The sequence below is a fragment of the Marinobacter sp. LA51 genome (assembly GCF_030297175.1).
GTDB classification, from domain to species: Bacteria; Pseudomonadota; Gammaproteobacteria; order Pseudomonadales; family Oleiphilaceae; genus Marinobacter; species Marinobacter apostichopi.
Genome location: NZ_AP028070.1, coordinates 1956101 through 2417473, shown reverse-complemented (window position 1 = coordinate 2417473; position 461373 = coordinate 1956101). Strand labels below are relative to the sequence as shown.

Here is a 461373-nt window from a genome sequence, read left to right as displayed (position 1 = left end):
CGGTTTACCGTCCAGACGGATACATGCATTTCACGCCGATGTGCGTTTTCCACCAGCTCTTTCGAGCACAGCTTCCAGTTCAAGCACAGGTAACTGCACCCTAGCCGCGTGGCAACGTTCAGGGGCCGGGGGAACTTCCGCTCCGCCACCAATCCAATCTGAATATGCTTGTTGCGCCGACGGATTTCCTTCAGAAACCAGGTATCTGATGAGGTAATGGTCGCGGTCTTATACAGGTTGCGGCGCTGAATGATCTCGGTCAGGCGGTTACACAGGATGTTCAGGCGCTGCCGAGAGTCTTTCTTTACCTCCAGTTGCAGATGCTCCAGATCGTCAAACTGGTCCAGCAGGTCTTCCAGAGTGGGAATGCCAATCTTGCGGGGCCAGGAGCTGGTGTTGCGCCGGGCGTCCATGTCGGCCAGTTCAGCCGCCGTGTAATCGCCCACTTCACCCGTATGGCTGGTGGTGCGGGTAACGGTCAGATCGTGCACCAGCACGGGGATGCCGTCTTTCGAAAGCACCAGATCCAACTCAAAATGCCGTATGCCATGGCGGTAGGCGTGAACAAAGCCAGGCAAAGTATTCTCAGGCGCCTCGCCTTTGGCGCCTCTGTGTCCGTAAACAATCATTCTGGTGGTTCACCTTGAAGGCGTTGGTAAATGGCCTGGCGTTTGGTCCAGGTGTCGTGGCATAGCCGGATATCTTCCAGATAGGCGGGTAATTCGTTCATCAACAAGGCCTGGGGGCCGTCCACCAGTGCCCGCTCGGGTTTCGGGTGGAAGTCCACCAGCACCATGTTGGCGCCGGCAATCACGCCCTGTGCGGTGGCGTGCATCACATCCAGAATGCCGTCCGGCGAACGGTCCCGGCTGCCCACCGAATGGGACGGGTCCACACACACCGGCATACGCGTTAGTCGCTTCACCGCCGGCACATGGGCAAAATCGACCATGTTGCGGTGCGGTTGTCCGGCCTCGGTCTTCATGCCCCGCAGGCAGAAGATCACCTTGGCGTTGCCTTCGCTGGCCAGGTACTCGGCGGCATTCAGGGATTCGTTCAGGGTGATGCCAAAACCGCGCTTGAGCAATACGGGATACTCGCTTTGGCGGCCAATCGCCTTCAGCAACTCAAAATTCTGGGTATTCCGTGTGCCTACTTGCAGCATCACCCCGGTTGGGCGGCCCAGGCGTTCCAGGCAGGTGTCGATTTCCTCGATGTGGCTCTCGTGGGTGATCTCCATGGCCACCACCTTGATGCCATGCTTGCCCGCCTTCTCAAACACCCAGGGTAGGCACCCCTTGCCGTGGCCCTGGAACGAGTAGGGGTTGGTGCGCGGCTTGTAGGCGCCCATGCGGGTGCACACTTCACCGCTGTCTTGCAGGGCGCGCATCATCATGTCCACGTGTTCTGGCACATCCACCGCACACAGCCCGGCAAACACGTTCAGGTTGGACTGATTGAAGTCCACCCCGTTGTAGGTGAACCCGCTCTGGCGCCGGTCGTCTTTGTGCCGCCCTAGAATGCGGTAGTCATCGGAAATACGGATGGCCCGCTCAACCGCCGGCAGCGCCTCGATTTCTTCCTTATCCAGGCCCTTGGTGTCGCCCAGCAAGTAGATTTCCGTGAGCCGCTGGGTGGTGCCCTGTACCTCGTGCACCCGCACCGATACCCCGGGCAGGTTCTCCAGGTAATGCATGGTTTGGCGATAGGCTTCGCTGTCCAGCCCGGTGTTGGGATGAAGAATGGCTAGCATACAATCTCCTTGTGTTAGCCGGCACGCTCGTCACCCGGCACTGGTTATCCTGAATTCTCCGCCCGGTGCCGCGCCTGCATGTATTCCCGGTGATTAAGATGCAGCAGGTCCGCCATACGGCGAATAAGGTGTTCTTCGTACTTGTCGATACGGCCATCAGCAAAGGCCACGCGCCAGATACTTTCCAGCAGCGACTGCTTGGCGTTCTGATCCAGGTGCTCGTTGATCTGCCCGGTAAACTCGTACATAGAGGTGGCATCGTCGGCGTGGTCCAGGGCGTCTTGGAGGATCGCCTCGGCCTCGTCGCGGGTTACCTGATGGGCTTTCACCGCACAGTCCACAATGGCTTGCAGCTCGCGCTCATCCTCGTTGTGGTCCGCCCGGGACAACTGCACCATCAGGGCGGTGGCCGCCACCGCCAGTTGGTGGTTGTCCGGCTCCTGGTTCTCCGATTCCGGTGCGGCAAACAGCTTTTTCAGTTGATCTAACATGTTGGGGCAGTCGCACTCCTGTTAGTTCGAAAACAGTGGTGAATTCAGGCCGCTTTGGCCAACTGGCGCACCCGCTGTTCCAGTTCAATCTGATCGGCGGTAAAGCGGCGGATGCCATCGGCCAGTTTCTCGGTGGCCATGGCGTCTTCATTAGACTCCCAGCGGAACACCCGCTCGTTCACCGTGCCCAGCTTGTCCGGCGAGCTTACGCCTTCAGCCGACAATTTCCGGCTCAGCGGAGCGGTGTCATCCTGCAATTCCTGCAACAGCGCCGGGCTGATGGTCAGCCGGTCGCAGCCTGCCAGCATTTCAATCTCGCCGGTGTTGCGGAAGCTCGCGCCCATCACCACGGTGTTGTAGTCATTGGCCTTGAAGTAATTATAGATCCTGGACACCGACAGCACGCCCGGGTCTTCCGCTGCCGGGTAGCTGTCGCGGCCACTGTTGGCCAGGTGCCAGTCCAGAATCCGGCCGACAAACGGCGAAATCAGGAACGCACCGGCCTGGGCGCAGGCCGCGGCCTGAATGAACGAGAACAACAGGGTGAGGTTGCAGCGAATGCCTTCCTTCTCCAGCTGCTCGGCAGCACGAATGCCTTCCCAGGTGGACGCAATCTTGATCAGCACGCGGCTGGTGTCCACGCCTTGCCTGTCATACAGATCCACCAGCCGACGGGCCCGCTCCAGAGTACCGGCGGTATCAAACGACAAACGCGCATCCACTTCGGTGGAGACCACGCCGGGAATCAGGTTCAGGATTTCCCGCCCGGCCAGCACCGCCAGGGTATCGGTAGCAACGGTCAGCTGTTCGGCGTCGGAACCGCCGTGGCGACGGGCATCGGCAACGGCTTTATCCAGCATCGGGCGATAGGCGTCTGAGGCGGCAGCTTTCAGCAGCAGGGAAGGGTTGGTGGTGGCATCTTGCGGGCGCCATTGGGCAATGGCGTCGATGTCGCCGGTGTCGGCCACCACGGTGGTCATGGTCTTCAGTTGTTCAAGCTTGTTGGTCATTCGTGCTGTCGTCCCGATTGATCTGTTATTGAGGCATCCGACTCCCAGATGCTGGTGATTCACCTACAATAACGGGCTGCTCTGACAGGGACAAGACAACCAACGGCCTAGGGCCGATTAAGCTTCTGCAATAAGCGCCGGTTCCGGCTCCCGGACTTTCTCCAGGGCGGTCTGAATCACCTCAAGCCCGGCCCCGGACTTATAGGCATTCTCACTGATATACCGGCGGAACTGACGCCCGCCCGGCTGACCGTGGAACAGGCCCAGCAGATGCCGCGAGATGTGGGTGAGGTATACGCCGCGCTCCAGCTCGCTCTGGATGAACGGGTACATAGCCCGCAGCGCGTCATGGCGGGTGAGGGTGGATGCCGGCGCGCCAAAGAACTCGCTGTCCACACTGGCCAGCAGCCAGGGGTTGTTGTACGCCTCCCGGCCCAGCATTACACCATCGGTGTGCTGCAGGTGCTCGTGGCACTCATCAAAGGTTTTGATACCACCGTTGATGATGATCTCAAGATGCGGGTACTTCCGCTTCAGGGCATACACCCAATCGTACTTCAGCGGCGGCACATCGCGGTTTTCCTTCGGGCTCAAACCCTCGAGGATGGCAATACGGGCGTGCACGATGAAGGTCTTGCAGCCGGCGGCCGAAACCTTCTCGATGAACTCGCACAGATCATCCCAGGATTCCCGGCCATCAATGCCAATACGGTGCTTTACCGTAACCGGCAGACTGGTGGCCTCAATCATTGCCCGCACACCTTCCGCCACCTTGTCCGGGTGGCCCATCAGGCAGGCGCCAATCATGTTGTTCTGCACCCGATCACTGGGGCAGCCCACATTAAGGTTCACCTCATCAAACCCGAACTGCTCCGCCAGTTTTGCGCAATGCGCCAGCTCACCGGCATCACTGCCACCCAGCTGCAGCGCCAGCGGATACTCCGCCGGCTCATGGCGCAGGAACCGCTCGGTATCGCCATGAATCAGCGCGCCGGTAGTGACCATCTCCGTGTAGAGCAGCGCATGGCGGCTCAACTGGCGGGCCAGGTAGCGGAAATGGCTGGTAGTCCAATCCATCATCGGGGCAACGCTGAAGCGGCGGGAGGGCTCAGGCCCTGATTTTACAGGGGCTCCGCTGATGATTTGGCTGTTATCTGAGGGCACTATTTTGCTCATTAATTGCTCGATGTTGACCGTTTTCCTGATCGCGGTGCTACAGGAGTGCTACAGGAAGTGGTTTGTAGCACCGCGATCTGTGCCAGTAATTAATTCCGGTTAAAACCTTCCTAAAAGGCTTCGGTGCCTCAAGACGTTCCACCGCTTTCAGGGCGAATTCTATCAGGAAAGTGCTTGCGATGGTTTGTTCGGCTGACTCTGGCTGATAAGCGATATCCGAGCCCTAATGTCGCCAAAAAAGTACGTTTACCGTCACGAAAGCCGATTTTTCGAGGATATTCTGGATTGAAAGATGATCTTGATCCGGGATCGATACTGAGGAGAAACATAGCGCATGGCATCCATAACAACACGAAGACGTGCCGATGGTAGTAGGGCATATCGTGCTGATGTGCGGGTCAAACGCAATGGAAGCGTCGTATATCAGGAAAGTCGTACATTTGATCGTAAGGCCCTGGCGCGAGACTGGAGTAGCCGGCGGGAGCTGGAACTCCAGGAACCTGGTGCTTTGCTTCGTATGCAACACAGGGGCGTGACCCTTGAGGACTTGATTGATCGTTATTTGGACGAGTTTGGTCATAGCTTTGGGAGAAGCAAACGGCATCATTTGGAGTAATTAAAGTCGTTCGACCTAGCTGAGAAGGATGCGATCGAATTGACCGCTCAAGAAGTCGTTGCACACGTGGTAGACCGCGGACAGCCCGATGCATTCGGAAAGAGGGTTCAACCCCAGACAATTAACAACGACTTGATTTGGCTCCGATCGGTATTCAAAACAGCCCGGTCGGCCTGGGGCATACCCGCAGCGTTGGAACCGCTAAATGATACGGCCGAAACATGTCGTCGAGAGCGACTGGTAGGGAAATCGAGAAAAAGGGATCGTCGACCGAACTTGGCAGAACTTGACCAGCTTTTGGAATACGCTTCCATACCCTCGGGAAAAAGAGCTATTCCAATGGCCGACATTATATTGTTCGCCCTCTTTTCCACCCGCCGACAGGACGAGATTTGCCGAATCGAGTGGGCGAGCCTGGATTCGCGCAATCGGAGTGTCGTCGTCCCCAACATGAAAAACCCAATGGGTACTGCTGGGAACAACCGAGTGGTTTATCTCACCGATGAGGCCTGGTCGATCATTCAGCGGCAGCCCAAATGCGACGAACGAATTTTTCCTTACAACTCCAAATCTGTCGGTACTCGTTTCCACGCATATTGCCAGTTCTTAGGGATCAAAGATTTGCGTTTCCACGACCTGCGTCACGAGTGCATCAGTTGGTTGTTCGAGTGTGGCTGGGATATTCCACGGGTCGCCTCTGTATCAGGCCACCAAAGCTGGTCGATGCTTCAGCGCTATACGCATATCAGTCGGCAGGAGCCTCACGATAAATACAGAGGTTGGAGTTGGAGGCCAGTAAGTACAGAGTGATCGCAAATTTTCGGTGAGCGCATTCATGCGCGCAAAAAACACCGTTTAACGACCCTCGAGGTTCACTGCATCCGATATGCTGAGAGTCAGGGTGTTTTATGGAGGTGTTATGAACCAGGTATCAACGTATTTTGCGCTTTTAGCGGAATATTCTGAATCAGAAGTCCCGTTGGCGGATGTCTGTCAGAAATATTTCGGCTTGTCTCCAGCAAAAGCAGCGGTAAAGGCAGGGCGCCACGCTCTTCCAATTCCAGCGTGGCGAGGAGGTTCTCAGAAATCGACCTGGTTGATCAGCTTGCAGGATTTGGCAGAGTTTATTGATAACCAAAGAGAGTTGGCCTGGCGAGAGTGGCGCTTGGTGAACTCTTGAAAGATGCACAGCCATCGAAGAGGGGCATTTAATGGGTACAAGCTCTAAGCAAATAAACAGGCATATAAAGGCTTGCCTTGTAGCTCCAAGCCTTTGATTGCCCGTTCCTCATTGTGGTGCAGGCGACAAAGCTGATGGCCTTTTGGGCTGTGGTGCCGCGTTGTCTTCACGCCCTATCCGAGTGATGCACTGCCGAGCAAACGGCATTGAAAAACTCCGGTTACTTCGTAGGTTGGCTCGGATGATCAACGGACTGCTCGGTCTTGTTGAGCCAGCAATAACGTAGTTTGCATTCCTTTCCCTTGTGGTGTCTTGGCAAGCCGAGACCCAGCAACGATTCAATTAAGTGATTCGCCTTTCTCCGATTGTATAAGTTGAAGGCTACCCGTTAACGGAAGCGCTTGAAACGTTTTCGCAGCATGCTTCCGAGCCTGTTCAAATAACCATGGTGGGAGAGCTCTGGGGCATCGTTGTTTGTTGAGGGAGAACACTGACTCTGGGACTGCAGCTTCTCTAGAATGTTTAGGTATGAAGCTTCGTAATAGTGAAAAACGATGGAAAAGAAAAGTTTAAAGTCACGCTTGGTCTTAAATGTGGAAAGGTCTACTTCTATTCCAAGCCGTTTGCAAAGCGCAAGCTCTGCGACGAAGTCTCCCTCGCGAGGAGGACGGAATTCCCAGCACTTATCGTTGAACCACCAGCAATCAAGGGAGTCTTCGAGAACGTTGGGGGGAATCCTGATGTTAAGGATATTTGCATTCAGCTCAGCGTGTTTGATCATTTTTGCAGAGGGTTGGCAATCATTCATGGTCTGTTTCTGCTCCTTGTTGTCTTTCAAGAAGCGTACAAAGAAAAAGCTGGGCGCTGGCGACGGGACTCTGTCTTTTTTGCGTACATTAGGCGACTAATGACAAAAAACACACGTTTCCGCTCCAATTCGGGGCGAGCGCTACTCTGTTTTTCGACTGGTTGTTAATGGTAAGTTTGCTTACGTCTGAGTAGAGGAATTTACCAATGCCCAAAAAACGGATTTTGCTCACATGGTTGGGCCAACAGGATGTACTAGCGGAGGAAAAGGAAGCTGAAGGTCCAGTCGCCGCAATTCTGGCTTCGTCCGACTGGCCGTTTGATGAGGTGAAAATCCTTGCAAATAACTGGCTCGATCGACTTGAACAGTATGAAGGCTGGCTATCCTCGAAAATGGCAGGCATCAACCGCCCCCTTAAGATCTCGTTCCGCGAGGCCGCCCTTGAGAGTCCTATCGATTACAGTGGAATCTACCAGGTGGCCCGAGAAGAGCTTGATCATCTGGCAGCTAAGGATATTCGGATAACACTGAATCTAACTTCCGGCACACCGGCGATGATTGCGACATGGTTGCTGCTCGGCAAGGGTGTTTACGGGACCGAGCTGGTTCAGACCTCGTGGCAATCCGGGCTGTCTAGCATCGAGTTGCCCTTCGATATATCCCTCGAGTATCTGCAGCACCAGGATGGACTGCTGGGTCAGATCGCAAGCAATGCATCTGACGTGGACGTTCACTTTGACCATATCCAGACTCACTCAGCGACTATGAGTGAGACTATTGCTCTGGCAAAACGAATTGCACTCAGAGATATACCGGTAGTAATACAAGGCGATTCCGGAACCGGTAAGGAGGTAGTTGCCAGAGCTATCCATCAGGCTTCGGTGAGAGCGAGTGAGCCGTTTGTGCCGGTAAACTGTGGTGCAATTCCTGAAGGGCTGGTGGATTCGCATTTGTTTGGGCATGTCAAAGGGGCTTTCACTGGGGCTGTAAGTAATCGAAAAGGCGTATTTGATCAGGCGCATGGCGGCACACTTTTTTTAGATGAGGTCGGCGAGCTCCCTCTAGATGCACAGGCGAAACTTCTGCGAGTTTTGCAGGAGAAAGAGGTCATGCCGGTTGGTGCGAGCCGTGCTCACAAGACAGACGTCCGAATTATTGCGGCAACTCACCGTGATTTGTTGGCTATGGTAGAGGCAGGTGATTTTCGTGAAGATCTGTTTTACAGATTAGCTGTTGGCCTTCTTAGTCTTCCGCCGTTGAGAAGTCGCCAAGAGGACATTCCTGATCTTGTGTGGAGGCTTATGGAGCAGCTCAATCAGGAGGCGAGGACGCAGCCAGGATATAAGAGTAAAAAAATTTCCAAGAATGCAATTAATTTTATCTGTAGCCAGCCATGGCTAGGCAACATTCGCGAGCTTTGGAATACCCTTGTCAGAGCTTCTGTGTGGTCCGATGGTGATTGCTTGGAGCGTCATCATATTGAGAAAGCAATGATTAAGAGGGGACCCGCAGTCTCTCACCTTGGTCAGCGACGTGACGTTTCCCAAGGAGTTGATATAAGTAAAATCGTTGATGAAACAAAGGTCTACTATATTAAAGAGGCTCTGAAATTGACGGCGGGGCAGAAGGTAAAAGCGGCACGCCTGCTGGGGATTTCGAATCATCAAACGCTAAGCAATTGGATTAACCAGCTCGGAATCAGCGAGACTGATTAAATTATTTATTCGGACCTGGCACGATTCCTGACTTAGGTTCGGACATCTAAGGCAAACCGTATGAAGTCTATGAACTTTGAGCATCTGAGAAAACAATGGCCAGAACTGGCAGACCTTGGAGGTTATGCCGAGACCTATGCCTATTCGGACCCTCAGAGTTCGCTGGTAAAGCTTCGCTGCTATGTTGAGAAAATGGTTGGCTCAATCTATCGCGAGCTCCAACTGCCCATAGAGCCGACTGCCAATCTCATGGACCGCCTAAGAAATGCCAGTTTCACTGCGATGGTTCCGCAGGTCATCCTCGATAAATTACATGCCGTGCGAAAGCATGGGAATTCGGCTGCACACGAAGGTCAGTCCTCCCCGGATACGGCTGTTTGGCTGGTTGAGGAGGCGTACCATCTGGGAGCGTGGTTGTTTATCGCTCAGGCGGGAGGTAGCCGCGAGGATGTGCCTGAATTCCAGCCGCCTTCTCCACAAGGAAGTAGTGCGAAGTCCGAGTTCAAGAAAAAGAATAAAGCTCTCCAGGAAAAGCTCGCCTCACAGGAGGCGCAGCTCGAGAGTGCCCTAAAGGAACTTGAGGCGGCGCAAGAGTCTGAGCAAGAAGCGCTGAGGAAAGCTGCCCAGCTCAAAGTGGCGGTTGATCAGGCTAAGGCTCAATCTTTCTTCAATGGCAGTGAAAAAGCAACCAGTACCCTCGAGCTTAACGAGGCGCAAACTCGACGTCGTCTTATCGACAGCGAGCTGCAACTGGCAGGCTGGAAGATCGATCTTGATGGCGCTGACACCGACCAGGTAACTCTTGAGCATGAAGTCGATGGACAACCGACCCGAAGTGGTATCGGCTATTGTGACTACGTTCTCTGGGATGACAATGGCAAGCCGCTCGCCGTAGTCGAGGCCAAGCGTGCAAGGGAAAATCCGGAGAAGGGCCGCCATCAGGCAAAGCTGTACGCCGATGCGCTGGAAAAAAAGCACGCTCAAAGACCAGTTATTTTTTACACCAATGGCTACGACATCTGGATTTGGGATGACGTGCTGGACACAGTGCCGCGCAAGCTCTACGGGTACTACAGCAAAGACAGTCTTCAATATTTAGTGGCTCAGCGTGTAACGCGTCAGGATCTTAATTCAACGCCCATCGCCACAGACATTGCTGGACGGATGTACCAGATAGAGGCGATTACTCGTGTAAGCGAGCGCTTCAGTAACGGCTTCCGCAAAGCGCTCGTTGTCCAGGCTACCGGGACCGGTAAAACTCGTGTCTCCATTGCATTAACAAAACGGATGCTGGATGCGGGGTGGGCCAAGAGAGTTCTGTTCTTGTGCGACCGAAAAGAACTTCGCAAACAGGCCAAAAATGCTTTTGGAGAGTTTATTCGTGAACCCCTTTACGTTGTGGGACGCAGCAGTAAAGAAGGTCGGCATGACGCTCGGATTTATATCTCTACTTACCCCGGCATGATGCGCATCTTCGAACAGTTTGATGTGGGTTACTTCGATCTTATTATCGCCGATGAGTCCCATCGCTCGATCTATAATGTCTACGGGGATCTGTTCAAGTATTTCGATGCCCGGCAGGTTGGCCTGACAGCGACGCCGGTTGAAATGGTCAGTCGCTCTACCTGCAACTTGTTTGATTGCGATTACAAAACCCCCACAGCGAACTACCCATTAGAGCAGGCCGTTGAAGATCGCAACTTGGTGCCGTTCAAGGTGGTTTCACATACCACACGGTTTTTGCGAGAGGGGATCCAAGGACGTTCTCTGACTGACGAACAAATTGCGGAGCTGGAAGACCAGGGCTACGACCCTAACGATTTGGATTTCAGTCAGCCGGATATCGACAAAGCCATATTCAACAAGGACACGAATCGCGAGGTGCTCCGCAACCTGATGGAGCGAGGACTCCGCGATGCCGATGGACAACTGCCCGGAAAAAGCATTGTTTTCGCTCGAAGCATCCAGCATGCAGAACTTTTGGCAGAGCTTTTCGGTGAGATGTATCCGCAGCTCGGTGGCAATTTCTGCAGGGTCATTCACTCTAAATTCGAGCGTGCAGAGGAGCTGATAGAAGACTTCAAGCGGGCAGACGGTAAATCCAAAAATGAAATTACGATTGCGATATCCGTCGACATGCTTGATACCGGTATCGATGTGCCGGAAGTGGTCAATCTGGTCTTCGCCAAGCCGATCAAATCCAAGGTCAAATTCTGGCAGATGGTCGGGAGGGGCACACGACTGTGTCCGAATCTGTATGGCCCCGGACATGATAAAACCCACTTCCTGATCTTTGATCATTGGGGAAATTTTGATTACTTCGAGATGGACCCACCCGAAGAAGAAGGGCGCCCAAGTAAATCTCTTTGCGAAAAGCTGTTTGAGACCCGCTTGGATTTGGCAGAGGTAGCTCTTAAGCGGGCTGAAATGGAACTGTTCCGCGACATCGTTCGGCTCATAAAGGAAGATATCGACGCGCTTGATGACCGTTGTATTGCAGTCAGAGATAACTGGAAGCTCAAGGCGCAGCTGAGCGACGCAAAGGTTTTGGAACAGTTTGCGCCGCAAACCCGTGATCTTCTGCGTGGCGCAATGGCGCCATTGATGCAGTGGCGTAATGTACAGGGGCAGAGCGATGCCTTGCGGTGGGATCAGCAGCTGACAGAGTTGCAGCGGATCTTGCTCACTAACCCATCGCAGCTGGATGTCGCCAAAGAAGCGGTGCTGGAGAAAGTGCGCAGCCTGTCTATGCACCTGAATCCGGTCAGGGATAAGGCGGATCACATCAAGGCAATCCAGGCGAAAGAATTCTGGCAATCGCCTTCATTCGAGAAATTTGAAGAACAACGGCAGGCACTGCGAGGCATTATCCATTTAAGGGATAAAAGCCCAATGCCACCGCCTGAACCGGCGACTGTGATCGATCTCAAGGAGGAGCAGGAAGGGTATGAAATTAAAGACCGTCCCACCAAGATCGAAACCGTGGATTATCAGATCTATCGCAAGCAGGTAGAGGAGACGCTTCAACCGTGGTTTGACACCAATGCCACCCTCATCAAGATCCGAAAGGGGGAGCCGGTCACCGAGAGAGAGTTGGAGGAGCTTAATGCCCTGGTTCACGTTCAAAACCCGAACCTCGACCTGGGAACACTCAAAGAGTTCTTCCCGGATTCCGGTGCAAGCCTCGATCAACTGCTCCGAACCCTGATCGGGATGGACAGTAAGGCCGTCGAAGGCGCCTTTACGGAATTCGTTCAGGACAACCACATTCATCTAAACAGCCGGCAACAACGATTTATCGCATTGTTAAAAAACCACCTTTGTCGTTTTGGCACCATCAATGTGAAGCAGCTGTACGAACAGCCCTTTACGGGTGTTCACCATGAAGGTTTAGACGGGATATTCACTGACGATGCACAAGCTGATTCGCTGGTCGCTTTGGTCAATCAGTTTGGCGTGGAGTTGGGGCGGCGTAGGACGACTGCCGAGCACCAAGTCCGCAGATAATGGTTCTGGGTAAAGGAATAAGCAGCCATGAGTGACACATTGTGCCGAAGATTTCGCTTGATTCATGTGTGTGGCGACGTACTGTACCCCGCCCGGATTAAAGATCGGGAGTCGGATGAAGTAGCCTTCCGGCTGGCGAAGGGTGGAAACACCAAAGACGACAGTATCAGCGTCCAGAGTGAAGAAGAAATGATCGCGAAAGTCCTGCGCCAGGGATTCAGAGTCCGCGCCCGAACCGAAAAGCCGGTCAGCCGCGGCGGCCGAGCAGGCTTATACGCCATTGATGAGCAGGCAATCCGATCCTACGAGCTAATTGAAACCGGAGAAGTACACGCATGATTACCGGAGAACTGAAAAGCAAAATTGACAAGCTCTGGGAAGAGTTCTGGACGGGCGGAATCACCAATCCGCTCACGGTGATCGAGCAAATCACCTTCCTGATGTACGCCCGCCTGCTGGACATGAACGAGCGTCGTGACGAGAAGAAGGCAGAGCGGAGCGGGCAGTCGTTCAATCGCCGTTTCGGTTCTCATCAGCAATCGGCGCGCTGGGAGAGCTTCCGCCACTTGCCGGCGGAGCAAATGTATAAGGTCGTAAAGGATGAGGTGTTCCCGCACTTCAAGGATGTGGCGGGCGAGGGATCCCTGTTCGCAGAGTTTATGAAAGACGCCCAGCTCATGATCCAGAAGCCCACGCTCCTGGTGAAAGCGGTGAACATGCTCAGTGAATTGCCGCTTCAAGAGTCGGACATGAAAGGGGACCTATACGAGTACCTGCTTTCAAAACTCACCACGGCGGGTATCAGCGGCCAGTTCCGTACACCGCGGCATATCATCCGGGCAATTGTGGAAATGCTTGACCCGGAAGCCACGCACCGCATTGCCGATCCGGCCTGTGGGACGGGCGGCTTTTTGGCAACGACCTATGAATACCTGTTGGAAAAATACAGCTCTGAAGATGGTGTGATCACCGATACTGTGACCAATGAAAAAGGCGAAGAGGTCGAGCAGAAAATCTACCTCGGAGACCTGCTTCGGGAGCATCGGCACCACGTGGATACGGATATGTTCCACGGCTTCGATTTTGATTCCACCATGCTCCGTATTGCCGCGATGAACCTGGTCATGCACGGCATCAGCCACCCGGATATCCATTATCAGGACACCCTGAGCCAACGCTTTTCTGAGCGTTTCCCCAAAGCCGCGAAGGATGGTTTCGACCTGATTCTCGCCAATCCACCCTTCAAAGGTGCGCTGGATGAGGAGGATGTGGACCCGGCGCTGCTGCGTATCGTTAAAACCAAGAAAACCGAATTATTGTTTGTCGCTCTGATCATGCGAATGCTCAAAATGGGCGGGCGCAGCGCGACGATTGTGCCAGATGGCGTGTTGTTCGGTTCTTCGCGCGCGCACCAAGAGTTGCGGAAGCATCTGGTGGAAGATAACCAGCTTGAAGCAGTAATCAGCCTGCCGAGTGGTGTCTTCAAGCCTTATGCAGGAGTTTCGACGGCGATTCTTATCTTTACCAAAGGCGGTGAAACCGATTACGTATGGTTCTATGACGTTAAGGCTGATGGCCGATCTTTAGATGATAAGCGTCAGGAAATTGAAGAAAACGATCTGCCGGATTTGATTGAGCAATTTAAGATGCGCGATAAATCGGTTGCGCTCACTGAGGCAAATGACAGGTCTGGGAAGTGCTTCTGGGTGGGTAAACGAGACATCGAGCAAAATAAGTATGATTTGTCGCTGGGGCGCTACAAAGAACATCACTATGAGCCCGAAGAGTATGAGCACCCGAAGGAAATTTTGAAAAGATTGCGTGGTGTCGAGGCTGAGATAGATCAAGAGCTGAAGGTGTTGGAGGAAATGCTTTGAGCACCGTTAAAGCTAGACTTGGAGATATTGCTCCTGCAAGGCCTCTGCGGAAGACCTCGCTAGATCCAGAAAAGATTGTGTGGCACCTAAATCTAGATCAGGTGAAAGCTCAGAGCGGGGAAATTCTCGAAAAGGAGAGAGGTCCAGCAAAAGAGGCGGGTAGCTCTACACATCTGTTTGATTGTCAGCACGTCCTTTATTCCAAGCTTCGCCCTTATTTGAACAAAGTAGTTTTGCCCGACGAACTTGGCGTCGCTACCACGGAACTTGTGCCGATGTTGCCTGACCCTGAAAGGATTGACAGGAGATATCTTGCGCACTATCTGCGGTCTAGACGGTTTGTTGATTGGGTAAGTCAGCAAGTCGCTGGAGCAAAAATGCCCAGAGTTTCGATGAAGGTCTTTTGGGAGCATGAAATTCCACTGCCGCGATTGGATGAACAAAAGCGCATCGCCACCATCCTCGACAAATCTGATGCCCTCCGTCGTAAACGCCAGCAAGCAATTGAATTAACGGATCAGCTTTTGCGCAGCATGTTTTTGGAGTTGTTTGGCGATCCGGTTACTAATCCAAAAGGCTGGCCTGTTCGTGAACTAGGCTCTGTTACCCAGTGTCAGTTGGGGAAAATGCTCTCGCAAAAGTCTAAATCCGGTCAAAATCCTAGAAAGTATTTAAGAAATGCCAATGTCCGTTGGGGTGCTTTTGACCTTTCAGAAGTCCTGCAAATGGATTTCTCAGAAAGTGAACGAGCAAAGTTCTCACTTCGAGATGGCGACTTGCTTGTCTGCGAGGGGGGGGAAGTAGGTCGATGCTCGATTTGGAGGAATGAGCTCGAGGAATGTTATTTTCAAAAAGCGTTGCATAGAGTCAGAGTGCAGAGTCCATTAACTCCAGAGTATCTGCAGGAGTACTTTTACTGGATGAGCAAACTTGGAGGATTTAGTAAATCTGTCTCACAAGTAACGTTCTCGCACTTAACTAGCGAGAAGCTTAAGAGACTTCCCGTGCCAATACCATCGCCCGGGTTACTGGCACAATTTTCAGAAATTTTCATAAAAATTGATTCGCAAAAGCAAAAACTTAACAAGCATTCGGACGATCTAAAATATTTCTCGGATTCACTCTCTTCGCAGTTCTTTCAGATTCGTTAGACTCGGTTCGAAACGATAGCGAAATTCAGAACGGGCGTGAAATGGAACGGGTGTGTTCGGTTTTACGGCGCCTCTTCCATCGAATCGAGGTCTGACTGATAGTCTACTTTTATTATAATGAGAGGCTTCGAAGTACGCCTGAAACCTTCAAAGTTGGTCTGGGCCCTCCTAAGAAAAAACTCGGAATTTTGCAAAGGAAGCATAACTCTAGATGCGAATCACCAAACTAACACTCGCTAATTTCCGCTCGTTCCGGAAAGAACAGACGATTGAATTTGCGCCCCTTACTCTTTTGTTTGGCCCAAACTCCGTTGGCAAAAGTACGGTGTTGATGGCGCTGTTCTATGTTCAGCAGATTCTGTCCAAGGGTCAGTGTGATCCTCAGCGAATCGACGCAATGGGAGGGCGCTTTGTTGGTGGTTTCCGTCATCTTGTTCACGGCAAGCGGTTGGATGAAACACTTCGAATTGGAATCGAATTCGAACTAGGAGGAAAACTTGGTGCCTCTTATACCGATGTCGGCGAGCTGGTTGCCATAGGGGTTGGGGCTATCGGTGAGTTGGTTGGGCTTGCGCCTCGAGCGAACAAGATGTCTGTGACCTTGGATGTAAGTTGGTCTTTCTCACGGGACACGGCTTATGTGTCGCGCTATGCAATTGGATTCGATGGGACAAATTTGGCGGAGATCACCAGTGATCCAGGGTTGAGGCAGCCGATGATCTCTGGAATTAACTACCAGCATCCGCTGCTGAAATACGACGAACTCGAGGAGTGGGTGTCGGAGCAGATTAACCAGGGGAATGCGCTTCATCCCTCTCTGGCTAACTATGTGTATGAAAGTGGGGATGAAGAGGGCCCGGATCTGGATGAGTTGGTGTTTTCCTCCGAAGCGCTTCAGAGTGAGCTTCATGAATTAATACAGATTCCGCCTATGTTTCTTGATGAGGAAGAATACCCTCAAGAAAGCGTCAAAGCGGATCACTTTGATACCGCATCGAAGACTTTGGGCATTAAAGGTTTTGCCGGAGCCTTGCCAAAGCTTGGGCGCTCCTTGCATACCAGCCTGGCACTAGATGACGACATAAGCGCTAGAGTGGTGGAAGAAATACTGAGCGATATCGTTGTCGCTCCCTTAGATAACCTTTTGGAGTTATTGAGCGAAAGTCTCTGTATCGGCCCCCTTCGTCACATCTCTGATTCAACTTATCAGCCCAACCCGTATCCCGAGCAAAAGGACTGGTATTCTGGCCAAGCGTGCTGGGACGAGCTGTCTAAATGCGATTTATTGCGGGACACCGTGATTAACGAATGGCTGACAGGAGAGGACAAGCTCAATCTGGGCTACAAGCTGGTTTATAAAACTGAACAGGGCAATGCACGTTATATCACGCCGTCTAAACATTTCGACGGTATGGATGATGTGGTTACGATGTCTGATGCGCTGGGTAAAGGCTTGAGCATAACCGTCTCCAATGAGAGTTTGGAAGAGAACCCGACCGCAGAGGAGCGCGATATCTCTCCACTGATGTTGGAATCTTGGCGCGACCGTTATGACTCTAAGTCCTCACTCTATCTCGGGGAGTTCCCTTTCAAGAATACGAAAATCGCTTTATGGGATTGCCGCAATAACCTTGAAGTTACTGCTGCCGATATAGGTGTTGGTGTTTCGCAGTTGTTACCGCTTCTCGTTGCATCTGCTTCTGTTGAAAATGGCCTCATCGCCTGTGAGCAGCCTGAACTACACGTGCACCCGAGGGTTCAAGTCGCTATCGGGGATATGTTGCTGAGTACGACCGAAGAAACCAGCTTTCTTATCGAAACTCACAGTGAGCATCTTGTTTTGAGATTGCTGCGACGTATCCGGGAATCTGAAAATAGACAGCAACCAAAAGAAATGGCGCCAGTCCGCCCTAATGACGTTTCTGTCATCTATCTCGAACCTTCGGACTCAGGAGTACAGGTGAGGCGGTTGGACATAACCGACGACGGTGATTTCGAACAGCACTGGCCGGGCGGCTTCTTTGAGGAGCGCGATGAGGAGCTGTTCTGATGTACAAAGAAATTGCGTTTGATCCGTATTGTTTGAGTGAATATCACTACTACGGGGTTCTGAAAAGTGCATTTGGTGAGGAGCGAGGTCGATTTATCGTAGCGTCGGTCAACCAGTGGTTAGCTGAGGCATTCTCGATAGTAAAAGAATCTGACATTCAAGATGTTAAAAAGAAATCGATAAAAACTTACCTCAACACTCTGAGAAAGAGTAAAGGTGGAAACACTCTTGTTTTACCAGCTTACCGAAATTCGGTTCTCGATCCGGCAAGCGTGGAAAACTGGCATGAGTGGTTCGAAAAGCAGAGAGAGTTTACGGATTTTGATGCCACGGTTTCTAATCGTGATATCGAAGGCGCACTCAACTACGAAGAGATCATTGCGGATTGCGAAAGGTGGAGCGTTCCGCCAACGATTCGTATAGACCGGACGCCAGAAGATATTACTGGGGCATTGCTCCCGCTTCTCAGGTTAGGGAACCAAATAACGATAATTGATCAGTACTTTAGGTTGGCGGGAAACAAAGTGCTACACGAGCTCATAAGCTTTATCTCCAGCCTAAAGAGCGTAAAGAAGTTAACGCTTGTTACCAGTATAGATACAGCTGATCCTGAAAAGGTTTTTGCCTCAGAATACCTTGGAAAATACGGATACCTGCCAACGCTCAACCTGATTGTCGCGCCTTTAAAGTTTTTTCACGACCGCTATCTGCTAACTGAGAATTCTGCGGTTAAGACAGGGCAGGGTTTCTCTGATGCTCCGAAGATAGGGGCGCATTCCGACAGGCTTAGTTTGAGTCTGTGCGGTAAAAACGAAAAAAGCGAAACTGAAGCTGAGCTTTCGTCGGCAATTGATCGCGGCATTGCAAGAGTCATAAATTTAAATCAGTGAGCGCCTCCGGCAACTGGACCCGGACCGAGCAATTGCGATGGCAAGGGAACTGTATGGCATGAAAAATTTTTCGCGTCCGTTTCCTGTCAGCGACCTCAGGCGCATTTCATCGAAGTTGGAGTTAGCCGTGCGGTCGGGGAGGAAGGATGCCTTTATCTTGAAGATCAAAGCGGCCCGTGCTCCATCTTTCCCAGGCAGCAGTGGGTAAGACATGGGGCACGGAGGCATGTTATCCGCCCGGGATCGGGCTACCGGTGAGGTCCGAATCATTTCAGAGGTTGTCAGTGGCGAGGCGTGTCACTGCCAGTGCGCCCAATGCGGCGCGATACTGGTTGCGCGCAAGGGTAAGATCAGGGCCCACCATTTCGCACACAAGAGCGGATCGGACAGTCAAATGCAGGCTTGTCAGGAGACCGCGTTGCACAATGCCGCCAAGCGGCTACTGGCCCCATCACCTTGATCGCCTCATGATCCCCACCAAAGCCCTGAACCGACCTACTGAACGCTTTGTTCTGCCTGAACCGATCACTTGTACCTTTTCCGAAACCCTCACTCCTGCCTCCCGGACCCTCTCGTTGGCCGTGACCTGCCCCCAATCACTAAACCACTCACTGCTTAGTAATGTCGGTTAATTTCGACCCTTTTCCCGTAGTCCGGTAGCCAGCGGCAAACTCCAGTGGTGTCTGGTAGCTCAACGCTGAATGGGGTCGGTTTTCATTATAATCTCGTCGCCAGTTACCGATGATCTCGCGGGCATGAGCCAGATCCCGGAACCAGTGCTCATTCAGGCACTCGTCTCGGAAGCGCCCATTGAAGCTTTCGATGAAGCCGTTCTGAGTCGGCTTCCCAGGCTGGATCAGCTTCAATTCCACCCGGTTATCGTAAGCCCACTGATCCAGAGCCTTACTGGTAAACTCCGGCCCCTGATCTGTCCTGACAGCCTGAGGATAGCCTCTGAAGGCGGCTATGGCATCCAGTGTGCGGGCAACCTGGTCACCAGAGATGCCATTGGCCACGGGGATGTCGAGACACTCCTTGGTGAAGTCATCGACAATGGTCAGGCACTTTATCCGCCGGCCGCACGCCAACGAGTCCATAACGAAATCCATGGACCAGGTCTGGTTTGGAGCCTCCGGCAACACCAGGGGCTGACGCTCCATGGCGATACCCTTGCGGCGCTTGCGTTTCGGTACGGCCAGTCCAGCCTCCCGATACAGCCGGTAAACCTTTTTGTGATTCACGTCGGTGCCTTCCCGTCGCAACAGTTGATGAACCCGTCGGTAACCAAACCGACGACGCTCATGGGCCAGTTCCGTAATGCGCTCGCTGAGCAGATTGTCACCAGCGGCAACGGTGGAGCGGTAGTGAAACCAAGCGCGGGATAACCCGACGAGAAAACAGGCCCTGCGTTGTGAAATCGGCGTTTGCTCCTGCATAGCCCGCACGGCCTCGCGCTTGTTCTCGACGGTCAGTACTTTCGGTTGAGGGCCGCCTTCAGGGCTTCGTTATCCAGAAGAGACTCAGCCAGCAGTTTCTTGAGCCTGGCGTTCTCATCTTCGACCGTCTTCAACCGGCGCGCCTCTGAAACCTCCATGCCACCAAACTTCTTGCGCCAGGTGTAGAAGGTGGCGTCAGAAATGTTGTACTTGCGGCACAGCTCCTTCACCGCCAGGCCTGCTTCGGCTTCCTTCAAAATGCTGATGATCTGCTCGTCTGAAAATCGCTTTTTCATGTTCATCGTCCTCTGCTGTGATGAACATTACTAAGCTAGAAACGGTTAAGCCAGAGGGGAGCAGGTCAGAAGGTCTCGGTGTGGCAAATTTTGGGGGCACAAAAAAGCCCCGGAGGCATCGCCTGCGGAGCTTATACATTCATTTGCTCTAATCTAAATGTGGGTGTTTAGTCTGAAATTTTGTGTGGAGGTTGCTCAGTAACTCTGCGCTTGCAGCCTTAAGCTCCTGAAGCATCAGCATTTTTTCCTCCGTGGACATCTTTCCTGCTTCCTCACAGCGCAGAGAGGTGTGTTCTCTAAGGTTTGCTAGATGATTCACTCCAGGGTCAATGCGTCTCTTTCGGAGTAGCCCTATATGCTCCCGTATTGACTCGATGTGGAGTGAAATGTCGGAGTACCAAAGTGCAGGTGACTGTTTTTCGAAACCGCGACTATAAAAGCTGACGGTCTTCTCTTCGATCGCTCTCAGGTTGTCAGCAATCCGGTTTATTATGGTGAAAGTTTCGTTTCGTGAAGAAATCCTTTTCGCATTCCGATAAATCACACTCCAGCCAATAGCGATCATTGCGGCCGAAAAAATATGTGGAGTCCATGTGAACGACTGGGAGGTTAATTCAGTGGGCAACCGATTTCTCCGCCCGGTCTATGTAATTTTTAATTTCGGTCCGGTAATCGTCGAGCTCAGTTTCAACTTTGATCTTCCTGAGAATATCCTTCGCTGAAAACCCTCTTCGGATCAGTCCCCCGAACGTTTCTTCTAGAAACGATGAGCCATAGCTCATTCTGACGTCATCGAGCTCGATTACTACTGTGTCATACTTTTCTAAAGCTGGGATAAGAACATCGTCACGAAACTTTTCAGCGCTGAACTTGCTGTCAGTCCGATACCTTCCGAACGGAATCGCAGAATAGTCCTTTCCGATGTTAATGATCACAGTCGCTTTATTCCTAGTTTTCATCGTGGCCCTCCGGGAGCCTAATGCTCCACTCCAGGATCGTGCCGGGTAGGCTTGCATCACGGTGGTCTAACTCTATATTGCCGCCTTCCTTAAACCAATATATTCCTTGGTTGCTGAATATAGCAAGTTGTTCTACCGTGCTTGACGCAACTGGTCGTTGTAGGTCTAAGCATCCCATGCCGCGTCCTCCTTTGCTCATCCTAGTTGAAAATCCTTCTCTCATGGCGCCTTTAATAAGCTCCCCATCATGAAAATGGTTCCATCCGCTAAGCCTGCATGTTCTGGGGATTCCTTGCCCCAAGTCGCAAATGATGAAGCTGGCTTTATGGGGCCTCACATTCATGTATTGCCACCAGCGTCTTCCGATCCCCGACTCAGCTCCAGAGGATGAAACGCCTTCGTAGGCATGATGATATACGTTGAGCATTGCTTCAGAGATCGCGCTATCAAATCTCGGAGGAAGCGTTACAGGTGATAGAACGCTTAGAGTTTCGAGCGTGGACTCTAGGTGTTTGCGAGGCTCGGTGCCAGAGGCAAAGGGTGATTTCGACCGCCAAAGGCTTTCAAGCTTTCCTACAGAACCCGGCCTCACCGCGCCCCAAAGTCCAGAGTGTATAAATGTTCTGCGAATATTTGAGTCATCAGGAAGCTTGAAATCTATAATCCCGGGGTCCCCGGTCACCAGTTGAGCTCTCGTGGTTTCAGCAAAAAGCATAACGCAAGCTGCCGCCGTTATCCGGCTAACCTCTGAAAGGTCAACCTTTACTCGTTCACCCTTAAGAATAGTTCGCGATGCTAGCTCTGCGGTGAACTGAATAAAACTAATGCTATAAATGCCATCGTAAATACAAAGCTGTTTAGGCGCTCGAATCTGTACTCTTTGAAACTTTCCCAATCCCTCTCCTTGGATATGCTGGAACCAATAACGTTTTGCTTCGGCAACTGCGTTGATTGTAGTGGTCAACCCCACCGCGAGCTTTGAAGTTAAAACCCTGGCTGCGGTGAGGCGCGCAATGCACCCCAATTTACTAGACGAGCGTGCTCTGTTGGTGCCTCGACTATATCCGCTAGTGGTGACTGTGGTCCAGTGTCTGAATTGTCGGCATAGGTCATAGGCGCTTCACCAAAAGCCCGCGACCAGAAGCGATATCCGGCCAGCTCTGCAAAGCCTTTGCAATTGTCAAGGTTGATCGATCCTTTGCGATTTCAGTTCAACACTGACATGCGGGAGACGCCCAAAGTGTCTGCAATTTCACTCATGGCGAGCGGTCCGCTTTCAATCGCTTTCCGGACCCATCTCGTTCTGCCGTTGGATTGTTCTTTTATCAAGATCAGCATGTTAGCCGTTCTCTAATCCATTGGTAAGCATCTTAAGTTTACAGCAAGTTATGTATTCATTAGCCTTCAAAGGTTAACTGGTAGCTAGGGGAGATGACGGTGATCAACTTTCGAAATTGGTAGAGTACCTGGGAGCAAGGTTTAGGTGGCTCGTACCTGTGGTGTGAAACCCGCCAACCCTCTGTTAACTGCGAATGAACAGCGTTCTCCACGGCTTACCCAAGACTACAATCAATCCTACCTGCTGGCGTGGATGGATTGTGCTTTGGGACAACCATTGAGTCGCTCTTACGCCAAGTTCATCATACAGTTCCATGATCCTATGGGCCCAGCCGGCAACCATCAATCTCAAGTTCCTTTGAAGGATGGTTTTCACAGCGATGCTGTGGCCCACGTTAATTGGCGAGAACGGTCTTCGTGTTCTCAACCCGCCCTATAGAGTAACAACAGCCCCATCCGATTCTGCCGATTCAAACAGCGCCGACATGACTCGATGACACGCCATACTCCGCTCCGGCCACTGCGCCTCTAGCTCGCCACTAAGCACGATACTCGAGAACTTCTCAACCAGCTTCACTACGTGGTCACACGGCTCTACCTGTTGCTCGATGTCTTTGCCGTCAACATCACCGAGTATGTAGTAGGAGCTACCGGTGAAGGGCTCGCCATAGGCCCCAAAGAAACCGCTTCGTCCCTGGCCGCCAACCAAGTCTTCGATTTTGATGAGTCCAGCGTCGCCGACTGTTTCTACTTGCGAGCGGTGGGCGAGCTCACACCCAGCATCAAAGGTTGCCATGCGGCCGCCGGAGAACCAGAGCGTGCCGCCACAGGCGACGATGGTGTCGACCGAGTTCTTGGAGACGTGCGTCATCTGCACTTTTTCAGGCAGTTCGTAGCCAAAGCTCCACATGGTGGCGCTGATGGGATACCAACCCTGATCGCCAAAGCAGCCCATGGGCTCGCGGGTCTTGTCGGTGCGGCCGTTACCGCCTTCGTACCATTCTTTATCGGGCGCTTTGAAGGTAAACGCGCTGGTGACGCGCCGTACTTCGCCGATGTCGCCGTTGGCAATGCGCTGCTCAATTTCATGGGTGCGGTTGCTGTGCAGCCACATGGTGCCGTCCATGAACTGCACGCCGTTTTCCTTGCACACCTCAATGGCCTCTTCGATGCCGTCGGCCAGCGGTTTCTCGGCGTACACGTGCTTGCCGGCGCGGGCTGCTTTCTTGATCCAGTCGTTGCGATGCGCGGTAGGCACGGGCAGGTAAACAGCGTCGATGCTGTCATCTGCGAGCAGTTCATCGTAGGAGCCGAAAGCCTGTGGCACATTTTGCTCGTCTGCCCAGGCTTGTGCGCGGTCGAGGGCGCGGCTTGCGACCGCGACTACCTCGGCGTTTTCCGCATCGTGCATGCCGGCCACCACCTTGGTGGCAATCTCGGCGGTACCGAGGATTCCCCAGCGAACTTTGCGATTTTCCATATTGAATATCCTTTCGTTCGAAACAAGCCTGAGTATTTGATTGCGTGTATGACAGTCAAGGTGATGGTCTTGCGGCCTTTTTCAACCGTGGCCTTCGGTTTAATACCGTAGGAACCTGAAAGTGGATGGGTTCGGGGAAGCAGTCAGGCAGGTAAGCCGTTAAGCAGTATTCAAGGCGTTGGTTTTCGTAGTCGTGCTAGACTTTTCTTACACTCAACGACTGCAAGGCTGCCATGTTCATCAGTGTGCTAGATCTCTTCAAAATAGGGGTCGGGCCGTCGAGTTCCCATACCGTTGGGCCGATGGTTGCCGCCCATGATTTCGTTGGCCGGATTAGAGAGCAGGGGTTCGAGGCGGCAAGCTTGGAAGGCGCCACCATCCGCTGCACGCTCAAAGGCTCTTTGGCCTATACCGGCAAAGGCCACTCCACTGATCGGGCGGTTGCCCTGGGGTTGCACGGCTACCTGCCGGTAAGTCTGGTCGATGCCGACGTACAGGCGCTGGTAACTCAGCTCTGGCAAAGCGATTGTGTCGAGCTGGGCCAGAATCGCACCGTTCAATTCAGCCCGTCCCGCGATATTGTTTTTGATACCGGAAAGCCACTGCCACAGCACACCAACGGCATGGTGTTCGAGCTGATGAGCGGTGAGGGCAAGGTGCTGTTCACCGAAACCTATTTCTCCATCGGTGGTGGCTTCATCAATACCCTGGCTGAAATCGATCAGTTGCAGGCTCCGCTGAAATTCGCAGAAGTCGACTCCTCTACCTATCCCTTTGACTCGGCCAACGCCTTGCTGGCGCTCGCGGATGAGCACCAGCTTTCCATCGCACGTATGAAGTGGGTGAACGAGCTTGAGCATGGGGATGAGAGCACGCTGGTTGAGGGCCTGGATAACATCTGGCGTGCCATGCGGACCTGCATCGAAAGTGGCCTGGCGGCAGATGGCATATTGCCGGGTGGGTTGGAGATTCCCCGGCGGGCCAAGGGCCTGTACCAGGGCATCAAGAACAAGCCGGAGGCGGCGAATATCAACGACTGGCTGTGCGCCTACGCCATGGCCGTTAATGAGGAAAATGCCGCTGGCAATATGGTGGTGACGGCGCCCACCAACGGCGCGGCCGGCGTGATTCCGGCGGTGCTGTATTACTTTGTCACCCACGAGCAGGGCACGCGGGAGCAAGTGCACGATTTCCTGCTAACGGCCAGTGCCGTTGGTGGCCTGATCAAACAGCGCAGTTCCATTTCCGGTGCCGAGGTGGGTTGCCAGGGCGAGGTTGGCTCAGCCGCCGCCATGGCCGCCGCCGGTTTGTGCGAAGTGCGTGGCGGCACCGCCCGGCAAGTTGAGAATGCCGCCGAAATCGCGCTGGAGCATCACCTGGGTATGACCTGCGATCCGGTGAAGGGGCTGGTACAGGTGCCCTGTATCGAGCGTAACGGCTTTGGAGCGATCAAGGCGTATTCGGCTGCCTCACTGGCACTGCGGGGTGACGGCAAGCACTTTATGCCGCTGGATAACTGCATCGAGGCGATGCGCCAAACCGGGCTGGAAATGTCCCACAAGTACAAGGAAACCTCCCTGGGCGGGCTCGCGGTCAGCATCACAGAATGTTGAGGTTGCGAACCTCTACTAAACTGACATCAGGTCAATAAAAGGGAGGAAGTAACATGAACAGGATTGCAGCTGCTTTATTCTCGGCGGTATTGCTCGCACCGCTAGGCGCGCTGGCCGATGGCCATATGTCGAAGGCCCCCGCCAATGCCGAAGTGTATTTTGTGCAGCCTAGCGACGGCGATACCGTGCAAAGCCCCGTGAAGGTGGTGTTTGGTCTGCGCAATATGGGCGTGGCACCGGCCGGTATGGATAAGGAAGGCACCGGGCATCACCATTTGTTGATTGATACCGAGGTGCCGTCGGATTTGAGCAAGCCGTTGCCGGCTACCGATCAGGTTAAGCATTTCGGTGGTGGCCAGACGGAAACCGAGATCATGCTGCCGCCGGGAGAGCACACCCTGCAACTGTTGCTGGGCAACTATGCCCACGTGCCCCACAGCGATCCGGTGATGTCGGAAAAGATCACCATTACAGTTGAATAAATAGGCTCAGGGCACGGTTTGCAAAAGGGGCAGACAACGGTATGGCTGGCTTTTCTCTGAACCGGGGCTTGATCGGGCCAGGTATCCGATCATCCAGAGGCTGTGCGTATAGAAACAAGTAACCCTAAATGTTGGTCGGCTGGAACATGCGACGATATTGGCTGGGTGAAAGTCCAGTTGAGCGCTTGAACAACCTACGAAAGAACGAAGTATCGTCATAGCTGACCGCCACACTGATTTCCTCGACGGGCATCTGCCCGGTCTCAAGCAGTCTTTTGGCTTCCTCAATTCGCAAGTTCTGCAGGTATTCTATCAGCGTGACGCCAGTTGCCGCCTTAAATCGTCGCTTCAGGGTGCGCTCTGGAACGCCTGATAACTCCACTACTCGTTTGAGTGCATCGGGCTCCCGTAATTGTTCCTCCAGCCTTTTCTCGCAAGCCCGTACTGCTGCATCTGTATGGGGGTTTCTGCGCACCAGCATCGCGTAGGGCAACTGACCTTCACTGTGCCATTTAAGAAGATATACCTTGGCAATCCGCAAGGCCTCTCCAGGGCTGGCGTAACGAGAGATGATGTGGATCGCGAGATCATGCCAGGACGTGGTTCCACCTGCGGTCACGATTCGACCCTCTGCATCTGCAAAGATGAGGTTTGGTTCAGGGTGGAAGCGAACGTTCGGATATTGTTCCCGGAACAAATCTTGATAGCCCCAGTGGGAAGTGGCTTCGCAACCGTCCAGCAATCCGGTTTCGGCCAACATTACGGCGCCGGAACAGGCGGAGTAAAGCGAGGAGCCTTCTCGGTACTTGCGGCGTATCCATTCCGTGAGTTCGGGGTAGAGGCCATGGATGTCCTCATCCGGAGCCAGCCAGATCTCGGGCAATATTATGATGGGGGCTATTGGATCATCTGCCACCGAGCAATCGGGAATAACCGGAATTCCGTTGCCGCAGATAAACGCATCCCTTTCCGGCGCAACGATTCGGACCCGAAACAACGTTTGCACCGATAACTCACGAACCAGCGTTTGCCACACGTTGCCGGCCGCCAGGAGCACGTCCAGCATACCGTAGAGCGAGGAACCTGCGGTTTCCGCCACAGCGACGATCAAGACGTCCGTAGCGCCTTTCACTGAGTTGGTCATGACGATCACCCAAACTAGTGGCACAAATGCCCTGTTACTGGCAAACCTCCATCTTATTAGGTGGGCCCTATGGGCCTATCGTATACCTTAAGTTGCTTCACGGCTGCCATACAGTCCAGGCAACTAATTTCACAAAGCACACTGATGGGAGAACGATCATGACTAATCAAATGGCCGGCAAAGAGATGGGCGCAAGCGATGGGATGATTAATGGCATTCATATGGAAACACTGCTTGGAACGGTGAATGCCATCAGAGAGGAGCCTGACCTTGGGCAATGTAAGTTCCGCGCGCGCAATACTTGGGTGGGGGGAAGTCAAAATTGCACGACAGTGACCGGATTCTACGGTGCCGGGCAGGAAATCGCCCATAAACAGCCGTTCGAACTTCGTGCCGACGAACCACCAATTCTGGCGGGCAGTGATGAATACGCCAATCCGGTAGAGCATCTGCTGAACGCCCTTGCGGGGTGCGTAACCACGAGCATGGTGGCTCACGCTGCAGTTCGGGGGATTAATATTGAGGAACTGGAATCATCGCTTGAAGGCGACATTGACCTGCGTGGATTTCTGGGCCTCTCTGACGATGTACCGAAGGGTTTTACCCACATCCGCGTGGGCTTCAGGGTTAAGTCCGATGTCGACGATGTGGAAAAGCTGAAACAGTTGTGTAACTACTCACCAGTCCTCAACACACTCGCCCAGGGTGCAAGGGTTGATGTTCAGGTGAGCGCTAAGTAGGGGAGTGCAGCTAACCCGTCAGGACAGACTCCGGTGGGGGTGAGGGTTAGCTGCTCTTTTATGGTATACAGGTGTAATGGGAGTAGAGCTGATTTTGCAATTGAGAGGGCCAGGGCGGCCAGGCCCTCTCCAGGTAAAAATGGAGCCGATATATGCAGCCTAGGGATGTTGTGGCGCAGTTCATCGACGATACCCGTGCCCAGAGATTCGACGAGGCCAAGGCGTTGCTCGTGTCGGATGGGTTTGAGTATGTGGGGCCGAACATGCGTTTCCTCAGCCCCGATGACATGCTGTATTACCAGTTCGGTATGGCGGCTATCCAGAAGGATCTGATCGTGCGTCAGCTCAGCGCCGAGGGCGAGCATGTGTTTGCGGTTCTCGATTTCAGGACCAACTTTGAGCCGATCGGAGATGTGCGGCTGGCGGTGTGGTTTGTGGTTCAGGATGACAAGATCCAGAAGGTAGAAACTTTCTACAACGCTGCCGTGGTGGAGAACATGCTGGGTGGCAACCTGCCTTCGGTGGAATAAGGGGCCGGGCCTCAGCCACGCACAGTCACACTTTGCTCAGGAACTGGAAGCCTAGCCGGCGAGCCCTCGGGCTGCGGAAGCAGTAATAGCGTGATCCGATTTTCCAGTGGCCGGCATAGCCAATTACTTTATTCCCCATCTTCATGGCCGAGCGGATTGACGGGTAGTTGTGGCTCTCAATAAACGCGATGTTGTGGGTGCGCCCCTTGTAGATCGATTCGGTGGCTACTGAAATCGAGTTCACGATATTCTGTCCACGATATTCGGGCCGAGTGAACGCCTTGTACACGTAGCGCCCGGCGGAACCCGCGTCCACCCATAGGGAATCCTTTACGGATACGGGTGAAAACGCCCGCCAGACATAGCCCAGCAGCACGCCACCCTCTAATGCGCCTGAGCAGGTATCACCAACCACCAGCCGTTCCCGGATAAAGTCGGCATCCAGTTCCAGGGTTGGGTCGGCGCTGTGCTTGAGGAGTTCATGCTCATCCAGCAATCGATATTCCCGGGCGGGGTAGTTTTTTTCAATGGCGGGCAGCGTGTTGCCAGCGGCGGGCCGGGAGACAACCACGCACAGCGAAAAGCCAAGGTAGTCCCGCAACTTGTCCATCGCAAAGGCGTAAGCACTGCGTAGCGGACCCCAGCGCGCAAGATAGCCGCGCTGAAAGGGTGTTATGAGCGGCATGTGTCACCCTGCAATTCCATCTGCAATAATTAAAAACTAGTTCAAGCTCGACTAACGGGCAATGAGTTGTTCTGAGCCCGGTCGGGCAGGAAGGATCCATGGAACAGCAATCAGACAAAAGGGGGCGACACATGAAAGGGAAATGTCTGTGCGGAGCGGTCGAGGTGGTTGCAGCCGAGCACCAGGATGTTGGCTTGTGCCATTGTTCCATGTGCCGGCGATGGTCCGGTGGGCCGATGTTTGCGGTTCATTGCGGTTCTGAGGTTAGCTTTAATGGACAGGAGCCGTCTCGGTATCGGTCATCGGACTGGGCCGAACGCGGTTTTTGCTCACTGTGTGGCACACATTTGTTTTACCGATTACTGCCGACCGACGAATACGTTCTTCCCGCGGGTCTGTTTCAGGATCGGGAGTTCGCGCTTTCCAGTGAGGTATTCATTGATGAAAAACCCGGGTATTACGAACTGAAAAACGATACCCGTAAAATGACCGGCGAACAGGTTTTTGAACTTTACGCACCAAAGAGTTAACGCTATGTCTGTTGTTACCCCTCTGAGACTGATTGCCGCAGCCGCAGTTGTTGCGCTTGCCGGTTGCTCAGCGCCCACGGTTTACCACGGTGGGGATCCTCTATCGCCCCCAGCAAGCTCGCGGGAGCACTACATTGAGAACCGGTGCGAGCACGAGACAGCACGAAGCACCAAGGGCATCAATCATTGTCAGAATGCGGCCAGCAGAGATCAGTACCGGCGGGAATACAGTGAGTACCAGCGGGAATACGAAAAGTCGCAGGAACAGACGTCCCAGAAACGGTCTCAACAATAGTAGCTGCGCGGTATCAGGCTGCCCGCTGGAGATAGTGCCGGAGCATGTCGAAGTATTTGACGGCATCGTCAGGCGAGAAAAGCTGGGGCTTGAATCCCCCGTAGAGATTGTCGATGTACCGGCCCGGCACATCGGGCAGTTTGGCCAGGGCCATCGACCACTCGCTAAAGCGACGTTCCTCGATTCGCTGGTAAAGGATCAGCCGAACATCGTAATGGCGGGGGTCTGCCGCAATGCTGAGGTAGAGGGTGTTTACGGCTTCGTCTTCGCCTTCCAGGATCTGCATGAAATAAAACGCATCATAGGCCAGTAAGCCGGTGATGCCGCATCTCCCGTTTCGCCTTATCGCCTCGTCCAGAATGGCATCCACATCGCTGTCCTGCAGATGCGGTGAAGCGCTGCTGTAATAGATAAGTCTGCAAAGCTTAAACTCTGATTTGCTCATAACGCACAACTCAAGAGTCGACTAACAATCCGCAGTGTTTCTGTTACTTCCATTACCAAGAATACCGCAAATACCATTTCATGTATTGTGTTTGTGGGTTTTCTGTGGTCTTCGTTGCCTGGCTGAGTTGGAGCAGGAGGAGCGTCTGTTCCTTGTTGTTACTGCTGTTCGGGTGTGGTCCTGCGTGAGGGGCTCAAGGCAGGACGAACCTGACGCCATCTGCTATCCTCCCTAGCTTCCTATTTAGTTTAGTCGGGCGCTGCCTTGCTATTCGTGTTGCAACTGGAGTGTGGTTCTATGCCGGTGATGGTTCAGGCGCTGGTTCCGGTGTTTGTGTTGATCATGCTTGGGCATGTGTTCCGGCGCTGGAATTTTCCCGGTGGCGATTTCTGGCCTCAGGCTGAGCGCTTCACTTATTACGTGCTGTTTCCCGCCATGCTGGTGTTCAAACTGGGGCAGGCCCGGCTTCCGGCATCGGCCTACGGCGACATAGCACTGCTGATCGTTGCCATGCTGGTGGCCATGACGCTGGTGCTGGTTGTGGCGCAGCTGATCTGGCGCTGGTCTGGGCCGGTGTTTTCGTCGGTGTTCCAGGGGGCAATACGGTTCAATTCCTACGTCGGGTTGGCGGCCGGGGGTATGCTGCTGGGCGATGAGGGTCTGTCACTTACGGCCATAGCCGTGGCGATTATGGTGCCGCTGCTAAATTTGCTCTGCATTCTGATGTTTTCGCTGGTAGCCAGTCATGAGCCGGTGCGTCTGAAGCCGGTGATGAAGGCCATTGTCACCAACCCGCTGATTGTCGGTTCGGTGATCGGGGTGGTCTGGAGTTTCTTCGAAATCGGCTTCCACCCGCTGTTTGCCGCTATCCTCAAACCGTTGAGTGAGCTGGCGCTGCCCATGGGCCTGATGTGCGTGGGCGCCGGCTTGCAGCTGAAGGCACTGCGGGGCGCTTCCATGCCGTTCCTGGTGTCGACGGTGCTGAAGCTATTGGCGTTTCCGCTGATGGCGGCGGGTCTGGCCCTGTTGCTGGGTATGGATGGCGTGCTGGTGCAGGTGGTGGTTCTGCTGGCGGCGTTGCCTACCGCCACCTCTGCTTACATTTTGGCGCGTCAGCTCGGTGGCGACGCGCCGTTGATGGCGGGCATTATCAGTGGCCAGACGTTGCTGGCCATTGCCTCTATTCCGTTAATGCTCAGCCTGCTCTGGTAGGCATTTCAGTACCGCATCGGCAATGCTGTGCTGGAACTGGAAATAGCCGTCGGGGCCTACTTCCACATTGGTGCCGAGTGGATCCCACTCGCTGAAGGTGACATTCAGATTCTCCGTAATCACTTCCCAGATCCCCGGATTGAACTGCGGCTCGGTTAGCAGGCAAGGGTGATGGCCCTGTCCCAGCTGATCCTGAATTTTCGCTATGTGGCGGGCACCGGGTGTCAGTTCAGGGTTGAGCGTCAGAACACCCTCCAGATTCAGGCCATAATGTTCGGCGAAGCGGACAAAGGCATCGTGGTAGGCAAACAGGCTGATGTCGTGGGCTGGCTCCAGCTTGGCCCGAATCTCGGCCTCGGTTGCTGCCAGTCGGGTTTTGAACTGCTTCAGGTTCCGGGCCAGGGCGGCGGTGTCGGCATTTGGCTGTTGGGCCAGTGAGTTGTGCATTTTCTCGACCATGCCTTCGGCCAGTGCCGGGTCCAGCCAGATGTGCGGGTCTTCACCGTCGCCGTGATCGTGGTGACCGTGGCCTTCATGCTCCGCAGGCTCATCATGGTCGTGTTCGTCATGATCGTCCGCAGTCTCTGATTCCGCCATCACCGGCTCATCCAGCGCCAGGCTGACGGTGCGCTGCCGGAAATCGGCGCCGGTCAGCAGTCGGCTCAAGAAAGTTTCCAAGTCGCGGCCCACCCAGAAAATGACATCGGCATCGTCCAGGGCGCGGCGCTGGGATGGCTTCATGTTGTAGTTGTGCGGACTGGAGCCCGGCGGGACCAGGGTGGTGATGGTGGTGTCAGCGGTCGCGATGCCGTGGGCCAGCAGTGTCAGGGGCTTGAGCGAGGTGACAACGTTGGTTTCCGCCAGGGCGGGAGTGGCAATAAGGCAGAGGGCGGCGGCCAGAGAGCGTGCCGGTTTGAGCATGGGCATGGAAGGTGGGTTCCTGATTGGCTAGTTATGAAACGTTATAATATAACGAAAGGGTCTGGTCAGCGCAAAAATTCCTGGTGTTTTATACCTATCGCGCCCGCGGATAAGCTTCCACGCCCATGCGAAACCGTTAGAGGGCCGGTATAATGCCGGGTTTATTCAACGGCCACCGATTTTTCAGGAAGGTTTATGACAGTACGTACCCGAATTGCTCCATCGCCAACCGGAGACCCGCACGTTGGTACCGCCTACGTGGCCCTGTTCAACCTGTGCTTTGCCCGCCAGCACGGCGGCCAGTTCATTTTGCGTATCGAAGACACCGATCAGGCCCGCAGCACTGCGGAATCTGAGCGCGACATCCTGCAGGCATTACGCTGGCTTGGCCTGAACTGGGACGAGGGCCCCGATGTGGGTGGTCCCCATGGCCCTTACCGTCAATCGGAGCGCAAGGATTCGTACAAGCAGTACGCCGAGGATCTGGTCACGGCAGGCCACGCTTTTTATTGCTTCCGTACTCCTGAAGAGTTGGAAGCCATTCGTGAAGAGCGCAAGGCCAGGGGGGAGAACCCGGGGATCAAGGGTAACCTCGAGCTGTCCGATGAAGAAGTGAAGCGCCGTTTGGATGCAGGTGAGTCTTACGTGATTCGCATGAAGGTGCCCGATGAAGGCGTCTGCGAGATCCAGGACATGCTTCGTGGCACCATCGAGATCGATTGGGCCCAGGTGGATTGCCAGATCCTGCTGAAATCTGACGGTATGCCCACCTACCACCTGGCCAACGTGGTGGACGACTACAAGATGGGCATCACCCACGTGTTGCGCGGTGAGGAGTGGATTAATTCCGCACCCAAGCACAAGCTGCTGTACCAATACTTCGGCTGGGACATGCCGGAGCTTTGCCACCTGCCGCTACTGCGCAATCCGGACAAGAGCAAGTTGTCGAAGCGCAAGAACCCCACCAGCATCAACTTCTATGAGCGCATGGGATTCCTCCCTGAAGCGGTGACCAACTACCTGGGCCGAATGGGCTGGTCGATGCCCGACGAGCGGGAAAAGTTCACCCTGGACGAGATGATCGAGAACTTCGACATCCAGCGCGTATCCCTGGGTGGCCCAGTATTCGATGTGGAAAAGCTGCGCTGGCTCAATGGCCAGTGGCTGCGTGACGAGCTGACCGATGAGCAGTTCATGGCGCGTATGCGCCAGTGGTGGTTCAACGAGGATGCGCTGACTGACCTGGTGCCGCACATCAAGGGTAGGACAGAGGTGTTCTCTGATGTGGCGCCCATGGCCCAGTTCATGTTCTCAGGCATGCTGAACCTGAAGCCGGAAGACTTCGCCCACAACAAGCTGGACGAGGCGCAGATCAAACGGGTGCTGCAGTTCACCCTGTGGAAGCTTGAGGCTCAGCGCCATTGGAGCAAGGAAAATATCTTTGCCGACGTGAAAGCGATGGCCAAGGCTATGGACCTGAAGATGGGCGATTTCATGTTCTCGATCTTCGTGGCGGTAGCCGGTACACCCAATTCCTGGTCGGTGATGGACTCCATGGCATTGCTTGGCCCGGACATGACCCGGTCGCGTTTGCGCCACGCCCTGGAAGTACTGGGTGGTTTCTCCAAGAAAGAAACCAAGAGAGTGGAGAAAGAGTACGCCGCGTTGGGTGCTTAATAACCGCTTTGGTGAATAAATAAACGACGCGAGCAGGGAAGTTCAGAAAACTGAAAAAAAGTGGGTTTTTGCGGTTGACGGCCCAGGGGCGGATCCTTAATATACGCATCCGTTGAGGGGCCATAGCTCAGCTGGGAGAGCGCAACACTGGCAGTGTTGAGGTCGGCGGTTCGATCCCGCCTGGCTCCACCAATTTCTAGTCCCCTTCGTCTAGTGGCCTAGGACTCCGCCCTTTCACGGCGGCAACAGGGGTTCGAACCCCCTAGGGGACGCCAATACGGCTTGACGGTTTAGTCCACCGGAAAGCCACAAAAAAACCGCCTTCGGGCGGTTTTTTTGTGTCCGTAAGAAAGTGGTGTTCAAGAGAGCGCCGACTTGGCCCTCGATGTGTGAGGGCCCAGCAAGCGGCAGGCGCTTCCGCTTTAGCGTGAGGCGATGGCGCCCTTGCCAACCCCTTCAAACGCCTTCACCCGGATCGTGTCCGTGGGGTGGTCCACTTTGAGCTTGTCGGCGATGTGAGCGGCAATCAGCTCCACCGTGGTATCGGTATCCAGCATGTAGACGCGCTCTTCCGGAATGACCAGTGCGAACTCGCCCTGGTTGGCCTCGTACTCGAAGGTGACGTAGCGAACGCCGTCCTCGCCAACGTGACGACGCACCACGTCTTCCTCAGAGCCGACATAGATGTCGCGCCAGCGTGACGCCCATTTGCGCTCCAGCTCGTAATCCCGGTAGCCATTGCGATCAATGCGGATGGGTGAGCGGTGGCCGTGGGCAATGCGCTGGCAGTTACCCAGATGCTTCTTCAGGCCGTGGACGTAATGGTAGTAGGCGCCCTCGATCACCTCTTCACGCAGATTGATCTCAATGGAGGTGACATTAGCCGGCAGCACGGCTTGCAGTTCGTGTTCCAGCAGGCGGGCTACCGCAGACGGCACTACGCGCTCCGAGGACAGCCAGACCACGGCTTCGTCTGGAGAGCGGTGAATGATTTCACTGCCGTCGGTGAGGGCCCATTGAAAAGTGTCTGGCTCGTTCTCGTCCCAGCTCAGGCCTTTGTAGCCGCGTGGAATCACCAGTCGGTGGTCTACCCGCTCGTCGATAACGCGCTTGATGGTTCGCTTCACGTTGCTGAAATCGAACACCATGCCCTGGTCGTCGAGCTCGCCCCCCAAGACGACATCCGCAATCCAGCTCTCACCAACCAGGCCCCTTGTGGGATCCAGGTAGGCGAAATCGATGACGGTCAGGTTGTCTACAAAGAGGTGGTTCATTAAGCATCCGGGTGGGTATGGTTGATTGATGGCCGAATTCTAGCAAAAATCATCGACATCGGCAGTCTGGCGTTGGGCCAGGCTTCATGCGTGCTGCTACTGGAGTCTTTATCTTAAACCTCTCCGCTTCTCCGAACGATCAGGAATTTCCGGCACTTATTCTGGCTGCCGGCGCATCGTCTCGCCTTGGCCGTCCCAAAGCGCTGCTGTCCATGCCCGGCAGTGGCAAGACGCTGCTGGATCAGGCTATTCACAATGGGCGGATTCTAAGCCGGGATGTACGGGTGATGTGCGGCGCCTGGTACCCGCTGATTCGCTTCCGTGCCAGTGCGCAGCCTTCGGCGTGGTTGCAGGTGCCGGATTGGCAGGAAGGACTGTCGGCGTCACTGGCCACCGGGCTGGCCAGTATGGGGCCGAAGGTGAAAGGGGTGTTTGTGCTGGTGGCCGATCAGCCGCTGCTGGACGAGGCGTCCTTGCAGGCCTTTGGCAAGGCAGCGCGCTTTGTCCCGCATCAGCCAGTGGCTGCTGATTATGACGGCTGGCCCGGAGTGCCGGCTTATTTGCCCAGGTGGCTGTGGCCCGAGGTGATGGCGCTGGAAGGGGATAAAGGCGCTGGCCAGTTATTGGCCAGCGTACGGGCAACCAGGGTGGATATTCCGGGAGTCGACGACGACGTGGACACCCCGGAGGATTGGCAGAGGGTTCGGCAGCGGCTCAGCCAAACAAACCGGACAACCAGGCAATCCCAACGCTGAAAATGCTCAGGCTGACCGCCAGACCAATGGTGTAGACCCGGGACGACGCTGAGCGCTGCTGGGCCACGAACAGGTCGATGGTGCGCTGGGCGATGTCCTCGGCGGTTTCCCGGGAAATTTCGTGGGCCTGCTGAATGGCCTCGGATTGCAGGGTTTGCCAGAACTCGGTGTCGATGGTCTGCACGCTGGTGATGTGGTCTTTCAGTTCCGCCATGTGCTCAGACGTGAATCCGGAATTGCGCTGCAGCGATTTCTTCAGGTCCGCCAGTTCCCGGGCCAGGTTGAGGTTCACTTCCGCCGCCACTTCGTCGCGAAGGTGCTTGGTGCGCTCCTCGATCAGGCTGGTCATCTTGTCCAGCCGTTCTTCCAGGGTCTTTTCCTGCTTGCTGCGGGATTCGTCCAACGCACGTTTCAGATGGTCAAACTGTTCATCAAATAGCGAGCTGAGCAGTTCGTGCAGGCGATTGTTGATGTGAGTTTTTACTGCCGAGCGGGAAATCTGCTCAATGAGGTCGCTGGTCAGCGGGACCACGCTTGAGGCGCCATTGACCGGGGCTGGTGAGTCATCCTCGGCTTTCATCGACATCTCCACCGAGGCGTCGCCCGGAATGTTCAGGAGTTCGTCCTCTTCGATGTCGAAGAAGTCGGTACTGCCGGGCTCTGGAGCCTCGGGCAGAGTGCCTTCGGTGACGTCGCGATCCAGCTGATCCAGCACCAGGTACAGGCCGTCGGTGTGCGGTGGTTTGGTCAGGATGTTGTAAACCCCAAAGTTCTTCGCCTCTTCCATAAAGCTGGAAGACTTCTTCGAGGTGCACATGATGATCGGGATAGAGGCGGTATCAGGGTTGCCCTTGATGGCCTTGATCGCCTCGACACCGTTCATGCCCGGCATCAGGTGATCCATGAAGATGACGTCAGGCCGATTGTCGTTGTTCAAAAAGTCCAGCGCTTCTTCGGCCGAGCCTGCCATGTTCACTTCCATGTCGCGACTTTCCAGCAGCTTGCTCAAGGCAAATCGGGCTACCTTGGAGTCGTCCACCAGCAGAGCGTTTTTGATCGCCATCTCACTACCTCAATCATTTACTGCAAACGCGTGTGTTGTCGGGCTTGTTACCAGCCATCCAGTGTCGGGCATTGCGTGGCCCGGTAACTCTTGTCCCGATAACAGACACCGGGCTCTGTGGTGCGGGCGGTGAAAATCTCACCGGCAGCGGTTGTTAGTTTGACCTGTCCGTAGGGCTTGCCGTGCCGGAAGGTGGCCTCGATAGAGCTGCCGTTCGGATTCAGCAGCAGGCCCTGGCCATGAAACTTACCTTCAATATATTCGCCTTCGTATTTTTTTCCATCCGAGAACACTTCGGCACCGGAACCGTGGAACGCGCCGTTGGAGAACTCGCCTTCGTAGTGGCGGCCGTCGGGGTAGGTGAGGGAGCCGCGACCATGAAATTCGTTATCCCGGAACGCGCCGACATAGAGCATGCCGTCTGCGGTGGTCAGTGAGCCGTGGCCATTCAGGTGGCCATCTTTCCAGTGGCCGGTGAGGATGTCGCCGTTGGCCATGGTGAGGGTGCCCTTGCCGTTAAATTGGTTGGCGAGGAACTCTCCGGCATAACGGGCGCCTTCGGCGCTGCGCCAGGTGCCCTGGCCATGGTGCTGGCCATTCTTCCAGTCGCCATCGTAGCGGCTTCCGTCCGGGTTCCAGGCGGTGCCCTGGCCATCAAATTTACCGTTCACGAAGTGGCCTTCGTAGCGCAGGCCGTCTTTATCCTGGTAGGTGCCATCGCCGGTTTTAACACCGCCAATCCAGGTTCCGTTCTTGAAATTGACGGTGGTGTAGGCAATCAGTTCGCCCACCAGGGTCAGTTCACTGCCGGCTTCGAGTGCCACTTTCTGGCTCCAGGCTTGGTAGCCGGGCTTGGTGATGGTGACGTCATAAGTGCCAGGCTTCAGATCGAGGTCCAGCCGGGTGGCGCCGTATTCCTTGCCGTTAATGACGACCTGGTCTCCCACCACGTTCGAGCGCAACACCAGTGAGCCGGTGGCCGGGGCTGGCGCTGGTTGATTCGGGTTGAAGTCAGGTCGGGTGGTCAGCGCTGCCGCAGGTTCAGCCACTGCGAGCAAAGTTGGGTCTTCCGGCATGGGCGGCACCTGGAAGGATTCTGCTTCGGTGGGCGCAGGGTTGGCCTTCGGCTCTGGTGTTACTGGCTTGGCAGCTTGGGCGGTCTTGGCCGGTGTTTTCGATTCGGTCCTGATTTTGGCTGGCGGTGCGTTGGCAGCGAGGGTTTGGGATACGGTCGGCGGTGCCAGTGCGGTGCCGCTATCAATTTCATCATGCACGGACGCAAAGCCGGCAGTAACCAGGAGCATCAGGGCCAGGGCGTTGATGAACAGGAGCGGTCTGAAATCGACCATGGGGAACCTCTTGAACCAGCAGTTTTAGAATTCTTATTACCTCTCCGCATCTTACCCAGTGCGTGCAAACTTATGTAACACAAAGTGTTTGGAGTTTTTTGAGAATGCAGGACAAATCACATTTTGTCCGGAAGCTGGTCAACATTGAGTTGTTCCCATGACCTCATGTAGACATCGGCTTCGTATTCATAAGGTGAGCGGAACGGGGTGAGTACAAAGTCGAAGACCAGGAAGATAAAGCCAATGGAGGCCCAGGCAATAGACAGGGTGCTGATGGTGGTGGCCTGAACTTCGGGGTTGGAATCCACGAAATCTTGCAGCAGTGGGATCAGGTCGGTTGCCATCACTACCGGATTAAAGCTCGACAGCACAAATGGAATCCAGAAGGCGATGAAAATCGGGAAGAATCCGAACGACCACAGCAACCGGCGCAGCAGGTAAATGGCAACTTCCCGCCAAAAGCGTTGTCTGATCTCGGGTACCCTGCGCACGCGCTCTAGGTATCTGCGGCGCTCGGCCCAATAGGCGGCGACTTCAGGCGCGTCCACTGCGCGGGTGTGTGGGGAATAGGTTGTCATGGAACGCCGGTTACCTTGTCGCTGCTGGACTGTGCATGATAATCGATACTACGTGTTACCCTACAAGTCTCTAATCGTTAAAGACAGGATAGTTTGAATGGCTGCAGTGATCGACAACGCAACCCATCCGGCCTTTGAAAAGCTTCGCAGTCACCGGATTGCGACTCTCAATCTAGACATTGAAGAATATCGCCACAAGAAAACCGGCGCCCGTCACCTGCACCTGGCGGCCGATAATGACGAGAATGTGTTTTTTGTCGCGCTGCGGACTTTCCCGATGGATTCCACCGGTGTCGCCCACGTTCTGGAGCATACCGCCCTGTGTGGCAGTGAGCGTTATCCTGTTCGCGACCCGTTCTTCATGATGATCCGTCGCTCCCTGAACACCTTTATGAACGCGTTCACCAGCAGCGACTGGACCGCCTATCCGTTTGCCAGCATGAACCGGAAGGACTTCGACAACCTGTTGTCGGTGTACCTGGATTCCGTGTTCTTCTCCTCGCTGGATCCGTTGGACTTTGCCCAGGAAGGTCACCGCCTGGAGTTTGATACCCCGGACGATCCCAAGACTGATCTGGTGTACCGGGGTGTGGTCTACAACGAAATGAAAGGCGCCATGAGTTCGCCTACCTCTCAGTTGTGGCAGAACCTGAGCAGCCATCTGTTCCAGACCACCACCTACCACTACAACAGTGGCGGCGAGCCGGATCATATTGTGGATCTGAGCTATGACGATCTGGTGAAGTTCTACCGTCATCATTACCACCCGAGCAACGCCATCTTTGCCACTTACGGCAACATTCCGGCCCATGAGCATCATGAGCGTTTTGAAGAGCTGGCACTGAAGCGGTTCGATCGGCTGGATATTGAGCTGCCGGTGCGCGATGAGAAGCGCATGTTCTCACCGGTTCGGGTAGAGCAGGGTTACGCCGTCAACGAGGGTGAGGGCACCGACAACAAGACCCACATTGTGATGGGCTGGTTGCTGGGCCACAGCTTTGATCTGCAGGAAAATCTGGAAGGCCAGTTGCTGTCGGCAGTGCTGCTGGAGAACAGTGCCTCGCCGTTGATGCGAGCGCTGGAAACCACCGATCTGGGTCATGCCCCGTCGCCCATGTGCGGGCTGGAAGATTCCAACCGCGAAATGACGTTTGTCTGCGGTATCGAAGGCAGTGAGCCTGATAAGCACAAGGATCTTGAGGCGCTGATTGAAAGCACGCTGCTGCAAGTGGCCGAAGAGGGCGTTAGCGAAGAGCGTCTGGAGGCCATCCTGCATCAACTGGAACTGCACCAACGTGAAATTGCCGGTGACCAGTTCCCATACGGCCTGCAACTGATCATGACCGCCATCTCACCGATGGTGCACGGCGGCGATCCGGTAGAACTGCTGGATCTGGAGCCGGTACTGGCCACCCTGCGCGAGAGAATCCGCGATCCGCAGTATGTGCCGAGCCTGATTCGCAAAAAACTGCTGGAAAACCCGCACCGGGTCACCCTGACCCTGCGCCCGGATGAGAAGCTCGAAGGCCATCGCCAGCAGGCCATCACTGAAGCCCTGGCCCGCCGTAAGGCCGAACTGACCGACGACGAAGTGAAGCAGATTGTCGATCGTGCCCAGGCGCTGGAAGAGCGCCAGATGCGCAAGGATGACGACTCCATCCTGCCCAAGGTGGATCTCACCGATGTGCCGCTGCAGATGCCGGAGCCAGAATCCCAGTACGACGGTGACATTGGCGCTACTGTTTTCGCCCGGGGCACCAATGGCCTGGTGTATGAGCAGGTTGTGGTGCCGGTACCGGAACTGACCGAAGAAGAGCTGTTGCTGGTGCCGTACTACACCACGCTGATTTCGGAAGTGGGTTGTGGTGACCTGGATTACCTGCAGATGCAGGATCGTATTTCGGCCGAATCCGGCGGTATTGGCGCCTCATTCAATGCCAAGGGTCGTATCGACGATGTTCAGGACCTGACCGGCTACCTGGTCTTCAATGGCAAGGCCCTGGCCCGCAACCGCAGTGAACTTACCCGTCTGCTGCGGGATGTCTACACCAGTGCCCGGTTCGATGAAACCGACCGGATTCGTGAAATCATTGCCCAGATTCGCGCCCGTCGTGAGCAGGCAGTAACGGGCAGCGGTCATGCCCTTGCTATGGGCGCTGCTTCCCAGGGCATGGGCCCGGGTTCCTGGCTGTCGTTCCGGCTGGGTGGTCTTGCCGGTATTCGCGGCACCAAACAGCTGGATCAGGCCTTGAAGGATCCGAAAGAGCTGGCTGCGTTCTGCGACAAGCTGGCGGCGCTGCACGACAAGATTCGCAATCAGGGCCGTGAGTTCCTGGTGATTGGCGAGGAAGCCCAGTTGCCGGCCATGGTCGACGATTTGAAGTCCTGCTGGCAGGGCGAGGCGGGCACTGAAACGTCCAGCTGGACCATGGAGCCGGTCGACTACACCACCCGTGAGGCGTGGTTGACTTCAACGCAGGTGAACTTCTGTGCCAAGGCCTATCGCACTGTGCCGGTGGATCATCCCGATGCGGCCGCACTGACGGTACTGGGCGGGTTCCTGCGTAATGGCTACCTGCACCGCACCATCCGCGAGAAAGGGGGTGCTTACGGAGGTGGTGCCGGTCAGGACAGCGTCAATGGCACGTTCCGGTTCTTCTCATACCGGGATCCGCGCCTGGCGGAGACTCTGGACGACTTCGACAAGTCTCTGGAGTGGCTGCAGGAAGCGGAGCACGACGAGCAGGAACTGGAAGAGTCCATCCTTGGCGTTATTGGTCAGCTCGACCGCCCACGCTCTCCGGCGGGTGCGGCCCGCCATGCCTTCCATAACAAGCTGTTTGGTCGCAGCCCGGAGCAGCGTTCCCGGTTCCGTGAGCGTGTGCTGGCGGTATCGCTGGACGACATCAAGCGTGTGGCCGCCACCTGGCTGGTGCCGGAAAATGCCAGCACGGCCGTCGTCACCAATCCGGACAACCGCGACGTGGTGGAACAGCTGGGATTGGCGATAGAAGAAATGTAAGCCGCTTCGGCGGAAACGAAAAAAGAGGGCCATCTGGCCCTCTTTTTTTATGCATCGACTTTGTGCCGGTCTGGCTCAGCGATTCCGTTTCAGCCCCGTGGTTACCATGATCCGGGTCGAGATTTCTTCCACCGAATAGGCGGTGGTGTTGAGGTAGGGGATGCGCTCGCGCCGGTACATCAGCTCAATTTCCTCGATCTCGTGCATGCACTGTTTCATGGACGAGTAACGGGAGTTCGGGCGGCGCTCGTTACGGATGGTCGCCAGCCGCTCCGGCTCGATGGTCAGGCCGAAAATCTTCTCTTTGTGCGGTTTCAGGGCCGCGGGCATCAACTGGTCCGACAGATCCTCTTCGGTGATCGGGTAGTTTGCGGCCTTGACCCCGTATTGCAGAGCCAGATAGAGACAGGTTGGGGTTTTTCCGCTTCGGGACGCGCCCACCAGGATAAGATCGGCCTCGTCGTAGTGCCGGGTGCGCGCGCCATCGTCGTTATCGAGGGCAAAGTTCACCGCGTTGATGCGGCGCTCGTAACTGCCTTCGTTATTGATGGAGTGCGACTTGCCCACGGTGTAGGACGACGAGGACTGCAGTTCCTGCTCCAGCGGATTCAGGAAGGTGCCGAAGATGTCGATCATGAAGCCTTCGGCAGTGGCGATGATTTCCCGGATGTCGCGGTTAACGATAGTGTCGAACACCAGCGGGCGGGCACCGTCGATTTCTGACGCTTTATTAATGCGGGTCACCATCTCGGTGGCCTTTTCCTCATCGTCGATATAGGGCACAGTCACGCGCTCGAAATCGATTTTCTCAAACTGGGCCAAAAGGCTGTGGCCGAGCGCCTCGGCGGTAAGGCCGGTGCCATCGGAAATAAAGAAAGCAGTGCGTTTCATGGTGTCTCGTCCGGTTCCGTATTTGGCGGGTTCCCTAGGTAATTGCCGCAGGTTACAGTATCATACACGCCAAGTTCGAGACTCCGCAGTGGATATTGCCTGCTTTTACCGCTAGATACCGCTGGCCCGGTTATGCTCTTTGCTTTACAGACTCAAGGGAGACGTGCTTTGGAAGATTACATTATCTGGTTTGATCACCTGGGAATGTCGGATGTTGAACGGGTGGGTGGCAAAAACGCCTCTCTCGGTGAAATGATCAGTAATCTAGCCAACGCAGGCGTGACCGTTCCGGGTGGTTTCGCCACAACCGCGCATGCCTACCGTGAATTTCTGGCCACCGACGGCCTGAAGGACAAGATCGACAACGCCCTGGATGCGTTGGACGTAAACGATGTCAACGAACTGGCCCGCGTGGGTGCCCAGATTCGTCAGTGGATCATCGATACCGATTTTCCCGATGTGCTTGAGAACGCACTGAAAGAATCCTTTGCCACTCTTCAGGCCGGCAATGACAACATGGCCGTTGCCGTGCGCTCGTCTGCCACTGCAGAAGACCTTCCCGATGCCTCGTTTGCCGGCCAGCAGGAAACCTTCCTGAATGTTGTAGGCCTTCAGCAGGTACGCACGTCGGTGAAAGAAGTGTTTGCCTCCCTGTTTAACGACCGCGCCATTTCCTACCGCGTGCACCATGGCTTTGATCACAAGCTGGTGGCGCTGTCCGCTGGCATCCAGAAGATGGTACGAAGTGAAACTGCTGCCAGTGGCGTAATGTTCACCCTGGATACCGAGTCCGGCTTCCGCGATGTGGTCTTTGTGACCGGCTCCTATGGCCTGGGCGAGACCGTGGTACAGGGCGCTGTTAACCCTGATGAGTTCTACGTACACAAACCGACCCTGGAAGACGGCCGACCAGCGGTACTGCGCCGCAACCTCGGCAGCAAGGCCATCAAGATGGTCTACAACACCGCTGCGGACGCCGAAGAGTTCGTCGAAACCGTTAAGGTTGAGCAGGAAGACCGCAACCGCTTCTGCATTACCGATGCAGAAGTTGAAGAACTGGCCAAGCAGGCCATGATCATCGAGAAGCACTATCAGCGCCCGATGGACATCGAGTGGGCCAAAGACGGCGACGACGGCCGAATTTACATCGTGCAGGCCCGCCCGGAAACGGTTAAGAGCCGTGCCTCCGTCAATGTCATGGAGCGCTACCTGCTGAATGAAACCGGCAAGGTGCTGGTCGAAGGCCGCAGTATCGGCCACAAGATTGGCAGCGGCCCGGTGAAGGTTATAACCAGCATTAAAGAGATGGACCGTGTGCAGGCCGGTGACGTGCTGGTCACCGACATGACCGATCCGGACTGGGAGCCGGTCATGAAGCGCGCGTCGGCTATCGTTACCGATCGTGGTGGTCGTACCTGCCACGCGGCAATCATTGCCCGGGAGCTGGGTATCCCTGCCGTGGTGGGTTGTGGCGACGCCACCGAGTTGCTGAAGGAAGGTCAGGAAGTGACCGTGTCCTGCGCCGAAGGCGATACCGGCATGATCTACGAAGGCGCTCTGGACTTTGAGTTGCGCGAGAACACTGTGGATTCCATGCCCAACATTCCGTTCAAGATCATGATGAACGTGGGCAACCCGGACCGTGCCTTTGATTTCCAGGCGTTGCCGAACGAAGGCGTTGGCCTCGCCCGGCTTGAGTTCATCATCAACCGCATGATTGGCGTGCATCCCAAGGCGCTGCTGAACTTTGACGGCCTGCCACGTGACATCAAGCAGACCGTTGAAAAGCGCATTTCCGGCTACAGCTCGCCGGTCGATTTCTACGTCGACAAGCTGGTTGAGGGTATTTCCACCCTGGCGGCGGCGTTTGCACCCAAGAAAGTGATCGTTCGCCTGTCTGATTTCAAATCCAATGAGTACGCCAACCTGATTGGCGGCACGCTTTATGAGCCGGATGAAGAGAACCCGATGCTCGGCTTCCGCGGTGCATCCCGCTACATTTCCGAAACCTTCCGGGATTGTTTTGAGCTGGAATGCCGTGCGCTGAAGAAAGTGCGTAACGAAATGGGCCTCACCAACGTGGAAGTCATGGTGCCGTTCGTTCGGACCGTGGGCGAAGCAGAGCAGGTGGTTAACCTGCTGGCGGAGAATGGCCTCAAGCGTGGCGAGAACGGCCTGCGCGTCATCATGATGTGCGAGCTGCCGGCCAACGCGTTGCTGGCGGAGCAGTTCCTCGAGCACTTTGATGGCTTCTCCATTGGCTCTAACGACCTGACTCAGCTGACCCTGGGCCTCGACCGTGATTCCGGCATCATTGCGCACCTGTTTGATGAGCGTAACGATGCTGTGAAGGCACTGCTCTCGAACGCGATCCAGGCCTGCAAGAAAGCCGACAAGTACATTGGTATCTGTGGCCAGGGGCCGTCTGACCATCCGGATCTGGCCAAGTGGCTAATGGACCAGGGCATCGACACCGTGTCCCTGAACCCGGATTCGGTTCTGGATACCTGGTTCTTCCTGGCTGACGAAAAAATCGACTGAGATCCATTTCAGGAAAAGGAGAGCAAACAGTGGCAGATATCATTACCCCGGACCTCTGTGACGAGTTCCCGGAAGTCGAAGTTGTCGAGCCGGGATTTAATAACTACGGCGGTAACAGAGCATTCGGTGGCGAAATCTTCACCGTGAAATGCTTTGAGGACAACTCCGTGGTCAAGGAGCAGGTAGGCCTGCCAGGCAATGGCCGGGTTATGGTAGTGGACGGTGGTGCGTCAAAGCGCCACGCGCTGCTGGGTGACATGCTGGCGGAGAAAGCCGCCAGTAACGGCTGGGCCGGTCTGATCATCTACGGCTGTGTGCGCGATGTTGATGAGATTGGTAACACCGCTCTGGGTGTTCAGGCGCTGGGCACGCACCCGCGCAAGAGTGAGAAGCGCGGCCTGGGTGACCTGAATGTGCCGGTAACCTTCGGTGGGGTGACCTTCCGTCCGGGCGACTACGTCTACGCCGATAACAACGGCATTATCGTCTCCAAGAAGCCTCTGGTCTGAGGCTTGGTTCTTCAGTTCTGAGCCCATTCGTGGGGTAGGGACAAAAAAACGGCGGCCAATGGCCGCCGTTTTTCGTTCTGTTGCTTTTTACGCGTGACTTTTTAGCGTGTGACTTCGCTGATATTCGTTCCCAGCAGGAAGCCGTTGCCTTCCGGCTCGCACCGAATCACTTCACACACGGTTTCCAGTGGCGGAAACTGATCACTGCTGGGGTGTAGCACGGTTTGCAGCTCTTCGCCGGCCTCGACTTCCTGCTCAACGTAGATCTGCATTCCGGCCGCGCTCAAGTCCCGGCAAATGCCCTTGAAGCGGTTACCCTGGCTGTCGGTAATCTCAATTTCCGAATTCACCTGCATGCGGTGAAAATCGCGCTTTTCCGAATAATCCTTCATAGCATCAGGCCCAGTTGTCGGTTTTTCTTGTTGGTTTCAGCATCGGAATGATCAGCGCCAACAGCACGCCTCCGAGTACCAATCCGGCGCCCAGGAGCATGAAATCGGATTCCTTGCTGGCTTCAAGTCGCTCGTTCTCGGCGGTCAGTACTTCGAGATCGTTGCGGATCTTCTGGTTCTCTTCTCGAAGTTCGCGGTTGCGGCGCTCCAGGTTGATGGAGTCCGCGGCAATGCTCTTGATGCGCTGAAGTTCTTCCTGCAGCGTTTCTGAACGCTCCGAGAGGGATGCTTCAGCGTTTTCCAGGGAATTGCGCTGCTCAGTGGTTTCGGATAGCTGCTGCTTCAGCGTGGACAGCTCGCTGCGGGCCTGCTCCAGTTCGCGGTTGGCTCGCTTCAGGCGATCGGCGGCGATGGGGGCGTCGCTCAGGTACTGGCTGGAAACCCAGCCTTCTGTGCCTTTTGGAGTGCGAACCCGGGTGTAACCGGAATCGGTGGTTTCCAGCACCTCCAGTGGGGTGCCGCTGGGAACCGCATTTTCGATGATTCGAAACTGGGTGCCGGCACCGGCTCGAACTGGCAGGTAGAGCTGGTCGTCAACCCAGACGGTTTTGGCCTGGGCCACGGCCACAGAGGACACAACGAAAAGTACACTGATGAGGAGACGGAAAGGCGTCACTGGATACGATCCCTGAGTTAGACGATTAAAAAGTGGTCATTGTTCAAAGGCGCAATTTTGTCATAGATCGTCGGTCGTTCAAGCGGGCCAGCATTACAATAAACTCATGCACTGGCTGGCGGCGCCTACGGCAGCACGACCTTGAACGGTTTTACAACGACTTTTTGGTAGACCCCGGCTTCGATATACGGATCGGCGTCGGCCCAGGCCTGAGCGGCTTCCAGTGAATCGAACTCAGCAACCACCAGACTGCCGCTGAAACCGGCTTCGCCAGGATCCGGAGTGTCGATGGCGGGGTGCGGGCCAGCCACCAGCAGGCGACCTTCGGTTTTCAGCGCGTGCAGACGCTCAAGGTGGGCAGGCCTCGCGGATTGGCGCATGGGTAGGCTGTTTTCAACGTCTTCGCTGATGATGGCGTAATACATACCACTCTCCGGTTGGTCGCCAGTGCATCTGGCAACAAGATCTGACACACGATCAGGGCATGGCTGGTACACTGTTAGGCGAACTGGCGCCTCTGCCAACCACCTGATTCAGGATTTTTAGTGACTATACCGCAAGACCTTGATTTGTGCATCGATCTGCACTGCCACAGCACCGTCTCCGACGGCGCCTTGTCACCGACTGACCTGGTAAGCCGTGCAGTGGAGCGGGGCGTGACCCATCTGGCGCTGACCGACCATGACACCATTGCCGGTCTGGCTGAAGCGCATAGCGCTGCCGCCGAGAAAGGCCTGGAGATCATTCCCGGTATCGAGCTGTCTTGTCTTTGGAAGAGCCGCACTATTCATGTGGTTGGTCTGGATTTCGATCCTGAGAACCCCGCTTTTCAGCAAGCGCTTGAGCAACAGAATGAAAACCGATGGGCGAGGGCGCGGATGATTGCTGATCGTCTGAGCAAGCTGAAGGTGCCTGATCTGTTGGAGCGGGCGACTGCTGCATCAGGTGGTGACGTGCCGGGTCGGCCTCATTTCGCCAAGGTGTTGGTCGAAGCAGAAGTCGTCAGTAACCCCGCTCAGGCCTTTAAGCGCCACCTGGGTGCTGGTAAGCCGGGTGATGTGAAAGCCTACTGGCCGGAGTTGTCCGAGGTGGTGAAGTGGATCAACGATGCCGGTGGGATTGCAGTACTGGCGCACCCGCGCAAATACCAGCTTACCGCGACCAAGCTGCGGGACCTGACCGCGGACTTTCGGCGCGCGGGTGGGCGGGCTATCGAGGTTATAACCTCAGGCCAGTCCAGTGGTGATCTCGGCTTTCTGGTGGAGCTGTGCCGCCGCGAACAGTTGCTGGCATCCCAGGGCAGCGACTTTCACTTCCCGGGGCCTGCCTGGTGTGAGCTGGGCCGTATAATGAAAATGCCAGACGGGCTTGAGCCGGTCTGGCATTATTTCAAAACTCCTGTGGGCGTGCCCGCACCGGTTTAATCCGGTGCGTGGAACAGCAGGTACAGGTCGGTCAGAGAATCCGGGATAGCATCCGCCATTTGCCGTGACAGCTTCTCGCTGTTGCGGACGTTCTGGAAATCCTCGTCTTCGAACAACCCGGACAGCGTCAGCATTGGCACCAGCAGATCTGCGGTCTCCTCCTCGCTGGCCGCTTCCAGCCATTCTTCTTCACGCTCCAGGAAGGTGTCGACAAACCCGGCGCACCAGTTTTCCAGTGCGTTCATCGGGTCGCCGTCTTCCGGTTCTGGCAATTCCAGGGCCTGGCCCATATCCAGGGCGTGGGCCATGGCCGAAGCCAGTTGCTGAACGCAGCTACGGAAGACTTCCGGGACCCCGCTATCTGGCACCGCTTGGACGCCAGTAGCGAGGCGGAAGATTTCTTCCGCGCTCAGTTCTGCCGGGCCGACCACGCTGGCGCAGACGACGCCGTGAAAGCCGAAGAAGTCCAGGGCGTCTTCGCCCCAGGGCTCGGCAAACAGGATGTCTTCCAGCGCATCAATGTCGGAATTGGATAGCATTCTTTAATTACTCCCGGCTTTCTTGGCCTCTTCCGCAGCGCGTTGGCGCTTACGGACTTCTCTCGGATCATTGTAGGCACGGCCCGGTGTTACCGGAACCTCAGCGGCAGGCTTGGCCGCGGCTGCGGCCTTTTCCTGATCTGCTGCTGCCACTGAAGAGGCAGGCTTGGCAGTTTCCGGCTTGGACTCTGCTGCCGCAGGCTTCGGCTCAGGAGCCTTCTCCGCGGGTTTGGCTTCAGCGGTCTTTTGCTCGGGTGCCTTGGCAGCCGTTTCCTTCTGAACGGGCGCCTTCGGCTCTGCCGGGGCTGCCTTGGCAGCCTCTTGCTCAGGCTTCTTCTCTTCAGCCGCTTTTTGCTGGGGCGCTTTCTGCTCCGGGGCCTTTTGTTCAGAAGCTTTTTGCTCTGCTGCTTTCTGGTCCGCCCCTTTTTCCTGGGCGGCCTTCTGCGGAGCAGGCTTCTGCTCAGTGGTCTTGGCCTCTGCTGCCGGCTTCTGTTCCGCCGCAGGTTTGGCTTCCGGGCTTGGAGCCGGCTTGGCTGTGTCGGCCTTCGCCGCCGGCTTGTCCGCTTCTTTGCGGTCTGCGGCCGTGTTGGCTTGCTCGTCAGCCTTGGCTGGCTTGGCTTGCTTCACTGGAGCTTCCTGGGCTGGCTCGGCCTTGGCTTCCGCCTTGGTCTCGGGCTTGTCAGCAGCCTTCGGCTCTTGAGTGCTTTCAGCCTTGGCCGGCTGGGTGTTCTCGGCTTTAGTTGCAGGCTTCGCGGTGTCGGCCTTGGCTTCTGGCTTGGCCTCTGCCTTGGTTTCTGCTTTAGGCTCAGCATTGGCCTGCGTCGGTGCGCCGGCATCCTGGGTTGGCTTGCTGTCAGCCGCCTTCTCCGGAACGGCCTTCTCGCGCGGCTTCTGGCGACCTTCGTCAGCTTTCACATCCTGCTTGCCAGTATCAGCTGCTTGCTCAGGCTGAGTGTCCTTCTGGTGCTTCTCGCTGCGTGAAGCCTTGCGATCGGCCGGGTTGGAAGCCGGAGTTTCAGACGGTGAACCATCGCGGCCACGCTGACGACGAGGCTTACGGGCTTTCTCAGGTGAACCGCCTTTGTCGGCCGAACCGGCTTTGTCAGCGCTGGCGGGTTTCTTGCCAGTATCCTGCTGGGGTTTCTGGTCCTTCTGGTCCCTCTGCTCCTGCGCTTCCTTCTGCTCGCGCTGGGGCTTGTTGCGACCCTGGCCACGACCGCGGTTCTGGTTGTCCCTACGGCCATCACCACCCTTGTTGTCGCCGCCTCGGTTGTCAGCGCCTTTGCTCTCACCGCTCTTGTCGGCTGCAGGGCGTTTCTGGGCGTTGCGGTTCTGGTCATCGCCGCGGTTGCGTCCGCGGCCACGGTTGTCGTCACCACGGCCTTGCTGGCCGCCCTGACGACGGTCACTGCCAGTGCGGTTGCCACCGGAGCGCTGATCGTCACGGGCTACGCGGGATTTGCGACGGTCCTGACGACCCTGATTGCGGCGATCTTCACGAGCAGCCTTGTTCTTGTCGCGGCTCTCTTCGGTCTGAGTTTCTTCATCACTGAAGAAACTGGAGATTTTGCGACCCAGACGACGGAACAGGCCTTCTTCCTGTTCTGAGGACTCGGCGGCTTTCTCAGTTGGGGCAGGGGCCGGTGCACTCGGGCGAATGGCCTTAACGGCCGCTTGTTCGCGAGCCGGGCGCTCAGGCGTCGGTGCCTCGAATACCTCTTCCTCACGCACGCTGTATTCCTGGGCCACCTGGTGGCTGGAAACATGCTCAGGTGTGGTCTCGTCCTGGCGCATTCTCAGAATTTCAAAATGCGGTGTTTCCATGTGCGGAACGGGTACCACAACCACGCTCACTTCCTGGTCAGCTTCGATATCGGCCAGCTGCTTGCGCTTTTCGTTCAGCAGGAAGGTCGCCACGGAAACGGGAACCACGGCACGAACTTCGCCGGTCTTCTCCTTGGAGGACTCTTCGTAAATCAGGCGCATGATGCTCAGTGCCAGCGACTCGATGCCACGAATAGTGCCTTGGCCTTCACAGCGCGGGCAGACTTCGCTGCGGGTCTCTCCCAGTGAGGGGCGCAGGCGCTGACGGGACATCTCCAGCAGGCCAAAGCGGGAAATCTTGCCGACCTGAACTCGGGCGCGGTCAATTTCCAGTGCTTCTCGAATCTTCTGTTCAACTTCACGCTGGTGCTTGGCTGGCGTCATGTCGATGAAGTCGATGACAATCAGGCCGCCCATGTCACGCAGGCGCAACTGGCGGGCGATTTCTTCGGCCGCTTCCAGGTTGGTCTGCAGTGCGGTTTCCTCAATGTCGTGCCCCTTGGTGGCACGGGAGGAGTTGATGTCGATGGACACCAGGGCTTCGGTCGGGTCGATGACGATGGAGCCGCCGGATGGCAGCTTCACTTCACGCTGGAAAGCAGTCTCGATCTGGCCTTCGATCTGGTAGCGGCTGAACAGTGGGATTTCATCCTTGTACAGCTTGATCTTGTTCTCGAACGTGGGCATCACAGCGCGGACGAAGTTCAGAACGTCCTCGTAAACAGTGTTGGAGTCGATCAGCACTTCGCCAATGTCCTGGCGGAGGTAGTCGCGCACGGCGCGGATGATCACGTTGCTTTCCTGGTGGATCAGGAAGGGGGCTTTACGTTCGCCAGCGGCCTGGGTAATGGCTTCCCAGAACTGTACCAGGTAGTCGAGGTCCCACTGGAGTTCTTCGGAATTACGGCCAATACCGGCGGTACGCACGATGATGCCCATGGATTTGGGCACCTGAACGTCGTTCATGGCTTCCTTGAGCTGAGCCCGCTCTTCGCCTTCGATGCGACGGGAAATACCACCAGCGCGGGCGTTGTTGGGCATCAGTACCAGGTAGCGACCGGCAAGGGAGATGAAGGTGGTCAGGGCGGCGCCTTTGTTGCCGCGCTCTTCCTTATCAACCTGGACGATAACTTCCTGGCCTTCGGCGACCACGTCCTTGATGTTGACCTTGCCTTCGATCTGGCCCGGCGATTTCTTGAAGTATTCTTTGGAAATTTCCTTCAGGGGCAAAAAGCCGTGGCGCTCAGCGCCGAAGTCGACAAAGGCGGCCTCAAGACTGGGCTCAACGCGGGTAATTCGGCCTTTGTAGATGTTGGCTTTTTTCTGCTCGCGGGAACTGGATTCGATATCGAGGTCGAACAGACGCTGGCCGTCGACCAGTGCGACGCGCAACTCTTCGGGATGAGTTGCATTGATGAGCATTCTTTTCATGGAAAGAAGAAGTTCCTGTCGTTTAATTTTGACAGAAAACCGTGAGGGATCGCATCAGCGAAGCAGGATGTGCGTGCCGCGGGACTCTTCTACATCAAGAGCAAACCGGCGGCCAGACGAATCAGACCCTTATGGGGTGCGATCCTATTGGTCTGAGACCACCGACAGTCTGGCCACCTGTAGGCAGCGAGAGGTCGTGTAAAGTTGATGTCTGTTGACGCATATAATCCGTTTTCAGGTTCACTCAGGTGCCTGGGTCTCACGTCGTATTCGTAAGCTGGACGGCCCGGCCCTGGGTGGCAATGATTCTTCGCGATGTCGCCCGTCGGTTTTCCGCACGGTTTTATTACTCTCCCGGAAGCAGGGTTCAGCCGTCATCGGTCTGTCCTGGGGCTCCGGGAGCATTTTCTCCGCCGTTGCCCGATAGTGATTGGGCATGCGGCGTTCAAACTCTCGAATAGTGTCGGTATACTTCTGCCGCTCCGGCTTCTGACTAGAGTCTGTCAGGCCGTAGACAAACAACAGAGCACGCCGGAATATAACAGTATTCGGGTGGCCATACAATGCTGTAAGCACCTGTCCCTAAGGAATTCTATGTCCCGCAAGCCCGCGCGCAGAAAACCCGCCGCAAAGCGTCCGGCAAAAGCCGCCCCTCGGGCACGGGGTGCCGCACGCAAGCCACCGGGCGCCGAGCGCATCGGAACGGATCATCGCCCAAGCGCTGAGCGTAAAGTTGAGCATAAAGAGGTGCGTCAGGGTGTTCAGATGGTCGTTGTCGACGAGGACAACGAGGGGCAGCGGGTCGATAATTTTCTGCTGGCCCAGCTTCGTGGTGTGCCCAAGAGCATCATCTATAGGGTGGTTCGAAAAGGCGAGGTGCGCGTTAATAAGGGCCGGGTCAAGCCCGATACCCGATTGAAAACCGGCGACCAGGTTCGTATCCCGCCGGTGACCCGCAAGGAAAAGCCGGCCCAGGTGGAGCCGGGTACCCGGGTTCAGGGTGTCATGGAAGCTGCGGTGGTGTTCGAGAACGAACAGATGCTGGTGGTTAACAAACCCTCTGGTATTGCCGTTCACGGAGGCAGCGGTCTCAGTTTCGGGTTGATTGAAGTGCTGCGGTCGGCGCGCCCCGAATCCCGTTTCCTGGAGCTTGTGCATCGGCTCGACCGGGACACCTCTGGCCTGGTGATGGTCGCGAAGAAGCGTTCGGCTCTGCGTTTTCTGCAGGATGAATTGCGCCATAAGCGCATCCGCAAGCATTATCACGCCCTGGTGAGTGGCGAGTGGTCGAGCTCGGTAAGGCGGGTTGAGGCTCCATTGCTGCGCTACGAGATGCCCAATGGCGAGCGCCGGGTGAAGGTTGATGAGGCCGGCAAGGAGTCGCTGACGCTGTATCGCTGCCTGCAGCGTTACGAGGGTTATAGTCTGGTGGAGGCGTCTCCGGTTACCGGTCGAACCCATCAGATTCGCGTGCACTGCACCTGCGAGGGTCATCCGATTGCCGGTGACGACAAGTATATGGATGATGTAAGCCTCAAGGCCTTCCGTGCTGTTGGTGGTCAGCGACTTATGCTTCATGCCCGGGCTCTCGAATTCAGTTTGCCGGTTACCGGTGAGCCGATGCGTTTGGAGGCACCCTACGACGATGCATTTGCGGATGTGCTCAAAATTCTGGAAGCGCGCAACAGGAACCAATAGATGAAGGTCAAGGTAGTCATATTTGATTGGGACGGGACTCTGGTGGATTCCGTCGAGCACATCGCCGAAAGTCTGCATCAGGCTGCGACAGAGTTGGGTTTTCCGCAACTGGAGCGGGAAGCGTATCGGGACATCATCGGCCTCGGTATGATCGAGGCGCTCGAGAAACTCTACCCGGGTATCAGTCGGGAGGAGATGAACACCATTCGCGAAGGCTACGGTCGCTACTTCTTTAGTAAGGTGACCACCCCTCAAAATGTTTTTGCCGGCATGGCCGATGTGGTGACCGATATTCGTGGCGCGGGTCTCGGCTGTTCGGTGGCGACCGGCAAGAGCAGGCGTGGCCTGGACATAGCGCTGGATTCCAGTGGCCTGGGTCCGCATTTTGATACCACCCGTTGTGCCGATGAAACCCGGTCGAAGCCCGATCCCACCATGCTGGAGGAGATTGTTCGGTTTTACGGCATTGATCCCTCCGAAGCGGTAATGATTGGTGATACCCGCTATGACCTCGACATGGCACAGCGGATTGGCATGCCGTCCATCGGGGTGGAGTGGGGCGTGCACAAGCGCGATGTGCTCGGCGAGTACTCGCCGCACGCCATTGTCGATACGGTGCCGGATCTTCGTAAGGTGCTGGGGCTTTAACGCCAGTTCTATTTGAACGTTGCTGACAGGATGTATGCATGACTGACTGGGATTCCGATAATACCCCCGATTGGGGTGACAAGCCGGTGGAGCAAGAGGGTGGTGCCAAGCCCAAGCCTGGGCGCAAGACGCCAAACCTGCCGCCCGAAACCGGGCGAGACTGGAAACTGATTGAAAAACTGGTGATGTCGCTGCAGTCAGAGCAACGTCGCAGTCGGCGCTGGGGGATATTCTTTAAGTTCCTGACCTTCGGCTATCTTTTCCTTCTGCTGTTTATGCTCAAGTTCCCGCTCGGCGATACCATTGATTCGGCCACCGGCAAGCACACCGCTCTGGTTGAGATTAATGGTCCGATTGCTGCTGACGAGCTGGCCAGCGCCGACAATATAGTTGGCGCGCTGCGCTCGGCGTTTGAGGAAAAGAATGCGGTGGCCGTGGTGCTGCGCATCAATAGCCCGGGCGGAAGTCCGGTGCAGTCTGGCTACGTGTACGATGAGATCAAGCGCCTGCGGGAGGAGTACCCGGAGAAGAAGGTGTATGCCGTCATTTCCGATGTCGGTGCCTCCGGCGCTTACTACATTGCCTCCGCTGCTGATGAGATCTATGCCAACCGCGCCAGCCTGGTGGGGTCCATCGGGGTGGTTGCTGGTGGCTTTGGTTTCACCGGCGTGATGGAGAAGTTGGGAGTTGAGCGCCGGTTGTACACCGCCGGCGATAACAAGGCGTTCCTGGATCCATTCTCGCCGGAACAGAAAGAAGAGGTGGTGTTCTGGCAGGGTGTGCTGGAAAACACCCACAAGCAGTTTATCGAGGCGGTGAAAGCTGGCCGGGGTGATCGGCTGGCCGATGATGAGCGTCTGTTCAGTGGTCTGATTTGGAGTGGCGAGCAGGCCCAGGAGTTGGGGCTTATTGATGGGCTCGGCAGTTCCTCCTTTGTGGCTCGGCAGATCGTAGGCCAGGAAGACCTGGTGGATTACAGCCGGCGCAAGTCGCCGCTGCAGGATATTGTCGATCAGCTTGGCGTTGCCTTTGGTGAAGGGTTTGCCGGCCAGATGCTGGAGTCCCGGCTAGAGCTGCGCTAGTGCCCAGTACTGGCCCGCTGCTCAGCGGGTCAGTAGCGGGTTGAGGCCCCAGTGTCTCAGCATGTTATTCAGCGCGATCAGGGGCAGGCCGATCAGGCTGTTCGGATCGCGCCCTTCCATAGCTTTAAACAGTGTGATGCCCAGGCCTTCCATGCGAAAGCTGCCGGCGCAGTCATAGGGTTGTTCCTTGCGCAAATAGCCGTCGATTTCTTCCTCGGTCAGATCCCGAAAGTGCACGGTGAACCGCTCGCAATGGGTTTGTGCGCGGCCTGCGCTTGGGTCGAGCAGGCTCAAGCCGGTCAGGAACTGCACGGTCTGGCCGCTGCTGCGCTGTAATTGGCTGACGGCATGCTCATGGCTACCGGGTTTTGCCAGCAGGGTGCCATCCGGCAGGCAGGCCACCTGATCTGAGCCAATGATCCAGTGTTGCGGGTATTCGTTGGCCAGGGCGCGAGCCTTGGATTCCGCCAGCCGGATGGCCAGTTGTTCCGGGCTTTCATCAGGCTTGGGGCTTTCGTCGATGTCGGGGCTTGCGGTCTCGAATGGCAGGCCGAGGCGCTCCAGAAGCTCCCTGCGGTACGGGGACGATGAAGCAAGAAGTAGAAGGCGCGATGACATCAGGCAGTTCCTTTTGAAGCTGTTTGTGGCTAAGGGTTGTGGCGAATGGGGCAATTGCCGGAAGTGGGTTATCGTAAGATACACCTATCTGCACCGGAACCCCCGGGCAAAAGACAACGAAGTCTTTGACACCAGAGGGCTGCGCCCCTAAAATTGCGCGCCTATGTCAAATGCGTCACACGCCGAGTTACCCAAATCTGTCGATCCTTATCGGTTGGCGGAGCAGAACACCACGCTGGAGGGAGGCATTCCCCTCAGTGCGTTGACTCGTTTCCGGGAATCGGTTCTGGGCGTTGATGAAGGGTCTGTGTGTAACGTAAAGCTGTCCTTCTATATGGATGCGCAGCGTCGTCGCATTGTCTCCGGTGAGCTTGAGGCTCTGGTCAGCCTTGAGTGCCAGCGTTGCATGGGTGACATGCGTACAACGCTGAACTCCCAGTTTACGCTGGGGCTGGTAACCAGCGATGAGCAAGCGCAACAGCTGCCGAAAGATCTTGAGCCGTTCCTGACGGATGACTTCAGTGCTGAATTGTGGTCAATGGTTGAGGACGAGCTATTGTTGGTGCTGCCGGCATTCCCGCTCCATGAGCGCAGTGAGTGTCCAGCCCGCGAAGACCTGGAAGCCTACGAGCCAGACGGATCTCCGGCGCAGCCGGACGAGCCGAAAAAAGAGAATCCCTTCAGCGTGTTGGCGGATCTCAAGAAAACGAAACACTAAGCAGGTGCTGGCTCTGATTCGGGGTCTGCGCTTTACACTGAACACACGTTTTATTTACGTAAACAGGTCAGGAGCATAATCATGGCTGTACAGAAAAACCGCAAGACTCGTTCCAAGCGCGGCATGCGTCGTTCACACGACGCCCTGAGCGCTGCCGCTCTGTCCACCGATCCAACAACCGGTGAAGTTCATCGTCGTCACCACGTCTCTCCGGACGGCTTTTACCGCGGCAAGCAGGTAATCGAAGCAAGCGACGAGTAAGTCAGTTGCGATCAGGCACCGCCCGATGACAGATGGATCAACGGTGAATCCCGTAACCATCGCCATTGATGCTATGAGCGGTGATCGCGGAGCCACAGTAGTGGTATCCGCGGCGCTTGATGCGGTGCGCGAAAACGAAGCCTTGAGTATCGTTCTGGTAGGAATACGGAGCGAACTCGAGGCTTTGTTGCGTGAAGAGCATGCGAGAATTCGCATTGTTGAGGCCGCGGACGTGGTGCGCATGAATGAGCGCCCCTCTCATGCCCTTCGCCACAAGAAAAGTTCCTCTATGGCTATCGCCCTCGGTCTTGTCCGGGACGGCGAAGCTCAAGGTTGTGTCAGTGCTGGTAACACCGGTGCGCTGATGGCGTTCGGTCGCTCCCTGATTCGAATGTACCCCGGCATTGAACGGCCGGCAATCTCCAAGTTGATCCCCTCTCTTCGTGGCCGTTGCCACGTTCTCGATCTCGGCGCCAACGTCGATTCCACGGCTGAAAACCTCTATCAGTATGCGCTGATGGGGTCCCTGATGGCGTCTGCCATGTCGGGTCAGTCCGAACCGCGCGTAGCGTTGCTGAATGTCGGTGAAGAGGAAATCAAGGGCAATGAGCAGGTGCGCCTTGCCTCTCACATGCTTGCTCAGTGCGATACCCTGAACTACATCGGTTACGTCGAGGGCAGCGATCTGTTCCGCGATGTCGCAGATGTCGTTGTTTGCGATGGCTTTGTTGGCAATATCGCGCTGAAAACCGGGGAAGGTGTCGCTGGTCTGTTGATTGAGCTCATGGAGCAGGCCTTCACCAAGACGCTCTACGGCCGTTTCGTCGGCCTGATGGCGCGTCCCATTATCGGCCGCCTGCTGCGCCTGATGGATCCGTCACGTCACAATGGCGCAAGCCTGCTGGGGCTTCAGGGAGTTGTCATCAAAAGTCATGGCAACGCCAACGAACGTGCGATGCTGGCGGCTATTCGCCAGGCGGTGCGTGAGGTGGAGCTGGAAGTCCCTCGCCGAATCAATGAGCGTCTCGACGACCTCATGCTCTAAGCCTTTGCGGCGCAAAGTTTCTGGGCCTCTGAGACTAAAGTCTGTCCCGCTTTTGATGGGTATTCGCGGATAATTGGCCTAACTTGTACTATTGGCTAATCTCCCGTAACACCTCAATGACGTTAAGATCCTCACTATGAAATCAGCCTTTATTTTTCCCGGTCAGGGGTCCCAGTCAGTCGGTATGCTGTCAGCGGCAGCCGAGGCGTGGCCTATCGTCAACAAAACCTTTGCCGAGGCATCCAATGCTCTTGGCTACGACCTGTGGCAGCTGTGCCAGAAAGGTCCTGCGGAAGAACTCAACCAGACTACAGTTACCCAGCCGGCGCTTCTCACAGCCAGTGTCGCCCTGTGGCGCCATTGGCAGGTGGCGGGCGGTAGTCGCCCCAACTTCGTGGCGGGCCACAGCCTGGGCGAATATAGCGCGCTGGTTGCCGCCGAGAGTCTCGATTTTGTCGACGCGGTCAAGCTGGTTCGCTTACGTGGCGAGCTGATGCAGGATGCGGTTCCTGCCGGTGAAGGCAAAATGGCAGCGATCCTTGGCCTTGAAGACGACGACGTGGTGGCGGCTTGTGCCAGTGCCGCCAATGGCGACGTGGTCTCGGCGGTTAACTTCAATGCCCCCGGGCAGGTTGTTATTGCCGGGTCGGCCGCTGCCGTTGAGCGCGCCATAGAAGCCTGTAAGGAAAAGGGCGCGCGCAAGGCCATGCCGTTGCCGGTTAGCGTGCCGTCGCATTGTGCGCTGATGAAAGGTGCTGCCGACGAGCTGGCGGGTGAACTGGAAGACGTGCGCTTTAACGACGCTGTCATACCCGTTATACAAAATGTTAACGCCGTCGCCGAGACAGATTCCGATACACTCAAGGCCAATTTGCTGAAGCAGCTATATTCCCCGGTGCTGTGGACCGATTCGGTGCGCACCCTGGTTGATAGCGGAGTGTCGGTTGCAGTTGAGTGTGGCACTGGTAAGGTGCTGGCCGGATTGATCAAACGAATTGATCGTAGTCTGGCTGTTCACAATATCGAAGAGCCGGATTCACTGGCGAAGGCGCTGGACGCATTCAGTCAGTCCTAAAAAAGGGAGTTATACATGTCTTTGGAAGGCAAAACCGCACTGGTCACCGGTGCAACTCGTGGCATTGGCAAGGCCATTGCCCGGGCGCTGGCAGAGCAGGGTGCTGAAGTGATCGGCACGGCTACCAGTGCAGAAGGTGCCGAAACCATTTCCAACGATCTCAAGGCCGCGGGCCTGAAAGGCTACGGTATCGTGATGAACGTTGCCGAGGCCGAAAGCGTTGATGCCGGGTTGAAGGAAATTGCCAGCAATTCTGGCGCGCCTCAGATTCTGGTCAACAACGCTGGCATCACCCGCGATAACCTGCTGATGCGCCTGAAGGAAGACGATTGGGCGGCGGTTCTGGAAACCAACTTGTCCAGCGTGTACCGCACCAGCAAGGCGGTGCTGCGTGGCATGGCCAAAGCCAAGTGGGGGCGGATTATCAATATCAGCTCCGTGGTAGCAGGCATGGGCAATCCCGGGCAAGGTAACTATTGCGCTGCCAAGGCAGGCGTAGAGGGCTTTACCCGTAGCCTGGCTAAAGAAATGTCGAATCGGGGTATTACCGCCAACTGTGTGGCTCCCGGGTTTATCGACACCGATATGACGAAAAAACTGGACGACAAGCAGCGTGAGACTATGCTGGAAATCATACCCGCGGGTCGTCTGGGTGAGCCGGAAGAAGTGGCAGCCGTGGTTGCCTTCCTGGCATCAGATGCAGCCGGATACGTGAGTGGCGAGACCATCCACGTGAACGGCGGAATGTACATGGGATAGACTGGGGCGGCTGCTTGTACGCAAGCCCTTGTCACACAACATGTTTGACCGAATCCCTGCTTGTTTGCAGGTGGGGTTTAAATTAAACTTGCAGCACAAAGTTGCTTGGTTGACACACAAAGTGAGGACATTATGAGTACAGTTGAAGAGCGCGTTAAGAAGATTGTTTGTGAACAGTTGGGCGTTAAAGAGTCCGAAGTTCAGAACACATCTTCTTTTGTAGAGGATCTTGGCGCTGACTCACTGGACACCGTTGAGCTGGTAATGGCACTGGAAGAGGAATTTGAAACTGAGATTCCCGACGAAGAAGCCGAGAAGCTGGCCAGTGTTCAGGACGCGATTGACTACATTGTCGCGCACACCTGATACTCTGCAGTAGTAAAAGCCAGGCAAGAAGCCGTCCTTGTTTCTAAACTAAGGGCGGCTTTTTTATTGGTTGGAATTCAGGTTCAATCGGTGATCGGACGCACTTGTAAAAGGATCAGGTGAAAGGCTTTATGAGTAAACGACGGGTTGTCATCACAGGTATGGGTATGTTGTCTCCATTGGGCAACGACGTAAAAAGTTCCTGGGAGGGCGTACGGGAAGGCCGTAGCGGCATCGGTAATATCGAGCGCTTTGACGCCTCCGAGTACAACACCCGGATTGGCGGCGCCATCAAGGATCTTGACCTTGAGCCCTGGCTGTCCACCAAGGAAGCCCGAAAGCTCGACGCCTTCATCCATTACGGTTTGATTGCCGCCCAACAGGCCGTGGACGACAGCGGTCTGGATGATTACGACGCGCTGGACAAGGACCGGGTCGGTATCGCCATTGGCTCTGGCATTGGTGGTCTAGAGTACATTGAAAAGAATGTGCTGACCATGGACAAGTCCGGGCCCCGCAAGGTGTCACCGTTCTTCGTTCCCGCCTCGGTTATCAACATGATTTCCGGAAATGCCGGGATTCGCTTTGGCTATCGCGGTCCCAACATTGCCATCGTAACTGCCTGCACCACGGGCACTCACAATATTGGCTACGCCGCCAGAACCATCGCTTACGGCGATGCCGACGTGATGCTCGCCGGTGGCTCCGAGATGGCAACCACCCGCACCGGGATCGCCGCGTTTTCTGCTGCCCGGGCATTGTCCACGCGCAACGATGAACCCGAGAAGGCAAGCCGGCCCTGGGATCGCGAGCGAGACGGCTTTGTTCTGAGTGACGGTGCTGGTGTGGTGGTCCTGGAAGATCTCGAACACGCCAAGAAACGTGGTGCCACCATTTACGGTGAAGTGGTCGGCTTTGGCATGAGCGATGATGCCCACCACATTACCGCTCCGCCCGCGAGCGGGGAAGGCGCTGCCCGTTCCATGAAAAATGCTCTGCGCGATGCTGGCCTGAGCCCGGACGAGGTTGATTACATCAACGCCCATGGCACCTCAACCCAAGTTGGCGACGTTGCTGAAGTGGCGGCGGTGAAATCGGTCTTTGGGGACCATGCCAACAAACTGGCCATGAGCAGCACTAAATCAATGACTGGCCATTTGCTGGGCGCGGCCGGGGCCGTAGAAGGCATCTTCTCTGTTCTGGCAATCCGCGACGGCCTGTTGCCGCCGACCATCAATCTGGATAACCCCGATGAGGGTTGTGATCTGGATTTCGTGGCCAACAAGAGCCGTAATTCGGATGTTCGCATTGCGCTCTCCAATTCCTTCGGCTTTGGCGGCACCAACGGCACGCTGATTTTCCGCCGTTACGAGGACTGAGCCAACTCATGCTCAATCTGTTCTGGGCCGACGAAGGCGGACTACCGGCCAATGACCGGGGCCTTGCCTACGGCGATGGTTTGTTTGAGACCGTCCGGATGCAGGGGCAGCAGGGCGTTCTTCTGTCCCGACATCTCATGCGCCTGGTCCGTGACGCCGCCCGCCTGGGTATCGAAGTGTCTCGTGAGGAGCTCAGAGGTGTGTGCGTTCAAGCTGCACAGCGCTGGGCCGACAGCTTCGAGAATGGCTGGGTGCTGAAGCTGACTCTGACTCGGGGCGCTGGTGGGCGTGGTTATCGCCCGGATGACAAGATGCGCCCGAACCTCCTGGTATCTGCCGGTCCGCTGCCGCCTGCACCTGACGCTGAGGGTGTGGTTGCGGATTTTTCATCAGTATCGCTGTCGGTTAATCCGATGTTCGCTGGCATCAAATCCCTCAATCGACTCGAGCAGGTGATGGCCGCCCGTCAGCTGCACGACGGGCTCTTTGAAGTGATCATGTCGAATCGCGACGGTTACCTGATTGAGGGCACCCGCACCAATCTGCTGCTCAAGACCCGCGAAGGCTGGGTAACACCGCCGGTTTCAGCTCTGGCCGTGGCCGGTGTCATGCGGGAGTGGTTGCTGGAGCGTCTGCGTGAGCGCGGCGAATCTGTGTTGGAGCGGCCGCTGACCATTGCCGATGCGACCGGTCCCGACTGCCAGGGACTTTTCCTGCTCAACAGCGTGTTCGGCCTTGTGCCGGTGCGGTGTTTTGCGGATCAGGATTTGCCTGTCGATAGCGGACTTGCGACAATCGTCCATCCTCTCGATCTACTGGAATAATTCCCTTGCTCAAGAAGTTACTGACAGCCTTGGTTTGCGTGATGGTTTTGATAGCGGCAGGTACCGGGCTTTGGGCCTGGCAGGGCCTGCAAACCCTAAAGCAGCCCGTGGCTCTCGATGAGCCGATGTTGTTCAGCCTGCCCAATGGCACGGCTTTTGGCCAAGTGGCGCGCATGCTGGAGCAGGAAGGGCTGGTTGAGCAGAGCCTGTGGCTGCGGGTGCATGGACGGCTGTATCCGGAGCAGGCAAGAATCAAAGCCGGTGAGTACGAGTTCACCAGCGGCATGGCACCGCTGGACATGCTTGCCGTTATGGTCGCCGGTGATACCAAGCATTGGTCAGTGCAGTTCATCGAAGGCTGGACCTTCAGCGACATGCGCGCGGCGCTGGCGCGCTCTGAGCGTCTGGAGCAGGTGACGAACGACTGGACAGATGCCGAAATCATGAAGGCCGTCGGCGCTGAAGGCGAACATCCGGAAGGGCGTTTCTTCCCGGATACCTACCTGTTTGCCAGCACCGAATCAGACCTGGATTTGCTCCAGCGGGCGTTCGACACCATGGAAGACGCCCTGGCGGAAGAGTGGGCCGAGCGTGAGCCGGACTTGCCCTACAGTTCGCCTTACGAAGCACTGATCATGGCCTCCATTGTTGAGCGCGAAACCGGCGCGACACATGAGCGAGATCAGGTTGCCGGTGTGTTTGTACGGCGTCTGCAAAAAGGTATGCGGCTGCAAACCGATCCAACCGTTATCTACGGCATGGGTGACAGCTACAAAGGCAGGATCGGCAAGAGCGACCTGCGGACCCATACTCCGTACAACACCTATCGCATTGATGGCCTACCGCCGACCCCGATCGCGCTGCCCGGCCGAGAGGCGATTCATGCCGCGCTGCACCCAGACGACGGTGATGCACTTTATTTCGTCGCCCGAGGCGACGGCACTCACAAGTTTTCCCGAACACTCGCGGAGCACCAGAAGGCCGTTCGTGAGTTCCAACTCAATCGTCGTAAGGACTACCGGTCATCGCCGGCGACCCAGAACGATTCGAACAGCAACAACGGAGATTCATGATGGCCCAGCGTGGTCAGTTCATTACCTTCGAAGGCACCGAGGGCGTGGGCAAATCCACCCAGCTGGCCAATGCGGCAAGCGCACTGAAAGGGCTGGGTGTCGACGTTGTGGTCACCCGGGAGCCCGGCGGTACGCCGATGGCAGAATCCATTCGCGAGCTGTTACTGACGCCCCGGGACGAGTCGGTGAACGAGACCACCGAATTGCTGTTGATGTTCGCGGCCCGGGCCCAGCACCTCAATACCCGCATCCTGCCAGCTCTGGAGCAGGGGCAGTGGGTGCTGTGTGACCGCTTTACCGATGCCACCTTCGCCTATCAGGGCGGCGGGCGTGGTGTCTCTTCTGAGCGCATTGCATTGCTGGAGAACCTGGTGCAGGGCGACGTACGGCCTGATCATGTCATCCTCCTGGATGCGCCGGTTGAAACCGGCATGAAGCGGGCGCGCAGTCGTGGTGATCTGGATCGGTTTGAGCAGGAGGCGGTGTCGTTCTTCCAGCGCATCCGTGATACCTACCTGGATCGCGCCCAGGCCGCCCCCGAGCGCTACAGCGTGGTCGACGCCTCCGCTTCCCTTGAGCAGGTAACTGCCTCCATTCGTGACCTTGTGTGCAAGTTTCACTCAGATCTGCTTTAATTGACTAATATTATCAATTATTAAGGTGCGCTGGCGTCTATGCTGGATGCTCGACTACTGGAGTTGCCGACCACCTCTCATCAGCATTGCCATGAGCATCACCAGATTGTGGTGGGGGTGAGAGGCGAGGCTGTCGTGAGTGTCGATGGAACGGGATCCCAGTTAGACACGTGGAAGGCCTGTCTGGTGCCCACGGGCGCATTGCACGACTATTGTGGTGGTCATCAGAATCATGTTCTGGTTATAAACCTTAATCCTGCAACCCCGATGACTTCGTCCCCAGCCCATGCAGATTACGAGCAGATGGTTCGGGTATTTGAAAAGCCACGTACGGTTCACATGGACAGTCGAATGCAAGGGATGGTTCAGTTTGCGGCCAGTGAATTCGACCGGTCCCCAGGGAATGCAACACTGCACGGACATCTGGCCGCCAGTATTCTGTATTGTATGGCGGATCGGATCGTGGATCGGAAGGTTTACCCATCCAGTCGTCACAGCCTCAGTCTCGGCGCCATTCAGCGTTACATCATCGCGAATCTCCACCGGAAGATTTCAGTTAAAGAACTGGCGGATGAAGCATGTCTGGGTGTGAGCCGGTTCCATGAAGTCTTTCGGGACGTGGCTGGTATCACGCCCCATCAGTTTCTTCTCCAGATTCGTCTCGATCAGGCAGTTAATCTGCTTGCCTCAACATCGCTTTCGGTTTCGGAAATCAGTTACCGGGCTGGGTTTTCGTCGCAAAGCGCCCTGACAAATTCGTTGCGTAAGCATAAAGGCATTACACCGGCCAAATTGCAGGCAGGTGAAAATGTTGCGTGAATGGGTCAAGACGGTACTTAAGTAAATAAGAAGAACGGCATAGTGGCTCGCCATCAGAGCGACCGATGCTTATCGAGCGGATTGAATCCGACTCATTTAACCGGAGGAGCGTTATGGCTATTGGTGTATGGATCAGTTTATTTGCGTACTTTGCGGTCATGATCGCCATTGGCGTTTATGCGATGCGCACATCCACGTCTTCCTCGGAAGATTACATGTTGGGTGGGCGATCGCTCAGTCCCAAAGTAGCGGCTCTGTCTGCCGGCGCTTCGGACATGAGTGGCTGGTTGCTGCTCGGGCTCCCCGGAGCACTGTATGTGTCGGGTCTGGGATCGGCGTGGATCGGTATCGGTCTGCTGGTCGGTGCCTTCTTCAACTGGACTCTGGTTGCACCGCGCCTTCGTGAGCAGACGGTTCACTATGGTAACGCGATCACCATTCCTTCCTTCCTGGCGAATCGATTCCCGACCCAAGCGCTCTCCTTACGCACGGTATCGGCAATTGTTATTGTTATTTTCTTCGCGGTTTATACGGCATCCGGACTTGTTGCGGGCGGCAAGCTGTTTGAAAGTGCATTTGCTGGCATTTTCAACTTCGGAGGCCTGAGTGATTACGCCGTCGGGATCGTGATCACATTGGGTGTTGTATTGGTGTACACGGTTGTAGGCGGCTTCCTCGCGGTGAGCATGACTGACTTTGTGCAAGGCTGCATCATGATGCTCGCGCTGGTGATCATGCCGAGTGTAGTGCTGTTTGGCGAGGGTGGCGGCGGATTCGCCCAAGCTTCGCAGACCCTCAATGAGGTTGATCCTAATCTGCTGTCCTGGACAGAAGGGCTGACCATCATCGGCTGGTTGTCAGCCGTCACATGGGGGCTGGGTTATTTTGGTCAGCCCCACATCATCGTACGTTTCATGGCAATCCGCACACTGGAAGACGTTCCAACGGCTCGTAACATCGGTATGGGCTGGATGGCGATTTCGCTTATTGGTGCCGTTTCTCTCGGTATCTTTGGCCGTGCTTACGCGGTTCGCAACGGTATGGACATCGAGGATCCAGAAACGATCTTCATCATCTTGTCTGACCTGTTGTTCCATCCGTTGATCACCGGTTTCCTCTATGCGGCACTTTTGGCCGCGGTAATGAGCACCATTTCCAGCCAGCTTCTGGTGTCATCGTCCTCGCTAACAGAAGATTTCTATCGTCTTTTCATGCGCAAGGAGGCGAGCGACCGAGAGTGTGTGAACGTTGGCCGGATTTGCGTCGTGTTGGTAGGCCTGGTCGCTGCCTTCATTGCATCTGATCCCAATTCTCAGGTGTTGGCGCTTGTCAGTAACGCATGGGCAGGCTTCGGTGCGGCTTTTGGTCCGCTGATTATTCTGTCGCTGATGTGGTCGCGTACCAACGGTGCTGGTGCACTCGCAGGCATGGTAGCCGGTGCCGCTACGGTAATGATCTGGATTTCGCTGGGATGGAACGGTGAGTTCATGGGTGGCCCAGGAGTTTATGAGATCATTCCAGGGTTCATTGCTGCCTGGGTTGCAATCGTGGTCGTCAGCCTCGCTACAGCTGATGCTGGCGAATATCAGGCGATTTCCCGGTAACACGGTGCGTTTGTTGTTCTCTGAGCAACCAATGAAAGGGCTCCTGCGGGAGCCCCTTTTTGTTGGTGAGATTTATCGGGACGCGGCGCCCACTCAGTTACGTTTTGGTGAAAAAATAGCCTAATTCTGAAAAAACTTGGCTTTTTGGACGATTTATCAAAAAAAACGTAGGATTTTGCAAGTTTGAGATCCGTAGCAATACTAACGTACGCAGGTCTGAAACTTGCTTTGGAGCGTAGCCTTGCTCCGTCACGGTTTTGAATTCGTCGGGCTGTCCTTCCCATCCTGTCTGCAGGGTGCGGAAGGAGAGCCGTTCCAAAGCCAATAATAACTAACCCAGATAGCGCACGGGGAGAAAACCGAAATGATAGGAAACAGTGTTGGGATTAGTATTACCTTCCTGGCCTACATTCTGCTAATGCTTGGCATTGGCTATGTAGCCTGGAAGCGCACCTCAAATCTTTCCGATTACATCCTGGGCGGCCGTAGTCTTGGCCCCCTGCCTTCTGCGATCAGTGCCGGTGCGTCCGACATGAGTGGTTGGCTGTTGCTGGGTCTGCCCGGTTACGCCTATGCAGCGGGCTATGAAGCCATCTGGATTGCTGTTGGCCTGTTGGCGGGCACCTGGCTGAACTGGTTGTTTGTTGCCAGTCGCCTGCGTACCTACTCGCTGTCTGCCGGCGACTCGCTGACGCTGCCGTCGTTCTTTGAGAACCGCTTCAACGACACCAGCCGTGTTCTTAGGGTCATTTGCGCCTTCTTCATCCTGTTGTTCTTCCTGTTCTACACCAGCTCCGGCCTGGTTGCAGGTGGCAAACTGTTTGAGACGGTCTTCGGGCTGGATTACACCGTAGCGGTCATTGTTGGCACCATTGCCGTGGTTTCTTACACCTTCTTCGGCGGTTTCCTGGCGGTCACCTGGACCGACGTTATCCAGGGCCTGCTGATGTTTGCTGCGCTGCTGTTGGTGCCGATCATGGCGATCAACGCAGACGGTGGCTGGGCAGCGACTTCTGCGGCTATGGAAGCTAAGAATCCCGAGTTCATGGATGCCTTTACCAGCACCGATGGCACGGCGCTGGGTGTGCTTTCCATCCTGTCTCTGCTGGGCTGGGGCCTGGGTTATTTCGGCCAGCCGCACATTCTGGCTCGTTTTAAGGCGATTCGCAGTGAAGATGACGTTCCGGCCGCCCGCCGTATCGCGGTGATCTGGAGTGGTCTGGGCCTGTTGGGTGCACTGCTGTGTGGTTTCGCAGCCATTGGCTACTTCGAGACTCCGCTGGACGACGGCGAGCGTGCCTTCATGCTCCTGGTTGATGCGTTGTTCCACCCGGTTATCGCTGGTGTTCTGCTTGCAGCCATCCTGGCAGCTATCATGAGTACCGCCGATTCCCAGCTTCTGGTGTCCTCATCAGCATTGGCAGAAGACTTCTACAAGGCGCTGTTCCGCAAGGAAGCCTCCCAGGAAGAGCTGGTTTGGGTTGGTCGCTTTGCCGTTGTTGGTATCGCCATCGTGGCCTGTATTCTCGGCTTGAACCCGGACAGTAAGGTACTGGAGCTGGTCTCGTACGCCTGGGCTGGTTTCGGTGCGGCCTTTGGCCCGGCTCTGATCCTGTCGCTGTTCTGGCGTAACATGACTCGCAACGGTGCTATTGCCGGTATCGTTGTTGGTGGTGCCACTGTGGTGATCTGGGGCAACATGTCTGGCGGCCTGCTGGACCTGTACGAGATTATCCCGGGCTTCATCCTGGCGACCATTGCCATTGTTGTGGTTTCCAAGTTCGGTGATAAGCCGCACGCGGAAATCCTGGCCGGCTTCGATAAGGCCATCAAAGAGCGTTACCACAACCTGCCGTAACCGACGGGTCCGGCCCCGCTGATAAGTGGTGCCGGATAGGTAAGCGCGAAAGCCCTCGTCAGCAATGACGGGGGCTTTTTTTTGCCTGCGGCCGCGCCGTGCCCCGGAACGTTCTAATACATAGGTCGAAGGCAGGGCTGTGTTGCTGGCAGTCGTTTCATCAAAGCGCTACGGTGATAAGTTGTTAGGAAGCGTCCCGCAATAACTATAAGCATCTGAGGATAAAGACATATGAACAGGAATCGTCTGTGTAAATCCGCTCTGGGTGTGGTTGCCGCAGCCGCCGTCTCGCTGTCAGCCAGCGTGCAGGCCGAAGGCAATTACGTGATGGGTACCGCCACCACCGGTGGGACCTATTACCCAGTCGGCGTGGCCATCTCCACGCTGATCAAGGTGAAGCTCGAACCGCAAACCAACATCTCGGTGTCCGCTATCAGTTCTGCCGGCTCCGGTGAGAACCTCAAGCTGATGGACGAAGGGCAGATCCAGTTCGGCATTCTTCAGGGCCTTTACGGCGCCTACGCCTGGAATGGCACCGGCCCGGTCCCCCAGGCTTACAAGAACCTGCGCTCCGTCTCCATGTTGTGGCAGAACGTTGAGCATTTCGTGGTGCGCAACAGCGTGGTCGACACCGGCACCATTTCTGATATGACCAACCTGTACGATGAGAGCTTCTCTATTGGTGCCCGTAACTCCGGTACCGAGGGCTCAGGTCGTTTCATCCTGGGTAAGGTTGGCATTGATCTGGAACAGGTGGACATCGCTTACCTGGGCTACGGTCCCAGTGCTGATGCCATGCAGAACGGCAATATCGACGGCATGAACATTCCCGCTGGCGTACCTGCTTCGGCGGTGACCCGTGCCTACGCCAATCTGGGTGACGACATTACTACCCTGGACTTTACTGCGGAGCAGCTGGCTCAGGTAAACAGCGACTTTGAGCTGTGGACCCCGTACACCATTCCGGCCGGCACGTATCCGAATCAGGACAAGGACATCAACACGATTGCTCAGCCAAATATCATGGCGGCCCGTGCCGATGTCTCTGAAGAAGACGTCTACCAGATCACCAAGACGATCTACGCCAACCTGCCGTTCCTGAACAACATCCACCCGGCGACCAAGGCCATGGCACTGGAGAAGGCTATTGCCGGCCTGCCCATGCCACTGCACCCGGGCGCTGCGCGTTTCTACCGCGAGCAGGGGCTGGATATTCCTGAGCGACTGATCGCGGAGTAAACGTGGCAGAGCAACCAACCAGCGAACCTCATATCGAGGTTCGCGACGAAAGCGCCAGCGACGCCAGCGAACGCCTTGATCACCGGCTCCTCGGACCGGTGATTTTTGGTTTGGCCATCGTCACGTCGCTGATTCATCTGTACTTCAACACCGTGTCTACGCTCTCCGAGCTGTGGACGTCGGCTTTGCACTTCGGCCTGTTCGGGCTGATTTGTGCCCTGACCACTCCCATGCTGAAGGTGCGCTCTGTGGCCGGCCAACGAGCCGTGCTAGGCGTTGATGTGTTGCTCGGGCTGGCTGCGCTGGCCTGCGCTTTCTACCTGATGTTATTTGAAAACGCACTCTATGATCGGGGTGTTAACTTCAGCACCGGTGACTGGATATTCTCCATCGTCGCTGTGGTGCTGATTCTCGAATTTGCGCGCCGCACCGTGGGCTGGTTTATTCCGGTGCTGTGCATTCTCGCGTTGACCTACGTCGCCTGGTGGGGGCAGTACGTGGACGGTATCTTCAACTTCCCGGGCCTGACCTGGGAAACCGTCCTGTTCCGTTCTTATATTGGTGGCCAGGGCATGCTCGGCTCCATTGCCCGGATCTCCTGGACCTATGTGTTCATGTTTATCCTGTTCGGGGCCTTCCTGGTGAAATCCGGCGCCGGTGACTTCATCATCGAGCTGGCACGATGCGCCGCTGGCCGCTTTGTCGGCGGTCCGGGTTTCGTCGCAGTGTTCTCCTCCGGCCTGATGGGGTCTGTCTCGGGCTCCAGTGTTGCCAACACCGTCTCCACCGGGGTAATCACCATTCCACTGATGCGCAAGGCGGGTTTCCCGGCTCGATTTGCCGCAGGTGTCGAGGCTGCCGCCTCCACCGGTGGTCAGCTGATGCCGCCGGTGATGGGGGCAGGGGCGTTCATCATGGCCTCGTACACCCAGGTGTCCTACCTCACCATCATCTCCGTGGCGGCACTGCCGGCCCTGCTGTATTTCCTGTCGGTCGCGATGTTTGTTCGTATCGAGGCCAAGCGCAGCCATGCCGTCAAACTGGAAGATGAGGAAGCGCCCACCCTGAAAGACGTGCTCAAGGATGGCTGGCATTTCCTGTTGCCGCTGGTGGTTCTGGTGGCAGCGCTGGTCTATGGCTTCACGCCCACCTACGCAGCCGGTATTGCCATTCTGTCGGTGATCGTCGCGTCCTGGCTGTCGAAACATCCAATGGGCCCCAGGGACATCCTGGACGCTCTGGTGATGGGTGCCCGCAATATCACCACCACGGCGATTCTGCTGATCACCGTGGGGTTGATTGTGATGGTGGTGTCGACCACCGGCATCGGTAATACCTTCTCGATCATGATTACCGACTGGGCCGGCGGCAGCCTGCTGATTACCATCGTTCTGGTGGCGCTGGCGTCCCTGATTCTGGGCATGGGGCTGCCGGTGACGGCCGCCTACATTGTGCTGGCAACACTGTCGGCGCCGGCAATTTATAACCTGATCGCCCAGAGCCAGCTGTTGGACCTGATGATGAGCGGCAATCTGCCGGAACAGGCCAAGTCCATCTTCATGCTGGTGGCGCCGGACAAAATGGATCTGCTGAACGCGCCGATGGACCAGGCGACCGCCCAGCAGTTACTGGCGTCGGTGCCTGATACCTTCAGCTCGCAACTGCTGGAGCAGGCATTGTCGCCAGCAACCCTGTCGATGGCGCTGGTGGCCGCGCACATGGTGATCTTCTGGCTGTCTCAGGACTCCAACGTGACGCCACCGGTGTGCCTGACGGCGTTCGCTGCGGCTGCCATCGCGGGCACGCCCCAGATGCGCACTGGTTTCACCGCGTGGAAGTTGGCCAAGGGGTTGTACATCGTACCGCTGCTGTTTGCCTACTCACCGCTGATCACTGGCGACTTTGATCAGATGCTGCAGGTGTTCTGCTTTGCCTTGTTTGGCATCTACGCGATTGTGGCAGGCCTTGAGGGGTATCTGGAGCATCCGCTCAATCCGCTGGTGCGGTTGCTGATGTTCCCGATTGGCGTGCTCATGCTCTGGCCCCATGGTCAGATTGCGTTGGACGTGGCCGGGCTGGTGATCTTCATCATTGCCTTTGTCTGGAGCAGTCGCCAAGGCAGACGGATGTCCATGCCGGCCACCGCATGACGGACGCCCGCCAATGACACTGCTGGAAATCCTGGCGCTGTTGGCGCTGGGGGGCATTGCCGGCTTCATCAACGTGCTGTCGGCAGGGGGCTCCATGCTGACCCTGCCGCTGTTGATGTTCCTTGGCTTGCCACCCCAGGTGGCCAACGGTACCAACCGGGTGGCGATCACCCTGCAGAGTATTACTGCGGTGGGAAGTTTCCACCGCATGGGCCACGGCAACCTGATGGTCAGCCTGCGCCTCGCCGTGCCTGCGGTTCTGGGCTCGTTACTGGGAGCCTGGGTGGCCACCTGGGTGCCCGATGCCGTGTTCGAGGTGGTTCTGGTTTCGGCCATGATCGGTGCCTCGGTGTTCATGCTGTTGCCGCAACCGAATCTGGATACCCGCCCGCTCACGGTAGACCGATTGACCCCGGCCATTTATCTGGCGATGTTCTTCGTTGGCATGTATGGCGGGTTTATCCAGGTGGGTGTCGGGGTGCTGTTCATTGTGGTCCTGTACCACATGCTCAAGATTGATCTCCGGCAGGTGAACGTGCTCAAGGTGTCCATTGTCCTGCCATTCACCTTTGCGGCGCTCGTGGTCTTTGCGATCAATGATCAGGTGCGCTGGGCTGTGGGCCTTACGCTGGCGCTTGGCAATGTCACCGGTGCCTTCATCGCCACCCATGTGAACATGAGCAAGCAGGGCGCGCGTTGGGTGAAAGCGATCACCCTGGCCATGGTGGCGGCTATTCTGGTTCGACTGATTTTGTACTGATGACCGAATAAAGAGGTTTTTGACGATGAAAGCGATGGTAATTGAAGAGTTCGGCGGCCCCGAGGTGTTTGTCGAGCGCGAGGTGGACACACCGGAGCCGGCCGAGGGCCAGGTTCGCATCAAGGTGGTGGCCTCCAGTGTGAACCCGCTGGAAACCAAGATCCGTTCAGGGCTGGTGAAAACCGGGCCGGCGATGCCCGCGATCCTGAACGGTGATGTCTCTGGTGTGGTCGATAAGGTTGGCCCCGGCGTGACGGGGTTTGTCGAAGGCGACGAAGTGTTCGGCTGTGCCGGCGGTGTTAAGGGCTGGCAGGGTGCACTGGCCGATTACATGATTGCCGATGTCCGTCTGCTGGGTAAGCGCACACCTGGGATGAGCCTGCCGCTGGCCGAGTGTGCGGCCTTGCCGCTGGTGTTCCTGACCGCCTGGAGCGCCCTGGTAGACCGGGCCGGCCTACAGTCCGGCGAGCACGTGCTGATTCACGCCGGTACCGGCGGGGTGGGCCATGTGGCGATTCAGATTGCCAAGTACCTGGGCGCCCGGGTGGCGACCACGGTCTCTACCGAAGCGAAAGCCGAGCAAGCCCGTGCTTTGGGTGCTGATGACATTATTTTTTACAAGGACGAGTCGGTAGAGGACTACAAGCAGCGCCTGACCGGTGGTAAGGGCTTCAGCCTGGTGTTCGATACCGTGGGCGGTGGCAACGTGGACCGGTCCATTGAGGCCACGGCGGTGAATGGTCGCCTGTGCTCGATCAATACCCGCTCGACCCATGACTTGAGCCAGATGCACGCCAAGAGCCTGACTCTGCACGTGATCTTCCGCTCCATCTCGCTGCTGCATGGCATTGGTATGGATGACCAGCCGCGGCTATTGAAGGCGCTGTGCGATCTGTTGGAGCAGGGCAAGGTCAAGCCGCTGCTGGATACCCAGCGCTTCAAGTTTACCCAGATCGGCGACGCCCATCGTCGTATTGAATCGGGTGAGGCTGTCGGCAAGATCCTGCTTGAGCGATAAGTTCTTTCAGGCATAAAAAAACGCCAGCCCGAGGGCTGGCGTTTTTCGTGGAGCTTACCGTAAAGACTTAATGCTTAGGCGATGTTCGCTTCGGCAGCCTTCTTGGTGTAGTTCTCCATCTGGTCGAAGTTGAGATACTTGTAGATCTCTTTCGACATGCTGTTCAGGTCCTTGGCGTACTCCATGTACTCCTGCGGGGAGGGGAGTTTGCCCAGAACCGCACCAACCGCTGCCAGTTCCGCTGAGGTCAGGTACACGTTGGCACCATCACCGAGGCGGTTCGGGAAGTTACGGGTGGAGGTAGACAGCACGGTGGATTTGGCTGCTACACGAGCCTGGTTACCCATGCACAGGGAGCAACCTGGCATCTCGGTGCGAACACCGGCGGTGCCGTAGGTGTTGAAGTAGCCTTCCTCCATCAGCTGCGCCTGGTCCATCTTGGTCGGCGGAGACATCCACAGACGGGTGGTCAGGGCACCTTTGTGCTGCTCAAGCAGTTTACCAGCGGCACGGAAGTGACCGATGTTGGTCATGCAGGAACCGATGAAGACTTCGTCGACCTTGTCGCCAGCGACTTCGGACAGGAACTTGGCATCGTCCGGGTCGTTCGGGCAGCACACGATTGGCTCTTTGATGTCGGCCAGATCGATTTCGACGACGTGAGAGTACTCGGCGTCTTTGTCTGCACGCATCAGCTTCGGATCGGCAATCCACTCTTCCATCTGCTTGGCGCGACGCTCCAGGGTACGCGGATCGCCGTAACCTTCAGCAATCATCCAGCGCAGCATGGTGATGTTGGAGCGCAGGTACTCGGCAACAGAGTCTTCCGACAGGTTGATGGTACAACCAGCGGCGGAACGCTCAGCGGAAGCGTCGGACAGCTCGAACGCCTGCTCAACGGTCAGGTGCTCAAGGCCTTCGATTTCCAGGATGCGACCAGAGAATTCGTTGATCTTGCCTTTCTTCTCAACGGTCAGCATGCCTTGCTTGATGCCGTACAGGGGAATGGCATGAACCAGGTCACGCAGGGTGATGCCCGGCTGCATTTCGCCTTTGAAACGCACCAGTACGGATTCCGGCATGTCCAGCGGCATAACGCCGGTGGCGGCCGCGAAGGCTACCAGGCCAGAACCGGCCGGGAAGGAGATACCCATCGGGAAACGGGTGTGGGAGTCACCACCGGTACCAACGGTGTCCGGCAGCAGCATGCGGTTCAACCAGGAGTGGATGATGCCGTCACCCGGACGCAGGGCAACACCGCCACGAGTCTGGATGAAGTCCGGCATGGTGTGCTGCATTTCCACGTCGACCGGCTTCGGGTAGGCCGCGGTGTGGCAGAACGACTGCATAACCAGGTCAGCCTGGAAGCCCAGACACGCCAGATCTTTCAGCTCGTCACGAGTCATCGGACCGGTGGTGTCCTGTGAGCCCACGGTGGTCATGTGCGGCTCGCAGTAAGTGCCAGGACGAACGCCTTGGCCTTCTTCCAGACCACAGGCCTTGCCAACCATCTTCTGGCCCAGGGTGAAGCCCTTGGTACCAGCTTCCGGATCGCTCGGCAGACGGAAGATGTCAGTGGCGCCCAGACCGAGTGCTGCGCGGGCTTTGGCGGTCAGGCCACGGCCGATGATCAGCGGAATACGGCCGCCGGCCTGAACTTCGTCCAGGATCACGTCGGACTTGAAGCCGAACTCGGAGATGGTTTCACCCGCTTCGTTCAGGATCTTGCCTTCGTACGGGCGGATGTCGATGACGTCGCCCATGTTCAGATCGTCAACCGGTGCTTCGAATACCAGGGCGCCAGCGTCTTCCATGGTGTTGAAGAAGATTGGAGCAACCTTGTTACCGATGCACACGCCGCCGGCGCGCTTGTTCGGTACGCCTGGAACGTCGTCGCCGAAGAACCACAGTACGGAGTTGGTGGCAGACTTACGTGAGGAGCCGGTACCAACAACGTCGCCAACAAAGGCAACGGGCAGGCCCTTCGCTTTGATTTCGTCGATCTGGCTCATCGGGCCAGTAACGCCGGGCTCTTCCGGCGTCAGGCCGTCACGTTCCATTTTATAGGCAGCGCGGGCGTGCAGCGGGATATCCGGACGGGACCAGGCATCGGGAGCCGGTGACAGGTCGTCGGTGTTGGTTTCGCCGGTAACCTTGAAAACCACCATCTTGGTGCTTTCAGGAACCTTCTTCTTGTTGGTGAACCACTCGGCGTTGGCCCAGGATTCAACCACAGCCTTGGCGACGGCGTTGCCGGCGTCCATCTTTTCCTTCACGTCGTTGAAGGCATCGAACATCAGCAGGGTACGTTTGAGTTTTTCGCCCGCCAGTTCGGCCAGCTCGGCATCGTCCAGCAGGTCGACCAGAGTGGCGATGTTGTAGCCACCTTGCATCATGCCTAGCAGCTCAACCGCTTTCTGTTTGCTCATCAGCGGGGAGGTAGCTTCACCTTTAACGATGGCGGTCAGGAATGCGGCCTTAACGTAGGCGGCTTCGTCTACGCCCGGCGGGATGCGGTTTTCCAGAAGATAAACGAGAGTTTCTTCTTCACCGGCCGGCGGATTTTTCAGCAGCTCAACCAGAGCGGCTGTTTGCTCGGCATTCAGGGGCTTGGGAGGAATACCCAGAGCTTCACGTTCAGCAACGTGTTCACGGTATGCTTCTAACACGATATGGACCCTCATCAGTTGGAATGTCCCGCGCCCAGCGCTTTTTAGCCTGGCGGGAGTTTTATGGCGGAAAGGCCTTAAACTGGTGCGGCATTCTATAGGAAACCCCTTATAAAGTTAAGATGGACAGTGGTCGGAGTAGTCTGTTAAGTGCGCTATACTCGCGCGTCCCATTTTCCACGACCCTGAATGCTGACATGAACGAAGCCCTGCAAGAGATTCACGACTTCCTGCCATGCCGCACGCCGCAGCAATGGATCGACAACGCCCTGGCCAATCAGGACCTGATGCTGATAGACCATGCCCATTGCGAAAAAAAGGCCGCCTCAACGGCGCTCAGCCTTATGTATCGCTACGTCGATAACACCGACCTGTTGAACAAGATGTCGCGCCTGGCCCGGGAAGAACTCCGGCATTTCGAGCAAGTGCTGGTGATCATGAAAAAGCGCGGCGTGACCTACGACCACCTCACCCCGGCTCGCTATGCCGCGGGGTTACGACAGGAGGTGCGGGCGGAAGATCCCGGCCGTCTGGTGGATGTGCTGGTCGTTGGCGCGATCATTGAGGCCCGTTCCTGTGAGCGGTTTGCCACACTGGCGCCGCATCTGGATGACAAGCTGGCGGATTTCTACAACAGCCTGCTGAAATCTGAAGCCCGGCATTACCAGGATTATCTGAAACTGGCGGAGCAGGCCAATGGTGGCCCAGTGGATGACCGGGTGAGGGCGTTTCTCGACATCGAGTACGGCCTGATCACCGAGCCGGACACCGAATTCCGCTTTCACAGCGGCCCGGTGCAGTAAGCTAGAGCTGGCGACAAAGCTCCATCCAGGCATCGATGCCGGCACTGCGATACTTCTGCTTGTGCAGGATGAAGTAGAACTGTCGATCAAACTGCCGGTGCTCCGGTACGTTCAGGGGCACCAGGCTACCGCGACGGAAGGCGTCTTCGAGCACCACCTCCGATAAACAGCCAATGCCGAGATTGGTTTCCACTGCCCGCTTGATGGCTTCGGTGTGCTCAAGTTCCAGCAACACATTGAGGTCTGTGAGCAGGCCGTGCATGCCCCGTTCGAAGCTTTGACGGGTACCGGAGCCCTGTTCGCGCATGATCCAGGTGGCTGCGCGCAGGTCGTCATCGGTCAGCGATGTTTTGCTGGCCAGGGGGTGGTCGGGCGAACAGAACACCACCAGCTCGTCGCCCCGCCAGGGCAGTACTTCCAATTCGGAGGCATGCAGTTCGCCCTCGATCAGGCCGATGTCCAGTTCAAAATCTTTGACCCGGCGGGCAATGGTACTGGTGTTGGCCACTTCCAGTGATACCCGGGGGTGGGTAGGGGTATTCATGTATTGGGCCATCACGCCCACGGCCAGATAGTTACCGATGGTGAGCGTGGCGCCGACTTTAAGTGCGCCTACTTCCGTATGTTTACTGAAGGCTTGTTCCAGCTCCTTTGCCTGAGCGAGCACGGCTTCGACTTTCGGGCGATACAAACGGCCCAGCTCATTCAGTTGCAGGCGTTTCCCGACCCGGTCGAAGAGCTGGATATCAAACTGGTTCTCGAGTTCTTTCAGCGCGCTGCTGGCAGCGGACTGAGACATGGCCAGGGATTCGGCGGCCCGGGTGATGTTCTGAAAGTTGGCTGCGGCGAGGAAAACTTCAAGCTGACGGAAGCTGTATTTCATGTTGGCGCGCTCTAAATCGATTTTATCGAATAAGGTTATGAAGACATCCCATTTTCCCGATAGGTTAGTCCTGGGGTAGACTTATTTCAATCCAATTTCGAATAGTTCGCACACAGGCGAATGAGCAGGACGAGGTTTAAATGAGCAACCTGATTAAAGAAACAGTGACCAGCGTACACCACTGGAACGATACCCTGTTCAGCTTCAAGACCAGCCGCGACCCCGGGTTTCGCTTCAAGAACGGTCACTTTGTGATGATTGGTCTGGAAACCGATGGCAAGCCGCTGATGCGTGCCTACAGTATTGCCAGTGCCAATTACGAAGAAGAGCTGGAGTTTTTCTCCATCAAGGTTCAGGACGGCCCGCTGACCTCGCGATTGCAAAAGATCCAGGTGGGTGACGAAATCCTGGTGAGCCGCAAGCCCACTGGCACCTTGGTGATGGACAACCTGCTGCCGGGCAAGAATCTCTGGATGATCAGTACCGGTACCGGGCTTGCGCCGTTCATGAGTATCATCAAGGATCCGGAGGTCTACGAGGCTTATGACAAGGTGGTCCTGACCCACGGCGTTCGCTACATTTCCGAACTGGCGTATCAGAGCGAGATCGAAGGGCTGCCTGAAAACGAGTTCTTCGGCGAGATGGTAAAGGGTAAGCTGGAATACTACCCAACCGTTACCCGGGAAGAGTTCCGCAATGAGGGCCGTCTGACCGACGCCATGGAAAGCGGCAAGATCACCAAGGATCTGAACCTGGCGGACTTTGATCCGGAACACGACCGGTTCATGATCTGTGGCAGCCCGAGCATGCTGAAAGATACTTGCGCCATCCTGAACAAGATGGGCTTCAAGGAAGCACGCGGTGGCGAGATGGGTCACTACGTAATCGAGCGCGCATTCGTTGAGCAGTAATCGCTTGAAGCACTAGCTCAATCCCGAACAAAACCCCGGTGCGAAAGCCCGGGGTTTTTTCGTTGGTGTTGGGCACCCCCGGGTCGCTATAGTTTCGTAAACGCTGGTCAGCAACATAGGGAAAGAGCTGTGACAAACGTAGTTGGGTTCAAAGGCCGTTTGGCCGCCTTTGCGATCGCCTTGGTGGTCGGGGTTGTGCTCGGGACGGTGGTGCAAACCCAGTTTAACCTGCTGGCATTGCAGCAACTGGGCGTTGAGATCGGTGTCGGGGCTCGGTTGTCGACCACGGTTGATGACTTGCGCCAGTTTGCTCCTTTTTACGCTGCGCTCTTTGGCGTCAGCTTTTTACTGTCGACCCTGGTCACCGGGCTACTTTTGAAAGTGCTTGGCCTGGGACATCGAGTTCTGTTCCATGCTTTTGGCGCCGCTGTGGCGCTGTGGGTCACCTTTATTCTGGTTGATGCTCTGACACCGCCGCCGACACTGATTGCGGCAACCCGAACCCTGGGTGGCGTGGCTGCCTTGTTGATGACGGCAGCTTGCGCCGGCGGTCTCTATGCCACGCTGACAGCGTTGAGAGGGCTGCCGCACGCCGGCTACAACGCCGTCGCCGCATTGGCGCTGGTGACCGGCCTTGCCATGCCGGGTGCCGAGTTGCGGGCGCAAGCGGCGCAGAATTATCAGGTGCAAGAAGTGGTTGCCGGTCTTGAACATCCCTGGTCACTGGCGTTCCTGCCGGACGGCGGTTCGCTGGTGACTGAACGCCCCGGCCGACTGCGCCGGATTACGGCTGCGGGCAAGTTGGTACCCGGGGAAGTGTCGGGCCTGCCCGAGGTGTTCAGTTCCGGACAGGCGGGCTTGTTTGAGGTGCTGATTTCTCAAGATTTTGCTTCGAGCAGTCTGGTGTTCCTGAGTTATGCCTGTGGCGTGGAGTCCGCTAACCACCTGTGCGTGGCCAGGGCAAGGCTGGGCAAGGACAGGCTGGAAGATGTCGAAGAGATTTTTCGAGCCCTGCCGGCCAAAAAAGGGGACGCCCATTACGGCGGCCGTATGGCCCAGCTGCCAGACGCATCGCTCATCATTACCCTCGGCGATGGTTTTGACTACCGGGAGCAGGCCCAGGTCCTTGGCAATCATCTCGGCAGTGTTGTTCGCATCGGCACCGACGGCGTGGCGCCGGAGGACAATCCGTTCATTGAGTCACCAGAAGCCCGGCCGGAAGTGTTCAGTTATGGCCACCGCAACGTGCAGGGGTTGGTGTACGACCCAGTCGAGCGGCTACTGATCAGCCACGAGCATGGCCCCCGTGGCGGGGATGAGATCAACGTGCTGCGGCCGGGGCAGAACTATGGCTGGCCTGTTATCAGCTATGGACTCGATTACACCGGTGCGCGGATAACCCCGTTTACCGAATACCCGAATATGGAACAGCCGCTGCTGCAGTGGACGCCTTCGATCGCCCCCTCCGGCATGACTCGATACCGCGGTGAGCTGTTTCCCGAGTGGCAGGGAGATCTGTTCGTGGGTGCGCTCGCCGACCGCAGCGTCCGCCGGGTGGAGTTTGTCGATGGCAGGGCCGAGGATGTTGAAACGCTCTTCAAGGACCTGAAGGCCCGTATCCGGGATGTGGTTACCGGGCCGGACGGGGCGCTTTACCTGCTAACCGATGAGTCCGATGGCCGTGTGCTGCGGGTGACGCCAAAGCCATGACGGCAGGCTGCCTTTCGCATTCGTTGTTATCGCGAAGCTCGGGCAGCCTGCAGTTCTTCCAGCAGTTCGTCACCCGCCCAGCGTCGTCGGGTGTTTTCGCAATCGTGTACCAGTTTGGTCAGGCGTTGGTTGACTGGCGCTGACTGGTTCATGGATTCGGCGAGACGAACAACTTCGCCATTGATCCAGTCCACTTCCGTGGCACGGTCGGCCTCCAGATCTTCCCACATGGACGAGCGGGCGATGGGGTCAATCTCCAGCATCCGTTTCGCCAGCCGGGTGAACAGCCAATTTGGCAGTCCCATCACCGATGGCACCAGATGCATGGGCACAGGGGTAAGTTGCACTGCCTCAATACCCGCCTGGCTCATCAGCTCAAGCGTCTCGCGCTGGGCCATGGCGAGGCAACGGCGGTAATTGCGATCAGACAGCTCTTCCAGCAACGGCACATTGGAAAGCGCGTTGATCGGGTTGTTCAGGTTCAGCAGCAGCTTGGACCACATTACCGAGGTCATGTCATCACGTAACTCCAGCGGCAGACCGCACTGCTCGAAAGCTGGCAGGAACGGACGCAGGCTGTCGTTCCGGGCGGCCATGAGGTGCCCCTCGGTACCGTGGTGGAAATGTCCAGCATTCTTCTGTAGCACGTTGAAGGGAATCATGCCGGCGCAAACCCGGGCGTCGGGGAGCCGCGCCCGCAATTCCTCGGCATTGGAAATGCCGTTCTGCAGACTCACCACCGGCGTTCCCTTGGGCAAAACCTTGGCGAGGGTGTCTGCGGCTTCGGCTGTGGCCGCAGACTTCACGGTGATCAGCACCAGATCAGCAACTGTTGCCACCAAGGCGTCATCGGTGAACTGCTCTGGCGTAAGCTGCGTCTCGAATGAAAAGCCTTCATAGTCAGTCAGTACCAGCGGGTGGTCATCAAAGACCTGACGTAGCCGAGGACGGCCTACCATGACCACGTTGGCGCCCCCGGACAGCAGCCGCCCACCCACATAACAACCGACACTGCCGGCACCGAAAATCACGATGCGAGGCGAACCGCTGGACGAATCAGAGGAGTGGGTGTTGGGCATTGGAAGTCCGTTTTTTATTAGGTTAGTGAGAAGACTGTCTGGCCGTCCATTAGAAGTCAATGTGGTTTATTTCCATTTCGTAAGGCGGTTTTTTCCACGACAGAATCGGCTCTGTTCCATAATGAGTCGAAGCAACCAGGATCGGGATGCAGATAGCAGGTATCCGATCAGTCAGAGATCGAGGTGTTAACGAAATTATGAGTAAAAACGTATGGATACTGATGGTCGGCGCGTTGTTTCTGGCTGCCTGCGATAGTCCGGACAATCAGTCGGTTGAGACCGGAGACATGCAGGAAGAAGCCGTAGGGGAGACCGATGAACCGGATCTCTCCATAACCCTGGAGCCGGGACAGATGGAATGGGTCGGGGCCCAGATTTTTCGGAATGAGTGTGCCGGAAAGCTGGAATGCCTGGTGCATTGGAATGAAGGTGAAGACTTCCCATCCCTGGGTATCGGTCACTTCATCTGGTATCCGGAAGGCGTCGAAGGCCGGTTCGTTGAGAGTTTTCCGGCCCTGATCCAGTACATGACCCAGCGTCAGGTGGCCATGCCGGAATGGCTGCGGAAACTCGATCCGATGGACGCGCCCTGGCCGGACCGCAAGGCGTTCCTGGCAGCGGAGGACTCGGTTGAGATCGCTGAGTTGCAGGCATTCCTCGCGGGCTCCCAGGGGCTGCAGGCCGAGTTCATTGTGCGCCGGGCCAAGGAATCCCTGGAAAAAGTAGTCTCAGCAGCGCCGGAATTCGAGCAACCTTTGGTACGCAAAAGACTCAAGGCACTGGCGGCCACTCCGGGCGGAATTTATGCGTTGATGGATTACGTCAATTTCAAGGGCGAGGGTATTTCTGCCATGGAACGCTACAACGGGCAGGGCTGGGGCTTGCTGCAGGTGCTGTTGGAGATGGAGCCGCAAACCGCTGAGCGGCCAGCGCTGATGAATTTTCGCGAGGCTGCGGCGCGGGTGTTAACCCGTCGGGCCAAAAATGCCGAGAATCCTATCGAAAAGGAGCGCTGGCTGAGCGGCTGGCTGAAGCGGCTGGAGTCCTATCGCGAGCCTGCCCAAATGAAATCGCCGACATAATTTTTTTCTAAAAACTAGTTGATTTCTCGAACTTTGTTCTACTTTATAGGGGTACGGCCCTTAAATCTTGCCTCGGAATAGGGCGACCTATTAGAGTTGGTGCACCAAGTTGGTTCCAACTTGGTCGCTCTCATCGACCGGCTGGGAAGATGAGGCTGGAAAAAATGAAAATAAATACAATATATCAATAACATAGCTTGCATGGCTCACAACTTGCTGAATCCCATAGCGAAGCAACCAACCGAAGTTCGGAGATCCGATAATGAATAAGACGAAATCGATTGTCCTGGGAATGGCACTGGCATCTGGCGCGTTTGCGGCCAGCAGTGCGATGGCTGCAACGACGCTGGAAAATGTGAAGGAGAAGGGGCACCTTCAATGTGGCGTAACCAGTGGTCTGCCTGGTTTCTCCCAGCCTGATGAGAAGGGTAATTGGACCGGTATCGATGTCGATACTTGTCGCGCCGTTGCGGCCGCCGTTTTTGGCGATCCCAAGGCCGTTGAATTCACACCGCTGACTGCCAAAGAGCGCTTCACCGCCTTGCAGTCCGGTGAAATCGACATGCTTTCCCGCAACACCACCTGGACCCTCACCCGTGACGCGTCACTGGGTCTGAACTTTGCCGGCGTGAACTACTACGACGGCCAGGGCTTCCTGATCAACAAGGACATTGGTGTTGATGATGCTACCCAGCTGGACGGCGCCACTGTGTGTATCCAGTCAGGTACCACCACCGAGCTGAACCTGTCTGATTACTTCCGCGCCAAGGGCATGGAATTCAAGCCGATCGTATTTGATACCTCTGAGCAGACCGTTCAGGGCTTCTCTGCAGGTCGCTGCGACGTACTGACTTCCGACCGCTCCCAGCTGGCGGCTTTGCGCTCCAAGCTGGCTGATCCGGAATCCGCCAAGATCCTTCCTAACACCATCTCAAAAGAGCCTCTGGGCCCGGTGGTTCGTCAGGGTGACGATCAGTGGTTCAACATCGTGAAGTGGGTATTGTCGGTGCAGATCAACGCCGAAGAGCTGGGTGTTACCAGCGCCAATGCCGACGACATGCTGAAATCCGACAACCCGAACGTTCAGCGCCTGATGGGTACTGACGGTGACATGGGTGCCAAGCTCGGCCTGCCGGCTGATTTCGGCCACAAGGTTGTGAAGATGGTCGGTAACTACGGCGAAATGTACGACCGCAACGTGGGTCCGGACACCCCTCTCGGTCTGGATCGCGGCATCAACGCGCTCTGGACTGATGGCGGCATCATGTATGCGCCGCCGGTTCGATAAGACCTGAAAGCCGCAGCGGGTGCTCTAGCTTGAGCACCCGCTGTTATCTCTGACGAAGTAAACTGCAGGGAAGCTTTCCGGGAATCTCCATGAAAAAACAAACAATTGATTCAAAGCCTGCGGGGCCAAAGCCCTGGTATGACCCCCGGGTACGTTCCTTATTCTTCCAAGTTGTGGCTATTGCTGCGGTCTTCTGGGCTGGCTGGACTCTGGTAGAAAATACGCTTTCCAATATGGAGAGCAGGGGTATTAGCACCGGTTTCGGGTTCCTTGAGGAAACCGCCGGTTTCGGCATCATCATGAGCCTGGTGCCGTACGATGCCACCATGTCTTACGGACGGACGTTCTGGGTTGGTCTGACCAACACCTTGCTCGTCTCGGCCATGGGTATTATTGCGGCAACGTTGCTTGGCTTCATCATCGGTGTGGCGCGTCTGTCCAGCAACTGGCTGGTAGCCAAAGTCTCGCTCTTTTACATCGAAGTGATCCGAAACATCCCGTTGCTGCTACAGATATTCTTCTGGTATTTCGCGGTCCTGGGTGCCTTGCCGTCGCCGCGGCAGAGTATCGAGATGGGCGGCACGATGTTCCTCAACAACCGTGGTCTGTACGTTCCAGAGCCATTGACCCAGGATGGGTTCGGGTTGGTCTGGGGGGCTGTCCTGGCTGCCATTGCTGCGGTGGTGGGCATTCGCATCTGGGCCAAGAGACGGCAACTGGCGACTGGCCAGATCTTCCCGACCTTCAAAGTCGGTGTTGCCATTCTGGTATTGGTGCCATTGTTGGCCTACTTCGTGGCGGGTAGTCCGCTGGAGTGGGATGTGCCGGCGCTGAAAGGTTTCAACTTCGGCGGTGGTATCACCATAATTCCAGAGCTCGCCGCACTGTGGCTGGCGCTCTCACTGTACACGGCCAGTTTCATCGCTGAGATTGTTCGCTCCGGTATCCTGTCGGTCAGTAAGGGACAGACCGAGGCGTCCAAGGCGCTTGGCTTGCCGAACGGACTGACCCTGCGGTTGGTCGTGATTCCCCAGGCCATGCGGGTCATCATCCCGCCGCTGACCAGTCAGTATCTGAACCTTGCCAAGAACTCCTCGCTCGCGACCGCCATTGGTTATCCCGACCTGGTGGCCGTGTTCATGGGCACAACGCTGAATCAGACAGGGCAAGCGGTTGAGGTGGTCGCCATTACCATGGCGGTTTATCTGACCATCAGTCTGTCGATCTCACTGTTCATGAACATTTACAACCGGGCCGTGGCGATTAAGGAGCGATGATGACTGAGTCCACTATGAAACCACCTAAAAAGGCCCTCACGCCGGTGAAATGGATGCGCGAGCATCTATTCTCTACCTGGTACAACGCCTTGCTCACTGTTGTCGTCGGCTACCTGGTTGTAACCAGCGTTGGACCGATCCTGAATTGGGCTCTGTTCGACGCCAACTTCCTGGGCGCTGATGCCAGTGACTGCAGCGGCGCAGGTGCCTGCTGGTTGTTCATCGACCAGCGTTTGAACTTCTTCATCTACGGGTTCTACCCGGACGAACTGCAGTGGCGTGTGGACCTGATGTTCCTGCTGCTGGCTGTGGCCTTCGTGCCCCAGTTCATCGAGCGGTTCCCCGCCCGTAAATGGTTCGGCATCTTTGGCATGACCGGCCTGCCGGTGATTGGCTACTTCCTGATTCCAGGCGGCCTCTTCGGCCTTGAAGAAGTAGAAAGCACCAAATGGGGCGGCTTGATGCTGACCCTGATCCTGGCCTACATCGGGATCCTGGCGTCGTTGCCGATTGGCGTATTGCTGGCGCTTGGGCGTCGCTCTGAGATGCCGATCATTCGCGGTCTCAGTGTGGTGTTCATCGAGGTCTGGCGAGCGGTGCCGCTGATTACCGTGCTGTTTATGGCGTCGGTCATGCTGCCGCTCTTCCTTCCTGACGGAATGAACTTTGAGAAGCTGATGCGAGCGCTGATAGGTATCACGCTTTGGCAGTCGGCCTACATGGCCGAAGTTATTCGCGGTGGCTTGCAGGCTATCCCGAGAGGGCAGTACGAAGCAGCTGACGCACTCGGTCTGGGGTACTGGCGCAAGATGGGTCTGGTGGTGCTACCGCAGGCTTTGAAGCTGGTTATCCCTGGCATCGTGAATACCTTTATTTCGCTGTTCAAGGACACCACGCTGGTCCTGATCATCGGTCTGTTCGATGTTCTCGGCACCGTTCAGTCGACCGTGACAGACCCGGCCTGGCAAAACGTCGCCGTGGAGGGCTATGTCTTCGTCGCCTTCTGTTTCTGGGTATTCTGTTTCGGCATTTCCCGTTACAGCCAGAACCTTGAACGCAAACTCGACACCGGTCACAAAACCTGATGGGTAATCCAATGACAGAACAAACCCAAACTTCTGAAGTAAAGTCCTCCGCTCAGGGCGAGACGGGGAAGAATCCGGGCATCATCCGGGTTGAAGGGATGCACAAATGGTACGGCGATTTTCACGTTCTCAAGGACCTGAACCTCACGGTTAAGCAGGGCGAGCGGATTGTCATCTGTGGCCCGTCCGGTTCCGGTAAGTCGACGTTCATTCGATGCATTAACCGTCTGGAAGAGCACCAGCAGGGCAAAATCATTGTCGATAATGTTGAGCTGACGGACGATATTCGGCACATCGATACCGTGCGTCGGGAAGTCGGCATGGTGTTCCAGCACTTTAATCTGTTCCCGCACCTGACGGTGCTGGAGAACTGCTGCCTGTCGCCAATCTGGGTCCGCAAGGTTCCACGGAAGGAAGCTGAAGCTTCAGCCATGGAATACCTTGAGCGGGTGAAAATCCCGGATCAGGCTCATAAGTTCCCGGGGCAGCTTTCTGGCGGTCAGCAGCAGCGGGTCGCTATTGCCCGGGCGCTGTGCATGAAGCCGAAAATCATGCTGTTCGATGAGCCGACGTCGGCACTGGATCCCGAGATGATCAAGGAAGTGCTGGATGTCATGATCGAACTGGCTGGTAGCGGCATGACCATGCTCTGCGTCACCCACGAGATGGGCTTTGCCAAGACCGTGGCGGATCGGGTGATCTTTATGGATGGCGGGGAGATTGTCGAGGAGGCGCCGCCTCACGACTTCTTCAGCAACCCCCAGGAGCCGCGCACACAGCAGTTCCTCAAGCAGATCCTGGCGCACTAACACCAGCGTCAGCAACAAAAAGGCCGGGCATTTGCCCGGCCTTTTTCGTTACAGCGGTTGTTTATTTAGCACCGGCTCCTGGCCGGGCTGAACGTCCAGCCACCAAACGTGGGTGTCCCAGTCGCCCAGCACTATGCGTTTGGCCGGTTGACCATTGGCCTGCAGGTGATGCTCGGCCGGCCGGTGCGTGTGGCCGTGGATCAGGCGCTGCACACCGTGCGTCTCCATGTCATTGACCACTTCTTCCGGCGTGACGTCCATGATGGTTTCCGCCTTGCCCTGGTTCTTGGCCATGCTGATTTCCCGCAGTTGACGCGCCATCTGCTGACGATCAGCTAGCGGGCGCTGCAGGATCATCTGCTGCCATTGAGGATTGCGCATGTTGGCGCGGAACTTCTGGTACTCCACATCGGCGGTACACAGGCTGTCACCGTGCATCAGCAGAGTAGGGGTGCCGTACAGATCAACGACGGTGGGGTCATCCAGTAACGTTGCCCCCGCCCGGTCACAGAAGTCGTGACCGATCAGAAAGTCGCGGTTGCCGTGCATCAGGAAGATCTCGGTGCCGCTGTCACTAACTGCGCGAAGTGCCGCAGCAATCTGTTCCTGCAGCGGAGTGCGCTCGTCATCGCCGATCCAGGCTTCAAAAAAATCACCCAGAATGTAGAGCTGTTCTACTCCGTGGGCCTTTTCCTTCAGGAAGCCGAGGAACGCCTCAGTAATGTCCGGCCGGGATTCCTCCAGGTGGAGATCCGAGATAAACAGCGTGGTCACGCTGCACCTCCCTCCTCAACAACCTTGGCCGAGATAATGACGACGTCTTCTGCCGGGACATCCTGGTGGCCCGCCTTGATGGTGGTGCGAGCGGCACGAATCAGGTTGACGGTTTCCATGCCCTCAACCACCTTGCCGAACACGCAGTAGCCCCAGCCTTCGGCGTTTTTGGCGCTGTGATCGAGGAAGCCGTTGTTTTCGACATTGATGAAGAACTGGGCGGTGGCGGAGTGCGGGTCCATGGTGCGGGCCATTGCGACTGTGCCTTGCATGTTGCTCAGGCCGTTATCCGCTTCGTTCTGAATGGGGTCGCGGGTTTTGCGTGGCGTCATGCCGGGCTCGAAGCCACCACCCTGAATCATGAAGTTGCTGATCACCCGGTGGAAAACCAGGCCGTCGTAGAAACCGTCACGAACGTACTGTTCGAAGTTTTTGGCGGTCTCGGGTGCCTTATCGTGGTCCAGCTCGAGTTTGATGTCACCGAGATTGGTTTGCAGCAGAATCATCAGGCGTTCCTGTCAAAATAGTGTTTGTGAATCGGGTAGCCATTGTACCCCAAGTATTCCGCGGGATGCATGACCTGACCACCCGACCGGGGTGGTCTTTCGTCGGTCAGATTGCTTGCTGTCAGGCTGTCTGGGCGATCACCGTATTCCGGCCAGCATCCTTGGCTTTATACAACAGTTGGTCTGCCATTTTCAGCAGACTCTCCACATTGTCGGCCGGCAATTGCGCCACACCGCCGCTAAAAGTGACGCTCAGCACACCGGCTTCGGTCTGCACCTCGCTCTGGGCAATTTTAAGGCGTACGCGGTCCATCAGCACTGTCGCGTCTTTGCTGTTCAGGTTCGCGAACAGTATGCAAAATTCCTCGCCGCCGGTTCGGGCGACGATGAATTGCTGGAACTCCTCGGCCAGGGTCTTGGCGAAAAATAGGAGTACTTCGTCGCCAACGTCGTGACCGTGGCTGTCGTTGACCTGCTTGAAATGGTCAATATCGACAATGGCCAGGCTGAGCGGAGTCTCTGATGCCTGCGCCTGGGCTATCTGGCTTCGGGCCTTTTCCACGAAAAAGCGTCGGTTGCCGACGCCAGTCAATGGGTCTGAGTAGGCCATCGCCGTAATCAGTTGGAGTCGTTCCATCGATTCAACGGCCTGGGTTACCCGGCAGAAGAATTCTTCGTGGGAAAATGGCTTGTAGAGGAAATCGTTGGCGCCGTTCTTGATGAATTTGGCCGACAGGTATTTGTCGTTGGCCGAGGACAGGCCAATGATAGCAATGTCAGTTTTGTCGTGGCGGTGGCGAAGGTCGTGAACCAGCTCGAAACCGTCGCGCAAGGGCATGTTGTAGTCGGTCAGCAGAATCTTGATGTCGTTATCAGCCAGAACAAGCTCCAGCGCCTGTTCGCCGTTTTCCGCCTCAATGGCCTGAAAGTTATGGCGCCTCAGCAATTCCACAATGTAGCGCCGGGCCGTGGTGGAGTCTTCAGCCACCAGGACCTTGATCGTCTTGTTGGCGTGCAGGCGGTTAACCAGGTTGATGGCGTATCGGTAGCTGTATCGGCCTTCTTTCAGAACGTAATCGACGATGCCTCGCCGGGTCAGGCTGTCTCTTTTGGCGCCATCAACACTGCCAGTCAAAACGATGGTGGGTATGCCTTTGGCCAGGACATCATCAATCAGTTCGCCATCGGGGGCATCGGGCAGGTTCAGGTCGACAATGGCGGCGAACCAGTCGTCGCGGGTTTTCAGTGTCTCCAGCGCCTGTGCCCGGTCCTGGGCGCATACAATGTCAAAAGGCAGTTCCCGGCTTGCCAGATGGCGCAGGATTTTTTGAACGACGATGGAATCTTCGGCAATAAGAACGGATGGCACTGTGCAGCCCCAGTAAGGTAGATCGGCAGATTAGTAATTTATGTGGGCCGAATTGTATCACCGCTGGTTTGGTCCGTGGGCGTACAGGGTATCTTTCGTACATGAGACCCGCGCGGTTTTGTGAGTATAATAGGCGGTTTCTGATCCACCCCATTTTTACAGAGAACGTATGAGCGCCGAATCGAAGAAAGCCCACAATTTTATTCAGAGCCTGATCGAAGACGCCATCGCCAAGGGCGAGCACACTGGCAAGGTTGTAACCCGCTTTCCGCCGGAGCCAAATGGCTACTTGCACATTGGTCACGCCAAGTCCATTTGCCTGAACTTCGGCATTTCGGAGACCTTCGGCGGCGAATGTAATCTGCGATTTGACGACACCAACCCGGAAAAGGAAAACCAGGAGTACATCGACGCCATCAAGGCGGACGTGTCCTGGCTTGGTTACCAATGGGCGGGTGAGGTTCGTCACGCATCGGACTACTTTGACGCGCTGTACGCTTTTGCGGAGGAGTTGATCGAGAATGGCAAGGCCTATGTCTGTGCGCTCTCGGCTGATCAAATGGCGGAGTACCGTGGCAGCCTGAAGGAGCCGGGCAAGAACAGTCCGTACCGGGACCGTCCGGTGGAGGAAAATCTCCAGCTGTTCCGCGATATGCGCGATGGCAAATACCAGAACGGAGAATTGGTGTTGCGGGCGAAGATCGACATGGCGTCTCCCAACATCAATCTGCGCGACCCGATTCTTTACCGCGTCCGTTACGCCGACCATCACCAGACCGGGGACAAGTGGTGCATCTACCCGATGTACGATTTCACCCATCCAATCTCGGATGCGATTGAAAACATCACCCACTCCCTGTGCACCCTGGAATTCGAGGACCACCGTCCGCTCTACGACTGGGTTTTGGACAACATTTCTGGCCCTTGTCATCCGCGCCAGATCGAATTCGCCCGGCTGAACCTGAACTACACCATTACCAGCAAGCGCAAACTGAAGCGTCTGGTGGATGAGAATTTTGTAGAAGGCTGGAACGATCCGCGGATGCCGACTATTTCCGGTATGCGTCGCCGTGGCTACACACCGGAATCTATCCGCACCTTCTGCGACATGGTGGGGGTCAACAAGGCTGGCGGTACCGTGGATGTGGGCATGCTGGAGCACGCCATACGGGAAGATCTGAACACCCGGGCGCCTCGCGCCATGTGTGTGATGCGTCCGCTCAAGGTTACCTTGACCAACTATCCGGCCGAGCAGACCGAAACGCTGGTGCTGCCGGTTCATCCCCAGAATCCTGAGATGGGGGAGCGCGAGGTCACCTGGAGCCAGACCCTGTTCATCGATCGCGAGGACTTCGCCGAAGAGCCGCCGCGTAAATGGAAGCGCCTTGCCCCGGACCAGGCGGTGCGGCTGCGTGGTGGTTATGTGATGACCTGTCGCGAGATCATTCGTGACGACAGTGGCGAGATCGTCGAGCTTAAATGCGAATACGATCCGAACACTCTCGGTGTGAACCCTGAAGGCTATAAACCGAATGGCGTGGTGCACTGGGTGTCCGCGACGGACAGCGTCGAGGCCGACATTAACCAGTACGATCGCCTGTTCAATCACGAGTCCCCGGACAGTGATAAGGAAGGCGATTTTACCGACCACCTGAACCCGGAATCCCTGGTTGTGCTGCAGGGTGCGCGGGTTGAGAAGGGCCTGGTGAAGCCGCGATCCGATCTGCCGTACCAGTTCGAGCGTGAGGGCTATTTCTTCTTCGACGAACTTTTGTCGCAGAATGCCGGCCGGCCGGTATTCAATCGAACCGTTACGCTTCGTGATTCCTGGAGTAAGGGGGGCAAGTGATCCGCATTTACAACACGCTCTCGCAGCGCAAGGAAGAGTTTAAGCCTATTGAGCCTGGCAAGGTGCGGATGTACGTCTGCGGCATGACCGTGTACGACTACTGCCACCTTGGTCATGCCCGGGTGCTGGTGGCTTTCGATGTCATCACCCGATATCTCAGGCATCGGGGTTACGACGTGAATTACGTTCGTAACATCACCGACATTGACGACAAGATACTGCGGCGGGCAGAGGAGAATGGCGAAGCCTTCACCGACCTGACCGACCGCATGATCCGTGCGATGCACGAGGATGAGGCCCGGTTGGGCGTGCTTTCGCCTACGGAAGAGCCGAGGGCAACCGGCTATATCAATGAGATCGTGGCGATGATCCATAAGCTCATCGCCAGTGGCCACGCCTACGCCGCCGACAACGGCGATGTCTATTTCGCTGTCGACTCGTTTGCCGACTACGGCAAGTTGAGCAAGAAGAAGCTCGAGGACCTGGTTGCCGGTGCCCGCATCGATGTCCAGGAAGCCAAGCGCAGCCCAGCGGATTTTGCGCTCTGGAAAGCTGCAGGTGAGGGTGAGGTCAACTGGCCGTCACCCTGGGGCGATGGTCGCCCGGGCTGGCACATTGAGTGTTCGGCGATGTCGACTGATTGCCTGGGTGATACCTTCGATATTCATGGCGGTGGTCCTGATCTGTTGTTCCCCCACCACGAGAATGAGATCGCCCAATCCGAATGCGCCACCGGCCACGAATTTGCACGGGCCTGGATGCATGCGGGTGCGATTCGAGTGAACAAGGAGAAGATGTCCAAGTCCCTGGGCAACTTCTTTACCATCCGCGAAATTCTCGAAAGCTATCCGGCGGAAGTGGTCCGGTATTTCCTGGTGTCCAGCCATTACCGCAGCCAGGTCGATTATTCCGAGGATAATCTGGCCGAAGCGGGTCGCACCCTGACCAAGCTATACAATTCGCTGCGCGGCATTGTGCCGGCCAAGGCGGCGGATGTGGGTGAAACCGAGCACGATCGCCGTTTCATGGAAGTGATGGACGACGATTTTAATACAGCCGGTGCCATTGCCGTGCTGCATGCCGTGGCCAATGACATCAACCAGCATCGTCGAGATGGGCGTGATCAGGAAGCCAAGCAAAGTGCTGCGGTTCTGGTTCGTCTGGGTTCGATTCTCGGGCTGCTGCAGCAGGATCCGGAGGCCTTTTTCCAGGCCGACACCGGCGGTGAGCTCAGTGCAGAAGATATCGAACAAATGATCCAGGCGCGCAACGACGCCCGCAAGGCACGGGATTTTGCCGAAGCCGATCGGCTCCGCGATAAGTTGGCGGACAAAGGCATCATCCTGGACGATTCCCGCGAAGGCACAACCTGGCGGCGGGGCTGAGTTTTTCAGAAAGCTAAAACAAAAGCCGCATTGTAGAAGTGGGAATGACCTGATACGCATTTTCCCGTACAATGCGGCGCTCAAATTAGAATGCCCCCTCAACGAAGGGGGAGTCGGGAAACGTAACCCACTGAGGCAGACAACGATGACAGAACGCGTACAAGTCGGCGGCATTCAGGTCGCGAAGAATCTGTATGATTTCGTAAACAACGAAGCGATCCCGGGAACCGGTGTCGACGCAGATAAATTCTGGGCCGCCTTCGACAAAATCGTGAACGAATTGGCCCCGCGTAACCGCGAGCTGCTGGTCAAGCGTGATGCGATTCAGGAAAAAATGGACAGCTGGAACCGTGACCACAAAGGTCAGAAGCTGGACATGGCCGAGTACAAGTCCTTCCTGAAGGAGATTGACTACCTGGTCGAAGAACCGGCGGATTTCAAGATCTCCACCTCCAATGTTGATCCGGAAGTCGCCACCATGGCGGGCCCGCAGTTGGTTGTGCCGATCATGAACGCCCGTTTCGCGCTGAACGCCGCCAACGCCCGTTGGGGTAGCTTGTACGACGCGCTCTACGGTACCGACGCCATCTCCGAAGAAGGTGGTGCGGACAAGGGTGCTGGCTACAATCCGGTGCGTGGTGCCAAGGTTATTGAGTGGGCCCGCAAGCTGCTGGACAGCTCCGCTCCCCTGGCATCCGGAAGCCACAAGGATGCTGCCAAGTACTCTGTGGAGGGCGGCAAGCTGGTCGTCAAGCTGCAGAACGGCGAGTCCACAGGTCTGCAAGACGAGTCTGGCTTTGTCGGTTACACCGGCGCTGCCGACGCACCCACCGGTGTGCTGCTGGTCAAGAACGGCATGCACTTCGAGATCCAGATCGATGCCAGCCACCCGATTGGTAAGGACGACGGCGCCCACGTCAAGGACGTGCTGATGGAGTCGGCCCTGACCACCATCATGGACTGTGAAGATTCCGTTGCCGCCGTTGACGCCGACGACAAGGCCCTGGCTTATCGCAACTGGCTTGGCCTGATGAAGGGCGATCTGCAGGAAACCTTCGAGAAGGGCGGCAAGCAGCTGACCCGGAAGATGAATCCTGATCGCACTTACACTGCACCTGCGGGTGGTGAGCTGAGCCTGAAAGGCCGCAGCCTGATGTTCATCCGTAACGTTGGTCACCTGATGACCAACCCGGCCGTGCTGCTGAGCGATGGCCAGGAAGTGCCGGAAGGCCTGATGGATGGTCTGATCACTTCTTTGATCGCGATCCACGACCTGAAAGGTGGCGGCAGCCTCCAGAACAGCACCAAGGGCTCCATGTACATCGTTAAGCCCAAGATGCATGGTCCGGAGGAAGTGGCGTTCACCAACGAATTCTTCGGCCGGGTCGAAGATGCCCTGGGTCTGCCTCAGTTCACCCTGAAAGTGGGCATTATGGACGAGGAGCGTCGTACCACCGTCAACCTGAAAGCCTGTATCCACGGGGCTAAAGAGCGTGCGGTATTCATCAACACTGGCTTCCTGGACCGCACTGGTGACGAGATGCACACCTCCATGGAGCTGGGACCGTTCATTCGCAAGGGCGAGATGAAGCAGGCGGCCTGGATTAACGCCTACGAGCAGTGGAACGTGGACATCGGTCTCGAAACCGGTTTCCGTGGTGTCGCGCAGATCGGTAAAGGCATGTGGGCCATGCCGGATCTGATGGCTGGCATGCTCGAAGCCAAGATCGGTCATCCGAAATCCGGTGCGAATACCGCCTGGGTTCCGTCGCCAACTGCGGCCACCCTGCACGCAACTCATTACCACCAGATCAGCGTGAGCGACGTTCAGAAAGACATCGAGAGCCGCGCCCGCGCGAACATCGATGACATCCTGACCGTACCGGTTATGGCTGATCCGAGTGCGCTGTCTGCCGACGAAATCCAGCAGGAGCTGGACAACAACGCGCAGGGCATTCTGGGTTACGTTGTGCGTTGGGTTGAGCACGGTGTTGGTTGCTCCAAGGTGCCCGATATCAATAACGTTGGGCTGATGGAAGACCGCGCCACGCTGCGGATCTCCTCACAGCTGCTGACCAACTGGTTGTACCACGGTGTTTGCACCGAGGCGCAGATCGACGAAACCATGAAGCGCATGGCTGCCGTGGTTGATAAGCAGAATGCTGCTGATCCGGCCTACCGCAACATGGCGCCGAACTTTGACGACAGCGTTGCCTTCCAGGCGGCGATGGATCTGGTCCTCAAGGGTCGTGAGCAGCCGAATGGTTACACCGAGCCGCTCCTGCACGCCTACCGTCTGAAGGCGAAAGCCAAGTACGGTGCGTAAGCGCTGAGTAGGCACAAAAAACCCCGCCTGGTGCGGGGTTTTTTTATGGCCGCTTACTGGCGGCGCAGCACGTGTGTCTCAGCGTTTGGCCGCTCAGTCCTTGTGCAGTACGTCAGCCGCGTACAGTGTGTTCTGGAGCAGGGTGGCGATGGTCATTGGTCCAACACCGCCCGGAACCGGCGTGATGTAGGCTGCCCGCTCAGCCGCCGCGTTAAAGTCGACATCTCCGCGCAGTTTGCCGTCGTCCATGCGGTTAATGCCCACGTCGATGACCGTTGCGCCGGGTTTTACCCATTCCCCGTTGATCAGGTTGGGTTTGCCGGCAGCCGCGATCAGGATGTCCGCCTCACCAACGAATTTTTCCAGGTTTGGTGTAAAGCGATGGCAGACGGTGGTGGTTGCGCCTTTCAGGAGCAGTTCCATACTCATGGGGCGGCCGACAATGTTGGAGGCGCCCACGATGACCGCGTGCTGGCCCTTATACGGTGTGTTGATGCTGTCCAGTAGGGTGATGATGCCTGCGGGCGTACAAGGCCTGAGCGTCGGCTTACGCTGCATTAAACGGCCGATGTTGTACGGGTGGAAGCCGTCCACGTCTTTGTCCGGGCGGATTTTGACCAGGATCGGGTCGGCATCCAGATGCTCCGGTAGTGGTAGTTGCACCAGAATGCCATCCACGGTCGGGTTTTCATTCAGCTCATCAATGAGAGCTTCCAGGGCTTCCTGGGACGTGTCTGCGGGCAGATCATAGGACAGCGAGAGAATGCCGGCCTGATCGCAGGCTTTGCGCTTGTTGCCCACATAGACGTGGGAGGCCGGATCTTCGCCGACCAGGACCACGGCCAGACCGGGCGCGCGAAGCCCCTGCTGTGTTCGAGCTTCTACACCGGCGGCAACCTGCTGCCTGACACCGGCGGCGATTTCTTTTCCGTTAATCAGTTTGGCGCTCATGTTTTGTCTTGTCGCTTGGGCGTTGAGAAATGAAGGCCGAGCATTGTCTCATGCTTCCGGCAGAACTCCAATTGACGGGGCGTAGGCGGCGGCTTTCGGAACTTTCCAGGCGCCGTAAGGTCTTTACCAAACATGATATTTTGACGAATTTTAAAATCCGTGTTGACGGAGTCGATTGGCGCCGGTAATATGCGCGCCAACTTTGCTGATGCACTTGTTGTTCAGTTCAGACGGGGTATAGCGCAGTCTGGTAGCGCGCCTGCTTTGGGAGCAGGATGTCGGGAGTTCGAATCTCTCTACCCCGACCACTTTTCTGGATGTTCAGGTGGGCGAACGGTTAAGCGCCCGTAGCTCAGCTGGATAGAGCACCCGCCTTCTAAGCGGGTGGTCGCAGGTTCGAGTCCTGCCGGGCGCGCCATTATATTTTGGTGGTCCGCGCCGGAGCGACCGTAAGCAGCAAAGTTGACTATCTGGTTGCTGATCTCTAGCGCTGGAAGTTTCTAGAAAGTAAGTCCTTTTGTGGTGGGCGTAGCTCAGTTGGTAGAGCTCAGGATTGTGACTCCTGCGGTCGAGGGTTCGATCCCCTTCGTCCACCCCAATTTTCTTTTTGTTTCCCGCTTTGATGAGAGTCTTCACTATAGCTGATGCGGTCAGCAGTGGGCTTTAAGGCGAGAACGTGGTGGTTCAGGCTGCGAAAGCGCTGAGCGCACACAGTTTTAAAAGTTATGCGGGTGTGGCGGAACTGGTAGACGCGCCAGATTTAGGTTCTGGTTCCGAGAGGAGTGGGGGTTCAAGTCCCTCCACCCGCACCAACTTTAAAAGCCTCTTAGAGATGATCTAAGAGGCTTTTTTTATGGGTGATTCGTTTCCTGGCGCCCGTATTTACAAGAATCCATCGGCGCCCCCTTTCTTTTTCAGTTTTTATCCCCACTTTCTCTAACTAACGCGAGCGCGGTCTGCTGACGAACTCCGTAGCGCCACAACGGGTGATTCTCTCCCCGGGGCAAACCGTGATAAACTATCGCCTTTTAATTTTCGGCCTGTTTTCAGGATAAGCCTGAAAGCTGGTTTTCGAGTTTGATTTCATCCACATACTGAACCTGTAATTTGAGGATCTTCCATGCAAGTGTCTGTTGAAACGACCTCCAACATCGAACGTCGCATGACGATTGGTGTGCCCGCCCAGGAAATTGACCAGGCGGTTCAGAAGCGCCTGCAGGAAACTGCGCGTACCGTACGCCTGAATGGTTTCCGCCCGGGCAAGGTGCCCATGAAGGTGGTTAAGCGTCGTTTCGGTGACAGCGTCCGCCAGGAAATCGTGGGCGAGGTGATGCGCGACCAGTACGTTAAGGCACTGCAGGAGCAAGACATTAACCCTGCGGGCTGGCCGAAGTTTGAGCCAAAGACCATGGAAGAGGGCAAAGACCTTGAGTTCGTTGCCATCTTCGAAGTGCTGCCGGAAATCGAACTGGGTGACCTGAGCAAGATCTCTGTTGAGAAGCTGACGTCCGATATCGCTGACAAGGATATCGACAACATGATCGATAACCTGCGTCGTCAGCAGGCCACCATGAAGGAAGTCAAGCGCAAGTCCAAGAACAAGGACGTGCTGACCATTGATTTCAAGGGCACCATCGACGGTGAAGAGTTCGAGGGCGGTGCCGCTGAAGGCCACCGACTGACCCTGGGTTCTGGTCAGATGATCCCGGGCTTCGAGAAAGCAGTCCAGGGTGGTAAAGCCGGCGAGGACATGGAAATTGAAGTGACCTTCCCCGAGGATTACCACAACGAAGAACTGGCGGGTAAACCGGCCAAGTTCGAGATCAAGATTCATAAGGTTGAAGAGCCGCAGCTGCCAGAACTGGACACCGAGTTCTTCAAGAAGTTTGGCATCGAAGCTGACGACGAAGCCGCGTTCCGTGAGGAAGTGAAGAAGAACATGGAGCGGGAGCTGAAGCAGGCAGTTTCCAACAAGGTCAAGAATGACGTTGTTGATGGCCTGCTGGAAAGCACCGAGCTGGACGTGCCGACTGCCTTGGTTGACCAGGAAATCGATCGCCTGCGTCAGGACGCGGTACAGCGTTTCGGCGGCCAGGTAGATTTCCAGCAGCTGCCGAAGGAAATTTTCCAGGAGCAGGCTGAGCGTCGCGTTAAGACCGGCCTGTTGTTCCAGGAAGTGGTCAAGAAGAACGACCTGAAGGCGGATCAGGCCAAGGTAGATGAAAAGATCCAAGAGATCGCGTCTACGTATGAACAGCCTGAGGAAGTTGTTGCTCACTTCAACAGCAACCCGGAGCAGAAGTCGCAGATCGAATCTTCTGTGCTGGAAGATGCTGTTGTTGACCTGGTGCTGGAACAGGCCAAGGTTAAAGAGAAGAAGGTTAAGTACGAAGAGGCCGTTCAGGCTGGACAGCAGCAGCGCTGATCCGGTAAGGGTCGGAGCTGGTTCCGGCCCTGTTGGTCGACCCCAGAAAACAGCCGGCTTGTCCGGCTGTTTTCATCTGGGGCGGCTGCTGGCAAAGTAAGCAGTGCAATAACACCTGTGATGAACACCGTGGCGCGAGTCCACGTCCCATTGTCCATAAGGAGTTCAGGCGCACATGACGCAGAAACCAATTGACGGTCCCGCAATGGTAACCAATTCCGGCCTGGTGCCGATCGTTATTGAACAGACCGCGAGGGGCGAGCGCTCCTTCGATATCTATTCCCGTCTGCTCAAAGAACGGGTGATCTTCCTGGTTGGCCCGGTTGAAGATCACATGGCCAATCTGATCGTCGCCCAGCTGCTGTTCCTGGAGTCCGAAAATCCGGACAAGGATATTCACCTGTACATCAACAGCCCGGGTGGCTCAGTAACTGCAGGTATGTCGATCTACGACACCATGCAGTTTATCAAACCGGACGTGGCGACCCTGTGTGTCGGCCAGGCTGCCAGCATGGGTGCGTTCTTGCTGGCCGGTGGTGCTGAAGGCAAGCGTGCCTGCCTGCCCAATTCGCGGGTGATGATTCACCAGCCGCTGGGTGGTTACCAGGGTCAGGCGACCGATATTGAGATTCACACTCGTGAAATTCTCAAGATCCGTCACACCCTGAACTCAATCCTGGCGCACCACACCGGCCAGGATCTGGACACCATCGCCAAGGACACGGATCGTGACAATTTCATGGATCCGACCCAGGCGAAAGAGTATGGGCTGATTGATTCTATACTTGATAAGCGCGTCCCGAATAAATAATACTGGAAGTAATCGCATCATTCTTGGCCGGCGTAGTAGCCAGTAACGCCGGCTAACCAAGATCAGAGGTATTTCAATGGCAGATGAAAGAAACGGCAGAGGCGACGATAACGGCAAGTTGCTCTACTGCTCGTTTTGCGGAAAGAGCCAGCATGAAGTCCGCAAGCTTATTGCAGGGCCCTCGGTGTTCATCTGCGACGAGTGTGTTGACCTGTGCAATGACATCATTCGTGAGGAAATTCAGGAGAATTCCCAGGAAGAGGCTAGCGACCGGCTCCCGACACCCGCAGAGATACGAGACACGCTGAACGAATACGTCATCGGCCAGGATCGCGCCAAGGTGGTGCTTTCAGTAGCGGTCTATAACCACTACAAACGCCTGCGTTACGGTGAAGGCAAAGCTGATGTTGAGCTTGGTAAGAGCAACATCCTGCTGATCGGCCCTACCGGTAGTGGTAAGACCCTGTTGGCCGAGACTCTGGCCCGGATGCTGAACGTTCCGTTCACTATTGCCGATGCGACAACGCTGACCGAAGCGGGCTATGTGGGTGAGGACGTTGAGAACATCATCCAGAAACTGCTGCAGAAGTGCGATTACGATGTCGACAAGGCCCAGCGCGGTATTGTCTACATCGATGAGATCGACAAGATTTCCCGGAAGTCGGATAACCCGTCAATTACCCGGGACGTCTCAGGCGAAGGTGTTCAGCAGGCACTGCTGAAGCTTATCGAGGGCACAGTGGCCTCGGTTCCGCCTCAGGGCGGGCGCAAGCATCCGCAGCAGGAATTCCTGCAGGTGGACACTGGCAATATCCTGTTTATCTGCGGCGGCGCTTTTGCAGGCCTCGATAAGGTGATCCAGGAACGTTCAGAGCGCAGTTCCATTGGCTTCTCGGCCTCTGTGGTCAGTCAGGAAGACGCCAAGAGCACCGGCGACATCATCAAGGATGTTGAAACCGAGGATCTGGTGAAGTTTGGTCTGATTCCGGAGTTTGTAGGTCGTCTGCCGGTGGTGGCAACCTTGACCGAGCTGGACGAGCCTGCGCTGGTACAGATCCTGACCGAGCCGAAGAACGCGCTCACCAAGCAGTACCAGAAGCTGTTTGATATGGAAGGGGTCGAGCTCGACTTCCGTGAAGACGCCCTGCGGGCCGTTGCACGTAAAGCCATGGAGCGCAAGACCGGCGCCCGTGGTTTGCGCTCAATCATGGAGGCTACGCTGCTGGATACCATGTATCAGATTCCTTCTGAGCATGACGTTGCCAAGGTGGTTATCGACGAAAGCGTGATCGATGGGGATTCAGAACCCTTCAAGATTTACGCAAGCAACGACCACGCTAAGGCAGTGCCGGAAGATTGATCTGGCGTTTGGCGGGGAGTTAAAACAAAAAGGGGCGGAAACGCCCCTTTTTGCGTTTTGTTTCCCCGTTTTCCCGGTCTGTTTCGTATGGTAAAGAGATTGCATTTTTTACGGGCGCCCCAATGAAGGGTGATATGCTCAAAGAAACACCGTCAGAGGATTCCCTATGACCCGGATACCCGAAAATACTGTGCAAGACTACCCGTTGCTGCCGTTGCGTGATGTGGTGGTGTTCCCGCACATGGTGGTCCCGCTGTTTGTGGGCCGAGAGAAATCCATCCAGGCCCTTGAAGCCGCGATGGAAGGCAGTAAGGAAATCCTCCTGGTTGCTCAGCGTGACGCCTCTACCGACGAGCCGGGCCCCGCTGATGTGTTTGACATGGGGACGCTGGCAACGGTCCTGCAGATGCTCCGGCTGCCCGACGGCACCGTAAAGGTGCTGGTCGAAGGTAATGCCCGGGCCACCATCAGCGACATCACCGAAGGTGAATACCTGTCTGGTGGCGCTACGTTAATGGATGAGGAAGGGCTGCCTGAGCGCGAACAGGACGTGCTCATCAAGACCCTGATGGACGAGTTTGAAAAGTACGTAAAACTGTCCAAGAAAGTGCCTTCAGAAGTATCCAACGCGCTCACCGGCATCGAAGATCTGGAGCGCCTGGCCGATACCATGGCCGCGCACCTGGAAATGCGGATCCCGGAGAAGCAGGAGCTGTTGGAAGCCCTGGATGTGCGCAAGCGGGTCGACCTGCTGCTAGGCAAGTTGGACGGTGAAATCGACTTGATTGAAGTCGAGAAGCGCATTCGCGGTCGCGTCAAGAAGCAGATGGAGCGCAGCCAGCGCGAGTACTACCTGAACGAGCAGATGAAGGCCATTCAGAAAGAAATGGGTCAGCTCGGCGAAGGCAACAACGATTTTGAAGAACTCGAGCAGAAGCTTGAGGAAGCCGGTCTGCCGGAAGAAGCCCGTAAAAAGACCGAGGCGGAACTGAACAAGCTCAAAATGATGTCCCCGATGTCCGCCGAGGCAACGGTGGTGCGTGGCTACATCGACTGGATGTTGGCAATTCCCTGGAAAAAGCGCAGCCGTGTTCGCCACGACATCGAAAAGGCCCGTGAGATTCTCGACCGCGATCACTACGGCCTGGATGAGGTCAAGAAGCGAATTCTTGAATACCTGGCGGTACAAAGCCGGGTCAAGAAGGTGAAAGGTCCGGTGCTGTGCCTGGTAGGCCCTCCCGGTGTTGGTAAGACCTCGCTGGGTCAGTCCATCGCCCGGGCCACCAACCGGAAGTACACCCGGATGGCACTCGGTGGTGTGCGCGACGAAGCAGAGATTCGCGGCCACCGTAAGACCTACATTGGCGCACTGCCGGGTAAGCTTCTACAGAAGCTGTCCAAAGTGGGCGTAAAAAACCCGCTATTCCTGTTCGATGAAATCGACAAGATGGGTATGGACCATCGAGGTGATCCGGCCTCAGCATTGCTGGAAGTGCTGGACCCGGAGCAGAACCACACGTTTAACGACCATTACCTGGAGGTCGACTACGACCTGTCCGACGTGATGTTCGTGTGCACCTCAAACTCCATGGATATTCCGCCGGCCCTGCTGGACCGGATGGAAATTATCCGTATCCCGGGTTACACCGAGGAAGAGAAGGTTAATATCGCGTTGCGTTACCTGCTTCCCAAGCAGATCAAGGCCAACGGCCTGCGCAAGGACGAACTGGTGATTCCAGAGGAAACCCTTCGGGACCTGATTCGTTACTACACCCGTGAGGCGGGCGTACGGGGCCTGGAGCGCGAGATCGCCAAGATTTGCCGTAAGGTGGTGCGTGAGCACGTTGAAGCCAATGATAAGGCCTCTGTGACGCTACAGCCGGACATGCTGGAGGATTACTCCGGTGTGAAGAAGTTCAAGTACGGCCTGGCGGAAGAGAAGAACCAGATCGGCCAGGTTACTGGCCTGGCTTGGACCCAAGTGGGTGGCGAATTGCTGACCATCGAGTGCGCACTGACACCGGGTAAAGGTCGCGTGGTCAAGACCGGTTCCCTGGGCGATGTCATGCAGGAGTCCATTCAAACGGCTTTGACTGTGGTTCGCAGTCGCGCTCCCGGGCTTGGAATTGCCGACGATTTCCATGAGAAACACGATCTGCACGTTCACGTTCCTGAGGGTGCAACGCCAAAAGACGGTCCAAGTGCCGGTATTGGCATGTGCACTGCGCTGGTTTCTTCACTGACCAAAATTCCGGTTCGTGCGGATGTCGCAATGACCGGTGAGATCACCCTGCGGGGTCGGGTTCTGCCCATTGGCGGACTTAAGGAAAAACTCCTGGCGGCCCATCGCGGCGGTATCAAGACGGTTTTGATCCCAGATGAAAATGTTCGAGATCTCAAGGAGATACCGGACAACATCAAGGAATCGCTCGAGATTCATCCGGTCAAATGGATCGATGAAGTGTTGGACATTGCCCTGGCGTATCCGCCGGAGCCACGCACTACAGATGAGTCCTCAGAAGCGGGTTCAGGCAAGCCCCGTGACGACGATGGCGACGCCGCAGAGCGCATAAATACACATTAAAGCCTTGATGAGTTGTTGACATGCCAGAGAGCCCGTTGGTATAACTGTTTCGCCGTGAAGCAGCCAATACCAAGGGCTCCCGCGCATTAAGTGCCTATTCCAAGCACCGGTTAACTACCGCAAGGAATAAGAAAAGTGAAGAATGGAATTCTCCGACCGCCTATGCGATAGTCGAGAGCGTCCTAGAAAAAACAATCCAACCTATAACATCTTCAACCTGAAATCGAAGGGGTTTAGTGTGAACAAGTCCGAACTTATTGATGCAATTGCAGAATCCTCAGATATCTCCAAAGCAGCGGCTGGCCGTGCTCTGGACGCAATGACCAACTCCATCACCGGTGCCCTGAAGAAGGGTGATCAGGTAACTCTGATCGGTTTTGGTACTTTCTCAGTAAAAGAGCGTGCTGCTCGTACCGGTCGTAACCCGCAGACTGGTGCCGAGATTAAGATTCCGGCCTCTAAAGTGCCTGGGTTCAAAGCAGGCAAGGCCCTGAAAGACGCCGTTAAGTAACGGTTCTTTCTCTGGCAGCTCCTGTCGCAGGGAGCTGCCCAGCAAGAATTCAAGGCGCATTCCGGACAGGGTGCGCCTTTTTACGTTCAGTGCCCCTACGCTTATCGCCAAACGCTGAAAACTGCACGACCTTGAACAGGGATTCGGGAGAAACATGCTTCAAGATATTCGGGAAAACGCCCAAGGCACCATTGCCAAAATCATTATCGGTTTGCTGATCGTGTCCCTATCCATCTGGGGAATGGACGCCATCATCGGCGGCTTCTCCGGTGAGCCGGAAGTGGCAACGGTAAACGGTGAAGACGTCACAGAGCGCGAGTTTCTCCGTCTGGTCCAGATGGAAAGTCAGCGTCGGCTGTCGCGCATGGAAAACCCGGATCCGTCGCTGCTGAACGAAGATCAGATCCGTAAAGATGTCCTGGAGTCGCTTATCCAGCAGCGGGTACTTATCCAGGACGCTGACAGCCAGGGCCTGGCCCTGACCGATGCCGACATCGACGCGCTGATCACCCAGATGCCCCAGTTCCAGGTTGAAGGCCAGTTTAACCGAGACCGCTTTGTCTCGACCGTTCGCAATATGGGTATGGGCGTGGCGGAATTTCGCGAAACAATGCGCAAGCAGTATGTGGTCAACCAGATCCGCGCCGGCATCGTTCAGAGCGGTGTCGCGGCGGACGAAAACGTCAGCCAGTTGCTGCGTATTCAGAACCAGACCCGGGATTTCCGTGTCGTGAGTGTGCCTGAGAGCGTCGTCGCCGATCAGGTGGAAATCACTGAGGAAGACGTGCAGTCGTTTTACGACGAGAACAGCAGCGCCTTCAAGCAGCCTGAGCAGATCGATGCGGCTTATATCACCTTGTCCCTGGGTGCCCTGGCAGAATTCATTGAAATCAGCGAAGACGAGCTTCAGGGGTATTATGAAACCCGTGCAGATGATCTGGCCCGGGAAGAGCGTCGTGCTGCGCACATCCTGATTGAGGATGGCGAAAACGCGGATCAGACCATGGCAACGGTGCAGCAAAAGCTGGCCGATGGAGCTTCGTTCGCGGATCTGGCTAAGGAATATTCAATCGATACCGTTTCTGCCGAAGAGGGCGGTGATCTCGGCTATGCCGGCCGTGGCGTCTACAACGAAGCGTTTGAAGAGGCTCTGTTTGCCCTTGAAGAGGGTGAAGTGTCTGAGCCGGTAGAGACCAGCTTCGGGGTGCACCTGATCAAGCTGGAAGACGTGCGCCGGTCGGACGTGCCGGCACTGTCTGAGATTGAAGGCCAGCTTCGCAGCGAACTGGCCCGCGAGCGCGCCGAAGAACGCTTTGCCGAAATTCGGACCAAGCTGGCGGATTCCGCCTACGCGGCCGATGATCTCGCCGGCCCGGCCGAGGAACTTGGTTTGGAAGTGCGCGAAGCCAAAGGCATTACCCGCAATGGCGGAACCGCGCCCTTTGATCACGAAGGCCTGGTGCGTCAGCTGTTCTCCGCTGATGTGGTTGAAGACGGATATAACACCGAGCTGATCGACGTGGGCGACAACGTATCGGTGGTGGCTCGTGTGCGCGAATACCGTGAAGCCCAACAGCTGGCGCTGGAAGAGGTTGCCGCGGACGTGCGCGCCTCCCTGAAGGCACAGAAAACCCGCGCCGCGCTGAGTGAGCGCGCTGACGAGATCATTGCCGGCCTTGAATCAGGCAAGTCACTGTCGGAGCTGGCTGCAGATGAGTGGGTCAGCTTCGAAGCAAAACCCCGCAATGATCAGGAGGCCGGAGCGGCCGTTATGCGGACAGTGTTCTCGTTGTCCCGTCCTGCCGAAGGTGAGACCCGCTATGGCCAGTCGGTCAGTGGGAGCAGTGCCGCCGTGGTAGCGCTCGATGGCGTCAACGAGGGCGCCGTGGATGAAACTTCTGAAGAGTTTGGCCAGCTGGAAGAATTCCTGGCGTCTCTTGAGGGGCAGCGTGAATACGGTGCCTACCAGCAGTTCCTGCGCAATCGTGCGGAAGTGGAACGGCCTTAAACGGGTCGTAAGGGTGCTCGTTTGAGAGCTCACTATTGAAAGTGCTTCAATCAAAAAAGCCCGGGTTAATCCCGGGCTTTTTTTGCTTTGCTGTCCCTTCCTGAAAGACGTTGTGATCTCGCTGAGTGCGCTTCTTGCGGGTGGGAGTAACGTTGTCCATCTCTTATCCTCCAGATGACAGCGTATTTCAGGACGGGACACAGGCATAAAAAAGGCCGGCATAAAGCCGGCCCAAGAGGTCCAACAACGCTAAGAGATTTTTAGAGACTTACCACCAGGCTTCGATCTGGGCGCCGATCTGAACGTCGCCGTCGACACCTTCACCGCCGCGAGCGGCTTCAGCTTCGTCACCGAAGAAGGTGGCTGCGTAGGCGCGGATTACCGGGCGTGCCCAGTAGCCGGGGCCTGCCTGCCATTGTTGGGCGATGGCAAACTTGCCTAGATCCTGGGAATCGTCAAACCAGGGACGGTCGGTTTCGCTGTAACCCACCTCGATGGCGGTGCTCATAACGTTAGTCCAGTTGTAGACCGGGCGCGCAACAATGCTCAGGCGTTCGCCGTCGTCAGCGGAGGCGTCGTGGGGCTCCGCGCGCTCATAAACCACAGAGTGGCCCAGGTCCCAGCCGCTACCCAACTTGATAACGCCGTGGTTCAGCACACGCCAGCTGGATTCGAAGTAGCCGGCGTTGTTGTTGGCGACTCGACCGCCACTGGCGTTTTCCGCGTTGGTGAAGCCCATGGAATCGGCGCCGTACTGAACAGCAAATTTGTTGAAGCCACCCATTACGCCTGAAGACAACTCAGCGGTGAAAAAGTAACCGTCCTGGTCATCGAAACCGGCGTCTTCTTGCTGGTCGGTCAGGTCCGCCATGGCGTAGATGCCGATCAATTCTAGGTTGTTGCCACCGGCCAGCGGGAAAGAGTAGCGAACATCGATCTTGTTGTTCTGAACGATGTCGTCATTTTCACTGTTGTCGGAATTGGTGTAGGCAACGGACAACTGGCCAGCGCCGGCTTTGATGTTCTCAACACCGGCACCGTAGCCGGAGTTGCTGACATAGAACAGGTCGAGCTGGTGAATGTCTTTACGCTGGTAGAAGCGCTTACCGGCCCAAAGGGTGGCGCCCGGCAGGGATTCGATCACGTTGTTGGCGGATACGTAAAGCTGGCGCAGGGCCAGATCGCCACCGCCGTAAGGATTGGAGCTATTACGGGTGACTTCTTCGCCGGCAAAGTCGACGCCACTGATATTGTTGGCGCCGTCCAGGGCCTGGTAGTCGTTACCCTGTTCGTTGGCGCTGTAAGCAATCATGGAATCGAAGCGGAAAGTGGCGCCGTCCTGACTGAACAGCTCGTCGCCAAGGGCGATTTCGGCGTAGGTGTCGCATTCGTCGGCCAGTCGACCAACGTAGTGACCAACGGCGCCATTGCCGAAGCAAGTCTGCTCGCCACCGCTGTTCAGGTTGGTCGAGGCACCTGCACGGGCATAACCGTGAAAGTCGACTGCAATGGCTGGGGTGGCCATAACGGCAGCTGTTACCGCAGCGGCCAGAGGAAGCTTGTTAATAGAGAAGCGCTTATTGTTCTGCATCATCTGAGTCCTGTGCTTTTTGTCATTGTTAAATGTCTGGGAAGCGGATGATCAGGTTAGGACTATGAATAGCCGTGGCCAGACCGTGCCTCCGGTTCCCGCGATTGCAGCTCCTGCCAATCAGACATTGGGAAACCGGATTTCATAGTGTTGTAACGTAAGGGTTGGTACATCCTCCGCCCTGAAGAATTTGGGGGGGTAGATTTGAGGGGGAGGAGGGGCGTAGTTCTGTCAGCCCCACGTGCCTGTCAGTTGAATCGATACGTGGGGCTTGCTGGCGGGGTTATTCAGACGGCAGTCGGGTGGGCCTGAGGCTTTCCTTGATCTTCTTCAGGTGGCCAAGAAAATCAGCGCCCCGTTTCAGGGTGACGCCGGTCGCCAGGATATCAATCACAGTCAGGTGGATGATTCGGGACGACATGGGCATGTACACCTCGGTGTCCTCGGGTGCGGTGACACCGACCACCACGCTGCAGACCGCGGCCAGGGGCGAGTCGGGGTTGGTGATGCCTATCACAGTTGCACCATTGGCGCGTGCCAATTGGGCAATATCTACCGTTTCGCGGGTACGCCCTGTGTAGGATATCAGGACGATTACGTCGCCCACATTGGCACCGGCGGCCACCATGCGCTGCATCAGCGCGTCATCATAAGACATGACCGGGATATTGAAGCGGAAGAACTTGTGTTGGGCATCGAGAGCCACCGAAGCCGAGCCGCCCATGCCAAAGAAATTGATCTGTTTGGCCTGGATAAGGTAGTCGATGGCAGATGCCAGGGCGTTTGGGTCCAGGGCCTGGCGGGCCTTGTCGAGACTGGCAATGGTGCTGAGCATGATCTTGTCGGAAAATTCCGAGACCGTATCGCTGGCCTCGACGTTCTGGCCAACATAGGGGGTGCCCGTTGCGATGCTCTGGGCCAGCCGAATTTTGAAGTCCGGGAAACCGGTGGCAGAAAAACCGCGACAGAACCGGTTAACCGTGGGTTCGCTGACATTGGCGGCCCTGGCAAGCGCAGCTATGCTGTAGCGGGTGGCGGCGCTGGGATCGCGAAGAATGGCTTCTGCTACTTTGCGCTCCGATTTGTTGAGACTGTCCAGCCGGGACTGAATGTCGGTAAGCAGATTTTCATCGCGGTGCGCCTGATTCGCGGCCATTAAAAGTACTCCCTGACTCTTTGGCGTTCGTTGTTTTTCGACGGCGATGATTATACCGCGTTTCTTTCTGCTTTTGGGTAGTAAAAATGTCATTTTGTGCATTTTTTCCTTGGAAAACCCGATTCCTGATGTCATTATTTGCATAAAATTACTACATCGAACGACGACATCCAAAAGGCGAGCCGACTGGCGTTGTGATCGCCTTACCCACCGGAGAGAAGGATCCAATGGCCAATAAAAGCAATACCCGTTGTGACCTTATGCTGTTTGGCGCGCTGGGCGATCTCGCTCAACGCAAGCTGTTTCCTGCACTTTACCAACTGGAGAGGGCCAAGCTGCTTGCTGAAGGCAGCCGCATTCTCGCCGTTGCGCGCACGGAAGCGGACACCGACAGTGTTCGGCAGCAACTGCTCGAAAAACTGAAGCAATACGTCAAGCCGGAAGAGTTTGATGCCAAAGTCGCCGACAAGTTTTTGCAGCGGGTCGACTACCAGATTCTTGATTTCAGCAATCCCGAGGGCTTCACCGTTCTCAACGACTGGCGAGACGATGCCCATAACGAGCTGATCGTTTACATGGCAACGCCGCCGTCCATGTACGGTGTGATTGCCCGTAACATGCGGGCGGCAAACTGCTGCAACGAGAACACCAGGGTAGTGGTAGAAAAGCCTATTGGTCACGACCTTGAGTCCTCCAAGGTGATCAACGATGAGCTGGGCGAGGTGTTCAACGAGAACCAGTTGTTCCGTATCGATCACTACCTGGGTAAGGAAACGGTACAGAACCTGATCGCCCTGCGATTTGCCAACAACCTGTTCGCTTCCCAGTGGGACCAGAACCACATCTCCCACGTTGAAATCAGCGTTGCGGAGAGTGTCGGCATTGAGGGTCGGTGGGGCTATTTCGATCAGGCCGGCCAGATCCGGGACATGATCCAGAACCACTTGCTTCAGCTGCTGTGCCTTATTGCTATGGATCCGCCTTCGGATTTGTCTGCGGACAGCATTCGTGATGAAAAGGTAAAGGTGCTCAAGGCGCTGAAGCGAGTGACTCCAGACATGATGGAAAGCCACGTGGTTCGCGGCCAGTACACCGCGGGTACCAGCAATGGCAAGCCCGTGCCCGGTTACCTTGAGGAAGAGGGCGCCAACAAAGGCAGCGCGACCGAGACGTTTGTCGCGCTGAAGGCTGAAATCGACAACTGGCGTTGGTCTGGTGTGCCGTTTTACATCCGTACCGGAAAGCGACTTCCAGAAAAGCTTTCCCAGATCATTATTCATTTCAAGCCTGCGCCGCACTACATCTTCGATCCGGATCAGAAGCACCTGGCCAACAACAAGCTGATTATCCGGTTGCAGCCAGATGAGGGCATGTCGCTGAAGATCCTGACCAAGGACCAGGGTCTGGATAAGGGCATGCGACTGCGCCAGGGCCCGCTCGAGCTGACCTTCTCGGAAACCTTTGACACCGACCGTATTCCAGATGCCTACGAGCGTCTGCTGTGGGAGGTGATGAAAGGCAATCAGTACCTGTTTGTTCGCCGGGACGAGGTTGAACACGCCTGGCGCTGGGTTGATCAGGTTATCCAGAACTGGCGCGACAGTGGCGCTCCTCCCAAGCGCTATGCCGCCGGTACCTGGGGGCCGGTGGCGTCCATTGCCATGATCACTCGTGACGGAAGGAGCTGGTATGAAGACGCCTGATATTCAGTTGCCCGAGGGTATGCTTCCACGCTTCGGGGAAACTCCGGAGCAGGTCGCCGTGGCGCTGGCCGATGCGGTGGCCGAGGTTCTTGAAACCCGTCTGGCGCAGGCTTCGCGAGCCAGCCTGGTGGTTTCGGGTGGCTCGACACCGCTACCATTTTTCAAGGCCCTGTCGGAGAAGGCGCTCGACTGGCAGCGGGTTGATGTCCTGTTGGCGGATGAGCGCTGGGTAGCCGAGGACGATCCGGCCAGCAATACCAAGCTGGTAAAGGCGCATCTGTTGCAAGGCAAGGCTGCGGCCGCCAACTACCTGTCGCTCAAGCAGCAGGGCGCGACCCCGCTTGAGGGCTTGGAGGCGGTGAAAGCGAAATTGGCCAATTTGGCGCTGCCCCTGGATGTGCTGATTCTCGGTATGGGGAATGACGGCCATACCGCGTCCCTGTTTCCGGATGCACCGGAGCTGGCTGAGGCGATCAGTGCAGACTGCCCGGACCGGGTGGCTGCGGCCACGCCGCCGTCCCAATCCCAGCAACGAATCACACTGACCTGGCCGGCACTGAAGGATGCGCGGTTCACCGCGCTGCACCTGAAGGGCCAGGACAAGCTTGAGACTCTGGAGCAGGCACTTGCCAATCCGAGCGACGTGATGGCAATGCCGGTGCGCGCTTTTCTTCAGCCTGGACTCAATGTGTTCTGGAGTCCCTGAGTCTGCATTTCACGATTTTTTGGAGTAAAAACCCATGACCCAACTTTCTGAATTCCAGCGCGAGCGCGTTCAGGCCGTGTTGGCGGCCTCGCCTCTGGTGCCGGTTATTGCGATCAATGAGCTGGAAGATGCTGTGCCGCTGTGTCAGGCACTGGTTGACGGTGGCATCAACGTGCTTGAGATAACCCTCAGAACTGAGCACGGTGTTAATGCCATCAAAGCCGTGCGTGAGGCCATTCCTGACGCCTGGGTTGGCGCCGGTACGGTCACTAGCGTGGCCGAGTATCGCCAGGTCGAGGCGGCGGGAGCGCAGTTTGTGATCACCCCTGGTGTGACCGAAGCCATTCTTGAATTTGGCGTAACCTCGGAAGCTCCGTTGCTGCCTGGAATTTCAACCGTGTCGGAACTGATGATGGGGTATGCCCTGGGCTACCGCGAGTTCAAATTCTTCCCGGCTGAAGTGTCTGGCGGTGTGCCGGCGTTGAAAGCGTTCAGTGGGCCCTTCAGCGATGTGACCTTCTGCCCGACGGGTGGTATTCGTCGCGATACGGCGAAAGACTATCTGGCGCTGAAGAATGTGAAGGCGGTGGGTGGTTCCTGGCTGACACCAGCCGATGTGGTTGCTGCCAAAGACTGGGCGCAGATCACCCAGATTGCTCGGGACAGTCTCGCGGACTTGTAATTCTCAACCTTTTAAAAAGTGCCCTTGCGGCCAGTGCCAATAACAACTCTGGCCGCAAGGTTTGTTCACTCTTCGAAGTGTGCTGTTTGAAGAGTGAATGCAGGTCATCTATCCCCGTATTAACGGATTTCCGAACCTACCTTTACGATCTTCATGGTGTTGGTGCCACCCTGGGCATTAACGTAGTCGCCCTTGGTGATCACCACCAGATCGCCCTCGCTAACAACGCCACGATTAACCAGTTCTGACACGGCCAGGGCATTGGTTCGCTCGTTCGGAATCTTGGCAGAGTCGAAGGGTATGGTCTGGACGCCCCGGAACATGACTACCCGGTGCTGTGTTGAGTGATGACGGGAGAAGGCAAAAATCGGCAGGCTGGACTTGATGCGAGACATCAGTCGCGGCGTAGCGCCGGTTTCGGTCATGCAGATGATGGCAGCGACACCCTCGAGGTGGTTGGCCGCGTACATCGACGACAGCGCAATGGCCTCGTCGACCCGCTCCATACTCTCGTGAATCCGGTGCTTGGACTGGTGCATTGATGGCTGCTTTTCAGCGCCCAGGCAGATGCGAACCATCGCCTCAACGGCTTCCGTCGGATAATCACCGACTGCGGTTTCAGCCGACAGCATTACGGCATCGGTGTAGTCCATGACCGCGTTCGCGACATCGGACACCTCGGCGCGTGTTGGCATCGGGCTGGTGATCATCGATTCCATCATCTGGGTGGCGGTAATGACCGCACGGTTCAGTACCCGTGCCCGCTGGATGATGTGCTTCTGCACGCCGACCAGTTCCGCGTCGCCGATTTCAACGGCGAGGTCACCGCGGGCCACCATGACCGCATCGGAGGCTTCGATAACGGCGTCCAGGGCTTCCACGTCGTGGGCAAGTTCGGCCCGTTCGATCTTGGCAACCAGGCCGGCGTCGGAGCCCGCTTCCTTGAGCAGTCGGCGAGCTGTGTGCATGTCCTCGGCGGTGCGCACGAAAGACACCGCCACATAGTCGGCGTTCAGCCGAGCTGCTGTCACGATATCCTGTTTGTCTTTCTCGGTCAGGGCGTCCGCTGATAGGCCGCCGCCGCGCTTGTTCAGGCCCTTGTTGTTGGAGAGGGGGCCGCCAATCAGGACTGTGGAGGTGATGCTGTGGTCGTCCACAGACTGCACTTCCATCTCGATGCGGCCGTCGTCCAAAACCAGGATGTCGCCTGGATTCACGTCTTCGATCAGTTGCTCGTAATCGATGCCAACGTGGGTTTCGGTACCGGCTTCCTTGTCCATATTGGCATCGAGGACAAAGCTCTGGCCGACTGTCAGGGTGACCTTGTGGTTGGCGAAGCGGGCAATCCGCAGTTTCGGGCCTTGCAGGTCAGCCAGCAGGGCGACGAACCGGCCCTGCGCGGCAGCCGCTTCGCGTACCTGGCGTGCCCGCTGGATGTGGTCTTCCGCACTGCCATGGGAAAAGTTCAGTCGGGTGACGTCGACGCCGGCGCCGATAATGGCGGCGAGGGCTTCGGGAGAGTCGGTCGCGGGACCGAGTGTGGCGACAATCTTGGTGCGCCTGAGCATGGTTGGTGTCCTATGGTTAATCGGATGCGTCTCTTTAAAAGTAGTGGAACTGTACAAGGAGGCCAGAGTTACCGGCCGGCCTTGATCAGAGCGATTGCGTTGTCGAGCATTCGGTTCGAGAAACCCCACTCATTGTCGTACCAGGCCATGACTTTTACATGACGGCCGAGCACGCGTGTGTGATTGGCGTCGAATACGCTGGAGAGGGCATTGTGGTTGAAGTCTACACTGACCAGCTTCTCCGTGTTGAAGCCCAGAACCGGATTGTTTTCAGCCGCGGCTTGCACAGCCGTGTTGATTTCTTCGACCGTGGTGTCGCGACCGGCGATAAAGCCGAAGTCTACCAGTGACACATTGATGGTGGGTACCCGAACGGCCAGGCCATCAAGTTTGCCATCCAGCTCGGGAATCACCTTGCCAATGGCAGCGGCAGCACCGGTTTTTGTGGGAATCATCGATTGGGTCGCAGAGCGGGCCCGGTACAGGTCAGTGTGGTAAACGTCGCTGAGCTTCTGGTCGTTGGTGTAGGAGTGGATGGTGGTCATCAGGCCGCTTTCGATGCCGACGCTCTTGTGCAGGGCTTCAACAACCGGTGCCAGGCAGTTGGTGGTGCAGGAGGCGTTGGAGATGACTTCGTGCTCGGCGGTCAGGGTATGGTGATTGACGCCGTAAACCACCATGGCATCCGCGTCGGGTGAGGGCGCTGAGATGATGACTTTACGGGCGCCGGCCTTCAGGTGCGCGGCAGCCTCGTCGCGTTTGGTAAACAGGCCGGTGCACTCGAATACCACGTCCACGTGCAGGTCGCTCCAGGGCAGTTCTTCCGGGTTGCGGATGGCGGTAATGGCAATGCGGTCGCCATTAACGGTCAGTGATTCTGCGTCGTGTCCCACCACGCCATCGAAGCGGCCGTGGACGCTGTCGTATTTAAGAAGGTGGGCGTTGGTTTCGGCGTCACCCAGATCATTGATGGCGACAACCTGGACTTGCTTACGGTAGTCATTTTCATAAAGTGCACGGAGAATGTTGCGACCGATGCGGCCAAAACCGTTAATTGCGATGCGAATAGTCATCGTCCGACTCCTAATTTGGGTGTTTTTTGTTCGTTTGTTGAGTGTAATGTAGTAAATATAACAACAAAAAAAGAAAGTTTGAACGATATTCGGGTGAAAGATGTCAAAAAAGAACGTAAAATTACGTCCAACTCAACATGTCTTCTATGCGACCGATGGAGCCCACCATGCATCCAACCGTTGAAAAAGTTACCCAACGAATCATTGAACGCAGTCGTGCCACCCGGCAGGACTACCTTGACCGAATGAACGAGCTGAAGGCGCAATCTCCCCATCGGAGCAGTCTCTCCTGTGGCAACCTTGCTCACGGATTTGCGGCCTGCAGCCAGGGTGACAAAGACACCCTGAAGTTCATGAACAAGGCCAACGTGGCGATCGTATCGGCATACAACGATATGCTTTCGGCCCACCAACCTTATGAAAAGTTCCCGGACATGATCCGCTCAGCGGCCCACAACATGGGCTCGGTGGCGCAGTTTGCTGGCGGTACCCCTGCCATGTGCGACGGCGTTACCCAGGGTCAGCCGGGTATGGAACTGAGTTTGTTCTCGCGCGACACCATCGCCATGAGTACGGCGGTAGCCATGAGCCACAATATGTTTGATGCCACGGTGCTGCTCGGTATCTGCGACAAGATTGTGCCGGGGCTGTTGATCGGCTCCCTGAGCTTCGGCTATCTGCCAACCATTCTGGTGCCTGCCGGGCCGATGCCCTCAGGGCTGCCGAACAAGGAAAAGCAGCGCATCCGTCAGCTTTACGCCGAGGGCAAGATTGGCAAAGACGAACTGCTGGAGGCAGAGAGCAAGTCCTACCACAGCCCGGGTACCTGCACCTTCTATGGCACCGCCAACAGTAACCAGTTGCTGGTTGAGGTGATGGGCCTGCATCTGCCGGGCTCGGCCTTTGTGAATCCGAACACGCCACTGCGGGACCGTCTCACCCAGGCGGCAACGGAGCAGGTGATCAAATTGTCGAAGCCCCACGGCGGTGAGCTTGGCCTGGGCGACATGGTGGATGAGAAGAGCATCGTGAATGCCCTGGTTGCACTGCTGGTTACCGGCGGCTCGACCAACCACACCATCCATTGGATTGCGATTGCCCGGGCAGCCGGCATCATCATTGACTGGAACGACTACGCCGAACTGTCTTCCGTGGTGCCGTCCATGACCCGCATCTACCCGAATGGCCAGGAAGACGTGAATGCCTTCCACGAGGCCGGCGGTACTCCGTTCCTGATCCGTGAGCTGCTCGACGCAGGTTACCTGCACAACGATGTCGAGACAGTCATGGGGCATGGCCTGGAGCGTTATACCCAGGGCCCGGAACTGGACAATGACAAGTTGGTCTGGAAGCCGGCTCCGGAAAAGAGTCTGCGTCCGGATGTGCTGAGCACAGCCTCCGAGCCCTTTGCGCCGGACGGTGGTATGCGGGTACTCGACGGCAACCTGGGTCGCGGTGTGATCAAGGTTTCCGCGGTGGCCGACGAGCATCAGGTCGTTGAAGCGCCGGCGGTAGTGTTTAACGATCAGAACGAGCTGAAGGCGGCCTTTGATGCCGGGGATCTGGATAAGGACTGCGTGGTTGTGGTTCGGTTCCAGGGCCCGAAGGCCAATGGCATGCCGGAGCTGCACAAGCTCACACCGTATCTGGGTGTGCTGCAGGACCGGGGGTTCAAGGTGGCGCTGGTCACCGATGGCCGCATGTCCGGTGCCTCGGGCAAAGTGCCGGCCGCCATTCATGTTTATCCGGAAGCTCTTGACGGAGGCCCGCTGGCACGGGTTAAGTCGGGCGACCGGATCTGTGTTGATGCCAAGGCGGGTTCACTGCGCATCGATATCGCTGACGAGGAATTGGCCAAGCGTGAGTCTTTCAAAGCAGACCTGAGTGCGTATCATCACGGCTACGGTCGGGAGATGTTTGGCTGGATGCGTCGTGCAGCCAGCAACCCGGAGCAAGGCGCTAGCTTTTTCTGGAATCACGAGGCATGACAGACGCACAGTATTCACTGGTCGGAGACATCGGCGGCACCAACGCCCGCTTCGCCCTGGTGAAGCAGGGCGACGTTCGTCCGCAGGCCATTGAGGTGCTTCGTTGCGGTGACTACGACAACATCGACAGCGCAGTGACGGACTACCTGGCCAGGGTAGGGGTGAGCGAAGTGAGTGAGGCCTGCTTTGCAGTTGCCTCACCGGTGCGAGACACCCAGATCCGGATGACCAACAACCATTGGCGCTTTGATACCGAAGAGGTTCGGGCGCAATTTGGCTGGCGGGCGTTCAAGGTTATCAATGACTTCACCGCCATGGCGCTGGGGGTACCCCATGTGCCGGAAGAGCACCTGGTTCGGGTGTGTGGCGGGCCGGGCGATCCCCGCCGTGCCCGGCTCGTGATCGGGCCAGGTACCGGGCTGGGCGTTTCCGGATTGGTGCCATTGCAGCACGGTTGGGTGCCACTGATGACCGAGGGCGGGCATGTGGATTTTGCCCCCACCGACGACACCGAGATGGCCATCCTGCGGATTCTGAAAGCCCGGTTCGGGCGGGTGTCGGTTGAGCGAATTCTCTGTGGCCAGGGGTTGCTGAATCTCTATCAGGCCCACGCCGAGATTCAGGGCGTGGCAGCGCCACTCGACGCTCCGGAAAAGATCACCGCGGCGGCTCTGGAGCAGGTTGATTCCCTGGCCCGTCATACCCTTCGCCACTTCTGTGAAATCCTGGGACGAGTGGCGGGCAACGGCGTACTGACGGTCGGGGGCACGGGCGGCGTTTACCTGTGTGGCGGCATTTTGCCCCGTTTTCTCGATTTCTTTCTGGAAAGCCCGTTCCAGAAAGGCTTTGAAGACAAAGGCCGGATGCGGCCACTGTTGGAGTTCACGCCGGTGTTTGTCGTGACCGAGCCCTACACCGGTTTGCTGGGTGCCGCCGAGGCGCTGGGCAACCCCGAGGTGTAACCGGTGACCGGGGCTGGCTTTTAAGGGGTGCGGGCTATTAAAGGGTAGGGGCTATCACAGGTAATGCACCAGTTGGTCGTGGTCGAACCGGTACTGGCGGTTGTAAACGCCGTTGCCGGCGCGTTTACCCGCCGCCAGTACCATGGTGACCAGGCCTTTTCGGTGGATCTTCAGGAGCGATTTCACCCGACACTCGTCAAAGCCTTCCATCGGACAGGAATCGTAGCCGTGGGCACGCAGGGCCAGCATCAGGTTTTGCGCGGCCAGCGCGGTCGATTTGGTCGCCCAGACTTTCATGTCACTGGTCGAGGACGGGCCACGGGGAACCGGGCGGAGCATGCCCAGCGCCGTTCCGGCGGCTTTCTTGGTCAGGCCAAACACACCCAGCGGGCCCTGGTTGTAATAAATGGGTGCAACGGTGCGGTAGTACTTCTCGACAATGGGCGGCAGTGACGCTTCCGGCCATTCGTCCAGGGCCTGGCGCGCGTGTTGGCGCCAGGTGTCGGGGCGGGCGACAATGGCAATCAGCACCGGTGCGGTTTTGGCTGCGTTCTGCCCCAGGCAGGCCGTTGCTAGCTTGGCCCTCAGGTCCGCCGACTCCACCACGAAAAATTCCCACGGCTGCAAATTGCTGGAGTTTGGTGCCAAGGTCGCCAGTTCCAAGCATTCACTCAGGACGTCCCTTGGGACAGGGTCTGGCTTGAAGCGGCGGATCGAACGGCGGCTGCGGACCACCTTCCGGAATTCCTCAACATCGATGTCTGGCAGGGCGCTGGCCTTGGAGGTCATCGGGTTTTCTCCTATACACTGAAGAGCCTATAGTCAGGCGAAATCGGTTCCTACGCAATGATCAGGAGGTTGCTTTGCAAAAGCCTGTGGAGTTGAGCGAGTTATCTTTTGCAGAGTTAGTGGCGCGGGTGCGGGCGTGTACCTTGTGTGCCGAGTTTCTGCCCCTGGGCCCAAGGCCGGTGATTCAGCTATCCGAGTCGTCACGCATATTAGTTGTGGGGCAGGCGCCCGGGCGGCGTGTCCATGAAACCGGCTTGCCGTTCAACGATCCCAGTGGGGATCGGCTGCGGGAGTGGATGGGGATGACCCGGGATACGTTTTACGACGAACGGAAGCTGGCGATTCTGCCCATGGGTTTTTGCTATCCGGGCACCGGCAAATCCGGCGATTTACCGCCACGGCCGGAATGCGCGCCGGCCTGGCGTTCGGAGCTTCTCAGTCGGTTGCCGAACATTGGTCTGACCCTGGTTATTGGCCAGTATGCCCAGGCCTGGCATCTTGGAGGTAAGGCCCGCTCAGTTACCGAGCAGGTTCGTCACTGGCAGGACCACTGGCCGGCCGTGGTTCCGATGCCGCACCCCAGCCCTCGCAATAACCTCTGGCTGCGTCGAAACCCCTGGTTTGAGCAGGACGTGATACCGGCCGTGCAACAGAGGGTGGCCCAGTTGCTACGGGAGTAACTGCCACAAAAAAGCTCCGGGCGGAGGTTTATCCGGCCGGAGCGATGTATTCGGTCGAGGCTCAGGCGTGTTGATGCACCGGGCCGCTGCCGTTGTCGCCGGTGGCGTGCTCCATCAGGAACTGATCCAGCGCCCGAACATTTTCCTCGTTCGCATACAGCCCCTGCTTGGTTCGCCGCCAGAGGATATCCTCGGAGGTATGGGCCCATTCCTCAGCCATCAGGTACTCCACTTCGGCCTGGTAAAGCGTACCGGCAAAGTGCACACCCAGGTCCGCCATGCTGCTGCGTCCTTTCAGGATGTCGTAGGAGCTGGTGCCGTAGGTGCGGACATACCGGCTGATCACGGCCTTATCCAACCAAGGGAAATCGGCCGTCATTTTGATTTCAAGGCTGTCGTGGTTGACGAAATCACCGCCCGGCAGGGGCGCGGTCTTGGTCCACCGCCCGCTGGCATTCGGGAAGAACTGGCACAGCTTGTCGGTGGCCGCTTCTGCCAGTTTCCGGTAGGTGGTGATCTTGCCACCGAACACCGAAATCAGGGGCGCCTTGCCGTTCTCGGCACTGACTTCAAACGAGTAGTCCCGGGAAGCTTTCTGGGCGTTCTCCTGCTCGTCGTCCATCAAAGGACGCACGCCAGAGTACGACCAGACCACATCTTCAGCGGTCAGCTGCCGCTTGAAATGGGAGTTGACGATGTCTAGCAGGTACTCGGTCTCTTCCGGTGAAATTTTCGCTTTCCTGGGATCGCCCTCGTAATCCACGTCCGTGGTGCCAACCAGAGAGAATTCGTCTTCGTAGGGGATAACAAAGACGATGCGCTCATCTTCATTCTGGAGGATGTAGGCCTCGGTGCCCTTGTTCATTCGGGGAATGACAATGTGACTGCCTTTCACCATGCGGATCATCTTGGGTGCTGGCATCGACAGGGTCTCGCCAAACATGCTGCTGACCCAGGGGCCGGAGGCGTTAACGATCATCTTGGCGGTGACGGTCTCATCGGAGTTGTCAGCCGTGTTCCGGAGCGTCACCTTCCAGTCGGCGGAGCCGCGTTCGGCTTTCACGCACTTGGTGCGGGTCAGGATTCGGGCACCCAACTGTTGGGCCTTCTTGGCAGTCAGGATAACCAGTCGAGCATCGTCCACCCAGCCATCCGAGTATTCAAAGCCCTTGGTAATTTCCGGCTTTAGCGGGTCAGAGCTGTCGAACTTGATCGAGCGCGAGCCCGGCAGCAGTTCTCGCTTGGCCAGGTGGTCATACAGGAACAGACCGGTGCGAATCATCCAGGCTGGGCGCAGGTGAGGGCGGTGGGGCAGTCGAAAGCGCATGGGCCACATGATGTGGGGCGAGTTACGCAGCAATGACTCGCGCTCGGCCAGTGCTTCGCGCACCAGGCGGAATTCGTAGTGCTCCAGGTAGCGCAGGCCGCCGTGAATCAGCTTGCTGCTGCTGGAGGAGGTTGCCGATGCAAGATCGTTCATTTCACACAGCAGTACCTTCAGTCCCCGGCCCGCCGCGTCCATGGCGATACCGGTGCCGTTGACCCCGCCGCCGACGACGACAACGTCATAGTGTTCGTGTTCATTAGCCATTGCTGCCCATCTCCTGCCTGAGCCAAAAAGTAGCGCCAGAAAAGTCGCCTTTGCTGCACACTTTTCGACCAAAAATAACAATACGATCATTATGCGAAAGCGGAACATATTCGTAAAGGAAAATAGAGAAAAAAAACGAAAAATAGGGGCGTGCGCTCAGGTTGATTTTGAGCCTTATTCGGGGGTGTGGCGCGCTCTAAACGATGTGCAGTTCAACGCTGTGTTCGGCCAGGGACTGGCTGATTTCGGCGGGTGGCTGCTTGTCGGTGAATACGTGGTCGGCCTGGGTGATGTTGCCCAGACGCACCATGGCGTTGCGGCCAAATTTGGTGTGGTCGGCAGCCAGCAAAACCTGATTGGAGTTGGCAATGATTGCCTGGGCTACGCGCACTTCGCGGTAATCGAAATCCAGCAGTGAACCGTCGCTGTGGATGCCGCTGATGCCGATGATGCCGAAATCCATCTTGAACTGATTGATGAAGTCCCGGGTGGCCTCTCCCACGATGCCGCCATCTCGATTACGAACTTCACCACCGGCGATGATCACGTGGAAATCCTCTTTCGCTGCGAGGATGGAGGCGACGTGCAGGTTGTTGGTGACGATCTGCAGGTTTTTACGCTCCAGCAGGGCCTTGGCGATGGTTTCGGTGGTGGTGCCGATATTGATGAACATGGAGGAGTTGTCCGGGATCATCTTGACCATGGCGGCCGCGATGCGCTCTTTGGCCTCCAGATCCATGATCTTTCGAGCCTGGTATGCGGTATTCGTGGTGCTGGAGTCGATACCGGCACCGCCATGATGACGGCGCAACTTGTTCTGTTCGGCAAGCTCATTCAGATCCCGGCGGATGGTCTGGGGCGTCACCTTGAATTGATCAACGAGTTGCTCGGTGGTGACGAACCCGTTCTGTTGGATCAGCTCCATGATCAAATCCTGCCGGCGCCGCTGTGCCATGCCAATTACCTCCGCGTGATCTCTTGTTCTGATGCGAAATTGTGCGCGTCTGAAAACATTCCCGAAGTTTAGTGCTTAAGGCCCGTTTGTGCAGCCTTTTTAATAGCTTGTCTCGATTCGCTCGAATCAGGTAGTTACAAACTCTTGGCATTTATGTTCAAAAAGGTAAAAATTCGAAAAAAATAGAACCTGACTAGATAAACCCTATAAAAAGAATCCGGACGACGAGCAGCTAATGACCCAATACCTTCTTTCCATCGATCAAGGCACCACCAGTTCCCGCGCTATCCTTTTTGGTCTTGATGGCACCATCCACGCCACCCGGCAGCAGGAGTTTCCCCAGCAGTTCCCTGCCAGCGGCTGGGTTGAGCATGATCCGGAAGCGATTTGGGCATCGGTCAGAGCCACCTGCGATCAGGTTATGTCAGCGGCCTGTGGAGCGGATGACCGAGTGCTGGCGGTGGGCATCACGAATCAGCGAGAAACTACGGTTGTGTGGGACCGACAAACTGGCGAGCCGGTCTACAACGCCATTGTCTGGCAGGATCGCCGGACAGCGGCCTACTGTGAATCCCTGAAGCAGGACGGGCTGGAGGCTCTGGTCGCGAGCAAAACCGGCTTGCTGATCGACCCCTATTTTTCCGCCACCAAGATTCGCTGGCTTCTGGACAATGTTGACGGTGTTCGGGAGCGGGCTGAGCGGGGCGAGCTGGCCTTTGGCACCATCGACAGTTTCCTGCTTTGGCGACTCACCGGAGGAAAATCCCACCGCACCGATGCGACAAACGCCAGCCGTACCCTGTTGTTCGACATCCATCGGCAGTGCTGGGATGAGGAACTCTTGGCCCTGTTCGGAATTCCAGCCTCCCTGTTGCCGGAAGTAATGGACTCTGCCGACGACTTTGGGGAGATTAGCGAGGGGGGCGCTCTGAATGGGGCAGCTGTGCTGGGTATCGCCGGAGATCAGCAGGCCGCACTTTTTGGCCAGACTTGCTTCGATGTGGGTATGGCGAAGAGTACCTACGGCACCGGCTGCTTCCTGATGCTCAATACCGGTGATAAGGCTCTGGCATCAGAGCACCGGTTGCTGAGCACGGTGGCGTATCGGCTCAATGGCAAACCCACTTACGCCCTGGAGGGCAGCATCTTTGTGGCTGGGGCTGCGATTCAGTGGCTTCGGGATGGCCTGAAGCTGATCGGGGATGCCGGGGAAACCGAGCCGCTGGCGGAACAGACGCCTCTGGATCATGGCGTTTACCTGGTTCCCGCATTTACCGGACTGGGTGCACCGTACTGGGATCCGAACGCGCGAGGAGCCATCTTTGGTCTCACCCGCGACACGGGTATCAAGGAGATTGTCACCGCGGGACTGCAATCCGTGTGCTATCAGACCAAGGATCTGCAGAAGGCGATGGAGCACGATGGTATCCGCCCCATTAACCTTAGGGTCGACGGTGGCATGGTGGCCAACAACTGGGTGCTGCAATTCCTTGCTGACATCCTTGGCGCGCGGGTAGACCGGCCATCGGTGGTCGAAACAACCGCGTTGGGGGTCGCCTACCTGGCGGGGCTTAAGGCCGGTGTTTATGGCTCGCTAGAGGAGTTGGCAGGGTTGTGGCGTTGCGATCGTCGGTTCGAACCGGTGATGACCAAGGAACACCGGGATCGACTGTACCAAGGTTGGGCCGAGGCAATCGGCCGGCTCTGAGTCAGCGGATGCCCAGTTCGCGCAGTCGCTTGTATAGCGTATTGCGGCTGATCGAAAGCTGTCGAGCGGTCTCCGATACATTGCCCGTGCAATCCCGGTACACCTGCAAGGTTCGGGTGAGTGGGTCGGTTGAAGTCTCGTGGATTTGCTCGAAACTGCTCGCGCCAGCTTGGTCTGCACGATCCGGCCGACTTTGCCGGGTGGGGGAAGCTGTGTCGTATTCCGCAAGGAAATCCTCAGGCAGGTGCCAGATATCCACTTCTTCGCCGTCGGCAATGGCGATGGCAACCCGCAGCACATTGACCAACTGACGAATATTGCCCGGCCAGGGATGGTTTTCCAGCGCTGACAGCACCTGAGGGGGTAATTCCTCGCGCTGGCCAGGGTCTCGGTGCTGGCGGTAAATATCCTGAATCAGCTCCCGTTTGTCGGTACGTTGGCGCAGTGGCGGTAGCTGCACCGACAAGCCATTGATCCGGTAAAACAGATCCGCCCGAAATTGGCCGGCATCAATCCGTGAGGACAAGGGCCGGTTGGTCGCGGTGATCAGCAGGATGTCCACGGGCACACTCTCGGTAGACCCAACCGGGGTGACCACCCGCTCCTGCAGCACCCGAAGCAGTCGGGATTGCGCTGCCAGTGGCATTTCTCCAATTTCATCGAGAAACAGGATGCCTTTGTTCGCTTTCCGGATTAAGCCCAGCGAGCCCTGCGCCCGCGCGCCGGTGAAGGCGCCCGACTCGTATCCGAATAGCTCTGATTCCACCAGTTCCGGCGGGATGGCCGCGCAATTGACGGCGACCAGCGGGGAATTCGAGCGCGGGCTGGACTGGTGCAGGGCTTTTACCAGGACTTCCTTGCCCACTCCTGTTTCGCCGGTGATCAATACCGGTACCCCTCGTTGCAGTACCTTCAAGGCTTGAACGGCGCAGCGACGCACCGAGCTGTCACCGTACTCAAGATTGAAAAGATCCTGGTGTTTCGTGCTGTCGCGGCTACCCGGATCCGCCCGTGAGCCGGTAGGGGCTGTCGTGTAATCATTGGCCTGGGCGGGCGTAGAAGGGCGTTTCAGCCGGGCACTCAAGCGCACTTTGCCCTTGGTGACGAGCTGAATGGCGGTATGTTCCGGGTGCCCCAGAATGTGCTGGCGCGAACTGGTGAATAAATCGTCGAGGTGACGTTGCACCGTGTCGGTGGCGAGCAACTGATCGGCGCGCTGGTTGCTGGCCACAATCTTGCCCGCACTGTCGCATACCAGAATGCCGGACCAGGGGCTGTCAAAATTGTCCGCGGTGGTGTTCAGCGTGATCTGGAAGTGGCTGGCTTCAAATTGCCGGATGATTAACCGGTTCTCCACCGACTGGGAAAGCAGACGCACCATACCCAGGGTGTGAGCCTGAGGCAGGTAAGCGTCGCTGAACACACTGAGTACGCCCGCGAGCTGTTTCTCGGCGTCGAAAATGGGTGCGGCCGAACCAATCAGGCTGCGGAACTGCTTGAGGAAATGTTCGTTGCGCTGGACCTGCACCGGGAGTTGAGTGGCGATCGCGGTGCCAATGGCATTGGTACCGCAAAGGGTTTCCTGCCAGTTAGCGCCGCGCTGGAGCCAGGATCGAAGGCGGACGTCTGTGACCCGTTCATCACCCCAGCTTTTTAGAATGTTGGCGTCGGGGTCGGCCATCAGAATCAGGCAGCGGCTGCTGGACAGGACATTCTGGTAATAGGGCACCACTTCCGCGGCAGTGCTGGCCATCAGTTTTTCGTGTCTCCGCTCAACTTCGTCCAGATAGGCCGGGTCGGCGGATCGGGCCACCGCTTTATCGTCGTGGCTGAGGCCCGATGCCAGGCAACGATTCCAGGAGTCGATGACGAGCTGTCGTTCTTTTGCGCGTTCGTTTTTTCGCATAACCCTGGGTCTCGATGGTCGCCTTTTGTTTTGTTGTTCGCTGAGCGCGCCGCTAGCTGTTCAGTTTAGCGGCACGAACTGTTCAATCATGTGTTCAATTGACCGGTTCGTCAATGTTCAGGCTGAACATAATAGTGTTAAACGAACATTCGAACATTCGCTAGAAAATTTCCGAGGTTCTGAAAAAGTTACGGTAAAACAATGTAGTAAGTGGTTCCACTTACAGTCTGTGAAAAAGTGGTACGTGGATTGCGTTGGCGTTTTGCATTTGTAGTGTTCGGAGTCCGCCAACACACTCCGCTTAGCGTTCGTAAAAGAACAAAAAGGAAGGTCTATGTCCTTAGTACTGGAGAATCTCTCCCATGAGGTCGATGGTGTCGATTTCATCCGGGATGCCAACCTCACCTTTGAGGCGGGTTCTTTCAATGTTCTGCTTGGTCGCACCCTTGCCGGAAAAACGTCCCTGATGCGCCTCATGGCTGGTCTGGATAAGCCGACCAGTGGTCGCCTGATCTACAACGGCACCGACGTAACCGGGCAGTCGGTCCAGAGCCGTAACATTTCGATGATTTACCAGCAGTTCATCAATTACCCGAACCTCACCGTTTACGAAAACATTGCCTCACCCCTGCGCCTGGCCAAGACGCCGGAGAGCGAGATCGATCGTCGGGTTAAGGAAACTGCCTCAATGCTGCAGATCGAGCCGTTGCTGAAGCGTCACCCCCTGGAGCTGTCCGGTGGCCAGCAGCAACGCACGGCCATGGCCCGTGCCCTGGTCAAGGATTCGACCCTGGTGTTGTTTGATGAGCCCCTGGTAAACCTGGACTACAAACTGCGGGAAGAGCTGCGGGCGGAACTGCGTCATCTGTTCCGGGAGCGCCAGTGCATTGCCGTGTACGCAACTACGGAAGCCAACGAAGCACTCGCCCTGGGTGGCACGACTACCTTGCTACACGAAGGGCGGGTGGTGCAGAGCGGACCGGTGATGGATGTATACCGGGCACCGGTCAATACGCTGGCAGCCCAGTTGTTCAGCGAGCCGCCAATGAACATGATTCGGGGTCGGGTGTCGGCCACCGAAGTCACCTTTGACGAATACTCCCATCACGCCCTGACACAGGGGTTGTCGAAGCTGACGCCAGGCGATTACTGGTTCGGTATTCGCCCAAGTCACATCGGCCTGGTGCCGACCAGTGATGATGATCTTGAGATGTCTATGGAGGTGGAGCTGAGCGAAATCAGTGGCTCGGAAACCTTCATGCACGTTGAGAACAGTCATTTTGAAATGGTGCTGCAGCTGATGGGCGTTCATTCCTACCACACCGGTGCGCCGGTCAAGGTCTACCTGCCGATCAATAAGCTGTTCGTATTCGACAGCAACGAACAGCTGGTGCACACCCCGTCCCAGGTTTCAGGAGGAGCTGCCTGATGGCTGAAATTCAATTGAAATCGCTGGCGCACAGCTACAGTGCCACGCCAACCGGAGCGGAAGACTACGCCATTCGCCAGCTCGACCATGTCTGGGAGAAGGGCGGTGCCTACGCACTGTTGGGCCCCTCGGGCTGTGGCAAGAGCACCATGCTCAACATCATTTCCGGGCTGCTGGCGCCCTCAGAGGGTGACGTCCTGTTCGACGGCCGCCGGGTGAATGAATTGTCGCCCAGGGAACGCAACATCGCCCAGGTGTTCCAGTTTCCGGTGATCTACGACTCGATGACGGTATTCGACAACCTGGCGTTCCCGCTCAAGAACAACAAGGTGCCCACCTCCCAGATCAAGGCCCGGGTCCACGAGATCGCGGAAGTGCTGGAAATCGGGGACAAGCTCTACAAAAAGGCGAAGAACCTGACTGCCGATGAAAAGCAGAAGGTGTCCATGGGGCGTGGCCTGGTGCGCGAGGACGTCTCGGCGATCCTGTTCGATGAACCGCTGACGGTGATCGATCCACAGCTGAAGTGGAAGTTGCGACGAAAGCTCAAGCAGATCCACGAAAAGTTCGACATCACTATGGTGTATGTCACCCACGACCAGCTCGAGGCGTCCACCTTCGCTGACAAGATCGCGGTGATGTACGGCGGACAGATTGTTCAGTTCGGTACGCCAACGGAGCTGTTCGAGCGGCCCAACCACACCTTCGTGGGTTTCTTTATCGGCAGTCCGGGGATGAACCTGATCCCGGTTGAACGGCGCCCGGATGGGGTGATGTTCAACGGTGTGTTCGTACCGCTTGAGCCCTGGCAGAACAGCCTGCTGCAACGGGTGAAGAGCGATAACCTGAAAATTGGTATCCGTCCGGAATTTATCGAAATTTCTGAAAGCCCCTCGGATGATTCCCTGGAGGCTGCGGTCCTGGACGTGGAGGATCTTGGCACCTACAAGATTGTCACCGTTGAAGTGGGTGGCAAGAAGCTAAAAGTGCGCCAGAGCGAAGATTTCCACAGCGACGTGGGCGCCAGTGTTCACCTCCTTTTCCCGAAACAGTGGCTGATGCTGTACGTGGATGAGTTTCTGATCAAGGAGCAGCAGTGATGGTCAAAATACCCAATAACCGTGCCTGGTGGCTGGTGCTGCCGGTCTTCCTTCTGGTTGCCTTCTCGGCGTTGGTACCGTTGATGACGGTCGTGAACTATTCGGTTCAGGATATCTTCGGACCTGGCCAGGCCTACTACGTGGGCACCGAGTGGTTCAAAGAGGTACTGACCAATGAGCGGTTGCAGGATTCATTGCTGCGACAGTTCCTGTTTTCCGGTGCCGTGCTGATGATTCAAATTCCCCTGGGTATCGGTATTGCCCTGATGATGCCGAAATCTGGCATGAAAGCCTCGCTGGTGCTGATTCTGCTGGCGATTCCGCTGCTGATTCCCTGGAACGTAGTGGGCACCATCTGGCAGATCTTCGGCCGTGCTGACATCGGCCTGTTCGGCTGGGCACTGAATTCCATGGGCTTTGATTACAACTATACCGGCGACACTGTCGATGCCTGGTTTACCGTGCTGTTGATGGATGTGTGGCACTGGACGCCGCTGGTAGCGTTGTTGTGCTACTCGGGTTTGCGGGCGATTCCCGAGGCGTTTTATCAGGCGGCGGAGATTGATCGTGCGTCAAAGTGGGCGGTGTTCCGTTACATCCAATTGCCACGCCTGAAAAACGTGCTGATCATCGCGGTGCTGCTGCGTTTTATGGACAGCTTCATGATCTACACGGAGCCCTTCGTACTGACCGGTGGTGGCCCGGGAAGCTCAACCACGTTCCTGAGCCAGACTTTGACCACGATGGCTATCGGTCAGTTTGACCTGGGCCGCGCGGCTGCGTTCTCGCTGATCTACTTCCTGATCGTATTGCTGATTTCCTGGCTGTTCTTTACCGCCATCACTCACGCCGACAAAGAAAAATAAGGAGGGCGCGATGAAACAGACACGTTCCAAAAACATCGGGATCACGATCTACATCGTGCTGCTGCTGACGCCGATCTACTGGTTGCTGAACATGTCGTTCAAGACTAACCAGGAGATTCTGAGCGGGCTGACCCTGTGGCCGGAGAATTTCACCTTCGCCAACTATGCGACCATCTTTACCGACCCGAGTTGGTACAACGGTTACCTGAACTCCATGCTGTACGTCTCGATCAACGTGGTGATCACGCTGCTGGTGGCGCTGCCGGCCGCCTACGCATTCAGCCGCTACAAGTTCGTCGGCGACAAGCATCTGTTCTTCTGGTTGCTGAGTAACCGCATGGCACCACCTGCGGTTTTCCTGCTGCCATTCTTCCAGCTGTACTCGTCCATTGGCCTGTTCGACACCCACATTGCGGTCGCCCTGGCGCACTGCCTGTTCAACGTGCCGCTGGCGGTCTGGATTCTGGAGGGCTTTATGTCTGGAGTGCCGCGCGAGTACGACGAAATGGCCTACATTGATGGTTACAGTTTCCCGAAGTTCTTCGTGAAGATCTTTTTGCCGATGATTCGTTCCGGCATTGGTGTGACCGCGTTTTTCGCGTTCATGTTCTCATGGGTTGAGTTACTGCTGGCGCGAACACTGACCTCAGTGGATGCCCAGCCCATTGCTGCCATCATGACCCGAACGGTGGGGGCGAGCGGGATCGACTGGGGGGTTCTGGCGGCCGCCGGTGTGCTCACCATCATCCCCGGCATTCTGGTGATCTGGTTCGTGCGTAACCATGTTGCCACTGGCTTCGCTCTTGGACGCGTTTAAAGGAGAACAGACATGCTTGCGTGGATGAACTGGACTCCGTCCGTTGCCATTTTTTTCGCCGTCATTGCAGCCATCCTGGCGGTGATGACCGTTTACGAAATCGTTTCACCCTGTACCGAGCGAAAGGGCTTTCTGCCCATCGCCACGACCCGGGGTGACCGCCTGTTCATCGGCTTGTTGTCGGCGGCGTATATCCACCTGACCTTTCTCGCGGTTAGCGATATCACGCTCGTGGTTGCTCTGGCAGTGTCGGTGGTTTGGCTGCTGGTGCTGTTGCGCTGGGGCTAGCCGGCGCTGGAAAGACTGAGCGTGCGGTTGTAAAGATTTCGCAAACGAACTAATTTCTGGATCATGGTCGGAATCGATCAGTTTTCGGTTTCGACATGAAAGAATAGCGCCGTAGGAGCGCTATGACTCTGGAAGCGGGGCAGGGGCTGTTCCGCTCCATTCAATAAGGACGAACGAGGTCGGATATGTTTAAGAACAATAAATATCCCCGAACCATGCTGCTTGGTGCCGCGATCGGTGCTGCGGCGCTTGGTTTGAGCCTGCAGGCCAGTGCCAATGAAAATCTGGACGCGGCCGAAAAGTGGGTGAACAACTCCTTCAAGCGATCAACGCTGACCAAAGAGCAGCAGATGCAGGAGATGAAGTGGTTCATTGAGGCCGCGAAGGAATTCCGTGGCATGGACATCAACGTTGTCTCGGAAACCATCGCTACCCACGAGTACGAATCTAACGTTCTGGCCAAGGCCTTCTCCGAAATCACTGGCATCAACCTGACGCATACCCTGATTCAGGAAGGTGACGTGATCGAAAAGCTGCAGACGCAAATGCAGTCAGGCCGCAATATCTACGACGGCTGGGTAAACGACTCGGACCTGATCGGCACGCACTTCCGCTACGGGAAGGTAATGCCGGTTGAGGACATCATGAACGGCGAAGGCAAGAACCTGACTTTGCCGACTCTGGATCTTGAGGACTTCATCGGTCTCGAATTCACCACTGGTCCTGACGGCAAGCTTTACCAGCTGCCAGACCAGCAGTTTGCCAACCTGTACTGGTTCCGCGCTGACTGGTTCGAGCGTGAAGACCTGAAGAAACAGTTCCAGGACATTTACGGTTATGAGCTGGGTGTGCCGGTTAACTGGTCCGCCTACGAAGACATCGCCGAGTTCTTCTCAGTCCACGTCAAAGAGATTGACGGCGAGAAAGTCTATGGTCACATGGACTACGGCAAGAAAGACCCGTCACTGGGCTGGCGTTTCACTGACGCCTGGTTCTCCATGGCTGGTGCCGGCGACAAGGGACTGCCTAACGGTCTGCCCGTTGATGAGTGGGGCATCCGGGTTGACGAGTGTCATCCGGTAGGGTCGAGTGTCAGTCGCGGTGGTGCTACCAATGGCCCGGCTGCCGTTTTCGCCACCACCAAGTACGTCGATTGGCTGCGTGAATTCGCGCCGCCCGAAGCCCAGGGCATGACTTTCTCTGAAGCCGGCCCGGTTCCGGCACAGGGTGGCGTTGCCCAGCAGATTTTCTGGTACACCGCGTTCACGGCCAGCATGATCGAAGACGGCCTGCCGGTAGTCAACGAAGATGGCACGCCCAAGTGGCGGATGGCTCCGTCTCCTCGCGGCCCCTACTGGGAAGAGGGCATGAAGCTGGGTTATCAGGACGTGGGTTCCTGGACCTTCATGAAGTCCACCCCGGAAAAGCGTCGCCTGGCTGCGTGGCTGTATGCGCAGTTCACCGTGTCCAAGACCGTGTCACTGGAAAAGACTATCGCGGGTCTGACGCCTATTCGTGAGTCTGACATCGAGTCTGAGGCGATGACGGAAATGGCGCCCAAGCTGGGTGGCCTGGTTGAGTTCTACCGCAGCCCGGCTCGGGTACAGTGGTCACCAACCGGTACCAACGTGCCTGATTATCCTAAGCTGGCGCAGCTGTGGTGGCAGTATATCGCCCAGGCCGCAAGCGGTGAGGCAACTCCCCAGAAAGCACTGGACGGATTGGCGCAGGCTCAGGATCGCGTTATGGAGCGCCTGGAGCGTGCCAGCGTAATGCCGAACTGTGGTCCGAAGCTGAACGAGGAGCGTGATCCGCAGTACTGGCTGGATCAGCCGGGCTCGCCGAAGGCCAAACTGGCCAACGAAAAGCCCAAGGGCAAGACCGTTGCCTACGATGAGCTGTTGAAGACCTGGGAAGAAGCCCGCTAAACGCGGTATTCCTTACCAGAAAAAAGCCCGGTCCACTATAGAGTGAGCCGGGCTTTTTTGTGTTTAGGCTACGCGATGGCCGCGGACCGCCTCGAGCAACGCATACCAGAGCGACCTAGGCAGCACGCTCTGGGCACCGGCCTGGGCTGCCCGAATGCGAGACTCGCGCATGGAGCCCAGAACCGGGATTGGCGCACCTGGCAGTTGCCGCAGCCAGGCAATGGCGAGGCCGGTTTCGCACAGGCCGGTTTCCTCTTTCGCTGCCTCCAACAGTTCCTGCGGCAGGGCATTGGCCAGCGCGCCACCACCTAGCGGAGACCACGCCAGCCAGCGCAATCCATCCTTCAGGTGCGCCTCCATGGTGCCGTCGAACAACGCCTCGGTATGGCTCAGCGACAGTTCGCTCTGGTTACACACCAGCGGTAGCTTGCAGTTGTGCTGGAGCCAGCGCCATTGCTCCGGCAGAAAATTGGATACGCCGATTTGCCGGATTTTGCCTGCCTCGACCGCTCGTTCCAGCGCCGCCATGGCGGAATTTGCCTGCATCAGCGGATCCGGCCGGTGAATCAGGAAGGTATCGACTTGCTCCACCTGTAGACGCATCAGCGCGCGATCAATGGCGTTGGCAATATAGCCAGCCTCGGCGCGGTAGTGCTTGGTGTTCCAGCGGCTTTCGTCCTGATGCCCGTGAATGATGCCGGTCTTGGTGATGATTCGCACTTTCTGACGCAGGCTCGGATCGGCGGCCAGCGCCTCACCAAAAATTCGCTCACACTCGGTGTCGCCATAGATGTCAGCGTGGTCAAACACGTTCAGACCTTGTTCCAGCCGCGCATTGATCCAATTGGCCAGGTTGGCCGGCTTGGTCAGCTCGGTGTGATCATGCAGCCGCATCATGCCGAGGATCAGTGGCGTATGGGCCAGGTAGTCGGTTGAGTTTGTCATCAGTGCTATTTCCTTGCGAAGGCGACGATGATTCGGTCGTCCCCATGAGTTCTTGAGAAGGTGTAGGGGTGCTGACTTATCAGCTGGTGAGAACCGGCGCCAATAGCTGGGTGGCGGTCCCTGAATTGTCCCAGGGCCTGCCAGTGGCCCAGGATATTGGCTGTCTCTGGCTGTTCAAGGTCAGCCCAGTTCATGTCTGACCGGGTTCCCTGGTGCGGGTCCGAGCCCGTTGCTCCGAGGGAGCGTCCGGTTTCATCGCCGTAGAAAATCTGTATCGCGCCGGGAGTCAGTAAAAGAGCCGCGGCAGCCCGTTTCTGCAATACCGGATCATCGCCTGCAATGCGGCTGAACAGGTTGGTGTCGTGAGATGAGATGTAGCTCATCACGTTGAACGGAGTCTCGCCATGCATTTTGCTGGCGTAGTCCTGATAGACCGATTCCATGGCGGGCAGGCATTTGGCGCCGGCACTGGCCTCTTCTTGCAGGTCGAAGTTAATCACGGCGTCGAAACCAGCGTCAAAGTAACCGCTGCGGTGAACCGAATGCGGGAACACTTCGGCCACCATCCAGAACTCCTCGGCGGGCAGGGCGGCATCCGGGTTGGCGGCACGGTAATCGTTCAGCGCCTGCTGGGCCTGTTGCTTGAGTTCGTTCCAGGCTTCAGGTTCAACGTGCTTGGCGGTGTCAACCCGGAACCCGTCTACGCCAAAGTTCCGAACCCATCTGGTCAGCCAGGTAACGAGGTAGTCACGCACGGTAGCGTCAGCGATGGTCTCGGCCCGGGTTGACGACTTGTTTTGCAGGAATAACGGCAGGTCCACGGTCTGCTCGGACTCGGTTTTGAAATCGGGCAGGAACGCGAGGGAGCCGCGCTGGGCATCAATCGAGGCGTTCGGCGGGGTGTCATAGTCAGCGATACCGGCTCTGACCCAGTCCTTACCCCACCAGTGGCGCCAATCGCTGTGGTCGTAATCGATGAAGGCATGGTAGGCGTGGTTGTTCTCCCAGGACTCAGGCTGCCATTGGCCCCACTGCTCGGGCAAATGCTTCTCGAAGCCGTCATACAGGGAGCCGAAACCGAAGGTTTGCATGTCCTGCAGAGTGCTGTAGCCGGGGTGGTTCATCACCACGTCCATGACCACGCGAATGTCCCGCTTGTGGGCTTCGTCGACCAGCGTGCGAAATTCTTCCCGGGTGCCGAAGTTGGCGTCGGGCACGGTGAAATCGAGGGCGTAGTAGCCGTGGTAGCCATAGTGGCGGAAATCGCCCCGGTCGCCGCCGCCGACCCAGCCGTGTATTTGCTCGAAGGGCGGGGTGATCCACACGGCATTCACCCCTAGCTGACTGAGGTAGTCCAGTTTCTGGATCAGACCGGCGAAATCGCCGCCGTGGAAGGTGCCAATCTCGCCTTTGCCGTCGCGCTGGCGGCCGTAATTCAGATCGTTGTCCGTGCGGCCATTGGCGAAACGGTCTGTTACCGCGAAATAGACAGTGGCACCTGCCCATTTGAACTGGCCAATGCTATCTTCTGCCGGCTCCAGCAAAACCAGACCTTCGGCGCCATCTGCCGGCTTCAGGGTTACCTGGCCATCCTGAACCCTGGCCATACGGCCGCTGTAAAAGTCCCGAACCTGCTCGCCCTCGGCAAAGGTGTTGCCGACTGGGATACTGATCTCGCTGGTGCTGGCCTCGCAAAACATGTCTGTCGGAACGGCGCCTGGCGGGCCTGCCACGGCAGCGGAGTGGGGGCGCTGCGAATTATCGGTCGCACAGCCGGTGATCAGCAGCGCAGCGGTCAGGCCGGTCGAGAAAGACAGTGGGGTGACGCAGGGTTTCATGGTGTCAGCTCCGGTTCGGATTATGGTTCTTATGGATGACATGAGAGCAGAGTTGGAATCGGGGTGGTAGACGGAGATCTCTACGCCTTTCTACTCCCCCGCGCTACGCCTCGGGGAATGAAATAAGGGGGGATGCTTATTTAGCGCAGTTGCAACAAAGTGCAAAGACTCGCAAAAGAGCATTTTGCGTTCATCCCGGCTCATCAACACCTCGCGAACGGCCGGACAACAAGAATAAGGCAAGAACAGACAGAGGAAACACCTGATGAATCGTCGACTCTTTATTCGCAGCACCCTCGCCGCATCTATCGTCGCCGCCACGGTTGGGCTATCCGCGCCTGCCCACGCAGAAATCGAATCGGGCAAGCTGTTGGTGTGGATCAATGGTGACAAAGGCTACGATGGCCTGCAGGAAGTGGGTGACTGGTTCACCAAGGAAACCGGCATTCCGGTTGAGGTTGCCCACCCTGACAATGCCACCGACAAATTCCAGCAGTCTGCCGCTACCGGCAATGGTCCCGACATCTTTATCTGGGCCCATGACCGTTTTGGTGAGTGGGCTCAGAGTGGCATCATTTCCGAGATCAAGCCTTCCAGCGAAGTGGTTGATGCCAACTACGGTTTCACCTGGGATGCCGTCACCGTCGACGGCAAGAAGTACGGCTATCCCATGGCTGTTGAATCCATTGGCCTGATCTACAACAAAGACCTGCTGCCTGAACCGCCAAGCGCCTTCGAGGACATTCCCGAGGTGCACAAGAAACTGGCGGAAAATGGCAAGAAGGCGATTCTTTGGGACTACAACAACACCTATTTCACCTGGCCGATGCTGGCAGCGGCCGGCGGCTACATTTTCGCTGAGTCGGATGACGGTTCAGTGAACGTGAAGGACACCGGAGTGAACACCGAAGGCGCGGTCAAGGGCGCACAAGCGCTGACCACGTTGATCGAGGAGGGCGTTATGCCCCGTGGCGCCGATTACAGCGCCATGGAGTCGAGCTTCAATAAAGGCGAGACTGCGATGATGATCAACGGTCCCTGGGCCTGGGGCAACCTGGAGAAGAGTGGCATCAACTTTGGTGTAACCACGCTGCCCACCGTTGACGGTGAGCCCAGCAAGCCGATGGTCGGTGTTATGGCGGCGACACTGAACTCAGCCAGCCCCAACAAGGACCTGGCCGTTGAATTCCTGGAGAACTACGCGCTGTCCGTCAAAGGCCTGAAAATGGTGAATGACGACGTACCGCTCGGCGCTGTAGCCAACAAGGAGTTCATGGACGAGCTGTCGTCAAACCCGAACATCAAGGCGACGTTTGAGAATGCTCAGCTGGGTGAACCCATGCCCAACGTTCCCGCCATGGGAGCCTTCTGGTCATCCATGGGGCCGGCCCTGCAGAACATGACCTCTGGCCGACAGCCTGTCGAAGATGCCTTGAACGCGGCGGCCCAGCGCATCACCCGGTAATACCGGTGGGCCGTTCGGGCAGCAGGGATCGCTGCCCGTAACCGCACGAGTACACCCATGGACGACAATCTGCCACCGCCCCCTGAAACGGTGGCAACCTACGGGCTGACTACAATGATAACGGAAACCCTGTCCTCTCCCGGAATCGAAAGCAGATACTTCATGTTTCGAGCATTTTTGAAGTGGGGCGCTCTTGCCGCCTTGATTGGCATGTCGCTCTACCTGATCCTGGCCTTGTACGCCCAGCGCGAGTTCGTATTCGCCATTCTGTTCCTGGTGCTTACAGCCTCCGCGGTGATGGTGTTCTTCAACCGCAAACTGTACGCGCACCGGTATATCTTTCCGGCGATCGCCGGTATGGGCCTGTTTGTAATCTTCCCGCTGATGTACACCATTGGCATTGGTTTCACCAACTACAGTGCCAGTAACCTGTTGAGTTTTGGGCAAGTGCAGGAAAACCTGCTGAGCCGGACCTACCAGTCCGAAGCGGTTCGCTATGACTACGAGCTCTACAAGACCAATGCCGGTTACATCGTTCACCTGAAGGGCAAGCACCAGAATCTGACCTCGGCGCCCATGGAGCTGGAAGCGGGCGAAACTTCAGCGCCGGTACTGCCGCTGTCGGGCCAGCCCCGAGGCGAGGCTCTGGGCATTCGCGACATCATTCAGTTGCGCGAGTTGCTGTCGCAGGTGACGCTGATCACCGAAGACGGGCGTGAACTCAGTCAGGCCAGCTTGCGCTCCTTCGCGGCGATTCATCCGCAATTCAGTCAGCACGACAATGGCAGCCTGACAGACAATCAAACCGGAACAACCTATTTTCCCGATCACGAGACTGGCTTTTACCGCAGTGCCGATGGCGAGACCCTGTCGCCAGGCTGGACCGTCAATATTGGTTGGGACAATTACCTGAAGGTGGTCAGCGATCCGACCATCCGTGGTCCTTTTTTTCAGATCTTTGTCTGGACGCTGTCTTTTGCCGTAGCTACCGTGATCTTCACGTTGGCCCTAGGCCTGTTGCTGGCCAACCTGCTGCAGTGGGACCAGATACGGGGCAAAGGCTTCTACCGCACCATGCTGATCCTGCCGTACGCGGTACCGGCGTTCATTTCGATCCTGGTGTTCAAGGGTCTGTTCAACCAGAACTTTGGTGAAATCAACCTGGTACTGGAAGGCCTGTTCGGGCTGCGCCCAGACTGGTTCAGTGATCCGGCGCTGGCGCGAACCATGATCCTGATAGTGAATACCTGGCTCGGCTATCCCTACATGATGTTGCTGTGCATGGGGCTATTGCAGGCCATCCCCAAGGATCTATACGAAGCCTCCGCGATGGACGGCGCCGGCCCGGTCAGCAATCTGTTCAACATCACATTGCCGTTGATCATCAAGCCGTTGATGCCTCTGCTGATTGCCAGTTTTGCATTCAACTTCAATAACTTTGTCCTGATCGCACTGCTGACCGGTGGTGCACCCGACATTATTGGTGCAAGCACGCCGGCCGGAACAACGGATCTGCTGGTGAGCTACACCTACCGGATTGCGTTCCAGGATTCCGGACAGAACTTTGGTCTGGCTGCCGCTATTGCCACCGCCATCTTCCTGGTTGTGGGCGCGCTGTCGCTGGTCAATCTCAAACTGTCCAAGATCAAGGTATAGGAGCTTCCCATGGCGATGGTTCAACCCCAATCAACCAAATACCGCGTGCTGGCTTCTCACCTCGGCATGCTGGCTTTCATCGCAATCGTGCTGTTTCCGCTGCTGATGGTTATTTCGATTTCCTTCCGCAGTGGTAACTTTGCCTCAGGCAGCTTGCTGCCGCAGAACCCGTCCCTGGAGCACTGGTACCTGGCGTTTGGTCTGCCTTATACCGGGGAAGACGGAGTAACCACCCAACCGCCGTTCCCGGTGCTGCTGTGGCTCTGGAATTCCATCAAGGTGGCGGTGGTGTCATCGGTGCTGATCCTGGCGCTCTCGACCACCAGTGCCTACGCCTTTGCGCGCATGCGCTTTGCAGGCAAGGGTGCAGTGCTGAAGTCGATGCTGATTTTCCAGATGTTCCCGCCGGTGCTGTCGCTGGTAGCGCTGTACGCCCTGTTTGACCAGATTGGCAATCACGTCAGCTGGCTTGGCCTGAACACCCACGGTGCCGTGATTGTTGCCTCCCTGGGCGGTATGGCGCTGCACATCTGGACCATCAAGGGCTATTTCGACTCCATTGACCGGTCCCTGGAAGAGGCTGCCATTGTTGATGGTGCCACCACCTGGCAGGCGTTCCGATATATCCTGCTGCCGCTGTCGGTGCCCATCCTGGTGGTGGTGTTCATCCTGGCGTTCATCATGACCATCATGGAATACCCGATGGCCTCGGTGCTGCTGGTGGATACCGATAAGCTGACACTGGCCGTGGGTGCGCAACAGTACCTCTACGAACAGAATTACCTCTGGGGCGATTTCGCAGCTGCTGCTGTGCTGTCTGGCCTGCCCATCACCCTTATCTTCCTGTACTGCCAGAAATGGATTGTGGGTGGCCTGACCGCCGGCGGGGTGAAGGGCTAGGCGTTACCTTTACGCGACAACAGCGTCTTCCAGCGTACTCTTTCGCGACCCGGTCAGATTAATCCCCCTACTGACCGGGATTTTTTTGTTCTTCCGTGTGCTTGTCACCATTTTTTGGCCGAACCGGACAGGTTTTGGGGATCTAAGCCTTCGGTTTTGGCTGGCCCTATGTTTCCCAAAACAAAAGCGAACATTCGCAGCACCCCAAATTTCGGATTCCTCCCGAATTGCACAAGAAATGTCTCTGCATTCACCCCATTCCAGAGGTGGCGGCGATTCAACTTTGCCAAGCGGCGGTTAGAAGGCAAACCACTCAACGATGAACGAATAGAACTTCAACAGATTTTGTTTCAAGCTTTGTCAAAGTGGTGACTGTGAACACATTTACCATGTTTAATTCCGATCCCCCATGGGGCGGTGGTATCCTCTGTTTTCGTTGAAATCCAACCACAGACTCGACCCATTAGATTGATGATTTCGGCCATCCACCAGAGAAAGCTGCTTCCGACGCTCGTCATGCTGTTTGCATTGGCGGGCCTTTCATTGTCGGTGATTGGCGAGTCGTTCTCTCACGGTGTGGCTGAGTTAGCGGGCGATTGGGAATCCCAGTCTGACGCTAATCCAGGCAGTCATGGTGGCCATGGACACCCCCACGATTTTGACGAGGAGCCAGAGACATCATCACTGCATCATGATGCTGGCAACCACACCCACGAGACCGTGGACCAGCTCAGAATTCCATTTTTTTCCCAAAGCCTGACCGTTCTCCGGCAGCCCGTGCCCTTTGCCGGAGGTTCTCCCCGCAGTTTGCGCTATCGGCTTGAACGCCCTCCAAAAGTCTCCCTTTCCACTTGATTCTTGCCGCTTTCGCGGCCCGAGAAAACAAATTCGATTGGAGTCTTTATGTTGTCAAGCTTGCTTGGCGGTTGTCGTGGTGTGTCCTCAACCGGCACCGGCAGTCGTCTGTTCTGGATATTTCTGACCCTGGGTTTGCTGGGTGTGAGCACCGATGCGCTCGCCCACGCAGTCGCTCAGGGCGACAAGGGGTACATCCAGGAAATTACCGGGATAAACCTCATTGCGTTCATCTATCTGGGGGCCAAACACATGGTCACCGGCTATGACCACCTGCTGTTCTTGCTGGGTGTCATTTTCTTCCTGTATCGCATGCAGCACATCGCGATCTACGTGAGCCTGTTTGCCCTGGGGCATTCCACCACGATGCTGCTGGGGGTTTACTTCAACGTGGGCATCAACAGCTACATCATTGATGCGATTATCGGTCTGTCCATCGTCTACAAGGCACTGGACAACATAGGTGCCTATCAGCGGTGGTTTGGCTTCCAGCCCAACACCAAGGCCGCCACGTTGATTTTCGGGTTCTTCCATGGTTTCGGCCTCTCCACCAAGATCATCGAATACGACATCTCACCGGACGGCCTGATTCCGAACCTCCTTGCCTTCAACGTGGGCGTGGAAATCGGACAGTTGATCGCACTGGCCATGATCCTGATTGCCATAAGCTTCTGGCGAAAAACCGACGGATTTTTCCGCCATGCCTACACCGCAAACGTGGCCATGATGAGTGCAGGTTTTCTGCTCTTTGGCTATCAGCTCACCGGTTACTTTGTCGCCTGATTCTGGAGATTCCCCATGTACAACACCGATATACCCAACCGTGAAGAACTGCCCAGCACCGCCAAGCTGGTTCGATCAACCATTGTTGCCGCTGTTGTGGCGCTGGCTCTGCTGGTAACCGTGGTCATGCCCGCCGAATACGCCCTGGACCCAACCGGCGCAGGTCAGCTTTTGGGCCTGACAGAAATGGGCGAGATCAAGGAACAGCTCGCCGAAGAAGCGGCTGCTGACGAGGCTGCCCAAATGGTTGCGGTGCAATCCTCGGTCGATCAGAAGGCCCCGGAAGTCAAAGGACCTGTCGTGGCTCAAGCCGTTGAGGAACCGCAGTGGCAGGATGAAGTGCGTGTGGTCCTCACACCAGGAGAAGGCACCGAATACAAACTCACCATGGAGGAAGGTGCCGTAGCCCGGTTCTCCTGGGTGTCAGAAGGTGGCCCGATCAACTTTGATACCCACGGTGATGGAGGCGGACAGTCAATTTCCTACGAAAAAGGCCGGGGCGTGCCTGAAGACGAGGGCGAGCTGGAAGCAGCCTTTACCGGCAATCATGGCTGGTTCTTCAGAAATCGAAATGATAACGATATCACTCTGGTACTTCGTACCGGGGGAGGCTACGGGCAGTTAAAGAAAATGTTGTGATTAACTCTTAGAAAAATGGAACGACATCCGGTCCCGTGTGCTCACAGGGCCGAATGTCTCTTGAGGAGCTAAATGGTGCTTGGGGAGTTATCCGCGGGGATAACTTCCAAGCTTGTTCCGAGTGCCGTGGAAGGCTACGAAAGTGGTCGTAATAAGGTGCTTCCGAATGTTCGCTTCGCGACCATGGCGAGGCTTTAGTGCCAGCCGAAAACTCTAATCAGAGGTGCAGCTTAAACACGGATGTTCACGCGGGAATTGATTCGACAGCAAGCACTACTGAACACCCGCCAACCTCAATGTCATTTTGTCAGCTGAGATTTTTGCGCACCCCAGGGTATTTTGCCCCGCCCAAAGTGGCGAAAAGTCTCCTTTGCCGAGTTTTTCCGCCTCCGATCTGATAGGTGCCAGTGCAGCTGACGCATTGGGAAAGTCAGGCACGCTCGAACTGATGGGGCCTCGCTCTCGCATCAACCGGTTGACAATTCCGCGAGCTGGCCGGCCGGAAAATACGTTGGTGATCTCGGTGTGGGAAGATCGCTCGGACTGGAGGGCGTCTCGGTGGATGGCACTGGTTTTTGCTTCGGTACACAGCAGGTAAGCGGTGCCGACCTGGGCGGCGATGGCACCGAGTTGTGTGGCTGCATTGACACCTTCGGCGGAGGCAATGCCGCCAGCCGCTATCACCGGCAGCTTCACTCTGGATTTGATTTGGGGGATTAACGCGAAGAGACCCATGTGCAGGCCAAGGTCGCCAGACAGAAAGTGCCCGCGATGACCACCGGCCTCTAGCCCCTGGGCGATAACTGCGTCCGCGCCTCGCTGCTCCAGCCACAGGGCTTCGGCTACGGTGGTGGCACTGGCCAGTACTTTAACGCCATTGGATTTGATAAAGGCCAGCAGGTCGGGGGCCGGTAAGCCGAAGTGGAAGCTGACCACCGCAGGCTGCAGTTCCGCCACGAGCTCGGCCGTCTGTTCATCAAAGGGTCGACGGCTTGCGCCGCCGGCATCTTCGGTTATCTCCAACCCCAGTTCCTCGTAATAGGGTTGCAGGCTTTGCCGCCAGGCCGCGTCTCTCTCGGGGTTCGCTTTTGGCGGGCGGTGGCAGAAAAAGTTTAGATTGAAGGGCCGGTCTGTCGCGGTCCGGATCCTGGCGACTTCTTCGCGTATTTTTTCGCCTGTGAGCATGGCACAGGGGAGCGAACCCAGCCCTCCCGCTTTGGAAACCGCTATGGTCAATGCGCTGTCCTGCACGCCGGCCATGGGTGCCTGAATCACTGGGTAGTCCACGTTCAGAAGTTCCCGGAGGGTGGTCATGGTGAGTTCTGCTCCCCTGTTAGTTGGTTATCGCTTTCGCAGTTCAGTCACGGTTTCCCCTTTTACGCCCCAGTTGTCGGTCGACACTTCGTCGATGACCACGTGGGTGGCGGCGGGGTTCTTGTTCAGGACATCGACCAGTAGCTGCGTCGTTCCCTGAATCAGCTGGCGTTTCTGTTCGACGGTTACGTTTTCGTCGGTGACTTTGATGTTGACATAAGGCATTCGAAATTCCTCGTATTTAATGGTTTTGGGTGTTCACTTTGGCGGTGGCTGGCGCGTACATCTTGTTGACGATCTTCCAGACACCGTCTTCCTTCAGGAAACCCAGATAGTCGGTAAAGTTGCCGTGGGGAAGCGGGCACGCCACTTTCACCATGGCCTGGCTTCCGGCCAGTTCCACCCGGAGGATGTGGTAGTTTTCCGGGTGTCCGATGTCCGCCGGTATAGGACGCGTTGCGACATCGGCCAGCCATTCATCCAGTGTACGTCGCAGGCCCGGTGCCTTGAGTACACAATCTCGGTGAAACAGCGGTGCCAGTCGGTCGGCATCCCCCGTGTGCAGGCCCTGAAAATACTCATTTACCATGGCTTCCAGTTGGGGTTGTTCGGTGTCCATTTATGCCACAGCCCCTGCGCTGTAATCCTGTTCCCGCTGAATGGCCCGCTGCATGCTGTCACGCTTTAATACGGCATCCACCATCTGGCGGCTGTTCGGGCCGAGTACGATATCCACGGGGAAGAAGTTGCCCCAGCGCGAGTACACTGCCAGCAGAATGTCGGCGGGAGAAATGTCCTGTCCCCCGAGGAAGGGCATGTGCTCCAGCTTCGCTTCCACCACCTGCCAAAGTTTGTTGATGGCCACCGCCGCGGAATCGAAGATTTGCTGCCTTACTGCGGGATCCGTCACATTGGCCTGGGCAAAGAACAGTCGTCCGTAGGCGGGGTGCATGGTGGCGTTGGCAAACATCATGTGTTCGATGGCCTGGTGCCGTGCGTCACCCCTTTCCGGGATCAGTCGGTTCTTATGTTTGTTGAGCAGGTGCAAAATGATCGCCACGCCTTCATTCAGTACCTTATCCCCATCCACCAGCACGGGGACGGTGCCGACGGGATTCAGGGTTTCAAAGTGGTCGGCTTCCAGCTTGTGAACCAGGGTACTTTCCTGGTCGAGCTCGTTAAGAATCGCCTGCGTGGCCAGTGAACAAGCGCCAGGAATGAAATAGAGGGTGTACATGATAAACCTCGTTTGTTGATTGATTGCGTGAGTGCAGTGAAAGTTTGTTACTTCCCTTGTCATTCATAAATGGCAATAATGTGATAACAGTATCAACATTTGGGAAACAGTAGGGTCGGGCGGTATGGATAAGTTGCGGGCAATGCGAATGTTCGTGCGGGTGGTGGATGCCGGTAGCTTTACCAGCGTGGCCAATGAGCTGAACGTCACCACGTCGATGATCAGTAAAGAGATCGGACGACTGGAAGAGGATCTGGGGGTCAGACTGCTGCATCGCTCGACTCGGGGTCAGCAGTTGACGTCTATCGGCGAGGGCTACCTGAAACGATGCCGGGAATTGGTGGCTCAGGTGGACGACGCGGACGCCTATGTGCAGCACATGCAGGAAAACCCGCGCGGCAAGTTACGCATCAATGTCCCCATGGCGTTGGGCATTACCGACCTGTCCCAGTTGTTCTCCGCCTACATGAAAAAATATCCGGATGTGGAGTTGGACATACAGCTGGGCGACGAAAGCCTGGATCTGATCGAGCATGGTTTCGATCTGGGGTTCCGGGCGTCCAGCCAGATGCTTGATTCCAACTATGTGGGCAAGCCGCTGGTTCGTTTTACCTACAAGGTGTGCGCGTCCCCAGGCTACCTTGAAAGCCATCCGCCTATCCGGGACGTGGAGGATCTGGCCGCCCATAACTGCTTTGTATACAGCTATTTTAAGTCGGGAAATTTCTGGCCGTTGGCGCAGGGTATCACCGTCGGGGGTTCCCTAAAGGTGAACAGCACATTGTTCATGAAACAGGTGATTGAGGATGGACTAGGCATCGGATTTCTTCCCAGTTTTGTGGCCAGAGAAGGCATCGAAATGGGCAAGCTGGAGGAAGTCCTACCCGATGTGACTCGACCCGACCTTACGCTGTACGCGCTTTATCCGAATCGGCAGTTTTCCCAGCCCAAATTACTCAGCTGCATCGAGTTTCTGCAGTCCTGGTTTCTGTCGAGAAAACTGGATTAGTCCCTGCTAGCTGTGTGTACGCTTCTGTTCTCGCAAGCCAAACGTCTCAGAAGTCTTCCCAAATGTTCGCTTTGCGACCGTCCCAGGCCTCTCCTATTCCTAAACAAAAGCGAACTGTAGAACCGTCGTTATTTCGGACTTTTTTCGCGAGATTGACCTAGCCTCAGCTCCACTTATCTCATTGGTCTTCTAGACAGATTCTTATTGCTCTGGACTTCTACCGGACTGCCTTTCCGTAAATTTTAGCTTGAAATATAATGTATTAGTATTATCAGCAATGAATAGCACTCAAACTATTGGAGAAAATTGAGTTTTCGAGATTTTGCGGGCTGTTCAAGTCTTGATCGCTCAGTTTAGAACGCAGCTATTATTTTAGGCTTGTGTGTGAGCAATGTTTGCCTAAGGAGATATCTTTGGCTAAGCGAAAAACAATAAGGTTCTCGGCTGGAACTCCCGGCAGCCCCTATTCGGGAATGTGGAGAATGGTTATAAAGGGTGACGATGTTTATCTTGGCTTCTCTAGGGAAACTATGGGTAACATCAAGGTAAGCTTACATCAGAGTGGAGTTTGGACTTTGTCTGCGACACAGCAGTCAGGTTGGACTTTTCCTGATGGCAATCGCCGGGCAAAAAGATGGACCAGACCGATAGAAGAGCCGGACGGTGTGGGTCGAGGGCCGGTGATATTAGTTCCATATAACTTTATAGGCGAAAGGAGGATTTCTGATAAAGAAAGGAAAAAAAAGGCTATTTGGTACGAGGCTCCTAATCCGGGTGAGGTTTTGGAATTTAGTATTTATTTTGTAAAACAAGGAGTGCAGTTTAATCCAAGACGAGATGAATCTATCTTAGCTGAGTCGAATTGTAAAAGCGGCAAGCGGGTAATTCTATGCGGACTTATCCGGCAGTCCGAGAACGATTTTTTGAATACTTGCGATAAAATGATAAATAACAACCCAGTGACAACAAATGACGTAAGCCAATTTTTTAATACGTCAATGCTGTGGTTTACCCAGAGCACCGACCAATATCAAGTGCCCATCATTGTCGACCTTCCCGTAAATCTCAAAATCAATACAGATAGTCCAATGGTTATCTGTAAAAAATAGGCTGGATGGTCAGCTTAGATCTGACTCGAAGGCCCATGGATCTGGCTCTTGGCTTACGGACGGCCTAAGTTCCAGTTCTCTTCATCACATTCGGGGCTGGTCTGTTCGACTTCGGGCGCGACTTTACCGCTGATTAACGTCAGCGTGCTTTGTAAATAAAGCGTTATCACCAAATCTGAATGTCCGCTTTGCGACCAAGGCGGTCGATTGATGGCGTCAATCTTCGGCCGTGTTGTGCTTTAATCACTATTGAAGTAGCGAATTCTTTTCCTTTCTTTTTACTTTTATCAGGCACAAAAAAAGGGAGCCTTGGCCCCCCTTGATCACAGCTTGTTACCGACTCAGAAGTCGATGCAAGGTTCCTGGTACAAGCGAGGGCAGGCAGCACCATCGGCCCGGAACAGGTGACACTTGTTGCCATTGAGCCCCAGGGTCATGGCGGCGCCTTCTTGAATCGGGTTGCTGCCGTCGGTACGCATGGTCTGCACACCCTCAATGTTGTCCAGTTCCAGGTGCACCAGCGTCTGGTAACCCAGGCGCTCGACCACGTGTACTTCGCCTTGGACGTACATGTCGGCTTCCTGATTTTCCTGCAGGTGCTCCGGGCGTATGCCAAGGGTAACCTGCTCGCCAACCGACAGATTGCCGCCGTTTACCGGCAGCTCCAGGCGGTGGTCACCGGCCAGCACAACGGTCACGCTCTGGCTGCTGGCGGCCTCAACTACACAGTCGATGAAGTTCATCTTTGGTGAGCCGATAAACCCGGCGACAAAGCGGGTGGCTGGGTAATGGTAGAGCTCCATCGGCTTGCCGACCTGGGCAATGGCACCGTTGTCCAGTGCAACGATCTTGTCGGCCATGGTCATGGCTTCGACCTGATCGTGGGTCACGTAAACCATGGTGGCGCCCAGGCGCTTGTGCAGCTTGGAGATCTCGATGCGCATCTGAACCCGAAGTGAGGCATCCAGGTTGGACAGGGGTTCATCGAACAGGAACACTTCTGGCTCTCGGACGATGGTGCGGCCAATGGCCACACGCTGGCGCTGGCCGCCGGACAGGTCCTTGGGCCTGCGCGCCAGCAGCTCGTCCAGCTGCAGGAGTGTTGCTGCATCCTGAACGCGGCGCTCAATCTCGGGTTTCTGGGTTTTGGCAAGCTTCAGGCCAAAGGCCATGTTCTCGGCCACGTCCATGTGCGGGTAGAGCGCATAGGACTGAAACACCATGCCCACTTCTCGGGCCTTGGGCGGCAGGTCGTTGACCCGATCATTGCCGATGTACATGTCGCCGGAGGTGATGTCTTCAAGTCCGGCAATCATGCGCAGCAGCGTGGATTTGCCGCAGCCCGAAGGACCGACAAATACCACGAATTCACCGTCCTGAATGTCCAGGTTCACGTCTCGGGTGACCTGGGCTTCGTCATAGCTTTTGCAGATATTACGTAAAGTGACGCTGGCCATAACTGGAATCTTCTTGTTTGGTCTTATGTGTCTCAGAGCCTGGCGATTTCAACGCCCCAGGGCTCCAGGTTCAGGTTGGATCCTTGCCACTGACCGCCGACAAAGTCTGGCGTTCCTGACACAGACGTACCTTCCGTCGGCAGGGCGATGTCGCTGGCGTTGTCGCTCAGGTTCAACGCGATCAGCAGTCGCTCACCATCCAGGCTGCGAGTGTAGACAAGGGTGTCCTTGGGGCTATCGAGGAACTCAATATCGCCCTTTAACAGCACGTTCTGGTCTTTCCGCCATCCGAGGAATGCCCGGTACGCGGCCAGCATCGAGTTGTCCTGTCCGTCCTGCACATCCACCGCGGCGCTGTAGTGCTCATCATAAACAGGCAGCCAGGGCTGTGCATCTGAGAAGCCACCGTTCGTCTTCTGATGATCCCAGACCATCGGTGTGCGACATCCGTCCCGGCCTTTGTACTCCGGCCAGAAGTTGATGCCGTAGGGATCTACCAGATCCTCATATTTCAGTTCCGCCTCGGTCAGCCCCAATTCCTCGCCCTGGTATAGGCAGACGCTGCCGCGCAGGGTCAGCAGCATGGCCATGTAGGCTTTTAGCTGTTGATCGGATTTGGCCTGCCAGCGGGTGGCTACCCGGGTGACGTCGTGGTTGCCAATAGCCCAGCAGGGCCAGCCATCGGTGAGCTTGTCTTCGATGGTGCTGACGGTTCTGTGGAAGAACTCGGAACCGTGCTCTTCGGTCAGCAGATCAAATGAGTAGGCCATGTGCAGCTTGTTGCCGTCACGGGTGTAGTCGGCCATGGTCTGCAGCGAATTGTCATCGCCAATCTCACCAACCGTTGTGGTTCCCGGGTATTCATCAAGCAGGGCGCGAAGGCGCTGCAGGAAGGCCAGGTTCTCGGGCTGGGTCTTGTCGTACTTGTGGAACTGGTACGCGTAAGGGTTTTCCTTGCGCACACCAATCGAGCCCTCGGCGATGGCATTGCTGGCCGGGTTTTCCCGGAGTTTGAGATCGTGGAAACAGAAATTGACAGCGTCCAGACGGAAACCGTCAACGCCCCGGTCCAGCCAGAATTTGACGTCAGACAGCGCCTGGTTCTGGACTTCCTCATTGTGGAAGTTCAGATCCGGCTGGCTGGTGAGGAAGTTGTGCAGGTAGTACTGCTTGCGCCGGCTGTCCCAGGCCCACGCCGAGCCACCGAATACCGATAGCCAGTTGTTGGGAGGTGTTCCATCGGGCCTGGGGTCTGCCCACACGTACCAATCCGCTTTGTCGTTGGTACAGTCGGCGCGGCTTTCCTTGAACCAGGCATGCTGGTCGGAGGAGTGGCTGAGCACCTGGTCAATCATGATCTTCAGGCCGCGTTCGTGGGCCTTTGATACCAGCTCATCGAAGTCCGTCAGGGTGCCAAAGATAGGGTCAACGTCCCGGTAGTCGGCAACGTCGTACCCGAAATCCTTCATGGGCGAGGTAAAAAACGGTGACAGCCAGATCGCATCTACATTCAGGCCGGCAATGTAGTCCAGCTTTTCGGTGATCCCAGGCAGGTCGCCAATTCCGTCGCCGTTGGAATCGAAGAAACTGCGTGGATAAACTTGGTAGATGACGGCGCCACGCCACCAGTCCGGATTCTTGTTCATTGTGCCTCTCTTATACTCCGGTGGTGAAAGGTTGTCAGGGTAGAGCACGGATAAAGGTCTCTAACCCAGTTAGAAGCAAGTCATACTGAGTCGATTGTTAACCCTGTTCATCCTCCTGGCTGACTTTTTGTTGGCGTAGTCCGGGGGAGGAGGGGGGCGTAGGAGGGCGGAGACGGCCTGGCATTGCCCTTATTTGGTGCGCGCTCTGATTGCCCGATAACCAATGGGCTTAAAATTGGTGCGCCTTTCAATGCAAAACCGCACTTTCCTAGGTTTTATTCTAGGCCCGAACCTTGCAAACGACTCCTTCATTCCGGTTTGACTGCGGCCGCCAAGGGCCACGCAGTCCTGTTGTACGGTTTGGAGGCCAAGAGCATGACCCTGAAGAGTGAATTCATGAAACTGACCAGTGCCGAGCGCAGCTGGTTACCATTCTGGGGAACGACAGGAAAACTGGCCATGGGCTGGTCCTGTTTTCTCAATCGGGGCCTTTATGGCACCAACGAGCAGATTTTCGAAAGTATTGCCCGAACCCGCCGGGACGCCCTGATTACCTGGGCGGACCACAAATGGGCGTTCCTGAATACGCTGGCTGTCCGGCTTGAGGGGCAGGATGACGAGGGCATGCGGGAACTGGTTGAGACGTCCTCTGGCCGGCTTCGGGAAATCTCCGAGCTGTTTGTGGTGAACGAGGAAGGCCTGGTGCTGGCATCGTCAGCATCCGAACGAAAGGGCAGGCGAGACTTGCCCCAGGAGGCGGTTCGGCGTGGCACTCACGAGCGTTTTCTGCACGGGCCTTATCGGGATCCGGTTACGCAGAGCCTGGGCGCCACCACCTCTCGCTTTCATGATGCAGTGACTCTGATGTTCTACCATCCGGTTACTCTCAGGTCCGGCGGTGCGGCAGCGATCTGTGCCCGTATTCCCAACGATGTCATGAGCGACCTGATCCAGCGCGAGGCAGGGCATGTCTTCGAGGAATCCGGGGACAATTATCTGTTCATGATCGACAGCCAGTTCGACCGAACCATCCAGACCGGTACCGCGCTGTCCCGTTCCCGGTTCGAGGATGCCACCTTCAGTCATGGCGACAATTTGAAGGACGGCATCCGCACGGGATTCGGCACCGTCGGCGTTCGTGAACACACAGAATTTGAAGTCCGCTTTACCGATCCGGCGACAGGCCGCTTGCACCCGGGTGTGCGGGAAACCATTGCTAACGGTGAAAACCTGTTTGTCACTTACCCCGGCTATTCGGATTACCGGCACATTCCGGTGATCGGCAAGGGTGTGACCTTCCAAATGCCCGGTTCGCCAGATCGATGGGGCATGATGTGCGAAGGCGACCTGGAGGAAGTATACCGTCGCCGCTCGGTGTCCTGGCGCCTGACTGCGCGGATGACGGTGCTGATTGGTCTTTTGTGGGTCATTAATCTGGCCATGGCCTGGAGCGATGTATCGCTGTGGCTGGAAGCTGCGGTGACGGCGGGCTCTGCATTGGCGGGTGTGCTTCTGTTTCGGAGTACGTCGGTAAAACCGTTGTCTGAAAACCTCGGAGCCATGGCGGACATAATCCGAAACATTGCTGAGGGTGGTGGAAACCTTCGTCAGCGCATGGACCCATCGTCCATGCCACGTGATGAGACAGGTGACCTGGCACGCTGGATCAACAGCTTTATCGACAGTCTTGATGGCATGGTCGGCCAGGTCATCTCACTAGCTGCAGATTCGCGCCAGGCCAGCGATCAGTTGATGACCCAAAACCGGCTGGCAGATGAACGAATTCGTCAGGTGCTCACCCACATCGAAGATATGGTTCGGGGCGCAACCTCTCAGGAGAATGAGATCCGGAATGCGTCGACGACTGCCCAGGAGATGCGCTCCAGCATGGAGGATGTGGTGGAGCGGGCCAGGGCGCAGTTCGCCAGGGTCAGTCAGGAAACTCAGAGTATTCGCAATGTCATTACCCGGTCGGCGGATGGCATTCGGGCTGCCAACGACCGCACTGAGGAAATTAGCAAAACCGCACTGGTGATTAACGATATCGCCGCCCAGACCAACCTACTGGCACTCAACGCCGCTATTGAAGCGGCACGGGCCGGAGACTCAGGGCGTGGTTTTGCGGTGGTGGCCGATGAGGTCCGGCAGTTGGCGTCTCGCACTACCCAGGCTACCAAGGACATCGGCGAACGGCTTCAGGGGGTTCAGGAGGAAACCCGCCGTGCGGTCATCACCATGGAAGAGGGCATGTCGGAAATGGAGGAGCGCCTGCGCAAGGCCGAGGCTGCCGCCGACGATAACTCGACACTGCATGTGATGGTCGATCAACTGTTCCGGGCGATTGCCGGCATCGAGACCACCAATCACCAACAAAGTGCCCAGACAGCGGGCGTGTCCGAAAGCGCGTCCGTGATGAACGGGGTGATTGAGCAACTGACATTGAGTGCCGAACGCACGCAGGCCTCAGCCAGCAAGCTGCAAAGACTGACCGGGCAGTTCCAGGTGTCGGCGGAGGTGGCCTGACCAAATCGGCGGCATTGGCTTCGGCGCCTGAGCTGGCTAAACTTCCGTGAATTCCGGCGGGCCAGCCCGCCGATCCACCGTTCCGGAGGCTCGTGTGCAGCGTTGTTATTTCAGGCAGGTCAAATCGCTCCTTCTGTGGGCCAGAGCGGTAACCGGGTTGATGATTCTGACGGCCAGCGGCTTCGCCCAAGCAGAGTGGTACCGCTACTCCGACACCGCCATGACCACGCCCATCCACCTGGAGTTCTGGGCGGACGATCAGGCCAAGGCCGACCGTACTGCCGAGTCGGTGTTGGCGGTGTTCCACCACGTTGATCGAACCATGAGCCGCTACCGCGCCGATTCCGAGCTGTCGAAGGTAAATCGGGAAGCGGCGAACGGGCCAGTGTCGGTCTCATCGGACCTGTTTAATGTGCTGCAAAAAGCCAAACAGGTGTCGGAACTCAGCGGTGGTGCCTTTGACATCAGTTTCGGGTCGGTGGGATTTCTCTACGATTATCGCGCCGGACAGCAACCGTCGGCCGACGATATTGCCTCGGAACTGGGGCACATCAACTACCGGGACATCATCCTCGATGAGAAACAGCGCACGGTGCAGTTTCGCCAGAACGGCCTGAAGTTGGATTTGGGCGGTATCGCCAAGGGTTATGCGGTAGACCTTGGGATTTCAGAGCTGAAGCGAGCCGGTGTTCGCCATGCCCAGCTCAGTGCCGGTGGCGATATGCGTCTGCTTGGGGACCGGCGCGGGCGCCCCTGGTTGGTAGGGGTGCGTGACCCGCGCTCGGAGGATCGTAATGCGGTGGTGTTGCCGCTGACGGATACGGCCATTTCTACCTCAGGGGATTACGAGCGATATTTTGTTAACGACGCGGGCGAGAGAGTTCACCACATTCTGGTGCCATCCACCGGTAAGCCAGTGCGGGGAGTGCAGAGTGTCACCATTCTCGGCACCGATGCCCTGACAACCGATGGCTTGTCCACCGCGGTGTTTGTGCTGGGACCCGAGCAGGGGCTGGCCATGGTGAACCGGTTGCCGGGTATCGACGCCATTATCATTGATGAACGGCGCCGGATGCATTACTCCGAGGGTTTGCAGGCACCTGAGCCTGATCAGTGACCAGGCCCAGGGATTGCCTTTGATTTGCTAAGAGTTTGACTTGCTATGAGATAGTGCCGTTCACAATGCTGGGCATGGCTATCAAGCTGTCCTGCATGGTGCTGTTGCCCAGCCCATGGCCGGTGAAGCGGGTGCCAAAATCGGCCTCCTCGCCGTGCAGTGCCATGTAGTTCAGGAGTACGGTTTGAACCAGCTGGTTAACGTTATTGGCGGCAGGACTGGAGGCTGTTTCCACTGACGCATCCGAGCGCATGAAACCGACCTGGTTGCGGATGGCCGTTGGCCGGCCATTGGGGTTGTACACCAGGAAGAACGACGCTGCGGTTTGCTGGTTATCTCCAGTCCATTCACCTTTGCCGCGCCCGTCCATGGAATCGTCGATACGGCCATTGCTCGAGACTGAACCGTCGCTGAAGACGTAGAGCATCAGTGGCATGCCAACACGGGCTGCGTATTCCAGGCATGCACCCATGCAGCGACCGGCCAGTTCATCCCGGCGTTCACCAGTACCACGCTCGCCAGTGTGGTAATCGTAGCCACCCAAGGTAACGGTGCCAGCTCCGGCATAGCCGTTCATTACCAGTTTCATCACCGAGGCGGTTTTGCGGAACTCGCGGTTGTTGTCGAACTCATCGCGGGTAAAGATTCCCGTCGGTCCGACAATCTCCAAATCGAGATCAGGATTGAGCGCGCTGGGATCACCGAAGCGATCCGCCAGATCCGCACTCTTCACATAGCCACACCGCACCAGATCCTTCACCACGTCCTCGCTGGACACGTCCAGCTTGGTGTCCATCCGGTTCATCTTGGCATCGCTGATCCGTTGGATGGATTCCATAACGGCAACGGCATCGCCCTGATCTAGGATGCCAATCAGATCGCCGACATCCACCAGGCCCGTTACGTCGGAAGGTCGATCAATTTTGGTAGGACGAATCTGTGGATTGATCAGGTTCATGGGTGCCATGGAATTACCGCCAGACTCGGAACTCTGGGAGCCCACCAGTGACAGTAGTGAACCGTCAGCCCCAGCCTGGTGAATGCCGTACATGGGGTTGTGTGGATTGTTGCCGGTGTCATTCTCGGAACGGGCGGCAATGATGGCACCGTTGGTGGCGGCCCGGGTGCCAGCGCTGGTGCTTTGCTGAATACCCCTCAGAAAGCCGCTGTCGCTATGAAACGCCAACCCCATTTCGTTGTTAACGAACGAGGGGTTGTTGGGCAGCATATCCCCGGGCAGGCCGAGGCGGTTGTAACCAGCGGTGCTGAGAAAATCCATCTGGCCGCCGGATTTGCCCATCAGCACGTTGGAGCCGGCGATGTTGGCGCCACCGGCCAGATCAAAGCAGATGAAGGGGATCTTGCCGGCACCATTGACCGCAATGCCACAGCTTTGTTTCAGCGTTTCCAGGTCCGATGACAATGCTGCCGACGCACTACGCGGGTTGCCGAACAGGCTGAAAATGGAAGCACCGAATACGGTGGCGCTGCCGGCCATAAAGCCCTGGGCAATGAATTCCCGGCGAGTGCGTGGCCGGCCATGGTCTGAGTGGCGCAGCGGTTCACCGTTGGCCAGGGTCTTGTTGCGTGATCTGCGTATAAACATGGTCAACGTCCTTTACTGAACCAGAGTGGTGGCGCTGCCCAGAACGGCGGCGCAGCTGGCTTTGACAATGGTTTCGGTGCGCCCTGCATCGCAGGAGCCGCCACAGCTGGTCAGGTTATCAATCAGGCTGTTCAGTTCGGTTTCGATATCCGCATCCGCAGGCTGGGTAGCCAGGTTTTCACCCACGAACCGGTCCAGCAGTGGGTCGATGACCTGGCTGCGGCCGGTGGCGTCGAAGGCGGTGTCCGCCGACTTGCTGAAGTTGAAGCCTGGGAAAAATGCGGTCCGTAGTGCGACGTTGGAGGCAAGCACATCACAGTACTGAATCGCCATTTGAGTGATCGCCATCTGGTGGGACGACAGGAAGCCTTCGATCGTTTCTACCGTCGGTAACTGCTGCTTCACCGTTACGTAGGTGTTGTAGACATCGGTTTGAGTCTTGTCGACGCCTGTCAGGCTGGCCATGGTGTCGTTGATTTCATCAAAGGTTTTCAGGCCGATGTCTGAAGACGCGGGTAAATCCACCGGCGTTGCTGCCGGGGGCAGGGCAGGCTCGGATCTGGCGTAGGTTTCGCTGCCGAGTTGATCGAAGGTCAGGAAGAACTCGTCGGTTTCCGGACCCTCCTCCAGCGCAATGATGGTGCCCAGGGGTGACAATGGCTGGCCTGTGCCGGGCTCGTAATCGTCGGCATTCAGAGTCACATCCAGGTTCGCCCAGGCCTGGCCCACGGCTGGCTCCTTGCCATTCACGCCCAGGCGCATGCCAGCCAAGCGGATGTTGGAGGGCTCAACGGTGTTATCCAGGCTGATGAAAAACGGGCTGGTGAAGCGATAGCTGTAGCTGTCGAATTGGCTCACCTCGAATACGATGTAGCTCTCTGGCACGTTGATCAGGTGGGATACGCCAAATAGCATGTAGAACTTCTGCCCAACGCCAACCTCGAAGTTGGTCTGGATCTGTTCCGGTGTCAGCGCCCGGTTGTGGAACGCCACCATGCGAATGGTGCCTTCCCAGGGGGAATTTCCATCGGTTTCATTGCCCATTACCAGAGCAAAGCTGTCGTCCCACTCAGACAGCAGGCCGGCCGAATCCGGATCAACGTCGCCGCTAGGCTCGCCATTAATAAAGATCTGGCGACCAGTGCCGGGTGAGTAGTTCACCACAACGTGCTGCAGGGTAGCCTGCAACAGCATGTCGGCGTCCTGGGTACCGAACGGTGTGTTCTCATCGCTGCTGGTGCTGCGGTGTAGCACTTCGTAGCGCTGCAAGCTCTGGCTTAGGGTCACGTTCCGGGTCGTGGCCGAGCCCGAGTAAGTGACGATCCGGGCGTCTTCCTGAGTGATATTGCCCGGGGCCACCCAGGCCTCAAGGCTGTACTCGCCAGAGGCGGTCAGGAAGGTGTGCAGTTTCTGGCTGCTGGCGGTAGAGCCCTGGGCCTTGCCGGCAGGAACCATGAAGTTCTGTTCGTTTTGGTAGGCGCCGCCCAAAGCAATGCCCCACCCACCGACCCATTCGGTGTTGCCACTCAACGTCAGATCCAGCGCCGGTGATACGCCGCTGGTATCAAACGCGGTTTGGCCCTCACCGGCCTTGAACTCGTACAGGGCAATGATGTTGTTCTCATAGCGGCCGCCGGAATTTGCCAGCAGGCCGTCTTCGGCCAGGTTAAGGGCCTTGCTGACCACAAGATCGGCATCCACCGTCTGGGGGCTTTGAAGATTGGCAAAATCCTCAATCGCCATTTGCATAGTGTCAGCGGATAAGTCGCAGTCGTTATCCCAACAGTTGTGGAAGTCGGTTCGCAGGCGCTGGACCAATCGCGAGGCCGATGGAGTCTCCAGGTTGATCCGGCTCTGAGCCTGCTCGTACGAAGTCGCGCCACTTGAGCTGGCAATGTAGGGGGTTTGGCCATTTTCAGTGTGACAGTCGATGCAGTAGGTTCTCAGTACCGGGTACACCGTGCTTTCGAAATCACCGCTGCTGGCCGGGAAGGTGAGGGTAGCGCCGGGATCTTTCTCCGCCGGCGCCCGCAACTCAACTGTTTTCACCGAACCGGCTGCACCACCGGCCCAGTTGGTAAGGTAGGTGGTCAGAATGTCTACACATGCTGCTGTACTTGATGTCCAGCAGTTATGCCCACCGGCAACCTTGGAGACCATTTCGGATTGGGACGGGGCATCCAGATTCACCACCGTGCGCGCCTGGGCGTAGGCAATGTTGATGTCCTGCTCGTTCACGAAGGTGGGTGATTGGCCACCAGCGTTGTGGCAGGCCCCGCACTTGTCCTGGGTTGCCAGGTTGTCCCAGACTGCCAGTTTGAAAGCCTGGACGTCGTCGTTCTCGGGTGCCGGGCCGGTGTAATTCACGCTGGACGCACTTGCCGAGGTGTTGGGTAGGGATTCGGTGGATTCGCCTCCGCAGGCGCTGAGCAAAAAGGCCGCGGCGATTAGCGCCAGTATTGAGCGCAACGGGATGATTGATGGGCGGTGTGTAGTCATCATGGCGTCCTCAATCTCCCATGCAGTAAACAGCGGATTCAGCAAAGACCTGTTTCAGGTCAAAGCCCTGAGCGCGGAAACTGCTAACCATGCTGGTGACCTGAGAGCGGTCAGAGGCATTGGAGGGTGGTCGCAGGCACACGTTTTCAAACACCTTCTTCACCTGACACTCAGCGAAAGCGTCGGATTGGGCGAATTCGCGCCCGAGACTCTTGGCGCCTTGGCCACTGCCGCTCAGGGCTGAATCCCAACCCAGCCGTCGGTTGGCACCGGAGCGCCAGTAATTGTCCCAGCTGTCGTCGGGTGTGACGTAGCCCTGTTCAAAGGTGGCCGAGTTAATGTGGTATTTCGCCTTCACCCTGGTGCCGGTCACCGGATCGCGATCGTTGGCGGTGTTGTACACCAGCCGGCCCAGCTCACCGTCGGGATCGGCAGTAGCGTCATACTCATAGTCGTAATAAGCGAAGGCCTGGGCCATTGGGTCCATGCCGCTGTGGCAGCCGACGCAGTTGTTCAGGAATACTCGGCTGTCGCCACCGGGGCTGCGTGACACATCCTGGCGGATTCGATCGGGCGGTCGGGTCACGTCGGCAACCTGCTCAAGATCGTTGCACATGTGATTCATCAGTGTGAACCGGAACATGGCCCGATTGGTGCCGGCACTGAAAAAAGCCCGGGCTGCGGCGCGCGAGGTCATCACACCGGCAGTGGCGGATGTTGGCAAGCCGGAGTAGGTCGACTGGTTCACCCGGATCAGGTTGTCCTTGAGGCTGAAGCCGCCGTCTTCCAGCGCTTCGTAATGGTTGTTGTTGCTTTGCGAATAAGCGGGCAAGCCGAGGCCAGAATTGCCGATGTACAGGACGTCCTCGTAGAGCACAGTACGAAAATCTGCATTGTCTCTAACAAGTCCGATCACCGTGGCGATATAGTCATTCAATGGCACGAATTTGGACTGGGCTTCGTTGGTCCACGGCGCGGCCAGGTTTTTCAGGGTGACGTCATAGAAAGCGCTGTTTTCCATGGCAATGTCCGCAGCGGCCAGTTCGTCACCGCCAGTGATTTGGGCTGCCATGTTATTGAGGACCGTGGCGGAGGGTGGAACACCCGCAATCCGGTCGTGAATTCGCTTGGCCTGTTCTCTGGGGCCGGCCTGGGCAACGCTTGCATGAGACAGCGCTAAGGTGAGAAAGAGCAATGTACTACTCGCCTTGGCTACCAGCGTTCTGGTGCGGTGTCGGGCTCTCATGTCCTGATCCTCGGTGGGTTATTCGCGGCGCAAATGTAAACCAGCGTTAACACAGTCAACAGTTTAATCTTGGTAATCTAGGCCAAAGTGAGGGGTAGGCCACGAATTTACATTGCGTTACTCAAAAGCCTTGGAGCTGGGGACGGAAACCGACTTAGTTTATGGCGTGAACCGTTGACCAGCACAGGGTTTGTCCATTTTGACTACACAATTCTCATTGCGAGCGATTCTGCCATCACTGATGCCAGCCTTTGGCCTGATCAGTGCAGTTTCGCTGTCCGGCTGTCTGTCCAGTAGCGACAGCCAGACCGCAGACCCTGTGGTGGTTGAGAATCCGGTCGCCTATGTCCAGCGCACCCTGCAGGTTGAAGAGAATTCGGGGACGCTGGTTGAAGACAATCTGGCGGACCCGGCGGCGTTCAGACCGGGTGCAAGGCTCTATCTGAAGCCCAGCGCAGCGGCAGGCGCCAGCGCGCGGGACATCACTTCACGGGCCTTCGCCGGTGCCGGTTTCCTGAATGATGAAGGCGAATTGCGCTACGACGTCAAGGACCTGCACGTATCCCAGGATGGCACGCGGCTGTTGTTTGCCATGCGCGCGCCGGAAATCGAGGACGCAGACGACGAGGATCAGCCGACCTGGAACATCTGGGAGTACGATTCAGCGTCCGACACGCTCAGCCGGATTATTGGTTCGGATGTCACTGCCCGGGCCGGGCAGGACGTAGCCCCAGCCTATCTGCCCGATGGCCGGATTGTGTTTTCATCCACTCGCCAGCGCACCTCCAAGGCCATTCTGCTCGATGAGGGCAAACCCCAGTTCCCGGGCCTTGATGAAGACCGGGACACCCCCGCGTTCGTGCTGCATGTGATGGACGATGACGGCGAAAACATTGAACAGATCACCTTCAATCAGAGCCACGATCTGGACCCGTTGATTACCGACAACGGCACGATTGTATTCAGCCGCTGGGATAACGCAGGGCAAACCCGCAATAACGGCGTCAATCTTTACCAGGTCAATCCGGATGGCACCGGCCTCAGCTACCTGTATGGCCGGCATTCCCACGATTCAGTATCCGACAGCAGCGACGTCCAGTACCTGAAGCCGCAGAAAACCGACTCCGGTGCTGTGCAGGTGCAGCTGAGACCCTTTGAGAGCAGCGATTACGCATCGGTTCCGGCGGAAGTATCGGTGGACGAATACGTCGAGGCCGACTTGCGCCTGGACGGCACTGCCGGTTCCGGTCAGCGCACGTTGGTGGCCGACGTTGGTTTTGACGGTGAGCCGTCGTTGCAGGGCAGTTACGGTTCAGTGTCGCCACTGCTGGATGGTACCGGCCGCTATCTGGTGAGCTGGACGCCGTGCCGGCTGCGGGATATCGCTCGCGAGCAGATTGTGAATTGCACCCAGGAACGACTGGATTCCGAAGCCTACGAACCGGCCGCCCCGGTTTATGGTCTCTGGCTGCTAGACGTTGCCAGTGGCACCCAGCGTCCTGTTGTTCAGCCCATTGAAGGCGAACAGTTTGATGAGGCGGTTTTGCTGAAAGAGCGCACTCTGGAGACCTTCCTGCCCGAGAGCCAGTTTGCCGGAGATCAGGGCGTGCTGGCGGACGATGGCTACGGCGTACTCGATATCCGCAGCGTTTACGATCTGGACGGCGTGGATACTGCTCCGGGTGGCATTTCAGCCACGGCCGATCCGGTGCAAACCCCGGCCGACGCCCGCCCCGCACGTTTCCTGCGGTTGGAAAAACCGGTGGCCATGCCCGATGACAACGTGCGCGACTTCGACAACAGCGCGTTCGGCCGCAGTCGCGGTCAGCTGATGCGGGAAATCCTCGGCTATGTGCCGGTGGAACCTGATGGTTCAGTGAGGGTGGCGGTGCCTGCCAATGTTGCCTTTGCGGTCAGTGTCCTGGATGCAGACGGCCAGCGGGTTGGCCCGCGCCACCAGAACTGGCTGTCGGTGCGCCCGGGCGAGGTGTTGGCCTGCAAAGGCTGTCACGATCCCAACAGTGACGTTCCTCACGGTCGTCCGGATGCCGGCCCGGATTCGGTCTGGGCCGGGGCGCCCACCACCGGCCTGCCGTTTCCAAATACTGAATCCGCGCTGTTCGCTGACATGGGCGAAACCATGGCGCAGACCTATGCCCGGGTAAATGAAACCCGCAAACCAACGGCCGACCTTATCTACGAAGACGAATGGACCGATCCAGGGGCAACGGCCAAAGCCGCAAGTTTCACGCTTGCCTACGGCGATCTGGATACCCCACCACCCATTTCCGGAGTCTGTGCCACCGAGTGGGCGCCCAATTGCCGGATTGTGATTAACTACGAGCAGAACGTTCACCCGCTGTGGGATCTGAATCGTGAGGTTCTGGACATCGATGGTGTCACCGTACTGGAGGACAACACCTGCACCGGCTGTCACGCGCCCACTGATGACGGTGGCATGGCCCAGGTGCCAGCCGGCCAGCTTGATTTGACCAACGGAGCCTCGCCGGCTGAGCCGTTGCACTTCAATGCCTATCGGGAGTTACTGTTTCCCGATAACGAGCAGGAGCTGGTCAACGATGCCCTGGTGGATCGCCTGGTCGACACCGGCGAAGTGCTGCGGGACGAAGAAGGCAATCCCATTCTCGACGCCAATGGTATGCAACAGCCCATCTTTGCCACGGTGCCAGTGCAGGCCAGCATGTCGGTCAACGGCGCCCGGGTCAGTCGTTTCATGGCCCTGTTCCAGGCTGGTGGTAGTCATGAAGGCCGTATGACCGACGCCGAACTGCGCCTGATTGCGGAATGGCTGGATATAGGTGCCCAGTATTACAACAACCCGTTTGATGCCCCTGAAGACTGACATAGGACCGACCCCCGAATCATGCGCCTTGCCCTGCTGCTGCTGAGTTTTTTATTGCCTGTTACTGGCTGGGCCGGCTGGCTGTGGGACTCTGGCGAGCAGGCGTTGCCGCAGGTTCAGGTTAGCGAACCGTTTGTTGAATGGCGCAGTGGCCCGGCGGTGGGCTACCCGGTGTTCCACACCAGTGAGCAAGGGGAATGGTTGCACCTGCTTCAACGTAAGACCGGCTGGATCAAGGTTCGGGACGAACAGGGCCGGGAAGGCTGGATTTCAGTGGCTGCGATTGCCCAGACCCGGGATGCCACAGGCGCGTTGGTTCAGCTTTCGGTGCCTAGCTTTGAGGAATTTCAGGATCGTCGCTGGGAAGCGGGCCTGATGATGGGCGAGTTCGAGGGTGCCGCAGTCACCTCGGCCTACGGCGGTTACGGGATGACCCGGAACCTGTCGGCTGAACTCTGGGCATCGCAGGTGCTGGGTAGCGCCTCGGAGCTGCGTCTGGTGAACGCCAATCTGGTACACCAGCCATTCCCGCATTGGCGGGTATCGCCGTTTTTTACCCTGGGCATTGGCCATATCTGGGTTGATCCGAAGGTGACCCTGGCCGAACCGGAGGAACGGGACAACACGGTTGGCCATGCAGGCCTCGGCGTCCGGGCATACATCACCGATCGATACTTTATTCGGGCGGAAGTGAAGGACTACAAGATCTTCACCACACGCTCGACCAACGAAGAAGCGACAGAATGGAAAATCGGACTAAGCATCTTTTTCTGAACGGACTGTGTCTGTCCGCCGCCCTGCTGATGCCGGTAGGCGCGATGGCAGCCGAGGACGATCGTCCATTGATTGAACCGGACGTAACACCGGTGCCGGTGGATGAGTCCCTGATCGATACCGAGAATTTCGAGGTGGGTGCCTTTGTGGGTTTCCTCACCATCGAAGATTTCGAAAGCTCGCTGGTGTATGGCGGAAAGCTTACCTATCACCTGAGCGAGTCGTTCTTTTTTGAGGCCGGAGTCGGATTTGCCGAAGCCGGCGAAACCAGTTTCGAAAAACTGGCCGGTAATGTGGAAGTTCTGACCGAAGATGAGCGGGACTACACCTATTACAACATCAATCTGGGCTACAACGTGCTGCCCGGTGAAGCGTTCCTGACCGAGAATTACGCCTTTAACACCAACTTCTATTTGATTGCCGGGGCTGGCGCAACGGATTTCGCGGGTGACACGCGCTTCACCGTGAATGCCGGTGCGGGCTACCAGGTGCTGCTGACGGACAGCGTTGCCGTGCACCTTGGTGTTCGCCAGCACTTTTACCGGATAGATGTCCTGGGTAGCGAGAAAACGTCCATTAACACCGAGGTCAGTTCCGGCCTGTCGGTCTTTTTTTAACAACGGGAGTCTCTTGATATGACCAGATTATTGCCCTTGCTGGCGGTTGGTATGGCGTTCACCGGGCTGGCGATGATGGCCCAGGCCGAGGCCATCAACGTTCCGGCGCCGGACTTTACCCTGGAGAGCCGGTCCGGTGAGAACCTGCGCCTGGAAGACCACCGCGGCGAAGTGGTGATGCTGAATTTCTGGGCCTCCTGGTGTGGCCCCTGTCGGCAGGAGATGCCGCTGATGGACGACATCTACAGCCAGTACAAGGATCTGGGCTTTACCATCCTGGCGGTCAATGTCGATGAGAACCGGGACGAAGCTCTGCGGTTTCTGGATGCCGTGCCGGTGGACTACCCGATTCTCTATGACCCCGAGAGCCGGGTCAGTGAGCTGTACGAGGTCCAGGCCATGCCCACTACGGTCATGATCGACCGCAATGGCAACGCTCGATACGTGCATTACGGTTATCAGCCGGGCTATGAGGACGACTACGAGCAGCAGATTCGGGAATTGGTGCGCGAGTGAGCTGGGGCTGGGTTAAAGGGAACAGAGTGAACGGGGAAAGGGTTAACGGAGACAGGGTGAACGTTATGCGTGGTGTATCTCTGACGATGCTCCTGGGCTTGGTGCTTGTGCTGATGTCGACCGCGGGCTGCAGCGACATCAAACCCTGGGTGAAACCCTATGAACGGGACAAGCTGGCGGACCCGGTGATGAGTCTGAGCCGGCACGGCAAGGCCGACGTTTATATGCACCATGTCTATCAGGCCCGGGAATCGGCGCGTGGCTCCGAGGGCGGTTCTGGAGGTGGTTGTGGCTGTAACTGAGGCGAGCCGAATTCGCTATGCCTTGGCGCCGCTACTGGCGTTGTTGCTGACTTTGGCTGCGCCTCTGGTCTCGGCCGCGACCCTGCCCGAGGACAACGTCGATATGCTTTACCACCGCTACGACGGTGGTGGCATGGTGATCGATGGGCCCTCAGTGCTGGTGCGAAAAAACGCCGGGCCGCAGGTGTCGTTTACCGGCCAGTACTACGTGGACTCGGTGTCCGCCGCGTCGGTGGATGTGTTGGCCACGGCCAGCCCCTATACGGAAGAACGGGATGAATATTCACTGGGCGTGGATTACCTGCATGAAGACGCCATCCTGAGCCTGGGCTATACCAACAGCTCGGAAAACGACTACGAAGCCAATACCGTCTACTTCTCGGTCAGTCAGGAATTCTTCGGCGGCATGTCTACCGTGACCATGGGCTACGCCAATGGCTGGGACGACGTAGGCCGGGTTGGCAACGACAACTTCAGTGAAGAAGCCGATCGACGGAATTACCAACTCGGTTTGAGCCAGGTCCTGACCCGCAACAGCCTGCTGGGGATCGATCTGGAAGTGGTGTCCGATGAGGGGTTTCTTCAGAATCCCTACCGCCAGAACCGCTTCCGGGACCCGAATGACTCAACGTCATTCTTGTATCAGCCGGAGCGCTACCCGGAGACCCGAACCAGCACCTCGGTGGCGACCCGAGCCCTGTACTACCTGCCATACCGGGCCTCCATTCGCGGCGAGTACCGTTATTTCACGGACAGCTGGGGTATCGATGCCCATACCGTTGAACTGGCCTATGTGCATGCCCTGAACAATCGCTGGACCCTGGAAGGATCGGTCCGTTATTACACCCAGGAAGCGGCTGACTTCTACAGCGATCTGTACGAGTTCGAGAACTCCCAAACCCACCTGGCCAGGGACAAGGAACTGAGTACGTTGTCGGGCACCACCTTGGGCACCGGTGCGGTTTATGAGTGGAAGCAGACCTCGCTGCCTGGCATCAAACGGCTGCAGTTCAGCTTGCTGTTGGATTGGCTGAACTTCGAATACGACGATTTCCGGGACGTGACCGCCAAGGGCGATTTCCTGCCCGGGGAAGAACCGCTTTATTCGTTCGATGCGCTGGTTACGCGCGCGTCCTTGATTCTTGAATACTGAGTTGGCAGGAACACTGATCATGGTGAAACCACTAAAGTCCCTCATTCTTGCTCTGGCAACCGGCTGCGCTGTTCTGATTTCGGGCCCGGCGCTGGCCCAGTCCGGCGACAATGCCGACGACAAGTCCGTAGCCCAGAGTGTCGAATCCTTGAAGAAACAGGTCATTCGCCTTAATCGGGATCTGTTCATTCTGGAAGAGGACCTGTTGTTCCCCGCCAGTACTCAGTTTGCGGTGTTCGTGAGTGTCGACACAGGCCAGTTCCTGAAACTGGACGCGGTCAAGCTCAAGGTTGATGGGGAAGTGGTGGCATCGTACCTCTACACCGAGCGCCAGGTTCAGGCCCTTGAGCGAGGTGGCATGCAGCGTCTGTACGTGGGCAACCTGAAGACCGGAAACCACGAAGTGACGGCGTTTGTGGAAGGCATCGGGCCAGACAATCGCGCCTACAAACAGGCGGCCACCCTCGATTTCGAAAAGGGCACCGGCACGGCGGCACTGGAAATCCGGGTGCAGGATCGCTCCTCCGACTACCAACCCACCGTGTCCATATTGGCCTGGGATTAGAGGCGTGGGACTAGTGGCGTGGGATTGAGCTGGGGAGTGAACTGAACTGTGGCATTGAAAGCGGGCATCTTAGCCAGAAAACGTTCGGTCTGGGTCGCGGTTAGCTGTCTGTGGCTGATGGCGAGTACGCCTGGGTGGGCGGATGAGCCTGCGCCGGAACGGGTTCAGGATCTTCGTTATGGCTGGGTGCTGTACAACTACCACCAGGGCCAGGCCTTCGATGCGCTGACCCAGCTGTCGGTCGCCAGTGAACAAGGCGGTATTCAGGGCCATGGCGACCATCCCGCCCTGATTGAAGGCGGCCTGTTGCTGTCTTATGGCATGACCCGTGAGGCCGGTGAGCTGTTCACCAGACTGTTGGGGGGCGATGGCAAGGGCAGTGCGCTGTCGCCTGAGGTTCGCAACCAGGCCTGGTTCTATCTCGGCAAGGTGCTGTATCTGGAGGCCGATTACCAGCTTGCGGAAGCCAATCTGAACCGGGTCGACGGTGCAACACTGGAAACCAGCGAACCTGGACTCTACCAGGAATGGCTGTATCTGCAGGCCCGCCTGGCAGAGCAACTGGCCAGTCAGCCTGACCCGGACGCCATTGGCCAGTTTCGAGATCAGCTCGACCCCAATGCCATTTGGGCTCATTACCTTACTTACAACACTGCCATGGCGGAGCTTGCTGATGGCAATGCTGAAGCGGCGATTGCCACTCTGGCGGAGCTGATCCGGCAGATGGAAGCCGAAGCCGGCGATAGCTCTGAAGATAGCCCGGAACAGCAGGCGCTGATGGAAAAAAGCCGGCTGTCGCTGGCGCGAATCTACCTGGCGAACGGTCGCTTTGATGAGGCTTTCAGAACGCTGGAATTGCTCTCGGCGGAGGGGCCATTTTCCGATCGGGCGCTGTTCGAGTATGCCGTTGCGGCAGCCGGGCAGGGTGAGATGGCTCGGGCGTTGAACGCGGTTAACGTGTTGTCCTCGCGGCAATTGTTCAGCCCCTGGTTGCAACAGGTGCCCTACGCCCGCGGCTATCTGCTGGAGCAGATGAATCGACCGGCAGAGGCGCTGGTAGCTTTCCGCGAAGCCGCCGACCGATATGAACGACTAGAGGCGAAACTGGTTACGGCCCGGACCGCGCTGACCGAAGACTCGTTGATGGCCCGGTTGGAATTCCAGCAGGACGGCGACGGCAAGATGACCGATGCCTACGGGCGGCTGAAGGTCATGCCCAGTGATTTTGGTTTGTCTGAAATCCTGGCAACGGAGTCGTTTCAGCAAGCTCTTAGCGAGTTGCACGATCTCTATCGCATGCAAGCTTTCCTGGATGACTGGCAGCAGCAACTGGCGTCCTTTGAGCTGATGCTGGAGACCCGCCAGATGCAACGCACGGCCCGGATCAAGGCCACCCGGCAGGCACTGGCCGAGCAACAAGCCGATCAGTGGGCGGCGGAGCATCAGCAGTACCGGCAGCAGATTACCGAGGCATTGGCGCGGGAAGACTACCAATTCCTAATGACCGCCGAACAAAAAGAACTGAGAACCAGGCTTGACCGCGTTGCCGAGTCCCTGGCGGCCTTGCCCAACGACGAGCGCACCCAGCGTCAGCGTGCCCAGTATCGGCGGATGCAGGCTCATTTCGACTGGATGATCGTGGATGACTACGGCGTGAATCGCTGGGCTGCACAAAGACAGCTTCGGGAACTGGACACGGCGATGGCGGAATTCAGGTCGCAACGTCAGACCATCGAGACGTTGATGGCCGACGATAAACAGCATCAGCGGTTGAGCGATCGCTTGGCGGCGCGGGAAAAGGAGCTGACAAGCCTGCGGCAGGAGTTGGAACTCGCCTTGTCGGAGGCCCGGGGCCGAATGATGGCCAGGGTGGATCAGGCCTTGTTGGTGCAGCGTAAACAGCTGCGTGGCTATCGGGTGGCGTCGCGTCATGCCCAGGCCCGCCTGGCCGACCGCCTGTATCAGCTCCAAAGCAGACAGGGGTCCGGGGATGAATAAAGTCTCGAGGATTGTGCCCCTGCGCGGATTGGCCGTTTTGCCGCTGGCGGTAGCACTGGCCGGCTGTCAAAGCCTGTCGTGGCCCATGGGCGGCGGTGGAACAACGCCGGAAATGCGGGCGGGGACCATTGGCGCCATCGCTGCTGCGTCCGACCCCCAAGCGGGGCAACCTACTGCAGCCGTAGGCCTGGAGTCCGCGTCGGCAAGTGCTGAGCCGGTGTCTCTGGAAACCGTGATGGCCAGTTATCGATCGCTATTGCCGTTGGTGAAGGACCCACGCAAGCAGGTGACCATTCGCCATCGGTTGGCGGATCTTGAGTTCACCCGTGCCGAGCGGAAAATGGCGGACACGGCTCAGGACGAGCTGGATGACGCCATCGAGGCGTATCAGACCCTGCTCCGTGAATATCCGGATCGTGCCGGTAACGATCAGATCTACTATCAGCTATCCCGCGCCTGGGAGCTGCGGGGCATGACGTCTGAGCAGTTGGCTGCACTCAATACTCTGGTTGAACGCTACCCGGACTCCTCGTACTGGACCGAAGCCCAGTTCCGGCGGGCCGACCTGCTGTTCATCAACGGCCGCTACGACGAGGCCGAGCAGGCGTTCGATCAGGTGGCCCAGACCAGCGAGCAACAGCAGACTGATCCTTCGTTCCTGGTTAACGCCTACTACATGCGCGGCTGGAGTCAGTTCAAGCAGGGCCAGTACCGGCTCGCTCTGACCAGCTACATCGAGGTGCTGGACCGGGTCCTGCCGGAAGGCCAGCCGGTTCAGGACATTGATCAACGCAACAAAACCCTGATTGAGGACCTGTTCCGGGTGTTTGGGTTGTCCCTGTCTTACCTCGAGGGCGCTGACACCCTGCAGGCGCTGTTCCGGCAGGCCGGCAGTCGGCCCTACGAAATCCTCATTTACGACCGCTACAGCAACTTGCTCCTGGAGCGGGAGCAGTACTCGGACGCCATCGACGTTTACGAGGCCTTCATTGAAGACCATCCCGGCAGTCGCTGGGCGCCTCGTTACCACATGAACATCATTGCCACGCTCGAACTCGCCGGCTTCGAACGGACACTGCCCGAGCGCAAGGCCGAATTCGTCGCCAACTACGGCCTTTACAGCAGCTACTGGCGCAATGCTGAGCCGGACACGCTGGCCTACATCCGGGAACAGCTGGAGCAGTTGTTGCCCGAGCTGGCGGATCGCCACTACCTGCTCGCGGGTGAGGCGGAAACCGAAACCGGCGCGCGCGACAATTACTACCGGGCGGCGGCTTATTACTCAGAATTTGCTGCAACGTTCCCGAGCCATCCAAGAACGCCCGAACGTCTGTTCCTGCTCGGCGAAACCTACCTGGAACTGGAAGACTGGGCCTCGGCCATCGAGGCGTTCGAGCGCGTGGCCTACGATTTCCCGTACGAGGGACAGCCGCCGGCACGGGCCGCCGAAGCGGGTTACGCCTCGGTTCTGGCCTACCGCAAATATGCCCGGACCTGGCAGGCCGAGTCGGCAACGGAGCAGCAGAACGTTGAAGACAGCTACGAGGATATGCAGCAGCTGAATCGTTTGCGGTTTGCCAATGCTTTCCCGGCTGATTCGCGGGCTCCGGACGTGTTCTACATCGCGTTGCAACGGGAGTTTGCTCACCAAAACTGGGAAGACGCGGTGGCTATGTCCAGTCGCCTGGCGGCCTGGCAACCGGCACCCAGGCAAGAGCTGATCACCGAGGCGCTGTTGTTGTCCGGACACAGTCTGTTTGAGCTTGAGCGTTATGCCGAAGCGGAGCAGGCCTATCGGGATGCGCTCGTGGCTATGGCCGACACCGACGAGCGCCGCGCCAGCGTACGCGAAAATCTTGCGGCAGCAGTGTTCCGACAGGCTGAGCAATTGGCGGCAGCGGGTAACGTGGACGCAGCGGTGAGCGAGTACCTCCGGGTCGGCGCAGCCGTGCCGGAATCCGCGTTGCGGGCCAATGCCGAATACGACGCTGCGTCCTTGCTGGTTACCGCCGCACGTTGGGATGAAGCGATCTCGGTACTGACGGCTTTCCGGGCCGAATTCCCCGAGCATGAACTGATCGACACAGTACCCCCGAAGCTTGCCCTGGCTTACCGGGAAACCGGACAGTGGGAACAGGCTGGCGATGAGCTCAAACGCATGGTTGCGCTGGCATCGACACCGGAAGAGCAGCGGCAGAACCTGCAGATTGCTGCAGAGCTGTACGACAAGGCGGGTAACACCGGGAAGGCCATCGATACCTGGCGACAGTATGCCAACGTCTACCCGGAGCCGGCGGATGCCTACATGGAGGCTGCCAACCGCCTGGCCGAGCTTTACCAGGCCGAGGGAGACATTACTCGTCGGGACTCCTGGCTGCGTCGGCAGATGGCGTTTGTTGATGACAATCCGGAATCCAGCGACGACCGCATGCGTTGGCTGGCGGCATCGGCGTCCGCCACGCTGGCGCGGGAAGCCCTGGAGCGCTACGACGCCATCAGCCTGACCCTGCCGTTGAATGAAAGCATGGTGGCCAAAACCAATGCGCTGGAGGAAGCGGTCAACGCTTACCAGAAAACTGCCAGTTACGGACTGTCCTCGTTTTCAACCGAGGCGGGCTATCAGATCGCCCACATCTACGGACGTCTGGGGGCTGATCTGATGGCATCGGAGCGGCCGCCCGGCTTAAGTGAGTTGGAGCTTGCCCAGTACGAGTTGCTGCTGGAAGAGCAGGCGTATCCGTTTGAGGATAACGCCATCGATATTCATGAGCAGAACATCCGGCGCGCCCGCGAGGGCATTTACGACGAATGGGTGCAGCGTAGCTATGACGCGCTGAAGCGCCTGCTGCCGGGCCGTTACAACAAGCAGGAAATCACTGCCGGGGTGGTCAATGAACTGGGGTAAACCAATCACCGTGGCAATGTTGCTGGCGCTCCTGTCTGGCTGCGCCCTGAGCCCGGGCCAGGATGACGCCCCGGCGTCGCCTGAGGCCGAGGGTCAGCAGGCGCAGTTGGCTGAAGACTTCCAGGCTGCGGTCGCCCTGAAACAGGAGGGTGACCTGGAGGCCGCCAGGGACCGGTTCGGGCAACTGGCCGAGCAGTACCCAACCCGCACCGGCCCGCACGCGAACCTGGGTATCCTTGCTTATGAGGCTGGCGACACCGAACAGGCCAGCGCCCATTTCGACGCCGTGCTCACTCTGGACGACAGCCACCCGGTGGCGCTCAACCACCTGGGAGTGATTGCCCGTGAGGCTGGAGAGTTCGAGGCCGCAGAAGACTATTACCGGCGAGCGCTGGACGCCGATCCGAACCATCTGCCGGCCATGCTCAACCTGGCGTTCCTGCTGGATATCTATCTGGGACGTCCGGGGGATGCCCTGCCGCTGTATGAGCAATACCAAAGCCAGGCCACGGATCCCAATCCGAGACTGGAGGACTGGATTTTTGATGCCAAAAACCGACTCTAACTTCGTTCTTAAATCTGACGCCACGACCAGAGTGAGTGACCTATGCAACTGCCCATTCGCCTGATTGCCACCGTTGTCGCGGTGCTGCTTCCGGCCGCGGCCCTGGCCCAGGAGTCCGGAATTGTGACCATTGAGGGAACGCGAATCCGGGGTGATCAGGAGGTGCCCACCGTGATGTATCTGGTGCCCTGGCAACCACCGGAGGTGGAAGAGCTGCGCGCGCCCGATGAGCGTTTGATGGTCGACCAGGCATTTGCGCCGATTGAGCGCTACGAGTTTCAGCGCCTCGTTCGGTATCATCAGGCATTCAGTGACCAGCAGGGCAGTGAGCGGGACAACGACATTGAGCCCTGAAACCTGAATCCAGATTTCGTGTGATCCGCATCACAGATTTTCTGTGGCTGACCGCAAGCAAACACAAACCGCAACAAAGTCTTTCGCGAACTTACGGCTTCTGCAGAAGCCACCCATTACACTGATCCAAAACCCGTACCATGGAGCGCCCAGACAATGATTGATACCGCCGTTCGCTTTTTCCAGGAAGGTGGCTTTTTTATGTATCCGATAGCCGTAGTGCTGATCGTCGGACTCATTGTAGCCATCGAGCGATACGTATACCTGTCAGCCCAGAAGCTGACCAACCGACGCGACTTCAATCGCCTGCACCAGATGATCGCCAAGCGTGATCTGAAAGGAGCGCTCAACTTTTCCCAGGAATCCGGCAGCGCCATGTCGACCATGATTGGTTTTGGCCTGCAGCGCCTGGCACGTCGCCAGGGTCGGGAAGAGATCGAGTACGCGATGGAAGAGGGCTTGCTGGACGTAATGCCGCGTCTGGAGAAGCGCACCCAATACCTGGCGACTCTTGCCAACATTGCCACGCTGCTGGGCCTGCTGGGCACCATCATCGGCCTGATTTCCGCGTTCACCGCGGTGGCAGCGGCTGATCCGGCGCAAAAGGCCAGTCTGCTGTCCCAGAGTATCTCTGTGGCCATGAACACCACAGCCTTCGGCCTGATGTCGGCCATTCCCATGCTGCTTATTCACTCACTGCTTCAGACCAAGACCAACGAAATCGTGGACAGCTTCGAGATGGCGGGCATCAAGGTGCTTAACCTCCTGAGCGACGGATCAGGACAGCGTGCTCCGGCACAACCGCAGGGTGCGCCCGCGGCAGCACACAATCCCGCACCGGCAGGATCGGTGGCCTGATAACCAGTAAAAAGGACATCAGGCCATGAGACGCAAGCATCGCAGGCTACAGAGTGAGGCGGATCTCGACATCACCCCGTTCATGAATCTCATGATCGTGCTGGTGCCGGTTCTGCTGCTGAATATGGTGTTCGCCCATATCAGCGTGCTCGAGCTGAATTTTCCGACCGGAGACAGTGTCTCGTCGGAACAGAAGGAAAACCTACAGATTCAGGTGGTGATCTACGATGACCGCCTGGTGGTTGCCGATAACCAGGGCGGGGTAATCAAGAACATCCCGGAGCAAGAGGGCGACTACGATTTCGTGCTGCTGAAAGACGTTATGAAAGAACTGAAGAGCCGGGTCCCGGACAAGAAAGACGTCATCATCATGCCCTCCCGGAAAACCTCGTATCAGACCCTGGTGTCGGTGATGGACACCGTCAGGTCGTACGAAGCAGTGGTGGCCGGAAGCGTGGTCGAAGCCGAACTGTTTCCGGATATCTCTCTGGGTGACGCGCCAGTGCAGGCCGAGCAGGCTGGCACGGCCAAGGGTGGCGAGGTGAGCTCATGAAAGAATCCGCAAAAGCGAGAAGGCTCAAACGTCATTACCGGCGCAACAAGAATCAGGGCAAGATGAACCTGGTGTCGCTGATGGACATTTTTACCATCCTGGTGTTCTTCCTGATGGTGAATTCGTCCTCCGACGTGCAGGTCCTGAACCAGGACAGCACCATCAAATTGCCGGATTCCACCGCGGAGCAGCGCCCGGACGATGTGTTGGCGCTCACCGTGACCGACAGCGATATCCTGGTGAACGGTCGGGTAGTGCTCGATCGTGCCCGTTTCCAGGCCTTTGACGGCCAGGTGGAGCCGGCGTTGAAAGAAGAGCTCAGCTACCAGGCCGGGCGTTCCAGCACACCGGCGCCCGAGGCAGGTCGCCCGATAACCATCCTGGCGGATCGGGAACTGCCTTATGAGTTGCTGAAGAAGATCATGTCCACTTGTGTGGACGCCGGTTACGCGGCCATTTCCCTGGCGGTGAACCAGCGCACAGAGCAGGGGGCCTGATCATGATGGATTATCGGCATGGACTCCCCTGGAACCGCGAGCGTGGCGAGCGGAAACGCCTGCTGACGGTGGCGTCGGTGGTGCTGCCGCTGTTTCTCGTCTTTGGCGGGTACGTCACCTGGATCGAGTTGCCGGAGCAGGATCGCACGGAGAAAGAGGCGCTGCCGCCACAACTGGCGAAGCTCATCATTGAGAAAAAAGAACCGCCGAAACCGGCAGTGCCTGAACCGGAGCCAGAGCCCGAGCCGGAAAAACCAGAGCCGGAGGAAAAGCCGGTGGAGGTAGCCGAGCCTGAACCGGTTCCCGAACCCCCGGCAGCGGTTCCGGAACCTGAGCCTGAACCTGAAGTGGCGGAAAAGCCCGAACCTGAGCCCAAGCCTCAGGAGGTTGAGAAGGCTCGTGAGAAAGCACGGAATACCGGCATCCTGGCCATGGGCAATGAACTTTCCAAACTGAGTTCACTGGCGAAGTCGGTGAAACTGGACGCGCCGGTGACCAAAACGGCTGAACCGATCGCCCGCAAGACCACAGACGCGTTGGCGGCCCGAGCCACGGCGACCAGCAAAAGTGCCGGGGTGGACGAGGCGGCACTGCAGCGGGAAACCCGTCAGGTGGCGCTGGCCGAGCGGCAGCGGGCGGAAGTCAAAGAGGCTGAACGGGTAGCTGCGGCAAAAGAGGCAGCGCGACGTGAGCAGCAACAGGTGGCCTCGAAGGTGCGCAGCAAGGAAGAATTGCGGCGCACCATGGATGCCAATAAGTCAGCAATTTACAGCATTTACAACCGGGAACTCCGGCGCAAACCATCATTGCAGGGCAGTATCACACCGGAGCTGGTGATCGAGGAGAGTGGCCGGGTTTCCAGCTGCTCGGTAGTTGAATCGACACTCAATGCGCCGGCGCTTGAGAACAAAATCTGTAACCGCTTGCGGTTGGTGGATTTCGGGGCTCGTCCGGGCGTCGACACCACCAAGATCCGCTACCCGATCGAACTGTTGTCCAGCTGAGACTGAGCCGGACAACCGTTGTTCCCTGCTCAGGCCCGGTCGTTTTTCGGCCGGGTCAGAGCAAACGCCACACTCACCAGACCGGATCCGACCAGGGCGCCTACAAATGGCATCAGGGTTGGGATACTGCCGGGGAAACTGGCCGCTTCCAGACCCGCCATCACCGATCCGCCGGCAATCCAGCCGGGCAGGATTGCCCCCAGAAGACCTGCCAGCCCGCCGAGAATGGCGGCTGTCGTCGACATCCGTGACCACAAACCCATCAACACCGGCAGAACGGCGGTGGCACACAGCAGGTCGGCGATCAGGAAAAGTCTCAGAACCGAAATGCCCTGCAGTGCTACCAGTACCACCGGTACCATCAACGCTACGGTGATCCAGCGCGCGGCGTTCAATGACAGGCCCCGTTTCTCGGTAACCGCCAGTGAGGCCAGGGCGTTCTGCAAGGTATCAACCGACGAGGCAACCAGCGTAATGGCCAGAATGAGTGCCGGCAGCGTAAGCCAGACCGGTGCCTCTGACAGCAAGGCAAAGAACGGGATTGGTGGGTTGCCCAGGTCGGTGCCGCTGAGTGAGGCCATGATGCCAAGGCCGCCGACCAGAGCGACCACGATAACGGTAATGATGCCGCCCAGGGCAGCACCACGACTCAGGCTGCCGGTATCCCGGGCTGACCAGAGACGTTGCCAGTAACCCTGGTGAAACAGGTTGGCCGCAGTAACGGCAATCACCAGAGTGAGCGCCACGCTGAGGGCACTGGCTGTGGGTACATCGGGTAGACGCGCTGCCGATAGTTCTGGGAGTTGTCCAAGCCCAACAAAGCCGACAATGGCCAGCAGGCCAATCAGCAGGAACGCCTGCCACTGGTCAGTCACAATGCTGGCGCGTAACCCGCCCCAGGCGGTGTAAATCAGCGTCGTGATGGCGACACCCAACACCACCAGATTGCCGTTTATGCCCGACAGCATGGTGGTGATTGCGCCAATGGCGGTTAATTCGGCGGTCAGAAAACACAGCATGTAGAGCACTGAAATCAGCGAGACGTAGTGCCGCACACCACGTCCGTAACAGGCCTGTGCGAACTCACCAATGCTGCGACCTTCAGGAAGAAAACGCCGGATTGCCGGCCCACAGAAGGCGAACACAATGAACGGCAGTGCGGCGCCAATGGCGTAACCGGCCAGCGCGACCGGGCCAACCAGAGCCCCCACTTCAGGCGGTGCGAACAGAATCCAGCCACCCATGCCGGAGGCCAGAAACGAAAGCCCCAATGCCCGGGCGCCTTGGGTATTACGGGCGGTGACGAAATCGTCCAGGCCGCCGTCGGCCAGACGGGCGCGCAGCCCCAACCAGGTAAACACGAGTAGGGCAGCAGTCAGTGCTGCCACGGTGGTGTAGAACATTTGGGGGCTCCGCCAGTCAAAAGAAGGCAATAGTGCCACAACCTCTTGTGAGCGGCGAGTCGGAACCGTGCCAGGGGCGCTTTGGCGTCCCGTTTCTATGCTGTTTGGCATTTTGACAAGCATCAAACAGAGGACAGGCTTATCCTTTAAGGTGAGGAGTAACAAAACGACGACCGATCAACGGACGGGCAGGAGATGTTGATGACGAATCGGAAAGCAGAACTTGAAACCCTGAGGGCGGATCTGAAAGCCAGGTTGTCCCGCTTTGAAGCACACCAGCATCGCGAAGACGGAGCTTTGGACAAAGATTTTGAGGAGCAGGCCACCCAGACCCAGAACGACGAAGTGGTGGACTCTCTTGAGACTGAAACCCGTGAGGAGTTGGTGCAGATAGAACGCGCCCTTGAACGTATCGACCACGGACTGGGTGACGAGTGTGAGTCCTGTGGCGAGCCAATTGATCCGAGGCGCTTGCAGGTTCTGCCATACACCACCGTTTGCGTCGACTGCGCCGGTGAGTGACGGCCGCCGGTGAGTTTGGACGACGATGGAGCCACAGCCAGTCTTCCGGACCCGGGGTCTAACCAAATCCTATGATCAGGGCGAGGTGACCGTTCGCGCCCTGCGCGGTGTGGATCTGGAGCTGTACACCGGCGAACTCGTGGTCTTGCTGGGGGCGTCCGGTTCCGGCAAGTCGACTTTGCTGAATATCCTCGGTGGCCTGGATTTGCCCACCTCCGGCGAAGTTAGCTATGGCGATCTCGATTTGAGTGCCGCTGATGACCGACTGCTTACCCGCTACCGCCGCGAGCATGTTGGTTTTGTGTTTCAGTTCTACAACCTGATCCCAAGCCTGACCGCTCTTGAAAATGTCGCCGTTGTCACTGAAATCGCCGCCAACCCGATGACCCCGGAAGAGGCACTGAGCCTGGTCGGGCTGCAGGATCGTGGGCTCCATTTTCCTGCCCAACTGTCCGGCGGTGAGCAGCAACGGGTCGCCATTGCCAGGGCCATCGCCAAGCGTCCTGCGGTGTTGCTGTGCGACGAACCGACCGGCGCACTGGATTCCACCACCGGTATACTGGTACTTGAGGCGCTCGAAGGTGCCAACCGTGAAACCGGAACCACAACCGTGATTATCACCCATAACGCGGCCATTGCCGGCATGGCGGACCGGGTAATCACGATGTCTGATGGCAGCATCAGTGGTGAGCGACGCAACACCGAACGCCAGCCACCGAAAGAGCTGAGCTGGTAGCCTGATGTTTCTCGCCCGGAGTGTGCTTGGCACCAAGTTGCGGCGGGAACTCTGGCGGATCAGGGGGCAGGTGCTGGCTATTGCCCTGGTGATTGCCGGCGGTGTTGCGGTCTGTGTCATGTCACTGGTGGCGTATTCCTCCCTGAACGCGACCCGCGAACTGTATTACCAGCAGAATCAGTTTGCCGAGGTCTTCGCGCCGCTCAAACGTGCCCCAAGACAGGCATTGCATCGGGTGTCGGAGATTCCCGGAGTGGTTCGCCTGAGCGCACGGGTGGAGGCGGCGGCAAAACTGGAAGTTCCTGGCTTCACCGAGCCTGTGTCGGCCAGGGTGCTGTCGGTGCCACAGAGCGGTCAACCTGAGGTCAACCGGCTGTTTGTCAGGCAGGGACGATTACCCACGCCCGGACGCAACGCCGAGGCCGCGATAGTCGGTGCTTTTGCTGAGTCCCATGGCTTGGTACCCGGTAATCAGTTTTCGGTGATCATCAACGGCCGCAAGCAGACTCTGGTGGTCACTGGCATCGTGGAATCCCCGGAATTTATCTACGTGCTCCCCCCCGGTGGCATGCTGCCGGATTTCAAGCGCTTCGGCGTACTCTGGCTCAGCGAGGAATCGCTGTCGGCAGCCATGGATATGCGAGGCGCGTTCAACAGCGTTGTGGTCCGCGTGCAGCCAGGTTTCCCACTGGCGTCGGTAATACATGATCTGGACCGGGTGCTGGATCGATACGGTACCTCCGGCGCATTCTCCCGCAGGGATCAGTTTTCCCACCGCTTCCTCAGCGACGACCTGGATCAGCTCAAGATCATGGCGACCGTTTTCCCGCTAATTTTCATGAGCGTTGCCATGTTCCTGCTGCACGTGGTGATCAGCAGGTTGGTGAACACCCAGCGCGACATCATCGCGGTGCTGAAGGCCTTTGGTTACAGCAATCGGCAGATTGCCTGGCACTACAGTCAGTTGGTGCTGGCCATCGCGGCCATTGGGCTTGTTCTCGGGCTACTCGCCGGTGTCTGGTTGGGGCGCGGGCTGGGTGAGCTGTACATGGAGTTTTATCGATTACCGGGTCTGCTATTTCGCCTGAACCCGGCCTGGTTTGCGCTGCTGATTTTTATCACCGGCTTTGTAGCCTGGCTCGGTGGTTGGCGGGCCATACGCCAGGCGGCGGCCTTGCCCCCTGCTGAAGCCATGCGCCCGGAGGGCCCTGCGCGGTTTCGAATGGTGGGGGCCGAAAGGTGGTTCTCGGGTCTTCGACTGAGCCAGCCCTCGCGCATGATTATCCGGCAAATGGCCCGCCGACCCTTGCGTGCATTGCTGTCGATGGTTGGCATAGCCATGGCGACGGCGATCGTCATGGTTGGTAATTTCCAGTTTGATTCCGTTTCGCTCATGGTTCAGACCGAATTCGCGCGGGTTCAGCAACAGGATTTGACCGCGACCCTGGTCGAGCCAGTGAATGCAGCCGCGCTGTTCGGCCTGCAGCGCCAGCCGGGTATACGCTACGCCGAAGGCCGGCGATCAGTGGCGGTAAGGTTGGTGAATGGCCACCGCGACCGAAGAAGTGTGCTGCATGGTATGCCGGCCGGGGCCCGCCTGCAGTTCGTGGTGGACAAGGACCTGCAATCCGTGGACCTACCGGCGGAGGGGCTTCTGCTGACTGATTTTCTGGCAACAGAACTCGGCGTCGGTCCCGGAGAAGTTCTGAGTGTCGAGCTGCTGGAGAGGGATCGGCGAACCCTCTCTGTGCCAGTGGCCGGCGTAACCAGTGAGTTTCTTGGAGTCGGTGCGTACATGCGCCTGCCGGCCCTGAATCGGGCTCTGGGAGAAGGGCCTGTTATCAACCAGATCCTGTTGTCGGTGGATCCAGCCAGAAATGACGAAGTCTACCAAAGCCTTCGGGAGGCACCAGGCGTGCTTGGTATCGGCATCCGGCAGGCCATGCTGGACAGTTTTTACGACACCCTGGCACGTACCTTTCTGACGTTCACCTTTTTCAACAGTCTGCTCGGGGCAATCATTGCCTTCGGCGTGATCTATAACACCATTCGCATAGCACTCGCCGAAAAGGGCCGAGAACTGGCCAGTCTGCGGGTAATGGGTTACACCCATAACGAGATCGCCCACATTTTGTTTGGGGATATGGCTGTGCTGCTGGTGTTTGGTGTCGTTAGCGGCTGGCTGTTTGGCCAGGGCCTGGCCTGGATGATTATCACCGCCATGCAAACGGAACTGTATCGGGTGCCGCTCACGATTACCGCACATACGCTGGGCATCTCGGCGACGGTGGTGTTTGTGTCGGCCATGGTATCCGGTGGTGTTGCCTGGTGGCGTCTCAGACATTTGGATCTGGTGGCCGTGCTGAAAACCAGAGAGTGAATAATGAGAACAAGCATGAACGGACCAAGGGCTGGCTATGGCGGTTAAACGTTTTTCGGCGAAGTGGGTGTTCTGGGCGGTGTTCGTTGCCTTGGCCCTGGCCGCCTTGTTTGTGACTTTGCGCCCGGACCCGCTTTGGGTGGATCTGGCACCGGCGACCCGGGGCAACCTTGTCGTTTCGATCACGGAAGAGGGCAAAACCCGGGTAAAGGACCGTTACCTGGTTTCATCGCCGGTGTCGGGGTACCTGCACAGGCTTTCACTTGAGGTGGGCGATCCGGTTGCACCGGGTCAGTTGCTGTCCGAGGTGGATCCCATGCCCGCCAGCGTTCTGGATGCCCGCAGCCGGGCAGAAGCCGAAGCCCGGATTGGCGCCGCCAGCTCAGCGTTGAATTCGGTTCGTCAGAAAGTGGCGGCGGCTGAGGCCGAGGCGTCTCTGGCTCAGAAAGAATTGGTGCGTCTTCAGGCTCTGAGCGATAGCCGGTTTGTATCGGAAGACCGACTGCAGCAAGCGGAAGCTGCCGATGCCCGAGCACAGGCGAATCTGCGATCGGCCCGCTTCGATGAGGAGGTTATGGCCCATGAGCTGAAGGCGGCGCGTACCCGGCTGGATGTATCGGCTGCTAGGTCGTCCGGTAATGGCGAGGTGGAGCGGGTGCCGGTGAAATCTCCGGTCGCTGGAGCCGTTCTTAGTCTGGTTCGCGAGAGTGAAGGCGTGATACAGGCGGGTGAAGCCATTCTGGAGGTGGGTGATCCCGGCGCGCTGGAGGTGGTGGTGGACGTGTTGAGTTTTGACGCTGTGAAACTGGCGCCCGGCATCCGGGTTCACCTGAACGGCTGGGGCGGACCCACCCTTGAGGCGACAGTGAGGCGTGTGGAACCGGTAGGCTTCGAGGACATCTCGGCCCTGGGTGTGGAAGAACAACGGGTGCAAGTGGTGGCGGACATTGTCAGTCCTCCTGAGGTCTGGCAGACGCTGGGTGATGGTTACCGGGTGGATGCCACCTTTGTATTGTGGGAAGCCGACGAAGTGCTTCGTGTGCCGGCCTCGGCGGTGTTCCAGGAGTCGGGACAGGACCGAGTCTTTCGAGCGGTTGAGGACCGGGCTGAGTTCACATCGGTAACCACGGGCCGGAGTAATGGCCTGGATACCGTTATTTTGGACGGACTTGCCGAAGGCGATCGGGTCGTGCGCCACCCGGACAGTCAGCTGGAGGCGGGCGCGCGGATTCAGGAGCGTTGAGAATGACCCGAAAAAACAGGGAAAAAATCTATTCTGCTGGCTAGACTTGGTGTCCAATAAAATTAAGAAGCGCAAAAAAACAAGAGCAAAACAACAAAACGGGAGTTCAGCTCCATGACGCGTTACGACACGCTTATCCTCGGCGGACGCTATTTTGACGGTACCGGCGGGCCTTCCAGTATCTCCCACATTGCCATTCGAGACGGCCGGGTCGAGCGGGTATTCAATTCAGAACCCGATCTCAGCCTGGCAGACCGTGTGATTGATGCGGAGGGCTGTTGGGTGATGCCAGGGTTCCTGGATACCCATACCCATTACGACGCCGAACTGATTGTTTCGCCCTCGCTGTCCGAATCCGTGCGCCATGGCGTTACCACGGTGCTGATTGGCAGCTGCTCTCTGAGCATGGTCTGTTCGGACGCTGAAGACGCCTCGGATATCTTCACCCGGGTGGAGACCGTGCCGAGGGAGAAAGTATTGCCCATTCTCCAACAGCATAAGAGCTGGCGCACGCCCTCGGGCTGGTTGAGCTTTATCCGGCAACAGCCACTCGGACCCAATCTCATCAGCTTCCTTGGCCACAGCGATCTGCGAGTAGGGGTGATGGGACTCAACCGCGCCACGGATCGCAAGGTAACCCCAACGGCAGAGGAAATGGGGCGGATGGAGCAGCTGCTGGCGGAAGCCTTGCAGTTGGGCTTTCTGGGCCTGTCGACCATGTGCCTGAAATGGGACAAGGTCGATGGTGACCGGGAATGGTCCAAGAGTTTGCCCAGTACCTACGCCCGTTGGCGTGAGGTCAGTCGGCTGAACCGGCTATTGCGTCGTTATGGCAGGGTGCATCAAGGCGCCCCTAATGCTGCCAATCCGCTCCAGGTCACCCAGTATCTCCGGGAGACCCTGGGCTGGTTTCGCAAGCCGCTGAAAACCACGTTGATCGCGATGATCGACCTGAAGGGCAACCCCACGGTTCGGCCCATGGCCAACCTGGTGGCCTGGATTGCCAACGCACTTCGCGGCAATTTTCGCTGGCAGCTCCTACCAACGCCTTTTGCCATCTATGCCGATGGCATGGACGTTGTGCTGTTCGAGGAGTTTGGCGCCGGCGAGATGGCGCTGGACGTGCGCGATCAGCTGGAACGCAATGAACTGTTGCAGGACGAGAGCTATCGCCGCACCTTCCGAAAATTCTACCGGGACAAATTGTCGCCCCGGGTTTGGCAACGGGATTTCGGCGACGCGACCATTCTTGGCTGCCCGGACCAAAGCCTCGTCGGACGTAATTTTTCCGAACTCGCCGCCGAGCGAGGGGTTCACGTGGTGGATTTTTTCTTGGATACCGTGGTGGCCCACGGCCGGGCTTTGCGCTGGTTTACGGTAATCGGCAATCATCGCGAGGATCGGCTCAGGGAAATGGTCAAAAACCCCCATGCACTGATCACCTTCTCGGATGCCGGTGCTCATATTCGCAACATGGCGTTTTACAACCTGCCATTGCGATTTCTGAAACTGGTGCAGGACAGTCATCAGCAGGGCAATCCGGTGATGTCATTGGAGCGGGCGGTGCATCGCCTAACCGGTGAGCAGGCGAATTGGCTGGGGATTGATGCCGGTCATATCCGGGAAGGGGATCGGGCCGATATCACCATCATTGACCCAAAGGGCTTGGACCAGGATCTGGAACAGGTGGGCTGGGCCGAGATGGAAAACTTCGGCCTGGAGCGCATGGTCAATCGGGTGCCAGGCTGCGTGAAACACGTGCTGATCAATGGCCGCGCGGCAGTAACTGATGGAACACTTACACCGGAGCTGGGCAAGGAAATGGGCTTTGGTCAATTCCTGCCGGCAACCACAGCTACCGGACAGTAGAGCCTCCCATGCTCCAGCCGGGGTGCTTAATCCCCCTGAATCTTGCTGAGCAAATCCTTGGCCAGTTCGATTGCTGCAGACCGATGGCTGATATTCTGTTTCTGATACAGGCTACGAATGTGAGTTTTCACCGTGGTGGAGGCCACTTTCAGGTGTTCGGCAATCTGATCGTTGGAAAGCCCGGCGTGAATCAGACTCAGGATCTGCCACTCCCTTCGGGTTAGGGGCGAGGTGCGGATCAGCTCGGGTACGTCTGGTCGGTCGATGATGTCCTGAATGATGGCCTCGTCCAATGAAATCCGGATGGCGCGGCTGAAGTCCCGTTGCTGTTGGGCCAGCTGAATGAGCCGTTCCGCCCGCTGCAGTTCCATGCCGTCAACGGCTTCTTCGTTGATCAGCGCTTTCAGGATAACAATCAGGACCTTACCAAGCCGGAGGAAGCTCCCCACGGCGCCGGTGGTGCTGGCCTGCTGGAGTGCCAGTGTCATTTGTTCCAGGGCTTGCTCGCGGTCCTCCAGCTGCCAGTGCAGGTAAGCGAGACCGATGTGATTGCGGTTCTGGTCGGTTTTCAGACCATAGTGTTCGGCTACCCTGGTCAGGGATTCCAGCAGTGGCTTCGCTTCTTGCAGGCGCCCCAGGCTCATCAGGGCCCGGGCCCGGTTACGACCGTTGCACTGATGAAAATGGTTGGTGGCCATGTCGGGATCACAGGGCGGCGCCACGGTTAACCAGCGCTGAATGGCATCCTGATCCCTGACTGCATCCCAGTACGACAGCATGGTGGCGTGGGCGTTGGCGACCCAGTCCAGATGGTAGTCGCCCGCGGCCAGCATCTTCTGAATCTTGCCGATGTAATCGGCGCACAGGCTTTGGCGGCCACGGGCGTGAGCCACTTTGGCCAGCGACGTGTAGCTCTGCACGTACCAGCGCTCGCCCTGGGCTTCGAGAATCTCAATACCCTGCAGGGCACAACGCTCGGCGCTCTCAAGGTGGTGCCACTCCCACATGATCTGGCTTCGGATCCGGAACAGGAACTCGAGTATCGGCAGGTGGTTGAGGTGGTTTTCCTCGGCGTACTGGAAAGCCCGCTCCTGGATGTTATAGGCCTTTTGCAGCAGGCCCATGGCGACACTGATCTCACTTTGCTGGCAAAGCGCCCAAAGGACATTCTGGTGGGCTTGGTGAGCGCGGGCCAAATGCTCGGTGTCATGCATTCGGGCCAGGGCTTCCTCCAGCTCCCCCCGTACAAACAGGGCTTCGCCAATCACCGATGCAGCCGCAACCCGGGATGTTGGTAGGAATCGCGCTTCCTGTTCGATTGCCTCCCGGGCCAGGGTCAAGGCCCGGTCACCGTCACCATAATTCATAGCGACCTGGGCGCGTATGGCGCTGAACTCACCGTGTACGGCTTTTTGTGTGTCTTCGCTCATGGACGCTTGCAGCCGGTTTTCGGCCGCAGACAACCAGTTTTCCACTTCATCAAACTTGTACTGACCTTGCGCGACCCAGGCCCGCAGCAGGGTCAGGGTCGGGTCTTGGGCAATCTGGTCCTGGGACAGGGCATCAAGACAGCGCTGCAGCAGAATGAACTGGCCCTCGGTGAAAAACTTGCGGCCGTGCAGGCTGAGTACGCGGTTAATCCGCTCGGGATCCTCTGCCGCCACGGCGTGCTTGGCAGCCTCTTCGGCGTCGTCCAATTCCAGCCAGGCATCCGTGGCCCGCTGGTGCAGATCGCGCTGGTTTTCCCGGGTGGTGCAGGTCAGCAAGTGACGCAGGTACACCGAGAATAGCGGATGGTAGCGGAACCAGAGCGCAGAGGGATCGACCGGCGCAATGAACAGGCCCATGGAAAGCAGGCTGCTGAGCAGCGACTGGCCATCGGTGTCATCCATCACCCGCATCACCATGCCGGCGTTAAACCGGTCAAGGATGCTGGTTCGCAACAGGAAAGTACGCTGCTGGTCGCTCAGATCCTGGCCGACGAGTTCGTCGAAATAGTCGAAAACGTGCTGGTTGCCATATTCCAGTTGATCCACGAAGTCATTGAAATCCTGACTGGTGGGGGCTGTGGTCGATAACAGCTGCAGCGCTGAAATCCAGCCTTCAACCCTCCGCACTGCGCGCTCAATGCTTTCGCGAGACAGTTCAAATGGAAGGCGATTCTCCAGGTATGCCTGTGCTTCGTCGGCACCGAAGGCGAGGTCCCGGCTGGTGATTTCGACGAGCAGTCCTTGCATCCGGAGCTGGGCCACGCCGATGGGCGGCAGGGTTCGGCTCACCAGCACCAGGTGCTGGTTAACCGGTAGATGCCTCAGCAGAAAGCGAATTGCTTCATGGATTTCCTGGTTAGTAATCAGGTGGTAGTCGTCCAGCACCAGGAATAAGGGTTTTTCCCCCGGAACCAGCTCCGTCAGCAGGCTGGTAACCAGTGCTTCGAGACTCTCGAATCCGGTGTCCCTCAGGGTCTGGAGCGTATTCTGGCAGCCGCCCGCGGTGGTCAGATTCAGGGCATTAGCTAGATAACTGCCGAAGCGGGTCGGGTCGTTATCGCTGGCCTCAAGCCTGTACCAGGCGGAGTTCAGCTCCAGAGCCTCAAGTCGCTCGGCTACTGTAGTGGTCTTTCCATAACCAGCTGGTGCATGCACCAGCAGCAATTTGACCGGCCCCAGATCCTGCAGGAAATCGTTAAATGCTTCCCTTGGCAAAAGTGCAGTGGGTGCCTGGGGGGGCGCGTTCTTGGCCGCGATAAAGGTAGTCAGTCCCGGATTAAGAGTTGTTGTCATCAGGATCTACATCTGGAAGTGGAGAGCTCATCCGCGTTGATACCCGCTTTGGCGGTTGACGTCAACTTATGCCGCGGTCACTAACCAAGCCTTGAACCAGTTCTCACAACCGATCCAGGGGGCGGCGCCTGCGGCTACAGATTTGAGGCACAGTTATCTTTCAGGGCGGAGGCTTTTCGGTATCTTACCGTTACAACGTGTAACCCCAAATTATTATGGCCAATAAAAACAGGGACTTCGTCTGACATGCTGCTGGTGCTCGCCGGATCCATTCTTACATTCACCATGGTGCAGGAAGCCACCGTGGTGGAGCCGTTTGAAAAGGGCAGCGTTGTTATCGAACAGGACGTGGACTCAGGGCCGGTGTTGCTGCGTTTCGATACCCGGGTAGAGCCGTTGGTTGAGCAGAAGTACCGGAACATCGTTCGGCAGGCCTACGACTACAGCTGCGGCAGTGCCGCACTCACCACGGTGCTCAATTTCTACCTCGGGCGAAGCCTGTCAGAGCGACAGGTGATGGAGGGGCTGCTCCATTACGGAGAAAGCGAACGCATTGTTGAGCGCCGTGCCTTTTCGATGCTGGATATGAAGCGTCTCGTTACCGCTCTGGGGTACCCCTCTGGCGGCTTCCGGGCATCGATCGACGACCTGAAGGATCTGGACCACCCCGCCATCGTTCCAATCAATCATGCCGGTTTCAAGCATTTTGTGGTGCTGCGAACGATCCGGGATGGCCGGGTGTACCTGGCCGATCCGTCGGTGGGGAATATTTCCTTCCTGTTGTCGGAGTTTGAGGACAAATGGGACGACAACGTGCTGTTCATTGTCTTCCCGGGCAGTGACAAGCCACTGGATAACCTCGAACTGAAAGAGGAAGACCTGCGTTTCGTTGACGACCAGACCATGACCCTGCTGGCACTGGAACGAATTCCAGCGTTCCACGAGGCAACCGAAAGACGAATCCAGAACTTGCTGGAACGCCAGAAAAACAATCCCGACGGCAGTGTCGAGAACACAAGAAAACAGCTGCACTACCGTCGCAACTAATTTCCGGGTTCATACCCGGGCCAGGAAACTAAAAATAAGATAAGGGAGTCAGGATGAATCGTTGGTTTGCGCGAGGCGTTATCCTTGTTTCCACGGCAGGACTGCTTCCGGGCATGGCCCTGGCGCAGGAAGGAAATGTGGACCAGGCGCGGGAAGCCCTGGCCAAGCAGGAGGGCGATGAGGATTCATCCCGCCAGTTGGAGGAGGTGTTCCAGGCTGCGGAGAAGAATTATTCGCTGCAGAAGAAAGGGACTCACTCCCTGACCTATTCGTTTGATTACTCCTATACCGCTGATCAGCGTATTGATTTGAGCATTTCGGACAACTCGGTGGAGAATCTGGATGTGGTTCCCTCGGCCACTCACAACTTCACCAATGCCTTTTCCTACGACTACGGTCTTCTGGACAACCTGACCGTTGGTACCCGTGTTCCTTTGGTAGTGAAATACGACTCTCAGGATGAGCTCACTGTGTACGACTTCGGTGATATCTCCTTTACCGGGCGCTGGCAGCCGTTTGCCTATGTACCGGGTAAGATGTCCACCACGCTGTTCAGCACCTTCACTTCCAAGACCGGCGTAAGCCCCTATGAAATTGATATCAAGGAGCAGTTGTCCACCGGTAGTGGTTATTACTCGCTGTCTGGTGGCCTGAGTCTCTCCAAGGTGCTGGATCCGGTGGTGGTGTTTGGCTCTACGAGCCTGACCTACAACTTTGAGGTCGACGGTCTGGACCAGGTTCGTGGCGCCCGGCGGCTAGTCAAGGTGAGTCCCGGTTTTGGCCTGTCGGGTTCGGCCGGTTTTGCCTACTCCCTGTCTTACGACATCTCCCTCAGTATCTCTGCCCAGCTGAGCTACAACGATGAAACGATACTGACCTTCAGCAACGGTGACGAGGCGGTGGCCCAGGACCAGATGACCGGCTTCCTGAGTATGTCGCTGGGCACCCGGGTCAGTGACACCACCATTGTGAATACCAGCCTTGGTATCGGTTTGACCGAGGATGCCCCGGACTTCTCCCTGGGTGTATCCCTGCCCATTAATTTCTCCGGCCTCAAAGAGTGATTGGTGCCGTCGACGTTTTACGGGAAGGGAAGGACTTCATGGGACACATAAGCCACAAAAGGCAGATTCTCGCGGCGTTGATTGCCTCGACCATCGCGTGTGGTGCCGAGGCCCAGCTCGCACAGAATCTCACTATCCACCCCAAGGCACTGGCGTTGGGTAATGCGGTGACGGCGGATCCGCCAGGTATCATGGCGATTCATTACAACCCGGCGGGACTCACCAAGCTGGACGGGCGTCAGCTGGAAGTCACCCTGATGAACGTGTATCTGGATATCGATGCCGATTTCCACGCGCCGGATGGCTATGAGATTTTCGGTATTGATGGCTTGGAAACGGATCCGCTGACGGGCAGACAGAGAGATCCGGTCGCCAATACCCACAGTCACACCAATAACGTCGCCCTGTATGTGCCCGGTTACGGCATACTGCGGGCGCCACCAGGACCTGCGGTTGCCCCCTCGGCGGGTATCAGTATCAACCCGCCTGGCTCCAAACTGACCTTTGGCAATGCCTTCTATCTGCCTCTGGCGGCCGGGTTTTACCGCGACAAGGACGACCCGGGCCGGTATCAGCCGCAGGCGACGGCGCTGCAGCGTACTACCTACCTGTCACCCACAGTTGGCTACGAAATCAACGATCACTGGTCCGTGGGGGCGGGTATCCATTTGTCCCACATGGGGATCGCAGCAGATCAGTACATGCGGGCACCCAACATGTTGCTGGGGGTGGCCGAGATACTGCAGGGCGCCTTCAACTGCGAGAGCGGAGATGAGCCACTGCAGCCCTGGCTGGCCCTGTGTGGCGGTAACATCGGTCCTTGGGATGACATCGGAGCTTTGAGTATCAATGTCCAGGAAACCCTGTCGCCCACCTATGCCCTGGGTGTGATGTGGGAGCCCACGGACTGGTTCCGCTGGGGCGCCAGTTACACCTCCGAAGCCGACATGAACCTCAAGGGCTCCTTTGAAATCGAGTACACCGACGACTGGTCGGGGTTTTGGCAAGGACTCAATGGCTCGGTGCTGGGTGCCATCACTTCGGCCATTCTCAGCTTGCCATCCGGCGCGCCCCGGGAAGCCGGTAATGTCAGCATGAATCTGGTGTACCCCCAGCATTTCCAGACTGGCATCAGTGTGGATGTACACCCGAAACTGACACTCAATGCGGACATTGGCTGGACCGACTACGCCCAGTGGGATGCGTTTGTGTTCCGGTTCGACCGTAATCTGGAATTCCTGAACGCCGCCAAAATTCTTTCTCCGGATAACGCCACATCAAACACCCTGCGCCTGCCCCTGGGTTTCAAAAGCCAGTGGAATTGGGCCTTTGGCGCCGAGTTTCATGCGTCTTCGCGGTTGGATCTGAGGGCGGGGGTGGAAATACGTGACTCCGTCATCCCTGACGATCAGCGCTCCATCATGGCTCCGTTTGGTGGTGCCAACCTCTACAGCATCGGGATGGGGTATCGCTGGGATAAAGACACCGAGATTGACCTGAACCTGAGCTATTTGCAGTCGATTGAAACCGTTCCTGCGAACACCAGTTGTAATCTAAACTGTGACAATATCACCAACATCATCTACAACCCTTATGCGGGGCTCGACGTGAAAACCTCGCTTCGGGTCGTATTGGCCGGCCTGAGTTTTCGGACCAAATTCTGATCGGCTGACGAGTAACACCGGGGTACCCCTTCACAATGAGCAGACCCACGCTGGCAACAAACATAATGATTTGGGGCTTGGCGACCGTGCTTGGCGGTTGCCAGCTGGGTGGTTCCACCGTCTCTGAACGGGAGGGCTATTACACCTGGGTGGACGAGCAGGGGCGGGTGCGTTATTCGCCGATCGTTGCCACTTCCGACCAGACACCGGCCAAGGAATCAGCTCCGGATTCCGCTGGTGCTGGACAGCCAAAAACGGCTGAGTCCAATGCCGCTGCAGCGCCCGCCGAGGACGCAGGGGGCACTGTCTCGTCAGCGAGCGAGGAGACTGAGTTCACCCTGGAGAATTATCCAGACGCCAACGAACTGGCGAAAGACGGCTATGTCCGCCCGGGCGAACGCCAACCCTATTTCACCTGGCGTGACGCCCAGGGCAATGTCCGGGTGAGTTACTTTCAACCGGATACCCGCAGTGATGTCGAAAAGGGCTTCATCGCTCCGCCAATTGAACTCACTCCGGCCAGCGTCTACCACAGCGGACCCGATATTGAACCAGTCCAGACGGATAATCAGGAGGGGCTCGACGCATACGCCGTCCTCGGTATTGAAGGCGGCGGTGACTATTTCGAACGATTTCGTGAGTTCTGCTGTCTGGGCCTGGAGACTCGGGACGCGGTGCAATGGCAGCAGGGGCGGGAGTTCGGGGTCAATGTTACCGAGCTGTCGCCAACCCACAATTTTCTGACCGGAATCAGCCCTTATCAGTTGGTTGACCTGGACAGTGTGGCGCAGGGGCCGGATTTCATCATGAGAATACGGTCCTACGCCCAGAACGGCGTCTTCGTACCTTCATTGGCGTTTCTGGACCGGAACTTTGAACCCGTACGGCTGGTTACCGATCTCGTTACCCCCTATGAGCCAGAGACCTGGAGTCGACGGGGTTTTCTTGAGGCCTGGGTGCCGGTTTTTCCCGGCCTAGGCGAGCGTTGGGTAGTGCTCTATACCCGCAGCGCAGACCTTGCCGGTCAAACCGTGATTGAGACCGGCGCTGGCAGAAAACCGAAGGTCATACCCCACGTCACCGAAGGCGAGGTGGGGCTCAAGATGGTGGAGCAAGACTGACCCATGGGGGTCAGTCTTCGGGCTGCTGGGGATCAAGCCACTGGTGTGACAGCCAATAAAACTGACCGCCGCCCGCGGGATAGGTGCAGTTGTAGCGCAGGCGCCGGCTGTTGAAGGCACCCGGTGCCTGTACCCGAACCTCACCATCCTCCACGTTAATGTCGATACGGCCCTGGCCGGATGCAAAGCAGGTGAGCCTGGATGCTTCCATGGAATCGGGCAGCCTGAAGCTCAGTAGGGGCGGATTGTCGGTCATCACGCCACCTGGCAGTTCGTCCGCAGCCACTGGAAAGGCCTTGCTCTGCAGTTTGTCCGGCAGGCCATTGAGCTGACCGTAGGCGTTGGCCATCGGGAACCGGGGCAAACGGGTTTCGCCAGAGCTCTCTCCTATAGGGCCCGATTGCTGCCCGTAGCCGTACCAATCCCGGTCAGCCAGTTTTTCCTCCAGGGCGGCATCAAACTCACCATAGGGGTAGGCAAACAGCGGCGCTTCGGTTCCAAGTTTTTCCTCAAGAGTGGCCTGGGCAGCGTCGAGGCTTTGGTCGATTCTGCTATTCCATTGCTCAGCGGTCTCGCCGGGCTTTCGGGCCAGGTGGCCATGGTCGGCACTGTGGTTGGCAATGGTGACGCCGTCCCGCTGTTCCAGCTCGGCCAGTTGTTCCCAAGTCATGTAACCGTGGCGACCAACGGCTTCGGTGTTAACAAAAATGGTGTATGGGTAGTCCATGGACGAGAGCATCGGCGCGGCCGTGGAATAGACCGAGTCATAGGCGTCGTCAAAGGTAATGGCCAACTGGTTCTGCTCGCTTTTTCCTGCCCCAGCCAGTGCCCGCTCGGTCCCCGCCTGCAAGGGCACCACGTCCAGCTCCAGGTCCGCAATCATCTCCATCTGTGCCTCGAACAGCGACACCGAGGTACTGGTCGAAGACGGCGTGGAATCGCTAACGTGGTGATACTGCAGCACCACCAGATCGGCGAGGGCCGGAAATGCAACGGAGCTCAATGCAAAGGTCAGCAGTGTTCGTCTTACCATGAACTATCCATCCTTTCGATTGTGACTGTTGAATCGTGAGTACAGAAGCAGTGGAATGCTGTCAGCCCGCGCTACTGTCCAGGGCTGCTGAAATGGGCCTTGAGCACTGAGAACGCTTCGTTCAGTACCTGGATGCCCTGGGTATCTCCGCCGCGGTCAGGATGCGCCTGCATGACCGCACGCCGGAAGCGTTGTTTTACCTCCGGAAAATCTCTGGGCACCTCATCAAACCCCAGCTCCTGCGCGGCTGCGAGAACCTCATCCGAGTTCGGCCCGGAGATTGGCCGACCTGACCAGAAATCATCCATCATCTGCTGAATCGCATCTTCCGGCATTCGGTACTGGGACAGGTCGAGATAGAACGCCCTGAGCTGGTCCGGTTCGTCAGGCAACCCGCGACCTCCGACAACCTCTTCCAGGGTTAGGCGGATGCCTAGCGGCGATATCTTCAGGCTTTCACCGGATTCCACCAACTGATCCCGGAGCCGATACAGGGTATGGAACAGCAGGAAATGAACCGGATACAGCTTCTCCGGATCGTGGTAACTGACTTCACCAATCAGCTGCCAGGGCGGGCGCTGTAGGGCCTTGATCAGCGCCAGTTCACTGATGCCGTCGGGGGCGTGGCGCAACTCGTGCTCAACGGCTACCAACAGATGTTGAATGTGTTGGCCCAGAAAGCCTTCATCATAGTAGCCGTCACTGTCCGCCTGGGCAGTCATTGAAGTCGAATCTGTCATTATTCAATGGTAGGGGAGTCTAGGCTCTCAGGGAAGCGCCGCTGTCACTCGATCCTTCTGATGCGTATAATTCTGCGTTCACTAATCTGATGAATGTTGTTGGTATGTCCGAAGCTATGATCGCCCGTTCCGAACAAGGCCAGAGCGCTGAGTCTGAGCGCCACCAGAAACTGGAACTCAACAAGCTGCAAAAACGCCTGCGCCATGACGTCGGACAGGCGATAGCCGACTTTTCCATGATTGAGGCTGGCGACAAAGTGATGTGCTGCCTGTCTGGTGGCAAGGATTCCTACGCCATGCTGGATATTCTGCTGGCCTTGCAGAAGAGCGCTCCGGTTGCCTTTGACCTGATCGCCGTTAATCTCGACCAGAAACAGCCAGGATTTCCAGAGGAAGTACTGCCGGAATACCTGAATGCGCTGGGTATCGAGTACCACATCATAGAAAAAGATACCTACAGCATTGTTAAGGAAAAGGTTCCAGAGGGAAAAACCACCTGTGGTCTCTGCTCCCGGCTGCGCCGCGGCATCCTCTACAATTTTGCCGAAGAGCACGGCGTGACCAAGATCGCGCTGGGTCACCACCGTGATGACCTGCTGGAAACCCTGTTCCTGAACATGTTCTACGGCGGCAAAATGAAGTCCATGCCACCGGTCCTGCACAGCGATGACGGGCGCAACACAGTCATCCGTCCGCTGGCGTACAGCCGGGAGAAAGACATTGCCCGCTACGCTGAGCTCAGGGAATTCCCGATCATCCCCTGCAACCTGTGTGGCTCGCAGGAAAACCTGCAACGCCAGGTCATCAAGGATATGTTCCAGAGCTGGGACAAACAGCACCCGGGCCGTCTGGAAACCATGTTCCGCGCCCTGTGCAACGTAGAGCCTTCGCACCTTGCTGATAACAAGCTCTATGATTTCCGCGAAGGGGAGCGTCGGGGTTCCACGGTTAAGAGTACCGAGGTTACGAGTGCCAAGGGACAGGAGGTTCAGTCCACCGAGCCCGAAGATATGGCCAGTTTCGGTCGTTTGGACGTGTTGAACATCTAGCGGTAGCGGCTCTGACTAGACATGGTCCAGGCCGGGTGCGCGTTTGGTTGGCGTGATCCGGTCAATGGCTCATAAACGCAGTCAGCGGCAGCGTCCACAGCCCGAACACGATCAGCATGACCGCCGTTCCCTTCCTGAATAACCGGTTACCTTGCAATCCCTTGATCCAGCCCGCGGCGTAGCCGGTTGCCAGCATCGACGGCAGGGTGCCAAGTCCAAAGAACATCATGGTGAGCGCGGCCGAGCCGACAGAGGGTTGCAGCGCAGCCCAACCAAGGGTGCTGTAAATCAGGCCGCAGGGCAGCCAGCCCCACAACACGCCCAGTGCCAGTGCCTGACCCGGATGTCGCACCGGCAGTAATCGGCGGGTCAGCGGCGACAGTTTGGCCCACACCGGCGCGCCAATGCGCTCCACGTATCGGATCCCCTGCCACCACTGCGCCATCGACAGTCCCATCAGGATCAACAGTAGTCCGGCGATCGTTCGCAACAATCCACCAAGTTCGGCCCATTGGTCGGCGGCGGACGTGCTCAACAGGGCCACGCCGGCTGCGATAACCGCATAACTGGTAATGCGCCCGAAATTGAAGGCCAGCAGCATGAGTGATTGCCGGAACCGGAATCCGGAGCCGACTGGCAGAGCCATGGACAGCGATGCGCTAATGCCCCCGCACATTCCCAGACAGTGGGTGCTTCCGAGCAAGCCAATCAGAAAGGCACTGGGATAACTGAGGTAGAGTTCCGGACTCATGGGTGTTTCGGTGAATCCTTGTCAGCGTCTGGTTCGGGATTACTCGATTTCTCGTCGCTGTTGTCGGTCGGCAGATCGGTGCGAGCTTCGTCCGGGATCATGTCCTTGTCGTCGTCGTACAGGATCCGGTGGGCCGGGCCTTCCAGGTCATCATACTGGCCGTTCTTGACCGCCCAGGAAAACAGGACAATACCCAGGGCAACGACAATCAGGACCAGTGGGACCAGAATCATAACGATTTGCACAGCAAGACCTCGCGAAAACTGTTTACAGCACGGTATCAGGACGCAACCTGAGCGCCAACCGCTGGATTATGCTGATGCTGGGGTTGGGTGGAGGCTTTGCCAAGGCGCAGGGCGTTCAGGACCACGATCAGGGAGCTGATCGACATGCCAATTGCGGCAAGCCAGGGTGGAACCATGCCCGCGGCGGCCAACGGCAGGGCGCAAACGTTGTACACCAACGCCCACATTAGGTTCTGACGTATCACTTTGCGAGTTTTGCGGCTGGTTTTGAGGGCCTCGATCAGCTGCACTAGCTGCCCATTCAGCAGTACGGCATCGGCGTGCAACTGGGTCAGATCCGCAGCTGATCCCATGGCAACAGAAATCCCGGCGCCGGCCATGGAGGGCAGGTCATTGAGTCCGTCTCCCACCATCATGATCTGCCGGCCTTCACCCTTGAGCCGTTCCAGTACCTCAAGCTTCTGCTCGGGCGAAGCCTGCCCAATGGCCTCCGTAATACCAAGGGTTCGCGCCACCTGCTCGACATGTCCGGAGCGGTCACCACTGAGTAGCAGGGTCCGAATACCGAGGTCCCGCAATTCGCGGATGGCCTGGGCGGCATCTGGTCGAGGTTGGTCATCCAGCGCGAAGCACGCCAGCCATTCGTTGTCTGACGCCAGCCAGATTTCCATGCCCGGGGCGCCCGGTGATTTTGGTGCGGGCGTACTGACAAAACCCTGGACAAAGTCCTGGTGACCGATGAACAGGTTCTGGTCGCCGAGTTTTCCGGACAGTCCGCCCCCCAGATGGTTGCGCACCTGTTCCACCGCTGAAGATGAGCGATCGTGGAAAACCCGGGCAACCGGATGTTCCGAGTGTTTTTCCAGTCCGGCGGCCAATCTCAGGCAGGTGGTCTCATCCTGGCTGCCCAGGAGGGTGGTATGGACCAGATTCAATTCGCCGCGAGTCAGGGTGCCGGTCTTGTCGAAAACAACGGTATCCACGGTATTCATGGATTCCAGAGTGTGTCCACGAGTTGGCAGAAACCCGAGGCGGCGCAGTTTTACGGTGGCCGCGGTAATGGCAGTCGGTGTCGCCAGCGACAGTGCGCAGGGGCAGGTGACCACCAGCACCGACAGGGTGATGTCGAAGGCATTATCGGCACCGGCCAGCCACCAGCCAAGCCAGACAATGGGTGCCAGAATCAGTACCCGCGCAACAAATTTGCCGGCCATCCGGTCCGCCATCAGTGAGACCGGCGGTTTCTCAGACTGCACCCGGTCAAGTACCCGCATGATGCTGGACAAGCGAGTCTGGGAGCCGGCCTTGGTAACCCGGATATCCAGTGGATGTTCGCCGTTGATACTGCCGGCGTGCACCTGATCGCCCGGGTTGCGGGGTTCCGGTAGATACTCCCCGGTCAAAGCGGCTTCGTTGAGCGTGGATTGGCCACTGACGATTTCACCATCCACCGGCAGGGTTTCTCCGGGACGGACCCGGATGATGTCTCCCGGCTCTATGGTACGGGTTGGCACCACGTCCACGTCTTCGCCGCGCACCCGGGCTGCAACGCCGGGCTGGAAACCGGCCAGGGCGTTGCCGGTCAGGCCGGCCCGAAATCGGGCCTGAACTTCGATATAGCGGCCCAGCAACAGGAAAAAGGTGAACATGCACACTGACTCGAAATAAACTTCCTCGCCACCAAACGCCGTTACCCAGGCGCTGGCCAGATAGGCCAGGCCAATGGCAATCGCCACCGGCACGTCCATGGTGAGATGCCGAGTCTTCAGGTCTCGTAGGGCGTTACTGAAGAATGGCCGCGCACTGTAAAACACCACCGGGGTGGCGATCAGAAGGCTGAACCAGCGAAAGAAGCTGACAAAGTCGGGGGAGAGGTCGTTCACCATTTCAAAGTAAAGCGGGAACGCCAGCATCATGCTCTGGAACGAGCCAATGCCCGCCAGTACCAACCGGATCAGCATGGAGCGATGTTCGGCTCTCAGCAGTTGCTCCGCTTCATCGGGTTGGTAGGGGCGGGCAGTATAGCCGAGCTGGTCAATGGCAATCAGCAGATCGCTGAGCCGGGTCTGGTCCGATGCCCACACCAGTCGGGCGCGTTGCGTGGTGTGATTAACGGTGAAGGTAAGCATACCGGGCTGCTGCTTCATGTGGTTTTCAAGTAACCAGATGCAGGCGGCGCAGGTGATGCCACCGATCAATAGCTGAGCTTCCTGGCCCGCTTTCACCGGCGTTACAAAGGTGTTCTGAATCAGGGGGTGGTCGAGTTCCCGAATCCGTTCCAGTTCGGTGCGTGCCAGCTCGCGGGGGGTAACTGCGGGTTCAGTGCGGATGTCATAGAACCCGGTCAGTCCCTCGCGATGGATGGTTTCACAGACCGCCTTGCAACCCTGGCAGCAGAAGTGCCGGACCTGGCCCCGGAGATCCAGGGTAATGGCCGGTTCGCCGGGGGCCGGCTCGCCGCAGTGGAAGCACTCTCGGATCACTCTTGAATCACTCTCGGGTCACTCTTGAACAGTACCTTCTGAGCTTACGGTCAGGCCGTTCTCAGCGGGCAGCCAGGCTTCGCCTTTCAGGCGCCAATCGTTGTCCGGCCCGCGCAGATCGTAGTACCAGCGACCATCTATATCTTCAAGCATGTTGCCACGGTATTGCCCGGTACCGACTTTCTGGAATTGCACGGTTCGGTCTCGGTCGGCCAATGTAGGGTGGAACAGGTTCAGGATCAGATAGGGGAACTCTGCCGGGCCCTGGGCGGTGCTGAGGTCAAGGGCAATGGTGCGCTGGTCGAAAGCCATTTCCGCCATCATACCGAGATCAGCCGCTTTTTGATCGCGGGCGATCTGCAGGTTGATGCCACGACCTTCCTTGGAATAGTCGTCAGTGACCATGGTGTCGTCGAGGTTGGTTGCCACGATGATCATAGAGATACACCAGATAATGGCAGCAATGGGAAAGATGGTCAGAAACCAGAACCAGGGCTGACGATACCAGGGGGCTATCGGGGCTTGTTCAGTCATATCATTCGTTCTCATAAAAACAGGGGGTGGTCGCTGCGCATTCCATTGATCAGCGCGTTGGACCGACAAATCGGCTCTCAGTTTCCAGCATCAGCGTTTCATCCGTTTCGGATTGCGCGCGGAAGAAGATCTCGTTATTGGACTGACTGATCGATTCCGGCGGCACGTCGACCACGGTCGGCAGCGATCTGTTCTCGCCGCTCTGAACAGTGATCGAGGTCTGCGTCAGAATCTGAATGTCATCCAGGCCCTGTACCGACAGTACGAAGGTCTGGGGCACTTCGGTCATGTTGGCGATCTTCAGGGTGTAGGAATTCTCAATCCGGCCCTGGCCATTGAAACTGTAAAGTGCGCCGCGGTCACGGAGCGCATCCATTTGACCCGGAACACGGGTAGCGATCGTGAACGCTATCGCGCCCATCATGAGCAGCAAGGCCGCACCGTAGCCGAAGGTCCGCGGGCGCAGCAACTTGGACGGTTTGCCCTCAAGCTCATTTTCCGTGGTGTAACGGATCAGGCCTCTCGGGTAGTCCATCTTATCCATGATCTCGTCGCAGGCGTCGATGCACAGCGCGCAGCCAATGCACTCGTATTGCAGGCCATCACGAATGTCGATGCCGGTGGGGCAGACCTGGACACACTGACCGCAATCAATGCAGTCACCCAGGCCAGCCTCGGCCGGGTCTACACCCTTCTTGCGACCGCCACGGGGTTCGCCCCGATTGGGGTCGTAAGATACCACCCGGGTGTCGGGATCAAACATGACCGACTGGAAGCGGGCGTAAGGGCACATGTACAGGCAAACCTGTTCGCGCATCCAGCCAGCGTTGAGATAGGTGGCGACGGTAAAGAATGCGACCCAGAAATAGGCCCAGCCATTGGCCTGCAGCGTAAAGATGTCGGCAATCAGTTCGCGGATCGGGTAGAAATAACCCACAAAGGTCAGACCGGTGGCCAGGGCGATCAGCATCCAGATCGTGTGCTTGGCGGATTTCTTGAACAATTTGCTACCGGACCCGGGCGCCTGGTCCAGTTTCATGCGCTTATTCCGACTGCCCTCGATGCGTTCTTCCACCCACATGAAAATGAACGTCCACACGGTTTGTGGGCAGGTGTAACCGCACCAGACCCGGCCGAACAGGGTGGTGATAAAAAACAGGCCAAAGGCCGAGATGATCAGCATCCCCGACAGCAGGATGAAATCCTTCGGGTAGAAGGTGAGCCCAAAGAGGTGAAACTCCCGGGCGGGAAGATCAAACAGGATCAGCGGTTGGCCATCCTGAGTGATCCACACAAACAGGAAGTACATACCCATGAGCAGCAGCAGGCTGACGTTCCTGATGCGCTGAAAGAAGCCTTTGACTTCTTTGACGTAGATCTTCTTTCGACTCGCGTAAAGTTCAACGCTTCCGGGTTTATTGTTGTTATCGGAGGGGTCAGAAGATGGGTCGATTTGCTTGACCGGAATCTCACTGCTCATCGAAACCTCCCGATGAATGGGCAAAGCCCGAAATGGCCCCGGAGGGCTATCTGATCTGTTCTAGGCTGGGCCCGGACAAGCAGGACTCAGGCTGGAAAAGACCAGGCCGGAGCAAACGCTCCGGCCGGCTAACTCAGTTGGACAAGCTGTATACGTAAGCAGCGAGTATCTGAATCTGATCTTCAGTCAGACGACCGCTTTGCGCGGGCATCTGGTTCTGGCGACCATGAACTACGGTTTCCTTGATCCACTCGTAGGTGGAGCCATAAAGCCAGATGTTGTCGGTCAGGTTAGGTGCACCGACCGCTTGATTGCCTTTGGCGTCGGCGCCGTGACAGGCTGCGCAACCTTGGGCGAAGACGGCTTCACCGGCTTTGGCGGCTTCGGCGTCCTTTTCCCGGCCGCTGAAGCTGAGCACGTAGTTAACGACCTGGTCCACCTGCTCGCCGGTCATGTTGGGCATGACGCCTTTGGCCGGCATGGCGCCCATACGACCGTTGTGCAGGGTATTCAGGATGTCTTCCGGTGTGCCGCCGTAGAGCCAATCATCGTCGGTCAGGTTCGGGAAGCCGATTTGGCCGCGAGCCGCTGAGCCGTGGCAAACCTGGCAGTTGTTGGCATACAGGCGCTGACCGATTTTCAGGGCATCATCGTTGTTGGCCAACTCTACTACCGGGGTGTTACCGAACTGGGCGTAAATCTCGCCGTATTTTTCCTCAGCGTCAGCCACCTCGGCCTCCCACTGATTGACGGAGGTCCAGCCCAGAATGCCCTTGAAGTTACCGAGGCCGGGATACAGGACCAGGTAGCCGAGAGCGAACACGCAGGTTGCCAGGAACAGGTAAAACCACCACTTCGGCAGCGGGTTGTCGTATTCCTCGATACCATCGAAGGAATGGCCGGTGGTACGGTCCGTCTCGGTGTCGGTGGTCTGGCTCTTGCGGGTTGCCCACAGCAGCCATACACAGCCGAAAATCGTACCGAGCACGATCACGCTGATCCAGAGGCTCCAAAAGGTACTCATTGTTTCTTCTCCGTTTTTTCCTGTTCGAGAGTACGCTTTTCCACATCGTCGTCATCGAACGGCAGATGCGCTGCCTCATCATTGGCTTTTTTACGGTGAGCGCTGTAGGCCCACCAGACAATGCCCAAGAATGCGATCATGACCAGAATCGTTTGGATACCGCGTAACTCGTTCATATCCATCGGGATCACCGCTTGTCTGAAATCACAGTACCTAGCTGTTGCAGGTACGCGACCAGAGCCTCGATTTCAAATTTACCTTCCACTTGCGACTCGGCGTTCGCAATCTGTTCGTCGGTGTAAGGCACACCCAAGGTCTGCAGAGTTTCCATCTTGTCTACGGTCTTGGTGTGATCTACCCGATCTTCGAACAGCCACGGGAAAGCAGGCATGTTGGACTCAGGCACAACGCTGCGCGGGTCATACAGGTGCTGGCGCTGCCAGGCATCTGAATAACGGCCGCCAACACGGGCCAGGTCAGGGCCGGTACGCTTGGAGCCCCACAGGAACGGACGGTCATACACGAACTCACCGGCCACGGAGTAGTGGCCATAACGCTCGGTTTCGGCCCGGAACGGACGAATCTGCTGAGTGTGGCAGACGTGACACCCTTCGCGGATGTAGATGTCCCGGCCTTCCAGTTCCAGAGCGGAGTAGGGCTCAAGGCCCTCTACCGGCTCGTTGGTCTCTTTGAGGAAGAACAGGGGGACCACCTCAACCAGAAAGCCGCCACTGATGGTCAGGATGATCAGGACGATCATCAGACCAAGGTTCTTTTCAACTATTTCGTGTTTCATCTGGTCTCTCTCTTCCCTTACGCCGCCTGAGCCACAGCATTATCCTGGGCAACCGCATCTTTCTGGCGAACGGTCATGTAGGTGTTGTAAGCCATCACCAGCATACCGGTGAGGAAGATGGCGCCACCGATGAACCGAACGAAGTAACCCGGATAGGAAGCTTCCAGTGATTCAACAAAGCTGTAAGTCAGGGTGCCGTCTTCGTTGACCGCACGCCACATCAGGCCCTGCATGATGCCGTTGACCCACATCGCGACGATGTACAGTACGGTACCGATGGTTGCGAGCCAGAAGTGCACGTTGATCAGGCCAACGCTGTACATGGATGGCAGGCCCCAGAGCTTCGGAACCAGGTGATAGATGGCGCCGATACTGATCATGGCTACCCAGCCGAGGGCACCGGAGTGCACGTGGCCGATCGTCCAGTCAGTGTTGTGCGACAGCGCATTCACTGTCTTGATCGCCATCATCGGGCCTTCGAACGTGGACATGCCGTAGAACGACAGGGACACCACCAGGAAGCGCAGAATTGGGTCGGTGCGTAGTTTGTGCCACGCGCCGGACAGGGTCATCATGCCGTTGATCATGCCACCCCAGGACGGAGCCAGCAGAATCAGGGACATAACCATGCCTGCGGTCTGGGCCCAGTCGGGCAGTGCCGAGTAGTGCAGGTGGTGGCCACCAGCCCATACGTAAGTTGCGATCAGAGCCCAGAAGTGGACGATCGACAGACGATAGGAGTAGATCGGGCGATTGGCCTGCTTGGGAACGAAGTAGTACATCATGCCCAGGAAGCCGGCGGTCAGGAAAAAGCCTACCGCATTGTGGCCCCACCACCATTGCATCATGGCGTCGGTCACGCCAGCGTAGGCGGAGTAGGACTTGAATGCTCCAGCCGGCAGCGCCAGGTTGTTACCGATGTGAAGAATGGCAACGGTAATGATAAAACCACCGTAAAACCAGTTGGCCACATAGATGTGCGGGCTGCTGCGCTTCATCACAGTGCCGAAGAAGACCAGCGCGTAAGAAACCCAGACGACCGCAATGGCGATATCGATCGGCCATTCAAGTTCGGCGTATTCCTTCGTGGAGGTAAGGCCCTGGGGAAGGGTGATGATTGCGGCGACCATAATCGCCTGCCAGCCCCAGAAGGTAAATGCGGCCAGACTGTCCGAAATCAGCCTTGCCTGACAAGTCCTCTGGACGACATAGTAGGAAGTGGCAAACAACGCCGAACCACCGAATCCGAAGATGACCAGATTCGTGTGAAGTGGGCGGAGACGACCGAAGTGCGTCCAGGGCATGTCCAGGTTCATTGCTGGCCAGACAAGTTGGGACGCGATCAGAACGCCCATACCCATGCCTGCAATGCCCCAGACCAACGTCATGATGGCGAATTGTCTCACCACCTTGTAGTTGTAAGTCAGGTTTGCATTTACTGTGCTCATAGCCTTACCAATGGGTTTCAAGTGAAAAATATGCGGGCGCAAGTATGGAGAAAGCATGAGCGCTTTGCAATGACTCAGGTCAACTCCAAAACCCTCTCAAAGGCGCCGGAATCAGCAACATGGCGCCCCTCGGTGGTCCACCGTGGAGGCCAGTTTGATTGGCGCAGATACCTCTACCTGAGTTGCAATGATAGTTGCTTCAAACCGGAAGGTGAATTCAGTGAATTTGATGAAAACGAAAAGTTTTGGCACAGGATCCCGCGCGGTTTTGGTTCTGGCTCACGGTGCTGGAGCGCCGGCGGACTCACCGTTTATGGAAGCGCTTGCGCAGGCGCTTGAAGTTAATGGCATTTCGACGGTGCGGTTCGAGTTTCCGTACATGCAGAAACGGCGAGAGGATGGCCGTAAGAGACCGCCCGACCGTCAGCCCCGGTTACTCGAGTATTTTTCTGAGGTGGTCGACCAGGTTCGGCAGGAATTGAATGATGGTTGCCCGGTGCTGGTCGGTGGCAAGTCCATGGGTGGCCGAATGGCGAGTGTGTTGGCCAGTAATCGGTCAGACATTGCTGGGGTGGTGGGGTTTGGTTACCCCTTCCATCCTCCCGGTCGACTGGACAAGTGGCGCACGGATCACTTTGCGTCGCTGCGCTGCCCCATGCTGGTTGTGCAGGGCACCCGGGACCCGTTTGGCAAGTTCGAGGAGCTGGATGGGTATCCTGAAACCTGGGACCGGGTGCAGGTTGAGTGGTTGGAAGGTGGTAATCACGATTTCCAGCCGCTTGCGCGTCAACAGAGCAGCCAGTCGGCCCTGATTGCCGATGCGGCCCGGCAGGCCCGAACCTTTGTAGACAAACTGGGCGAGGCTTAGGCCTCGTCGACTGGAGTGTGATCGGACACGATAATTCGGTTCCGTCCTTCTGCCTTGGCCCGATACAGGGCGTCGTCCGCGCGTTTGAACAGGCTGTCCTGGTCTTCGCCCGGGCTGAGGGCGGCGACACCGGCACTGACAGTAATCCGGGCTGAGGCTCCGTCGGGACTTGCCAATGATTTGGATTCAATGGCCCGGAGAATGGAATCGCAGAGCTGATGGGCGCCTTCAATGCCCGTTCCCGGCAAGAGCAGTGCAAATTCTTCTCCGCCAAATCGGATGGCCACGTCTCTTGGGCGCTTGGTGTGGCGGGTCAGGACGTCGGCAATCAATTGCAGGAAGGTGTCGCCAAAGCTGTGGCCCCAGGTGTCGTTGATGTTTTTGAAGTGGTCGGCGTCCAGCAGGGCGATAGTGAGAGGGTGTCCGGTCCGGCGGGCTTCGGCACAGAGTTCGGGCAGGATGTTGTCCATGTGGCGCCGGTTCTGCAGTCCGGTTAACGCATCGTTCAGACTGAGTGCGGCCAGTTGGCGATTGGCTTTCTCCAGTTCTCGCATGGTGTTGCGAAGCTGTGAGGTACGTTCGTGAACCTTGAATTCGAGGTTGGTGCGGGCGGAATGCTCCACCGCGAGGATCTTCTCGTTCAACAGGCGCCAGCGCTGCACCATGGCATAGTTCAGGAGTATAACTTGACCACCCACCACGAACTGCATCAGCGCTTCGCGAGCAAGGAAGTCAGCAAGGTAACCGAATGCTGCCAGGGCGTATATTAGCCCTCCGGTAAGCATGACCAGCCAGGCGACCACGTACCACATGGCGGGCTGATAGCCCTGGCGCCATCGGCCAATAGCGATGACAAACAGGCTCGCTAATACCGTCAGGGCCAGGACAGTATTTAGCATAATAGTGCTGCTGTACGGCAGTAACAGGGTCAATCCCAGGAAGGCCGCGCACGCCCAGGCCAGCATTTTTGTGGCCAGGCCGGCCAGGGACTTCTCGCCAATTTCCAGGAATGACCGACCGAACAGCGTCATCGACAGCGCGCAGAGCACCAGACTCAGTGGGATGGAAGTGTTGGCTAAGCTGGTACTATTTGGCCAGAAATACTGGTTGGCAAACCCGCCCATGGCAAACATGAACAGCCCCATGGCGGCCATGTAGAACGCGTTGTAGAAATAGTAAATGGCTCCCGAACTGAAAAACAGCAGTAGGTTGAACACGGAAAAAACCAGCAGCGCGCCGTAAAACAGGCCGTGACTCAGGGTAAGGTGATTGCTTGCGACAATGACTTCGCTAGGAGATTCAAAAGTCAGCGGCACATTAAGTGCTCCGCTGCTTTTTATCCGAATAGTGATAGCCTTGGTTTCGGCGCTGTCGAGCGTGACGGGTAGCAAGAAGTACCGGTAGTCTATGCCTCGGGAATCAAAGGGTCGTTGGTCGCCGGTTTCAATCAGGCGATTTGCGCCGCTACCCGACTGCCAGAACGTCACCTCATCAATCAGCGGGTAGTTCAGGGTCAGGTACCAAAGGCTTCGATAATCGTCGGGATTGGTAACGTTCAGCCGAATCCAGTAAACCGATGGGGTATGGCTGAAGACCAGGTCCTGGCCTTCTGCGAGGCGCCAGTTGAGTTGCGCTGGCAGCTCGTCGGGAGTGTCTGCTTCATGGGCGGGATTGCCAGGTGGGGCGCTGTAATAGCAGATGTAGCGCATCAGTGACTGCCTGGCCTCTGCACTGGTGGCATCGAGGATTGGGCATGCCGGTCCTGAATTCGATGCATAGGAAAAGGCTGCGGCTGGCAGCAGGCAAAGACTCAAGAGGACGATTTGGCGAAAGGCGCGCAACATCGGGTTTTCCACGGGTATCAGATCTAGAAGTGTAGCCGATGGGCTAAGCCACGGATGTTAAACAGTTTGAAATTTATAGAGCCGTGTCGTCGGCCCGAACAAAACAGGTATTGCATGGAACAGGTTGTTGTATTTTGCCGCCCGGGTTTTGAAACCGAGGCCGGTCGCGAGCTGACAGACCGGGCCGCAGAGTCTGGCATATTTGGCTTCTTTGAGCCGCAGAAAGACTCCGGACTGGTCTGGTTCTCCCTCAGTGGTCCGGAGACCGCGGACGACCTGCTGTCGCGACTGGAGCTGTCGACGATGGTCTTCGTTCGCGACTGGTTTGTGGTGCTGGCGCGGATTCCGCTACCAGAATATGATCGAGTGGGGGCGGTGATCGATGGCCTGAGCAGCCTGGAGCGGGGGTATCCGGGATGCGCGCGACTGGAGGTCAGATTGCCGGAAACCAATGCCGACGGCGATCTCGGTAATTTCGCCCGAAAATGGGTGTCACCCCTGTCCCGTGGTATGCGTGGAGCAGGACTTCTGAAGACGGACCAGAACGCGCCGGCGCCAGCCCGCTTTGAAGTGCTGTTGTCAGAGTTCGCGGAGGCGGTCGTCGGGTTCAGCCTGGAAGAAAACCGTGCCCGTTTTGTCAGCGGAATTCCCCGATTGCGCCTGCCTGCCTCGGCACCGAGCCGATCCGCGCTGAAGCTTGAGGAAGCCTGGAAGGTATTCCTGCCAGCTGACCAGGAACTGGATTATCTGGGCGGCGGTAAGAAGGCCGCAGACCTGGGCGCGGCCCCGGGTGGCTGGACCTGGCAGCTTGTACGCCAGGGTATGTTCGTGACCGCGGTGGATAACGGGCCGATGAACGAAGAGCTGATGGCCTCCGGTCAGGTTGAGCATGTTGAAGCAGATGGTTACAGCTGGCGCCCCAAGCGGGGCATAGACTGGATGGTGTGCGATATCGTCGATCAGCCGAGGAAAACCGCCAAGCTGGCGGTCGATTGGCTGGCCGGAGGGCATTGCCGTTACACGGTGTTCAATCTGAAGCTGCCGATGAAAAAGCGCTATGATGAGTGGCTGATTTGCCGTGATATTATTCGTCAGGGGCTGAAAGAGGCGGGCCTTGGCTTTCAATTACGTGCGCGCCACCTCTACCACGACCGCGAAGAAATCACCTGCTTTATCGAGCGGACCGGCTAGGCGGTGTTGCGGCGCTAGACCGCACTCTGTTCCAGCACCGTGATAATTTCCTCGCGATCCATCATGGGGACCAGTTCTGCCATCAGCTCCCTACGTTCCTGGGAGTGGAACCAGCGATCCCAATCGGCCTCGGAGCGCCAGTTCGCCATGGTGATTCGATGATTGGGGTCGTGACGGTCAGACAGAGTCTCGCCGGAAATAAATCCCGGTTCACTGACCGCCTGCTGGAGAACCTTGCGGGCCCGCTGTTCGTAAGCCTCCTCGAGGGTCTCGGCGATATGGCGTTCAATCAATACTCGGATCATGACTCACCTCTATTGTTTTAGTATCTATAAACAATAATTTAGCAGGTTTCCCTGAAAAATCAGGTAAGGCATAGGAGACGTTTTTTTGACAGTACCAGAGTTCGATGCAGAGCTGGATGCGCGGGGGCTGTTTTGCCCGGAGCCGGTTATGATGCTGCACAACCGCATCAACGATGTAGAGCCCGGGCGCTTGCTTCGGGTGCTCGCGACGGACCCGTCAACTACTCGGGATATTCCGCGCTTCTGTCAGTTTCTCGGCCACGAGCTGGTTAATGAGGAAGAGCAGGGCGGAGAGTTTGTATTCTTAATCCGGCGCGGTGAGGCCTGAGCAAATCACACCCCGGTGGCCAGACCGCCCAGGTGGCGCATGAATTCTTCTCGATCCATTTCTCCCAGAATGCGCTGGTTCGGCAATTCCTGTCCGTTACGACTGTAGAACAGGATGGCTGGCGGCCCAAACAGCCCAAGCTCGTTCAGCAGGGCCTGTTGGGCCGGAGTGTTCTCGGTGAGGTCAATCTGCAGCAGAGTGTAAGGCGTTAACGCCTGCACGACCTGAGGATCGCTGAACACGTTGCGTTCCATAACTTTGCAGGAGATACACCAGTCGGCGTAAAAATCGAGCACCACCGGGCGACTTTGGCTGTGTGCCTCGGTAAGCATGGCACGGATGTCCTCTGGCGACTCCACGCGCTGGAACAGCGCGTGGTTCGTACCACTGGTTAGGCCACTGGAAGGTACTGACATGCTCGAGTCAGCCGTAAAGGGCGTCAGGGGATTCAGTGGATCCTGGGCGCCGCCCACGGCGCCGGCCAATAACGCCAGACCGTAGGCGAAGAGGACCAGGCCAAAGCCTTTCCGGGTTCGTTCCCAGCCGGCTTTGGCGGCATCGAAAGCGCCAAGCTGTACGCCGGTGATGGCCACCAGCAGTCCCCACAATGTCAGTGCCGTCCAAGCCGGTACCAGGCGCTCGACCAGCCAGATGGCGACAGCCAGCAGCATCACTCCGTAAAAGTGCTTCACTGTTGTCATCCAGTGTCCGGTGCCAGGAAGCAGCTTGCGGCCGCCAACGGCAACCAGGATGAGCGGAACACCCATGCCGAGGCCGAGTGCGAACAGGGCGGCACCGCCTATCACGGCATCTTGGGTGGTTGAGATATACAGCAGGCTTCCGGCCAGTGGAGCGGATACGCAGGGTGAGACGATTAGTGCCGAGAGCGCGCCAATGCCGAAAATACTGATCATCCGGCCACCCGTCAGACGATGACTGGCGTTGTCCAGCGGCTCGCGAATAGCTCGCGGTAACTGGATTTCAAACAGATCAAACATCGACAGCGCGAATAGGACAAACAGGGCAGCAAACCCGCCCAGCACCCAGGGCGACTGCAATTGCGCCTGCAGATTGAAACTGGCTCCAAGCAGGCCAGTCAGGACGCCTGCGGCGGCATAGGTCAGTGCCATGCCCAGCACGTAGCTACTGGACAGCATTAACGCCTGGCCTGAGCTGCGAGTGTTTCGGCCCGACACCAGAGTGGAAATAATGGGCACCATGGGCAGCACACAGGGGGTGAAAGTCAGCCCGAGTCCGAGCAGAAAGAAAACGCCGGCGATGACCAGCGTCGATTGCTGCGACAGAAAGCCTGCCAGGCCTGTGGCCGTGGAGGTATTCATGTCGGACGTGGCAGGCGTGTTCGCGCCAGTATTGGTACCGCTGGACGCATTGTCAGAGGCTGTGGCAACGGCTGTGTTTGCGCTGGCATCACTGCCCGGGAAGTACAGGACATCGCGAGTTTGCGGGGGATAGCACAGGCCGGCCTCGGCGCAGCCTTGATAGGTTACTTTCAGTTCGGCTTCCCGGACGCCCTCAGGCAGGGTGATTGGAACACGTACCTCGACCGGGTCATAGAAAACGGTCACCTCGCCAAAAAATTCGTCGTGGGTGGTTTTCCCAGCGAGTGAAAACTGCGGTTCACCGGTTTCGACGCCCTCGGTGACCGGGCTGACGCTTAGCCGGCCTTTATACAGATAATGACCGGGGGTGACGTCCCAGGCCAGAATCACGGCGCCGTTATCGGTGCTGTGGCGGAATGGCAGCGCTTCATCGACGGGCAGGAAACCACTGTTATTGCCACCGAACAGGGAATTGCTGCCTGAACCCAGGGCGAAGGCCGGGCTGGCTATCGTGAGAAGGGCACAGAGCGCCAGTGTCAGGGTAAGGGCGAGGCCCTGTCGGCCGGTGGAGGGCACTGCGGCAGGTGCTGTCATAGTGAATGTTGGTTCCTGGTTTCGCTCTATACGTTAATTGACTGCGTCGAAGCCGATTTGGTTCGACGTTCTGTTCCGCGTCCGATGCCAGTGGACAGAAGCGGGTGCTCAAAGTTCCACCCTTTCCGTCTCAAAGTTCCCTCTGGTATTGAACGCTGTAAAGTCGCACAATAGCGAGCCAATGAATCACAGTCCAAATGAGCTTATCATGCTGTTCAATGACCTGTTCCGGGAAAGTCACCGGACAATTCTGGTCAGGGGCGGCGATGAACCCGAGTACCGACCAGCCGACGGCGAAAATGGCTTGGCGCAGATTATTTTCGCACATGGCTATTATGCCAGTGCTCTGCACGAAATCAGTCATTGGTGTATCGCAGGTGAGTATCGGCGCACACTTCACGACTATGGTTATTGGTACTGTCCGGACGGCCGCACAGCAGAACAACAACGCGCGTTCGAGCAGGTTGAGATTAAGCCCCAGGCACTGGAATGGTTATTTTCCATAGCGGCGGGTACCCGGTTTCACATCAGTGTGGATAATCTGTCTGGCGATGGCGCAGCCAACGAGCAGGCGTTCAGGCAGGGTGTAAAAGCCCAGGCAAACCAATACCTGACACAGGGTCTGCCACACCGAGCTGGCTTATTGTTGGACGCACTGAAAATCTTTTACGGAACCACTGACACGCATGCCATTAACTGGCATCGGGATGCCGAGCGCATTGCACCGTCAACGTCCGCTAAGAACCCCTCAAGGAAAACTGAGACTGTATGACATCTGAACCCAAGCACACTGGCGACCTCCGGTTCCAGGACCTTAATCTGAACCAGAAGCTTCAGGACGCCATCTCGGCAATAGGCTTTGAATACTGCACACCGATTCAGGCGGAAACCCTGCCCTGGACCCTGGCCTGTGAAGATCTGATCGGCCAGGCCCAGACTGGCACCGGTAAGACCGCGGCCTTCCTGATTACTGCTATCCAGGCGCTGCTGGAGACCCCGATTCCGAAAACCGACCGTTTCGCGTCCGAGCCCCGGGTACTGGCGCTGGCGCCCACCCGCGAGCTGGCTATGCAGATTGCCAAGGACGCCGAGCAGTTGTGCGAGCACACCGGCCACAATGTGGTTACCGTTGTCGGCGGCATGAACTACGACAAGCAGCGGGATCAGTTGCAGAACGAAGTGGTGGATATTCTGGTGGCGACACCAGGCCGCCTGATCGATTTCCTCGGCTCCCAGGATGTGTTCCTGGACCAGCTCGATATCCTGATCCTGGACGAAGCCGATCGCATGCTGGATATGGGCTTCATCCCCGACGTCAAGCGGATCATCCGTAAGTGTACCGCGAAGGAAGATCGTCAGACCCTGCTGTTCAGCGCGACGTTTAACCAGGATGTGCTGAACCTTGCCTCAATGTGGACCCAGAATGCCGAGTTCGTGGAAATTGAGCCGGAGCAGAAAACGGCTGAACGTGTTGAACAATCGGTTTACCTGGTGGGAGAGGACGAGAAGCTGCCGGTGCTGGTGAATTACCTCAAGCGCCCGGAAGTGGAAAAGGCGATTGTATTCGCCAACCGGCGGGATCAGTGTCGGGACCTGGAAGAGGACCTGCGCAACCAGGGCGTGAAAGTATCCTTGATGTCAGGTGAAATCGCCCAGAATAAACGACTGAAGACCCTGGATCAGTTCAAGAAAGGCAGTATTCAGGTCTTGGTGGCCACCGATGTGGCTGGTCGTGGTATCCACGTCAACGGTGTGACCCACGTTTTCAACTACAATCTTCCCGATAATGCTGAAGATTATGTGCACCGCATCGGCCGTACCGGGCGCGCGGGCAAGCACGGGGTGTCGGTCAGTTTTGCCGGGGAGGACGATTCCTTTGCGCTGCCGGCGATCGAAACCTATATCAGCCAGAAACTGAACACCACGGTGCCGGATGAGGCATTGATGACGCCCATGGAGAACCCGCCCATTACCCGGAAGCGGGGTCGGCGCCCTCAGGGCGGTCGGGGTGGTCCCGGTGGAAGAAATCAGCGCCAGCGAAGGAACTGACAGGACCGGACGACATCATGTTGATCGTAGCTGACGAAAACATTCCATTACTGGATTCCTTCTTCGGAGAAATCGGTGAAATCCGACGGGTGTCTGGCCGCACCATGACGGCCAGCGACGTTCGTGACGCTGAAGTCTTGCTGGTCCGCTCGGTGACCCGGGTCGGACCTGAGCTACTGGAAGGCAGCAAGGTCCGCTTTGTAGGCACGGCGACCATTGGCACTGATCATGTCGACGAGGAGTGGCTGGCGCGCAACGGCATTCGTTTTTCTGCCGCCCCCGGTTGCAATGCCAACAGTGTGGTGGAGTACGTGCTGTCGGTGCTGTCGGTGCACGCCGAGCGGCGCGGACTGGCGGACTGGACCCGGCTGAGTGTTGGCATTGTCGGTGTTGGCAATGTTGGCAGCGAGCTGGCCCGCAAACTTGAGCGGCTTGGCTTCGATGTGCGCCTGTGCGATCCGCCCCGGGCCGAGCTTGAAAACGAGTCCGATACCCCGTTTGTATCCCTGGACGAAGCCCTGACCTGCGATGTGGTCACCCTCCATACCCCGCTGACCCGGAATCAGCCTCATGCCACCCATCACATGGTGGGCGCCGATGAGCTGGAGGGTCTGTCGGCCGACCAGCTGTTGATCAATGCCGGACGGGGCGAGGTAATCGATACCCAGGCCCTGAAGACCCGGTTGTCTCAGGCCAGCACACCGGTGGTGGCGCTTGATGTCTGGGAGGGCGAGCCCGCGATCGATCCGGAGCTGGTCCAGCAGGTCTGGCTGGCGACTCCGCACATTGCCGGTTACAGCCTCGAAGGCAAGGTACAGGGCACTGAGATGATCTACCGGGCCTTGAGCCGTTACCTGGGGTTTCCGGTGCGCAAGCAGGCAGGGCAGTTTTTGCCTGAGCCGGCGTTGAGCAAGGTGTCCTTTACCAGTGCGGCTGACGAAGACGACGCGATCAAAATTGCGCTGCGGGCTTGTTACGACCCACGCCAGGACGACGCCCGATTGCGGATAGCGATGCAGGGATCAGACCAGGAGCGGGCTGCTGCGTTCGACCAGTTGCGCCGGGATTATCCGGTGCGCCGCGAGTGCTCCAGCTTGAAAGTACAGCTGAAGGGCACGAGCAAATCGCTGCAAGACAGCTTTCGGGCCATCGGATTCAAGCTGAAAATCTGATTGATCGACCCATAAAAAAGCCGGGGCATTTGCCCCGGCTTTTTTGTTTAGAGCCCCGCCTGCTTGAGGGCCTGAATCCGGTCCTCCAGCGGTGGATGGGTCATGAACAGGGCACTAAGTCCGCCCCTGGCGCCCCGGTTAATACCGAAGGCCTGCAGCGTATCCGGCATTTGATCCGGCATCTCACTTTCCTGTTTCAGTCTGGCCAGCGCGCTGATCATGGCCGATCGCCCGGCCAGCTGTGCGCCAGCAATGTCAGCCCGGAACTCTCGCCGCCGGGAGAACCAGAACACAATGGTGCTGGCCAGAATGCCCAGGACGATTTCGGCGGCAATGCTGACCACGAAGAAGCCGATGCCGTGGCCACTCTCGTTCTTGAAGATGACCCGGTCGACGAACGAACCGATTACCCGGGAGGCGAAGATCACGAAGGTGTTCACCACCCCCTGGATCAGTGCGAGGGTAACCATGTCGCCGTTGGCCACGTGGCCAATTTCATGCCCCAGTACCGCACGGATTTCGTCTTTGTTGAATCGGTGCAGAAGCCCCTCACTGACTGCTACCAGTGCATCGTTCTTGTTCCAGCCGGTGGCAAAGGCGTTCGACTGTGAAGCCGGGAAAATAGCGACATCCGGCATGCCGATGCCGGCATTCTTGGCCAGGTCCGCCACCGTCTCCATTAGCCAGCGTTCTGCCGGCGTGCGCGGAGATTCGATGATCTTGGCCTTGGTGCTCCACTTCGCCATGGGCTTTGAAATCAGTAGCGAAATGATGGCGCCGGCAAAGCCGAAGACTGCGGCAAATGCCAGCAGCGGTCCGTATTGAATGCCGTGCTGGGAGAGGTAGCTGTCGACGCCAAGCAGTCTTAGCGTGAAACTCGCGACCAGGATGACCGCAAGGTTGGTGGCCAGAAACAACAGAATCCGCATATTAAATCCCTGAATTGTCTATCGAACACTTTGAAGCCGTGCTTAAGACCGGAATATAGGGTCGCAGTTCACGGCTTCAATACCTGCCGCTGAATTTAACCGTTGCGATCAGCAAAAAACGTGGCTTGAACGATTTGACTGATGCGCCCGGAATGGCCGGATTTAAGCGCCGTGCGAATCAGATGGATGTAGGTCGACAGGTCCTGCTGGACCGACGCTGGCAGCTGTCCGTCGCTCGTCTGGGACGACGGCGTCACCAATTGGTTCAACGACGCCGGCGCCGGAGCACTCAGCCGAACGAATGCGGCATGGCTGAGCACCGCCTGGTCCAGGGCCTCTTGCCGGATGGTGTCCACATAGCGCAATAAACCTTCTTCCTGGAGCCACAGCAGGGCTCCAAAGCAGGCCATGTGGCGTTTGCTGTGCAGTCCGAACTCATCCGGCTCATCCGGGCCGGCTATGTCCTCGACGAACAGATTGACCCGGCGGGGGAAGGCGCCATAAAGCTGGACCAGCGCAATGGCGACGTCCTTGTAGAATTCCTCAACGTGAATGTCGGCCATGAAAAACCTTATTGCTGATAGTTACCGAGAAAGCTACCCAGGCGGGACATGGCATCTTCCAGGGCGTCTTCCCGTGGCAGGAATACAACCCGCAGGTGCTGCTTGTCGTCGATGTTGAACGCCGAGCCCTGTACCAGCAGGATTCTTTCCTGCAGTAGTAGGTCCAGCACCAGCTTTTCATCGTTTACGATCGGGAAATGCTTGGGGTCCAGTTTCGGGAACAGATACAGGGCGCCCTGCGGTTTCACGCAGCTGACGCCGGGGATGTCATTAAGCATACGCCAGGCTGTCTCGCGCTGTTCGTACAGCCGTCCACCCGGGGCGACCAGATCATTGATTGATTGATAACCACCCAGGGCAGTCTGGATCGCCAGTTGCGCTGGCACGTTGGCGCAAAGACGCATATTGGAGAGCATCTCGATGCCTTCGATCAGGTCTGTGGCCCGGTGCTTGGCGCCACTGATGATCATCCAGCCCGAGCGATAGCCGGCGGCCCGGTAGTTTTTCGACAGGCCGTTGTAGGTGAAAAACAGCACGTCATCGGCCAGTGCGGCGGTGGACACGTGCACCGTGCCGTCGTAGAGGATTTTGTCGTAGATTTCGTCCGACAGCACGATCAGGTTGTGCTGGCGCGCTAGTTCGATCACCTGTTCCAGCAGCTCCCGGGTATAAACTGCCCCGGTAGGGTTGTTGGGGTTGATCAGGACAATGGCGCGGGTCCGGCGGGTGATCTTTTTCCGGATATCGTCGATGTCCGGAAACCAGTTTTGCTGTTCATCGCACCGGTAGTGTACGGGTTTGCCACTCGACAGGGTGACGGCAGCCGTCCAGAGCGGGTAGTCCGGAGCCGGAATGAGCACCTCATCGCCGGTGTTCAGCATCGCCTGCATCGACATCACGATAAGCTCGCTGACGCCGTTGCCGAGGAAGATATCGTCGATGTCGACTTTGTCGATGCCGCGCTGCTGGCAGTAGTGCATGACTGCCTTGCGCGCCGAGAACAGGCCCTTGGATTCCACATAACCCTGAGCCTGGTGCATGTTGTAGATTACGTCCTGCTGGATTTCCTCTGGAACATCCAGCTCAAACGCTGCCGGGTTGCCGATGTTCAGTTTGAGCACCCGGTGGCCTTCCTCTTCCAGTCGACGTGCTTCCCGCAGAACTACGCCACGAATTTCATAGCACACGTTATCCAGCTTGGCGGATTTGTAGTAGTTCTGCATAAGGCCCAGGTTTCCTTGGTCTGAATTCGTAAAAATAAAACAGTCAGTTAATGGCTTTTCATTCTAGCGGAGCGAGGGGCGGCGGCAACAGGGAAATTATGATGAATTGTGGCAGGTTAAGGCAGATTTAGCGGTTAATCCTGAAGTTCTGTCTCAGGTTTGGGGCCGGAATCGCATCCATTCCTTGGCTTTTCAAGAAGCATTGTGCACAATTTAATTTCGAAAAATTAAAACCAGCAATGGCGAAGGAGACTGTTGTGTCAGCAACCAGCGTTTACGACTTTACCGCTCGAGACATCAAGGGCAACGAGAAAAGCCTGGCGGATTACCGTGGCAAGGTGCTTCTGATCGTGAATACGGCCAGCAAGTGCGGGTTTACGCCTCAGTTCGAGGGCCTGCAGGGCCTGCACTCAGAGTTGGGCGAGCGTGGTCTGGAGGTGCTTGGGTTCCCGTGCAACCAGTTTCTGAATCAGGATCCGGGCAAAGACGATGCCATCAGCGAATTCTGCAGCCTGAATTATGGCGTGGATTTCCCGATGTTCTCGAAGATTGAAGTGAATGGCGATGGCACCCATCCGCTGTTCCAGTTCCTGAAGAGCGAAGCCAAGGGCCTGATGGGATCGGAAAAGGTGAAGTGGAACTTTACCAAATTCCTGGTTGGCCGGGACGGTCAGGTGATCCGGCGCTACCCGCCGACCGCGAAGCCGCAGGACATCCGCAAAGACATTGAGAAGCTGCTGTAGCCATGACCAAGCCGGACGACGCGCTGTCGCTCGACAACCAGGTCTGCTTTGCGCTCTACGCCGCCAATAGAGCGGTAACAGCCCGATACCGGCCGCTGCTGGCAGATTTGGATCTGACTTATCCGCAGTATCTGGTGATGCTGGTACTCTGGGAGGAAGGGCAGTCGGGCGCGCAGACCCGGGTGTCCGATATTGGTCGGCGATTGCGGCTGGATTCGGGCACACTGACCCCGCTGCTGAAGCGTCTTGAAGAGCGTGGGCTGCTGAATCGTCAGCGCATTAGCCAGGATGAGCGGGTGGTAACTCTGGCGCTGACCGACGCCGGCTGGGCGTTGCAGGAGCAGGCCAGGTCCGTGCCACAAAAGTTGCTCTGCGGTGTAGCGCTCCAGCCGGAAAGGCTGCAAGCGCTGCGCCAGGAATTGCGGGCGGTGCTTACGGCTCTTGAGGGAGAGGCGGGGCCCAGCGGTTGATGGCTGCGCGCAGTTCTTCACGCTTGTAAGGCTTGGTGACATAGTCGTTCATGCCGGCCGTGATGCAGTCGTCCCGATCACCCTGCATCACGTTGGCGGTCACGGCAATGATCGGAACCGCTTGCCAGTCCGAGTTCTGCCGGATTCTCCGGGTGGCTTCGTAGCCGTCCATAATCGGCATTTGGCAATCCATCAGGATCAGGTCGAATTCCCCGTCCGCCATGGCGTCGAGCGCGCGCTGGCCATTTTCAGCGCTTTCGACCGCGTGCCCCAGCTTCTTCAGAATACTGCTGGCTACCAGTTGGTTAACCTGGTTGTCCTCCACCAGTAGAATCCGAAGCGATTGAGCGGTTTGCTTCGGTTCAAGTGCTTCTGGGCTGTGGAGGGTAGGTTCGCTGCTGAGGATGCCGACAGCGCTGCAGAGGCAGCGATAGAGTTCATCCCGGCGCAGGGGCAGTGAAAGGATCGGATGGTCGGATTTTCCTTGTGCGGAGGTTCCGAGTGAATCGGCCAGAATTAGCCCCGGTCCGCGCCAGTTTTCTGCCTGAACCGCTCCCTCGATACCGTCTTGTCCAATCAGTGTAATCAGAATTCCCCGGTGTTCCGTCCCGAGGTCCCAGACCGGAATCTGCCAGGCCTGAAGTTGGCGCTCGATGGCTGGCCGGTGTGAGTTGTCGGCCGGGATCGCCAGGGTGACGCCAGTATCCACGAGTCCTTTGGCTGCTTGGGGCAGTTGATCCGGGCTACTGTCTTCGTGCATCGGTAGCGGCACCGTGACGGTAAAGTGGGTGCCGCGACCCTCGGTGGAATCCACCATGATTCGACCGTGCATCCGTTCAACCAGTTGCCGGCACAAGGTCAGCCCCAGCCCGGTTCCGCCATAGAGCCGTGTGGTGTCAGCATCAGCCTGGGAAAATGGCGAGAATATCTTGTGCAGACCGCCGGAAGACATGCCAATGCCGGTGTCGATTACATCAAGCCGGAGCATGCCAGCGGAGTAGCTGACTTTGACAAGCACCGAGCCTTCATCGGTGAACTTGATAGCATTGCTGAGCAGGTTGTTAAGGATCTGGCGAGTGCGGGTCGGATCGCCCAGAAAGCTCTCTGGCAATTGGGGGTCGATTTCATTGACCAGGTCAATGTGTTTTCGCCGGGCCTGTTGGGCGTGTAGGGTTGAGGCTTCCTCGATCAGGTTGCGCAGATTGAAAGGGATGTTCTCCAGGCTCAGTTTGCCGGCTTCCACCTTGGAGATATCGAGAATGTCATTCAGCAGGCCAAGCAGACTTTCGCCGGCACTGAAGGCGACCTCAAGGCGGTAGCGCTGGCTGGGATCAAGCTCGCCTTCCAGGGCGAGCCCCAGCATGCCCAGCACACCATTAAGTGGTGTTCGGATTTCGTGGCTCATGCTGGCCAGGAAGTTGGCCCTGGCCCGGGCCCTGCGTACAGCATCTTCCTTGGCCTTGATCAGAGCCCGGTTGCTGCGCTGGAGGGCGTCGTTCTTCTCTGATATCTCACGGGTGCGATCGTCAACCTCTCGCTCGAGCTGGGAAGAATAATCCTTCATCGCACTCTCGGCGGAGCGCAGCTGGGCCAGACTTGAATCCATGGTTTCCAGGTGTCGGTTGATAATGCCCACCATGGTGCCAATTTCGTCCTGCTGATGGTTCGCCGGAACGGGCAAGCGGGCCTTTTCCGGTGAGTTGGCCTGCACCTCGCCAAGGGCATTGATGACGTTCAGCATCGGCCGGGTCAGTACCAGATAGAAGATGCCCAGGAGGGCGGCGGTGAGGGCCAGGCTTTTGAGCAGGCCGCTGATCAACGTGTACGTGGCCCGTTCGAGAAATTGAAGCCCGTAGTGATAGGTGTCGATGGTAACAATGAGCCGGCCAAGCGGCAGGTCCTCCAGCTGAGGCACTCTTAGTTCCTGGCTAAACACCCGGTTTGATTCGAACAGCAGGTCGCTGGCCCAGCGGTAGGGGGAATCCGGGCTGCTCTGGCTGGCAGCTGCCATCGTCTGGTCGTCGTTGTCGATGATTCTGGCGTCAGTCGTCGCCGGGTGGCGCAGAAGGCCATCCAGAAGTTCTTCGGCGAGGCGGACATCGATGTTGTAGGCAATCTGGGAAGCCGGACTGACACTGATGTCGATCAGTGCGTGAACGTCTTCTTCCATGGCTGCCCGGGCATTGAAGTAGTCGATGGTGATCTGGATGAGGTTAAGCACCAGCCCCAACGCCATGGCGATCAACACCGTATCCCGGGTCAGCCGGAAGGAAAGCCGCTTTCTGAAACCATTGATCACGAGTACTTACTGTCCCTGTGTCAGGGCAGCGCCCGCTGCCCGAATGCTAAAGCCGTCACTCGTCGTAGTCGGCCTTTTTCTTCCATTCCTCATCGTGCAGGAAGGTGTCCCATTCCCGATCCAACTTCGCCTGAGACTCGGTATGTGCGGTGTCCTTTCCTTCCACAATCAGGGCCTCAAGTTCTTTGATCCGGATCCGGAAACTCTTGACGGCTTTCATAGCCAGCGGATTGTCTCGCGACTTGCCCATTTCAGTACTGGCGAGATGGTAAGCGTGGATGGCCTTTCGGATCTCGTTCTGACGGACGTATTCCCTGGCCTGAAACATATGCAGGTCAGCGTGGGTCTTGTGGACCAGAAACAGCACGAATTTGAGGTTCTTCTTGGCGGTTGCGGCGTCCAGCTTACCGCTCTTGTGCATGTCTTCGATCATTTTGAACAGATTCTGCAGCAGCTCCTTTACGTAGGTAGCCTTTTCCGGTGTATCGATTTTCACCGGAGACCGGGTGTCCTGCTTGGCCTGAATCTGGTCTTTCAGCTGCTGCGCCGCTTCTTGCCATTTTTTGATCGGAAGATCGGACTTGAGGCCTGTCAGTTGCGCGCAAGCTTCTTCCATGCGTTTGATCAAAAGCAGTTTCAGATCGGATGTCAGGTATTGCCCGGGAATTTCCGACAGCAGTCGATTGGCACGGTTGTAGGCATCCTGCTGGTTGGTGATCTTTCGGGCACGCTCAATGCGGGCCTTCTCACGCATCTGGCTTAACACGATCAGGAAGATCGACACTGCCACGACGGCTGCCAGTATTATTACAATGGTGGTGGTATCCATCAGGTCTGTGGTGGCTCCGGCTTCAGTTTGAGAGTTAGCTGGCGCATTGCCCGGCCTCAAGTTACCGATATTATTCAGCAAGTGTCACAAAGACTAGCAGAAATACCGTAGTCAATCCGTTGCGAAATGTGAATGATGCAATCATCCATTGATTACGTGAATTTTGATCTCCTGTATATTGCTCCGGTGAATGGAGGGTAAGGCCTTTTGTTCGATGGTTTTTGATGTACGACGTACCCGGAGTTGCCCATGGATATTTCCCGCGTTGACCTGAACCTGCTTGTGTACCTGGACGTTCTGTTGCGGGAGCGAAACGTCACCAAGGCTGCCAACCACCTGGGCATCACCCAGCCGGCGATGAGCAACGGTCTGCGCCGCTTGCGAGATCTGTTCGGTGATCCCTTGCTGATCAGGACCAGTGAGGGCATGACCGCCACCGAGCGAGGCCGTGAGCTGCAACCCCTGGTGCGTGGAATCCTTTCGGATATTGAACAGGCGGTGCAGGAGAAAACTCCATTTTCGGCGCTGGAAAGCCAGCGAGTCTTCCGTATTATGGCCAGTGATTACGCCGAGTCCTGCCTGATGCCCCGGGTGTTACGTCGGATTCGCCAGGAAGCCCCGCACGTTACCCTGGATGTACTGACCCCCAGTGACGTCAGCTTTCTGGACGTGGAGCAGGGCCGGCTAGACATGGCGATCAACCGGTTCGACAAAATTCCCCAGTCGTTTCACCAGAAAACCCTGTGGACCGAGTATTTCGCCTGTCTGATGAACGCCCGCAATCCGATTCTGAAGGCGCCGTTTACGCTTGATACCTATCTGGATGCGAGCCACATCTGGGTCAGCAAAACCGGTTTTGGAGTCGGTGTCGGGGTCAATCCCAAAGATGTGCAGCGCTTGGGTTGGGTTGATGAGGCGCTTTCGCGCATGGGCCGTAAACGCCAGATCTCGGTGTTTACCCGGCATTATCAGGTGGCGATGCTGTTGGCCGAGCAGCACGACCTGATCGCCACGCTGCCGTCGCGGGCGGCATGGCTGCAGAAGGATAATTCGAATCTGGTGGTAAAGGTGCCACCTTTCGAGATTCCGCCATTTGAGCTGAAAATGGCGTGGAGCCCGCTGCTCCAGCACAACTCGGATCACCAGTGGTTACGTAAGCTGATTGCGGAAGTGGCCAGTGAAGTAGATCAGGAGTTCGCGCCATTTGGTGCCCAGTTCGAGTCTGCCGAAAGCCCCCAGGCCCATCACTCAGAGCGGTAACTCTCTCAGCTCCAGGGAGCTTCGACCTGCATCCCACATGCGCTGGAAATTCTCGGCCAGCAGTTTGACCCGGCCGGGGTCGGAGAATTTGGCGTAGCCCTCCGGTTTGGAGAAGTCATGCCGATAGAGCAGCCCGTCACGGTCGGCCAGCATGAATGGCTGGTCTTCCACCGGATAGTCCTGGCTTACCAGCCTCAGTTCAATACGGCTTGGTAGGCGTCGCATCAGTTCCACCAGCTTATGTCGGCGCTTTACCAGCGGGCTGTCATCGTGGATCAGCAATCGCACTTCGCTGAGCCGGTGCCGGCGGGCGAGGGCGGAGATCAGTTCTTGAAAACGATGACGGTCATAGAGGTTGTGCTCAAGTACGTGATCGTAAAGCCAGAGCCGCTGTCTGGATTGGCCGGCCACGGAATCGATCAGGTCGAGCATGCGATTCTCGTCGGAGAACAGCCAGGTGTCGGAGTCTTCGCCGAGAATCATCGGCGCCGATTTTTGTTCCAGTGCTTCGGCGAGCAAGGCGGGCGCCAGGCAACGCATATCGACATGGCTGATGCCGGCGTCGTCGTAGCGATCAGAGCAGACATGAAAACCGGAGCGCTGGTAGAAGGGAATGGCGTATTCCTGCGCCGAGAGCCGGATCTCGTGGTAGTCACAGGCGGCTTCGGTAATCAGGTGGCGCAGCAGCGCCTCGCCAACGCCGCGGCCACGGAACCCGGGAAGAATTGCCATGCGGCCGATGTGCGCAGTTTCGCCAAGGGTGGAAAATAGCCGCGCCGTGCCTACGGGCGTGTTATCCGGCAGCACCGCGAGGTAGTGGTCGGCAATCTCGTCGGTATCGTCCCACTCCAGCTCCGGTGGCACCTTTTGTTCGTCAATAAACACACATTGGCGGATATCATGGATATGACCCGGAGCCAGTTGCCAGCTGTATTTCCTGAATTTCACTCTCATGGCGACCAACTATTCGAAGTAGACCGATCCCTGATTATACAACGTGCACAGCAGTCCGAGCAGGGCTTCGTCATTGGTGAATTGGGCCAGACGATCGGCATCAATGTAGGCGCCGGCACAGAGCAGGGGGGCCATGGGGCGGGCGTCACCTTTCAGCAGATACTGTTCGCCATCCACGAACAGCGCGGTGTCGTCGTCGAAATCGTAATACGCAAAGCGGGAGCCCTCGTTCCAGCGCAGCTGTTCTCCGGACTGAATGGCCGCGGCCAGTTCTTCGGGTGACGCCGGCTCCTCGGCGGGAACGACAATGTCCATGCTCTTTGGCGCGGTGGCGTACTGGCCGAACCAGAGTGAGAGCTTTCGACGATCTCCCAGTTTCTCGCGTAGCAGGTCGTCCAGGGTGTCGATCACGGCGGGCTGGATGGTGCCGGGATTGTCCTGAACCTGAAGGTCCGGATCGCCCAGGTGCTCGCTGGCGTCGGCCTGGCTGCACAGGAAGTCGGTGAAGCCGGTCAGCACGTCATCAACAGTGGGGGCCCGGAAGCCAATGGACAGGGTGATGCAGTCGTCGACGGCAACCCCGTGGTGGCCAACGCCCGGGGGCAGGTAAAGCATGTCGCCCGGTGCCAGGGTGACGGTTTCCTCACTATCCCAGCTGCTGAGGATGCGCAGTGGCGTTCCTTCTACCCGTGGCGACGTCTGGTCGCAGTGTCCACCGAAGGTCCAGTGGCGTTCACCCTGGGCTTGCAGCAGGAAAACATCGTACTGATCGTAGTGCGGGCCTACGCTGCCGCCCTTGGGAGCGTAACTGGCCATGATGTCATCAAGGCGCCAGTTGGGCACGAACCGGAAGTGCTCCAACAGATCTGCCACCTCGGGAACCCAATGATCGAGCCCCTGCACCAGCAGGGTCCAATCCTGTTCCGGGAGCTCGCTGAAGCGTTCCGGTGTGAACGGGCCGTTTTGTAGCTGCCAGGGCTTGCCATTGTCATTTTCCAGAACAATGCGGGATTCCACGCCCTCTTCGCAGGCCAGACCAGCCAGTTCGTCGGGACTGACCGGAGAGGTCAGTCCCGGAAACGCCTGGCGGATGACCAGCGGCTTTTTCTGCCAGTAATCCCGCAGAAATTCAGAGGCGGTCAGCCCACCGAGCATATCCATGCCTGTGCTCCCAGTTTCAGATGTCGCGTGCCTGATCGACAGCGTTGCCAATATAACCGCCCGGTGTCAGCGCCATCAGCTCGTGCTTGGCGGCCTCGGGAATATCCAGGGACTGAACAAAGTTCTGGATGACTTCCGGCGTCATAGCCTTGCCGCGGGTCAGGGCCTTGAGTTTTTCGTAAGGCTTTTCGATGTTGTACCGGCGCATCACGGTCTGAATCGGTTCGGCCAGAACTTCCCAGGCATGATCCAGATCCTCGTCCAGGCGGGCCGGGTTGATTTCCAGCTTGCCCAGTCCTTTCAGCGTTGCTTCGTACGCAATCAGGCTGTGGGCAAAGCCAACACCCAGATTCCGCAGCACGGTGGAATCGGTCAGATCTCGCTGCCAGCGGGAAATCGGCAGCTTGGCAGCGAGGTGGTTGAGCAGTGCGTTGGCAATGCCCAAGTTGCCCTCGGAGTTCTCGAAATCGATAGGGTTAACCTTGTGCGGCATAGTGGAGGAGCCCACTTCGCCTTCCACGGTCTTCTGCTTGAAGTAGCCCAGGGAAATATAGCCCCAGATATCACGGTCCAGATCGATCACAATAGTGTTAAAGCGCGCGACCGCATCGTACAGCTCGGCGATGTAATCGTGGGGTTCGATCTGGGTGGTGTACGGGTTCCAGTCCAGGCCCAGGCTTTCAATAAATTCACGGGCGTTGGCGGCCCAGTCAATCTCTGGGTAGGCTGACAAGTGGGCGTTGTAGTTGCCGACAGCACCGTTGATCTTGCCCAGCAGTTCGACGGCGCGGATCTGCTTTACCTGGCGACGCAGGCGGTGCACTACGTTTGCGAATTCTTTGCCAACGGTGGTCGGCGAGGCTGTTTGACCGTGGGTGCGGGACAGCATCGGTTGCTCAGCGTGTTCCTGCGACAGTTCGCCCAGCTTGTCCACAACCCGATCCATGGCGGGCAGCAGGCCATGATCAAGGCCTTCGCGCAGCATCAGTGCGTGGGACAGGTTGTTGATGTCCTCTGAGGTGCAGGCGAAGTGAACAAACTCTGTCACCGCGTGCAGTTCAGGGAATTCAGCAATCTGTTCCTTGATGAAGTACTCGACGGCTTTGACGTCGTGATTGGTGGTGCGCTCGATGTCCTTGATGCGCTGGGCATCTTCGAGGTTGAACTCGCTGACCAGCTTGTCCAGAAACGCATTGGCTTCGGCGGAGAACGCCGGAACTTCGGTAACACCCGGGTGCGCTGCCAGTTTCTGGAGCCAGCGGATCTCGACGGTTACCCGGTTCCTGATCAGGCCATACTCACTGAAAATGTCTCGGAAGACGCTGACTTTGCTGCCGTAGCGTCCATCGACCGGGGAAATGGCGGTCAGGGCGGTGAGTTCCATCGAAAACCTCTCAAATCGTTAACGGATCGGGCCAAAAGAAAATTAGGGGCGCATATGATACACCAGCGCCGCGTCGGACGCAGTTGTCTGGGAGCTGTTGTTTCAGAGCTACAGTGGACTGTTAGCTTTGTCGGCCAGTTGCCGGGCGTGCTCGATGACTTTCTTGCGATTGAAAATCAGCTGCCAGCGTCGGCCGCCTGATTGGCGCCATAGAACTGCAGAACGGATGCCCGCAAGCAGCAGGGCGCGCACTTTGGCTGCGTTTTCCTCGCGCTGCAGGACGCTGGGATTGCCGCTCACCTGTATGCGTAACCGAAAGGTGCTTATGGTATCGGCGTAAACTGAGGCGAGATTGCTAATCAGGTTGCTGTGGGTATAGCCAAAGTGGCTGGCCGTGTGGCGAGCCTGATCAATGCGGGAGCCAATGGCGTCCAGCATTTCCGGGTTGCGATTGAGTTTAGCTTCCAGCTGGATCAGGTTGAGCACGTACCGCAGTACCTCAATGTCCTGTTGCTTGCTTTGCTGGCTCAGCACCGATGAGAGTGTAACCAGTCCCTCGCGAATGTCTGCGAGATCGCCGCCATAGACGTCCAGGGTTGAGGCCGGATCGGTGGCGAACAGCGAGCGGATGCAGGTTTCCAGACTGGTCTCCGAGCACTGGCCATTGTGGGCAAGTTGCTGAACCAGGTTGGCGGCCTGGCATACACCTGCCAGGGCGAGCGTCTGATCATTGAGGGACCGACTCATGCGCCCAGTTCCTTTTGAGGTTGTTCGGAAAGGCGGGCCGGCAGGTCTTCACCATCACGCCAGGTTTCTTCGATCACGCCACCGCCGAGGCAAACCTCGCCATCGTAAAAAACCACGGACTGGCCAGGGGTGACCGCTCGCTGGGCGTCGTCAAAGACCACCTTGACGCCGCCACGGAGCACCAGGACCTCGCAGTCCTGGTCCGGCTGACGGTAGCGGGTTTTGGCCTTGCAGCGGAACTGGGCGGCCAGTGGTTCGCCAGCGACCCAGTCGATTGGCCCGGACACCAGTCCGCGCGAAAACAGCAGCGGGTGGTGTTTACCCTGAACGGCAATGAGGACGTTGCGGGTGAGGTCTTTTTCGGCGACGTACCAGGGCTCATCGCCGAACTCGCTGAGGCCACCAATGCCCAGGCCCTGGCGTTGGCCGATGGTGTGGTACATCAGGCCCTGGTGACGACCGATAACCTTGCCGTCCGGTGTCTCGATGTCACCCGGTTGTGCTGGCAGGTACTGCTTGAGAAAGTCGGTAAACTTGCGTTCGCCGATGAAGCAAATGCCGGTGGAGTCTTTTTTGTCATGGGTGACAAAGCCCTGGGCTTCTGCGATTCGCCGAACTTCGGGTTTCTCGAGTTCGCCTACCGGGAACAGGGTCCGGGCGATGCGTTCACCCGACACGGCGTGCAGGAAGTAGCTCTGGTCTTTATTGGTATCCAGGCCTTTCAGCAGCTGGGCTCGGCCGGATTCTTCCGATAGCGGGCGCTGGCGGGTGTAATGGCCGGTGGCGATATAGTCGGCACCCAGGGTGACCGCGTAATCGAGAAACGCCCGAAACTTCACCTCTTTGTTGCACAGGATGTCCGGGTTGGGGGTGCGACCAGCGGTGTATTCCGACAGGAAGTGCTCAAACACACGGTCCCAGTACTCGGCAGCAAAACTGGCAGTGTGAAGCTTGATGCCGATGTTGTCGGCAACTGCCTGCGCGTCGGCCAAGTCGGTCATCGCTGTGCAGTACTCGGTGCCATCGTCTTCATCCCAGTTCTTCATGAACAGGCCTTCGACCTGATAGCCCTGGTCTTTTAGTAACCAGGCGGCGACAGAAGAATCGACGCCGCCGGACATGCCGACGATCACTCGGGTATTTGCTGCGGGAGGTGTTTCGGATGCGTGTGTCATGAAAACATCAGTCTGAGTGAAAAGCTGCGAAGTCTACCATTTGTAGGGCATTACGTCTGTGCGTCGACGATGACATCGAGTGGGTAGCGCCGGCCATTTCGGTAATCTTCTATACATTCGAGCACTAGCGGACTGCGGAGTTGGTCTTTCAAGCTACGGATGTCCTCCAGTAACAGCCAGTGCGCGGCAATGATACCGGTATCGAGTTCCTCGCTGACCTGCTCCAAAGCTTTGGCTGAGTAGCAGAAGCGGTAGTAGGTGACGCCATTGGCAGGCGCCTTATAGGTGTAAACGCCAAGGAAATGCTCTGGCTCAACCACCCAGCCGGTTTCTTCCAGGGTTTCACGCTTGACCGCATCCAGAATGGCCTCGTCTTCCTCGACATGGCCCGCTGGCTGATTGAAGACAACGCGGCCGCCGCTGGTTTCTTCGACCACCAGAAATCGGCCTTCCTGGTCTTCAACGATCACGGCGACGGTGGCGTGTGGGGTCCAGGTCATGGCTATTTTCGGCTCCTGCTGCTGTGAGTTTTGCCCGGTTGCCGGCGCCCTGCGCGGTTTCGTCGCGGGGACGGCGTAGGTACATGGACAGTGATTGCGCGGTGTTGGCCCGGCAGCAACCCATCCAGTGTCCAGTCACCTATACGGTAGCGGATCAGTCGGAGGGTTGGGAAGCCGACTGCGGCGGTCATTCGCCGTACCTGACGGTTCCGGCCCTCGGTAATGGTCAGCTCCAGCCAGCTGGTGGGCACCGATTCCCGGTACCTGACAGGCGGTGTCCTGGGCCAAATCACCGGCTGGTCGAGTAGTCGGGCCTTTGCCGGTGCCGTGTTGCCATCCTTGAGGCGGACGCCACGCTCCAGTTGGGAGAGAGCGTCATTGGTTATGTCACCTTCCACCTGTACCCAGTAAGTTTTGGGCATTTTGGCCGTGGGTGAGGCAATGCGATGCTGCAGGGCGCCTTCACCGGTCAGTAAAAGCAGGCCCTCGGAGTCGTAGTCGAGCCGGCCGGCCGGATAGACATCGGGTATCTGAATCCAGTCCGCCAGGGTCGCCCTGACCGGTTTTTCGCTGTCGCGGCGATCGTCGGTGAACTGGCTGAGTACGCGAAAGGGTTTGTTGAAGAGGATCAGGTTGGCCATTACGTCTAGCGCTTCCGCAGTGATAGGGTGGAGCTCAGTAAAAATATCGATAGCAGGGTCACTTTACCAATGGTGGCTGGCAAAGTCGTTGTGAAGCAATGAGATCTGCTGGATGAGTGCAGGTTTTAGGCGGGAGCAGGCAGAGCTACCTGAATTGGGTTCAGGGTGTTGCAGGGATCGAGTGCGCAGGCCCGCTTGCGGTTTTGATATCACGCACTGACACCCACGCCTGCCTCAGGGCAGGCGTGTTGGGGCCACTCGTCAACGATTGGTCAGGCGTTCGCTGCACGCGACGGGAAATCGCTCCGACCTGGGTCCGGGTCATCAGTTTTGGCTCCCGCCGATGCGTCAGCAAGCTCTTGTGTCGCTTTCTGGGGCTGTGCATCGGGGACAATATTGATGGCGTGGACGCCTTTATCGCTGGGTTTTTTGTCAAAGGTGACGGGCTGGCCGGCTTTCAGTGTTTTGTAGCCATCCATTTGGACCGATGAAAAGTGGGCAAACAGATCGTCACTGCAGCCGTCCTCAATGATAAAGCCGTATCCTTTGGCATTGTTGAACCACTTAACCTTGCCTCTTGGCATGATGAACTCCCCTGTTCATGTGCTGTCACATTTTATTATTGGTGTTGTGAGCATTCCGCTCTGTGTCACTGGATGCGGATTTCGGTTACATAACATTCGTTGAAATTTACATTATTTAACAATGCAAGTTAACTTTCGGCCAATCAGCGCGTCGAGTCAATAGTTTCTGTTGCCGGAATGTGTGGTTGAACGCGGTCTGGAACCGGTATCATGCGCGTATAGTTAAATTCCTCGCGCCCGGTTCTCGACTTAGCTTGAAAACACGGGGTCAGACAACCACATTATGCAAAGGGCACCGATAAACCGGTAAAGAATGATGCGGACTATCGAAGATTCTCTACTAGTATTTAATCAGGGGGAGGACGAACAACCGGGACGCCAAGACGATCTCAGTGTTGCGCCCGAAAAACCTGCCCTGAAGCGCCCGGCGCGATTTCGCGTAGTGCTTCTGAATGACGATTACACGCCTATGGATTTCGTTGTGGACGTGTTGATGAAGTTCTTCGGCATGAACGAAGAGAAGGCGACGCAGGTGATGCTGCTCGTCCATACGCAAGGAAAGGCCGTATGTGGGGTGTATACCCGAGACATCGCAGAGACGAAGGCAGCACAGGTGAACCAGTATTCCTCGGAATGCGAACATCCGCTGCTTTGCGAGATTGAACGTGCGGACTGACAGACGTTGGGGTGGCCCATGCTGAGTAAAGATCTAGAAATTACGCTGAATACGGCTTTCAAGAGTGCGCGCGACAAGCGTCATGAATTCATGACCGTCGAGCACTTGTTGTTGGCTTTGTTAGATAACGATTCGGCGGTGGGCGTACTGAAAGCGTGTGGGGCAGATCTCCAGCGTCTTCAGGAAGAACTTATGGAATTCGTTGACTCAACAACACCGCTCATTCCGAGCAGTGACAGTGAGCGCGAAACCCAGCCTACCCTCGGATTCCAGCGCGTGTTGCAACGGGCTGTATTTCATGTCCAGTCTTCTGGCAAGAAAGAAGTGACTGGTGCCAACGTGTTGGTTGCTATCTTCAGTGAGCAGGAGAGCCAAGCGGTCTACGTTCTGAAGAAGCAGAATATTGCTCGCATTGATGTGGTCAATTTCGTGTCCCACGGCATCTCCAGGGTGCAGGGTGCGGAAGATCAGGAGGGCCATGATCAGGCCGCTCCGGATGAAACCGGTGAAGAAGGTGGGCATTCCAAGCCTCTGGAAAGCTATGCCACCAACCTTAATGAGCAAGCTCGCCAGGGGCGGATTGATCCGCTGATCGGGCGAGAACACGAGGTTGAGCGTGTCGTGCAGATTCTGGTTCGGCGCCGGAAGAATAACCCGCTGTTGGTGGGTGAGGCCGGGGTTGGCAAGACTGCGATTGCCGAAGGTTTGGCTAAGCGCATCGTCGATGGCCAGGTACCGGATATCATCTCCGACGCGGTGGTCTATTCACTGGATCTCGGCGCACTGCTGGCCGGCACCAAGTACCGGGGCGATTTTGAGAAGCGCCTGAAGGGCTTGTTGGCTGAACTGAAAAAAGAGCAGCACGCGATCCTGTTCATCGATGAAATCCACACCATCATCGGGGCTGGTTCAGCGTCCGGTGGCGTGATGGACGCCTCCAACCTGCTGAAGCCCATGCTGAGCTCTGGTGAGATTCGTTGCATCGGTTCGACAACGTTCCAGGAATTCCGTGGGATTTTTGAGAAGGACAGCGCCTTGGCGCGTCGTTTCCAGAAAATCGACGTGAATGAGCCGAGCGTTGAAGACACTTATCAGATCCTGAAGGGGCTGAAGCCTAACTTCGAGAAGCATCACGATCTGAAGTACACCGACAAAGCCCTGCGGGTTGCGGCTGAACTGGCTGACCGTTACATCACTGATCGTCATCTGCCTGACAAGGCCATTGACGTCATTGATGAGGCGGGGGCGCGCCAGCGTCTGCAGCCGGAAAACAAGCGCAAGAAGTCCATTGATGTAACCGACATCGAAGATGTGGTGGCTAACATCGCGCGGATTCCGCCGAAGAACGTGTCCACCAGCGACAAGGATCTGCTCCGCAACCTGGAGCGTGACCTGAAAATGGTTGTCTTTGGCCAGGATCCGGCCATTGAATCCCTGTCCACGGCCATCAAACTGGCGCGCGCTGGGTTGAAAGCGCCGGAGAAACCGGAAGGGGCATTCCTGTTTGCCGGTCCGACTGGTGTTGGTAAAACCGAAGTCACCAAACAGTTGGCGAAAGTGCTGGGCATTGAGTTGGTTCGATTCGATATGTCCGAATATATGGAGCGGCATACAGTGTCACGCCTGATTGGTGCGCCTCCGGGGTACGTAGGTTACGACCAGGGTGGTCTGCTGACCGAATCGGTCAGCAAGCATCCGCACTGCGTACTGCTGCTGGATGAGATCGAAAAGGCCCACCCGGAAGTGTTCAACCTGCTACTGCAGGTGATGGACCACGGGACCCTGACTGACAACAACGGCCGCAAGGCGGACTTTCGTCATGTGATCCTGGTGATGACAACGAACGCGGGGGCAGAAAGCATGGCTCGCCGTTCCATCGGCTTCAATGAGCAGGATCACAGCACCGACGGTATGGAGATTATTAGCAAGACCTTCACGCCGGAGTTCCGCAACCGTCTGGATGGCATCATCCAGTTTGCCGATCTGCAGAAGGAGACCATCACTCATGTGGTCGACAAGTTCCTCACCGAGCTGCAGGCGCAGTTGGATGAGAAGCATGTTGTCCTGCATGTGGATGAGGACGCCAAGGTGTGGCTGGCAGAGAAAGGTTATGACGTCACCATGGGGGCACGGCCGATGTCCCGCTTGATTCAGGACAAGATCAAGCGACCGCTGGCCGAGCAGATCCTGTTTGGGCGCCTTTCCGAGAAGGGCGGGGATGTGTTCATCCATCTGCGCGATGATGAACTCGTCTTTGATTATGAGGACGAGCCCGCAGAGGCGGTTTAAGGCACCGGCTCTCTGTCAGGAATAAAAAAACCGCTGCCTATGGCAGCGGTTTTTTTGTATCGGCGACTAACTGTTTTTGCCAACAAAAAAGCCCCGGGACGGGGCTTTTCAGATGTCAGTCGGCCTTAACGGGCGCGGTACACAATGCGGCCCTTGCTCAGGTCGTAGGGAGTCAGCTCAACCTTGACCTTGTCGCCAGTCAGGATGCGGATGTAGTTTTTGCGCATCTTTCCGGAGATGTGAGCAGTCACCACGTGACCGTTGCTGAGTTCAACACGGAACATGGTATTCGGAAGGGTATCGATAATGACGCCTTCCATTTCAATGACATCTGATTTCGCCATTCAGTAGAAACCTCTCGTGGAATGTACTTCTCGTGATTTTAAATTGCGCAATTCTGCCTGATTTATCAGCCTTTGGCAAAAATCAGTTAAACTCCATGGGCAGCCATTGCCCTTCCCGCAAGGCTTCAATGGGCCGGAAGCGGGTTTTGTAGTTCATTTTCCGGCATTCCCGAATCCAGTAGCCCAAGTACAGGTGGGGCAGGCCTCGTCGTTTGGCCTCCTGGATTTGCCACAAAATGGCGAAAGTGCCGAGGCTTCGGTGCTCAAGCGAGGGTTTGAAAATGGTATAGATGGCGGAAAGACCGTCGTCGAGCAGATCAATCGCTGCCAGGCCAATCAACTCATGGTTCAGGCGAATCTCCAGGAACCAGGAATCGGTGGCACCTTCCACCAGGAACGAAGAAAACTGTTCAGGGGAGGGCGGGTACATGTCACCGTCCTTATGACGCTCTTCGATGTAACGGGCATACAGCTGGTAATAGTGCTCGTTAAACCGCGCCGGAACCAGGCTGTATTCCAGGTCCTGGTTCTTACGCAGTACTCGCTTCTGGTTCCGATCGGGCTCAAAGTCATCCACTTTCAGGCGAACGGGAATGCAGGCGTTACAGTTTTCGCAGTGGGGACGGTAGTAGTGTGAGCCGCTGCGACGAAAACCCAGAGCGGTGAGCTGGCTGTACAGTTTCTTGTCGATGTGAGCGCGCGGATCCACGAACATGGTGGTCGCTTCTCGATTTGGAAGGTAGCTGCAATCGTGAGGTGGGGTTGCGAAGAACACCAGTGTTCTAAGATTGCTCATTCACGCCTCCGGCCCAGACCATTGCCAGCGGATTTTCCAGTCACGTTGATTCGGTTTTCGATCAACGCATGCCCTGAGTATAGATAAAAACTCGCTGCGTGAAATAGTTCGCGCGCCCATAGTCAGCAGGTGGCGGCTCTCCACCTGGCAGTCCATGATCTTGTAATCCCATTCCTGAAGTTGGTGGGCCAGGTGCACCATCAACACCTTGGAGGCATTGGTTTCCAGTGAAAACATGGACTCCCCGAAAAAACACTGCCCGATCGCGAGCCCATACATGCCGCCGGCCAGTTCGCCGGACTGGTTCCAGACTTCAATGGAGTGGGCCACACCCTGCCGGTGTAGATTGGAGAAGCTGGCGATCATGTCTTCGGTAATCCAGGTGCCCTCGGCCCGTGTGCTCGCACACAGGCGAATAACCCGGCCGAAGGCCTGATCGGCGGTTACCTGAAAGCGACCCTGATTCAGGGTTCGACGCAAGCTACGGGATACGTGGATGTCTCCGGGCAACAATACACAGCGTGGATCGGGTGACCACCAGAGGATGGGCTGGTCATCGCTGTACCAGGGGAAAATGCCATTCCGGTAGGCAAGGAGGAGTCGTTCGGTGGACAGATCGCCGCCGAGAGCCAGCAGCCCGTCGGGGTCGTCCAGTGCTTCATCTACAGGAGGGAACCAGAGCTGGTCCGGGTCAAGCCAAGGTAGTGAGGTCATCCTGCTCCAATGTCAGAGATTGCCAGCATTGCTCGTGATCGGAGTATCGATCGGCGGGGCGAGTGGTCTTAGACCCGCTGTGAATCCTTCCCTGGACGCTTGGCTCCGCCATCCCTGGCTCCGCACAGTCTAAGACCACTCACCCCGCCAATCTCCGCAAACTATTGAGTCGTTTGCGTCAGTTTAGTTCAGTCTTGCTGATCCAGGAATTTCTCGGCATCCAGTGCGGCCATGCAGCCGAAGCCGGCCGAGGTGACTGCCTGACGGTAGACGTGGTCGGCCACGTCGCCAGCAGCAAACACACCGGGGATGCTGCTCTGGGTTGCCATGCCCTCAAGACCGGAGCGGATACGGATGTAACCGTTCTCCATATCCAGCTGGCCTTGGAAAAGGTCGGTGTTGGGCTTGTGGCCGATGGCGATGAACACCCCTGCCAGGTCGATTTCCTGGGTGGAATCGTCTTTCGTGCTCTTGATGCGCATGCCGGTTACACCGGTGGCGTCGCCCAGCACTTCATCCAGGGTGTGGTCCCAGACGATTTTCACGTTGCCGTTCTCGGCTTTTTCGAACAGCTTGTCTTGGAGAATCTTCTCGGCGCGCAGGCTGTCGCGACGGTGAACCAGGGTCACTTCGTCTGCGATGTTGGACAGGTAAAGGGCTTCCTCGACCGCCGTGTTACCACCGCCGATTACCGCAACTTTCTGTTTCTTGTAGAAGAAACCGTCGCAGGTTGCGCACGCCGATACGCCCTGGCCTTTGAATTTCTCTTCCGACTCAAGGCCCAGATACATGGCGGAGGCGCCAGTAGAAATGATCAGGGAATCGCAGGTGTACTCACCATTGTCGCCCTTGAGGCGGAACGGACGGCTGTGCAGGTCGGCTTCATTGATGGTGTCATAGACAATACTGGTCTCGAAGCGCTCAGCGTGCTTGAGCATGCGCTGCATCAGTTCCGGACCCTGAACACCATCGTTATCGCCGGGCCAGTTGTCCACGTCTGTGGTGGTGGTGAGCTGACCGCCGACTTCGATACCGGTAATCAGGGTCGGGTTCAGGTTGGCTCGGGCTGCATATACAGCCGCGGTGTATCCGGCAGGGCCAGAGCCAAGAATGATCAGTCGGGAATGCTTGGTATCGGTCATGTCTATCTCTCACTAAATTCAGTACGACGTTGAGCGCCGTTTCCGGGCCCAGTTCTGTCAAGAAAGGGCGAAAGGCTAACACGAATGGTGCTTTCTGCCATTCGATTTGGCCAATTCCGCTTATAAAACTTTGCTATTTACTCAAGGACAGAGACGGTCGCCAGAAGTTGTCGAACCCGCTCGGCGCTCTTGCCGGATTCACCCTGTTCCAGGCGGTGTTCGGCAATTGATGGGAACACTGTCTGGATGTCGTCGGGCAGCACGTGTTGGCGGCCTTCCATCAGGGCCCAGGCCTTGGCGGCGCGCACCAGGCCAAGGCCGGCGCGGGGAGACAAACCGTACAGCAGTCCTGGCATGCGCCGGCTTTGTTCCAGCAGGCGCTGGACATAGTCGAGCAGGGCAGGGCTGGTTTTTACCCGGCTGACCGCACTCTGCAGCTCTGCAAGTTCCGCCTGCGGCAGCATGGCCTGGAGCCGGTCGGTCATTACCTTGCGGTCTTCGCCTTCCAGCAGTTCCCGCTCCGCCCGCGGATCCGGGTACCCCAGGCGCAGGCGCATCAGAAACCGGTCAAGCTGCGACTCGGGCAGCGGGAAGGTGCCGCCCTGTTCAATGGGATTCTGGGTGGCAATGACGAAAAACGGCTGGGGCAGGGGGCGTGTCTCGCCCTCGATGGAAACCTGGCGCTCCTCCATGGCTTCGAGCAGCGCGCTCTGGGTGCGCGGTGATGCCCGGTTGATTTCGTCCGCAAGCACCACCTGGGCAAAGATCGGACCCGGGTGGAACACCAGGCTGCCGGCTTCCTTGTCGTACATGGAATAGCCCAGCACGTCGGCGGGCAACAAGTCATTGGTGAACTGAATGCGCTGATAGCTCAGACCCATGATTTTAGCGAGCGCATGCGAGAGGGTGGTCTTACCCATCCCGGGAATATCTTCGATCAGCAGGTGGCCCCGAGCCAACAGGCCGCACATGGCCAGACGCACTTGCTGATCCTTGCCAAGCAGTATCTGGTTCAGCTCGTGAACAACGGTATCAATCAGTTTCTTCATTCCGGGATCAGTCCCTTACGCGTTTGAGGATGTCGCTGTACGCATCGATGCGACGGTCTCTCAGATACGGCCAGATGCGGCGGACCGATTCACTTCGGGTTCGGTCGATGGTGACACTCAGAATGCATTCGCTGGATTCGTCGGCGCGGGCGAGGAATTCGCCCTGAGGGCCACAGACAAAGCTGTTACCCCAAAAACGGATGCCATCCGATTGCCCGGAGGGATCCGGCTCGGTGCCGACCCGGTTCGGGGCAACCACGGGCAGATTATTGGCGACCGCGTGGCCCCGCTGAACCGTCACCCAGGCTTCAAGCTGACGCGCCTGCTCGTCTGGGTCGTCGGTTACGTCCCAGCCAATGGCCGTGGGGTAAATAAGGATTTCGGCGCCGGCCAGCGCCATCAGGCGCGCAGCCTCGGGGTACCACTGGTCCCAGCACACCAGCACGCCCAGTTTGCCAACAGAGGTCTCAATTGGGGTGAAGCCGCTGCGACCATCGTTGAATACGGCATCGCCGGGGGTGAAGTAGAACTTCTCGTAAAAACCCGGGTCGTCCGGTATGTGCATTTTCCGGTACATGCCCGCCAGTGAACCGTCGGATTCAAACACCACTGCGGTGTTGTGGTAGACACCATTCATCCGTCGCTCGAAGATGGAGCCGACCAGAACGACGTCGAGTTCCTTCGCCAGGCTGGAAAGGCGCTCGCTGGTAGGGCCTGGAATCGGCTCGGCCAGCTCGAATACATCGGTATCTTCGGTTTGGCAGAAATAGAGCGTGGCGTGAAGCTCTTGTAGCACAACCAGGTTGGCGCCATTAGCGACGGCTTCGCGCACCAGTTTTTCGGTAGTAGCGAGACTCGCTGCCTTATCGGAACTGCATGCCTGCTGGATCGCGGCCAGGTTCAACAGTTGACTGTCGTGGCGGCTGCTCATGAGGCGACAACTCCTTCGGGAATTTGCATGGTGACGCAATGCAGACTGCCATGCTGCAGGACCAGCGCCCGACAATTAATGGGCACGATTTCCCGGTCCGGGAACAGGTCCGCCATGATGCTAATGGCGTCTTCATCCTGTGACGCGCCATAGATGGGCAGCAGCACGGCGCCATTGATGATCAGAAAGTTTGCGTAGGTGGCCGGAAGCCGGGTGCCTTCGTCGTCATAAATCGGATCGGGCAGGGGTAGGGCAGTCAGCTGATAGGGCGAACCGTCGCGCTGGCGGAATTCCCGCAGCTCCTCGGCCATGGCTGATAGGGCGCCAAAATGCTCGTCTTCCGGGTTATCACAGGCTACGTAACAGATACGGTCCGGGCTGCAGAACCGAGCCAGGGTATCAACGTGGCTGTCGGTATCGTCGCCAGCCAGGAAGCCGTGGTTGAGCCAGAGCACTCGGTCGGCACCTAGATGGTCGAATAACAACTGTTCGATAGCAGCGCGATCGTGGGCCGGATTACGGGTCGGTGTCAGTAGGCATTCGCTGGTGGTGAGCAATGTGCCTTCACCATCGGATTCAATAGAGCCGCCCTCCAATATGAAATCCACCGCTTCCAGGGGGGTGGTCCCAAAAGCGCCGGCATTGGCCAGGTGTCGATTGAGGGCGTCGTCTTTTTCCCAGGGGAATTTCCCGCCCCAGGCGTTGAAGCGAAAGTCCAGCAGGGTCAAACCATCGTCCTTCTGCACCGCCAGCGGGCCATGATCCCGGGCCCAGGTATCGTTGGCGGGGGCAGGAACGCACACGGCCCGTCCCGGCAGGCCCTGTTCGCGGGCGAAGCGATTCAGAGTCTGCTCCAGTTCCTGGACTCGAACCACATGTTCGCAGCTGATCAGCAGATGCTCGAAACGCAGCACCGCTTCAGCAATCGCTATGAAGACGGGTTCAACCTGGTCGAGAACAGCCGCCCAGTCCGTTCCCGGATGCGGCCAGGTCAGCATTACTGCGCTTTGCGGAGCCCATTCCGCGGGCATCACACGTCTGGATGTCACTTTACTGCCACCTTAAATCGTAAAAGCCGCCATTCTAACCAAAACAGGCGTTAAAACATCAGGGGCGATGCCAGCAATGGCATGCCCGTACAGGTTGTTGGACTGTAACAGAGTTCAGCGCTTGGGCTTGAGTACTGTGTGCAACACGCGGTTATTTTCGAAGTAGACGATGAAGTCCTGGTAGTACCATTGGCTGATGGGCGGCTCACCAACCGGTCCCTGGATTTCCATGGGGGCACCCCACTTGGCGCGTACAGAGGTTTGGCTCATGCCGATTTGGGGAGTGCTGATGCTTGCGCGATCCGTCTGCGAGCCCACCGGGATGGTGATCTGCTCGGCAACGACGGTGCCGGACGGCGCCAGGATAAAAGCCGTTAGAGCCAGTGCACTTAGCATCATGTTATTTTTCTTCATTGACTGTTCTCCATTAGAGCCTGATTTGCCTGAAAATTGTTATCGGATCGATGTGGATAAAGCGTAATGTCTTTCTGCATCGGGGAAAAGTCATAAACGTGCGGCAGTTTATTCTTTTTTGCGTTGGCGAATTTGCCAGCGCATCACATGCCGCGCAATCTGCTGGCGGTCGCTGTCGTGGATGTTCACGAATTGGCTGTGGATACGCACACCGCCAGCGTTATCAGGGTGGGTAAGGATAATCTCGGCAACCGCCCGGGGCTGAAAAAGCTCCGGGGGCAGAGTCATCCGGAGGGTAAGCAAGTCACCAGTCCGGAAGGTTTCCGGGGCGGCGCTGAAGGCGAGTCCGCCCTCGCTAAGCGTAACTTCCTGCCAGTCTTCCGGTTGCAACGGATTTTGCTCAAAGGCCATAATGCGCGCGAGCGTATCGAGCTTGCCATTCAGGGACTTAATTAGCCCGGTGAGCAGGCGGTCCCGCTCGGCGAGGCTGGCAAGCTGGGATCTGACATCCTGGTCCAGTCGCCGGTACTCGGCCTTCAGGCTTTCCAGGTGATCGTCGCCAAACGCTTGTTCGTCAGGGTTCGCCATCGGCGAGAGCTTTCGGATTTCGAGACCGATCCGGTCCTCAATGCGGAAGTAATCTCGACGTTCCAGGCTTTGCTCGGCTGGATCGCTGGGGTTGTTGGGTGATGTCATCCTGGCTCCGAAGCGTTCATTTATCATTATTTGAGAATAGTTTAGCAGTTTCCCGATGCGCAGGAAGGCGGTCGGGAAAACCAGACCACGACAGATCCGCAGGTAGCGACAGGCGCCTCCCCATGTTTAGACCTTTATCGTTTTATATCGGCTTGCGTTACACAGCGGCCAAACGTCGAAATCACTTTATTTCCTTTATATCACTGACCTCCATGATCGGGCTGATGCTGGGTGTGGCGGTGTTGATCATCGTTCTGTCGGTGATGAACGGCTTTGACCGGGAGCTCAAGCAACGCATCCTCGGAATGGTTCCTCATGCCGTCATTGAAGGCTCCGGCCCGCTGCAGGACTGGGAATCGATCGATGAGCAGGTTCAACAGCATCCACGGGTTTTGGCGGCGGCGCCGTTTATTCAGGGGCAGGGCATGGTGACCGGTGGCGGCAACGTTCGCGGGGTGCTGCTGAATGGCGTCCTGCCGGAGCAGGAAAAAACAGTATCGATTATCGAACGGCACATGGTCGATGGCAGTCTGCACGACCTCAAATCCGGTGAGTTCGGCATTATTATCGGCCGACTGATGGCTGCCAGCTTGCGCCTGAAATTGGGCGACAAGGTTACGGTGGTGCTGCCCGAGGCCTCGGTAACGCCAGCCGGTGTTTTGCCGAGGTTGAAGCGGTTCACTGTGAAGGGGGTGTTTAGCGTTGGCGCTGAACTTGACGGGAATTACACCCTGATCCACATGGACGATGCCTCCAAGCTAATGCGCACCGGTGGTAAGGCGCTGGGCGTTCGACTGCTGGTGGATGACCTGTTCGCAGCGCCCAAGGTGGCGGAGCAGGCCGCCCGTTCGCTCCCGGGCCGGTACTACATCTCCGACTGGACTCGTACTCATGGCAACCTGTTCCAGGCTATTCGCATGGAGAAGACCATGATTGGTCTGCTGTTGATGTTCATCGTCGCGGTTGCCGCCTTCAACATTGTCTCGACCCTGGTTATGGTGGTGACCGATAAAACCGCGGATATAGCAATTCTTAGAACCATGGGCGCCACACCCGGGCGAATCATGCGTATTTTCATGGTGCAGGGCGCCGTAATCGGCGTGTTCGGCACGCTCATCGGTACTGCCTTGGGGATCGTCGGCGCGCTTAACATCAGTGCCTTTATCTCCTGGCTGGAGGGGGCGTTGGGGCACCAGTTCCTGAGTGCCGATGTTTACTTCATTAGTTATCTGCCGTCCCAGCTGCAATGGCAGGACGTGTTTATCATCAGCGGTGCCGGCCTTGCCATGAGTCTGCTGGCGACCATCTATCCCGCGTGGCGGGCTTCCCGGGTTGATCCGGCAGAGGCGCTGCGTTATGAGTAAGGAAAACGGGAACATGCACGAAACAGCGCCGGTTATCGATTGTCGTCAGGTTACCCGCACCTACAGCGAGGGGCCGGAAAAGCTGACAATCTTCTCGGACATTTCGCTGCAGGTGGTGGCTGGAGAGACGGTGGCCATAGTGGGTAGCAGTGGTGCCGGAAAAACCACCCTGCTGAACCTGCTCGGTGGCCTGGACCGGCCGTCCTCGGGCCAAATTTCAATCTGCGGGAACGATATTCACCGGCTGTCGGAGGCCGGGCGGGCCCGGTTCCGCAACAAGCACCTCGGGTTTGTCTATCAGTTCCATCACCTGCTGCCCGAGTTTCCGGCACTGGAAAACGTGATGATGCCGTGCGTGCTGGGTGGTATGGCCGTTAGCGCTGCCAAGGAAAAGGCGGAGGGTTTTCTGGCCCAAGTGGGACTGGCGGAGAGGCTTGCCCACAAACCTGGTGAGTTGTCTGGCGGTGAGCGTCAGCGTGTGGCTATCGCCCGCGCCCTGGTGAATGAGCCCCAGTGCGTGCTGTTGGATGAGCCGACCGGCAACCTTGACGAGCATACTGGAGAAGGCGTACGCAAACTGATCGAGTCGCTTCGGGATGAACTGGGCATCTCGTTCGTAATGGTTACTCACGACATGAAGATGGCACGAAGCCTGGGGCGGGTCTTGCGTCTGGAGCAGGGGCGGCTGGTTCAGGAGGTTTGATCAGCAGCCCGTTGGCCACGGCGCAAACGCCAGTCGGAGCGTATCTTGCGTCGCCACAGGAACTGGATGATCAGATAGGCTATGCAGGCGGACACTGTGGCTACCATCAGCGAGCCCAGATACAGGGGAATTCCGATATCCAGCAGGCGTTCGCTGATCCAGGCCCAGGACAGCTCAAATTCGAAGTTGAGGACTGGCCGGTTCAGGACCCAGGCGCCTACCTTGTAGTTGAAATAGAAAATTGGCGGCATGGTCACCGGGTTGCTGATCCAGACCAGTACCACCGACAGTGGTAGGTTCGAATTGAACCAGATCGCGAACAAGGCAGCACCGATCATCTGGAAGGGCATAGGGATAAAGCAGAACCAGATGCCGACCAAAAACGCACGGGCAACGCTGTGGCGGTTGATGTGCCAGAGATTGGGTTCATGAAGGATATCGCCAAGAAAGCGTAGCGATTTCATCGCTTGCACCTTCTCTGGTGTTGGCAGATAGCGTTTCATGAACTTCTTTGGCATTGGAAGCTCTGCCTGTTGTTTGCGAGTGAATTCCGGAAGCATGGATGCTGCCGGTGGATCATCAAACCGGAGGACAAGGATTGTCCGGAAACTCAATTACCCGACCCGGGTCCGCATCTGGGCGCGGTTCAGCGGTCGCGGGCGCATTCGCCTTCTCGTGCGGCGTTATCTTACTGTATTGGCTGTCGATGTTGCCACCTCCGGAATGGATCGTGGCGAGCTTTATTGCAGCTTTTTGCATTGCGTTTCGAGCCCGTCAGTATCCACTTCGCCGTATCGCTGTCTTGAGCATGGCCCTGATCATGGGGTTGGCCTGGGCCAGCTGGCACGCGGACCGTCGTCTGGCTGAGAGATTGCCTGCGGGCATGGAAGGGCAACGCCTGTCGGTTTCCGGCTACGTCTGTGACATCCCATCGCCCGGAAGCTTCAACAGTCTCCGTTTCAGTTTCTGTGTCACTCAATGGCACAAGCGCCCCCATTCCTCGAATCAAGCCGTCAAGCTACCACAGCTTCTGCGCCTTGCCTGGTACGGACAAGCCGAACGCCGTTTGCCATCACGCCGTTTGAGACTCGAGCTGGTCCTGAAGCGTCCCCACGGCACCTTGAACGATGCTGGATTTCGCTATGAAGACTGGCTTTTTCGCAAAGGCTACCGGGCCACGGGGACGGTCCGGGAGGCAGTTCCGGATCAGGCCGTGGTGTGCAGCTTAAAGTGCCGATACCACGAGGCACACCGCTGGATTGCAAGTTGGGTTGAGCATCGGTTTGCCAGTGCCGACCATCGGCCCTTGATCAGCTCCCTGTTGGTGGGTGATCGGGGGCATCTGACGCCCGTCCATTGGCAGGTTTTGCAGGCCACCGGCACCATTCACCTGGTGGCCATCTCCGGTCTGCATCTGGGGTTGATTGCCCTCGGCGCCGGCTTTCTGGTTCGAAGGCTCCTGTTGGCATTGCCCTTGACCTGGCTGGGTGAGGTTGCTCAGCGGCGCTGTCTTTTTGCGGCGGTAATGATCTGTTGTCTGGTCTATGCCCTGACGGCCGGGTTTACCGTTCCAACCCAACGGGCGCTGCTCATGGTGTTGGTGGGCGGTTGGTCGTTGCTGTTCGCGCGTCAGCTTCCAGCCTGGCAGGCATGGATCTGGGCCTTGGCAGCGGTTTTATTGCTGGATCCGTTTGCGCCGCTGGATCAGGGTTTCTGGCTGTCGTTTGGTGCGGTTGCCGTTCTGATCTGGGTCTTTGCAGCGGGGCTTCGGCCTCTGGGGTGGTTCGGGACACTTCTGCTGGCCCAGGGCGCCTTGTTTGCCGGGCTCTGGCCACTGCTGCAGGTGTTCGGACAGGACCAGCCTTTGATCGGCGGACTGGCCAATTTGTTGGCTATTCCCTGGGTGTCGCTGGTGGTTATGCCCGGTCTGATTGGCGGTGCTGTGGTGGTGGCGATCGTGCCGGCCGCAATTGAGGTGGTGGTTCCGTTCTGTGACGGACTCATGGAAGTGCTCTGGGTGGCGTTGACGCACCTGGCGGAATTGCCGTCTCCGGTCATTGAAGTGGGGCCGTGGGAGGTGATTGGGCTGGCGGGACTGGTACTGTTGCTGGTGAAAGTGCCTACGCCCGGAGGTGGCACTTGCGCCGGTTTGTTGTTCGTGGTTTGGCTGGCAATGGTTCAATCACCCGCATCCCCGCGGCCCAATGCCTATCTGGTTGAGCCAGAGGTGCGAGTCTGGGATGTCGGGCAGGGCCTGGCGGTACTGGTGCGGCATCAGGACAAGGTATTGTTGTACGACACCGGACCAGCCGTACCGGGTGTGTTCTCGGCTGTGGAGTCGACTTTGCTTCCGAATCTGAAAGCACTGGGGGTGCACCGTATCGATACCCTGGTGATCAGTCATGCCGACAGTGATCATTCCGGTGGCCTGGCCATGTTGGCCAGGTCTATCAAGATAGGAAAGCTGGTTACCGGTGAGGTGTTGGCCGTTCGCGAGAAGCTGGGCGAAGCGTCCGGCCTTGTCGTGCAGCCCTGCGCGGTGGCGAAGGAAGAGCTAGGAGGGCTGCACATTCGCTATTGGCGCACTATTGGTTCGCGTACCGGCAACGATGCCTCCTGCGTGGTGCGGATTGAGCATCCGCCATCTGGTACTGAGTGGCTGCTACCCGGAGATATCAGTGCCGCAACTGAGGCGCTCTATCTTGCCCACCTGCGCAGGCGAGAGGCTTTGGCGGCGGATGTGACGCGGCTGGTGCTTGCGCCTCATCATGGCAGTAAGACGTCGTCCTCGCCCCAGTGGGTATCAGCTTTAACTCCGGAGGTGGTGATCTATTCCGCCGGTTACCGGCACCGATACGGGCACCCTCACAGCAGCGTAACGGCCCGCTACCGTAATCGTGGCGTGAGCGCGTTCAGTACTGCCTGTTCCGGAATGCTGGTGGCAGCCATTGAAGATAACCGCTTGACCATCAAAGAGAAGCGCCTGGATACACCGTTCTGGATTGGCGCGAAAGGGCAGGCCCGGGACGAATGTGCGATACCGTGACATAACGGGTGTGGCCTGTTACGACAGCTATGCTAAAGTAGCGCGGCTTGTAAACTATCAGGGAGACCGAGCGTGTTCGAGCTGTTAAAAGCCGGTGGCATTTTGATGGTGCCTATTGTTGCGTGTTCCATTCTGGCCCTCGCCATTATCCTGGAGCGTTTCTGGACCTTGCGTGCGTCCAGGGTGGCACCATCCCAGACCCTTAATGAGCTCTGGCGCTGGATCAAGAAAAAAGAACTCAATGGCCGTAAGCTGAAGGCGCTCCAGGGGTCCTCTCCCATGGGCCGCGTTCTGGCGGGTGGTCTGCTCAATGCCAAGCACGGTCGCGAGATCATGAAAGAAAGTATTGAGCATGAAGCCAGCCAGGTTATTCATGACCTCGAACGGTTCCTGAACCCGCTGGGTACGGTGGCTACCATCACGCCGCTGCTTGGTCTCCTGGGCACGGTGATCGGCATGATCAAGGTGTTCGCCGAGATCCAACTGGCAGGTGTCGGCAATGCCGGTAATCTGGCGGGCGGCATATCAGAAGCCCTGATTACTACGGCTGCGGGTCTGAGCGTTGCGATTCCGGCCCTGATTGCCCACCGCTATTTCATTCGTCGTGTCGACGAATTGGTGGTCAGCATGGAGCAAGAGGCCATCAAGCTGGTTGAGGTTGTGCACGGAGACCGCGAAATCGACGTGGAAGGAGCCTGAACGCCGTGAAGTTCAAGCGCCAGAGAAGTCAGGAAGTCGCGGTTGACCTGACACCACTGATCGATGTGGTGTTCCTGCTGCTGATTTTCTTTATGGTCTCAACCACCTTCACCCGCGAGAGCCATCTCCAGGTCGAATTGCCTGAGGCTAGCGGGGAGCCGGTATCGCCTTCAGAGGTTCGCCAGATTGATGTGGTGATCAACGCCGAAGGCCAATACCTGCTCAATGACCAGGCCCTGGTCAACAACCGCCGCGAAACCCTGGAAAGGGGTGTGAAAGAGCTGGCGGAGGGTGACAAATCCCTGCCGTTCATTATTACCGCCGATGCCCGCACCCCCCATGAGTTTGTGGTTCGTGCCATGGACGTCGCCGGTCGTCTCGGCTTTGCCAAACTAAGCATCACCACTGAGCGGGAGGCGGAGACAAAATGAGCAGTCCAGACCCGCTCCCGGCCCAGGGGCCCGTCGCCCAACCTTCCGGCAGCTGGGAAACCTACAAGCGCCTGCTGGCCTACGTGAAACCTTTCTGGCTGGCGTTTTCTCTCGCCGTAGTTGGTAACGTCATTTATGCGGCGGCCTCCACCGGCATGGCGGCCGCCATGGAATATGTGATTGCCGCCATCGAAAACCCGACTGAGGGCAACCGGATCATGCTCACACTGCTGATCGTGGGGGTGTTTGCCTTTCGTGGTGTGGGTACGTTTATGAGCCAGTACTTCATCGGTTACGTTGGCCGCCACGTCATCAACGTGCTGCGAAACGATGTCTTCGACCGCCTGCTGTCCCTGCCGTCCCGTTATTTTGATGACAACGCTGCCGGTCGGTTGGTGTCCAAGCTGACCTTCAACGTGGAGCAGGTAGCAGAAGCCACCACCAACGCAGTTACCATCACGCTCCGGGAAGGGCTGACCATTATTGGTCTGCTGTGTTTCATGCTCTACACCAACTGGGTGCTCACATTGATCTTTCTTGCGGTTGGTCCGGTCATCGGCGCTGTGGTGAGCTATGCCAGCAAGCGTTTCCGTCGAATCAGTAAGCGCATTCAGGGCTCCATGGGCGACATTACCCATGTGGCCTCTGAATCCATTGCCGGTTATCGCGTAGTCCGGACTTTTGGTGGCGAAGACTACGAGCAGCAGCGATTTCGTGAGGTCAACGATCGCAACCTTACCCAGAGCCTGAAGATGGCTTCGACCCAGGCTATCAGTGTGCCGGTAATTCAGGTGTTGGTAGCCATCGCTATCGCAGCGCTGGTGTGGACCATGTTGGCGCCGGAGATTCGGGGTGGCATGACCACAGGCCAGCTGGTCGCTTTCATTACCGCTGCGACCACCATGGCGAAACCGATCCGCCAGGTCACCTCGGTGCACGCCAAGATCCAGAAAGGCCTGGCCGCCGCCTACGATGTGTTCGAAACCATGGACGAGCAGCCCGAACAGGATCCAGGCACCTACGCGCCGTCACGAGTGGAAGGTAACATCCGGTTTGAGGACGTATCGTTCCGGTACCGGGATCAGCTCGACAACGTGCTCGAGGGCATCACGCTCGATATTCCAGCAGGTCAGAGTGTCGCGCTGGTGGGCCGCTCCGGCAGCGGCAAGTCCACACTGGTTAGCCTGTTGCCACGCTTCTACGAGTACACCGGTGGCGATATCCTGATCGACGACCACTCGTTGCGGGACTATTCCCTGAAAGCCCTGCGCTCGCAGATAGCCCTGGTAACCCAGAACGTTGTGCTGTTCAACGACACCATTGCGGCCAACATCGCTTATGGTGCCTTGCGGGATTGCAGTCGCGAGGAGATCCGGGAGGCTGCGGCCAAGGCCCATGCCCTTGAGTTTATCGACCGGATGCCCGAGGGGCTGGATACCATGATTGGTGACAACGGCGTGATGCTCTCGGGCGGTCAGCGCCAGCGATTGGCCATCGCCCGGGCGCTGCTCAAGAACGCGCCGGTTCTGATTCTTGATGAGGCCACCTCGGCGCTTGATACCGAGTCTGAGCGTCACATTCAGGAAGCGTTGGAAATGGTCATGAAGGGCCGGACCACCCTGGTCATCGCGCACCGTCTGTCCACCATTGAGAAAGCCGACCGAATCCTGGTGATGGACAACGGCCGAATTGTTGAATCCGGGCGGCACGACGAGCTGCTGAAGACCGGTGGTGCCTACGCCCAGCTGCATCAGATGCAATTCAGCGAATCGGTATGAGCTCGCTGATTGACCGGCTCTGGTATGGCAAGTCGCGCCCGTTGTGGCCCCTGGCTCCGCTGAGCTGGCTGTTCCAGGCGGTGGCTGCCTCCCGGCGTCGTAAGGCCTGGGAGGCGAGAAATGAAGCGCTGCCGGTCCCGGTGGTGGTGGTGGGCAATATCACCGCGGGCGGTACTGGAAAGTCCCCTCTTACTGCTTGGCTGGTCGCCGAGCTTCGGACAGCGGGTTGGCGCCCAGCTATCATCAGTCGCGGGTATGGCGGCAAGTCCCCGCACTACCCGGCACTGGTCAGTGCCGACAGCAAACCCTCCGAAATGGGCGATGAGCCGGTGATGCTGGCGCAAGCAACCGGTGTTCCAGTGGTGGTCGATCCCATTCGCCGCCGCGGTGCGCTTTGGGCGTTGGATCAGAAGCTTGGCGATATTCTCGTCTGCGACGATGGCCTGCAGCACTATGCCTTACCGAGAGATGTCGAGCTGGCGGTCTTCGACGGTGCCCGTGGTGCGGGCAATGGCGCCGTAATTCCCGTCGGCCCCCTACGTGAGCCTGTTTCGCGCCTGTCTTCTGTGGACTTTGTGGTGGTGAATGGTGGCGAGTTTGAGGCCGGCCAGCATCTCGACGCCTTCGACAATATTGAGCATCCGGAAATCCACACCATGGCGCTTGAGCCATCGACGCTGGTTAACCTGAAATCCGGGCAGGCGCGGCCAATCACCGATTTGCAGGGGCAGGCCGTGCGAGCGGTTGCCGGAATCGGCAATCCTGGACGGTTTTTCGATACACTAAGAAACTTGGGGGCCACGGTCACCGAGGCACCGTTTTCGGATCATCATAATTTCAAGGCCAGCGACCTGGCTGCGGAAACGGGCCAGTGGGTGGTGATGACTGCCAAGGATGCGGTGAAATGCCGTCCGTTTGCGCCAGACAACGCCTGGGTTTTTTCCGTACAGGCCAGTTTGTCGGATGAATTTTCACGTTCGGTGATCTCCCGCATTGGGCAGAGTTCCGAACAGTTAATCTCTTAACCCTGGATGGGACATCATGGATAAAAAACTGCTGGCAATGCTGGCGTGCCCGGTCTGCAAGGGCGATCTGAAACTCAACGAGGCTCGAACCGAGCTGGTTTGCTACCAGGACGCCATGGCGTTCCCCGTTCGCGAGGGGATACCGGTCATGCTATCCAGTGAAGCTCGTACGCTCACTACCGATGAGCGCCTCGATAAGCGCTAAGTCACTGTTTCAGGATACTTCCGCTCATGTCTTTCTCTGTGGTTATCCCAGCCCGTTATGCCTCCAGCCGTTTGCCCGGCAAGCCGTTGGCGGACATCGTGGGCAAGCCGATGATTCAACATGTTTACGAACGGGCACTGGCGAGCCGTGCTGATCGGGTGGTGGTGGCCACCGATGATGACCGTATTCGCGCAGCTTGCGAGCGCTTTGGCGCCGATGTTGTGATGACATCGCCGGACCATGCCAGTGGCACTGATCGGCTGGCAGAAGTGGCGCGAAAGCTCGACCTGGAAGGCGATCACCGGGTGGTCAACGTGCAGGGTGATGAGCCCCTGATTCCATCGGTGCTGATCAATCAGGTAGCAGACAATCTGGAATTCTACCCCGATGCCGCCATCGCCACCCTGTGCGAGCGAATCCACGATGTTGATCAGTTGATTAACCCTAATGCCGTGAAAGTGGTGTTCGACCACCAGGGCATGGCCCACTATTTCAGTCGGGCGCCGATTCCGTGGCCACGGGATGCCTGGATGGGCGGTGGCCCACTGAGCGGCCACGATGCACCCATGCCGGCCGGTGTCGATTATTTCCGTCATATCGGCATATACGGCTACCGGGCCCATGTTCTGGAGCAGTTCGTGAACTGGGCGCCGGCACCTACCGAAAAGGCGGAGTCTCTGGAGCAGTTGCGGGCTTTGTACAACGGTGCCCGTATCCACGTGGACGTAGCCGCTGAAAAGCCACCCGCCGGCGTTGATACCGAAGCCGATCTGGAGCGCATCCGGGAATGGCTGGAAACGAGGAGCGTATGATGTCGAAGCAAGTGAATGTGCTGTTTGTCTGCCTGGGCAACATCTGTCGCTCGCCCAGTGCCGAAGGCGTGTTTCGGTCACTGGTAGAGAACTCGAGCCTTGAGGACTTCATCAAGATCGATTCCTGCGGCACAGGCCATTGGCATATCGGCAAGGCGCCCGATTCCAGGGCGATACAGGCCGCCCGCAAGCGCAGCATCGACATCAGTGACCTGAGAGCCCGGCAATTTGTGGCGGACGATCTCGATGAGTTTGATTATGTGCTGGTGATGGATCAGCAGAATCTGGCTGATGTCACCGACATCTGGCGCCAGAGTGGCGGCACCCGCCCGGAACTGTTCCTCAGTTACGGGCGGTCTCGCCACCAGGAAGTTCCCGACCCCTACTACGGCGGCCCGGACGGCTTTGAGTTCGTACTGGATCTGATCCACGAGGCAGGCGAGGGTCTGCTGGCCGATATCCGGGAGCGTCTGGCTTGAGCCTGAACACGCAACCATTGGAATTTGTCGAGCTGGCTGAGCTCAATACGATGCGAGTGGCAGCCTTTGCCCGTTACTACCTTGAGGTCGAGAATGCCGAAGAGCTTGCTGAGGCCCTGGCCTGGGCCGAGCGCCAGGAACTCCGCACCCTGATTCTGGGTGGCGGCAGCAATCTGGTGTTTGACGGCGACTTCGACGGGCTGGTGGTGCGTATGGCCATGCGTGGTCGGCGCTGGGAGCAGGCTTCGGGTCAGGAGGCCACATTGGTACTCGGCGCTGGCGAAAACTGGCACGAGGCCGTTCTTTACGCCGCCGGCGCCGGTTACCGTGGAATTGAAAATCTGGCCCTGATTCCCGGTACGGCGGGCGCGGCGCCGGTACAGAATATTGGCGCCTACGGGGTGGAGCTGTGTGACACACTGGTGTCTGTTACGGCGCTGGATCGTGAGGCTGGTAAGGTTATTACCCTGGACCGTGACGACTGTGAATTTGCCTACCGGGACAGCCTGTTCAAGCGTACTCCGGGGCGCTACGTCATAACCGAGGTCCGGCTCAGGCTGTCGCGCAGCAAGCCCTTGCAGTTGGGCTACCGGGATCTGGAGGAGTATCTGGCTGGGACCTCACCCTCGGAGTTGACGGTGAAGGATGTTGCCACTGCGGTGATGGCGATCCGTCGCCGCAAGCTCCCAGACCCGGAATTGATCCCCAATGCCGGCAGCTTCTTCAAGAACCCGGTGGTACCGTCCGCTGATTATGAGAATTTGCTGGCACGCTATCCCGATATGGTTGGTTACGCCCAGAGCTCCAGCGTCAAACTTGCCGCGGCCTGGCTCATTGATCAGTGCGGTTGGAAGGGGTTCCGAAACGAGAATGTCGGCGTTCATAACCGTCAGGCGCTAGTGCTGATTAATCATTCTGGCGGTACCGGACGGGATATCCTGGAGCTGGCCGCCAAGATACGGGCATCGGTGCAGGACAAGTTCGGGGTGGAGCTGGAGATGGAGCCCGGGATCGTCAGCTAATTCGCCTGCTGGTGAGCGTGTCGCGCGTGCTGGGAGCGGTTAGACAGATAGGGAAGTGCGAATAGTTGGCAAGTTGAAAAGTGCGGGGCAGACCGTCGCGGTCTGCCCTGGTGCCTTCTGAGACTATCGGACTCAGAGCCCTTTGCGCGGAGACGCATTGATCAGGAAAGGCAGGGCTTCCTCGATCGGAAGATCCTGCTTTTCGGCGTCCCTGCGGCCCTTGTATTCCAGGGTCCCCGCGGCCAGGCCGCGATCGGAAACCACGAACCGGTGCGGAATACCGATCAGCTCCATGTCAGCAAACTTCACGCCCGGGCGCTCGTTCCGGTCATCCAGCAAGACGTCATAGCCTGCCTGGCGCAGCTGTTCGTACAGCTTGTCGCCTGCTTCGGCGACTGTCTCAGACTTATGGGCGTTCAGGGTAACGATGGCAACCTGGAACGGGGCAATGGCGTCTGGCCATATGATGCCTTTGTCATCGTGATTCTGCTCGATCGAGGCCGCAACGATACGGGACACGCCGATGCCGTAGCAGCCCATATCGAGTACCGCGCTCTTGCCATTTTCGTCCAGCACCGTGGCATTCATGGCGCTGCTGTATTTGTTGCCAAGCTTGAAGATGTGACCTACTTCGATGCCCCGACGGATTTCCAGGTGGCCTTTGCCATCTGGGCTCGGATCGCCTTCAACCACGTCGCGAAGGTCCTCAACACGATCCAGCGGTACGTCCCGCTCCCAGTTCACGCCGGTCAGATGGAAATCATCCTTATTGGCGCCACAAACAAAGTCGGCAAGGTGGGCGGCGCTTCGGTCCGCGATCACCGGCACTGAAAGGTTCACGGGGCCGATAGAGCCAGGCTTGCAGCCGATAGCCGCTTCGATTTCCTCATCGGTTGCCATGGTCAGCGGTTCTGCGATGCCCGCCAGGTTCTCCGCCTTGATCTCGTTCAGGGTGTGGTCGCCGCGCAGAATCAGGGCGACAAGACCGCTGTTGCCGTCTTCATCCGGCTCGGATTTGACCAGCAGGGTTTTGACCGTGCGAGTGGCGTCGACGTTCAGGAATTCAGCGATGGCACCGATGGTGCGTTGTCCCGGGGTCGAGACTTCCTTCAGGTCTTCGCTTGGCGCGGCGCGCTCTCCGGCCGGGGCTACTGCTTCTGCCTTTTCAATGTTGGCAGCGTAGTTGCTGTCGGAGCTGAACACGATGGCGTCCTCGCCAGAGGAGGCCAGCACGTGGAATTCGTGCGAGGCGCTGCCACCGATGGCGCCGGAATCGGCCTGAACCGGGCGATAGTCGAGGCCCAGGCGATCGAAGATTGCGCAATAAGCCTGATGCATTTCCTGGTAGGTCTCATCCAGTGACTCGGCATTCAGGTGGAAGGAATAGGCGTCCTTCATGACGAACTCGCGAGCGCGCATCACGCCGAAACGTGGCCGACGTTCGTCCCGGAACTTGGTCTGAATCTGGTAAAAGTTTGCCGGCAGTTCCTTGTAGCTTTTCAGATCATTGCGAATCAGGTCGGTGATGACTTCTTCGTGAGTCGGACCGAAGCAGAAATCGCGCCCATGCCGATCCTGCATTCGCAGCAGCTCACCGCCGTATTGGGTCCAGCGGCCGGACTCCTGCCAAAGCTCTGACGGCTGCACGGCGGGCATCAGGACTTCCTGGCCACCGCTCTTGTCCATTTCCTCACGAACAATCCGTTCTACTTTGCGCAAGGTTCGCAGGCCCATCGGCAGCCAGGTATACAGGCCGGCTGCAAGCTTTCGGATCATGCCGGCGCGGAGCATGAGCTGATGACTGATGATCTCGGCGTCTGCCGGGGTCTCTTTCTGGGTTGCAATCAGGTAACGGCTTGCTCGCATCGTGTCTTCCGTTTGGTTCCAATCAGGGGTTATCAGGGGCTCGAGACCACGCTTGGCCATCGTTTGCCCGAGAAGGAGTTGTAGAGTGTTAAGTGCCGGTTATTGTACGGAGCCTCTGCCTTAAGGTACAGGTGGTCACCGATGAAACCGATGATGTTGTTTCATGGTTTTTGGTGGATTCAGTGTGGCTCGCTTCCGGGTCAGGACAGGTAGCCCAGGGGCAGGGCAGTGGAGTCGAGCACCCGCCTTAGCACGAAGCTGGAATGCACGCCGCTGACTCCCTGAATGCGGGTAATCCGGTTGAGCAGGAAATGGTGGTAATGGTCCATGTCCGGCACCACCACCTTGAGCATGTAATCCGCATCCTGGCCCGTGATCAGGTAGCACTCCTGCACTTCCGGATACGCCGATACCTTCTCCTCAAAGGCGGAGAACCGTTCCGGCGTGTGCCGGTCCATGCCAATCAGGATGATGGCGGTGAGCGACAGTCCCAGTTTCTTGTGATCCAGGATAGTGACGGTCCGGACGATGACCCCGGCCTCTTCCAGTGCCCGCACCCGGCGCAGGCAGGGGGAGGGGGACAGGCCCACTTTGTCGGCCAGTTCCTGATTGGTCAGGGCGCCGTTGTTTTGTACCTGCTCAAGGATTTTTCGGTCGGTTTTATCGATTTTAACAAGCGTTGCGTTGTTTTCTGGCATGGTGTTGCTCAATTTTTAGAGTTAATAGCTGAATATAGCTAAAAATAGCTATATAGAGCGTAATTAGCAATCTCGTGCCCGAAGATCAGCGTTACACTGTCGGGCACTGCATGATGTTTCACCGGCAACCGCAAGGATTGATTGAGATGGCTTTTGATTATCGTAAATACGCTGCGTTCAAGCCCGTCAGGAAGACCGATCGGCGTTGGCCTGACCAAGTTATCGAGAAGGCACCCACCTGGTGTGCTGTCGATCTTCGGGACGGTAATCAGGCGCTGGTTAAGCCGATGACCGTTGCGCAAAAGCAGAGGTTGTTTGATCTGCTGGTGAAGCTGGGCTTCAAAGAGATTGAAATCGGTTTCCCGTCAGCCAGTCAGCCGGATTTCGATTTTTGCCGGAAACTGATTGATGAAGGCCGGATTCCCGACGACGTCAAGATTCAGGTGCTGACCCAGGCTCGTCCTGAGTTGATTGAGCGCACCTACGCAGCTCTCAAAGGCGCCAAACAGGCGATTGTCCATGTCTACAACTCCACCTCCACGGTGCAGCGGGAGCAGGTGTTCGGGTTGGACCGGACCGGCATTCGCGAGATCGCGGTCAAGGGTGCGATCCACGTGCGAGATTTGGCAGCCAGGGCGCCGGAAACTGAGTGGACCTTCCAGTATTCGCCAGAAAGCTTCACGGGCACCGAACTGGATTTTGCGGCCGAAGTGGTGGACGCCGTGACCGAGGTCTGGCGCCCGGACCAGGGTCAGCCGGTCATTATCAACCTGCCGGCGACCGTGGAAATGGCAACGCCGAACGTGTTTGCCGACCAGATCGAGTGGATTTGCGATAACATCCAGCGCCGCGAGCATCTGAGCATCAGCGTTCACACCCATAACGACCGGGGCTGCGGGGTGGCTGCCGCCGAACTGGCGGTGATGGCCGGTGCTGACCGGGTTGAAGGTACCTTGATGGGTAACGGTGAGCGGACCGGCAATATGGATCTGGTCACCATGGCCATGAATCTCTATTCCCAGGGCGTTGACCCGACACTGGATCTGTCCGGGATGGCCGAAATCACCGAGGTGGTTGAAGCCTGTACCGAAATTTCCACCCATCCCCGTCATCCCTACGCCGGCGAATTGGTGTTTACCGCGTTCTCGGGCAGTCATCAGGATGCTATTCGCAAATGCCTGGCCCGCCGCACCGAAGGCGAGACCTGGAATGTGGCCTACCTGCCCATTGATCCGTTTGATGTTGGTCGTCGATATGAGGAAGTCGTGCGAATCAACAGTCAGTCGGGCAAGGGTGGCGTGGCCTATGTGCTTGAGCGGGACTACAACATCAGCTTGCCGCGCTGGCTGCAGATTGAGTTCAGCAAGACCGTTCAACGGGAGGCGGAAACCAACGGGGGTGAAATCGATTCGCTGACTATCCACCGCTTATTTGAAGAGCGCTATCTCAAGGTACACAAAGACTGGGAGCTGCGCGGCTATGACCTGCACCGCGATGCCAATGGCGTCCGTGCCGATGTGACCGTGGGTGCTGAAGCGCAACCAGTAACTCTTCAAGGCCGCGGGCTGGGCGCGGTTGAAGCCGTCTCAGACGCCCTGGGACAACGTTTCGGGATCGCCATTGCCGTTGAGGCCTATGACGAATTTGCCTTGGGCGAGGGCACTAATGCCAATGCCCTGGCCTGTATCCGTCTGATGGTCAACGAGACCCATTGCAGCGCTGCAGCCCTGGCGGAGGATACGACCTCGGCAACTTTGCAGGCGCTGTTCTCGGCCGTTGCCCAGGTGGTCGGATCGTCCGGGGAGGCGCGCCAGTCGGACCGGCAGGCAGCTGAGGTCTGAGCGAAACGACCGGGACAGAACGTATTAAGCCGGCACAGGGTGCCGGCTTAATGATTTCCCTTTGCCCGTGAGGGGCAGAGGGCGGAAGCAGTAACCTTAGACCGGGGTTACGTTTTCCGCCTGAGGACCTTTCGGGCCCTGAGTAACGGTAAACTGCACCTGCTGGCCTTCGGTCAGGGTGCGGAAACCGCTTGCGTTGATTGCACTGTAGTGAACAAACACGTCACTGCCACCATCCTGAGCGATAAAGCCAAAGCCTTTGGACTCGTTGAACCACTTAACGTGGCCAGTTTTTGTATCGGACATTGATCTTTCCTGTCTTTCTGTAATTTGCCCTCACGGGACCTTCATATTCCGTTTGGAATCAACGCTGAGAAATCCAGAGAGTACTGAGGAAAGAGCAACGAAGAGCACGTGGGCAGGACGTTATAGCGCATTCACCAAATACCGCTGTATTTTCACAGCAATTTCAGTATAGACCGAGTTTGGGGGGCGTCAACGCTTTTTTTAAACCCGTTTTTAGGGTCTTTACTGGTTAAAAAACAGGTGGTTGGCCAGTGCGGGCATAGGGACACTCCGGGCCTTTGGGTAAGGCCCGGAGTTCTTTTCCTGGCTCAGGGTCAGCGTCGGAACTGCGTGCTGATCTCATCCAGTATAGCGGGGTCATCAATGGTGCTTGGCACCGTGTACTCTTCGCCGTCGGCAATCTGTCGGATGACCCGGCGCAGTATCTTGCCAGACCGGGTCTTGGGCAGCCGCTCAACCACCATGGCCCGGCGGAAGCAGGCTATAGCACCAATTTTGTCCCGAACCATCTCGATCAGCTCGTCTTCAAGCTCGTCGTGCTCAATGGTTGCACCGTCTTTGATCAGTACCAGCCCCACCGGTACCTGGCCTCTCATGTCGTCATGGGCACCAACGACGCAGCATTCGGCAATAGCAGGATGCGAGGCAACCACCTCTTCCATTTCGCCCGTGGACAGCCGGTGACCTGCAACGTTGATGACATCATCGGTGCGGCCCATGACAAAGACATAGCCATCTTCGTCAACAAAGCCTCCGTCGCCGGAGCTGTAAAAGCCGGGGATAGGGGCCAGGTAGCTCTTGTGGAACCGTTCGTCGTCACCCCAGACGGTCAGCAGGCAGCCTGGTGGTAGGGGGAGTTTGACCGCTATCTGGCCCTGTTCGCCTGCGGGCATTTGCTGGCCTTTCGGGTCGACAACCTGCACATCGAAGCCTGGTGAGGGTACGGTGGCCGAGCCCGGTTTGGTGAGCATCATTTCGATGCCCACCGGATTGCAGCAGATTGCCCAGCCGGTTTCGGTTTGCCACCAGTGATCAAGAATGGGCAGGTTGGTGTGTTCACGGAGCCAGTCATAGGTCGGCGGGTCCAGCCGTTCGCCCGCCAGGAAGATGCGCTTCAATGAGCTGATATCGTACTGGCCGAGCTGGTCGGCCTCAGGGTCTTCCTTGCGCACGGCACGGAACGCGGTCGGTGCTGTGAACAGCAGGTTCACCTGATGCTCTTGAACCACCCGCCAGAACGCACCGGCATCCGGGGTTTTTACCGGTTTGCCTTCGTAGAGAATGGTGGTGCAGCCTGCGAATAGGGGGCCGTAGACAATGTAGCTGTGGCCCACCACCCAGCCTACATCCGAAGCAGCCCAGTAAACGTCGCCGGGATTGGCATCGTAAACCAGCTTCATGCTGTAGTTCAGGGCGACAGCGTGGCCGCCATTGTCCCTGACCACGCCCTTCGGCTTACCGGTAGTGCCTGAGGTGTAAAGGATGTACAGCGGATCGGTGGATTTCACCGGCACCGGCTGCTCTGGCTGGGCCTTGGCCATGAGCTTATTCCAGTCCCAGTCACGCCCGGACTGTAACTGCGCTTTTGCCTCAGGGCGCTGGTACACGATGCAATGCTCGGGCTTGTGAGCCGCCTGCTCAATAGCCTTGTCGACCAGGGGCTTGTACTCGATCACCCGATTGATTTCGATGCCGCAGGAGGCGGTGACCACCGCCTTGGGTAACGCATCGTCAATCCGCACGGCTAGCTCATGGGCGGCAAAACCACCAAAAACAACACAATGAACCGCGCCGATGCGGGCGCACCCCAGCATGGCGATCACCGCCTCGGGAATCATCGGCATGTAGATGATCACCCGGTCGCCTTTTTCGATGCCCTGGTTCTTGAGCGCGCCGGCAAACCTGGCCACGGAGTCGGTCAGTTCGTTGTACGAGAAAGTTTGCTGGGTATTGGTAACCGGGGAATCGTAGATCAGTGCGGTCTGGTCGCCACGTCCGGCACGGATGTTGGCGTCCAGGGCGACATCGGAACTGTTCAGGATGCCGTCCGGAAACCACTGGCCCTGGCCGCTATCGGTGGGTGTCCAGATGGTCCCGGGGGGCTGAATCCATTCAATCTGTTCCGCCTGCTCGCGCCAGAAGTCTTCCCGCCGGTGAATCGACCGGCGAAATTCTGAGTGGTAGTCCATGCGTTCCACCTCACTGGGCCTATTGTTGTTTTATTGACTGACGTAACAACTCTAGGCCGTTTGAAATCATGGACTAGTAGACCATTGGCTTAGTCGTGATCTGCGCTGGTTATTCGGCTGGCAACTCAACGCCGGTGACGTCCGCGGCGATCTCGCCCCGAGCTGTTCGGGCGTTGATCCGGTCGCCGGGGGCAAGGCCTGAGGCGTCGCGCACAATGTTGCCGTCGGCATCGCGAACGATGGCGTAACCGCGCCCCAGGGTGGCCAGGGGGCTAACCAAGTTGAGTGTTTGGGCGACGTGCTCAAATTGATCCTGGCGCTGCTTCAGTTGCATCTGGATAGTTGAATTCAATTTTTCCGAAACGCGCGCCAAGGCATTCTGGCTATCTGCGAGCCGGCGCCCCGGTGACTGCGTCATCAGCCGTTGCCCCAGGTTTTCACTGTGCACGGTCAGCCCCCCGAGACGTTGACTGATGGCCTGCATCAGGCGCAGATCCAGATCATCCATCCGCTGAGCCTTTTCGAGTAGGTCGCGCCGCGGGTCCCTGAGTCGCGCGCCCAGATGCTCCAGTTCGGTGCCGAATCGCTTCAGCGCGCGCCGGGCGGCATTCGCCAGCCGGAGTTCGCGTTCGTTGAGTTGGCGCAGCCAGTCCCGCTGATCCGGAGAGATCTTTTCGGCCGCCGCAGAGGGGGTTGGTGCGCGCAGATCAGCAACGAAATCGGCGATGGTGACATCCACCTCGTGGCCGACCGCACTGACCGTGGGGATCGGGCAGTTGGCAATGGCGCGTGCCACCACCTCTTCGTTGAAGCACCAGAGGTCTTCGAGGGAACCGCCGCCCCGACCAATGATCAGAACATCGGCCACGCCGTGGCTCTGCGCTCGCTCAATGGCCTGAACGATGTCGCCGGTTGCGGCCTTGCCCTGAACCGCAGTCGGGTAGAGCGTAACCGGAATGGCGGGGCAGCGGCGGGCCAGTACCGTCAGGATATCGTGGATGGCGGCGCCGGTCGGCGAGGTGACAACGCCGATGTGCCTGGGTGTGGGTGGAAGCGGTTTCTTTCTGGCGGCGTCAAACAGACCCTCGCCCTGCAATTTGCGCTTCAGTTCTTCATAGGCCTGCTGAAGTTCACCCAGTCCCGCCGGTTCCAGATGCTCGACAATGATCTGAAAATCACCGCGGTTCTCGTACAGGGTGACCTTGCCGCGAATTCGGATCTGGTCGCCTTCCTTTGGTATTTCGCGAATGCGCTGGTTAAAACCCCGGAACATTGCGCAGCGAACCTGGCATTTGCGATCTTTCAGGGAAAAGTACCAGTGGCCCGAAGAGGGTCGGGACAGGCCCGAGATCTCACCCTCCACCCACACCTGCATAAAGCTGGATTCCAGAAGGTGTCGGGCCTGGTGGTTCAGTTCGCTGACACTGAGGGCTCGCGGCCTGGTGTCCTGAAAAGTTGGGGGTGTCCGGGGTGAGCGGTAGTCATCCATACGCAATAGCCGAAAATCAGAAGGATAAAAAATGACAGAATTCAAGAGGATGCAATCGTACCTTAAAAAAGGTGCGGTTTACTGTCTTGATACGCCCCTTTATAATGGATCGATTAAGGATTTTGCTTTGCTGTGCCGCCGCGAGTACAGCAGGTAATCTCCCAACTTAGCACGTTCAAAAGGCGGATCCCAATGCTGCGAATTGCCGAAGAAGCCCTCACATTTGATGATGTTTTGCTGGTCCCCGGATATTCCGAAGTTCTACCTCACGAAGTCAGCCTGCAAACGCAGTTGACCAAGGGGATTACCCTCAATATCCCGCTGCTGTCGTCTGCTATGGACACAGTGACTGATGCCGAGCTGGCTATTGCCATGGCTCAGGAAGGCGGTATTGGCATCATGCACAAGAATATGACGGTTGAACAGCAGGCAGCTGCAGTCCGCAAGGTGAAGAAGTTTGAGAGCGGCGTGGTTAAGGATCCGATCACCGTTGCCCCGGATACCACTGTGCGGGAATTGGTGGATATTACAACGGCAAATAGCATTTCCGGTTTGCCAGTGGTTGATGGCAACGATCTGATTGGAATTGTGACCGGTCGCGACATTCGTTTCGAAAGCCGTATGGATACTCCGGTTCGGGACATCATGACGCCCAAGGATAAGCTGGTAACGGTGAAAGAGGGTGCCAGCCTGGATGACGTTAAAGAGCTGCTTCACCGTCATCGCATCGAGAAGGTGTTGGTTGTTAATGACAACTTTGAACTGCGCGGCCTGATTACCGTCAAGGATATCCAGAAGGCGAAGGACTATCCGCTGGCATGCAAGGACGATCAAGGTCGTCTGCGTGCCGGGGCAGCGGTGAGCACCGGCGGTGATACCGAAGCCCGTATTTCGGCCCTTGCCGAGGCCGGCGTGGACGTCATTGTTATCGATACCGCACATGGTCACTCGCGGGGTGTTCTTGAGCGGGTTCGCTGGGCCAAACAGAATTTCCCGGAAGTGCAGATAATTGGCGGCAATATTGCCACTTCCGAGGCCGCGATTGCCTTGGCGGACGCAGGTGCGGATGCGGTCAAGGTGGGTATCGGCCCCGGCTCCATTTGTACAACCAGAATCGTGGCTGGTATTGGTGTGCCCCAGATCTCAGCCGTTTCCAATGTGGCGGCAGCGCTGAAAGACAGAGGTGTTCCGCTGATCGCTGACGGTGGCATCCGGTTCTCAGGTGATATTGCCAAAGCCATCGCAGCCGGCGCCCACAGCGTAATGATCGGCAGCCTGCTTGCCGGCACCGACGAAGCGCCGGGCGAGGTCGAGTTGTTCCAGGGCCGTAGTTATAAGGCCTATCGCGGCATGGGTTCCATCGGTGCTATGGGGCAGGGCTCCAGTGACCGGTACTTCCAGGACGCCAGCAAGGGTATTGAGAAGCTGGTTCCGGAAGGCATCGAAGGCCGTGTGGCCTGCAAAGGCCCGATGCGCAATATCGTGCATCAGCTTGTCGGCGGCCTGCGCGCCTCCATGGGTTACACCGGCAGTGCCACCATGGAAGAGATGCGCACCAAACCGGAGTTTGTACGCATCACCAACGCCGGCATGCGGGAGAGTCACGTGCACGATGTGACCATCACCAAAGAAGCGCCCAACTACCGTATCGGTTGATCATTGCCTTATCCAGACGCGGCTCACCCCTGAGCCGCGTTGCTTTTTCTGACCCGAGGACTTCATGGCCCAGAATATTCACGACCACCGCATCCTGATTCTCGATTTCGGTTCCCAGTACACCCAGTTGATTGCGCGTCGCGTGCGGGAGATTGGCGTTTACTGCGAAATCAAAGCGTTTGATATTACCGATGAAGAGCTGGATGACTTCAATCCCAAGGGCATCATCCTGGCTGGCGGTCCGGAATCGGTGACCCAATTGGGTGGGCCGCGTGCGCCTGAGGGTCTGTTTGAGCGGGGCATTCCGGTTTTGGGTATCTGCTATGGCATGCAGACCATGGCAGAGCAGCTTGGCGGCCGGGTAGCCAGCTCCGAGAAGCGGGAATTTGGCTACGCCCAAGTGAAAGTTCGGGCCGCCGGCCCGTTGTTGCAGGACATTACCGACCATCTGACCGGTACCGGCGACTCCCTGCTGGATGTCTGGATGAGTCACGGTGACAAAGTTGTGGCGATGCCGGAAGGCTTCGAGCTGCTGGCCTCCACCGAAAGTGCGCCGATTGCCGCGATGCAGGATCTGGAGCGAAACCTCTACGGTGTGCAGTTCCACCCGGAAGTCACCCACACCCTGCAGGGTAAGCGCATTCTGGAGCATTTTGTTCACAACATTTCTGGTTGTGAAGCGCTTTGGACACCGGCGAAGATCGTTGACGACGCAGTGCGTCAGATTCGCGAACAGGTCGGAAACGATAAAGTTCTGCTGGGCCTGTCTGGTGGTGTTGACTCCTCGGTGACTGCGGCGCTGCTGCATAAGGCCATTGGCACGCAGCTGACCTGCGTGTTCGTGGATAACGGCCTGTTGCGCCTGCACGAAGGCGACCAGGTCATGGATATGTTCGCCAGCAACATGGGCGTGAAAGTGATTCGGGTGGATGCCGAAGATCTGTTCCTGTCCAAGCTTAAGGGTGTCGATGACCCTGAGCAGAAGCGCAAGGTCATTGGCAACACCTTCATCGACGTGTTCGATGAGGAAGCGACCACCATCAAGGACGTGAACTGGCTGGCCCAGGGCACCATTTATCCCGACGTAATCGAGTCTGCAGCGTCCAAAACGGGCAAGGCCCATGTTATCAAGTCGCACCACAACGTTGGTGGTCTGCCTGAAACCATGAAGCTGAAGCTGGTTGAGCCCCTGCGCGAGTTGTTCAAGGACGAGGTTCGTCGCATCGGCCTGGAGCTTGGCCTGCCGTACGATATGGTCTACCGGCACCCGTTCCCGGGACCAGGTCTCGGTGTTCGCATCCTGGGTGAAGTGAAAAAGGAATACGCCGATATTCTGCGCCGGGCCGACGCCATCTTCCTGGAAGAATTGCACCGGGCAGACCTGTACCACAAGACCAGTCAGGCGTTTGCCGTGTTCCTGCCGGTCAAGTCGGTCGGGGTTGTCGGTGATGCCCGTCGCTACGAGTACGTCGTGGCCTTGCGTGCAGTGGAAACCATCGATTTCATGACCGCGCGTTGGGCTCACCTGCCGTATGATTTGCTGGAGACCGTCTCTAACCGCATTATCAACGAAATCTCTGGTGTTTCCCGGGTGACTTACGACGTCTCGTCCAAGCCACCTGCCACCATTGAATGGGAATAAGCGGGCAGAAATGCCTGTGCCTGCCGGAACCGAGATGACCGATGAGGCCTGGATGGCGCGGGCGCTTGAGCTCGCTGCCCAGGCAGCATCGGTTGGTGAGGTGCCTGTAGGTGCCATCGTTGTGCTTGACGGCCGGGAGGTCGGGGCTGGATTCAACGCCCCGATCACCGGCTGTGACCCCACCGCCCACGCCGAGATCCGAGCCCTGCGCGATGCCGCGGCCCGGGTTGGCAACTATCGTTTGTCCGGAGCTACTCTTTACGTAACACTTGAGCCTTGTACGATGTGCGTTGGCGCTATCGTACACAGTCGTGTTAGCCGTCTGGTCTATGGCGCTACCGAGCCCAAGGCTGGTGCGGTGGAGTCGGCGAGAAGAACGTTGGAAGAGCCGCATCTGAATTGGAGTGTGGAGGCGGTAGCGGGGGTTCTGCAGCAACAATGCAGCGGGATTATCAGCGAATTTTTCAGCGCCCGGCGCGAGGAACGGCGGCAGGGTCGGAAACAATCTTCAGGGAAAGGTGTATAGCAGCATGAAGGTATTGGTTACCGGCGGAGCCGGATATATTGGCAGTCATGTGGTGCGTCAGTTGGCGCAGGCAGGCCACGATATTGTGGTGTTCGATAATCTGTCGACCGGATATCGCTGGGCGGTTACGGCCGGTGAGTTGGTGGTTGGGGGCCTGGCTGACGAAGCCGCCATCGACGATGTGTTTGCCAAGCATGAGTTTGATGCAGTGCTACACTTTGCCGCGAACATTGTGGTCCCGGAATCGGTTGCCAATCCTCTCAAGTATTACAGCAATAACACCCGTAACACCCTGAATCTGCTCAAGGCGGTGGAGCGGTACGAAGTGCCCTACATGGTGTTCTCGTCCACCGCGGCCGTGTATGGCATGCCTGAGCAGACCGTCCTGACGGAAGATCTGCCGCTGGCGCCGATCAATCCCTACGGCGCCTCGAAGATGATGAGTGAGCGGATGATCATGGATCTGGCCGCGGCTTCCAATCTCAACTATGTGATTCTTCGCTATTTCAACGTGGCGGGCGCCAATCCTGACGGTAAGTTAGGGCAGGCGACCCCTGAGGCCACGCACCTGATCAAGGTGGCCTGCGAATGCGTTACAGGTCAGCGCGATGGCATGAGCGTATTCGGAACCGATTACGACACCCGCGACGGTACCTGCGTCCGCGATTACATCCATGTCGAAGATCTCGCCAAGGCCCACGTGATGGCGCTGGACTATATGGCGCAGGGTGGCGAATCCAGCGTTCTTAACTGCGGATACGGCCGCGGATTCACCGTTAATGAGGTGATCGATGTGGTCAAAGCGCAGTCTGGCGTTGATTTTCCAGTTGAACAGGTTGGTCGCCGTGCGGGTGACCCAGCTGCCTTGATGGCCGATAACACCCGTATCAAAGCGACGCTGGGCTGGACTCCAGATTTTGACAATCTCGATACCATCGTCAGCACTGCGCTGGCGTGGGAAGCGATCTGGCAGGAAAAAAAGAGCTCTACAGTGTGAGGGCAGAATTTGTCCGTCTCTCACCACGCCTCTCACCATGGCAGGATTGATTGAATGAATATTACGATTTTCGGAACCGGTTACGTTGGATTGGTCACAGGCGCGTGCCTGGCGGACGTCGGCCACAATGTGCTCTGCATGGACGTCGACAAGGCCAAGATTGAAAAGCTGGAAAACGGCCAGATCCCTATTTTTGAGCCGGGTCTTGAGTCCATCGTCAAGCATACGGTTGCCGCCGGGCGACTGTCGTTTACGACCAATGCTGAAGCAGCGGTCAAGCACGGTGTACTCCAGTTCATTGCCGTTGGTACGCCCCCCGACGAGGACGGTTCTGCCGACCTTCAGTACGTGACAGCGGTGGCTCGATCCATCGGCCAGTATATGGACGATTACAAGGTAGTGGTGGACAAGTCCACGGTGCCAGTCGGGACAGCCGACAAGGTGCGTGCCGCGGTTCGGTCCGAACTCGATCGCCGCAATCTTGAGCTTGGTTTCGATGTGGTCTCGAACCCTGAGTTCCTGAAGGAAGGGGCCGCCATCAACGACTTCATGAAACCGGATCGAATTGTGATTGGTACCGACAGCGACAAGGCTGCCGAGATGCTGCGTGAGGTTTATTACCCGTTCAACCGCTCCCATGACCGCATGATCTTCATGGACGTGCGTTCTGCGGAACTGACCAAGTACGCGGCCAACGCCATGCTTGCCACCAAGATAAGCTTCATGAATGAAGTGGCGAACCTGGCGGAGCGATTGGGTGCCGATATTGAAGCTGTGCGTCAGGGAATCGGGTCCGATCCGCGCATTGGCTATCACTTTATCTACCCCGGTTGCGGCTACGGCGGGTCCTGCTTTCCGAAGGACGTTCAGGCGCTGGCGCGCACGGCTCGAGACTGCGATTACGAGTCTCGTCTGCTGAATGCCGTGGAGGCAGTGAATTACGCCCAGAAGCACGTTCTGTTCGACAAGGTTTCCCATTATTTCCAGGGTGATCTGAAGGGCAAGGTGGTCGCGGTATGGGGGCTGGCATTCAAGCCGAATACCGATGACATGCGCGAGGCCTCTTCACGAACCCTGATGGAAAACCTCTGGAAAGCCGGGGCGGTCGTGCAGGCATTCGATCCCGAGGCCATGGAAGAAACGCAGCGGATCTACGGCGACCACGATGGGTTAACCCTGTGTGGCACCAAAGAGCAGGCTCTTAAGGGAGCGGATGTCCTGGTTATCTGCACCGAGTGGAAGGAGTTCCGTTCGCCGGATTTCGAGGCCATTGCGGCGACGCTTAGAGAGCCAGCGGTATTTGATGGCCGTAACCTTTATGAACCTGAGATGCTCCATCGTTATGGCCTGATCTACTACGCCATCGGACGGGGCCAAAACCAGTTCAGTGCGGTGTAATGATGGCGGATGATACGGACTTTCAGCTCCATCAACGCCTGGCGTCCGATACCATCAGTCTCGGGCGCAGCCAGCTGTGTGAAATCCGGCTGATGAACGACAGCACCTGGCCCTGGTTGTTGCTGGTGCCAGTGGTGGCCGGCATTCGGGAGATCTATGAGCTCTCGGACCAGCAGCAGACGCGGCTAGTGTACGAGTCCTCGGAGCTGAGCCGGGGCATGATGGAGTTGTTCGCCGGTGACAAAATGAACGTTGCGGCGCTGGGTAACATGGTGCCCCAGCTTCACCTGCATCACATTGTCCGGTTTGTAGACGATCCGGCCTGGCCGGGACCGGTTTGGGGAGTCCAGCCTCCGGTGCCCTATAGCCAAGAGGCCCTGGCGGTAGTTCGGGAAAAGCTGGAGCCGGTTCTGGCGGGACTTCGGTAGCGGTAACAAGGTCGGCATAAAAAAAGCCCGCCAACGCGGGCGGGCTTAAGGCTACCTGGAAAGGTAACGACTCAACAATGGAAGGTGTATCGTCTTCCATTACCAATCACGGAGCCCCTTTTAAAAAGGTTCCAATGAATTTAATTTTTTTGTGACCTCGCTCGTTGGGCAATGCTTTGCGAGCCCAGCAAAATCATCCGCAGTTCAGTCTTCAGCTTTAATTTCAGCTCTTCCCGTTCCTTGGCATTGGCGTCCAGCGCCTCTGCGCCCTGATTGAAAACCAGTGTAACCATGGCCTCGGCAACCAGGCGGGCGTCCGCCAGTGGTTTGCCCTGTTCGTCGGCAAAGCGGCGCAGGTCGTCGGCAAGTTCGGTGACAAAGTGGTCGATCTCGGCCTTGATGGCGGTGCGGAAGGGTTTGGATACCCCGGTGCGCTCGCGCAGCATCAGCCGGAACAGGTTGGCGTTGTTGCCGAGGTATTCCATGAACGTCTCGACTGACGTGGATATAGCGCTGCCGTCGCGGGCAATGCGCTTGCGGGCCTGGCGCATCAATTGCCGTAACGCCACGCCACCCTCGTCGACCAGGGCAAGGCCGAGTTCGTCCAGTTCAGAGAAGTGCCGGTAGAAGGAAGTGGGCGCTATGCCAGCTTCACGGGCCACCTCGCGCAGGCTTAGGCTGCCGAAGCCCCGGTCGGCACTCAGTTGTGCCAGGGCTGCGTCCATCAGGGCGCGACGGGTACGAAGTTTCTGCTCGGCTCTGGACGACAAGGTGGGGCTCCATCTACTGCGTGAACCGTGCATTCTAGCGGTCTGTCGGCGGTGAGTCATCCGCCTGCCGAGAACGCCGCGAATGACGCCTGATTTTCAGCGACATTGTGTTTATAATGGGCGGCTTTTCCAGTATGGTCCCGACGATATTTTTGCGGGCCGAATTTAAGCAGCAAGGTAAGCCACGCCCGCTTACTTGCCAGACATTACGCACACATCAGAAATAACGGGAACCGGTATGCGCAGTCATTATTGCGGTGGGATCAACGAATCCCACATCGATCAGGAAGTCACACTCTGCGGATGGGTACATCGCCGCCGTGACCATGGGGGTGTCATCTTCCTCGATCTGCGGGATCGGGACGGCATGTCCCAGGTTGTGGTCGATCCAGACACGCCCGAGGGTTTCGCGCTGGCGGAAAAGGTGCGCAGCGAGTTTGTTATCAAGGTGACCGGCCGGGTTCGTCGTCGTCCTGCAGGTACCGAGAATAACAGCATGCCGACTGGCCAGGTTGAGCTGCTGGGTAAAGAACTGAGCATCCTCAACGCTGCCGCCACGCCGCCGTTCCCGCTGGATGAGCATGTTGATGTGGGTGAGGATGTGCGCCTGCGCTACCGCTTTGTCGACCTGCGTCGTCCGGAAATGATCAATCGACTGCGTTTCCGCTCGCGGGTAACCAGCTACATCCGGAACTACCTCGACGGTAACGGCTTCATGGATGTGGAGACGCCGATCCTGACCCGTGCCACCCCGGAAGGCGCTCGTGACTACCTGGTGCCAAGCCGTACCCACGAGGGTTCTTTCTTTGCGTTGCCGCAGTCGCCCCAGCTGTTCAAGCAGCTGCTGATGGTGTCCGGCGTTGATCGCTACTACCAGATTGCCAAGTGCTTCCGTGACGAAGACCTGCGGGCAGACCGTCAGCCGGAGTTCACCCAGGTGGACATCGAAGCCTCGTTCATCGACGAAGAAATCTTGATGGGCCTGAACGAAGACATGATTCGTTCGCTGTTCAAGGACGTGCTGGACGTCGAATTGCCAAGTTTCCCGCGCATGCCGCACGCCGAAGCCATGCAGCGCTATGGCAGTGACAAGCCGGACCTGCGTATCCCGCTGGAACTGATTGATGTTGCGGACCTGGTTGAGAGCGTCGACTTCAAGGTGTTTGCCGGTCCGGCCAAGGATCCGAAAGGCCGTGTTGCAGCCCTGCGCGTGCCCAAGGGCGGCGACCTGAGCCGTAAGCAGATCGACGAGTACACCAAGTTCGTTGGTATCTACGGTGCCAAGGGCCTGGCCTACATTAAGGTCAACGACCTGTCCAAGGGCGTTGAAGGTCTGCAATCGCCGATCATCAAATTCCTGGGTGACGACGTCGCACTGGCAATGATGGAGCGTGTAGGTGCAGAAGATGGCGATATCGTGTTCTTCGGTGCCGACAAGACCACAGTGGTCAACGAGGCCCTGGGCGCACTGCGTATCAAGGTTGGTCACGATCTCGAATTGCTGACCAGCGATTGGGCGCCGCTGTGGGTTGTAGATTTCCCGATGTTCGAGGAAACTCCGGACGGCAGCCTGACTGCCATCCACCACCCGTTCACTGCGCCGTCTTGCAGTGTGGAAGAGCTGGCCGCGAATCCTGCCACTGCGCTTTCCCGGGCCTATGACATGGTTCTGAACGGTACCGAGCTTGGTGGCGGTTCCATCCGTATCCACAACGAGCAGATGCAGGAAGCGGTGTTCCGCATTCTGGGCATTGGCGAAGAAGAAGCTCGTGCGAAATTCGGCTTCCTGCTGGACGCGCTAAAGTATGGTTGCCCACCGCACGGTGGTCTGGCGTTTGGTCTGGATCGGCTGATCATGCTGATGACGGGGTCGTCATCGATTCGCGACGTGATCGCTTTCCCGAAAACCCAGAGCGCGACCTGCCTGATGACCCAGGCACCCGGTGAGGTGGACGATAAGCAGCTGAAAGAGCTGCACATTCGTCGCCGAAAGTCTGCCAAGGCCGCCGAAGGCACTGAGCAGGCAAAGAGCGAGTAAATCCGAAGACCGGGCGCGCGGATCATTGCGCGCCCAGACGATGGATGGAGTGGTTTTATGGCTGGTCACAGTAAATGGGCCAACATCAAACACCGCAAAGCAGCCCAGGATGCCAAGCGTGGCAAGATCTTCACCAAGATCATCCGAGAGCTGAGTGTTGCCGCCCGCCAGGGCGGTGGCAACTCCGATGATAACCCGCGACTGAGGGCAGTCATCGACAAGGCGCTTACCGCCAATATGAAAAAAGACACCATTGAGCGTGCCGTAGAGCGGGGAGCTGGTGGTGGCGATGACAGCAACTACGAAGAGCTCACCTATGAGGGCTATGGTCCCGGTGGTGTCGCGGTGTTCGTAGAGGCGATGACCGATAACAAGAACCGTACCGTTGCCGAAATCAGGCACGCCTTCAACAAGATGGGCGGTAATCTTGGTACCGACGGTTCGGTTGCCTATTTGTTCAGTAAACAGGGCATAATCAGCTACGGCCCTGATGTAGCGGAGGACTCTCTTCTGGAGGCGGCCCTCGAAGCCGGGGCGGAAGACCTGGAGGCCCAGGAGGACGGCTCGTTTGAAATCGTCACTCTGCCCGAGGAGTTTCTGGATGTTAAGGACGCCCTGGTGGCCTCGGGCTTCAAGCCTGACAACGCTGAAGTGACCATGGTTCCGGCCACTCGTGTTGAACTGGACCGGGACGGAGCCGAAACCATACTGAAACTGATCGATATGCTGGAAGATCTGGACGACGTCCAGAACGTCTACTACAACGCCGATATCTCCGGCGACATCATGGATTCGCTGTAACGCAACGGGAGTATCGATTTGGCGATCATTCTGGGCGTGGATCCGGGATCCAGAATTACCGGTTTTGGTCTGATCCGGGTGGAAGGTCGCAGCATCGAGTACATCGACAGCGGCTGTATCCGGGTGGGCGAAAAGCCCATGGCCCAGCGTCTGCAAACCATTTTCCACAGTCTGGCCACACTCATCGGTGAGTATCGACCCGAGGAATTCGCCATCGAGCAGGTGTTCATGGCAAGGAATCCGGACTCTGCGCTGAAGCTGGGGCAGGCCCGTGGCGCGGCCATTGTCAGTGCGGCGAATAGCGGCCTGCCTGTCCATGAATACTCTGCCCGCCAGGTCAAGCAGGCGGTTGTGGGCAAGGGTAGTGCCGATAAGTCCCAGGTGCAGCACATGGTTCAGGCCCTACTGGCGCTCTCGCGCAAACCCCAGGAAGATGCGGCGGACGCCCTTGCCATTGCCCTGTGCCATGCCCACATGAGCCAGAGTATACTGCGCGTCGCCGGTGCCGGCGGCAAGGCCCGAAGTGGCCGAATGCGGCAACAATAAACTGCTCCCAGGAGCGACAGGAGAGAGCCCTTGATTGGTCGTATCCGAGGAACATTGATAGAAAAAGCGCCAGGCCAGGTGCTGGTGGAAAGTGCCGGCCTGGGCTATGAAGTCGACATCCCCTACACCTCGTTTTTTCACCTCCCCGAAACCGGACAGGAAGTCATTCTGCATACCCACTTTGCCGTCCGGGAGGATGCTCAGCACCTGTATGGGTTCGCTTCGCGCCTGGATCGAGATGTATTTCGTCTGCTGATCAAAGTAAATGGTGTGGGGCCAAAGCTCGCGGTTGCCATTTTGTCGGGTCTGGACGCGGAGCAGTTTATTCGCTGTGTTGAGAGTCGGGATGTTAATGCGCTGGTCAAGTTGCCGGGTGTTGGCAAGAAGACTGCGGAACGCCTGCTTATTGAAATGGCGGATAGGATAGGGCAACTTGAGGGGCAGTTCGTGCCAACGTCGCCAGAAGCGACAGGCGCTGGTGAGCCTCATGCGGCTATGCAGGCGAGAGGTCCGGCCCCGAAGGACGAGGCCGAGGCCGCATTGATTGCCCTGGGCTACAAACCCCAGGAGGCCGCCAAAGCGATTTCCAAGGTCGCTGAAGAGGGAATGACCAGCGAGGCGCTGATCAGGCTTGCCCTGCGCAATATGATTCCGGCCTGATGACGATGCCGTAATATGTCGCCCATGTAGAGCCAAACCTGTAGAGAGCGTAACGTGACACCCCGCAAGCTGTTTGTACAATTGGGGCCACTGGTTAACTCAAAGGTAAGCGCTAAAGGCACGATATTGAATCCCAATGAACGGATGATGCCATGATCGAATCCGACCGACTGATTTCAGCCAGGGCCGGTGATTACGAAGAAGTTCAGGATCGGGCGATCCGTCCTAGCTTGCTGGCCGAGTATGTTGGTCAGCCGGCAGTGCGTGAGCAAATGGATATCTTCATCTCTGCCGCCCGAGGCCGCGACGAAGCGCTTGACCACGTATTGATATTCGGTCCGCCGGGTCTCGGTAAGACGACCCTGGCGAACATCATCGCCAACGAAATGGGGGTGTCGATCAAGACGACCTCCGGTCCGGTGTTGGAGAAAGCAGGCGATCTCGCCGCCATGCTGACCAATCTGGAAGAAGGCGATGTACTTTTCATTGATGAGATCCATCGCCTGAGCGCAGCCGTGGAAGAAGTGCTGTACCCGGCGATGGAAGACTACCAGCTGGATATCATGATTGGTGAGGGGCCTGCGGCCCGTTCAATCAAGCTGGATCTGCCACCTTTTACTCTGGTAGGCGCCACGACCCGAGCCGGTCTGTTGACGTCGCCGCTGAGGGATCGTTTTGGCATTGTTCAACGGCTCGAGTTTTATAATACCGAAGACCTGACCAACATCATCATGCGGTCGGCCAGGCTGTCGTCGGTCGCCATTGATGAGGCCGGTGCCTTTGAAATTGCCCGTCGATCCCGAGGCACGCCGCGCATTGCTAACAGGCTGTTGCGCCGGGTGCGAGATTTCGCAGAGGTGCGATCCGATGGCCATATCAGTTCTGATATCGCCGACCAGGCATTGAACATGCTGAAGGTGGATAGCCGGGGGTTCGATCATATGGACCGTCGACTGTTGCTGGCGATGATTGAAAAGTTCGACGGCGGCCCGGTTGGCGTCGAAAGTCTGGCTGCAGCAATCAGCGAGGAGCGGGGCACGATTGAAGATGTCCTGGAGCCATTCCTGATCCAGCAGGGCTACATGGTACGCACGCCGCGGGGGCGGATGGTTACGTCCAATGCCTACCAGCACTTTGGTGTGGTGCCACCGAAATCGGGCAAAGAGGAGGATCTCTTTGACTGAGCTGTCGGGCGGTGAAGTTTTTGAGTTGCCGGTTCGTGTCTACATCGAGGACACCGATGCCGGTGGCATAGTATTCCATGCCAAGTACCTGCATTACATGGAACGGGCCCGGACCGAGTGGGTACGTAGTTGCGGGGTGGGGCTGCGCGCCGGCCTCGCGGAGAATATCAGCTATGTTGTACAGCGTATGGCGATACATTACGCGGTGCCGGCACGGCTGGACGATCAGTTACTGATCACGGCGGAGCCTCAGGGCTATGGCCGGGTGTGGATGAAGTTCAAGCAGCGGGTTCTGCGCGCAGACGATCGCGCATTGCTGTGTGAAGCCGATGTGAGAGTGGCCTGTGTGGCGCTGGACAGTGGCCGCCCACGCCGATTACCCGAGAATATGCGGGCGTTGCTTGAAAGCAACGTTCAGACAACGGAATAAGCCAGGAGCAAAAGGTGGAATCAGAAGTTTCAGTCTGGTATCTCGTGTCCAATGCCGGTGTGCTGGTACAGCTTGTCATGCTGCTGCTAGCGCTGGCTTCCGTAGTGTCCTGGGCGCTGATTTTTCAGCGTTTCCAGGTGTTTCGAAAGGCCAAGCAATCTCAGGTGGCCTTCGAGGAGCGCTTCTGGTCCGGCATGGATCTGGGACAACTCTATCGCGAAGTGAATGCTGAACCCACGCCGTTCTCCGGCATGGAGGCGGTGTTCCGCTCGGGCTTCAAGGAGTTCTCCCGCCTGCGTCAGCAAAGCCGCGACGCAGACGCCGTTATGGAAGGTACCCAGCGTGCCATGAGGGTGGCTTTCTCCCGTGAGCAGGAGCGCCTGGAAACCCATCTGCCATTCCTGGCAACGGTGGGTTCGACCAGTCCTTACATTGGCCTGTTTGGCACCGTATGGGGCATCATGAACTCGTTCCGGGGCCTTGCCCAGGTGCAGCAGGCAACTCTGGCCACGGTGGCTCCCGGTATCTCCGAGGCTCTGATCGCCACCGCCATGGGTCTTTTTGCAGCCATTCCGGCGGTTATTGCCTACAACCGGTTCTCGGCCATGTCCGACGCTTTGCTCAAGAACTACGAAACCTTCGCTGAGGAGTTTTCGAGCATTCTGCATCGCCGTGTTCACCACAGTGAAAAGAGTGCCGCATAAATGTGCTTGTTTGGTGATGGTCGGAGGATAACGCGATGAAAGGCATGGGCATGATGCCGCAGCATCGGCGAAAGCCGATGTCAGAGATCAACGTGGTGCCGTACATCGACGTCATGCTGGTGCTGCTGGTTATCTTCATGGTAACTGCGCCCATGTTGACTCAGGGCGTAAAGGTAGACCTGCCGGAAACGACGTCGGATCCGATTCAGGCTGACAAAAACGTCGAGTCGATCGTGGTGTCGGTAGATGCCAATGGTGCCTATTTCGTTGAGGTTGGGGATCGCGGCAGTGACCCTATGTCTCTGACTGAGGTCCGGGAACAGATCTCCAAAATTCTTTCACAGCGTGCCAGCAGTGAAATCCTTGTGCGAGGCGACGAGCACGTGGAGTACGGAACCGTGGTTCGGCTGATGGCAGAGTTGCAGGGTGCCGGTGCCGGGAGTATCGGTTTGATCACTGAATCACCCCTGGACGACAAGTGACACCAGTGCAGGCAGGTATTTTGTGATAGGACACGAGCGTGAAGTAACCAGCACGGGCGTCCCACCCTGGAAATCACCCGTTGCCTTGTCGGTGATATTGCACCTTGTCATCGTGGGTGTCGCGCTGGCTGGCTGGACCTGGAGTAGTCCGGAGCACGAGCCGCCGCCACGCAGCATCTCCGCTCGGCTGGTCACCCAGCAGCAGCCGGAGCCCAGTCCGATAGAGACTCTGGATGATCAGCCGGACCGTGACGAAGAGCGACGGCTGGAAGAGCAGAAGCGCGAGGCGGAGAAGAAGCGAAAGGAAGAGGCCCGGAAGCTGGCTGAACAGAAGGCCAAAGAAGAGGCTGAGCGCAAGGTTCAGGAGCAAAAGCAAGAGGAAGAGCGAAAGCGTCAGTTGGCTGAGAAGCGTAAGCGCGAAGAAGCAGCGAAGGCCAAGGAAGCTGCCCGTCAGAAAGCGGAAGCCGAGGCGAAAGAACGCGAACGTCAGAAAGCCGAGGCAGAGAAAAAACGCAAGGAAGAGCAGCGCAAGGCCGAGGCTGAAGCTGAAAAAAAGCGTAAAGAAGAGCAACGCAAGCGTGAAGAGGCCGAGCGCAAGAAGCGGGAAGAAGAGGCCCGAAAGGAAGCCGAGCGAAAACGTCAGGAGGCGGAGCGTCGGTTGAAGGAGAAGCAGTTGGAAGCGTTGGCTGAGGAATCCAGCGAGGCCAAGCAAGCCGAGGCCCGGCGGCAGGCCCAGGCAGCGGCGGCCAAGGCCCGCGAGGCGCAGATGCTGACCGAAAGTGAGAAGTATCAGGCACTGATCCGGGAGCGGCTCAGTCAGGCCTGGTATCCGCCTTCGTCGGCCACCGAGGAAATGACAGCGCGCCTACAGATTACCTTGTTGCCTACGGGCGAATTGGCCGGAGTTAAGCTGGTGAGCAGTAGCGGCAACACCGCTTTCGATAATTCGGCACTGAGCGCGGTGCGCTCGCTCAGTCGGTATCCGATTCCGGACAAGCGGGACACGTTCGAGCGGTATTTCCGCCAGTTCACCATCGAGTTCAACCCTCGCCGGTTGAAATAGGGAATGGAACACACTTTGACACAGCGGGCTTGGACCATGTTGTTAAGAAAGCTAGTTACAGTGCTGACCTTGGCGCTGGTTGCAGCGGGTACAGTGCGTGCCGAGTTGTTGATTCGTATCACTGAGGGTGCCGATGCCGCCGTTCCGATTGCGGTGGTACCATTCGCTGAGTCCGGCAGCATCCCCGCCGGTGACAAACTCAGTACGGTCGTTCAAAGCGATCTGGCCATGAGTGGCGAGTTTCGCCCCTTACCAGCGGAAAAAATGCTCAGCCTGCCATCTAAGCGGGAGGACGTGTTTTTCCGGGACTGGCGTTTGCTAGGCCAGCGTTATGTCCTGGTCGGTGAGCTGACTCGCAAAGGCGACCGGGTCTCGGCTCGCTATGAACTGTTTGACGTGAACACGGAGGAGCGTTTGCTGGGTGAAACTGCTGCGGCACCGGCCAGCAACCTGCGCTCCCTTGCTCATCACGTCAGTGACAAGGTGTACGAGGCCATCACCGGGGTGCCAGGTGCATTCTCTACCAAGCTGGCTTATGTGACTCTGGATAAGTTCAATGGCAAGCCGCGTTACCGGCTGCAGGTAAGCGATGTTGACGGCAAGCGGGCGCGCATCCGGCTGGAGAGCCAGGAACCGATTCTCTCGCCGGCTTGGTCACCTGATGGCAAGAAGCTGGCCTATGTCTCTTTCGAAACCGGCAAGCCCGTTATTTTTGTGCACGAATTGTCCAGCGGGAAGCGCACCAAGGCTGCGGATTTCCCGGGCCTGAATTCGGCACCTGCCTGGTCCGAGGATGGCCGCTCGTTGCTGATGACGTTGTCCAAAGACGGCAATGCCGAAATTTATCGCATGGACCTGGCCACCAAAAACCTGACCAAGGTCACTAATCACTGGGCGATCGATACTGAAGCCAGCTGGGATCACACTGGCGATGGCCTGTTTTTCACTTCCGATCGCTCCGGTGGTCCGCAGATTTATTACAAGGAGAGCGAGCGTGCCTCGCCCCGTCGGATCACCTTTGGCAGCCGTTACAACGCGCGGCCAAGGCCGGACAATAGCGGTAAGTTTGTCTATTACGTGCATCAAAGGGATCGGGCGTTTCACATTGCCCGGACCAACCTGAAAACCGGTGAGGAGACGATTCTCACCCGAACCGAATCCGACGAATCCCCAAGCGTGTCCCCGAACGGCCGCATGCTGATTTATGCCACCAAGCAGGGCGCAGATAGTGTGCTTACGGTTATCTCAGCCGATGGCGGTGCCGCGTACAGTCTTCCGGCTTCGGAAGGTGATGTCCGGGAACCTGCCTGGGGGCCGCTGGTGCGGTAACAGGCAGATAGCTATGCCTGTCAATTGATTCAGAAAGCAAGTTCACCAACTGAAAGGAAAGTGTTATGAAGTTGTCAGCTCAATCCAAGGCTTTTGCAGTCCTTCTGTCCGCCGGTCTTTTTGCCGGCTGTAGCTCCACGGGTGAAACGCAGGACGACGGCGCTTACGGTTCCGACGTGGCCGCGATTGATCAGGAAGGCGGCTCCACTGTGTATGGCGGCGATGATCAGGGTGGTGTGTCCTCCTCAGCGATGACCGAAGAGGAGCGCATGGCGGCCCAGCAGCAGGCCGAGCAGGAAGCACTGCGCGATATCACTGTATTCTACTTTGATTTCGATACCGCCGAGATCAAGCAGGAAGCACGTGACGTACTGGTGGCTCACGCCCAGTTCCTGGCTAACAATCCAGGTCAGCAGGTCCGTCTTGAGGGCCATGCCGATGAGCGTGGTACCAAGGAGTACAACCTGGCACTGGGTGAGCGTCGTGCTAACGCCGTTCAGCGCTTCCTGATTGTAAACGGTGCTTCACGCGGCCAGATGGAAACCATAAGCTATGGTGAAGAGAAGCCGGCGGTCATGGGTTCCACAGAAAGCGACTTGGCCCAGAATCGTCGTGTGGAACTCGTGTTCGAGTAAACACACCAGAAGTCGGGAATGCCCATGAGAACAAGACTCATGGCGACAGTGGCCGTCTCGCTTGCCCTCGGGCAGGCGAGCGCGGCTCTGGCGCAATCGTCTACCCCCGCGTTCCAGAACACCAGTTCGGAAGCGCAGCGGAAAGCTAATAGCAGTCAGGCGACAGCCGAACTGTTCTATATGATCCAGCAGTTGCAGGGCGAAGTACGTCGCTTGCAGGGTGAGGTCGAAGAGCAGAGGCATGAGATCGACCGCCTGAAGGAACAAGGCCGGGATCGTTACATTGATCTCGATCAGCGTATTCTGGATCTGTCCGAGAAGGTCTCCGCGCAGCCGGAGGCTGCAAGTGCGGCTACAGGTGGTGCCGATGCCGGCAGTAGTTCCGGCATGGCTACCAAGGAATACCGCCAGCCCGGTGCCGAGGAGCGCAAAGCCTACCAGGACATTGTCGACCTGATTCGAAACCAGAAGAAGTACGATCAGGCGATCAGCCAGTTGTACGAGTTCATCGACAAGCATCCGGAAGGGGACCTCACGGTTAACGCCTATTACTGGCTGGGAGAGGTTTACCTGGTAAAGCCTCAGCTCGAGCAAGCCAAACAGGCGTTCACCATTGTTGCCACTCGCTATCCGGATCACAGGAAAGCGCCTGACGCGGTCTACAAGTTGGGTGTCACGCTGGATCGCCTGGGTGAGTCCGATGAAGCTAAACGTCGCATGAATACCGTTGTCAGGGACTATCCGAACAGCAGTGCGGCCAAGCTGGCGAAGAAGTTTTTGGACTCCGGTGGCTCTTAAGTCGGCGTCGAGGGAAAAATGTTGAGAAACCTGAAAAAAAGGGGTTGATCAGCGCCAAAAAATCATTACTATATGCGCCTCGTTTGGGTCGTTAGCTCAGTTGGTAGAGCAGTTGGCTTTTAACCAATTGGTCGAAGGTTCGAATCCTTCACGACCCACCAAACAAGATTTTCGGGCGCGCTGAGTTGCCCGGAAATGGGTCAGGAAAAAATGTCTGGCCGGCAGTTACGGGTCGTTAGCTCAGTTGGTAGAGCAGTTGGCTTTTAACCAATTGGTCGAAGGTTCGAATCCTTCACGACCCACCAAACGCTGAAGCCCGAAAGGGTTTTGCGAAAAAAAGAGCCTTCGGGCTCTTTTTTTTTGCGTATAAGTTCCTACCTACTCAGTGAGGGCACTGAAATCCTGATCAGAGTTCTGTTACCACGCCGTGTCAGAACCCGAATTTTGAGGGTGTAAAGTGGTATACTTCCAAAGACATAGCAACACAGAGACGCAGTAATGACTCGAGCTGAAGATCGTATCCTTGTTCAGGAACACCTTGCCCACGCGGCAGAACCAAAACCGCTGAGTGCTGACGAGAAGGCTGATCTTGAGGCTCGCATCAAGGCGGCCCTGAAGGCCGAAGATGCGGTTCTGGTGGCTCATTACTACACCGACCCGGATCTCCAGCGTCTTGCGGAAGAGACCGGCGGCTGCGTTGCCGACTCCCTGGAAATGGCGCGGTTTGGCAACCAACACCCGGCGTCCACGGTTGTGGTGGCCGGTGTGCGTTTCATGGGAGAGACGGCAAAGATTCTTAATCCCGAGAAACGGGTGCTGATGCCGACCCTCGAGGCCACCTGCTCGCTAGACGTAGGCTGCCCAGCCGATGAGTTTGCCGACTTCTGCGACCAGCACCCGGACCGGACGGTGGTGGTTTACGCAAATACCTCCGCAGCCGTTAAAGCGCGGGCCGATTGGGTTGTTACATCCAGCTGCGCTCAGGCCATCGTTGAAGACCTGGATGCCCGGGGCGAGAAGATTCTCTGGGCCCCTGACAAGCACCTGGGGCATTACGTCCAGAAAACCACCGGGGCGGATATGCTGCTCTGGGATGGCTCTTGCATTGTGCACGAAGAGTTTAAGTATCGTGGCCTGGAAGACCTCAAAGCGCTGTATCCCGATGCTGCAGTATTGGTGCATCCGGAGTCCCCGAGTGCCGTTGTGGATATGGCCGACGTGGTGGGGTCCACTTCGCAGTTGATTCACGCGGTGCAGACGTTGCCCAACGAGAAGTTCATTGTTGCGACGGACAACGGCATCTTCTACAAGATGCAGCAGCTCGCGCCCAACAAAACGCTTCTCGAGGCGCCTACCGCCGGCAACGGTGCAACCTGCCGTAGCTGTGCCCATTGCCCGTGGATGGCCATGAACGGCCTGGAGAACCTGCTGAATGTTCTGGAGCAGGGTGATCAGGAGGTTCTGGTAGACGACGCTCTGCGGGAGCGCGCGCTCAAGCCGTTGCGGCGGATGCTCGATTTTACCGCCAACATGAACCTGAAAGCCGCGGGCAATTCCTGAGGGTGATGGCGGTTAGCCTCGGCGCCGGGCGTTCAGGCGGCTGGTGATCTCCGCTAGGCGCTCGGTTACGACCTGACGTTGCGGGGAGCCGGCCGGAAGCTTCTCCTGGGCCTGTCGTAACTGGCGCTGGGCTGCCTCCAGATTGCCCATGAGTGCATCGTACTCTGCCCGCGCCCTGTGCACGCCAACGATGTTTCTTGCCATTCCTTCGGCCTCGGCCAACCGTAGCCAGAGGTTTTCCTGCCCAGGAAGCATCCGCGTGAGCTGAGTTAGAATCTCTGCTGCGGTCGCGCCATTGCCGTCGGCCAGTTCGGCCTCGGCCAGCGAGTGCATAATCGGATAATTCTCGGGGTTGCGGGCCAGGGCGTCCTCAAGCAGTGTTCGAGCCTCCTGTGTCCGTTTTTGGCCGGTCAGAACATCCGCCAGGGTGACCTGGAAGGTGATCCGGCCGGGGTTCTGCCCCAACAGTTCTTCGAGCAGTGCAATCGATTTTTCTGGCTGATTGTTTTCCTGATAGGCGACGGCCAGGCCGTATCGGACTGCCTCGTTTCGTTTGGTTTCGTCGCGGTCCAGATAGGCTTCAAAGGTTTCCACTGCAACATCCGCTGACGCAGCGTAGCGAACCTGCAAGCGGCTGCGGACCAGGTGAAATTCCTTGCTATCACGGACCACGCGATCGGGATATTGTTCAGCGCGGTTTCGGGTGTCTGCGACCCGGTTTTGGGTCAGTGGGTGGGTAGACAGATATTCGGGCGGCCGGTTTCCCTGAAGCCGGTTCTGGCGCATCATGATTTCGAACATCTCGGGCATGCCATCCGGGTCCATGCCTGCAGATGCCAGGATTTCGAGGCCGACCCGGTCCGCTTCCTGTTCATGGGCGCGGCTGTAGGCCAGCATATTTTGAACGGCAAGCGCCTGGGTGCCGGCGATCGCGGCGATCCCCAGGTCAGACTGTGTGACCGCAGACAGCACGATGCCGGCAATCATGCCGGCGATGGTCAGTGGCGCGCTGGTTTCTTGCTGCTCCAGGCGCCGGGCAAAATGCCTTTGACTGAGGTGGGCAAGCTCGTGCGCGAGTACCGAGGCAAATTGCTGTTCAGTGGTAGCGTTGAGGAACAGGCCGCCGTTGACTCCTACGATGCCGCCAGGTACTGCAAAGGCGTTAATTGCCGGACTGTCGATCAGAGCCAGAGTGAGCTCTCGCTCCTGGAGAGGGGCAGAGGGCACCAGTTGATAGGTAATTGCTGTCAGGTAGTCGAACACCAGGGGATCGGTGATTCGCGGCGCTGAGCGGCGGATCGATACCATGACCTGCTCGCCAATCTCCGATTCCTGCTGGCCGGAGATCAGTCCGCCACCTGCACCACCGATGCTCGGCAGTTCGCTTTCCTGGGCCTGAAGTGGCGAGGCAGCTAGAAAAAGGCCAAGGGCTAGGACCGCCGCCTTGGCGGAGGACTTTGGGCGGAGCCTGGTTCGGGAAGAAGTCATGTAGCGAGTGAAGCCATCCATTTTGTGTGTCACTGAGACAGAAGCCTGCGATAAAAAGTTCTGACTTTTCGATTAAATACTATTGTGGTGCAATACATTACCACTGACGGCATAATGCCAGCCCGTTAATTCGCTTTACAGTACTGCGTTGGTGTTTGTCTTCTATGGTTGATCGTACTCTGGATGCTTCCGGGCTTCTCTGCCCCATGCCGCTGCTGAAAACCAAACTTGAGCTCAATAGCATGACCCCTGGTGAAGAGCTTGAGGTCATTGCCACTGATTCTGGTTCTGCTCGCGATATCCCCGCTTTCATCAAACTTTCGAGTCATCAGCTGGTGAGCTCGGCTGAGACCGATGGCCAGTACCGGTTTGTGATAAAGTGCGGCGCATAACCTTTCGGAGATACTGATGCTCAGGATTTTACGCGGTCTGGCCCACAAGTACTTTTCCGATGAAGAGGCAGTCATCCTGTTTCTGATTCTGGTCACGGGTACCGTCTTTGTGATCTGGTTTGGGGCCATGTTGGCGCCCGCCATTGCGTCGCTGATTATTGCCTTTATCCTGCAGGGTCTGGTGACCAAGCTGACCAAGCTGGGCATCCCTGAAGTGGTCGCCATCGTCAGTGTGTTCCTGGTTTTTCTCGGTATTCTTGTAGGTGTCACCTTTGGCCTGTTGCCTTTGATCTGGACTCAGCTCAGCAACCTTGCCGGTGAAACTCCCAGGATTATCGGAGAGTTGCAAACCTATCTTGAGTTACTGCCTGAAGAGTATCCGCAGCTGATCTCTGCCGACGCGGTCAACACGCTGTACCAGCAGGTATCGACCGAAGTAGGGCACATGACCCAGTGGTTAGTGTCGTTCTCGCTATCCAGCATCCCCGACCTCGTGGCCCTGTTGATCTACATGGTCCTGGTGCCGATTCTGGTGTTTTTCTTCCTGAAAGACCGAGAGGTGTTGCTTAGCGCCATTGGCCGACTTTTGCCGCCGCAGCGTCCGATGATGCTGCAGATCTGGCATGAGGTGAATCTGCAGTGTGCCAACTATGTGCGCGGTAAGGCGGTCGAGATCCTGATAGTGGGTGGTGCTACCTACGTGGCCTTTAAGTTGCTCGGCATGCCATACGCTGCCCTGCTGTCTTTGCTGGTGGGGCTTAGTGTGGTCATTCCCTACATTGGCGCCGCAGTAGTGACCATTCCTGTCGCCATGATTGGTCTGTTTGCCTTCGGCTGGGGCAGCCACTTTATCTGGGTCATGGTAATTTACGGTGTTATTCAGGCGCTGGACGGGAACGTTCTGGTGCCGGTACTGTTCTCCGAGGTGAACAACCTTCACCCGGTGGCGATTATCGTAGCGGTTCTGTTTTTTGGTGGCATCTGGGGCTTATGGGGTGTGTTTTTCGCCATTCCCCTGGCGACGATGCTCAAGGCGGTTTTTGCTGCGTGGCCGGTAAAAGATTACGTACCACCGCCAACCGTTGGAGAGTCCTGAATTCATTAGTTGAACAGCCCTGGGCCGGAATCCGGTTCAGGACCTCGGGGGAACATTCGAACACAGGGAATCCCGAGTCTTTAATTCCCTTGTGTCAGTTCGTGCCCAACATTACCATATCGGTTTTATTCGGACGGAGCTTTTATGATTACGGGTAGCCTTGTCGCACTGGTCACGCCCATGGATCCAAGCGGTGATATTCACTGGCAGGAACTGGATCGGCTGGTGGACTTTCATATCGAAAACGGCACCCATGGCATCGTTGCTGTGGGCACCACGGGTGAGTCCGCAACCCTGGATCCTGAAGAACATTGCCAGGTGATAGGCCATATCATAAAACGTGTGGACGGTCGCATTCCGGTCATTGCCGGTACAGGTGGTAACAGTACCCGTGAAGCGATCGAGCTGACCACGGAAGCTCACAAGCTGGGCGCCGATGCCTGCCTGCTGGTTGTGCCTTATTACAACAAGCCGACCCAGGAAGGGCTGTACCAGCACTTCAAGACCATTGCTGAAGCCGTGCCGGGCATGAAGCAGATGCTTTATAACGTGCCAGGGCGCACCGCCTGCGACATGCTCAACGAAACGGTTCTGCGGCTTGCCGACATTCCGAATATCGTGGCCATCAAGGACGCAACCGGCAATATTCCCCGTGGCGCCGAGCTGATTGAAGCTCTGGAAGGTCGTCTTGCGGTCTACTCAGGCGATGACGCCACCGCCGCTGAACTCATGCTGGCGGGCGGCAAGGGTAACGTCTCGGTTACCGCGAACGTTGCCCCCAAGGGCATGTCCCAGTTGTGCGAAGCCGCCATTGCCGGCAATCGCGAAGAAACCGAGCGTCTCAACGAGCTGTTGATGCCCCTGAACCGAAAGCTGTTCCTTGAGGCGAATCCTATCCCGGTAAAATGGGCATTGCACCGCATCGGGATGATCAGCGAAGGCATCCGCTTGCCACTGACGCCGCTGAGTGAGAAGTTCCACGCAGAAGTGGAAGATGCGCTGAAAGCCTCAGGTGTGCTCTGAGTTTACTGAAACTGTGTCCGACCCGGAGTAACCCGATGCCGGTTCTTCTTGGAACCCGTAGTACCCTGTTGTCAAATTCTCTGGCTGTTGCCTCCGGATTGCTGCTGGTATCAGCGCTGTCCGGATGCGGCATGCTGGACGACCGATCCGAACGTTACGTATCCGCAAAAGAAGGCAAGCCGCTGGAGCTTCCTGCCGGTTCCGAAAAAGCCAATTTCAGTCAGGTGATGCCCATCCGGGATGTCGCCGTGGCGGATGCCAGCAAACTCTACCCATCCAGTATTCCCAATCCGCCGGACATGACCTCCGAGATTCTCGATGAGAACTACGCCATTGAAGAACTCGATGGCCGGGTCTGGCTGCTGGTGAACGATGTGCCTGGCCGGATTTGGCCCGCTGCCAACGCCTACATGACGGAGCGGAGCCTGGGAGTGAGTTTCGACAGCCCGCAGCTGGGTCTGTTGCAGAGTGAGCTGCTTAATTTCAGCAAACGTGCGCGTCAACTGGCTGAGCTGCCGAGCAATCCTGGTGCGGATGAGCCCAAAGTGGTGCTTCAGGTCCGCATGGCTCCGGGCGTACGTCGAAAGACCACCGAGATCCAGATTCGGAAGCTGACGGTTGATGGTCAGCCTCAGGAGCTGGTGCCCTGGTCGGGGATCGCGAACCCAAGTTCTGAAGCCCTGGAATTGCAAAAGCGCTTGCTGACCGACATGGGGGATTTCCTGAAGGCCAGAGAAGAGAACAAATCCTTCTCACGCGCCGCGTCCGGTATGGTGAGTGATCCGCTGGTCAAGCTCCTCTCAAACGACGAACAAGCTTCAGCGATCCGCATGAGCCTCGATTATGGCCGCTCCTGGGCGGAAGTGAGCCGGGGGCTAACGGAGGCCGAGGTTCCGGTAGTGGATCTTAACCGTAGTGAAGGCTGGTTTTACGTCGACTATCGCACCGAGGACGAGCGCGAGTCTGGTTGGTTCAACTGGTTCAGCGATGCTGAGGAGCCCCAGCATACTCACACTGTGACTCTGATGGAGAGCGATAAGGACATCGTCATTACCGCTGAGCGCCTTCAGGCCTACGACGGTGAGAACACTGCGCCGGATCTGCTGAAAGAACTGTTCGACTATCTATACTGATTGAGTGGTTGCCGCTGCTTCGGCACCACTTCGGAGACCCTAATGGAAAAGCGTGAAGAGCTATACGCCGGCAAGGCAAAGTCTGTCTACAAGACCGACAATCCAGACCGATTCATCCTCGAATTTCGGGATGACACCTCGGCATTTGATGGCGAAAAGAAAGAACAGCTCAGCCGCAAGGGCATGGTGAACAACAGGTTCAATGCCTTCGTGATGGAAAAGCTTGAAGCCGCCGGCGTGCCTACCCATTTTGAGGGCCTGCTGTCATCGACTGAATCCATCGTCAAAAAACTCGATATGATTCCGGTCGAGTGCGTGGTGCGGAATATTTCCGCGGGTAGCCTGTGCCGTCGAATTGGTGTGGAAGAGGGGCTGGAACTGACGCCTTCGACCTATGAGTTGTTCCTGAAGAACGACGCCCTGCATGATCCGATGGTTAATGAATCGCTGGCTGTCAGCTTTGGTTGGGCCTCAGCCGACGAGCTGGAGCGGATGAAGCAGCTGACCTACCAGGTGAATGACGTGCTGAAGGCGCTGTTTGATGACGCCGGTATGCTGCTGGTGGACTATAAACTGGAGTTTGGCCGCAGTGGTGGCGAGATTGTCCTGGGGGACGAGTTCAGCCCCGACGGCTGCCGCATCTGGGACAAGGAAACCCGTAAGAAGATGGATAAAGATCGTTTCCGCCAGGGACTGGGTGATGTGATTGAAACTTATGAGGAAGTGGGCCGCCGTTTAGGCATCCAGTTCGATTGATTCAGACACACAACAAAGAAAAGGTGTTCTATGCGTAACTTGATTGTCGCTGCCGGTGGTTCCTTGCTTCTGGCCGCACCATTCGCCCATGCGGACGTCGTAGGTCTTGGTGCAAGTGTAAGTTACTGGGATTCAGAGCTGACAGGTGAGGCCGCAGACAAAAGCGGTGGCGAAGTCGATGTCGAGAATGACCTGGATCTGGAAAACGATTCCAACACAAACGCTTCCCTGTATTTCGAGCATCCAGTCCCTGTACTGCCAAATGTGAGGCTCAACTATACTCTGGTCCAGCAAAGTGGTCGGGGCGAGCTAGGTGCTAATTTTGGTGGTATTGATGTGGCCTCAGGAGTTGATGTTCAGTCCGAACTGGACCTGGAACAACTTGATTTTACGTTTTACTACGAAGTGCTTGATAACTGGGTCAATCTGGATCTTGGCTTGACTGCTCGTGACCTTTCCGGTGAGCTTATTGTCAGGCAGGTTGGCACAACCCAGGTAAGCAAGACCGAAGTTGATGCAGTGTTACCAATGGGCTATTTGGCCGCCCGGTTCGATTTGCCGCTGACTGGCGTGTCGATTGGTGCCGAAGGCAATTTCGTCAGCTACAGCGGCGATTCGCTTCACGACTTCAACGCCTACGGCCAGTTTGAAATGGCGGTCATCCAACTCCGAGCTGGCTACCGCCAGATGTCTATCGATTACGAAGACGATGACGACAGATTGGACGTCGAGATCGATGGGCCGTTTGTCAGCGCTGGGGTTGTATTTTAAAGGGAGTTTAACGTGAAGATTCTCGTGACCGGAACAGCGGGTTTTATCGGCTCGCACCTGGCGCATCGTCTGCTTGACCGTGGCGATGAAGTGATCGGCGTTGACAACGTCAACGACTATTACGACGTCAGCCTGAAAGAAGCTCGTCTGGCGAGACTGACAGGTAAGGCCGGTTTTGCCGAGGTGCGGCAGGATGTTGCGAACCGGAGCGCCATGGAGGCGCTCTTTGCGGAGCACAAACCCGAGCGCGTGGTCCACCTGGCCGCCCAGGCAGGTGTTCGCTACTCCATCGAGAATCCTCACGCTTATGTCGACGCCAACCTTGTAGGATTCATGAATATCCTGGAGGGTTGCCGCCACAACAACGTCAAGCACCTTGTGTACGCCTCCAGTAGCTCGGTGTACGGCGCCAACGAAACCATGCCTTTCTCTGTGCATGACAACGTTGACCATCCCCTGAGCTTGTACGCGGCCTCCAAAAAGGCCAATGAGTTGATGGCTCACACCTACAGCCATCTCTACAACCTGCCCACCACCGGCCTGCGTTTCTTTACCGTGTACGGCCCCTGGGGCAGGCCTGATATGGCGCTGTTCATCTTTACCAAGAAGATTCTGGCAGGCGAGCCAATCGATGTGTTCAATCACGGCCAGCACCGGCGTGATTTCACCTATATCGACGACATTGTCGAAGGCGTGATCCGTACTCTCGATCATGTTGCAGAACCCAATCAGGAATGGTCGGGTGAGAATCCGGATCCGGGCACCGGAAAAGGTCCTTACCGGATCTACAACATCGGAAGTAATAACCCGGTTGAGCTGTCGCGCTTCATTGAGATCATTGAAGAGCGTGTCGGCAAGAAAGCAGAGAAAAATCTTTTGCCGTTGCAGCCTGGGGATGTCCCCGCTACCTACGCCAACGTGGATGACCTGATTGCCGATGTGGGTTACAAGCCCAGCACAACGGTGGAAGAGGGCATTGCCAATTTTGTTGACTGGTATCGTGGGTTTTACAACGTCTAGCGAGCGGCTGTGATGTGCGTTCGAAGTGAATGCCGGGTCAGAACAAAGCTCGGCTAAAACCCTTCCTATTCGAGATCGTCGAACAACCTTTGCAGCGATTGTGAACCCGGCTAAGCTTCTATTATCTGCTGCTAAAGCTTTTAGATGGGCAAACAAAGGATGTTCGATCATTGAAGGCCCTCAGGCGCTGGCTGCGCCCCCTCAAGCGATGGTTTAATCGCGTATTCCGTGTGGATGCCGGAATCTTCCTGTCTAGACAGATTAGCCCCGGGTGTTCACCCAGACCGACGGGCATTGGCTTGTTGCGGGACATGACGGATACGCCAATGTTAAGAGATGGTCTTCCATTCTCCAAAACGGAGTTTGTCAGGCGAGTGAGCGCAGGCCACAAGTTTTACGAGTTGTTTGTTAATGATAAGCCCTTAGTCTACGGCTGGGTTGCCTGTGTAGGTGCTCATGTGGGTGTCTTGCACCATTTAAAGCTGACAGTTCCTGACAATGCAATTTATGTCTGGGATGTAGCTACAGCGCCAGAGCACAGGGGACAGGGTTTACTTGGCATCATGTTGGATGAAATCTTTAACTTGCACAGTCCGTCGACCAGGGTCACATGGAGCGCCGTAGCCGTCAGTAATCATGCCTCAAGGCGGGCGTTAGCCAAGGCGGGTTTCAACCCGATGTTTACCTATTTTACTATCCAGGTTTTGGGGCGAACGATCTTCAGTGCCGTGCTGAAAAAGGGAAGGCTCGTGCGGGCACAGCCGGTATTTGATTGTCTAAGCCTGGAGCCAGTGTCAGGTTAATTTTTACGAACCTACTTCAGGCTGTATTCAGGCTCTGACAAACGAATCTTTACTCGCCGGCGCTCTAACGGACAGTCGAATTCCAGAAAGTACGCTAATAGTTGCAGTGGCTCTTGTGCAGGGCGACCATAAAGCCGGTCACCGATGATGGCGTGGCCGATGCCTGCCAGGTGCTTGCGAATTTGGTGCTTTCGTCCGGTTTCAATGCTTATCTGAAGCAGCGATGTCTGATCGGTTTCGTTAATACTGAGGGTTGAGACTCGGGTAATGGCTTCTTTGTCGTCTATCAGAGCATCTATGAGTTGATCCTGAACAGTAATCTCGCCACTTACCCGTGCCTGGTAATGCTTGGTGATGGTTCGCCCTGAAAAACACTGGGAGAGGGCGCCAGCGGCCTTGGAGTCGTGCGCAATGAGCATCAGTCCGGCGGCATCTGCATCCAGGCGATGAATCAGAAAGCAATCCCGGCCAAGCGCTACTTCCGCTTCGCGAAGCAGACTGCAATGATCGCCCCACTGTGACCCCTGGGCCAGCAGGCCGTGAGGTTTGAACCAGATGGAGTAGCGGCGTCGGTCTTCCAGCAGGGTGGCGGGTTCCGGTTTCCGGGCGAGCACGGCTTCGTCATAGAAAAGTTGCAGGCGGGTGCCGGCTCGAACCTGCCTTTTGGCTTTGCGCAGTCGAACTCTTTTGCCTTTCTGTGTCCACCAGCAGGCGCCCTTGTTCATGGCGTCTTTGATGCGCTGCTTTGGCAGGCCCGAGGCTTCGCTGAGTGCGTCGACCGCAGTCTGCGAGTGTTCCAGTGTGAAGTCGATTGTGGTTCGCATGGGGAATACCGGGCAAGAGGTCCGGGGGAGAGATTAAAGAAATCCGGACATAAAAAAAGCCAGTTCTTACGGTATCGCAAGTAACTGACTTTCTCTGCAGAATTGGTAGGACCAGGCAGATTCGAACTGCCGACCTCTGCCATGTCAAGGCAGCGCTCTAACCAACTGAGCTATGGTCCTGTGTCCTGCAACGGGGACGCAATATACTGATTCTACGGTTTTTGGTCAACTACTTTCACGAGGTTTTCTGATTGCGCAGCCAAGTCTTGAGCGCTTTGCTGAATGCCCCCCAGCGGTTGACTAACAATGCAGCAAAAATAAGTGCGCAGCCGGCAAGTTGCAGGCCGCTCATGGTTTCTCCAAACCAGAGGGCGGCAAACAGGCTTACCCATACCGGTTCGAGGATCAGGATTACGACACCATGGCTATGAGCCGATAGGCTCTGTGCGTAGGTTTGTATCAGGAAACGACCTGCAGTGCCGATAATGGCGCTGGCCAGGATCCAGCCTAGCAAAGCACCAGATGGCTCGAACAAGGCCTTTTGCCAGGGCTCAAGCATTGATGATGCGGCAAGCGTGACCAATCCTACTGTGGTGAGCACCAAGCTGGTTAACGGCAGGGCAGGGATCCGGCGTTTCTCGATGGTCTCTCCGCGCCGATTAATAACAGTACGTTGGTTCGCGGCCCGCGTGTTCATGGTGAAGTACAGTGCCAGGATAAAAGCTGCGCTGACAAAGAACAGCTGGGCTGGCTCCGGCCTGAAGCCATTCTTAAGCGACAGCAGGGCAAGCCCGGCAACCGCGATGGGAATGGCAATCCAGGTGCTTTGGGGCTGCTCTTCTTTGAACAGAAGCCTGGCAAGGATCGGAACGATTACCACGCCGAGACTGGTCAGGAATGCACCTTCACCCATACTCTCGCCATGGAACAGGCCCATGATCCAGAAGGTCATGGCGACTCCAAATACCAGGCCAACGCCAAGGCTTCGGCGAATCTGGTCTGCGCTGAGACGGGATAGAGGGCGCCACGCGACAATGGCCAGAACAAATCCGGCGAGGAGAAAACGCTCGGCCATGAAAAGAAGGGGCGGCATTAGCAATATCGCCTCCTTGGAGAAGATCCAACTGACGGCCGCTATTAAAGTAACGGCAAACAACAAAGCATCTGATTTTTGGGTATCGGACATGAGTAACCGCTTGAGCGTCGATCAGTAGGATGGCAAGCGGATCAATGTATAGTTTGCGAACTAAAAAAGAAAGGTGACGAGCTGTTTCACAATCTGGGCAGGCCCATCCTTGGGCCTTATTTTTTATTTAATAACAAGTGGTTAAAAATCTAGTTGTTGAGTGTTGAGTAGACCAAAGTCGACATGTCGGTGTCTCTGGATCCAGGGACTTCGATGTAGCGGTCGCCGGAGCCCCACCATTGCCACCAGGCTCTCTTATTGTATGTGCGGCTGGCGAAATCCACTCTCAGTCCGTTCAAGGTCGTATCGTTGACCACAGGCACTGAAGTGTTGCCGGTTTCGGAGCCAAGTACGCCGCTGTGTGAGGCGCCTTCGTTCATCAGCACAGGGAAGTGGTTATACCAGAGCCCATCCGGACCATTCTGGCTTGTTACTTTGCCAGCCATACTCAGGCTGTTCGAGCAGGAATCGATACCCGCAGCAGAGGTTGCACCGCAGGCGGAGTGGGTTGGCACAACTCCGTCATCTTTGCCCTCGATAAATGGTTTGGTAATGCCGCCGAATGAGGAGCCGCCGGCAACAAACCGTAGACGTGGAATAGAGTTCGGCGTCATCGCCAGGTTCCGGGCGGCGTTGGTCTGCAGGTCGTTGACCACGCCGAGTTTATCCGGCTGGGGTTCTATCCCGGTAAAGGCTTGAACAGCAGCCTTCAGGGGCCAGTTGTACCAACTGTCGTTGTAGGCAATATTGAGGGCAAGGTCGGCCAGCTCTGTACCGCCGCCGGCACCGGAGTAGTCAATGGCGGCAAGGATTTTTAGCGGTGCAAGTCCCTCGGATTGAAGCCAGCGCGCCTGGTTTTCCAACAGGTAACGGGTTACCAGATCGCCGGTGGAATGAGAGACGATAATGCAGAAGTTACTGCACAGGCCCTGTTGGCTAATCTCGCGCATTTGTTGATACGCCTGCTGGGCAATGCCGCCCTCAACCCGGCCGTCGCTACCCCAGTCGATGCGTGCATCGGATCTGGCCAGCCAGAAGGTGCGCCAGTAATCCTCACCGGCGTTTTTTACCGCTTGCAGGTTTGGAGGCGAGTTCGCCAGATCTTCCTGCTGGAAGCCGTGAACCAGGATAACGTTGTGCCCAGCTAACTGGGCCTGGGCGGTTCCCGCGAAAAGGCTCCCGGCGATGGCCACCGCAAGCCCGGCCTTACAGGCACTTAGGGTCTTTATTGTTGTCATGTTTGCTCCGTCTTCGTTGAGTTATTTTTGTTTCAAGACGCTTTATCCGTCAGCCCCACATTGCAGGCTTCAATGACGGTACTGCCCGACGCCTGTCGGAACAGGGCCATCCTGGCCCTGAGGTCAGAACTTGTCGGCCAACTGCCGGAGCAGTGCCGCTCGTTGCTCTGATTCGGGGTCACTGGCCGGGGTGTCTCGCAGGCGGTCGAGATCCGGTGGTGAAAACGAAAAACCGTGCTCCGGCCCAAATCCATAGTGGGTTCGGTTTCCGGGTTTTTCAGGTAATTGTCTGATCTGGAGATGCCGTAAAGTAAGTGGGCCCTGAATCTGGAGGCCCGCCAAAACTGTGCCGTGGGCTTTGAGGTCAATGGTATCGCTACCGGTGTTAAGACGTTGCTCCGCCATTAGCTGGGCAACCGGGCGTTGGCCGGAATAAAGCTGTGCGGACAGGGCGTAGTAGCCGGATTGCTCCGCTGAAAATCGAACAGGGATAACCAGGTTATTATTGTTGAGGTAGCTGTCCTCCAAGCCCTCGAAATCACCCAGGTGAGGTTCGATGGTCAGTGTGGAAACGTGCCTTACCGGTTTACCATCAATGCTTGCTTCGACAATCAATCGGTATTCAGCAGGCTGTTCGTCCCCATCCAGGCTGCCTTGGTAGTATCCAGTGTCATCAGACATGGCCAGGGTGGTGGTGGCGACGGAGTCCCTTGAGGGCGCCTGCTCAAGGGTTGCCTTGAGGGTGTCGGCAACAACCTGGGGGCCGTTAATTGAGGCGACAATGAGAATCGGCTCTCTTTTGGTAAAGCGGTACTTTTCCAGCGTAACCGTGAATTGGCCGCTATTACCCAGTGGCAGGGTTATCGGTTCGTAGTGGTTGCCGCGATAGCCCTGAGCCTGGGCTTCAGTCAGTGGTGTCGACCACGGTGGATATTTGGCATTATCGTTGTATTGATCGGCGATCGAAGCAAGCATAAAGCCGAGGGCGTTATTACCGGGTGGTTGCGGAGCAGGGCGGTCCGACATCGCTTGCTTGCCCGCTGTGTTTTGCGGATGGATGTCGGGACTGGTATCGGAGAAGGCGGCACTCAACCAGTGAAAGTTTGCTGTATTGTCAGCGGACAGAAAATACCCGGTGGCAACCACGCAGGTGGTTACAGTGGTCAACAAAACCAGCACTTTGCCTGGCATTTGTTCTCACCTTTCTTGTTGTCATTAGTTGATTGATAAACATACAGGCTTTGGTTCCGGAACAGCAAAACCTGACCCTCGTAATGTAACGAAATGTGTCCATACTGTGAGCTTCATCACAAAGCCGTGGGCCCCCAAGGTCTAGAGGGGATTGGCGCCCGCGCCTGGGATCAATGAGTCACCTGTACATTGTGCAGGGTACTGTATGTGCGCTAAATTTCAGGACAGTTCTGACACGGGATTAGCCGTTGTCTGTGCAGAGGGTAGAGGCTATCAGCTATGCGGTACCTGCAAACGTTCAACCGTCGATTGCGTCAGATTCGGGAGGATGGCCGTCTCTCGCGCTGGGATGTCGCCCAAATGTGCGGAGTCGACGAAGAAAGTGTCACGAGTTGGGAGTCATCCGACCCCAGGCACCGTAGCTTTCCCGGTGTCACCGAGTTGCTGGATTTTTGCCTGCGGACCGAGACGCCTCTTGAGAGTTTGCTAGATCTGGACGAGTTCGGGAGTGATGGTCAATTGGAGTTGCCGGGTCTGGCCTTCAGCAATAGCGATGACCTGACCGACGTGTTGAAGGAATTAGAGCTTGAAATTAACCGGGTTCAGCTGTCAGACGACGAATCGGAGCTGTTGCGCCGGTTCCGAAATGCCACAGCAGAAAACCGGCGCATGATCCTACAGATTCTCGGCGGCTAAGCTCCGTCGAATGAATCAGTTGTCCTTCTTGTATATGTTCTCATAGACGTAGTTGGTGGCTTCGACAAAGCCATCGATACTGCCGCAATCGAACCGACGACCTTTGAACTGATAGGCCAGAACACAGCCATTTTTGGCCTGCTCCATCAGGGCATCGGTAATCTGGACCTCGCCATTCTTGCCCGCTGGCGTCCGCTCAATAATGTCGAAGATGTCCGGTGTGAGTATGTACCTGCCAATGATGGCAAGATTACTGGGCGCATCTTCCGGTGCCGGTTTTTCAACCATGTCGGTGATGCGGTATAGGCCATCCTTCATGGACTCGCCAGCGATCACACCGTATTTGTGGGTTTCGTCCTCTGGAACCTCTTCGATCGCGACAATAGAGCACCGGAATTGGTTATACAGTTTCACCATTTGCGCCAGCACACCCTCATCATCGTCCGGGCCCAGGCAGAAGTCATCCGCCAACACCACCGCGAAGGGGTTATCACCAACCAGGTTTCGCCCGGTCAGGATCGCGTGGCCCAGCCCCTTCATCTCATTCTGCCGGGTAAAGGCGAAGGTGTTGTTGTCGATCAAGTCGCGGATGGACGCCAGCAGGTCTTCCTTGCCGGACCCTGCAATCTGATGTTCCAGCTCATAGCTGATGTCGAAATGGTCTTCTATTGCGCGTTTGCCCCGACCAGTAACAAAACCGAACTCGTGGATGCCCGCCTCGGCCGCTTCCTCGACACCGTACTGGACCAGAGGCTTGTTTACGATCGGCAAAATCTCTTTCGGCATGGCCTTGGTGGCGGGAAGAAAACGTGTGCCGTAGCCGGCAACGGGGAACAAGCATTTTCTAATCATTGAGTTCGTCCTAAGTCGAGCAAGTTATCGGCCCCAGAAGCTAAGTACTGGTCGCTTCGATGAAGGCAATCCTTGAGTTTTCACGAGTTTAAACAAGTTCTGGCGGGAAATGGAGCGCTGCTGGCTGAATCGCAACGAAAAGTAATCTTCAACGCTTAAGATTACATAATAGAAACATTTAGACATGACTTTCAAACATACAGATAAGCTCTGGTTTCCTAAAAGATTAAATTTGTAAGGAATGGCAAGAAAGCATGGCCAGGCCGGCGATTGAACAGATAAAGTACGGCGATCTTATTACCGCCAATTTACCCCGTCTCTAAAAGGTGGCCAGTGCGTCCTGCTTGTTTTAGCGCCATGTTGCTGTGTGTCCTCCCGAGTTGGACGTTCGCGTCAGCTCCTCAGGGCATACCAATGCTAAACCTGAACCCTGGCAACGTCCTGGAGTCGGTTACTCGTTATGTGGCTTCCAAGGTCCGTTTCTCAGGCAAGAGCGACGCAGATAGAGATCAGATAAGAGATACCCTGGGTTTGGTGGGCAATGACCTTATTTGGTCCCAGCACCGCTTTGGCATCAATTATCAGGATTCAACTGGCTGGCGTAACGGTGAGGACACGAACGAACTGGCCCTGAACTATGGCATTTCCGTGTCAGATGTCGTGCTTGGGTTTCAATATCAGGCAAGCGATTACTCGGGGTTTTCGGTAGGTTCCGGGCACAGATTCGATTCAGACCGGTCTCAGCGGGCACTCAAGCTGACTGGCACCCGACGCTGGCTTTCCTGGCGTGGTCTGGATCTTAACGGTGTACTCTCCCACTCAGTAGAGAAGAAGACGGTTACGGAAGATCGTGGCTGGGAGGAAGACTCGCTCCATCAGTTGTCAAAGTTCGGGATTGAAGCCCGAAAAGAGGAGCAACTCTCATCGGGGGTGACATCCTCTGCCAGTATTGCCGCCTTCGGTGGTGTCGATTACCAGGACGTGGATTATGCCAGCGGTGGTGAGGAAAGCCGGGATAGGTTCCAGAAATTAGCCTTGTCGGCATCTCTCAGTAAGGAGGCCTACGACTGGACCTTTGGGCTGGGCGGGCGTTACCAGTTTGCTGGGAGTGATTTGCCAGAGTCGGAGTGGCAGTCAATTGCGGGCCCGTCACTGGCCACCGGATATAACGGCAAGAGCCGGCAAGCGCCTGAAGGCGGCTGGCTGAAGTTGCACGCCGGAAGTCCTAAATTCCAGCTGCCGCTTTTCTCAGCTGTGCGCTCCTCTGTAACCATGTCGGTATTACGTGGGTGGACTCCGAATCTGGATTTCGCCGATGAACGTTCCGGGAATGCCAGTGTGGGCGAGCTGTCTTTGAAACTGGCCTCCCGAGATTTCAGTGCCGCCATGAGCGTTGGTAAGATTCTTGATGCCTCAGACGGTATGATGGAAGTACCGACCCGCCCAGATTTATCCCTGTCTTTTTCTGTAGGTCTGTAGTTTTTACCGAGCCTTTACAAAGATGTCACTTGTGACTCTCTGCGCTTATCGTTTCTCATATCAGGTGCTTGGCCGTAAGGATGGGCACCTGAAAATTAGCGCAAGGAGTTCAATTCATGATCGACTCGAGAAAGTTGCGACCGGTTTTCCCGTTGCTCTGTTTACTGCTAATGCCAAGTGGTGTTCGAGCATTCACATTCAACGAAGTTGTTGATCAGGCACGGACTCTTTCTACCTCCGAATATACCGCTCCCAAACCTGTCCCCCAATTTCTCCGCGACCTTAGCTATTCCCGCTACCAGTCAATTCAATTTCGGCCAGAGTCCAGTATATGGCGCGCATCCGACTCCCCATTTCAGATCATGATGATGCAGCCTGGAAGCGTTTATTCCCATGCCGTAGAGCTGAATATCGTGGAGAGCGAGGGTGTACGAGAAATACCATTCCGTAAGGGTGATTTTAGCTATCCAGATGAAGAGCTTGGAAAACGAATTCCTGCCGATCTTGGATACTCTGGCTTCAAGCTGACGTACCCCCTGAATAACCCTGAAGCCACCGACCAGTTTCTGGTGTTTGGCGGGGCAAGCTATTTCCGGGGTGTTGGTCGGGGGCAGGTGTTTGGCCTCTCTGGTAGGGCGGTGACTGTTGACACTGGACTCCCTTCAGGTGAGGAGTTTCCGGCGTTCACAAAATTCTGGCTGGTTCGTCCCGCCAATGATGCCGACAAGATGGTGGTTTTAGCGCTGCTGGACGGTCCCTCTCTAACCGGCGCCTATCGATTCACCGTATCTCCCGGTGAAAACACCGTCATTGACGTTGATGCGCGGCTGTTTTTTCGCAATGACGTCGAACAACCTGGCTTCGCGCCGCTGACGTCCATGTTCTATTACGGTGAAAACTCCCGGAAACCACGCGGTGAGTGGCGCCCGGAAGTCCACGACTCCGATGGTCTCGTGATTCACGACGAGGCTACTGGCGAATGGTTGTGGCGCCCGCTGGTCAAACCGGAAAAGCTCCGATTGAGCTATCACGATGTAGAGCGCCTGGCGGGCTTTGGGCTGATGCAGAGGGACCAGCACTTCAGATCCTATGAAGACAGCGAGGCCCGTTACGAAAGCCGACCAAGTGCCTGGGTAGAGCCCAAAGGCGATTGGGGTAGCGGTCAGGTTGCCTTGGTAGAAATTCCCAGCAATTCCGAGGCGAATGACAACATTGTCGCGTTCTGGACGCCAGACGAACCTGCTCGCGCGGGGGATGCCGTAAAGCTCAGCTACAAGCTCCATTTCGGGCAGCCAGAAGTCAGCTCGCAACCTGGAGGACAGACGGCTGCAACCTTTATCGGAGGAAGTGAAGCAGCCGTCGCGAACGAAAACGCCTATCGATTTGTCATCGATTTCCAAGACGGATCACTCGATTCTCTTGCTGCTGATGCAGCAGTCATAAGCAACGTCTCGGGCGGAGAAGGCGTAGAAGTGCTTGAGCATTTTGTGCAATACGTTGAGGTCAAAGATGTTTGGCGGTTGTCCGTTCTGGCCCAGGCCAATCCTAGTAAGAGCCTGACATTGAGGGGGTTCCTGAGTCTGGATGGTGAGCCGCTCACAGAGACGTGGACTTATGAGCTCGGAGCGGACAGTGCACTTCGGCAGCAGCCGGAATGAAGGGGTAGAAGGAGGATTCCAGATGGATGACATGGCGTTTCAGGACATCTTCAATCGGCTCTACGGTTATTTAAGAGAGTCCGATGTAACAATGACCAGTGACCGTTTTCGGCAACTATTGCTACTGATTGATGACGCCATTGAATCTGTGTCCCAGAGAGGCGACGACGCAACGAGTGCTGTACTGGATGCGGCCATGGACCGCATGGAGGACTATTTCCCGGCAACGCGGGTCGCGTTGGCTGAGGTGTCTCCGCCGCTGAAGCGGGGCAGTATAGGCTATGCGCGTTCGCCAGCAACGGGAGAACAACGTGGATCCCACTGAGAACCCTCGTTGGCGCCGTGTGGCAATGGTCAGGCGATCCCTGATGGCACTGCTGGTGTTCGGCCAAACGGCTGTCGCCGGATACTATCTGCTATGGATCCTGCCCTATCATGGCAATACCCCTCTGGAGCTGGGGCTCCTTTCTCTCTTTGCCATTCTGTATGCCTGGATCGCCGTCGGTTTCTGGACAGCAGTCTGGGGCTTCGTCATCCGACTCACCGGTGGCGATCGCCACTCTCGCCTTAAGCGCCATTCCGATGACGAACTGGAGGCCACACCGCTGAAGAAAACCGCGGTAATACTTCCTATCTACCATGAGCCGGTTCGCTGGACGTTGGATGGTCTCAAGGCTGTCTATCGAGATATTGCGGATCAGGGCGAGCTGGACAGTTTCGAGTTCTATATTCTCTCGGATAGCCGGAATCCGGATGTCTGGCTGGAAGAGCAAGTGGCCTGGAGCGACTTGATCCGCGAGTTGGGTGCTGAGGGACGGATTTTCTACCGGCGCAGGCCAGTCAACCTTAATTTCAAGAGTGGCAATGTGGCGGATTTTCTGCGCCGCTGGGGCCGTCGGCACAAATACATGATCGTATTGGACGCCGATAGCCTGCTTAGTGGGCGTACGCTGGTGCGTATGGTTCGGCTGATGGAGCGTGAGCCCCGCATTGGGATCTTGCAAACCAACCCCAACGTCATTAACGGACAGTCTTTGTTCGCGCGTATCCAGCAGTTCGCCAACCGCTTCTATTCGCCATTATTTGCCACCGGCCTGGCTGCCATCCAGATGGGTGATGCGGCTTTCTGGGGACACAATGCCATTCTGCGTATTGAGCCGTTCATGAAGCACTGCGGATTGCGGAAGCTCCCGGGGCGCGGCCTGTTTGGCGGCCCGATCATGAGTCATGATTTTGTCGAGGCCGCCTATATGGCGCGCGCTGGCTATGAGGTCTGGCTGGAGCCGAACCTTGGCGAAAGTTATGAGGAATCGCCCCCAACCTTGGGCGACGAATTGGCCAGGGACAATCGATGGGCTAAAGGTAACCTGCAGCACCTCTGGATTATGTTGCGAGAACCGGGGATTCGGTTTGCCCACCGAATGGCATTCCTCAACGGCATCATGGCTTATCTCGCCTCGCCGCTGTGGCTGGCGTTTCTGATACTGACCAGCATTGAAGCGGCTCAAATGACGCTGGCGCCGATCGACTATTTTCCTGAGGGTTACCAGGGGTTGTTTCCTCTGTGGCCGGAATGGCGACCCGAATGGGCGCTGGGTTTGGCCCTGAGTACCCTGATGTTGCTGTTCCTGCCAAAATTCCTGGCGATTTTCGATTCGATGATCCATCGAACGACAACATCGTTTGGTGGGCTTCCCCGATTGCTGATCAGTGTGTTCGTCGAGATCGCAGTCTCGGTGCTGCTGGCGCCGATACGGATGTTGGCCCATAGCCGGTTTGTTATCGCGGCGTTGCTCAATCTGACCCTGAAATGGGCCGGACAGAATCGCACCGATGAGATGACCTGGTCGAATGGCCTGAGATCCCAGTTGCCTGCAATGGCAGTGGGTGCCAGTTGGGCGGGGTTCGCCTGGACGCTTGATCCGCTGTTCTTCTTCTGGTCCTTACCTGTGGCTGTGCCATTGATATTGTCCGCACCAACGTCAGTTCTGCTAAGCCGCCAGGCTCTTGGGATTGGCCTGCTTAATAGAGGAATACTGATGATTCCCGAGGAGCGGCGCCCAATGTCGCTGCTTACTCGGGCCCGGGGTTATCGGTCGGAAGAGCGGCCAGAAACTGTTCTGACGCCTTTCCAGCAGGCTGTGCTGGTTCCGGGCATAAACCAGATCCATCAGGCCCTGGGGCGGGACGCTTTCAATGCCGTTCGCCAGGCCAGGCTACATCGGATTCGTGATCGTTGTGTAGAGCAGGGCCCTGGTGCGTTAACCGATTCAGAGGTGGCGCAAATTGCACGCGATAAGGCGACGTTGAAGGAGCTTCATCGTATGGCCTGGCGAGCGCCAAAAGACAGTTACTGGGGGCGGAGTATTCAGCTCCTGACCAGCACGGCAGCAAACCGGAAAGTTTAGATAAGGCTGTTGGGAATCCGTTGCGAGCGTTTCAGGTTTAAATATTGGGAGATGATAGAAATGGATCGACGACTATTGTTGCAGCTGTTTGTGGCGGGCGTCGGAGTTCAAGCCCTTCCGGGCGGGTTGCTGTACGCCGCTGGCAAAGAGAGTAATGCAGGAAACGGTGCAAGCAAGCCATTCAGTTACGAATGGCTCAAGGGGCATGCCAGGCATCTTTCCGGGCAGGATTTTCGATCCAAAAAAGGAGAACTGCCGCAATCCCTGAAGAACCTGTCCTGGGACGACTATCAGGCTATACGGTTCAGGCCCGAGCATGCCCTGTGGAGTGATTCCCCATTACCCTTTCAAATACAGCTCTTCCATCTGGGACTGTATTTCCAGACTTCTGTAAAAATCTATGAAGTCGTCGACGGTCAAGCCACTGAGTTGGCTTACGATCCGGAGTATTTCGAGTACGAGGGCGAGCAGCCGCTGGGAGATCTGCCTCCCGATCTTGGCTTTGCCGGCTTTCGACTGCATCACCACAGTGACTTCCAATACGATCTCGCCGCGTTTCTTGGGGCAAGCTATTTCAGGGCGGTGGGCAAGGAAAAGCAATATGGCATGTCGGCGAGGGGGCTGGCGATTGATACAGCCAGTCCAGATGAAGAGGAGTTCCCCCGATTTTCCGCCTTTTGGTTGGAAAAGCCCAAGCCGGGGGCTCGTGCACTAAAAGTGTGGGCTTTGCTGGAATCGCCGAGTGTTACCGGAGCATACGCTTTCGTGTTGGACCCAGGCGCAAATTTTGTCATGGATGTCGATGTCGCCCTTTACCCACGGAAACAGCTGGATCGGATAGGTATCGCGCCTTTGACAAGTATGTATCAAGTGGGCGAGAACGATCGGCGCATGGGCTATGACTGGCGTCCGGAAATCCATGACTCCGATGGTCTCTCGATCCACACCGGTCATGGTGAATGGATCTGGCGGCCATTGGTCAATCCAAGGGAGTTGAGATACAACAGTTTTGTTGACAATAGTCCAAAGGGATTCGGGCTGCTCCAGCGAGACAGAAAGTTCGATCACTATCAGGATGATGGCGTGTTCTACGAACGCCGGCCAAGTCTTTGGGTAGAGCCAAAGAACGAATGGGGAGCAGGGCGCATTGACCTGGTTGAGATTCCGACCGTTGACGAAACCTTCGACAACATCGTCGCGTACTGGAACCCAGAGGAAGCCCTAAAACCAGGAACTGAGTACCTGTTCGGCTATCGCCTGAACTGGGGAGCCGAGTTGCCATTGGGTAAGGGGGAATTGGCGACTGCAAGGGCGACCCGAACTGGATTGGGTGGGGTTGTTGGCCAGGAGCGCGAGTACTTCTCTCGCCGGTTTGCCATCGATTTCGCCGGTGGGATGCTCGAAATGCTCGGAGACGATGCCGGGATAGAGCCTGAAATATCGGTTAGCCGTGGCTCGGTGGAAATAACGTCTGCCCGCCCGCTGGCATCTATCCAGGGGTATCGGGTGATGTTTGACCTTGTACCAGATGACTCCCTTGAGCCAATCAATCTTTCGGTGGTGCTCAAGGTTGGCCAGGAAGTGCTGACTGAAACCTGGGTGTATCAGTACTCGCCACCTCCTAAGCATGAGCGCGAACTGTATTGACTGACGAATTGGGCTGTTAACAATTTTCTCGGGTCCAATCGCTGCTTTGTTGACAATAACCGGTGTGAGGAGTAGTTTTCTAGAAATTACTTCGGTTTTGTTGACAAAGCATGAGAGAAAATAGCCCTCCGGTATACACAAGAGCTGATGAAGCGTTTGATTGTCTGCAAACGGCAATCGTAAAAGGTGAGCTCGCGCCTGGCGAAAAAATCGGCGAACTTGAGCTTTGTACCCGCTTTAATCTTACCCGTGGGCCTCTTCGGGAGGCGATTGGTCGCCTGGAGTCTCGTGGTTTATTGGTGCGAAGGCCCCATGCCGGTGTCAAAGTGGTGGCGGTCAGCGCTGCCGAACTCCTGGAACTCTATTTAATCCGGGAGAACATGGAAGGTTTGGCTGCGCGCCAGGCTGCCGAACGGATGACCGACAGCGAAATTGCTGATCTGCTGGCCACCCTGGATGCCCATGAACAAATGATCGACGAAGCCCAGGGACAGGCCTACTATCAAGCCGAAGGGGATTACGATTTCCATCACCGGATCGCCACCGGTAGCCGCAATACCAAACTGGCCCAGATGCTACTGGGCGATCTGTATTACATGGTGCGAATGTACCGTTACCGGTTGAGTACCTCAGCCGGGCGCCCCCATCGTGCGCTCGGGGAACACCGCCGTATCGTCGAAGCCATCGCTCAGCGCGACGGCGAACTCGCCGAATTTCTGATGAAAAGACACATTAACGCTGCTCGCCGAAATATTGAAAAACAGATTCAAGATGGCGTGTTAACTATTTGAGTTAATTCGAACCAACTAATTCGAACGAAGAGGAAATGCACTATGTCCAGCAAACTATCTCCGGGCGCACGTTTCCGGAAAGCCCTGAACGAAAATAAGCCGCTCCAGATCGTTGGAACCGTCAATGCTTACAGTGCAATGATGGCTCAGAAAGTAGGGCATCAGGCCATCTATCTGTCCGGTGGCGGTGTGGCCAACGCCTCTTACGGTTTGCCGGATCTCGGAATGACCACGATGAACGATGTGGTTGAGGACGTTCGCAGGATTACTGCAGCCTGTGATCTTCCGCTGCTGGTGGATATTGACACTGGCTGGGGCGGTGCTTTCAATATCGGTCGAACCATTCGGGAAATGGAACGTGCCGGTGCTGCTGCTGTCCATATCGAGGACCAGGTTGCACAGAAGCGCTGCGGACACCGGCCTAACAAGGAAATCGTCTCCCAGGAAGAAATGGTCGATCGCATCAAGGCGGCCGTAGACGCCCGTGAAAACGATGATTTCTTCATTATGGCCCGCACCGATGCGTTTCAGAAGGAAGGCCTGGACGCCGCCATTGAGCGCGCGAAGGCCTGCATCGAGGCCGGGGCAGACGGTATCTTTGCGGAAGCGGTTACCGAACTCGAGCACTACAAAGCCTTTTCCGAGGCGCTGGATGTACCGATTCTGGCCAATATCACCGAGTTTGGCGCCACGCCTCTGTATAACCGCAAGGAATTGGGCGAAGCCGGCGCTGACATGGTGTTGTATCCGCTGAGTGCTTTCCGTGCCATGAACAAGGCGGCCCTGACGGTTTACCAGAACATTCTGGATAAGGGCGATCAGAAAGATGTCGTTGACCTCATGCAGACGCGCATGGAGCTCTACGATTTCCTGAATTACCACGAGTTTGAACAGAAGCTGGACCAACTCTTCCAGCAACAAAAAAACTAATTCGATACGTGACTGATGATCATCTTGAGATGAGGGAGAGGAACAATGGCTGAAGCGAAGAAACTCGAAGGCGCTGGACTGCGCGGACAGGTAGCCGGCCAAACGGCGCTGTGTACTGTCGGCCAATCCGGAGCAGGCCTGACGTATCGAGGTTATGAAATCGCCGATCTGGCCGAGAAGGCGCAGTTTGAAGAAATCGCTTACCTACTTTTGAGAGGTAAGCTGCCAAACCGTCAGGAGCTTGATGCCTACAAGCAGAAGCTGCATAGCCTGCGTGGGTTGCCGGACGCTCTGACGACGGTGCTGGAACAAATCCCGAAAGACGCCCATCCCATGGATGTGATGCGTACCGGTTGCTCCATGCTGGGTAATCTGGAAACCGAAGCGGATTTTTCCGAACAGGATGACAAGATCGACCGTATGCTGGCGGTGTTCCCGTCCATCATCACTTACTGGTACCGCTTCGCCCACGAGGGTGTTCGGATCGAAACCGACAGTGATGTAGATTCCATTGGTGGCCACTTCCTGGAACTGCTGCACGGCAAAAAGCCCAGCGAGTTGCATGAGAAGGTGATGAACGTGTCCCTGATTCTGTACGCGGAGCACGAATTCAATGCGTCCACCTTCACCGCCCGTGTTTGTGCTTCCACTCTGTCCGACATCCACAGCTGCGTGACAGGCGCCATCGGTACCCTCCGTGGGCCGTTGCACGGTGGTGCTAACGAAGCTGCCATGGCGCTGATTCAGAAGTTCCAGACAGCGGACGAGGCGGAAGAAGGCCTGATGGGCATGCTGGCCCGAAAAGAGAAGATCATGGGCTTTGGCCATGCCATCTACAAGGAATCTGACCCGCGTAATGCGATCATCAAGCAATGGTCCAAGAAGCTGGCGGATGAAGTTGGCGATACCGTGCTTTACCCGGTATCGGTCCGTTGTGAAGAGGTGATGTGGCGCGAGAAAAAACTGTTCTGCAACGCCGATTTCTTCCACGCATCGGCGTACCACTTCATGGGCATTCCGACCGAGCTGTTCACGCCTATTTTTGTGATGTCCCGGGTGTCCGGTTGGACGGCACACGTGAAAGAGCAGCGGGAAAACAACCGCATTATCCGCCCCAGTGCCGAATACACCGGCCCGGCGGACTCGGAGTGGGTGCCCATCGACGAGCGTCCATAAGACGGGCAGGGCGCTCTCCCGCGAGTTCAGGAGAGCGCCGGTTCCGCCCACACCTTCGATTTTCCGATATGAGTTTCTGGCCATGAATACTGACTACCGCAAACCGCTACCGGGCACCGACCTGGATTATTTCGATACCCGCCAGGCTGTTGAAGACATTCAGCCGGGCGCCTACGAAAAGCTTCCTTACACCTCGAGGATTCTGGCAGAGCAGCTGGTTCGCCGTTGCGATCCCGAGATGCTGACTGACTCCCTGAAACAGCTGATCGAGCGCAAGCGGGATCTGGATTTCCCGTGGTATCCCGCCCGCGTGGTGTGTCACGACATTCTTGGTCAGACCGCCCTGGTCGACCTGGCCGGTCTCCGGGACGCGATTGCGGAGAAGGGCGGCGATCCCGCCAAGGTTAACCCGGTCGTGCCAACGCAGTTGATCGTCGACCATTCACTGGCCGTTGAACACGCGGGCTTCGAGAAAGACGCATTTGAAAAGAACCGGGCGGTTGAAGACCGTCGCAACGACGACCGGTTCCATTTCATCGACTGGACCAAGACCGCGTTCGAAAACGTGGATGTGATTCCACCGGGCAACGGCATCATGCACCAGATCAACCTGGAGAAGATGTCTCCGGTGGTGCAATCACGCGGCGGCGTGGCGTTTCCAGATACCTGTGTAGGTACCGATAGCCACACGCCGATGGTCGATGCGCTGGGCGTTATTTCTGTAGGCGTCGGCGGTCTGGAAGCGGAGAGCGTTATGCTCGGCCGAGCATCCATGATGCGGCTTCCAGACATTGTGGGTGTTGCGTTGACGGGCAAGCTGCGCCCGGGCATTACCAGTACCGACATGGTACTGGCCTTGACTGAGTTCCTGCGTAAGGAGCGGGTAGTCGGTGCTTATCTTGAGTTCTTTGGCGAGGGCGCCGACAGCCTGACGGTTGGCGATCGCGCAACGATCTCGAACATGACGCCGGAGTATGGTGCTACCGCCGCCATGTTCTACATCGACGGCCAGACCATTGATTACCTGAAACTGACCGGGCGCGAAGATGATCAGGTTGCGCTGGTCGAGAACTACGCCAAGCACACAGGCCTGTGGGCCGACAGCCTGAAGTCCGCGGAATACGAGCGGATTCTGACCTTTGATCTTTCCACAGTTGAGCGGACCCTTGCCGGCCCGTCCAACCCCCATGCTCATCTGCCCACCTCCGAGCTGGCCAAGCGCGGCATTGCCGGCGAATGGGAGCAGGAAGAGGGCAGGATGCCGGATGGCGCGGTCATCATCGCCGCTATCACCAGCTGCACCAACACCTCGAACCCGAGGAACATGGTGGCCGCAGGCCTGATCGCCCGCAATGCCAACAAGCTGGGCCTTACCCGAAAGCCCTGGGTGAAGTCGTCACTGGCACCGGGCTCCAAAACGGTCAAGATGTATCTGGAAGAAGCAGAACTGCTACCTGAGCTGGAGAATCTTGGCTTTGGTGTTGTTGCCTTTGCCTGTACCACCTGCAATGGCATGAGTGGTGCGCTGGATCCGGAAATCCAGAAGGAAATCGTTGACCGCGATCTCTACTCAACGGCTGTTCTGTCCGGCAACCGTAACTTCGACGGCCGTATTCACCCATACGCCAAGCAGGCGTTCCTGGCATCACCACCGCTGGTTGTGGCGTACGCGATCGCAGGCACTATCCGCTTCGATATTGAAAAGGATGTCCTGGGTTACGATCAGGAAGGCAATGCGGTCACTCTGAAAGACATCTGGCCGAGCGATGAAGAAATCGACTCCATCGTTAAAACCAGTGTTAAGCCGGAACAGTTCCGTAGCACCTACATTCCGATGTTCGACATCACCCGTGATGCTAACGCTAAAACCAACCCGAACTACGAGTGGCGTCCGCAGAGCACGTACATCCGCCGCCCGCCTTATTGGGAAGGTGGATTGGCCGGGGAGAAGGAGCTCAAGGGAATGCGTCCGCTGGCGATCCTGCCGGACAACATCACCACCGACCACCTGTCGCCGTCCAACGCCATTATGATGAACAGTGCGGCGGGTGAATACCTGCACAAAATGGGCGTGCCGGAGGAAGACTTCAACTCCTACGCGACCCACCGTGGTGACCACCTAACGGCACAGCGCGCGACCTTCGCCAACCCGAAACTGTTCAATGAAATGGTTCGGGATGAAAATGGCAATGTGAAGCAAGGTTCGCTGGCGCGCGTTGAGCCCGAAGGCAAAGTGACACGCATGTGGGAAGCAATCGAAACTTACATGGAACGCAAACAGCCGCTGATCATCATTGCCGGCGCGGATTATGGTCAGGGCTCCTCCCGTGACTGGGCGGCCAAAGGCGTTGCCCTGGCGGGCGTTGAAGCCATTGTTGCGGAAGGGTTTGAGCGAATCCACCGCACCAACCTGGTGGGTATGGGCGTTATGCCGCTTCAGTTTGAGGACGGCACAACCCGTCAGACTCTGGCGCTTGATGGCACCGAGACATACGACGTGGAAGGTACTGCCGCGCCGAAAGCGGAAATGACGCTGGTTATTCATCGTAAGAACGGCAGCACCGAGCATGTTCCGGTGATCTGTCGCCTGGATACCGCTGAGGAGCTCTCCATCTATACCGCGGGCGGCGTTCTGCAGCGGTTTGCCCAGGACTTCCTGGAGGCGGAGGGCGCCGCATGAGCCATCCAGCGCAAGTAAGAGTCCCCGCCACGTACATGCGTGGCGGAACCAGCAAGGGCGTGTTCTTCCGACTTCAGGACCTGCCTGAGGCAGCCCAGGTCCCGGGTGAAGCCAGGGACAAGCTGCTGCTGCGGGTTATCGGCAGCCCGGATCCGTATCAGAAGCAGACCGACGGTATGGGTGGCGCAACCTCAAGCACCAGTAAAACGGTGATCCTGGCCGAGCCGACCCAGCCGGACCACGATGTCGACTACTTGTTCGGGCAGGTGTCCATCGACAAGCCGTTTGTAGACTGGAGTGGCAACTGCGGTAACTTGACTGCTGCCGTCGGAGCCTTTGCCATCAACGGCGGCTTCGTGTCCCAGGACCGGATCCCCGAGAATGGCTTTTGCACGGTTCGTATCTGGCAGGCGAACATCCGGAAAACCATTGTTGCCCAGGTTCCGATCACCAATGGTGAAGTGCAGGAAACCGGTGATTTTGAGCTGGATGGGGTCACCTTTCCCGCAGCCGAGGTACAGGTTGAATTCATGGACCCGGCCGATGGCGACGGGGCCATGTTCCCTACGGGCAACGTGGCCGATGATCTGGAGGTTCCGGGTGTCGGAATCCTGCGCGCCACCATGATCAATGCCGGCATCCCCACCATCTTCATCAATGCCGAAGACATTGGGTACACCGGTACCGAATTGCAGGACGCCATTAATGGTGACCCCAAGGCTCTGGCCATATTCGAGACTATTCGGGCTCACGGTGCGGTCAGGATGGGCCTCATTGGTCATGTGGACGAGGCAGCCAGCCGACAGCACACCCCGAAAGTGGCGTTTGTAGCCGCTCCGGTGGACTACGTGTCTTCCAGTGGCAAGCAGATCAAGGCTGGAGATATTGATGTCCTGGTCCGTGCGTTGTCCATGGGTAAACTGCACCACGCCATGATGGGAACCGCTGCTGTAGCGATTGCAACGGCTGCAGCCGTGCGGGGCACATTGGTGAACCTGGCCGCGGGCGGCGGTGATCGTACTGACGTGACCTTTGGTCACCCCTCGGGCACCTTGCGGGTGGGGGCAGAGGCCAGCCAGGTGGATGGTCAATGGACGGCAAATAAAGCAATCATGAGCCGCAGTGCCCGAATCCTGATGGAGGGTTGGGTGAGAGTGCCAGGTGGGTCGTTCTGACAAATGGTGTTGTTTGGGTGGTGGTTGTTATGGCGACCGCCACTCAAACAGTTCGGAGCTCGGCCTTAATCTATTTCTTGAGAGCTTTTCTTGAGATAAATCCCATCACACAGAGCACGATCAAGGCTAAAGAAGAGGGCTCTGTCACTTTTAAGACCCCTGATCCCAACACTCCCGATAGCAGAGATTTGGTGGATCGCGTTCTAGACCATAAGTCACCGGCCAGTTCGGTGTTGTTAAAAAATCCGCGGAGGTCGGCATCGTACTTTCTCTGGTCGATTGAACGGCGCGCTGACCTGTAATTACTCCAGACTGGTTTGATTCTGCCGTCCCCAAGCACCACGCCGTCCTTAATGTCCATTGCTCTATTCCAATCGGCTTGACCCGCCAACAGCACAACCTTTGCGTCTGCACTCACATCATTCAATCCGATGGGGGCGGCAGCTGAATACCCACTGAAAAATACTGAACTCCAAAACAAAAGGGCAAGAACATGGGCTTTCATGATGGTTTTCATCCCCAGTAAGGCTATACGAGGCCTGAAATCAAGCCACCGTCGCCTTTGAAAAATCACGCAAGCGGAATACCAGAAAGGGCTTAACTAAACCAAAACATGCATGTTCAGGTTGCCTGAGAAAAACGGGTAATACCGACTGTAAAAAAAGGTGACATCTGCGAACGCAAGGTGCGCGCCAGGGAATTCATGGTGCAGGTCGCCAGATTTCGCTTCAGTGAGCTAGGCTTTTTTAAGCGAATGATTACGACGAAAACTGAGGATCCTGATTATGGCCAAAAATACGAACCAGAATCTGCGTCCGGACTACGATGAGGTTCTGAAGAACATCGCCGACTACGTGCTCACTTTCCAAGTAAAAAATGACGAAGCCTGGCGAACAGCACGTTATTGCCTGATGGATACGCTCGGCTGTGGCTTGCTTGCATTACGCTTCCCGGAATGTACGAAGCACCTGGGCCCCATTGTTGAGGGTACTGTCGTACCTCATGGAGCCAGAGTGCCGGGGACCTCTTTCCGCCTGGATCCAGTCAAGGCGGCCTGGGACATTGGCTGTACCATTCGCTGGCTGGACTACAACGACACTTGGCTGGCCGCGGAATGGGGGCATCCCTCGGACAATCTCGGTGGGATACTTGCGGTGGCTGATTATCTGTCCCAACGGAGAGTCGCCTCGGGCCAGGCGCCATTAACGGTTCGCACAGTACTTGAGGCAATGATCATGGCGCACGAAATTCAGGGTGTACTGGCCCTGGAGAACTCTTTCAATCGTGTTGGTCTGGATCACGTGGTACTGGTTAAAGTTGCGTCAACTGCAGTAACTGCGAAGCTGATGGGCGCCAACCGAGAGCAGATACTCTCCGCGCTTTCTCACGCTTGGGTTGATGGGCAGGCCTTGCGCACCTATCGCCATGCGCCCAACGCGGGATCCCGAAAGTCCTGGGCGGCGGGTGACGCTACCTCTCGAGCAGTCCGCTTGGCTGATATTGCGATGCGGGGAGAGATGGGGATCCCTGGTGCGCTAACGGCGCCACAATGGGGATTTTACGATGTCTCTTTCAGTGCCACGAACAAGGACCTGAAACTCAAGCCTCAGAATGAAAGGGAGTTTTCACTATCCCAGGCCTTCGGCTCCTATGTGATGGAAAACGTACTGTTTAAAGTGTCGTTTCCAGCAGAATTCCATGCCCAAACAGCGGCTGAGGCGGCGATCACCTTGCATTCCGAAGTTCGCGACCGGATTTCAGATATAGATAAAGTCGTGATCACCACGCACGAGTCGGCAATCCGAATCATTTCAAAGCAGGGAGCTTTGGCTAATCCGGCAGATCGTGATCATTGTCTGCAGTATATGACGGCGATTCCCCTGATTTTTGGGTCACTGACGGCCGAGCATTATGAAGACGGGTTCCACGCTGAGCATCCAATCATTGATGAGCTTCGTGAAAAAATGGAGGTTGTCGAAGATCCCCGATACACGGCGGAGTATCTTGAGGCGGATAAACGGTCGATCGCTAATGCCGTACAGGTATTCTTTAACGACGGCACCAGCACCGAGCAAGTGGTTGTTGAGTATCCAATTGGTCATCGACGGCGTCGCGAAGAGAGCATACCTCTGCTGGAAAAGAAATTCTGGACCAACCTTGCGACTCGTTTTCCAAGCCAGAGGTGCCAAAGAATCGTCGACCTTTTCGCTGATCAGAAGAGTCTTGAGGAGACGCCAGTTCAGGTGTTGATGGATCAATTGATGATTTGAGCATTGTCTCGGTTCGGGGAACTGCCGTTGTGCTGCGGCGGTTCTCAAAAATTGTCTATTTTGTTGAAGTTACAAATAATTACAGTAGACTCAATCTATACCGGAGTAACCGCTGCAAAGGATGCACGGCAACAGGCTCGGATGAACAACACAAGGAGTTGGCGTGGCTCACGTCAGATTGTTCAGGCATTACATACACCTTCCCTTTGTCATACTTGGCCTGATTGATTTATTGGTGCTGGTCTTTAGCTTTTTGCTGGCCACCTTTTTTCGCTACTTCGGCGACCTCAACTATTTCCTCGACCATCTTGTCTTTCTGATTCCCTCGGCCGTTGTTTTTGCGCTGGTCAATCTTCTGGTCATGATTGCCATCGGTGTTCATCAGGCCCGGTTGGAAGAGGGGATGTCTGGCATGATGCTCAGGACCATTCTGGCCCTGATCGTCGGTGTCCCGGTCGCTGCGTTCACCTACCTGCTCGCCCAAGAATGGTTGTGGTACCTGAGCTCCAGCGGCGTTCTTACCTCGGCATCAGTGTTCGGCTTTTTCCTGTTAGGAATAGTTCGTTCCGTATTCTTCGCTGTTGCGGGTAAAGACGCGTTTAAACGCAAGGTACTGGTGCTCGGTTCCGGATCTCGCGCGAATCGGCTACTTGAGGATTTGAAAACACCCTTTAACCGGAAAGGTTTCACCCTTATTGGTTTTGTGCCCCTTCCGGGCGAGCAGCGCAAAGTTCCTGAGGAGTACCTGATTCATCCGCCTTTAACGCTTCAGCAATACATCCAAAGACACCCTGTCCGGGAAATCGTGGTTGCCGTCGACGATCGCCGGAAAGGTCTGCCAATGGAAGACCTTCTGGAGTGCAAAATGGAAGGTGTAAAAATTGTTGACGGTGCGACTTTCTATGAACGGGAATCCCGGAAAGTGGCCCTGGAGATGATTTCACACGGTTGGCTTGTGTTCTCTGACGGTTTCACAGTCTCTTCGGTATTCGGAATTGGTAAACGATCTCTGGACGTCCTGGCAGCAATGACGCTGCTCATTCTGGGCCTACCGTTCATGTTACTTACCGCAATTGCCATCAAGCTTGAGGATGGTCTGAAATCTCCCGTGCTCTACAGTCAGGAACGGGTGGGGCTAAATGGTCAGGTGTTCAGGGTGCACAAGTTTCGATCTATGGTCACCGATGCGGAAAAGAACGGTGCGGTGTGGGCGAAACAGAACGATAGCCGCGTTACCCGAGTGGGCGAATTCATCCGCAAGGTCCGAATTGATGAATTGCCCCAGATTTTCAACGTACTCAATGGCTCCATGGCCTTTGTTGGCCCACGCCCTGAAAGACCGGTATTTGTTAAGCAACTGTCAGAAAAAATTCCGTTCTACAGTGAAAGACATAGAGTAAAACCAGGCGTTACTGGCTGGGCCCAGCTCTGTTTCGCCTATGCTGATAATGAAGAAGACACGCGCGAGAAACTGCGCTATGACCTTTACTACATTAAGAATCAGAGCCTGTTACTGGATTTGTTGATTATAATTCAAACAGTCGAAGTGGTATTGTTCAAAAAAGGATCAAGGTAGTTTCGGGGTTGTGCTGTTCCCGGAACATGGAATGAAGCAAGGACTTGTAGAGAGGATTCACAATGTCACGGATGTACACCCTGCCAGGGCCCGCCCTGTTGTTGATTGTTACCCTGATTTCCGGCTGTGCCGGGCCTTCCGCCTCCTCGAGGGACAAAATCCAGCAGGCACTCAGTGTCAGCACGACCAACAGCGTCGACGAATATTTGCTCGGCGTGACCGATGTCGTTCGAGTCTCTGTCTGGCGCAATGAGGATTTGAGTATCGAGGTCCCTGTCCGTCCAGACGGGAAGATTTCAGTTCCACTGGTTGGCGATGTTCAGGCCAGTGGCCGAACTCCCCAGGCCCTGGCAGACGATATTGAAAGTACTCTTGGCCAGTACATACGCCAACCACAGGTGAGCATCGTGGTCACCTCCATGGGCAGCCATGAGTTTACCGACCGGGTGAGAGTCACGGGTGCGGTTGTACAGCCGGTTTCCGTTCCACACCGTGCGGGCATGACAGTACTTGATGTGGTGCTGGGGGCAGGGGGGGCCACTCCATTTGCCGCCCTGAACAACGCCATGCTCTACCGGACGATCAATGGCGAGATCATCGCTATTCCAGTTCGCCTGGAAGATATCCTGAACAATGGAGATGTTAAAACCAATTACGCGATTCGCCCCGGAGACATTCTCAGTGTTCCAGAGCGGAATTTTTAAGCAGCAGGTGTAAAGACGGAACTTTATTAACCTTTTTGTGAGTTAAGCGCCATGGCAGTGCCTTTGTCCCGGTTACCGAATGAGATCTTGCAGGAAGTCAGGGCCAGAAAATGGCTGGCTCTGCTTTTGTTTGTGTTGGTGAGCTTTGGTGTTCTCGCCGCTGGCTTCCTTTGGCCTTATAAGTATCGATCGGAAACCGTGATCTTTATCGATGACCAGAACATTATTCGGCCCTTGATGGAGGGCAGTGCAGTTGCTACCGAGATTAATGACACGGCGTCTGCGGCCAAGGAGTTGTTGTGGAGCCGGAGCGTAATTGAAAAGGTTGCTACGGATGAGGATATTTTTGGCAATGACGCAGCCGATGTGGGCCGTGAAAAGCTAGAAGCGCGAGTTGCGAACTTAAAGCTCAACCTTTCGGTTGTTCCCAGAGGCGATAGTTACTTTGCTATTGGCTTTCAATCGAATTCCCCGATGAAAGCGTTTCAGATAGCCCAACGGATGGGACAGTTGTTTATTGAGGAAACCAATAAGCGTAAGCGGTCTGAAAGCAGAAATGCTTATGAATTCATCAACAATCAAGTTCGGAGCTACGAAAAACAACTCGCTTCTGCCGAAGCACGACTTCAGGAGTTTCTGTCTGAAAACGTCGATGGCACCGAAGGTGATGCCAATGCCCGGATGGATAACCTGAGGAGTCAGCTCGAGCTCGCGCAGCTACAAAGATCTGAACTCCAAGCAAGGCGAAGATCCCTGGAGTTTGAGCTTACCCGGGTAAACCCGACCATTCAGCAAGGCCGAAGTCCGGATGTGTATCAGGCTCGGATCAGCGCGATGGAAGAGCAGCTCGACAACCTGCGATTGAAATACCACGACACTTATCCGGACATTGTGATCTTGCGCGAACAACTGCAGGAACTTCGCCGCCAGAGAACACGAGAGCTGGCTAATCAGGAGCTGAATCCCGGTCCCACCGGTGGCGAGTCGGTTTCAAATCCTGTCTTTCAGGATATCCAAACAGAATTGACGGCCGCTCGGGCAAACCTTCAAACCATCAACTCCCGTATCAATAGTTTTCAAAAACTCCTTGCCGACCAGGCAATCCGGATGGAACGTATTCAGGAAAACAAAGCACAGTACTTAGAGCTTACCCGCGACATGGAGGTCAACAAGGAAATTTATGATGATTTGCTGAAGAGGCGTGAGCGGGCCCGTGTATCCATGCATCTGGATGTCGAAGGACAAGGTCTGAACTACCGTATTAATGAAAAGGCACAGTTCCCGTTAACTGCATCAGGGCCAGGGTTTCCTGTTTTTGCTGCTTTAGGTCTTTTCCTGGGGATGGCGGCACCTTTTGGCTTAGCGGCAGGACTCTTGCAGATTGACCCAAGAGTGAGGGCCAGAGAACAGCTTGAGGAAACCATCGAGCTGCCTGTTCTCGCGCATTTACCGAAGGTCAGAACGCCATACGAGCAACGTCGTGATCGCAGGGTGTCTATAGTTGTAGGTGTGTTTGCCCTAATAGCCACTGCGGCCTATTTGGGTGTCGCCGTTGCTGTTCTATTGGGGATGATCGGATGAATAAACGCAAAGACAGCACCGATCCTCTTAAAACTGCGGAGGACGATCAATCTGTGGTCGGAGATGAAGGCTTCAGTGAGCGAGAAAAGGAGCAAGAGCAAGGCTATTGGTCGAAGAGCAAAGATGAATCCAATGGCCAGGGAGTAGCGAAATCCGAGTGGGATGACTCGCGTATGCTGGTGCCCAGCTCTCTAGAGCTGGGGGCGGGAACCGTCGACAAATACGTGATTAGTAAACAGATTGTACGCATGAAAGAGCCTAGACGGCTGACCCCCGACGACATGGATGAGCGACGAATTATTTACCCGGAATCCAGTAACAGGGCTTTAGTGAATAGATTCCGGGATCTGCGAACGAAACTTCTAGAAGCGTCCGGTAGTAATAACTTTACGATAGTGGTCAGCTCAACAAATAGAGGTGCGGGTGCATCTTTCGTTTCGCTCAATCTTGCAGCTGCCTTCGCATTTGATCAGTCCAAGACAGCTGTCGTCATTGACTGTAATTTGCGGGATCCATCTTTGCATTCAACACTGGATATCCTGCCAGAAACCGGATTGACGGATTTTCTTGATGACCCTGACTTCGATATTGCCAGGATATTGTATCCAACCGGAATTCCACGCTTACGCCTGATTCCAGCAGGAAGCAGACGCGAAACGCCGAGCGAGTTTTTCACGTCGTTCAGAATGAAACAGTTTCTCCAAGCAGTGAGACGTCGTTATCCCGATCGATTTATCGTACTTGATACGGCACCAATTACGGATTCGCCAGACGCTCGGATCCTCTCAGAGTTGTGTGACTATGCCATGTTGGTGGTGCCCCATGGTCGTGTAACGCCGAATCAGGTTGAGCAGGCTGCCATCGCTTTCAATCCGCAAAAATTTGTCGGGACAGTGATCAATGGCTAAACGACGACTGCCTGAAAGGATGCAATTGGTTGTTTTGATTTCATGTGGATTGATGTCACTGGTTCCGGGATTTCTCAATGCCGCCCCTGCGGTGGTTTCCCTGGGATTTGATTCTCGGTACACCGACAACGTCCGAAGAGCTAGAGTGGGTGAGGAATCCGATCTTGAATCCAGGCTTTCACTCGGTATTCAGCACACGTCTGACCCTGGAACCTGTAACTCAGATTTACTAACGAGAGTGGCATATAGCCACTGGCTCGACGAAAGCTATGATCCGGAAACAACTGTTGATCTGGACTTCCAAGGTGATTGCCGGATCAGCAACAACTTAGTTTGGCAGGGGTCCAACTATCTTCGAGATGTAGTTCAGGATAATCGGGTAAGCGGAACTCCTGACAACCGCACTCAAAAAAATGTTTTCAGCACTGGTCCCGTTCTCACGTTGAGAATGGGTGCCGTCGATGAGTTGGTGTTATCGGCGGCATATGAGGACACGGAGTTTCGTGAGCCAGAGCAGAAAGATGGGGAGCGCATTACAGGCTCAATAGGCTGGAATCATTTCTTCAGTCCCACTTTTACTGCAGGGCTCAATGCTACTGCGGATCAATCTGAGTTGGATACGGAAGAGGAAATTGACCGGGTGACAGTTGGATTGCCATTCACCAAGAGTTGGGCTGCTACCGTTCTTAGCGGCTCAATCGGTTATGGGGTTATAGAAACCTCATTAATCAACAGACCAACTCAGGAATACGAGACGTTTGTGGCGAACTTGCTTGGAGTTCGCGAGGTAAACCACACAACCGAGCTGGAAATCGAAGCAAGCCGGGCGCTGACAGATCAAACCTCAAGTTTTGATAGTCGCTTTGATAATTTCGTTTTTGACTTGGAGCAAACTAGCGCTGTTGAGGTGACAGCGTTACGGCTGGGGATCAGCAACGATTTTGGTGGTGCTGCTGCGCTTGATGTCAGTTTCTTCGGCAACCGCTCAGATTATCTGGATACGAACGTTCAGGAGAATGTTCTGGGTGTAGAAGTCGCTTATCGTCGCCCCATTACAGGCCAACTGAGTGGAACATTGGGTACAAGGTACGAGTATCAAACCTACTCTCAAGATGATAGTGATGATGAACTTTACCAGTTCAATGCAGGTATTGAGTTCCGACTGAATCGGCAGCTGGACTTAGTCAGCAGAGTTGGTTATGAGCAACGTACAAGCGAAATTGTCTCTCGTGAATTTGAGGAGACGTGGATTCTAGTTGGTCTTCAGTACCAATTCCGATAATAGTGAACTCAGGGTATTTGCCATACAGGGAAGCGTTCGATGCAGACGGCAATACAAAATGCACTGACGATTGATGTTGAAGACTATTTCCAGGTTGCGGCATTGGCTGAAGCCGTCGGCCGCGACAATTGGCACTCAATGGAGTATCGGGTGGAGGCAAATACCGATCGGTTGCTGGAACTGTTTGACCGACACCAGATTAAAGCAACCTTCTTTACATTGGGTTGGGTCGCCGAAAAATCTCCCTCTTTGGTCCGACGGATTCGAACGGCGGGCCATGAAATTGCCAGTCATGGATACAGCCATCAACTCATTTACAATCAGACTCCTGAGGTTTTTCGGGAGGAGACTCACCGCTCAAAGAATATTTTAGAGAATATCATTGGTGAGCCAATTTATGGCTATCGTGCTGCGAGTTATTCCATTACTTCCAAATCACGCTGGGCGTTGGACGTGCTCTGTGAAGAGGGGTTCACTTGGGACTCGTCAATTTTCCCCGTTCACCATGACCGCTACGGAATGCCCGGGACGCCGTTCGCGCCGTATCAGCTTCAGGCTCCCAATGGCGGCATATTAACGGAATTTCCGCTGTCCACATGCCCCCTGGGAAGCTACCGGCTTCCTATTGCCGGGGGTGGCTACTTTCGACTTTTCCCCTATTGGCTTAGCCGCTGGGGTCTGGGCCGAATCAACAAGTCCGGTCAGCCTTTCATTTTTTACCTCCATCCATGGGAGATCGACACGGGCCAGCCTCGTCTTAAGGTCAAGGCATTATCACGCTTTCGACACTACAACAATATAGATAAGTGCATGAAGAGATTAGAAACCCTTCTTGGCGACTTCAGGTTCGCTCCGGTGTCGAGTGTTCTTTCAGAAGTAACTATTCCTTCAACGGCTGTGGTTGTCTGAAGAGCTATTAAGGACGGCGCGATGGAAATGGAAATTTCTGCTACAGAGGTACACGATTCCAAAACACGGCTCGCGTTATTGAAAAACGAAAAGGGCCGTCTGGGGCGTCTGGTGGCCGAGGCGCGAAAATCTGAATCAGTTTCCGACGAGCTAATGGCGTCAATGAAGGCTGTGTCTGCCGAAATCAAGGCGCTCCAAAAAACTGCTAAAGAGCAGCATCCTGGGTCACCATTATCCCGGAAGTGGGCCCCGAAACACTTGCTTTCACCCGTGGCCATCGCAAGTGAACGCGTTGAGGGAAGCGTTGTTATAAAGAACTGTCTCGGCTCCCTCCAAACTGAGGCCGACGCCTATGTTGCCGGGCATCCTGCTGGCTCCTTATGGCACAGACCCATTATCTCTACGTTTGTCGAAACTACCTTCAAACACCCGACCCGTTACCTTGGCGCGATCACTGAGAGTGGCGAATTCGTAGGCATCCTCCCTTTAGTGCAACTCAACAGTCGATTATTCGGTAACTTCATGGTGTCGATGCCGTACTTCAACTACGGCGGAATATTGGCTGAAAACGCAAAAATTGCTGGTGAATTGATTAAAGCGGCCGATTCGTGGCGGCAGCAGGAGGCAGGAAAACATATCGAATTGAGGTCTACTCAGGGTACCAGCTTGGGTCTGCCACGGAGGGCTAATAAGGTCACCTTCTGGTTGCCGCTTCCTAGCAATGTTGATGACCTCTGGGGCAGTTTTAAACCCAAGCTCAGGTCGCAAATCCGACGAGGAGAACGGGCGGTGACGGAGTTCTGCGTGGGCGGGAGAGAGCTTCTCAAAGATTTCTACAAAGTTTTCTCCACCAATATGCGAGATCTCGGCACTCCAGTTTACGGCCGGGACTTCTTCGAAAATTTGCTCCAGAGTTTGCCAGGACAGGCGTGGATCGTAATCGTTCGAATCGATGGACGCGCCGTTGGTGGGGCATTTCTAACCGGCTACCGAGGCCGAATGGAAATACCCTGGGCGTCGACTCTCAGACGTTACGGCCATACCAGCATTAACATGAGCATGTATTGGAGGATACTGGAATTCGCTATTCAACAGGGATTCAAAGTATTCGATTTCGGTCGCTGTACCGAGCAGGCTGGAACCTATCGATTCAAACGGCAGTGGGGCGCCCAGGAAATTACCCTGAATTGGGAGTATGTTCTGGCGGAAGGGGAAAGTTTACCGGCCCTGAACCCTGACAACCCCAAATTCCGATTGTTAATTGCCGCTTGGCGCAGGTTGCCGGTTTGGCTGGCCAACCTATTAGGGCCAAGAATTGTCAGGATGCTGCCATAGTGACTACAACTGCGAATCAAACCGATGTAGAAAAGACCATTTTACACCTGATCGACACGACCGGTCCTGGTGGAGCGGAAACGGTTTTTGCCACATTATTGAAAGAGTTCGCCCAAACCAACTCGAAGAATATTGTGGTGCTTCGTGGTGAAGGCTGGGTGGCCGATAAAGTTCGGTTGATCGGTATTGAACCGCACATTATTGACTCAAAGGGTAGTTTTAATCTGACCTATATCAGGGCCTTGCGAAAACTGGTGACGGATGAACAGGTTGATCTTATTCATGCCCACCTGTTGGGGTCTAATGTCTATGGGGCCTTGTTGGCGCTAATATGCAGGAAGCCGATGATCGCAACCTTTCATGGTGCTGTTGACGTAGCTGCAAGGGAGCGATTTCTTAAAGCCAAATTTCTCATCATTGGACTAGGCGCGTCCAAGATCGTTTGCGTGTCAAAACGTCTGGAGAGCGAACTTGCTGCCCGAAGCAGCTTGCCTTCCCGGAAGCTAAAATTGATCTATAACGGGGTTGATCCGACGCCTATAAGTATCGGAACCAAAACTGATCTCAGGCAGGAGCTGGGCTTACCGTCCTGTTCCACACTTGTGATCTCTATTGGAAACATTCGACCTGCAAAAGGGTACGAGTATTTGATCGATGCTGCAATTGGCATTTCGGAGACAGATCCTGATATTCATTTTCTGGTAATTGGCCATCAACGTGAGACTCTGTTTAAGCAACTTAAAGAACGCACTTCAAAAGCTGCCAGCCCCCCTCACATCCATTGGCTGGGCTTTCGAGAGGACGTCGCCGCTATTCTCCGGCAGGCGGACATCTTTCTGTTGCCGTCGGTGTCAGAGGGGTTCTCAATAGCCACGGTTGAGGCAATGATGGCGGGAGTCCCGGTTATTGCAACGAAAAGCGGAGGCCCTGAAGAAATCATTGTGGATGGGGAAACCGGTTTTCTAATTCCAACACGTGACGCTTCTGCCATTGTTGAGGCCATTCGCACGCTTAAGGCGTCAGCATTGCGAACGCGGCTCACTGAGCGAGCCAATATTGTTGCTGTCGAGAAATTTGGCCTGGCAAACATGCTTGCAGAATACCGGGGACTTTACCGACAACTCACGAGCTAGAGCGGGATGTTAAAAAACTCGGCTTTGAAAATTGCCAACATCATGGGTGAGTCCGGAATTTTTCGGCGTCTCTTTCCGCAGAGAGTTCCGGTTTTCATGCTCCATCGTGTTTACGATGAACAAGAACTCTCTTCTTCGGGTGCCATTTCGGCAAGGAATTTAAGATCGTATTTATCCTATTTGGCGAGGCGTGGCTTTAGGGTTCTGACGATGGACGAACTCTGGTTGATGCTGAGCCAAGAACGGGCAATACCTTCGAAGTCTGTGATGTTCACAATAGATGATGGTTTCTTTGATCATTTTGACGTCGCCGCCAAAGTATTTGAAGAGTTCGGATTTCCGCTCAACTTCTTCGTCATTACCGGGTTCCTAGACCAAGAGCTTTGGCCTTGGGACGATCAAATAGTCTATGCCTTGCATCACGCTAATGTTGATCGGGCAGAGATAACCTTGCCCTCAGGTTCAATGTACACGATAAAGTTGGCTCATCAGGACGTTGGCGTAGCTGTGCAAGCGTTACGCTCTAGGCTTAAGAGTGAGCAGCAGACTGATCTTTATACATGGTTAAGAGTCGCGCTTTTTCCCAGTCTCGCGGTAGCATTCCCCAGCCGTATTCCGCGTGAGTTCAGACCGATGTCCTGGGATGATGCCCGGGCTCTGAATAGGGCGGGGCACGGTGTTTATCCCCATACGTTTAGCCATAGAATTCTTTCCACATTGCTTCTTCAAGAGAAACAGTCGGAGATTCGTCGGTCCTTGGCTCGTGTTAGGGATGAGCTTGGGTTCCAGCCAGAAGTCTTTGCCTATCCCACCGGTAGGCAAACTGACTATGATCATGTGGATATTGAGAATCTTGAGGCAGCTGGCTTCAAAATGGCCTTCAATACTGTGCCTGGATATGTTGATGTGTTCCAGAATCGCCACGAACTGCCGAGATTCTCTCTGCCAAGCAGGTTTGAGGATTTTCGCCAGATCGTCAATCGGTTTGAAGCCTTTAAAATGAACCTGCGCGATTAGCTAAACTTCGCCCCTCAGCTTTTTTAGGACGCGGCTACAAATGTTTTTGACGGAGGTGCAGGAGTATCTGAAGGCCGGATAGGGGTCTTTCCAATAGAAAAGCGCTCCAATGCGATGTCGTAATAAAAGCCTGAAATAAAGGGTTGTTATAGACGTAAAGCTCTCCCGGTTTTCAAGCCGTGCTATGAGGTCACCGAAAAAATTCCAGTAAATACGATCATTTAACTGTGGTTCGAATGATACTGATTCGTTGTAGGCAATTCGCGAGCAAGCAAGGATGTTATTGACTCCGCATTGGGTGTCGAACCAATTGCACATTCCCAAACGTGGGTTGGTTTCTATGTAATGATAGGTATTCGACCCGGAGTCTAGCTTGAACTCAATCATTGCCGGACCGCAGTAGTTGAGTGCTACTCCTATTTTGGCGCAAGTTGAACGTAGCTCCTCGTTTTCGCAGCTAATGGCCAATGATGTAACGCCGTAGTGAGAGGGCATGGTTCCAAGCCGGTTAAAAATGAAGCAGGCGCTAAGCTTCATATTTCGGTCAAAGGTGACATTGCAGACCCAAAGGTTACTGTCATCGCCAGGGATTACTTGCTGGCCAATAAAGCGTTCCACCTGCCCATCAAACTTCTTGCAAAAGGCATCCAATTCAGCCCGCGAGTGAACCAGCACATTTTTCGAGCCTAATAGACGGTAATCCCTGAACGTGCGGGGTTTAATGATTACTGGATAGGAATCTGGAATGTCTTTAGCAAGTTGGTAATAAGTTTTTGGCAGTCGAATACCGCCCTTTTTCATGATCTGACACTCCAGCTTCTTATCGTTCAGTATTCGTGTGGTATTTGAGGAGGGTACGATGAGGTGGTGCCTTGATAAGCCATCGCGTTTGAGCCCTCCGAGGAGTTCCGCAGCACCGTCAGAGCAGGCTAGTAGAACTCCTGGGCCGCCTTCTTTGATATATATTCGGTCAAGTATGGGGGTAATATCCTGAAGCGTTGGTTTGGGAGGCAACAGGATGCTGCACTCACTAAAACGACTGTAATTGCATAATTCGGAGGGTTTGTTTATCAGTGTGTAAGCCTTTAAACCCGCAGCCGCTGAAGAGCGTAATGCTCCCAAACCATTGAGTCCGGTAGCAAATATGATGACATACGGGTGACTCATATGACTCGTTAACTCCGAAGTGCATGGAGGTACTGTTTAAGCTCGAACCAGAAGGGCCCCAGATCACCCCAACGATTCACTTCGTGGCGAGTTCGCAAGCCAGGCAGGCAGAATCGCAATATTTCCCGCAGCTTTGCACTCACGGAATAAACCGAGGAGGGTGATTTCAAAATGATGAAGAGCCGGTCCAGATCTCCGAGAATCCACCTTACCCTTGCGTATTTCCATTCTAACTCTGGCAATGGCTGATCCGTGCAAACCAAAAAGAGCCACCAAGGAAAATCAACACCCGAATCTATTGCTAACTGTAAAGAGCCCCAGAATCTTGGGTTTACCTCCATTAAGTACCCGGTACCGTCCTCGGCAACCCGGAACTCAACCATCGCAACTCCGTGCCATTTCGCACTGAGGAGCAATCGCTCTGCTGATTCCTTGAGCTGCTGATTGAGTGGTGCGGATTCGCTAAGCACGCTTACGCCGCCGGTTGGGGGTTTCTCACGAAGCCGCCTATGAGAAAAATAGCAGACGGGAGAGCCATGCTTAAAAAGGGCGAAAACACCCTGTCCGGTTCCCTTTACAAAGGATTGAATTGTAAACGGATAATTAAAAAAGCTGTGGGCTTGCAACAATTCTCGCGCTTCCGTTGGCGAGTAGGCAATCAACACCCGCGTAGACAGGACTGCGTCTCCAAGCAATACCTTTGATTTAAATGGCTTTAAGACTATCGGGTAGGTCTTAATGCCGGAGAGCGATGCTAAACCTTCATTGGCATTCTGGCAGAATACGGTTTCCGGAATTGGGACACGGTGCGCTGATGCGATTTCGAATAACCTGTTCTTGTTTGCAAGTTGCTCGATCGAGTCAATTGCGGGAAAGGGCAGGGTTACTTGGTCCGGAAGCTCGTTGCGATACTGGAGGATTATGTAGGTCGTGGTTTCAGTGATGGGCAACAGAAATGTAATGCCAAGATCTTGGATTACGTTCAGAATCGTTTCGAAAAACAGGCGCGGTGAGCTGCAAGGATCTGGATAAACCACAGACTCTTTGGCGAACCGGGATTGCCCAGCCAACGACGTGGTAGTGGTCTCTGCGGCAGTGACCCAAAGCCCTTTAGAGCCAAGAGACCGAACCGCTGCGAGAGAGGCTCTTTGATTGCCGTCAAGCACCAGAATTCTGGGTTCCATGGTTAGCAACGTCCTTTGTTCGTTCCGATGTCTGAAAGCAGGTCTATATTATTATGGTACATGCTGACATATACCATCTGGAAACCGAGCTTCAAATTTGGGCCAAGGGTCTCATAGTGGGAGTGAGGATCGATGGGGGCTAATGTAACGGCTTTCCGCTGTTTAAATTAGATGTGAGATGATATTGAAAGCCACTGAAACTTTGGCGCTACCGCACCAATAAAAGGAGCTTAACTGGTGAATGGGTTGGTTTACGAGCGTTTTGGGTCGAGATACGGGTTATTGCGCTTTATCGGATACTGGGTTCTGTCCCAGATTGGGGTCTATCGCCGTTTTCCTGCTTCCCGCCCCAAAAGCAATCAACGAGTGGTCTTTGTTTGTAGTGGAAATATTTGCCGGAGCCCTCTAGCCGAAGTATACGCTCAGAGCCTCGGTCGAGATGCTAGGTCGTGTGGCCTGGACTGCACCGATGGCCACCCAGCCGACCCCAGAGCACGAAAATTCGCCCGGAGTCATGGTTTGGACCTCGAAAACCACATGACGGTGAACGTCCGAAATTTCGAATTTCAGAATGACGACCTGATCGTTTTAATGGAGCCCTCCCATATAGCTGCTTTCGAGAATAAAATCGGCCGGGGATATCCATTGGCGTTGGCGGGTAGTTATTGTGAGCGCCCTGTTCCTTATATTCACGATCCGTTTAACTGTAACAGTAAGTTCTTCGCAAACTGTGAAAATAAGGTCATGGAAGCGGTTAGGAGAATATGTGATTAAGAAGCGCAGGGAAGTTGATATACAGAGTTTTTATCGACTTCATATAGGCGAAATGTGGCGTTACTTTAAAGCTGAAAGCCTGGCTTTTTGGGCTATCTGTGCTTATTTTTTTCTGGAGTACGTTCGGCCCCAGTCCATTTACCCAGTCCTCGACGTCCTTCCCTGGACACAACTAGCCGTACTCGGAGCGTTTTTCGGATGTTTTCTGGACAAAAGCGTTAAATGGGTACCTTCTTCACTTAATTTCTGGATGATATTGTTTTTTACCGCGCTTTTATTGTCCAGCGCATTTGCTTACTGGCCATCCTCTTCATTTGAAAGATTGGAAAACTTTTATACTTGGCTCATTATATATTTTCTTATAATAAATATTGTTAACACTGAAAAGCGTTTCTTTATTTTTCTATGCATATTTTTTCTTGCGACATTCAAGCTATCCTTGTCCTTGTCAATTACCTGGGCTAAACGAGGTTTTGCATTTACCGACTGGGGCTTAAGCGGTCCACCGGGTTTTTTTCAGAATTCGGGCGAGCTTGCAATTCAGATGCTGGTCTTTTGGCCATTGGCCTGGGCGTTTGCTCTTTATCTCAAGCCACATGTAACTCGGGTAAAATATTTTATTCTCTTGATGATGCCATTCACGGCGATGATGGTTGTTCTGGGAGCGAGCTCAAGGGGGGCGCAGTTGGCACTTTTGGTTCAACTGCTTGTCTTAAATGCTAGATCTATCTTTAAGCCAAGGGTGCTAATTTCGTGTGCGCTGGTTGTGGCAGCCTTGTGGATGATTTTGCCGCAAGAGCAGAAAGATCGGTTTCAAGTTGCCGGTGATGATAGAACTTCTATTCAGAGGCTTCTTTATTGGGAGCATGGGATAGACATGATGAATGAACACCCGGCTTTAGGCGTGGGCTATTTTAATTACATTCCGTACTACGAGAAGGTCTATCATCAGGATATGCTCTATGACTTCGCCGAACTACCCCATAATATTTTTATACAGGTTGGGGCTGATCTTGGGTACCCGGCCCTCTTCATGTATTTATTTATGATTATCTATGCCTTATCAAAAACCAGATCTATCCGAAATAGTTTAAATGAACAAGTAGGGCGAAGTTTTTTCACATTTATATTTTCTTACCTGAATTTATCATTAATTGGATTCGTGATGGCTGGCCAATTCGTATCGGTCGTTTATTATCCGTTTCTATGGATTCACTTCGCCCTGTTTGTTTGTTGTTACCACATAGTGTCGTCGCAGGTCTTACAAAAGTCACGAAGATTTAAACGGCCGCGCAGCGAGGGCAAAGGTTTGAAAGACAGGGAGCTGAGAAGGGTCTGAGTTCTTGTAGTGACTAAAGCTGCTGAATTTTTAATAGAATCGAAACCTTTGAATTTTTCTCTTGTTTAAGAATTTCATTTTTTAGCTGGGCGGCTTCCATTTTCATAGTGGCTAGATTATTCCTCATCACCTTAATAGCGTCAGCAATTTCCATTGATGAATTTTTGCTGAATACTGTACCCTTTGAAAAATAGCTTCGCTGCACGGGAGTATCGGAGAGAATGACGGGCTTTTCCGCCGAAATGCTTTCGTACGCCCCACAGACCATGCAGTCTGATCTTTTCGTCATGTCGATACAGAAGTCCGCCGAAAAGAGATGACGATGGAATTCCGCCTCGTCAACATAACCAAGTAGATTAACGTTGGCAGGCAGTTTATTCGGAATCAAATGAGGTGTTTTTCTAAAATTTCCGGAGAAATAGAAAACGATTTCATCCTCAAACTTTTTTGCTGCTTCTAGAATCTCTAAAAGGGGTTCATCGTCGCTCCAAGAGGTAATGCAGAGGGCTTTGAGGGTGCTTGTCCGGTCCTCAACCGCAGTTCCCTTATCTTCAGTGAAGAGGGGTAACGGGTCAGGCAAGACGATTGGGTTGCCGCCTAACGAACTGGCGTAACTGGCCAATTCAGCGTTGGTGACAATCACTGCATTGGCTTTCCGGATGATAAACCTATTCAGTTTACGCACTAGGGGGTTAGAGCGCTCCGGCCCATGTATACCGGCGTTGTGGGCGTCAATGATCACTTTGCAACGAAGCAACGGGCCTATGCTGACGGCTAACAGCGCAAGAACCACGGAGGGATTTTGGGCAAAAAAGTAGCGAGGTCGCTGCCTGTTAATTATCGCAACGGTTTTCGAGATGCTTTTCAGGTAACGGGCTATTCGATAAGAGCCATCATCAATTATCTCAAACAGTGGTACATCAAAATAGGAACTGGCAGAGCGGTTCCTGGTTTGCTTTTCCCAGGTTATCCAGACAGCATCATCCCTGATCTTGCCGGTCATAAAAGTCCCTTTACTTGGATACTATTCCACGTTTAGCTGAGGTGCCGCTGGACGACTGCTAGAGTCTGATTGGCCTCCGCTGGCTTCACCCCCAACCATGGGATTGCCGTTGGCATCCCGGTTTGAGGGAGTATCTGATGTTACTACGATGTCATCAACGTACATGTGCTGGGTTTTGGGAGCAGCGCCATTCCAATAGGTGAAAATGTGCGCTCTGTCGGATGTGTCAGAAGAACTATTGAGAGTTTTTGCACCGGTGATTTCCCTCAGCAAATTTCCGTTCTTCCAGACTCGGACTATGGCGGTGCCGCCCTGATCTACAGGGACATTGTCGAGTTTAATATACATCTCGTATGTTTCCCACTTACCTCTCTGGACCTCATCTGAGGGTGCACCGAACTCGAACCATTGCTGTTGCCCTTCATAGATAAACTTGTGAGGAACTGTCGATGCTTCTGGGTTCATGTACCAATCGTTGTAGCCTGAATTTCCCCCGCCACTGGTCTGGGCGTGAACCCTGAGAAATTTCAGGTGACCACCCCCTCCAGTTGAGTCGTAATTAAAACCCGATGGAAAGTAAGTGTTAACACTAAACCAGACTTCATCCCCTTTCCGGAGAAGTGAGGGGTAATTGATGATGCCGCCCCACTCACCAAAGGCCGTGGCCCCACCGGTAACGGTTAATTTGGCGGCTTTGCTTCCACTGAGTACCTGTTCGTTGGTGAAATAGGAGCCACCTGCGGCGTCATCGAAATCCTGGCCACTACCACTCTGAGCTTTGGATCCAATGGCTCCGTTTTCGAAAGTTAAAGCCCTTGTCCACGCGTACGTAGGCAGTGATAGAGCTACCAAAAGAGTTAAAGCAGTCGACCGAATCAAAATATTGGAGTGCTTCATGTGAACTCTCTCCATGTAAGCGGACTTAGAAGGGCGCGTCTGACACGGAGACAGAAACGCTTTCGAACAATGGCTAAATTATAGCCGATTGTGGTTTGGGCAGAGTAATAAATTTGATCGAATCCAAAACCAAATTTAATACTTTTCTAGTTTTTAATGATTGTTAAAGCGTCAGGCTGTAAGAGCTGAATAAGCACTAATTTTATATAACTAAATGAGTTTCGGCGTCCGGCTAAGGGGCAGACCTTATGAAATAATGTTTTTTACAGTGCCGTTTAATAACCAAAAAATTAACAGAATTTAAAGCGTAGTTGAGGGAAGGTGATCGGCGAATCTGGAAGACTGAGGCCTAATCAGATTCGCCAGGTCCAGGTAGAAGCCGGGGGTATCCTCTACCAGATTACGAGTGCCTCTTGAGCAACGCTAAAAAGTGACTTTTTGAGCCAGCAAGCTCCGGTTTCTCGAATAGCGACAGAATGACTAGAGCTGTGCATGGGATGACAATTAACAACTTGCTCGAGATTGTTGAGATCGATATCTCTTGGGAAATCAGAAAATTATCAAGAAGAGCTGCCAGGGAAAGGATAAGCGTGGCTACGATGAGTGGCTTCTGGTTGATCTTTAGAGGGTATAGTTTATTTGCTGAGTAAAGAGCATATGAATACTGAATGATTGAACCCGCAGCAAGCGCGATAGAGGCACCGACGAAGCCGTAGAAAGGAATTAGGGCAAGATAGAACATCGTAATCATGGTCGCGGCCACGATGTTGTTTTTTGTTAGCTCAAAGGTCCTGTTGCAGTACATGAAACTAAAGTTGTTAAAGATCGTCAGGCTTTGAAAAATTCCGGAGAGCACGAGAAAGGGGACTGCATCAACGGCGGGGTGAAATGGTGAAGCCGACATTAGCTGAATTATTGTGGTAGCGAAGGCATTGACCCAGATTCCGGAGATGAGTAGTAGTGCTGCAATCATCCGAAATGCCAACGAGTACGCTGGATAGGGGTTTTCGGTTTTTGCAATAGCGAATCGCTCTGTTTGCCAGTACTGCGAAAATGGACTCCATACGAGCACTCCAACGATCGCACCGAACTTGGCCGCCAACTCGAATAGCCCTACGTCATCCAATGAAGAGAAAATGCGGATAAAATACCGATTGGATGATCCAATATAGAGGCCTATCAAACCCGAAATCCATAAGGGCCAACTGAACTTAAGTATATTTATAGCAATATTTATATTTATCCTGAATCCGGTATTGTAAAAAGTATATGTTGTTAGAACTATTGATATTATTATAGATGATAAAAGGCTGCTTATGGCAAGTCCCATAAGCCCCCAGTCCAGAATGACAATGGTTATTATATTTAAGCTGAGCTGGAGGGTTAATTTTGCCATGCTGAAATTAAAGAATGTCCACGGTCTTTTTATTATTCTTATATAGGTTAGGCTGTATTGTTCTAATGCGTGAGTTAGTATTAAAAATGAAAATATTACTATATATATTTTGTATTTTTCGTCGCCGAAGACAATGCCTGATATGGGCGTGGCGAAGCTTGCCATCACAATGCATGCTATGCCACTGAAAAATGTTGTGACAAAGAAAGCGGTTGTGACAACAGAATTTTTTGTTTCTTTTTTATCTTCTCCGTGAAAAAATTTTGGTACAGCCTGAAACATATGGCCTCCCAAAATGATTTCGAAAAGACTGACAAGAAAAATCAGGAGACCAATGACGCCATAGTCTGCAGGGCTTAAATAGCTGGTGTAGATCGGCAGCATCAAGAAACCGACGAGTTGCCGTGAAATGTTCCCCGCTGCATAAATAGTTGAATGTTTGACCATTTGTTGCGTTTGGCTCAAAGCACGTACTCCGTTTCTCGCTCCAAGGCCCTGAAGACGTCTGTAATTCCTCTTGCTTGCGATGCCCTGGAGTAATGCTTAATGACTCGCGCGCGCGCCTTTTTCCCCATACTCATCAATGAATCGGGGTCATTCAGGAGATTAACTAGCTGGTGTGCTGCGGCGACGTGATCATTAATTTTGAACATTTTCCCGGTATCGCGAGATATGGCTTCATTGAGGCCGGGGAGGTCGGATACAAGAAGAGGAAGTTCGGTCGCGGCCATTTCAAGCGATGACATTGGGAAAGAGTCCCATTCCACAGATGCAATCATGCCAATTGAACAACTTTTTAAAAGAGCTGGAACGTCAGTGCGGTATCCTCCAAATGTAATATGATCGTTGACATTTGGGTCTTGAAGATAATTCGAGAAAAGCTCTTTTTCCCCTGGTCGATTACCAAGAATTAGGAACTGTACGTCTCGATAGTGAAGATCCTGAGTTAAGACTTTTGCCGCTTTCAATATAACGTGAACGCCTTTCCGTCGCTCCATATGCCCTGAAAACACCACAATTTTTCTTGTCCTCGGAATGCCAAAGCATTCGTGTGCGTAGAACTGGCAGGATTTGTCAGGGGAATATTTGTTTGTGTCTATGCCGGTTTTTACGATGGAGGTTTTTGAATGGGGAATGCCACGCCCCCTGACCGCTGTATCTCTCATACCGGCAGATTGAAAAATATAATGGTCAGGTCCGCTCCGCTTCGTTGATACCTCGAGTTTTTTCAATAAGAGTTTTAGCCCAGTGTTAATAGAGCTCATCGGCGCTCCCCAGTACGACACGAAGGTTTTGATGCCTCCCTGTCGGAGGGCCTGGTACATCGGTCGAGCTACAGGTTGGTCAAATCCAAGCAGTCTCTCGATGTTGTGATAGTTGATATAGCGCTCAATGGCTTGCAGTTGGTCGGTATCGGTCCATCGGGTGTCGAGATGGAGAATGTTTGTGAGTTCTTCAGGGAGAGACGGTGTCATACCTCTATCGAGGCTTGAGTAGGCGAAATGGATGTTCTTCATGTCACCCGAGAGATCCTTTGCCACCTCAAGAAAGGTATGCTCATGGCTTGATGCAGCGTAACCGGGGTTTGATTCACAGTGAAAAAGTACCAGTATCCCTTTCACGAGCCCCTTGCCTCCGTTGCATTACCTACTGATTTGGCGGGAGTGGCATTTGCAATGTCAGCCAACAACTCATAGGGCCGCTCGCTTACGCTCCTGTCCTCAAGCTGTATATTGCGTGCAGCTGCTTGAAACTCATCCGTTGCGTTGCAGGCTTCAGCAATAAGCCTCTCAAGATTGTTCTCCACTTCTTGAATGGATGTTACCCGTGGTTTCAGCCCCAGCGCTTCGAATGCACCTGTGAGCTTGGCTTGTGTATATTCATCAATGAAGATTCCCACTGCGGGGATGCCGATCGAGAGCGCAAAGATGAGTTGATGGTAGCGCATTGACACGACAAAACTGCTATCGGCGGTTAGCGCTTTAAGTTCGGAGGCACGCGGTATGGGATTAACCAGATGAAAGTCGTTGTCTGGCCAAAGATGTTCTATATTGCGAGCAAGTTTAATGTCACCCTCGGTTCCGTGAGGCGCATGGTGCGGAATGAATACGGTCTTGAGCTCCCGGGCACCAACCGCTTTTTGAATTGTCGAGGCGATCCGCAAAACGTCGGCATCGTCCATTCCTCCGAACTTTCGCATGGACACGCACGCAAAGGCGTCATTTTTTTCGCTTATTGATCGAGTATAACTACTATGTTTTTTCTCAAGAAAGCAGGCATCATCCAAGGCGAAGTGAACGGGGGCGTTGACTTGTGTATGTGAGAAATTGATGTCTCTCACACCTATCCATTTTGCTTTTGGGAGAACTTCGTCGACCCTTTGTCGATGCGATTGCTCGAATGGGCCAATTGTCTGGCTGACCAAAACAATATCTTTTCGGAAAAAGTTGGCGATCCTCAGAAGTCGAAGCCTGGACTCCAGGACACCAGGCCAGACACTCGTCATATTGCCCCCACCGCATACCAGGACCTTGTCGCACCGAATAACCTGGTAGATATTCGTAAAGATCGATTTGAAGTAGGATAAGGGCTTTGCCCAGAGCATTCTTCGGAATGTGTTATCAGTGAGATGGTAAAAAGGGAAGGTTCGGATATTATAGGTTTTAGGAATCTGAGCGGGATTTGCACAGCCCAGTATCAGATTTTCCCTGCCTACCAACTTGGCGAGGCGCTCGATGGCAACTTCTGCCATGGCTTCGTCGCCCACGTGATACTCCGGGCCAAGCCCAGTAATGTCCGACAGCATGAGTATTCTTGGCATTTTGCACACTCTCAATGTCATAAATCCGTTTATGACCCTGTCATTGATAAAGCCCTCGACAAGATCAGCATCGATATCCTGGAGAACCGTCTATTTCCGGAGATTTCGGGTATACAGCTCCTCGTATTTTTTGGTGTTGGCCTGCAGTCCGAAGGTTTTTTGAGCGTGGCATACGCCTCTTCTCGACTTCTCACTCTGCTCCGATTCGGCTCCCAGTGCCCTGGCTGTTATTTCTGCGTAGGCCTCAGGGGTTTGCTCAACCACCAGCCACCCACAATCACCGTTAGCCAGTACCTCCGGTATGCCCCCGACTCGATGGGCAATCACCGGAATTTCCATGGCCAGGGCTTCCAATAGGGTCATCGGTAAACCCTCGTGGTCTGAGGTCATCAATACCGCGTCCAGCTTGCTCAGTTCTTCATACGCCGGATTCACAAACCCCTTGAACTCTATGTCGTCAGCCAGTCCGAGAGACGAAGCCAACGCCCGCATTTGCAGTTCAAGTGGGCCAGAGCCGATAACCACGCCGGTGCACGGGAGCCCCTGTTGTTTGAGAATTGAGATGGTCCGAATGAACAGATCAATTCTTTTGACCGGAACCAATCTGCCGACGATGCCGATCCGGTAGGGTGCGCCCTTCGCAGCTGTGCTCCGGGGCCATTGCTGGCGAAGGCCCGCGACATCGATAAAATTGAAGATTTTTCGAACCTTGCCCGGAAACAATTTTTCAAGCCTCACCTCCAATTGGGACGACACTGCGACTACCGCCTGTTGACGAAATCGCCCCAATAATAAGTCTAGTAGGCGAACCAGCCATTTGTGAGGTGACTTGAAAGAGAATTCCGTTTCAGGGTTGCCGTGAACCGTGCGAACGGAACAGGGCACTCCCGCGAGATCTTTGGCTATGACGCCAAGAATATTCTCCTTGAAGCCGTGGGTGTGCAGAATTGAGGTGCCCTCGCGTCGGCAGTGAATGCGGACGATGTTCACCAAGGTTAGCGCTCCGTGCCTGGATTCTTCAGCTATCTCCACTGTCAGGCCCAAAGATTGTAACTTTTCGCTCAAAATGCCTTCGTTGAAAACTACCGCAGTGAGCCGTAAATCTTGAGTCGCGGACAGCGCTTTGAATAGATTGAATACTTGAACCTCTGCGCCAGCCCAAATATCTCCAGAAACAACATGTGTCACTACTGTCGGATTACTCAAAGGATTCCGCGGCCTATTGTGGCGAAGAGCTTGCGGGGCGAGCTGCTGTTGCCATCGTGTAAATTGAAGCGTCGGAGGTCAAAAGCATCTCGACTCTGTGGGTTCCATCCGATTTTCGTCGTACAGGCGGCCTGATAGTTCTCCTTCACCAGTTTTTGCCCGTCAGCTGTAATGTCGCCATTCGGATAACAGAAGATGGGTACAGCGCTGCGCCCGAGTCTTTTGAGGTCCTCCTGGCAACCGACTATTTCGTCACGAAGAGTTGGGGCGGAATCGATTCGGTTCAGCCGAAAATGGTTCTGTGTGTGGGCACCAAATCGAACCAGGTTGCTGGCGGCCATCTCACTGAGTTCGGTGCTGTTAAGGATAGGCCGAAACGATTCTTCGGGAGTCGCAGCAACCGCCGCCTTGGGGACACCGGCCAAATGGTCAAGGATGGTTTTATCGTCCAGCGCCTTTAGTCTGCTGATCACTTCATCTGCTTGTTCCAATGTGAGGGGCGAATCGGACGAGGATTCAGAGGGTAAGAAAGGACATAGCCACTGAAATTCGGGGCTGCTTTTGTCCAAAGCAGCAGAGGTAAGGAGCTTCAGAATCTGTTCCGGCCAAAACACCCGATGGGTATCGAGAAGCCCCGTGACCAGGAAGATCGTCGCGGGGGTAGCCTCTGAACTCAGGACTGGAAAGGCGTATCGGTAATTGTCCTGCCAGCCATCATCGAAGGTCAGGGCAAAGGATAATTTGGGCAGGTACTCATTCTTGACTCGCATTGATAGCCAGTCGTCAAGATGTACCGGGACAGCGCCAACCGATTGCATGAGCCGGATATGGCTGCGCAAGACTTCGGGCGAAGTAACCATACCCGGTTGTTCGACGTGTCGGTCGGAATGATGATCGGGAAGGATCCGGTGGTAGGTGAGAATAATTAACGTCGATTTCGACGTTAACCTCATCCTGATCCAGCCATAGACCGCCAGCGCCCCGAGGACGAAATACTTCAACCCAGATCGTAGGTGAGCCAAAGACTATGCCTCCTTGATAGCCGCCAGTGGTTTTGGCTTTATCGTCCCTGTATAGTCTGTAACCATGATTCTGCCATTCGGAGGCGGAATTGTCATTAATGCCGGTTCACAAGGATTGAGAACTATGTCGGTTTTTTTGTTCTGGTTGGCTGTTCTTGGCGTAGTGTTTAGCTACTTTCTTTACCCTCTCCTGTTGTTGCTCGTCCCCAAGCGAAAACGAAGCTTTGACATTGGTACCTTGGCGGAAGACGAACTACCGATCGTTTCCCTTATTGTTACGGCTCACAACGAAGAATCCCGAATTCGCGAAAAGTTAGAGAATTGTCTGGATCTCGACTATCCGAACCTCGAAGTGATTGTTGCATCCGACTGCTCTTCAGATGCTACAGACCAGATTGTTAGGGAATACCATAGAGACAACGTTGTTTTGGCCCGTGCAGAGGAACGAAAGGGAAAGGAATACGCTCAGCTCCAAGCCATAAAGAAATCGTCTGGTGCTATTCTGGTTTTTTCCGATGTCGCAACTTCTATACCGCATGATTCGCTCCGAAAACTGGTGCGGTATTTCACGGATCCAGGGGTGGGTGCCGTCTCCAGTGAAGATCGTTTTGTAAGCCGAGATGGACGCATCGTAGGCGAAGGAGCTTACGTCCGGTATGAGATGTGGCTGCGCAAGCTAGAATCTGAGCGCGGCGGAATCGTCGGCTTGAGTGGCTCGTTCTTCGCAGCAAGAAGAGAAGTTTGCGAAAAAAACTGGGATATATTCTCGCCCAGTGACTTTAATACAGCGCTTAACTGCGCAAACTCCAAACTGGTCGCCGTTACAGCCCATGATGTGCTCGGGTTTTATCAGGATGTGAGTGACCCTTCCAAGGAATACCAGCGCAAGATTCGGACTGTAATAAGGGGCCTCACAGCCCTAAGTCGGCATATGGAGGTCCTGAATCCAGCAAGGTTTGGTATGTTTTCCTTTCAGGTCTTTGGCCACAAGCTCATGCGTTGGGCGGTGCCCTGGTTTCAGTTGCTTTTGCTCGGGACCTCCCTTGCGCTAGCAGGAAAGGGGGGGATCTATTTGCTTGCGCTTGTGACCCAGATTCTTTTCTATGGTTTGGTTGTGCTGGGGCATTTCGTACCGGAGGTCAGACGTAAAGCTTGGTGCAAGATTCCTTATTTCTTTGTTCAAGTAAATGTTGCAATTGCTCATGCCACACTGTTCTTTGTTTCAGGTCGAAGGATGACAGTGTGGACGCCATCCGCCCGCTGACCGGCTTGGGGATCGGTGCATGTTTAGTAAGTTGAGACCTGTGGGTAGCAGAGTACCCACTCCGGAGTACTCATCGGGTCCGCTCCAGTTTCCATGGCAACGTTCCTACCATTCTGAGTTTACAGGATCGGGCACAGAAGCACTCTCGATGGCCATTGCAATAGCGATTGCCAAAAAAAACACCGCGAAGACTCCCGAGGTCATTCTTCCGGCATACGGTTGTCCGGATCTCGTTGCGGCTGTCTTGGCTCAAGAAGCCAAACCCGTTTTGGTCGACTTGGTTCCTGGTGCGCCTTTCATGGATTTGGAGCAGCTGAAAAAGGCAATTTCTTCGACAACCGTAGCCCTGGTAGGAGTCGGTCTACTAGGGATTCCTGAACGACTGGATCGCTTATCCCAGCTCTGCCAAGACAGTGGAGTCACCTTGATCGAGGATTCGGCTCAATGCTTTCCTCCAGCCAGTAACAGGCGGCAGTGGGCGGATCTGATTGTTCTTAGCTTTGGACGTGGCAAGCCAGTCAACCTGATGGGAGGCGGCGCATTGTTGGTCAGAAGAAACAATCTTGCTTTGGCTAAACAGATCCTTGAGCAGTTTCCTCTTCTGGAGATGAAGATTGGCCTCGGATGGAAGGTTAAGCGGATGGTGTTCAATTTATTCCTACGGCGGTTTCCCTACTTTTTGTTAGAGAAACTACCGGGGCTTGATATTGGCGAAACAAAGTTTAGGGCGCTTGAAGAAGCAAGGCGGGTGGCGTTGCCTGAGCAGTTGGTGTTTTCCGGAATCCATCAATTTCGGAAGCGCTTACCAATTCATCGGTCTTACTTAGCGCAACTGCAATTGCTGAAGCAAGCAGGTTGGGACTTTTTAGACGAAGAGACGCCGTCAAGCAATGCTCAAAGTGTACCGAGAAACCGGTTTGCAATCCTGGCTCCTAGCGCGCATAAGCGGGATCTTGCCGAGCGCGCACTGAACCGCGCCGGAATCGGTGCGAGTAGTTTTTATAGGTGTATCCTTCCGGAGATTGATGGAGTTCCCGAAATTACCGGAGCATCGAGCTATCCTAATGCCCGGAAATTCTCTGACAGGTTGCTCACGTTGCCGTGTCATGAAGACGTGACTGAAGCTGATATAGCACTTGCTGCCGAAGTGTTAATTCGATCAAGCCAGGATTGATTGCCGCCTGGCTTGATAGCATGTGCTTGCCCCAGTCGCTTCCGCTGGAACAGCCTATTGAACAACGCTGGTCTTAACCTCTGAATATTCTCCGGCTACGCCATCGCTATCAATGGCTCTTATTTTGAATTGCCATTCGCCCTCATCTAGATCTTTTACTACGTATCGGTTGGAACCATCATTCTCGATAATTTCGGTTTGCACCCCTGAGCCCTGCGCGTTCACCCTGATGGCATCGGCGACAACATACCCGTCGGCATCGTTGTCAATTCGGACAACCACTTGTGCGTCGCTGGTAGAGAAAGACCCTAGTTTTTGCCAGGTGCCGCCATTGCTGCGTTGATCTACAATCGCGGCATCAGTAGTTTGATTACCACTGGGATCGGTGTAGGTGTACTCGTAGGTTGCGTTGGAGGCGCGCAAGCCAGACGACACCCAGTGGCCAAAAAGCTCATAGGTGGTTCCAGGCGCCAGGTCAGTTACCTGCCAAGCCGCGGTGGTTTCACCTGATCCAGGATTCATAATGAAATAGTCGCTGCCGATAAACCCACCGTAACCGCTGGAGGATCGCCCGCCGCCAGACGTTACGAAAGCGTTTGATTCGTTGTCGATTACCCGTTCCTCGCCAACTGCTGCCACTTGGTAGGTGAGCTCGTATCGGGCAATGTCGCTTTGGCTCAAATCACTGCCATCAGTTCTCTGAGTGGGCGGATCCCAGGTTACCAATACAGATTGCGTATCTGGTGCGCTTGTATCGTCATTGGCTCTTGTGCCGGCGCTGAATTCTTCTAAATTAGTGTATCCATCGTTATCTGAATCACCTGAAGAGTCGTCAATGGTCGGATCTAAACCGTTAGAGACTTCATACCCATCATCAATGCCGTCACTATCACTGTCTGAACTTGTAGGGTCAGTTAGGGATAGGAATTCATCGGAATTGCTCAAGCCGTCACCATCCAGGTCCAGATCAGCGTCTGATGCTGAATCTGGATCAAGTCCGTAGGTCACTTCCCATTCATCGGGAATACCATCACCATCGGTATCATCCGTGTCCCCCGGATCTTCGCCGGCTGAAACTCCGACTTCTCTGAAAAGAATGGCGTCGGCAACAACATAGCCGTCGGCATCGTCACTGACAGTTACGCGTCCTGTGAGCGTTGACATGCGGTAGGTGCCAAGTTTGAACCATTCACCGCCATTTTCTCGCTGATCTATGACTACTGTGTCGGTAACGAGGTTGTTATTGCTATCCAGGTGATGAATAACGTACTTGACGTCAGAACCCCGTCTTGGCGTCGAGGACCATTTTGCGAAGATATCAAAGGAACGGATTATATTGAGGTTCCAAGTCGCAACATTTGACCCATCACCAGGGGGCAAAATTAGGTAATCCGTGCCTTCATAGCCCTCAATAGAGTTTGAAATCCGCCAGTCACCATCTTTGAAGAAGCCGATGTCTTCGCGATCTATGATGTGTTCCGATGGGTCTCCTGCCGCCGTCGGATCGAGATCATCCGGTAATTGAGGTGCTTGAATGGCACAACCGACGAACAGGGAACTCGATATAGACAGAAGTAATACTCTATTGTTCCTGACCATGGGGTCACCCTCAGGAAGCTGATTGGAAAACTCTAGGTAGCTCAATGAAGCATGGCACACGGAGGTAATAAATAAATATCGCTGATTAGTTTTTATACTTTTATAAACGATGTTTTGATAAGCAAATAGAATTTCCTCTGGTGTCAGAACCTAAAGCAGAGAAGGGGGTACGCCAATCATTGTCCTGACAGAAGAATAGTGTAGGGATCCTAGGTTCGATCCTGAGTGGGGCAAGACGGTTTCAGGCGATGTCGCATAGGAGCTTCCACACGATGATAGGTGAAGTGCGAGATTCCAATAACGATCACGATCAAAATGGACATGATCGCCAGTTGCTCGGGCAACTGAAAAGTCTCCGAAACTGTTGCTCCGGTGAAAAATGCTACGCAATCCCTCACAACATCCATCACCAGCCAGTGGATCAGGTAAATCGAGTAGGAAATTGTGCCGAGATAAGTTAGCGCCCGATGATTCAGGAAATGATTCTGGCGGTCTGAGAGATGAGCGGCGCATAGTACCAGCCAGGTGAAACCAACTACAGAGATTACCCCGGGTCCCGGGAGGGTTAGGAAGACGAGGTTTAAGATCAAAACTGGAGTTATCAGGTTAGCTGTGGTGATCTTTTGAAAAAGCCCTAACTGGTAGCACCGAAATGCCAGTAAGCCAAGGCAAGCTTCGCAGAAGCATCGAATGAGCATGGGCCACCCTGCATAGTGGAGACCGAGGTCACCAAAGTGCCATTCGATGGCCACGAGTGGTAGTAAAGCGAAGGCAGCGAGTGTCAGAGGTCTTGTGTGAGCAAAGGGAAGTAGCCACCTCATGGCAAAGGGGAGAGTGAAATAGATAATCCATTCTGCGCTGATAGACCAGGCTGGTTGGTTCCAGTATGCGGTCCAGTGAAGGGTTTGAAGCAACAGCAGGTTGGTAATTATGGTCTCGGAGCTTTCGTCGCCGGTAAAAGGAACTGCCAGGTTGCTCATTGACTCTAATTCCAGCTCTGCAAGAAGTAATTGAATTCCTTCGAACCCAACGAATAGCGTCAGCACAAAAAAATGCAAAGGGTAGATTCTGGCGAAACGTGTCTGCATGAACACCCGGTAATCACGTCTCGTGAAACCTGAGCTAAAAGTAGTCTGGTAGACGTAAGCTAGAACAAAACCGCTTAAAATGAAAAATAGATCCACCCAAAGGTAGGACTTATAAAAAAGTTTTGAAGGAACTAAGTATCCAATATCGGGCATCAGAACAAACATGAAGTGATGGCACATCACAAGAATCGCGGCTATGCCTCTCAGTGATGTAAGGGCTTGTAATACCGGAGTGGAGTTAGGGGACATGGTTGTGTCTCCTATTTGTCCGTGGCAGTGCCGCATTGGTTGATAATGCCGTTTGATAAACCCACGTGGCTATTTCCTGGGAAATGACTTCTCTATCAACAGGTTCGGAAAGTATATGGCTTGCTTGTGGCCGGTGGATGACGTGTAGATTGTTTCCAAAGGCAACTGAGTTGAAGCATTCCTGAAACTGCTTTCGGTATTTGTAGTGTTCATTGCCCAGGAACACATAGAGCATGTTTAATCGTCGGTCATTAAGCATCTGCAGGCCTTTAACCACCTCTTCTTTAGGCGGGTAATTCGCAAAATCGGGTACCTCAAAAAACTGATCATCGATTCCTGAAACTTCGGCGCCTTTCTTTACCTTACGCAATCCGAGTTTGCGTAGGAAAAAGCCACCCCATCGAGTAAGCGACAGCAAGCGTGGGGAATAATGCATCATCTGGCTTTTCCACGTGGTGTAACAATAGCCATCGAGCTGGACAGTACCAATTACTCGTCGATCGGCTAGCGCCGTACGGTATGCAGCGAATGCGCCGGAGCAAAGTCCATATAATATGAAGCGGTCGAACTGACGCCAGTTTTCCAGGTAATCCATCACTTCCTGGACTTCGTCGACTGCCGACTGGTTGGCTGTCAACGTTCCGCGACGGGCTTCGCTGTCGCCAATGCCCGAGAAATCGAATCGGAAGCTGGTCATACCTGCTCGTTCGGCGAGTGCGCGGGCCACAATCACGGACAGGCGGCAGGAACCAACCCTATGAATGACACCGGAGTTCAGAAGGATGACCGCAGTTTTGGAATCGGACATCTGATCGGAATTCGGTTCACATAGAACGCCGACCAGCGGTAACTGATCCCCAACTGTTACAACCCGTTCTCGCATGTTCGGCCCTTCTACAAATTAGGTGCTTGAGCGAAATAGCGTTCAATGGCGTCCACAACTGGTTTGGGCCAAAGAATGCCTCCAACGTGGTCTACGTAGTTCCAATCATGTGGAGCCGGCGCAAGCTCATAGTAGAAACCTGGAGAATCGGACAGGGAGGTGCGCAGATGCGCGAAGGTGTCAGATTCATGGGAAACGATCTGAGCGATAGGAACGGACTTAGTGGGGGCAATATCATCAAGACCCCAGCTAGAAATCGTTTCCTGGAACAGCGGTGGTAGACAAAAACCATTGAAATGTAGCGTTCCATCCGGAGTTTGCAGCCGTGACCGGCTACCTGAGGATTCGGCGCCAGTGATGACGGATCTGATGCCGTCGACGTAGCCGGCACCACTGATGATGGGGTCCCACATGACAAGTCGGGAAATTCGGTCATCTTTCTGGCTAGCTTTTGCCGCGAGAAGCGCACCCAGTCGTAGTCCGATTAGAGCGACTCTGGTCACCGCGGCCATATCCATTAGCTCCTGAATTGCGTGGCCGATGTCCTCAACCCAATGCTCGGCCGATACCCCGCTCAGGTCTCCAGCGGAGTCGCCGGTACCCCGATAGTCGAAGCGGAGTACGGGATACCCGAGTTTGGCGAGGTTGATAGCCAGTCGTCGAATAGATTTGTGCGCCCTCAGGTATTCTTGGCCAAATGGATTGCATAACAGAACTGCTTCATTGCGGTTGACTCCCTCTCTGGGGTGGAAAACCCCAAAGAGATAACTCTCGGATGGACCAAAGTAAAACGCTTCCAATATTGTCTCCCGACGGTACGACTACTCGGTTTTTCAGTTGGTTGGAAGGACCTGTCACGATGCTCCGAATAGTCGCCTGAGCATTGTGCGCCCTGATTTTCCTGTTTTTTTCGTTTGCTCTACTTGAATTCCTGAATCACCCGGAGCCTGCTTTTGATCTATGAGATTAGCCAGCTGTTCCAGAGTGTTCACCCACAGGTCCTGGGGCAATAGCCTGGCCCCGAAGACCTTTTCAATATCAACGATCACTTTCAATGCGAGAAGCGAATGGCCGCCCACATCGAGGAACTGGTCGGTCAGAGCGATCTCCTCACGCTTGAGCAACTCCTTCCAGATATTCATTAACCGAATCTCCGTTTCGTTGGGCGCGCGTGGTGATAGGCGACTTCTCGGTTGGCTGATGGACAGCTCCGCTAGCAGTTTCCGATTAACCTTGCCGGAGGGTAGTAATGGCAATCGCTCATGGGATGAAAACTGCTGGGGTAGCATGTAATCAGGCAAGAACCGTCTCAGGTGCTTACGAAGTTCACTACCAGTAGGAAGCTCCTCGGCATCGAAAGTAACGTGGGCGATTAGGCGCTGATCATCAGGGCCAAAACTTTGAACAACAACCGCAGCGTCCGTGACATACGGATGGCTGCGAAGATTGATCTCTATTTCTTCCAGCTCAATCCGATAGCCACGCACCTTGACCTGATTGTCCAGGCGGTCTCCAAATTCAATCTGGCCATCGAGCGTCCAACGAGCGAGGTCACCTGTGCGATAGAGTCGCTCGCCGTTGGAAAAGTGTACGAAGCGTTCGGCAGTCTGTTCTGGGTTCCTGCGATAGCCGTTCGCAAGCCCCATTCCGCCAATCCACAGCTCGCCGTAGACTCCGAGGGGTAGGGGGTTACCCTGGTCATCCAGTACGTGTAATTGTGTGTTGGCCAATGGCCTACCGATCAGAATGGCCGGCAAGTTTCCTTCTTTGCTCGGCATCACACGGTGGCAGCTGGTCCACACGGTGGCTTCGGTAGGGCCGTACATGTTCCATAATTCTACGCCAGCCTTGACCAGGCTATCGGCCAGATCTGGCGGTAATTTCTCTCCTCCAATTAAACCTTTAAGTGGTCTCGATATCTGGAGCCCGGAGTTCAACAATAAGCGCCAGGTTGCTGGCGTCGCCTGGAGCACGGTGATTTCCTGTTGCTCCAATAGGACGTTGAGTTGATGCGGATCGCTACCTTGGGTAGCCGAGGCGACGAAAACCGTTGCACCAGCGCTGAGCGGTAGGAACAGTTCCAGTAATGAAATATCGAACGCGAGCGTGGTAAGGGCTAGCAATCGATCCTGCTCATTGAGTCCGGGTTCTTCGGCAACCGCTGCCAGGAAGTTGTGCAGGGCGCCATGACTGATTTCAACACCTTTTGGAACCCCTGTGGAGCCGGAGGTGAAAATGATGTACGCCAGTTGTGCCGGGGTCAGGGACACGGGCACTGGATCTGCACTTTGGCTTGCTATGGCGTCTTCCTCTTGGTCGAGAAGAAGGGTTGAACCGTCATGAGCGTCTTGAGCCGCCTGATACTCCGAATACGTAACGAGAAAGTGGGCCTGCGCGACCTCGAGAATGGACTTAATCCGGTCCTGAGGGTAGACCGGGTCCAGGGGCACATAAGCGGCACCCAACTTCCAGAGAGCAATGACAGCGGCCGGTAGATCAACGTTTCGTGTGAGTAGAAGCGCGACAACGTCTCCGCTCTTGACGCCCTTTGAAGTGAAGAGCCTCGCCAATTGATTGGAACGCTGATCCAGTTGTGCGTAGCTGTAGCATCGGAACGAGTCTTGGCAGGCCGGTTTGTCGGGCTTGTTGGAAACGTGACAGAGAAAGTCAGTGAGGAAACCTTGGCCGAATGACCGGGCGGCATCAGTTCTGTTCCACTCTGCAATACGATCTCGTTCGGCCTTGCCTGCACTGATCAACTGATCAAGGTTGAGTTCCTCCTTTTGCTCAGTCAGCGCCAGAACACTTTCCTGAAAGCTTGCCACGAATCCTTCTACAGTTGAGCGTTTGAATAGTTGGATCGGGTATTCGAAACCAGCTTGCATGCCGCGGGCGTGTCGCTTGAACCAGACGTCCAGGTCTGTCTCGACTCCCACGCGATCCAGATTGATCTGGGAGCGCTCAATACCAGTCATCTGGTCCCTTCGATTGCGAACATCCTGGTAGTTGAACAGAGTCTGGGCAATGGGATTGCGGGACGGATCACGAGGCGGGTTGATGGTGCGCACGAGTAGATCGAAAGGTGCGTCCTGATGATCGATGGCGTTCAGAATAGTCTCTTTGACGTGCTGCACCAGATCGCCGAAATCTTGACGATTGGTGAGCCTGAACCTGCATACCAGCACATTGATCATTGGCCCCATTAGGTCACTGAGTTCGTCCTGGTTCCGAGCGTAAACCGGCACATTGATAATAAGGTCCGACTGACGACTGAAGCGGTGCAGCATTAATACATACAAGGCCAGCAAGACCATGAAAAAGGTGGTTTGATGCCGGATCGCCAGGGATTCCAGCGCGTCAATCGACGCCTCACCTATATCGAATTTGACCCCCTCCGAGCGATGGGGTTGAGTATGAGGTCGTTCGTAGTCGGCGGGCAGATTTAAAACTGGAAGTTCCCCTGACAGTTGCTTGCTCCAGTAGCGGAGGTGTTCGTTCATGGCGTCGCTCCGGAGCCAGTCCCTTTGCCAAACAGCAAAATCCCGGAATTGGACAGGTAAATTCGGCAAGGGATTTCCCAAGTCTTGAGAGTACGCGTTGTAGAGCGCGCACATTTCTTTCAGCAGCAAGTCGAATGACCATCCATCAAAGACCAGATGATGAATCATCAGGAAAAGGACATGTTCCTGATGCTCCACATTTATCAACCAGACTTTAAACAGTGAGCCCGATGCCACATCAAAACTTTTGGCCGCTTCGGCTCTGAGTGCAACTTCCAGAGAGTTTGAGTCTTCTGCTCCAAAGGCCGATGGTGGCACAGGTTTTAAATCGATTGATCTGGACTCATCAATGACAATCTCTACCTCTCCCTCGGGATTGGCGAAGTTGGCCCTTAGTATTTCATGACGCTGGAGGATGGTATTGAAGGCCCGCTCAAGAGCCGTCACGTTCAGGTCGCCCTGGAAGCGGAAAACAGCAGGCAGGTTGAACGCGTAGGAATCTGGGACGATCTTTTCGTATAGGTACCAGACTTGTTGCTGGGGAATGGCATAGACGTGTACGCCTTCGGCCCGCTTCTGAATGACCTGATTTTTTGAACCTTTCTGCCGTTCCTGGTCAATGAGTCGGGCCATGGATTGCACCGTGGGTGCCTCAAACAACTTGCCCAATCCAAGGGCGATGCCGTATCGGCTCTTAATCTGAGCAAGCATCTGTGTGCCTAATAGGGAATGGCCGCCCAGATCAAAGAAGTTTGCGTCAGCGCTCAGCCTTTCAGCTCCGAGCACTCTGCCCCATAACTCGGCAAGGTCAGTCTCTGTTCGAGTCTCAGGCGGTACATAGTCTGCCTTGGGCAAAAGCGTTAGGTCAGGGGCGGGCAAGGCCTTGCGGTCGACTTTCCCGCTGGATGTCAGTGGCAGAGCGGGTAGCTGGATAAAATGCTGGGGAAGCATGTAGTCAGGCAGGTGTTGGCTGATGTGGAGTTTAAGGTCTGACAGCCAATCGGCCAGTTCCGATTTCGCGACGACGTAGGCAACCAGGCGTTGGTCGTTTTTCCGATCCTCACGGGCAAGTACTGCGCACTGGGTAATGCCGGAATACCGCAGAATGACGGATTCAATCTCCCCGAGCTCAATGCGCAGCCCCCTGAGCTTGACCTGAAAGTCGTTACGGCCGATGTACTCCAACACTCCATCAGCCCGCATCTTGACTAGATCACCGGTCCTATAGGCCTTGGCTGGCTCTTTGGTGAACGGGTCGTCGATAAATCGTTCTGCCGTCAAGTCAGGGCGATTCAGGTACCCCCGGGCGACCTGGACACCTGCAATCAATAGTTCGCCGACAAGACCGGGTGCCAGTAGTTGCATCTGCTCGTTAACCACATATAGCCGGGTATTGGGAGGTGCTTTGCCCATGGGAACCGTGTGCTCGAACGTTTCCTTACCGCATTGCCACAGACTGGCATGAACGGCAGCTTCAGTCGGACCATACAGGTTCCAACATTCCGCATCTGGGAAGGCCTCGTGCAAGCGGGCTTCAAGCTCTGTACTGACGGCTTCGCCGGCCAATACCAGACGACGAATGCTCGGGCACTGAGCCTGTTGGCAGACCTCTATGAAGAGATATGCCAACGAAGGCACGAAATGGATATGAGATATCTGGTGCTGATTGATCAGACTGGCCAGGTATTCGGGGTCTTTGTGTCCTTCCGGTCTGGCGATGACTAGCCGGCTCCCGGTCATCAGCGGTAAAAACAGTTCGCAAAGGGATACATCGAAGGTATAGGGCGTTTTTAGCATAACGGCGTCCGCTTCGTTGAGCGGAAACGTCTCCTGCATCCACAACATGTGATTACAGATCGATTGATGCTCAAGCATGACGCCTTTCGGAGTTCCGGTAGAACCCGAGGTATAGATGACATACGCGAGCTGAGACGGATAGAAAGGTACCTCAGGTCGACCAGCGTCGAATTGGCTCAGGTCTATATCGGGGCCGTCTAGGGCTAGGGCTAGAACTGAATCAGGAACCCGACTTTTGAGTTTAACTTGTGTAAGAACAAACCGGGCGCTGACCTCTTCCAGAATAAATGCCAGTCGATCATGGGGGTGTCCGGGGTCAAGGGGAAGATAGGCGCCGCCGGCTTTAAGAATGCCGTTGATCGCCACGAGCATTTCGAACGATCGGTCCATGAGGATCGGAACGAGGGACTCTGCCTCGATGCCTTGGCCAATTAACCAATGGGCGAGTTGGTTGGCGCGCTCATCGAGCTCGCGAAAAGTCAGTTCTTGGCCTTCGAATACCAGAGCCGTGCGGTCGGGGAACTGATCCGCAGTTGCTTCGACAAGCCCATGTAAGGACGTATGCTGGAGATCATAGTGTCGAAGGGCTGACGTCCATTCATTGCGGTAGATTTCCTCATCTAGAGTTCGGAGTAGATTATGCTGTTTCAGTTCGGTTTCCGGCTGCGCCAGAACTCTCTGCATGAGTATCAACAGCTCCTCCATGCGTCTATCGATCGTATCTGTATTCCAGAGCTGGCGGTTGTGAGTGCACTCCATAACCGCAGACCTATTGGACAGGGTAATGTTGAGGTTGAGATCGAAATTCTCAAAGGCTCGCGGATTGGACGCAAACTCCGACCTAAGGCCGAAAAACTCGAAATCAGACTCGTTGGCCTGATCCACGTTAAAAATGACCGAGACTAAAGGCGGCTTGGAAGGATCACGTGCAATCCCCAGTGTCTTGAGGAGGGTCCCGTAGGTGAGATACTGATGCTCAAAAGCCTCCAGCATGTTTTCTTGGGTTTTCTGGAGCAACTTTTGGAAAGTGTCCTGTCCGGAAACCTGAATGTATAAGGGTATGATGTTGACGCAGTGTCCAACCAGGCTATGTTCTTCTTTTGCCATCTGTCCCGCGAACGGGATACCCAGGACAATCTCCTGGCACCCAGAAATACGGTGCAGATAGGCAACAAAGGTCGCGATAAGTGTGGTGGTGATCGTGCTGCTGTTTTTGGCAGCCAGTGCTTTAAGTCCTGCCAACAATTCCAGTGGCAACGGTTTATCCAGGCGGTAGGCCTCAAAGCTTCTGTTCAGCGGCCGGGGCCTGTCGAAAGGCAGGTCCAGCGCTGGCACTCCATTGGCAAAACGCTTGGACCAGTAGGCAATGCTCTGCTCCCGCAAAGAACGTGTTTCTTCACTCCGCTCCCAGTTTGCGTAAGCGCTGAATCGTGGAGCCGGTTCCAGTGAAGCATGTGAGGGCGGATCAAGTTTTTCCGAGTAAAGCGCTCCGAGTTCGCTGGCAAGGATGTACAGGGACCAGCCATCACAGATTGAATGGTGTAATGTCAGGAGTATTCGCGTGTCCGTTTCGGTGAGTGAAATGACATTCATACGTGCCAGAGGGCCATTGAGCAGGTCAAACGGATCTACGACGGCATCGCGTGCCAGCGCATCCAATTGCGCGCATTTGTCGGCCTCGCGCAATGACGAAAGATCATAGTGGAAGATGGGAGCCGGCCGGTCTCGATAGATCACCATTTCCTCCCCATCATCGCTGAAACAACCCCGCACAGCCTGATGGCGGAGCCAGAGTGACTTTAGCGCGTCGTCCAATGCACTCGAATTGACATGGCCCTGTAGGCGGATGAATACGGATTCGTTGAAGGAGGCGCTGGCACCGTCTCCGAATTGCGCCGCAAGCCAGACCTCGCGCTGGGACTCTGTTGTGGTGATGGTGCTTTCCAGATCGCCAAACTGGAAAGGATCGTGACGGTCAAGGTACTGCGTTACAGCGGTGTTCATAAGCGCTCAACCTGCCCATTTTTCATACTGGTTCTTGTCCTTTACGGAGGGAACGTACCAGGTCGCTTTGCCAGATTCGTCGCGCCCGAGTCGCGCGCCTTCCACCGGTGGCTTTTGAGCAGCGCCATTACCGTCGGGGAGAGCGGATGCTGGTGCTGGAAAAAACTCCAGCGCAATCATTTCATCCATTGCTTCTTTGAAGGCTTTGATGATGGCGTTTATATCTTCATCGCTGTGGGCGGTCGTAATAAACATCGGCCGGGCGTCCCAGGCGTGAATGCCTTTCTCACGAAGGATGACGTAGATGAGCTCTTCGAACGCGATATCCTGTGGAATCTTGACCTTGCACATGGAACCGCAGTTCTCAACTTTTAGGGGAGCGCCAACCAATTGCGCATGCTGATTAATTTCCGAAACCAAATGGTCGGCACGTTGGTTTAGATCCGACTGCAGGTTGGGCTCGTCCGCCATTCGCTGTAAGACGGCGACGGCAGCTGACAGAACCAGAGGGTGGCGAACAAAAGTTCCGGCGAAATAGGTGACGCCTACTTCAGGTGCCGAGTCATCACCAAATTGCCATTGGCCGCCGTCTAGAGCGTCCATGAATCGGGATTTACCGGATATCGCTCCAATAGGCAGTCCACCGCCTACTATCTTGCCGTACGTGCAGATGTCGGCATCAATACCGTAAAACCCTTGGGCGCCTCGTGGATGGATACGGAATCCGGTAATCACTTCATCAAAGATGAGTGCGATGTGCCGGTCTGTACAGAGGCCCCGGGCTTTCTGAAGAAAATCTCTCGGCTGAAGGTCAGGATGACGACTCTGCACGGGTTCGACGAGAATGGCTGCTATTTCGTCGGCGTGCTCGCTAATGTAGTCCAGCGATTCTTCGCTGCCATAATCAAGGACAATCATGTTTTCTACAGCCGCATCTGGTATTCCGGCGGCCGCAGGAACGGCATAGCCTTTGCTGCCCCTGGTTACGATCACATCGTCGTGAATGCCGTGGTAGTCGTTCTCAAAAATCACTACCTTTTCTTTGGCAGTGACAGTTCGGGCCAGTCGCATGGCACCCAGTACCGCTTCCGAACCGGTGTTGCAGAAGGCCACGCGCTCGTTGCCGGTTACCTGGCAAAAGAGACGCGACGCGTCGGCTACCAGTGGATGCTGTGGCCCGATCTCGTAGCCGGTGTCGAGTTGCCGACCGATAGCTTCTTTGATGAAGGCTGCCGAGTTACCGAAAAAGTTGCTGCCGAAGCCGCAGGTAATATCAATGAGGCGGCCGCCATCAATGTCCCAGAGATAAGGGCCTTCTGATCGTTCCACTACAATGGGATAGATGACGTCTTTGATGGTATTTCGAAAGCCTGAGACAACCCGTGGATCTGCCAACTGTTTGCGGTTGTCCTGGGCAAATTGTTTAGAGCCGGTAAACCGCCTGTTATAACGCGCGGCCAACGAATCGAAATTTTCGCGTTGGATTGCCGTCATGTCGTTGCTGCGCTTTACATTGATTCGAGTACCGGCTCCGAACGGTTTGATCGTAGTCGATTTTCGATCCGACCGCGCAGAGTTGCCGGAAACCTGCTCAAGTGGCCCTACCGGTGATGCTGCAGTTGCAGCTGGTTGACCGGACAATGAGGACAGGAGACTGAGCTGGCCCTGCAGGATCTGCATCTGTTGTTGCAACAGGGACTGGATGTCGCCCGGAGTTGCCCTTGGAAACGCCTGGTAAGAATTGGACTCAGATGACCGCGGAGGTAACTGACTGGTCAACTCGGAATTGGCCGGTTGCTGGCTGTTTGAGACAGGGGTAGCCGCTGGCACGGGACCGGAACCCTCAATGGAAATACCTTCTTTGATCAGATAGTCGGCCAAGGCGTTCAGGTTGCCGCAGTCATTCAGCAGTTGTCGGAAGGTAATATTTATCTTGAACTTTTTCTTCAATTTTAAAGTCGATTGCGTTAGTAGCAGGGAGTCCAGGCCTAGTTCGAAGAAAGTTGCGTTGCCGTCGGCTCTACTAAGATCGATGCCAGAAATATCGCCAAATAAAGTTCGCAGCTTTTCAATAATAGCGTCTTTCATACGTGGCCCAGTCAGATTCTGTTGAGTAGGTAGTATCGCAGCGTCGCTGCTAGCCGGTGGGTTAAGTACTGGTTGCGCTTCGGCCGCTTGGGTTGCGAATTCCGGATCGATGACATGAGTACGATGCTGGAAGGGGTATCCCGGCAATTTCGCCCGGAGTTCTGGAGAAGAGGTGCCGCAAGGCCAATCGACTGCGACTCCTGAGCACCAGGCTTTGCCCAAACCGTCGGCAAAAGACAGGACCTCTTTATTGAGGTCACCCGCATCCGCAGCGAGAGTAACCAGCGCCAGGTCAGATTTGTTACTAAGGTTCTGCAGGACCATGCCGCAAACCGTGCCTTGCGGACCGCACTCCATCAGCACCAGGTTCTTGAGCTCACCGAGAGTTTCGCATCCCTTTCTGAACTGAACGGGCTGGCGGATTTGGCTGGCCCAGTAGGTCAAGTCAGTGGCCTGCTCGGAGGTAATCCAGTCGCCCGTCACGCACGAAATGAAGGGAATTCGAGGCTCGCTCAGCGTCACCCCCGCGAGACACCTGAAAAAATGCTCACTGGCACCGTCCATGGAGGGTGAGTGAAAGGCGTGCGATGTATTTAAAGTCCGGTACTTGATCCCGTTTTGTTCCAGCGTTTCGCTAAACGCGTCAATGGCGCTGTTAGAGCCCGAGACCGTGCACGAATCCACCGTATTCTCGGCAGCAATCACCACATTGGTCGGCAATAGTGGAGCTAGCTGTTGAGCATCAGAACGGACGGCAAGCATTGCACCGGTAGGCTGTGCCTGCATGGCCTCTCCGCGTGCCATGACGACACGGATTGCAGTTTGCAGATCGAAAACGCCTGCGATTGTTGCCGCGATGAGCTCTCCGATGCTATGCCCAATGGCAACCTGCGGCTTGATGCCCAGCCGGGAGAGTTCGGATGCCAGTGAATAGCCGATACAAAACAGGCTGATTTGGGTTTTTTGAGTCTCTTTTAGCGGATCACCGGAGGTGAACACCAGTGAGGCGATATCGGTTGAATGCTGGTCTTTTAGGATTTCGGCACAGGCATCGAAAGCAACACGGAAGCCGGCTACTGAAGCGTATAGTGAACGTCCCATGCTTGCGACCTGACTTCCTTGTCCGGGGAAGGCAAGAGCGACGGTGGGATTCTTAAAAGCTGGATCCGCGTCCTCAGCGTCCTGAATCAGCGCAACTAGCTCATGAACTTTGATCTGCTGTGGGATGCTTAGACGGTAACTAAAAGGTCGACGGTGACGGATCAGCGCGGCGGCAAGTTCACTTCGCGCGACGTGTCCGCTGGTCTGATTCAACAGCGGTTGGTACCGGCTCAATAGATCGGACAGGGCATTGGCGGAATGGGCACTGAAGCACAACGGTACCCAATCAGGGGTGTTGCTTTGCTCAGAGGTGGCCCTTGAATCAACGCCCTTGAGCAACACATGGGCGTTGGTGCCACCAATGCCGAAAGAGCTCACGCCGGCAACTCGTTCTGCTTTCGGAGTATCCCAATCACTGATTGCTTGGGCAACAACAAAAGGCGATTGTTCCAGTTTAAGTTCCGCATTGGGCGTGTCGAAATTAATTGAGGGTGGAATTTGGCCACGATCAATAGACAGCACCGATTTGATCAAGCCCACCACGCCCGCAGCTGCGGTAAGATGACCAATGTTGCTTTTAACAGAGCCAAGACGACAGAACTGTTTGTCTGGCGTGTATTCGGCAAAAGCTTCATTCAATGCAGAGACCTCAATTGGGTCGCCTATAGGCGTAGCAGTACCATGGGCTTCTACATAGCCAATCCGTCGGACCTCAAGCTTTGCGTCACGGATAGCGGACAGAATGACTGACTTCTGACCCTGAACACTCGGTCCGGAGAAGCTACCTTTCTCGGCGCCATCGTTGTTTACCGCGATGCCTGCGATAGCCGCATAGATGCTGTCCCGGTCTCTCTGCGCCTCGTCTAGTCGCTTTAGCACTACAAGCCCGCCACCGTCACTAAATACCGTTCCAGAGCTGTTCTTGTCGAAGGGCCGGGTGTGGCCGTCCCGGGTATATATGCTTCCTTCCTGGTGAGTGTGAGGTTGTTGCTGCGGGAACGTGAGCGAGGCGCCCCCGGCAATTGCAATGTCACAGCGGCCGTTGCGAATGGCTTCAACGGCTTCGGCCACGGCTACCAATGACGTGGAGCATGCGGTGTGAATACTGAGAGCGGGCCCGACCAGATTTAGCTTGTGGGCCAGGCGCGTGGCCGCGTAGTCTTTCTCGTTTGCCACCATGGCTTGCAGGGCGCCGTAATCCTCGAGCTTATCCTGATTCTTGAGGACGTTGTTCAGGTAATAGGTATTGTTTCCGACCCCGCAAAAGACGCCTATCTTTCCGGCGAACTTCTCAGGGTCGTAGCCGGAGTTCTCCAGGGCGTGCCAGGCCAATTCCAGTAACAGGCGTTGCTGCGGATCGACGAATTCCGCTTCGATGGGACTCACCCCAAAAAAACGGTCATCAAACCCCAGCGGGTCATCGATTACGCCACGGGCGTTCACCGCGCCACTTTCTGGGTCTGTTGGTGTGAAGAAGGTGATGCTTTCCTGACCCTGGATGAGATTCTGCCAAAATTCCTCAAGTGAGTTGGCGCCCGGAACCCGAAGAGCCATTCCGATGATTGCTACGTCTCGAGCCGCGGTGTCATTCTTTTTATCCCCTTTGGCTGTTCGGTTGCTGGACACCTCAACCGGCACCGACTGTCGCTCAGTTGCGTACTTGAGGAACTGACCAAGCGTGCGGTACTGAAACAACGAGTACACGGGTATGGACAGCTTTTGATGTTCAAAAAAAGCGGCTGCAATACGATTCGCGTCCAACGAATCCATGCCTTTGTCCTGGAGGTTATCCTCCAATGAAAGATCGGGAAGGCGAAGCTCTGCCTTAATAATGGCAACAAGTTCTTCGGTTATACCGTTACGATCGGAGGGCTCTGCTGTAGGTTTTTGGATTTCCTCGATCATTGTTTTTCGATCGATTTTTCCAGACGGCGTTTTTTTTAGCTGATCCACCCAGTAGAAGCGACTGGGAACCATATATTCGGGGACAGAATTCAGTAAATGTTGCTTAAGGATGGTTGGGTCTTTGTCTGAGTGCGAGCTAGCGGTGATAAATGCGACCAATTTTTTCTGACCGTTCACTTCATGTACCGCTGCGGCCACTTCGCCAACGTATCCGGTGTCCAGTAGTCGGGCCTCGACCTCACTAAGTTCCACCCGATACCCATTGATCTTCACCTGGCTATCGATCCGTCCGTGGTAAAGAAGATCGCCATCCGCATTCCGGCTGACAAGATCTCCGGTCCGGTAAACTCGATGATCTGGCGCACTTGGCAAAGTGATGAAGCGGTCCAAGGTCTGGTCCGGGCTATTGATGTAGCCATGGGCCAGTACCGGGCCAGATATAAAAAGCTCTCCAACGTCGCCTTGGTCAACCGGCTCCAGGGAGTCGTTCAGTATCAGCAGTTCCGCCTGCTCAATAGCTTTACCAATTGGGGGAAGAGCAGGCCAGTTGTCTGCCGGCCAGCTAAGTTTGTATTCGCTGACAACATGGGTCTCACAGGGTCCATATTGATTGCTCAGTGTGGCCCTGTTCAATGCATTGAATGCGGTGCGTATTTCTCGGCTAACGACCAGTTGTTCTCCTGCAGTAACGACTTCCCGAAGCGAGGATGGGTAACACTTGAGACGATTGGCCCACATGATTAGCTGAAGAAGCGCAATGTACGGTAGGAAAATTCGCTCGACACCCTGTTCGTCGATGTATTCGAGCAGGCGCCTGAAATCCTGTTTAAGCTCGCTGTCGATCAGGTAAAGCGTACCGCCCTGGGTAAGGGTTGAGAAAATTTCCTGGAAGGAGACATCGAAGCTCAGAGCAGAGAACTGAAGGGTCTTGAATCGAGCGCTGGTTGTATAGTGCTGGTTCTGCCAGTAAATCAGATTGTCCAGAGTACCGTGATTCATCAGTACGCCTTTGGGTTGGCCTGTCGAACCTGAGGTGTAGATGACATAGGCATTGGTGTCCGGCGCAATCACAGCGTTCGTGGAGCAATTCGCGATGGTCTGTTCGAAATCAATGCCCCTCAGATCGAGATGCGCTCCAACCGGCGCTCTGTATTGATCATTATCTGTGATGGTGAGAGCGGCCTGGGCGTGGCTCACCATGTAGTCTAGGCGGTCCTTGGGGTAAAGCGGGTCTAAGGGTAGATAGGCACAGCCGTGTCGCAGTATTGCGATCATCGCGGTGATGGCCAGCTCACGACTCTGCGTATGAATTGCCACAGGGACGTCGCAATCTATGCCTAGTTCGGCGATTTTTGCCTGAATAACCAGAGCCCGCTGGCTGAGGCTGCCATAGGAAACAACGTTGGTTTCAGACCACAAGGCAGGACTGTCTTCACACGCCTGAACCGTGCGTTCGAAGTGGGCCAGGAAGCCAGGTACAACAGGGGTAGACTCTCTAGCATTCATATCTCTGCCTTCCTTAGATAGAGATCTACGAACACGGCTCGGCGCAAACCCTTGCCGAGGGTCAGTTGGTCAGCGGCAAGTACTCGCTGCCTCGTTGTTACATCATGTAAGCTAGCATAGCAAAGTACAGCGCGCTACACCCTTCAAAGGGTGGTTTTTTTGCCTTTCATGCGACATGGTTCAGGTTGAGTTCTTGAGGTGATTTTCTAAACTGTAAAGAATAAGTTGTACCGAAGCCTCAGCGTCCAATGCGTCGCGCTTGCAGCTTTCAGGACCATGGCATATCGTTAAATCGAACCTCGCTAACTATCGCTCAGAAGGGTTGGGCGTTTGGCGGGTCACGCTGATCGGTCGTAGTTCGTTGAAAAGGGAATTCATGATGAACTTGTTTGATCTGTCCGGGCCGGATGCCATTGAAATCGTTCCCTTTCCAACTGATCGGGATGGCTTGATTTCGTTTATTCAAAAGCGGCAACCAGTCCTTTTGAGTGGCGTGCATGACGCGCTACCTTTCATTCGAAGCTGGGACTATGAATTTTTTAGAAATTGCCTGAAATCGATCAGAATTCAGCGCAAATCAGAGGATGGTATCTACCATTATCTTGGCTTTGAGCGCATTTCAATGACCGATTTCGATCAGGTGATGGCAACCACACAAGACGGCTATGCCCTCGAACCATTGCGGGGGCAGGGCGTCTCCCAGGACTTGCCTCCAGAGCTATCAGTCTCCTTGCCCGCTTTTGTTCCCGAATCAGGGTTCCGGGTCTCTAATCTTTACATTGGTCCCGGCAAAAATAAGTCTCTACTGCACTACGATGAAACCCATAGCCTGTTGATGATGCTGGAAGGCAGAAAGCGCTTTATTCTGTTTTCACCGGACCAGAGTGAGTGCATGTACCCTTACAGCCCTTTCAGCCTTAAAGCCTTGCTCGAAAACAGGGTGGTAGATAGCAGAATCGATTGCCAGGATCCGGACCTGGTGAGCTTTCCCAAGCTGAACCAGGCAGCAGGATTGACCGGCTGGCTTGAGGAAGGGCAGGCGTTATTTATTCCAGCAGGCACTTGGCATTTCATTGAAGCCGAAGGCCGGAACGTTTCCGTTAATTACTTCTGGTTGCAGAACAGTCTTAAGGATTGGTTGAATCAACCTTTACTGGATTTCTGGATTAAACGCAGGGCGATTGATGTTCTTGATCAACTTCGCAAGGTGAAGCATAAACTCTCCGCGGCCTGAAAATTAGATGGGCTGTGTCGGAAGATTATCAGCAGGGCAAACAAACACTGTGGAATTATTCGTTGTTGCAAGCGGGGAGGAGTTTGATCGAATACAGTCACAATGGGACGCGCTTGTAAAAAAGTTAAACCCCGTGCCACTTCCGCTTACTCATAGTTGGCTTCGGTCATGGTGGGATGCCTTTTCAGGCGACATGATCATGGAGTTCAGGTGCCTATATAAGGACAAAGTGCTGGTTGGTGCCGCGCCTCTGGTTCGAATTCAGGAACGTTATAGAGGCATTCCGGTGACACTTCTCAAGTTGGCCGCAAATGGCCACAGTCCGTATTCATCGATCATTGTTGATTCGTCCCTAACAGCTGCAGAACGCGATGAGGCACTGTTGGCGTTGACTTCTGTCGGCGCAAAGGAAATCGGACTGTTTTTTAAGATCGGTCAAGAAAGTGACCTTGAGCGATTTCTTATGGATAGTTCGAAGTTAGGACATAAGAGAATAGGGGAAAAGCCGAGCATCAGAACACCTATCGTTAACATCGATCAGAGTTGGCAAGATTTCTATCGATCGCGGCCTCGAAGCTTGAGAAAGAATATAAACAATAAGCTCAATCGCTTGAAAAAAGTGGGCGACTTTTGCATTCAGCACGAGAACATCGTCAGTGTTGATCAGCCGATCCTTGATGAGCTTGTTGCGATTTCGGCGCAAAGTTGGAAGTCCGCGATCGGCAATGATCTCAAGTCAAACCAGAAGAGCCATCGTTTTCTCTTCAACTTGGTTAATGCTTTCGGTAAATCCGGTTCGCTGAGTGCCTGGATCGCAAGGTGTGACGGACAGCCAATAGCCTATGAGCTCCACTTGGTGCATGACGATGTTGTGTACCCTATACGGGCCGATTTCGATCAAGCATTCAAGGCCTTATCTCCTGGCTCGGTGCTAGAGTATTCAGCGCTCAGAAGCCTGTTCGAGGAGGGCGTCTACCGTCAATACTATACCTGTGCTGATGATTACTGGTACCTGACGAACTGGACCTCGAACTGTCGGAAATTCTGCTCCGTAGAGGTTTTTGGGGACAGCTTTAAATTACGGGCTTTGTATTGGCTCGAATACCGGCTTATTCCGTTAATTAAACGAGTGATTAAACCAGAAAAGAAAAAGCGTCATTCGGTTTAAATTAGTCATAGGGAGGTGAGCCCAGTGCGCGTACTGGTCGTCGTCAGTCCGGATAAGTCGGATGTGTTCTTTGCCAATCAATTGATGAAGTTTTTGAACGTGGTGGGTGTGGTGGTGGAAAACCAGACTCCTGAAAGAGACCGTTCGTCACTCATTAAAAAGGCCACCAAATACGCCTCCAGCCCACGAACCTTTATCCGCAGAAGTTTGGACGTATTGGACCGAACTTTCCTCGAACCGCGTCAGGCCTATAATCAGCCTGGGAATGCACTGGATTTCGGAGAAGAAGGAAGAAAGCTCATTGTTAGCGATGGCGTGGAGAGTTTGTACACTGAGGGAGTGAATGCTATCAACGCGTCGGAATACCGCGATTGGATGCACAATCTTAGGCCTGATGTTATTGCCGTGTGTGGCGCATCGATTATGAAAGCAGATCTGTTATCGATTCCAGCGTACGGTGTTGTCAACCTCCATGGAGGGCTCTCCCAGTTTTACCGTGGGCTTTTCACGACGGATTGGGCCATTCATAACAACGAGCCTGAGTGTGTGGGTGCGACTGTGCACTTTGTTTCCAGGGGAGTCGACGATGGTGATGTTGTCTACCAGGGCCGACCAACTATTGTGGCTGACGATAATCCGAACAGCCTGTATGAGAAAGTGGTGAGGTTGGGCGTAGAAATGATGGTTCAGGCGGTATCCGATCTGGAGCAGCGCCGCTGCCACTCGGTCTCACTAACGACAAAGGGGCGACTTTACCTAAACGACAGCTTCACTACCCGGGTGAAACGTAATACCTGGCGCCGCATTCAGGCCGGTGTTCTCTCGGACTACCTAGCGAATAAATCAGAGAGAGATCAGCGAGTGGAAACGGCTCTAATTAATGATTTCTCAAAGGTAAGCAAGGTTCGGAAGGCGGCTACTGTTTCGACAAGCTAATCTACTTCACTATCTGATTCAGGAATCGAGCGAAGGCCTCACGCTGCTGTTCGCAACCGTAACTCGAACCGTCTCCGCACCGACCGGCCAGCGCCCAAAGCGCGCCCCGGTTGTCCCCTGTAATTTTCTTGAATGCGCCTGCAATCTTTGCCTCAATTCGTGACGGTGTTAGATGTCCTCCCACGTTGTACCAGTACCAAACAATGATGCGGGATTCGTCCTGTTGCATTTGAATCACGGCCTCTGCCACTTTCGTAGGTCGAATTGGGTGAGGGCCGGTAAATGACCGCTCGGTTGCGGAAACCAGCTGCCACTCCGATTCATCGAACAACCGGTTCTTGTAAAAGATTAGTTCCCTGTCCTGAGATTGATTCCTATATCCGGTGATCTGCAATTGAACCTGCTGCAGGTCATCCGACACGTAGACGCCGCTGAGCTCAACGTCAGGGTTGGTGAATTCGGGGGTCCAGAAGTTGGCGTGGCGAAGTGGTCCCCGCCACTCGGGCACATTGGTTATTAACTCGGGCTTCCAGGACTTGGCAATGTTTTCGGTTTTTGCGTGCAGCGCCAGAGGAACCAAAGCGGGCCAAATAATAAATACGGATGCAGCGACCGGCCAGACCAAGGATTTGACCCCCAACGGAAACCCAGAAGTCTGCTCCGGCTTGGGTGAAATGGTTTTCTCAGATCTGGGGAAAGTTTCGAATTTGGATGAAAAAACGAACAGTGGAACTAGGGTGAAAATAACAAAAACGACCCAGCCAAAGAGCTCGTGGTCTTTCACCAGGGATGTTTCCATGTTGGTGTAATGACCAGCAGCGATGATGCCAAAGACCCTTATCCAGTTAGCCAGCATCGACAGGAGTCCCGCAATAACGAACAACAGGACTTTGGAGCGCATGGAGCGGTAATAAAGCTGCCCGTAGAACGCTGAAAGGAACAAGGCCACCATGAGGTAGCGAACACCACTGCATCCGTCCTCGACCAGAAATGCGCCTACTTGCAGTACAATGAGAAATTCGTTGATCGTGGCTTCAATGTCGGCGAGCTGCAAAAACAGCGTGTTGAAGAATACGGTGATGTGCTGCAAAAGGGGGGAAAAGTCGTCCCAAATGGGTACTGCGAAAACCAGCAGCGAGATGGGCCCGGCAGCGGCCCTCAAAAACTCCCGTCCCCAGATAGACCAGCCCCACAGAAGTATCAGTACAGGCGTGAGCAACAGCCGGATTACCCGAATATCGGCGGCCTGAGCGAGAAGCAACGTGACACTTGCACCGGCAAGCAGGAATAACGCAAAGGGTGAGCCTGAGACGGTCAGTCTTTTCAGTACGTGCCGCCGTTCATAAAGCAGAAACAATACCCCGCCCAGAACCAGGTAGCCGTGGGTGTAGATAATCGATTCATACCAGAGTGCAAAGAAATCCTGCCACTCGGCCCACAGACCAAGCAGAAGAATTGGAACTAACAGCAACCATCGGAACTGGACTGAATAGCGGGAGAGGGCACTCATCGCTTATTAACCCTGATCACCAAACTTCTCCAGGATGCGCTGGGCGGCCGAGGTCATGCCGACAATGCGATAAGCCTCGGCCAAATGCCGGGCAATTTCCTCGGAGTCCGGCTGGAGTTCGTGGGCCTTCTCGAGCACAGGCACGCTTTCCCTGTGGTTGCCAGCCTTGAGCATGATCCATCCGTAGGTATCGGCAATGGCCGCGTTGTCGGGGCTAAGCTCATAGGCCCGCTCAGCTAATTTCACTGCCCTCTGATCGTCGTTCTTGTGGTAAAGCCAGGCCAGGTTGTTCAGAACAACCGTGTTATCGGGCATGGCAACAAGCAACGTTTCGTAATTGGCTTGAGCGCTTTGTTCCTGTCCAGTCGACTGCTGGAGCAAAGCCAGGTTCAGGCGAAGCTGGAGGTCGTCCGGCGTTGTATCGAGCTCTTGCTTCAAGAATGCAAGTGCCTCCTCAGCTTTTCCTGAGCGCTGCAAATTCCTGACATAGCCGGCAACGATCTCCGGGTTGGATTTCTTGGCCAGTGCCTCCTTATAACGCTGAGCGGCTTCCTCATAATCAGCTTCACGTTCGAGATATTCAGCCTCAAGGAGGTAGGGGTGCGCGGACAGAGGGTGCTGTTTTCGGGTGTTTTCGAGAAGTTTTTTGGCAGCCTCGATGTTGCCCCGATCGAAGGCCTGCCTGGCAGCCAGTAGGTTGATCCGTTCGTTGTCCGGAAACAGAACCTGTGCCCGCTCGAGCAATAAATCGGACTTCTCTGTTTCTCCGGATTGGCGCAGATTTGCAGCCGCATTGCCATAGATACCCGCCACCATTTCGGAGGACGGCGCCGGTGTAGCTTCATCGGAGCGTTCCAATAACGACGCGGTCAACTGATCGGCCTCTTCAGTGTTATTGCCGAGCAAGGCGATTTCCAAAAGAATCAGGCGTGGTCCTGTCGCGTCCGGATGGCTCTCCAAAACGGTCCTCATAAATTGCTCGGTTTCGTCACGCTCCTGTACGGTAAGCAGGCCCTGCAACGCCTGAGCGCTGTCTGGTGCCAGCCGAACCGCGGTCTGGAACTGAGTTTTTGCCTCGGCTCGGTCGTTTTTGACCAAGGCCAGCTGACCTAATGCTATGGATGGCTCAGCTGCTTTCGGGAATACCTGTTGCGCCTTGAGGAAATACTGCCGAGCCTGCTCCGATTCTCCGGCCTGAAGAGCGAGATTGCCCCGGGTAATCCGGGCCTGAATGCTGTTTTCATCATCCTTCATCCAGCTTTCCGAAGCTTGAATAGCCGATTTAATGTCTCCTGCTTGAACGTAAACTTGGATCAGTACCTGGCGGGCTTGATCAAGTTTGGGGGCATGCTGCCTGACTTGGGCTACCTGCGTGATTGCCCGTTGGTGCTCGTCGCGCTGGCTGAGGTAACCGGCGTAGCGCAGTCGCAGCTCATGGTTGTCGGGATTGATGCTGAGCGCCTTCTCCATCAGCGCTTCACCAGTTTCCAAATCACCATTTTCCAGTGCCGCGATGGCTACCAGGGTTAGGGTCTCAGGATCGGAGTCGCCATTTTCCAGTTCCGCCAGGGTTGATTGCGCGCCCTGCGGATTGCCCATCTGGAGCATGGTGGCAGCAAGCATTTTACTGGCAATCTCTGAGTCGCCTTTACTGGCAATGGGCTCGAGTAACTGATGCGCTTCCTCTGCTCGCCCCTGGCGAAAACGCACCAGGCCGAGCATCAGGGTGGTCTGCTCATGTCCTGGAGCCTGGGCCAGGATTTCTTTTAGGTAGCGCTCTGCCTTCACGAGGTCCTGACTTCGCAAGGCTTCTTCGGCGGCAATCAGGTTGCTACGAATTTTCCCGGGAGGCGACTTGGCAAGAATTTCCTCATAAACAAACGCTTCAGAAAACTTGCTTTGAGCTCGCAGGACACTTATTAAGGCAGAGATGGTGGTGTATTTCCGTGCGGTCATGACGTCGTACTGGCCAATGTCCTCCAAAGCCCGGATGTAGGCATCTTCAGCCTTTGCCCAGTCTTCTTCGAAGTGGGCGAGCTGTGCTTTCCACAGCCATAGTTCCGCGTTCTCGCGATCCAGTTCTTCAGCTTCAGCAACCCGCTGGCGCGCTGTGGTTTCGTCGCCTTGTGCAAGAGCGATCTTAGATAGGCCAATCAGCGCCTCGATTGAATCTGAGGCCATGGAGTTGGCCTGTACGAACGCTGCCTGAGCCAGTTCCGAGTTGCCGGCTGCCAAGTGAATCTGGCCGCGCAGCACAGTAGATTTTGCCTCAACCGCCGCCGAGGGCTCGGAAATTTCATTAAGTGCCGCCAGGGCCTCGTCATATTTGGCTTGCCTGAGCTTGGCTTGGGCAAGGATCAGATTTGCCCGGTTGGTGATCGTTGAGTTGTGCTCCTGGCCGGAGGCCGTCTCCATTAAGCGTTTGAGCTGACGCTCCGCATTAACTGCATCGCCCGCGGTGAGCAGGTTATCAATGATAAGAAAGTACGGCTCAATCTTGTGGGGTTGCAGCTCGATGGCACTTCGGGCTTCTTGGGAGCTGGCCTTGAGCTCACCCTGGCGTTGATAAAATCGGGATTGGTCCAGATGGCTCAGATATTGGATGTCCTCCTGGCTCATCTCTTTGTCTTCACTGCTACAACCGGCAACCGCCAGCACGACGATAATTGCAAGGAGGGAAGTGCGTACTGTTAGCGCTGATATCATGGCCCTGGTCCTTTTCGGGTCTTATTATAAACGTCCAGATGTTCAGGTTTTCGCCGGCTCTGCCGAGGTTTCGATCCGGTATTTGTCGGTCAGGTTGTACAGGGTGGGGCGCGTTACGCCGAGTAGGCGCGATGTCTGTGCAATATTGAAGTTGCAGGTACGCAGTGCCTGTACAATCGCCTGACGTTCCGCGTTTTCCCGCACCTGTCTTAAATTGAGCTGATGATCCCGGGCAGTATGTTCGGTGGGTAGTTCCAGATCTTCGGCGGTCACACGCTTGCCATCAGCCATAATGGTGGCCCGTTTAATCTTGTTGATCATCTCGCGAACGTTGCCAGGCCAGGCATAGCCGTTGATGGCATCTACGGCGTCTTCGGAGAAGCAAAGGCCGGGGCGCTCCATTTGCTTGCCGAGGCTTTTTAGCAATGACTGGGCAATCACGGCTGCATCTCCATCGCGATCACGAACGGCAGGCACTTCGAGAGTTATTTCGCTGATCCTGTAATACAGGTCCTCGCGGAAATCCCCGCTGTCGATCAGAGATTTTACGTCCCGGTGCGTGGCGCAAACCACCCGTACGTCTACTGGAATTGGTTGCACGGAGCCAACTCGATCCACCAGGCGCTCCTGGAGGAACCGTAGGAGCTTGGCCTGAAGAGCCATGGGCATGTCGCCGATTTCATCCAGAAAAAGGGTGCCACCGTTGGCGCTCTCGATTTTACCTTTCTTGGAGTGGGTGGCGCCCGTGAAGGAGCCTTTTTCAAACCCGAACAGTTCGCTTTCCAGCAGATTTTCGGGAATGGCGGCACAATTGATAGCAGCGAAAGGTTTTTGTCCACGCTGACTCAGGTCATGAATGGCGCGTGCCAGCAGTTCTTTGCCCGTTCCGGTCTCGCCGGTGATCAGCGTGGTGACGTCGGTGGGAGCGACTTTTTCAAGAGTGCGGCAAATGGCGAGCATTTGCGGGCTGGCGGCCACAATACCCTTAATGTTGGTGCCATTGCGATGGCTGGCCAAATCACGGTTTTCTCGTTCAAGTTCAGCCAGCCGGAACGCTCGGTGAACCACAAAGGTAAGAATGTCGGCATCCAGGGGCTTCTGGTAAAAATCGCAGGCGCCCATACCGATCGCTTTGACCGCGTTTTCTTTGTCCTCGCGACCGGTTACAACAATCACTTTGGTTCTTGGGGCTAAGCGAAGGATTTCCTCAAGCAGGCCGAAGCCTTCTGTGGCCCCGCCCGGATCCGGGGGTAGCCCAAGATCAAGGGTCACCACATCGGGCTCTGTGCGCCGAAGCGCCGCCAGAGCGGAATCCCGGTCAGATGCGACCGTGATATCAAGCTCCTCGTTGAAGCACCAGCGCATTTGGCTCTGCAGGCCCGGGTCATCCTCTACGATTAAGAGTCGTCTAGTCACGCCAGAAACAATTCCCTTGTCTATATACCTTGTATAGTTCTGGACACCTTGTTCCACTGGCATCCTTTGATTAATTCTTAACTGAACATTGGCGCTTTGCAATGCAAAGTCCAAATGTTAATGCGAAACGACTACTAATTGGCGTTTTGCCTCGGCTGTGCCGGAGCATTATCGATAAACTCTCGGGGCTCCGGAGCGGACATGGCAGGGACGTTCGCCAGTGGTATCCGAATCGAGAAGCAGGAACCGACGCCAGGCTCACTGGTTACGTCGATGTTGCCACCCACCCTCTGCACGTACTCCCGCGCCTGATAGGCCCCAATGCCCATTCCGGTCAGGCCCTTGGTACTCTCGAACGGTTTGAACAGCTGACAATTGATAAATTCCTCGGTCATTCCGCAGCCTGAGTCGTGAATGAATAACGCCACATTGCCCCGGGCGATCTTCAGAGACAGAGTGATTTCACCTTCCGCTGGCGTCGCGTCCTTGGCGTTTTGAATGAGATGGCCCAGGACACTGCGCAGCTGTTCCTCATCCGCCAGTACCAGGGCTTGAGGCGGGTTGCCTTCGAGGCGGGGGCTGGGGCGAGACTGGCTGTAGTGTTCAAGCAGACTCACAACCAGGCCGGTTAAATCCAGTAATTGCTGTTCACCGCTATCGTCGCTGGTAGGGCGGCGCATATGGTCAACCAGGTTCGACATTTTCCGGACCGCATGGTCTGTGGTGTCGATCATGTCGTCAATGAAGGCAGGGTTATGACGATGCTTGGGGGCATTTTTAACCAGAAGGGACAACTGAGAGATGACCGTTTTGAGGTCGTGAATCATAAAGGCCGAGGCCTTACTTACGGCTTCAAACTGCATGGCGCGCGATAGCCGATGCTGGGCATCCGCCTGGGCCAGAAGGTTGCAGGTCTGCCGGGCCACAACTTTCACCAGATCGAAGTTTTCCCAGTTGAGCTCTACCGGCGCGTAGGGCGCGCCCACCATCGCAATGCCGTAGAGCTCATTATCCAGATATAGCGGAATAACCAGCCAGGCATCCGGTATGTTGGCAATTGCCTCAGGAATTTCGAGTAGATCGTAGGCCACCGGGTCGGCGCGGTACTCCCGAAGGTTCACTATCCAGTCGCGATGATTGAACAGGCGAACCAGGTCCGAGTCTGATTCAATGTCCGTGTATTTCGCGATTGGCGTATTCAGCGACGCTTTCAAGGTAAAGCTGCCCCGATCGTCCTTGAGCCAGATTGCACCGGAGTTGCTCTCAACCAGGCCGGCCAGAATTCTCGTTACCCGTTCTGGCAGAGGCGGGTCATCGCTCAGATTGGCCAGTTCACGGGTCATTTTTAGCCATTCTTCGCGGTAATCATATTTGTAGTCGAAAAAGTTCTTGCTGATCCGCACCATCAATTTGGCCCGGATTCGGCGGGAGAGAACCAGGGTAGCTAGAAACACCAGTGAAATGGTGAAAAACAGAACCTGCAGCGCATCGCCCCAGTCGCCTCCGAGCACCCTGACATAGTAGCCACCTACCGCCAGGCACAGAAGGTAGCCGCCAGCGAACACCAGGGTGCCAGCGTGAAATACCGCGGACCGGGAAAGCTGAAAGTCGACCGGCTGTTTGCGGGTGTTTATGACGTTGATTGCAAACAGCGGAACCAGAAGGGCATTCACAAAGCCCCGGGCATTCCAGAACGAATCAGATACCTGGCCAAACAACAGGGCATCGGCGTACATGAAGAAGTCGAAAGCGAACAGGGTGGCAATGCTAATACACAGGTATTTCATGCTGGATCGGCCAAATCCCGGAGAGTTGCGCCAGATTTGCTCGACCAGTGACAGCCCGAGCAACGACAGGGCAATCTGTCCCAGCAGTCGGGTTTTGCCGCTCAGGATGGAGAGGCCAAACACGTACTCCAGCATCCCGAAGCCCACCAGAAGCACCAGCAGGACAACCGTTGAAACACCCAATATCTGTTTTAATTGCCCGGTAAGGCTACCTTGGCGAAACGAATTCCTGAGCATTGCGAACAGCAGCAGAATCCAGGCGCTGTACCTCAGGAGCTCTAGAAGATAACGGATAAAGAAGCTTGGGAAGCCCCAAAAGCTTTGTATGATCAGCGCCGAAGACCAGAGGGTGGTCACGATGGCAGCCAGGAACAGGGCGCGATCAATGTCTCGCCGGGTGTAACGCGTAACTACAAGCACCGCCAACAACCCGAAGGTCAGGGCGGCCGCCACGTGGCTGATAACACTGAAGTCGCTTAGCATCTCTCGCATCCTGCGTGAGTGTCGGCTGATCCCTGACGGTTGAACCTGCGCTACACCGGTTTTTTGTTATCCATGTAAAACCGGAAGATGTCTTTGAGCTGTCGCTTGGGATTAAAACCAAACTCACTTGCGAATGCTCTACCGTCGATAACTACAGGATACTTGAAAAATGCCATCAGGTACGACGGAAAACTTCTCAGTTTCAGTGTGCGTAGAATCATGGACGGAAGAATCGGTGGCACCGAAGGGATTGGCAGGCTTTTACAGTGACAAAGTTTCAGCGCGTGTTGATAGGCAACCCAGTCCTGAGGGGCGACATTGAAGACACCGCGTACCGGTTTTTTATAGGCCAGCACAATGGCGTCGGCCATGTCGTCGATATGGATGAACTGCATCATTGGCGAAAAGCCCGCCAAAACGGGTGCCCGTTCGCTTGCCAATAGTGTACTCATGGCATTTCTGACCCCGGGGCCTACGATATTGCAGGGCCTGAGAATGGAAATGTTCAGTTCCGGGTAGCGCCAGAGATAGATGTTCGCCAGGTTTTCCAGCTCAACCGAGTCGATCAGGTCGGAGCTGAGTCCGGCGCTCTTCAGTGGGGCTGACTCGTCGATCAGGGCGGGGTTGTACGCTACTGCGCCGTACACGTGATAGGTCGATAACACTACAACCCGCTTGATGCCGTATTTCAGGCTGAGATCAAGAAGCTTCTGGGTTCCCAGTACATTGGCGTTATAGCGGCGCATCCGGGTGAGCTGGCTCGACATGATCCGCCCGAGGTGGATGACACCGTCGAACTCGTAGCGTCGGAACAGGTCTTCGAAGACCCGCTTGTTGAAATCGATGCAGTAGCTGGGGATATCGTCACCCAGATAAACCTGTTCCCGGAAATCGACCGCCACCAGATCACAATGATCCCGCAGCTGAGTGATGACCTGTTGAGCCAAAGCACCGGCGGCACCGGTTACGAGAATATGGGGTCTGCGATGTTGGGTCATCAAAAAAGCCTTTTCCGTTCGCTCAATCCTTTGTCGATCAGCCGGCTGATCTCCGCCTTTACCTTTTCCACGCGCTCCGTTACCTGATCTTCGGGGATCTCAAGGTCATCAAAGTACATTGGGGCGCCAAAATTGAGGTGCACTTTAGCCGGCAGGACTACCGGCAAAGCCAGCGGTGCATAGGGAATCCCCAGAGTCTTGGCCAGCGGTTTGATGTTTGCGATCGCAGGAATGGTCTCCTCACAACCGACCACACCGACCGGAACAATCGGGGCATTGTATTTCATGGCCAGGTGCATGAAGCCACTGCCAAACCGCTTGAGTTCGTATCGGTCCCTGTAGAGCTTCCCGGAGCCGCGAATACCCTCCGGGAAGACGATCACGGCCTCGTCGTTGGCCAGCATCTTGGCGCAATTGACCGGGTCGCCCAAGACCGCGCCGACCTCGTTCAGCAGGTTTCCGAGCCAGGGCACGGTGGGGAAGAAGCGCTCGATCATGGCGCGGGGCATGCGCGGGGAGTTTTTTCGGGACGCCAGTGCGTAGCCAATCAGTATGCCGTCGATGGGAAGTTGGCCGCTGTGGTTCGCGATAATGAGTACAGGGCCCTTGGAGGGAATTTGCTCAACCCCATGGGCCTGAACCCGAAAGTATTTCTCGTAGATTTGCTTGGTCAATGCGAGGCCGTATTTTACCGCCTCGTTGTTATAGCCCCACGGGTCGTACCCAAGCGATCCAATGGGCTTGCGAATACGATTCACTTGTTGTTCAAGCTCTGCAGGCACCAGCTTGGACTTGATAAATGACGCCAGACTCATGCTGACTCCTGTTTGCTTGCGAATTAAATACTGGAATCAGGCGCGGCCGATCAGAACGCCCAGCGTATGGCTCTGGCCTTCATTAAGCACGCGGTAGTCGCCGCTTGCATTGGCAGTCTCGACGCACAGCATGTTTTTCCAGGCCTCGTCTGGAAAGTCGGAGAGTGTCGCTGCCTTGGCTGGGCCGGGGTTCCAGACCACCGTTGAATCGCTGCCCACCGCGGAGAGTTTGCGCTTGCCCGAGGGGGTCACAATGGTCATGGGCGCTCCGTTCTCATAAATCCGGTCGGTTTCGCCCTCGAAATAAACAGCGCCTTCCTGCCAGCAGTATTCCCAATCACGAAGCGTATCTATGTAATGACTATCGCCTAGCCCAAGCACCCGGCTGCGCCCGATATCAGGCGTTGGAAAATAGCTGTGCAGGGCCTGGCTAAAGGCCAGCGGGTGGCTGCTCATGTTGGTGGTGGTCAGTGCCACCTGGCATCCCCGGACAGAAAAGCTGAAGGTGATGAGAGCGAGAGCGTGGCCACTCCAGATGTCGTGGAAATCTTCATTGGCGTCGAGCGAGAGGCTGATCTCGACCTCGTGGGCGCTTTCTCGGACGTCTTCGAGCTTCCATAGCGAGGTGCGGGCGAAACCATGGGCCTTGTCCGTGTGAATGCGCTTCCGGACTTCCGGAGCATTTCTTGCCGGATCACCAAACCAGGGCCAGCACACTGGAACGCCGCCTCGAATGGCGCGGCCCGGTTCCATGCGGGCAGTATCGCTGCACCATAGCCAGTCAGGTTCGTCCTTAGGGGCGAAATGGGTCAGATGCGCGCCTTGTAGGAACACCGTGGCTCTAAAGAGCGGGTGATTTACGTCCAGCGCCTCCAGTTGTCCAATAGTGCGCCAGCGGGTGAAGGACCATTGGCCCGGAGAAAGAGAAAGTGGCGGTCGGTTACTGCTCTCAGACATGGCGTGTTTCAGAGACTCCTGAGTTAACGGTATTTGCCTATACAGAGAGTAAATTAAATCTCCCGCCCCGGCGAGAATTCCGCATAGAATATGGTCAAATGTTCAGGAAGCAGTTAATGGAACACTCGGTTGTTATTGCCCTTAAAGACCAACACTTTGAACCTGCCGGTTCCATTGTCGAGTCGGTTGCCAGCGGCGACGAGCTTGCCGGGCTGCCTCCTGGCAATGCCGATCCGGTATCCGGTGATTGGCTTGACGAGTTGGCCGACGGTTTAAGTGAGCACGGCTGGATGACGCTCGATGTTGCCAGTGCGCTCGGCCTCCCACTGTTGGCCAGCCTGGCCTCGGAAGTCTCATTGCTGGACAGATCCGACGCCATGAAGAAGGCAGGTATCGGCCGTGGCACCGATCTGACCCGGGATCGCTCTGTTCGCCGGGATCGGATTGCCTGGTTGCAGGGCATCACTGCGCCTCAAGCTGCCTTATTCGATTTCTTTGAGACCATTCGGGCCGGGCTCAATCAGCGCCTGTTCCTTGGACTGAAGCGCTTTGAAGCCCATTACGCCACTTATCAGGCGGGTGACTTTTACAAAAAGCACCTGGACAGCTTTCAGGGGCGAGCATCACGAGTTATCAGTCTGGTGTTGTACCTTAATGCAAGTTGGCGGCCAGAGGAGGGCGGTGAATTGCAGGTGTTCAACCGGGAAAACGATAACGAGGTCTGCGCGCAGGTTGTACCCGAAGCAGGTCGGATCGCCGTATTTCTGAGCGAAGAAATTCCCCACGAGGTATTGCCGGCACACCGCACCCGGCACAGTGTTGCCTGTTGGTTCCGACAGGATGAAGTTCCACTGCCACTGTAAGAATTAGGATTGTTCCCGGAGGAGCCTAATTGGCGTTGTAGTCGGCAAACCCATTTGCTACTATGCGCGCCGCTTTGAGGGAATTATCCCGAAGCGCCGTTATGGTGGCCCCATTGGTGCCTCCGCAACATGAAACCGTGAACCCGGTCAGGCCCGGAAGGGAGCAGCCGAAGCGGTGGAATTGTGTGCCGGAGTGTCGCTGGTGGGGTCACCCCCAGATTTCCCCCTTCCGTTCTATCCAAGCCCCAGTTTAGTCTTGTTCTCCCCACGCTGAATCGCGTTGTTGCGCCGTTTTCCGTGGTTGATCTGTGCTTCTTCTCAAGTTGGGTCCATGCTAAGGTTAAGCCCGTTTTTAACAGCAGTTGGCGGAACATGAGCTACCAGGTACTTGCCCGAAAATGGCGCCCACGCACCTTTGAAGACATGGTGGGCCAGGAACACGTGCTGCAGGCGTTAATCCATGCGCTGGAGAGCCAGCGTCTGCACCATGCCTATCTGTTCACCGGAACCCGTGGTGTCGGTAAAACCACCATCGGCCGGCTGTTGGCCCGGTGCCTGAATTGTGAAACTGGAATCACGCCCCGGCCCTGTGGTGAGTGTTCAAGCTGTACTGAGATTCAGGAAGGTCGATTCGTCGACCTGATCGAAATTGACGCCGCCTCCCGGACTGGCGTCGACGATATGCGTGAGCTGACCGACAACGTCCAGTACGCGCCCACTCGCGGCCGCTACAAGGTGTACCTCATTGACGAGGTTCACATGCTTACCAACCAGTCGTTCAACGCGTTCCTGAAAACGCTGGAAGAACCCCCCGAGCACGTCAAGTTCCTGCTGGCCACCACCGATCCGCAAAAACTGCCGGTAACGGTGTTATCGCGCTGCTTGCAGTTTAATCTCAAGCGAATGACCCCCGAACACATTGCCGGCCACCTGAAATACGTACTGGGCCAGGAACAGATTCCGTTCGAAGATCCTGCGCTGTGGCTGCTTGCGCGTGCGGCGGACGGCAGTATGCGCGATGCCCTTAGTCTTACCGATCAGGCAATTGCCTTTGGGAACCAGAAGCTTGCTGCCAGCGATGTCAGCAATATGCTGGGAACCATCGACCAGCGTGACATAGAGCGACTGGTCAGCGCCCTGGTTGAGCGGGATGGCCCGGGCCTGCTTTCAGAAATAAACCGAATTTCTGACTTCGCGCCGGACTACGGCAATATTCTCGCCGACCTCCTGTCACTGTTTCACCGGGTGACCATGGAGCAGGTAGTCCCGGGTAGCGCTGACAACGCACTGGGGGATGCCGCTGAGATTCAGGCCCTTGCCCGTCAGTTAAGCGCGGAGGACGCTCAGCTTTTCTATCAGGCTGCGTTGATGGGCCGAAAGGATCTGACGATTACACCGGACGCCAGAATGGGCTTTGAAATGACCTTGCTCAGAATGCTGGCGTTTCGTCCCGGTGCTGATCGTCGTGAACCGCCGGCACTCAGTTCGTCCACCCCGACCGGTTCCACGGAGCCTCACGACGAACCTGACCCTGCACGATCACCCAGTGCCGGAGCCGGGCACCAGGGCGCTGAGCAGAAGTCAGCACCTGACATCAGTGCTGCTGATCAAGCCGCTTCTGAGCCCGCTAACGAGCCGTTAGCTGCACCTGAGGCACCACCTCAGCCCGAAGCCTCTCAGCCCGAAGCCTCTCAGCCCGAACCCCCTCAGCCTGAACAGCCAGAAAGCCATCACCAAACTGCTGAGCCAGAACCGCAGTCAGAGACTGGCTCGGAGTACCTTGCTGAGACAGCGCCTGAACCTGAGTCGTCTGATGATGCCTGGTTGGCCAGCCTTGACGCTCAAGCGCCCGATGTGGACTCCGCTGATCAGGATCCTGGGTATGATCAACCCCTGACTACAAACTCGGAGGCAGTGTCGAAACCGGAGCAACATGCAGACCCGCTTGAAGAGCCTGTGGCGGAGTCTGTTGCACCAGGCCCAGAGCCTGTTCCGGGACCTGAACTTGGCACTGATGGTGAGTTTGTCTGGGAACGGGATTTTCGCTCGCTGGAAATAGTGGGTATGCCGGGGAATCTTGCCAGTCACGGGGCCTTGGCCTGGGACGGTGACACCGTGGTACTGACCATCGATGATGGCCATGCGCGTCTTCTGAACGCGCGACATGAAGAAAAAATTCTGGCTGGGTTGAGAAGTCGGTTTGGCGATGCCACTGAATTAAAGGTGGAGCCGGGCAATCCCGGACCTCATACGCCGGCCGCCTTCGAAGAGCGTCAGCGTAAGGCGCGCCAGCAAGCGGCTGAAGAGGCAATCCGCAAGGATCCGGCAGTGCAGTCCATCGTTGAACGATTTGAGGCGCGGGTAGTCGAAGACAGTATCCGGCCAATTGAGACAAGCAGGAGATAGCGACATGATGAACAATATGGGCGACATGATGAAAAAAGCCCAGAAGATGCAGGAAGATATGCAGAAGGCCCAGGAAGAAATCGCCAAAGCGGAAGTGACTGGCGAGTCTGGCGCTGGTCTCGTTAAAGTCACCATGAATGGTCGTCACGACGTTCGTCAGGTACAGATTGATCCTTCGCTGATGTCAGAAGAAAAAGAAATTCTGGAAGACCTGCTGGCTGCGGCCGTGAACGATGCAGTGCGCCGGATTGAAGCGAATCAGAAGGAAAAAATGTCCGGGATGATGTCGGGCATGGGCATGCCTCCGGGCTTCAAGATGCCGTTCTGAGATCGGATCAACCCCTGAACTGAATTTGAGGACGTTTCATGGCATTCAGCCCACTGGTTGACGAGCTGGTCGAATCGCTCCGGTGTTTGCCCGGTGTCGGTCAGAAAACCGCCCAGCGCATGGCATTCCACCTATTGGAGCGGGGACGCTCCGGTGGCAGCCGTCTATCCGATGCCCTGAGCAACGCCATGACCGGCGTCCGCCGATGCAACAGCTGCCAGAATTTTGCAGACACCGAAGTCTGCGGGATCTGCGACAACGGCGCCCGCCGCACCGGTACCCTGTGTGTCGTTGAAAGCCCTTCAGACCTGCTGGCCATCGAGCAGGCGGGCGACTACCGCGGTGGTTACTTCGTGCTCATGGGGCACCTGTCACCCATCGACGGCGTTGGCCCTGAAGAGATCGGTATTGAGCGCTTGCTGGAGCGGGTTAACCAGGAAGGGGTCACCGAACTTATCCTCGCGACCAACCCGACAGTGGAAGGTGAGGCAACAGCGCACTATATCGCCGATCGCCTGGATGGCCGCGATATCCTGATCACCCGTTTGGCCCACGGTATACCGGTGGGTGGCGAACTGGGTTATGTCGACGGTTTCACGCTGACTCACGCCTTCCGCGGTCGCAAGCCGCTCTCCGAATAAACCATCACCAGGTTACCTTATGACATCTGCAAGCCCGGCTGTTGAAGTCCCGCCAGCCCCTGACAGGATTAACTGGATCACTGAACCGTCGGCACTGGACGAATGGCTGGAGGGGGTCGGGGATAGCCTGCTGGTTCTGGATACGGAGTTCGAACGGGTAAATACTTTTTACCCGATACCTGGCCTGGTGCAGCTCGGTTACGATGACAACTTCTGTCTGGTGGACCCCGATGTGGCCGAAGCGTCGGAACGGTTTAAAGAGCTGCTGGCGGACCCGCAGACACCCAAGCTGCTGTACGCCATGAGTGAAGACCTTGAGCTTTTCAGGCACTGGCTGGGTATTTTGCCGAAGGGCGTTATCGATCTTCAGATTGGCGCAGCTCTGGCTGGCGCCGGCTTTTCCCTTGGCTATGCCCGGCTCGTGGAATCCCTGTTTGGCGAAACACTCGACAAGTCCGTGACGCGCTCCGACTGGCTGTCGCGGCCCCTCAGCGAGGCCCAACAGCGCTACGCCGTGGACGACATCCGCTTTCTCGAGCCTATGTACCAGTGGTTGCTTGCCGGGCTAGAGGAGAGGGGCTTGGTATTTGCCCTGAGTGAAGAATCCAGCCGGTTCGCCGATGAGCTTGCGACGCAGGACAATCCCGAGGATCACTACCTTAAGTTGCGGGGCGGCTGGGCCTTAAGCCCTCAGCAGCAAGGCGTTCTTCGCGAATTGGCCCAATGGCGCGAACAGGAATGCCAGCGTCAGGACCGGCCCCGGAATCGGGTCTTTGCCGATGCCCTGTTGATTGCGGTGGCAGAACAGATGCCCGAATCCCGCTCAGCGTTGTCGAACATTCAGGGTGTACCATCCGGGGCAGTTCGTCGTTATGGCGATATGTTGCTGCAGCTTGTTGAAGTGGGCCGTACTGCGGATAATTCCAACCTTGAGCGCATTGCACCGCCACTGACGAGAGACCAGCAAGCCTTCTTCAAGATATTAAAGCGTCAATTTAAAAGCGCGGCGGAAGCTGCTGATATTCCGATAGAAATTCTGGCGCCAAGAAAGCGCCTCGAGAAAGTTGTCCAGCAACGGAGTCTGGCCGGGCACGTCTTTTTTCAGGGATGGCGAGAACAGATCCTGGCACCGGTCCGGGCGGATATTGAGGAATTGCTGAGATCATGAAAGAAAGAGAATTTGTGTCTGTATTCCGCAGCAGCAAAAAACGGGATACCTATCTTTTCGTACGCCGCGGTATGGATTGGAATGAACTGCCGGAAAGTCTGAGAACGGTGTTCGGCCAACCGGTACACTCCATGGACCTGATTCTGACGCCGGATCGAAAGCTGGCTCGAACCACAGGTAAACAGGTACTTGCAGGTCTTGAAGAGAAAGACTTCTTCCTGCAGATGCCGGAAGAACAGGACGGTTACGTCGTGGATTTCAAGAAGAAGATAGAGCCGCGCGATTCATGATTGCGCAGATTCCCTTCTGGCAGCGAAAACGCCTTGATGAAATGACCCTGGCGGAATGGGAATCCCTGTGTGACGGTTGCGGTAAATGTTGCCTCAACAAACTCCAGGATGAGGACACTGACGAGGTCTACCACACCGACCTGGTGTGTCGTTACATGGATCAGCAGAGCTGTCGCTGCACAGTTTACTCCGAGCGCCTGAAAAAAGTGCCGGGCTGCACCGTACTGACATCGGACACCGTTAACGACTACCATTGGCTGCCGCAGACCTGCGCCTATCGCACCCTGGCTGAAGGCAGGCCGCTTGCCGATTGGCACCCATTGAGAAGCGGCGATCCAGAAACGGTGCATCGGGCCGGGGTCTCAATTCGTGACAAGGTGGTCTCGGAAGCCGAGGTGCCTGAAGATCAATGGGAAGAACACATCATTCATTGGATACTGTAATGATCGATACTGACGCACAAGTGGCCTACGGGATTTTCTGGTCAGCCTACGCAATTGCCTTCGTTGTGTTCTTTTACATGATGAAGCAGCTGTTCCGATACTTCCCCCTGTACGGCGTAAGAACTCTGTTATCCGCTGCCCTGGTGGCGTTACTGCTTACCCCGGTGGAGTCTCCAGAGCTTGCAGACTGGTGGATCCCGGCGTGGCTGTACGGCGGCTATGAATTGGTGCTTGGTGAAGCGGAGGCCGCTGGCCGGGCTCTGTTCAATCTCGGTATTGCCGGCCTGGTGATGCTACTGGTATGGATACTCGATCTCGTTCGCTACCGTCTGGTTCGACGCTAGCGGAGGGGCCAACAACAAAACGGACAATGCCTTGAGCGCGACTATGCCCAGATTTCACACGTTGATGTTCGTTATTGCCTTGGTACTGCAGACGGTGCTCCCGACTGTGGTGCAGGCTCAGCAAGCTCCGGAGTTGGTCCTTGCTGACAAATCCGATGTCCGGATCATCGTGGACATTTCCGGGTCAATGAAAAGTAATGACCCCGACAACTTGCGTCAGCCGGCGGTCAGGCTGCTGGCTGAGATGCTTCCGGCAGGTTCAATGGCCGGGCTCTGGACCTTCGGACAGTACGTCAACATGCTGGTGCCTCATCGTGAGGTGACCGACCAGTGGCGGGCTGTGGCCAGGGACAAGTCAGCCCAGATCAATTCGGTTGCCCTCAGAACAAACCTCGGCAAAGCCATCGAGGTGGCGGGCGACGGCTACTACACCGGCGGTGTTCTCGAAAACACCCACTTCATTTTGCTGACTGACGGCAAAGTCGATGTGTCGGACGATGCTGGCAAGAATCAGGAAGAAGAACGCCGGATTCTCGGGACTCTTGTTCCCGAGCTGGCCAAACAGGGCGCCACCTTCCACCCCATTGCGCTTTCCGCCGAAGCGGACGCCGAATTCCTGAGACAACTTGCGCTTCAATCCGGTGGCCGGTTTCAGGTTGCGGAGACCGCCGAGGCCCTTAGTCGGGCATTTCTGGAAGCATTGAATGCAGCAGTCCCGCAGGAACAGATTCCCATCGAAGGGGATGGCTTTACCGTTGATGAAGGCGTCTCCGAATTCACCGCACTGGTTTTCTGGGGCGAGCAGGAAACACGGGATACCCGGGAACTGACACTTGAGAAGCCTGATGGCAGCTCGGTGGCGCTCACGAGCCTCCCGGAAAACGTGCGTTGGAACCGGGAAGCAGGTTATGACCTGATGACCATCACCGAACCAGTGGCAGGCCGGTGGCGTATTGAAGGTGAATTGGGTGAGGGCAGTCGCGTGACAGTCGTCAGTGATCTGCGAATGGCAGTGAGCCCGGTACCGGCAAGGTTTTCCGAAGAAACGCCCATTGATCTGAATATCGCGTTCTATGAGGAAGGCGAGAAGATTACAGACCCGGATTTTTTGCAGGTTCTTGATATCAAGGTCAGTGTGATTTCCGAGGATGGCCGTAGTGGGACCAAGGACTTGTCGGCAGAACCCCCGGTAGATGGGATGTTCACTGACACCATCGGTCGGCTACCCGAGGATGGGGTTTACCAGATCGAGGTAGTTGCCGATGGGCAGACCTTCGGTCGCAAATTCAGCACAACCACCGTGTTCACGGCCGTCTCGCCGGTGCTGGACCAGCCGGCAGGTGAAGTGGAAGAGGCCGAAGTTGCGGTAACCGACGAAGCCGAAGCTGGGACTCAGCCGGAACCCATGCCCGAGGAGTCAACGCCCGAGCCGGATTCGGTGACAGTGCCCGCAAGCGTTAATGGCATCACCAGTCCGATTGACGTCAGTGAGGTTGAAACGCCAGAGATTGCAGAAGCTCCGGAGACGGAAGCCGAGCCGATAGAAACCGGGGACGCTGCCGACAACAATCAAAGCGCGTCACCGATGCCCCCCATGTGGGTGTTCGGCGCGGGCGCCGGCGGCATTGGCCTGATGGCCCTGGTCTGGCTGGCCTTGAGAAAGAAGCAGGCCAAAGCCTCCGAAGATACTGACTCTGCTGAGGCGAATGAATCTGTGCCAATGGAATCTGAAGAGCCCGAGGCGCCGGAAGAAGAACTGGAAGAGGAACCGGAAGCGGCCGTTGCCAGAGAGCTTGAAGACGAAGAGGCCTCTGATGACATTCCGGAGAAAACAGAAGAACTGGACACTGCGAACGATTCCGCTGCCCTGGAGACAGATGTCGATGAGGTGCCTGAAGAGGAAATTCCGATCGCAGAGAGTGTGGTACCGGAGGAAGTCGGCGGCGAAGAAGAAAGTGACGACCCGGTAGAAGCTCCTATCCTGCAGGATGCGGAAAGCGACGAGGAAGAATTCGGGCTGGATGATTTTGATCTGTCCGAATTCGATGATCTTCCAGGCCATAGTGATATTGATTCTGATCAATCGGATAACCAGCCAAAGCCTGACACCGATGATTCAGACCAGAAAAAGTAACCAACAGGAACCAACGCGATGAAGTTTACCGGTACCGACAAGTACGTAGCCACCGATGACCTGCAAATGGCCGTGAATGCGGCGATTTCGCTCCAGCGTCCGCTTCTGATCAAAGGCGAGCCCGGCACCGGCAAGACCTTGCTGGCGGAGGAAATGGCGGCCGCGCTCGGCAAGAAGCTGATTCCCTGGCACATCAAGTCGACCACCAAGGCCCAGCAGGGGCTTTATGAGTACGACGCCGTATCCCGCCTGCGCGATTCTCAGCTGGGTGACGAAAAGGTCAAGGACATCAGCAACTACATTGTCAAAGGCAAACTGTGGGAAGCGTTTGATGCCGATGAGCAGGTCGTGTTGTTAATTGATGAAATTGACAAGGCAGACATCGAGTTCCCGAACGACCTGCTGCTGGAACTGGATCGGATGGAGTTCTACGTCTACGAAACCCAGCAGTTCGTGAAGGCCAAGCAGCGCCCGATCGTTGTGATCACCAGCAACAACGAAAAGGAACTGCCCGATGCATTCCTGCGCCGGTGCTTCTTCCACTACATCAGCTTCCCGGATCACGAAACCATGCAGGACATCGTGGATGTTCACTTCCCCGGCTTGCAGCAGCAAATTGTCCGTGATGCCCTTGAAGTATTCTTCGACGTGCGCAAGGTTCCTGGGCTGAAGAAAAAGCCGTCGACATCGGAATTGATCGATTGGCTGAAACTGCTGATGGCGGACGAATTGTCTGCCAAAATGCTTCAAGAGAAAGACACGAGTTCCGCATTGCCGCCGTTGTACGGTGCTCTGGTCAAGAACGAGCAGGATGTTCACCTGCTGCAGAAGCTGGCCTTCATGGCCCGTCGTCGCAGCTGATACTCAGCAAGAGTCTCGTTTTATGTTGATTGATTTTTTTCTCGAAGTTCGGCGGGCAAAGGTGCCCGCCAGCCTGCGTGAGTTTCTGGACCTCCTGGAGGCGCTGCAGAATCGTCTGGCGTTTGCCGACATGGAGGAGTTCTATTACCTGGCACGCTTGTGTCTGGTAAAGGACGAGCGCCACTTCGACAAGTTTGACCGCGCGTTCAAGGCTTACTTTGAGGGTATCGAGAACCTTGAAGACCTCATGGAGATGCTGATTCCGGACGACTGGTTGCGTGCCGAATTCGAGAAGCATCTGTCCGAGGAAGACAAGGCGAAGATAGACTCTCTGGGGGGGCTTGAAGAGCTGATCGAGACCTTCAAGCAGCGCATGGAAGAGCAGAACGAACGCCATGCCGGTGGTAACAAGTGGATTGGAACCGGCGGAACCTCTCCGTTTGGTGCCGATGGTTACAACCCGGAAGGGTTCCGTATCGGTCAAAAAAACGGTCGCCACGGCAGTGCAGTCAAGGTGTGGGAAAAGCGCGCTTTCAAGGATCTTGATGACAGCATCACGCTGGGCATTCGCAACATCAAGGTAGCACTGCGTCGCCTGCGCAAGTTCGCTCGCCAAGGTGCTGCAGACCAGCTTGATATGGACGATACTATTCGTTCAACTGCCCGAAATGCAGGTTATCTTGACCTGAAGATGGTCCCGGAGCGGCACAATTCTGTGAAGGTCCTGATCTTCTTCGATGTGGGCGGCTCCATGGACCCGCACGTTCGGGTTTGCGAAGAGCTGTTCTCTGCGGCCCGGCTCGAGTTCAAGCACATGGAGTATTTCTACTTCCATAACTTCGTTTACGAGAGTGTCTGGACTAATAATATTCGGCGGATGAACGAGACGACGAGTACCTGGGATATCCTTCACAAGTATTCGCCGGACTACAAGGTGATCTTCGTCGGCGACGCAACCATGGCGCCCTATGAAATCTCCCATCCCGGTGGCTCAATAGAGCACTGGAATGAGGAGGCCGGCGCCACCTGGTTCCAGCGCATCTCGGAACATTTCCGCAAGGTAGTCTGGCTGAACCCGCTACCGGAAAGTTACTGGGGCAATGGCGGCTCTCTGGGCATGGCCAAGCAACTGGTGAATGATCACATGTATCCGCTCACTATTGATGGTCTTGAATCGGCCATGAAGCATCTGAGCAAGTAAAAAAAAGCCGATGCGGTTGAGAGCATCGGCAAAGCTCGGCATATCAAGCGGGGGTGCCCTGAAAGGCGTCCCCGCTTTTTTTCTATAGGCAAATAAAGGGCCACCAACAAAAAACTTCTATTAAACAGCCAGCTAACATGGCCAGCTGACTTACCTCCCTCTGGCGCCTCGATCGTCACTCCTATCCCTGTTAAAAATTCCGACACTGTAAGTTTCAATTTTGGACTTTTCCAATTGGTGATCTGCATACCGTTCTTGCGAGTTACCGAGTGTTACGCTTCCTGTCAGCTTGTAACAGGAAAAGACCCGTACCAGGACGGCAGGAGGCAAAACGGCATTATGTTCGGCACAAAATCTATAATTCCGGGCCGGATACACCCAACACTTGGGTTGCTTCTCGGTTTCTACTTTTCCCTTCCTTTACTGCCCTCGGCAGCGCTTGGGGCAGACATTGATCAGGCCATTGATGTGCTTAGGGCGCAGGTTTCTGAACATTCGGCCCGAGTTTTTGCTTTGGAACAACGGCTGCTACACCCGGCTGATAGTCGCCTGTCAGTTTTTCTGACGCTGGTCAGTCCGGATGCCCTGGGGCTTGATTCGGTTGAGCTGTTCGTCAATGACAAACCGGTGGTGTCTTACTTGTACTCCGAGCGAGAGCAGGAGGCTCTGGAGGAAGGCGGTGTTCAGCAGTTGTTTATTGGCAATCTGCCCAACGGTAGCCATTCGCTGAAGGCGGTAGTCACGGCTCGATCGGGCAATGATCGTTTTGTGCGCCGGGAATCGAGCTACCGTTTTAAAAAGCGTCCGGGAAGTTTGCGGCTTCAGATGACTCTGGACGCCAAGGGGCCCGAATTCGAGCCTCGTGTGTCGTTTCGTGAGTGGAAGTAGGCAGCCATGATGTTCCGAGTGTTGGCATCCCTGCGGTTAACTTTCTGCGTGTTAGTGCTTTGTGCGGGCAGGTCTTTTGCCGCGTCAGCTACTAGCCAGACACCGAATGAGCTGAAAGCTGGCTTGACTCGCTTTGCCTTGGCAACCGGTGAGCTTACGCCTGTGGTAACGCTCTCTAAGCAGATGAGCGGGGAATCAGCAGAGTTTCTCCGAGCGCAGGTGTTTATGGCTACGGGAAGAACCGCCGAGGGTCTGGATGCGCTGAGGAATGTGGCTGAAAGCCATCACCACCGCGCTGACGCCGCACTGTTGCTGGGTCGTTATCAGCTTGCTCAAGGCGCTACTCCGGAAGCAAGGCAATGGTTTGAGCATGCAATTCGAGTTGGCTTCGGAGAAACGCGGCAGGAGGCTGGCTACCGGCTGGCCCAGCTGGAGCTGAATTCAGGCAACGCCGAGAGGGCCGGGCAGGTATTGGCAAAGATGGAATCAGGTTTTTGGGCCGCCAACGGTTATTTGAACCTGTCCAGCGAATACGTACGCTCGGATCTTAATCCCACCCGCGCGTTAGTTGCCCTCCGCGTCGCCATGGCGATGGCAGAGAATGATTCGGATACTGATCGCAGAGATCATCTGGTGAATAGGCTTCGGGTTCGGGCCGGCTATCTGGCCTTGCAAAATGACGACCCCGACAAAGCAATCGGATTTCTGGAGAAAGTGTCCCTAGAGTCCGACAACACCCCCCAGGCACTGTACCTGCACGGGCTGGCGCTTGCTGAAAAAGGCAACCATCGCGCCTCCATGCAAAGCTGGCATCGGGCCAAAAAATTTCCGCTGGCGTTTTCCGGCGTGGCGGACGCGTGGATTGCCATGGGTCGCGGATTCGATCTGTCCGGCTACTTGGGCCAGGCGGGAGAGGCCTATCTTGCGGCCAATGCCGCCTTTGAAAGCGAACGCGTCACCCTGCGCAAGCTGGCTACCGGAATACGCGAGCAGGGCGCGTACAAGTCCTTGGTCGAAGATGCACGGGCATCCGATCTCGAGTGGTTCCTGGCAGACAGCCGCACGCTGACACAGCCAAGAATGGCTTATTTACTGGATTTTTTGGCCCAGCCAGAGGCCCAGAGGGCCGTGCGCCGAGTGGCCGCGGTGAGGGAGTTGGGCCAGGGGCTGGCGCAGCAGCAAAGGGATCTCGACATATTTGCCCAGTCATTGGCCGATCAGTTGGTATTGCTTGATGGCCAGGATGATGGCGAGGCTACTGAGCATCGCGAGCGCCAAATGACACTGGCTCGGTGGCTGGCGGAGCTGACCGCGGAGCCGCTGAATACTGCACAGGCGGAGGTCCTTCGCAGTGTCTCGGAAACCCTCTCAGCCTCCACCGACAGCCTGCAGAAACTTAAGCGCCGAGTTAGCGCTCGGCCGTCCACAATTCGAAAACAGCTCGATCAAACCCGGACACTGAGCAACCAGACTGAGCGGCTGTCAGCTCAGACTCTATCCCTGGCGCAGCGGGCTGAGAAACACCTGGATCAATTGGCGCTGGATTACGTCAGTGAACAGGACAATGAAATGGCTAATGCTATCGACAAAACCGCGCAACAGATCGCCCATCTATACGAATACCTTGCGCTGGAAAACCTTGCGGAGGCGGCACAGTGAGAGGGTTCGTTTGCGCGCTGGTGTCTTCATTTCTGATGCCGTTATCGGCGGCGGCCCAGGAATCGTTCAGGGTCGAGCTCGGTCGCGACGGCGAGACCATTGCCGATATGCGGCCGGTGTACCTCAAATTCGAATCCAGGCCGATGGCGGCCATTTCCCCGGCTGAAGTCGCCCGCCGGTATCAGCAATTGTTCCAGTCGTCCGATGAACCAGCGGTGCGGATTGACGCGCTCAACCGCCTAACCAATATTCGTGATCGCTCTGGTCAAGACCTGGGTTTTTCACCCGAAGAAGAAGAGCGTGTCTATGGAGAAGTGCTCAGCAGTTACGAAGCCATACTGGGGCAGGGTTCATTCGGAGGTCGACTCGACGAACTGTTGTACCAGATGGCCAAGGCTTATGCTCTCACTGGGCAGTCGGAACAGTCTATAGATCGGCTAAAACAACTGGTAGGCCTTTATCCCCAGTCCCCACTCGTGCAGGAGGCGCGCTTCAGGATAGCGGAATCCGACTTTTCGGCGGGTCGGTTTGCCGAAGCAGAGTCCGGCTATCGGGCCTTGATAAACACCGAAGACGCCAGTGCTCTCCGTACAAAAGCTCAATACATGCTGGGATGGAGTCAGTTTAAACAGGGCCCGTCTGCCTGGGAGCGCGCAGGCCTTACTTTTCTGTCCGTGTTGGACGAGTTTCTTCCGGACACTCAAAGCCTTCAGAATCCACAGACCTCAGCGGTCGACGCCATTGATGACACATTCCGGGCCCTGGCTCTGATGGCTGCACGGAAAGAGGGGCCGGATACGTTGGCTGCCTGGCTTGAAGTCGACGCACCGCGACACTGGGCGTATCTGTTATTCGACCGTCTTGCCGATTTCCATGCGGTTCAAGGTGATTACGAGGCAAGCGTTGCCACCAACCAGTGGTTTGTCCGTTTTCACCCGAACCACCCCAAGAACCCTGCGTTCATGGCCCAGGTTGCCGCTGTGTGGGAACGGGCCGACAAACATGACCAAGTCCGTGCCGCCAAGGCAGATTATATTGCGATGTATGCTGCCCCATCGAGTTACCAGGCATTGTCTGAGCAGGACCAGGCGCGATGGCAGTTGTACAGTCGGACGCTCGCCGATTTCCACTACAACCAAGGAACCCTGGCGTTCGCCAAAAACGATAAGATTCGCGGTCACGGCGCGTTCTCCGCAGCAGCTACCTACTATGAATCCCTGGCATCACGCACTGCGTCTGCAGGTCAGATACTTCGCCTTGCCGGCGACGCGCGGTTGCAGGCGGGTGAATATCTCGGGGCGCTGTCGGACTACCAGGGAGCGGCTTATCAGACTGACGATTACCCGGAGGCGGCGGATTCTGGCTGGGCAGCCCTGGTCCTGCTGCGCGATGGTCTTGAGGGCAACCGTCGAACCGCCGAGTTCCGGCCTGAACTGGCAACGATTTCTGCCGAGTCCGATCGATTTGAACAGAGCTTTCCTGACGATTCTCGCCTTCCCGGACTTGCTGCGGATCTGGCTTCCCGGTGGTTGGCATCAGGCAATCCGGAACCGGCACTGACCTATGCAGGCCGGACTGTCACCAACGCCAACGCCTCTGCTGAGGAACGCTATGCTGCCTGGTTGGTGATTGCCAAGGTTCGCCAGAGCCAAAGCGAGTATGCCTTAGCCGAACGGGCCTGGAAGCAGGTATTGCAGGAAATGCCGGATCCTAATAAGAACAATTCGGAGTCGAATGCAAAACAACAGCTGGCACTGGCCATTTACCGCCAGGGTGAAGCGGCCAATGCGCGGGGTGACCTAACCAGTGCGGTCGAGCATTTTACCCGGATAGAAGCCGTTCTGCCGGGATCGGAAATTGCTGTCAAAGGGCGCTTCGATGCCGCCAACTCGTTGCTGAAAGCTGGCCAGTGGGCGCCGGCCATCGAACAACTCCGCCTTTTCCGCACCAGATTTTCTGACCATGAACTGACGGCCGGAATCAGCGACAAACTGGTCCATGCTTACGTGGCCTCGGATCAGCCTCTATTGGCCGCCAATGAGTTGCTCGGCGCCGCGTCGACCGCGGCCGAGCACTGGCCTTTGCAGTTAAAAGCCGCCGAGCTTTTTCACGTAGCCGGAGATCAGGCTAACCGAGACCGGCTCTACTTGTCCTACCTGAAGACCAATCCGAGCGCTGAAGACGCCGGACAACACCTGCAACTACAAACCATGCGACATCGGTTAATCAAGTCTGGTGAGCGGGCCGGAAATCTTCGGTCGACTATGGTGGCAAGTGAATTGGCCAGTCCGTGGCACTCTGAAGAGTCCCTTGCCTGGTCAGCCCGGGCTGCCTTGGTGCTCGGTGCCAGGGATGCCGCGATTTTCACCTCAATTCCCCTGAGCCAGCCACTGGCGGACTCGCTGGATAAAAAACAGCGCGCCCTTGAGAGTGCCCGAACGCGATTTCTTGAGGCTGAGCAGCTGGGAGGGGAGACCGTGCGTTCGGAGACGCTGTTCCGTCGTGCCGAACTTTACCGGGTTTTGGCTGAGGATCTGATGACGTCTTCGGTTCCTGCGGACCTGAATGGACTCGAGGCCATGCAGTATCAGATGTTGCTGGAGGAAGAGGCGTTTCCCTTTGAGGAAAAGGCGATTGCCATTCACTCCGATAATCATCGCCGAGTGACAGACCACGGTTACGATGCCTGGATTGGCAAGAGCCTGGGCGTTCTGGCTCAACTCAACCCTGGGCGTTATAGCCGTTCGGTACGGTGGATGACGTGGAAAGATCAACATGCATCTACTGGAGGGCCTGGATGATGGGTAGCCGAAGTGACATTTGCGCTCTGTTGTTTGGTGTGTGCCTGGCCATGGTAGCGGGTTGCTCTGGCCCCGTGGTAAAGCCGCAGGCCCAAGTCGATCCAGCACTCGCCGCGACCCTGGCAGAGCAGGGCAGGCAAGCGTTGGAGCAGGGCCATGCGGGGGCAGCCAAAAGAGCCTGGCGGCAGGCAGTGGAGTTAAATCCCGCAGATCCTGTGGTGGTAAACAATTTGGCGTTGCTGTTGGTCGAGGATCGCAGCTTCGTGGAAGCCACGTCACTGCTGGAGCGTGGGCTGGAGCATTCACCCAGGGTAGCGGAGCTTCATTACAACCTGGCGGTGATTGCCGAGCTGTATCTCCTCGATCTTCAGAAAGCACTGGTGCATTACCAGCGTTATCGAGAGCTTTCTGAAGCTGAGGATCAGGCAGTGGCCGGCTGGATCGCGGACCTCGAACGGAGGTTGGACTGAATGATTGAAATCGGCGGTTGGACAGCAACGGTTAGGCGCCTGGTATGTAGCCTGGTTGCGGTCTTTTTCGGCCTTACTGCTCAAGCTTCATTGGCCTCGGCACCAGGCCAGAGTAACGAAGTGCAGGGCATAAGCCTAAACGTGGAGGGGCTGTCGGCTAGCATGGGAGAGGACAATCCGCGCGTGCTCTATATTCTGCCCTGGCAGGCGCCCACCTTGCCGCGCCGACCACGGGAAAAACTACAGGATCAGTTTCCGGCGCTGACGCAACCTGTGGATCCGGTCATTTTTGAGGGTCATCGACTATTCCGCGAAACCCTCAATCCATCGCTTCTGAGCCCCAACGAGGGCTCGGTAATAACAACACAGTAACCAAGCAGTAAATACGGAGAGCAGACTCATGCTGGACACGATGGTTCGATTTTTTCAGGAAGGTGGGCCGTTTATGTACCCCATCGCGGTGGTGCTCGCCATTGGGCTTGCTATTACCCTCGAGCGCTTTTTTTACCTTGCCTCGGTTCGCCGCAGAAACCGGGTGGCCTTCGAGCGGGGGATTTTACCGCTGCTGCAGAAGCGTGATTACCAGCGTGCGATGAAGGCCGCCAGTAACTCCGACAGCGCGATTGCCTCCATCATGGGTGCAGGCATTGCGCGTCTACTGAATCATAGCCGGCGCGAGGATATCGAATACGCGATGGAAGAAGGGCTGATGGAGGTATTGCCTCGCCTGGAAAAGCGGACCCAATACCTGGCCACCCTTGCGAACATCGCAACCTTGCTGGGTCTGCTGGGCACGATTATTGGCCTGATTGCTGCGTTTACCGCGGTAGCCGCTGCCGACCCTTCGCAGAAGGCAAGCCTGTTGTCAGAGAGTATTTCAATCGCGATGAACACCACGGCATTTGGCCTTATGTCCGCCATTCCACTGCTGATGTTTCATGCGCTGTTGCAAACCCGGACCAACGAGATTGTCGACAGCTTCGAAATGGCAGGCGTCAAATTGTTGAACATCATCTCGGATCAACGCAGCCAAGCCGCCCCGGCTTAATTCAGGAATGGTTCTGACATGTCCATCAACTCATGAGTAAGTGTGTATGAGACGCCGACATCGAAAAATGGCTGCTTCACCGGACCTGGACATCACGCCGTTCATGAATCTGATGATTGTGCTGGTCCCGGTTTTGCTGCTGGGCATGGTGTTCAGCCAGGTGCGCATGATTGAGCTTAATTTTCCCGGGCAAGACACTGCGGGTTCAGCGGAGCTTAAGGAACTCAGGCTGGTGGTAACGTTGATTCCGGCTGGCCTCGAAATTGCGGACAGTGAGCGCGGCGTCATCGTGGCATTGCCAGCGAACAAGAATGAGCAGGATTTTGACGGCCTGAGGCAGGTATTAAAGGAAATAAAACGCCGTGCTCCTGACAAGACCGACGTCATTCTGGAAGTGGGACCGGATATCGATTACCAGACACTGGTGCACGCCATGGATACGGTGCGTTCGTACCCGGCCGTTGTTGCCGCGAGTGTGGTTGAAGGCGAGCTCTTCCCCGATGTTGCGTTGATGGATGCGCCGGCAGATCGACAGCTCTCGGATGCCAGCGGTGTCGCGGCGAGGGAGGACGTATGAAATCGTCACGCAGAGCTGGAAGGATTCGACGTCATCATGGTCGAGTGCAGCGGGCAGGCGGGCTCAATCTGGTTTCTCTGATGGACATTTTTACCATCCTTGTCTTCTTTCTGATGGTGAATTCGTCCGACGTCAAAGTGATGCAGAGCACGGCCGATGTAGCATTGCCCCAATCCACGGCAGAGCACGAGGCAGATGACTCCCTGGTCGTTCAGGTGGCCAGCGGAGTGATCCTGGTCCAGGGCCGGGAGGTTGCCCGGCTGGATGGGATCGAAGTGAGCGACTCTCACATCGCCGGGTTGGCCGACGAGCTTGCGTACCGTCGTCAGCGGCTATCTGCCGTCCCTGAAATGGGCTTCGAGGTGACCATCATGGTAGGGCGGGATACCAACTACCGGCTGTTGCGTAAGATCATGCAAACCTGTGTTGACCAGCAATTCCGGCAGGTCCGCCTGGCCGTTGAGGCGGAGGTGCGCAATGGCTGACCCTCGTCATTGGAGCGCAACCAGTGGGGAGCTGCCCTGGAGTTCCACTGCCAGAGAAGATCGCCAGTTTGCTATTGTAGCCGCTCTGGTCGCCGTTATTTTCCTTCCTGTTGCACTCTGGATTCCATCCCTTCACGTTCCCGAGATTGAACGTTCCGAGGCTGAACAGGTTCCACCACAATTGGCTCGTTTGGTAGAACGGCCCAAACCGATAGTGGCTCCCGAACCCAAACCGCCGGAGCCAGAACCAGTCACTAAAGAAGAGCCGGTGCCTGAAACCCAGCCAAAACCCAATGTTGCTAAGCCTGCGCCTGAACTGGCGCCTAAACCTGAACCAGTCGCTGTCAAGCGCCAGACTGCGGAGCAGGCACGGGAAAAGGCTTCCCGTTCCGGGTTGCTTGCCATGAAGGACCGGCTCGCCTCGTTAAGGGCGCCAGCAGCAAGTGAGCCTGAAGGGCTTCGAGCAAACACCAGTGCTGAAATGGCAGCGCAGAGCGTCACCCCCCCATCGGAAGTTTTGCAGGGTAGTGGTGGCGTGACGGATTCCGCGACACCTCAGGCTAAGGTTGCGGTGCAGGGGCACCGGGTGAAGGAGGTTAAAAATGTGGCCAAGGGGGTATCCAAGGTGGCCAAGGGCGAGGCCAGGCAAGAATCGTCGGTGGGTGAGCGGGCCATGAGCAACATCCGCAAAGTCTTTGATGCCCAGAAAACCGCACTTTATTCCCTGTATCGCCGGGAGCTGAGGCAGGACCCGACGCTCGAGGGCAAACTCCTGTTAGAGCTGATCATCGAACCCGATGGCTCAGTATCGGCCTGTCAGGTCGTGAGCTCGGAATTGGGTAACCCGCCGTTGGAGCAGCGTATCGCCATGAGAGTGCGGCTGTTCAACTTTGGCGCAGATGATGTGGAAACCAGAAAAGTCCGGTTTCCCATTGATTTCCTTCCGGGGTAGGTGGCCAACTAGCTCTCAATGGTGATTTTGGGGAGGCGGGGTTTGTTCAAAGACACCTTTTCTGTGGGGGCAATCACCCTGGCCTCACCAGTGACCACCCGCTGGTTGTTCTGGTTGCGTACGTCGCACTTGAAGACGACGCGGTTTTGGGCCTCTTTGCGCAGCACGCTGAGCGTGACGGTGAGAGTGTCATCCAATTTAACCGGGCGTTTGAACGACAGGCTCTGTTCCAAATAGACGGTGCCCGGGCCTGGCATAACGGTAGCCAGCGCAGCAGAAATCAGTGATCCACTCCACATTCCGTGCGCGACGCGTTCCTTGAACATGGATTCGGCGGCATATTCGGAATCAAGGTGGACCGGATTCAAATCTCCGGTTACCGCCGCAAACAACACCAACTCGTCCTCCGAAAGGGTTCTTACATAGGTGGCGCTGTCGCCTTCGTTTAGCTCGTTGTAGGTGATATTTTCCAGGGTATCCAGAATATCGCTCATCGTGTGCTCCGGACGAATTCGATTTGAGTACAAGTGTTTAGGCTCGCTCCCTGAAAACTACCTCATCGTTCACAAAACTGCTATTCTCTCCCCACTTTTTTGACTCTGATACTTTTGTAGGGTTGATTTTGATCAGCGCTGCACTAGTGGATCATTACAATCAAAAATGCCAAACAGGAGATGGTGATGGATTTCGAGCAGTTCTATCAGGATAAATACCCTGCCGGCGTACCTCGTGAGGTCGACCTGAACAAGTACAGCAGCATGGTTGAAGTATTTGACCAGTCTGTTAAGAAATACGCGGACCGTCCTGCCTTTAGTGCTGTTGGCGCAACTCTCACCTACCGTGATCTGGACACACAGAGCCGCAACTTTGCGGCGTGGCTGCAGAATAAGACGGACCTGAAACCAGGCGATCGTATTGCCGTCCAGATGCCGAACGTTAGTCAATATCCTGTTGTGGTATTCGGTGCCATGCGCGCCGGCTTGATCGTGGTGAACACCAATCCTCTGTACACCACCCGCGAAATGGAGCACCAGTTCAACGATTCGGGTGCCAAGGCCTTGGTCGTATTGGCCAACATGGCTGAGAACGCAGAGAAAGTCCTGCCGCATACCGGCATTGAGCACGTGATTGTGACTGAGATTGCGGACATGCATTCGCCGATCAAGCGAACGCTGCTGAACGCCGTGATCAAGCACGTGAAGAAGATGGTGCCTCCTTTCAGTATCCCCGGCGCCCATAAATTGCCGGCGGTCCTGAGCGCTGGCGCACGTGAGAAATATACGCCGGTTGAGTGCAAGAAAGACGATATCGCTGTGCTGCAGTACACCGGTGGCACCACGGGGGTGGCCAAAGGGGCAATGCTGACCCACGGCAACCTGGTGGCAAACCTGCTGCAAACCCGCCCAATGATGGGCGATATTGTCGTCGAAGGTCAGGAAGTGGTAATAGCGCCTCTGCCGCTGTATCACATCTATTCCTTCACTTTGAACTGCGGCATCATGCTGGAAGCCGGTGCGCACAACGTTCTGATCCCGAACCCGCGTGACATTCCAGGCTTTGTTAAGGAACTCAAGAACCACAAGTTCTCCGCTTTCCTTGGTCTGAACACTTTGTTCGTGGCTCTGTGCAACAACGAAGAGTTCCGGAACCTGGACTTCAGCAGCCTCAAGCTGACATCGTCCGGTGGCATGGCCCTGACCAGCGATACCGCAAAGATGTGGGAGAAGGTTACCGGTTGCGAAATTTCCGAAGGCTACGGTATGACCGAAACCTCACCGGTGGTAACTTTCAATCCCCACGTTGCCATCCAGTTGGGCACCATTGGCCTGCCGATTCCCTCTACCCAAATCAAGACCATTGATGATGACGGCAACGAAACGCCGGTCGGCGAGCCGGGCGAACTTTGCGTTAAGGGGCCGCAGGTAATGCGTGGCTACTGGCAGCGCCCGGAAGATACCCAGAAGTCGTTCACCGAAGACGGGTTCCTGAAAACTGGCGACGTTGCACTGGTCCAGGAGGACGGTTACATCCGTATCGTTGACCGCAAGAAGGACATGATCATCGTGTCTGGCTTCAACGTGTTCCCGAATGAAATAGAAGACGTGGTAAGCAGCCATCCGAAAGTGGTTGAGTGCGCCGCGGTTGGCATCCCTGACCCGAAGAGCGGTGAGGCGGTGAAGGTATACCTGGTAGCAACGGCCGAAGGTGTCAGCGCTAATGAGCTGAAGGAATTCTGTCGCGAGCGTCTGACGGCGTACAAAGTGCCCAAGCACTTTGAGTTCCGCGAGGAATTGCCCAAGACCAACGTCGGCAAGATCCTCCGTCGCGAATTGCGAGACGAAGCCAACGCCAGTTAACTGGCCAGGGCACTGCCGGTCTGCGGCCCCGTTCATCGGGGCCGGTGTGAATACAAACCCCGCTTCGGCGGGGTTTTCCATTTTTAAGCGTATGGCTTTCCCGATAGACTGTCGCCAAGCCAGTAACCGATACCGATTGAGAACGACTCCCTATTGCGATGACAAACACCACCACTGATCGAACCAGCGCCGTCAATCCGCCGCCTGATGGCAAGGCGGCCGTGAAAGCCATGATGAGCCAGCTGGAGATCTGCAATCAGCAGGAAGCCGCCCGGATCCTGAAGGCCGTGGCCCGAACCAAGGGGGACCCGGGCCAGAAGGATCTTGAGAAAATGGCACGGTGGCTGGAGCGGGGCCTCGAAAAAGTTCAGCAGCGTCAGGCGTTGCACAGAACGGCCGGTTTTCCGGAAGGCCTGCCGGTGTCGGAGCGCGTAGATGACATCCAGCAGGCCATCGAGAACAATCAGGTGGTGATTATCGCCGGTGAAACCGGCTCCGGTAAGACCACCCAGATCCCGAAAATCTGCATGAACTCCGGCCGGGGTATTCGGGGTGTCATTGGTCATACCCAACCCCGGAGGATCGCCGCTCGCAGTGTTGCCGCCAGAATTTCCGATGAGCTTGGCGAACAGACTGGTCAGCAAATTGGTTATCAGGTTCGATTCACCGACACCACCTCAGAGCAGTCCCGGGTCAAGGTAATGACTGATGGCATACTGCTGGCGGAAATTCAGCATGATCGTTTCCTCGACCGGTACGACACGCTGATCATCGACGAGGCGCACGAGCGCAGCCTCAACATCGACTTCATACTGGGTTACCTGCGCCAACTTCTGCCCAAACGCCCCGACCTGAAAGTAATCATTACCTCGGCGACCATCGAAGTTGACCGATTCAGTGAATTCTTTAACCAGGCACCGGTTATTGAAGTCAGCGGCCGGACTTTTCCGGTGGATGTTCGCTACCGGCCACTGACTGGGGACGAGGACGATCGCGATCAGGGCTGGACCGATGGTGTGATTTCCGCCCTCGATGAAATTGAGCAGCACGAACGCTCCGAGAAACAACCGCCCGGGGATGTCTTGGTGTTCCTGCCGGGTGAGCGGGAAATTCGGAATCTCAGTAAGGTGCTTCGTCACGTAGACCTGAAACACACGGAAATCCTGCCGCTGTACTCGCGCCTGAGCAATCAGGAACAGAATCGGGTGTTCCAGTCACACCGGGGCCGCCGAATTGTGCTGTCCACTAACGTGGCAGAAACCTCACTGACGGTGCCGGGAATCCGCTACGTGATCGACACCGGTGTTGCGAGGATCAGTCGCTATAGCGTGCGCTCCAAGATCCAGCGTCTGCCCATCGAGCCCATCTCCCAGGCCAGTGCGAACCAGAGGGCAGGGCGATGCGGGCGGGTTGCGCCGGGCATCTGTTTCCGGCTGTATGATGAAACTGACTTTATCAATCGCCCGGAATACACCGACCCGGAAATCCTGCGCACCAACCTGGCCTCGGTTATTCTGCAGATGGCGACCTCTGGTCTGGGTGAGATCCGAAACTTTCCGTTCCTTGAAGCGCCGGATCGCCGTCAGGTCAACGATGGCTACAAGCTGCTCGAAGAGCTGAGCGCGGTTGACGACAAGCGTCGGGTCACTAAACTTGGCCGTACCATGTCCCGGCTGCCACTGGATCCACGGCTGGCCCGGATGCTGGTCACCGCGGCCGACAAGGGCAGTCTGGCCGAAACCCTGATCATCATCGCCGGGCTGAGTGTGCAGGATCCTCGCGAGCGGCCCCAGGAAAAACAGCAGGCCGCGGACCAGGCGCACGCGGCCTTTAACGACAAAGAATCGGATTTTGTTACCCTTCTGAACATCTGGAACTTCTACGAGGAGCAACGCCAGGAGCTGTCCCAGAACCAGATGAAGAAGGTCTGTCAGAAGAGTTTCCTGAGCTGGATGCGCATGCGCGAATGGCGTGACATTCATCGTCAGCTTACCCTGATTTGTCGTGAGCAAAAACTGTCGTCGAATAAAGATGCCGCCAGTTACGAGGCGCTGCACCAGGCCATCCTGGCGGGTCTGCTTGGGCAGGTCGCCGTGAAGGTTGAAAAGAAGGAATACCTGGCAACGCGCAACCGGAAAGTGTTGATTTTCCCAGGCTCCAAGGTGTCCAAAACCGGCCCGAAGTGGATCGTTGCAACCGAAATCGTGGAGACCAGTCGGGTATTTGCGCGCATGGTCGCGGCCATTCAGCCCGAGTGGATCGAGCCTCTAGCCGGGCATGTGGTCAAGCACAACTATTTCGAGCCGCACTGGGAGCAGAAAAGGGCCCAGGTGATGGGCTACGAGAAGGTGACCCTCTACGGCCTGGACGTAGTACCCAAGCGACGGATTGCCTACAGCAAGGTTGATCCTGCGGAGTGCCGGAATCTTTTTATCCGCCGCGCTCTGGTGGAAGGGGATTATCGCTCGAAGGCGCCATTTATTGCCCGCAATCGGGCTATGCTCGACACCGTTGAAAATCTTGAAAAGAAAACCCGGCGCCGCGACCTCCTGGTGGATGATGAGGCGTTGGTGGCCTTTTACGATGAGCGCCTTCCGGCGGATATTGTCAGCGGTCGGCACTTCGAGACCTGGTGGAAAAGCCTGTCTGGCGAAGAGCTCAAGCACCTTGAGCTGACGGAAGAGGACATTCTGCAACGCCCGGTAGACGCTCAGGCGGGAGAGCTGTACCCCGATTACCTGGAGTGGGAAGGTGTTCGCTATCCGCTGAGCTACGAGTTTGAACCCACCAGCGAGCGAGACGGGGTGACTCTGCAAGTACCTCTCATGGCGCTGAAACAGATTCCCTCCCGCCGACTCGAATGGCTGGTGCCTGGTTTGCTGCGAGAAAAATGTGTCGCGCTGGTGAAGGGGTTGCCGAAGTCCCTGCGGCGTAATTTTGTGCCGGTTCCGGATTTTGTCGATGCAGCGCTGGCAAATATGCAGCCTTCGAATGAACCTCTTGCCCTGCAATTGGCCGAACAACTGAGGCGCATGACCGGGGTGCGGATTGAGCCAGAGGCTTGGCCGGAGTACGAATTGCCCCGGCATTTGCGCATGAACCTACGGGTCATGGGGGATGGTGGCAAGGTCATGGCTGAGGGACGTGAGACCTTCCAACTGCAGGACCAGCTGGAGGGAAAGGCAGAGGAGGCGCTGGCCTCAGCCACCAGTGAATCAAAAACTGCTGAGCCCACGGCTGAGCACGCCGATTGGCAGTTTGGCACCTTGCCGGAACAGGTGCAGACCGAAAAGGGCGGCATGCAGGTAACGGTTTATCCCGCGCTGGAAGACCAGGGGAAATCGGTCCGTCAGATTCGCTGCCTCGATCGATTGACCGCAGAAGACACCACCCGTAAGGCCGTGGCCCGTCTGATTCTGAATCGGTTCGGCAAGACCCTGGATGATCTGGAGCGTAAGCTGCCGAAATTCAAACAGTCTGCGCTCATGTTTGCCCCGATTGGTCGCGCCAGCGTACTGCTCGATGATCTGTTACTCGCCACGGCAATGCAGCATTTTCTCGCCGACGGCGTACCAAGGACAGCCGAGGCGTTTGACGCCCTGTTTGATCGTCACCGAGGTGATTTTATCCCGGCGCTCGAAGAGGCGGATCAGCGGTTATATCAGGCGATGACGGGCTATCAGAAAGTGGCGAAGCGACTGAAGGGCAAGATCAGCCTGGCCCTGGCCTCAAGCATGGCCGATCTCAAGTTTCAGCTGGCGAACCTGATATATCCCGGGTTCCTGGTGGCGACACCGCCGGAGTGGCTCGCGGAATTTGGCCGTTACTTCGAAGCAGCGCTGGTTCGGCTGGAAAAGATGCCCCGGGAAATGGGACGGGAACGGGAATTCCTGCACACCATAGAGCCCCTCTGGTCCCGCTACGCCAGCAAGCGGGACGAACTGCTTCGCCAGGGCGTTCGGGATCCGGAGCTGATAGTCTATCGCTGGATGCTGGAGGAATTTCGGGTGTCCTTTTTTGCACAACAACTGGGCACGGCGATGACGGTTTCCGTCAAACGATTGGAAAGGCAGTGGGCGCAGACCCGCATTTAAGGCAATTCTCCGAGCGCCCCTGTCCGGTGCGTACGGTACCTTTTGCTGACGGGCAAACGTCGGAGACTGTGTTAGTATTTCCGGCAGCATATCAGACAAGTCTTCAGTTTTAATAACCAAGACGTGGGGTTAGCGTGATTAAAGCCGTCATTAGCGGAACCGGTCTCTATACACCACCGGCGACCATAGACAATGACGAACTGGTTGAAGCTTTCAACCAGTTCGTTGAGATTTTCAATTCAGAGCATGCCGATGCCATCGCCAGCGGTGACGTTACTGCCCTGCAGCCGTCCTCTTCGGCCTTCATTGAGAAGGCGTCCGGCATCAAACGTCGGCACGTGATCAACAAAGATGGAATCCTTGATCCGCATCGGATGACGCCGTTCATTCCCGACCGCAGCAACGACGAATATTCGGTGCAGTGCGAAATGGCGCTTTCCGCTTGTAAAGAAGCCCTGGAGCAAGCTGGCAAAACTGCCGCTGACGTGGATGCAGTGATCGTTGCCTGCTCCAACCTGCAGCGGGCCTATCCGGCGGTTTCCATTGAGGTGCAGCAGGCGCTCGGCGTTAACGGTTTTGCCTATGATATGAACGTGGCCTGCAGTTCCGCGACGTTTGGTCTCCAGGCGGCGGTCAACTCGGTTGAGAACGGTGCTGCCCGCTCAGTTCTGGTCGTCAGCCCTGAGATCTGTTCTGGTCATCTCAATTTCCGTGATCGCGACAGCCACTTCATTTTTGGTGACGCGTGCACAGCCATCCTGGTTGAGCGGGAAGAGGACACCAGCGCGGGCCAGGGATTCGAGATCCTCGATACCCGTCTGAAAACCCAGTTTTCGAACAATATCCGCAACAACTTCGGCTTCCTGAACCGTGCCGATGAATCGGGCGTTGGCAAGCCCGACAAGCTGTTCATCCAGCAGGGCCGGAAAGTGTTCAAGGAAGTTTCCCCGCTGGTGGCTGAGACCATTCAAAATCAGCTTCAGGACCTGGCGCTGGCGCCGGATGGCCTGCGTCGCATGTGGCTGCACCAGGCCAACCTGAACATGAACCAGCTAATTGCCCGAAAGGTGCTGGGTCGCGACGCCTCCGAGGATGAAGCGCCGGTTATTCTGGACGAGTACGCCAATACCAGCTCGGCTGGATCGATCATTGCGTTTCACAAGCACAAGGCTGACCTGGAGTCCGGAGACATCGGGGTGATCTGCTCCTTTGGTGCCGGCTACTCAATCGGCAGCGTAGTGGTACGCCGCCGATAAGCTCTCGTTATTCGGTTGCCAGTGCTCGAAGGGTATCTGGCAGCCGGGTCGAGGTCCGCGTCTTGCGGTCGAACCAGACAACCTTGGCGTATCCCTCCGCGTAAACATCGCCTGTTTCGGCATCGGTTAGCACATGGTAAGTATCAAGGCTGGTATTTCCTGCCTTGTCTGCGTATGTTTCGACCACGACGGTCGCTGGGTGATTCAGCTCCTTCAGAAATGTCGCGCTGGTCTTTATAATGACCGGACCGGTTGGTTCCTCCGGACCACCGAGATCCAGGGAGCTAAGCCACACGATACGGGCTTCTTCGAAAAAGCGGAAATAAACCGTATTGTTAGCGTGGCCAAACGCATCCATATCGCCCCAGCGGAGCGGCACGGGTAGTGTGGCAACGTGATTTCCCGGTACAGACATAAGAGTTCCTCCGAAACAACGAGCAGAATAAAAGTAATAAATAAAAGCGTCGGTATTTTTGACGGATCGAAACGACTTTCACAACCCCTTTTACAAGCCAAGAGCACACAATGAGACAACTTTTTTTTCGGCGCTGGTATGTTTTTCTGCTCTCGACGGCGCTTTTGGTAGGGCTGCCAGTTGGCCAGGCGTCGGCCCAGGCTATGCAGGAGCCGGCACCGGAAGGGGCGGCTGAGGTCCGGGCTTCAGATCCCTATGAGGGCTGGAACCGCAAGGTGTTCCGGTTCAACGAGACCCTTGATCGGTGGGTTTTAAAGCCGGTCGCGCAAACCTATCGCACGGTAACGCCCAATATCATCGACCGTGGCATCACCAACTTCTTCAATAACCTCCAGGAAATTCGCAACCTCGCCAACAGTCTGTTGCAGCTCAAGGGCGAATCGGCCGTAGTGGCTGCCGGTCGATTTACCTACAACACGGTGTTTGGACTGGCTGGCTTTTTCGACGTTGCCACGGCTTTTGAGCTCCCCGAGCGCCCTGAAGACTTTGGCCAAACCCTCGGCTACTGGGGCGCCGGTTCAGGACCCTACCTGATGTTGCCGTTGCTGGGGCCTTCGAGCCCGCGCCATTTCGGTGGTATGGTGACGGACATCGTTGTGTTGCCATCAGCGTGGGACGCGGTCGAGAGTCCGACCGATCTGTATGCCAGGGGTGTTCAGATTGTCGACAAGCGGGCCGATTTAATCCCGGCCGAGAGTTTCATTTCGGGTGACACTTACATCTTTGTCCGAAATGCATTTCTCCAGCGCCGTGAGTACCTGATCAAGGATGGTGAAATGGTGGAAGATCCCTTTTCCAGCGGCAACGATGAGGATTTGATGCTCGAAGATTTCTGACCCTGTACGTTTCGCTCAATAACAGGAGGTTTCCCAGTGATCAGGGATCCAAGAATAAAAAAGTTCCGAAAAATGCTTGCCGAGGCACCTAATTACGAAGTTTGGAAGGCGGCGGCTCTGGAACTCGATTTTCTTGAGGGCAGCGCCGAGTGGAAAGAAGACTTTGCCTCCGATCTCTACCACTACGAACTGATTTACGACCGCCTGAGTAACCTGAAACAGTACCGCCAGCAAAACGATTTTGAGCGTCTGAAGCGGGCACTCCGCGAAGGCTTGCATCATGATCTTGGCAATATGGGTAATCCGGCCCTGTACACTCACTCGCGGGTCGGCACCAAACACCTGGTTGAGGAGTACATCACCCAGGTCTGTGAGTCGCTGGATTACCTGTGTGACCATCCGGTGCCAGGTTTCCCCATTTCGGAAAAGCTGCAGTTCTTTCGCGACACCCTGACCAGTTACGGCCGTCCCTCGCTCCTGCTCAGCGGCGGCGCGACACTAGGCATGTTCCATTTTGGTGTGATCAAGGCGTTGTGGGAGAAGGGGCTTTTACCTCAGGTCATAGCCGGCTCCAGTATCGGCGCTATTATTGCGGGCATTCTGGGTGTCCATACCGATGCCGAGATCCCGGAAATGCTGGTGCCGGAGAATCACAACCTGAAGGCCTGGAAGTGGCGCGGGTTGCTCAGTGCCGTGCGCGGCGACGGCCTGATGGACCAGGACCAGCTTAAGTCCTGTGTGCGCGCCAATATCGGCGAGTACACCTTTGAAGAGGCGTATCTGCGCACAGGACGCTCCATCAACGTGAGTGTCTCGCCAATCCAGGCGCACCAGAAAGCCCGATTGCTGTGTGGCTATACCTCGCCTTACCTGATGGTATGGAGTGCTGTCCTCGCCAGCGCCGCGGTGCCCGGTATATTCCCCCCGGTCACGCTGATGAAGAAAGACATTCACGGTAATGCGCTGCCGTACATGCCAAGACTGAAGTTTGTGGATGGATCGGTGGTGAGTGATCTGCCTATCGAACGCCTGATGCATCTTTACGATGTAAACTTCACCATAGTCAGCCAGACCAATCCGCACGTTGTGCCGTTTCTCAACGACCGTGGAATGGATGAAAAACTCTCGATTCCGAGCCTGCCGATGCATCTGCTGAAATCGGAGGTTCAGTTCCACGGTCAGGGCATTTTTGATTATTTGCGCAAGCGGCTTAAACCGGAATTGCTGAGGCAGGTGTCTGGTCAACTTCACACCATTATGGCGCAACGTTATTCCGGCGACGTGACCATTGCGCCATCGTACTCGTTTAAAGACTATCGTCGGATGCTCGCCAATCCTGAACCCGCCTACGTCAGAGAAATGATCCTGGCCGGCGAGCGCGCCACCTGGCCGAAAATCTCGATGATCCGATCCCACGCCCGCATATCCAAGACCCTCGAGCGCTGTGTTCGTCGCCTGAAGCAGCAAAATCGTCGAACCACCGACCTGCGCCTGGTCAGCAATTCGGATTCCAGCGAATCGTGAGATGACAGGCCTGCGAAGCCAGCGGTATGATACCGCGATAGAGAGCCGGGGCTTGTGTAACACCGCCAGGCCCGGCACCTGAGCACCAGACTGGATACTCATGTATTACGACTTTTTCGGCTTTCGGGAACCGCCGTTTTCCATTGCGCCCGATCCCCGCTACCTGTACCTCAGTGAACGCCACAAGGAAGCCCTGGCGCACCTGATGTACGGCGTTCAGGGGCAGGGCGGCTTTATTGTGATCACGGGAGAGGTGGGAACAGGAAAAACCACGGTGTCCCGGTGTTTCATAGAAAACACTCCGGAAAATGTCGACATTGCGCTTATTCTCAATCCACGACTTTCCGCTCGTGAATTGCTTTCATCCGTTTGCGATGAAATGGGCGTGTCGCATCCCGCCAACGCAACCATTAAAGAGTTGGTTGATCTGATTAACCAGGATCTGCTCAGTGCTCATGCTGCCGGGCGACATAAGGTCCTGATGATTGACGAGGCCCAGAATCTTTCCGCGGATGTGCTTGAGCAGCTGCGCCTTTTGACCAATCTGGAGACCGCCGAGAAAAAGCTGTTGCAGATCGTGCTGCTGGGTCAGCCTGAATTGCAGCAGATATTGGCAATGCCAGAGTTGCGACAGCTGAATCAGCGGGTAACCGCACGCTATCACCTGGATGCTATCGGTCGCCCGGAGTTACCGAACTATTTAAGCTACCGCCTGAGTGTTGCCGGTATGCGCGGAGATATTTTCAATTCCGGCGCAGTTTCCCGGCTGTACAAGGAAAGCCAGGGCATTCCCCGGTTGATCAACCTGATCAGTGATCGCGCTCTGCTGGGTGCTTACGCTGAAGGCGAGCATGAAATCACCACAGCACACATTCGCCAAGCGGCCCGGGAAGTCAGGGGCGATACCTCCAACATGCAGGCCAGGCAGCCCGCCGGGGTCAGCAAATCATCCCATTACCTGCTGCTCACAGCTTCGCTCCTGGTGGCGGTAGTGGGAACGGTTTGGCTAGCAGATCGTTGGCCGGTGACCGTGACTGACATCCAGGCAGGATTTTCGTCCACATCCGTGCAAGCTGGCATAGTGGAGCGAGGGGACTCAGAGAACGCCGACCAATCCGGCGGCTTGGCGTCAGCTTCGAGTTCGGCACAGCAGGATCAGCAAGGGCCGTCGAACGCTGTCCCGGTGGTCGAGACTTTTGAGTTTTCGTCGGACTCCATTGAACTGGTGGACGCATTCCGTTCTTTGTTCAAGCTCTGGCAGCATGATTACCGGCCAGAAGACTTCCCAACCGCTTGTCAGTATGCCCGTGCCGAGGGCATGGCCTGCCTCGAGCGGCAAGGCGCCCGTCGCAGCCTCGAGTTCCTGAACAGGCCCGCTATCCTCGAGCTTCGGGATCAATCCGGCAAACGCGGCTATGCCGTGATGAAAAGCTTGGACGGAGGCACGGCGACAATCATTTCCCCTGAGGGCTCTCGGGAGGTTACTTTTACCAGTATCGAGCGGTATTGGTTTGGTGATTTTCGCATCCTCTGGCGGCGCCCGGACTTTCTGGATGTGCCGGCGGACAGCGGCAGCCGCGAAGAGCAGCTGTGGATTGGCGCCCGCATGATGGAGCTTGCCGACAGGCACAGCGAGGCGAGTGTTGAGGCGGGTCGAATCAACCGGATGCCGACGGAAAAGCAAATCCGCTGGTACCAGGATCTGAAGGGACTGACGGTTGATGGCATCGCAGGCGCCATGACCATAATCCAGATCAACAACGATCTGGGTGGGCCATTCCCCCGGTTGACGCCACCAGCCCCGTCGGAAGGTCAATAAACATGTCGTACATACTGGACGCACTCAGGAAATCTGAGACAGAACGTCGGCAGGGCAAGATTCCTGATCTGGGGCATCAGGTTCAACTGATCCATCGTCCGAAGAAAAGAAAGGCATCGCCTGTTGTCTGGCTTGCACTTGCACTGGTTGTAAATGCCGGGGTTCTGGGCGTTCTGTTCTTGCCGCAGGGGTCCCCCGTGGGCGCAGTGCCGGCCTCCGAGCAGCCGGCGAATGTCGTCAGCGAGATGGCATCGACGACGGATGTTGAGAAGAAATCAGTTCAGGTCGAGGTTTCCGAATCTGTGCCCGAAGCTGCCCCCAGTCCCGTCAAGGCACAAGCGGATGAACCGCTCGCGGAAAGTGGCAGTGTCGCGTCGAACTCCAGCCCAAGAGAGCGACCGACGATCATTGTTCCTGCTGCGGAAGGAGCCCGCGACAATTCGGTATTGCGAGCACCGGCGCCGGCTGGCAGGGTACCGCACCTGGTTGAACTCCCCCTTTCTTTCCAAAAGAGCGTTCCTGACTTGACCTTCAATAGCCACATCTACGCCTCCGATCCTTTCGCCAGCCGCGTCATGATCAACAGCAATTACCTGCGCCGGGGCGATAGCTTCTCGGGGCTACGTGTGGAAAGTATCACCCAGGATGGCGTGGTACTCAGCAAGCAGGGTCAGCGCTTCCGGGTCGGGATCGTCCGCGACTGGGTGAGCCCGCGCTGATGGCTTTAACTGACGAGATCAAACAGCAGATTCAGCAGGGTTATCGGGACGTTCTTGCGGGCAAGGACGTGCGGGCGCGCTATGGTCAGCGGCTCATGATCGCCGAGATTGCCCGGTACATGGGTGATATCACCGAGAATGATGGCCAGAGGACATCGCCAGCCTCGGCTTGTGTGGTCGAGGCCGGCACCGGTACCGGTAAAACCTTGGCCTACCTGATTGCCGCAATACCCGTGGCTAAGGCCTTGGGCAAGACGTTGGTGATTTCCACTGCCACTGTAGCCTTGCAGGATCAGATTGTTCTCAAAGATCTCCCGGACCTGCGAAAGCACAGCAACATGGATTTCAGCTGGACCCTGGCCAAGGGCCGGGGGCGCTACCTGTGTATGTCGAGACTGGAGGCACGGCTTCACGACGAGGGCAATGGCGATAGCGATACCATGCCGCTGTTCCTGCTCGACGGCCCCAAAGGCGAGGAGCCGGGCACCCGTGCCTTTTTTGAAGAAATGCTGGCGAGCTACGGATCCCGTAAATGGGACGGCGATAGGGACCATTGGCCCGAACAAATCCCGGACGATGTCTGGCGGCAGGTCACCACCGATCACCGCCAGTGTACCAACCGCCATTGCAGCTATTTCGACAGCTGTGCCTTTTTCGACGCCCGTAAGGACCTCGATGACGCCGATATAGTCGTGGCCAATCACGACTTGGTACTGGCTGATCTGGCCCTGGGTGGCGGAGCTATCCTGCCTGAACCAGAAAACGCCCTGTTCATTTTCGATGAGGCCCACCATCTGCCGGACAAGGCGCTGAATCACTTTGCCGCGTCGGTTCCGTTGAACTCCACGCGCCAGTGGCTGAAACAGTTGTCTCAGGCCCTGACCAAAATGCAGCCGTTTCTGGCGCCAGGAACACAAGGCACCAAGACCCTGGATCGGATCAGCGGTGCCTCCCGCGAAGTCGATCAGGTGTTGACCCGGGTATACGACGAGGCGGAACAGAACACCGGTTGGGAATTCAACGAAGAACGCCGCACCGCCCAATGGCGTTATCCGGAAGGCGCATTGCCCGAGGCATTGGCTGATCTTTCCGCCGAAGCACGCATTGCCACGGCCAATCTGGTGCGTCACTTGGGGGCATTGGCCGATGAGCTCCAGGGCGCGTTCGATGAACGCAAAGACCATGAGATTGACCGGGATACCGCAGAGGCCTGGTATCCGGTGATCGGGTCATTCCACAGTCGGGCGGAGGACCAGCTCCGGCTTTGGGTTGCCTGGTGCGAGCAGGGCGAGGCCAAGCCGACTGGGAACGAAACGGAATCGGATGAAGCCGATGGTGCTGCCAAAAAGCGCACCGGCTACAAGAGTCCGGCCCCGGCTCGCTGGGCGGTCAGACAGCGCTGGGACCACGCCGAGGACATTACCCTCTACAGTTCGCCAGTGCTAGCGGACAGTCTGTTGTACTCCAGGCTTTGGTCCAGAGCTTACGGTTCAGTTCTGACCAGTGCCACGCTGACCGCGCTGGGACGCTTTGATCGTCTACGGGCCCGTGCCGGACTGCCCGAATCCAGCCGCTATCTGGTGGTGCCCAGTTCATTCCGCTATGGAGAAATGGCCACGGTGGAAGTTCCCGCCATGTCCACCATGCCAACCGATGATACCTTCACCGATGCCCTGGTGGAGCGTTTGCCCGATCTGTGGGCGGGCGAGAAGGCAACGCTGGTGCTGTTTACCTCACGTCGGCAGATGCAGCAGGTGCGCGATGCACTGGCGCCCGAGTATCCGGACCTGATCATCACCCAGGACGACATGGCCAAGGGCGAGGTTCTGCGGCAGCACTGCAGCCGGGTAGATGAGGGACGCCCGAGTGTCCTCTTCGGTGTGGCCAGTTTTGCCGAGGGCATTGACCTGCCGGGCAAGTACCTGCATCACGTGGTTATTACCCGGCTGCCATTCTCGGTGCCAGACGATCCGATTGAAGCGAGCCTGGCCGAGTGGGTGACCCAGCGAGGCGGAAACCCGTTCATGGAAATTACCGTTCCCGATGCGTCGATCAAACTCGTTCAGGCGGTCGGCCGACTGTTGAGAACAGAGCAGGACACTGGCCGTGTCACCATCCTTGACCGCCGCATCATTGCCCGGCGCTATGGCCAGTTGTTGCTGGACGCGCTGCCGCCGTTTCGCCGTGTGATCGAATACTGACCATAAAAAAAGAGCCAGCCCGTAGGGGTGGCTCTTATTAAAAGGGTTCTCTCGAACCCAGGGCGTCGAAACAACGCGGAGCAAGAAATCTGAAGGCCTGAAGTTTCAGAATTCAAGGAGAGGTTTCCCTCACCGTTGAAACCATAATAGGGGCTTAGGGGGCGTAAACGGATCGTCCAAAGGGCGTAGTCCGGGTTGTTTGTGGCGAGCAAACGCGACGTGCGTCACAAAATGAACTCTGTCACTCAGCCCGAGAGCAAGCCGAGATCCCGTGCTTTTGCCAGCGCCTCGGTGCGTCTGCCCACGCCGAGCTTACCGTAAAGATTGCGGATATGGGCTTTCACGGTGGCGGGTGCGACGTCCATACGAGCGGCAATCTGCTTGTTGGCGTGCCCCTCGTGAATCAGAGCCAGAACTTCCATTTCCCGTTGGCTAAGCGGTTCCTGCAAAACAGTGGCTGCGCTTCCGGCTGATGCGGCTACTGGTTGGGCTTCTGGCGCCTCTACACCGTCAGTCAGTTTGTCGAGGACTTGGGTGAGTTCCCGGAACCAGCTGCCGGGTGTCTTTAGTAGGGAAAGCTGCCTAAGCATGGAACGCAGGTGCGGGCTCTCCTCAATAAACAGGCCCATGAATCCTGCCTCTGACGCCTTTCGTACAGCCCGATTCAGCATTTCACACGCCTCTTGTGCCCGGTCCTGAAGGTCCAGTGCTTCACCATAAACGAGCAGAATCTCAACAAGGTGACGATTGTGGGCATTGCGCTCGGCTGCGGGTAACAGAGCACTGAGAATTTCCTGGGCCCGTTCTGGCTGATTCTGGGCGACTCTCAGGCGAGCAAGGCTGATCAGGTTCTGTTCGCGGTTCAACGGGTTGGACGTAGGCTCTGTCTCCGTCGCGATCAGGCAGGCCTCGGCTTTTTCGAGGTCGCCAAGGGCGAGGTGGCATCTGGCTAGCAGGGCCGAACTCGCGGGTGGCTCAAAGACGATGTGCTCCCTGCGCTTGCGTCCCACCTGGGCCGCATCCTCCAGCGCTTCGATGGCATCGGTAAATCGACCTTCACTGAATGCGAGGTGCCCACGCACGTACTGGATGATGACGTGTTGCCCCGGCTCGGTGCCGCGATGTACATGCTCCAGAAGTGGCGCAAGATGGGTGGCCGCCAGTGAGTGCTGATTGCGTTCCCGGTAGATCTCGGCCAAGGCGCTATTTTGCCAACACGAGATCAGCCGGGGCTGGCTTGGATCAGAGTAATGTTTGTCCACCCATCTGCGGATGTCGGTGCAGCTGCCCAGGGCCAGCTCAATGTCGCCGCGGTTGTACTGAATCCACGCCAACAAGCCGCCACTGGACAGTACCGTGCTGGGCTTGCGCTCGATCTGACCATAACGGACGGCCGATTGCAGGGCATCTTCGGCGTCCATCAACAGCCCTTTCCCGAAGTAGTCCAGCCCGACGCCATAATAAGTGACAGACTTCAGGGGAATGCGTGTGTGGTCGATGTCCTCAAGTACCTGCCGGGTCAGATCGCTGGCGCTCTTATCATCACTGCGAGTGCGCGCAAGGTACGAGCGCACCAGGGAAATTTCGCTCTGCAATCCGAGGGCACCTTCGGCGTCCGGATGAGAGTCGGCAACTCGTCGGTCAAGCAAGTCCTCAAGGCTGCCAAGAAGCGGGTCCAGGGTATCAAGCCGGTTGGCAAAGAAACGGCCCCAGATTCGGAGCATCTGCAGTTGGGGGCTCTCTTCAATCAGTGATTCTGGCAGAAACTCAAGCCAATCGAGTACCGGCAGGTGATAGCCGCTATGGATGAGGTTGTTGCCATGCTCGGCTAATACAGCCGCAAGCCATTGCCGGTCATCCTGATGCACGATCTGGCTGATGCCGTCCTGGACGTGGCCATGATCAAGGAGCCACTCGACGGTGCTGCGCCACAGCGCCTCTGATCGCTTCGGATCCGTTTGCTTTAGACGTTGGAGCAGCGCGTCCCTGAACAGGTCGTGATAGCGGAACCATTGGTTGTCGGTGTCCAGGGGGATCAGGAATAGATTCTGGCTGAGCAATCTCTCCAGCAGTTTCTGGCTGTCTGTGGTTGCCCGAATAGCATCGCACAAGGACGCACTCAGGCGAGGACAACAGGCGGTATCCAGAAGGAACTGAGTCAGTTCTTCGGGCTGCTGTTCCAATACCTCGGTTAGAACGTAATCGCTGATCTGTCGCTCGTCGACATCCAGTTGTGGCTCCGGTATCCCCGAACCTGTTCCTGCTGATAGGTCAGCGCTCTTGGCACTGTTGCCAGACAGGGCTGTGAGTTGCATAGCCGCAACCCAGCCCTCGGTTCTTCGACAAATGGACCGGACATCGGCTTCTGATAGGCTCAGCCCCATGGTGTCCTGAAAGAAACGACGACACTCATCCTCTGAGAACGCCAGCAAACCGGGATGAACGTCTTGCACCCAGCGCCGAACCCGCCAGCGCGACAGTGGCAGTGCGGGTTCTGTTCGGGATGCCAGGGTGACCGTAATTTCGGGCGGCAGGTAGTCGATAAAGTAGGCGAAATCCCGAAGAATCTGGGGATGCCGGATGAAGTGGAAGTCATCCAGTACCAGCAGCCAGGGACTGGCATCCGCCGACAGTAGATTCAGTAAACCGGTTATTGCACCAGTTGCGGTATCACCGTCGACTTGGCTGAGTTGTTTTCGGCAGTCTGCTAACCCAGCCAGCCCTGCGTATTCGAAAGCTCCTATTACATACTGCCAAAACCGTCGGGGTTCGTCGTCGTGTTCGTCCAGCGACAACCACGCTGTGGGGGAGGGTGTTTCGGCGCACCACTGGCTTGCCAGGGTAGTCTTCCCGAAACCGGCAGGGGCGATCACCAGATTCAGCCTCTTGGGGCTCGCAGGCTTCAGCAATGAACTCAACCGATCGCGATGGACCGCGCGCCGGTCCGTCGTTGGCCGAAGGAATTTGGTGGTCAACAGCATGGGGGTCCCGGTTACAACAAGTGTCGATAACGGATTGTGTGCTTTGTCACAGCCAAGTCAAGCGCCAAAATCACAGAAAGCCCTGTCTGGAGCAGTGGTAATGCATTTTTGGTCTAAACTAAAAGACAAGGACCGCCTATTCTAAAAAAGAATGAAAAATACCTTTTTTATGCGTACGCTTGGGCAAAGCGGATTGAGTCCGCAGCCAGCCGAATACCGGGAATCCAGGAGCAACAGGTTCAATGAAATTACAACAGTTGCGATATATCTGGGAGGTTGCTCACCACGACCTGAATGTGTCCGCAACCGCTCAAAGTCTTTTTACTTCTCAGCCGGGCATTTCCAAGCAAATACGTTTGCTTGAGGATGAGCTTGGCCTGGAAGTGTTTGCCCGCAGCGGCAAGCACCTGACCCGAATAACACCGGGCGGCGAGATAATCATCCGGGAGGCCGGTGAAATTCTCCGTCGGGTCGAGGGCATCAAGAAAATTGCCCAGGAATTCAGTAACCAGCGCCAGGGTGACCTGAGCATCGCCACCACCCATACCCAGGCACGCTATGCGCTTCCGCCGATCATAAGCGGTTTTATTGAATCCTACCCGGACGTGTCACTGCACATGCATCAGGGCACCCCGATGCAAATCTCCGAAATGGCCGCCAATGGCGCAGTGGACTTTGCCATTGCAACCGAGGCCATGGAGCTGTTCAACGATCTGATCATGATGCCCTGCTATCGCTGGAACCGCAGCGTCATCGTGCCGAAGGATCATCCGCTGGCGAAAATGGATGAACTCACGCTCGAGGAGTTGGCTGAATACCCATTGGTCACATACGTTTTTGGTTTTACCGGACGTTCCAAGCTCGACGAGGCGTTCCAATCCCAGGGGCTGACACCCAAGGTGGTGTTTACCGCCGCCGATGCAGACGTCATCAAGACCTACGTTCGTTTGGGGCTGGGAGTAGGCATCATTGCCAGTATGGCGTTCGATCCGAAGGCCGATCCGGACCTGGTCGCTCTGGATGCCCGAAAGTTGTTCCGCCTGAGTGTAACTCGCATTGGCTTCCGGAAAGGCACTTTCCTCCGGGGCTATATGTACGACTTTATCGAGAGGTTTGCGCCGCACCTGACCCGGGAGCGGGTCGATGAGGCCGTTGCCCATCAGGGCAGCCGGTCAGAAATCGAAGAGTTGTTCAGGGATATCGAGCTGCCCACCTATTAATCAGGTGGGCGCTTTTAATAGGCGGGGAAAGTTGCCTTAGCAGGTTTCCAAGGCAACTTACTCTTTGGCGATCACGTTACCGGCGTGCAGCCCGCATTCCTTCTTGGTCGCTTCTTCCCACCACCAACGTCCTTCGCGTTCATGCTGGCCCGGCAGGACAGGGCGCGTGCAGGGCTGGCAGCCAATACTGACAAATCCTTTCTCATGCAGCTCGTTGTAGGGCGCTTCCGACATCCGGATGTAGTCCCACACTTCTTTTGATGTCCAGTTTGCCAGCGGGTTGAACTTGATCAGGGTTTTGGATTCTGTCGAGAAGGCGGTGTCTTCCTGAATCACAGGCACGTCGTTGCGGGTGCCCGGGCTCTGGTCCTTGCGTTGACCGGTGATCCATGCATCCACGGTGGCCAGCTTGCGCCTCAGTGGATTGACCTTTCGAATACCGCAGCACTCAGAGTGGCCGTCTTCGAAGAAGCTGAAAAGCCCCTTCCGGTTCACCAGATCCTGTACTTCGGCCGAATCGGGGAACAGGACTTCGATGTTAATGCCGTAATGTTTACGCACACGCTCAATGAATTCGTAGGTTTCCGGATGTAGGCGACCGGTATCCAGTGTGAATACCTGCAAGTTGTCGGTTAAACGATGCGCCATTTCAATCAGCACGACGTCTTCGGCGCCGCTGAACGAGATGGCGATGTTGTCGTATTTGTTCAGTGCGGCCTTGAGAATGGCGCGTGGGCTCTGGCCTTCAAGGTCGTCCCGGAGCTGCTGAATGTCAGTCATTGCTTTTCAGTACCTGATCTAAATGAGTGAAAAGGCTACCATTAAATGCCTCATAGCTTGAAGGAATGAGGATCTATATGGATATGCCCGATGCATTCCCCGGCGGTTTTTTTTATCATACGGCGCTAACCAAGCCAGAGCACCCGCTCTTGCGCACTCAACTGTTTATCAGGAGACCACTGTGGAACTCGCATGCCTTGACCTTGAAGGAGTACTGATTCCGGAAATCTGGATCGCATTCGCCGAAAAAACTGGCATCGAAGAGCTCAAGGCGACCACACGGGATATTCCTGATTACGACGTGCTGATGACCCAGCGTCTGAAGATCCTGGATCAGCATGGCTATGGCCTTCCGCAGATTCAGGAAGTAATAGGTGAGCTGGACCCGCTGCCCGGTGCACGTGAATTCCTCGATTGGCTGCGCCAGCGCTTCCAGGTGGTGATTCTCTCCGACACCTTCTATGAGTTCGCCATGCCGTTGATGGCCAAACTCGGCTTCCCCGCGCTGTTGTGCCACAAGCTGGAAGTAGCCGAAAACGGCCAGATCACCGATTACCTGCTGCGTCAGCGCGATCCCAAGCGCCAGTCAGTGCGGGCTTTCCAGTTGCTGAACTACCGGGTAATCGCAGCCGGTGATTCCTACAACGACACGACCATGCTGGGCCAGGCCGAAGCGGGGATTCTGTTTCATGCCCCCAAGAACGTGATCGAAGAGTTTCCGCAGTATCCTGCGGTGCATAACTTTGATGATCTGCGGCAGGAGTTTTTGAAGGCGAGTGCGGTGCACGACGCGTAGTCGAGCATTGGTAAAGGTTAGGGGGCTGCTATCGGCCCCCTAGAGATTCTCCAGGAAATCCATCAGCGGCTTAACTTTCGTCAGGGTTTCCTGGTACTCGCTTTCAGGGGTGGAATCGGCAACGATCCCGCCGCCGCCCCAGCAGCGAATGGTGCCCTCGCCATCGCACAGCATGGTTCTGATCGCGATGTTGCTGTCCAGTGAGCCGTCCAGCCCCCAGTAGAATACCGAACCGCAGTAAGGGCCCCGCCAATGGGGTTCAAGTTCGTCGATGATTTCCATTGCCCGTATCTTTGGCGCCCCCGTAATCGACCCTCCGGGGAAGGCATCCATCAGCGCTTTAATTGGTGAGACATTGTCCGCCAGATCGGCCCGAATGTGGCTGACCAGGTGATGGACGTTGCGGTAGGACTCGAGAGCGAAGAGTTTCTCCACCTGCACGCTGCCCACCTTGGCGTTTACGCTTAAGTCATTTCTCAGCAGATCGACAATCATCAGATTTTCGGCACGATCTTTTTCTGAGGCCTGTAATTCCTCGGCGTACGCGTTGTCTTGCTCCTCGCTTTCTCCTCTGGGGCGGGTACCTTTGATCGGACTGGTTGAAATGGTGCTGCCCTGGATCTCAAAAAAACGCTCTGGAGACAAGGAGAGTACAGAGAAACGTCCAACTCTGATGAATGCGCTGTAGGGCGTAGCGTAGGCTTCGGCTAGAGACTGAAATGCCGCCCAGGGCTCTCCGGTGTACTGCGCGGTGAATTCCTGAGACAGATTGGCCTGATAGCAGTCTCCGGCGTGAATGTACCGACGAACCCTGCTGACATTTTCAATGAAGCTGGCCTTGGTCTGGCTGGGCGTGAACCGATTAACAATATGCCATGGGCGATCTTTTCCGCAGTCGTCTTTGGACATCCAGTCGGTAAGCGTGTCGCGGGTATGCTGCGGGCAGTCCGGATGAATCCAGAGGTAGCGGGTGTCTGATTCGGCATCGTAGCTTGCGGCCCACAGGTAGAAGCCGGCGAAGAGTACCGGAAACGCCATGTCCTTACCCAGCCCGCTGAGTTTTGATTCCCGTTGTAAACCGAATTCATAGGCCAGCACTCCGTACCAGCCTCCCAGCAAGTACTTGCCGCTCCTGGTCCCTGCAATGGCGTGCTTGTCCATTGGCTCCGTCATCTCAGAAGCGATTGAGTCCACGGGTGCTTGCGCAAGATCATGTAGCCGAAGATGTTGCTGCGCCAGAGCAGTGAACCCTCTCATCTTGCCCCGCGCGTTTCCTGCGCCTTCGCTACCGATGTAAGCAAAGTCCTCCGCGCGGGAGGCATGCCTCAATAGGCGCTCATAGGCTTCTCGGGACAGGGTCGCTAACGATGGCGAGGTCAAAATGAATTCCTTAAATAATCTCTGAAGTGATAAGCCGTGCACAGTTAGCACGTTGTTTCCGGGTAAGTCACGCTGATCTAATAGTGCTCATTCCCTGAGCTCTGAAGCGCATTTTACTTCACTGAGCAGGGTTCAGGCATTTATTACGCTCAGCAAAAGGAATAAGAACTATGATGCTCGGCTTCCAGCCCTCCCTTTTATCCCTCCTGCATTCATCGACTCAGGTTTGGTTGACGCCTTGGACAAATTTTCGGCGCGCCTTCGGTTTGTGCCTGTCAGCCATCGTGATTGGGTTCAGTCAACCGGTGCTAAGCGCTGAAGAGGTTAAACAACCTAGCCCTGAGCAGATTGCGACAGAAATCCGCGCGAATACTCAGTATCTGTTGCAGCATGTCACCAACAAAACCAAAAACATCATCGAAAACCATGACGATTTCGCACCATTCGGGGCGGCACTGATGCCAGATGGCAGCGTTCGTTACGTTTGGGCCGTCCCTCCGGGAGAACCGCTGATCGGGGTCAATGGCCAACTGGTACTGAACTCCGTTCGAAAGGCGCTATCTATGCAAGCCCAGCAAGGGCGAATCCTGGGCTCGGCCGTGGTTTACGACTACAAACCGAGCCCGGATTCAGAGATCGACCAGGTCAATATCGAGCTGGAGTATTTAGGTGGCCACGCCGAAGTGGTGGCAACGGAATATACGCTGTCGTCCAGCGGCGTGACTTTCCATGAGGGTGCAGCCAAGAAGTATTCGCCTATGGTCTTTGCCGGAAACGGAACCGGTTCACCCCAGTAAGCGGAGTTCGTCACAAAAATTATCGGATCGTAAGTTTGTGTGACAATCCGTTACCGAAATGTGCTTTACCTCGCAGTTTGGGGTGTCACGGTCTGACAGACTGATCTCGCAGCCAGAGGAAATGGCTGTTGAAGAAAAAAATAAAATTCTAGGAGATCTAGTATGAAAGGCCTGAAAAAAATCGCTTTGGTAGCCGCCGTAGCCGCAGCTCCTTTTGCCGCTAACGCGGAAATGCAAGCTCTGAACGATGCCACCATGGGCACCGTGACTGGTCAGAATGGTATCACCATTGACCTGTCCGCCAACGTGACCATCGGCGAGATTGCTTACCAGGACCAGGGTTTCCTGGCTTTCTCTGGCGTAAGCCTCTCTGGTCAGGCTGGTACTGACCTTGACGATATCCGTCTGACCATCGACGTTGCTGGCGACGGTACCGACCTGGGCGTTCCTGCACTGGGCGCAACTTACCTGGCGGGCGCTGGTTTTGACGTAAGTGGTGCTAATGAAACCCCTCAGGCCGTTACCGACGGTGACCTGGTTATCGCGCTGCGCTCGCAGAGCGGTACGCCAGTTGATTTTAACCTGAGCATTGGTGAGATCGCCCTGGGTAAATCTACCGGCACAGTTGGCAACCTCAACTCCGCTGGCGATGCGGGTACCGTTCTGGTTTCCAACCTGAGCATTGACGGTCTGTTGGGTCCGATCGACGTTCTGATCAATGAAGAAAGCAACAGCCTGAACATCAACGCTTACTTCAACGCCAACGGTAACCTGACCATGCCGTTTATTGGCACTAGCCTGGACTTCGAGCTGCACAACCGTCGCGGTGCGACCGTGTCTGCAGGTCCAATCAGTTTCGCTCACGCCCAGGTGGACGTAAGCGTAGCCGAGGGCTACAACACTGGCACTACTACCATTGACGCCCTGCGTGTAAACGTTCAGGACTTCTCTGGTGACCTCGACCTGTTGAACATCAACACTGGTGGTGCCGAAAACATCGGTAACGTATACATGACCGACCTGGCTGTTCGTGCCGACATGGTCATCTACGGTCACTAAGCTTTGCCTTCGTGACAAGAAGACCGGCGACGCCCTCGGTGAGGGCGTCGTTTTAGCTTTCCTGTTTTCATTCTGAAATTGCGTTTCTATCGACCCTGCTTACAGTCTGTCCGGAGGTGATATGGTTTCACTGCTGAGGTTTGGCGTTCTGGCCGCTGTGGTTTCGGGTTCAGTTGGGGCATTTGCAGACCTGAAACCGGTTGCGGACGATGAGTTGTCGGGTGTTGTGGCTCAGGCGGGCCTTACCGTCGAGTACTCCGGTCAAACCACCCTTGGCCAATACCGATTCGAAAATGCAGGCGCCTATCAGGTAGATGGCATCACCATGGGCGGTGCAGGTATTACTCAGGCAGGGTTGAGTGAAGGTTATGGCGTAAATTTCGATGACGCCAGAATGACCTTGGACATCGATTCCGATGGCGTATTGGGTGTGGCCTGGCAGCCTGGAATCTCTGACAAAATCGACTGGGGTTTCCGCGCCGATGACGTCACCCTGGAGAGTGCCGGTGCCAGACAAACCGCCCTCTTTACCAATTTCGAGGCTTGGGGGTTGCTGAAAGAAATTCGCCGTCGAGTTAATCCGCCTGCCGCTGACGGTTCATCACAAGGTGTCAGTACCTACTCAGAATTCACCATCGAGAATCTGACAGCGGATGCCAGCGCTAATACCGTGGGGATTGAGGGTGGATACGTTAAGGGAATGGAGCCGGCGGGATTTGCAGTGCTGGATTCCACCTTCCGACCTCTCTCGGCTGCACAGTCAGGCATCGGCAGGGACACTGTGACCGTAGAAGTGCATAACTTCGCAGCCGACATTGGAATGAGCAATCTGTCGATAGGCGGCGTGGGTCTTGGTGGAGTCACATTGGACAATGTGCGGGTGACCGATACGGCCATTACGCTAAACCACTAACTCCCCGCACCATTAACACCGCACACTTAGATTTCTTCAGTCTTAAATCTTAATCCCTTTCAGCATCTTAAACTCTACCTGCAGACTAGCTCTTTTTAGCCTGAGTATTTAGGGTCAGCAGTCGCGATGCCAATTATTGATCCGGTACTGCAATTGAAAGATCAAATCCGCCACCTGGTCTCGGGGTCAGGCTGATTGGCCCCTCGTTTATGGCCTGTGGAATCTGGACCCGATCGATACCCGGTGGGTTGCCAATTGAGAAGTTCAGGTTCTGTCCGTCGAAGCCGATACCCAGTTGATCGTTCAGGAAAGTCTGGGTGAAGGGCTCATCGGGAATCTCCGCCCGTTGCCCGAAAATAATAGGCGGGATGGTAGGTGTGAACTCGGCTGGCGGTTGGGCTCGGGCTAGCTCATCCTGAGGGAGGAGTAGTGCGCGTCTAAGGAATTCCTCCTCGGCACTTGCCAGCGCGTCCTTTCTGCCTTCTTCCACATATCGCTGCAGGGCTTCCCGGTACGACTCTTCTTCGGCCTCGGTTAAAACTGGTTCGCCCGGAGAAATGGTCAGTGCGCGGATTATGCGCTGGCGGTTTGCTTCCGATTTCTGCTGTTTCTTTGGCACGATGATAACGGCAGAGTCCTTGACGTATGTCTCTACCATTTCATCTGAGGTGAGAGCCTGGACACCCGCCAAGGCGGGCAGGGAAGCTGTGATTCCGGCAACTGCGGCGGCAAGCAGGTTCAAGCGTTTCATAGTCAGGTCCTTTTTAGGCTTGCAGGCTTGCAGAATTGAAGGCTGCGAAAGCAGGCTTCTGACATCACAACAGAAACCGTCCGCTCCATAGTCAGTATTCGGTTTGTCCGACAGGTTTTCAAGTTGGTTTTTGTTGCTTTGTGATCAGATTCGACTCAAATCGGGTATTGTTAGGGAGGAGCGGCAATCCAGAGGATGTTGTCGGAACTTTTTATGCATTTTGTCGCCTCAAGGGCACCATGAAAAACCAAGTATCAAAGCGCTGGCAACGTTGGGTGAATCGGAGGCTTCCCCGTTCCGACGTCCAGATATTCAGTCAGAAGAACATTTTCATTTTGCCGACCGGGGCTGGAGTGGTGTTCGGCATTCTGCTGTTGATCATGCTCATCACCGGCATCAATTATCAGAACAGCCTGATCTACCTGGTAACGTTCTTGCTCGGAGCGGTTTTTGTCGGTGCCATGCATCAGACCCATCGTAATCTGTCAGGGCTGCAGTTGGCATTAGTTCGGCCAGGAGAGGGAGTGGCCGGTGACGAGGTGCCGTTCCGGTTTCGTGCAACGGCAGGGCGCGATGATGCTGTTGCCATCTTGTTGTCGTGCGAAGAGTTCAGTCTGGGTGCCACGCATATCAAGGCAGGCCAGTCGAAGGACATGACCTTACCTGTACCTTCTGTATTTCGGGGTTACCTCCGGCCCGACAGAATCCGTGTCGAAACTCGTTTTCCGTTTGGTCTTCTCAAGGCCTGGTCCTGGATCAGGCCGGTATCACCCGGCATTGTTTCGCCCAGACCACTGGCGGCACCAGAGGTGACCAGTACCATCGAAGCCGGGGACGAAACCGAGCAGGCCAGCCCGGCCATGGGTAATGATCATGCGGACCTGAGGCCTTGGCGTGAGGGCGACCCGAGCCAGCGCGTTATGTGGAAACGGTTCGCCAGGAACGGTCAGATGGTCGTTGCCGATTGGGAAGGCGAACGGGGCAGCCCTCATTGGCTGGACTTTAATGCCTTTCCCGGCGCTGATTACGAAATGCGGCTTAGCTATCTGGCGTGGCTTGTCAACGAGCGCGAACGAACCGGTGCCCGTTTTGGCTTGAGTCTGCCTGGTCAGGTCATCGAACCGGACTCTGGTTCCACCCATGTAAACCGTTGTCTCCGTGCGTTGGCGGTATGGGGCGAGGAGCGCCCGCGGGACGCGATGACGGAAAGACACGGTAGCAGGCAACCGAAGTCCGATGGGTCTGGTGAATCACCGAGGAGGCGCGCATGAGTGTCTCTGGCAAAAGCTCTGTGTTGGTGGCCGCAGAGGGTGCTGAAACAGGATTGCCGTCTCGGGCCTTGTTGTGGCTGTTCGGCAGTTTTGCAATTTTGCTCACGCCGCAACTGGATCGCCTGCCCATATGGCTGCTGGCGGCCTGCCTGGTGCTGGCCGGATGGCGCGGGGCGGCGCAGTTCGGCCATGTTCGTCTGCCAGGACGGTGGCTGCGAACCGGCATTATGTTGGTATTGGTTGCGGTCTATATCGCCACCGTTCAGGGGCGTTTTACCGTGGATACGGCGGCATCGTTTTTCGTGCTGGCGGTGGGGCTGAAGTGGCTTGAAACCCGAACTGTGCGTGATTTCTACGTGCTGTTTTTCATCCTTGCCTATCTGGGCACCGTGAACTTCCTGTTTCACCAGGAAATTCATTGGAGCCTTGTCAATATCCTCGCGGTCGCCTTGCTATTGGTTGGTTTGCAGATCATCAACGCGCCGGATCTTCCCGGCAGCGTGAAGGCAGGCTGGAAAAGGCTGGGTATGATGTTGCTGAAAACCCTGCCCATTGTCGTTCTGCTGTTTGTGTTTTTCCCGCGAATGGAGCCGCTCTGGAGCGTGCCCCTGGTGTCCGGCCAGGCCAGGACCGGCATTAGTGACACCATGCGGCCTGGCGATATCTCCAATCTGGCTCAGAGCAGTGAGCGCGCCTTCCGAGCCACCTTTGGCGGATCGATGCCGGCTTACAGGGATCGGTATTGGCGTGGGTTGATCCTTGACTATTTAGACGGCGAAACCTGGAGACAGAGTGAGCGCGATCCTTTTCAGCGTCCGGGGCGCGTCGCTCTGGATGGCGGTGTCGGTGAACTGGAGACCGGTGAGTACGACGTGCTTCTCGAGCCCACGGACCAGCGTTGGGCCTTCGCGTTGGAAGAGTCGCGGGCCGTCTCGAGCAATGTTATTGAGGAGGCGGAGGATCTGTTCCGGTTTAAGAGGCCGGCAGATACCTCTGTACGGTATCGCCTGGCTCGCGAAGACGTTGGTAATCAGGGTCGCGAATTCTTGACGTATGAGCAGCGGCGGCGATACCTCCAGCTGCCAGCGACGGGAAACCCCCGTGCCCGCCAGTTCGCTCGTCAGCTGCGCAGCCAATATGGTGACATCGAGCTGGTTCAGGCGCTGTTAACCCGATTCCGGGAGCAACCTTATTTTTACACGCTCAGGCCGCCCACCATGGGTGATAACGGCATCGATAACCTCTTGTTCGATTCTAGGCGCGGTTTCTGTGCCCACTACGCTGGCGCCACTACGTTCTTGCTTCGTTCCGCCGGCATTCCCGCGAGGGTTGTGGTCGGTTATCAGGGCGGGGCACCTGGCGCCGGTGGGGATTACCTGATCGTCCGCCAGTACGATGCCCATGCCTGGGTTGAGGCATGGATTGATACCAGAGGCTGGGTCCGGATTGATCCGACCGCTGCCATAGCCCCTAGCCGAATTGAGTCGGGGTTGCGTGATGCGGTTGCGGACGAAGGCTCGTTCCTTGAAAACAATTGGGCATCGCCCCAGCGATATGCTGACATCGCTGTGATTCAATGGGCCAGCCTTCAGCTGGATCGGATCAATTATCAGTGGCAGCGCTGGGTTGTGGGGTATCAGGGGCAAACCCAGATGAATCTGATGTCCCGTCTTCCCGGTGGCATTGGCATGCGGGAGCTCGGCTATCTGACCGCCGGTATTGTCGGTGCGGGCTTGCTGATAGCCGGACTGTTTTCCGCCTGGCAGATGCGTCGCGGCGGATCCCGCGATGCCTTTCTACGCATCATTGGCGGATGGCACCACTTGAGCGCCAGGGCGGGGGTGCCGGTGCGAGTGGGCGAAACACCATCAACCTTGGCTGCCAGGTTGGCAACGGCTGAACCTGCCATTGCCGAATCCGCCAGGCTTTTTGCCCACAGCATTAACAGCCATTACTATAGCGATGGCTCGTCTGTGGGGCGCGATCGCGAGCTCAAACGCCTGCGGCGCCTGTTGCAGACCATGAAAAAACAGCTTCGGCGTCGACATTCAACCATGGGAACACGTTCTTGACCGATAACGCACGCAATATGCCCTGGCACTCAAGGGCCTGGGCCACGGTTCGAAGCCAGTGGTCTGACGGCCGGTTGCCCCATGCCCTGATCATTACGGGTGAACGTGGTGTGGGTAAACGTGCCTGGGCCCAGGCAGTGGCGGAATTGCTGCTGTGTGATACCCCGGCTAACGATAAGGCGGGTGAGCCTGCGGCTTGCGGACGCTGTAAACAGTGTGAGCTTTTCGCGGCCAGCACCCACCCGGATCTTCGTGCATACGCACCGGAGAAGTCCCGGATGGTAAAGGTTGATCAGGTGAGAGCGTTGTCGACCTTTGCAGTGGCGTCGCCCCAGGTGGCCCAGCGAAAAGTCGCGATTATTGATCGTGCTGACCAGCTCAACATCAACGCGGCCAATGCGTTGCTAAAAACCCTGGAAGAGCCGCAGCCGGATGTCACTCTTTTGCTCCTGCAGGAGAGCGGGCGGCCACTTTTGCCGACGATTCGTTCCCGGTGCCAGACCGTTACCATACCTACGCCGGACATGGAGTCAGCCAACAACTGGCTGGTGAATGAGGTTCAGACCATGGACGAGACGGCCCGGCCCTCCGCTCAGGTACTGGCAAAAGCGTTAATGCTCTCCGGCAATGCGCCGAGGCTGGCACTGGAATATGCCACGGGTGAGTTTATCGGATTGCGTGATAAGGCGTTTGAGCAGTTCAAGCAGTTCATGAAGGGGCGGGTGCCGGTAGCGGAAGCGGCCAAGGCGTTCAAGGCGTTGGGACTGGAAGACAGCCTCTGGTTGTTCGAAGGCTGGGCAGCTGACCTGGCAAGGCTCAGCCTTGGCGGCTCAGCGATCGATACAGAGGCTGAGGAAATGCTTGGCTTCCTTGCCCGGTCAAATCCCGCGTGGCGCGCTCATGCGCTGTTGGATATGGTCAAGGAGGCTCGGGAGGCTGGAGTCTACAATGCCAACCCCGAACTGGAAGCGAGCCGATTATTGATTGCCTGGCAGAAGTTGATGCCGGTAAAACGTCGGGCGGGTTGATGATCCCTGATAGCGCCTTCCTGACAAACAACTGCTATGATTGCGAAAAGACAGGGATTTTTGTCCCTGCAACAACCTATTGAGATCACAAAGGAAAGGTGTCAGTTATGGGGCCCGGATTTGGTGCACGCAGTGGCATTCTCACCCTGACCATTAAAGACAAGGCGGTTCTTTATGCCGCCTATATGCCGTACATCCGCCAGGGCGGATTGTTCATCCCAACCCAGAAGCAGTATCAGCTGGGCGACGAGGTTTTCCTGCTATTGAACCTCATGGATGAACCCGAAAAGATTCCGGTGGCGGGCAAAGTGATCTGGATTACCCCGAAAGGTGCCCAAGGCAATCGGGCCGCCGGCATCGGCGTCCAGTTCAATGGCGACGACGAGACCGCCCGCACCAAAATTGAATCTTATCTGGCGGGGTCGCTGAGTTCTGATCGTCCCACGCACACGATGTAAGGCGACCCAAGCATGAACGATACCGCCTTGCCTCCTAAGGTCTTTCAGAGTTTGACCGATTTCCGGGAGGTGGATTGGCAACTCAGGAACATTCGCCTGTCAGGCCTGCACTGGCATTCCGAACGCAAAGTCACGGGCGACGTGCCAGTGCTTATGCTGCATGGTTGGCTGGACAATAGCCTGACGTTTATTAAGCTGGCCCCTGAATTGGCTGCTCTGACCGAGGTGTATGCTGTCGATATGGCCGGTCACGGCAAATCCGGACATCGCCCGGTTGGTCAGAGCTATCTATTGATGGATTACGTCGCAGACGTGGCCGAGCTGGTAGAAAATCACCTGCTCACCAACGAGAAAGGTCAGGTCGATCTGGTGGGGCATTCCCTCGGTGGTATTGCCTGTGCGCTTTATGCAGCGGCATTCCCGGAGCGGGTCCGGAAACTGATTATGATCGACAGTCTTGGCGCCATGAGTCGCCCGGTTGATCAGACGATTCCGCAGCTTCGGCGAGCCATTCACAAGCGGCTGGCAGGTTCGGGTCGACCAACTGTTTACCCGGATATCGAAACCGCTGCGAAAGCCAGGGAAGGGGGGCTGAGCCCGTTGAGTCCGGAGGCCGCGCTGACCTTGATCCCACGCAACATGAGGCAGGAGCAGGGCGGTTATGTCTGGCGGACCGATTCGCGTCTGCGCCATCCAACGCCTTTGATGATGAGTGAGGATCAGGTTATGGCCTCGCTGCGGGCAATTACTACGCCGACCCTATTCGTGCGCGCTGAATCTGGCCTGCTGGCCAATCATAGTGGGTTGGATGAGCGGGGCCAAGCCATAGAAAACCTGAAGGTTGCCCATGTCCCGGGCGGACACCATTGCCACCTGGATGGTGATACTTGCCCGGTTTCCGAGGCCATCAAACACTTTCTGAGCGATGAATAATATCTTTCCTAAAAAACTGTTCTCTGTTTGCTTGCTACTGTCAGCATTCGGCCTTTCGCCTATGGCGACGGCTGCTACTCCAGAGGTAGTGCCTGACCCTTTTCCCCAGTCTTCGCTTGAGACCACAACGACCATCCGGTCACCCGGACATCTAGTGCTTTTTAGCCCGGTTCGGGAAGTGAATGATGAAATACGCTCCGAGACCCTGGCCCGGCTTCCGGTCCAGGGGGAGGGTCGGCTGTACGAAATTGCCCGCGATTCCAGTCGGGCCAAGGCCCGGGATCATTACCGGCGCTTGCTGCAGGCTCGCGGTGCCCAGGTGCTGTTCGAATGTTCAGGGGTTGCCTGCGGGCGCAGTAACGTCTGGGCCAATCAGATCTTTGATCAGCGCGTTCTCTATGGCCGGGATGCTACTCAGGATTACCTGGTTGCAGGAACCATCGAAAATGATGGCAGCCGGTGGTTAACCTTGGTCTACACGGTAACCCGGGGCAACCTCAGGGAATACGTGTGGATTGAACACCTCGCTGTGGACCCGGGGGCAATGGTTCCGGGCTTGGGCAGTGTGAATAACAGGATTCGTGGGCCGGTTGTCGTACCCTGGAAAGGCGGGGTCACCTATCGTTTCGACTGGTCTGCCACAGAGCGTCGCCAGATTTCAGAGTGGGCCAGTGACGATGCGGCTACCGTTATTCTCACGGGTTTCGCCGCTCTTGGTGCCGATGAAACGTTAGAAGATGCGATGTCCCGGGCTGCCGAGGCAATGGAGTCGTTGTCGGAGGTCCTGTCCAAGACCGGGGTGCCGGCGTCGCGCCAGAAACTTATCATTGTTGGTCCGGGCGTTCCCATCGCCGACCCCAATCGCCAGGGCGATCGGGTGGAAGTGACGGTTATCACGAGGTAGGTAAATGGGTGATTCCACGAGTAAGCCGGGGTCAGACCCTGAACAGAGCGTGACGTCTGGCACTGAAGACGGTGCCTCGGCGGTTGTAAAAAGCTCTGATGTCTCCGCGGCCGCATCGGAGACATCATCAAGTCAGCCAAAGCCAGCTGCCAAACGGCAAACGGTGGCGCTGACGCTGGGCAGTGGTGGCGCCCGAGGCTATGCCCATATCGGGGCGATTGAAGTCCTGGTCGAACGCGGCTACGAGATCATTGCAGTGTCTGGTTGCTCCATGGGCGCGCTTGTCGGCGGAATGTATGCGGCAGGCAAAATGCAGGCTTACAAGGACTGGGTAACCGGTTTGGGCCAGTTTGATGTCCTGAAGCTGCTGGATGTCACGTTCAACTCGGTCGGTGCAATACGCGGTGAGAAAATTTTCTCGGTTGTCCGGGAGATGCTGGGCGATACCAGAATCGAGAACCTGCCCATTGCTTTTACCGCGGTGGCCACCGATTTGCTCGCTCACAAAGAGATCTGGTTCCAGGAAGGCCCGCTCGACCAGGCCATACGGGCCTCCGTGGCAATTCCCAGTGTTGTTACCCCGTTGGTGCTGAATGGCCGGGTTCTGGTGGATGGCGCGCTACTGAATCCGCTACCGATCATCCCCACCATCTCCTCCCACGCTGATCTGATTGTCGCGGTGAATCTCAGCGGCGAAGACGAACGGCGTCGCCGAATCCCGGACGCGGCGTTCAGCCCGGATGACGAAGGTGCGGACGTGGATGAATGGATGGACACGATTCGGGAAAAGGCGTCCCGCTGGTTTGATTGGGATACTCTCAAATCCCTGACGGCGCGAAAGGGCGATGGTGATGAAACCCCGGAGGATAAGATTTCCCGGGAGATGCGGAAGAAAGGCGCGTTAAAGCAAGAAGAAAAAAACGGCCCTGAGAAAAGGGCTCAGGAAGATCACGAAACCATTGATTGGGACAAGCTGGGGATTGGCAAGTTCGATGTTATGAACCTGACCGTGGAAACCATGCAGAGCGCTCTAGTACAGTACAAACTTGCCGGCTATCCGCCGGATCTGTTGGTCAACATTCCAAAGAACGCCAGCAGAAGCTACGACTACCACAAGGCGCCGGAGTTGATTCAGCTTGGCCGAGAGCGCATGTCGGCAGCACTGGACAGATTTGAGGAGAACCGCAACAGCTCGGGCCCACTCGCTATTTGACCGGCGTCTGCAACGACCGGACGCCGCAGAGGCTGCAGGGTGGGCACGAAAGGGCGTATAATGCCGCGCTGTTAATTTTGCCTTGCAGGACCGTGCCCGTGACCAGCCCTATTGATGACCTACACACCGTTCGCGACTATCTGCGATACGCGTCAACGCAATTTGCGGCTTCCGAGCTGTATTTTGGTCATGGCACCGATAATGTCTGGGACGAGGCGGTGCAATTGGTGATGCGATCCCTGAACCTTCCGCTGGAAAACAACACCCTTTTTCTCGATGCACGCTTGGTCCGTGAAGAGCGACAGCTGATTCACGAGCGTATCGAGCGCCGGATTACTGAGCGGGTGCCGCTCGCGTACTTGCTGGGTGAGGCTTGGTTCATGGGGATGCCGTTCCACGTCGATGAGCGTGTGTTGGTGCCGCGCTCACCCCTCGGGGAATTGCTTGAAAACGGGCTTCAGCCCTGGTTGGGCGACAAGTCAGTGAACCGTGTGCTGGATCTTTGCACCGGCAGTGGCTGCATTGGCATTGGCGCGGCCAGCGTATTTGAAGACGCTCTGGTTGATCTGGCCGACATCTCGGTAGATGCGCTGGAGGTGGCTGAATCGAACATTGACCTGCACGAGCTTGGTGATCGGGTCCAATGCATCCAGTCAGACGTATTCAGCAACGTAATCGGCCAGTACGATGTCATTCTGAGCAATCCGCCCTATGTCGATGCGGAAGATCTTGCTGACATGCCGAATGAATACCATCACGAACCTGAGTTGGGATTGGCGGCTGGGTCTGATGGGTTGGATATTGCGCATCGGATACTCGAAAAGGCGGCCGAACACCTGACGCAGGATGGACTCCTCATTGTGGAAGTTGGCAACAGCTGGGGCGCGATGGATGACGCCTATCCGGATCTTCAGCTGACCTGGCTGGAGTTTGAGAACGGTGGTGATGGGGTGTTCCTGATTACTGCGGAAGCCCTTCGCGAATGGCAGAAAAAGGCTTAAACCCTTTTCTTATATAAACTGAATAAAGTGCTGAATCATGTCGGGAAATACCTTCGGAAAGTTGTTCACGGTCACCTCTTTTGGTGAAAGCCACGGCGCTGCACTGGGCTGCATTATTGATGGTTGCCCTCCAGGTCTGGAGCTAACAGAAGCGGACATGCAGCGGGATCTGGATCTTCGCAAACCCGGCACCTCCCGACACACCACTCAGCGTCGGGAGGCGGATGAAGTGCGGATTCTGTCGGGCGTGTTTGAAGGCAAGACTACTGGCACGCCGATCGGCCTTTTGATCGAGAACACCGATCAGCGCTCCAAGGATTACTCCAAGATCGCCGAGCAGTTCCGGCCCGCGCACGCTGATTACACCTACATGCACAAATACGGTGTGCGTGACTACCGTGGTGGCGGACGTTCTTCTGCCCGGGAGACTGCCATGCGGGTTGCCGCGGGTGCGGTCGCCCGGAAGTACCTGGAGCAACGCCTGGGTATTACCATTCGCGGTTATCTGTCTCAGTTGGGCCCGATCAAGATCGAAAAGATCGATTGGGACCAGGTGCACCAGAATCCATTCTTCTGCCCGGATGCCGATAAGGTGCCAGAAATGGAGGCCTACATGGACGCACTCCGAAAGGAGGGTGATTCCATCGGTGCTCGTATCAACGTGGTAGCTGAGGGTGTCCCGCCGGGATTGGGCGAGCCTATATTCGATCGTCTCGACGCCGATCTTGCCCATGCGCTTATGAGCATCAATGCGGTCAAGGCGGTGGAGATTGGGGCCGGCTTTGACAGTGTTGAACAGAAGGGCACTGAGCACCGGGATGAAATGACGCCGGAAGGCTTTTTGTCGAACAACGCCGGTGGCGTGCTGGGTGGTATTTCCTCTGGCCAGCCGATCACGGCGAGTATCGCTTTAAAGCCGACCTCCAGCCTCCGCCTGCCCGGACGCGGCATCGATGTTCACGGCAACCCGGCCGAGATCATCACCACCGGACGTCACGATCCGTGCGTTGGTATTCGCGCCACGCCGATTGCCGAGGCGATGATGGCCATCGTGTTGATGGATCATTACCTGCGTCACCGGGGACAAAACTGTGATGTGTCGGTAGACACGCCGGTGCTGGGCCAGTTGTAAGCCTCGGCTGGCTTGGGAGCGCAGGCTATCTACTGGCGACTGTCAAATCTGTACTTCTGGTTCTTTGCCCTCCTGGGAGGGCTTTTGCCGTATTGGTCCCTTTACCTGGAGGGGCAGGGATTCACCTATCTCCAGATCGCCACGTTGATGGCGACGATCCAGCTGACCAAGATTGTTGCCCCCAGTGTCTGGGGCTGGCTGGGTGACCGAACCGGGCAGCGAGTACGTCTGGTTCGTTTCGGAGCTATCACCGGCTCGCTGTTTTTTGCGGGCGTGTTTCTGGAGCCCGGCTTTTACGGATTGCTGTTGGTCATGCTGGCGTTCACCTTCTTCTGGAATGCCATTCTCCCGCTTTACGAAGTCATCACGCTCCGCACACTCGGCAAACGCAAAGATAAGTACGGCAAGGTCCGGCTCTGGGGCTCGGTAGGATTCATTGTCGCCGTCGGGCTTGTTGGTGCCATTCTTGAATATGTGCCCATACAGAGTCTTCCCTGGCTGCTGCTGCCCGTGTTCGCAGGTATCGCGGTCTCTGCGTTCCTGTTGCCCGCAGAACAAGGCGAGCGTAAACCCTCTGCGCCTAAGGGCAGTTTGAAAGCGATTGTGACGCACCCTGCAGTGATTGCGTTCTTCCTGATGAACTTCTTGCTGCAGGTGTCGCACGGGGCCTATTACACGTTTTTCAGCATCCATCTGGATCAGCACGGGTATGGCAAGCTCTCCATTGGTTTGCTGTGGTCGTTGGGGGTGATTGCCGAAATAGGCCTTTTCCTGGTCATGCACCGGCTGTCCCATCGGTTCAGTTTCCGACAGATTGCGATCGGTGCGCTCACGCTGACCATGATTCGCTGGGTACTAATTGCAGAGGTGACCGATGTGTTGGCAGTGCTGATCTTCGCGCAGTGTCTGCATGCGGCTTCCTATGGCGCGTTGCATGCGCTCTCGGTTCAGTACATTCAGGGTTTCTTTGGTAAGCATCATCACGGTCAGGGCCAAGCGCTCTACAGCGGTCTGACCTTTGGCGCAGGCGGTGCGTTGGGGGCCTGGATGTCCGGGTTTCTTGTTGATGGTTTCAGCACCTCGGCTGCGTTCTGGGGCGGTGCCGTTGCCATGCTGGTTGCCATCGTCATTACCTGGCGGGGGTTGAGGCCGCCTCCAGCACCTGCTGTGCAAACGGAAGGCTAATCCGGTGTCTGGCCTGTGTTCAGTTCTTCTTCCCGCACGATTGCCAACAAGGCCTGGGCCGCAAGGCTAAGCCGACGGCCTGAAAGCCCAATTGCACCCAGTACCCGCGAAACCGAGAAGCCGAGATCCAGCCTGTGAACAGAGTTGTCCAGCATGCGGATGGGTAGAACGCTCCAGCCCAGTCCGACACTGGTCATCATCTTTATGGTTTCCAGGTAGTTGGTCGGAATCTGTTGCTGTAAGGGCAGGTTTGCCTCAAGGAACAGGCGGCTGACGGTTCGGTAGGTGGCGGTTGTGGTGTCCGGCAGGAGTGCCGGGTAGCGAGCCAGATCACCGAGGGCTACTGGATTTTGGCTGGTGAGTTCGTGGTCCGGTCCAGTGGCAAAGGCCATCGGGTCTGCCCATTGCTCGTACACCATGAAATGGCTCTCCATGCTGTCACTGAGTGTGACAAACGCCAGTTCCGCCTTTCGTTTGCGCATCTGTGCGTAGGCCGCATCCGATTCCATAAACTGCAGGTTCAGCTTCACGTCGGGGTAATCTGCGGAAAAGCGTCGCAGCCAGTTGGGCAGATGGTGCAAGCCAATGTGGTGGCTGGCTATGATCTGCAGCTCACCGGCAAGGGCTTCATTATCTGGGGATAGCGACACCCGAGCGTTGTGGATTTCGTCCAGAATCAGGCGTGCGTGAGGGAGCAGGCGAGTACCGGCTTCTGTCAGCCGGATTTGCCGATGACTGCGGTCAATCAAGGTGGTGCCCAGTTGGTGCTCCAGTGTCGCCAGCCGTTTACTGATGGCCGGCTGGGTGAGGTGCAGAACCTCGGCGGCTTCTGAGAAAGAGCCCTGATCAACAATGGTCAGAAAGGCGCGAAGGGAATTGGAGTCCATGGGCTTCACCGGGGTAGTGGTTGTAATAAGTGCGCATGCAGTGAGCGCTACAGGCTCAAAAATAAGTTATGCCAATTTGGAATGCAAAGAATAAAAAACATGAATTGAGGTTATCGGGCGCGGGGGAGTAAGATAGCCCCATTCATTGAACAAACAAGAACCCCCTACGAGCGAGAGAGTAATCATGGCGGGCAAGACCTTATACGACAAACTGTGGGACGACCACCTGGTCAAGCAACGGGACGACGGCTCTGCGTTGATCTATATCGACCGTCAACTGCTGCACGAAGTCACTTCGCCGCAGGCGTTTGAGGGCTTGCGTTTGGCTGGGCGTAAGCCCTGGCGGATCGATGCCAACATCGCCACGCCTGATCACAACGTTCCGACCACGGATCGAGACAAGGGCATCGACGGCATTGTTGATCCGGTCTCCCGCACCCAGGTGGAAACCCTCGACAAGAATTGCGACGAGTTCGGCATCCTCGAATTCAAGATCAAGGACCAACGCCAGGGCATCGTCCACGTTATCGGGCCTGAGCAGGGTGCAACGCTGCCCGGTATGAGCATCGTTTGTGGCGATTCCCATACCTCCACCCACGGCGCCTTCGGGTGTCTGGCGCATGGCATTGGCACCTCAGAGGTTGAGCACGTACTGGCGACCCAGTGCCTGGTGCAGCAGAAAATGAAGAACATGCTGGTAAAGGTGAACGGCAAGCTCGGGCCAGGAGTGACGGGTAAAGACGTTGTGCTGGCCATCATCGGCAAGATCGGTACCGCCGGCGGTACCGGCCATGCCATCGAATTTGGCGGTGAAGCCATTCGTGGTTTGAGCATGGAAGCCCGAATGACCATCTGCAATATGTCGATTGAGGCAGGTGCCCGGGTGGGCATGGTCGCCGTGGATGACACCACCATTGACTACGTGCGTGGCCGTCCGTTTGCACCGACCGGTGAAACGTGGGATGCAGCGGTAGACCACTGGCGCACCCTGCACAGCGACGACGATGCTGCCTTCGATAAAGTCGTTGAGCTCGAGGGCTCTGAGATCAAACCGCAGGTCAGCTGGGGTACGTCACCGGAAATGGTCGCCGGCGTCGACGGCTTCGTGCCGGATCCGGCCAAAGAGCAGGATCCCATCAAGCGTGAAGGCATTGTTCGGGCTCTGAAGTACATGGGGCTTGAGCCCAACACGCCGATCACGGGCATTGTCCTGGACCGGGTGTTTATCGGTTCCTGCACCAACAGCCGTATTGAGGATCTGCGCGAAGCCGCGGCAGTGGTCAAGGGGCGCAAGGTTGCTGCTGGTTTGAAGCAGGCCATGGTGGTCCCGGGCTCTGGCCTGGTGAAAGCTCAAGCTGAGCAAGAGGGGCTCGACAAGATCTTCATTGAAGCTGGATTGGAGTGGCGTGACCCGGGTTGTTCCATGTGCCTGGCCATGAATGCCGACAAATTGGGGCAGGGTGAGCATTGCGCGTCCACGTCCAACCGGAACTTCGAAGGACGTCAGGGCTTTGGTGGTCGTACCCACCTGGTCAGCCCAGCCATGGCCGCCGCTGCAGCGGTTACCGGCCATTTCGTTGATGTCCGTGAATTGATGAACTGAGCCACAGGAGAGAGACCATGCGCGCATTAAAGCAACACCAGGGCCTGGTGGCCCCCATGGACCGTTCCAATGTGGATACGGACATGATCATTCCCAAGCAGTTTCTGAAATCCATCAAGCGGACCGGGTTTGGGCCGAACCTGTTTGATGAACTGCGCTATCTGGATGAAGGAAAGCCGGACCAGGATTGCTCCGAGCGGCCGATCAATCCGGATTTCGTGCTTAACCAGAATCGGTATAAAAACGCCAGTGTGCTGCTTGCCCGCACTAACTTTGGTTGTGGCTCGAGCCGTGAGCACGCCCCTTGGGCGCTGGAAGACTATGGTTTTCGAGTGATCATTGCTCCCAGCTTTGCCGATATTTTTTATAACAACTGCTTTAAGAATGGGTTGTTACCAATTGTTTTGGAAGAAAAACTTGTTGATCAGCTTTTCATTGAGGCTGAAGCTCAAGAGGGCTATCAACTGGCGGTTGATCTCGAGGCAAAGACGGTCACCACGCCTGCCGGTGAGGCCTTCAATTTTGAGGTTGATGACTTCCGTCGCCACTGCCTCCTGAATGGCCTCGATGATATCGGCGTCACTCTCGAGCAAGCCGATGTGATCAAGTCCTACGAAGAGCAGCGTCGACAGACCGCGCCCTGGTTGTTTGGCGCCGGAAACTGATTCTTATTGACTGAAGTAGATCTGACACAGGAAAGGATTATGTCCAGAACCGTATTAATGCTGCCGGGCGACGGTATCGGTCCCGAAATCGTTGCCGAAGCGGAACAGGTACTGAAAAAAGTAAACGAAAAATTTGGGTTGGGGCTCAGCTTTGAATCGGGTCTGGTCGGTGGTGCTGCCATCGATGCGACCGATTCGCCGCTGCCCACGGAAACACTGGAGAGTGCCAGAAAAGCCGATGCCATCCTGTTGGGTGCAGTTGGCGGCCCGAAGTGGGACAGCCTCCCGATGGCAAAGCGACCGGAAAAGGGCTTGCTGGGCCTGCGCTCGAATCTGGAGCTGTTTGCGAATCTGCGGCCGGCCATCCTGTATCCCCAGCTGGCCTCGGCGTCGTCACTGAAGCCCGAGGTGGTGTCTGGTCTGGATATCATGATCGTGCGAGAGCTGACCGGCGGCATCTATTTTGGTCAGCCGCGAGGCGTTCGTGAACTTGAGAGCGGTGAGCGCCAGGGCTATAACACTTACGCTTATACCGAATCCGAGATTCGCCGAATCGGTCGTGTGGCCTTTGAGGCGGCTCAGCAGCGGGGCAAGAAACTGTGCTCCGTGGACAAGGCCAACGTCCTGGAAGTGACCGTGCTGTGGCGCGAAATCATGAACGATCTGTGTCGGGAGTACCCGGATGTCGAGCTGTCTCATATGTATGTGGACAACGCCGCCATGCAGCTGGTTCGCGCACCCAAGCAATTCGACGTGATTGTGACTGGCAACATGTTTGGTGATATTCTTTCTGACGAAGCAGCTATGCTGACCGGGTCTATTGGCATGTTGCCATCGGCGTCGCTGAACTCAGACAAGCAGGGTATGTATGAACCCTGCCACGGTTCAGCCCCGGATATTGCCGGGCAAGGCATTGCCAATCCGCTGGCGACCATCCTGAGTGCCGCAATGATGTTGCGTTACAGCTTGGGTGAGGACGCAGCCGCGGAGGCTATTGAGGCAGCGGTCAGCAAGGTGTTGGATCAGGGCTTGCGTACAGCTGACATCATGTCCGATGACGGCAAACGGGTCTCGACCCGTGAAATGGGTGAAGCCGTACTGGCTGCCCTGTAAGCAGGCGCCTGTCCCGATTATTTGAGACCCGACGGCACCACGATGCGGCTGCCGCGGGATCACCCATCCTGTCCCAGCCAGCGAAAAGGGCTGAGGGCGGGCATAAAAGAGGTTCAAAGGTCGCACATGAAGCGAGTTGGACTTGTAGGTTGGCGTGGCATGGTGGGCTCGGTCCTCATGCAGCGCATGCGTGACGAAAACGATTTCGCCGATATCGATCCGGTATTTTTCTCAACGTCGCAGACCGGTAAACCGGCGCCGGACGTTGGCAAGGACGGGGTGCCTCCACTCCAGGACGCGTTCGATATCGATACCTTAAAAACGCTCGATGTTATCGTTACCTGCCAGGGTGGGGATTACACCTCGGCGGTCTACCAGAAGCTGCGCGATGCCGGTTGGCAGGGCTACTGGATCGATGCCGCATCGACCCTGCGCATGGTCGACCATTCAGTGATTGTGCTGGATCCGGTTAACCGCAATGTGATCGATTCGGCCCTGGATAAGGGTGTTAAGGATTACGTTGGTGGTAATTGCACCGTCAGTCTGATGATGCTGGCTCTCGGTGGTCTGCTTGAACAGGATCTGATCGAGTGGGTTTCTCCCATGACCTATCAGGCCGCTTCCGGTTCCGGTGCCCAGAACATGCGGGAACTGCTTAACCAGATGGGTGATTTGCATGGCAGCGTGAAATCCGAGCTGGCCGATCCGTCGTCCGCCATTCTGGAAATTGATCGCAAGGTTACCGAAACCATGCGTTCCGGTGAGTTCCCGACTGAGCACTTCGATGTGCCGCTTGCCGGCAGTCTGATTCCGTTCATCGACAAGCAGCTCGACAACGGAATGAGCAAGGAAGAGTGGAAGGCCGGTGTTGAGACCAACAAGATTCTGGGTCGCAGCGACAACCCGATCCCGATCGACGGTATCTGTGTCCGTATCGGTGCGATGCGCTCCCACAGTCAGGCCTTGACTATCAAGCTCAAGAAGGACGTGCCGGTCGAGGAAATTGAGTCGATTCTGGCGAAGGCGAACGATTGGGTTAAAGTGATTCCCAATGATCGCGATGCCACTATGGAAGAGCTCACGCCTGCCAAGGTCACGGGAACCCTCAGCGTTCCGATCGGTCGGATCAGGAAGCTAGCCATGGGGCCGGAGTATATCTCTGCCTTTACGGTGGGTGACCAGTTGCTGTGGGGCGCTGCTGAGCCGCTGAGGCGCATGCTGCGAATCCTGCAGGAACGTTAAGAAATGTTACGGGTTGGCGATTAATGCCAACTGTGTCCGGTTTCTGAGAACCGGAAGAGGGGCGAAGGCTGATTTCAGTCTTCGCCCCTGTTATTTTCAAGGGCGCTAGGGAGTTCCGCGCGGTTGATACAAAATGGTACAAGGAATGCGGCTGATTGATTGATTAAAGGGACATTATCAACAATACTTGCCGGATCGAACGTTAATAACACGACATAATAACTAGAACTATCCAGACGGAAGTCATCCAACCTCGTCCGATTCTGTTTTATTAAAGCAGTAACGAATAACGGAGACTGGAAAGGAAAAAGCATGAAGGTACGCAAGCTTGCGGTTGCCCTGGCTCTGGCGGGAGGGCTTGGCTCCAGCGTCGCACAAGCCCTGGGGCTGGGAGAAATTGAACTTCAGTCTTACCTGAACGAGCCTTTGGATGCAGAGATAGTTCTGCCCCAAAGTCGAGGAGTAGATCCCGGGGACGTGTTCGTGAACGTCGCCCCCGAATCTGCCTATGAAAGGGTTGGACTCAGCCGCAACCAGTTTCTGAGTAAACTCAGGTTCCAGGTTGTTACACAAAACGATGGGTCGCTGGCGGTCAATGTGTCGTCCAGGGAGCCCTTGCGTGAACCATATTTGAACTTTCTGCTTGAGATGACTTGGCCAAGCGGAAGGTTGATGAGGGAATACGCCGTACTGGTGGATCCTCCCGTATACGCTGAAGATTCCGGTGTTCAGGAGCAGGTCAGTGCGCCAGCGGTTACTTCAGTCCAGCCGCAGCCCACCTCTACGCGAAGCAACGAATCTGTTCGTCGCCAGACTCAGGCTCAGCAATCCCTGAGCCGTGGCTACCAGGGTACTACCCTGGGCCCAACCCAGTCCTCCGATACCCTCTGGACCATCGCCTCGCGAGTTAGGCCTAACGACTCGGTGTCGATGCAGCAGGTGATGCTTGCCCTTCAGGATCTGAATCCCGATGCCTTTATTGGCGGAAACATAAATCGCCTGAAGCGGGGAGAGGTTCTGCGGGTGCCGACACTGGATCAGATCCAGTCACGCACGCGAGCCCAGGCGACCCGTGCGGTCAGCCAGCAGAACACTGAATTCCAGACGCCAAAGCGCACCGTTGACGCCACGGCCCCAAGCCAGCCTCAGGCGGCACCGGAATCGGCAGTAGCAGCTGGCGGTGATGAGCTCAAGCTTCTTGTCTCGGATGAAGAGAGTCGCGAAGCAACTGAAGGCGGCTCTGCGGGTGGCGATGGTCAGCTTGCCGGCGGTGCCGACGCCGGTAGTGCGGTTGCGATGGAGCAGCTTGAAAGTGCCCGCCGTGAAAATGAAGAGCTGAACACCCGCGTTGATGATCTGCAAGAGCAGGTTGAGACTTTGCAGCGATTGCTCGAGCTGAAGAATAGTCAGCTGGCAGAAATGCAGGAGATGGCTGGAGAGTCTGGTGAAACCGCAGCAGCCGATGCGCCGGAAGGTGTTGTCGAGGGTGCCGCTGGCACAGAAGGCACTCCTGAGGCAGATGAAGCCGAAGCCACTGGGCAGGATCAGGTGGTTGCCGATGCAAGTGGAGCGGAGCCGGTAGGTGATGCCGCGGACGGCGAATCTGCTGCGGCCACTGAGGAATCAGTTACGGCGCCAGCAGGCGAAACCGCTGAAGCCGAAGCTGCAGATGAAGGTTCCAAGGTTGACGTTGAGCCTGAGCAGGCAGAGGGTGCAGAGGCACAGCCTGTCGCTCCGGAAGCTGCATCCGAAGAAGCGGCGCCGGAGCCGCAGCCGGCCAATCAGCAACCAGCTGCCGACAAAGGCTTATTGGGTAACATCTTCGACTCCATTACTAACAACGCCATTTATCAGATCGCAGTTGGTGGTGGCCTGATCGTTCTGTTGCTGCTGTTGCTGCTCTTGGCTCGAAGGAACGCCAATCGTGAAAAGGCGTTTTACGAGCAGCTGAATGGTGAGCCCGAGGATGACAGCGACTCCTTCCAACTGAGCCTGGATGACGAGGAGCCGGAGCAGGCCGACGACCCGCTGGCCGAGGCCGAAACCTACATTGCCTATGGCCGGCACGATCAGGCCGCTCAGACTCTCGAGACTGCGATTTCCCGAGAGCCAAGCCGCACCGATCTGCGCCTGAAGTTGCTGGGAGTCTATGCCGACAGTCAGGATCGCGCTTCTTTTGAAAAGCAGTTTGGTGAGATCGCTGCGCTGGATGACGATCAGGCAATGGCTTCTGCAACAGCGCTGAGAGCTCAACTGGACGAAGCGGAAGCAATGCCGAGCATTGACGATCTCGAGTCACAACTCAGATCCGATTCATTTGGCAGCGCGGAGTCGCTGGAGACTGAAACGGCAGCATCTGATGACAACGAGATGCAACTGTCGGATGAGCTACTGGCTGACCAGTACGATTCAGAGCAGGAAGAGCAGATTGAGAACGAATTTGGTGAACTGGATACAGACTTCGCTGATTTCGATCTCAATGAAGTAGAGTCTGCTGAAAAGTCGGCCGATGCCGGAGTCATGGGGTCAGACGAGTCTGCTGAAGACCTTTCTGAAGGGGCAGCTGAAGAGACTGCTGAAGAGAAGAACGACGATGGCATGATCGAATACGATCTGTCGGGAATTTCTCTGGATTCGGAAGAAAAGGTCGATGCAGACCAGGAGTCTTCGCTCGAAACCTCTCTAGAGAGTGACCTAGAGAGTGACCTAGAGAGCGACGACGAATACTCGGCGCTGGAAATCGATCTCGAAGATGAGAGCTCGTTGGAATTGAGCGAGAGCGATGAAGCTGACGATCTTGAGCTGGAACTCGATAGCGCTCTTGATGAAAAGCCTGAGACAGATGCTCTTGAGGTTGGTGCAAGCGAAGAAGTGTCCAGCACTGAGTCGGAGTCCGGCGAGTCGGATGTTGACTCCCTCGACGAGTCTTTCCTCGACGAACTAGATGCCGAGCTAGACAAGGTGGCGGGCGAAGACGACGAGCTTGGAGGCGAAGAAATGGAAGAGTCTTCCCTCGACGATCTTGAACTGGACGTTTCGGATGAGGATCTGGCACTTATGGAAGAGTTCTCTGATTCCGCAGACTCGGCCAATCCTCAGGAAGGTGAGACGCCTGCGCTGGATGATGAGCTGAACCTTGAGGATACGCTTGCCGAAGGTGATGTTCTTGGGGAGACCGAAGCGGATAGCCCGGAGGACGAAATTGCAGGCACCGAGGAGCTGGAAGAATTGAGTGCCTTGGATGACCTGGGTGAGCCTGAGTCACTGGCGAGTGACGACGACAACATCGAACTGCCGGTGGCTTCAGAAACCGTGGGCGAAGATACGTCTAAATCCGCTGCAATCGATATTGATGAGAGTGAGCTGGGAGACGAAGATGACTTCGATTTCCTGGCTGGGACCGATGAAGCGGCGACCAAGCTGGATCTGGCCCGCGCTTACATTGAGATGGGCGACAGTGATGGTGCCCGCGACATCCTTGAGGAAGTTGCGCTGGAAGGAGATGACGAGCAGAAAGGTGAAGCACAGGATCTCCTTAAAAATCTGTCCTGATTCGTTATAATCGAGTCATTCAGGTAAAAGCGCCGGCCGTCGGGTACTTGACCGACACAAGCCGGCGCTTTGTTTTTTTCAGTATGACTTTTTTCGGATAGGCGCTTGTTCTTCGAACCTCAACAACTCACCACGGATATTGAAATTGGTAACGGCCGGGTCGCCATTGCATTTGAATATGATGGACGCGATTTTCACGGCTGGCAGCAGCAGAAATCCGGAGTACGCTCGGTGGAGGCGAACCTGGCGGCTGCGGTTGCCAAAGTTGCGAATCATCCCGTGGATCTGGTTTGTGCCGGGCGAACCGATGCCGGTGTGCATGCCAGCTACCAGATTGCCCACTTTGAAACCCCGTCGATCAGGAGTCTTCGCTCCTGGGTGATGGGCATCAACACCGCCTTGCCCAGTGACATTGCTGTCCATTGGGCCGGTAATGGCACTGAAGATTTTCACGCCCGCTTTTCTGCCGTTTATCGGCGATATCGATACGTTATCTATAATCATCCGGTTCGACCCGGCATCCAACGAGGTCAGGTCAGCTGGACCTTCCGTCCCCTCGATGCTGACCGAATGCATGAAGCCGCACAGGCTTTGTTGGGCGAGCATGATTTTTCGTCGTTCCAGGCGGCGGGGTGCCAGTCCCGCACACCAATCCGGTATATGGAGCGGATCGCGGTAACCCGTAAAGGCAACTTTGTCGTAATAGACGTTCAGGCAAACGCGTTTCTGCACCATATGGTACGGAACATAGCGGGCGCTTTGATGGCGGTTGGTGCAGGGCAGAAGCCGACTCAATGGATTCATGACATACTAGGGGCAAGAGACAGAACTGTGGCGGGGGTCACGGCGCCGCCGCATGGCCTGTACCTTGTCGACGTTGGTTACCCCGGTCATTTTGGTATCCCTCAGGCTGAGTGCGGGCCAGGATTTTTACGACCCTGGTTTGATCGATCAGAGAACCGACCAATACCGCCAACCCACATTCACCCGAAGCAACCGGTACAACAGGCATGAGTACGCGAATCAAGATTTGTGGCCTGACGCGCACCGAGGACGTGGAATCAGCGGTAGCCTCCGGGGCTGATGCGCTGGGCTTTGTCTTTTACGAGTCGAGCCCACGTGCGGTCAGCATCGCGGATGCCCAGAGGTTGATTCGATCGGTTCCGGCCTTCGTTTCTATTGTCGGCCTGTTCGTAAATCCGACGGAGCAGGAGGTGAGAGAGGCGCTTTCTCATCTGCCTCTGGATTTGCTCCAGTTTCACGGGGATGAAAGCCCCGAGTTTTGCAGCCAATTTCAGCGTCGCTGGATCAAGGCCATACGGGTTCAGAATCGCGAACAAGTGATTCAGGCCTTTGCCCGGTACCACGAGGCCGCAGGCCTGCTTGTGGATGCCTGGGACCCCGATCACTACGGAGGAACGGGGAAGTCATTCAACTGGGATCTGATCCCGTCAGAAAGGCCGCTTCCGCTTATATTGGCCGGTGGTTTGTCTTCTGATAACGTGTTCCGCGCTGTCGAGCAGGTGCAACCCTGGGCCGTTGATGTCAGTGGTGGTGTGGAGCGCAGTAAAGGTATCAAGGATTTCCAAAAAATTTCCGACTTTATCAAAGAGGTTCACCGTGTCTGAGAAATTGACTGAAGAAATGCTGAGCGCGCTGCCGGATGCACGGGGTCACTTTGGGGCCTTTGGCGGACGGTTTGTATCCGAGACGTTGATGGATTCCCTGATGACGCTCGAGAAAGAATACAAGATGCTGAAGAACGACCCCGAGTTCCAGGCCCGCTTTGACAAAGAGCTGGCGGATTATGTCGGTCGGCCCACGCCACTGTATTTCGCAGAACGACTGACCCGGGAAACCGGTGGTGCGCAGATCTGGTTGAAGCGTGAAGATCTTTGCCACACAGGCGCCCACAAGGTGAACAACACCATCGGCCAGGCGTTGCTGGCAAGCTTTCTCGGTAAAAAGCGGATCATCGCCGAAACCGGCGCCGGCCAGCACGGCGTTGCGACCGCAACCGTGTGTGCCCGTCTTGGCCTGGAGTGTCACGTTTTCATGGGGGCCGAGGATGTGCAGCGCCAGTCGCTGAACGTGTTCCGCATGAAGCTGCTGGGCGCCGAAGTGCACGCGGTTGAAAGTGGCACTCGCACGTTGAAAGATGCGATGAACGAGGCCATGCGCGACTGGGTATCCTACGTAGACGAAACCTTCTACATCATTGGCACGGTCGCCGGTCCGCACCCGTATCCGATGCTGGTTCGTGATTTCCAGTCGGTCATTGGCCGTGAAACTCGCCGCCAGGCGCTGGAGAAAACCGGTAAACTTCCGGACGCCCTGGTGGCGTGTGTAGGTGGTGGTTCGAACGCTATCGGTATGTTCTACCCATTCCTGTCTGACGAATCTGTTCAGTTGTACGGTGTTGAGGCCGGTGGTCTGGGCATTGAAACCGGCAAGCACGCTGCTCCCCTGTGCGCGGGCCGCCCCGGTGTCCTTCATGGCAACCGCACTTACTTGATGGAAGATGAGAATGGCCAGATCGCTGGCACCCATTCCGTTAGTGCCGGTCTTGACTACCCGGGTGTGGGACCTGAGCACAGCTGGTTGAAAGACATCGGTCGTGCCAATTATGTGTCCGTCACCGACGATGAGGCTATGGAAGGGTTCCGTAAACTGACCCGTGTAGAAGGGATCATGCCGGCACTGGAAACAGCCCATGCGGTGGCCTATGCCATCAAACTTGCGGCTACTATGGACAAAGATCAAACCGTCGTGATCAACGTGTCCGGTCGGGGCGATAAAGACATCAACACGGTTGCCAAGCTTGAAGGCATCGAGATCTGAAGAAGTTACAGGAGCAGGCATGAGCCGAATTGAAAGGACCCTCGAGGCCCTGAAAGGACAAGGTCGCAAGGCACTTATTCCCTACATCACCGCCGGTGACCCGCATCCCGATGCAACGGTAGGGCTGATGCACACCCTGGTGGCTGCAGGTGCCGACATCATCGAGTTGGGCGTGCCGTTTTCCGATCCCATGGCCGACGGTCCGGTTATCCAGCTGGCCTGTGAGCGTGCCCTGAAACATGGGACGTCGCTGCGCCAGGTCATTGCCATGGTCAAGGAATTCCGTACCAGAGACAGCGAAACGCCGATCGTTCTGATGGGCTATCTCAACCCGATGGAAGCGATGGGTTATGAAGCCTTTGCCGACGCTGCGGTTGATGCTGGTGTCGACGGAGTCCTGACGGTGGATCTACCGCCCGAGGAAGCGGACGACGTGGCACCGCTGTTTACTGAGCGCAACCTGGATGCCATTTTCCTGCTGTCGCCAACCACCACCGACGACCGTATTCGTGCGATCAGCGAGCACTCATCCGGCTATGTGTACTATGTTTCATTCAATGGTGTAACTGGGGCCGCGAAAATCAACGTCGACGAAGTCGCTAGTCGCGTGGATCATATCCATAAACTTACGGCGCTTCCGGTAGCGGTAGGTTTTGGTATTCGGGATGCTCACACAGCTGCTGCGGTGGGGCGGGTATCCGATGGTGTAATTGTTGGTAGCGTCCTGGTAGATACAATAGCTAGAAACCAGGCAGATACCGACCAGCTTAAGCGAGCGCTGACGGATCTGCTCCACCCGATGCGTGAGGCTTTGGATGGCCTGAGCTCCTGAGTGACAGGGACAGGCCAACTGGCATCAAAGGACAGGATGAAATCATGAGTAACTGGCTGGACAAGATTATGCCGAGCAAGATTCGCTCGGAATCCAAGCAACGAACCGGTGTGCCGGAAGGCCTATGGAAGAAGTGCCCCAAGTGCGGTGCATTTTTGTACAAGCCAGAGCTTGAGAAGAATCTCGACGTCTGCCCCAAGTGTAATCATCATCTTCGGGTCCACGCCCGCCGTCGACTTGATGTTTTCCTGGATCCTGAAGATCGGCATGAAATTGCAGCCGATCTGGAGCCATGGGATCGCCTGAAGTTCAAAGACAGCAAACGCTACAAAGACCGGCTGTCACACGCCCAGAAAACAACTGGCGAGAAGGATGCCCTGGTCGCCATGAAGGGCACCACGCTCGGGGTCCCCTTGGTAGCCTGCGCTTTCGAGTTCAACTTCCTGGGTGGCTCAATGGGGCAGGTTGTGGGCGAGAAATTCGTTCAGGCTGCCAATGTCGCACTGGCCGAACGGATTCCTTTGGTCTGCTTCTCCGCCAGTGGCGGCGCCCGGATGCAGGAAGCGATACTGTCTTTAATGCAGATGTCCAAAACGGCCGCGGTGCTTGAGCGCATGAAGCAGGAGGGCATTCCTTACATCTCTGTGATGACTGACCCTGTTTTTGGCGGCGTTTCCGCGAGTTTGGCGATGCTGGGGGATCTCAATATTGCAGAGCCGAATGCCCTGATTGGTTTCGCGGGTCCGCGAGTGATTGAGCAGACCGTGCGTGAGAAATTGCCGGAAGGCTTCCAACGCAGCGAGTTCCTGCTTGAGCACGGTGCCATCGACATGATCTTGCACCGCCATCAAATGCGCGAACGCATTGCCCATGTGCTGGCCAAGTTCACCGGTCATGAGCGCCCTGGAACTGAGGCGCCCATCGAGTTCGAAGTAACGGAAAAACCGGAAGCTGATGCCCCCGCCGAGCAATAATAACGTCCAGTCCCCGGTTGCTCCGGGGGCTGGCGCCACTGTCGATCAGTGGCTGTCCTATCTCGAAGCACTCCATCCCACCGAAATTGATCTTGGCCTGGATCGAGTGCTTGTCGTTTTGCGACGACTGTTTCCCCGTAAACCCTCTGGCCGAATCATTACCGTCGCCGGTACCAATGGCAAAGGCAGCGCAGTCGCCTCTCTGGAGGCGTTGCTGCAGGCCGCGGGCCGAACGACCGGGGCCTATACTTCGCCACACCTTGAAGTCTACAACGAGCGAATTCGCCTGAACGGTCGAAATATCGACGATGCTTCGCTGGTCTCCGTCTTTGAGCGTGTGGAAGCGGCCCGCCGGGGCGTCTCCCTGACTTACTTTGAGTTTGGAACCCTGGCGGCTTTTGTGGCGCTCGCGGAGGCGGGGGTAGACGACTGGCTACTCGAGGTAGGCTTAGGCGGTCGATTGGATGCCGTCAATGTCATGGATCCGGACCTGGCCATTATTACCTCCGTGGACATTGACCATGTGGCGTTTCTCGGTGACAACCGCGAAGTCATCGGGTTTGAAAAGGCTGGCGTTCTGCGCCCCCGGATACCCGCCGTATGCGCCGACGATGAGCCGCCACGCTCGGTGCTTCAACAGGCGGCCGCGCAGAAGGTGGATCTGGCGCTTGCAGGGCGGGACTATCAGGTGCAACCGGTAGAGTCCGATCAGGATGACAGGCCAGCTCGACTGGTGCTGACTCATCGGGGACGGGACGTTACGCTGCCTTCCGGGCCTTTACCGGTCTCCAGCGTTGCCGCGGCGGTTGTAGCGATGCACACCCTTGAGCCCGGTCTGGATACCGTTCTCATGGAACGTGCGCTCCAGCAACTCCGGGTGCCGGGTCGTTTTGAGCGGATGTCAGTGCAGCCCGATGTCTTTGTTGATGTTGGGCACAATCCCCATGCTGCCCGCTGGTTGGCGGGTCGCGTGGGAGCTGAGAAGAGTCCCGGCCGCCGCGTTTTTGCGGTCTACGCGGCTCTCGGCGACAAAGACGTTAATGGTGTGCTGGAAGCCATGAAGCCCATCGTGGATCATTGGTGGCTGGCTGGACTCTCCGTGCCCCGAGGATTGTCGGCCCAGGTTCTTAGCGAGAGGGCTCAGAGCGCGGCGCTTACTCATTGTGAGTGTTCTGAAACCGTCTCGCAGGCGATTTCAGCGGCCCGGGCCATTGCACGCCCACAGGACCTGATCATCGTGTTCGGGTCCTTTTTTACGGTGGCGGAGGCCCGTCGGCGGCTGGCAAGGATTAGCGCGCGAGAACGGCTGGATTCCTTTCTTGATAAGGAGGGACGTGAGGAGCTTTCGCCCGCTCTGGTGTCGACCGATCGGCTGAACTTCGAGAGTGCCGCCCGATACCAGGATGAGCTCGATGCGGCGCACCAGACGTCCGGGGAATACGATGCCTTATTGGTAATGACGGGAACCACATTGGGCGTGCCCCTTGTTGCCTGCGCGTTCGAGGCCAGTTTCCTGTCTGGCACTATGGGTGAGGTGGTTGGCGACAAATTCGTACAAGCGGCAACCGCAGCCATCGAGCGGAGAATCCCCCTGGTCTGTTTTTCTTCCAGTGGTGGCGCCCGGATTCAGGAGGGGCTTAGCGCGTTATTGCAAATGGCGAAAGCGGCGGCGGTTCTTGAGCGGATGAGGCAAGAAGGTCTTCCGTACATCTCGGTAATGACCGAGCAGGTTTCAGGCGAAGTATCGGCCAGTCTGGCGATGCTGGGTGACCTGAATATTGCCGAGCCAGATGCTCGGGCTGGCTACGCCCGGTCCGAACTAATTGAACAGGTTGAGTTGGAGACATTGCCGGAAGGATTTCAGGGCAGTCAGTTCCTGCTCGAGAAAGGTGCGGTGGATATGGTTCTTGATCGGCACCAAATGCGCGAGCGTATCGCCCATATTCTGGCCAAATTCGCAGGGCAGGGTGTGCCGGATGCGTCTTAAACTTTCTCCATGGCCGGCGCTGCTGCTTTGAGTTCTGTCAGGATGGCGGTTAGTATCTGCTGCTATCGCCAATGTGGTACGTCGCTAACCAACGGGAGCCTGGAATCGTGGATGGACTGAAACAAAGGATAATCGGGGCGCTGGTACTTGTATCCCTGGCGGTTATCTTTGTTCCGATGCTGTTTGATGAGCCGCATTCCGAGCGAACTTCGACAACCATTAAGATTCCGGAGGAGCCTCCGTTTCCTGAAGTGACGGCTCCTGAATCTGACCGCGAAGAGCCACCGGCGTATTCTGAGCCCCGTCCTGACAACGCCGAACAGCCATCGGTGGTATCGGATGACTCAGGAGAGGCACCAGACTACCGACTGGTGGAAGAGGAGGCTGAACCTTTCTCAGGCGCGCCGGAGTCAGAAGTTGCTCAGGAATCCGAGGCTGCGATGAGTAATGCCCCGGCCCCGCGCGATGAACCCGCAGAGCAGGTCGCTACCGAGCCCGAACCCGCGGCGGAGCACAGCACTGGCAGCCAAAGCAAAGAATCAGAGTCCGCGGAATTTACCCGGTCACTGGACGGTGCTTATGTGGTGCAGTTAGGTAGTTTTGGCAATGCCGATAATGCTCGCCGCTTGCGGGACCAGGTGCGTGACAAAGGCTATGGTTCTCATCTTCAGAAAGTTGAGCGGGGCGACACTACGCTGACCCGTGTGTTCAGCGGTCCGTTTAGCAGTAAATCCGATGCCGAAGCTGCAAAGCGCGACCTGGACGAATCCTTCAGTCTCAACAGCCTGGTGACCACCGGAGATAAATGAGCCTCTTTTCTTGAGTTTCCAAGGCTCAGGCAGTTTGGTGGCGGGCCGATTCCTGATAGAATTTGCGCTTCCTTTTTTCCACCGGGTTTTACATGGAAGCGCTGATCTGGATTGACTGGGTCATCATTGCCCTGATTACAGTGTCTACGCTCATCAGTCTGAAGCGGGGTTTCGTGAGAGAGGCCTTGTCTCTGGTGACGTGGGTAGGCGCGTTTATACTCGCCAGAACCTTCCACCCGCAAATGCAAACCCTTCTGGAGAGCACGGTTGAAACGCCGTTGGTGCGCTTGATTGCCGCCTTTGCGATTCTCTTTTTCGGCACGCTCATTGTGGGCGCCATCATCAATAACATGATTGGCCATCTTGTTCGGGCTACCGGACTGTCCCCGACGGATCGCGTCCTGGGAATGGGTTTCGGACTCTTGCGCGGGCTCGTGGTTGTCATCGTCGCCATTGCCTTTACCCGCTACACACCGCTGGCACAGGATACCTGGTGGCGTGAGTCGATCATGATCAACAAGCTTGCGGTGGTCGAGGACTGGTCACGGCGCACACTGGGCGATGAATTCGCCCGTTTCCTCGGGCCGGCTTCGGACAGCTACCGGGAATCAGACAGCAGTCAACTTCAGCAAGGCGTGGCACCTGCATCCACCTCTAGCTAACATTCAGTTTTAACACTCGGAGAACACCTTATCCATGTGTGGCATTGTCGGCATCGTCAGCACTTCCAACGTCAATCAGTCGCTCTATGATGCACTGACTGTACTTCAGCACCGGGGCCAGGACGCAGCGGGCATTGTTACCTTTCAGGATGAGCGCTTTTACCTCCGCAAGGACAACGGATTGGTTCGGGATGTCTTCCATACCCGCCACATGCGTCGTCTGGTCGGCAATGTCGGCATCGGCCACGTTCGCTACCCCACGGCCGGCAGTTCCAGTTCAGCCGAGGCGCAGCCGTTTTATGTCAACAGCCCTTACGGCATCACGCTGGCCCACAACGGCAACCTCACCAACGCCGACGATCTGAGCGAGGATTTGTTTCGGACCGATCTTCGGCACATCAATACCAATTCTGATTCCGAAGTTCTGCTGAACGTTTTTGCTCATGAGTTGCAGAAGCTAGGCAAGCTGAATCCGACCAAAGACGACATCTTTGCCGCTGTGCGAGCCGTGCATAAAAGATGTCGTGGTGCCTATGGCGTCATTGCGATGATCACCGGCTATGGCATTGTCGGTTTCCGGGACCCGAATGGAATTCGCCCGGCCTGCTACGGCGTTCGCGAGGACGACAACGGGAACAAGGAATACATGATCGCATCGGAAAGCGTGGCCATGAATGCAGCGGGCTTTACCCTGGTAAGGGATATCGCACCGGGTGAAGCCGTGTATATTGAAACTGATGGCACCCTTTACACCCAGCAGTGTGCAGAGGACCCGCATCTGTTCCCGTGCATCTTTGAACACGTGTATTTCGCTCGACCGGACTCCATTATCGATAAGGTATCGGTTTACAAGGCGCGTCTTCGAATGGGCGAAACCCTTGCAGACAAAGTGCTGCGTGAGCGGCCCGATCACGATATTGACGTGGTGATGCCTATACCCGATACCAGCCGTACCTCTGCGATGCAGTTGGCGCACCGGTTGGGAGTGAAGTTCCGAGAAGGCTTTATCAAGAACCGCTACATTGGCCGTACCTTTATCATGCCCGGTCAGAAGATGCGGAAAAAATCGGTACGCCAGAAGCTGAACCCGATTGATCTTGAGTTCCGGGGCAAGAACGTCATGCTGGTTGACGACTCCATTGTTCGCGGCACAACCTGCAAGGAAATTGTTCAGATGGCCCGGGATGCTGGCGCGCGCAACGTGTATTTTGCCTCGGCCGCGCCCCCTGTGCGTTACCCAAATGTCTACGGGATTGACATGCCGTCGGCCAGCGAGCTGATCGCCCATGACCGCACAGTTGAAGAGATTCGGGACCTGATTGGCGCAGACTGGCTGCTATACCAGGATCTGGACGACCTCATCACCTGCGTCAATGACGTCAACGAGGACATTGAGGGCTGGGAGTGTTCTGTCTTCACTGGGCAGTACGTGACCGGCGATGTCGACAAAGCCTACCTGGACCGCCTGGAAGATGCGCGCAACGATGACAGCCGCTCCAAGCAACAGGGCGGAGATTCTGGTGATAATGGCATCATCGACCTGCACAATGACGAAGATTAACCACGCGGTGCGTGCAATCAGGAGTAGCTCATGACGTTACGTCGTGAAGAGAATGTCTGGATTCCGGAATCGGATCTTGAAGGTATGTCCGTGGACACCCTGGCGGTGAGGGCAGGGCAGATTCGTACCGGTGAGCTGGAGCACAGTGATCCGATTTTCCCGACTTCGAGTTTTGTTTATGGCAGTGCCGCCCAGGCCGCTGCCCGCTTTGGTGGCGAAGAGCCCGGTAATATCTATTCCCGTTTTACTAACCCGACAGTCCAGGCTTTCGAAGGCCGGATTGCCGCGATGGAAGGCGGTGAACGTGCGGTAGCGACGGCGTCCGGTATGGCCGCTATTCTGAGCACCTGCATGGCATTGTTGAAGGCTGGCGATCATGTCGTCTGCTCCCGAGGCGTATTCGGCACTACTAACGTGTTGTTCCAGAAATACATGGCAAAGTTTGGCGTCGAGACGTCGTTCGTCAGCCTCACCAACATGGATGAATGGACACAGGCGGTGCGGCCCGAGACTCGGATGCTGTTCATCGAGACACCGTCTAATCCGCTGTGTGAAGTAGCGGATATGAAAGCACTGGCGACTCTGGCTCACGACAATGATGCCCTGTTCGTGGTCGACAATTGCTTCTGTACGCCTGTCCTGCAGCGACCACTGGAGCATGGTGCCGATATCATCATTCACTCGGCGACCAAGTACCTGGACGGCCAAGGCCGCTGTGTTGGTGGCGTTGTGGTCGGGCCAAACGCCTTGATGGACGAAGTGTACGGCTTCCTCCGTTCCGCAGGGCCAACCATGAGCCCCTTTAACGCCTGGGTGTTCCTGAAAGGCCTGGAAACCTTACCAATTCGTATGCGTGCTCACTGCGACAATGCGCTACAGTTGGCGCTGTGGCTGGAAGAACAGCCTTCCGTGGAGGAAGTGTTTTATGCGGGTCTTGAGAGTCACCCGCAACACGAGTTGGCGAAACAGCAGCAATCCGGGTTCGGGGGTGTTCTCTCGTTCCGGCTGAAGGGCGATCGGACAGAAGCCTGGCAGTTTATCGATGCCACGCGCATGATTTCGATCACTGCCAACCTGGGTGACGTCAAATCCACGATCACTCATCCGGCCACCACAACTCACGGTCGCCTGTCGCCTGAAGACAAGCATGCCGCGGGGATCACCGAGAATCTGGTAAGGATCTCCGTAGGGATAGAAGCAGTCGAAGACCTGAAAACCGATCTTGCTCGCGGCTTTCAGGCACTTCAGAACCCAAGCAATGGAAACGTTTGAGTATTCATGGCCGAATCCGCTAAAGCGAAGAAAGCACCGCAGGAGCTGACCGAAAAACAGCAACGCTTCCGCCATTTGGCGGCACAGGGCGCCCGTGAGGGTGCAGTGATTGCGTTGATTGCCCTGTGCATCTACTTCGCGATGGCACTGGTGACGTTCAGCCCCTCAGATCCCGGCTGGGCCAGTATTGGTCACGACACCAGCGTACAGAACTATGCCGGGCGCACCGGTGCCTGGCTGGCCAGTCTGTTCATGGACTTCTTCGGGCAGGTAGCCTATCTGTTCCCGGTGATGATCGCGGGCTACGCGATCATGCTGATCCGGCGCCGCAACGATTCCATGGATCTGCACTGGCCGCTGTTTATGATGCGGTTTGGCGGTTTCCTGTTGATTCTGCTTTCTGCCACCAGCCTGCTGTCGCTTTACTCGGTGTTTGGCCTCGGTGTGTCCTCCGGTGGCGTCATGGGCACTGCCGTATCTGAGGCGATGGTGCGCTTCTTCAATTTGCCTGCCACCACACTTCTGTTGATTGCCATTTTCCTGTTCGCCCTTACGGTTACCACCGGGCTTTCCTGGTTCTGGCTGATGGATCAGATCGGTGGGCTGACGCTCAGGTTCGGCCTTGCCCTGAAAGACATGTTTAGCCCGGATCCTGATAAAAAGAAGGCCAAGCCAGAGCCCACCAAGGCGCCGGAAAAATCGGCAGAGCCACCCGTTGTTAAAGACCGGGTTCCAGCTCCCAAGGCTGAGAAAAAGGACAAGCAGGGGCCGAGATGGTGGCATCGCATTCCCGGTTTCGGTCCGGGCAAAGCGAAAGCAAAACCCACAGGCGAGGCTCTGAAAGAACGCAAGGAACCGGGTCTTGAGGGCTTGTCGGCCGATATCGATTCCGAGCCGGCCAGGCTTGAGAGCTTCAGTTCACGTGATGACAGTGCGTCGGCGGCGGAGCCTCAGCCATCGCCCAAGGCTAAGTCCGCAGAGCAGGCGCAGCAGCCCGCTGGGCGATCACTGAAGATTTCCCCGTTCAAGAAGAACGAACAGCCACCGGCACAGGGGAAGACAAACGACAAACAGGCGTCTCTATTGGAAGACGTCGAGAGCCCGATACCACCGCTGAGCTTGCTCGATCCTCCGGAGGAGCACAAAGAGAGAGGCTACTCCGAAGAGTCCCTGGAACACATGTCCCGGATGCTTGAGGAGAAGCTGGCCGACTTCGGCGTTTCCGTGGAAGTGGTCGAGGTCAATCCGGGGCCGGTTATCACCCGCTTCGAAATCAAGCCGGCGGCCGGGGTCAAGGTCAGCAAGATCTCTAACCTCGCCAAGGATTTGGCTCGTTCGCTGGCCGTTCTAAGCGTTCGTGTCGTTGAGGTCATTCCCGGTAAGTCTGTTGTGGGTATCGAAATCCCCAACGAGGAACGGGAAATCGTTCGCCTGAGCGAAGTACTTGGCGCGCGGGTTTTCGCAGAGTCCGCATCGCCCATCACCATGGCATTGGGTAATGACATCGGCGGCAACCCCATGGTCGCTAACCTGGCCAAGATGCCACATTTGCTGGTGGCGGGTACCACGGGTTCCGGTAAGTCCGTTGGCGTAAACGCCATGCTGTTGAGCATGTTGCTCAAGGCGACACCGGATGAGGTTCGCTTCATCATGGTTGACCCCAAGATGCTGGAACTGAGCATCTACGACGGTATCCCGCATCTGCTGGCGCCTGTGGTCACCGACATGAAAGAGGCCGCCAACGCATTGCGCTGGTGTGTGGCCGAGATGGAGCGCCGCTACAGGCTGATGGCCAATCTGGGTGTCCGGAACATCGCCGGTTACAACCGGAAGGTGAAAGACGCCAGGGATGCCGGTGAGCCATTGCTCGACCCGCTCTGGAAGCCGGATGAATATCTGGCGAACGACGAGCAGGAGCGACCGGAGCTGGAGACCCTGCCGTTCATTGTGGTGGTCATCGACGAATTCGCCGACATGATGATGATCGTTGGCAAGAAAGTGGAAGAGTTGATCGCCCGGATTGCCCAGAAAGCCCGTGCCGCTGGTATTCACTTGGTTCTCGCTACGCAGCGGCCTTCGGTGGACGTGATCACTGGCCTGATCAAGGCCAACATTCCGACCCGGATGTCGTTCCAGGTGTCGTCCAAGATCGACTCACGTACCGTGCTCGACCAGGGCGGTGCGGAGCAGTTGCTCGGTCACGGTGACATGCTGTACCTGCCGCCGGGCTCCGGCTTGCCGGTGCGGGTCCATGGCGCCTTTGTGGACGACGATGAAGTCCATCGCGTGGTCAGCGCCTGGAAGGCCCGTGGTGAGCCTGTCTATGTCGACGATGTCCTCAACGGCGCGGAAGGTGAAAACCTGCCCGGCGTTCCGACTCTGACAGAGGGTGGCGGAGACAGCGAGGGCGATGCCCTGTTCGATGAGGCGGTCGCCTTTGTTACCGAGGGCCGGCGGGTGTCCATTTCGTCGGTCCAGCGCAAATTCAAGATAGGGTATAACCGGGCGGCAAACCTGGTTGATGCCATGGAAGCATCTGGCGTGGTCAGCTCAGCCGGGCACAATGGCGCCCGGGAAGTGCTGGCACCACCACCCCCAAGAGATTAGGAGCGGTTCGCTATGCAACAGCACCCATTTTTTAAACTTATTGCCCTGGCGTTGGTCGCTCTCTTTGCGCTGTCAGCAAACGCCGCTGATGATTCGGCCAATTCTCGCGATGCTGCCGGAAAACTGGCCTCGGCGCTCAAGAGTTACGAGTCGTACCAGGCGAGCTTTATTCAGATCGTGGTCAATGAGAACGGCAATCGGGTACAGGAAACCCGCGGTGCCCTGAAGGCAAAACGCCCCGGATTGTTTTACTGGGAGACCAGTGCGCCCCTGTCTCAGTTCATTGTCAGCAATGGTGAGACCGTTGAAGTCTATGACCCGGACCTTGAACAGGTAACTGTCCACAAGCTGGATGAACGGGTGCAAACCACTCCAGCACTGCTGCTCAGTGGTGAGGTCGGCAATCTGGATGAGACTTACAGGGTGTCCCTGAAGGCGATTGGCGACAACACTCGGGAATATACATTAGAGCCCCGGAACCCGGATTCCCTGTTTGTGTCCCTTCGCCTGACCTTCTTCAAGGGCGAACTGCAGGAAATGCGCATGCAGGATTCCCTGGCCCAGCTCAGCATCCTGAGCTTCGACGACATTCGACTGAACCAGAGCGTGGACGATAGCGCCTTTTCCCTGGACTACCCGGAAGGCGTGGACATCATCCGGGAAGGGGCCTGATGCAGGACAGCCTGTTCGAAGAACAGACCGGATTCCGACCGCTCGCGGCGCGCATGCGCCCAGCCTCACTGGATGAATACGTCGGCCAGTTGCATCTGGTTGGCCCTGGCAAGCCGTTACGCCGGGCGGTAGAGCAGGGCCAGCTGCACTCCATGATTCTCTGGGGGCCGCCGGGGGTCGGTAAAACCACCTTCGCCCAGCTGCTCGCAAACCTCAGTGACCTCAGTTTTGAAACCATTTCGGCGGTGCTCAGCGGGGTCAAAGAGATCCGCGCAGTTGTCGACCGCGCCCGTCACCGTAAGAGCTCGGAAGGCCGGGATACTCTGCTGTTCGTGGACGAAGTCCATCGTTTTAACAAGAGCCAGCAGGATGCTTTTCTGCCGCATATCGAAGATGGCACTTTCATCTTTGTTGGCGCCACCACCGAGAATCCGTCGTTTGAGCTGAACAGCGCGCTGTTATCCCGAACCCGAGTCTACGTGCTCAAGAATCTTGAGGACGACGAGATCCTTCGATTGCTCCAACGCGCCCTGGAGTCAGACACCGGCTTTGCCGGGCGCCTGACGGTGCCTCAAGAAGTGTTGGAGATGATGGCTACGGCTGCCGGCGGCGATGCCCGTCGGGCGCTGAATATCCTTGAGGTGGCCGCAGACCTGGCGGAACCGGATGAGCAGGGCCGCGACACCGTCTCGGAGGCCCAGCTCGAGCAGGTCATGCAAACCAGCCTGCGTCGTTTCGATAAGGGTGGGGATGTCTTTTACGATCAGATCTCTGCGCTGCACAAATCGGTGCGCGGCTCGGACCCGGACGGAGCACTGTACTGGCTGTGCCGGATGCTTGATGGGGGCTGCGACCCGTTATACGCAGCAAGACGGCTGGTACGGATTGCCAGTGAGGACATCGGAAACGCCGATCCGAGGGCTCTCCAGCTAAGTATGGATGCCTGGGACGCCCAGGAGCGTCTGGGGTCGCCTGAAGGCGAGTTGGCCCTTGCCCAGGCGGTTACCTATCTGGCCATGTGTCCCAAGAGCAACGCCGTGTACAGCGCCTTTAACCGCTGTATGGCGGACATTCGGCAGGACCCGGATTACGAAGTGCCTGTGCACCTTCGTAACGCACCCACCAAACTTCTCAAGTCCATGGGGCACGGCGAATCCTATCGCTACGCCCACGACGAGCCGGAGGCCTTTGCTGCCGGCGAATCCTATCTGCCCGAAGCGATTCATCAGCGTCGGTACTACCAGCCGGTAAATCGCGGGCTCGAAATCAAACTGGCGGAAAAGCGCGAGCGCCTGAACCAGCGCAATGCCGAAAGCACCCGAAAGCGCTACTCCTGAGCCTGGCGGCGAGGTAGCCACGAGCCTCAGTGCAGGTATAATGTCCCGTCATTTCTCACACATCGCAAACCGGAATAGTCAGGATAACCATGCTCGATCCAAAACGTGTCCGTACTCAGACTGACGAGATCGCCCGTCGGTTGGCCATCAAGAATTTCACCTTTGATACCGCCACCTTCGAGCAGCTTGAGGAACGCCGTCGCGCACTCCAGGTGCGTACCGAGACACTTCAGGGCGAGCAGAACAAACAGTCGAAGTCGATTGGCAAGGCCAAGGCCGCTGGTGAGGATATCCAGCCGCTGCTGGACAAGGTTGAGAGCCTGAAAAAGCAGAAGTCCGAAGCAGAAGACGAGCTGCGGTTGCTGCAGGAAGAGCTGACCGCGTTTTTGGCTGGCATTCCCAATCTTCCGGACGAAGGCGTTCCTGCCGGGGACAGCGAAGACGACAATGTTGAACTTCGCAGCTGGGGCACGCCTGCAGTGTTGGATTTTGAACCCAAAGACCACGTGGCGCTCGGTGAGGGGCTTAAGGGTCTGGATTTTGAGACCGCCAGCCGGCTTGCCCATTCCCGTTTTGCGGTCATGCGTGGCCCTGTGGCTCGGCTGCACCGAGCGCTTGCGCAGTTCATGCTCAACCTGCACACCGGCGAGCATGGCTACACCGAGACCTACGTGCCGTACCTGGTCAATGCCGAAACGCTTTATGGCACCGGACAGCTGCCCAAGTTCGAGGACGACCTCTTCAAGATGGAAGGGGATAATCCGCTGTACCTGATCCCGACTGCAGAGGTGCCTGCCACCAACCTGGTTGCCGACAGCATTCTCGATGCCAAAGAGTTGCCGTTGCAGATGGTTTGTCATACCCCGTGTTTCCGCAGCGAAGCTGGTTCCTACGGCCGCGACACCCGGGGTATGATCCGGCAGCACCAGTTCGATAAAGTGGAATTGGTGCATGTGGTGCGCCCGGAAGATTCCGACCAGGCGCTGGACGCCCTGACTGGACACGCAGAGAAAGTACTGCAGCTGCTTGAGTTGCCGTACCGGGTAATGACTCTGTGTGGCGGCGATATGGGCTTCTCCGCGGCGAAAACGTTTGATCTGGAAGTCTGGTTGCCGGGGCAGCAAAAGTACCGCGAAATCTCATCCTGCTCCAACACCCGTGATTTTCAGGCACGGCGCATGCATGCAAGATGGCGTAACCCGGAAACCGGAAAGCCTGAGCCAGTGCATACCCTGAACGGTTCTGGCCTGGCGGTGGGCCGTGCCCTGATCGCCGTGATGGAGAACTACCAGCAGGCCGACGGCAGCATCCTGATTCCGGACGTACTCAAGCCGTACATGGGAGGTCTAGACCGAATCCAATGAGTGATCAGCCAGAAAATGCACCAGGGAAGGGCATTGGTGCAACGCCCGCACCAATTCGGTACCGGGTAAACCCGGTAACCGACAATCCCAACAGCTCTGCCGGTGAAGTCGCCCTCGTGGGTGCCGGCCCCGGGGATCCGGAGTTGTTGACGCTGAAAGCCTGGCGTTTGATTTCTGCAGCCGAAGTGGTGCTTTACGACCGACTGGTATCGCCGGAGATTCTGGCGCTCATACCTGAAACCGCTGAACGGATTCATGTTGGCAAACAGCGGTCAAATCACACCTTGCCTCAGAATCAGATCAATCAGCGCCTGGTGGATCTGGCACGAGCGGGCCACAAAGTGGTGCGGCTTAAAGGTGGTGATCCGTTTATCTTCGGCCGTGGGGGCGAGGAAATTGAGACCCTGGCGGCTGCGGGCGTGCGTTTTCAGGTGGTTCCCGGCATTACCGCCGCATCGGGATGCGCGGCTTACGCTGGTATCCCGCTGACCCATCGGGATCATGCCCAGTCTGTGCGGTTTGTAACCGGGCATCTGAAGGACGACAGCTGCAATCTGCCCTGGGAGGATTTTGTGCAGAACAACCAGACCCTGGTGTTCTACATGGGGTTGGTTGGCCTCCCGATTATATGCCGGCAGCTGATCGGTCACGGCATGTCTCCGGATATGCCGGTGGCGCTGGTATCCAAGGGCACTACGCCAGACCAGAAAGTCATCTCAGGCACTCTGGAAACCATTGTTGCCCGGGTTGGCTCGGATGATGTTCAGCCGCCCACGTTGGTCATCATCGGCCATGTTGTTGCGCTGCGCGATCGGCTGGATTGGGTCGGCGGCTTGCCAGAGCGCAAGTGAATCGCGGGTTGGGGGTAGGGTTGGATCAGTATCGGCAGCCATAAACAAAAAAGGGGAGCCCCGATTGGCTCCCCTTTTTTATGTTTCGAATGTCCGGTTAGCCGATCTTGCGGCCAGGCAGGACATCTTTCAGCTTGTCCCGCATTTCCCGGATGGCCTTCTCGGTGGTCGGCCAGTCGATGCAGGCGTCGGTTACTGATACGCCGTATTTCAGGTCGTCCAGATTGTCAGGAATGGACTGGCTGCCCCAGTTAATGTTGCTTTCAATCATCAGGCTCTGGATGGAGCTGTTGCCTTCCAGAATCTGGTGGGTAACGTCCTGCATCACCAACGGTTGCAGGCCAGGATCCTTATTGGAGTTGGCGTGGCTGCAGTCCACCATGATCGATTTACGCAGCTTCGCTTTTTCCAGAGCCTGTTCGCACAGCGCGACGCTGACAGAATCGTAGTTGGGCTTACCACCACCGCCACGCAGAACCGCATGACCAAAGTTGTTGCCCTTGGTGCGGATAATGGCAGCCTTGCCCTGCTGGTCAATGCCAAGGAAGTTGTGCGGGTGCGATACCGATTTCATGGCGTTTACAACGACATCCAGGCTGCCGTCGGTGCCGTTTTTGAAACCGATAGCCATAGAAAGCCCACTACTCATTTCCCGGTGCGTCTGGGATTCAGTGGTCCGGGCGCCAATGGCTGACCAGGCAATGGTGTCCTGGAGATACTGGGGCGAAATCGGATCCAGCGCTTCAGTCGCGGCCGGCAGACCTAGCTCGTTGATGTCCAGCAACAGGCGGCGGCCAATGTGGAGCCCCTGTTCAATGTCGAAGGTGTCGTTCAGGTGCGGGTCGTTGATCAGACCCTTCCAGCCGACGGTTGTCCGAGGTTTTTCAAAATAGACGCGCATCACGATCAGAAGGGTGTCACTGACTTCGTCCGCCAGTTTTTTCAGGCGCTGGGCGTAATCACGCGCGGCTTCCACATCGTGGATGGAGCAGGGGCCAATGACGACGAACAGACGATGGTCTTTGCCATCCATGATGTCGTAGATGGCTTGGCGGCCCTTGGCCACGGTTTCGGCTGCGGCGTCGGAGAGTGGCATCTCCTGCTTGAGTGCTTCAGGAGTGATAAGTGGTTCCTGGCTGGCCACGTTCAGGTTCTCTAGTTTATTGCCCGACATGTTGTTCTTTATCCCCGATTCTGATCGTTGCATCTCCATTGGACGAACAAATGCCAACGAAGTTGCAGATTGGTGCCAAAGCCCCGGGAATCCGGTGTGAATAACCCCAGGGAGGTGGTTATACTGCGTTATTTGGTAGGCCTTTTCAACGCTTCTTACGAATGGGGAACGGATGTCACAGAACCGGCAAAAACCGCAGGGTAGTGCGAGTCGCAAGGCGGTTTCCGGACAAATTGGAGACGTGCTTTCCGGCATTCGTGTCCCGGATCTGCCATACCCGGTCGGCAAGGTCGCACCGGAATCCGTTAGCGATTGGCGCCCACTGTTGTCATCATGCTGGGTTGAGCAGCGCGATGAGCGCGTTACTCATGTCATCCGCTCCGTTCATCTCGACTGGTCGTCCATGCAGATCAACGCCGCCTATGTTGCTGATCGCATCATGGACGTGTTCCTGAAAACCAGTGGACTGCATCCTGAACTTGCCCGTCGCGTTGCCCGATTGCGTTTCTATTTGGCCTGGAGGATGAATCTTGAAGGGGCGGATGCCTTTAGTGACACGCTCACCGACTGGCTCGACAGCCTGCAAGAGTGGCGGGGTTGGAGTGATTCCGGCGGGCGCTCGAGTCGCGTGCTGCTTGATCAGCTGGATGCCCTGGTCATCGCCGTTTCCAGCAGTTTCGAGTCGGGCGAGGCTGCGCCTGTCGAGGAGTTCTGCCGACAGTGGCAGCAGGATGCCGAAAAGCGGAATGCCCAAACCGGAAAATTGAGGCGGCGGTTGCTGGAGACCGAACAGGGGGCCGCCCGTCAGCGCCGTGCTGATCAGACTGCCCGGGCCTTGATCGGGCGAGCTCTGCAGGGCCGTATGCTGCCACCGGCAATTACAGCGTTTATCCTGGATTACTGGTATCGGCTTCTGAAACAGGCGATCTGGGCATCGGGAGTCGAAGGTGAGGGCTGTCGCCATGGCTCGAAGCTACTTGAGTGGCTGGTCTGGGTCGGCGATCCGTCGCTGTCTGATAAGGACCGCAATCGGCTCTACACCGTTGGTGAGCAGATTGGCGATCGACTGATGGATGTCTGGAGCCGAACCTTCGGTCAGGCCCTTGAAGCAAAAGCGTTGGCAGGCATCGAGAACGTCATGGTTTCCAGGCTTCGGGGAGAAACACCGGAGCTGGCAGAGGCGCTGCCCAAGCCACAGGCTTTTCCCTGGGACAGTAGTTGGCTGGGATTTTCCGGGGTTCAGCCCGGCAGTGCCGGGGGCCTTGAAGGAGGCTGGTTTGTTGAAGGCGAAGGTCGCCGGGAGCAGCGACGGTTCTTCTTTGCGTTGCTGGAAGATACCGCTGAAATCCTCTGGACCAATGGCGCCGGGGTAAAACTTGGCCTGCAACCCTGGGCAGAATTTGAATCCGCTCGAACTCAAAGCGACCTTCGACCGCTACCGACGTTGACTCCCTTTGGTCAGGTATTGACCGATACTGTGACCGTGCTGGCGACCGTATGCGCGAAACAGCGAGAGCAACGTGAGCAAGCGGCCCAAGACGCAAGGGAGCGTGCCGAAGCTTTCAAGCGCGAGCGGGAAGCCGCCGAGCAGGCGCGGATGGTCGAAGAGGCGGCCAGAGAGGCAGAGTTGCGTCGCCAGCGTGAGTTGGCGGAGCAGCAGCGGCTCGAGGACGAACGTGCCGAGCAGGAGCGTCTGAAGCGCGAGCAGACACTCTTGGCTCAGGCTCAGGTGGACGGGATTAAGTTGGGTGGTTGGATCGTCGTCACTCCGGACCAGGCCGACGAGGACCCGATTCGGCTGAAACTTGCGGTGCGGATCAATGCCTCTCGAAAACTCGTTTTCGTCGATAGGCTTGGTCTTAATCGCCGGGAGTACATCGAGAATCAACTGGTGGAAGGTATCGTATCTGGCAAAATCCGGGTATTAGGTAGTGCGGCAGAATTTGATGACACACTGAGTCGCGTCGTGGGTCGAATCCGGGTCGGCCGAAACTAATAGGAAGGTATAACAATAATGACCGATGCAGACTACGAATTTGGCAATCCTGGGCAGGGCACACAGGTGCCCGACAATCGTGCGGACTACCGCCTCACCGCAACCGCCCATGCTACTCTGGAGCTTGAGTCTGCTCTGCCCGGTTCGGCCGAAGGGGAGGGTTCCGGTGGGCGACAGTTGGCGTGTCGAATCCGCGATATATCGGCCCGGGGAATGTCGTTGTTCTCAAAGGAGCCGGTGTCCCTGGGTGCGCTGTTACCTGCTTGGGTTGGCTTGGGTGAAACAGATCAGGAGTTCTCGTTGATGCTGGAAGTGGTTTGGTGCCGCCCCTATGAGTCTGAGTTCCTGGTTGGCGCCCAGATCCTGCAGTCGGACGAAACCGCCTACGTGGAGTGGGTCGAGGCGGTGGCGATTGCGATGGCGGCCGACTAGCACCAACAAAAAAGCCGGCAAGGAGCCGGCTTTTTCGTGAGCGTCGATCTGATCTGACGTCAGTCTTCCATTTCTGCCATTCCGGTAATATTGAAGCCGGCATCCACGTACATGATCTCACCGGTGATACCGCTGGACATATCCGAGCCCAGGAAGGCCGCAGAATTACCCACCTCATCGATGGTAACGTTGCGGCGCAATGGCGCCCGCTTGGCGTTCTCGGCCAGCATCTTGCGGAAGCTCTTGATGCCGGATGCTGCCAGCGTCTTGATCGGGCCAGCGGAAATGCCGTTCACCCGGATGCCGTCGCGGCCAAGGCTGGCGGCCATGTAGCGCACGTTAGCCTCGAGAGAGGCTTTGGCCAGTCCCATCACGTTGTAGTTCTGCAGTACCCGCTCGGCACCCAGGTAGCTCAGGGTAATTAGTGAGCTGCCTTCGTGCATCATGCCGCGCGCGCCTTTTGCCAGGGCGACAAAGCTGTAGGAGCTGATGTCGTGGGCAATACGGAAGCCCTCACGGGTAGTTACATCAACGTAGTTGCCGTCCAGTTCGTGCCCCGGCGCGAAGCCAACGGCGTGAACGATGATGTCGATGTGGTCCCAATGCTTGTTGAGCTCGGTAAAGACCTGCTCGATTTCCTCGTCACTGGCGACATCACAGGGGAAAGTCAGCTTGCTGCCCCATTGCTCGGCGAACTTCTCCACCCGAGGTTGCAGCTTTTCGTTCTGGTAGGTGAATGCCAGCTCGGCACCTTCCCGGGCAAACGCTTCGGCAATGCCGTAGGCAATCGACAGCTTACTGGCAACGCCAACGATCAGTGCTTTCTTGCCACTGAGTATTCCCATGGGTAAATCTCCCTGTATTCCTGATTTCGAGGCATTATCCCTGAACACAATGGCTCCGGGTAACACTCAATTGGTCGTAGAAGTTTGCTGGTAAAAGAAGGCAGCACTCAGAAGTTCCTGAGTATAGGGCTGGGTCGGCGACCGGAATATGTCCTCAGCGCTGCCATACTCTACGATCTCACCATGATGCAGTACCAACAGTTTGTGACTGAGTGCCCGAACCACGGCCAGATCGTGACTGATAAAGATATAGCTTAGACCATAGCGGCTCTGAAGATCCCGCAGCAACTCAATAACCTGCTTCTGGACAGTGCGGTCGAGCGCCGAAGTAGGCTCGTCCAGAATGATCAGGTCTGGTTGCAAAACCAGGGCCCGGGCTATGGCAATTCGCTGGCGCTGACCACCCGAAAACTCATGAGGGTAGCGATGACGGGCATTGGGATCCAGGCCAACGTCCTGGAGTGCGCGGATCACCCGTTGCTCGTGGGCCTCGGTGGTATCTGGATCGTGGATTTCCAGGCCTTCCCGAACAATCTCGGCAATCGACATGCGTGGGCTCAGGCTGCCGAAAGGATCCTGAAAAACGATCTGAATGCGCTTACGCCAGGGCCGGAATTGTTTCTGGGTCAACGAGCCCAGCTCTTCGCCAGCTAGTTGTATGCCGCCAGAACTGGAGGTCAGCTTTAGCAGGGCATGGCCGATGGTGGTTTTGCCACTGCCGCTTTCACCCACGATCCCGAGGGTCTCACCTCGATCCAGGCTGAAGTTGGTGGATTTGACCGCGTGAAAAGAATCTTTCACTTTGCCAAACAGGGATTTTTGGGTGGTGAAGCGAACATCCAGATCCGACACCTTCAGCAAGGGCTCGGAGGTCCCCGAGATTGCCAGGGGCGCGTCGGGTGGCTCGGCATCCAGGAGTTTGCAGGTGTATGGATGCTGGGGGTTGGCAAACAGCGTTTCGGTGTCGGCATGCTCCACCAGCTTGCCCTGTTCCATCACCGCCACTTCGTCCGCGTAGCGACGGACAATGGTGAGATCGTGGGTGATCATCAGGATCGCCATGCCGAGCTTGGCCTGCAGGTCCCGGAGTAATTCCAGGACCTGCTTCTGGACCGTCACGTCGAGGGCCGTGGTGGGCTCATCGGCAATCAGCAGGTCCGGCTCGTTGGCGAGGGCCATCGCAATCATCACCCGCTGTTTTTGGCCACCGGACAACTGATGGGGATAGCTCGAAAGCCGGCTTTCGGGATCCCGGATTCCAACCAGTTCCAGAAGTTCGATGCAGCGCTTCCTGGCCGCTGAGTTGCGCAGGCCCTTGTGCAGCGCCAGGGTTTCTCCAATCTGCTTTTCCACCGTGTGCAGAGGGTTCAGGGACGTCATCGGCTCCTGAAAAATCATGCTTATCTTCCGACCGCGGATCTGGCGCAGGCGTTTTTCGCTGACCTTCAGGATGTCTTCGCCCTGAAAGTGAATCTCGCCCGTGGGGTACCGGACGTGGCGCTCATCCAGAAGGCGCAGCACTGACAGGGCAGAGATGGACTTACCTGAGCCGCTTTCGCCCACCAGGGCTAATGTCTGGCCCGCGCGAATGGCCAGTGACAGGGAATCGACCACCGGTGGCCCCTGGTCAAAGCAGATAGACAGATTAGAGATACGCAGCAGGTCCTTCATATCAGCTCTTTCTCGGATCAAAAGCATCGCGCACGGCTTCACCGACGAACACTAATAAGGTCAGCATGACGGAAAGCGAAACAAACGCAGACATGCCCAGCCAGGGTGCATGCAAGTTGGCCTTGCCCTGAGCGATGAGTTCACCCAGGGAGGGTGAGCCTGATGGCAGGCCAAATCCCAGGAAATCCAGGGAGGTCAGTCCGGTTATCGCGCCAGTAAGGATGAACGGCAGGAAGGTCAGGGTGGCGACCATGGCGTTGGGCAAGATGTGCCGAAACATGATCTTGCGGTTGTCCAAGCCCAACGCCCGGGCTGCTTTCACGTACTCAAAGTTCCGCGCTCGCAGGAATTCCGCGCGCACCACGTCGACCAGCCCCATCCAACTGAACAGCAGCATGATGCCCAGCAGCCACCAGAAGTTCGGCTGCACGATACTCGACAGGATGATCAGCAGGTACAGGACCGGTAATCCGGACCAGACCTCAATAAAGCGTTGGCCGAGCAGATCGGTTTTGCCCCCGTAATAACCCTGAATTGCACCGATCGCTACGCCGACGATACAGCTGGCTATGGTCAGGGTGAGACCGAATAGCACTGAGATGCGAAAGCCGTAGATCACCCGGGCAGCCACATCGCGGCCCTGGTCGTCGGTTCCCAACCAGTTCTCCAGGCTGGGTGGCGCCGGAGAGGGCACCTCCAGATCGTAATTGATGGTGTCGTAACTGAACCGGATGGGTGGCCACACAATCCAGCCATCCGCTTCGATCGAGTCGGCAATGAAAGGATCGCGGTAATCGGCTTCAGTGGGTAGAAAGCCACCAAAGGTTTCTTCGGGAACCGACTCCACCACCGGAAAATAGAGCGTGTCCTGATAGGAGACTACCAGTGGCGCGTCATTGGCAATTAGCTCCGCCGCCAGTGACAGGCTAAACAGCGCCAGAAACACCCACAGTGACCAGAACCCACGCCGATTGGCCTGGAAGTTACGTAGCCGGCGCTGTTGGATGGGAGTTAGAGAGAGCTTGCTCATGCTCCCTCCCGGCTTTCAAAGTCGATACGAGGGTCAACCAGCACATAGGTGATGTCGCTGATCAGCTTCAGGATGAGTCCCATGAGAGTGAAGATGTACAGCGTGCCGAATATCACCGGGTAATCCCGGTTCAGGGCCGCCTCGAAGCCGAGCAGGCCAAGCCCGTCCAATGAGAAGATCACCTCAATGAGCAGGGACCCGGTGAAGAACAGGGACACCAGCACGCCCGGCAGGCTCGCAATCACGATCAGCATGGCATTGCGGAACACATGGCCGTACAGCACCTGTTTGTTGTCCAGGCCTTTCGCACGGGCCGTCACCACGTACTGTTTGCTGATTTCGTCCAGAAACGAGTTCTTGGTAAGCAGAGTGAGGGTCGCGAAACCACCAATGACATTGGCCGTTACTGGCAGGGCCAGGTGCCAGAAGTAGTCCCCGATCTTCTGCAGCAAAGTGAGTTCGTCGAAGTTGGACGAGGTCAGCCCGCGTAACGGGAAGAAGTCGAAGTAGCTGCCACCGGCAAACAGGACAATCAGCAGGATCGCGAATAGGAAGCCGGGAATGGCATAGCCAATGACGATGGCGGAGCTGCTCCAGACATCGAATCGCGATCCATCCGTGACGGCCTTGCGGATGCCCAGGGGAATGGAAATGATGTAGATGATCAGTGTCGACCAGAGCCCCAGGGAGATAGACACCGGCATCTTGTCGAGGATCAGCTCTGTGACGCTCTTCTCCCGGAAAAAGGAGTCACCGAAATTGAAGGTGGCGTAGTCGCCCAGCATTTTCAGGAAGCGTTCATGGGCGGGCTTGTCGAAGCCGTACATGACTTCGATCTCTTTTAGCAGTTCCTCGGGAATGCCACGAGAGCCGCGACTGTCACCCGAGGCGCTGGACACCTCAGCACCGGAATCGCCGCCGGATGCCCTGGCCAGTGCGCTTCCGCCGTGGCCTTCCATTTCGGCGATCAGCTGTTCAACCGGGCCTCCGGGGGCAGCCTGAACAATCACGAAGTTCAACAGCATTATCCCGATCAGCGTCGGGATAATCAGCGCCAGCCTTCGAAGTATGTATATGCCCATTTAGTGCAGAATTCCTTAGCAGAGAGTCCCTTGGAAGAGAATTCCTTTGAAGAGAGTTCCTTCCATTACAGCGAGGGTTAGAATTCCATGCTCAGGGCTTCACCCACCAGTTATCCAGATCAACCCCGTTCTTGGGTGTTTCTGCCGGGCGTTGCAGATGGCTCCAGTAGGCGACCCGATCCTTGGCCAGGTGCCAATGCGGAATCACATAGTGACCGTGCAGGAGCACTCGATCCAGGGCCCGGGTCCGATGCACCAGCTCGTTTCGGTCTGGCGCCTGAATGACCTGGCTGACCAGTTGATCGATCACCGGATGGCCCACCCCCATGTAGTTGCGGGAGCCGATGGCTTCAACGTTGTCAGAGTGCCAGTACTCCCGCTGCTCATTGCCAGGCGAATCCGACTGTGGCAGCACTTGGGTGATCATGTCGAAGTCGAATTCGCGGACTCGCTGAACATACTGGTTGCTGTCGACCAGCCTCACAGTCACTTCAATGCCGAGTTTCGCGAGGTTGTTCTTGAAGGGCAGAACCACCCGCTCGAAGCTCTTCTGGAATAGCAGGATTTCGAACGCCAGGGGTTCGCCAGTCTCCTGATGCACCAGGGTGCCATCCTCAATGTCGTAGCCTGCATCACGTAGCAGCTCCAGAGCCGCACGCAGGTTGGCTCTTACCCCTTTCTGACCGTTGGTTGCAGGCGGCTGGTACACTTCGGAAAAGACGTCCGTGGGCAGCTCATCACGAAACAGTTCCAGGAGCTCCAGCTCCCGGCCTTGGGGCAGGCCCGAAGAGGCCAGCTCACTGTTCTCGAAATAACTGTCGGTTCGGGTGTACTGGCCATAGAACAGGTTCTTGTTGGCCCATTCAAAATCGAACCCGTAGGCGAGGGCTTCCCGGACCCGCGGATCGCTGAACACCTCACGGCGGGTATTGAAGACAAATCCCTGCATCCCGGTCGGACGCTGATGATCCACTGCTTCGGCAATGATCTTGCCATTCTCAAATTTATCGCCGGAGTAGGCTGTGGCCCAGTTCTTGGCCGAGGTCTCAACCCGAAAATCGAAGCTGCCAGCCTTGAACGCTTCGAGTGCCACGGTATCGTCGGTGTAGTAGTCGTAGCGGATGCGGTCGAAATTGAACCGACCCCGGCGTACGGGCAGATCTTCGGCCCAGTAGTCTTTTACGCGTTCGTAGGCGATCGAACGACCAGCCTCAAATTTGCCGACCCGGTAGGGGCCGCTACCTAGTGGCGGTGTCAGGCCATTGTCACCAAACTCGTGCTCCGCCCAGTAGTGGGCCGGCAGGATCGGCATCTGCCCCAGAATCAGCGGTAATTCGCGATTAGTGGTTGCTTTAAAGTCAAAGCGTATACGTTTCGGATTTTCCACCGTTATCTTGGCCACATCGGCGTAGTAATTGCGGAAAAAAGGATGGCCTTCCGTGGTTAGGATCTGGAAGGAAAACTTCACGTCTTCGGCAGTAATTGGCTCACCGTCGTGGAAGCGAGCCTGCTCCCGGAGGTTGAATACAACGTAGCTGCGGTCTTCCGGTGTCTCAATTGACTTGGCAATCAGGCCATAGGCAGAGAAGGGCTCATCGTCTGATGACACCATCAGGGTGTCGTACAGATAGGTGCTGATCCCGGCCGCCGCAACACCCCGGATATCAAACGGGTTGAAGGAATCGAAACCGTTGGCCACCACCGCCATTTTCAGTGTGCCGCCTTTCGGTGCTTCCGGATTCACGTAATCGAAGTGGGCAAACCCCTGCGGGTACTTGGGCGTGCCGTGCATGGCAATGCCATGACGGGCTTCGACTGAGCCGGTGTTGTCAGCAGCGGCAAGTGCCGGGGCGGTGAATGCCATGAATGCGAAAGAGGAGAGGAGCGACGTAAGGTATGAGGCTGTCCGTTTGCTGGTCATAGGTCTCGCACGTTCCGGAGGGTTAGGCGGGTGCACCGTCTGCCAGGTCGGCGCACCCATGGCTCCTGATCGAACCGTTATGATTCTTGTAGTTAGGGAAAGTTCCTGAACCTGCGATCAAGCTGATCAGGGACTGTTCCGAATATCGACGTAGAGTACCAGACTTTGTCCCGGTTGCAGATAACGTGACGTGTTCAGATCATTCCAGCTTGCGATGTCCCGCACATTCACCGAGAAACGGTTGGCGATGGTGGACAGCGAATCGCCCTTGCGCACCCGATAGCCGACTTTACGAACCATGGCTTTGCCGCGGGCATTGTTGGTGGCAACTACAGTGGGCTGAGAGGTCTTGGACCAGATCACCAGTTCTTTGCCGGGAATCAGCGGATCACCGGGCGCCATGCCGTTCCAGGCAGCCACCTGGCGTACCGATACCCGGTGCTCCCGGGCAATATCCCAGAAAGTGTCACCACGGCGAACGGTGTAGCGGACCTTGTTGCCGTCGCGTTTGCGATCCTGTTTCCGTTCCAGGCGCTGGGAAGCGCTGAGCGCATAAGTGTCTGAACCCTTGCTGGCGGACGGTATCATCAACCGCTGTCCGACCCGGATGAGATCGGAATTGAGCTTGTTCACCTGTTGGATAACGGCTGGAGTCGTCGAGAACTTTCGGGCAATGGTGTTCAGGCTGTCACCAGATTCTACCTTGTAATTCCGCCAGGACACCCGTTCACTGCGCGGAATCTCTGACAGGGCGGCCCGGAACGTATCGGCGTTTTCAGTCGGTACCAGCAGCCGATGGGGGCCATCCGGATTGGTGGCCCAGCGGTTGTATGTGGGGTTGAGCAGGTAAATCTCATCTACGTCAACCTTGGCCAGCTCAGCGGCCTGGGCCAGATCCATCTGCGAGCCGGTATCGACAATTTCGAAGTAGGGCTTGTCTTCCAGGGCCGGAAGCTCAATGCCGTAGTCTTCAGGCTTGTCGAAAATTTTGGCCAGTGCGATCAGCTTGGGCACGTAATGCCGGGTTTCCCGGGGCAGATCCAGGGACCAGAAATCCTGGGGCTCGTTTTTCTTCCGGTTTTTTCGCATCGCGCTGGAAACCGTGCCACCGCCACTGTTGTAAGCGGCCAGGGCCAGGGTGTAATCGCCATCAAAGCGGTTGGCGAGCTTATCCAGGTAAGTCAGGGCCGCGCCCGTTGCTTCCACCACATCACGACGGTCATCGTGCCACCAGCTCTGGGTCAGGCCGAAGTATTTGCCGGTCGATGGGATAAACTGCCACAGACCGGCTGCTCGTCCGTGGGAATAGGCAAAGGGATCGAAGGCGCTTTCCACTACCGGCAGCAGGGCAAATTCTGCTGGCAGCCCGCGTTTCTCGGTTTCATTGATGATGTAATGCAGATAGCGGCTTCCGCGTTCTACTACCCGGTCGATGTAGCCTGGGTGGCTGGCATACCAGTTCAGCTGGTCCTGGACGCGCTTGTTATCGACATCGTGATTCAGGGCGAAGCCAGCTCTAAGGCGGTTCCACAGGTCGCTGGGTTGTGGTGCTTCCTTAACAATCTTCTGCTCGGGGTCGTCCAGTTTCTCGCGGGCTTCGCGGGCTGTAGGTCTGAGCTCGGGCGCGATGGCGTCGTCGAGCGCAGCGTCCGCTGTAGCGTTTTCACCATTTCCGGATTCGACCGACTGTTTCAGGTCTTCGTCGCCGGTGGCCACGGTTACCTGTTCGGTTTCAAGGGGATTGGTTTCGCTGTCGCTGAACCAGGCAGTGGGGCTGGCCCAGCTATTATCCGGCGTGTCAGACAGGCTGCAGCCAGAGGCCAGAGCACCGGTGAAAAAGAGCAAAGACAATCGTTTGACCGACATAGAATACTTCCGGCTCACGGTTTGAACCGGATTACCCATTTGGAAAATCCGGTAGGTTTAAAGAGTTACAGGCGCAAAGTTGGGACGATTCTATGGGAGCCCATTTCACGTGGTCAAGAACACCCTCGTTACGTCTGTGAGAGGATTTGTTAACCGATCAAAAGTTGTCTTTGCCGTGGCGAATGGCGGCAAAGATGGCGTTGTCCGAATCTGCCGGTAAACCGTTCTGGGCGCAGTAGTTACGGGCTGCATCTACCACCATCGGATCATCCCAACGCAGGAAAGGGTTCAGCTGTCTTTCTTCGGCCAGCACTGAGGGCACCGTGGGTTTTCCTTGATCACGGCGCTGAATGCAGCGTTCCTCGAAGGCTTGCAGGCCCTCATCCTGGGGCAGCCAGCTGCGGGCGAACTTGAGGTTTGCCAGGGTGTACTCGTGGGCACAATAGACCGCAGTCCGGTCAGGCAGTGCCCGCAACGTCTGCAGGGAGTGGCGCATCTGTTCTGGCTTGCCTTCGAACAGACGACCGCAGCCGCACACGAACAGGGTGTCGCCGCAAAACAGAACAGGGCGGCCATCTACCTCGGAATCTGAGAAGTAAGCGATGTGGTCAAGGGTATGACCAGGAACGCCCAGCACCTGAAAAGTCATGCTTTCCCACTGCACCTCATCGGCCGGCTGAACCTTGCTGGTACAACCTTTAAAAGGCGACTCGGCTGGACCGATTACCTCGCAGTCCGGGAAGGCCTTCATCAATTCGCTGACACCACCTACGTGATCGGGGTGCTGATGGGTGATCAGTATGGTGTCGAGAACCAGATCCTGGTGGGCCAGGTGTTGCAGAACCGGCTCTGCCTGGCCTGGATCTACAATCAGGGCCTTGCGGTTATCGGAGTTCGACAGACACCAGATATAGTTGTCGCTGAAGGCCGGGATGGCAGAGATGGTCAACATAAAGCCCCACATGTGCAAAACGAGTGTGACTGATATGATAGAGCAATACAGCAACGGCCCCAACAGCGGGTTCTGTTTTCGGGAGTAACACAGCGTGAATGAGTCGGGGGCGATTAATTTTCCTGCACGTCACGAGAGTTTCGAGCGCTGGTTCGGGACACCGCTCGGTCGGGCTCTGTTGGCGGACCAGCGAGAGATGCTGGACCGGGAACTCAGTCGTTTTACTGGCGCACGACAACTGCAGGTAGGCGTGAGTCATCGACTGCCGCTCGCCACCGGTACAGACTTTGTTCAGCGCATCATGACCACGCCGCGTTGGTATCCTGAAATACCCGATCAGGTTGCGGTTTGCGATGCCCATGAGCTGCCCTTCAGCGCCGATTCCATGGATCTGGTTATTCTCCACCACAGTGCTGATTTCAGTCGCTATCCACACGAAGTGATTCGGGAAGCGGCCAGAGTGTTGCGGGGTGAAGGCTCCCTGGCCTTGATCGGATTTAACCCATTGAGTCTTTGGGGTATTCGCCGCCTGATTTCCCGGCATAGCGATGGACCCTGGGGTGGCCGCTTCCTGATGCGGGGACGAATGGAAGACTGGTTGCATCTGCTGGGCTTTAATGTCGAGGCGTCGATGACACGCTTCCTGCGTTTGCCGCTGCAACGCAGTGGTCGCAATGCGAGGAGCCGGATCGATGAGCGGCTCGGTGGCAACAGAATCCTGCCGGTGGGTGCGTATTACTGTATCCTTGCCAAAAAACGCGTTTATGCCCAGATTCCCCGAAGACCAGCCTGGCGCCAGGCCAAGGTTATATCTCTGTCTGGAACCAGAACAGTCGGTGCGTCCAGAGGCTGTTCCCGGGGGCAATGCGTACCCGAGAAAAGTGTTTAATTAATGGGAGAAAAGATGTCAGGCAAGGTGATTCTGTATACCGACGGGGCCTGCAAGGGAAATCCCGGGCCTGGAGGCTGGGGCGTTGTCCTGCGTTATGGTGAAACCTGCAAAACGATGAATGGCGGCGAAGCCAACACCACTAATAACCGGATGGAGTTAATGGCTGCGATTCGTGGGTTGGCTGCGCTAAAGCGGTCTTGCGCGGTGGAGCTCTATACCGATTCCCAGTACGTGCGCAAGGGCATTACCGAGTGGATGGCCGGCTGGAAACGCAATGGCTGGAAAACCGCTGCCAAGAAACCGGTCAAGAACGAGGACCTCTGGCGTGAGCTGGATACCGAGGTGGCCCGGCACGAAGTTAACTGGCATTGGGTCAAAGGC

The 461373-nt window shown here is 56.3% G+C and carries 392 protein-coding genes, 9 tRNA genes, 1 other RNA gene and 1 pseudogene (2 of these 403 only partly in view); 262 read left to right on the top strand and 141 right to left on the bottom strand.

The genetic code is table 11. The features are described from left to right. From QUE89_RS11085 to dusA, 5 genes are all read right to left on the bottom strand, one after another. Positions 1-629, bottom strand: the 5' portion of a protein-coding gene (locus QUE89_RS11085) for a glycerophosphodiester phosphodiesterase (RefSeq protein ID WP_286220145.1). The gene continues 172 nt to the left of window position 1, outside the view; 629 of the gene's 801 nt are visible here — the first part of the coding sequence; it begins with the start codon at positions 627-629; the stop codon falls past the left edge of the window. Continuing rightward, positions 626-1753 carry a 3-deoxy-7-phosphoheptulonate synthase gene (locus QUE89_RS11080; RefSeq protein ID WP_286220144.1) on the bottom strand — a complete coding sequence of 376 codons (1128 nt, stop codon included), beginning with the start codon at positions 1751-1753 and terminating at the stop codon, positions 626-628. The genes QUE89_RS11085 and QUE89_RS11080 overlap by 4 nt, the downstream gene beginning before the upstream one ends. A 44-nt stretch (positions 1754-1797) precedes the next feature. Continuing rightward, positions 1798-2244: a tellurite resistance TerB family protein gene (locus tag QUE89_RS11075; RefSeq protein WP_286220143.1), complete on the bottom strand. Its 447-nt coding sequence runs from the start codon at positions 2242-2244 to the stop codon at positions 1798-1800. Between the two features lie 44 nt (positions 2245-2288). Then, positions 2289-3254 carry a transaldolase gene (tal, locus tag QUE89_RS11070; RefSeq protein WP_286220142.1) on the bottom strand — a complete coding sequence of 322 codons (966 nt, stop codon included), beginning with the start codon at positions 3252-3254 and terminating at the stop codon, positions 2289-2291. 117 nt (positions 3255-3371) lie between these two features. Further along, on the bottom strand, positions 3372-4334 hold the full coding sequence (dusA, locus tag QUE89_RS11065) for a tRNA dihydrouridine(20/20a) synthase DusA (protein WP_286222873.1): 963 nt from the start codon (positions 4332-4334) through the stop codon (positions 3372-3374). 1051 nt (positions 4335-5385) lie between these two features. Here dusA and QUE89_RS11060 point away from each other — a divergent pair. Together QUE89_RS11060 and QUE89_RS11055 are read left to right on the top strand one after the other, a co-directional pair. Then, positions 5386-5856 (top strand): site-specific integrase, encoded by a 471-nt coding sequence (locus QUE89_RS11060; protein ID WP_286220140.1) that lies wholly within the window; start codon positions 5386-5388, stop codon positions 5854-5856. Between the two features lie 109 nt (positions 5857-5965). Continuing rightward, positions 5966-6226 (top strand): pyocin activator PrtN family protein, encoded by a 261-nt coding sequence (locus QUE89_RS11055; protein ID WP_136629783.1) that lies wholly within the window; start codon positions 5966-5968, stop codon positions 6224-6226. A gap of 388 nt (positions 6227-6614) precedes the next feature. Here the strand turns inward: QUE89_RS11055 and QUE89_RS11050 are convergent, their stop codons facing one another. Next, positions 6615-7034, bottom strand: coding sequence for a hypothetical protein (locus QUE89_RS11050; RefSeq protein WP_286220139.1), 420 nt, complete (start codon positions 7032-7034; stop codon positions 6615-6617). 206 nt (positions 7035-7240) lie between these two features. Here QUE89_RS11050 and QUE89_RS11045 point away from each other — a divergent pair, with 206 nt between their 5' ends. The 8 genes from QUE89_RS11045 to QUE89_RS17365 all read left to right on the top strand — a co-directional run bounded on the left by QUE89_RS11045 (position 7241) and on the right by QUE89_RS17365 (position 18684). Beyond that, the gene (locus QUE89_RS11045) at positions 7241-8749 is read left to right on the top strand and encodes a sigma-54 interaction domain-containing protein (protein WP_286220138.1); all 1509 of its coding nucleotides are present in this window, start codon (positions 7241-7243) and stop codon (positions 8747-8749) included. Between the two features lie 60 nt (positions 8750-8809). Next, a complete protein-coding gene (locus tag QUE89_RS11040) occupies positions 8810-12256 on the top strand; it encodes a DEAD/DEAH box helicase family protein (protein ID WP_286220137.1) in 3447 nt (1148 codons plus the stop codon). Between the two features lie 27 nt (positions 12257-12283). Continuing rightward, on the top strand, positions 12284-12595 hold the full coding sequence (locus QUE89_RS11035; RefSeq protein ID WP_286220136.1) for a hypothetical protein: 312 nt from the start codon (positions 12284-12286) through the stop codon (positions 12593-12595). Continuing rightward, positions 12592-14133, top strand: a complete 1542-nt coding sequence (locus QUE89_RS11030) for a type I restriction-modification system subunit M (RefSeq protein ID WP_286220135.1) — start codon at positions 12592-12594, stop codon at positions 14131-14133. Before QUE89_RS11035 ends, QUE89_RS11030 begins: the two co-directional genes overlap by 4 nt. Then, the gene (locus tag QUE89_RS11025) at positions 14130-15284 is read left to right on the top strand and encodes a restriction endonuclease subunit S (RefSeq protein ID WP_286220134.1); all 1155 of its coding nucleotides are present in this window, start codon (positions 14130-14132) and stop codon (positions 15282-15284) included. The genes QUE89_RS11030 and QUE89_RS11025 overlap by 4 nt, the downstream gene beginning before the upstream one ends. A gap of 211 nt (positions 15285-15495) precedes the next feature. Then, complete coding sequence (locus QUE89_RS11020; RefSeq protein WP_286220133.1) at positions 15496-17334, top strand: AAA family ATPase; 1839 nt, start codon at positions 15496-15498, stop codon at positions 17332-17334. Next, a complete protein-coding gene (locus tag QUE89_RS11015; protein WP_286220132.1) occupies positions 17334-18224 on the top strand; it encodes a hypothetical protein in 891 nt (296 codons plus the stop codon). Before QUE89_RS11020 ends, QUE89_RS11015 begins: the two co-directional genes overlap by 1 nt. Positions 18225-18435: 211 nt before the next feature. Next, on the top strand, positions 18436-18684 hold the full coding sequence (locus QUE89_RS17365; protein ID WP_353506788.1) for a competence protein CoiA family protein: 249 nt from the start codon (positions 18436-18438) through the stop codon (positions 18682-18684). Between the two features lie 148 nt (positions 18685-18832). Here the strand turns inward: QUE89_RS17365 and QUE89_RS11010 are convergent. The 4 genes from QUE89_RS11010 to QUE89_RS10995 all read right to left on the bottom strand — a co-directional run bounded on the left by QUE89_RS11010 (position 18833) and on the right by QUE89_RS10995 (position 23733). Next, positions 18833-19956, bottom strand: a protein-coding gene (locus QUE89_RS11010) for an IS3 family transposase (RefSeq protein WP_286220131.1) whose coding sequence is annotated in 2 segments (ribosomal slippage) — positions 18833-19698 and positions 19698-19956 — 1125 coding nt in all. Because the reading frame shifts where the segments join, the coding sequence is not laid out codon by codon here. Positions 19957-20570: 614 nt separating this feature from the next. Then, positions 20571-20915: an STAS-like domain-containing protein gene (locus QUE89_RS11005; protein WP_286220130.1), complete on the bottom strand. Its 345-nt coding sequence runs from the start codon at positions 20913-20915 to the stop codon at positions 20571-20573. Beyond that, complete coding sequence (locus tag QUE89_RS11000; protein ID WP_286220129.1) at positions 20905-21810, bottom strand: hypothetical protein; 906 nt, start codon at positions 21808-21810, stop codon at positions 20905-20907. The genes QUE89_RS11005 and QUE89_RS11000 overlap by 11 nt, the downstream gene beginning before the upstream one ends. Before the next feature lie 876 nt (positions 21811-22686). After that, a complete protein-coding gene (locus QUE89_RS10995) occupies positions 22687-23733 on the bottom strand; it encodes a Gfo/Idh/MocA family protein (RefSeq protein ID WP_286220128.1) in 1047 nt (348 codons plus the stop codon). Positions 23734-23966: 233 nt separating this feature from the next. Here QUE89_RS10995 and QUE89_RS10990 point away from each other — a divergent pair, with 233 nt between their 5' ends. After that, on the top strand, positions 23967-25346 hold the full coding sequence (locus QUE89_RS10990) for an L-serine ammonia-lyase (protein WP_286220127.1): 1380 nt from the start codon (positions 23967-23969) through the stop codon (positions 25344-25346). A 53-nt stretch (positions 25347-25399) separates the two neighbouring features. Beyond that, complete coding sequence (locus QUE89_RS10985; protein WP_286220126.1) at positions 25400-25828, top strand: DUF4399 domain-containing protein; 429 nt, start codon at positions 25400-25402, stop codon at positions 25826-25828. Positions 25829-25952: 124 nt separating this feature from the next. Here the strand turns inward: QUE89_RS10985 and QUE89_RS10980 are convergent, their stop codons facing one another. Further along, positions 25953-26972: a GlxA family transcriptional regulator gene (locus QUE89_RS10980; protein ID WP_286220125.1), complete on the bottom strand. Its 1020-nt coding sequence runs from the start codon at positions 26970-26972 to the stop codon at positions 25953-25955. 158 nt (positions 26973-27130) lie between these two features. Between QUE89_RS10980 and QUE89_RS10975 the strand changes: the two genes are divergently transcribed. Together QUE89_RS10975 and QUE89_RS10970 are read left to right on the top strand one after the other, a co-directional pair. Next, positions 27131-27712, top strand: coding sequence for an OsmC family protein (locus tag QUE89_RS10975; protein WP_286220124.1), 582 nt, complete (start codon positions 27131-27133; stop codon positions 27710-27712). A 152-nt stretch (positions 27713-27864) separates the two neighbouring features. Next, positions 27865-28242 (top strand): nuclear transport factor 2-like protein, encoded by a 378-nt coding sequence (locus QUE89_RS10970; RefSeq protein WP_286220123.1) that lies wholly within the window; start codon positions 27865-27867, stop codon positions 28240-28242. 25 nt (positions 28243-28267) lie between these two features. Here the strand turns inward: QUE89_RS10970 and QUE89_RS10965 are convergent, their stop codons facing one another. Then, on the bottom strand, positions 28268-28927 hold the full coding sequence (locus tag QUE89_RS10965; protein WP_286220122.1) for a hypothetical protein: 660 nt from the start codon (positions 28925-28927) through the stop codon (positions 28268-28270). Between the two features lie 131 nt (positions 28928-29058). Between QUE89_RS10965 and QUE89_RS10960 the strand changes: the two genes are divergently transcribed. Together QUE89_RS10960 and QUE89_RS10955 are read left to right on the top strand one after the other, a co-directional pair. Continuing rightward, positions 29059-29457 carry a GFA family protein gene (locus tag QUE89_RS10960; RefSeq protein ID WP_286220121.1) on the top strand — a complete coding sequence of 133 codons (399 nt, stop codon included), beginning with the start codon at positions 29059-29061 and terminating at the stop codon, positions 29455-29457. Positions 29458-29461: 4 nt separating this feature from the next. Then, positions 29462-29752, top strand: coding sequence for a hypothetical protein (locus QUE89_RS10955; protein ID WP_286220120.1), 291 nt, complete (start codon positions 29462-29464; stop codon positions 29750-29752). A gap of 13 nt (positions 29753-29765) precedes the next feature. On the opposite strand, the gene QUE89_RS10950 is transcribed toward QUE89_RS10955, so the two are convergent. Further along, a complete protein-coding gene (locus QUE89_RS10950; protein ID WP_286220119.1) occupies positions 29766-30197 on the bottom strand; it encodes a BLUF domain-containing protein in 432 nt (143 codons plus the stop codon). Positions 30198-30494: 297 nt separating this feature from the next. Here QUE89_RS10950 and QUE89_RS10945 point away from each other — a divergent pair, with 297 nt between their 5' ends. Then, positions 30495-31409: an AEC family transporter gene (locus tag QUE89_RS10945; protein WP_286220118.1), complete on the top strand. Its 915-nt coding sequence runs from the start codon at positions 30495-30497 to the stop codon at positions 31407-31409. On the opposite strand, the gene QUE89_RS10940 is transcribed toward QUE89_RS10945, so the two are convergent. Beyond that, positions 31386-32336 carry a zinc ABC transporter substrate-binding protein gene (locus QUE89_RS10940; protein ID WP_353506787.1) on the bottom strand — a complete coding sequence of 317 codons (951 nt, stop codon included), beginning with the start codon at positions 32334-32336 and terminating at the stop codon, positions 31386-31388. The two genes, QUE89_RS10945 and QUE89_RS10940, sit on opposite strands and share 24 nt — an antisense overlap. Positions 32337-32525: 189 nt before the next feature. Here QUE89_RS10940 and gltX point away from each other — a divergent pair, with 189 nt between their 5' ends. The 3 genes from gltX (at position 32526) to QUE89_RS10925 (ending at position 34282) form a co-directional block, all read left to right on the top strand. Further along, the gene (gene gltX / locus QUE89_RS10935; protein WP_286220117.1) at positions 32526-34007 is read left to right on the top strand and encodes a glutamate--tRNA ligase; all 1482 of its coding nucleotides are present in this window, start codon (positions 32526-32528) and stop codon (positions 34005-34007) included. 116 nt (positions 34008-34123) lie between these two features. Next, positions 34124-34199 (top strand) — tRNA-Ala (locus QUE89_RS10930). A gap of 7 nt (positions 34200-34206) precedes the next feature. Then, a tRNA-Glu gene (locus QUE89_RS10925) sits at positions 34207-34282 on the top strand. Positions 34283-34429: 147 nt separating this feature from the next. On the opposite strand, the gene QUE89_RS10920 is transcribed toward QUE89_RS10925, so the two are convergent. Beyond that, complete coding sequence (locus tag QUE89_RS10920) at positions 34430-35281, bottom strand: 6-carboxytetrahydropterin synthase (protein WP_286220116.1); 852 nt, start codon at positions 35279-35281, stop codon at positions 34430-34432. An 86-nt stretch (positions 35282-35367) separates the two neighbouring features. Here QUE89_RS10920 and QUE89_RS10915 point away from each other — a divergent pair, with 86 nt between their 5' ends. Next, positions 35368-36036: a nucleotidyltransferase family protein gene (locus QUE89_RS10915; protein ID WP_286220114.1), complete on the top strand. Its 669-nt coding sequence runs from the start codon at positions 35368-35370 to the stop codon at positions 36034-36036. Here the strand turns inward: QUE89_RS10915 and QUE89_RS10910 are convergent. The 3 genes from QUE89_RS10910 to QUE89_RS10900 all read right to left on the bottom strand — a co-directional run bounded on the left by QUE89_RS10910 (position 35996) and on the right by QUE89_RS10900 (position 39026). Beyond that, positions 35996-37099: a response regulator gene (locus tag QUE89_RS10910; RefSeq protein ID WP_286220113.1), complete on the bottom strand. Its 1104-nt coding sequence runs from the start codon at positions 37097-37099 to the stop codon at positions 35996-35998. The two genes, QUE89_RS10915 and QUE89_RS10910, sit on opposite strands and share 41 nt — an antisense overlap. Before the next feature lie 47 nt (positions 37100-37146). After that, positions 37147-38448, bottom strand: a complete 1302-nt coding sequence (locus QUE89_RS10905; protein WP_286220112.1) for an MORN repeat-containing protein — start codon at positions 38446-38448, stop codon at positions 37147-37149. 116 nt (positions 38449-38564) lie between these two features. Then, a complete protein-coding gene (locus tag QUE89_RS10900) occupies positions 38565-39026 on the bottom strand; it encodes a hypothetical protein (RefSeq protein ID WP_286220111.1) in 462 nt (153 codons plus the stop codon). 97 nt (positions 39027-39123) lie between these two features. Between QUE89_RS10900 and QUE89_RS10895 the strand changes: the two genes are divergently transcribed. Next, complete coding sequence (locus QUE89_RS10895) at positions 39124-42048, top strand: insulinase family protein (RefSeq protein ID WP_286220110.1); 2925 nt, start codon at positions 39124-39126, stop codon at positions 42046-42048. Between the two features lie 75 nt (positions 42049-42123). On the opposite strand, the gene ppsR is transcribed toward QUE89_RS10895, so the two are convergent. Next, on the bottom strand, positions 42124-42939 hold the full coding sequence (ppsR, locus tag QUE89_RS10890; protein ID WP_286220109.1) for a posphoenolpyruvate synthetase regulatory kinase/phosphorylase PpsR: 816 nt from the start codon (positions 42937-42939) through the stop codon (positions 42124-42126). Positions 42940-43143: 204 nt separating this feature from the next. On the opposite strand from ppsR, the gene ppsA reads away from it, so the two are divergent. Both ppsA and rraA read left to right on the top strand, forming a co-directional pair. After that, positions 43144-45480, top strand: a complete 2337-nt coding sequence (ppsA, locus tag QUE89_RS10885) for a phosphoenolpyruvate synthase (RefSeq protein WP_434784107.1) — start codon at positions 43144-43146, stop codon at positions 45478-45480. Positions 45481-45509: 29 nt separating this feature from the next. Then, positions 45510-45989: a ribonuclease E activity regulator RraA gene (rraA, locus tag QUE89_RS10880; protein WP_286220107.1), complete on the top strand. Its 480-nt coding sequence runs from the start codon at positions 45510-45512 to the stop codon at positions 45987-45989. A gap of 101 nt (positions 45990-46090) precedes the next feature. On the opposite strand, the gene QUE89_RS10875 is transcribed toward rraA, so the two are convergent. From QUE89_RS10875 to QUE89_RS10865, 3 genes are all read right to left on the bottom strand, one after another. Beyond that, complete coding sequence (locus tag QUE89_RS10875; protein ID WP_286220106.1) at positions 46091-46381, bottom strand: PilZ domain-containing protein; 291 nt, start codon at positions 46379-46381, stop codon at positions 46091-46093. 4 nt (positions 46382-46385) lie between these two features. Next, positions 46386-47057, bottom strand: a complete 672-nt coding sequence (locus QUE89_RS10870) for a TIGR04211 family SH3 domain-containing protein (protein ID WP_353506786.1) — start codon at positions 47055-47057, stop codon at positions 46386-46388. A gap of 125 nt (positions 47058-47182) precedes the next feature. Further along, positions 47183-47482 carry a YciI family protein gene (locus QUE89_RS10865; protein ID WP_286220103.1) on the bottom strand — a complete coding sequence of 100 codons (300 nt, stop codon included), beginning with the start codon at positions 47480-47482 and terminating at the stop codon, positions 47183-47185. A 120-nt stretch (positions 47483-47602) separates the two neighbouring features. Here QUE89_RS10865 and QUE89_RS10860 point away from each other — a divergent pair, with 120 nt between their 5' ends. Continuing rightward, complete coding sequence (locus tag QUE89_RS10860; RefSeq protein ID WP_286220102.1) at positions 47603-48481, top strand: PHP domain-containing protein; 879 nt, start codon at positions 47603-47605, stop codon at positions 48479-48481. On the opposite strand, the gene QUE89_RS10855 is transcribed toward QUE89_RS10860, so the two are convergent. Both QUE89_RS10855 and rne read right to left on the bottom strand, forming a co-directional pair. Then, positions 48478-49020: a YecA/YgfB family protein gene (locus QUE89_RS10855; protein ID WP_286220101.1), complete on the bottom strand. Its 543-nt coding sequence runs from the start codon at positions 49018-49020 to the stop codon at positions 48478-48480. The two genes, QUE89_RS10860 and QUE89_RS10855, sit on opposite strands and share 4 nt — an antisense overlap. 3 nt (positions 49021-49023) lie before the next feature. Then, positions 49024-52275 carry a ribonuclease E gene (gene rne / locus QUE89_RS10850; protein WP_286220100.1) on the bottom strand — a complete coding sequence of 1084 codons (3252 nt, stop codon included), beginning with the start codon at positions 52273-52275 and terminating at the stop codon, positions 49024-49026. Positions 52276-53040: 765 nt separating this feature from the next. Here rne and rluC point away from each other — a divergent pair. Genes rluC through QUE89_RS10835 form a run of 3 tightly spaced genes read left to right on the top strand, consistent with a single transcriptional unit; the run spans position 53041 to position 55703 of the window. Further along, positions 53041-53973: a 23S rRNA pseudouridine(955/2504/2580) synthase RluC gene (gene rluC / locus QUE89_RS10845; protein WP_353506806.1), complete on the top strand. Its 933-nt coding sequence runs from the start codon at positions 53041-53043 to the stop codon at positions 53971-53973. Beyond that, complete coding sequence (locus tag QUE89_RS10840; protein ID WP_286220098.1) at positions 53974-54621, top strand: HAD family hydrolase; 648 nt, start codon at positions 53974-53976, stop codon at positions 54619-54621. A 38-nt stretch (positions 54622-54659) separates the two neighbouring features. Further along, positions 54660-55703, top strand: a complete 1044-nt coding sequence (locus QUE89_RS10835; protein ID WP_286220097.1) for a S49 family peptidase — start codon at positions 54660-54662, stop codon at positions 55701-55703. 21 nt (positions 55704-55724) lie between these two features. On the opposite strand, the gene QUE89_RS10830 is transcribed toward QUE89_RS10835, so the two are convergent. Next, a complete protein-coding gene (locus QUE89_RS10830) occupies positions 55725-56321 on the bottom strand; it encodes a Maf family protein (protein WP_286220096.1) in 597 nt (198 codons plus the stop codon). Positions 56322-56484: 163 nt separating this feature from the next. Here QUE89_RS10830 and QUE89_RS10825 point away from each other — a divergent pair, with 163 nt between their 5' ends. From QUE89_RS10825 to QUE89_RS10745, 17 genes are all read left to right on the top strand, one after another. Continuing rightward, positions 56485-57039: a YceD family protein gene (locus QUE89_RS10825; protein ID WP_286220095.1), complete on the top strand. Its 555-nt coding sequence runs from the start codon at positions 56485-56487 to the stop codon at positions 57037-57039. A gap of 81 nt (positions 57040-57120) precedes the next feature. Continuing rightward, positions 57121-57300, top strand: coding sequence for a 50S ribosomal protein L32 (gene rpmF, locus QUE89_RS10820; RefSeq protein WP_286220094.1), 180 nt, complete (start codon positions 57121-57123; stop codon positions 57298-57300). A gap of 25 nt (positions 57301-57325) precedes the next feature. Then, positions 57326-58345, top strand: coding sequence for a phosphate acyltransferase PlsX (plsX, locus tag QUE89_RS10815; protein ID WP_286220093.1), 1020 nt, complete (start codon positions 57326-57328; stop codon positions 58343-58345). 136 nt (positions 58346-58481) lie between these two features. Then, positions 58482-59420, top strand: coding sequence for an ACP S-malonyltransferase (gene fabD / locus QUE89_RS10810; protein ID WP_286220092.1), 939 nt, complete (start codon positions 58482-58484; stop codon positions 59418-59420). Positions 59421-59435: 15 nt separating this feature from the next. Further along, positions 59436-60179 (top strand): 3-oxoacyl-ACP reductase FabG, encoded by a 744-nt coding sequence (fabG, locus tag QUE89_RS10805; RefSeq protein WP_286220091.1) that lies wholly within the window; start codon positions 59436-59438, stop codon positions 60177-60179. Positions 60180-60311: 132 nt separating this feature from the next. Next, positions 60312-60545 carry an acyl carrier protein gene (gene acpP, locus QUE89_RS10800; protein WP_007154069.1) on the top strand — a complete coding sequence of 78 codons (234 nt, stop codon included), beginning with the start codon at positions 60312-60314 and terminating at the stop codon, positions 60543-60545. Positions 60546-60676: 131 nt separating this feature from the next. Next, positions 60677-61924: a beta-ketoacyl-ACP synthase II gene (gene fabF, locus QUE89_RS10795; protein WP_286220090.1), complete on the top strand. Its 1248-nt coding sequence runs from the start codon at positions 60677-60679 to the stop codon at positions 61922-61924. 8 nt (positions 61925-61932) lie between these two features. Next, on the top strand, positions 61933-62748 hold the full coding sequence (locus QUE89_RS10790) for an aminotransferase class IV (RefSeq protein ID WP_286220089.1): 816 nt from the start codon (positions 61933-61935) through the stop codon (positions 62746-62748). A gap of 5 nt (positions 62749-62753) precedes the next feature. Continuing rightward, positions 62754-63821, top strand: a complete 1068-nt coding sequence (mltG, locus tag QUE89_RS10785) for an endolytic transglycosylase MltG (protein WP_286220088.1) — start codon at positions 62754-62756, stop codon at positions 63819-63821. Beyond that, positions 63821-64456 carry a dTMP kinase gene (gene tmk / locus QUE89_RS10780; protein WP_286222871.1) on the top strand — a complete coding sequence of 212 codons (636 nt, stop codon included), beginning with the start codon at positions 63821-63823 and terminating at the stop codon, positions 64454-64456. The genes mltG and tmk overlap by 1 nt, the downstream gene beginning before the upstream one ends. Before the next feature lie 39 nt (positions 64457-64495). Beyond that, positions 64496-65275: a helix-turn-helix domain-containing protein gene (locus tag QUE89_RS10775; RefSeq protein WP_286220087.1), complete on the top strand. Its 780-nt coding sequence runs from the start codon at positions 64496-64498 to the stop codon at positions 65273-65275. 113 nt (positions 65276-65388) lie between these two features. Next, the gene (gene putP, locus QUE89_RS10770; protein ID WP_286220086.1) at positions 65389-66879 is read left to right on the top strand and encodes a sodium/proline symporter PutP; all 1491 of its coding nucleotides are present in this window, start codon (positions 65389-65391) and stop codon (positions 66877-66879) included. 364 nt (positions 66880-67243) lie between these two features. Beyond that, positions 67244-68737, top strand: coding sequence for a sodium/proline symporter PutP (gene putP / locus QUE89_RS10765; RefSeq protein ID WP_286220085.1), 1494 nt, complete (start codon positions 67244-67246; stop codon positions 68735-68737). A gap of 231 nt (positions 68738-68968) precedes the next feature. Then, entirely contained in the window at positions 68969-69976 is a 1008-nt protein-coding gene (locus tag QUE89_RS10760; RefSeq protein ID WP_286220084.1) for a TAXI family TRAP transporter solute-binding subunit, read from the top strand. A 2-nt stretch (positions 69977-69978) separates the two neighbouring features. After that, positions 69979-72126 (top strand): TRAP transporter permease, encoded by a 2148-nt coding sequence (locus QUE89_RS10755; protein ID WP_286220083.1) that lies wholly within the window; start codon positions 69979-69981, stop codon positions 72124-72126. A 13-nt stretch (positions 72127-72139) separates the two neighbouring features. Next, the gene (locus QUE89_RS10750) at positions 72140-72886 is read left to right on the top strand and encodes a sulfite exporter TauE/SafE family protein (RefSeq protein ID WP_286220082.1); all 747 of its coding nucleotides are present in this window, start codon (positions 72140-72142) and stop codon (positions 72884-72886) included. Between the two features lie 25 nt (positions 72887-72911). Next, entirely contained in the window at positions 72912-73904 is a 993-nt protein-coding gene (locus QUE89_RS10745) for a zinc-dependent alcohol dehydrogenase family protein (RefSeq protein WP_286220081.1), read from the top strand. Between the two features lie 74 nt (positions 73905-73978). Here QUE89_RS10745 and acnB read toward each other — a convergent pair whose 3' ends face one another. Continuing rightward, positions 73979-76573, bottom strand: a complete 2595-nt coding sequence (gene acnB / locus QUE89_RS10740) for a bifunctional aconitate hydratase 2/2-methylisocitrate dehydratase (RefSeq protein ID WP_286220080.1) — start codon at positions 76571-76573, stop codon at positions 73979-73981. Positions 76574-76770: 197 nt separating this feature from the next. Between acnB and QUE89_RS10735 the strand changes: the two genes are divergently transcribed. Further along, complete coding sequence (locus tag QUE89_RS10735; RefSeq protein ID WP_286220079.1) at positions 76771-77376, top strand: MiaE family protein; 606 nt, start codon at positions 76771-76773, stop codon at positions 77374-77376. A gap of 1 nt (position 77377) precedes the next feature. On the opposite strand, the gene QUE89_RS10730 is transcribed toward QUE89_RS10735, so the two are convergent. Continuing rightward, positions 77378-78259: a LysR family transcriptional regulator gene (locus QUE89_RS10730; RefSeq protein WP_286220078.1), complete on the bottom strand. Its 882-nt coding sequence runs from the start codon at positions 78257-78259 to the stop codon at positions 77378-77380. 140 nt (positions 78260-78399) lie between these two features. Here QUE89_RS10730 and QUE89_RS10725 point away from each other — a divergent pair, with 140 nt between their 5' ends. Then, a complete protein-coding gene (locus QUE89_RS10725; RefSeq protein WP_286220077.1) occupies positions 78400-79170 on the top strand; it encodes a ferredoxin--NADP reductase in 771 nt (256 codons plus the stop codon). A gap of 129 nt (positions 79171-79299) precedes the next feature. Beyond that, positions 79300-80880 carry a PQQ-dependent sugar dehydrogenase gene (locus QUE89_RS10720; protein WP_286220076.1) on the top strand — a complete coding sequence of 527 codons (1581 nt, stop codon included), beginning with the start codon at positions 79300-79302 and terminating at the stop codon, positions 80878-80880. 26 nt (positions 80881-80906) lie between these two features. Here QUE89_RS10720 and QUE89_RS10715 read toward each other — a convergent pair whose 3' ends face one another. After that, positions 80907-81959, bottom strand: coding sequence for a 2-dehydropantoate 2-reductase (locus QUE89_RS10715; protein ID WP_286220075.1), 1053 nt, complete (start codon positions 81957-81959; stop codon positions 80907-80909). Between the two features lie 197 nt (positions 81960-82156). On the opposite strand from QUE89_RS10715, the gene QUE89_RS10710 reads away from it, so the two are divergent. The 5 genes from QUE89_RS10710 (at position 82157) to QUE89_RS10690 (ending at position 87500) form a co-directional block, all read left to right on the top strand. Continuing rightward, positions 82157-83041, top strand: coding sequence for a hypothetical protein (locus QUE89_RS10710; RefSeq protein ID WP_353506785.1), 885 nt, complete (start codon positions 82157-82159; stop codon positions 83039-83041). A 262-nt stretch (positions 83042-83303) separates the two neighbouring features. Continuing rightward, positions 83304-84329: an amino acid ABC transporter substrate-binding protein gene (locus tag QUE89_RS10705; protein ID WP_434784068.1), complete on the top strand. Its 1026-nt coding sequence runs from the start codon at positions 83304-83306 to the stop codon at positions 84327-84329. A gap of 89 nt (positions 84330-84418) precedes the next feature. Next, positions 84419-85606 (top strand): amino acid ABC transporter permease, encoded by a 1188-nt coding sequence (locus tag QUE89_RS10700; RefSeq protein WP_286220074.1) that lies wholly within the window; start codon positions 84419-84421, stop codon positions 85604-85606. Further along, a complete protein-coding gene (locus QUE89_RS10695; protein WP_286220073.1) occupies positions 85606-86691 on the top strand; it encodes an amino acid ABC transporter permease in 1086 nt (361 codons plus the stop codon). The genes QUE89_RS10700 and QUE89_RS10695 overlap by 1 nt, the downstream gene beginning before the upstream one ends. Before the next feature lie 98 nt (positions 86692-86789). Continuing rightward, positions 86790-87500 (top strand): amino acid ABC transporter ATP-binding protein, encoded by a 711-nt coding sequence (locus QUE89_RS10690; protein WP_286222868.1) that lies wholly within the window; start codon positions 86790-86792, stop codon positions 87498-87500. A gap of 48 nt (positions 87501-87548) precedes the next feature. Here QUE89_RS10690 and lpxH read toward each other — a convergent pair whose 3' ends face one another. From lpxH to QUE89_RS10675, 3 genes are all read right to left on the bottom strand, one after another. Beyond that, positions 87549-88274, bottom strand: coding sequence for a UDP-2,3-diacylglucosamine diphosphatase (lpxH, locus tag QUE89_RS10685; RefSeq protein ID WP_286220072.1), 726 nt, complete (start codon positions 88272-88274; stop codon positions 87549-87551). Continuing rightward, complete coding sequence (locus tag QUE89_RS10680; protein WP_286220071.1) at positions 88271-88780, bottom strand: peptidylprolyl isomerase; 510 nt, start codon at positions 88778-88780, stop codon at positions 88271-88273. The genes lpxH and QUE89_RS10680 overlap by 4 nt, the downstream gene beginning before the upstream one ends. Before the next feature lie 121 nt (positions 88781-88901). Further along, positions 88902-90149, bottom strand: a complete 1248-nt coding sequence (locus QUE89_RS10675; RefSeq protein ID WP_286220070.1) for a response regulator — start codon at positions 90147-90149, stop codon at positions 88902-88904. Positions 90150-90318: 169 nt separating this feature from the next. Here QUE89_RS10675 and QUE89_RS10670 point away from each other — a divergent pair, with 169 nt between their 5' ends. From QUE89_RS10670 to QUE89_RS10660, 3 genes are all read left to right on the top strand, one after another. Then, complete coding sequence (locus QUE89_RS10670) at positions 90319-91998, top strand: glutamine--tRNA ligase/YqeY domain fusion protein (RefSeq protein ID WP_286220069.1); 1680 nt, start codon at positions 90319-90321, stop codon at positions 91996-91998. After that, a complete protein-coding gene (cysS, locus tag QUE89_RS10665; protein ID WP_286220068.1) occupies positions 91995-93383 on the top strand; it encodes a cysteine--tRNA ligase in 1389 nt (462 codons plus the stop codon). The genes QUE89_RS10670 and cysS overlap by 4 nt, the downstream gene beginning before the upstream one ends. Positions 93384-93528: 145 nt before the next feature. After that, complete coding sequence (locus QUE89_RS10660; protein ID WP_286220067.1) at positions 93529-95709, top strand: malate synthase G; 2181 nt, start codon at positions 93529-93531, stop codon at positions 95707-95709. Between the two features lie 93 nt (positions 95710-95802). Here QUE89_RS10660 and folD read toward each other — a convergent pair whose 3' ends face one another. Continuing rightward, a complete protein-coding gene (gene folD / locus QUE89_RS10655; protein WP_286220066.1) occupies positions 95803-96660 on the bottom strand; it encodes a bifunctional methylenetetrahydrofolate dehydrogenase/methenyltetrahydrofolate cyclohydrolase FolD in 858 nt (285 codons plus the stop codon). Between the two features lie 231 nt (positions 96661-96891). Between folD and QUE89_RS10650 the strand changes: the two genes are divergently transcribed. The 10 genes from QUE89_RS10650 to QUE89_RS10605 all read left to right on the top strand — a co-directional run bounded on the left by QUE89_RS10650 (position 96892) and on the right by QUE89_RS10605 (position 106359). After that, positions 96892-96968 (top strand) — tRNA-Pro (locus QUE89_RS10650). Positions 96969-97001: 33 nt separating this feature from the next. Next, positions 97002-97078 (top strand) — tRNA-Arg (locus tag QUE89_RS10645). A gap of 104 nt (positions 97079-97182) precedes the next feature. Continuing rightward, positions 97183-97258, top strand: a tRNA-His gene (locus QUE89_RS10640). 129 nt (positions 97259-97387) lie between these two features. After that, positions 97388-97472: transfer RNA gene (locus QUE89_RS10635), tRNA-Leu, on the top strand. 308 nt (positions 97473-97780) lie between these two features. Continuing rightward, the gene (tig, locus tag QUE89_RS10630; protein WP_286220065.1) at positions 97781-99085 is read left to right on the top strand and encodes a trigger factor; all 1305 of its coding nucleotides are present in this window, start codon (positions 97781-97783) and stop codon (positions 99083-99085) included. 175 nt (positions 99086-99260) lie between these two features. Continuing rightward, positions 99261-99896, top strand: coding sequence for an ATP-dependent Clp endopeptidase proteolytic subunit ClpP (clpP, locus tag QUE89_RS10625; RefSeq protein ID WP_203300467.1), 636 nt, complete (start codon positions 99261-99263; stop codon positions 99894-99896). A gap of 76 nt (positions 99897-99972) precedes the next feature. Then, positions 99973-101256 (top strand): ATP-dependent Clp protease ATP-binding subunit ClpX, encoded by a 1284-nt coding sequence (clpX, locus tag QUE89_RS10620; protein WP_286220064.1) that lies wholly within the window; start codon positions 99973-99975, stop codon positions 101254-101256. Positions 101257-101422: 166 nt separating this feature from the next. Beyond that, on the top strand, positions 101423-103840 hold the full coding sequence (gene lon, locus QUE89_RS10615; protein ID WP_286220063.1) for an endopeptidase La: 2418 nt from the start codon (positions 101423-101425) through the stop codon (positions 103838-103840). Between the two features lie 238 nt (positions 103841-104078). Continuing rightward, the gene (locus QUE89_RS10610; RefSeq protein ID WP_041344017.1) at positions 104079-104351 is read left to right on the top strand and encodes an HU family DNA-binding protein; all 273 of its coding nucleotides are present in this window, start codon (positions 104079-104081) and stop codon (positions 104349-104351) included. A 154-nt stretch (positions 104352-104505) separates the two neighbouring features. Then, positions 104506-106359 carry a SurA N-terminal domain-containing protein gene (locus tag QUE89_RS10605; RefSeq protein WP_286220062.1) on the top strand — a complete coding sequence of 618 codons (1854 nt, stop codon included), beginning with the start codon at positions 104506-104508 and terminating at the stop codon, positions 106357-106359. A gap of 268 nt (positions 106360-106627) precedes the next feature. On the opposite strand, the gene lamB is transcribed toward QUE89_RS10605, so the two are convergent. After that, a complete protein-coding gene (gene lamB / locus QUE89_RS10600) occupies positions 106628-107953 on the bottom strand; it encodes a maltoporin LamB (protein ID WP_286220061.1) in 1326 nt (441 codons plus the stop codon). A gap of 280 nt (positions 107954-108233) precedes the next feature. Then, positions 108234-109106: a MurR/RpiR family transcriptional regulator gene (locus QUE89_RS10595; RefSeq protein ID WP_286220060.1), complete on the bottom strand. Its 873-nt coding sequence runs from the start codon at positions 109104-109106 to the stop codon at positions 108234-108236. A 227-nt stretch (positions 109107-109333) separates the two neighbouring features. On the opposite strand from QUE89_RS10595, the gene zwf reads away from it, so the two are divergent. Genes zwf through QUE89_RS10580 form a run of 3 tightly spaced genes read left to right on the top strand, consistent with a single transcriptional unit; the run spans position 109334 to position 112197 of the window. Beyond that, complete coding sequence (gene zwf, locus QUE89_RS10590) at positions 109334-110809, top strand: glucose-6-phosphate dehydrogenase (protein ID WP_286220059.1); 1476 nt, start codon at positions 109334-109336, stop codon at positions 110807-110809. Beyond that, positions 110796-111515, top strand: coding sequence for a 6-phosphogluconolactonase (gene pgl, locus QUE89_RS10585; protein ID WP_286220058.1), 720 nt, complete (start codon positions 110796-110798; stop codon positions 111513-111515). The genes zwf and pgl overlap by 14 nt, the downstream gene beginning before the upstream one ends. 34 nt (positions 111516-111549) lie before the next feature. Beyond that, the gene (locus QUE89_RS10580; protein WP_041341744.1) at positions 111550-112197 is read left to right on the top strand and encodes a bifunctional 4-hydroxy-2-oxoglutarate aldolase/2-dehydro-3-deoxy-phosphogluconate aldolase; all 648 of its coding nucleotides are present in this window, start codon (positions 111550-111552) and stop codon (positions 112195-112197) included. Between the two features lie 119 nt (positions 112198-112316). Here QUE89_RS10580 and pyk read toward each other — a convergent pair whose 3' ends face one another. Together pyk and gap are read right to left on the bottom strand one after the other, a co-directional pair. Beyond that, positions 112317-113765, bottom strand: a complete 1449-nt coding sequence (gene pyk / locus QUE89_RS10575) for a pyruvate kinase (RefSeq protein WP_286220057.1) — start codon at positions 113763-113765, stop codon at positions 112317-112319. 68 nt (positions 113766-113833) lie between these two features. Beyond that, entirely contained in the window at positions 113834-114838 is a 1005-nt protein-coding gene (gap, locus tag QUE89_RS10570; RefSeq protein ID WP_286220056.1) for a type I glyceraldehyde-3-phosphate dehydrogenase, read from the bottom strand. Positions 114839-115005: 167 nt separating this feature from the next. Between gap and edd the strand changes: the two genes are divergently transcribed. Then, entirely contained in the window at positions 115006-116826 is a 1821-nt protein-coding gene (gene edd / locus QUE89_RS10565) for a phosphogluconate dehydratase (protein WP_286220055.1), read from the top strand. Beyond that, positions 116823-117788 (top strand): glucokinase, encoded by a 966-nt coding sequence (locus tag QUE89_RS10560; protein ID WP_286220054.1) that lies wholly within the window; start codon positions 116823-116825, stop codon positions 117786-117788. The genes edd and QUE89_RS10560 overlap by 4 nt, the downstream gene beginning before the upstream one ends. A gap of 54 nt (positions 117789-117842) precedes the next feature. Here QUE89_RS10560 and QUE89_RS10555 read toward each other — a convergent pair whose 3' ends face one another. Then, positions 117843-118577 (bottom strand): nitroreductase family protein, encoded by a 735-nt coding sequence (locus QUE89_RS10555; protein ID WP_286220053.1) that lies wholly within the window; start codon positions 118575-118577, stop codon positions 117843-117845. A 74-nt stretch (positions 118578-118651) separates the two neighbouring features. Here QUE89_RS10555 and QUE89_RS10550 point away from each other — a divergent pair, with 74 nt between their 5' ends. Beyond that, on the top strand, positions 118652-119257 hold the full coding sequence (locus QUE89_RS10550; RefSeq protein WP_286220052.1) for a uracil-DNA glycosylase family protein: 606 nt from the start codon (positions 118652-118654) through the stop codon (positions 119255-119257). A 61-nt stretch (positions 119258-119318) separates the two neighbouring features. On the opposite strand, the gene glpD is transcribed toward QUE89_RS10550, so the two are convergent. Next, on the bottom strand, positions 119319-120848 hold the full coding sequence (glpD, locus tag QUE89_RS10545; protein ID WP_286220051.1) for a glycerol-3-phosphate dehydrogenase: 1530 nt from the start codon (positions 120846-120848) through the stop codon (positions 119319-119321). Positions 120849-121044: 196 nt separating this feature from the next. After that, positions 121045-121803 (bottom strand): DeoR/GlpR family transcriptional regulator, encoded by a 759-nt coding sequence (locus tag QUE89_RS10540; protein ID WP_286220050.1) that lies wholly within the window; start codon positions 121801-121803, stop codon positions 121045-121047. A 235-nt stretch (positions 121804-122038) separates the two neighbouring features. Between QUE89_RS10540 and glpK the strand changes: the two genes are divergently transcribed. After that, complete coding sequence (glpK, locus tag QUE89_RS10535; RefSeq protein ID WP_286220049.1) at positions 122039-123511, top strand: glycerol kinase GlpK; 1473 nt, start codon at positions 122039-122041, stop codon at positions 123509-123511. 1 nt (position 123512) lies between these two features. Here glpK and QUE89_RS10530 read toward each other — a convergent pair whose 3' ends face one another. Continuing rightward, complete coding sequence (locus QUE89_RS10530) at positions 123513-125417, bottom strand: sigma-54-dependent Fis family transcriptional regulator (protein ID WP_286220048.1); 1905 nt, start codon at positions 125415-125417, stop codon at positions 123513-123515. 334 nt (positions 125418-125751) lie between these two features. On the opposite strand from QUE89_RS10530, the gene QUE89_RS10525 reads away from it, so the two are divergent. The 6 genes from QUE89_RS10525 (at position 125752) to QUE89_RS10500 (ending at position 131845) form a co-directional block, all read left to right on the top strand. After that, positions 125752-126846: an ABC transporter ATP-binding protein gene (locus QUE89_RS10525; RefSeq protein WP_286220047.1), complete on the top strand. Its 1095-nt coding sequence runs from the start codon at positions 125752-125754 to the stop codon at positions 126844-126846. Next, entirely contained in the window at positions 126846-127946 is a 1101-nt protein-coding gene (locus QUE89_RS10520) for an ABC transporter ATP-binding protein (protein ID WP_286220046.1), read from the top strand. The genes QUE89_RS10525 and QUE89_RS10520 overlap by 1 nt, the downstream gene beginning before the upstream one ends. After that, positions 127946-128812, top strand: coding sequence for a carbohydrate ABC transporter permease (locus QUE89_RS10515; protein ID WP_041341724.1), 867 nt, complete (start codon positions 127946-127948; stop codon positions 128810-128812). The genes QUE89_RS10520 and QUE89_RS10515 overlap by 1 nt, the downstream gene beginning before the upstream one ends. A 10-nt stretch (positions 128813-128822) precedes the next feature. Then, complete coding sequence (locus tag QUE89_RS10510; RefSeq protein WP_041341722.1) at positions 128823-129629, top strand: carbohydrate ABC transporter permease; 807 nt, start codon at positions 128823-128825, stop codon at positions 129627-129629. 12 nt (positions 129630-129641) lie between these two features. Next, positions 129642-129917 carry a DUF2160 domain-containing protein gene (locus QUE89_RS10505; RefSeq protein ID WP_286220044.1) on the top strand — a complete coding sequence of 92 codons (276 nt, stop codon included), beginning with the start codon at positions 129642-129644 and terminating at the stop codon, positions 129915-129917. 185 nt (positions 129918-130102) lie between these two features. Then, a complete protein-coding gene (locus QUE89_RS10500; protein WP_286220043.1) occupies positions 130103-131845 on the top strand; it encodes an ABC transporter substrate-binding protein in 1743 nt (580 codons plus the stop codon). A 63-nt stretch (positions 131846-131908) separates the two neighbouring features. Here the strand turns inward: QUE89_RS10500 and QUE89_RS10495 are convergent, their stop codons facing one another. Next, entirely contained in the window at positions 131909-132790 is an 882-nt protein-coding gene (locus QUE89_RS10495) for an aldo/keto reductase (protein ID WP_286220042.1), read from the bottom strand. A gap of 5 nt (positions 132791-132795) precedes the next feature. Continuing rightward, complete coding sequence (locus QUE89_RS10490) at positions 132796-134628, bottom strand: alpha-amylase (protein WP_286220041.1); 1833 nt, start codon at positions 134626-134628, stop codon at positions 132796-132798. 265 nt (positions 134629-134893) lie between these two features. Here QUE89_RS10490 and malE point away from each other — a divergent pair, with 265 nt between their 5' ends. From malE to QUE89_RS10460, 6 genes are all read left to right on the top strand, one after another. Beyond that, positions 134894-136093 carry a maltose/maltodextrin ABC transporter substrate-binding protein MalE gene (gene malE, locus QUE89_RS10485; protein ID WP_286220040.1) on the top strand — a complete coding sequence of 400 codons (1200 nt, stop codon included), beginning with the start codon at positions 134894-134896 and terminating at the stop codon, positions 136091-136093. A 162-nt stretch (positions 136094-136255) separates the two neighbouring features. Continuing rightward, positions 136256-137749 carry a maltose ABC transporter permease MalF gene (gene malF, locus QUE89_RS10480; RefSeq protein ID WP_286220039.1) on the top strand — a complete coding sequence of 498 codons (1494 nt, stop codon included), beginning with the start codon at positions 136256-136258 and terminating at the stop codon, positions 137747-137749. Between the two features lie 9 nt (positions 137750-137758). Then, positions 137759-138649, top strand: a complete 891-nt coding sequence (malG, locus tag QUE89_RS10475) for a maltose ABC transporter permease MalG (RefSeq protein ID WP_138441701.1) — start codon at positions 137759-137761, stop codon at positions 138647-138649. A gap of 516 nt (positions 138650-139165) precedes the next feature. Beyond that, positions 139166-139504 (top strand): hypothetical protein, encoded by a 339-nt coding sequence (locus tag QUE89_RS10470; protein WP_236744086.1) that lies wholly within the window; start codon positions 139166-139168, stop codon positions 139502-139504. A gap of 48 nt (positions 139505-139552) precedes the next feature. Then, on the top strand, positions 139553-140287 hold the full coding sequence (locus QUE89_RS10465) for a HupE/UreJ family protein (RefSeq protein WP_434784067.1): 735 nt from the start codon (positions 139553-139555) through the stop codon (positions 140285-140287). Between the two features lie 15 nt (positions 140288-140302). Further along, positions 140303-140926 carry a hypothetical protein gene (locus QUE89_RS10460; protein WP_286220038.1) on the top strand — a complete coding sequence of 208 codons (624 nt, stop codon included), beginning with the start codon at positions 140303-140305 and terminating at the stop codon, positions 140924-140926. A 273-nt stretch (positions 140927-141199) separates the two neighbouring features. Here QUE89_RS10460 and QUE89_RS10455 read toward each other — a convergent pair whose 3' ends face one another. From QUE89_RS10455 to QUE89_RS10440, 4 genes are read right to left on the bottom strand one after another with little or no spacing between them, the layout of a single operon-like run. Next, entirely contained in the window at positions 141200-142240 is a 1041-nt protein-coding gene (locus QUE89_RS10455; protein ID WP_286220037.1) for an NAD(P)H-dependent flavin oxidoreductase, read from the bottom strand. Between the two features lie 27 nt (positions 142241-142267). Further along, positions 142268-142465, bottom strand: a complete 198-nt coding sequence (locus QUE89_RS10450) for a tautomerase family protein (protein WP_286220036.1) — start codon at positions 142463-142465, stop codon at positions 142268-142270. A 16-nt stretch (positions 142466-142481) separates the two neighbouring features. Beyond that, positions 142482-142859 (bottom strand): nuclear transport factor 2 family protein, encoded by a 378-nt coding sequence (locus tag QUE89_RS10445; RefSeq protein WP_286220035.1) that lies wholly within the window; start codon positions 142857-142859, stop codon positions 142482-142484. Further along, positions 142860-143477: a glutathione S-transferase family protein gene (locus QUE89_RS10440; protein ID WP_286220034.1), complete on the bottom strand. Its 618-nt coding sequence runs from the start codon at positions 143475-143477 to the stop codon at positions 142860-142862. It abuts the gene before it with no gap. Between the two features lie 124 nt (positions 143478-143601). Between QUE89_RS10440 and QUE89_RS10435 the strand changes: the two genes are divergently transcribed. Beyond that, positions 143602-144486 carry a LysR family transcriptional regulator gene (locus QUE89_RS10435; RefSeq protein WP_286220033.1) on the top strand — a complete coding sequence of 295 codons (885 nt, stop codon included), beginning with the start codon at positions 143602-143604 and terminating at the stop codon, positions 144484-144486. A gap of 413 nt (positions 144487-144899) precedes the next feature. Continuing rightward, the gene (locus tag QUE89_RS10430; RefSeq protein ID WP_286220032.1) at positions 144900-145595 is read left to right on the top strand and encodes a hypothetical protein; all 696 of its coding nucleotides are present in this window, start codon (positions 144900-144902) and stop codon (positions 145593-145595) included. A 341-nt stretch (positions 145596-145936) separates the two neighbouring features. On the opposite strand, the gene malK is transcribed toward QUE89_RS10430, so the two are convergent. Beyond that, positions 145937-147052 carry a maltose/maltodextrin ABC transporter ATP-binding protein MalK gene (malK, locus tag QUE89_RS10425; RefSeq protein ID WP_286220031.1) on the bottom strand — a complete coding sequence of 372 codons (1116 nt, stop codon included), beginning with the start codon at positions 147050-147052 and terminating at the stop codon, positions 145937-145939. 32 nt (positions 147053-147084) lie between these two features. Continuing rightward, positions 147085-148698, bottom strand: a complete 1614-nt coding sequence (locus QUE89_RS10420; RefSeq protein ID WP_286220030.1) for an alpha-glucosidase family protein — start codon at positions 148696-148698, stop codon at positions 147085-147087. A gap of 375 nt (positions 148699-149073) precedes the next feature. Here QUE89_RS10420 and QUE89_RS10415 point away from each other — a divergent pair, with 375 nt between their 5' ends. Then, positions 149074-151221: a methyl-accepting chemotaxis protein gene (locus QUE89_RS10415; protein ID WP_286220029.1), complete on the top strand. Its 2148-nt coding sequence runs from the start codon at positions 149074-149076 to the stop codon at positions 151219-151221. A gap of 94 nt (positions 151222-151315) precedes the next feature. Then, the gene (locus QUE89_RS10410) at positions 151316-152338 is read left to right on the top strand and encodes an FAD:protein FMN transferase (protein ID WP_286220028.1); all 1023 of its coding nucleotides are present in this window, start codon (positions 151316-151318) and stop codon (positions 152336-152338) included. Positions 152339-152381: 43 nt separating this feature from the next. Here QUE89_RS10410 and QUE89_RS10405 read toward each other — a convergent pair whose 3' ends face one another. The 3 genes from QUE89_RS10405 to QUE89_RS10395 are packed head-to-tail and all read right to left on the bottom strand — an operon-like array spanning position 152382 to position 157689. Continuing rightward, positions 152382-153944, bottom strand: a complete 1563-nt coding sequence (locus QUE89_RS10405; protein ID WP_286220027.1) for a general secretion pathway protein GspF — start codon at positions 153942-153944, stop codon at positions 152382-152384. Positions 153945-153956: 12 nt separating this feature from the next. Continuing rightward, positions 153957-156446, bottom strand: coding sequence for a LamG domain-containing protein (locus tag QUE89_RS10400; RefSeq protein WP_286220026.1), 2490 nt, complete (start codon positions 156444-156446; stop codon positions 153957-153959). A gap of 7 nt (positions 156447-156453) precedes the next feature. Further along, complete coding sequence (locus tag QUE89_RS10395) at positions 156454-157689, bottom strand: hypothetical protein (protein WP_286220025.1); 1236 nt, start codon at positions 157687-157689, stop codon at positions 156454-156456. 199 nt (positions 157690-157888) lie between these two features. On the opposite strand from QUE89_RS10395, the gene QUE89_RS10390 reads away from it, so the two are divergent. The 15 genes from QUE89_RS10390 (at position 157889) to QUE89_RS10320 (ending at position 173213) form a co-directional block, all read left to right on the top strand. Further along, a complete protein-coding gene (locus QUE89_RS10390; RefSeq protein ID WP_353506784.1) occupies positions 157889-160552 on the top strand; it encodes an HzsA-related protein in 2664 nt (887 codons plus the stop codon). A 21-nt stretch (positions 160553-160573) separates the two neighbouring features. Next, positions 160574-161326 carry an SH3 domain-containing protein gene (locus QUE89_RS10385; protein WP_286220024.1) on the top strand — a complete coding sequence of 251 codons (753 nt, stop codon included), beginning with the start codon at positions 160574-160576 and terminating at the stop codon, positions 161324-161326. Next, the gene (locus tag QUE89_RS10380; protein ID WP_286220023.1) at positions 161296-161943 is read left to right on the top strand and encodes an outer membrane beta-barrel domain-containing protein; all 648 of its coding nucleotides are present in this window, start codon (positions 161296-161298) and stop codon (positions 161941-161943) included. Before QUE89_RS10385 ends, QUE89_RS10380 begins: the two co-directional genes overlap by 31 nt. A gap of 18 nt (positions 161944-161961) precedes the next feature. Next, on the top strand, positions 161962-162459 hold the full coding sequence (locus QUE89_RS10375; protein ID WP_286220022.1) for a TlpA family protein disulfide reductase: 498 nt from the start codon (positions 161962-161964) through the stop codon (positions 162457-162459). 65 nt (positions 162460-162524) lie between these two features. Continuing rightward, on the top strand, positions 162525-162761 hold the full coding sequence (locus QUE89_RS10370) for a DUF4266 domain-containing protein (protein WP_203300501.1): 237 nt from the start codon (positions 162525-162527) through the stop codon (positions 162759-162761). Beyond that, complete coding sequence (locus tag QUE89_RS10365; RefSeq protein ID WP_434784066.1) at positions 162748-163914, top strand: DUF3570 domain-containing protein; 1167 nt, start codon at positions 162748-162750, stop codon at positions 163912-163914. The genes QUE89_RS10370 and QUE89_RS10365 overlap by 14 nt, the downstream gene beginning before the upstream one ends. Before the next feature lie 19 nt (positions 163915-163933). Next, positions 163934-164479: an AraC family transcriptional regulator gene (locus tag QUE89_RS10360; RefSeq protein WP_286220021.1), complete on the top strand. Its 546-nt coding sequence runs from the start codon at positions 163934-163936 to the stop codon at positions 164477-164479. Between the two features lie 48 nt (positions 164480-164527). Then, positions 164528-166477 carry a tetratricopeptide repeat protein gene (locus QUE89_RS10355; protein ID WP_286220020.1) on the top strand — a complete coding sequence of 650 codons (1950 nt, stop codon included), beginning with the start codon at positions 164528-164530 and terminating at the stop codon, positions 166475-166477. Next, a complete protein-coding gene (locus QUE89_RS10350; protein ID WP_286220019.1) occupies positions 166470-169382 on the top strand; it encodes a tetratricopeptide repeat protein in 2913 nt (970 codons plus the stop codon). The genes QUE89_RS10355 and QUE89_RS10350 overlap by 8 nt, the downstream gene beginning before the upstream one ends. Then, positions 169369-169947, top strand: coding sequence for a tetratricopeptide repeat protein (locus tag QUE89_RS10345; RefSeq protein WP_286220018.1), 579 nt, complete (start codon positions 169369-169371; stop codon positions 169945-169947). Before QUE89_RS10350 ends, QUE89_RS10345 begins: the two co-directional genes overlap by 14 nt. 42 nt (positions 169948-169989) lie before the next feature. Continuing rightward, a complete protein-coding gene (locus QUE89_RS10340) occupies positions 169990-170301 on the top strand; it encodes a hypothetical protein (protein ID WP_286220017.1) in 312 nt (103 codons plus the stop codon). Positions 170302-170457: 156 nt separating this feature from the next. Continuing rightward, positions 170458-171159, top strand: a complete 702-nt coding sequence (locus QUE89_RS10335; protein WP_286220016.1) for a MotA/TolQ/ExbB proton channel family protein — start codon at positions 170458-170460, stop codon at positions 171157-171159. 25 nt (positions 171160-171184) lie between these two features. Then, positions 171185-171712 (top strand): ExbD/TolR family protein, encoded by a 528-nt coding sequence (locus tag QUE89_RS10330; RefSeq protein ID WP_286220015.1) that lies wholly within the window; start codon positions 171185-171187, stop codon positions 171710-171712. Then, the gene (locus QUE89_RS10325; protein ID WP_203300507.1) at positions 171709-172209 is read left to right on the top strand and encodes an ExbD/TolR family protein; all 501 of its coding nucleotides are present in this window, start codon (positions 171709-171711) and stop codon (positions 172207-172209) included. Before QUE89_RS10330 ends, QUE89_RS10325 begins: the two co-directional genes overlap by 4 nt. A gap of 2 nt (positions 172210-172211) precedes the next feature. Continuing rightward, the gene (locus tag QUE89_RS10320) at positions 172212-173213 is read left to right on the top strand and encodes an AgmX/PglI C-terminal domain-containing protein (RefSeq protein ID WP_286220014.1); all 1002 of its coding nucleotides are present in this window, start codon (positions 172212-172214) and stop codon (positions 173211-173213) included. A gap of 29 nt (positions 173214-173242) precedes the next feature. On the opposite strand, the gene QUE89_RS10315 is transcribed toward QUE89_RS10320, so the two are convergent. After that, complete coding sequence (locus QUE89_RS10315) at positions 173243-174616, bottom strand: SLC5/6 family protein (RefSeq protein WP_286220013.1); 1374 nt, start codon at positions 174614-174616, stop codon at positions 173243-173245. A gap of 201 nt (positions 174617-174817) precedes the next feature. Between QUE89_RS10315 and QUE89_RS10310 the strand changes: the two genes are divergently transcribed. The 5 genes from QUE89_RS10310 to QUE89_RS10290 all read left to right on the top strand — a co-directional run bounded on the left by QUE89_RS10310 (position 174818) and on the right by QUE89_RS10290 (position 181366). Beyond that, complete coding sequence (locus QUE89_RS10310; RefSeq protein WP_041338102.1) at positions 174818-175138, top strand: TraR/DksA family transcriptional regulator; 321 nt, start codon at positions 174818-174820, stop codon at positions 175136-175138. A 25-nt stretch (positions 175139-175163) separates the two neighbouring features. Further along, positions 175164-175874 carry an ABC transporter ATP-binding protein gene (locus tag QUE89_RS10305; protein ID WP_286220012.1) on the top strand — a complete coding sequence of 237 codons (711 nt, stop codon included), beginning with the start codon at positions 175164-175166 and terminating at the stop codon, positions 175872-175874. 4 nt (positions 175875-175878) lie between these two features. Beyond that, entirely contained in the window at positions 175879-178254 is a 2376-nt protein-coding gene (locus tag QUE89_RS10300) for an ABC transporter permease (RefSeq protein WP_286220011.1), read from the top strand. 37 nt (positions 178255-178291) lie between these two features. Next, the gene (locus QUE89_RS10295; RefSeq protein ID WP_286220010.1) at positions 178292-179497 is read left to right on the top strand and encodes an efflux RND transporter periplasmic adaptor subunit; all 1206 of its coding nucleotides are present in this window, start codon (positions 178292-178294) and stop codon (positions 179495-179497) included. 114 nt (positions 179498-179611) lie between these two features. Next, on the top strand, positions 179612-181366 hold the full coding sequence (locus tag QUE89_RS10290; protein ID WP_286220009.1) for an N-acyl-D-amino-acid deacylase family protein: 1755 nt from the start codon (positions 179612-179614) through the stop codon (positions 181364-181366). Positions 181367-181392: 26 nt separating this feature from the next. Here the strand turns inward: QUE89_RS10290 and malT are convergent, their stop codons facing one another. Next, complete coding sequence (gene malT, locus QUE89_RS10285; protein WP_286220008.1) at positions 181393-184149, bottom strand: HTH-type transcriptional regulator MalT; 2757 nt, start codon at positions 184147-184149, stop codon at positions 181393-181395. Positions 184150-184395: 246 nt separating this feature from the next. On the opposite strand from malT, the gene QUE89_RS10280 reads away from it, so the two are divergent. The 4 genes from QUE89_RS10280 to QUE89_RS10265 all read left to right on the top strand — a co-directional run bounded on the left by QUE89_RS10280 (position 184396) and on the right by QUE89_RS10265 (position 189045). Beyond that, positions 184396-185196 carry a C39 family peptidase gene (locus tag QUE89_RS10280; RefSeq protein ID WP_286220007.1) on the top strand — a complete coding sequence of 267 codons (801 nt, stop codon included), beginning with the start codon at positions 184396-184398 and terminating at the stop codon, positions 185194-185196. A gap of 53 nt (positions 185197-185249) precedes the next feature. Next, positions 185250-186260, top strand: coding sequence for a transporter (locus QUE89_RS10275; protein ID WP_286220006.1), 1011 nt, complete (start codon positions 185250-185252; stop codon positions 186258-186260). 38 nt (positions 186261-186298) lie between these two features. Further along, positions 186299-187924 (top strand): OmpP1/FadL family transporter, encoded by a 1626-nt coding sequence (locus tag QUE89_RS10270; RefSeq protein ID WP_286220005.1) that lies wholly within the window; start codon positions 186299-186301, stop codon positions 187922-187924. An 86-nt stretch (positions 187925-188010) separates the two neighbouring features. Then, positions 188011-189045, top strand: a complete 1035-nt coding sequence (locus QUE89_RS10265) for a MalM family protein (protein ID WP_286222864.1) — start codon at positions 188011-188013, stop codon at positions 189043-189045. 10 nt (positions 189046-189055) lie between these two features. Here QUE89_RS10265 and QUE89_RS10260 read toward each other — a convergent pair whose 3' ends face one another. Continuing rightward, positions 189056-190078 (bottom strand): polysaccharide deacetylase family protein, encoded by a 1023-nt coding sequence (locus QUE89_RS10260; protein ID WP_286220004.1) that lies wholly within the window; start codon positions 190076-190078, stop codon positions 189056-189058. A 71-nt stretch (positions 190079-190149) separates the two neighbouring features. Further along, positions 190150-190800 carry a DNA-J related domain-containing protein gene (locus QUE89_RS10255; protein ID WP_286220003.1) on the bottom strand — a complete coding sequence of 217 codons (651 nt, stop codon included), beginning with the start codon at positions 190798-190800 and terminating at the stop codon, positions 190150-190152. Positions 190801-190922: 122 nt separating this feature from the next. Here QUE89_RS10255 and ttcA point away from each other — a divergent pair, with 122 nt between their 5' ends. Continuing rightward, the gene (ttcA, locus tag QUE89_RS10250) at positions 190923-191867 is read left to right on the top strand and encodes a tRNA 2-thiocytidine(32) synthetase TtcA (RefSeq protein WP_286220002.1); all 945 of its coding nucleotides are present in this window, start codon (positions 190923-190925) and stop codon (positions 191865-191867) included. A 61-nt stretch (positions 191868-191928) separates the two neighbouring features. On the opposite strand, the gene QUE89_RS10245 is transcribed toward ttcA, so the two are convergent. The 9 genes from QUE89_RS10245 to ccoN all read right to left on the bottom strand — a co-directional run bounded on the left by QUE89_RS10245 (position 191929) and on the right by ccoN (position 200628). Next, on the bottom strand, positions 191929-192618 hold the full coding sequence (locus tag QUE89_RS10245) for a sulfite exporter TauE/SafE family protein (protein WP_286220001.1): 690 nt from the start codon (positions 192616-192618) through the stop codon (positions 191929-191931). Beyond that, the gene (ccoS, locus tag QUE89_RS10240) at positions 192615-192851 is read right to left on the bottom strand and encodes a cbb3-type cytochrome oxidase assembly protein CcoS (RefSeq protein WP_286220000.1); all 237 of its coding nucleotides are present in this window, start codon (positions 192849-192851) and stop codon (positions 192615-192617) included. Before ccoS ends, QUE89_RS10245 begins: the two co-directional genes overlap by 4 nt. Positions 192852-192898: 47 nt before the next feature. After that, positions 192899-195346: a heavy metal translocating P-type ATPase gene (locus tag QUE89_RS10235; protein WP_286219999.1), complete on the bottom strand. Its 2448-nt coding sequence runs from the start codon at positions 195344-195346 to the stop codon at positions 192899-192901. Between the two features lie 18 nt (positions 195347-195364). Next, on the bottom strand, positions 195365-195880 hold the full coding sequence (locus QUE89_RS10230) for a FixH family protein (protein WP_286219998.1): 516 nt from the start codon (positions 195878-195880) through the stop codon (positions 195365-195367). A gap of 49 nt (positions 195881-195929) precedes the next feature. Further along, positions 195930-197360 (bottom strand): cytochrome c oxidase accessory protein CcoG, encoded by a 1431-nt coding sequence (gene ccoG, locus QUE89_RS10225; RefSeq protein ID WP_286219997.1) that lies wholly within the window; start codon positions 197358-197360, stop codon positions 195930-195932. 133 nt (positions 197361-197493) lie between these two features. Beyond that, the gene (gene ccoP / locus QUE89_RS10220; RefSeq protein WP_286219996.1) at positions 197494-198384 is read right to left on the bottom strand and encodes a cytochrome-c oxidase, cbb3-type subunit III; all 891 of its coding nucleotides are present in this window, start codon (positions 198382-198384) and stop codon (positions 197494-197496) included. Further along, entirely contained in the window at positions 198381-198566 is a 186-nt protein-coding gene (locus QUE89_RS10215) for a CcoQ/FixQ family Cbb3-type cytochrome c oxidase assembly chaperone (protein ID WP_041338120.1), read from the bottom strand. The genes ccoP and QUE89_RS10215 overlap by 4 nt, the downstream gene beginning before the upstream one ends. 5 nt (positions 198567-198571) lie before the next feature. Then, positions 198572-199180 carry a cytochrome-c oxidase, cbb3-type subunit II gene (gene ccoO / locus QUE89_RS10210; protein WP_286219995.1) on the bottom strand — a complete coding sequence of 203 codons (609 nt, stop codon included), beginning with the start codon at positions 199178-199180 and terminating at the stop codon, positions 198572-198574. 17 nt (positions 199181-199197) lie between these two features. Further along, positions 199198-200628: a cytochrome-c oxidase, cbb3-type subunit I gene (gene ccoN / locus QUE89_RS10205; RefSeq protein ID WP_286219994.1), complete on the bottom strand. Its 1431-nt coding sequence runs from the start codon at positions 200626-200628 to the stop codon at positions 199198-199200. A 313-nt stretch (positions 200629-200941) separates the two neighbouring features. Here ccoN and QUE89_RS10200 point away from each other — a divergent pair, with 313 nt between their 5' ends. Next, positions 200942-201496, top strand: coding sequence for an alpha/beta family hydrolase (locus tag QUE89_RS10200; protein ID WP_286219993.1), 555 nt, complete (start codon positions 200942-200944; stop codon positions 201494-201496). Here QUE89_RS10200 and QUE89_RS10195 read toward each other — a convergent pair. After that, entirely contained in the window at positions 201493-203340 is a 1848-nt protein-coding gene (locus tag QUE89_RS10195; protein WP_286219992.1) for a sensor domain-containing diguanylate cyclase, read from the bottom strand. The genes QUE89_RS10200 and QUE89_RS10195 overlap by 4 nt on opposite strands. A gap of 114 nt (positions 203341-203454) precedes the next feature. Here QUE89_RS10195 and rlmM point away from each other — a divergent pair, with 114 nt between their 5' ends. Next, positions 203455-204531 carry a 23S rRNA (cytidine(2498)-2'-O)-methyltransferase RlmM gene (gene rlmM / locus QUE89_RS10190; protein ID WP_286219991.1) on the top strand — a complete coding sequence of 359 codons (1077 nt, stop codon included), beginning with the start codon at positions 203455-203457 and terminating at the stop codon, positions 204529-204531. Between the two features lie 14 nt (positions 204532-204545). Here rlmM and QUE89_RS10185 read toward each other — a convergent pair whose 3' ends face one another. Next, a complete protein-coding gene (locus tag QUE89_RS10185; RefSeq protein ID WP_286219990.1) occupies positions 204546-204836 on the bottom strand; it encodes an antibiotic biosynthesis monooxygenase family protein in 291 nt (96 codons plus the stop codon). 148 nt (positions 204837-204984) lie between these two features. On the opposite strand from QUE89_RS10185, the gene QUE89_RS10180 reads away from it, so the two are divergent. After that, a complete protein-coding gene (locus QUE89_RS10180; protein ID WP_434784106.1) occupies positions 204985-205164 on the top strand; it encodes a sulfurtransferase TusA family protein in 180 nt (59 codons plus the stop codon). A gap of 5 nt (positions 205165-205169) precedes the next feature. On the opposite strand, the gene dsbD is transcribed toward QUE89_RS10180, so the two are convergent. Further along, on the bottom strand, positions 205170-207098 hold the full coding sequence (dsbD, locus tag QUE89_RS10175) for a protein-disulfide reductase DsbD (protein ID WP_286219987.1): 1929 nt from the start codon (positions 207096-207098) through the stop codon (positions 205170-205172). Between the two features lie 208 nt (positions 207099-207306). Here dsbD and QUE89_RS10170 point away from each other — a divergent pair, with 208 nt between their 5' ends. The 3 genes from QUE89_RS10170 to pdxB are packed head-to-tail and all read left to right on the top strand — an operon-like array spanning position 207307 to position 210319. After that, complete coding sequence (locus QUE89_RS10170) at positions 207307-207870, top strand: elongation factor P hydroxylase (protein ID WP_286219986.1); 564 nt, start codon at positions 207307-207309, stop codon at positions 207868-207870. Continuing rightward, positions 207867-209147, top strand: coding sequence for a DEAD/DEAH box helicase (locus tag QUE89_RS10165; protein ID WP_286219985.1), 1281 nt, complete (start codon positions 207867-207869; stop codon positions 209145-209147). Before QUE89_RS10170 ends, QUE89_RS10165 begins: the two co-directional genes overlap by 4 nt. 17 nt (positions 209148-209164) lie before the next feature. After that, entirely contained in the window at positions 209165-210319 is a 1155-nt protein-coding gene (gene pdxB, locus QUE89_RS10160) for a 4-phosphoerythronate dehydrogenase PdxB (RefSeq protein WP_286219984.1), read from the top strand. A 47-nt stretch (positions 210320-210366) separates the two neighbouring features. Here the strand turns inward: pdxB and htpX are convergent, their stop codons facing one another. The 3 genes from htpX to QUE89_RS10145 form a co-directional block, all read right to left on the bottom strand. Next, entirely contained in the window at positions 210367-211248 is an 882-nt protein-coding gene (gene htpX / locus QUE89_RS10155) for a protease HtpX (protein WP_041338135.1), read from the bottom strand. A 95-nt stretch (positions 211249-211343) separates the two neighbouring features. Further along, entirely contained in the window at positions 211344-211811 is a 468-nt protein-coding gene (locus QUE89_RS10150) for a hypothetical protein (RefSeq protein WP_286219983.1), read from the bottom strand. A gap of 8 nt (positions 211812-211819) precedes the next feature. Next, positions 211820-213034, bottom strand: coding sequence for a pyridoxal phosphate-dependent aminotransferase (locus tag QUE89_RS10145; RefSeq protein WP_286219982.1), 1215 nt, complete (start codon positions 213032-213034; stop codon positions 211820-211822). Positions 213035-213291: 257 nt separating this feature from the next. Between QUE89_RS10145 and QUE89_RS10140 the strand changes: the two genes are divergently transcribed. Next, positions 213292-213777: a glutathione peroxidase gene (locus QUE89_RS10140; RefSeq protein WP_434784065.1), complete on the top strand. Its 486-nt coding sequence runs from the start codon at positions 213292-213294 to the stop codon at positions 213775-213777. A 2-nt stretch (positions 213778-213779) separates the two neighbouring features. After that, positions 213780-214247 (top strand): MarR family winged helix-turn-helix transcriptional regulator, encoded by a 468-nt coding sequence (locus QUE89_RS10135; RefSeq protein ID WP_286219980.1) that lies wholly within the window; start codon positions 213780-213782, stop codon positions 214245-214247. Here QUE89_RS10135 and QUE89_RS10130 read toward each other — a convergent pair. Beyond that, positions 214210-216546 (bottom strand): hybrid sensor histidine kinase/response regulator, encoded by a 2337-nt coding sequence (locus QUE89_RS10130; protein ID WP_286219979.1) that lies wholly within the window; start codon positions 216544-216546, stop codon positions 214210-214212. The genes QUE89_RS10135 and QUE89_RS10130 overlap by 38 nt on opposite strands. A gap of 55 nt (positions 216547-216601) precedes the next feature. Further along, entirely contained in the window at positions 216602-217375 is a 774-nt protein-coding gene (locus tag QUE89_RS10125) for a hypothetical protein (protein WP_286219978.1), read from the bottom strand. A gap of 249 nt (positions 217376-217624) precedes the next feature. Between QUE89_RS10125 and QUE89_RS10120 the strand changes: the two genes are divergently transcribed. Beyond that, on the top strand, positions 217625-218635 hold the full coding sequence (locus QUE89_RS10120; protein WP_041338144.1) for a LysR family transcriptional regulator: 1011 nt from the start codon (positions 217625-217627) through the stop codon (positions 218633-218635). On the opposite strand, the gene QUE89_RS10115 is transcribed toward QUE89_RS10120, so the two are convergent. The 8 genes from QUE89_RS10115 to QUE89_RS10080 all read right to left on the bottom strand — a co-directional run bounded on the left by QUE89_RS10115 (position 218624) and on the right by QUE89_RS10080 (position 225781). Continuing rightward, positions 218624-219589, bottom strand: a complete 966-nt coding sequence (locus tag QUE89_RS10115) for a GNAT family N-acetyltransferase (RefSeq protein ID WP_286219977.1) — start codon at positions 219587-219589, stop codon at positions 218624-218626. The genes QUE89_RS10120 and QUE89_RS10115 overlap by 12 nt on opposite strands. A 9-nt stretch (positions 219590-219598) precedes the next feature. Beyond that, a complete protein-coding gene (locus QUE89_RS10110; protein WP_286219976.1) occupies positions 219599-220750 on the bottom strand; it encodes a cupin domain-containing protein in 1152 nt (383 codons plus the stop codon). A 16-nt stretch (positions 220751-220766) separates the two neighbouring features. Continuing rightward, positions 220767-222134, bottom strand: coding sequence for an adenylosuccinate lyase (gene purB / locus QUE89_RS10105; RefSeq protein WP_286219975.1), 1368 nt, complete (start codon positions 222132-222134; stop codon positions 220767-220769). A gap of 108 nt (positions 222135-222242) precedes the next feature. After that, entirely contained in the window at positions 222243-222881 is a 639-nt protein-coding gene (gene hflD, locus QUE89_RS10100) for a high frequency lysogenization protein HflD (protein ID WP_286219974.1), read from the bottom strand. Further along, positions 222878-224056: a tRNA 2-thiouridine(34) synthase MnmA gene (mnmA, locus tag QUE89_RS10095; RefSeq protein WP_286219973.1), complete on the bottom strand. Its 1179-nt coding sequence runs from the start codon at positions 224054-224056 to the stop codon at positions 222878-222880. The genes hflD and mnmA overlap by 4 nt, the downstream gene beginning before the upstream one ends. A gap of 50 nt (positions 224057-224106) precedes the next feature. Continuing rightward, complete coding sequence (locus QUE89_RS10090) at positions 224107-224556, bottom strand: NUDIX hydrolase (RefSeq protein ID WP_286219972.1); 450 nt, start codon at positions 224554-224556, stop codon at positions 224107-224109. 2 nt (positions 224557-224558) lie between these two features. Further along, entirely contained in the window at positions 224559-225197 is a 639-nt protein-coding gene (locus QUE89_RS10085) for a pseudouridine synthase (protein WP_286219971.1), read from the bottom strand. A gap of 272 nt (positions 225198-225469) precedes the next feature. Then, positions 225470-225781, bottom strand: a complete 312-nt coding sequence (locus QUE89_RS10080; RefSeq protein WP_286219970.1) for a cold shock domain-containing protein — start codon at positions 225779-225781, stop codon at positions 225470-225472. Positions 225782-226097: 316 nt separating this feature from the next. Between QUE89_RS10080 and clpS the strand changes: the two genes are divergently transcribed. Both clpS and clpA read left to right on the top strand, forming a co-directional pair. Beyond that, positions 226098-226457, top strand: a complete 360-nt coding sequence (clpS, locus tag QUE89_RS10075) for an ATP-dependent Clp protease adapter ClpS (RefSeq protein WP_138441831.1) — start codon at positions 226098-226100, stop codon at positions 226455-226457. An 18-nt stretch (positions 226458-226475) separates the two neighbouring features. Continuing rightward, the gene (gene clpA / locus QUE89_RS10070; protein ID WP_286219969.1) at positions 226476-228746 is read left to right on the top strand and encodes an ATP-dependent Clp protease ATP-binding subunit ClpA; all 2271 of its coding nucleotides are present in this window, start codon (positions 226476-226478) and stop codon (positions 228744-228746) included. 125 nt (positions 228747-228871) lie between these two features. On the opposite strand, the gene infA is transcribed toward clpA, so the two are convergent. The 9 genes from infA to QUE89_RS10025 form a co-directional block, all read right to left on the bottom strand. After that, positions 228872-229090 (bottom strand): translation initiation factor IF-1, encoded by a 219-nt coding sequence (gene infA / locus QUE89_RS10065; protein ID WP_014421226.1) that lies wholly within the window; start codon positions 229088-229090, stop codon positions 228872-228874. Between the two features lie 82 nt (positions 229091-229172). Next, positions 229173-229886, bottom strand: coding sequence for an arginyltransferase (locus QUE89_RS10060; RefSeq protein ID WP_286219968.1), 714 nt, complete (start codon positions 229884-229886; stop codon positions 229173-229175). After that, complete coding sequence (gene aat / locus QUE89_RS10055) at positions 229887-230600, bottom strand: leucyl/phenylalanyl-tRNA--protein transferase (protein WP_286219967.1); 714 nt, start codon at positions 230598-230600, stop codon at positions 229887-229889. It lies immediately after the preceding gene. A gap of 188 nt (positions 230601-230788) precedes the next feature. Beyond that, complete coding sequence (gene trxB / locus QUE89_RS10050; protein ID WP_286219966.1) at positions 230789-231742, bottom strand: thioredoxin-disulfide reductase; 954 nt, start codon at positions 231740-231742, stop codon at positions 230789-230791. 137 nt (positions 231743-231879) lie between these two features. Next, positions 231880-232791 carry an AAA family ATPase gene (locus QUE89_RS10045; RefSeq protein WP_286219964.1) on the bottom strand — a complete coding sequence of 304 codons (912 nt, stop codon included), beginning with the start codon at positions 232789-232791 and terminating at the stop codon, positions 231880-231882. Between the two features lie 7 nt (positions 232792-232798). Then, the gene (locus QUE89_RS10040; RefSeq protein WP_286219963.1) at positions 232799-233722 is read right to left on the bottom strand and encodes a carbon-nitrogen hydrolase; all 924 of its coding nucleotides are present in this window, start codon (positions 233720-233722) and stop codon (positions 232799-232801) included. Beyond that, positions 233719-234720: an agmatine deiminase family protein gene (locus QUE89_RS10035; protein WP_286222863.1), complete on the bottom strand. Its 1002-nt coding sequence runs from the start codon at positions 234718-234720 to the stop codon at positions 233719-233721. Before QUE89_RS10035 ends, QUE89_RS10040 begins: the two co-directional genes overlap by 4 nt. A gap of 165 nt (positions 234721-234885) precedes the next feature. Then, entirely contained in the window at positions 234886-235185 is a 300-nt protein-coding gene (locus tag QUE89_RS10030) for a hypothetical protein (protein WP_286219962.1), read from the bottom strand. Between the two features lie 108 nt (positions 235186-235293). Next, positions 235294-235881 carry a PilZ domain-containing protein gene (locus QUE89_RS10025; protein WP_286219961.1) on the bottom strand — a complete coding sequence of 196 codons (588 nt, stop codon included), beginning with the start codon at positions 235879-235881 and terminating at the stop codon, positions 235294-235296. 122 nt (positions 235882-236003) lie between these two features. On the opposite strand from QUE89_RS10025, the gene QUE89_RS10020 reads away from it, so the two are divergent. Then, a complete protein-coding gene (locus QUE89_RS10020; protein ID WP_286219960.1) occupies positions 236004-237245 on the top strand; it encodes a lipoprotein-releasing ABC transporter permease subunit in 1242 nt (413 codons plus the stop codon). Positions 237246-237258: 13 nt separating this feature from the next. Beyond that, on the top strand, positions 237259-237948 hold the full coding sequence (locus QUE89_RS10015; protein ID WP_286222862.1) for an ABC transporter ATP-binding protein: 690 nt from the start codon (positions 237259-237261) through the stop codon (positions 237946-237948). Here the strand turns inward: QUE89_RS10015 and QUE89_RS10010 are convergent. Next, positions 237936-238466 carry a DUF2062 domain-containing protein gene (locus QUE89_RS10010; protein ID WP_286219959.1) on the bottom strand — a complete coding sequence of 177 codons (531 nt, stop codon included), beginning with the start codon at positions 238464-238466 and terminating at the stop codon, positions 237936-237938. The two genes, QUE89_RS10015 and QUE89_RS10010, sit on opposite strands and share 13 nt — an antisense overlap. A 212-nt stretch (positions 238467-238678) precedes the next feature. Here QUE89_RS10010 and QUE89_RS10005 point away from each other — a divergent pair, with 212 nt between their 5' ends. From QUE89_RS10005 to murB, 9 genes are all read left to right on the top strand, one after another. After that, positions 238679-240994, top strand: coding sequence for a DNA internalization-related competence protein ComEC/Rec2 (locus tag QUE89_RS10005; protein ID WP_286219958.1), 2316 nt, complete (start codon positions 238679-238681; stop codon positions 240992-240994). A gap of 72 nt (positions 240995-241066) precedes the next feature. After that, on the top strand, positions 241067-241693 hold the full coding sequence (locus QUE89_RS10000) for a MotA/TolQ/ExbB proton channel family protein (protein ID WP_138441638.1): 627 nt from the start codon (positions 241067-241069) through the stop codon (positions 241691-241693). A gap of 5 nt (positions 241694-241698) precedes the next feature. After that, positions 241699-242124 carry an ExbD/TolR family protein gene (locus tag QUE89_RS09995; protein ID WP_286219957.1) on the top strand — a complete coding sequence of 142 codons (426 nt, stop codon included), beginning with the start codon at positions 241699-241701 and terminating at the stop codon, positions 242122-242124. After that, the gene (gene msbA, locus QUE89_RS09990) at positions 242121-243902 is read left to right on the top strand and encodes a lipid A export permease/ATP-binding protein MsbA (protein WP_286219956.1); all 1782 of its coding nucleotides are present in this window, start codon (positions 242121-242123) and stop codon (positions 243900-243902) included. The genes QUE89_RS09995 and msbA overlap by 4 nt, the downstream gene beginning before the upstream one ends. After that, a complete protein-coding gene (gene lpxK, locus QUE89_RS09985; protein WP_286219955.1) occupies positions 243899-244927 on the top strand; it encodes a tetraacyldisaccharide 4'-kinase in 1029 nt (342 codons plus the stop codon). The genes msbA and lpxK overlap by 4 nt, the downstream gene beginning before the upstream one ends. A 16-nt stretch (positions 244928-244943) precedes the next feature. Continuing rightward, entirely contained in the window at positions 244944-245132 is a 189-nt protein-coding gene (locus QUE89_RS09980; protein ID WP_041338173.1) for a Trm112 family protein, read from the top strand. A gap of 26 nt (positions 245133-245158) precedes the next feature. Then, positions 245159-245944, top strand: coding sequence for a 3-deoxy-manno-octulosonate cytidylyltransferase (gene kdsB / locus QUE89_RS09975; RefSeq protein ID WP_286219954.1), 786 nt, complete (start codon positions 245159-245161; stop codon positions 245942-245944). Continuing rightward, positions 245944-246423, top strand: a complete 480-nt coding sequence (locus tag QUE89_RS09970) for a low molecular weight protein-tyrosine-phosphatase (protein ID WP_286222861.1) — start codon at positions 245944-245946, stop codon at positions 246421-246423. The genes kdsB and QUE89_RS09970 overlap by 1 nt, the downstream gene beginning before the upstream one ends. After that, entirely contained in the window at positions 246420-247445 is a 1026-nt protein-coding gene (gene murB / locus QUE89_RS09965; protein WP_434784064.1) for a UDP-N-acetylmuramate dehydrogenase, read from the top strand. Before QUE89_RS09970 ends, murB begins: the two co-directional genes overlap by 4 nt. A gap of 132 nt (positions 247446-247577) precedes the next feature. Here murB and QUE89_RS09960 read toward each other — a convergent pair whose 3' ends face one another. Both QUE89_RS09960 and QUE89_RS09955 read right to left on the bottom strand, forming a co-directional pair. Then, positions 247578-249311, bottom strand: coding sequence for a proline--tRNA ligase (locus tag QUE89_RS09960; RefSeq protein ID WP_286219953.1), 1734 nt, complete (start codon positions 249309-249311; stop codon positions 247578-247580). Between the two features lie 200 nt (positions 249312-249511). Then, positions 249512-250009: an Lrp/AsnC family transcriptional regulator gene (locus QUE89_RS09955; RefSeq protein ID WP_286219952.1), complete on the bottom strand. Its 498-nt coding sequence runs from the start codon at positions 250007-250009 to the stop codon at positions 249512-249514. Positions 250010-250155: 146 nt separating this feature from the next. On the opposite strand from QUE89_RS09955, the gene leuA reads away from it, so the two are divergent. Next, positions 250156-251850, top strand: coding sequence for a 2-isopropylmalate synthase (gene leuA, locus QUE89_RS09950; RefSeq protein ID WP_286219951.1), 1695 nt, complete (start codon positions 250156-250158; stop codon positions 251848-251850). A 96-nt stretch (positions 251851-251946) separates the two neighbouring features. Here the strand turns inward: leuA and QUE89_RS09945 are convergent, their stop codons facing one another. The 3 genes from QUE89_RS09945 to xseA form a co-directional block, all read right to left on the bottom strand. After that, positions 251947-252156 carry a cold-shock protein gene (locus QUE89_RS09945; RefSeq protein WP_008169155.1) on the bottom strand — a complete coding sequence of 70 codons (210 nt, stop codon included), beginning with the start codon at positions 252154-252156 and terminating at the stop codon, positions 251947-251949. 314 nt (positions 252157-252470) lie between these two features. Next, positions 252471-254345, bottom strand: a complete 1875-nt coding sequence (locus QUE89_RS09940) for a propionyl-CoA synthetase (RefSeq protein ID WP_286219947.1) — start codon at positions 254343-254345, stop codon at positions 252471-252473. A gap of 109 nt (positions 254346-254454) precedes the next feature. Continuing rightward, a complete protein-coding gene (gene xseA / locus QUE89_RS09935; protein WP_286219946.1) occupies positions 254455-255834 on the bottom strand; it encodes an exodeoxyribonuclease VII large subunit in 1380 nt (459 codons plus the stop codon). 192 nt (positions 255835-256026) lie between these two features. On the opposite strand from xseA, the gene guaB reads away from it, so the two are divergent. The 6 genes from guaB (at position 256027) to QUE89_RS09905 (ending at position 262481) form a co-directional block, all read left to right on the top strand. Beyond that, positions 256027-257490: an IMP dehydrogenase gene (guaB, locus tag QUE89_RS09930; protein WP_286219945.1), complete on the top strand. Its 1464-nt coding sequence runs from the start codon at positions 256027-256029 to the stop codon at positions 257488-257490. Positions 257491-257554: 64 nt separating this feature from the next. Next, positions 257555-259132, top strand: coding sequence for a glutamine-hydrolyzing GMP synthase (gene guaA / locus QUE89_RS09925; protein ID WP_286219944.1), 1578 nt, complete (start codon positions 257555-257557; stop codon positions 259130-259132). Positions 259133-259166: 34 nt separating this feature from the next. Next, entirely contained in the window at positions 259167-259658 is a 492-nt protein-coding gene (gene tadA / locus QUE89_RS09920) for a tRNA adenosine(34) deaminase TadA (RefSeq protein ID WP_286219943.1), read from the top strand. Positions 259659-259662: 4 nt separating this feature from the next. Further along, the gene (gene galE / locus QUE89_RS09915) at positions 259663-260655 is read left to right on the top strand and encodes a UDP-glucose 4-epimerase GalE (protein ID WP_286219942.1); all 993 of its coding nucleotides are present in this window, start codon (positions 259663-259665) and stop codon (positions 260653-260655) included. Positions 260656-260709: 54 nt separating this feature from the next. Continuing rightward, positions 260710-262053, top strand: a complete 1344-nt coding sequence (locus QUE89_RS09910) for a UDP-glucose dehydrogenase family protein (protein ID WP_286219941.1) — start codon at positions 260710-260712, stop codon at positions 262051-262053. A gap of 2 nt (positions 262054-262055) precedes the next feature. Then, positions 262056-262481, top strand: a complete 426-nt coding sequence (locus QUE89_RS09905; RefSeq protein ID WP_353506781.1) for an HIT domain-containing protein — start codon at positions 262056-262058, stop codon at positions 262479-262481. A gap of 140 nt (positions 262482-262621) precedes the next feature. On the opposite strand, the gene fabR is transcribed toward QUE89_RS09905, so the two are convergent. After that, positions 262622-263251: an HTH-type transcriptional repressor FabR gene (gene fabR / locus QUE89_RS09900; RefSeq protein WP_353506780.1), complete on the bottom strand. Its 630-nt coding sequence runs from the start codon at positions 263249-263251 to the stop codon at positions 262622-262624. 238 nt (positions 263252-263489) lie between these two features. On the opposite strand from fabR, the gene aspS reads away from it, so the two are divergent. The 15 genes from aspS to nadA all read left to right on the top strand — a co-directional run bounded on the left by aspS (position 263490) and on the right by nadA (position 275481). Continuing rightward, positions 263490-265289 carry an aspartate--tRNA ligase gene (gene aspS / locus QUE89_RS09895; protein WP_286219939.1) on the top strand — a complete coding sequence of 600 codons (1800 nt, stop codon included), beginning with the start codon at positions 263490-263492 and terminating at the stop codon, positions 265287-265289. 57 nt (positions 265290-265346) lie between these two features. After that, the gene (locus QUE89_RS09890) at positions 265347-266090 is read left to right on the top strand and encodes a YebC/PmpR family DNA-binding transcriptional regulator (protein ID WP_286219938.1); all 744 of its coding nucleotides are present in this window, start codon (positions 265347-265349) and stop codon (positions 266088-266090) included. Positions 266091-266108: 18 nt separating this feature from the next. Then, positions 266109-266636, top strand: coding sequence for a crossover junction endodeoxyribonuclease RuvC (ruvC, locus tag QUE89_RS09885; protein ID WP_286219937.1), 528 nt, complete (start codon positions 266109-266111; stop codon positions 266634-266636). A gap of 30 nt (positions 266637-266666) precedes the next feature. Then, positions 266667-267296: a Holliday junction branch migration protein RuvA gene (gene ruvA / locus QUE89_RS09880; protein ID WP_286219936.1), complete on the top strand. Its 630-nt coding sequence runs from the start codon at positions 266667-266669 to the stop codon at positions 267294-267296. 152 nt (positions 267297-267448) lie between these two features. Continuing rightward, on the top strand, positions 267449-268480 hold the full coding sequence (ruvB, locus tag QUE89_RS09875; protein WP_286219935.1) for a Holliday junction branch migration DNA helicase RuvB: 1032 nt from the start codon (positions 267449-267451) through the stop codon (positions 268478-268480). Next, positions 268473-268910 (top strand): tol-pal system-associated acyl-CoA thioesterase, encoded by a 438-nt coding sequence (gene ybgC / locus QUE89_RS09870; protein WP_286219934.1) that lies wholly within the window; start codon positions 268473-268475, stop codon positions 268908-268910. Before ruvB ends, ybgC begins: the two co-directional genes overlap by 8 nt. Before the next feature lie 14 nt (positions 268911-268924). After that, positions 268925-269614: a protein TolQ gene (tolQ, locus tag QUE89_RS09865; protein WP_434784063.1), complete on the top strand. Its 690-nt coding sequence runs from the start codon at positions 268925-268927 to the stop codon at positions 269612-269614. A gap of 35 nt (positions 269615-269649) precedes the next feature. Further along, complete coding sequence (tolR, locus tag QUE89_RS09860; protein ID WP_041338191.1) at positions 269650-270096, top strand: protein TolR; 447 nt, start codon at positions 269650-269652, stop codon at positions 270094-270096. A 25-nt stretch (positions 270097-270121) separates the two neighbouring features. After that, positions 270122-271159 carry a cell envelope integrity protein TolA gene (tolA, locus tag QUE89_RS09855; protein ID WP_434784105.1) on the top strand — a complete coding sequence of 346 codons (1038 nt, stop codon included), beginning with the start codon at positions 270122-270124 and terminating at the stop codon, positions 271157-271159. A 36-nt stretch (positions 271160-271195) separates the two neighbouring features. Beyond that, a complete protein-coding gene (tolB, locus tag QUE89_RS09850; RefSeq protein ID WP_286219932.1) occupies positions 271196-272488 on the top strand; it encodes a Tol-Pal system beta propeller repeat protein TolB in 1293 nt (430 codons plus the stop codon). A gap of 65 nt (positions 272489-272553) precedes the next feature. Continuing rightward, positions 272554-273123, top strand: a complete 570-nt coding sequence (pal, locus tag QUE89_RS09845) for a peptidoglycan-associated lipoprotein Pal (RefSeq protein WP_286219931.1) — start codon at positions 272554-272556, stop codon at positions 273121-273123. Between the two features lie 24 nt (positions 273124-273147). Then, complete coding sequence (gene ybgF / locus QUE89_RS09840) at positions 273148-273921, top strand: tol-pal system protein YbgF (RefSeq protein WP_286219930.1); 774 nt, start codon at positions 273148-273150, stop codon at positions 273919-273921. An 85-nt stretch (positions 273922-274006) separates the two neighbouring features. Next, a tRNA-Lys gene (locus QUE89_RS09835) sits at positions 274007-274082 on the top strand. A 68-nt stretch (positions 274083-274150) separates the two neighbouring features. Next, positions 274151-274226 (top strand) — tRNA-Lys (locus tag QUE89_RS09830). Positions 274227-274419: 193 nt separating this feature from the next. Continuing rightward, positions 274420-275481, top strand: coding sequence for a quinolinate synthase NadA (gene nadA / locus QUE89_RS09825; RefSeq protein ID WP_286219929.1), 1062 nt, complete (start codon positions 274420-274422; stop codon positions 275479-275481). 12 nt (positions 275482-275493) lie between these two features. On the opposite strand, the gene QUE89_RS09820 is transcribed toward nadA, so the two are convergent. Beyond that, positions 275494-276969, bottom strand: coding sequence for a M48 family metalloprotease (locus QUE89_RS09820; protein WP_286222857.1), 1476 nt, complete (start codon positions 276967-276969; stop codon positions 275494-275496). Positions 276970-277133: 164 nt separating this feature from the next. Here QUE89_RS09820 and QUE89_RS09815 point away from each other — a divergent pair, with 164 nt between their 5' ends. The 8 genes from QUE89_RS09815 (at position 277134) to QUE89_RS09780 (ending at position 283963) form a co-directional block, all read left to right on the top strand. Beyond that, the gene (locus tag QUE89_RS09815) at positions 277134-277361 is read left to right on the top strand and encodes a sulfurtransferase TusA family protein (protein WP_041338199.1); all 228 of its coding nucleotides are present in this window, start codon (positions 277134-277136) and stop codon (positions 277359-277361) included. Positions 277362-277377: 16 nt separating this feature from the next. Then, positions 277378-278457, top strand: a complete 1080-nt coding sequence (locus QUE89_RS09810) for an AI-2E family transporter (protein WP_286219928.1) — start codon at positions 277378-277380, stop codon at positions 278455-278457. A gap of 144 nt (positions 278458-278601) precedes the next feature. Further along, the gene (gene dapA, locus QUE89_RS09805; protein WP_286219927.1) at positions 278602-279480 is read left to right on the top strand and encodes a 4-hydroxy-tetrahydrodipicolinate synthase; all 879 of its coding nucleotides are present in this window, start codon (positions 278602-278604) and stop codon (positions 279478-279480) included. Between the two features lie 35 nt (positions 279481-279515). Then, on the top strand, positions 279516-280613 hold the full coding sequence (locus QUE89_RS09800; protein WP_286219926.1) for an NlpB/DapX family lipoprotein: 1098 nt from the start codon (positions 279516-279518) through the stop codon (positions 280611-280613). 42 nt (positions 280614-280655) lie between these two features. Continuing rightward, complete coding sequence (purC, locus tag QUE89_RS09795) at positions 280656-281369, top strand: phosphoribosylaminoimidazolesuccinocarboxamide synthase (protein ID WP_286219925.1); 714 nt, start codon at positions 280656-280658, stop codon at positions 281367-281369. A 30-nt stretch (positions 281370-281399) separates the two neighbouring features. Next, positions 281400-282140, top strand: coding sequence for a TIGR04219 family outer membrane beta-barrel protein (locus tag QUE89_RS09790; RefSeq protein ID WP_286219924.1), 741 nt, complete (start codon positions 281400-281402; stop codon positions 282138-282140). A 12-nt stretch (positions 282141-282152) separates the two neighbouring features. Beyond that, entirely contained in the window at positions 282153-283160 is a 1008-nt protein-coding gene (locus QUE89_RS09785; RefSeq protein WP_286219923.1) for an NAD-dependent epimerase, read from the top strand. 326 nt (positions 283161-283486) lie between these two features. Continuing rightward, positions 283487-283963, top strand: coding sequence for a GNAT family N-acetyltransferase (locus QUE89_RS09780; RefSeq protein WP_286219922.1), 477 nt, complete (start codon positions 283487-283489; stop codon positions 283961-283963). An 11-nt stretch (positions 283964-283974) separates the two neighbouring features. On the opposite strand, the gene QUE89_RS09775 is transcribed toward QUE89_RS09780, so the two are convergent. The 5 genes from QUE89_RS09775 to QUE89_RS09755 all read right to left on the bottom strand — a co-directional run bounded on the left by QUE89_RS09775 (position 283975) and on the right by QUE89_RS09755 (position 288402). Beyond that, positions 283975-284787 (bottom strand): RluA family pseudouridine synthase, encoded by an 813-nt coding sequence (locus tag QUE89_RS09775; protein WP_286219921.1) that lies wholly within the window; start codon positions 284785-284787, stop codon positions 283975-283977. A 103-nt stretch (positions 284788-284890) separates the two neighbouring features. Then, a tRNA-Val gene (locus QUE89_RS09770) sits at positions 284891-284967 on the bottom strand. A gap of 55 nt (positions 284968-285022) precedes the next feature. Continuing rightward, positions 285023-285973: a DMT family transporter gene (locus QUE89_RS09765; protein ID WP_286219920.1), complete on the bottom strand. Its 951-nt coding sequence runs from the start codon at positions 285971-285973 to the stop codon at positions 285023-285025. A 149-nt stretch (positions 285974-286122) separates the two neighbouring features. After that, positions 286123-287211: a hypothetical protein gene (locus QUE89_RS09760; protein WP_286219919.1), complete on the bottom strand. Its 1089-nt coding sequence runs from the start codon at positions 287209-287211 to the stop codon at positions 286123-286125. A 123-nt stretch (positions 287212-287334) separates the two neighbouring features. Then, complete coding sequence (locus QUE89_RS09755) at positions 287335-288402, bottom strand: hypothetical protein (RefSeq protein WP_286219918.1); 1068 nt, start codon at positions 288400-288402, stop codon at positions 287335-287337. 279 nt (positions 288403-288681) lie between these two features. Between QUE89_RS09755 and QUE89_RS09750 the strand changes: the two genes are divergently transcribed. Further along, positions 288682-289098 carry a helix-turn-helix transcriptional regulator gene (locus QUE89_RS09750; RefSeq protein WP_286219917.1) on the top strand — a complete coding sequence of 139 codons (417 nt, stop codon included), beginning with the start codon at positions 288682-288684 and terminating at the stop codon, positions 289096-289098. A gap of 15 nt (positions 289099-289113) precedes the next feature. On the opposite strand, the gene galU is transcribed toward QUE89_RS09750, so the two are convergent. Then, positions 289114-289950, bottom strand: coding sequence for a UTP--glucose-1-phosphate uridylyltransferase GalU (gene galU / locus QUE89_RS09745; RefSeq protein ID WP_286219916.1), 837 nt, complete (start codon positions 289948-289950; stop codon positions 289114-289116). A 414-nt stretch (positions 289951-290364) separates the two neighbouring features. Between galU and QUE89_RS09740 the strand changes: the two genes are divergently transcribed. The 10 genes from QUE89_RS09740 to prpF all read left to right on the top strand — a co-directional run bounded on the left by QUE89_RS09740 (position 290365) and on the right by prpF (position 303894). Continuing rightward, positions 290365-291429 carry a ShlB/FhaC/HecB family hemolysin secretion/activation protein gene (locus tag QUE89_RS09740; RefSeq protein WP_286219915.1) on the top strand — a complete coding sequence of 355 codons (1065 nt, stop codon included), beginning with the start codon at positions 290365-290367 and terminating at the stop codon, positions 291427-291429. A gap of 116 nt (positions 291430-291545) precedes the next feature. Continuing rightward, a complete protein-coding gene (locus QUE89_RS09735) occupies positions 291546-293087 on the top strand; it encodes a glucan biosynthesis protein G (protein ID WP_286219914.1) in 1542 nt (513 codons plus the stop codon). A 22-nt stretch (positions 293088-293109) separates the two neighbouring features. After that, the gene (locus tag QUE89_RS09730; RefSeq protein ID WP_286219913.1) at positions 293110-293412 is read left to right on the top strand and encodes a hypothetical protein; all 303 of its coding nucleotides are present in this window, start codon (positions 293110-293112) and stop codon (positions 293410-293412) included. Further along, positions 293399-295495, top strand: a complete 2097-nt coding sequence (gene mdoH / locus QUE89_RS09725) for a glucans biosynthesis glucosyltransferase MdoH (RefSeq protein ID WP_286219912.1) — start codon at positions 293399-293401, stop codon at positions 295493-295495. Before QUE89_RS09730 ends, mdoH begins: the two co-directional genes overlap by 14 nt. Positions 295496-295555: 60 nt before the next feature. Continuing rightward, positions 295556-297142 carry an OpgD/OpgG family glucan biosynthesis protein gene (locus QUE89_RS09720; RefSeq protein ID WP_286219911.1) on the top strand — a complete coding sequence of 529 codons (1587 nt, stop codon included), beginning with the start codon at positions 295556-295558 and terminating at the stop codon, positions 297140-297142. A gap of 110 nt (positions 297143-297252) precedes the next feature. Continuing rightward, the gene (locus tag QUE89_RS09715; RefSeq protein ID WP_286219910.1) at positions 297253-297933 is read left to right on the top strand and encodes a GntR family transcriptional regulator; all 681 of its coding nucleotides are present in this window, start codon (positions 297253-297255) and stop codon (positions 297931-297933) included. A 42-nt stretch (positions 297934-297975) separates the two neighbouring features. Further along, complete coding sequence (prpB, locus tag QUE89_RS09710) at positions 297976-298863, top strand: methylisocitrate lyase (RefSeq protein WP_286219909.1); 888 nt, start codon at positions 297976-297978, stop codon at positions 298861-298863. 45 nt (positions 298864-298908) lie between these two features. After that, positions 298909-300039 (top strand): bifunctional 2-methylcitrate synthase/citrate synthase, encoded by a 1131-nt coding sequence (prpC, locus tag QUE89_RS09705; protein WP_286219908.1) that lies wholly within the window; start codon positions 298909-298911, stop codon positions 300037-300039. Positions 300040-300121: 82 nt separating this feature from the next. Next, positions 300122-302719, top strand: coding sequence for a Fe/S-dependent 2-methylisocitrate dehydratase AcnD (gene acnD, locus QUE89_RS09700; RefSeq protein ID WP_286219907.1), 2598 nt, complete (start codon positions 300122-300124; stop codon positions 302717-302719). Beyond that, positions 302716-303894: a 2-methylaconitate cis-trans isomerase PrpF gene (prpF, locus tag QUE89_RS09695; RefSeq protein WP_286219906.1), complete on the top strand. Its 1179-nt coding sequence runs from the start codon at positions 302716-302718 to the stop codon at positions 303892-303894. Before acnD ends, prpF begins: the two co-directional genes overlap by 4 nt. A gap of 70 nt (positions 303895-303964) precedes the next feature. Here prpF and QUE89_RS09690 read toward each other — a convergent pair whose 3' ends face one another. Continuing rightward, positions 303965-304399, bottom strand: a complete 435-nt coding sequence (locus QUE89_RS09690) for a hypothetical protein (RefSeq protein WP_286219905.1) — start codon at positions 304397-304399, stop codon at positions 303965-303967. A 280-nt stretch (positions 304400-304679) separates the two neighbouring features. Between QUE89_RS09690 and prpD the strand changes: the two genes are divergently transcribed. The 10 genes from prpD (at position 304680) to QUE89_RS09640 (ending at position 316609) form a co-directional block, all read left to right on the top strand. Further along, on the top strand, positions 304680-306164 hold the full coding sequence (gene prpD, locus QUE89_RS09685; protein ID WP_286219904.1) for a 2-methylcitrate dehydratase: 1485 nt from the start codon (positions 304680-304682) through the stop codon (positions 306162-306164). Between the two features lie 163 nt (positions 306165-306327). Further along, complete coding sequence (locus QUE89_RS09680; RefSeq protein WP_286219903.1) at positions 306328-307740, top strand: TIGR03013 family XrtA/PEP-CTERM system glycosyltransferase; 1413 nt, start codon at positions 306328-306330, stop codon at positions 307738-307740. A 62-nt stretch (positions 307741-307802) separates the two neighbouring features. Further along, on the top strand, positions 307803-308444 hold the full coding sequence (locus tag QUE89_RS09675; protein ID WP_286219902.1) for an XrtA/PEP-CTERM system exopolysaccharide export protein: 642 nt from the start codon (positions 307803-307805) through the stop codon (positions 308442-308444). A gap of 51 nt (positions 308445-308495) precedes the next feature. Beyond that, positions 308496-310025: an XrtA system polysaccharide chain length determinant gene (locus QUE89_RS09670; protein ID WP_286219901.1), complete on the top strand. Its 1530-nt coding sequence runs from the start codon at positions 308496-308498 to the stop codon at positions 310023-310025. Then, positions 310022-310933 (top strand): P-loop NTPase family protein, encoded by a 912-nt coding sequence (locus QUE89_RS09665; RefSeq protein WP_286219900.1) that lies wholly within the window; start codon positions 310022-310024, stop codon positions 310931-310933. The genes QUE89_RS09670 and QUE89_RS09665 overlap by 4 nt, the downstream gene beginning before the upstream one ends. Further along, on the top strand, positions 310926-312215 hold the full coding sequence (locus QUE89_RS09660) for an outer membrane beta-barrel protein (RefSeq protein WP_286219899.1): 1290 nt from the start codon (positions 310926-310928) through the stop codon (positions 312213-312215). The genes QUE89_RS09665 and QUE89_RS09660 overlap by 8 nt, the downstream gene beginning before the upstream one ends. A gap of 39 nt (positions 312216-312254) precedes the next feature. Beyond that, complete coding sequence (locus QUE89_RS09655) at positions 312255-313124, top strand: XrtA system polysaccharide deacetylase (RefSeq protein WP_286219898.1); 870 nt, start codon at positions 312255-312257, stop codon at positions 313122-313124. A 21-nt stretch (positions 313125-313145) separates the two neighbouring features. Then, positions 313146-314459 carry a FemAB family XrtA/PEP-CTERM system-associated protein gene (locus tag QUE89_RS09650; RefSeq protein WP_286219897.1) on the top strand — a complete coding sequence of 438 codons (1314 nt, stop codon included), beginning with the start codon at positions 313146-313148 and terminating at the stop codon, positions 314457-314459. Beyond that, positions 314459-315592: a glycosyltransferase family 4 protein gene (locus QUE89_RS09645; protein ID WP_286219896.1), complete on the top strand. Its 1134-nt coding sequence runs from the start codon at positions 314459-314461 to the stop codon at positions 315590-315592. The genes QUE89_RS09650 and QUE89_RS09645 overlap by 1 nt, the downstream gene beginning before the upstream one ends. Before the next feature lie 6 nt (positions 315593-315598). After that, the gene (locus QUE89_RS09640) at positions 315599-316609 is read left to right on the top strand and encodes a polysaccharide deacetylase family protein (RefSeq protein WP_286219895.1); all 1011 of its coding nucleotides are present in this window, start codon (positions 315599-315601) and stop codon (positions 316607-316609) included. On the opposite strand, the gene QUE89_RS09635 is transcribed toward QUE89_RS09640, so the two are convergent. Both QUE89_RS09635 and QUE89_RS09630 read right to left on the bottom strand, forming a co-directional pair. Beyond that, on the bottom strand, positions 316610-317776 hold the full coding sequence (locus QUE89_RS09635) for an ATP-binding protein (protein ID WP_286219894.1): 1167 nt from the start codon (positions 317774-317776) through the stop codon (positions 316610-316612). Positions 317777-317784: 8 nt separating this feature from the next. Further along, positions 317785-318960 (bottom strand): carboxylate--amine ligase, encoded by a 1176-nt coding sequence (locus tag QUE89_RS09630; RefSeq protein ID WP_286219893.1) that lies wholly within the window; start codon positions 318958-318960, stop codon positions 317785-317787. 237 nt (positions 318961-319197) lie between these two features. On the opposite strand from QUE89_RS09630, the gene QUE89_RS17360 reads away from it, so the two are divergent. Both QUE89_RS17360 and QUE89_RS09625 read left to right on the top strand, forming a co-directional pair. After that, a complete protein-coding gene (locus tag QUE89_RS17360; RefSeq protein ID WP_353506779.1) occupies positions 319198-319734 on the top strand; it encodes an arsenate-mycothiol transferase ArsC in 537 nt (178 codons plus the stop codon). Next, on the top strand, positions 319727-321073 hold the full coding sequence (locus QUE89_RS09625; protein WP_286219892.1) for an O-antigen ligase family protein: 1347 nt from the start codon (positions 319727-319729) through the stop codon (positions 321071-321073). Before QUE89_RS17360 ends, QUE89_RS09625 begins: the two co-directional genes overlap by 8 nt. Before the next feature lie 13 nt (positions 321074-321086). Here QUE89_RS09625 and QUE89_RS09620 read toward each other — a convergent pair whose 3' ends face one another. From QUE89_RS09620 to QUE89_RS09590, 7 genes are all read right to left on the bottom strand, one after another. Beyond that, a complete protein-coding gene (locus tag QUE89_RS09620) occupies positions 321087-322076 on the bottom strand; it encodes a glycosyltransferase family protein (RefSeq protein ID WP_286219891.1) in 990 nt (329 codons plus the stop codon). A 21-nt stretch (positions 322077-322097) separates the two neighbouring features. Next, positions 322098-322973, bottom strand: a complete 876-nt coding sequence (locus tag QUE89_RS09615) for a polysaccharide lyase family protein (RefSeq protein WP_286219890.1) — start codon at positions 322971-322973, stop codon at positions 322098-322100. Positions 322974-323373: 400 nt separating this feature from the next. After that, complete coding sequence (locus QUE89_RS09610; protein ID WP_286219889.1) at positions 323374-324753, bottom strand: lipopolysaccharide biosynthesis protein; 1380 nt, start codon at positions 324751-324753, stop codon at positions 323374-323376. A gap of 77 nt (positions 324754-324830) precedes the next feature. After that, positions 324831-325991, bottom strand: coding sequence for a glycosyltransferase family 4 protein (locus QUE89_RS09605; RefSeq protein ID WP_286219888.1), 1161 nt, complete (start codon positions 325989-325991; stop codon positions 324831-324833). Then, positions 325988-327136, bottom strand: coding sequence for a polysaccharide pyruvyl transferase family protein (locus QUE89_RS09600; protein WP_286219887.1), 1149 nt, complete (start codon positions 327134-327136; stop codon positions 325988-325990). Before QUE89_RS09600 ends, QUE89_RS09605 begins: the two co-directional genes overlap by 4 nt. A 144-nt stretch (positions 327137-327280) precedes the next feature. Further along, positions 327281-328396, bottom strand: a complete 1116-nt coding sequence (locus QUE89_RS09595; RefSeq protein ID WP_286219886.1) for a glycosyltransferase — start codon at positions 328394-328396, stop codon at positions 327281-327283. Further along, complete coding sequence (locus QUE89_RS09590) at positions 328393-329418, bottom strand: polysaccharide deacetylase family protein (RefSeq protein WP_286219885.1); 1026 nt, start codon at positions 329416-329418, stop codon at positions 328393-328395. Before QUE89_RS09590 ends, QUE89_RS09595 begins: the two co-directional genes overlap by 4 nt. Positions 329419-329542: 124 nt before the next feature. Between QUE89_RS09590 and QUE89_RS09585 the strand changes: the two genes are divergently transcribed. Next, a complete protein-coding gene (locus tag QUE89_RS09585; RefSeq protein WP_286219884.1) occupies positions 329543-330682 on the top strand; it encodes a glycosyltransferase in 1140 nt (379 codons plus the stop codon). Between the two features lie 148 nt (positions 330683-330830). Continuing rightward, positions 330831-331856 (top strand): DegT/DnrJ/EryC1/StrS family aminotransferase, encoded by a 1026-nt coding sequence (locus QUE89_RS09580; protein ID WP_286219883.1) that lies wholly within the window; start codon positions 330831-330833, stop codon positions 331854-331856. A 54-nt stretch (positions 331857-331910) separates the two neighbouring features. Here QUE89_RS09580 and QUE89_RS09575 read toward each other — a convergent pair whose 3' ends face one another. The 6 genes from QUE89_RS09575 to QUE89_RS09550 form a co-directional block, all read right to left on the bottom strand. Next, complete coding sequence (locus QUE89_RS09575; protein WP_286219881.1) at positions 331911-333455, bottom strand: golvesin C-terminal-like domain-containing protein; 1545 nt, start codon at positions 333453-333455, stop codon at positions 331911-331913. Positions 333456-333664: 209 nt separating this feature from the next. Then, entirely contained in the window at positions 333665-334792 is a 1128-nt protein-coding gene (locus QUE89_RS09570) for an acyltransferase family protein (protein WP_286219880.1), read from the bottom strand. After that, complete coding sequence (locus QUE89_RS09565; RefSeq protein ID WP_286219879.1) at positions 334782-335675, bottom strand: alpha/beta hydrolase family protein; 894 nt, start codon at positions 335673-335675, stop codon at positions 334782-334784. The genes QUE89_RS09570 and QUE89_RS09565 overlap by 11 nt, the downstream gene beginning before the upstream one ends. A gap of 11 nt (positions 335676-335686) precedes the next feature. Beyond that, positions 335687-336475 (bottom strand): serine aminopeptidase domain-containing protein, encoded by a 789-nt coding sequence (locus tag QUE89_RS09560; protein WP_286219878.1) that lies wholly within the window; start codon positions 336473-336475, stop codon positions 335687-335689. Between the two features lie 54 nt (positions 336476-336529). Then, complete coding sequence (locus tag QUE89_RS09555) at positions 336530-342976, bottom strand: non-ribosomal peptide synthetase (protein WP_286219877.1); 6447 nt, start codon at positions 342974-342976, stop codon at positions 336530-336532. Between the two features lie 6 nt (positions 342977-342982). Further along, positions 342983-349576, bottom strand: coding sequence for a polyketide synthase (locus QUE89_RS09550; RefSeq protein ID WP_286219876.1), 6594 nt, complete (start codon positions 349574-349576; stop codon positions 342983-342985). Positions 349577-349952: 376 nt separating this feature from the next. Here QUE89_RS09550 and QUE89_RS09545 point away from each other — a divergent pair, with 376 nt between their 5' ends. From QUE89_RS09545 to QUE89_RS09535, 3 genes are read left to right on the top strand one after another with little or no spacing between them, the layout of a single operon-like run. After that, complete coding sequence (locus tag QUE89_RS09545; protein ID WP_286219875.1) at positions 349953-350810, top strand: cupin-like domain-containing protein; 858 nt, start codon at positions 349953-349955, stop codon at positions 350808-350810. A 49-nt stretch (positions 350811-350859) separates the two neighbouring features. After that, a complete protein-coding gene (locus tag QUE89_RS09540) occupies positions 350860-351978 on the top strand; it encodes a GNAT family N-acetyltransferase (protein WP_286219874.1) in 1119 nt (372 codons plus the stop codon). A gap of 24 nt (positions 351979-352002) precedes the next feature. Then, a complete protein-coding gene (locus QUE89_RS09535) occupies positions 352003-352914 on the top strand; it encodes a formyl transferase (RefSeq protein ID WP_286219873.1) in 912 nt (303 codons plus the stop codon). Position 352915: 1 nt separating this feature from the next. On the opposite strand, the gene xrtA is transcribed toward QUE89_RS09535, so the two are convergent. From xrtA to QUE89_RS09500, 7 genes are all read right to left on the bottom strand, one after another. Further along, positions 352916-354424 carry an exosortase A gene (gene xrtA, locus QUE89_RS09530; protein ID WP_286219872.1) on the bottom strand — a complete coding sequence of 503 codons (1509 nt, stop codon included), beginning with the start codon at positions 354422-354424 and terminating at the stop codon, positions 352916-352918. A 6-nt stretch (positions 354425-354430) separates the two neighbouring features. Further along, positions 354431-357130, bottom strand: coding sequence for a tetratricopeptide repeat protein (locus QUE89_RS09525; protein ID WP_286219871.1), 2700 nt, complete (start codon positions 357128-357130; stop codon positions 354431-354433). Positions 357131-357172: 42 nt separating this feature from the next. Further along, entirely contained in the window at positions 357173-358495 is a 1323-nt protein-coding gene (gene prsR, locus QUE89_RS09520; protein ID WP_286222856.1) for a PEP-CTERM-box response regulator transcription factor, read from the bottom strand. Between the two features lie 185 nt (positions 358496-358680). Further along, positions 358681-360816, bottom strand: a complete 2136-nt coding sequence (gene prsK, locus QUE89_RS09515) for an XrtA/PEP-CTERM system histidine kinase PrsK (protein WP_286219870.1) — start codon at positions 360814-360816, stop codon at positions 358681-358683. A gap of 50 nt (positions 360817-360866) precedes the next feature. Next, positions 360867-361814 carry an SDR family oxidoreductase gene (locus QUE89_RS09510; RefSeq protein WP_286219869.1) on the bottom strand — a complete coding sequence of 316 codons (948 nt, stop codon included), beginning with the start codon at positions 361812-361814 and terminating at the stop codon, positions 360867-360869. Next, the gene (locus QUE89_RS09505; RefSeq protein ID WP_286219868.1) at positions 361814-362629 is read right to left on the bottom strand and encodes a lysophospholipid acyltransferase family protein; all 816 of its coding nucleotides are present in this window, start codon (positions 362627-362629) and stop codon (positions 361814-361816) included. Before QUE89_RS09505 ends, QUE89_RS09510 begins: the two co-directional genes overlap by 1 nt. A 36-nt stretch (positions 362630-362665) precedes the next feature. Next, the gene (locus tag QUE89_RS09500; protein WP_286219867.1) at positions 362666-363586 is read right to left on the bottom strand and encodes a D-hexose-6-phosphate mutarotase; all 921 of its coding nucleotides are present in this window, start codon (positions 363584-363586) and stop codon (positions 362666-362668) included. Between the two features lie 116 nt (positions 363587-363702). On the opposite strand from QUE89_RS09500, the gene QUE89_RS09495 reads away from it, so the two are divergent. The 21 genes from QUE89_RS09495 to QUE89_RS09395 all read left to right on the top strand — a co-directional run bounded on the left by QUE89_RS09495 (position 363703) and on the right by QUE89_RS09395 (position 383145). Continuing rightward, complete coding sequence (locus QUE89_RS09495; protein WP_286219866.1) at positions 363703-364449, top strand: 2OG-Fe(II) oxygenase; 747 nt, start codon at positions 363703-363705, stop codon at positions 364447-364449. 111 nt (positions 364450-364560) lie between these two features. Continuing rightward, positions 364561-364657: signal recognition particle sRNA small type (gene ffs / locus QUE89_RS09490), an RNA gene on the top strand. A gap of 164 nt (positions 364658-364821) precedes the next feature. Next, positions 364822-366855, top strand: coding sequence for a DNA polymerase III subunit gamma/tau (gene dnaX / locus QUE89_RS09485; protein WP_286219865.1), 2034 nt, complete (start codon positions 364822-364824; stop codon positions 366853-366855). 4 nt (positions 366856-366859) lie between these two features. Next, positions 366860-367183 (top strand): YbaB/EbfC family nucleoid-associated protein, encoded by a 324-nt coding sequence (locus tag QUE89_RS09480; protein WP_286219864.1) that lies wholly within the window; start codon positions 366860-366862, stop codon positions 367181-367183. Between the two features lie 38 nt (positions 367184-367221). Beyond that, positions 367222-367824 (top strand): recombination mediator RecR, encoded by a 603-nt coding sequence (gene recR / locus QUE89_RS09475; RefSeq protein WP_286219863.1) that lies wholly within the window; start codon positions 367222-367224, stop codon positions 367822-367824. A gap of 19 nt (positions 367825-367843) precedes the next feature. Further along, positions 367844-368992 (top strand): ribonuclease D, encoded by a 1149-nt coding sequence (gene rnd / locus QUE89_RS09470; protein ID WP_286219862.1) that lies wholly within the window; start codon positions 367844-367846, stop codon positions 368990-368992. Further along, complete coding sequence (locus tag QUE89_RS09465) at positions 368989-369282, top strand: YcgL domain-containing protein (RefSeq protein WP_286219861.1); 294 nt, start codon at positions 368989-368991, stop codon at positions 369280-369282. The genes rnd and QUE89_RS09465 overlap by 4 nt, the downstream gene beginning before the upstream one ends. Further along, positions 369279-369725 carry a YcgN family cysteine cluster protein gene (locus QUE89_RS09460; RefSeq protein ID WP_286219860.1) on the top strand — a complete coding sequence of 149 codons (447 nt, stop codon included), beginning with the start codon at positions 369279-369281 and terminating at the stop codon, positions 369723-369725. The genes QUE89_RS09465 and QUE89_RS09460 overlap by 4 nt, the downstream gene beginning before the upstream one ends. After that, positions 369725-370069 carry a hypothetical protein gene (locus tag QUE89_RS09455; RefSeq protein WP_286219859.1) on the top strand — a complete coding sequence of 115 codons (345 nt, stop codon included), beginning with the start codon at positions 369725-369727 and terminating at the stop codon, positions 370067-370069. The genes QUE89_RS09460 and QUE89_RS09455 overlap by 1 nt, the downstream gene beginning before the upstream one ends. Before the next feature lie 43 nt (positions 370070-370112). Then, positions 370113-372203 (top strand): VWA domain-containing protein, encoded by a 2091-nt coding sequence (locus QUE89_RS09450; protein ID WP_286219858.1) that lies wholly within the window; start codon positions 370113-370115, stop codon positions 372201-372203. 18 nt (positions 372204-372221) lie between these two features. Next, entirely contained in the window at positions 372222-373064 is an 843-nt protein-coding gene (locus tag QUE89_RS09445; protein WP_286219857.1) for an AAA family ATPase, read from the top strand. 22 nt (positions 373065-373086) lie between these two features. Then, on the top strand, positions 373087-374265 hold the full coding sequence (locus QUE89_RS09440) for a vWA domain-containing protein (RefSeq protein ID WP_286219856.1): 1179 nt from the start codon (positions 373087-373089) through the stop codon (positions 374263-374265). Positions 374266-374604: 339 nt separating this feature from the next. Next, the gene (locus QUE89_RS09435; RefSeq protein ID WP_286219855.1) at positions 374605-375153 is read left to right on the top strand and encodes an AraC family transcriptional regulator; all 549 of its coding nucleotides are present in this window, start codon (positions 374605-374607) and stop codon (positions 375151-375153) included. A gap of 225 nt (positions 375154-375378) precedes the next feature. Continuing rightward, on the top strand, positions 375379-376812 hold the full coding sequence (locus QUE89_RS09430) for a tetratricopeptide repeat protein (RefSeq protein ID WP_286219854.1): 1434 nt from the start codon (positions 375379-375381) through the stop codon (positions 376810-376812). Beyond that, positions 376809-379613 (top strand): tetratricopeptide repeat protein, encoded by a 2805-nt coding sequence (locus QUE89_RS09425; protein ID WP_286219853.1) that lies wholly within the window; start codon positions 376809-376811, stop codon positions 379611-379613. Before QUE89_RS09430 ends, QUE89_RS09425 begins: the two co-directional genes overlap by 4 nt. Beyond that, on the top strand, positions 379610-380083 hold the full coding sequence (locus QUE89_RS09420; RefSeq protein ID WP_286219852.1) for a hypothetical protein: 474 nt from the start codon (positions 379610-379612) through the stop codon (positions 380081-380083). Before QUE89_RS09425 ends, QUE89_RS09420 begins: the two co-directional genes overlap by 4 nt. After that, positions 380084-380455 (top strand): hypothetical protein, encoded by a 372-nt coding sequence (locus tag QUE89_RS09415; RefSeq protein ID WP_286219851.1) that lies wholly within the window; start codon positions 380084-380086, stop codon positions 380453-380455. It begins immediately after the preceding gene. Positions 380456-380483: 28 nt separating this feature from the next. Then, a complete protein-coding gene (locus tag QUE89_RS09410; protein ID WP_286219850.1) occupies positions 380484-381131 on the top strand; it encodes a MotA/TolQ/ExbB proton channel family protein in 648 nt (215 codons plus the stop codon). A 46-nt stretch (positions 381132-381177) separates the two neighbouring features. After that, entirely contained in the window at positions 381178-381708 is a 531-nt protein-coding gene (locus tag QUE89_RS09405; protein ID WP_286219849.1) for an ExbD/TolR family protein, read from the top strand. Continuing rightward, positions 381705-382193, top strand: coding sequence for an ExbD/TolR family protein (locus QUE89_RS09400; RefSeq protein WP_286219848.1), 489 nt, complete (start codon positions 381705-381707; stop codon positions 382191-382193). The genes QUE89_RS09405 and QUE89_RS09400 overlap by 4 nt, the downstream gene beginning before the upstream one ends. Next, complete coding sequence (locus QUE89_RS09395; protein ID WP_286219847.1) at positions 382186-383145, top strand: AgmX/PglI C-terminal domain-containing protein; 960 nt, start codon at positions 382186-382188, stop codon at positions 383143-383145. The genes QUE89_RS09400 and QUE89_RS09395 overlap by 8 nt, the downstream gene beginning before the upstream one ends. A gap of 8 nt (positions 383146-383153) precedes the next feature. Here the strand turns inward: QUE89_RS09395 and QUE89_RS09390 are convergent, their stop codons facing one another. Further along, a complete protein-coding gene (locus QUE89_RS09390; RefSeq protein ID WP_286219846.1) occupies positions 383154-383639 on the bottom strand; it encodes a MaoC/PaaZ C-terminal domain-containing protein in 486 nt (161 codons plus the stop codon). 186 nt (positions 383640-383825) lie between these two features. Between QUE89_RS09390 and QUE89_RS09385 the strand changes: the two genes are divergently transcribed. From QUE89_RS09385 to QUE89_RS09375, 3 genes are all read left to right on the top strand, one after another. Further along, the gene (locus tag QUE89_RS09385; RefSeq protein WP_286219845.1) at positions 383826-385502 is read left to right on the top strand and encodes an AMP-binding protein; all 1677 of its coding nucleotides are present in this window, start codon (positions 383826-383828) and stop codon (positions 385500-385502) included. Between the two features lie 158 nt (positions 385503-385660). Next, entirely contained in the window at positions 385661-389596 is a 3936-nt protein-coding gene (gene hrpA, locus QUE89_RS09380) for an ATP-dependent RNA helicase HrpA (protein ID WP_434784062.1), read from the top strand. A gap of 134 nt (positions 389597-389730) precedes the next feature. After that, positions 389731-390852: a beta-ketoacyl-ACP synthase III gene (locus QUE89_RS09375; RefSeq protein WP_286219844.1), complete on the top strand. Its 1122-nt coding sequence runs from the start codon at positions 389731-389733 to the stop codon at positions 390850-390852. Between the two features lie 7 nt (positions 390853-390859). Here the strand turns inward: QUE89_RS09375 and QUE89_RS09370 are convergent, their stop codons facing one another. Continuing rightward, the gene (locus QUE89_RS09370; protein WP_286219843.1) at positions 390860-391267 is read right to left on the bottom strand and encodes an acyl-CoA thioesterase; all 408 of its coding nucleotides are present in this window, start codon (positions 391265-391267) and stop codon (positions 390860-390862) included. A gap of 110 nt (positions 391268-391377) precedes the next feature. On the opposite strand from QUE89_RS09370, the gene QUE89_RS09365 reads away from it, so the two are divergent. The 5 genes from QUE89_RS09365 to dinG all read left to right on the top strand — a co-directional run bounded on the left by QUE89_RS09365 (position 391378) and on the right by dinG (position 398426). Next, complete coding sequence (locus QUE89_RS09365) at positions 391378-392163, top strand: MlaA family lipoprotein (protein ID WP_286219842.1); 786 nt, start codon at positions 391378-391380, stop codon at positions 392161-392163. A gap of 36 nt (positions 392164-392199) precedes the next feature. After that, positions 392200-393687: a DUF3336 domain-containing protein gene (locus tag QUE89_RS09360; RefSeq protein WP_286219841.1), complete on the top strand. Its 1488-nt coding sequence runs from the start codon at positions 392200-392202 to the stop codon at positions 393685-393687. A 100-nt stretch (positions 393688-393787) separates the two neighbouring features. Then, on the top strand, positions 393788-395506 hold the full coding sequence (locus tag QUE89_RS09355; RefSeq protein ID WP_286219840.1) for an ExeA family protein: 1719 nt from the start codon (positions 393788-393790) through the stop codon (positions 395504-395506). A 2-nt stretch (positions 395507-395508) separates the two neighbouring features. After that, positions 395509-396225, top strand: coding sequence for a general secretion pathway protein GspB (locus QUE89_RS09350; RefSeq protein ID WP_286219839.1), 717 nt, complete (start codon positions 395509-395511; stop codon positions 396223-396225). After that, the gene (dinG, locus tag QUE89_RS09345) at positions 396225-398426 is read left to right on the top strand and encodes an ATP-dependent DNA helicase DinG (RefSeq protein ID WP_286219838.1); all 2202 of its coding nucleotides are present in this window, start codon (positions 396225-396227) and stop codon (positions 398424-398426) included. The genes QUE89_RS09350 and dinG overlap by 1 nt, the downstream gene beginning before the upstream one ends. 245 nt (positions 398427-398671) lie before the next feature. On the opposite strand, the gene QUE89_RS09340 is transcribed toward dinG, so the two are convergent. Continuing rightward, on the bottom strand, positions 398672-401407 hold the full coding sequence (locus QUE89_RS09340) for a winged helix-turn-helix domain-containing protein (protein ID WP_286219836.1): 2736 nt from the start codon (positions 401405-401407) through the stop codon (positions 398672-398674). Between the two features lie 242 nt (positions 401408-401649). On the opposite strand from QUE89_RS09340, the gene cysB reads away from it, so the two are divergent. Further along, on the top strand, positions 401650-402627 hold the full coding sequence (gene cysB / locus QUE89_RS09335; protein ID WP_286219834.1) for an HTH-type transcriptional regulator CysB: 978 nt from the start codon (positions 401650-401652) through the stop codon (positions 402625-402627). 57 nt (positions 402628-402684) lie between these two features. Here the strand turns inward: cysB and QUE89_RS09330 are convergent, their stop codons facing one another. Beyond that, on the bottom strand, positions 402685-403407 hold the full coding sequence (locus QUE89_RS09330) for a phosphoadenylyl-sulfate reductase (protein WP_286219833.1): 723 nt from the start codon (positions 403405-403407) through the stop codon (positions 402685-402687). 181 nt (positions 403408-403588) lie between these two features. Between QUE89_RS09330 and thrH the strand changes: the two genes are divergently transcribed. Beyond that, positions 403589-404203 carry a bifunctional phosphoserine phosphatase/homoserine phosphotransferase ThrH gene (gene thrH / locus QUE89_RS09325; protein WP_286219832.1) on the top strand — a complete coding sequence of 205 codons (615 nt, stop codon included), beginning with the start codon at positions 403589-403591 and terminating at the stop codon, positions 404201-404203. Between the two features lie 39 nt (positions 404204-404242). Here thrH and pabB read toward each other — a convergent pair whose 3' ends face one another. Further along, entirely contained in the window at positions 404243-405364 is a 1122-nt protein-coding gene (pabB, locus tag QUE89_RS09320) for an aminodeoxychorismate synthase component I (protein WP_286219831.1), read from the bottom strand. A 389-nt stretch (positions 405365-405753) separates the two neighbouring features. On the opposite strand from pabB, the gene QUE89_RS09315 reads away from it, so the two are divergent. The 3 genes from QUE89_RS09315 (at position 405754) to QUE89_RS09305 (ending at position 408352) form a co-directional block, all read left to right on the top strand. Next, entirely contained in the window at positions 405754-406380 is a 627-nt protein-coding gene (locus QUE89_RS09315) for a hypothetical protein (RefSeq protein ID WP_286219830.1), read from the top strand. 162 nt (positions 406381-406542) lie between these two features. Next, on the top strand, positions 406543-407439 hold the full coding sequence (locus QUE89_RS09310) for a DUF6160 family protein (RefSeq protein ID WP_286219829.1): 897 nt from the start codon (positions 406543-406545) through the stop codon (positions 407437-407439). A 121-nt stretch (positions 407440-407560) separates the two neighbouring features. Then, positions 407561-408352 (top strand): DUF6160 family protein, encoded by a 792-nt coding sequence (locus tag QUE89_RS09305; RefSeq protein ID WP_286219827.1) that lies wholly within the window; start codon positions 407561-407563, stop codon positions 408350-408352. A 133-nt stretch (positions 408353-408485) separates the two neighbouring features. Here QUE89_RS09305 and QUE89_RS09300 read toward each other — a convergent pair whose 3' ends face one another. Then, a complete protein-coding gene (locus tag QUE89_RS09300; RefSeq protein ID WP_286219826.1) occupies positions 408486-409103 on the bottom strand; it encodes a hypothetical protein in 618 nt (205 codons plus the stop codon). A gap of 239 nt (positions 409104-409342) precedes the next feature. Here QUE89_RS09300 and QUE89_RS09295 point away from each other — a divergent pair, with 239 nt between their 5' ends. From QUE89_RS09295 to QUE89_RS09250, 10 genes are all read left to right on the top strand, one after another. Continuing rightward, positions 409343-410374, top strand: coding sequence for a DUF58 domain-containing protein (locus QUE89_RS09295; RefSeq protein ID WP_286219825.1), 1032 nt, complete (start codon positions 409343-409345; stop codon positions 410372-410374). Beyond that, positions 410371-412446, top strand: coding sequence for a transglutaminase TgpA family protein (locus QUE89_RS09290; RefSeq protein ID WP_286219824.1), 2076 nt, complete (start codon positions 410371-410373; stop codon positions 412444-412446). The genes QUE89_RS09295 and QUE89_RS09290 overlap by 4 nt, the downstream gene beginning before the upstream one ends. Beyond that, positions 412443-413474 (top strand): DNA polymerase III subunit delta', encoded by a 1032-nt coding sequence (holB, locus tag QUE89_RS09285; protein WP_286219823.1) that lies wholly within the window; start codon positions 412443-412445, stop codon positions 413472-413474. Before QUE89_RS09290 ends, holB begins: the two co-directional genes overlap by 4 nt. Positions 413475-413581: 107 nt before the next feature. Next, complete coding sequence (locus QUE89_RS09280; RefSeq protein WP_008171779.1) at positions 413582-413932, top strand: PilZ domain-containing protein; 351 nt, start codon at positions 413582-413584, stop codon at positions 413930-413932. Positions 413933-413944: 12 nt separating this feature from the next. Further along, on the top strand, positions 413945-414865 hold the full coding sequence (locus tag QUE89_RS09275; protein WP_286219820.1) for an alpha/beta fold hydrolase: 921 nt from the start codon (positions 413945-413947) through the stop codon (positions 414863-414865). A 154-nt stretch (positions 414866-415019) separates the two neighbouring features. Beyond that, a complete protein-coding gene (locus tag QUE89_RS09270; protein WP_286219819.1) occupies positions 415020-415769 on the top strand; it encodes a DUF4892 domain-containing protein in 750 nt (249 codons plus the stop codon). A 4-nt stretch (positions 415770-415773) separates the two neighbouring features. Beyond that, on the top strand, positions 415774-416982 hold the full coding sequence (locus tag QUE89_RS09265; RefSeq protein WP_286219818.1) for a patatin-like phospholipase family protein: 1209 nt from the start codon (positions 415774-415776) through the stop codon (positions 416980-416982). A gap of 98 nt (positions 416983-417080) precedes the next feature. Next, a complete protein-coding gene (gene prmB, locus QUE89_RS09260; RefSeq protein ID WP_286219817.1) occupies positions 417081-417983 on the top strand; it encodes a 50S ribosomal protein L3 N(5)-glutamine methyltransferase in 903 nt (300 codons plus the stop codon). Between the two features lie 37 nt (positions 417984-418020). After that, entirely contained in the window at positions 418021-419115 is a 1095-nt protein-coding gene (gene aroC, locus QUE89_RS09255) for a chorismate synthase (protein WP_286219816.1), read from the top strand. Positions 419116-419199: 84 nt separating this feature from the next. Then, a complete protein-coding gene (locus QUE89_RS09250; protein ID WP_286219815.1) occupies positions 419200-420300 on the top strand; it encodes an MFS transporter in 1101 nt (366 codons plus the stop codon). Here QUE89_RS09250 and QUE89_RS09245 read toward each other — a convergent pair. Beyond that, complete coding sequence (locus tag QUE89_RS09245; protein WP_286219814.1) at positions 420297-421187, bottom strand: LysR family transcriptional regulator; 891 nt, start codon at positions 421185-421187, stop codon at positions 420297-420299. The genes QUE89_RS09250 and QUE89_RS09245 overlap by 4 nt on opposite strands. 184 nt (positions 421188-421371) lie before the next feature. On the opposite strand from QUE89_RS09245, the gene leuC reads away from it, so the two are divergent. The 20 genes and pseudogenes from leuC to cobA all read left to right on the top strand — a co-directional run. Further along, entirely contained in the window at positions 421372-422790 is a 1419-nt protein-coding gene (leuC, locus tag QUE89_RS09240; RefSeq protein WP_286219813.1) for a 3-isopropylmalate dehydratase large subunit, read from the top strand. Between the two features lie 17 nt (positions 422791-422807). After that, positions 422808-423455, top strand: coding sequence for a 3-isopropylmalate dehydratase small subunit (gene leuD / locus QUE89_RS09235; protein ID WP_286219812.1), 648 nt, complete (start codon positions 422808-422810; stop codon positions 423453-423455). A gap of 39 nt (positions 423456-423494) precedes the next feature. Then, positions 423495-424568 (top strand): 3-isopropylmalate dehydrogenase, encoded by a 1074-nt coding sequence (leuB, locus tag QUE89_RS09230; protein ID WP_286219811.1) that lies wholly within the window; start codon positions 423495-423497, stop codon positions 424566-424568. A gap of 126 nt (positions 424569-424694) precedes the next feature. Further along, on the top strand, positions 424695-425810 hold the full coding sequence (gene asd / locus QUE89_RS09225; protein ID WP_286219810.1) for an aspartate-semialdehyde dehydrogenase: 1116 nt from the start codon (positions 424695-424697) through the stop codon (positions 425808-425810). Positions 425811-426122: 312 nt separating this feature from the next. After that, entirely contained in the window at positions 426123-429362 is a 3240-nt protein-coding gene (locus QUE89_RS09220) for a FimV/HubP family polar landmark protein (RefSeq protein WP_286219809.1), read from the top strand. Between the two features lie 105 nt (positions 429363-429467). Then, a complete protein-coding gene (truA, locus tag QUE89_RS09215) occupies positions 429468-430376 on the top strand; it encodes a tRNA pseudouridine(38-40) synthase TruA (RefSeq protein ID WP_286219807.1) in 909 nt (302 codons plus the stop codon). Continuing rightward, positions 430373-430990 carry a phosphoribosylanthranilate isomerase gene (locus tag QUE89_RS09210; RefSeq protein WP_286219806.1) on the top strand — a complete coding sequence of 206 codons (618 nt, stop codon included), beginning with the start codon at positions 430373-430375 and terminating at the stop codon, positions 430988-430990. The genes truA and QUE89_RS09210 overlap by 4 nt, the downstream gene beginning before the upstream one ends. A gap of 4 nt (positions 430991-430994) precedes the next feature. Then, a complete protein-coding gene (trpB, locus tag QUE89_RS09205) occupies positions 430995-432203 on the top strand; it encodes a tryptophan synthase subunit beta (RefSeq protein WP_434784104.1) in 1209 nt (402 codons plus the stop codon). A 19-nt stretch (positions 432204-432222) separates the two neighbouring features. After that, positions 432223-433035: a tryptophan synthase subunit alpha gene (gene trpA, locus QUE89_RS09200; RefSeq protein WP_286219805.1), complete on the top strand. Its 813-nt coding sequence runs from the start codon at positions 432223-432225 to the stop codon at positions 433033-433035. A 44-nt stretch (positions 433036-433079) separates the two neighbouring features. Beyond that, the gene (gene accD, locus QUE89_RS09195) at positions 433080-434009 is read left to right on the top strand and encodes an acetyl-CoA carboxylase, carboxyltransferase subunit beta (RefSeq protein WP_203300711.1); all 930 of its coding nucleotides are present in this window, start codon (positions 433080-433082) and stop codon (positions 434007-434009) included. Beyond that, complete coding sequence (locus QUE89_RS17355) at positions 433990-435996, top strand: glutamate ligase domain-containing protein (RefSeq protein WP_353506778.1); 2007 nt, start codon at positions 433990-433992, stop codon at positions 435994-435996. Before accD ends, QUE89_RS17355 begins: the two co-directional genes overlap by 20 nt. A gap of 107 nt (positions 435997-436103) precedes the next feature. After that, on the top strand, positions 436104-436805 hold the full coding sequence (locus QUE89_RS09180) for an SPOR domain-containing protein (protein WP_286219804.1): 702 nt from the start codon (positions 436104-436106) through the stop codon (positions 436803-436805). 92 nt (positions 436806-436897) lie between these two features. Continuing rightward, entirely contained in the window at positions 436898-437467 is a 570-nt protein-coding gene (locus tag QUE89_RS09175; protein WP_203300713.1) for a CvpA family protein, read from the top strand. A 34-nt stretch (positions 437468-437501) separates the two neighbouring features. Next, positions 437502-439028 carry an amidophosphoribosyltransferase gene (purF, locus tag QUE89_RS09170; protein WP_286219803.1) on the top strand — a complete coding sequence of 509 codons (1527 nt, stop codon included), beginning with the start codon at positions 437502-437504 and terminating at the stop codon, positions 439026-439028. Positions 439029-439058: 30 nt separating this feature from the next. After that, entirely contained in the window at positions 439059-440300 is a 1242-nt protein-coding gene (locus QUE89_RS09165; RefSeq protein ID WP_286219801.1) for an O-succinylhomoserine sulfhydrylase, read from the top strand. A gap of 6 nt (positions 440301-440306) precedes the next feature. Beyond that, entirely contained in the window at positions 440307-442907 is a 2601-nt protein-coding gene (locus tag QUE89_RS09160) for a DNA translocase FtsK (RefSeq protein ID WP_286219800.1), read from the top strand. A gap of 12 nt (positions 442908-442919) precedes the next feature. Continuing rightward, a complete protein-coding gene (lolA, locus tag QUE89_RS09155) occupies positions 442920-443579 on the top strand; it encodes an outer membrane lipoprotein periplasmic chaperone LolA (protein ID WP_286219799.1) in 660 nt (219 codons plus the stop codon). Next, a complete protein-coding gene (locus QUE89_RS09150; RefSeq protein ID WP_286219798.1) occupies positions 443579-444916 on the top strand; it encodes a replication-associated recombination protein A in 1338 nt (445 codons plus the stop codon). The genes lolA and QUE89_RS09150 overlap by 1 nt, the downstream gene beginning before the upstream one ends. Positions 444917-445005: 89 nt before the next feature. Beyond that, positions 445006-446280, top strand: coding sequence for a serine--tRNA ligase (gene serS, locus QUE89_RS09145; RefSeq protein ID WP_286219797.1), 1275 nt, complete (start codon positions 445006-445008; stop codon positions 446278-446280). A gap of 101 nt (positions 446281-446381) precedes the next feature. After that, positions 446382-447131 (top strand): annotated as a pseudogene (gene cobA / locus QUE89_RS09140) (uroporphyrinogen-III C-methyltransferase); the annotation flags it as partial. Between the two features lie 97 nt (positions 447132-447228). Here the strand turns inward: cobA and QUE89_RS09135 are convergent. After that, positions 447229-448305, bottom strand: a complete 1077-nt coding sequence (locus QUE89_RS09135) for a 3-deoxy-7-phosphoheptulonate synthase (protein WP_286219795.1) — start codon at positions 448303-448305, stop codon at positions 447229-447231. Positions 448306-448477: 172 nt separating this feature from the next. On the opposite strand from QUE89_RS09135, the gene QUE89_RS09130 reads away from it, so the two are divergent. Together QUE89_RS09130 and QUE89_RS09125 are read left to right on the top strand one after the other, a co-directional pair. Further along, positions 448478-450301, top strand: a complete 1824-nt coding sequence (locus QUE89_RS09130) for a DUF1631 family protein (protein ID WP_286219794.1) — start codon at positions 448478-448480, stop codon at positions 450299-450301. A gap of 18 nt (positions 450302-450319) precedes the next feature. After that, positions 450320-450733 carry a PilZ domain-containing protein gene (locus QUE89_RS09125; protein WP_286219793.1) on the top strand — a complete coding sequence of 138 codons (414 nt, stop codon included), beginning with the start codon at positions 450320-450322 and terminating at the stop codon, positions 450731-450733. Between the two features lie 59 nt (positions 450734-450792). On the opposite strand, the gene QUE89_RS09120 is transcribed toward QUE89_RS09125, so the two are convergent. The 7 genes from QUE89_RS09120 to gloB form a co-directional block, all read right to left on the bottom strand. Next, positions 450793-451578 carry an enoyl-ACP reductase FabI gene (locus QUE89_RS09120; protein ID WP_286219792.1) on the bottom strand — a complete coding sequence of 262 codons (786 nt, stop codon included), beginning with the start codon at positions 451576-451578 and terminating at the stop codon, positions 450793-450795. 66 nt (positions 451579-451644) lie between these two features. Beyond that, positions 451645-453249 carry an ABC transporter ATP-binding protein gene (locus tag QUE89_RS09115; protein WP_286219791.1) on the bottom strand — a complete coding sequence of 535 codons (1605 nt, stop codon included), beginning with the start codon at positions 453247-453249 and terminating at the stop codon, positions 451645-451647. 1 nt (position 453250) lies between these two features. Next, a complete protein-coding gene (locus tag QUE89_RS09110) occupies positions 453251-454279 on the bottom strand; it encodes an ABC transporter permease (protein WP_286219790.1) in 1029 nt (342 codons plus the stop codon). Beyond that, positions 454276-455361, bottom strand: coding sequence for a microcin C ABC transporter permease YejB (locus QUE89_RS09105; RefSeq protein ID WP_041338343.1), 1086 nt, complete (start codon positions 455359-455361; stop codon positions 454276-454278). Before QUE89_RS09105 ends, QUE89_RS09110 begins: the two co-directional genes overlap by 4 nt. A gap of 91 nt (positions 455362-455452) precedes the next feature. Next, positions 455453-457282: an extracellular solute-binding protein gene (locus QUE89_RS09100; RefSeq protein ID WP_286219789.1), complete on the bottom strand. Its 1830-nt coding sequence runs from the start codon at positions 457280-457282 to the stop codon at positions 455453-455455. A gap of 126 nt (positions 457283-457408) precedes the next feature. Continuing rightward, positions 457409-459148 carry a LysM peptidoglycan-binding domain-containing protein gene (locus QUE89_RS09095; protein ID WP_286219788.1) on the bottom strand — a complete coding sequence of 580 codons (1740 nt, stop codon included), beginning with the start codon at positions 459146-459148 and terminating at the stop codon, positions 457409-457411. Between the two features lie 157 nt (positions 459149-459305). Then, positions 459306-460100: a hydroxyacylglutathione hydrolase gene (gene gloB / locus QUE89_RS09090; RefSeq protein WP_286219787.1), complete on the bottom strand. Its 795-nt coding sequence runs from the start codon at positions 460098-460100 to the stop codon at positions 459306-459308. 94 nt (positions 460101-460194) lie between these two features. Here gloB and QUE89_RS09085 point away from each other — a divergent pair, with 94 nt between their 5' ends. Together QUE89_RS09085 and rnhA are read left to right on the top strand one after the other, a co-directional pair. Next, positions 460195-460989 (top strand): class I SAM-dependent methyltransferase, encoded by a 795-nt coding sequence (locus tag QUE89_RS09085; RefSeq protein WP_286219786.1) that lies wholly within the window; start codon positions 460195-460197, stop codon positions 460987-460989. Between the two features lie 15 nt (positions 460990-461004). Beyond that, positions 461005-461373, top strand: the 5' portion of a protein-coding gene (gene rnhA / locus QUE89_RS09080; protein ID WP_286219785.1) for a ribonuclease HI. It continues 75 nt past the right edge of the window; only the first 369 of its 444 coding nucleotides appear in the window; the start codon lies at positions 461005-461007; its stop codon lies off the right edge, out of view.

What these genes read in the sequence shown, in the direction of transcription:
- QUE89_RS11080 (WP_286220144.1), bottom strand. Translation starts at nt 1,753, where the DNA reads ATGCTAGCCATTCTTCATCCCAACACCGGGCTGGACAGCGAAGCCTAT.
- QUE89_RS11075 (WP_286220143.1), bottom strand. Translation starts at nt 2,244, where the DNA reads ATGTTAGATCAACTGAAAAAGCTGTTTGCCGCACCGGAATCGGAGAAC.
- tal (WP_286220142.1), bottom strand. Translation starts at nt 3,254, where the DNA reads ATGACCAACAAGCTTGAACAACTGAAGACCATGACCACCGTGGTGGCC.
- dusA (WP_286222873.1), bottom strand. Translation starts at nt 4,334, where the DNA reads ATGATGGATTGGACTACCAGCCATTTCCGCTACCTGGCCCGCCAGTTG.
- QUE89_RS11060 (WP_286220140.1), top strand. Translation starts at nt 5,386, where the DNA reads ATGGCCGACATTATATTGTTCGCCCTCTTTTCCACCCGCCGACAGGAC.
- QUE89_RS11055 (WP_136629783.1), top strand. Translation starts at nt 5,966, where the DNA reads ATGAACCAGGTATCAACGTATTTTGCGCTTTTAGCGGAATATTCTGAA.
- QUE89_RS11050 (WP_286220139.1), bottom strand. Translation starts at nt 7,034, where the DNA reads ATGAATGATTGCCAACCCTCTGCAAAAATGATCAAACACGCTGAGCTG.
- QUE89_RS11045 (WP_286220138.1), top strand. Translation starts at nt 7,241, where the DNA reads ATGCCCAAAAAACGGATTTTGCTCACATGGTTGGGCCAACAGGATGTA.
- QUE89_RS11040 (WP_286220137.1), top strand. Translation starts at nt 8,810, where the DNA reads ATGAAGTCTATGAACTTTGAGCATCTGAGAAAACAATGGCCAGAACTG.
- QUE89_RS11035 (WP_286220136.1), top strand. Translation starts at nt 12,284, where the DNA reads ATGAGTGACACATTGTGCCGAAGATTTCGCTTGATTCATGTGTGTGGC.
- QUE89_RS11030 (WP_286220135.1), top strand. Translation starts at nt 12,592, where the DNA reads ATGATTACCGGAGAACTGAAAAGCAAAATTGACAAGCTCTGGGAAGAG.
- QUE89_RS11020 (WP_286220133.1), top strand. Translation starts at nt 15,496, where the DNA reads ATGCGAATCACCAAACTAACACTCGCTAATTTCCGCTCGTTCCGGAAA.
- QUE89_RS11015 (WP_286220132.1), top strand. Translation starts at nt 17,334, where the DNA reads ATGTACAAAGAAATTGCGTTTGATCCGTATTGTTTGAGTGAATATCAC.
- QUE89_RS17365 (WP_353506788.1), top strand. Translation starts at nt 18,436, where the DNA reads ATGGGGCACGGAGGCATGTTATCCGCCCGGGATCGGGCTACCGGTGAG.
- QUE89_RS11005 (WP_286220130.1), bottom strand. Translation starts at nt 20,915, where the DNA reads ATGAAAACTAGGAATAAAGCGACTGTGATCATTAACATCGGAAAGGAC.
- QUE89_RS10995 (WP_286220128.1), bottom strand. Translation starts at nt 23,733, where the DNA reads ATGGAAAATCGCAAAGTTCGCTGGGGAATCCTCGGTACCGCCGAGATT.
- QUE89_RS10990 (WP_286220127.1), top strand. Translation starts at nt 23,967, where the DNA reads ATGTTCATCAGTGTGCTAGATCTCTTCAAAATAGGGGTCGGGCCGTCG.
- QUE89_RS10985 (WP_286220126.1), top strand. Translation starts at nt 25,400, where the DNA reads ATGAACAGGATTGCAGCTGCTTTATTCTCGGCGGTATTGCTCGCACCG.
- QUE89_RS10980 (WP_286220125.1), bottom strand. Translation starts at nt 26,972, where the DNA reads ATGACCAACTCAGTGAAAGGCGCTACGGACGTCTTGATCGTCGCTGTG.
- QUE89_RS10975 (WP_286220124.1), top strand. Translation starts at nt 27,131, where the DNA reads ATGACTAATCAAATGGCCGGCAAAGAGATGGGCGCAAGCGATGGGATG.
- QUE89_RS10970 (WP_286220123.1), top strand. Translation starts at nt 27,865, where the DNA reads ATGCAGCCTAGGGATGTTGTGGCGCAGTTCATCGACGATACCCGTGCC.
- QUE89_RS10965 (WP_286220122.1), bottom strand. Translation starts at nt 28,927, where the DNA reads ATGCCGCTCATAACACCCTTTCAGCGCGGCTATCTTGCGCGCTGGGGT.
- QUE89_RS10960 (WP_286220121.1), top strand. Translation starts at nt 29,059, where the DNA reads ATGAAAGGGAAATGTCTGTGCGGAGCGGTCGAGGTGGTTGCAGCCGAG.
- QUE89_RS10955 (WP_286220120.1), top strand. Translation starts at nt 29,462, where the DNA reads ATGTCTGTTGTTACCCCTCTGAGACTGATTGCCGCAGCCGCAGTTGTT.
- QUE89_RS10950 (WP_286220119.1), bottom strand. Translation starts at nt 30,197, where the DNA reads ATGAGCAAATCAGAGTTTAAGCTTTGCAGACTTATCTATTACAGCAGC.
- QUE89_RS10945 (WP_286220118.1), top strand. Translation starts at nt 30,495, where the DNA reads ATGCCGGTGATGGTTCAGGCGCTGGTTCCGGTGTTTGTGTTGATCATG.
- QUE89_RS10940 (WP_353506787.1), bottom strand. Translation starts at nt 32,336, where the DNA reads ATGCCCATGCTCAAACCGGCACGCTCTCTGGCCGCCGCCCTCTGCCTT.
- gltX (WP_286220117.1), top strand. Translation starts at nt 32,526, where the DNA reads ATGACAGTACGTACCCGAATTGCTCCATCGCCAACCGGAGACCCGCAC.
- QUE89_RS10920 (WP_286220116.1), bottom strand. Translation starts at nt 35,281, where the DNA reads ATGAACCACCTCTTTGTAGACAACCTGACCGTCATCGATTTCGCCTAC.
- QUE89_RS10915 (WP_286220114.1), top strand. Translation starts at nt 35,368, where the DNA reads ATGCGTGCTGCTACTGGAGTCTTTATCTTAAACCTCTCCGCTTCTCCG.
- QUE89_RS10910 (WP_286220113.1), bottom strand. Translation starts at nt 37,099, where the DNA reads ATGGCGATCAAAAACGCTCTGCTGGTGGACGACTCCAAGGTAGCCCGA.
- QUE89_RS10905 (WP_286220112.1), bottom strand. Translation starts at nt 38,448, where the DNA reads ATGGTCGATTTCAGACCGCTCCTGTTCATCAACGCCCTGGCCCTGATG.
- QUE89_RS10900 (WP_286220111.1), bottom strand. Translation starts at nt 39,026, where the DNA reads ATGACAACCTATTCCCCACACACCCGCGCAGTGGACGCGCCTGAAGTC.
- QUE89_RS10895 (WP_286220110.1), top strand. Translation starts at nt 39,124, where the DNA reads ATGGCTGCAGTGATCGACAACGCAACCCATCCGGCCTTTGAAAAGCTT.
- ppsR (WP_286220109.1), bottom strand. Translation starts at nt 42,939, where the DNA reads ATGAAACGCACTGCTTTCTTTATTTCCGATGGCACCGGCCTTACCGCC.
- ppsA (WP_434784107.1), top strand. Translation starts at nt 43,144, where the DNA reads ATGTCGGATGTTGAACGGGTGGGTGGCAAAAACGCCTCTCTCGGTGAA.
- QUE89_RS10875 (WP_286220106.1), bottom strand. Translation starts at nt 46,381, where the DNA reads ATGAAGGATTATTCGGAAAAGCGCGATTTTCACCGCATGCAGGTGAAT.
- QUE89_RS10865 (WP_286220103.1), bottom strand. Translation starts at nt 47,482, where the DNA reads ATGTATTACGCCATCATCAGCGAAGACGTTGAAAACAGCCTACCCATG.
- QUE89_RS10855 (WP_286220101.1), bottom strand. Translation starts at nt 49,020, where the DNA reads ATGCTATCCAATTCCGACATTGATGCGCTGGAAGACATCCTGTTTGCC.
- rne (WP_286220100.1), bottom strand. Translation starts at nt 52,275, where the DNA reads ATGAAAAGAATGCTCATCAATGCAACTCATCCCGAAGAGTTGCGCGTC.
- rluC (WP_353506806.1), top strand. Translation starts at nt 53,041, where the DNA reads ATGGTCGTTGTCGACGAGGACAACGAGGGGCAGCGGGTCGATAATTTT.
- QUE89_RS10840 (WP_286220098.1), top strand. Translation starts at nt 53,974, where the DNA reads ATGAAGGTCAAGGTAGTCATATTTGATTGGGACGGGACTCTGGTGGAT.
- QUE89_RS10835 (WP_286220097.1), top strand. Translation starts at nt 54,660, where the DNA reads ATGACTGACTGGGATTCCGATAATACCCCCGATTGGGGTGACAAGCCG.
- QUE89_RS10830 (WP_286220096.1), bottom strand. Translation starts at nt 56,321, where the DNA reads ATGTCATCGCGCCTTCTACTTCTTGCTTCATCGTCCCCGTACCGCAGG.
- QUE89_RS10825 (WP_286220095.1), top strand. Translation starts at nt 56,485, where the DNA reads ATGTCAAATGCGTCACACGCCGAGTTACCCAAATCTGTCGATCCTTAT.
- rpmF (WP_286220094.1), top strand. Translation starts at nt 57,121, where the DNA reads ATGGCTGTACAGAAAAACCGCAAGACTCGTTCCAAGCGCGGCATGCGT.
- plsX (WP_286220093.1), top strand. Translation starts at nt 57,326, where the DNA reads ATGACAGATGGATCAACGGTGAATCCCGTAACCATCGCCATTGATGCT.
- fabD (WP_286220092.1), top strand. Translation starts at nt 58,482, where the DNA reads ATGAAATCAGCCTTTATTTTTCCCGGTCAGGGGTCCCAGTCAGTCGGT.
- fabG (WP_286220091.1), top strand. Translation starts at nt 59,436, where the DNA reads ATGTCTTTGGAAGGCAAAACCGCACTGGTCACCGGTGCAACTCGTGGC.
- acpP (WP_007154069.1), top strand. Translation starts at nt 60,312, where the DNA reads ATGAGTACAGTTGAAGAGCGCGTTAAGAAGATTGTTTGTGAACAGTTG.
- fabF (WP_286220090.1), top strand. Translation starts at nt 60,677, where the DNA reads ATGAGTAAACGACGGGTTGTCATCACAGGTATGGGTATGTTGTCTCCA.
- QUE89_RS10790 (WP_286220089.1), top strand. Translation starts at nt 61,933, where the DNA reads ATGCTCAATCTGTTCTGGGCCGACGAAGGCGGACTACCGGCCAATGAC.
- tmk (WP_286222871.1), top strand. Translation starts at nt 63,821, where the DNA reads ATGGCCCAGCGTGGTCAGTTCATTACCTTCGAAGGCACCGAGGGCGTG.
- QUE89_RS10775 (WP_286220087.1), top strand. Translation starts at nt 64,496, where the DNA reads ATGCTGGATGCTCGACTACTGGAGTTGCCGACCACCTCTCATCAGCAT.
- putP (WP_286220086.1), top strand. Translation starts at nt 65,389, where the DNA reads ATGGCTATTGGTGTATGGATCAGTTTATTTGCGTACTTTGCGGTCATG.
- putP (WP_286220085.1), top strand. Translation starts at nt 67,244, where the DNA reads ATGATAGGAAACAGTGTTGGGATTAGTATTACCTTCCTGGCCTACATT.
- QUE89_RS10760 (WP_286220084.1), top strand. Translation starts at nt 68,969, where the DNA reads ATGAACAGGAATCGTCTGTGTAAATCCGCTCTGGGTGTGGTTGCCGCA.
- QUE89_RS10750 (WP_286220082.1), top strand. Translation starts at nt 72,140, where the DNA reads ATGACACTGCTGGAAATCCTGGCGCTGTTGGCGCTGGGGGGCATTGCC.
- QUE89_RS10745 (WP_286220081.1), top strand. Translation starts at nt 72,912, where the DNA reads ATGAAAGCGATGGTAATTGAAGAGTTCGGCGGCCCCGAGGTGTTTGTC.
- QUE89_RS10735 (WP_286220079.1), top strand. Translation starts at nt 76,771, where the DNA reads ATGAACGAAGCCCTGCAAGAGATTCACGACTTCCTGCCATGCCGCACG.
- QUE89_RS10730 (WP_286220078.1), bottom strand. Translation starts at nt 78,259, where the DNA reads ATGAAATACAGCTTCCGTCAGCTTGAAGTTTTCCTCGCCGCAGCCAAC.
- QUE89_RS10725 (WP_286220077.1), top strand. Translation starts at nt 78,400, where the DNA reads ATGAGCAACCTGATTAAAGAAACAGTGACCAGCGTACACCACTGGAAC.
- QUE89_RS10715 (WP_286220075.1), bottom strand. Translation starts at nt 81,959, where the DNA reads ATGCCCAACACCCACTCCTCTGATTCGTCCAGCGGTTCGCCTCGCATC.
- QUE89_RS10710 (WP_353506785.1), top strand. Translation starts at nt 82,157, where the DNA reads ATGAGTAAAAACGTATGGATACTGATGGTCGGCGCGTTGTTTCTGGCT.
- QUE89_RS10705 (WP_434784068.1), top strand. Translation starts at nt 83,304, where the DNA reads ATGAATAAGACGAAATCGATTGTCCTGGGAATGGCACTGGCATCTGGC.
- QUE89_RS10700 (WP_286220074.1), top strand. Translation starts at nt 84,419, where the DNA reads ATGAAAAAACAAACAATTGATTCAAAGCCTGCGGGGCCAAAGCCCTGG.
- QUE89_RS10695 (WP_286220073.1), top strand. Translation starts at nt 85,606, where the DNA reads ATGACTGAGTCCACTATGAAACCACCTAAAAAGGCCCTCACGCCGGTG.
- QUE89_RS10690 (WP_286222868.1), top strand. Translation starts at nt 86,790, where the DNA reads ATGCACAAATGGTACGGCGATTTTCACGTTCTCAAGGACCTGAACCTC.
- QUE89_RS10680 (WP_286220071.1), bottom strand. Translation starts at nt 88,780, where the DNA reads ATGATTCTGCTGCAAACCAATCTCGGTGACATCAAACTCGAGCTGGAC.
- QUE89_RS10670 (WP_286220069.1), top strand. Translation starts at nt 90,319, where the DNA reads ATGAGCGCCGAATCGAAGAAAGCCCACAATTTTATTCAGAGCCTGATC.
- QUE89_RS10660 (WP_286220067.1), top strand. Translation starts at nt 93,529, where the DNA reads ATGACAGAACGCGTACAAGTCGGCGGCATTCAGGTCGCGAAGAATCTG.
- folD (WP_286220066.1), bottom strand. Translation starts at nt 96,660, where the DNA reads ATGAGCGCCAAACTGATTAACGGAAAAGAAATCGCCGCCGGTGTCAGG.
- tig (WP_286220065.1), top strand. Translation starts at nt 97,781, where the DNA reads ATGCAAGTGTCTGTTGAAACGACCTCCAACATCGAACGTCGCATGACG.
- clpP (WP_203300467.1), top strand. Translation starts at nt 99,261, where the DNA reads ATGACGCAGAAACCAATTGACGGTCCCGCAATGGTAACCAATTCCGGC.
- clpX (WP_286220064.1), top strand. Translation starts at nt 99,973, where the DNA reads ATGGCAGATGAAAGAAACGGCAGAGGCGACGATAACGGCAAGTTGCTC.
- lon (WP_286220063.1), top strand. Translation starts at nt 101,423, where the DNA reads ATGACCCGGATACCCGAAAATACTGTGCAAGACTACCCGTTGCTGCCG.
- QUE89_RS10605 (WP_286220062.1), top strand. Translation starts at nt 104,506, where the DNA reads ATGCTTCAAGATATTCGGGAAAACGCCCAAGGCACCATTGCCAAAATC.
- lamB (WP_286220061.1), bottom strand. Translation starts at nt 107,953, where the DNA reads ATGATGCAGAACAATAAGCGCTTCTCTATTAACAAGCTTCCTCTGGCC.
- QUE89_RS10595 (WP_286220060.1), bottom strand. Translation starts at nt 109,106, where the DNA reads ATGGCCGCGAATCAGGCGCACCGCGATGAAAATCTGCTTACCGACATT.
- zwf (WP_286220059.1), top strand. Translation starts at nt 109,334, where the DNA reads ATGGCCAATAAAAGCAATACCCGTTGTGACCTTATGCTGTTTGGCGCG.
- pgl (WP_286220058.1), top strand. Translation starts at nt 110,796, where the DNA reads ATGAAGACGCCTGATATTCAGTTGCCCGAGGGTATGCTTCCACGCTTC.
- QUE89_RS10580 (WP_041341744.1), top strand. Translation starts at nt 111,550, where the DNA reads ATGACCCAACTTTCTGAATTCCAGCGCGAGCGCGTTCAGGCCGTGTTG.
- pyk (WP_286220057.1), bottom strand. Translation starts at nt 113,765, where the DNA reads ATGCTCAGGCGCACCAAGATTGTCGCCACACTCGGTCCCGCGACCGAC.
- gap (WP_286220056.1), bottom strand. Translation starts at nt 114,838, where the DNA reads ATGACTATTCGCATCGCAATTAACGGTTTTGGCCGCATCGGTCGCAAC.
- edd (WP_286220055.1), top strand. Translation starts at nt 115,006, where the DNA reads ATGCATCCAACCGTTGAAAAAGTTACCCAACGAATCATTGAACGCAGT.
- QUE89_RS10560 (WP_286220054.1), top strand. Translation starts at nt 116,823, where the DNA reads ATGACAGACGCACAGTATTCACTGGTCGGAGACATCGGCGGCACCAAC.
- QUE89_RS10555 (WP_286220053.1), bottom strand. Translation starts at nt 118,577, where the DNA reads ATGACCTCCAAGGCCAGCGCCCTGCCAGACATCGATGTTGAGGAATTC.
- glpD (WP_286220051.1), bottom strand. Translation starts at nt 120,848, where the DNA reads ATGGCTAATGAACACGAACACTATGACGTTGTCGTCGTCGGCGGCGGG.
- QUE89_RS10540 (WP_286220050.1), bottom strand. Translation starts at nt 121,803, where the DNA reads ATGGCACAGCGGCGCCGGCAGGATTTGATCATGGAGCTGATCCAACAG.
- glpK (WP_286220049.1), top strand. Translation starts at nt 122,039, where the DNA reads ATGACCCAATACCTTCTTTCCATCGATCAAGGCACCACCAGTTCCCGC.
- QUE89_RS10530 (WP_286220048.1), bottom strand. Translation starts at nt 125,417, where the DNA reads ATGCGAAAAAACGAACGCGCAAAAGAACGACAGCTCGTCATCGACTCC.
- QUE89_RS10525 (WP_286220047.1), top strand. Translation starts at nt 125,752, where the DNA reads ATGTCCTTAGTACTGGAGAATCTCTCCCATGAGGTCGATGGTGTCGAT.
- QUE89_RS10520 (WP_286220046.1), top strand. Translation starts at nt 126,846, where the DNA reads ATGGCTGAAATTCAATTGAAATCGCTGGCGCACAGCTACAGTGCCACG.
- QUE89_RS10515 (WP_041341724.1), top strand. Translation starts at nt 127,946, where the DNA reads ATGGTCAAAATACCCAATAACCGTGCCTGGTGGCTGGTGCTGCCGGTC.
- QUE89_RS10510 (WP_041341722.1), top strand. Translation starts at nt 128,823, where the DNA reads ATGAAACAGACACGTTCCAAAAACATCGGGATCACGATCTACATCGTG.
- QUE89_RS10505 (WP_286220044.1), top strand. Translation starts at nt 129,642, where the DNA reads ATGCTTGCGTGGATGAACTGGACTCCGTCCGTTGCCATTTTTTTCGCC.
- QUE89_RS10500 (WP_286220043.1), top strand. Translation starts at nt 130,103, where the DNA reads ATGTTTAAGAACAATAAATATCCCCGAACCATGCTGCTTGGTGCCGCG.
- QUE89_RS10495 (WP_286220042.1), bottom strand. Translation starts at nt 132,790, where the DNA reads ATGACAAACTCAACCGACTACCTGGCCCATACGCCACTGATCCTCGGC.
- QUE89_RS10490 (WP_286220041.1), bottom strand. Translation starts at nt 134,628, where the DNA reads ATGAAACCCTGCGTCACCCCACTGTCTTTCTCGACCGGCCTGACCGCT.
- malE (WP_286220040.1), top strand. Translation starts at nt 134,894, where the DNA reads ATGAATCGTCGACTCTTTATTCGCAGCACCCTCGCCGCATCTATCGTC.
- malF (WP_286220039.1), top strand. Translation starts at nt 136,256, where the DNA reads ATGTTTCGAGCATTTTTGAAGTGGGGCGCTCTTGCCGCCTTGATTGGC.
- malG (WP_138441701.1), top strand. Translation starts at nt 137,759, where the DNA reads ATGGCGATGGTTCAACCCCAATCAACCAAATACCGCGTGCTGGCTTCT.
- QUE89_RS10470 (WP_236744086.1), top strand. Translation starts at nt 139,166, where the DNA reads ATGCTGTTTGCATTGGCGGGCCTTTCATTGTCGGTGATTGGCGAGTCG.
- QUE89_RS10465 (WP_434784067.1), top strand. Translation starts at nt 139,553, where the DNA reads ATGTTGTCAAGCTTGCTTGGCGGTTGTCGTGGTGTGTCCTCAACCGGC.
- QUE89_RS10460 (WP_286220038.1), top strand. Translation starts at nt 140,303, where the DNA reads ATGTACAACACCGATATACCCAACCGTGAAGAACTGCCCAGCACCGCC.
- QUE89_RS10455 (WP_286220037.1), bottom strand. Translation starts at nt 142,240, where the DNA reads ATGACCACCCTCCGGGAACTTCTGAACGTGGACTACCCAGTGATTCAG.
- QUE89_RS10450 (WP_286220036.1), bottom strand. Translation starts at nt 142,465, where the DNA reads ATGCCTTATGTCAACATCAAAGTCACCGACGAAAACGTAACCGTCGAA.
- QUE89_RS10445 (WP_286220035.1), bottom strand. Translation starts at nt 142,859, where the DNA reads ATGGACACCGAACAACCCCAACTGGAAGCCATGGTAAATGAGTATTTT.
- QUE89_RS10440 (WP_286220034.1), bottom strand. Translation starts at nt 143,477, where the DNA reads ATGTACACCCTCTATTTCATTCCTGGCGCTTGTTCACTGGCCACGCAG.
- QUE89_RS10435 (WP_286220033.1), top strand. Translation starts at nt 143,602, where the DNA reads ATGGATAAGTTGCGGGCAATGCGAATGTTCGTGCGGGTGGTGGATGCC.
- malK (WP_286220031.1), bottom strand. Translation starts at nt 147,052, where the DNA reads ATGGCCAGCGTCACTTTACGTAATATCTGCAAAAGCTATGACGAAGCC.
- QUE89_RS10420 (WP_286220030.1), bottom strand. Translation starts at nt 148,698, where the DNA reads ATGAACAAGAATCCGGACTGGTGGCGTGGCGCCGTCATCTACCAAGTT.
- QUE89_RS10415 (WP_286220029.1), top strand. Translation starts at nt 149,074, where the DNA reads ATGACCCTGAAGAGTGAATTCATGAAACTGACCAGTGCCGAGCGCAGC.
- QUE89_RS10405 (WP_286220027.1), bottom strand. Translation starts at nt 153,944, where the DNA reads ATGTTTATACGCAGATCACGCAACAAGACCCTGGCCAACGGTGAACCG.
- QUE89_RS10400 (WP_286220026.1), bottom strand. Translation starts at nt 156,446, where the DNA reads ATGATGACTACACACCGCCCATCAATCATCCCGTTGCGCTCAATACTG.
- QUE89_RS10395 (WP_286220025.1), bottom strand. Translation starts at nt 157,689, where the DNA reads ATGAGAGCCCGACACCGCACCAGAACGCTGGTAGCCAAGGCGAGTAGT.
- QUE89_RS10385 (WP_286220024.1), top strand. Translation starts at nt 160,574, where the DNA reads ATGCGCCTTGCCCTGCTGCTGCTGAGTTTTTTATTGCCTGTTACTGGC.
- QUE89_RS10380 (WP_286220023.1), top strand. Translation starts at nt 161,296, where the DNA reads ATGGAAAATCGGACTAAGCATCTTTTTCTGAACGGACTGTGTCTGTCC.
- QUE89_RS10375 (WP_286220022.1), top strand. Translation starts at nt 161,962, where the DNA reads ATGACCAGATTATTGCCCTTGCTGGCGGTTGGTATGGCGTTCACCGGG.
- QUE89_RS10370 (WP_203300501.1), top strand. Translation starts at nt 162,525, where the DNA reads ATGCGTGGTGTATCTCTGACGATGCTCCTGGGCTTGGTGCTTGTGCTG.
- QUE89_RS10360 (WP_286220021.1), top strand. Translation starts at nt 163,934, where the DNA reads ATGGTGAAACCACTAAAGTCCCTCATTCTTGCTCTGGCAACCGGCTGC.
- QUE89_RS10350 (WP_286220019.1), top strand. Translation starts at nt 166,470, where the DNA reads ATGAATAAAGTCTCGAGGATTGTGCCCCTGCGCGGATTGGCCGTTTTG.
- QUE89_RS10345 (WP_286220018.1), top strand. Translation starts at nt 169,369, where the DNA reads ATGAACTGGGGTAAACCAATCACCGTGGCAATGTTGCTGGCGCTCCTG.
- QUE89_RS10340 (WP_286220017.1), top strand. Translation starts at nt 169,990, where the DNA reads ATGCAACTGCCCATTCGCCTGATTGCCACCGTTGTCGCGGTGCTGCTT.
- QUE89_RS10335 (WP_286220016.1), top strand. Translation starts at nt 170,458, where the DNA reads ATGATTGATACCGCCGTTCGCTTTTTCCAGGAAGGTGGCTTTTTTATG.
- QUE89_RS10330 (WP_286220015.1), top strand. Translation starts at nt 171,185, where the DNA reads ATGAGACGCAAGCATCGCAGGCTACAGAGTGAGGCGGATCTCGACATC.
- QUE89_RS10325 (WP_203300507.1), top strand. Translation starts at nt 171,709, where the DNA reads ATGAAAGAATCCGCAAAAGCGAGAAGGCTCAAACGTCATTACCGGCGC.
- QUE89_RS10320 (WP_286220014.1), top strand. Translation starts at nt 172,212, where the DNA reads ATGATGGATTATCGGCATGGACTCCCCTGGAACCGCGAGCGTGGCGAG.
- QUE89_RS10315 (WP_286220013.1), bottom strand. Translation starts at nt 174,616, where the DNA reads ATGTTCTACACCACCGTGGCAGCACTGACTGCTGCCCTACTCGTGTTT.
- QUE89_RS10310 (WP_041338102.1), top strand. Translation starts at nt 174,818, where the DNA reads ATGACGAATCGGAAAGCAGAACTTGAAACCCTGAGGGCGGATCTGAAA.
- QUE89_RS10305 (WP_286220012.1), top strand. Translation starts at nt 175,164, where the DNA reads ATGGAGCCACAGCCAGTCTTCCGGACCCGGGGTCTAACCAAATCCTAT.
- QUE89_RS10300 (WP_286220011.1), top strand. Translation starts at nt 175,879, where the DNA reads ATGTTTCTCGCCCGGAGTGTGCTTGGCACCAAGTTGCGGCGGGAACTC.
- QUE89_RS10295 (WP_286220010.1), top strand. Translation starts at nt 178,292, where the DNA reads ATGGCGGTTAAACGTTTTTCGGCGAAGTGGGTGTTCTGGGCGGTGTTC.
- QUE89_RS10290 (WP_286220009.1), top strand. Translation starts at nt 179,612, where the DNA reads ATGACGCGTTACGACACGCTTATCCTCGGCGGACGCTATTTTGACGGT.
- malT (WP_286220008.1), bottom strand. Translation starts at nt 184,149, where the DNA reads ATGACAACAACTCTTAATCCGGGACTGACTACCTTTATCGCGGCCAAG.
- QUE89_RS10280 (WP_286220007.1), top strand. Translation starts at nt 184,396, where the DNA reads ATGCTGCTGGTGCTCGCCGGATCCATTCTTACATTCACCATGGTGCAG.
- QUE89_RS10275 (WP_286220006.1), top strand. Translation starts at nt 185,250, where the DNA reads ATGAATCGTTGGTTTGCGCGAGGCGTTATCCTTGTTTCCACGGCAGGA.
- QUE89_RS10270 (WP_286220005.1), top strand. Translation starts at nt 186,299, where the DNA reads ATGGGACACATAAGCCACAAAAGGCAGATTCTCGCGGCGTTGATTGCC.
- QUE89_RS10260 (WP_286220004.1), bottom strand. Translation starts at nt 190,078, where the DNA reads ATGGTAAGACGAACACTGCTGACCTTTGCATTGAGCTCCGTTGCATTT.
- QUE89_RS10255 (WP_286220003.1), bottom strand. Translation starts at nt 190,800, where the DNA reads ATGACTGCCCAGGCGGACAGTGACGGCTACTATGATGAAGGCTTTCTG.
- ttcA (WP_286220002.1), top strand. Translation starts at nt 190,923, where the DNA reads ATGTCCGAAGCTATGATCGCCCGTTCCGAACAAGGCCAGAGCGCTGAG.
- QUE89_RS10245 (WP_286220001.1), bottom strand. Translation starts at nt 192,618, where the DNA reads ATGAGTCCGGAACTCTACCTCAGTTATCCCAGTGCCTTTCTGATTGGC.
- ccoS (WP_286220000.1), bottom strand. Translation starts at nt 192,851, where the DNA reads ATGATTCTGGTCCCACTGGTCCTGATTGTCGTTGCCCTGGGTATTGTC.
- QUE89_RS10230 (WP_286219998.1), bottom strand. Translation starts at nt 195,880, where the DNA reads ATGACTGAACAAGCCCCGATAGCCCCCTGGTATCGTCAGCCCTGGTTC.
- ccoG (WP_286219997.1), bottom strand. Translation starts at nt 197,360, where the DNA reads ATGAGCAGTGAGATTCCGGTCAAGCAAATCGACCCATCTTCTGACCCC.
- ccoP (WP_286219996.1), bottom strand. Translation starts at nt 198,384, where the DNA reads ATGAGTACCTTTTGGAGCCTCTGGATCAGCGTGATCGTGCTCGGTACG.
- QUE89_RS10215 (WP_041338120.1), bottom strand. Translation starts at nt 198,566, where the DNA reads ATGGATATGAACGAGTTACGCGGTATCCAAACGATTCTGGTCATGATC.
- ccoO (WP_286219995.1), bottom strand. Translation starts at nt 199,180, where the DNA reads ATGAAACACGAAATAGTTGAAAAGAACCTTGGTCTGATGATCGTCCTG.
- ccoN (WP_286219994.1), bottom strand. Translation starts at nt 200,628, where the DNA reads ATGAGCACAGTAAATGCAAACCTGACTTACAACTACAAGGTGGTGAGA.
- QUE89_RS10200 (WP_286219993.1), top strand. Translation starts at nt 200,942, where the DNA reads ATGGAAGCGCTTGCGCAGGCGCTTGAAGTTAATGGCATTTCGACGGTG.
- QUE89_RS10195 (WP_286219992.1), bottom strand. Translation starts at nt 203,340, where the DNA reads ATGTTGCGCGCCTTTCGCCAAATCGTCCTCTTGAGTCTTTGCCTGCTG.
- rlmM (WP_286219991.1), top strand. Translation starts at nt 203,455, where the DNA reads ATGGAACAGGTTGTTGTATTTTGCCGCCCGGGTTTTGAAACCGAGGCC.
- QUE89_RS10185 (WP_286219990.1), bottom strand. Translation starts at nt 204,836, where the DNA reads ATGATCCGAGTATTGATTGAACGCCATATCGCCGAGACCCTCGAGGAG.
- QUE89_RS10180 (WP_434784106.1), top strand. Translation starts at nt 204,985, where the DNA reads ATGATGCTGCACAACCGCATCAACGATGTAGAGCCCGGGCGCTTGCTT.
- dsbD (WP_286219987.1), bottom strand. Translation starts at nt 207,098, where the DNA reads ATGACAGCACCTGCCGCAGTGCCCTCCACCGGCCGACAGGGCCTCGCC.
- QUE89_RS10170 (WP_286219986.1), top strand. Translation starts at nt 207,307, where the DNA reads ATGCTGTTCAATGACCTGTTCCGGGAAAGTCACCGGACAATTCTGGTC.
- QUE89_RS10165 (WP_286219985.1), top strand. Translation starts at nt 207,867, where the DNA reads ATGACATCTGAACCCAAGCACACTGGCGACCTCCGGTTCCAGGACCTT.
- pdxB (WP_286219984.1), top strand. Translation starts at nt 209,165, where the DNA reads ATGTTGATCGTAGCTGACGAAAACATTCCATTACTGGATTCCTTCTTC.
- htpX (WP_041338135.1), bottom strand. Translation starts at nt 211,248, where the DNA reads ATGCGGATTCTGTTGTTTCTGGCCACCAACCTTGCGGTCATCCTGGTC.
- QUE89_RS10150 (WP_286219983.1), bottom strand. Translation starts at nt 211,811, where the DNA reads ATGGCCGACATTCACGTTGAGGAATTCTACAAGGACGTCGCCATTGCG.
- QUE89_RS10145 (WP_286219982.1), bottom strand. Translation starts at nt 213,034, where the DNA reads ATGCAGAACTACTACAAATCCGCCAAGCTGGATAACGTGTGCTATGAA.
- QUE89_RS10135 (WP_286219980.1), top strand. Translation starts at nt 213,780, where the DNA reads ATGACCAAGCCGGACGACGCGCTGTCGCTCGACAACCAGGTCTGCTTT.
- QUE89_RS10125 (WP_286219978.1), bottom strand. Translation starts at nt 217,375, where the DNA reads ATGGATACCACCACCATTGTAATAATACTGGCAGCCGTCGTGGCAGTG.
- QUE89_RS10120 (WP_041338144.1), top strand. Translation starts at nt 217,625, where the DNA reads ATGGATATTTCCCGCGTTGACCTGAACCTGCTTGTGTACCTGGACGTT.
- QUE89_RS10115 (WP_286219977.1), bottom strand. Translation starts at nt 219,589, where the DNA reads ATGAGAGTGAAATTCAGGAAATACAGCTGGCAACTGGCTCCGGGTCAT.
- QUE89_RS10110 (WP_286219976.1), bottom strand. Translation starts at nt 220,750, where the DNA reads ATGGATATGCTCGGTGGGCTGACCGCCTCTGAATTTCTGCGGGATTAC.
- purB (WP_286219975.1), bottom strand. Translation starts at nt 222,134, where the DNA reads ATGGAACTCACCGCCCTGACCGCCATTTCCCCGGTCGATGGACGCTAC.
- hflD (WP_286219974.1), bottom strand. Translation starts at nt 222,881, where the DNA reads ATGAGTCGGTCCCTCAATGATCAGACGCTCGCCCTGGCAGGTGTATGC.
- mnmA (WP_286219973.1), bottom strand. Translation starts at nt 224,056, where the DNA reads ATGACACACGCATCCGAAACACCTCCCGCAGCAAATACCCGAGTGATC.
- QUE89_RS10090 (WP_286219972.1), bottom strand. Translation starts at nt 224,556, where the DNA reads ATGACCTGGACCCCACACGCCACCGTCGCCGTGATCGTTGAAGACCAG.
- QUE89_RS10085 (WP_286219971.1), bottom strand. Translation starts at nt 225,197, where the DNA reads ATGGCCAACCTGATCCTCTTCAACAAACCCTTTCGCGTACTCAGCCAG.
- QUE89_RS10080 (WP_286219970.1), bottom strand. Translation starts at nt 225,781, where the DNA reads ATGCCAAGAGGCAAGGTTAAGTGGTTCAACAATGCCAAAGGATACGGC.
- clpS (WP_138441831.1), top strand. Translation starts at nt 226,098, where the DNA reads ATGCGGACTATCGAAGATTCTCTACTAGTATTTAATCAGGGGGAGGAC.
- clpA (WP_286219969.1), top strand. Translation starts at nt 226,476, where the DNA reads ATGCTGAGTAAAGATCTAGAAATTACGCTGAATACGGCTTTCAAGAGT.
- infA (WP_014421226.1), bottom strand. Translation starts at nt 229,090, where the DNA reads ATGGCGAAATCAGATGTCATTGAAATGGAAGGCGTCATTATCGATACC.
- QUE89_RS10060 (WP_286219968.1), bottom strand. Translation starts at nt 229,886, where the DNA reads ATGAGCAATCTTAGAACACTGGTGTTCTTCGCAACCCCACCTCACGAT.
- aat (WP_286219967.1), bottom strand. Translation starts at nt 230,600, where the DNA reads ATGACCTCACTACCTTGGCTTGACCCGGACCAGCTCTGGTTCCCTCCT.
- trxB (WP_286219966.1), bottom strand. Translation starts at nt 231,742, where the DNA reads ATGACCGATACCAAGCATTCCCGACTGATCATTCTTGGCTCTGGCCCT.
- QUE89_RS10045 (WP_286219964.1), bottom strand. Translation starts at nt 232,791, where the DNA reads ATGAAGAAACTGATTGATACCGTTGTTCACGAGCTGAACCAGATACTG.
- QUE89_RS10040 (WP_286219963.1), bottom strand. Translation starts at nt 233,722, where the DNA reads ATGAGCAGCCGCCACGACAGTCAACTGTTGAACCTGGCCGCGATCCAG.
- QUE89_RS10035 (WP_286222863.1), bottom strand. Translation starts at nt 234,720, where the DNA reads ATGCTGACCTGGCCGCATCCGGGAACGGACTGGGCGGCTGTTCTCGAC.
- QUE89_RS10030 (WP_286219962.1), bottom strand. Translation starts at nt 235,185, where the DNA reads ATGAAGAAAAATAACATGATGCTAAGTGCACTGGCTCTAACGGCTTTT.
- QUE89_RS10025 (WP_286219961.1), bottom strand. Translation starts at nt 235,881, where the DNA reads ATGACATCACCCAACAACCCCAGCGATCCAGCCGAGCAAAGCCTGGAA.
- QUE89_RS10020 (WP_286219960.1), top strand. Translation starts at nt 236,004, where the DNA reads ATGTTTAGACCTTTATCGTTTTATATCGGCTTGCGTTACACAGCGGCC.
- QUE89_RS10015 (WP_286222862.1), top strand. Translation starts at nt 237,259, where the DNA reads ATGCACGAAACAGCGCCGGTTATCGATTGTCGTCAGGTTACCCGCACC.
- QUE89_RS10010 (WP_286219959.1), bottom strand. Translation starts at nt 238,466, where the DNA reads ATGCCAAAGAAGTTCATGAAACGCTATCTGCCAACACCAGAGAAGGTG.
- msbA (WP_286219956.1), top strand. Translation starts at nt 242,121, where the DNA reads ATGAGCAGTCCAGACCCGCTCCCGGCCCAGGGGCCCGTCGCCCAACCT.
- lpxK (WP_286219955.1), top strand. Translation starts at nt 243,899, where the DNA reads ATGAGCTCGCTGATTGACCGGCTCTGGTATGGCAAGTCGCGCCCGTTG.
- QUE89_RS09980 (WP_041338173.1), top strand. Translation starts at nt 244,944, where the DNA reads ATGGATAAAAAACTGCTGGCAATGCTGGCGTGCCCGGTCTGCAAGGGC.
- kdsB (WP_286219954.1), top strand. Translation starts at nt 245,159, where the DNA reads ATGTCTTTCTCTGTGGTTATCCCAGCCCGTTATGCCTCCAGCCGTTTG.
- QUE89_RS09970 (WP_286222861.1), top strand. Translation starts at nt 245,944, where the DNA reads ATGTCGAAGCAAGTGAATGTGCTGTTTGTCTGCCTGGGCAACATCTGT.
- QUE89_RS09960 (WP_286219953.1), bottom strand. Translation starts at nt 249,311, where the DNA reads ATGCGAGCAAGCCGTTACCTGATTGCAACCCAGAAAGAGACCCCGGCA.
- QUE89_RS09955 (WP_286219952.1), bottom strand. Translation starts at nt 250,009, where the DNA reads ATGCCAGAAAACAACGCAACGCTTGTTAAAATCGATAAAACCGACCGA.
- leuA (WP_286219951.1), top strand. Translation starts at nt 250,156, where the DNA reads ATGGCTTTTGATTATCGTAAATACGCTGCGTTCAAGCCCGTCAGGAAG.
- QUE89_RS09945 (WP_008169155.1), bottom strand. Translation starts at nt 252,156, where the DNA reads ATGTCCGATACAAAAACTGGCCACGTTAAGTGGTTCAACGAGTCCAAA.
- QUE89_RS09940 (WP_286219947.1), bottom strand. Translation starts at nt 254,345, where the DNA reads ATGGACTACCACTCAGAATTTCGCCGGTCGATTCACCGGCGGGAAGAC.
- xseA (WP_286219946.1), bottom strand. Translation starts at nt 255,834, where the DNA reads ATGGATGACTACCGCTCACCCCGGACACCCCCAACTTTTCAGGACACC.
- guaB (WP_286219945.1), top strand. Translation starts at nt 256,027, where the DNA reads ATGCTGCGAATTGCCGAAGAAGCCCTCACATTTGATGATGTTTTGCTG.
- guaA (WP_286219944.1), top strand. Translation starts at nt 257,555, where the DNA reads ATGGCCCAGAATATTCACGACCACCGCATCCTGATTCTCGATTTCGGT.
- tadA (WP_286219943.1), top strand. Translation starts at nt 259,167, where the DNA reads ATGACCGATGAGGCCTGGATGGCGCGGGCGCTTGAGCTCGCTGCCCAG.
- galE (WP_286219942.1), top strand. Translation starts at nt 259,663, where the DNA reads ATGAAGGTATTGGTTACCGGCGGAGCCGGATATATTGGCAGTCATGTG.
- QUE89_RS09910 (WP_286219941.1), top strand. Translation starts at nt 260,710, where the DNA reads ATGAATATTACGATTTTCGGAACCGGTTACGTTGGATTGGTCACAGGC.
- QUE89_RS09905 (WP_353506781.1), top strand. Translation starts at nt 262,056, where the DNA reads ATGGCGGATGATACGGACTTTCAGCTCCATCAACGCCTGGCGTCCGAT.
- aspS (WP_286219939.1), top strand. Translation starts at nt 263,490, where the DNA reads ATGCGCAGTCATTATTGCGGTGGGATCAACGAATCCCACATCGATCAG.
- QUE89_RS09890 (WP_286219938.1), top strand. Translation starts at nt 265,347, where the DNA reads ATGGCTGGTCACAGTAAATGGGCCAACATCAAACACCGCAAAGCAGCC.
- ruvB (WP_286219935.1), top strand. Translation starts at nt 267,449, where the DNA reads ATGATCGAATCCGACCGACTGATTTCAGCCAGGGCCGGTGATTACGAA.
- tolR (WP_041338191.1), top strand. Translation starts at nt 269,650, where the DNA reads ATGAAAGGCATGGGCATGATGCCGCAGCATCGGCGAAAGCCGATGTCA.
- tolB (WP_286219932.1), top strand. Translation starts at nt 271,196, where the DNA reads ATGTTGTTAAGAAAGCTAGTTACAGTGCTGACCTTGGCGCTGGTTGCA.
- pal (WP_286219931.1), top strand. Translation starts at nt 272,554, where the DNA reads ATGAAGTTGTCAGCTCAATCCAAGGCTTTTGCAGTCCTTCTGTCCGCC.
- ybgF (WP_286219930.1), top strand. Translation starts at nt 273,148, where the DNA reads ATGAGAACAAGACTCATGGCGACAGTGGCCGTCTCGCTTGCCCTCGGG.
- nadA (WP_286219929.1), top strand. Translation starts at nt 274,420, where the DNA reads ATGACTCGAGCTGAAGATCGTATCCTTGTTCAGGAACACCTTGCCCAC.
- QUE89_RS09820 (WP_286222857.1), bottom strand. Translation starts at nt 276,969, where the DNA reads ATGACTTCTTCCCGAACCAGGCTCCGCCCAAAGTCCTCCGCCAAGGCG.
- QUE89_RS09815 (WP_041338199.1), top strand. Translation starts at nt 277,134, where the DNA reads ATGGTTGATCGTACTCTGGATGCTTCCGGGCTTCTCTGCCCCATGCCG.
- QUE89_RS09810 (WP_286219928.1), top strand. Translation starts at nt 277,378, where the DNA reads ATGCTCAGGATTTTACGCGGTCTGGCCCACAAGTACTTTTCCGATGAA.
- dapA (WP_286219927.1), top strand. Translation starts at nt 278,602, where the DNA reads ATGATTACGGGTAGCCTTGTCGCACTGGTCACGCCCATGGATCCAAGC.
- QUE89_RS09800 (WP_286219926.1), top strand. Translation starts at nt 279,516, where the DNA reads ATGCCGGTTCTTCTTGGAACCCGTAGTACCCTGTTGTCAAATTCTCTG.
- purC (WP_286219925.1), top strand. Translation starts at nt 280,656, where the DNA reads ATGGAAAAGCGTGAAGAGCTATACGCCGGCAAGGCAAAGTCTGTCTAC.
- QUE89_RS09790 (WP_286219924.1), top strand. Translation starts at nt 281,400, where the DNA reads ATGCGTAACTTGATTGTCGCTGCCGGTGGTTCCTTGCTTCTGGCCGCA.
- QUE89_RS09780 (WP_286219922.1), top strand. Translation starts at nt 283,487, where the DNA reads ATGTTAAGAGATGGTCTTCCATTCTCCAAAACGGAGTTTGTCAGGCGA.
- QUE89_RS09775 (WP_286219921.1), bottom strand. Translation starts at nt 284,787, where the DNA reads ATGCGAACCACAATCGACTTCACACTGGAACACTCGCAGACTGCGGTC.
- QUE89_RS09765 (WP_286219920.1), bottom strand. Translation starts at nt 285,973, where the DNA reads ATGTCCGATACCCAAAAATCAGATGCTTTGTTGTTTGCCGTTACTTTA.
- QUE89_RS09760 (WP_286219919.1), bottom strand. Translation starts at nt 287,211, where the DNA reads ATGACAACAATAAAGACCCTAAGTGCCTGTAAGGCCGGGCTTGCGGTG.
- QUE89_RS09755 (WP_286219918.1), bottom strand. Translation starts at nt 288,402, where the DNA reads ATGCCAGGCAAAGTGCTGGTTTTGTTGACCACTGTAACCACCTGCGTG.
- QUE89_RS09750 (WP_286219917.1), top strand. Translation starts at nt 288,682, where the DNA reads ATGCGGTACCTGCAAACGTTCAACCGTCGATTGCGTCAGATTCGGGAG.
- galU (WP_286219916.1), bottom strand. Translation starts at nt 289,950, where the DNA reads ATGATTAGAAAATGCTTGTTCCCCGTTGCCGGCTACGGCACACGTTTT.
- QUE89_RS09740 (WP_286219915.1), top strand. Translation starts at nt 290,365, where the DNA reads ATGCTAAACCTGAACCCTGGCAACGTCCTGGAGTCGGTTACTCGTTAT.
- QUE89_RS09735 (WP_286219914.1), top strand. Translation starts at nt 291,546, where the DNA reads ATGATCGACTCGAGAAAGTTGCGACCGGTTTTCCCGTTGCTCTGTTTA.
- QUE89_RS09730 (WP_286219913.1), top strand. Translation starts at nt 293,110, where the DNA reads ATGGATGACATGGCGTTTCAGGACATCTTCAATCGGCTCTACGGTTAT.
- QUE89_RS09720 (WP_286219911.1), top strand. Translation starts at nt 295,556, where the DNA reads ATGGATCGACGACTATTGTTGCAGCTGTTTGTGGCGGGCGTCGGAGTT.
- QUE89_RS09715 (WP_286219910.1), top strand. Translation starts at nt 297,253, where the DNA reads ATGAGAGAAAATAGCCCTCCGGTATACACAAGAGCTGATGAAGCGTTT.
- prpB (WP_286219909.1), top strand. Translation starts at nt 297,976, where the DNA reads ATGTCCAGCAAACTATCTCCGGGCGCACGTTTCCGGAAAGCCCTGAAC.
- prpC (WP_286219908.1), top strand. Translation starts at nt 298,909, where the DNA reads ATGGCTGAAGCGAAGAAACTCGAAGGCGCTGGACTGCGCGGACAGGTA.
- acnD (WP_286219907.1), top strand. Translation starts at nt 300,122, where the DNA reads ATGAATACTGACTACCGCAAACCGCTACCGGGCACCGACCTGGATTAT.
- prpF (WP_286219906.1), top strand. Translation starts at nt 302,716, where the DNA reads ATGAGCCATCCAGCGCAAGTAAGAGTCCCCGCCACGTACATGCGTGGC.
- QUE89_RS09690 (WP_286219905.1), bottom strand. Translation starts at nt 304,399, where the DNA reads ATGAAAGCCCATGTTCTTGCCCTTTTGTTTTGGAGTTCAGTATTTTTC.
- prpD (WP_286219904.1), top strand. Translation starts at nt 304,680, where the DNA reads ATGGCCAAAAATACGAACCAGAATCTGCGTCCGGACTACGATGAGGTT.
- QUE89_RS09675 (WP_286219902.1), top strand. Translation starts at nt 307,803, where the DNA reads ATGTCACGGATGTACACCCTGCCAGGGCCCGCCCTGTTGTTGATTGTT.
- QUE89_RS09670 (WP_286219901.1), top strand. Translation starts at nt 308,496, where the DNA reads ATGGCAGTGCCTTTGTCCCGGTTACCGAATGAGATCTTGCAGGAAGTC.
- QUE89_RS09665 (WP_286219900.1), top strand. Translation starts at nt 310,022, where the DNA reads ATGAATAAACGCAAAGACAGCACCGATCCTCTTAAAACTGCGGAGGAC.
- QUE89_RS09660 (WP_286219899.1), top strand. Translation starts at nt 310,926, where the DNA reads ATGGCTAAACGACGACTGCCTGAAAGGATGCAATTGGTTGTTTTGATT.
- QUE89_RS09655 (WP_286219898.1), top strand. Translation starts at nt 312,255, where the DNA reads ATGCAGACGGCAATACAAAATGCACTGACGATTGATGTTGAAGACTAT.
- QUE89_RS09650 (WP_286219897.1), top strand. Translation starts at nt 313,146, where the DNA reads ATGGAAATGGAAATTTCTGCTACAGAGGTACACGATTCCAAAACACGG.
- QUE89_RS09640 (WP_286219895.1), top strand. Translation starts at nt 315,599, where the DNA reads ATGTTAAAAAACTCGGCTTTGAAAATTGCCAACATCATGGGTGAGTCC.
- QUE89_RS09635 (WP_286219894.1), bottom strand. Translation starts at nt 317,776, where the DNA reads ATGAGTCACCCGTATGTCATCATATTTGCTACCGGACTCAATGGTTTG.
- QUE89_RS09630 (WP_286219893.1), bottom strand. Translation starts at nt 318,960, where the DNA reads ATGGAACCCAGAATTCTGGTGCTTGACGGCAATCAAAGAGCCTCTCTC.
- QUE89_RS09620 (WP_286219891.1), bottom strand. Translation starts at nt 322,076, where the DNA reads ATGACCGGCAAGATCAGGGATGATGCTGTCTGGATAACCTGGGAAAAG.
- QUE89_RS09615 (WP_286219890.1), bottom strand. Translation starts at nt 322,973, where the DNA reads ATGAAGCACTCCAATATTTTGATTCGGTCGACTGCTTTAACTCTTTTG.
- QUE89_RS09610 (WP_286219889.1), bottom strand. Translation starts at nt 324,753, where the DNA reads ATGCTGCCGATCTACACCAGCTATTTAAGCCCTGCAGACTATGGCGTC.
- QUE89_RS09585 (WP_286219884.1), top strand. Translation starts at nt 329,543, where the DNA reads ATGTCGGTTTTTTTGTTCTGGTTGGCTGTTCTTGGCGTAGTGTTTAGC.
- QUE89_RS09580 (WP_286219883.1), top strand. Translation starts at nt 330,831, where the DNA reads ATGGCCATTGCAATAGCGATTGCCAAAAAAAACACCGCGAAGACTCCC.
- QUE89_RS09575 (WP_286219881.1), bottom strand. Translation starts at nt 333,455, where the DNA reads ATGGTCAGGAACAATAGAGTATTACTTCTGTCTATATCGAGTTCCCTG.
- QUE89_RS09570 (WP_286219880.1), bottom strand. Translation starts at nt 334,792, where the DNA reads ATGTCCCCTAACTCCACTCCGGTATTACAAGCCCTTACATCACTGAGA.
- QUE89_RS09565 (WP_286219879.1), bottom strand. Translation starts at nt 335,675, where the DNA reads ATGCGAGAACGGGTTGTAACAGTTGGGGATCAGTTACCGCTGGTCGGC.
- QUE89_RS09555 (WP_286219877.1), bottom strand. Translation starts at nt 342,976, where the DNA reads ATGAACACCGCTGTAACGCAGTACCTTGACCGTCACGATCCTTTCCAG.
- QUE89_RS09550 (WP_286219876.1), bottom strand. Translation starts at nt 349,576, where the DNA reads ATGAATGCTAGAGAGTCTACCCCTGTTGTACCTGGCTTCCTGGCCCAC.
- QUE89_RS09545 (WP_286219875.1), top strand. Translation starts at nt 349,953, where the DNA reads ATGATGAACTTGTTTGATCTGTCCGGGCCGGATGCCATTGAAATCGTT.
- xrtA (WP_286219872.1), bottom strand. Translation starts at nt 354,424, where the DNA reads ATGAGTGCCCTCTCCCGCTATTCAGTCCAGTTCCGATGGTTGCTGTTA.
- QUE89_RS09525 (WP_286219871.1), bottom strand. Translation starts at nt 357,130, where the DNA reads ATGATATCAGCGCTAACAGTACGCACTTCCCTCCTTGCAATTATCGTC.
- prsR (WP_286222856.1), bottom strand. Translation starts at nt 358,495, where the DNA reads ATGCGCTGGTGCTTCAACGAGGAGCTTGATATCACGGTCGCATCTGAC.
- prsK (WP_286219870.1), bottom strand. Translation starts at nt 360,816, where the DNA reads ATGCTAAGCGACTTCAGTGTTATCAGCCACGTGGCGGCCGCCCTGACC.
- QUE89_RS09510 (WP_286219869.1), bottom strand. Translation starts at nt 361,814, where the DNA reads ATGACCCAACATCGCAGACCCCATATTCTCGTAACCGGTGCCGCCGGT.
- QUE89_RS09505 (WP_286219868.1), bottom strand. Translation starts at nt 362,629, where the DNA reads ATGAGTCTGGCGTCATTTATCAAGTCCAAGCTGGTGCCTGCAGAGCTT.
- QUE89_RS09500 (WP_286219867.1), bottom strand. Translation starts at nt 363,586, where the DNA reads ATGTCTGAGAGCAGTAACCGACCGCCACTTTCTCTTTCTCCGGGCCAA.
- QUE89_RS09495 (WP_286219866.1), top strand. Translation starts at nt 363,703, where the DNA reads ATGGAACACTCGGTTGTTATTGCCCTTAAAGACCAACACTTTGAACCT.
- dnaX (WP_286219865.1), top strand. Translation starts at nt 364,822, where the DNA reads ATGAGCTACCAGGTACTTGCCCGAAAATGGCGCCCACGCACCTTTGAA.
- QUE89_RS09480 (WP_286219864.1), top strand. Translation starts at nt 366,860, where the DNA reads ATGATGAACAATATGGGCGACATGATGAAAAAAGCCCAGAAGATGCAG.
- recR (WP_286219863.1), top strand. Translation starts at nt 367,222, where the DNA reads ATGGCATTCAGCCCACTGGTTGACGAGCTGGTCGAATCGCTCCGGTGT.
- rnd (WP_286219862.1), top strand. Translation starts at nt 367,844, where the DNA reads ATGACATCTGCAAGCCCGGCTGTTGAAGTCCCGCCAGCCCCTGACAGG.
- QUE89_RS09465 (WP_286219861.1), top strand. Translation starts at nt 368,989, where the DNA reads ATGAAAGAAAGAGAATTTGTGTCTGTATTCCGCAGCAGCAAAAAACGG.
- QUE89_RS09460 (WP_286219860.1), top strand. Translation starts at nt 369,279, where the DNA reads ATGATTGCGCAGATTCCCTTCTGGCAGCGAAAACGCCTTGATGAAATG.
- QUE89_RS09455 (WP_286219859.1), top strand. Translation starts at nt 369,725, where the DNA reads ATGATCGATACTGACGCACAAGTGGCCTACGGGATTTTCTGGTCAGCC.
- QUE89_RS09450 (WP_286219858.1), top strand. Translation starts at nt 370,113, where the DNA reads ATGCCCAGATTTCACACGTTGATGTTCGTTATTGCCTTGGTACTGCAG.
- QUE89_RS09445 (WP_286219857.1), top strand. Translation starts at nt 372,222, where the DNA reads ATGAAGTTTACCGGTACCGACAAGTACGTAGCCACCGATGACCTGCAA.
- QUE89_RS09440 (WP_286219856.1), top strand. Translation starts at nt 373,087, where the DNA reads ATGTTGATTGATTTTTTTCTCGAAGTTCGGCGGGCAAAGGTGCCCGCC.
- QUE89_RS09435 (WP_286219855.1), top strand. Translation starts at nt 374,605, where the DNA reads ATGTTCGGCACAAAATCTATAATTCCGGGCCGGATACACCCAACACTT.
- QUE89_RS09430 (WP_286219854.1), top strand. Translation starts at nt 375,379, where the DNA reads ATGGCTACGGGAAGAACCGCCGAGGGTCTGGATGCGCTGAGGAATGTG.
- QUE89_RS09420 (WP_286219852.1), top strand. Translation starts at nt 379,610, where the DNA reads ATGATGGGTAGCCGAAGTGACATTTGCGCTCTGTTGTTTGGTGTGTGC.
- QUE89_RS09415 (WP_286219851.1), top strand. Translation starts at nt 380,084, where the DNA reads ATGATTGAAATCGGCGGTTGGACAGCAACGGTTAGGCGCCTGGTATGT.
- QUE89_RS09410 (WP_286219850.1), top strand. Translation starts at nt 380,484, where the DNA reads ATGCTGGACACGATGGTTCGATTTTTTCAGGAAGGTGGGCCGTTTATG.
- QUE89_RS09405 (WP_286219849.1), top strand. Translation starts at nt 381,178, where the DNA reads ATGAGACGCCGACATCGAAAAATGGCTGCTTCACCGGACCTGGACATC.
- QUE89_RS09400 (WP_286219848.1), top strand. Translation starts at nt 381,705, where the DNA reads ATGAAATCGTCACGCAGAGCTGGAAGGATTCGACGTCATCATGGTCGA.
- QUE89_RS09395 (WP_286219847.1), top strand. Translation starts at nt 382,186, where the DNA reads ATGGCTGACCCTCGTCATTGGAGCGCAACCAGTGGGGAGCTGCCCTGG.
- QUE89_RS09390 (WP_286219846.1), bottom strand. Translation starts at nt 383,639, where the DNA reads ATGAGCGATATTCTGGATACCCTGGAAAATATCACCTACAACGAGCTA.
- QUE89_RS09385 (WP_286219845.1), top strand. Translation starts at nt 383,826, where the DNA reads ATGGATTTCGAGCAGTTCTATCAGGATAAATACCCTGCCGGCGTACCT.
- hrpA (WP_434784062.1), top strand. Translation starts at nt 385,661, where the DNA reads ATGACAAACACCACCACTGATCGAACCAGCGCCGTCAATCCGCCGCCT.
- QUE89_RS09370 (WP_286219843.1), bottom strand. Translation starts at nt 391,267, where the DNA reads ATGTCTGTACCGGGAAATCACGTTGCCACACTACCCGTGCCGCTCCGC.
- QUE89_RS09365 (WP_286219842.1), top strand. Translation starts at nt 391,378, where the DNA reads ATGAGACAACTTTTTTTTCGGCGCTGGTATGTTTTTCTGCTCTCGACG.
- QUE89_RS09355 (WP_286219840.1), top strand. Translation starts at nt 393,788, where the DNA reads ATGTATTACGACTTTTTCGGCTTTCGGGAACCGCCGTTTTCCATTGCG.
- QUE89_RS09350 (WP_286219839.1), top strand. Translation starts at nt 395,509, where the DNA reads ATGTCGTACATACTGGACGCACTCAGGAAATCTGAGACAGAACGTCGG.
- dinG (WP_286219838.1), top strand. Translation starts at nt 396,225, where the DNA reads ATGGCTTTAACTGACGAGATCAAACAGCAGATTCAGCAGGGTTATCGG.
- QUE89_RS09340 (WP_286219836.1), bottom strand. Translation starts at nt 401,407, where the DNA reads ATGCTGTTGACCACCAAATTCCTTCGGCCAACGACGGACCGGCGCGCG.
- cysB (WP_286219834.1), top strand. Translation starts at nt 401,650, where the DNA reads ATGAAATTACAACAGTTGCGATATATCTGGGAGGTTGCTCACCACGAC.
- QUE89_RS09330 (WP_286219833.1), bottom strand. Translation starts at nt 403,407, where the DNA reads ATGACTGACATTCAGCAGCTCCGGGACGACCTTGAAGGCCAGAGCCCA.
- pabB (WP_286219831.1), bottom strand. Translation starts at nt 405,364, where the DNA reads ATGGACAAGCACGCCATTGCAGGGACCAGGAGCGGCAAGTACTTGCTG.
- QUE89_RS09315 (WP_286219830.1), top strand. Translation starts at nt 405,754, where the DNA reads ATGATGCTCGGCTTCCAGCCCTCCCTTTTATCCCTCCTGCATTCATCG.
- QUE89_RS09310 (WP_286219829.1), top strand. Translation starts at nt 406,543, where the DNA reads ATGAAAGGCCTGAAAAAAATCGCTTTGGTAGCCGCCGTAGCCGCAGCT.
- QUE89_RS09305 (WP_286219827.1), top strand. Translation starts at nt 407,561, where the DNA reads ATGGTTTCACTGCTGAGGTTTGGCGTTCTGGCCGCTGTGGTTTCGGGT.
- QUE89_RS09300 (WP_286219826.1), bottom strand. Translation starts at nt 409,103, where the DNA reads ATGAAACGCTTGAACCTGCTTGCCGCCGCAGTTGCCGGAATCACAGCT.
- QUE89_RS09295 (WP_286219825.1), top strand. Translation starts at nt 409,343, where the DNA reads ATGAAAAACCAAGTATCAAAGCGCTGGCAACGTTGGGTGAATCGGAGG.
- QUE89_RS09290 (WP_286219824.1), top strand. Translation starts at nt 410,371, where the DNA reads ATGAGTGTCTCTGGCAAAAGCTCTGTGTTGGTGGCCGCAGAGGGTGCT.
- QUE89_RS09280 (WP_008171779.1), top strand. Translation starts at nt 413,582, where the DNA reads ATGGGGCCCGGATTTGGTGCACGCAGTGGCATTCTCACCCTGACCATT.
- QUE89_RS09275 (WP_286219820.1), top strand. Translation starts at nt 413,945, where the DNA reads ATGAACGATACCGCCTTGCCTCCTAAGGTCTTTCAGAGTTTGACCGAT.
- QUE89_RS09265 (WP_286219818.1), top strand. Translation starts at nt 415,774, where the DNA reads ATGGGTGATTCCACGAGTAAGCCGGGGTCAGACCCTGAACAGAGCGTG.
- aroC (WP_286219816.1), top strand. Translation starts at nt 418,021, where the DNA reads ATGTCGGGAAATACCTTCGGAAAGTTGTTCACGGTCACCTCTTTTGGT.
- QUE89_RS09245 (WP_286219814.1), bottom strand. Translation starts at nt 421,187, where the DNA reads ATGGACTCCAATTCCCTTCGCGCCTTTCTGACCATTGTTGATCAGGGC.
- leuC (WP_286219813.1), top strand. Translation starts at nt 421,372, where the DNA reads ATGGCGGGCAAGACCTTATACGACAAACTGTGGGACGACCACCTGGTC.
- leuD (WP_286219812.1), top strand. Translation starts at nt 422,808, where the DNA reads ATGCGCGCATTAAAGCAACACCAGGGCCTGGTGGCCCCCATGGACCGT.
- leuB (WP_286219811.1), top strand. Translation starts at nt 423,495, where the DNA reads ATGTCCAGAACCGTATTAATGCTGCCGGGCGACGGTATCGGTCCCGAA.
- asd (WP_286219810.1), top strand. Translation starts at nt 424,695, where the DNA reads ATGAAGCGAGTTGGACTTGTAGGTTGGCGTGGCATGGTGGGCTCGGTC.
- QUE89_RS09220 (WP_286219809.1), top strand. Translation starts at nt 426,123, where the DNA reads ATGAAGGTACGCAAGCTTGCGGTTGCCCTGGCTCTGGCGGGAGGGCTT.
- QUE89_RS09210 (WP_286219806.1), top strand. Translation starts at nt 430,373, where the DNA reads ATGAGTACGCGAATCAAGATTTGTGGCCTGACGCGCACCGAGGACGTG.
- trpA (WP_286219805.1), top strand. Translation starts at nt 432,223, where the DNA reads ATGAGCCGAATTGAAAGGACCCTCGAGGCCCTGAAAGGACAAGGTCGC.
- accD (WP_203300711.1), top strand. Translation starts at nt 433,080, where the DNA reads ATGAGTAACTGGCTGGACAAGATTATGCCGAGCAAGATTCGCTCGGAA.
- QUE89_RS17355 (WP_353506778.1), top strand. Translation starts at nt 433,990, where the DNA reads ATGCCCCCGCCGAGCAATAATAACGTCCAGTCCCCGGTTGCTCCGGGG.
- QUE89_RS09175 (WP_203300713.1), top strand. Translation starts at nt 436,898, where the DNA reads ATGGAAGCGCTGATCTGGATTGACTGGGTCATCATTGCCCTGATTACA.
- purF (WP_286219803.1), top strand. Translation starts at nt 437,502, where the DNA reads ATGTGTGGCATTGTCGGCATCGTCAGCACTTCCAACGTCAATCAGTCG.
- QUE89_RS09165 (WP_286219801.1), top strand. Translation starts at nt 439,059, where the DNA reads ATGACGTTACGTCGTGAAGAGAATGTCTGGATTCCGGAATCGGATCTT.
- QUE89_RS09160 (WP_286219800.1), top strand. Translation starts at nt 440,307, where the DNA reads ATGGCCGAATCCGCTAAAGCGAAGAAAGCACCGCAGGAGCTGACCGAA.
- lolA (WP_286219799.1), top strand. Translation starts at nt 442,920, where the DNA reads ATGCAACAGCACCCATTTTTTAAACTTATTGCCCTGGCGTTGGTCGCT.
- QUE89_RS09150 (WP_286219798.1), top strand. Translation starts at nt 443,579, where the DNA reads ATGCAGGACAGCCTGTTCGAAGAACAGACCGGATTCCGACCGCTCGCG.
- serS (WP_286219797.1), top strand. Translation starts at nt 445,006, where the DNA reads ATGCTCGATCCAAAACGTGTCCGTACTCAGACTGACGAGATCGCCCGT.
- QUE89_RS09135 (WP_286219795.1), bottom strand. Translation starts at nt 448,305, where the DNA reads ATGTCGGGCAATAAACTAGAGAACCTGAACGTGGCCAGCCAGGAACCA.
- QUE89_RS09130 (WP_286219794.1), top strand. Translation starts at nt 448,478, where the DNA reads ATGTCACAGAACCGGCAAAAACCGCAGGGTAGTGCGAGTCGCAAGGCG.
- QUE89_RS09125 (WP_286219793.1), top strand. Translation starts at nt 450,320, where the DNA reads ATGACCGATGCAGACTACGAATTTGGCAATCCTGGGCAGGGCACACAG.
- QUE89_RS09120 (WP_286219792.1), bottom strand. Translation starts at nt 451,578, where the DNA reads ATGGGAATACTCAGTGGCAAGAAAGCACTGATCGTTGGCGTTGCCAGT.
- QUE89_RS09115 (WP_286219791.1), bottom strand. Translation starts at nt 453,249, where the DNA reads ATGAAGGACCTGCTGCGTATCTCTAATCTGTCTATCTGCTTTGACCAG.
- QUE89_RS09110 (WP_286219790.1), bottom strand. Translation starts at nt 454,279, where the DNA reads ATGAGCAAGCTCTCTCTAACTCCCATCCAACAGCGCCGGCTACGTAAC.
- QUE89_RS09105 (WP_041338343.1), bottom strand. Translation starts at nt 455,361, where the DNA reads ATGGGCATATACATACTTCGAAGGCTGGCGCTGATTATCCCGACGCTG.
- QUE89_RS09100 (WP_286219789.1), bottom strand. Translation starts at nt 457,282, where the DNA reads ATGACCAGCAAACGGACAGCCTCATACCTTACGTCGCTCCTCTCCTCT.
- QUE89_RS09095 (WP_286219788.1), bottom strand. Translation starts at nt 459,148, where the DNA reads ATGTCGGTCAAACGATTGTCTTTGCTCTTTTTCACCGGTGCTCTGGCC.
- gloB (WP_286219787.1), bottom strand. Translation starts at nt 460,100, where the DNA reads ATGTTGACCATCTCTGCCATCCCGGCCTTCAGCGACAACTATATCTGG.